Here is a 451,395-nt window from a genome sequence, read left to right as displayed (position 1 = left end):
CCTGGTGGGCGAAGCGATTGTGCTGATCCTGCACCAGCCAATGACCGGTCGCGAGGACCAGCGCAACGGGCCATTCGATGATTTCCGCCACGGCCAGCACGCCGAGTGCGCCGTAGTATGCCAAATGCTCGGGCGGGGGGAGGCGCACTCGACCGACGACCGGCAGATCCACCGCGAAACCCTGCGCAGCCACCACCCGATCGACGGCGCTTCGGTGGCTGGTATCCGATTTTTCGGCCATCTGTTGCCTCCCGGTCATGGTGTGTTCGAGAGTTCGATGCTTGACGTCCGCACCGTGTCTGGTGTGATGACAAATGGTGTAGGAGGAGTCGGCTCGGATCCGTTGGCGGGTGCGCTGACGCAGGTGCTGACCGTGCCGTTGCGCGAGTTGTATGCGGTGCTCTGGCGCCTCGGGGTCATCGAGATCGTCGACTGATCATCCGGCCGTTGATCCGCCGTCGGGAACAGACGCGGAGCAATGGCGGCGATGGCGGTCGCGACGGCGGCCGTAGACAACGCCTGACACCAGCCGACCGGACCCAGCGGCGTGCTGCCCAGCAGTTGGCTCACCCCCGGTGTACTGATCAGCACGCCGAGCGCCAACAGTGAGCCGGCCGCGGTGCAGACCACCATCGGGCTGTGCGAGTCGATGAGCGTCTGCCCCAACTGCGTCGAAACCAACGCCACCAGCGCGACCGTCGACGCCCGCCGCCGCCGACCCGTCAACCTCGCCAACACCCATGCGGCCATCGCGGCGGAGGCGGTCGTCGCACCGCGCACCGCCACCGTCCGCCACAGTGCGGCTCGATCGGGCCCCCGGCCGGTATAACGCAGCTCGGCACTGGGCGGGCTGATGGCAAGGGCCGCGGCCGGCAGCGCATCGGTGAGGATGTTGACCAGCAGCAATTGGCGGGTATTCAGCGGCGTTCGGCCGGTGAGCGCGGTGCCGGCGATCGCGAAAGCCACCTCGCCCGCGTTGCCACCGAGCAGCACGGCCACCGCCGACTGCACCCGCCGCCACAGCTGCCGGCCCTCGTCGAGGGCGTCCAGCAGCGAGCGGATCCGTCCGTCGAGCAGCATGACGTCCGCCGCGATGCGGGCCGGGTCGCTGCCATGCGCGGCCACGCCGATGCCGACGGTCGCGGTGCGGATGGCCGCCGCGTCGTTGGCGCCGTCGCCGACCATGGCGCACACGTGACCCAGTCGCTGGATCGTCTCGACGATCTGCACCTTGTGTTCGGGTGACATTCGGGCGAACACCCGCCGGCTCTGCACGGCCCGTTCCTGATCGCGCCGGGACAGTGCCTCCCATTCGGCACCGCTGATCACCTCATCGTCGTCGACGGGCATCCCTACCGCGGCGGCGACCGCGGTGGCCGTCACCGGGTGGTCACCGGTGATCAGACGCACCCCGATACCCCGGTCGGCCAACTCGGCCAGCACTTCGGTCGCGTCTGCGCGCGCGGTGTCCGACAGCCCCAACAATCCGGCGAACCGCAGTCCGCCACCGCACAATTCGGCGAAGACGTCGACGTCGTCACGTACCGATTGCACCTGCGCCGCCGAAAGCCGCCGGGTGGCGACGGCAATCACCCGCAGCCCCTCTGCGGCCATCTTGCGCACGTGCCGCTGCACCTCCTCGTCGGCGTCCGCACACGCCGCGAGCACCACCTCCGGCGCACCCTTGATCGACAACATCTCCCCGCCAACGGACGCCGAGAACGGGCGACCCGACCGGAACGGCAGATGCACCGCCGACCCGCCGCGGTCCAGGTGTCGTCCGGCCTCGGCGACCGCGCGATCGGTGGCATGTTCGTGCAGCTCGGCGTTGGCGAGCGGCATGGCCCGGACGGCGTGGGTGAGCACATCGTCGTCGGAGAGTCCGTTCGCGGCGTATACCGTGCTCACCCGCAGCCGGTTCTCGCTGAGCGTCCCGGTCTTGTCGAAGCACACCACGTCGACGCGGCCGAGCGCCTCGACCGATCGCGGACTGCGCACCAGCGCGCCCGCGCGGGTCAGCCGCCGCGCCGACGCCTGCTGAGCCAGCGTCGCGACCAGCGGCAGCCCCTCCGGAACGGCGGCCACGCTGACGGCCACACCGCCGCGGACGGCCTGCCGTAGACCGGTGTGCCGCAGCAGTCCGAGCGCGGTGACCACGCCCCCGCCGGCAAGGCTCAGCGGCCACGCCTTGTTCGTCAGATCCTTGAGCTGGGTCTGCAGGCCGGCTGCCGGGCCGTCCGCGGGCGGCGTCGCGGCGGTCCGGCGCGCCTGCGTCTGCTCACCGACGCCGGTCACAATCGCCACCGCGGTGCCCGCGACCACGGTCGTGGTGGCGAAAAGCATGCAGGCCCGCTCGGCGACCGGCGCGGATGGTGTGGCTTCGACTTGTTTGGCCACCGGCAGCGACTCCCCGGTCAATGACGACTCGTCGACTTCCACATCGAGGGCGTGGGTGAGCCGCGCGTCGGCGGGCACCACTTCACCCGGTCGCACCTCGATGACGTCTCCAGGGCGCAGGTCGGCGGCATGGACCGTCGTGTGGCGATCGGCGGCCACCAGCTTGCGGGCCGGTGGGTCCTGCGCGGCCAGCAGTCGCCGCAGCAGCCGTTCGGACCGGATCCGCTGGGTCGCCGCCAGGGCCGCGTTGCCGGCGAGTACCGACCCGACCAGGATCGCGTCGACGGGTGAGCCGAGCACCGCGCTGGCGGCCGATCCCACCGCCAGCACCGGGATCAACGGGTCGGACAGCTCGTCGCGCATCGCGCCCGCGAACTCCCCTACTGCCCGGCGTACCGGATCGATGACCGAGTGCGCGGGGCGGGCGACGGCCGCCAGCCGCGAGCGCTTGTGCGCCGGGGCGGGTTGCGGCGGCAGCATACGATGCACCCGTTCGACGGACATGGCGTGCCACTCGTGCACACTCGCGGCCGGCGGCGGTGGCGCCGTGAGCGCTGCGCGGGCGAGCCGGTATCCCGTCCATGTGCCGGCGGCGGCTCCGGCGGTGACCGGCCCCGAGCCGCGGCCCCGCACCCCGGGAATCATCAGCAGCGCACCCAAAAGCGAAGCGCCGGTCGCGATTTCGACGCCACGCTCACTGGCTCGGCGTGCCGCGGGCAGCGCGTGCACGATCCGCCACACGCTGTCCAGGTCGTCGACGAGCACGTCGGCGTGCCACGGCGGCGGCCCATGCGCGGTGATACCGATGGAGACGTCGGCGTCGGCCAGTGCCTGTGCCGCGGCACTCGACACCATCGCCACCGTGCGACCCTCCCGCTGCAACCGGTGCACCGTGTGGGCGAGCGCCGCGTCGAGGGATCCGTTCATCGGATCGAGGTCGTCGAAGGACGGGCGCAGGTCGTCGAGCGTTTCGACGTCGACCGACACCAGCGCGGCGCCGCTGCGGCGCACCTCGCCGAGCACCGCCGACGCCAGCGGATGATGGGCGTAGCGGACCAGCACCGAGCTGCGCCTGCCATCGCCGGACACCGACCGTGTCACCGGCTGCCACCCGGGTTGCAGTGCGCCGCAGTCCAATTGGTCCTGTGCCCACTGCCATACCGCAGCCCGTTCGTGCTCGGCCACGTCGCGAATGCGCGCAACCCGCAGTTCGTCGCAGCACAATGCCCGAGGGTCGAGCACCACGGCGTCGATCCGGTCGAGGCGCCGCAACGCCTGGGGCCGCAAGGGCAGCACGCCGTGCCGGTCGGACAGGCCGCGGGCGAGTGTCGCGGCGAACGACTCGCGGCTGGTGCGGGCCGCTTTGGGCGCGGCGACCCTGACGGAAGTGGCGGCGGTGGCGAGGCCGGCGCTGAGCAGGCCGATCGCCGGTGCGGCGGCCGCCTGCGCCAGTCCGCTGCGGTCACCATGGCGCTCAACGGGTCCCGGTGGCAGCGGCTCCGGTCGGTCAGCGGGCCGGACGCCGTCGACACATGTCGCGTGCGGCGCGAGTCCGGGTTCGCGGCGTTGCCAGATGGTGGCCGCGGCACGGGTCTCGGCGGCTCTCGCGAGGTGGATGAACATGTCGACGCCCAGTGACGCCGGTTCCTGGGTGACGGTGTACGCGGCGGCCGTGGCGAGCGCGATCGCGATATCAGCGGCGTTGGTGCCGAGGCGCTGTTCGACAGCGCGACGCAGCCGAGGCTGGTAATCGACCAGCGCGACAACGGCGTTGAGCCCTGCCGGCAGCCGCCGCAAACCGACCACCCGACCGGCCAGTGCGACACTCAGCCCGACGGCATTCACAGCCGCCGAGACCAAGTTGCCGGCCAGCACGATGCCGTCGGCGGGCAGGTCGATCGGCGGGTGAGCTGATTCGGGGCGCCGATTTTCGGCGGCGGCCACTACGTCGCACAGCTCGTCCACGGTCACCGTGTCGTCCACCTCGGCGATGACGCGCGAGAGCGGGTAGTTGAGGGTCGTCGAGATCACGCCGGGATGCGCGCGCAGGGCGGCGAGTACCGCGGGGCCCGCATCGTCGTCCGGCTCGCACTCGGACAGGCCGCGCACTTCGATCCAGCAGCGGTCCTCGCCGCGCCAATGGCGCCGGGCCGGCTGACCGCCGAGCAATTCCGACGCGACAGTGGTAATCGCCTCGACCACCCGGTCGACGGGCATCGTGCGCAGTGGCAGGGTCGCGAGGTCCACGCCCACCGCGGTGACGACCGCAGCGGACCGCACACCCATGTCGAGGGCGCGCAGGGGCAGTGACCCGGAGGTCCGTATCAGTCGGCTCAGGTCCATCGGCGATGGCTAACGCGTACTCGGCGTGCGTCGCGGCCGGGCCGCCCCTTTGTGCGCAGGCGTCCCAGCTTTGTCGCCTCGGTTGGGCTTTCGGTCGCCATCCGAGCGTGGCTCGAGGTGCGCGGGACGACCGCCGCCCTCGGGCGACGAGCGCCGGCTCGACCGCTGACTGATCTCCCGGACCACCAATGCGGCGCCTCCGACGCCCAGCAGCACCGGCCATTCCACCAGACCCGCGGCGCCGATCGCCGCCACGGTCAGCGCGGCCGCCGGTGTCGAGTGGCTACCGCTGCTCAGCCCGCTCTTCACGCCGGCCGCGGCGCCACGCACGCCGCCGATCACGCCGTTGACGGCGGCTCCGCCCACGGCCCCGGCCGCGGCCGTCGTCGCATCGGCCGTCCAGGTAATCACGTCCACCACGCCATTGGAAATGTTCATCGCCACTCCATCGCGTTCACCGTTTGGACATCAGCGAGCAAACTGCAGCTTACTCGGAATGGAGTCGAAACGATCAGTTTGTCGAACAAGTGCCCGCCAGCTTGCCTATCTTGTCTACGGCATGGCTGAGCAGGGCATATTCAAGCAAATTCAGATATTTTGCTACCTGATCGCGACCCCGAACTGCCGCTGGATGGACTAGTCTGCGGCCCGCCGCTCGACGATGCGGATTCGGCTGGACAATTTCTGGCAATCATTCAGATGTGAGGGCGGGATGGTCGCGGGGGAACCTGGATGTCCGCGGCGACAGGAGGCGCTGAACGGCGCCGAATGCTCGCAGGGTGGGGAAGGTGGTATTGCCCAAGGGGGCGATTCTTCGAGCCCTAGGGGTGGCTGTTCGGGGCGCGAATCGTCCTTACCGTAAACGAGGTAATCATCAACATCGCTTTCAGGAGCAGTGAAATGCGAATCAAGTCCTTCATCGCTGCCGGCCTTCTCGCCGCCGCCGCCGTCGCTGGGGTGTCGACGGCAGCCACCGCGTCGGCCGCAACTGGCTACTACTACGGCACCTACGCGACCTACACCGCGTGTGCCGCCGACGGCGCGTCGCCCGCGACCGGCGGCAACTACTGGGAGTGCGTCCAAACCTACAGCGGATGGGATCTCTACCTCTACTACTGAGTCGATCCGCCGATGACCGAAATCGGCGGCACCGCACCGTAATCGAAAGCGGGAAGTCCGAACGCACCGGACTTCCCGCTTTTCATTGCGCCCAGTGACGGCCTACCGGAACAAAAAAGCGGGAAGTCCGAACGTGCCGGACTTCCCGCTTTCGTTTCGGGCAGGCGAATCATGCACCAGCCCAACGAGGCTCAGTGGCCGCCGTTCTCCTGCAGCCGCTTGATCGAGGCCTGCACCTCGGCCTCGGCCTCGGCGCGACCGACCCACTCCGAGCCCTTGACGAACTTGCCGGGCTCCAGGTCCTTGTAGCGCTCGAAGAAGTGCTTGATCGCGGCCAACTCGAACTCCGGCACATCGGCCAGGTCCTGGATGTGATCCCAGCGCTTGTCGCCCGCGGGCACGCACAGGACCTTGTCGTCGCCGCCCTTCTCGTCGACCATCTTGTACATCGCGACCGGACGCACCTCGATCAGGCAGCCGGGGAACACCGGCTCGGGCAGCAGGACCAGCGCGTCCAGCGGGTCGCCGTCCTCGCCCAGGGTGTTCTCGATGTAGCCGTAGTCGGCCGGGTAGACCATCGACGTGTAGAGGAACCGGTCCAGCCGGACCCGGCCGGTCTCGTGGTCGACCTCGTACTTGTTCCGAGAGCCCTTGGGGATCTCGATGGTGACGTCGAACTCCACGCCATCTCCTTACTCGGTGCTTCTGTGTGCCTGTCGCGATGTTCCTGGTGACCGGGGCGGTCGTCGGAACGCCGACTCGACAGGTGTTCGGGGGAACGGTGTCGGAACGAGGATAGTGTGGTCCGCGGGCACTTGGGTGCGGCAGGTGGGTGGCCTCGGCGACTGCTCGGGGTCGCGCGAGACGATACCGCTAGCGACTGTTCGCAGTTCGCTCGAAATGATCAGGAGACGGCGGGCACGTGGTGGGTGGCAGCAATAGGAATATCGGTGGCTTGGCCGCCAAGCGGCGCCGCAATATGTGGATCGGCGTCGTGGTCACGCTGGTGGTGCTGCTGGTTGCCGCGGGCGGCGTCCTTGTCGTGGTCAAACCGTGGACCGCGGAATTCCGGCACGGCGGGCTGAAGATCGCCGCGCCGCCCTCCCCGGTCAAATCATTTCCGCAGGTAGCGCCCGCACCGTCGAATGCTCCCGCGCCCACCGCGGCCGGTATCGCCGCCGCGCTCACGCAGGTGGTCGCCAATCCCGACCTCGGCGCGTTCGCCGGTGAGGTCACCGACGCCGATTCCGCGACCGTGCTGTGGAGCGCGGAATCCGATAAGCCGATGATCCCCTCCTCCACCGCCAAAACCCTCACCACCGCGGCCGCTCTGCTTACCTTGCCCGCAGACCACCGTGTGACCACCCGCGTCGTCACCGGATCCGGGCCCAATGAACTGGTGTTGGTCGGCGGCGGTGATCCGACGCTGACCGCGCAGCCCGATGGCAAGGGGTATTACCCGAACGGGCCGCGACTGTCGGATCTGGTGACCCAGATCAAGTCCTCCGGCCGCGCCGTCGACACCATCGTGGTCGACACCTCCGCATACTCCGGACCGCCCATGGCCCCCGGCTGGGATCCGGTCGATATCGGCGAGGGTTCCATCGCGCCGATGGACCCGGTGATGCTCGACGGCGGCCGCCTCGATCCGCTGGTGGAGTATTCGCCGCGCACCCCGACTCCGGCCCTGGCCACCGGGCAGCGCCTGGCCGCCGAACTCGGACTCGATCCCGCCAAGGTTCGGATCGGCACTGCCGTCGCCGGTGCGGCGGAGGTCGCGAGCGTGCAATCCGCGCCGCTGCGGGACCGGCTGCGCGACATGATGGTCCACTCCGACAACGTGCTCGCCGAGGCGATCGGCCGGGAGATCGCGGTCGCCAGCGGTAACGAGGCATCGTTCACCGGGGCCGTGGCCGCCCTCGAGGCCGCGCTCGGCAAGGCCGGATTCGATCTCACCGGCCTCTCGATGCGCGACAACAGCGGCCTGTCGACCGAGGACAGGGTGCCCGCCCGGCTGCTCGACAAGATCATCGCTACCGCCGCGAAGCCGACCGGCGCGAATGCCGTACAGCCGAGCAACACCAAGGCCAGGCCCGAAACCGACCGGGTCGCGGTCACTTTGGCGCCGCTGCTCGACGATCTGCCCGTCGCGGGCGCGACCGGGTCGCTGACCAGCCGGTATGTCACGCAGAACCGCGGCGGCGCGGGATGGGTGCGGGCCAAGACCGGAACTCTCTCGGTGGCGAGCACGTTGGTCGGTTATGTGCTGGACAGCGACGGGCGGGTATTGACCTTCGCGTTGATGTCGAACGATCGGCCACCGGAGCTCAGTCGGCCCGCATTGGACGCCATCGCCGGCACGCTGCGTAACTGTGGATGCTCGTGACGGGTGGTTGACCATGTTCGAAGGCACTGACAAACCGGACGATGCGCCCGTCGTGAATGCGGGCGCGGACGCTGCGGCCGAGCGCAGGCGCTCCGGATTCGCTGGCGCGGTCGATTGGCGACTCGCCGCGCGCACCGGTGCGGCCCTGGTGCCGTCCGGCCCTCGGACCTCGCGCTATTCGGCCGAACAGGTGGTCGAAGAACTCGCCGAAGCCTCGGTGCGGGCGGAGGGGCCGGTCCGTGAGGTGAGCGGACTGCTCGACGACCAACCGGTGCCATCGGCCCGCGTCGTCGACCGCCCCGGCTGGATCACCGCCGCCGCCGACTCGATGTCCCAGCTGACCGGCACCGGCGGGCAGTCCTCGGATAGGAGCCTGCTGTACGGCAAACCCGCGGGCGTGCAGGCGGGCGCGATGCTGGCCTTCCTGTCCACGGCCATTCTCGGCCAATACGACCCGTTCACCGGACCCGATGGGACGCTGCTGCTGGTGGCGCCCAACATCGTGGCCGTGGAGCGCGCGCTCGGTGTTCAGCCCACCGACTTCCGCTTCTGGGTCTGCCTGCACGAGGTCACCCACCGGGTGCAGTTCTCCTCCGCGCCCTGGCTGGCCGACTACATGCGCGCCAATGTCGACATATTGAGCCAAGTCGGCGACGAGCCGTTGGCCGATATGCTCGGCCGACTCCTCGACGAGGTGCGCGACCGCCGCAGCGGCACCGGCCAGGACGATCCGAATTCGCGCGGGATAGTCGGCCTATTGCGCGCCACCCAAGCTCCGCCCCAGCGCGAGGCCCTGGACCGGCTACTGATGCTCGGCACCCTGCTGGAAGGCCACGCGGACCACGTAATGGACGCGGTCGGTCCGACCGTGATCCCCACGGTCGAACATATCCGCGCCGCCTTCGACCAACGCCGCAAACGCCCCACCAACCCCCTCCAGCGCCTCCTGCGCGCCCTCCTCGGTGTGGACGCGAAGGTCGCCCAATACGTCCGCGGCAAGAAATTCGTAGACGCCGTAGTTGATCAGGTCGGCATGACGCAGTTCAACACCATCTGGACCAACTCCGAAACCCTGCCCCGCCCAGCCGAAATCGAAGACCCCCAACGCTGGATCACCCGCGTACTCGGATGAGGCGACTGCCCGAGACCGAGGCCGTGTTGGAGGTGCGGCGGGCCGTTCGGAATTGGCTGGCGGTCTATGCGCCGGTCGAGGAGGGGCGCGGGGTCGCGGTTGGACTCTCCGGGGGTGCTGACTCGCTGGCGTTGACCGCTGCGTCCGTGGTCGAGGCAGGGCAGGTCGACGCGCTGATCGTCGATCACCAGTTGCAGGAGGGATCGGACAAGGTCGCGGCTGAGGCCGCGGCGACGGCGTTGGCGCTGGGGTGTCGGTCGGCGCATGTGTTGCCGGTCGAGGTCGGTGGTGATGGGGGACTCGAGGCGGCGGCGCGGCGGGCTCGGTATGCGGCGTTGGATGCGGCTCGGGGTGGGGTGCCGGTTCTGCTGGGGCACACGCTTGATGATCAGGCCGAAACTGTATTGCTCGGCCTTGCGCGGGGGTCGGGTGGGCGTTCTATTCAGGGGATGGCGGCTTTCGCCGAGCCGTGGGGTAGGCCGTTGCTGGGGGTGCGTCGGACGGTTACCAGGCAGTTGTGCGCGGATCTCGGGCTGACGCCGCATGAGGATCCGCATAATTCGGCGCCGGAGTTCACCAGGGTGCGGTTGCGCAATGAGGTGCTCCCATTGCTGGAAGAGGTGCTCGGCGGTGGGGTGGCGGGGGCGTTGGCGCGCACGGCCGAACAGTTGCGTGATGACGGTGCCGTGCTGGATGTGCTCGCCGACGAACTATTGCGGGCCGCGAGTGGCGAGGGTGACGGCCCTCACAGCGATAGTGATGGGTCGACCCTATCGATCGAGATACTCGCCACTGCCCCGGCGGCATTGCGCAGGCGCGCGATCCGTGCCTGGTTGCTGGCCGGTGGCGCTAAAGCCCTGACCAACAAGCATTTACAGGCAGTCGACGAATTGATTACCGCTTGGCGCGGCCAGGGCGGCGTTGCCGTCGGCGGCGGAACGCCGGGTAGCAGGTTGGTCGCGGCGCGCGAACATGGCAGGCTGACCTTGCGTCTGCGTGGGAGCCGATGACACATAATGGATCGGCCGGGGATCGAACACCAGGGAAGGGAAACCAACTGACGTGTACGAGGGCGATATCGCGTCGGTGCTGATCACCGAGGAAGAGATTGCGGCCAAGACCCAGGAATTGGCCGAACTCATTGCCAAACGCTATCCGACCGACGCCCCGGAAGGGGATCTGCTGCTGGTCGGCGTGCTCAAGGGCGCGATCTTCTTCATGACCGACCTCGCCAAGGCGTTGCCGATTCCCACCCAGATGGAATTCATGGCCGTCTCGTCCTACGGTTCCTCCACCTCGTCCTCCGGCGTCGTGCGCATCATGAAGGATCTGGACAAGGACATCGCGGGCCGCAATGTGCTGATCGTCGAGGACATCATCGACTCCGGTCTCACGCTTTCCTGGCTCAAGCGCAACCTATCCACCCGCAATCCGGCCTCGCTCGAGGTCGTCACCCTGCTGCGCAAGCCGGACGCGCTTCGCACCCACGTGGACGTCGCGCACGTCGGCTTCGATATCCCCAACGAATTCGTCGTCGGCTACGGCCTCGATTACGCGGAGCGCTACCGCGATCTGCCCTACATCGGCACCCTCGACCCGAAGGTCTACGGCGGCGCGTAGTCACGGAAGCAGCGCGAAAATCGTTGCGGGCGAACCCGACCCGCCGTGATAGAGCGCCGCGCCGACCAGCACCCAGGCGCCGGTGACCGGCAGTTCGGCCAGATTCGCCAGACACTCCAGGCTGATCCGGTGCTCGCGATACAGCAGCTTCGACACCGCATACGTATCGTCGGTCCCCAGATCCGGTCCGAACGTATCGATGCCGAGCGCCCCGCGCCGCCCGAGCCTGCCGGTGCGCAATAGCCATTCGACCGTCTCGACCGCGAATCCCGGCTGGTGGTCGGCATTTTCGCCGGTCCCGATGAACTCAGGCGTCCCCCATTTCCCGTCCCACCCGGTCCACGCGACCACCGCCGACCCATCGGGTATCCGCCCGTGCCGACTCTCCCATTGCTTCAGATCGACGATGCTGATCGCATAATCTCGATCGTGCGCACACTCATCCCGCACGTCGATTTTCACCGCGGGCAGTAGTAAATCCTCGACTTCCAGTTCGTCGGCGGCCAGTCCGTCGGCGTGGAAGTGAATCGGTGCGCCCCAATGGGTTCCGGTGTGCTCACCCTGCTGGATATAGCGCAGGTAGTAACCGTCGTTCGCCACCGTCGCGACGATATCGGTGCGGAATTCCGGATCACCGGGAAATAGCGGTGTCGTCGCCGGATCGTGCACATGGGAAAGGCTGACCAGCCGCCGAAACGGCCGCGCGCTGGTCATCGCTTCCGTTGTGGAATCGCCCGCGCCAGGGCCAGCAGATCGGCCTCTAGCATGCGGAAGAACCGATAGGTGAGCACGAATGCCAGGATGCCACCCACGCTGAGAACCCGCACCGGAACGATCACCAAATGCAGATCGGCGGCGTCGACGAAGGTCGCACTGGCCACGCCGAGCAGCGGAACCGACGCGGCGACGCCCAGATAGAAATGGCCGCGCTCGGCGACTCGGCGCAACTGCTGTTCGTCCTCGGCGCCGACGCCGCCGCGCACCAGCAATTGCGGATATACCGACCGCACCGCGTAGATCATGATCGGAAAGAACGGATAGGCGAGTGCGATCGCGGCGCAAACCACCTGTGCGGCGAAGAAATGCACGAAGGTCTGGCGCGGCAGATCGACCCCGGAGAAGGCCAGCCCCAACGGCCATCCCACCCCGGCGACCAGCCAGAAGCCGAACGGCACCCAGACCGCCCAGTCGCCCATGCGCAAGGTGTCGCGCCGCGCGGCGGCCAGCGTGCGCGGGGAGTACTCGCGACCGCGCGACAGGCGCCAGCCGATGGTCAGCGGGCGGCGGTTGAGAAATAGCAGCAGCAGTCCCGCGATCGGGAAGGCGATCAGGTTATTGATCAGTCCCACCGCGGCGAAGCGGGCCTGATCGGCCGCCGACATCCGATCGATGATCAGCGACTGGTTCAGGCTGATGTTGTAGAAGCTGGCGAGCACATTCGGCACGCCGACGCACAGCCCGAGAACCGGCAACAGCCAGCCGCGGAACCGATGGGCCAGGCTGGTCGGCGCGGGATCGACCAACTCCCTGGCGCGCACGTCGAGGCACAGGTCCAACTGTGCCGCGAGTTCGGCGCCGTTGCGCCAGCGTCGATGCGGATCCGCCTGCAGACATTCGAGCAGCACCCGACGCAGGGCGCCCGGGGTGTCCGCGGGCACGCGCGCCAGCGCCGCGTCGGTGATCCCCTGCTCGCGCAGGCGGATCATGGTCGCGAAGGTTTCGGCGCGGGCATCCGGATCGGCGGGCAACGGCGGATCGTCGAAGGGGGCCGCGCCGGTGAGCAATTCCCACAGCAACGCGCCGAGGGAATAGATATCACTGCCAGGGCCCGGCGCGGGGGCGGTCGGGTCGAGCAGTTCGGCCAGTTGTTCGGGGGATTGGTACGGCAGCGAATCCGGTTCTACCGCTTCCGAATTCGTCATCGATCGCGGCGCGGCCGTACGCACGGCGAAATCGGCGAGCTTGGGTATGCCCTCGGCGGTGAACAGCACATTGGCCGGTTTGATATCGCGATGCAGTACGCCGTGGTGCTCGGCGTAATCGAGCGCGTCCGCCAATCGTCTGCCGATCCAGGCCACCGTCTCCGGCCAAGTGAGCGTGGCGATTTCGGCGCGCACACTCGAATCGGCCGGGCGGATTTCGCCCTTGGTCTCCATGGCGGCATCGATGGCGCGCAGCAGGTCGGCGCCGCCGCCGGTGGCCGCGCCGCGCCGCCGTTGCGCGAGCACTCCGGCCGCCGTACCACCGGGCAGGTACTGCATGTAGACCAAACGGGTCGACGCCGCGGCCTCCGGTGTCGACGATGAGGTGGCGGTGACCAGCCGCTGATCGAAGATCCGCACCAGATGCGGGTGGTCCAGTTGCGCCATGCTGTGTCCGCCAGCGGCTCGACCCGCCGAAAGTCGCACGGCGACAAGGCGTTGCATGGATCGCTGCCGGGCGAGGAAGACCCGGCCGAGTGTGCCGGTGCCCAGATCGGTGATCAGATCGAAGTCGTCGATCCGGTGGCCCGGTGTCAGTTCGGCGACCAGCGCGGCCGCGCGCTCGGTAGCCACCGCGGTGTCGTCTTCGTTCGCGAAATCGATGAGCCGCGCGCGGACGTCCTGCGCCAGGTCCGGATATTCGGTGAGGAAGTCCGCCAGGTCGAGCGGGGCGTACCGGCGTCGGGCCAGGAACTCCTCGCAGATCAGGTCGACCAGTTCCGCACTGCGCTCGACCTCGGGAAACTCCTTGCGGTACTCGGTAATGCGCTTGCCGAGCCCTTCCCGATCCCAGCGATGACGCAGGTCGATGCGGACCAGATCGGTGAGCACCGCCAGACGCACCTGGGTGCCATCGGGGACGTATTCGGCTATCGCGGGCGGCTCGATCTCCTCGCCTCGCAGGCAGCGTTGCCAATCTTGGGTGAATCTGGTGATGGCGTCGGTTTCGCCGCGGTACGCGAAATCGGCAGATGTCACGATCGCCGCTCCAGCGCGGCGGGCTCAGCGTGCTCCCGCCCGGCCGAAATCAGTTCCTGGTCCAGGGATGCCTCGGGCGCCACCACCCGCTCCAGTGCGCGCAGATCGGCCTCCAGCGCGCGGAAGAGCAGGTAGGAGCCGATGAACGCGATAATGCCGCCCACACAGAGCACGCGCACCGCGGCGATCACCATCGGAATATCGTCGGGCGGCAGGAAGGTCACCCCGGCCACGGCGAGCAGTGGCACCGAGGCGGCGATCGCCAGATACCCATTGGCGCGGCGATCCAGACCGCGCAGCCACTTCGCGTCCTCGGTGCTGATCTCCCCGTGCCGCAGGAAGATCGGATAGATGCAGCGGACCATGAAGAAGCTCACCAGGAAGAACGGGTAGGCCACCGCGATCGCACCGCACACCACGATAGAGGTGAGGAAGTGCACCACCGCGCGTGCCGGCACCTCCCCGGTCGCCCAATTCAGCGCTATCGGGAAGGTGAATCCGGCGATCACCCACAGCGAGAAGACCACCATCACCGCTCGATCTCCGAACCGCAGGGAATCCACCCTGGCCTGCCGCAGCGTCTCCGCATCGTAACGCCGGTTGCGGCGCAGCCCGTGCGGCACCGTGAGCATTCTTCGGGACATGTAGAGGATCAGCGTCGTGCCGAGCGGGAAAAAGATCCCGTTTACCACGGTGGTGATGACCATGAATGTGTGCCCGGCATCCACGGGCAGCCGGTCCACGATCAGATGCTGGTTGTGCTGGATGTTGTATGCCGAGGCAAGGATATTCGGGATGCCGATGGCCAGCGTGACGATCACCAGTCGCCACCAGCGCAGCCGCAGCCGCCAACTGCCGGGGGGCGGGTCGACCAGATCCCGGGCCCTGGCGTCCATGCACAGGTCCAATTGCTTGGCAAGCACCGCGCCGTTGGCCCAGCGTCGCGTCCGATCCGCTTCCAGACAGGTCAGCAGCACCCGCCGCAGCGCCGCCGGGCAGTCCGCCGGAACTCGTTGCTGTGCGGCGTTGTCCACCCCGGCGGTGCGGCGCTCCAGCATGCCCTCCAGCGCCGTATCGTCGCCGTGCCCGGTCGCGGTCGCGGTGGAATCGTCGAATGGTTTCGCGCCGGTCAGCAATTCCCACAGCACCACGCCGAGGGAGTAGATATCGGAGCGGGTATCCAGATCCTCGGCCGAGCGATCGAGGCCGGGATGGCAGGCCTCCAGCTGCTCGGGCGACATATACGCCAGCGAGCCGCCGAAATACGCGACCGGACTGGTGCCAGCCACATTGCGGCTGAAGCTGATATTGAAATCGGCCAGTTTGGGCACCGCCTCGGCGGTGAGCAGGATATTGGCCGGTTTCACGTCGCGGTGCAGCACGCCGTGCGCGGAGGCGTATTCGAGTGCCTCGGCCAATCTGCGGCCCAGCCAGGCCACCGTCTCGGGCCAGCTCAGTCCGGCGATCTCGGTGCGCACACTGGAATCGGTCGGCCGGATCTCGCCCTTCTCCTCCATGGCCGCGTCGACCGCGTCGAGCAGCAGTTGGCCGCTGCGTTCGTCGGGTCGGGTCGCGCGCACCCAGCGCAGCACGCCGAGCAGCGTTCCGCCGGGCAGGAACTGCATGTACAGCAACCTGAGTCGGCGCATGGCCGGATCGCGCGCGCGGTCCGAGCCGAGTAGGCGCTGGTCGAACACGCGCACGATGTAGTCGTGATCGAGTTGGGCCAGGGTCTGCGGTTCGGTGCCGTGGTCGGCGGAGATCTTCACCGCGACCAGTCGCTGCATCGACCGCTGCCTGGCCAGGAAGACGCGGGCGAAGGCGCCGCTGCCCAGCCCGGTGAGCAGATCGAAATCGTCGATGCGCTGGCCGATCTGAATGCTGTCGAGCGCGTCGAAGCTCCCCGGACCGGTTCCGATCGTGGTCGGAATGGCGGTCGCCGTCTCAGTCGATTCGACGGTTGCGCGAGTCACGTCGGTATTACGAAGGGACCCACTAGTTTGGTTCAGTTGGGTTGATTCGATGTTTTGGCCGACCTGGGTGGCGTCGTCGCGCTCAGCCGCCGCACGTGTTCTCGCGAACTCGGTCAGTACCGAATCCTCGAGCACGGCCCGTCGAGTGCTCTGCTCGACGTCTTCGGCATTGAGCAGCGCCCGCAATTCGGCCGCTTGTTCGGGATATTCCCGCAGACAATCCTTTGGGTCGACGCGCTCGCCGCTATGCCTGCGGATGACGAACTCTTCGTAGATCAAACCCGCCGGAATACCGCCCGCTTCGAGTTCCGGGAACTCCGCGCAGTAGTCGAAAAGGCGTTTACGCGGGGTCGGGCCGCTGGTCCGCCGGATCCAGCGATGCCGCAGGTCGACGCGGATCAATTCGATCAGCGCTGCCTGGCGCAGGGCCTCGGCATCGGGCAGAAAGTCGGCGATGTCCGGCGGGCGGTGCGCCGATTCCCACGCACTGGAGAAGGCGTCGACAGCGTCGTTATCGGTGCGCAGCAGCGGTCCGCCCCAACCGTGGGTCGGATCGGAGTCGGGGCCGGGTCGGTGACTATTTTCGGGATCTGCACTCATTCTCGGACCTAGCTGCTGAGCGGATCCCGAAGAATCCGCAGTGTTCGGTCGGCGGATGTGGCGATTAATTTCCGCCACACCCCACACCATCATCCCCCGAGCAGTAATCGGAATGATAACTTGCGCCTCAACAGCGGATCACCCGATTTCGACAACCATGCGACGGGGACAACCAGCACATGCATAAAACAGCTATGGGCACGAAGGCGGTAGCCGAACGTGACCACGAAGCAATGACTCCGGCGCCCGAGGCCCCGGAGGCGCAAGCCGCCAACGGGATCACCGTGGGCGAGACCGACGCCGTGCATGCTTCGATGCAATCAAGCATGCCACGCGAATCCGGCATGTCACGCGGTCCGGCCGCGGCAATTGCCGCGAGTGTGGGCGACGGCTCGCTGACGCCGACCGAGACGGTCGATACCGCCCTGGACCGGATCGCCGCCCAGAATCGAAAGACGAATGCGTTCACCGTCGTTCGCTCGGCGAAGGCGCGGGCCGAGGCGCTCGCGCTGGAACAGCGTTCCGATCTGGACGTGCTGCCGCTGGCGGGTGTGCCCATCGCGATCGAACACAACATCGCGGTCGAGGGCGAGGCGACGCTGGCCGGTTCCATCGCCACCGATACCCGTCCGGCCGCCGCCGACCATCCGGTGGTGCGCCGACTGCGGGCCGCCGGCGCGGTGGTCGTCGGGCTGACCGCGGTACCCGAACTGGGTCTGTGGGGCACCACCGAAACCGAGGGCCGGATCAGCCGCAACCCGTGGAATTCCGCGCGCAGCACCGGCGGCTCGTCGGGCGGATCGGCCGCGGCCGTCGCGGCCGGGCTGGTGCCGGTGGCGCACGGCAACGACGGTCTCGGTTCGGTGCGCATCACGGCGGCCTGCTGTGGAGTGTTCGGCATCAAACCGGGGCGGCATACGGTGCCGGCCGAGGTAGGCGTCGATTCCTGGTCGGGAATGGTCGAAAACGGTGTGCTCGCAACGACGGTCGGCGATGCCGCGCTCACGCTATCGGTGCTGGCCGCGCGCCCGGACCTAGCCGAGTTGGAACCACCGGGCCGACTACGCATCGGGCTAGCCGTGGCGCCACCGTCTCGTTTCTTCCGGGTCGATCGGCACTGGACCGCAGCGGCCCGCACCGCAGCCTCGGCCGCCGTCGCGGCCGGGCACCTAGTGGAATCCGCGACCCTGCCCTATGGCGAATCGATCATCTCGGTAGGCCTGCGCTGGTTGGCATACGGCGCCCGCGAGGCCGCCGCGCTCATCCGCCCCGAACGACTGCAGCCGCGCACCCGCCGACACCTCGCGCTCGGCCGGTTGGTCCAGCGCCTGCGGCTGGTGCGCCCGGCCCAGGTGGATCGGGTGGAGGCGCGACTGTTGGAATTCTTCGAGCGCTACGACGTGGTGATCACCCCCACGCTCGCCGCGCCGCCGCCCCGGGCCCGGGCCTGGCACACCCTGGGCTGGCTGGCAAATGTCATTACCAGCGCACGGTATTCACCGTTTACGCCACTGTGGAATATGGTCGGCTGGCCCGCCGCGTCGATCCCGATGGGCATGCACCCGGGATCCGAGACGCCGGTCGCCGCCCAGCTCGCGGGGCCGCCCGGCAGTGAATCGACCCTGCTGCGCCTGTCGGCGCAACTCGAGTCGATTCACCCCTGGAAGCGGACGGTGAGCGACTAACTCGCGACGGCGGGCTGTTGCTGCACCGAGAAGCCGCCCTCTACCGCGCGCGTGGCGAATTCGAGGATGGTCGGCCGGTTGTCGTCGGCGCGCCAGGCGACCGCGAGCTCGCACGGGGCGAGCCCGTTGAGCGGGCGGGCGGTCAGGCCGGGCCAGCGGTACATCGGCACATTGTTCTCGGCCAGCAGGCAGACGCCGAGGCCCAGGCTCACGGCCTCCAGCTTGTCCTCGGGTGTCGCAGCCTCGGCGCCGATCTTGGGCTGACGGCCGTTGCGGGCATCGTTGCCGAGCCAGAAGTCGCGCACCGCACCGGCCTCGGTGGGCAGCGCGATGAACGACTCGTCCAGCAGGTCGGCGAAGTCGATGATCTCGTTCTCGGCGAGCGGGTGGTTCTCTGGCAGCAGCACCCAGCGCGGCTCGGTGCGCAGCACCTGCCAGCGGTACCGGTTCGGATCGGGCAGCGGAAGCCAGACCAGCGCCAGGTCGGCCTGCCGACCGGCCAGACCGCTGGACGGGTCGGTCCACGAGGCGGCGTGCAGAGCGAGCCGGTGCCCGCTGGCGCTCTCCAGATCGTTGAGCAGACCGCGGCCGAGCGCGGACTGGATGCCGACGCGCAGCACTTCGCCCGCCTCCTGCAGGGAGACGTTGGTGACTTCCCACAGCTCCAGGATCTTGCGGGCGCCTTCGAGTAGTTCCTTACCCGCGACGGTCAGCGCGACACTGCGCTGATTGCGGTCGAACAGGACCACGTCGAGCTGGCGTTCCAGCTGACGAATCTGACGCGACAGGGTGGGTTGAGCGATGTGCAGCCGCTGGGCGGCGTTGGTGAAGTGCAGTTCCTCAGCGACGGCGACGAAATACCGCAGGTCGCGCAAATGCGGGTCCATAGCCCCTTGCTATCAGAATCAGTCCTGAATTTCCAGCCTATTCAAGCCAGAAAGTTCGGATACGGCAGCCGAAACAGTCGACAGGTTTGTTAGAGACAGCATATGGCTTGGCATGGTCATTTGCACCATCGACTCCGCGAACCTTTGGCGATCGCGGCGCGGCAGGCCTCGCCTAAGTTAATTGGGCGTATGACCAGCATCAATGCGGCGCGAGGTGTGGTGTCGGGTATGTCGAAGTGTGGCCGGTCACGCCCGGGAAACCGCCCCGCAACGGAGTCGGAGCCGTTACAGCGATACATAGTGAGATTCATCACAAATGCGTTTGTGGGCGTCGAATCGCGAGCGGGCGCCGTGGTCGCGACAACACGACCACGGCGCCCGCGCTGCTCGATCAGAGGCTGCGCGCCCGGTCCTCGTAGGCCTTGCGCTCGGCCGTGTCGACATCGTCGAGGAAGGCATTGCTCGAACCCAGCGCCCTGGCCAGTCCGTCGGCCACCGGTTCGGGCAGCAGATTCACCAGCTGCGAGAGCAGACCGGCCACCGCGGTCACCCGGACCTTGGACTTCGGCGCGGCGATCAACGCGACGATCGCGTCGGCGATCTCCTCCGGCTCGGCCGGGCGCAGCAGCTTGGGGCCGCTCACACCGGAACCGAGTTCGGTATTGGTGAGCGTGGGCAGCACCGAGGAGAACGCGACACCGGAACCCCGGTACTCCTCGCGCAGGGTGTCGGTGAAGCCGAGCACCGCGTGCTTGCTGGCGTTATAGGTCGCCAAGCCCGGAATATGCGTCTCACCAGCGAGCGAGGCGATATTGATGATGTGCCCGCGCTTGCGGGGCAGCATCCGCGCCAGACCCAGCTTGGATCCGAGAATCACGCCGTAGACGTTGATATCGAGGATGCGGCGGGTGATCTGGTCCGGTTCGTCCGCGAACTTGCCGGTCGGCATGATGCCCGCGTTGTTGATCAGCACATCGATCGGGCCGACGGTGCGCTCGACCTCGTCGAGGAAGTTCTCGAACGAGGTGGGATCGGTGACGTCGAGGCTGCCGTACAGCTCGAAATTCCGGGCGCTGCCCGACTCCTTGACCGTGGTCTCGTCGATATCGCCGATCGCGATCTTGGCGCCGAGCGCCTGCAGCGCGGTCGCCGTGGCCAGCCCGATGCCGCGCGCGCCACCGGTGATGACGACGACCTTGCCGCGAATCTTCGCCCCGTCTGTCACTTGTTGTCTCCCTTGAGTTTGAGGATCGCCGGAATGTCGATGCGCCGAAGACCGCGCGCCCCGGCGGCGCGCATCGCGCCGAGCCCGAACAGCACCTTCGGCATCTGATACGGGAACCACAGCAGTTCCTTCTGCTGGGTCGGCAGGATCGGCGTGGTGATCGCCTTCTGCCTGCAGTACTTGCGGACGCCGTTCGGGCCGCCCCAGCGGGCGCCCACACCGGACTGCCCCCAGCCGCCCATCGGCAGCGCGAAGCTGAACAGGTTGACGAAGACGTCGTTGATATTCACCGCGCCGACATCGAGTGCGCGGGCCACCCGCTCGCCGCGCTCCTTGTTCCCGGTCCAGACCGACGCGGACAGGCCGTAGATCGAATCATTGGCCAGCCGAACGGCCTCGGCCTCGTCGGCGACCTTGATCACCGGCAGGGTCGGGCCGAAGGTCTCCTCGGTGATGCAGGACATGGTGTGGTCGACATCGACGAGCACGGTCGGCTCGAACAGCGTGCCGACGCCGGTCCGCTTGCCGCCGGTGGTGACCCTGGCGCCCGCCGCGAGGGCCTCGTCGACATGCCGCTGCACGATCTGGACCTGGTTCTCGTTGGCCAAAGCGCCGACGTCGTATTCGGACTCGCGCCCGTCCAGGCCCTGACGCAGATTCTGGACCGCGTCGGTGAGCTTGGCGACGAACTTGTCGTACACCGGCGCCTCGACGTACACCCGCTCCACCGAGATGCAGACCTGACCCGAGTTGAACATGCCGCCGAAGGCGATGCCGTGCGCGGCCCGGTCCAGATCGGCGTCGGCCAGCACGATGGCCGGATCCTTACCGCCCAACTCCAGGCTGTAGGGGATCAACCGCTCGACACAGGCGGCGGCGATCTTGCGCCCGGTCGCGGTCGAGCCGGTGAACTGGATGTAGTCGGCATTCTCGACCACCGCGGCGCCGGTCGTGCCCGCGCCGGTGACCACGGCGAAGACCGGCGGTGCGCCGATTTCGGCCCAGCCCCTCGCCAATTCGACCGCCGAGAGCGGAGTCACCTCCGACGGCTTGAGGATGACCGCCGCGCCAGCGGCCAGCGCCGGGATCACATCGATGACCGGCATGGCCAGCGGGAAGTTCCACGGCGTGATCACGCCGACCACCGGATACGGCTTGTACACCGTGGTCAGCTTCTTGACCCGGGCCAGCGGGCTGTGCGGCGACGGATGGTCGTCGGCGAGGAATTTGGCGGCCCGGCGCGCGTAGTAGCCGATGAGATCGGTGGAGAAGGCCGGATCGATCAACGCGTCCACCCGCGGCTTGCCCGCCTCGGCCTGCAGCACGTCGGCCAGGTGCTCGGTGTTGTCGATGATCCAGTCCTGCAGTTTCAGCAGCCATTCCTTGCGGCCGTCGGGGCCGATGGCCTCCCACTCCGGCTGGTACAGGCGCAACTCGCGGATCTTGGCCGCGACCGCTTCGGCGCTCTCATTCGGCACGGTGCCGACGACCGCGCCGGTACCGGGGTTGCGTACCTCGATCGATGCCGGATCTGTGTCGGGGCCGTGGGCCCGCCCGTCGCCCACCGCTCCCCGCAACGGACGGCCTCCGGCCGACTGCGCCGATCCATCCGCTACCGCCTCCGGGCCCGTCGCTCGCGCCGCGGTCTTTTTCGCCGTTGTCTTCCGCGCCGTTGTCTTCTTCTCGGCCGCGCCGGGCACCGATTCGGTGTTGGTCACTGCTGTTCTCCCACTGACGTTGTGCTGTGAACCGCTGTGCTGATTACTGTGAATCAGTTCACTGACCTATGATCGTGACACAAGAGTGCCGGACTTTCTTGGACCGATTTGTCAACGAATCCGGCGCGATTTGTTCTCAAAGTACAATTCGGAGGGATTATGGCCTCGCCCGGCGGAGCCGCGCGATCGGCGGCGATCGGCCCGAACAGCGAAGTGGTCCGCGACTGGCTGGCCGAATACGTCTACGAGACGATGCGGACCCAGGCCCTCGAACAGGTCGTCGACCGACTCGACAGCGCGATCATCGCGCATATCCCGGAATTGGCCGATCGCGATATGCGCCGCGACCTCGCGGCGAGCACCCGGGCGCACGCAAGGGTGGTGCTTGCCAATCTCACCAGCGACACCATCGAATTCGCCCTGCCGGAGGAGGCGCACGCCTTCGCCAGAACCCTCGCGCGCCGCGGTTACGATCTGCGGCTGCTGCTGCGGACCTACCACGTCGGCCAGGAGGCGGTGCTCGAATACATGACCGACGCCGTCGACGAGCGCCAGCCGCCGCCCGAGATCGAGCGCGCGGTAATGCTGCGGCTGTTCGAGCGTTCGACCAAATGGGTCAGCATTTCGGTGGAGACGCTGACCGATACCTACATGGAGGAGCGCGAGCGCGTCATGCGCGCGGCGCTGAATCGGCGCACCGAAATCGTGCGTGCCCTGCTCGCCGGTGACGAACTCGATACCGACCAGGCCTCGGTCCGGCTTGGTTACCGACTCGCCAAGCCGCACTTGGCCTTCGTGCTGTGGACCGATGAGACCACCGGTGAGCCGGGCGGCGACGGCGAGCCGAGCGGGCTGCTGGACCGGGTGGCGACGCGGCTGGGCACGGCGCTCGGCAGCGGCCGGGTGCTCACCGTCGCCTCCGGTGCCAGCGGCATGTGGGCCTGGGCGGGATTGGACGATGACGCGCACGCCGCCGAATTGGCGGTGCCGGGGGCGATCGAGCGGATCGTGCGCGGTCAGGTCGAGTCGCCGGTGCGGGTGGCGTTCGGGGTGCCCGCCGCGCAGGCCGCCGGATTCCGGCAGAGTCATCACGAGGCCGTCGCGGCCAGGCACGTCGCCGAGCGCGGGGCGCCGGACCCCGCGCGGGTCACCGCGTATCGCGAGGTGGAGATCGCCTATCTGGCCGGTGTCGACGACGCGGCCATGCGCGGTCTGATCGGGCGCGAATTGCGCGCGCTGGCGGGCCGTGATGCCAATGCCGCACGCCTGCGCGAAACACTGCACGCGTATCTGAAGAGCCATCGCAGCCCGGAGGCCACGGCGAAACTACTCGGGGTGCACAAGAACACGGTCCGCTACCGGATCCAGCGGATCGAGGAACTGCTCGGCCATCCGATCGAAATGCGCAGCCTGCCGCTGGAGATCGCGCTGGCCTGCGTAGCCACCTACGGTGCGGACGCCCTGCCTTGAACTGCCGAACTACTCCGCCTGCGCACCCTCGCGGCGCAGTGGTGCTTCGGTGACCGGTGCGACCCGCACATCCGGTAGATCCGCGAGCAATTGCGTGGTCGCGGCCGCGATGGCGTTCACCGCCTTGTCGACGGCTGCCTTGGTTGTCGTGCTCAGGCCGGACACGCCACCGACCGTACGCACGTACTGCAGTGCGGCAGCATAGATTTCCTGCTCGGTAGGCGCAGGATCCAGGCCACGAAGGAGGGTGATGTTGCTACTCATGCGTGCACATTAGCCCTCAGTACTGCCGCCCGGCAGGCCAAGAATCCAATCCGACAAAGCCTGGCGATTACACAGGCCCTTCCAAGATCGATGGGGAACAATCGTTGGCATGCCTGCCCGCGGTGTGCCCACCCTGACCACCTTCCCCTACGACGAACTCGACAAGCGGGAGGAGGACCATTGGTCCGGCGCGGCGGTATCGGATGACGAACTGCGCGCGCTCGCGCTCGGCGGCTTCTATTCGGCGCGCTGGGACGCCTTCCACGACGCGCTGCTGCTCGGTCCCGAGCGCGACCATCCGCTCGGCGATCGCCGCGAACTCGCCATCGACACCCTGACCGGCGCATGGGGCATCACCGACGGCACCGAGGCGCAGGCCTCCATGGAGCAGTTGCTCGAGGGTATGCACGCGCCCCTGTACGCGATGGTGCATCCGCTGGTGATGGCATCGATCAATGCCAGTGAACGCGACCGGTTCGGCGAGCGGGCCGATCGGCATCGGGCCTTCCTACGTCAGGTCGGCTCGTTCCGGGGGATGGACAATCCCGAGGCGCTGGTCCGCGATTACGACATCTGGTCGCAGGCGATCAAGATCGGATTCACCGATCACCTGGCCCGGCCGCTGCCCAGCGATATCCACGCCTGGGATCTGGCCCGGGTGGTCGCGGTGGCCCGAATGGCTTTCACCGCGGGCTATCTCGACGCCGAGGTGGCCTGGGACTATCTGATGCGGGCACTGCCGCTGGCCCAGCGCAAATATCAGAACTGGCGCCAATTCGGCGATGCCTACCTGACCGGCTGGACCTACTGGCAGGCCTGTGAGGATCTGGCCGAACTGAAAAACGGCGGCGTGGATCGGCGCATGGAGCTATTGCGCCTGTGGCTGCGCCCGAGCAGCCCGTGGCGGCGGATCGGCCTGCAGTCAGTGCCCGTCGGGGAGTGAGCGCAGGATCCCCCGGCCGTAACGCTGGAACTGTCCATCGTCGACCATGCCGAGGGAATGCCGTTCCACCAGCAATTCCCACTCGGAATAGAGCTGGGCGACGCCGGGATCGGCCGGGCCGGCCGCGCCGTTCGCCGAATCACGCCGGACGGCGAAATTCACCGCGCAGGTGACGCGTTCGGTATCGGCCCGATCGGTTCCGATGAAATGCAACGTGACGTTTCCGTCGTGCACATCGATGCCGGTGTCGCCGCGCGCCGAACCGATCTCGCCCGGCGCCGCGGCGCCCTCGGTGGTGCGCGCCCACATGACGACCGGGATGGGTAACTCGTGCGCGTACTTGTCGCCGGGGCCGATGGAAATGAACAGCAGTCGCCCGGTGGTCGCGGCCAGCAGCCCGAGTCCGGTGCCCGCGGGCGGGTGCGCGACGGCGATCGCGGTCTCGAGCACGTATTCATCGGCGGTGACATAGCGATGCAGAGCGGCTATCGCCGCCTTGGCCTCGCGCCTGGGCGCCATCCGCCGCACCGCGCGATCGACGTCGGCGCGGGTCGGCCCGCTCTTGCCCCACTGCGGGGGTGGCGGCTGCAGATCGGGGGCGGCGACGTCGATGCGCTGGCTGGCCAGGATCTGGTCGTTGATGCGCTCGACGATCTCGGCGGCCGCGGGGAAGTCGTGCTCGGCGATGAGGACCGGTAGCGGCGTGCGGTCCGCGGGTACGCCGGTGAGCACGGGAGTCGGATAACGCAGGTAGATCTCGATGACGACCGCGTCGTCGGCACGTCGGTTCAGGCGGACCTTGAGTAGGTCGGTCACCGGCACGTCGAGTACACGCTCGCCGTCACTGCCGGGCCGCAGAACTATCAATCGCCCGCGCCCGTGCCGCAGTATCGCTGTGGGTGTCCGTAGCTCGACTATGTCCATACCCCCTGCGCTCTGTTGGTTACGGTGCTCCCGGGGACTTACGTGGGTAACGCAAGCTACCGCCTTCGGGCCCGTCGCTCGCACCGCGGTGATGTGTCGTCGCTCACGATAGGCCGAACATGACATGATTGTGACCACTTGGAGTAACCCCGACCGGAGACCTCGGGAACCACGGACGTTCCCCGGCCGTTTACCTGTCGAACTACACCAGCTGCCGTACTGCGCGATGTATCGACTAGACCGTACGCGGTAACGTGGCCTGTCCGCATCCGAACTACCGGACGGGACTCGCCCGACGCCACGCTAGGCATGCACCGGAGACACCCGGAAAGGACTGGCCGCCCGGCCTACGCTCTATGAACCGCAAGACTGTGTTTCGCACCCTGGCCATAGTCGCGGGAATCGCTCTCGTGATTTATGCGTTCAGCATCTTCGGCAACGACACGCGCGGCTGGAAGAGCGTCGATACCTCGGTTGCGTTGAGTCAGCTCAATGACAAGAGCAACGTCAAGAACGTCCAGATCGACGACCGCGAGCAGCAGCTGCGCATCGAGCTGAACAACGGGAACGACGCCACCTCCGGCTCGAAGAAGATCATCGCCAAGTACCCGGGCGGCAGTGAGACCTCCAACCAGGTCTTCGACACCGTGCAGAAGTCCGGTGCGCCCTTCAACACCGTGGTCAAACAGGAGAGCTGGTTCACCCAGATCCTGCTGTTCGTGCTGCCGATGGTGATCTTGCTGGGGCTGTTCATCTTTGTGATGTCCCGCATGCAGGGCGGTGGCCGCGGCGGCATGATGGGCTTCGGCAAATCGAAGGCCAAACAGCTCACCAAGGACATGCCCAAGACCACGTTCGCGGATGTGGCGGGCGCCGACGAGGCCGTCGAAGAGCTCTACGAGATCAAGGACTTCCTGCAGAATCCGGTGCGCTACCAGGCACTCGGCGCGAAGATCCCCAAGGGTGTGCTGCTCTACGGCCCGCCCGGTACCGGTAAGACCCTGCTGGCGCGCGCCGTCGCGGGTGAGGCCGGGGTGCCGTTCTTCACCATCTCCGGTTCGGACTTCGTCGAAATGTTCGTCGGTGTCGGCGCCTCCCGCGTGCGCGACCTGTTCGAACAGGCCAAGCAGAACAGCCCGTGCATCATCTTCGTCGATGAGATCGACGCGGTCGGCCGCCAGCGCGGCGCCGGCCTCGGCGGCGGTCACGACGAGCGGGAGCAGACCCTGAACCAGCTGCTCGTCGAGATGGACGGCTTCGGCGATCGCACCGGCATCATCCTGATCGCCGCGACCAACCGCCCCGACATCCTCGATCCGGCGCTGCTGCGTCCCGGCCGGTTCGACCGCCAGATCCCGGTCAGCAATCCGGACCTGGCCGGCCGGCGCGCCATCCTGCGGGTGCATTCGCAGGGCAAGCCGATCTCGCCCGAGGCCGATCTCGACGGTCTGGCCAAGCGCACCGTCGGCATGTCCGGCGCGGATCTGGCCAATGTCGTCAACGAGGCCGCACTGCTCACCGCCCGCGAGAACGGCGCGGTGATCACCGGCGAGCAGCTCGAGGAATCGGTGGACCGCGTCATCGGTGGTCCGCGCCGCAAGAGCCGCATCATCAGCGAGCACGAGAAGAAGATCACCGCCTACCACGAGGGTGGCCACACCCTGGCCGCGTGGGCGATGCCGGATATCGAGCCGGTCTACAAGGTCACCATCCTGGCCCGCGGTCGCACCGGCGGCCACGCCATGACGGTGCCCGAGGACGACAAGGGCCTGATGACCCGCTCGGAGATGATCGCCCGCCTGGTGATGGCGATGGGTGGCCGCGCGGCTGAGGAACTGGTGTTCCACGAGCCGACCACCGGCGCCTCCTCCGATATCGACCAGGCCACCAAGATCGCCCGCGCGATGGTCACCGAATACGGCATGAGCGCGCGCCTCGGCGCGGTGCGCTACGGCCAGGAGCAGGGCGACCCGTTCCTCGGTCGCTCGATGGGCATGGGTTCGGACTACTCGCACGAGGTCGCCGGCGCCATCGACGAGGAGGTGCGCAACCTGATCGAGGCCGCGCACACCGAGGCATGGGCCATCCTCAACGAATACCGCGACGTGCTCGACGTGCTCGCCACGGCGCTGCTGGAGCGAGAGACGTTGCACCGCAAGGATCTCGAGGAGATTCTCAGCGCGGTGGAGAAGCGGCCGCGGATCACCGCGTTCAACGATTTCGGTGAGCGCGTCCCCTCGGATAAGCCGCCGGTGAAGACCCCGGGCGAACTGGCCGCCGAACGCGGTGAGCCGTGGCCGCCGCAGGAGTCGGTCCACCCGAAGCTGCCGCAGCGCGAAGCCGCGTCGGCAAACGGCTACCCGGACGCCGGTTACCAGGAACCGCGCTACGGCGGCTACTCCCAGCCGCCCGCGACCGGTTACCCGCTGCCGCAGGCTCCGGCCCCCGCCTACCCGCGGCAGGGCGCAACGCACGGCTCCCGGCCGGATTACGGCGCCCCGGCCGGTTGGTCGGCACCGGGCTGGCCGCCGCGGGACGAGCCGCAGCAGCAGTCGGGTCAGCCCGGTTACGGCGGCTGGCAGGGTGAGCCGCAGTCGCGCCACGGGTACCCCCAGCCGCAGCAGCCGTGGGGTCAGCAGGGGCATGGCAACGCCCCCTATGAAGAGCCCGCCAGCGGTACCGGGAATAACGAGGGCGAGAACCATGATTGGGATGGACCGAACGGTCGACACTGACTAGTGGCGATTAGGCTCGACCATCTGGGTGCCGGGTGATTGCCGGTACCCGAGATTTTGGAGGTGTCTCGCTTGTCGGCCAACAATCACATCGGTGGCCTCGGGAATAGCAACGCTACCGTCGACGACGATGGGGATATAGTCCAGCGCAACGGTGCGGGCCCGGCCAAGCCGGATCTGATCGCACTCGAGACCGGCCGAGTCTTCGATCAGGACCGCGCCGAGGCGGCGATCCGGGAGTTGCTGATCGCGGTCGGCGAGGATCCGGACCGCCCGGGTCTGATCGATACGCCGTCGCGGGTCGCCCGCTCCTATCGGGAGATGTTCGCCGGGCTCTACGTCGAGCCGGATTCGGTGCTGAACACCACCTTCGACGAAGGACACCAGGAGCTGGTGCTGGTGCGCGATATCCCGCTGTACTCGACCTGCGAACACCATCTGGTGTCCTTCCACGGCGTCGCGCACGTCGGCTATATCCCCGGTACGCACGGCCGCGTGACGGGACTGTCCAAGCTGGCCAGGCTGGTCGACCTCTACGCCAAGCGGCCGCAGGTGCAGGAGCGGCTGACCAGCCAGATCGTCGATGCCGTCATGCGCAAGCTGGATCCGCGCGGCGCGATCGTGGTGATCGAGGCCGAGCACCTGTGCATGGCCATGCGCGGTATTCGCAAGCCGGGCGCGAGCACCACCACCTCCGCGGTGCGCGGCATGCTGCAGTCCAATGCCGCTTCGCGCGCCGAGGCCCTCGATCTGATCCTGCGGAAGTGAGGCAGGGCGCGGTGGACCTGCACGGAGTCGCGCGTGGCGGTCGCTCCTGTGTGGTGATGGGCGTGGTGAATGTCACCAGCGACTCCTTCTCCGACGGCGGACGCTACCTCGATCCGAGCCTGGCCATCGCGCACGGCATCGAGCTGTACGAGGCGGGCGCCGACATCATCGATATCGGTGGCGAGTCGACCCGGCCCGGCGCGGTGCGGATCGATCCCGAAACCGAGGCCGCGCGGGTGGTTCCCGTTATTCGCGGATTGGTAGCTGCGGGCGTGCCGACCAGCGTGGACACCATGCGGGCCGGCGTCGCGGCGGCGGCGATCGCGGCCGGTGTCTCGGTGGTCAACGACGTCTCGGGCGGGCGCGCCGATCCCGATATGGTGAAAGTCGTTGCGGCGGCCGATGTTCCGTGGATCCTTATGCACTGGCGGGCAGGTGCGGACTATCGGCACACCGGTCCGGCCGATCACTACGACGATGTGGTCGCCGAGGTGCTCGCCGAATTGAGCGCACAGGTGGAGCTGGCCGTCGCCGCCGGTGTCGACCGGTCCCGGCTGGTCCTCGATCCCGGTCTCGGTTTCGCCAAGAACGCCGAACACAATTGGGCGCTGCTAGGTGCCCTGCCCGAACTGGTCGGCCATGGGCTGCCGATACTCATCGGCGCCTCCCGCAAACGTTTCCTCGGCGCCCTGCTCGCCGATGCCGAGGGCCCGCGCCCGCCGGACGGCCGCGAGACCGCGACCGCGACGGTGTCGGCGCTGGCCGCCGCGCACGGGGCCTGGGGTGTCCGCGTCCACGATGTGCGCGCCTCGCTGGACGCCATTGCCGTCACCGACGCCTGGCAGCGCGCCGCCCGGCACAGCACGCGAGGAGCCGCGACATGACCCAGCCGGATCGGATCGAGCTGCGCGGGCTGCGCGCCTACGGCTATCACGGCTGCTTCGACTACGAACGCCGCGACGGCCAGGAGTTCTTGGTCGATCTGACGGTGTGGGCCGATTTCGCCGCCGCCGCGGCCACCGACGATCTCGCGGACACCATCGACTACGGCGCCCTCGCCGAGCGCGCCGTCCAGATCATCCAGGGCCCGCCGCGCAATCTCATCGAGAAGGTGGTCTCCGAGATCGCCGACGATGTGATGACCGATCCGCGCATCCAGGGGGTCGAGGTCGTGGTGCACAAGCCGTCCGCGCCGATCCCGCACACCTTCGCCGACGTCCGCGTGGTCACCTCGCGGCAGCGGGGGTCCGTGGGATGAGTAGTAGCGCCGTGCTGTCGATCGGCTCGAATCTGGGCGACCGGCTCGCGCATCTGCGCAGTGTTGTCGACGGGCTCGGGCGGCGCGTGGTGGCGGTATCGCCGGTGTACTCGACCGCGCCGTGGGGCGGTGTCGAACAGGACGACTACCTCAATGCCATCGTGCTGGTGGCAGATCCGGAACTCGGCGCGCGCGATTGGCTGCGTCTCGGTCAGCGACTGGAGCAGGCCGCCGGGCGGGTGCGCGAGGTGCGCTGGGGTGCGCGAACCCTCGATGTCGATGTGGTCTGGTGCGCCGAGGGCGGACAGGTATGCCGCAGCGACGATCCGGAACTGACTCTGCCGCATCCGCAGGCGCACAATCGGGCCTTTGTGCTGATCCCGTGGCTGGATGTGCAGCCGGATGCGGTGCTGGAGGTCGACGGGACGGTCCGGCCGGTGCGCGAACTGCTCGCTGCACTCGACGCCGCCGAACGCGCGGGTGTGCGGCCGACCGAATTCGCGCTGCCGGGTTCGGCGACAGCCGCGGAGGGATCGGTGTCGTGAAGCTGAAGCCGACCCGGATCCTCGACCTGTTCGCGAATGTCGTTGTCGCGGCCGTCGTCGCGTGGCTGCTCACGCGCATGGCCTACGGCAGTTTTCCGCCTATCTCGATCTATGCGGGCGCCTCGCTCTATCCGGTGGCCGCGATCGAGGTGGCGCTCGGCTTCGTGATCCGCTCGCGGGTCAACGAACACGAGATCGGCGACGGCACCCACCAGCTGCATCCGATCACCGCGGCCCGTGCGGTCGCGCTGGCCAAGGCCTCGGCACAGGTCGGTTCGCTCGCCGCCGGGGTGTGGCTGGGTTTCCTTTTCTGGGTTTTCCCCCAGCGCGGCACCTTGAATGCGGCAGGTGCGGACAGCCCCGGCGCCATCGTCGGGATGCTGGCGGGGGTCGCTTTGGTTGCTGCGGCACTGTGGCTCGAGTATTGCTGTCGGGCTCCCGAGGATCCTTCGGACGATCCAGCAACCACATAGCAACTAAACTTCCCGGAATCGCCGTGTGTGAATCTGGGCGCGGCTGGCTGATCAAGCTACCCTGGCGTCCATGGTTTCACCCTCCCGTAGCAGCACCTCTCGTCGACGGCGGGACGACGCGGGAAAATTGTTCATCGGTGTTTTGATTCTGCTCGGTCTGGTTGCCAGCGTTTTCCTGGTTTTCAGCGACCGGCTGCAGTTTGTTCGCATCGGCTTGGTGGCGGCGCTGTGGGCGGCCGTGATCGGCGCTTTGGCCGCGACGCGGTACCGCAAGGAAGCCACGATCGATAAGGCCAAGGTCCGTGACCTGCAGACGGTGTACGAGCTCCAGTTGGAGCGCGAGGTCACCGCGCGCCGGGAATACGAGCTCGGCGTCGAGGCGCGGGTGCGCGAGGAAGTCGGCGCCGACGCGGCCGAAATGGCCGCCCTGCGCGCCGAACTCAGCGTGCTCCGGCAGAGCCTGCAGCGGCTCTTCGACGGCGACCTGCCGATGGATCGTCCCGCGCTGCGCGCCGATGCGACCCGGATTCAGGAGCTGCCGAGCGCATTTGGAAATTCGTCCAACAATAGCTCGGCGAATGCCGACGGCTGGCCGGATGCGGCGTTCCAGCAATCTCGTAGCACCGTCACCCCGGTCTTCGAATCGGATCATCCGCAGGCCCCGCGGTTCGCCAGCCCCTTCGACGAGCCGGTAACCGCGGAAACCGCGGTCGTCTCCGTCGACGATCTCGACGATTCGGACATCGCCGACGTCGATATCGACGATGCGCGCCATATCGAATCGTTCGGCTCCACGTCCGGCTGGGCGGACGCGTTCACCGAGGATCCGGAAAAGACCGGCGTCCAGCCGCGCCTGGAGCCGCTGGAGTACACGGTGCCGCCGCGCCTGTCGCCGCCGGAGTCGGAGCCCGCGTCACACGGGCTGTCGACCCCGGAGCCGTCGACCCCGCGTCCGGAGCCCGCCCCGCGCCCGACGACCACGGTCCCGCCGGCCGGCACCGCCAGCTCCCGACGACGTCGCCGCGTCGATCCGGACGCCGACTCCGGCACTTCCTCTCGCCGCCTCTCGGTCGCCGAGATCATGGCCAACCTGCAGTCGGAGGAAAACGGGCGCAGCGGTCGCTGACCTGTGCTGAGACGGTGACGTTTCTGCACTCCCAACCACCACGGAGCGAGTCTTACGAGCGACGTTCGCGGCCCGTCTCGCGTCCGAGCCGAAGGCGCGGCCATCGAACACAGCCGAGTCGTCGAAGCGCATGCGCCGCAGGCGCGAGTCTCGACGGCGCCGCTAGCGACTGCTTGCAGGTCGCTCGAAAGGGTCAGCCGCGAGACCAAGGGGGCCGCGAACACGCCGCGCCGCAGGCGCGGCCAAAGATGCTGCGTTGTAAATCACGCGGGTGCCCCGTGGCATCGGCGAACGATGGGCCGATATTCTCGGTGCGTAACGTCTGGTACCCGGCTGCCCGGGACTGGAACGACATCGAGAGGACAACGTTGACCTCGAGAAGCGTCAACCCTGACAACGCTGCTTCGGGTGACCCCGCGCCCGCACGCTTGACGGTGGGAATCGTCTCGGCGGGACGCGTCGGCTCGGCCCTCGGCGCGGCACTGGAGCGAGCCGGACACGTGGTGTTCGGCGTCGCCGCCATTTCCGATGCCTCCGTGCACCGGGCCCGCACTCGACTGCCCGATTCCGAGATCCTGCCCGTCGAGGAGGTCGCCGCCCGCAGCGAACTGCTGCTGCTGGCCGTGCCCGATGCCGAATTGCCCGGCCTGGTGCGTGGTCTGGCCTCCGCCGGTGTGGTCCGGCCCGGCACGATCGTCGCGCACACCTCCGGCGCCAATGGCGTCGGGCTGCTGGCGCCGCTGGCCGAGCGCGGCGCGCTGCCGCTGGCCATTCATCCGGCGATGACCTTCACCGGGCACGACGAGGATGTCGCCCGGCTCGGCAATGCCTGCTTCGGCATCACCGCCGCCGACGAAATCGGTTTCGCCATCGCGCAATCGCTGGTGATCGAGATGGGCGGCGAACCGGTCCGGGTGCAGGAAGAGAATCGCCAGCTCTATCACGCCGCGCTCGCGCACGGCAGCAATCACCTGGTCACGGTGATCCTGGACGCGGTCGACGCACTGCGCGCCGCGCTGGCGGGACCCGGCCTGCTCGGCCAGCAGATCGTCGACGATCAGCCCAACGGTTTGGCCGAGCGACTGCTCGCCCCCTTGGCCTCCGCCGCGCTCGACAACGCGTTGCGCCGCGGCCAGTCGGCGCTGACCGGTCCGGTGGCACGCGGCGACGCGGATGCCGTTGCCGCGCATCTGGCCGCGTTGGCGGCCGTCGATCCCCGATTGGCCGCGGGCTACCGCGCCATGTCACTGCGCACGGCCGAGCGTGCCAAGACCAATCCGGCTCTGATCGAGCTGCTGGAAGGAGGCCGATGATGGATCCGGCATTGCGTGGCGCGTACCGGCGCGGTGAGCTGACCGTGCACCACGATCCCGAGGTGATCGCCGCGGTCTCCAAGGCCCTGCGCGGCGTCGGCCGCACCGTCGGACTGGTGCCGACGATGGGCGCGCTGCACGAGGGGCACCTCGAGATCGTGCGCCGGGCCAAGCGGACCAATCAGGTGGTCATCGTCTCGATCTTCGTGAACCCCCTGCAGTTCGGCGCGAACGAGGATCTGGACAAGTACCCGCGCACCCTCGACGCCGATGTGGAACTGCTGCGCGAGGAGGGCGTGGAGCTGGTGTTCGCGCCGAGCGCGTCCGATATGTATCCGGACGGCCCGCGCACCACCGTGCATCCCGGCCCGATCGGCGCCGAGCTCGAAGGCGCGAGCCGCCCGACGCATTTCGCGGGCATGTTGACCGTGGTGGCCAAGCTGCTGAATATCGCGCGCCCGACCGAGGCGTTCTTCGGTGAGAAGGACTATCAGCAGCTCACGCTGATCCGGCAGATGGTGCGCGATCTGAATATGGATGTGAAGATCGTTGCGCTGCCGACCGTTCGCGAACCCGACGGACTCGCGCTGTCCTCGCGCAATCGGTATCTCGATGCGGCGCAACGCGAATCGGCGCTGGCCCTGTCCGCGGCGCTGGCCGCCGGTCGGCATGCGGGCGCACTCGGCGCCGATGCGGTGCTCGCGGCCGCACGCGCGGTGCTCGACGCCACCACCGGTGTCGATGTCGACTACCTCGAACTGCGGTCGTCCACGCTCGGTCCGGCCCCCGCGAACGGCAATGCGCGGCTGCTGATCGCCGCCAAGGTCGGCGCCACCCGCCTGATCGACAACACCGCCGTCGCACTGGGCGCGCCAGTCGACGGCGGCAGTGTTGTTTCGAGCGACCTGCAAGCAGTCGCTAGCGGCCCCACACTTCCCGATTCGCGCACCGCCGCGACCGATTCCCAGCCTGCCCAGGCCAACATTTAGGAAAGGCGACAGCGATGTTGCGCACCATGATGAAGTCGAAGATCCACCGCGCCACGGTGACCCATGCCGATCTGCACTACGTCGGCTCGGTGACCGTCGACCAGGATCTGCTCGACGCCGCCGATCTGCTCGAGGGCGAGCAGGTCTGCATCGTCGATATCGACAATGGCGCCCGCCTGGAGACCTATGTGATCGCCGGTGAGCGCGGTTCGGGTGTCATCGGGATCAACGGCGCCGCAGCACATCTCGTGCATCCTGGCGATCTCGTCATCCTTATCGCCTACGGCATGATGGACGAGCGGGAGCTGAAGGAGTACGCCCCGAAGGTCGTCTTCGTCGACGAGCACAATCGCCCGACCGATCTCGGCTCCGATCCGGCGCATGCGCCGGAGGGTTCCGGTCTGGTCACCCCGCGCTCGCTCACCACCGTCTGATGCTACTGACCATCGATGTCCGGAATACGAGCATCGAGCTCGGATTGTTCTCGGGCAGCGGTAATCACGCGAAGCTGGTGCGGCATTGGCGGATGCATACCAATCCGCTGTTGACCGCGGACGAATTCGCCATGCAGGTGCGCGGTTTGGTCGGCGAACAGGTCGAGGAGATCATCGGAGTTTCGGCGCTGTCCACGGTGCCGCCGGTACTGCGCGAGATCCGATCGATGCTCACTCGCTATTGGGATCATGTGCCGCATGTGGTGGTGGAACCCGGTGTGCGAACCGGTATTCCGCTGCTGGTCGACAATCCCAAGGAAATCGGCGCGGACCGCATCGTGAACACCCTTGCCGCCCATCATCGATTCGGCACGGCCGCGATTGTGGTGGATTTCGGCACCGCCACCACTGTTGATCTGGTATCGGCGAAGGGCGAGTTTCTCGGCGGGGTACTCGCGCCGGGTGTGGAGATCTCCAGTGAAGCGCTGATCGAGCGTGCCGCATTGCGCCGGGTCGAGTTGGCGCGGCCGCGTTCGGTGGTCGGCAAGAACACCGTCGAGGCCATCCAATCCGGGGCGATTTTCGGCTTCGCTGGTTTGGTGGACGGCCTGATCGATCGGATTCGCGATGAATTCGACGCGTTCGCCGGTGACGATGTCGCGGTGGTCGCGACCGGCGCCACCGCGCCGTTGATCGTGCCGGAATCGGAGACCATCGACCATCATGAGCCGCATCTCACGTTGACCGGATTGCGCCTGGTCTACGAGCGCAATCAGCGCCGTAAGGGTGCTTGATATGCCCACCCGTGGGTGCACGCGCTTTGCCGCCGGTTTTCGCGCTGCTACACTCGCACCCGTGTATTCCCGCGTGAGCACCCAGGAGTGTTGTCGAGGCTGACCTGCCTCGACCGTTCGAGGCTGACCAAGTCCCTCGACCGTTGACATACTCCTGGAGATTCGCTGATGCGTTCTTCTGTTCTTTCCATCAATTCCGCACGTAGCACCCTGACGGCTACCCCGCCGCTCGATCGCGCGGTCTCCTCCGCATTACCCACCCGCCTGCGTCCCGCCGATCTGCTCCGGCTGACCGACGAGGGCGCCGAAGACGTACTCGCGGGGCGCTACGACCATCTGTTGCCCGCCAATGGAATTTGGCCCGCCGATGAACGCTGGGCCACCCGGCTGCTTTCCGACGACGAGGTCGATGTCTGGCTGATCAGCTGGACACCGGGCAAGTCCACCGAATTGCACGACCACGCCGGATCGCTCGGCGCATTGACCGTGCTCAGCGGCGCGCTCTCGGAATTCCGCTGGAACGGAACAGAACTGCGCCGACGCACGCTGACCGCGGGCGACCAGGCCTCGTTTCCGATCGGCTGGGTGCACGATGTGATGCGCGCACCGGCCGCCCTCGAATCCGCCGGGCCACTCGATCCCACCCTCAGCGTGCACGCCTATTCACCGCCGCTCACCGCCATGTCCTATTACGAGGTGACCGGCCACGGCACCCTGCGGCGTTCCCGAACCGTCCTCACCGACCAGCCCGAAGGTGATATGTAATGACCCGTTTGTCCATCGATCAGATGCTCGAGAACGCACGGGCCCGCCTGAACCGTATCTATGCCTTCGAAACGCCCGAGGCGGTCGACCGGGGCGCGATTCTGGTGGATATCCGGCCGCAGGCGCAGCGGGCCCGCGAGGGCGCGCTGCCCGGTGCGCTGGTGATCGAACGGAATGTCCTGGAATGGCGGCTGGATCCGTCGAGTTCGGCTCGGTTGGCGCTGGCCACCGATCACGACGTGGAATGGATCATCGTCTGCTCGGAGGGCTATACCTCCAGTCTCGCCGCCGCGGCGCTGCAGGAACTCGGACTGCATCGGGCCACCGATGTGGTCGGCGGCTATCAGGCATTGAAGGCGGCCAGCCTGCTCAGTGTCGGCGTCCGGGCGCCGCACTTCGCCCGTGAGGTCGAGGCCCTCGCAACGCTGTAATTACGGCCGAAACCACTTCCATCTCGAAACATACGGGCGCGCAATGCCTTTCGGTTGGTGACCGGAGCGCGCCCGGTATTCGGTGTGCTCGGGAAGGTCCGAAATGGGCCGGTTGTGACACTTTCCGGGCGCTCCCGATTCGCTACCTGTCGGTCATGCCCGGGCGGCTCGCAAATCGATTTCCGGTGCCCGCTAGGGTTGTTGAACGTGAGCACCCCGAACACGCCTTCATCCGGTCGCTCCGCGGGTTCGGTTCCTGCGGGGCAAGCCAACCGTCCCGCGGCCGCCGGTGACGACGTTCCGGAGCAGATGCGGATTCGGCGCGAGAAGCGCGAGCGGCTGATCGCCGATGGCGGTGAGGCTTATCCGGTGGTGGTGCCGCGCACACATACCCTCGGCGAAATTCGGGCCGCCTATCCGGCGCTCGAGCCGGATACCCAGACCGGGTTGCAGGCCGGTGTCGTCGGCCGCGTCATTTTCATGCGTAATACCGGCAAGCTATGTTTCGCGACGCTGCAGGAGGGTGACGGCACCAAGCTGCAGGCGATGATCAGTCTCAACGGTGTCGGCGCCGATGCGCTCGCGGCCTGGAAGGCCGATGTCGACCTCGGTGACTTCGTATTCGTGCACGGCGAGGTGATCTCCTCACGGACCGGGGAATTGAGCGTTATGGCCGATTCCTGGTCGATGTCGGCCAAGGCCCTGCGGCCGCTGCCGGTGGCGCATAAGGAGATGAACGAGGAGTCGCGGGTACGGCAGCGCTATGTCGACCTGATCGTGCGTCCTGAGGCCAGGGAAATGGCCAGGACCAGGGTCGCGGTGATGCGCGCGATGCGCAATGCGCTGGAACGGCGCGACTTCCTCGAGGTGGAGACGCCGATGCTGCAGACGCTGCACGGTGGTGCGGCGGCGCGGCCGTTCGTCACCCATTCCAATGCCCTCGATATGGATCTCTACCTGCGAATTGCGCCGGAACTGTTCCTCAAGAGATGTGTGGTCGGCGGCCTGGAACAGGTCTTCGAGATCAACAGGAACTTCCGCAACGAGGGGGCGGACTCGACGCATTCGCCGGAGTTCGCGATGTTGGAAACGTATCAGGCATACGGCACCTACGATGACTCCGCGCGGATGACTCGGGAATTGGTGCAGGAAGTTGCCGAGGAGGTCTTCGGCACCCAGGTGGTAACCCTTGCGGATGGCACCGAATACGATCTCCGTGGCGAGTGGGCAACCGTCGAGATGTACCCGTCGCTGTCGGATGCACTTGGCGTCTCGGTGACACCGGAAACTACGATCGAGGAATTGCGCGCGCTCGCCGATCGCGTCGGTCTCGAAATTCCCGAGGACAAGGGCTATGGCCACGGCAAACTGGTCGAAGAACTATGGGAGCACCAGTATGGTGACAAGCTCTACGCACCGACTTTCGTGCGCGACTTCCCAGTGGAGACTTCACCGCTGACGCGGCAGCATCGCAGCAAGCCCGGAGTTACCGAGAAGTGGGACCTCTATGTGCGCGGCTTCGAGTTGGCAACTGGCTATTCGGAGTTGGTCGATCCGGTGATCCAGCGCGAGCGGTTCGTCGACCAGGCGCGGCTGGCCGCACAGGGTGATGACGAAGCGATGGCACTCGACGAGGACTTCCTTGCCGCGATGGAGCACGGTATGCCTCCGACAACGGGTACCGGTATGGGAATCGATCGGTTGTTGATGGCACTGACGGGATTGGGAATCCGGGAAACGATACTGTTCCCAATTGTGCGTCCAGTCACTCGCTGACGATCGGATTGCATAGTTCGGCCCCCGTCTTGGAATTTTCGAAATTCGGGGTATTCTTGCCTCGGGTAATCGGCCTAGTATGCGGGTCGCACGATTTCGAGAGGACGTTCATCTCATGGCAAAGAAGGTCACCGTTAGCCTGATCGACGATGTCGATGGTGAGTCCATCGCGGACGAGACCATTGAGTTTGCGATCGACGGTGTGTCGTACGAGATCGACCTGTCGTCGGCAAATGCCGCGAAGCTGCGCGACGGGCTTGAAGAGTGGGTTTCGAGTGCTCGGCGCGTGAGTGGTCGGCGCCGGGTCAAGGCTGCGGTCGCTGCTCCTGGCGCTGCGAAGAGCCGGGTCTCGATCGATCGTGAACAAAGCGCAGCAATTCGTGAGTGGGCGCGCCGGAATGGACACAAGGTGTCCGCGCGGGGTCGTATCTCGGCCGACATCACCGACGCGTACAACAAGGCCGCGAAGGGCTGAGTTCTTAATTTATTGGGCCGCCGCCCGGGCGAATCGTGCGACGCCCGGCCGGCGGCTCCTTTGTGATACGCCTTCGATATGAGGAAGGTCCGGAGTCGACTCGATCTTGCTCGCAGTACCAGGACGCGGCACCATGGAACTGTGCGAATGGCGTCACTGGCGGTATGGAGAGATGAGGTATCGGCGCAGTGACTGGTTTCATCGGATCGTTGTTGCGATTCACTGATGACTCGGGTCGTCAGCAGGAGCTGATGCTCACCCCGGACCAGCAGCGCGTCACCATTGGACGATCCCCGCAGGCCGACCTGGCGTTGCGCTGGGACGCCGAGGTCTCGCGTCTGCATGCCGCCATCGAATACCTCGGCGCGCACTGGACCATCGTCGACGACGGCCTGTCCCGCAACGGCACCTTCGTCAACGGCGAGCGGCTGGTCGGCCGTCGTCGCCTGATGGCGGGCGATCGGATCCGGGTCGGCACCTCGCTGGTGTCCTTCCACGATTTCGGGGGCGTGATCGATGATGCGACGCGGACCTCGACCGGCACCATTCCCACACTGCGCTCACTGACCGAAACCCAGCGCGCGGTGTTGGTCGCGCTGTGCCGTCCGTATAAGCACGGGGCGGGTTTCGCGACTCCCGCTTCGAATCAGCAGATCGCCGAGGAATTGTTCCTCAGTGTCGACGCGATCAAGACGCATCTGCGCGCGCTGTTCGCCAAGTTCGGTGTGGAAAATCTGCCACAGAATCAGAAAAGGGTCCGACTGGCCGGTTTGGCCATGCAGAGCGGATTGATCTCCGACCGCGACCTGTAAGTCCCGGGGGCGTGGACTCTGGCTTAGGTGGCCGAGCTTCTCAACCATGGATGGTCTCGACGGCAACCGGTGTACTTGACTCATCGCCGGACCGAGTAATTCGAACCAGGTCCGGGTTTCGAGGCAGGAGAAATTCATGTTCGCGCTACGACTCGCCGCGCTGGTGGCGGCCACCCTCGCGACCGGCCTGATCGCGGGCGTCTTCTACGCCTATGCGACGTCGGTGATGCCCGCGCTTAATCGCACCGATGACCGCACGATGATCGACATGATGCAGAAGATCAACGTGGTCATCATCAACCCGTGGTTCATGATCGGGTTCATCGGCACCGTCGGTTTCACCCTTCTCGCGGGTGCGCTGCACCTCGGTAAGGAACACCGCACCACCTTGATCTGGCTCGGTGTCGCCTTGGCGCTCAATGTGATCGCCTTCGCGGTCACCTCCGGATTGAATGTTCCACTGAACGATCAACTCGCCGCTGCGGGCGATCCGGCCCAGATCGGCGACCTGGCCAAGGTGCGCGCCGATTTCGAATCCGCCTGGGTGCGTTGGAATATCATCCGTGCGATCCTGCACACGCTGGCCTTCCTGGTGCTGAGCGGTGCGCTGTTCGTCGCCGGTATCCAGCACGGTCGCGCACAGGCATCGGATTCAGTTGCTACCCAGCAGTTTTCGCAGGCGCGGCCGCTGCCCGTTGGCGCGCCGCAAACCGCCGCTCAGCCCTACCATGTGCCGATCATGGCCCAGCAGAACGTTTTTCAGCCGGCCGTCGGGCAGTACACCGCGCATGCTGCAGGGGCGAATCACCTCGGTTAGAACGGCTCGTGCTCGACCGAGTCGCTCGCCCGGCCATCCGGACACCGAGGCGGTCCTCGCGGTCGCTGTGCTTTTACTCACTATCTGCGCCGCCGTCGGTGGGCGATCACTGATCGACTCACTGGCGGCGGTTTTGGGATGCCAACTCCGAATCCAGCAGCGCGGAGCGCGTTCTCGCGGCCAGATACGCGGCGGGCACACCGCTTTCGTGATCCTGGTGACCGCGCCGGGCGATGTGGGTAGGTCCCCCGCCGCGGCCGCCGGAACGCGCCTGACGGCCGATCTGGGCCCGAAAACGGCATCGCCGGCCTGTGGGCCGGTTCCGGGAGAAATGCCGGGGCGGGCGCGGCACCACGCTCATTCGGGCGGTTCTGCCGCCCGCGGCGATGCGGTTGCTGGGGAGTGGAACTGGTGGGCACCCGATTCGCTGCGAAAGGCGCATGCGCGCATCGAGATTCGTGAAGATGTGCCGGTTCGGGCGTGACCCGGAGGGACCGTCAGGATGGCGCGCCGAACAGTGCCGATCGGCGGCTCTCGGCGGCAATGGCGCGAGCGCGCGACCAGCACGCCGCGAGCGCGGTGAGTTCGATGATCTCCGCGTCAACGTCTGCCGCTTCCGACGGCTTCGCGAGGACATCGTTGTGTGGGGCTGCACCGTCGGCCTTTGCCGCACACGCCTGTGCGAGCCGAACCGCGTACCGCAACCGATCGGTGTCCGGTGTATCGCTCGAAGCAGCCCTCCCCGACTCGGGTGGTGCGTATCGGGACAGGATCCGCAAACAGTCGCGGATCTCGATCACAGTGCGATGCAACAGGAATCGGCTGCCCAGGCCGGTAGGTGCGACGTCGCGATAGACAATTTCCGGACAGGCACCGGTGAGGTCGGCCCATAGTGGCAGCAACTGTTTTCGGCTGCGTGCGAACGTGTCCATGCCGAGCCGCTGGGCGAGGCGCAACAGCATCGGAACACTCAATGCCGCAGCGAACACCAATGTTTGGAACAACATTATGTCGCGGTCGGTCGCTGTCAGGATGCGAGCGAATACGGTATGCGTACCGACGATCTGGAAGGTCGCCGAAATGGGCGCACAACCGAATACGATCAGATGGAGGCCGGGAAACAGGGCCAGTGCGCCATAGAGCAGGAACTCGCGCCGATCGGAGCGTCTGCGCATTTCAGCGATGCTCAATCGGGTGACCGAGTAGTCGATCCACACCGTGGGTACCAGCAGCGGAAGCCAGAAACCGAGCGGCGCCCAGCCGGTCTGGGTTTCGATCATGATGCCCTGATCGCGCGCGCTCGTACCGCAGATCAGCGAAATCGTCGCGCACAGGATCGCTGTGCTGTGCACGACCGCAGGAGAGTAGTTGTGGCCCAGCGCTTTTGCCAGCGTGAGAATCATGACACCGGCGGTCGCCGCGATCAGGATCAGACCGAGTTGGAACAGCAGTGCGTTCGACAGATGCCCCGCGGACAGTCTGCCGACGGCATCCTGCACGGTGCGCTCACGGATCGTGGCGGCAGTTGTCAGCGCGGCGAATACGAAGGTCGCGCGGCGTTCGATCGACGTGGCGCGGAAGGTGAAGGCGCGAATGGCGACCAGGGCCCACGCATAGCCGATCAGCGGCAGTGCGATGGCGGCCGGCCAAGACGAGTGCAGCATGCGTTCGGCGGCTCAATCCGGAAACATGGCGTGGCGCAATAGCGAACCCCGGGGTTCGGCGCGAGATGCCGACATGACAAGTGAGGCGAATAGTTCGGCCTGGCGTTCGGCCGTGGCGTCATAGTCACTTCGCTCCAGCACGCGAACGACGGTGTTCGGATCGATGCCGGGAAACAATGTGCCGACTGCGGCCTGCCGGGTGTCGGCCGACTTGTCGTCCGCGTGATCCAGCAGCAAATGCCCGATCTCGTGCAGCACAATGTGATCGGCGTGGTATCCGGAGCTGTGCGTGTCGTAGGCGATCATGATGTCCTCGACGCGGTCCAGTACCAGGCCGCACGGTAGTCCGGCGGTCAGTGACGCAGGCAGTGGCATCAGCCGAATCGGCTTGCCCACCAATGCGGCGATGTGTTCCAGGAAGGCCGTTCGGTTCCAAGGGTGGGGGATGGCCAATGCCGAAGTTACGGCTCGTACCTGCTCGACAATCGGGTCCGAGCGTCTCCAGCGGATCACGAGGTACCCGTTTCGCCACTGCAGCAACACCCCTCGCTCGGCACGCTGCGGCCGAGCCGGGCGAAGTAGGCGAGATCGATGCCGTACGCCTCCCGAATCGACGCCGGTAACTCGCACCGTACGAACACCGTCGAAACGCTACCGGACGTATAGCAGGTGAGCATCGGGAGGGAACGAGATCTGCGCGCCGACTTGCGTGAACTCACCGCCGGACGGCGGTAAGTTGCGCTACGTTCTGGAACACGTTCCAGATTTCGGAGGTCCTCATGCGGCGTATTCCCGGGTCCGCACTCGTCATTGCCGTGCTGGCCGCGCTGTCGGTCGGCGCCAGCGGTACCGCGCAGGCCGAGTATCCGGTCGACTACAACTTCTTCGCGGGGATTCCGAATGAGCTGATCAATCATGGTGGGTCGTTGCCGGGGTCGAACGACTGGTCGTGCCGGCCGAGTGCGGAGCATCCGAATCCGGTGGTGCTGGCGCACGGCACCGGTGGTGGGGCGCAGACGAATTGGGGGTTGTACGCGCCGCTGCTGGCGAACGAAGGTTACTGCGTCTTCTCGCTGACCTACGGCGCCTACGACCTGCCGTGGCCGATTTCGGCGGTGGGCGGGATGCTGCCGATCGAGCAGAGTGCGGTGCAGTTCGGTGCGTTCGTGGACCGAGTGCTGGCGGCGACCGGGGCGAGCAAGGTGGATGTGGTGGGGCATTCGCAGGGCACGGTGATGCCGAACTACTACGCGAAGCGGCTCGGCGGTGCGGACAAGATCGATAAATATGTATCGATCGCACCGGCCTGGCGCGGCACCAATGCGGGCGGTGGTGCGGATATGGCCGCCTTCGCCGACCGGCTCGGCGCCGGCCCCTTCTTCCGGGCCGCTGCGGGTTCGCTGTGCCAGGCCTGCGCCGAGCTGTTGCGCGACTCGGCCTTCCTGCGGGATCTCAACAGCGACGGCGTCTACGTTCCCGGCATCACCTACACCAACATCATGGCCGGCCTCGACGAGATCGTCGTCCCGTACGACTCGGGCTTCGTGGCCGGGCCGAATGCGACGAACATCGTCGTACAGGACGGCTGTGCGACCGACTTCTCCGAGCATCTGGCGATCGCGGGCAGCCCGCGTACCGCCCGTTTCGTGCTCAACGCCCTCGATCCGGCGCATGCGCGCGAGGTGCCGTGCGAGTTCGTGCCGCCGTTCACCGGGTAGCACCCACGCGTGGGAAGCGCGGACGGCGATTTCGCTGAGGGCAAAACCTCAGCGGAAACGTATCCCGCAACGAGCACGTTATGAGTGAATGACCGTGCTGTCGCTGGTCCCCAATAGGGTGGACTAGAGGCGGCTTAATCCCCTGCCAACTAGAGTGGAGGTCGGGGCCGCAACCCCCGGGCTTCATGGCAGGCTGACGCCACAGAAGCGTCGGACGCCAGAATGTCGGAGCAGGAGAGTGAGGGAGCGATGTTCGAGAGGTTCACCGACCGCGCGAGGCGCGTCGTTGTCCTGGCCCAAGAAGAGGCCCGGATGCTCAACCACAACTACATCGGCACCGAGCACATCCTGCTTGGGTTGATCCACGAGGGCGAGGGCGTGGCGGCGAAGTCGCTGGAATCCCTTGGTATTTCGCTGGAGGGTGTGCGCAGCCAGGTGGAGGAGATCATCGGCCAGGGCCAGCAGGCTCCGTCCGGTCACATCCCGTTCACTCCGCGTGCCAAGAAGGTGCTGGAGCTGAGCCTGCGCGAGGCGCTGCAGCTCGGCCACAACTACATCGGCACCGAGCACATTCTGCTCGGCCTGATCCGTGAAGGTGAGGGTGTCGCGGCGCAGGTGCTGGTGAAGCTGGGTGCCGATCTCAATCGGGTGCGCCAGCAGGTCATCCAGCTGCTGTCCGGTTACCAGGGCAAGGAGCCGGTGGAATCCGGTTCGCGCGGCGAGGCCGGGACCCCGTCCACCTCGCTGGTGCTCGACCAGTTCGGCCGTAACCTGACCCAGGCCGCCCTCGAGGGCAAGCTCGACCCGGTCATCGGCCGCTCGAAGGAAATCGAGCGTGTGATGCAGGTGCTGAGCCGCCGCACCAAGAACAACCCGGTCCTCATCGGCGAGCCCGGTGTCGGTAAGACCGCCGTGGTCGAGGGCCTGGCCCAGGCCATCGTCAACGGTGAGGTCCCGGAGACGCTGAAGGATAAGCAGCTCTACACCCTCGACCTGGGTTCCCTGGTGGCGGGCAGCCGCTACCGCGGTGACTTCGAAGAGCGCCTGAAGAAGGTGCTCAAGGAGATCAACACCCGCGGCGACATCATCCTGTTCATCGACGAGCTGCACACGCTCGTCGGCGCGGGTGCCGCCGAGGGCGCCATCGACGCCGCTTCGATCCTGAAGCCGAAGCTGGCCCGCGGCGAACTGCAGACCATCGGTGCGACCACCCTCGACGAGTACCGCAAGTACATCGAGAAGGATGCCGCCCTGGAGCGCCGGTTCCAGCCGGTGCAGGTCGGCGAGCCGACGGTCGAGCACACCATCAATATCCTCAAGGGTCTGCGCGACCGCTACGAGGCGCACCACCGGGTCTCCATCACCGATGGCGCGCTGGTCGCGGCCGCGACGCTGGCCGACCGCTACATCAACGACCGGTTCCTGCCGGACAAGGCGATCGACCTGATCGACGAGGCCGGTGCGCGCATGCGCATCCGTCGCATGACCGCCCCGCCGGACCTGCGCGAATTCGACGACAAGATCGCCGATGCGCGCCGGGAGAAGGAAAGCGCCATCGACGCGCAGGACTTCGAGAAGGCGGCGCGACTGCGCGATAAGGAAAAGCAGCTGGTCGCCAAGCGTGCCGAGCGCGAGAAGCAGTGGCGCTCCGGTGATCTGGATGTCGTGGCCGAGGTCGACGACGAGCAGATCGCGGAGGTGCTGGCCAACTGGACCGGTATCCCGGTGTTCAAGCTCACCGAGGAGGAGACCACCCGTCTGCTCCGCATGGAGGACGAGCTGCACAAGCGGATCATCGGCCAGGAGGACGCGGTCAAGGCCGTCTCCAAGGCGATCCGCCGCACTCGCGCCGGTCTGAAGGATCCCAAGCGTCCCTCGGGCTCGTTCATCTTCGCCGGTCCGTCCGGTGTCGGTAAGACCGAGCTGTCCAAGGCGCTGGCGAACTTCCTGTTCGGCGACGACGACGCGCTCATCCAGATCGATATGGGCGAGTTCCACGACCGCTTCACCGCATCGCGGCTCTTCGGTGCCCCGCCCGGGTACGTGGGCTACGAAGAGGGTGGCCAGCTCACCGAAAAGGTGCGCCGCAAGCCGTTCTCGGTCGTTTTGTTCGACGAGATCGAAAAGGCACATCAGGAGATCTACAACACCCTGTTGCAGGTCCTCGAGGACGGTCGTCTCACCGACGGCCAGGGTCGCACGGTCGACTTCAAGAACACCGTGCTGATCTTCACCTCGAACCTGGGTACCTCTGACATCTCCAAGGCCGTCGGTCTGGGCTTCACCCAGTCCAACGCCGAGGGCTCGAACTACGAGCGGATGAAGCTCAAGGTCAACGACGAGCTGAAGAAGCACTTCCGGCCCGAATTCCTCAACCGCATCGACGACGTGATCGTCTTCCACCAGCTCACCACGGACCAGATCGTGGAGATGGTGGACCTGATGATCGGCCGCGTCGCCACGCAGTTGAAGAACAAGGACATGGAGATCGAGCTGTCCCCGCAGGGCAAGGCACTGCTTGCCAAGCGCGGCTTCGACCCGGTGCTGGGCGCCCGGCCGCTGCGTCGGACCATCCAGCGCGAGATCGAGGACCAGCTGTCGGAGAAGATCCTCTTCGGCGAGATCGGTCCAGGTCAGACCATCGTGGTCGATGTCGAGGGCTGGGACGGCGAGGGCTCCGGCGAGAACGCCAAGTTCACCTTCACCGGCAAGGCGAAGCTGACCAAGGCGCCCGCCACGGAGGACAAGCCGGAGGTCGTGCTCACGGGTGCGGGCGAAGGCACCGTGGCCGAGGCCGCTGGCGAGTAAGTCCGAACGGCTAGAAGATGCCGCTCACCGGATTTCCGGTGGGCGGCATTTTTCTGCGGTTTATGCGTCAGGTCCGGTACGCGTCATGGCGGTGATTCACGTCGACGACGGTAACCACCATTCTCTTGTCGTCGATTCGGTACAGGATTCGATACGTGCCGCGGCGAGCCGAGAACCGGGTCAACGGGGTGCGGGCCTCGGTCCGGGCGGACGGTCAGACAGTGGGATTCGTGAACCGGGCGAGTGTCGGAGCGAAGGCTCGGGCCAGTTCGCCGGGGACGATCAGTTCATCGATTCCGTACTTCGCCCTGCGGTATTCGAGCACCTCGGCGACGGCCGCCGGATCGCCGTCCAGCACACCCGCCGATCCGGCGGCCCGCAGTCCGTCCGCGGTTAGTCCGAGCCGCTTGCTCAGCCAGAACGGCAGTTCGTCGCCGATGCCGACCAGCTGATGGGTGAAGCGCACATCGCGATCGGTGTTGTCCCGCACCACGCGAACCATGTCAGCGAGATCGGCCTCGGTGGCCTCGGGTCCGGCGGCCAGCAGCACCCGATCGGCGAAACCAGCTGCGACAGCGAGCATTCGAGGTCCATTGGCGGCGAGGACGATCGGCGGCGCCGGATCGACCTGTTCGCGTACGGCATTCACGGTGGCGATGAGTTGAGCGCGACGCTGGGCCGCCGAACCCCAAGGCATGCCGAGCCGTTCGGCCTCCGCATTCGCATCGGGACGTCCCGAGCCGATGCCGAGTTCGAATCGTCCGTCCGAAAGTAGTTGCAGTGCAGCGGTTTCCCGCACGGTGACGGCGGGGTTGCGCAGGGGGGCGGCGAGTACGTTGGGCCGCAGGCGGACCGTGGTGGTCACCGCCGCGGCCGCCGCGAGGGTCGGGAAGGGTGAAGGGGTATTCAGGGTGTCCGGAAGCAGGATCGTCCGGTAGCCCTGCTGTTCGGCGTCCTTTGCCGCGCGGGCCCATTCGGCGCCCGAACGTGGGGTTATGACGATTCCGAAGGCGATGCTCATGGTGGGGTCTCCCGTGATTCGGCTCAGGTAGTGGTTTCACCGCCGCGCGGCTTCCCGCCGCGTTCACGCAGTACCGCCAGTCGGCTCCGGTATTGATCCTCGGTGATGTCACCGCGCGCGAATGCGTCACGCAGCGCACCGATTCCGCTCTGGTGTCCCCAGAACCGCCGCCGGGCGAAAACGAAGATGACGATGAAGGTGCCCCAGAACAGCAACGGGAAGATCCAGAAGAACGGCCAGGGATGCCAGCCGTCGTCGTAGTGATCGGCCAAGAAGGTCATGGCCTCGGGTTGGGTGAAAATGTTCATGCCCCAACCCTGCTCCGGGCACCCTGCTTCGGCATCGGCCTGCCGACGATATTCGCCCTACGCCTGTGTGCGTATGCGTTGGGTCGGCGAATGGCCTCGCATGACCACTGGGCTCCTCGCACACGGTGGGTGGTGTGCGAGGAGCCGGGAAGTCAGGCGAGGGCGGCGTCGAGGGTGATGTTGTCCACCCCGGCGAGGGCCTTGCTGACCGGGCAGCCCGCCTTGGCGGCGGCCGCGGCGGCGGCGAAGCCGTCGGCGTCCAGGCCGGAGACCCTGCCGCGGACGGTGAGTTTGATGGCGTTGATGCGGAAGCCGCCGTCGGGGTCCGGGCCGAGGGTGACATCGGCGGTGACATCCAGGCTCTCGGGAGTGCCGCCCGCATTGCCGATCTGGGCCGAGAGGGCCATCGCGAAGCAGGAGGAGTGGGCCGCCGCGATCAGTTCCTCGGGGCTGGTGGTGCCGTCGGCGTTGTCGGCGGCGCGCTTGGGGAACGAGACGTCGTACTTGCCGACACCGGAACTGGCCAGTTCGACCTGGCCGGAGCCGTCCTGAAGGCCGCCGGTCCAAGCGGTGCGCGCGGTACGTGTGGGCATCGCAGTCCTTTCGATAAGGTTCGAATCACGAATCGCAGTCGAACCTACCCCGGCGCCGTGCGCTGATCGAGTTGTTCGAGCACCAGCGGCCGAGCCTGCGAGTGCCGGTGGCGGGCTGCCTCATCGGCGAATCCGGTGCGAACCTGCTCACTCCGGATTTGTGACGCGCGCCAGCACGATGCCGCCGAGAATCAGCGATAGCGACAGCAGCCGACCCGCGCTGATCGGATCCTTATTGACCACCACGCCGAGGCCGATGGCCCCGATCGCGCCGATCCCGGTGAAGATCGCATAGGCGGTGCCGACCGGCAGCGTCTGCATGGCCCGCGACAGCAGGTATACCGCGACCGCGCCGAGTACGAAGCAGATGACGGTGGGGACGAGGCGGGTGAAATTCTCCGTCGGCTTGATGCTCTGCGACCAGATGATCTCCACCAGTCCGGCGACGCCGAGAACAACCCAGTTCATCTCAGTACTCCGATCCTTTCGAGCGACCTGCGAGCAGTCGCCAGCGGCTGGCTGATTCGCGCGCCGATGCCATTGCGGCGGAATAGGACTCCTCGTGCTTGCCACGCAAATGCGCCAGCGCCGGGTCCTGCCGGGAGTTGGCGAGTTCCGCATTGATGAAAACGGTGTCGGTGACGGCGAAGTGGCCCGCGAAGAAATCGCGCAGGTAGCGCTCCTGGTAGTCGAAGGCGGCCTTCGGCGCGCCGGGCGCGTAGGACCCGCCGCGTGCGGTGGCCACGACGAATCGCCTGTCGCCCAATGACATTCGCGGGAAGGTCACCTGATCGAGCCAGGCCTTGAGTGTGGCCGGGATCGAATAGTTGTACATCGGGGTGCCGATCAGGATCACGTCGGCGGCCAGCACCTCGGCCAGTAGCGGCTGCACGATCGCCCAGGCGGCGGCCTGTTCGGGTGTGCGGACCAATTCGGCGAGGCGGTCCAGGTCGGTTGTGGGCTGGGCGAGCACGGCGTCACACAGTTCGGTCCATGCCTCGTCGATGAAGGGCACGGGCTCGGCCGCCAGGTCGCGGTAGGTGTAGCCGCCGTCCGGGTTCTCGGCGCGCCATGCCGTGGCGAATTCGGCGCTCACTTCCCGGCTGATGGAACGGCGCCGGGCGCTGGCATCCAGGTGCAACAACGTGCTCATGATCGGCCTCTTCTGCGAAAAGCTAACTGGACATTCTGTCCGGTTGATGACGAGGTCGACTGTAGCGACAACTGGACATCTTGTCCACTTCTCTGAAATGTCGAGTACAGTCGGATCATGACCAGCGATATGGACCTGCTCGGCGGGCAGCCGACCGCAGCACCCGAGCGCGCGGATGCGGCCCGCAACCGGGCCAAGGTGCTTGCCGCCGCCGCAGAACTGTTCGCCACGCGGGACCCGCGCACCGTGACAATGGACGACATAGCCAAGGCGGCAGGGGTCGGGCGCGGCACGCTGTATCGCCGCTACCCGGACCGGAATTCGATCGCCGTCGCACTGCTCGACGAACACGAGCGCGCCTTGCAGGAGAAGCTGCTGCGCGGTGAGCCGCCGCTCGGCCCCGGCGCCGCACCCGCCGAACGGCTCGCCGCTTTCTACGCCGCCATGGTCGAATTGCTGGACGGGCATGCGGATTTGGTGCTCGGCGCGGAGACCGGCGGCGCGCGGTTCGCGACCGGCGCGTATGGCTTCTGGGTGCTGCATATCCGGTCCCTGCTGGTGGCCGGGGGAGTCGAGGAACCGGACGCCATGGTCGATGCGCTGCTCGCGCCGCTGGCCGCCGAGGTCTACCAGCATCAGCGTGAACGCGGCCTCACCTCCGCGCAGATCGCCGCGGCACTGAGTGTGCTGGCCCATTCCGTGCTGTCCGGGTGACGGCCACCCGCGAAAGCCGCGAAACCGCGGACGAACTGTTGTCCGCCAACGGTTTCGGTGCCCGCGTGATCAGACCATATCGCGCCGGTTCACCAGCCACATCGTGGCTGCCGCGAAGAGCGCGACGTACACCACAAGTGCGATGAGCGACTGGGTCCGCGACAGGATATCGAGCACCCCGGGCGTCGAGGGCCCCTGCACGGTCCGCATCGCCCCGGCCATAGACCCGGCCGCGGTACCGGGCAGGTGATCGGTGAGCACCTTGATCGGGTCGAAGATCGCCGCGACGCCGCGCAGCAGATTCTCCACCACCAGCACCCAGACCAGGCCGAGGCCGACGGCCAGCGCCGGACCGCGCGCGATCGCCCCGATCAGTGCGCCCGCCAACGTCCACATCCCGAGAATCGCGGTGCCGGTGATGATTCCGTTCACCGCCTGGCTCGGTCCCGGCAGCGCGAGTGACTGCGATCGGGTCGTCGCGATGATCGAGGCGACCCCGATATCCACGGTGAACGCGACGCACACCAGCGCGATAACCGTGAGCGCCAGGCTGATCAGCGCGCCGCTGATCGCATTGGTCCGCGAAGGACCCTGGGTGAGCACGGTTTTCCAAGTGCCCCAGCCATATCCGCTGCCGATGGTCAGCGCGCCGAGAATGAGCATCAGCGCGCCGCCGAACATCGCCATGCCCTGGGTGAATACCTCCGGCACCGCCGCGGGCAACATCTGGTGCAGCAGTACGTCTTTCGGCAAGCCATTCGACATCGTCTTCATATCGCCCGAGGAGTAGGCGAGGTAGTTGAACAGGTAGGAGAATGTGAGATTCAACAGAATCCAGGTTCCGAGAATGATCCAGAATGCTGGCCACTTCCGCAGTCGCAGCATTTCCGCCTTCGTACTCGCCATCAGGTCTCGCATTGCCTGCCCGTTCATTTCACCGGCTCCAGTTGGGTCATTTCGAAGAACACTTCTTCCAGGGACTTTTCCTCGGTCCGCAGTTCCAGCAGATCCGCGCCGGATGCGACGACCGCACGCGCGACCGCGGCCGCGGCGGCCGCACCGGCCTCGATCCGAATACCGCCCGCGATCAACATCGCCGAGCGTTCGCCGACCACCCCGCGCACCGCTGGAAATGCCACGGCCAATGGCTCGGCCCGCAGCAAAAGCGAAGAGGCGCCGCGCAATTCGGCGACCGTGGACTCGGTGAGCAATGCGCCGCCGGAGATCACGCCGACGCGATCGCAGATCTCCTGCACCTCACTGAGCATGTGGCTCGACAGCAGCACCGTATGTCCGTCGCCCGCGAGAGTCGTGATGAGTTCCCGCATTTCGGCCATGCCCTGCGGATCGAGGCCATTGGTCGGCTCGTCCAGGATCAGCAGATCCGGACGTCCGAGCAGGGCCGCGCCGACGCCGAGGCGCTGCTTCATGCCGAGGGAGTAGGTGCGAAATCTGTCGTCGGCACGGGTGGCGAGGCCGACACGGTCCAGCGCGTCCTCGACGTCGTCGCGGTCGAGGCCGCGGTATTTCGCCAGGACCCGCAGGTTGTCGCGGCCGGTGAGGTAGGGGTAGAAGCCGGGACCCTCGATGAGGACGCCGATGCGGCGGACCACCGCCGGATCGCCGGGGGTGTGCCCGAGCACGGTGGCGGTACCTGTGGTGGGACGGATCAAACCGACGAGCATTCGCAGCGTGGTCGTCTTGCCCGCGCCGTTCGGACCGAGGAAGCCGTAGATCTCGCCGGGCGCGACATTCATATGCACGCCGTCGACGGCGGTGTGGGTGCCGTAGCGTTTGGTCAGCCCCACGGTGACCACGATGGAATCTGTCATGCACCGAGAATCCGCCTCCGACCTGGGCCGACACATCCGTCGCGGGGCGATGGCCGACATACGTACAGCGGCCTACGACGCACGGTGATAGCGGAATCGACGACTGATTTCGCAAGCACATGGGTAACTCGTCGGGAACGCCCGAAACCTGGCTGCCACCTCGACCGTCGGCCCGCGACGCGACTGTCGAGGCACCCACGGCCGGCAGAATATTCGGGGAGGCGGGGGAGCATACGCAGCGCGGCGGACGCCTCGGCGGGTTCGGGCTAATAGGCTGCACATGTGACAGCGCCAGGGGAATCGAAACATGGCCCGGTCGTGCGGGACTGGGTCCTCGCGTTCGTCGTGGCGGTGATCCAACTCGGCGGAGGCCGCAATGCGAACCTGCGCCAGACCGGAGTGCACACGATCGACGCACTCGGCTACGTGCTGTTGCTGGTCGGGCCCGTGGCGTTGCTGCTGCGGCGTTCGTATCCGCTGCCGGTGCTGCTCGTGACGATCGCGTCCTGCGCGGTCTACCTGTTGCGCGGCTACGGCTACGGCCCGATCTTCGTTTCGCTGGTGATCGCGTTCATCTCCGCCGCGGTCGTCGGATCACGCTGGTGGACATATCCGCTCGCGCCGATCGGCTATCTCGCGCTGGTCTGGCCGTTGCCCGCGATCGTCGGGCATCCCGCGAACCCGTGGCTGGCCTTCGGGATGATCGCCTGGCTGGGTGTGCTCGTCGCGATCGCGGAGGGAATCCGCCAGCGTCAGGCGGCGCTGGTGGCGCGCAGACAGCGCGCCGAGGCCGCGCGCCGCGACGAGGAGGCACAGCGCGAAAGGCGGGCCAGCGAGGAGCGGCTGGCCATCGCGCGCGAGCTGCACGATGTGCTGGCACATAGCCTTTCGCTGATCAATGTGCAGTCCTCGGTGGCGCTGGAGTTGTTCGCCAAGAAGCCCGAGCAGGCGGAATCGGCGCTGGTCGCGATCAAGACCGCGAGTAAGGACGCATTGGCCGAGGTGCACACGCTGTTGCACGCGATCCGCAGCGGTGCACCGACGCCCGGCGCGCAGGACGTGCGCGAATCCGATCCCGAGCGCGTACCCGAAGCCGCTACTGGAGGCCGCGATTCCGAACGGGCCCAGAACAATTCGGCCGGCCGCAATGCCCCTGCCGCCGAAGCCAGGCTGCCTGCTCCGCGCAGCCCCGCGCCGAGCATCGAGGATCTGGACGCGCTGCTGCAGCGCGCCCGCGCGGCCGGTCTCACCGTCGACACCCGCATCATCGGCACCGCGCACAAACTGCCCAGCGTCGTCGACGTGGCGGCGGCGCGCATCATCCAGGAATCGCTGACCAACGTGGTCCGCCACGCGCCGGGCGCCCAGGCCGCGGTGACCGTACGCTACGCCGCCGATTCGGTCGAGATCACCATCGACAATGCCCGCGCCACCGCGCCACAATCGAAGTCCGGGCCGGGCGGGGGCAACGGCATCCTCGGCATGCGCGAGCGCGCGCACGCACTCGGCGGCCAGCTCATCGCTGGTCCGCGGCCCAGCGGTGGGTTCAGGGTGGTGGCTCGGCTACCTTCCCAGGTGGGGGCTCAGGAGGAGGCGCGATGAACGCAGGATCCCGGGGCGATTCGACAGGTGGCGGCCGGGAGACAGTCAGGTGGTCCGCATCGCTCAGCGATTCGGTGGCCAGTGGCCGGGAGGCGGATGTGCCCATCCGGGTATTGGTCGCCGATGATCAGGCCTTGGTACGCGGGGGTTTCGTCGCGCTGCTCGACGCGCAGGACGGCATCGAGGTGGTCGGCGAGGCCGATAACGGCGAACAGGCCGTCCGGATGACCCGCAGCCTGACTCCCGACGTGGTCCTGATGGATATCAGAATGCCGATCCTGGACGGCCTCGCCGCCACCCGCATGATCGCCGAGGACCCGAAACTCGCCGAAGTGAAGGTCGTCGTATTGACCACCTTCGAACTCGACGAGTACGTCTTCGAGGCGATGCGCGCCGGGGCGACCGGGTTCCTGGTCAAGCACACCGAACCCGCCGATCTGGTCCGCGCCGTTCGAGTGGTCGCCGCCGGTGACGCCCTGCTATCGCCCGGCGTCACCCGCCGCCTCATCGCCGAATTCTCCGCCCACGCCAAACACCCCCCACCCGCCGCCTTCACCGAACTCACCGACCGCGAACGCGAGGTCATGAGCCTGGTGGCCGAGGGCCTGACCAACGCCGAAATCGGCGAACGCCTCTACATGAGCCCCGCCACCGCCCGCACCCACGTCAGCCGCATCCTCACGAAACTGAACGCCCGCGACCGCACCCAACTAGTGGTCCTAGCCTACGAATCCGGCCTCGTCCGCCCCGGCTGGCAATAGCCCCACCCACACCCCCACCCGAACGCCACCACCCACCCCCCTCAGTTGGACGTGTGATCACGTGGAATCTGTGGCGGCATCGCCCGAGAACCCCCCGCCACCAGTGCCACCTGATCTTGATCACCCCTCTGGGGTGAGGCGAGTCCGATGGTGGCGCGCGACGAAGGTCTGCGGCGAGCGTATGGCTCGGCTCGGTGCGCTGGATTAGTCGCGGGTGAGGGCGAAGATGCGCAGGTTGTGGGTGGTGTCGCTTACGACCGGGGGTTGGCGCGGAAGTAGTGGCGAGCACTTGGGCGGTACATCGCGGGGATGGCCACTAGGACGGCCAGGATGTGGCCGGTGCGAAAGGTGGCGGTGATTACTGCGGAAGCGGTGAGGTCGGCGAACAGGTCGCCGATTTCCCTGGCGGACAACGTGGCTGCCAGTGGTTCGATGATCAGCGAGGCCAGGCCGACTACCCCGATGCCGAAGGTGAGGGCGATCCGGGCCCAGCGGGCACCGCGCGCCATGCGGACGGCAACTGCGAGGACCACTAGATAAATAGCGCCGCGAACGGCGAGACCTGTTGCGAGAGAACCGATATCGGCATTCGGTCGATCCAATTGAACGGCGGTGTAGGTGATGGCCTCGCCGACACCGCAGAGCAGTGCGATGACGAGGCCGGTGAATGCCACCGAAACCGAGCGTGGTGGATCGGTGCGTGGCCGTACGGAAAAGGCAGTGCCGGTCATGACACCGACACTGCCTTTCGCGATCCGAACTCCGGATCAGCCTGCGGTAGTGAGCGACTCTCGTACCGGAGTGCTACCGCGCGTGGCGAATTCGGTGAGCGCCGCGAAACCCAGTCCGAGGCAGGCCCACAGCGTGGCCGTCTCGCCGAGCGATGCCGCACGGAACTGCCACAGCAGCGCGGCCGGGAAGTCGTCCTTCACCTCATTTATCCCTGGCAGCAGGACATAGCCGAGCACAACGACGAGCACGAACGCCGCGACTCCCGCGATCAGCCGAACCGTACCGAGTTGTGCGGCAAGCAGTTTGTAGAGGTAGATCCCGATGCCGACCGCGGCCACACCGAGCAGGACTGCCGCCACCCACAACCAGGTCCGCTGGTTGATGGTGTCCGGATCACCCACGGCGGGCGGATTGGCCGGGTACTTGAAGAACGGCACCGCCACGATCGCAGCCCAACCCGCCAGCGCCAACCCGAGCGCGAGCTTCGGCCCGGACAACGTCGTGTACCTGCGCGCGAAGTGCGCGACCGAACCGAAAATGGCCCCGAGCGCGAGCCCGGAGAGCCCGAGCGCCAGGAACTGCCCGAACTTCTGCCCGGACCGGCTGACCAGCGGCTCTTCCTCGTCACCGTGCGTATGCCCGGCCGGCGGCGCAGCGTGTTCGGCGGCCTTTTCCTTGGCGGTATCGGCCTCTTCGATGGAAATGGCGGCCTCGATCTTGGGCTCGCCCACGAAATAGCCCACTGTCGCGGCCAGCAGACCGGAGATGAGACCGGCCAGCAGGCCACGGAGCAGCAGGGTCTTGAGCGATCCGTCCAGGGAGACGGGCGGGGTGGGTGAACCCAGGGGGATGGCAGCCGACGGAGTCGGCGGGGTGGGTGGAATCAGTGGCACGGGACACCGAGCAGGTGACGTCCGTCGTGCATCAGCTCATGCAGGTACATCCCGCTGCGCGAGATGACGCCCTGGTCGAAGCCGACCAGGTACAGGGTGAGCAGTGCGAGAAGAACGACGCCTACTGCGATGAGCAGCGTGCCAAGTGAATCGGTTGCCCGACTCGGTGAATGCGCGATAGCCATTCGAGTCCTCCTAGGGATGCGCGTCCCGTGAGTTGTGCGGTGCGAAGGTGCCGGTGTCTGGCTTTCCGGCACCAAGGACTCGGTGCAAGAACACAGTGGCGCGACCGCTTCGGAATCTCACCGAATTACCGCGTCACCCTCGCGTTTGTCATTCGCACTGTGACATCTGGTCGCACCCGCCGTCAACACAGCGGGCGACTTACCCACGTCGTGGTGGGCGAGTCGCGCATCGCGTCTGTCCTGCGGATTCAGGAGGCGGATTTTGCCGCGACGTCCAGCACAACCTCGAACTCCAGCAGCGAGGCGCCCGTCGAAACCGGCTTCTGACGCTCGCCCGCATGCGCCTCCCGCGCCGGCCCGTCCCGCCACGCCGCGAACGACTCCTCCGAATCCCACTGGGTGACAACGAAGTACCGGTTCTCCCCGGCCACCGGCCGCAGCAACTGGAAGCCGAGGAATCCCGGCGAGCCCTCCACCGCATGCGCACGATGGGCGAACCGCTTCTCCAACTCGGGGCCGGCGCCCTCCGGAACCTCGATCGCATTGATCTTCACAACAGCCATGCTCCGACGATACGTCTGCGCTCACCAGCCACCCCGCAGCGCATCGGGGTAGTCGAGTCGACTGCGCGACGCTGCCACGAGGCAGCGAGTCCGACGAGCGAAAAGGGTCGGCCGTGAGGCCCACCCGTCGCCCGACCACCACGCCTCATCGAATCGCTACCGACATTCGGGGGGCGGCGAATACGCACCGCCGTAGGCGCTGCAAAATCAACACCGTGTTGCATGACGAAGGTGGGGCGGGGGTGCCGATCCTGCTGCTGCACGGACTGATGGGCAGCGCCCGCACCTGGCGTGATCAGCTGGACTGGCTGCGGGCGTTCGGCCACGTCTACACCTTCGACGCCGCGGGTCACGGGCGTCCCGCACCCACCGAGTTGACCACCGAGGCCTTCATCGACGACCTCGCCGCGGCCACCGCCGATATTTCCGAACCCATGGTGGTGATCGGACATTCGATGGGCGGCCTGCACGGCTGGGTGTTCGCGGCGCAGTATCCGGAGCGGGTGCGCGCGCTGGTGGTCGAGGACATCGCCCCCGACTTCCGCGGCCGCACCGCCGAGGACTGGGCGGCCATGATCGAGGCGTGGCCGCAGCCGTTTCCGGATGCGGACGCGGTGCTGGATTTCTTCGGCCCGGTCGCCGGACGCTACTTCCTCGACTCCTTCGACCACGGCCCCGACGGCTACCGTCTGCACGGCTCGGTATCCACCTTCCGCGATATCTCCGAAGAGTGGGGCACCCGCGACTTCTGGGCCCAATGGCGCGCGGTCAAGGCCCCCGCCCTCCTGATCGAAGGCGAATTCACCATCACCCCCGAGGGGCAGATGGGACAGATGGCAGTGGTCCACCCCGACGCCACCTACGTCCGCATCCCGAACTCCGGCCACCTGGTCCACGACGACCAACCCGAGCGCTACCGCGCCGAAGTCGAGAACTTCCTGCGCAAGGTCCTCGAGTCCTAGCCGATCGCACCGGAAACCCCAGGAATCGGGCACCCGCGTGGAGCGAAGGGTGAGGTCAGGTGAGGGTGGGGCCGCCCTCGCCGGCGAGGGCGAACAGGCCGTCGGGGGTTTGTTCGATCAGACCGTCGACGAGGAGGGAGTCGAGGGCGCGGTCGCGTTGGCCGGGGTCGCGCGTCCAGGCCAGGTCCAGGCGAATTCGCTCGACGGGCCCGGTGGCGTCGCGCAACACGTCGAGCAACCTACCGCGCGCTTGCCGATCGGTGCCCTCGTATTTCTGCGTCTTGCGAACCACCTCGGACACCGGCCGGCCCGCGGAAACCCATGCGCATTGCGGCAGTGGACAGCGCGCGCAGTCCGGCGTCCTGGCCGTGCACACCGTCGCGCCCAACTCCATCAGCGCGGCGGAAAACATCGCGGCATGGTCGATTCGGCGCGGCAGCAGCGCCTCGGTCTCCGGCAGATCACGTGAGGATGGATTCCCGGCCTCCGACCGCCCGTGTACCGCACGCGCCACCACCCGGCGAACATTGGTGTCCACCACCGGAACTCGCTGCCCATAGGCGAAACAGGCCACCGCCCGCGCTGTATACGCGCCGATGCCCGGCAGGCCGAGCAGCACCTCGACATCGGTCGGCACCTCGTCGCCGTGCTCATCGGCGAGCACCTTGGCGCATTCGTGCAGCCGCAAGGCCCGCCGTGGATATCCCAGCTTGCCCCAGGCCCGCAGCACCTCGGCCTGCGATGAGGCGGCCATTGCGGAGGGGACCGGCCAGCGCGCCACCCACTCCCGCCAGATCGGTTCGACGCGCACCACCGGCGTCTGCTGCAACATGATCTCGCTCATCAGGATCTGCCAGGCGGTGACGTCCTTACGGCGCCACGGCAGATCCCGCGCGGTCTCGCGGTACCAGTCCAGCAACGACTCGGCATCCACCCGGTTGGTTACCGCCGCGATCTTGCGCTTCGCGTCTGCACGCTTTTGCGCTGCGCCGCCCTCCGACACTGCCCTCACCGTTCCTATTGTCCTGCGGCCGGTCGATATTTGCCGAGCCGTAACGAAACGGACTCGCTGGTAACCACTGCCATGTGCACAATGGTCGGTATGCCTGATTCCAATCCGATCAGCGCCTGGAAGTCCCTGCGCGAGGGCAACGAGCGCTTCGTGAACGGCACGCTGCTGCATCCTAGCCAGGGCGCGGTCGACCGGGCCAAGCTCGTCAGCGGCCAGCACCCGCACGCCATCCTGTTCGGCTGCGGTGACTCCCGCGTCGCCGCCGAGCTGATCTTCGACCAGGGTCTCGGCGATATGTTCGTGGTGCGCACCGCGGGCCACGTGGTGGACAGTTCCGTGCTCGGCTCCATCGAGTACGGGGTACAGGTGCTGAACGTGCCGCTGATCGTGGTGCTCGGACACGACAGCTGCGGCGCGGTGAAGGCCACCATCGACGCGCTGGACGGCGGCGAGGTGCCCGGCGGATTCATTCGCAGTGTGGTCGAGCGGGTCACGCCGTCGATTCTGATCGGGCGCCGGGAAGGGCTGTCCACCGTCGACGAGATGGAGGCCAGGCATGTGGTGGAGACCAGCCGACTGCTCATGCAGCGGTCGATGATCATCTCGCAGCGCGTGGCGACGGGTGAATGCGCGATCGCCTGTGTCACATACAAATTGGCCGAGGGTCAGGTGAAGTTGCAGCGGGTCGTCGGCAATATCGGTGAGCTGGCCTGACGGGCCGATCCGAGGGATCCAGGGTGCGAGCGGAATTTACCTGCCGCGCTCGGGTTTTCCGATCCGACACGCCGGGGTCCTGAGTCGCTGTACCGGATCGTGCCCTTACCGTTGACTCCGTGCTGGAACCGAATGGACCGCTGCCTCCGGAGATCTATTGGCGACGCCGCGCGCTCGCCATCGGCATCCTGGTCGTGGCGCTCGCACTGGTCATCTGGTTGGTCTTGACGGTCACCCGCGGCGGCGATTCGCCCGGCACGACGAAGGCGGCCGCGACGCACTCGTCGTCGGTCACGAGTAAGCCCGCGGGGGCGTCCTCCTCGACGCCGCCGCCGACCACCGGCGAATCCAGCGCGAAGCCCTCCGGCAGTACGACCGCCGCGCCGAGCGGTAGTCCGGTCGCCGCCGGCATCTGCCCGGATCAGTCGCTCGCGGTGAAGGTGACCGTCGAGCAGCCGACCTACAAGACCGGAGAGACCCCGGTATTCGGCATTGTGATCACCAATATCTCGTCCTCGACCTGCTCCCGCGATGTCGGCTCCGGTCTGCAGCAGGTCTCGGTGACCAGCCTCGACGGTCAGCGCCGGCTCTGGTCGAGCACCGACTGCTACCCGGACGGCGTACCGGATGTCCGCACCCTTAACCGCGGTGAGCAGGCGGCCTTCATGGTCACCTGGTCCGGCTCGACCTCCCAGCCGAACTGTGCCGGTGACCGCGTGCAGGTGCCGCCCGGCGCGTATGCCGTTGTCGCCCAACTGGGTTCACTCCGCAGCGCCGCCGAACCCTTCAATATCGCCTGACCTGCCCGCACCGGGTCGGGGCCGATCAGGTTGTGCGACAGCGGTTGTCGGCTCAGAAGTCGGGAGCCGATTCGGTCGCAGCCGCGCGTTGTTTGCGCAGCCCGGCGAGGCGGATGGCCGACTTGACGTCGCTCACCTCGTGGATCTTCATGCCGTTCTTGGCGCGTGCCAACCCCGGCGGCACCAGGGCGGTGGTGAAGCCCAGCCGTTCGGCCTCGGCCAGTCTGCGCTCCAGTCCGGTCACCCGCCGCACCTCACCAGCCAGCCCGACCTCCCCGAGGATGACCCAGCCGACCGGCAGCGCCTGATCGCGCTCGGCGCTCGCGATGGCAAGTGCCACAGCCAGATCCGCGGCGGGCTCCAGCAGCCGCATGCCGCCCACCGTCGCGGCGTACACATCGTGTTTGCCGAGGAACACCCGCCCGCGGCTCTGCAGCACGGCCAGCACCATCGCGACGCGGTTGTAGTCGAGTCCGCTCACCGCCCGCCGCGGATTCGGGATCTCGGTGTGCACGGTGAGCCCCTGCACCTCGGCGACCAGCGGTCGCTTACCGTCCATCGCCACCGTGACCGCCGTGCCCGGCACCGAATCGGTGCGGTGATGCAGGAACAGTCCCGACGGATCGGTGACGCAGGAGATCCCGTCGTCGTGCAGTTCGAAACAGCCGACCTCATCGGAGCTGCCGAAGCGGTTCTTGATGCCGCGCACCATGCGCAGTGTGGAGTTCTTATCGCCCTCGAACTGCAGCACCACGTCCACCAGGTGCTCCAGCGTGCGCGGGCCCGCGACATTGCCGTCCTTGGTGACATGTCCGACCAACAGCACCGCGATCCCGCTCGCCTTCGCCAGCGAGGTGAGCGCCGCGGCCACCGCGCGCACCTGGGTGACGCCGCCGATGGTGCCGTCCACCTCGGGAACCAGCATCGTCTGCACCGAGTCGACGACCAGCAGCGTCGGGCGCACCTGCTCGACATGGCCGAGCACGATCGATAGATCCGATTCCGCCGCCAGATAGACCCTTTCGTGCACCGCGTTGGTCCGGTCGGCCCGCAACCGCACCTGCCCCGCCGATTCCTCCGCGGTGACATACAGCGACTTCTCGTCGCGCTGGGTGGCCCACCGATGCGCGACCTCCAACAGCAGCGTCGATTTGCCGACCCCGGGCTCACCAGAGAGCAGTACGACCGATCCGGGCACGATGCCCCCGCCCAGCACCCGGTCCAGCTCCTCGACGCCGGTCGGCCGGGCCTTGGTGACCTTCGAATCGATATGCGAGATGGGCGCGGCGGCGGTGCTCGGCAACATCGCCCGCCGCCCGACCGGCGATGCCGCGGTCGCCGCCGCCCCGGCTACCTCGTCGACAGTGCCCCACGCACCACAGTCCGGGCATTTGCCCACCCATTTGGCGACCTCGTACCGGCAGGCGGAGCATCGGAAGATCGACTTGGTCTTGGCCACAGGCGCACCTTACGTATCTCCTCCGACAAGCGGCTCGACAGATACGAAAACGGCTGCCGCGCGGTTGCGCGACAGCCGTACGTTGTTGCCGGTCAGCGAATCAGTGTCCGCCCTTGTGCTCGCCCTCGGTCGCGGCGGCCTGGCCTTCGTGCCGCTCGGTCTGCTGTCCGGCGTCGACCGGAACCTGCACGGTCACGGTGCCGTTCTGCTTGAAGTTGAAGGTCACCGGGTAGGTGAGGCCGGGGGTGACGTCCCTGGTCAGGCCGGTGATCTCGATCAGGCCGGGCTTCTTCTCCGGGTTGACGGTGGTCTTGTCGCTGGCCGGACCCGCGCCGTGCTCATCGGGCTTGGCGGTGGTGGACGGCGCCGCGCCGTGCTCGTCCGACTTGGCCGCGGCGCCCTGCGCGGCGGCGGACGGGGCCGCGACGACGGTCTGCTGCGGGGCGATCTGGAATGCCGGGTCACCCGCGGGCGCGGTGATCTTCACCGGGCCGAGGTCGGTGGTGATGCTGGTGAGCTCGTCGGTGACGGTCTCGCCGTTGTTGATGACCGACAGCGCGATGATCGCCTTGCCGCCCTTGGCGTTGGTGTACTCGCTGCCCGCGGCCGGGAAGACGATGTGCACGTTGCGCAGCGAGATCCGGTCGATGTCGGCGTGGTTGCCATTGACCGCGGCGACCTGGGTCGCGGTCTGCGAGATCTGGCCTGCACCGCAGCCGGACAGCACGAGCGCCGCTCCGGCGGCGAGCGCGGCAACCGAAACCATGCGACGTCGCGCCCCTGTCGAGGCGGTCACAGCTTTCAGGGCAGTCACGGGTTGTCCCTCCATGTCGACCGGGCTCACTCCGCTAGGGAGAGTAATAACTAGGCAGCGTAGTAGTAGCCTCCGCCGAGCGGACGCCGGGGCTGTGTTGGATTTGCCGCGCCTGCGGCGCGGCGTGTTCGCGGCCCCCTTTTGTCTCGCCGGACACTCCGTTGCTCGGCATCCGTTGGGTAACGGTTTTCGGCGAGCGCGGGTGAGTTGCGGAGGCGCGGCTGGGCTTTCGGGTCGTCCGGTGTGATGTTCGTACGGGGCGATAACTCGTTCTGGCACAACACAATGCACACCGCATCGTTTCTGTCAAGCCCCACGGTTGCCTCGTTGTGGCCCTGACCTGCACAGTTGATCGCGCCGTTACCGAGTCGCATGTTAAACTGTGAACATCGAAAGGGGCACGGGACACATGATTTTTAAGGTCGGAGACACCGTCGTTTACCCCCACCACGGAGCGGCGCTGATCGAAGCAATCGAGACTCGCACCATCAAGGGTGAGCAAAAAGAGTATCTGGTCCTGAAGGTCGCCCAAGGTGACCTGACTGTTCGCGTTCCCGCAGAGAACGCCGAATATGTCGGCGTGCGCGACGTCGTCGGCCAGGAGGGTCTCGACCGAGTCTTCCAGGTGCTGCGTGCGCCGCACACCGAAGAACCGACTAACTGGTCTCGCCGCTACAAGGCCAACCTGGAGAAGCTCGCCTCCGGCGATGTGAACAAGGTTGCCGAGGTCGTTCGCGACCTGTGGCGTCGGGAGCAGGACCGCGGGCTGTCTGCGGGTGAGAAGCGGATGCTGGCCAAGGCCCGCCAGATCCTCGTCGGTGAGCTCGCGCTCGCCGAGGGGACCGATGACGGCAAGGCCGAGACGCTCCTCGATGAGGTTCTCGCTGCGGCTTCCTGACCGTGAACGTTTTTAACAGCGACGGTTCCGTCGTTGCGTTGGTGCCTGCCGCCGGTCGTGGCGTTCGCCTGGGTGAATCGACACCCAAAGCGTTCGTCACGGTCGGCGGCACACCTATGGTCCGGCTGGCCGTCGACGGCCTGATCGCCTCCGGGGCGGTCGACCGGATCATCGTGATGGTCCCCACCGAATTGGTCGAGAGCGCCGTTGCCCTGCTGCCGCCCTCGGAGTCGGTGCGCGTGGTCATCGGCGGCGCCGAGCGCACCGATTCGGTGCGCTCGGGAATCGCCGCCGCCCCCGATGCCGCCTATTTCCTCGTGCACGACGCCGCCCGCGCATTGACTCCGCCCGAGCTGATCGCCCGGGTGGTCGCCGAACTGCGCGCGGGTGCGCAAGCCGTCGTGCCCGCATTGCCCGTGGTCGACACCATCAAATCCGTCGATGCGCACGGCGGCGTGACCGGAACTCCCGATCGCGCGGGCCTGCGCGCAATTCAGACGCCGCAGGGTTTCGCCGCCGAATTGCTGCGCGCGGCCTATGCCGATGAGACCCTGCAGGCCACCGACGACGCCGGTCTCGTCGAACTGCTCGGCACCCGGGTGCACACCATCCCCGGCGACCCCATGGCTTTCAAGATCACCACCCGGCTCGATCTGCTGCTGGCCAACGCGGTGCTCGACGGCGCACGGACGGTGGGCCGGTCATGAGTGAGCGCAGCCAGCGAACGTTCAACACAGCCATCCGCATGGTCATGCCGGAGCGGAGCGCTAGCGAGGCGCAGGCATGAGCATGCGCGTCGGCATCGGCAGCGATGTCCATCCCATCGAAGCGGGCAGACCGTGCTGGATGGCCGGCCTGCTCTTCGACGGCGACGACGGCTGCGCCGGACACTCCGACGGCGATGTCGCCGCGCACGCGCTGTGCGATGCGCTGCTTTCCGCGGCCGGACTCGGCGATGTCGGCGCGGTCTTCGGCACCGGACGACCGGAGTGGGCCGGGGTCTCCGGCGCCGCCATGCTGAAGGAAGTGCGTAGGCTCCTTGACGAAGCGGGCTTCGAAATCGTCAATGCCGCGGTACAGGTAATCGGCAATCGGCCGAAGATCGGACCGCGTCGGGCCGAGGCCCAGCAGGTGCTCGGCGAGCTGCTCGGCGCCCCGGTCTCGGTGTCGGGCACCACAACCGACGGCCTCGGGTTGACCGGCCGCGGCGAGGGCGTGGCCGCTGTGGCTACCGCCCTGCTACAGGCCTGTCGCTGATCCAGCTCCCGCCGACCTGAGCCGCTCCGTGAACGGCCTTATCTACCAGCTAGGATCGACTTCCGTGACTCTGCGCCTTTTTGACACCGACACGCGGACCATGCGCGATTTCGCGCCACTGGTCCCCGGCCGTGCCTCGGTGTACCTGTGTGGCGCCACCGTGCAGGGTGAACCGCACATCGGCCATGTGCGCAGCGGAGTCGCGTTCGACGTGCTGCGGCGCTGGCTGCTCGCGCACGACTACGACGTGTGGTTCATTCGCAATGTCACCGATATCGAGGACAAGATCCTGACCAAGGCCGCCGAGGCGGGCAGGCCGTGGTGGGAGTGGGGCGCGACCTACGAGCGCGCCTTCGACAACGCCTACCAAACCCTCGGCGTGCTGCCGCCCTCGGTGGAACCGCGCGCGACCGGCCACATCACCCAGATGATCGACCTGATGCAGCGGTTGATCGAACGCGGGCACGCCTATGCCTCCGCGGGCAACGTCTACTTCGACGTGGTCAGCTATCCGGAGTACGGCAGCCTGTCCGGGCACAAACTCGATGACGTGCACCAGGGCGAGAGCGCCGGCGAGGGCAAGCGCGATCCGCGCGACTTCACGCTGTGGAAGGCCGCCAAACCGGGCGAGCCGACCTGGCCGTCGCCGTGGGGGCCGGGTCGTCCCGGCTGGCATCTGGAATGCTCCGCGATGGCCGAGTTCTACCTCGGCTCGGAATTCGATATCCATTGCGGCGGAATGGATCTGGTCTTCCCGCACCACGAGAACGAGATCGCCCAGTCCAAGGCCGCCGGCGACGGATTCGCGCGGTACTGGCTGCACAACGGCTGGGTGACCATGGGCGGCGAGAAGATGTCCAAGTCGCTGGGCAATGTGCTCTCGGTGCCGAATGTGCTGAAAAAGGTTCGGGCCGTTGAACTTCGGTTCTACCTGGGCAGCGCGCACTACCGGTCCATGCTGGAGTACTCGGATAAGGCACTCTACGACGCCGCGGCCTCGTATCAGCGGATCGAGGCGTTCGTGCACCGGGTGGCCGAGCGCGCCGGGAAGATCGCGGTCGGCAAGTGGACCGACGCGTTCGCCGAGGCGATCGACGACGATCTGGCGATTCCGCGGGCCCTGGCCGAGGTGCACCGGGTGGTGCACGAGGGCAATAAGGCGCTGGAGTCGGGCGCGATCGATGAGGCGGTCGAGCTGGCCGGACAGGTCCGGGCCATGCTGAACATCCTCGGCGTCTGCCCGTTCGATCCGCAGTGGTACACCCCGGAGGACAACTCGGTCGCGCTGGACGCCTTGGACGTCCTGGTGCGCGCCGAACTCGACCGCCGCCAGCAGGCGCGCGCCGCCAAGGACTGGGCGAGTGCCGACGCGGCGCGCGACCGGTTGCAGGCCGCCGGAATCGAAGTGACCGATACCCCACAGGGTCCGGAATGGTCGCTGGGCGCAGCGCAGCTTTCGCCGGGCGCGGTACAGCGTGGAAAGGCGAACTGATGGCAGGAAACTCACAGCGTCGAGGCGCGATTCGTAAGGGCGGCACCAAGAAGGGCGCCGTCGTCGGCTCGGGTGGACAGCGCAGGCGCGGACTGGAGCCGCGCGGTGCGACCCCGCCCGCCGAGGCGCGGACCAAACATCCCGCGGCCAAGCGGGCGGCGGCCAAGGCGAAGGCCGCGGCCCAGGGCAGGCCGGGCCCGCGCGGCGGCGGTGCTCGTCCGGCCGGGCGCAAGACCGACGACGGTCCGGAGATGGTGCTCGGCCGCAATCCGGTGGTCGAATGTCTGCGTGCCGGTGTGCCGGCGACCGCGCTGTACGTCGCGCTGGGTACCGAGAACGACGAGCGGCTGACCGAGAGCGTGAAAATGGCCGCCGATGCGGGCATCTCCATTCTCGAGGTGCCGCGCACCGATCTGGATCGGTTGAGCGCCAATGGGCTGCATCAGGGTGTGGCACTGCAGGTGCCGCCGTACCGGTACGCCCATCCGGATGATCTGGTTGCGCGGGTACGGGATTCGGCCGAACCCGCCCTGCTGGTTGCGCTGGACAATATCTCCGATCCGCGCAATCTCGGTGCGGTGATCCGCTCGGTGGCCGCCTTCGGTGGCCAGGGTGTGCTGATTCCGCAGCGGCGCAGCGCGAGCGTCACCGCGGTCGCCTGGCGTACCAGCGCCGGTGCCGCGGCCCGGCTCCCGGTCGCCCGCGCGACGAATCTGACTCGCACGCTGAAGGATTGGGCCTCGCAGGGGTTCCAGATCGTCGGTCTCGACGCGGGTGGCGACACCACCCTCGATGACTTCGACGGCCGCATCCCCACCGTGATCGTGGTCGGTTCGGAGGGCAAGGGACTGTCCCGGCTGGTTCGGGAGACCTGTGATTCGATCATCGGCATCCCGATGGCCGGGCCGGTGGAATCGCTGAACGCGTCCGTCGCGGCGGGCGTCGTGCTCTCCGAAATCGCACGCCAGCGCCGCATCTGATCGCAGTACTGGTTGCCGCGGTCCGCCGCCGCCTCGAGTGACGCCACACGCTGCTTGGTGACACCACATGCGCAATCGCGGATGGGCAGTCATGAAAGGACAAGTGCCGTCCGGCGATATCCGCCGGGACCTGCCCGGATGCGAACGCCCGCGCGTGTGGTCGGGCGTGCTGCGAACCGGCGGGCCGGGTTCGACGGCGAATCAGCGGCTGCGGTTGAACCGCAAATCGACTCCGGCCCCGTAGAATTCGATACGTGGTCATCCCGAACCAGGCTCCGAAGGAGACGATCGAGCATCCGCATGCGACGGCGGTGCTGGCGCTCGGCGCGGCGAGTCTGTTCTGCTGCGGCGCGCTGGGGCCGTTGGCGTGGGCGCTCGGCAAACGTGCGCTCGACCAGATCGACGATTCCTACGGCGGTTACGGTGGCCGCGCGCAGGTGCTCGTCGGGTACACCCTCGGCATCATCGGCACGGTCCTGATGACCTGCATGGCGGTGGTTTTCCTGCTGATCCTGCTCGGCGGCCGGGCCTAGGTCAATCCAGGCTGGGGCGTTCGTGTTCGCCCTGGTCGTCCCAGGCGGGCCATTCCTGGCTGATGCTGCCGGTCCAGTTGGGCTGGCGGCGATCTCGGAAGGCCGCCATCGCCTCGCCGCCGTCGATGCTCTTGCTGACGTGGGCGTTCAGCTCGGTCTCCAACTGCCCGACCATCGCCGGGCTCATGCCCAGGCCCTCCCATAGCAGCCGCTTCGACAGCGCGACCGGTAGCGGCGCCGCCCCGTTCGCGAGGTCGTGGGCGATGGCCAGCGCCGTCGGCAGCACCTCGCCTCCAGGCAGGCAGCCATTGGTCAGGCCCATCGCCTTGGCCTCGTCGCCGTCGAAGGTGCGACCGGTCAGCATGATGTCCGCGGCATTGGCCATGCCGACCAGCCGCGGCAGCGTCCAGTGCGCGTAGCCGTCGGCGAGCACGCCGCGGCGCACCTGATTCAGGCCGTACACCGCATCACGCGCCATGTACCGCAGATCGCATTGCAGGGCCAGTGCGAGTCCGATGCCGACCGCATGGCCGTTCACCGCCGCGATCACCGGTTTGCGCACCCGCCACGGCGGCGGATCGATGGTGGCGCTGACATCACCCACCCGGTTGGACAGATCGGCACCCGCGCAGAACGCCTGTCCCGTGCCGGTGATGACGACCGCGCGGATCGCATCCTCGGTATCGCAACGCTGCAGCGCCGCACTCAGTTCGGCGGCCATTGCCGGGGTGACGGCATTCTGTTGAGCGGGTCTATTGAGCGTGAGGACGGCGATGCCCGCGGAGACATCGACGAGCAGTTCCGAACTCATGCCAGGCATGTTAGTCGACCGGGACGACTGTTGGTCGGGCCGAAAGTCCTACCTCAGGCACGCAGGACATGGCGGCCGATGGCGTATTTGTGGACTTCGGTCGGGCCGTCGTAGAGGCGGAAGGCGCGCATGTCCCGGAAGATCATTTCGACCACGGTTTCATCGCTGATGCCGATGCCGCCGAGTACCTGGACGCAGCGGTCGGTGACCTTGAACAGTTCCTCGGAGACGAATGCCTTCGCGATCGAGCTCTCGTGCCTGGCCTTCTCGCCCTGGTCCATCAGCCAGCAGGCGTGCCAGATGGTGAGGCGGCACTGGTGCAGTGCGATCTCGTTGTCGGCGAGCATGAACGACACGCCCTCGTGGTCGCCGATCGGTTTACCGAAGGCGGTGCGGGTCCTGGCGTATTCGACCGCGATGGACTGGGCGCGTTCGGCCGCGCCGAGCCAGCGCATGCAGTGGGTGAGCCGGGCGGGCGCGAGCCGCAGCTGGGCGTAGCGCAGCGCCTGGCCGGTTTCGCCGAGCAGCGCCTCCTTGGGCAGCACCAGATTCTCGAAGCGCACCACACCGTGGCCGCCGACGTAGTTGCGGTCCATGGTGTTCATGGTGCGTTCGATGATGATGCCGGGCTGGTCGCCATCGGTCAGGAACAGCGTCGGGCCGTCGGGCACATGCGGGTTCGGCGCGACCCGGGCCATGATGATCCAGGTCTTCGCGCCGTCCGCGCCGGTGATGAGCCATTTGCGGCCGTTGATGGTGAAGTTCTCGCCGTCGAAGACGGCCTCGGTGGCCAGCTGATTCGGATCCGAACCCGCGCCGTCCGGTTCGGTCATCGCGAAAACGGTGCGCCGGTGACCGGCGACCGCGGGTGCGAGGTGGCGTTCGACCTGCTCCGGGTTGGCGATCTTGGAGAGCAGGAACATATTGCCCTCATCCGGTGCGGCGCAGTTCATGGCGACCGGGCCGAGGGTGGACCAGCCCGCCGCCTCGTAGATCACCGCCTGCTCGATGTGGGTGAGGCCGCGCCCGCCGAGGGCTTCCGGGGCCTGCACCGTCAGCAGTTTTTCCGCGCGGGCCAGCTCGACGAGTTCCTGACGCAGTTCGTCGGTGGGGCCGTGCGAGGTGAGGCGCGGATCGCGCTCGAAGGGGACGATCTTGTCGATGACGAACCGGCGGACCCGGTCGCGTTCGGCGGCGAGTTCGGCGGGAATCGTGAAGTCGATCATTGGTCACCATTCGTTCGAGGGGCGAGTGGGTCGAGCATACGAAACCCGGTGCCACTGACTGACGGCGGTTGCCCTCAAAAGCATTCCACTGCTGGTCCTGGCCTTGCTGACCTGCGCTGATACCTGATGTCAGCGCGGGGGTATGAGACGTCAGCGCGCTGTCAGCGTCGCCGGACATCGTTCGGTCATCGAGCACGGGAAGCCCACCGGCTCTCGAGGACAACCCGATGAGGAGAACCCGCAAATGATGACCATCGCCGCCGTCGCCCAGCTGCTGATCGCCCTCGCCTTCGTCAGCATCCCGCTGGTGCGGCACCGCTACGGCGCCGCCGCCAAGGCCGCCGCCGACGCCGAGCTGACCAGACAGGGTGTGCGCCCCGCCGTCCTCGAGGAGAACGGCATGCGATTCGACGCGGGCGGTCACGAGACCTGGGCGCCGGTCGGTATTGCCCTGGTGGTGACCACGCTGGCCGTGCTGAACCTGGCGGGCAACGACTGGGGCCCAACGCTGTCCTGGATCTTCCAGGTGCTGGTGCTGCTCGGCAACGGCGTAATCCTGTACAGCAACCTGACCGCCGCCAAGACCATCCAGACCGCCTTCGCCCGCAAGTGCGATCCGGAACTGGCCCGCATCGACGTCGAGGCCTTCCTCGCCGCCGCCGAGAACGCCTTCCCCCGCTGGGTGATGCCCTACCTGCAGAACCTCCGCCACGCCACCGTCTTCGGCGGTTCGATCATCGTCCTGTTCACCCTCCTGGCCGCGTGATCCGCTGCCCAGGTGTTCGCCAATGCGCGAGCACCTGGCCCGGCTTTCTGAGCGCCGCGCACAAATTGGCACGCCGCCGCACGATTTGCCCGGCAATTCACTGGCGGCGGGCAAATTCGTGCGCGATACCGGCTTGTGGCAGCGGGCGCGGGTGGTGTGCTCAGGACGCTCCAGTGCACAAGATGGCGCGCCGCGCAGGGTTCTGCGCGGCATTGGGGTGGGTCAGTGCATGCGGGCGGCTCGGCGGCGGCGGGGGCCGATGATGCGGCAGATCAGGTAGATGGTGAAGGAGATGGTGGTGACGAAGGTGGAGACCGGGACGCCGGGGGCGAGTGACAGCAGAATGCCGCCGACTGCGGCGGTTTCCGCGAAGAGCACCGCGAGCACCGTGGCGCGGACCGGATTCGCGGTCAGCTGTGCCGCCGCGGCCGCGGGGGTGATGAGCAGGGCGAGGACCAGCAGTGCTCCGACGATCTGCACTCCGAAGGCCGCGGTGATGCCGAGCATGACCGCGAACACCACCGAGAGGGCCCGGACCGGAACGCCGCGCGCCAGTGCGACTTCGGGATCCGAACTCGCGAACAGCAGCGGCCGGTAGACCACCGCGAGCACGGCGAGCACCAGCACGGTGCAGGTCAGCAGCAGGGTGAGTCCGCTGTAGCCGACGCTGACCACCTGACCGGTGAGCAGCGAGAACTTCGAACCGGCGCGTTCTGGACCGAGCCACAGGAACAGCACCGAGAGCCCGAGCCCGAACGACAGCACCACCGCTATCACCGAATCGCGTTCTCTGGCCTTGGTTCCGAGCAGTCCGAACAGCACCGCCGCCACCACCGAGCCGACGATCGCGCCGAGCCCGACACCGATTCCGGCGAGCAATGCCGCCGCCGCACCGGTCAGCGATAGCTCGCTGGTGCCGTGCACGGCGAACGACATCTGCCTGCTGATGATCAACGGTCCGATCACACCGGCCAGCAGTCCGAGCAGCGCGGCGGCGAGCACGGCCTGCTGTACGAACGAGTAGGACAGCAGATTCGCGGTGGTGGAGAAGTCGAGCATCTTCGAGATGACGTCCGATAGCTTGTCGATCACGAACGAACCCCACTCGACTCGGGCAGCTCATCGGAAAGCGTCGCGCCGTGGCAGTGTTGGGCCCCGGCGGCGCCGAGTGCGTCCATGGTGTCGCCGGTGCCGACGACGACCAGTCGCCCGCGCACCCGCAGCACATCGACCTCGGTCTGATACAGCTGCGAGAGCACCTCCGAGGTCATCACCTCATCGGGCGTGCCGATCCGGAACTTCCCGTCGACCAGGTACAGCACCCGATCCACCAGCGGCAGAATCGGATTGATCTCGTGCGTCACGAAAAGCACTGCGGTGTCGTGAGTTCGCCTGCGTCGATCGATCAACTCCGATACCAGCCGCTGATTGGCCAGATCGAGGCTGAGCAGCGGTTCATCGCAGAGCAGCACCTTGGGATCGCCGACCAGCGCCTGGGCGACCCGCAGCCGCTGCTGTTCGCCGCCGGACATGGATTCCAGTGGCGCATAAGCGAATTTCTCCGCGCCCACATCGGCGATGGCGGCGCGGACCTTGCGCTTGCGCTCGGCACGGCGGCGCAGTCCGAGCCCCCAGTTGTGCCCGTCCACGCCGAGCCCGACCAGGTCGACCCCGCGCAGTTGGACACCGGCATCGATCGTCTTCTGTTGCGGCACATAGCCGATATCGGGATTGCCCGCGCGTGCGGGTCCGCCCGCGATCTCGGCGGTGCCCGAACTGAGCGCGAGCTGGCCGAGCAGCACCTTCAGCAGCGAGGTTTTGCCGGACCCGTTCGGCCCGAGGACCGCGACGAATTCACCCGGCGCCACCTCGAGATCCAGTCCCTGCCAGAGCTTGCGTTCGCCGAATGCCAGGCCGGCGGCATCGAGCTTTACGGCGGCTGAGCCGATATCGGACGACCGCCGCTGCACCGTGTCGGTGTCTTCGGTCAGCGGTGCTCCCATGGGCCCACCCGTCACCCGGCCACCACTCCTCATCGAATCGCTGCGCGATGCTGTCATCGATCAGACCAGCGCCGCGGCCAGCGCCTGGGCGTTCTTGGTCTGCCACTGAATGTAATCCACACCGTCGGGCAGGGTTTCGGTCACCTCGACGATGGGTAGACCATTCGACTGCGCGAGCGAGCGTAGGTCCTTGGTGATCTTGTCCTGGGTCTGGATGTTGTAGATCAGCGCGCGCACCTTCTTACCGGTCAGCAGATCCTGCGTGGCGGCGACGGCGGCGGGGGCCGGATCGGTCTCCTGCTCGATCGCCTCCTGGAACTCGTGCGGCGTCAGATCTCGGGTCCCGGCGGCGACGAGCAGGTAGTGCGCCAGCGGTTCGGTCTGCAACACGGGGGTCTTCGGGTGCTCGCTGGCGATCTTGGTGGCGATGGCGCTGATCGCGGTCAGCTTTGTCTTGAATGCGGCGGCGCGGTCGGTGTAGGCCGCGGCGTGCGCGGAGTCGAGCTCGCCGAGGGTGCTCGCGATCCGGTCGGCGACCGTGCTCACCGTGCTCGGATCGTAGAAGACGTGCTCGTTCTCGTCGCTCTTATCGGTGCGGGATTCGAACGCCTCGACGGTGCGCTTGTCCTTGCCCTGGATCGCCTTCTCGATGAACTCGTCGTAGCCGCCGCCATTGAAGACGATCAAGTCGGCGTCGCTGATCTTGGCCGACTCCACGGCCGAGGTCTCGTGCGAATGCGGGTCGGCGGAGGTGATGAGCGAGGTCACCGAGGCATCCGGACCTGCGATGGCCGCGGCGATATCGCCCCAGACGTTGGTGGAGGCGACGACAGTGGGCTTATCCGAATCCTTCGAACTACCGCATGCGGTGAGCGCGACAACGGTGGCCACCCCCACGGCGATACCGGCGAATCTGACGGCAATTCGTGTGCTCACGCGCGGGGTACTCCTGGCAGTGCGGCGGATCTGAGCGTGCTCTAGATCATAATGGAAATCGTTACCATTTGAACTTTAGCAGCAGGCCCTGCTCGGCACGAGTCGATGTTCGCTGCATCACTTCGGCGCCCGAGCTGCGTAACTTCGGGTCGGAACGCGGCCGGGCCCGCGAACCGATCGGTTCGCGGGCCCGGAAGTATGCGGTGGTCGGCTCAGACGAGCGCTTCCACCGGCTTGCCCAGCAGCTGTGCACAACGCAGCAGGCCCAGATGGCTGTAGGCCTGTGGATGGTTGCCGAGCGAGCGCTCGGCAACCGGGTCGTACTCCTCGCTGAGCAGACCGGTCGGTCCGGCGACATCGACCAGCTGCGCGAACAGCGCCTCGGCATCGGAGCGCTTACCGATCAGCAGATACGCCTCGACCAGCCAGGCCGCGCACAGGTGGAAGCCGCCCTCGCCGCCGGGCAGGCCGTCGTCGTGGTGGTACCGGTACACGGTCGAGCCGCTGCGCAGCTCCGCCTCGGTGGCCACCACGGTCGCCGCGAAGCGCGGATCCGACGGTTCGATCAGACCGCTGAGGCCGATATGCAGGGTGGCCGCGTCCAGATCGGTGCCGTCGTAGGCGGCGGTGTAGGACTGGACCTCTTCGTTCCAGCCCTTGGTCTTCACCTCGTCGGAGATGGTCTCGCGCAACGTGATCCAGGTCGGGTCGATCTGACGCTCGAAGCGCTGCGCCAGCGTGATCGCGCGGTGCACGGTCAGCCAGCCCATCACCTTCGAGTACACGTGGTGGCGCGGATTACCGCGGATCTCCCAGATGCCGTGGTCGGGTTCCTGCCAGCGCCGCTGCACCGCGGAGACCATGGCGTGCACCAGCTCCCAGTCGGCGTCCGGCAGCGCCTTGGCCGGATCGGTCAGGCCCTTCTCCTCGCGGCCGTGCGCCAGCGATGCGATGAGGTCGACGATCGGACCGAAAACATCCAACTGCACCTGCATATTCGCGGCGTTGCCGACGCGGACCGGACGCGATCCGGCATAGCCGGGTAGCTGGTCGATCGATGCCTCGGGCGGCAGGGTCTCGCCGTAGAGCGTGTACAGCGGGTGCAGGCGCTCCGGGCCGGGCAGCGTTTCCAGGACTCGGTGCACCCAGCCGAGGAATTCCTCGGCCTCGGTCAGCGAGCCGAGTGAAACCAGTGCCTGTGCGGTCAGCGAGGCGTCGCGCAGCCAGCAGTAGCGGTAGTCCCAGTTGCGCACGCCGCCAATATCTTCCGGCAGCGAGGTGGTGGCCGCGGCCAGGATCGAACCCGACGGCGCGTGCACGAGTCCGCGCAGGGTGAGCGCGGAACGCTTCATCAGATCCGGCTTCAGCGGCGGCAGTTGCAGTTTCGCCGCCCACTTCGCCCAGTAGTCCTCGGCGTCCCTGCGCCGCTCCGGCTCGCTGCTCATGGCCGGCGCGAGATCCTGTGTACCGCAGCGCATTTCCAGCACGATCGGACCGTGCGACGGATCCACGACGGCGCGCGCGGAGCCGTGCATGCCGTCGTACAGGATCTCCCATTGCACGCCTGGGGAACGCAGCACGATCGGATCATTGGTGCCGACCACGCGCAGGCCGGTCGGCTCGCATTCGATGCCAACCGGCACCTGGCCGAATTCCGGTCGGGGCGCGAAGGTTACGACGGCCTTCGCGTCGCCGGTGATCACCCGGGTCAGGTCGGTGCGGGTCGGCGCCACGTCATGCGGCAGATAGTCCACCACTTGCAGACTGGCCCAACGGGTTTCGACGGTCATGGTGCCGTCGATGTAGCGCTGCGAGAGCGGCAGGCCGGGGCGTTCCGGTTCGATGGTGAAGTGCCCCGCCTGCGGTCCGCCGAGCAGATGCGCGAAGACCGCGGCCGAATCCGGTTCCGGATGGCAGAACCAGGTGACGGTCGCGTCGGGAGTCAGCAGCGCCACCGAACGCGGACTGGCCAACATGCTCAGCCGCTCGATGCGCGGCGCGCTCGCACCGGCCAGCCAGGTGCGCCGCTCCTCGAGCAGGAAGGCCAGCGCCCAGGAGACGGCCTCGGTGCTGTCCACCCGGTACTTGGCCAGGCTCTCACCCTCGCCGACCTTGATGCCGACATCGGGGCCGGACAGCATCCGGAAGGCCTTTTCGTCAGTGACGTCATCGCCGAAGAACACCGCGGCCGAGGCGCCCTCCTGATGCCGGACGGTATCGAGCGCGACTCCCTTATCGGTCTGGATCACCGCGAGTTCGATAACCGACTTGCCCTCGGTCACCTGCACACCGACCCAGCAGGCCGGGCCGAGCCGGACCGCCTTCAGCGCGCGCAATCCGATTTCCGGACTCGCATTGCGCACGTGCAGCGCGACGCTGGCCGGTTTGAGCTCGACGCTGGCGCCGGGATTCTCCGCGGCGATCTGCAACAGACTGGTCTGCACCTCTACCAGGAGTTGTTTGGCATCGTTGTCGATGGCGTGTACGAAACCCACATCGAATTCCGAGCCATGACTACCGATCAGTTGCACCTCGACCGGCAGGCGCGACAATGCCGCGAGATCTCGCAGGGCACGGCCGGAGATCACGGCGGCGGTCGTGCCGGTAAGTCCGGCGAGCGCTCGTAGCGCGCTTACCGATTCCCGGTGCGGAAAAGCTTTGGCCGGGTCGGACACGATGGGCGCGATCGTCCCGTCGTAGTCCGATGCGACCAAAAGCCGTGGCACGCGCGCGACCGTCGACAATGCACGGCGAAGTTCCAGTGGCAGATCCTGTGCGCTCACGCATCCAACCTAGTGATCGGAGGAGTTTTTTCAGGGGCACGCGTGACAATACTGTGTTGAATTTGCCGCACCGAAGCGCGCCGGTTGGCGTGCGCATGATTGCGCACGCGTCAAGCGGCCTCCCGTACTAGATCTGCCCAGCTGACGGATTTTTAGTCAAACGTCCAGCGTGTGCAGGCTCACGTTCGCTCCCAGTCGTCGTGCACCACAGGACCGGTCGGTCCGCCGGTCGATTGCTGAATGTGAGCTGAAGGTGCTACTTGGCACCGCCGTTGTCGCCGAGCAACAGATCCACGGTCAGTTCCAGGCGCTCGGTGACATCGGTCGCCGAGGCGCGCCTGGTCAGCCAGGCCACCAGATTCGACAGCCAGACATCGCTTATTACCCGCGCGATCGCCAGCTGGCGTTCGGTGGGTTCGCCGTCGTTCATGGCCCTTGCGAAAACCCGGTCCATCACCTTGCCGACCCGGTCGACCTCGGCCGCCGCCGATGCGTCGGCGAACATGAACGCGCGAGTCATCGCCTCGGTGAGCAATGGATCGCGCTGCATCATCCGGGTGATCTGGGTCAGCAGCAGGTGCATGCGCTCATTCGGCGTCTGCCCGGCAAGCGGCTTGCGTTTGCCCTCGATCTGCTCGAATTCCCGCGACAGCGCGGAGACGAGCAAATGCACCTTGGACGGGAAATACCGGTACAGCGTTCCGACCGCGACATCGGCGCGCTCGGCCACCGCGCGCATCTGCACCGCGTCGTAGCCGCCCTTGGAGGCCAGTGCGAGGGTCGCATCCAGAATTCGCTTACGCCGTTCCCGCTGCGCGGCCGAACTCAGCTCGTCCTCGCTGAGCGTCGTGACCGTCGCGGTAGCCGACGCTCGCCCCGCCGCATTCGAATCGGCTGGCTGCGATCGGGAGGGACTGGCCATTGATGAGAGTCCTTTCCTGCACTGTCGTATCGCGTCGGGTGCATGCGCATTCCGGCAACGGGCCTGGGTCGTCTCTTGACTTCCGCCCAGCTAGGATATTAGAACATGTTCTAGGTGTGGGAGTCACGCCGGAAAGGCGGTACGGACTGTGACCATCGCCACCACTGACGAGCATAAAGCCGTTCAGGAGTCGATGCGCGGATGGGCCGGATCGGTGCGTCCAATTGCAACAATGCGGGACGACCCGGCGGACTTCTGGCGTGCCTATTGGCCCGCGTTGGCCGACTTCGGGATTTTCCGGGTCGCCGTTGCCGAGCAGGCCGGTGGCCACGGCGGATCGGTTGCCGACCTCGCCGTATTGGTCGAGCAGGCGGCCCACGACCTGGTCGGCGGGCCGGTGCTGTCCACCGCATTGGCGAACCTGATTACCGCCGGCGCCCTCGCCGAGGATATGCCGTGCGGTGTCGCGCTCGACTTCGTTGTCGGAGCCGTCGTCAGCGTACCGGCCGCGTCCGGTGAGTTGTTGCTCACGGGTATCTGGGATTCGGTGCTCGGCGCCGCGCCGGACACCTCGGTACTGGTGCCGGTGCAAACGCCGGATGGGTTGCGCTGGTGTGTGATCGGGCCCGATGCGCCGGGGCTGCGCATCGAAGCGCTCTCGCCCGCTGACCCGAGTACGCCACTGGCGCGTGTGCACTGTGCCGAGGTGCGGGTGCCCGCGGACCGGGTGTTCGAGTCTCCGCATGCTGTGGAAGACCTGCTGGCGGTGCTGGTTTCCGCCGAACTCGCCGGTGTGGCGGGTTGGTGCCTGGAGACCGCGGTCGAATATGCCAAGGTGCGTGAGCAATTCGGGCGCAAGATCGGGTCTTTCCAAGCGCTCAAACACATTTGCGCCTGGATGCTCTGCCGCGCCGAGCTGATCCGCTCCGTCGCGGCCGATGCCGCGGCCGCCGTCGACGAGGGCGGTGCGGAGCTGCCGATCGCGGCCGCGATCGCCGCCGCGATCTCGCTGGACGCCGCGGTCGAGACCGCGAAGGACTGCATCCAGGTGCTCGGCGGCATCGGCTTCACCTGGGAGCACGACGCGCACTTCTACCTGCGCCGGGCCACCGCATTGCGGCAGTTGCTCGGCGGATCGGCGCACTGGCGGGCCAGGGTCACCGAGCTCACCCGTGCGGGGCAGCGCCGGACCACCGGTGCGGACCGGGTGTTCGCCGCCGATGGTGTCGAGGTCGATGACAGCAGCGCCAACGAACTGGCCGCCGAGGTCGCCGCGATCGCGGCGCTGCCCGTCGACCAGCAGCGCAATGCGTTGGTCGACGCCGGGCTCGCCATGCCGCACTGGCCCGCGCCGTACGGCCGTGGCGCGAATCCCATGACGGGCCTGGTGATTTCGGAGGAACTGCGTCGCGCGGGTCTCGAGTCACCCGACTTGGCGATCGGCGGGTGGGCCATTCCGACCCTGCTGCAACACGGCACCCAGGAGCAGATCGACCGATTCGCCTGGCCGACGCTACGTGGCGAGGTGATCTGGTGTCAGCTGTTCAGCGAGCCGGAGGCCGGTTCGGATCTGGCGGCGCTGCGCACCACGGCCAAGCGGGTCGAGGGCGGCTGGGTGCTGCGCGGGCAGAAGGTGTGGACGTCGCTGGGCGACCGGGCGAACTGGGCGATCTGCCTGGCCCGCACCGATCCCGACGCCCCGAAGCATCGCGGCATCAGCTACTTCCTGGTCGATATGCGCAGCGCGGGGCTCGAGGTGCGTCCGCTGGTGCAGATCACCGGTGAGGCGCGCTTCAGCGAGGTCTTCCTCGACGACGTCTTCGTGCCCGACGAGTGTCTGGTCGGCGCGCTGAACAACGGCTGGAAGATCGCCCGCTCCACCCTGTCGACCGAACGGGTCGCCATGGGCGGCAACGGGATCGGGCCGGTGCTCGAGGAGCTCATCGCCAAACTGCCCGCCACCGGGCCGGGTGCGGAGCTGTTGAACGATCGGCTCGGAGGCTTCGTCGCCGATGCGATCGCTGGATTGCTGCTGGAACAGCGAGCCGCGGTCCGGATGCTGGCGGGCGGTGATCCGGGAGCGCAGAGCAGCGTGCGCAAGCTCGTCGGTGTCCGGCATCGCCAGGCCGTTGCCGAATTCGCGATGGAGACGGCAGGTCCAACCGCTGCGCAGGACTCCGAGGTGGTAAAGGAGTTCCTGCTCACACGTTGTTTGTCGATCGCAGGTGGCACCGAGCAGATTCTGTTGACCGTGGCTGGTGAGCGAATCCTCGGACTACCCCGCGACACGGACAGCTAGTCGAGACTGGAGTTAAAGCGTGGACTTCACCAGGGACGAGGGCCAGGACGCCGTTGCCGAGGTCGTCGTGAGTTTGCTGGAGCGTGAACCGGCACGCGATATCGAGCTGTGGCCGAGTCTGATCGAGACCGGACTGCTCTCGCTCGCGCTGCCGGAGCGTTTCGGCGGTGACGGCATGGGCCTGCCGGAGGTCTCGGTCCTGCTGACCGAACTGGCCACCGACGCGGTGGCGGTGCCCGCCCTGCCGACCCTCGGATTCGGGCTACTGCCGCTGCTGGCCGCGTTGCCCGACAGCGTCGCCGAGCGGGTCTATCCAGAGGTCGCGAAGGGTGCGGTGCTCACCGCCGCCCTGAGCGAGCCCGCGAACCCCTTCGTCGTCAAACCCGAGACCACGGCCGTCTCCGATGGAGACACCGTGCGCATCACCGGGCACAAGGTGGCCGTGCCATATGCGGAGCAGGCGCGCTGGCTGCTGATCCCGACGAATTCCGGTATCGCACTCGTGGATTCGGATGCCGCCGGGCTCACTCTGACGCCGTCGCCGGTATCCGGCGGGATTCCCGAATGTACGGTGCGCCTCGACGGGGTCGAGATTCCCGCCGAGCAACTGCTGCCCGGCGGCATCGGTGAACTACACCGGTTGGCCGTCGCCTCGATCGGTGCGACCGCGGATGGACTGCTCAAGGGTGCGCTGGTGTTGACCGCAGAACATCTGCGGACCCGCCACCAGTTCAACCGGCCGCTCGCCGAATTCCAAGCCGTGGCACAGCAGATCGCGGACGTGTACGTCGTCTCGCGGACCCTGCAGACCGCCGCCGTTTCGGCGAACTGGGCACTGGCACAGGCCGATTCGTCGCCGCAGCACCAGGAGCGCATCGACGACGACCTCGACGTGCTCGCCTACACCGTGGCCTCGGAACTGCCCGCGGCCATGCAGAAATGCCATCACCTGCACGGTGGCCTCGGGGTCGATGTGACCCACCCGATGCACCGCTACTACTCACAGGCCAAGGACCTCGCCCGCTGGCTCGGCGGCGAATCGTTCCGACTCGATCGATTGGGGGCCAGATGTTCATCGACCTGACCGCGGAGCAGCGCAAGCTGCGCGATGAATTGCGTTCGTACTTCGCCGATCTCGTGACTCCCGAGGAGGAGGACGAGATGGCGATCAACCGGCACGGTGATGCCTACCGTGCGGTGGTGCGCCGGATGGGCGCGGATGGCTGGCTCGGGGTCGGCTGGCCGAAGGAGTACGGCGGCCAGGGCTTCGGTCCGATGGAACAGCAGATCTTCTTCAATGAGGCCGTGCGCGCGGATGTTCCGCTACCGCTGGTCACCCTGCTGACGGTCGGGCCGACGCTGCAGAGCTTCGGCACCGAGGAACAGAAGGCGAAGTTCCTGCCCGGAATCCTTTCCGGCGATATCCATTTCGCGATCGGCTACTCCGAACCGGAGGCGGGCACCGATCTCGCATCGCTGCGCACCAGCGCGGTGCGCGACGAATCCGGCGACTGGATCGTCAACGGGCAGAAGATCTTCACCACCGGCGCGCACGAGGCCGACTACATCTGGCTGGCCTGCCGCACCGGTTCGGTCGAATCGCGGCACCGCGGTATCACGATCCTGATCGTGGACACCAAGGATCCCGGCTACTCGTGGACCCCGATCATCACCTGCGACGGCGCACATCACACCAACGCCACCTACTTCGACAATGTCCGGGTGCCCGCCAATATGTTGGTGGGCGAGGAGAACCGGGGCTGGAAGCTGATCACCACCCAGCTCAATCACGAGCGGGTGAGCCTGGGTCCGTCCGGCAAGATCGAACAGCTCTACGACCGGGTGCGCGAGTGGGCGCAGCCGCGTGGCGTGCTCGCCGAGACCGACGTGCGCCGCTCGCTGGGCCGCATGCACGCCATGGTCCGGCTCAACGAACTGCTGAACTGGCAGGTCGCGGCCACCGTCGACGGCGACCAGGCCACCGTGATCGCCGATGCCTCGGCCACCAAGGTGTACTCCACCGAATCGCTGCAGGAGGCCGGTCGCCTCGCCGAGGAGATCGTCGGGCACTACGGCGATCCGGCCGATCCGGCCACCGCCGAATTGCTGACCTGGCTCGACCGCAGGACCAAGCAGAACTTGGTGGTGACCTTCGGCGGCGGTGTCAATGAGGTGATGCGTGAGCTCGTCGCCTCCTCCGGTCTGAAACTGCCTCGGGTACCACGATGAACCCCGCGAGATGGACTACAGCAAGGAGCCGCGCGTGCCGGAAACCCTGACTCCGGAAGCGATTACCGCCGCCGCAGAGAAGATCATCGCGGCGGGAGATTGCGCGCCGCGCCTCGGGCGTGACCCGGTGAACCAGCCGATGATCAACAACTGGGTCGAGGCGCTCGGGGACAACAACCCGATCTACGTCGACGAAGCGGCCGCCCGCGCCGCCGGACATCCCGGCGCCGTGGCGCCGCCCGCCATGATCCAGGTCTGGACCATGCTCGGGCTCAGGGGTTCTCGCGCGGCGGATGATCCTACGAACCAGGTCATCGAGCTGCTGGACAGCGCGGGCTTCACCTCGGTGGTCGCGACCGACTGCCAGCAGACCTATCACCGATACCTGAATGTCGGTGAGCAGGTGGCGGTTACCAGCAGGCTGTGCGATATCCGCGGCCCGAAGCGGACCGCGCTCGGCGAAGGGTGGTTCGTCACCTTCCAGATCACTTGGCGGGTGGGCGACGAGGTGGTCGCCGAAATGGTCTGGCGGCTGCTGAAATTCGCGCCGGGCACCGGTACCGCCGCGAAAGCGCCCGCGGGTGAACGGGTCAAGCCGCTCGTGTCCTGGGATACCGAATTCTTCTGGGAGGGTACGAAAGCCGGGGAGCTGCGGATTCAGCGCCTGCCGGACGGCACGCTGCGGCATCCGCCGATTCCGGCGATCTGGCAGGACAAGTCCCAGCAGACCGACTATGTCGTGGCCTCCGGGCGCGGCGAGGTGTTCAGTTACGTCGTGCATCACGCGCCGAAAGTGCCCGGGCGGCAATTGCCGTTCGTCGTCGCGCTGGTCGAATTGGAGGAGGGCGTGCGCATGCTCGGTGAACTGCGCGGCATCGACCCGGCCGATGTGAAGGTCGGCCTGCCGGTGCAGGTGGAGTTCGAGAAGCTCGGTGACGAGGCCGTGCTGCCGGTCTGGCGGGTGGTCGCATGACCTACGTCGAACCGGCCGCAGTGCAGGTCGGGACCGCGCTGCCCGAGCTGGTCATCCATGCCGATCCCACCTTTGTGATCAGTACGGCCCTGGCCACCAGGGACTTTCAGGATGTGCACCACGACAGGGACAAGGCCCTCGCTCGTGGTTCCAAGGACATCTTCGTCAATATCCTCACCGATACCGGGCTGGTGCAGCGCTTCGTCACCGACTGGGCCGGACCGCGTGCCATCGTCAAGTCGGTCGCGCTGCGCTTGGGCGTGCCGCTGTATGCCGGTGACACACTGACGCTCTCGGGCACCGTATCCGCCATCGAGGGCGATGACATCCACATCGATGTCGTCGGCCGCGACAGCCTCGGTGACCACATCACGGCGAAAGCCGTTATCGCGCTGCGGAGGCCATGATGACCGCTGACAATACGATCTCCGGACGCGCCGCCATTGTCGGCATCGGCGCCACCGACTTCTCCAAGGACTCCGGCCGCAGCGAATTGCGGTTGGCCGCCGAGGCGGTCACCGCGGCGCTGGCCGACGCGGGCCTGACACCCGCCGATGTCGACGGCCTGACCACCTTCACCATGGATACCAACACCCAGGCGGCGGTCGCGCGCGCGGTCGGCATCCCGCAGCTGAAGTTCTTCAGCCACATCGGATATGGCGGCGGCGCGGCGTGCGCCACCATCCAGCAGGCCGCCATGGCGGTCGCCACCGGTGTCGCCGACGTTGTCGTCGCCTACCGCGCCTTCAACGAGCGTTCGGTATCGCGCTTCGGCCAGTTCTCCACCGCGCTGGCCACCGCGCCGACCTCTTCGGGTATCGATGCGGGCTGGTCCTATCCACAGGGCCTGGGGACTCCCGCGGCCCAGGTGGCGATGGTCGCCCGGCGCTATATGCACGTTTACGGCGCCACCAGCGCGGACTTCGGCCGAGTGGCCGTGGCCGACCGCAAACACGCCGCGGTGAACCCGGCCGCCTTCTTCTACGGCAAGCCGATCACCCTCGAGGATCACCAGAATTCACGCTGGATCGCCGAACCGCTGCATCTGCTCGACTGCTGCCAGGAATCCGACGGCGGTGTCGCGATCGTGGTCACCAGCGTCGAGCGCGCCCGCGACCTCCCGCAGCGTCCGGCCGTGATCACCGCCGCCGCACAGGGTTCCGGCGCCGACCAATATGTAATGACGAGCTACTACCGCGACGCCCTCACCGGCTTGCCGGAAATGGGTCTGGTCGGCGATCAACTCTGGGCCCAAAGCGGTTTGCGCGCCGAAGATATGCAGGCCGCCATCCTCTACGACCACTTCACCCCGTTCGTCCTCATGCAGCTGGAGGAGCTCGGCTTCTGCGGACGCGGTGAGGCGAAGGATTTCATCGCCGACGGCGCCATCGAAATCGGCGGCCGCCTACCCCTCAACACCCACGGCGGACAGCTCGGCGAGGCCTATATCCACGGCATGAACGGAATCGCCGAGGCGGTCCGGCAGATCCGCGGCACCTCGGTGAATCCTGTCGAGGGTTTGGAGAACATCCTCGTCACCGCGGGTACCGGTGTTCCGACGTCGGGGCTGGTGCTCAGCGCCAACTGAGTCGCGCGCGGTCATACTCTCGAATACGCCTGTGGATATAGGTTGAAGCGGCAGCGGGAGGAGGGTTGATGACCGATCGGCATCTTGTCGACGTGCATATTCTGCTCGTTCGGGGTGGGGAAGTGCTGCTCAGTAGGCGGCGTAGTGCCGATGAGTTCGATGGGCTGTGGCATTTGCCCGCGGGGAAGTTGGAGGCGGGGGAGTCTGCGACTGTGGCAGCGGCGCGGGAGGCGTATGAGGAGGTGGGGGTGGTTATCGATCCGGCGGATCTGCGGCATGTCCATACCGCCCATGTCGTCGGGTCCGGTCGTGAGGCTCGGCTCGGGGTGTTCTTCGAGGCGCTGCGCTGGAGCGGGGAGCCAGTTAATCGGGAACCGGACAAAAGCTATGAGCTGCAATGGTTTCCGCTGAAGGCGCTGCCCGAGGGCTCGCTCATCGGGTATCCCGCCGCAGGGCTGCGTGGCTACCTCAGCGGTGCTACCTACAGTGAGCGCGGCTGGTCGAAACGCTAGCTGTCGAGGTGGCGGGCCAGCAGCCGGGTGAGTTGATCGACGCTATCGGGGGTGCCCGCGGGGTGGTGGCTGCGCGCGCCCGCGAAGCGGTCGAAGACGGCTCCCTCGATGACCGCGATGAAGTCGGCGGCGGCATTGCTGGGATCGGGGAAGTGCAAGGCGCGGAACAGGTCTCGGGCTCGAATGGTCGAGAACAGGCTATGCGCGAGTCGATCGTGCAGTTCGGGATCGGCGTGCAGGTCGATGATGAGCGCGTGCCGGACGAGTAGATGGTTGCGTCGTTCGACGAGTAGTCGATCGAGCCATATCGCGATGGCGCGGGCGATATCGGTCGCATTGGCGGCTTCGGATGCTTCGAGCCCGGCGGCGACGAAATCGTCGCGGGAGCGGGTGGTGATCCGGTCCGCGATCGTTTCGATGAGTGCCCGTTTCGTGCGGAAGTAATAGGAGGTCGATCCGGCGGGCAGGTCGAGCGCGGTATCGAGGGCGCGATGGGTGAGCGCTCGAATGCCTTGGGTGGCAATGAGGTCGATGGCGGCATCGACGATCAGTGTGTGCCGGTCGGTTGTGGACATCATCACCTTCCGTGGCGGCCGTCTGCGTGATCCTCTACAACTGTAGAGGATCAGGAGGACGCCGTGGAAGACAACCTCACATTGGATGCCGATCAACTCCGGGCCCAGACGCGGCTGCTCGAACTGCTCGACCGGCGCGGTCAACCGGTAAAGCGGCATCGCGGCATCTACCTGCACGGCAGACCGGGCCGCGGCAAAACGATGCTGATGGACCGCTTTTTCGCGGGCGTCGCATCGAATCGCAAGCGACGCTTCCACTTCCACAACTTCTTCGCCGAATTGCACACCGCGGCACACGAGTCGGGTTCCATCGACAAGGCCATCGACAACCTGCTCGGCAATGCCGAACTGGTCTGCTTCGACGAATTCCACGTGCACGATATCGGCGACGCGATGCTGATCGCCCGCATGCTCGATGCGCTCTTCGCCCGCCGCATCGTGCTGGTGGTGACCTCGAACTACCCGCCGGAGCAGCTGCTGCCCAACCCGCTGTTCCACGACCGTTTCCTGCCGACCATCGCCCGCATCGTCGCGCACTTGGACGTCGTCTCGGTCGATGGTCCACTCGACTACCGCACGCGCGGCGGCGCGGACACCGCTTTCGCGGCCGGGCGTTACCTTCTCCGCGACACTGGTGCAGTCAACCTGACAGCACCTGATGTCGACATTCCGGTGGGCGCCCGCAAGATCCGCGCCCGCGCCGTCGACAGTGCCGCGATCGTCATCGACTTCACCGCCCTGTGCGGCACCGCCACCGCCGCCGCGGACTACGTCGAGTTGGCACAGCGCTTTCTGCACTGGACCCTGTGCGACGTCCCGCCCCTGCGCGAGGTCCCACCCGACTGGGCCATGCGCTTCGTCAACCTGATCGACGTGCTCTACGACGCGGATCGCGAACTCACCCTCGAGGCCCGAACGCCCCTTCCGGACCTGATGGCCGACGTCCCCGCCATCCCCGATATCGCACGGACCGCGAGCCGCCTCGGCGAGCTACAGCAGCCCGAATCCGCCCCGGTCGGTTAGCGCCGGACCGGCGTATCTGCCGGTGGAAACCGCGCTACCGTGGATAAAGAGGAGGTAATCCGAAGTATTCGATTCCATCCCGAGCCGACCACTCGGCATGTAACTATGTGCCTGTTCAGAGCTGTACTCAGATGTGGTGGTAACAGGTGGCCAGGGCGGGAGCGCCGATATCGCGCGTGATCGTGCTGATCACGCTGCTGGCGTGTGCGGCGATCGCGCTGCGCGGCCACATTCCCGGGGCGCATGCCTCCGGTGACCACCGCGCGGTGCCATCCGCGATCTCGGTGGTGCTGATGCCGGTGCTGCTCACCGTTTCGGTGGTGATCCTGATCGCCGGAGTGATCGCCAGCCAGCACCGGCTGCCGCTGGCCATGCCGGAAGTGGACCGCCATTCCGAGCGCAGGAACGGACGTCTCGGCCGCACGGGCCTGCTGCTGTTGGCCGCGCTGGCGTTGGTTTCGCTGATCGTCGCGGCCGCGACGGCGATCATCTTGGTCGGTTTCGGTCGCGAGGGCGAGCAGGTGCCGTCGTCGGTGCCCCGGGAGGGACCCAGCCGCACGCCGCAGGAGGTCGTCACCAGTTCGCCGACCCCCGACACCGCGCCGACCCACCTGGGCGGCACCGCGTTCCTGCTGGCCTCCATCGGCGCCATCGCATTGGTCGGCGTGGCGTTGGTCGGGCTTATCGTGGTCGCGATGGCGGGCAAGCGCACGCCGCGTACCGCGTCGCCGCCGCTGCCCCCGGCCGCGCCGACGGTGGCGGGTTCGCTGGCCCGAGCGGCCGAGATGGGTCTGGCGGCCATGAACGCGCCGGGCCAGGATCCGCGCGAGGCGATCATCGCCTGCTATGTCGCGATGGAACGCGGCCTGTCCTTCGATCGCGCGGCCGCGCCGTTGGCCTCCGATACCCCGATGGAGGTGCTGGCCCGCGCCTTCGAGCGCGGCGCCCTGCACGATGCGTCGGCACGGGAGTTGGTCGCGCTGTTCGAGGAGGCCAGGTTCAGTCCGCATTCGATGCTGGAGTGGCAGCGGATGCGGGCCGAACAACTGCTGCGTATCGTTTTGGCGGATCTGCAGGGAGAGATGGTATGAACCGCGCGATCGTGCTCGGTGCGCTGATCGTGGTCGTGCTGATCGAGCTCATCACCCTCGGCAAGGCCCGTGGCGCATTGCTCATCGCCGCCGGAATTCCGGTGGCGCTGGGCATGATGGCGCTGATCTGGTCGTTATCGGGCCGGACCGTCCCGAAAATCGATGCGGGGGCGGACTACATCGAGAACGGTCCCGCGGAAATGCTGCGGCACTGGCATGCCAGGGCGGAAATGCTCGCCGACCGCGCGGACGGCACCCGGGCCGACTGGGACCGGCACCTGCGTCCGCTGCTGGCCAAGGAGTTCGAGTTGTCCACCGGTCTGCGGGTCGCCAAGAACCGCAAGGCGACCGAGGCCGCCGGGATACTGCAGTTCGGCCCGGAATTGTGGCGCTGGGTCGATCCGGCCAACTCGGCACTGCGGGATCAGACGACGCCCGCACCGGGGCGGGCGGCGCTGGATGAGATCCTGCGCCGGCTGCAGAAGATGTAATGCGTCGTTTTTAGGAGAATGTGGGTTGAGCGAGTGCGAGTAGACAAATGACCATGCCGATGGACGCGACCATCCAGCGCAGCGAGGCGGTGCTCCGGGAACTATCCCGGGTGATCGTCGGCAAGCGGGATGAGTTGCAGTTGATCATGATCGCCGTGCTCTCCGGTGGTCACATCCTGATCGAGGATCTGCCCGGCCTCGGCAAGACGCTCATCGCCAGGTCCTTCGCCGCCGCGCTCGGCCTGGACTTCACCCGCGTGCAGTTCACGCCCGACCTATTGCCCGCCGATCTGCTCGGCTCCACCATCTACGACATGTCCTCGGGCCGGTTCAACTTCCGGCGCGGCCCGGTGTTCACCAATGTGCTGCTGGCCGACGAGATCAACCGGACGCCGCCGAAGACCCAGGCCGCGCTGCTGGAGGCGATGGCCGAGGGCCAGGTCAGCATCGACGGCGAGACCTTCCCGCTGCCGCAGCCATTCGTCGTGCTGGCCACCGACAACCCGATCGAGTACGAGGGCACCTATCCGCTGCCGGAAGCGCAGCTGGACCGGTTCGCGATGCAGCTGCGGCTGGGATATCTGTCGGAGAACGACGAACGCCAGATGATCCGCCGCCGCCTCGAGCGCGGTTCGGCGACGCCGCAAGTGGTGCAGGTCGTGGACGCGAACGGGCTGATGGAGATGCGGCAGTCGGTCGAGTTCGTCACGGTGCATCCGGATGTGGTCGGCTATGTGGTCGCGCTCGCCAGTGCGACGCGCAGTCATCCCCAGGTAGAGGTGGGCGCGAGTCCGCGTGCCGAACTCGATCTGGTGCAGATGTCGCGGGCCCGTGCGCTGCTGCTCGGGCGGGACTACGTGATCCCGGAGGATGTCAAAGCGCTGGCGGTTCCGGCGATGGCGCACCGCATCACGCTGCGTCCCGAGATGTGGGTGCGCCGGATCCGCGGCGAGGACGTGATCACCGAATTGCTGCGCCGTCTGCCGGTTCCGCGCGCATCGGTGACCTGATGCGGCAGAGCAGGACATGACCCAGCCGGAACCTACCGAGCAAGCCCCGGTCATCCAGGGGACCGCGGCTGCCGCTGCCGTCGCGGCGCGACCGCCGACCCGCGACGAGCCGATGGCCGGCGGGGCCAGGCATCGAGATATGAGCACCGCCGTCGAGGCCGAATTGCGTTGGCGACCGGCGCCACTGGTCTTCATGCTCGCGGTGAGCGCGGCGGTGGCCCTGGTGCTCGCGGTGGTACTCGGCCGCTGGCAGCTGGTGGTTTTCGCGGCACCGCTGCTCGGCGTGCTCGCCACCGCGCCGTGGCAGCAGTCATCGACCCGGATCCAGGTCGACGGCGGCGGCACGCTGCGCTGCTTCGAGACCGAGGAGATCGTCACGACGATCGCCGCCTTCGTCGAATCGGGTCACGCGCTATTGCGGCTGAAGCCCGAGAAGTTCGCGGGACTCGGAATCGAGATCGAGGAGGCGATCGATTCCGGGACGGCGCCCGCCGGGCTGCGGCTGGCCCTGACGGCGGACCGGTGGGGTCGCTATCCGCTGTCCGTCCGGGTCTCCGCGCTCAGCCCGGCGGGACTGTCCGTGGCCACCGCGGTGCTGCCCGCCGGACAGCTTTTCGTCTACCCGATCACCGATCCGCAGCGAATGAAGTTGCCGCGCACCGAACTTCCCGAACGGCTCGGCACCCACCTCACCCGCAAACACGGGCCGGGCGTGGAGTACGCCGACATCCGCGCCTACGCGCCCGGCGATCAGCTGCGGATCGTGAACTGGCCGGTGAGTGCGCGGCGCGGGCGACTGTACGTCACCGAACGGCTGACCAACCGGTCCGCGGACGTGGTTGTGCTCGTTGACACTTCGCAGCAGGCGCCGGGTCCGGCCACCGACTCCCTGGAACTGTCGGTGCGCGGTGCGGCGCAGGTGGTGCAGTCGACGCTGCAGGCGGGCGATCGCACCGCGGTGGTCTGCCTCGGCCAATCCCCGCGCTGGCTGCGCCCGGATATCGGGCGGCGGCAGTTCTACCGGATCGTGGACACCGTGCTCGATGTCGGCGACGAGCACATCCCCACCACCGGCACGCTTGCGCCGCATGCGGCCGTCCCGCTCGGCGCGATCATCGTCGCCTTCACCACGCTGCTGGACACCCAGTTCGCGCTGGCGCTGATCGATCTGCGCAAGCGCGGCCATGTGGTCGTGGTCGTCGATGTCCTGCGCGGCACGCCCTTCCAGGAAGATCTGGACCCGATGCTGGCCAGAATGTGGAATCTGGAGCGTGCCTCGATGTATCGAGATATGGGTACCATCGGCGTCGATATCGTCGCCTGGACCGAAGACGCGCGATTGGATCAGGTCATGCGATTGATCCCGGACCATCGCCGAACCGTGCGGGTGCACCGATGATCCGATTCCTGGCCGTTCTCTCCGGCGTCCTACTGGTGACCGCGGTGACGCTGATGACGCCGTGGGCCGGTATTCCCGCGGCCGCACTGGTGGTAGCGGGCTGGTGGTTCCGCCTGCCCGCGGTCGCGGCGGTACTCCTCGCGATCGGCGTACTCGCCGCGGCCGACACCGGTGTGCTCGCCGCCGCCGCAACGGGATTGGTGGCCACGACGTATCTGCTGAACACCGCGACCGTCTCCGCGCCGGTCGGCGTGGTGCCGACCACCGTGCCCTCGGTGCTCGGCGCGGTGGCGTTCGCGGCAGCGGCCGTCGGCGCGGCGCTGCTCCCGCTGCGGCTGGCTTGGGTGCCGATCGCGGCTCCCATCCTGGTGATCCTGTTGTACGCCTTGATTATCCAAGGCGTCACGGTGCGTCGTCGCAATGCGGATGAGGTCACCGCGTCCGCGGGTTAGGAGTCAGGCGAAGCGCAGGATGACCTCGCCCAGCACCGGTGCGTCCTCGCGTTCCACGACCGTGGCCGCGATGACGAGTTCGCCGTCAGTGCGCCAGATCCGGGTGCGAATGGTCTCGCCCGGATACAGCACGCCCGCGAAGCGCGCGCGGAATCCGGTGACCCGGCTCGCATCCGAATCCAGCACGGTGTCGGTGGCCGTCTTGCAGACGATGCCGTAGGTGCACAGGCCGTGCAGGATCGGGTTGGGGAAGCCCGCGGCGCGGGCGAATTCGGGATCCGAATGCAGTGGGTTGCGGTCACCGCACATGCGGTACAGCAGCGCCTGCTGCGGGAGTGTCGGCGTGGTGACGTCGAAATCCGGCGCGCGGTCGGGGAGTTCGGTCTTGGTGCTGGGGCCGCGTTCGCCGCCGAAGCCGCCCTCGCCCTTGGCGAAGATGGATGAGCGGGCGGTCCACAGCGGTTCGCCATCGGAACCGGTGACCGTCTGCTCCTGCACCACGACGGCGGCCGAACCCTTATCCCACAGTTCGGTGATGCGTCCGGTGCTGCTCGCCTTGCCGGCGGCCGGAATCGGGCGGTGCACCTCGACCTCCTGATGGCCGTGCACCACCTTGGCCAGGTCGATATCGATGCCCGGAAATTTGACCTTCGGCGGTTCGGTGTCGTGAAAGGTGGCCGCCACGGTGGCGAAGGTCGGCAGCACCTGCGGTGTGCGGTCGTCGAGGTAGCGCAGTTCGGCGGTATCGGTCCAGCGCGTACCCGCTCCGAGCCCCAGCTGGTACAGCTGCACATCCGACGGCGTCCAAGCGAACTCCCGGCTCGGGAGTTCCGCGCCGAGGGCGACTTTCGGATCGATGGGCATCGAGTTCTCCTTGTGAATGCTTTGTGGACTGATTCAGCTGCCCGATGCGGGCGGGGGCCTGGTCGGATGCGGTCCGGCGAAGTGGCCTGCGGTTCATCGCGCACGGGGACCGTTGCCTCCAATCGATCCTGCGGGGACCGCATCCGCGTGAGCAAGGGGGCGTCCACTCGCTGGGACGCCCCCTTGGCTCAGCTACGCCTCGGCGGTGGCCTTGGCCGAGAGTTGCTTCTTGCGTTCGGCGATATCCAGCACCGCGAGATAGCCGAAGGTGATCGCCGGGCCGATGGTGGCGCCGGGGCCCGCGTAGGTGTGGCCCATCACCGGGGTCGCGCTATTGCCGGAGGCGTACAGGCCCTCGATGACGCTGCCGTCCTCGCGCAGCACCCGACCGGCGGTATCGGCGACCAGACCGCCCTTGGTGCCCAGGTCGCCGGGCACGATCTTGGCCGCGTAGTACGGGCCCTGCACCAGTCCGGCCAGGCAGGGGTTGGGCTTGACGGTCGGATCGCCGTAGTACCGGTCGTAGTGGCTGTTGCCGCGGCCGAAGTCCTCGTCCGTACCGGTCTCGGCGAACTTGTTGAACCGCTCGACGGTCGCGGTCAGATTCTCGGTGGACACGCCGATCTCGGCGGCCAGTTCTTCGAGGGTATCGGCCTTGACGATCAGGCCGTTTTCCATCCAGCGGGACGGAAACCGCTGACCAGGCTGTAGTCCGGCGAAGATGTAGCGGTTCCGGTAGCGCTGATCGAAAACCAGCCACGCGGGGATATTCGCGCCCGGACCTTCACCCTGCCCATATTCGCCGCCGTACATGGTGTGCACAGCCTCGACGTAAGGAGCGGACTCATTTCCGAATCGCTTGCCGTCGGCGTTGACCATGATGGTGCCGGGCAGATTCCGCTCGGCCAGCGCGAACCACGGCTTGCCGCCCTTGAAGATGGTCGGCCCCCACCAGGAATCCTCCATGAAACCGACCGCGCCGCCCACATCCATGCCCGCGTTGATGCCATCGCCGGTATTGGCGACCGCGCCGGTGGTCCATTCGGTGGTGATGGGCTGGCGCTGGTACTTGGTGCGCATCTCGGCGTTGTGCTCGAAACCGCCGCTGCCGAGCACCACGCCGTACTTGGCGGTGAACCGCACCGTCTGGCCGTCGTGCTCGGCCTCGACGCCGGTGACCACGCCGTTGTCGACAATGAGCTTGGTCAGCGGTGTGTTCAGCAACAGCGGCACGTTCGCGTCCATGAGCCCCTTGCGCATGGCGGCGATGATGGCCTGCCCCATGCCGAGGATGTGCTTACCGGTCCACTTGGCGAAATAGGTGCGCGCGCCGACGCGCATGGCACGCATGATGCCCTTCGGGTGGCGGCGGATCAGGTTGAGCCGGACGAAGTCGGCTTGCATGACGACGACGTTCAGTGGGGCCTTGGCGTACGGCGGCTCCAGGTTGAACCGCTCCTCGCCGAGGACCTTGGCGTTGAACGGCGCGGGTTCGCACGAGCGTCCTTCGCCAAGGCCGCCGGGGGCCTCTGGGTAGTAGTCGGAGTAGCCGGGCACCCACTTCATCCTCAGCGGCGTGTGATCGAGAACGAAGTCGAAGGCCTCCGCGCCCCGGTCGATGTAGGTGTCGATCCGGTCCTTCGGCACCACGTCGCCGATGATGCTGTGCAGGTAGGTGCGGGCGTCCTCGCGGTCATCGGGACGGCCGGACGCCTTCAGCGCCTTGTTGCCGGGGATCCACACGCCACCGCCCGAGCGTGCGGTCGACCCGCCGTAGTGCGCGGCTTTCTCGATGATCACCACACTGAGCCCATGATGGGCCGCGGCGAGGGCGGCGGTCATCCCGGCGGCGCCGCTGCCGACCACCACCACGTCATATTCCCGATCAGTCATGTAGAACACGTTATAGAATGGGACCGCATTTGGTCTATGTTGAGTGGCAGAAGACGCGCTCGACGTTCCATTCGTCGAGAAAACTTGTTTCAGTTTCTGACCGGAGTGATGTACATGGGCGGTGTTGTTTCGAGCGACCTGCAAGCAGTCGCTAGCGGCGTTGTTTCGAGCGACCTGCAAGCAGTCGCCAGCGGCGTTGTTTCGAGCGACCTGCAAGCAGTCGCCAGCGGCGAATGGGATCTGACCGCCGACGTGGTCGTCGTCGGATTCGGCGCCGCGGGTGCGGCGGCCGCGCTGGAAGCGACGGACGCGGGTGCGCAGGTGCTGGTGCTCGAGCGTTTCGCCGGTGGCGGTGCGTCGGCGTTGTCCGGCGGCATCATCTACGCGGGCGGTGGCACCTCGGTGCAGCAGGAGGCCGGTGTGCGCGATACGCCGGAGCAGATGCTGGCCTATCTCGAGCGCGAGGTGGGCACGGCCGTCTCGCCCGAGACGCTGCGGCGGTTCGTGGACGAGAGCCCGGCGATGATCGAGTGGCTGAAGGGGCACGGGGTGCCATTCGAGGCCTCGCTGTGTCCGTACAAGACGTCGTATCCGAATGACAGCTACTACCTCTACTACTCCGGCAGTGAGGTCTCCGGCTACGGCCGCGAGGTCGCGACGCCCGCGCAGCGCGGACATCGGGTCAAGGGCAAGGGCCCGTCCGGCAAGAAGCTCACCGGTCCACTGGCCGCCTCGGCCTCGCGGCGCGGTATCCGGGTCGAAACCCTCACGCAGGCAATACGATTGATCACCGACGACAACGGCACGGTGATCGGCGTCGAATGCGAGACACTGCGCGACGCCCCCGGACGGGTCCGAGACCGCTACACCCGGTTGGCGAAAATCGCCGCCAAGCCGGGCATCTACTACCCGCCGCTGCGCAAGGCGCTGGAGCGTCAGCTGGCGAAGCTGGATCGCCGCTACCGCACCACCATTCGGATTCAGGCCCGCCGCGGCGTGGTGATCAGCGCGGGTGGGTTCATCGCGAATCGGGAGATGCTGGGGCAATACGGGCCGCGATACCGCGGCGGACTCGCACTCGGCACGACCGGTGACGACGGCAGCGGGATCCGGATGGCCCAGCAGGTCGGCGCGGCGACCGATCGGATGGGCAATATCTCGGCGTGGCGATTCATCTTGCCGCCCAGTGCTTTCACCGGATCGGTATTGGTCGACGCGGACGGTCGCCGGGTGATCGATGAGACCCGCTACGGCGCCGCGGTCGGCCACGCGTTGATCACCGAGCACGACGGCAAGGGGTGGCTGCTCGCCGACGACGAGCTCATGCGCACCGCGATCGCGCAGATTCGGACGCAGTCGGCCTGGTTCCAGCGCGGACAGTTCGAGGCGATGCGGCGGACCGCGGTGCGCGGCGCGACCCTGGATGCCGTTGCGGCGAAGGCCGGTATCGATGCCGAGGGCCTGCGCGCCACCGTCGCCGAGCACAATGCGGCCATCGAGAACGGCTCGCCGGATCCGGTCGGCAAGCCCGCCGAATTCACCAAAACGGTGGGGGCCGGACCGTTCTGGCTGTTGGATGTCGGTATCAAACCGAGCGTCATCAATCCGTGCCCGATGCTCACCCTCGGCGGCGTGGTCGTCGACGAGAGTACGGGAGCGGTGAAATCGACTGCCGGAAACGATATTCCAGGCCTGTTCGCGGCCGGTCGCACGGCGGTCGGCATCTGCTCGGACTCCTATGTCAGCGGATTGTCCCTGGCCGACTGCATCTTCTCCGGTCGGCGGGCGGGCAGGTTCGCGGCAGGCGCCGATGTTCTTTCGCGGGCAGCCGTGCCCGAAGCGACAACAGTGGAAGGAAACTAGCGTGCTGTCCGACGCGGTACGAATCGAATTGGCCGATGAACTCGAGGTCGCCGAGCGCGATCGCGTCGGCATCGACCCCCTCATCGCCCGGCATCCCGATATCGATGTCGTCGACGCCTATGAGATCCAGCTGATCAATATCCGGCGCAAGCTCGACAACGGCGCGAAGGTGGTGGGGCACAAGGTCGGTCTGTCCTCGCTCGCCATGCAGCAGATGATGGGCGTGGACGAACCCGACTACGGTCATCTGCTCGCCGATATGGAGGTATTCGAGGACGTTCCGGTCGAGACCTCGCGCTATCTGATTCCCCGGGTCGAGGTGGAGGTCGGCTTCATCCTCGGCGCGGACCTGCCGGGTGCGGATTGCACCGAGGCCGATGTGCTCGCCGCGACGGTCGCCTACGCACCGTCCATCGAGCTGATCGATTCGCGGATCAAGGACTGGAAGATCGGGCTGGCCGACACCATTTCCGATAACGCGTCCTCGGCCGGTTTCGTCCTCGGCGCGGCGCGGGTCGCGCCGAAAGACCTCGATATCAAGGCCATTGACGCCGTGCTCACCCGCAACGGTGAGGTGGTCGCCGAGGGGCGCAGCGATGCGGTGCTCGGCGATCCGGTCATCGCGGTGGCCTGGCTGGCCCGCAAGGTAGCCAGCTTCGGGGTGCGGCTGAAGGCGGGCGACATCGTGCTGCCCGGTTCCTGCACGCGCGCCATCGACGCCCGTGTGGGCGATTCGTTCCACGCCGAGTTCGCCGGACTCGGTTCTGTCCGTTTGCAATTCAAGTAGGAGGCTGGCCGTGTCCGAAACGGGGACCGTCACCGCCGCGATCGTCGGATCCGGCAATATCAGCACCGATCTGCTGTACAAACTGCTGCGCTCCACCACGGTGGAACCGAAGTGGATGATCGGAATCGACCCGGAGAGCGAGGGTTTGAAGCGCGCCCGCGGGCTCGGGCTGGAGACCTCGCACGAGGGCGTTGACTGGTTGCTCGCGCAGTCGGAACTGCCGGATCTGGTCTTCGAGGCGACCTCGGCGTATGTGCATCGCGCCGCCGCACCCAAGTACGCGGAGGCCGGAATCCGCGCGGTCGACCTCACGCCCGCCGCGGTCGGGCCCGCGGTCGTGCCGCCGGTGAACCTCGGTGCGAATCTCGATGCGCCGAACGTCAATATGATCACCTGCGGTGGCCAGGCCACGATTCCGATCGTCGCGGCGGTATCGCGCGTGGTGCCGGTGCCCTACGCCGAAATCGTGGCCTCGGTGTCGTCGGTCTCCGCCGGACCGGGCACCCGCGCCAATATCGATGAGTTCACCAAGACCACCTCGCGTGGTGTGGAGACCATCGGCGGCGCGCAGCGCGGCAAGGCGATCATCATCCTGAACCCGGCCGAACCGCCGATGATCATGCGCGACACCATCTTCTGCGCGATTCCCGAGGACGCCGATACCGACGCGATCGCGGATTCCATCCATCGGATGGTCGCCGATATCCAGAAGTACGTGCCCGGCTACCGGCTGCTCAACGACCCGCAGTTCGACCCGCCGTCGGTGGTTTCCGGTGGTATGGCGAAGGTTTCGGTCTTCGTCGAGGTCGAGGGCGCCGGCGATTTCCTGCCGCCGTATGCGGGCAACCTCGACATCATGACCGCCGCCGCCACCCAGGTGGGCGAGGTCATGGCACAGCAGATTCTGTCGGCCCGGGTGTAAGGAGCCTTCAACATGGTCTATTCAGCAGAACTCGACATCCGCATCACCGACACCTCGCTGCGCGACGGCTCGCACCACAAGCGCCACCAGTTCACCGCCGACGATGTGCGCAATATCGTCACCGCGCTGGACGGCGCCGGGGTGCCGGTCATCGAGGTGACCCACGGCGACGGACTCGGCGGCTCATCGTTCAACTACGGCTTCTCGCACACCCCCGAGCAGGAGCTGGTCAAGATCGCGGCGGAGACGGCGAAGCAGGCCAAGATCGCGGTGCTCATGCTGCCCGGCGTCGGCGTCAAGGAGGACATCAAGGTCTCCCAGGACAACGGCGCCTCGATCTGCCGCATCGCCACGCACTGCACCGAGGCGGATGTGTCGATCCAGCACTTCGGCCTCGCGCGGGAGCTGGGATTGGAAACCGTCGGCTTCCTGATGATGTCGCACACCCAGCCCCCGGAGGCGCTGGCCAAGCAGGCTCGGATCATGGCCGATGCCGGGTGCCAGTGCGTTTATGTGGTGGACTCGGCGGGTGCGCTTGTGCTCGAACAGGTTTCGGATCGGGTCGCCGCGCTGGTCGCCGAACTCGGTGATGACGCCCAGGTCGGCTTCCATGGGCACGAGAACCTGGACCTAGCGGTTGCCAACTCCGTCTACGCCGTTCGTGCTGGTGCGAAGCAAATCGATGGCAGCGCGAGGCGATTCGGTGCCGGCGCGGGCAACACCCCGGTCGAAGCCTTCGTCGGTGTGTGCGACAAGCTCGGTATCAAGACCGGTATCGACTTCTTCGCGATCGCCGATGCGGCCGAGGATGTGGTGCGGCCGGTGATGCCGCAGGAGTGTCTGCTGGATCGTCAGGCGCTGATGATGGGGTATGCGGGTGTGTACTCCAGCTTCCTGAAGCATGCCGAGCGCCAGGCCGAACGCTATGGCGTATCGGCGGCCGAAATGCTGGTGCGCGCGGGCAAGCGCAAGCTGGTCGGCGGACAAGAGGACCAGTTGATCGACATTGCACTGGAACTCCAGCGCGAGGCGTCCGTCTCCGCCTGACCCCGCTCCGCAAGGCCGCGACCGGCTGGGTTGCGGCCTTTTGCGCGGAGGTGTCGCACACCCTATGAGCACTTCGCAAAGGTTGTAGCTTATGCGCGGCGCGCACTGGGTATGTGCGACCCTCTGTTGGGCTCGCGAACTGTGGGGGAATCGGACACTATGAGTCCGTGATCTGTCCGCACTGCAATGCGAACTTGCTGCGCAAGGAGCGCGGCGGTCGGCGCTGTTCGACGTGTAAGCGGGAGTTCGCGCTCGAGCCGAAGGAAAGTCCGCTCGGGCTGCACGATATCCGGGTGCGCAAGCTGGCCGAGCGGCTCGGTGACGGTCGCGGGCTGCGGTACACCTCGATGCAGCTCTGGTATGCGGCCGGGCGCAAGAAGGTCCCGGATGAGCAGCGGGTGTTCAAGCGGGTGCGCATCGGAGTCTCGGTGGCCATCGTGGTGGTCGCCTTCTTCATGATGGTCAGCGGCGCGGTACCGGCGGGGGTGGTGATTCCGCTCGGCGCGCTGGTTCTGGCGCTGGCCCTTGTCGGTCTGCAATCGGCGCGGCCGTGGTTCCTACAGCGGGCCACCGTCCCGATGCCGGTGTCGTACAACATCTTCCGCGGGGATGTGCTCGGCCGGTGGACATCCATTTACGGTGGTCCGCCGCCCGGATCGGTCGACGAGGCTCTGGTGCGACCACCGGCCGTGGACCGGCCTCGATTCGCGCTGCTGTGCCCGGATCGCAGCGTGCTCGCCTGCCTTATCGCGAACAATGTGCCGCAGACCTGGGATATGGCGCTATCCGACCGCATCGATCGGCTACCGCCGGATGTGCCGGTGATCGTGCTGCACGATGCCAGCCTGGCCGGTGTGGCGCTCGCGGGGCAGGCCCGCGGCACGCTCGGGAGCCGAGCCGTGGTGGTCGGCCTGTCGCCGGGTGCGGTATTGGCCAACGCATCGGCGTTGCGGTTGCGCGAGACTCGGCCATCGGCGGCCGATGCCGCGTTCCTGCGCCGGGAATCGCTGTCCCACGCGGAGATCGAATGGCTCGCCGACGGGTGGTGGTCGCCGATCGCCGCGATTGCGCCCGCGAAGCTGCTTTCGGTGGTGGAACGGGCGGTCGAGCGGGTCGAGGATGCGGCCGATCCGGAGCGCCGCCGCGCCCGCGAGGTAGGTTTCCTCACGTGGCCGACCGGGTGAAACAGCATATGCTCGATCGGCTACTGCGCATCGCCGCCGAACGCGCCGGCGCGCCGAGCGGCCTGCGATTCACCGAGCGCCAGCTCTACTACGAGGTCTGCCGCATACTCACGCCGCTGCATCGGATCCCGCGGCGCTTCGCGTTCACGGTCCCCGCACCGTTGCCCTACGCGTCGTTCCGCGTCGCGCTCGAACGTCACGGCGAGCTGCCCGGCCTTCTGACGCCGGCCCCGCCTCGTGCCACGCGTGCAGGACTGCACACCCCCGAACCGGACCTATTCGACTACGGCCTGCCACGACTGCTCGTCTGCGAGTCCGACGCAATCGCACAGATGTTGCGTGCCAACGGATTACCGATGGAATCGGCCTGCCCGGTGCTGAGCGCCGCCGAACTACCACTCGATCCCGGCGTCGCGAGCATGCTCGCCCGCGTCGAAGGCACCATCTATCTCCTGCACGATGCGAGCGCCGAAGGACTCACCTTCCCCGCGCGCTTAGCCCACCTCACCGATATCCCGGACGGGGTGCGAGTCGTCCCACTGGGACTTCGCCCCCGACAAGCAGGCGCACTACACCTGACCCACCGCCGCAACCCGGCGACGACCACGTTTGCGGCGCAGGTGGATCCATGCGGGCACACCACGCTGGGCCGTCCAACGCTGAGCGCCGAGGCGGCGCAGGCAGACTCGTGGGAGCGAGAGCGCGAGGCGTCGGACCCAGGCCGGGCACCAGGTGTCGGGCCGGCACCGGTCGATTCGTGGGTACACGAAGGGTCGCTTCGCGATGAGGTGCCGAGCGGCACTGTGGCGCAGGCAGACTCGTGGGAGCGCCAGGAGTCCGACCGCGCCCCGGCGTCGGGTGTTCGGGCGGCAGAGCCAGATTCGTGGGAGCACGAAGGGCCGTCTCTCGCTCCGGCTACGAGTGGCCCTGCGGCGCAGGTGGATCCGTGGAGACACGCCACACTGGGCCGCCCGACGCTGAGCGCCGAGGTGGCGCAGGCAGACTCGTGGGAGCGCCAGGAGTCGGACCCACGCCCGGCACCGGGTGCCCGGGCGGCAGAGGTCGGTTCGCGGGAGCACGAAGGGGCGCGTCGCGCCCAGGTGCCGAGCGCCACTGTGGTGCAGTTGGATCCGTGGGAACGCGCGTGGCTGCATCGCGGCCGGTTCGTCGAGGTCGAAGCGGTGCGTCCGGCCTCGCTGCTGCGCACCGTCCACCGCCTCGTCCGTGAGGTCCGCCCACACCGAACCACCATGACCGAGCTACGCCGCGCACGGAACGCGGGCTTCCTGACCTGGCCCGCCGCATGAGGTTCCAGGACACCATGCGACAGCCGGGCGCGGTGGCGGCAGTGGTCGATCGCTGCGAGCGCGTGGCTGCGGTACGGCCGCTGGGGCGGAGTGGATGTCGTCCGTCCGGCGGCGATGCTGCGTCGTCCGGTTCGCGGGTTGTGCGTGGCGGGAACGCACTCGACCGAGCTACGCCGCGTACGGAACGCGGGTTTCCTGACCTGGCCCGCCGCATGAGGTTCCAGGACACCATCCGGCAGCCGGGCGCGGTGGCGGCAGTGGTCGATCGCTGCGAGCGCGTGGCTCCGGTACGGCCGCTGGGGCGGAGTGGATGTCGTCCGTCCGGCGGCGATGCTGCGTCGTCCGGTTCGCGGGGTGCGCGTGGCGGGAGCGCACTCGACCGAGCTACGCCGCGCCCGGACTGCGGGCCTTCTGAGCTGGCCCGCCGGATGAAAGGAAGACGCTGTGCCGGAGCATCGGCAGATTACTTATACCGATGAATTGCTCGCTGACGGGTCTGTGCACCGGCGTTACGCCGATGGGCGTCAGGAGTGGCGGACGCGGGGTGCGGAGGGCGTTGTGGCCTGGCGGGATGATCGGGGTAACTCCGGGACAGATGAGGCGCTCGGGCCGAAGGTCGTGAAACGCTTGTACCGCAATGGATCCGTCGTGTACGGCCGGGAGGCGGGGTTCGGGCGGACGCTCTGGGGTGACGGTGTGTTGACCGTGAATCGGTCCTCGTTCGGTGGGCGGCTCGGCGGCATTCTGGCCGCGGTGGCGGGCGGGGCGGTGCTCGGCGCGCTGGTCATGCCGCCGAGTTCGCTGACCGCCGCGGAAGAGGAGGAGTTGCGGCGGCAGGCGGTCGCGCAGTCGTCCGGTTCCGGTGACGGAGGTGGCGATTACGGCGGCTGGGACGATGACGCCGGGGATGACGGCGGCGATTTCGGCTGAGGGGAACAATGTCTCGTTGGTGTGCTTTCCTGACGCCGGATGATCCGGCCGGTCAGGTGCGGGCGGTCGGCGGCGATCCGGTGGCGGTGACCGGCCGTTATGCCTTGGGGCTGCTGGCCGGTCCGGGTGTCGCGGCGGGGCCGTTCACCGTCGGTAAGTTGACGGCGGTCGGTGAGGTCACGCTGTTCAACGCGGCCCGGCCGCGGGCCCGACTCGGTGCGGACGTGCGGCCGGACTGCACCGCCGGCGAACTGCTGCTGCACTGCTATGCCCGCTTCGGGCTCGACGGCATCGCCGCCGCCGACGGCATGTTCGCACTCGCCATTGCCGATGGCGACGACCTGGTATTGATCCGCGATCATGTCGGTACCCGCACGCTCTTCCATGCGCACACGGACAAGGGCTGGGCCGCGTCCACATCGCTGCGGGCACTGCACCGCTGGCCCGCACTGCGGACCGGTCTGCATCTGCCCGCGGTGCGCTCATTCCTCACCTTCGCCTACCTACCGGGACGCGAGACGCTGCTGCGCGGTATCCACCAGGCGCTGCCGGGGCGCAGTGTTCGCCTACATGGCGACGGTTCGACGACCGAGGAAACCTACTGGGAGCCCATCGAAGTCGAGGATGCGCGGTCGGCCGCCGAGCACGCGCTCGAACTCCGTGAACTGCTCGAGGACGCGGTCGCCCGGCGACTGCCCGCCGGCGACCCGGTCGGCGTGCTGCTGTCCGGCGGCATCGACAGCAGCCTGGTCACCGCCCTCGCCGCCAAACTGCACGATCAGCGCGTGCGGTCGTATTCCATCAGCTTCGGTGGGACCACGCCCAATGAACTCGCGTACTCCGGACTCGTTGCCACGCACTGCAATACCGAACATCGAGTGCTCACGGTCCCGGGTGAAACGGTCGCGTCGCGACTGGCGGAGACGGTGTCGCTGCTGGACTGTCCGGTCGGCGACCCGCTCACCGTGCCCAACCTGATGCTCGCCGAAGCCGTTGCCGCAGACGGCGTTCAGGTGGTACTCAACGGCGAGGGCGGCGATCCGGTCTTCGGCGGACCCAAGAACCTGCCGATGCTGATCTTCGAGTTGTCCCGCGACGATCCCGCTCCGGACGCCAGGGCGCTGGCCTATCTGGACAGCTACCGCAAGTGCTACGGCGACCTGCCGGTGCTGCTGAGCCCTGAGGTTTCGACCGCACTGGCAGAGGCACCACCATTGACCGATCTGGTCGCGCCCTATCTGCGCCAGGACCGGATGACCGGCCTGCTGAACCAGTTGCTGCACACCAACCTGCGCACCAAAGGCGCACATCACATTCTCACCAAGGTCGAACGACTCACCGCCGCAAGTGGTTTGGAGGGACGGGCGCCGTTGTTCGATCGCGCCGTCATCGACCACGCCTTCCGCGTGCCTGCGCGGTTCAAGCTGGCCGGTACCAGCGAGAAGTGGATTCTCAAACAGGCTGTGCGAGACCTGCTTCCGGCGACCATCGTGGACCGTCCGAAGAGCGGTATGCGAGTTCCGGTGCAGCAGTGGCTCTCCGGACCACTGCGCGAGCTCGGGCACGACCTGCTGCTCGGCTCGTCCGCCCGGGCGCGCGGCCTGTTCCGCGAGGACACTATCCGGGCATGGTTGCGCGGCGACGGTGCGCTGCTGCCGCGGCAGGGCGGCAAGTTGTGGCTGGTGCTGTCGTTAGAGCTGTGGTTGCGGTCCTTCGAGGTCGGGCCCTGATCCGCATTCGTACGTTGGAGTAGCACCGAGGAGCCGCATGTCCGATCCCCGAATCAAGTACCACGCGGACGATGAGAACGAGATCCACGACCTGGCCGAATTCAAGGACGCGGGACGAAATGTCGTCACGCCCGTCGCGCAATTCCCGGCCGAGGTCGCCACGGTAGTCGTTCAAGCGTTCGCCCAGATCGTCCGGAACGCGAAGGCAAGTCGTGCCGCGACCGCACCCGACGCCGACGGCATCATCCGATCCCAAACTTTCGAAGAGGGCGACGTCTACATGATCGAGACCCCCTTCGACGGCTTCTTCGCCGACCGCTACATCATGGATTTCTACAACGCCGAAGAGCGCGGCATCTGCTCGCGCATGCATCTGCACACCGGACTGCGCTTCGTCCGCATGATGACCGGCCCCGACACCCATATCCGGGTGAGCAGTCTCTCGCCATTCCGAGTAACCGACATCGAAGGCGTAACGCCCTTCGCGCCCAGGCAATTCGAGGACGCCCTACCCGACACCCCACCCGACCTGCACCGCACCAGATACAACCTGATCGTCCCGCCGTGCTCGTTCGTCGATATGCAGATCCCCCGCGGCGTGAGCCATCAGTTCAACGCCATCGGCCCGCACGCCGTCATCGATTCGGTCCACCCCGAAGAATCCATCGAAGTCTTCCGCGAACAAATGTCCGGCTTCAAGATGATGGCCCAAACCGTCTTCCTGGCAGAAGAACTGCCCGACGCCGCCTCCTGCACAACGCTGACCTAGCCCTACTTCCGGGGAAGGGGACCGACACCTCGGCTGTTGCTACCGGCGCAATGTTCAGTCCGTGCGGCTAGGCGTGCGCAGCCCGTCGAGCGTCACTTCGATCATGCGATCGGCGGCTTCGGGAACCGTTTCGCAGGCGACCCCGATGCCATGTCCGAATCGGAGCACATCGCGCGGCTCGATATCGCGACGGATCGCGCCCGCGTCCTGTGCCGCCTGCAGGAGTGCGCCCGCCGCGTCGGTGATCAATGTCCGGCACAGTTGGAAGGTCGGGGAGCCCTTGTCCATTCCGGCCTTCAGGGTGGTCGCGAGGGTGCGGTTGTCCATCACCCACTGCACCTGCTCGCGCAGCCATATTTCGAAAGCTTCTGCAGCGGAATGGTTTTCGAGCAGTTCGTGGGCGCGGGCGCTCAATTGTTCGATGCTGGAACGGTATACGGCTTCGATCAGCACCTCGCGACTCGGAAAGTGCCGGTACAGCGTGCCGATGCCGACGCCGGTGCGGCGTGCGATCTCTTCCAGTGGCGCCTCGGGCCCTTGTTCGGCGAACGCCTCCTGAGCGGATGCCACGATCCGCTCGTAGTTGCGCCGGGCGTCCGCGCGCATCGGCCGTCCCGTCGACGGTGCTGTCATATTCCCTCCACTGGAAAACGGAAGGACCCTCCAGATAGAGTTGCGTAACTGGAGGAACCCTCCATATGATAGCTCCATTGGAAGCGGAGGCTCCCTCCGTTTGAAACTCATGCGATGGAGCGTTCTTTGACCACCACCATCTCCGCGGACACCCGTGTGCCCGCCACCTCCCGAGCCGGTCGGCTCCGCTCCGGCATAGTGCTGGGCACCCTGCTGACCTGCCAATTGATGATCATTCTGGACATCACGGTGATGAATGTCGCCCTGCCGCGCATCCACACCGACCTGCACTTCAGCGCGACCAACCTGTCCTGGGTGATGAACGCCTACACCCTGGTCTTCGGCGGTCTGCTGCTGCTCGGCGGCCGCGCCGGTGACCTGTTCGGCCGCCGCAACCTGTTCATCGCCGGAACGGCGCTGTTCACACTGGCCTCGCTGGCAGGCGGGCTGGCTCCATCGGCGACCTGGCTGCTCATCGCCCGAGTCGTACAGGGCATCGGCGGCGCCATGGCCGGGCCGAGCACCCTCGCCTTGCTGACCACGACATTCAGCGAACCCAAGGCCAGGATGCGGGTGCTCGCGCTGTTCTCGGGCATGTCCAGTGCGGGTTTCGCGATCGGCCTCATCGTCGGCGGACTGCTGACCGAATGGCTGAGCTGGCGTTCCGCACTGTTCATCAATGTGCCCTTCGGCCTTGCCGTCGTGGTGCTCGCGCTGCGCTATCTGCCAGATGCCGAGCGTCAGCCCGCCCGCCTCGACCTGCCCGGCGCGGTCACCGCGACCGGCGGCGTCGCCGCACTGGTCTACGGCTTCATCAGCGCCGCATCACACGGCTGGGGCGATGCCGGGACCGATATCTGGTTGGCGGTCGGCGCCGTATTGATCGCCGCCTTCCTGACCATCGAGGCGCGAACGGCTCAGCCACTGCTGCCATTGCGGCTGTTCGTCGATCGCAATCGGGCCGCAGCCTACGCCAATATGTTCCTCGGCCCGATGGCCGGCATGTCGATGTTCTTCTTCCTGACCCAGTACCTGCAGGAAGTGCGCGGATTGACCGCGCTGGCAACGGGTTTCGCCTTCATGCCGACCGCATTGCTGATGTTCACCATGATCCGGCTGATCCCGCGGCTGCTGCCGCGCTTCGGTCCGAAACCGGTGACGGTGATCGGCACGGTGTCGATGGCGGCGGGTTTGGTGCTGTTGACCCGGCTGACGGTCGACAGTGGCTACTTCCCGCTGCTGTTCATCGCCATGATCCTGATGGGATGCGGTATCGGCCTCGCCTTTTCGCCACTCAACGTGATCATCATGTCGAGCGTTGCGCCGACCGAGGCCGGAGCCGCGGGTGGCGCACTGCAAACCCTCCAGCAGACCGGCGCCTCCCTCGGGCTCGCCATCCTGGTGACCGTCTTCGGCACCGCCTCCCGCAATGCCGGAGGCTCACCCGAACACGCCCTGGTCAGCGGCATCACCACCGCCTTCGCCGCAGCGGTCGGCATCGCCGTCCTGACCTTCGTGGTGGCCCTCACCTTCCGCAGCACCCGCTCCGCGGACTGATCATCCAAATGTGGCCCCGTCCGGTCTATTCCGGGCGGGGCCACATTTTGCAGATCAGAGCCAGGTGTCCAGCGTTGTTGTGGTGAGGAAGTGCTCGAGGTCGTGACGCCACGGCGCGGGCACGGTCTTATCCGGTTCGATGGCGGTGTATTGGCCGCGGTAGAACAACAGCGGCCTGCCGGAGCTGGTCGACTCCGACAGGGCCAGGACTCGGCCGATCACAATGTAGTGATCGCCGCCGTCGACGACGCTGTCCACCTTGCACTGGATGGTGGCCAGGGCGTCGTCCAGGAGCGGGAGCTCCAGTTCCGAGGTGTGCCAGTTGGTTTCGGCGAATTTATCGGGTTCGCGGGAACCGAAGCGGGCGCACAGTTGCTGCTGTTCTTCGGCCAGCACGTTCACGCAGAAGCTTCCGGACTGTTCGATGGCCGCCCAGGACCGGGAGGTCTTGGTGGGGCAGAACAGGACCAGGGGCGGGTCGAGGGACAGGGCGGCGAACGATTGGCAGGCGAAGCCGATCGGGGCGCTGTCGGCGCCGAAGGTGGTGATCACCGTGATGCCGGTGCAGAACTGCCCGAGGACATTTCGGAACTGCCGTCCGTCGATGACGGGGTATTCGTCGGTCGTCATTGTCTTCCCGCTCGCCCTGTCGTTCATTACTGCTGCCGCTGTCCGACCGTGAAGTCGTGACCCCACAGACTGACCGCGGTGGATTCCCGCGCGATCCAGTCCGCGTCGTCGACTTCCAAACCTTCACAACCGAATTCGACGTCGAAGCCGCCGGGTGTCTTCATATAGAACGACAGCATCTTGTCGTTGACGTGCCTGCCGAGCGTCGCCGACATCTTCACCTTCTTGCGCAGCGCGCGATCCAGGCAGAGCCCGACATCGTCGGAACCCTCCACCTCGAGCATCAGATGCACGATGCCGCTCGGGGTCGGCATGGGCAGGAAGGCCAGCGAGTGGTGGCGCGGGTTGCAGCCGAAGAAGCGCAGCCAGGCCGGTTCACCGTCGGCGGGCCGCCCGACCATCTGCGGTGGCAGCCGCATCGAATCGCGGAGCCGGAAGCCGAGCACATCGCGGTAGAAGGTCAGCGCGGCGGCGTCGTCCTTGGTGCTGAGCACCACATGGCCGAGTCCCTGTTCGCCCGTGACGAACCGGTGCCCATAGGGGCTGACCACACGCCGATGTTCCAGTGCCGCACCGTGGAACGCCTCCAGGGTGTTGCCCGAGGGATCCTCGAACGAGATCAGGTCGTAGACCCGTCGATCGGCCTTCTCCTGTGCGGTGCCCTCCTTGAACGGCACCCCGGCCGCATCCAGGCGGTCCCGAATGTCCTGCAGCTCAGCGGCATTGGCGGTTTCCCAGCCGGAGACCTGCAGCCGGTCCTTTTCGCCGGGCACGATGACGAGCCGAGCCGGGAAGTCGTCCATGCGCAGGTACAGCGCCTCGGGATCGCCGCCCTTACCCTCGACCATGCCGAGCACCTTGAGGCCGTATTCACGCCAGGCCGCCATATCGGTGGCCTCGATGCGCAGATACGCCAGTGATCGAATGCCCATCACTTCTCCTTCACACCGGCAAGGAAATCCGTTGCCAGCCGGTTGAATTCGTCGAACTTTTCCAGCTGGGCCCAGTGCCCGCAACCACCGAATACGTGCAACTGCACCCGTGGAATCATCTTCGTCGCGACCAGTGCGCCATCGAGCGGATTCACCCGATCCTCCCGGCCCCAGATGAGCAGCACCGGCTGACGCAGCTTGTAGGCGTCCCGCCAGATCATGCCCTGCTCGAAATCGGACCCGGCGAACGACTTTCCCATCGCCCTGGTCGCGGCCAGCGCCTCCGGCGTGCTCGCCGAGGCGAAACGCTCATCGATCAGCTCGTCGGTGATCAGCGACTGATCGAAGACCATGATCCGCAGGAATGCCTCGAGGTTGGCCCTGGTCGGCTCGTAATTGAACTTCGCGAGGTTCTTCACACCCTCGGTCGGGTCCGGCGCGAACAGGTTGACGCTCAACCCGCCCGGACCCATCAGCACCAGCTTGCCCGCCCGATCCGGGTAGTCCAGCGCGAACCGCACCGCCGCACCACCGCCGAGCGAATTGCCCAGCAGGTGTGCCCGTCCGGTGATCTCCAGCGAATCGAGCAGATCCTTCAGCGCCGAGGCACTGTGTACGAAGTACTGCGGATGGTCGATCGGCTTATCCGAGCGCCCGAATCCCGGCTGGTCCACCGCGAGCACGTGGAAGTTGCGCGCCAGCACCGGAATATTGCGAGCGAAGTTCGACCAGGAGGAGGCGCCGGGCCCGCCGCCGTGCAGCAGCACGATGGTCGGGCCGTTGCCGACCCCGGCCTCGTGGTAGTGCAGGCGCAGATCGGGCCGCACCTGCGCGTACCGCGAGGTCGATTCGTAGGTGAGTTCGGTTGTCGCGGTCACAGCCAGACCTCGCTAGCGCTCGGTTCCGCTGCGGTTGGTGCTGTGTCCATGGTGCCCTCGATCACGCCTAAACCATGCCGTCGGTGACCGGAAGCCCGAATTCGTGCGTGCCGTACATGACGTAGGCGCGCTCGGGATCGTTGGCCGCGTGCACCCGGCCGGCATGCGCGTCACGCCAGAAGCGCTGCAGCGGAGTGCCGTTCACGAGTGCGGTGGCGCCGGAGGCCTCGAAGAGTTTGTCGATCGAGGCGATCGCCCGGCCGGTCGCGCGCACCTGGTCGCGGCGCGCCCGCACCCGCAGGTCGAACGGAATATCCTTGCCCGCCACCAGCAGTGCGTATTCGTCGGCGACATTGCCGGACAACTGACGCCAGGCCGCATCGATATCGCTGGAGGCCTCGGCGACCCGCACCTTGGTGAACGGATCTTCCTTGGCCTTCTCGCCCGCGTACGCCGCGCGCACCCGCTTGCCCTGGTGTTCGACATGAGCGGCATAGGCGCCGTAGGCCATACCGACGATCGGTGTGGAGATGGTCGTGGGATGGATTGTGCCCCAGGGCATCTTGTACACCGGATCGGTGTTCTGTTCCAGGCCAGGTGATTTCAGCTCGCTCATCGCGCGGAAGCTCAGGAACCGGTGCGATGGCACGAAAACATCTTCGACCACAACGGTATTGGAGCCGGTGCCGCGCAGGCCCACCACATTCCACACGTCATCGATGCGGTAGTCGGTGCGCGGGATCAGGAAGCTGCCGAAGTCGACCGGCTTGCCATCCTTGATCACCGGACCGCCGAGCACCGCCCAGGTGGCGTGATCGGAGCCCGAGGACCAGGCCCACGCACCCTTCACGAGGTAGCCGCCGTCGACGACGGTGCCCGCGCCCATCGGAGCGTACGACGAGGAGATGCGCACCTCGTCGTCCTCGCCCCACACATCTTCCTGCGCCTGCTGCGAGAACAGCGCGAGGTGCCAGTTGTGCACGCCGACGATGCCGGCCACCCAGCCGGTGGAGCCGCACGCGCTGGCGAGCTTGCGAACCGTGTCGTAGAAGACGACGGGGTCGGCCGCATGCCCGCCCCACTGCTTGGGCTGCAGCAGTCGGAAGAACCCGGTCTCCTGCAGTGCCTTCATCGATTCGTCGGGGATTCGCCGCAGGTCCTCGGCCTCCTGCGCGCGCTCGCGCAGCGTCGGCAACAGTGCTTCCACCCGTTCGGTCACTTCTTGCGTCATCGCGGGACCTGCTCCTGCCTGGTCGGATTGGTAACCGGTACTCATTTGCCTCTGAGACTAGAACAGGTTCTTATTTCTGTCGAGAACGGGTGACCATAAGAGCCATTCGCCACCGATTCGCAGGTGGTCGCCTGAATCGCTGGCGTGGAACGCGACATTTTTGTAACGTGTTCTAGTACAGAAGGAGGAGGAATCGCGATGGCAGTTACCCCACAGGGGAGCGGTGCGAAGGTCCGCGAGCTCGATGTGGGCTCGGCACCCACCCGTTATGCGCGGGGATGGCATTGCCTCGGGTTGGCGAAGTCGTTCCGCGACGGCAAGCCGCACGCGGTCGAGGTGTTCGGCACCAAGCTCGTCGTCTGGGTCGACAGCAATGACGAGCTCCGGGTGCTCGACGCCTACTGCAGGCATATGGGCGGCGACCTGAGCATGGGCGAGGTCAAGGACGGCGATATCGCCTGCCCGTTCCATGACTGGCGCTGGTCGGGTACCAGCGGCAAGTGCACCTCGATTCCCTATGCGCGGCGCGTGCCGCCGCTGGCGCGGACCCGCAAGTGGACCACGCTCGAGCGCAACGGACAGCTGTTCGTCTGGCACGACGTCGAGGGCAGCCAGCCGCCCCCGGAGGTGACCATTCCGCACATAGTCGGCCCGTACACCGACGCGGATGGCAACCCGAGCGAACAACTCGACAGCGGGTGGACCGACTGGACCTGGAACTCCATGTTGATCGAGGGCGCGAACTGCCGCGAGATCATCGACAACGTGGTGGATATGGCCCACTTCTTCTACATCCACTTCGCGTTCCCGACGTACTTCAAGAACGTCTTCGAGGGGCATATCGCCACCCAGTTCCTGGAGACCAAGGGCCGCCCCGATATCGGCATGGCCTCCAAGTACGGCGGCGACACGCTGCTGAAGTCGGAGGCGTCGTACTTCGGGCCGTCGTACATGATCAATCCGCTGGTCAATATCTACAGCGGGTACGAGGTCAAGAGCGTCCTGATCAACTGCCACTACCCGGTGACCCAGGATTCCTTCGTCCTGCAGTGGGGCGTCTCGCTGGAGAAGCCGAAGGGCGTCGACGGTGAGATGGCCGACAAGCTGGCCGCGAAGATGACCGATGGCATCAGCGTGGGCTTCCTGCAGGATGTCGAGATCTGGAAGCACAAGTCCAAGGTCGAGAATCCGCTGCTCTGCGAGGAGGACGGGCCGGTCTACCAGCTGCGTCGCTGGTACGACCAGTTCTATGTCGACCTGGCCGACGTGACCGAGAAGATGACCCAGCGCTTCGAGTTCGAGGTGGATACCACCAAGGCGAATGAGGCGTGGGAGGCCGAGGTCGCCGAAAACCTGCGGCGCAAGCGGGAAACGGAAGCGGAAGCAGGAGTCTGATGGCGCCAACCTGGGCGAAAGCACCCGACTTCGCCGACCAACCGGCGCGGCGGGCCGCGGTGCAGGCCCAGACCGTGGTCGACAAGCAGCGCTATCTGGAGGAGGGACTGACACCGCTGCGGTGTCAGTCGTGCCAGAGCGAGGTGCTGGTGCGCAAGAGTTCTTCGCACCAGACCTCGGTGCAGTGGACGGAGAATCCGGCCGCGCGCTGCCCGGTCTTCGCCAAGCTCAGCGCGCAAGGGCACGGCCCGGGACGGCCGGAATCGTGTCCGCAGCTGGAGAAGACGATCAAATGGGCCGTCGACGAGGGTGTGCTGGAAATCGACTGAATCAGTCGAGGGTGAAGTCTGCGAAGTCGAAGCCGGGCGAAACGATGCAGCTCACCAGCACATACTCAGCGCCCGCCGGACGCGCCGCCTGGCTGACCCCACCCGGCACCACGGCCTGCAACACCTGCCCGTGCTCGACATCGGGCCCGAGGACCACCTCCGTACCCCCGATGTCGAGCACCAGCGGCCCACCCCGATGCCACAGCCACATCTCATCCGAGCGCACCGTATGCGGCGCCGATCGCTCACCTGGCATCAACAAAAAGTAGATCCCGGTCGCACTGCCCCGCGGCCCCGAATATCCCTCCGGCGTGAATTCCACCGCACTACGCCAGGTTTGCCGATACCACCCACCCTCCGGATGCGGTTCCAGATCGAGTGCGACGGCAAGCGGCGGTCGATTGTCGGTCATGCCCCGACTATGCCCGATCGGCATGCGTGACGGCTCGATCACAGATCGACGGCGTTATTGTCATACTGTCAATACACCCTCGGGCCGCTCCCGGGGAGCACCGCCTCGCCGGTGCGCTGGATCAACGACGAACCGAGGTAGGGCGTGAGCACACCATCCACCGCCAAGCAGGGCCCGCTCGCGGGCATCAAGGTCATCGAGTTGGCCGGAATCGGTCCGGGTCCGCATGCGGCGCTGCTGCTCGCCGACCTAGGCGCCGACGTGGTGCGGGTGCAGCGGCCGAATATGCTGCCCGGTTTCATGGAGCGGCCGCAGTGGCGCGGGCGCACCATCGTCGAGGCCAATCTGAAGGATCCGGCGGATATCGAGAAGGTGCTCGAACTCGCCGAGAAGGCCGACGTGCTGATCGAGGGCTTCCGGCCCGGCGTAACCGAGCGCATGGGCCTCGGTCCGGATGCCGTGCTGGCGCGCAACCCGCGCCTGGTCTACGGCCGGATGACCGGCTGGGGGCAGGACGGACCGCTGGCCGATCGCGCCGGACACGACATCAACTACATCTCGCTGACCGGCGTGCTGAATGCGATCGGCCGCAAGGGTGAGCGGCCGGTGCCGCCGCTGAATATGGTCGGCGACTTCGGCGGCGGCTCGATGTTCCTCGTCTTCGGCATCCTCGCCGCACTGGTCGAGCGGCAGAGCTCCGGCAAGGGACAGGTCATCGATGCGGCGATGATCGATGGGGCGCTTGCCCTTTCGCACATGATCTGGGGCATGCGCGGCATGGGCCTGTGGTCCGACGAGCGCGGCACCAACCTGCTCGATACCGGCATGGCGTTCTACGACACCTACGAAACCGCCGACGGCAAGTACATGGCGGTCGGCGCGATCGAACCGCAGTTCTACGCGGAACTGTTGCAGGGCTTGGAGATCGACCCCGAGGGTCTGCCGATGCAGCTCGACCCGAACGGTCAGGATCAGCTGAAGAAGCTGTTCTCGGAGAAGTTCAAGACCAAGACCCGCGACGAGTGGGCCGCGATCTTCGAGGGCACCGACGCGTGCACCACGCCCGTGCTGACCTTCACCGAGGCCGAACAGAACCCGCACATTGTCGCCCGCACCGGTTTGATCGAGATCGACGGCGTCGTCCAGCACGCCCCGGCCCCGCGCTTCTCCCGGACCCCGACCGGCACCCCCACCCCGCCCCCCAACGACCCGACGCCCATCGAATCCGTTTGGGCGGATTGACAACTCGCCGTCGACCCTGGCGCCGCACAGCTTCTGCCGGATCAGCCCTTCCGGGAGTTCCCGCCGAGCGCAGTCGAATGGCGGTCGCCCACACCGCATCCGACCGCCGTATAACTACGCTCGGCGGCTACTAGTGACGCGTCCAGTCGGGCTGGGCGAAGTGGGCGGTTCGCGCGGTGTGGGGGTCTCGGCCGAGTAGTACGACCTCGCGGAATTGCCAGAGCAGCGCACCGGTCGGGGCGTGGATGGTCATGTTGTCGGCGAGGCGCATTTGCAGTAGACCGGCGCCTTCGAGGGGGACCGCGGTTGCGTCCGGCCGTAGAGCGTGTTGTCGCACAGCATCATTCGGGTGCACCCAATGCGGGACATCGTCGGCGGCCAGGCGGGCTAGGTCCACGAGATGGACCGAGTGGACCTCCGCCGGGCTGGGCCGCAATTCGGTCGCATCGGCGAGGGCCGCGACGATCGGGGTGATCACGAAGCCGGATGCGGCGGGGAAATCGTCGAGCCTGCCGAGGATATCGGCCGGGGTCGCGGTCAGGCCGAGTTCTTCGTGCAACTCGCGAATCGCGGCCTGCGCGACGGCTTCCCCGTCGTCGACCCGCCCACCCGGCAGTCCCCACTGCCCGGCATTGCGCCCGCGATACGCGCGTTTGATGACGATCACCGACGGCGGACCGTCCTGCGCCACCACACACAGCAGCACCGCCGCGCGCCGAATATCCGGTGCGTCGGGCACCTCGGTGTGCGGAAATCCGTCCAACCGCCCGCGCGCCAATTCCCGGAAGTCGTTGACGCTCTCGGGGACCCGCGGTCTCGAAATGGGATCCATACCGTCGATCTTGCCCCACCTCGGGATTGTCGGGTCAGTAACAGGTGAGGGGTTGGAGGGGGTCGGCGGCACGGGGAGTGAGCGCTTCGTACGCGGCGGCAATGGATTTCACCGCCAGGCGCAGTTCGGGCTCGGGGTGGGTGAACGGGAGTCGGATGAAGCGTTCGAAGGCGCCCTGAACGCCGAATCTCGGTCCGGCAGCGAGCAATACGCCGTGGTTGGGGGCGGTGGCGGCGAGCGCCGTCGAAACCGGGGCCGGCAGCTGCGCCCAGACGGACATGCCGCCGTCGCCCACGATCGCGCGCCAGTCCGGGAGCTCGTCGCCGAGGGAGGTGAGCAGGGCCGCACGCTGGGAGCGCAGTTGGTCGCGGCGGCGGGCGAGGATGGTGTCGGCGTGCTCCAACAGGTGGATGGTTGCCAGCTGATCCATGACGGGGGTGCCGAGGTCGACGGTGGAGCGGATGCCGAGCAGTTTCGCGATCAACGTTTGGCTGGTGCGTATCCAGCCGACGCGCAGACCGCCCCAGAAGGATTTCGAGGCCGAGCCGATGGTGACGATCTCGCTGCCCTTGGCGAAGGCCGCGACCGGCGGGGGCGCGGTCTGGTCGGTCAGGCTCAGGTCCACCATCGACTCGTCGATCACCACGGTCATCCGGGTTTCGCGGGCGATGGTGGCCAGTTCGGCTCGGCCGTCGGCGTCGAGCCGCAGGCCGGTCGGGTTATTGAAGTCCGGCACCAGATAGGCCAGGGTGGCCGCGGTTTGCCGTGCGGCGCTGCGGATTCCGTCGAGATCCCAGCCGGAATCCGGGGTTTCGGGACGCAGCGGCACCGGGACCGGGCGGGCGCCGACGTCCCGGATCGCCTCGATGGCATTGGGATAGGTCGGATGGTCGATGAGCACCCGGGCCGCGGGCGCGGTGAGCACATTGAGCAGCAGGCGCAGGCCGTGCTGGGCGCCGAGGGTGACCAGGATCTGGTCCGGTTCGGTGGGCAGGCCGCGCTCGGTGTAGCGGCGGGCCAGTGCTTCGCGCAGTGCGAGCACGCCGACGGGGTCCATGCCGTGCGTACCGAGATAGGCCGGAATGCCTTGCAGTGCAACGGAGTACGCATCCTGCATCTCCATGGGCGCGGCCATCGCGGCATAGGTCATATCGATGGTCGGCAGTTCCGGCTGCGCCATCATCGCCAGAATGCTGCGCGCGGGTTTGGTGCCGTCGTGCTGCACGTCGCGCGGGAGGGCGACGGTGCTGCGCGAGCCCTGGCGGCTGATCAGATAGCCGTGTTCGCGCAGCAGGCTGTAGGTCGAGGTGATGGTGGTGCGGCTCACGCCGAGGGTGGCGGCGAGATCGCGCTCACTGGGCAGGGCGACGCCGAGCGGTGCGCGACCGTCGTGGATGAGCAGTCGGATGCCTTCGGCAAGGGCCAAATAGGCGGGGCGGGTGGACCGGCGCTCGCCCGATTCGCCGTTCTCGTCCGCGCTGCGCCACTGCCCCAGATCCCGGGCAAGGCTGGCGGCACCGATCACTCTCGTCGACATAAAGTCCAGTATTAGCCAAGTGGATATTTATTGGCAAGGCCAGTGCGCGCACGCTATCGGTTATGACCGCCCTCGCCACCCTCCTCGTCATCGCCTTCTTCGCCTATGTGGTGTACCGGTACGCACCGAGGCCGCCCGGCGAGGCCTTCCGTCTCGAACGGTTCCACGCACCGGGACCGCTGACCGACTGGTCACCGTCGTACTACGAAAACCAGCGCCAATACGCCGATCTCGCCGCGATCTACGGCCGCGACGACGTGCCGGATCCGGACGCGCCGGCCCGCGCGCACCCCGAGCCGACCGCGCGGCGGCGGATCTCGAACCCGAGTTGCGGAGCCGTGAAGCCGACAATCGGTGGATTCCAGACCAGTTTTTGAGAACTGGACTGGACTGCTCGGAGATGTCGGACCCCGCGTGCAGACTGACCGTATGAGTGCTTTCGCTCGCCCGGCTACCGGGTCGGCGCTGTTCGACACCGTGATCGGCACCTGCGCGATCGCCTGGACCGACGATGCCGTATTCCGGTTCGGGTTGCCGGAGGCGAGTCCTGCGGCGACGCGGGCCCGGATCATGCGACCGACCAGCCGGATTCCGGACGGCGAGGAAATCCCCGAGACAACGCCCACCGGCCCCATCGCCGATGCCATCATCCGCATCCAGGCGCACCTCGCCGGAGAACTCGACGATCTGCGCTGGATCCCGGTAACCATCAATGGAATTCCAGAATTCCACCGCGCCGTCTACGCGGTAACCCGCGCCATCGATCCGGGCCACACCCTCACCTACGGCCAGGTCGCCACCCGCATCGGCGCCCCCGGTGGGGCCCAAGCCGTCGGACAAGCCCTGGGCCGCAACCCCATCCCCCTGATCATCCCCTGCCACCGAGTCCTAGCCGCCGACAACGCCCTCACCGGCTTCTCCGCCCCCGGCGGCATCACCACCAAACAACGCCTCCTGGAAATCGAACGCACGCCGGGCTTCGGCGAACCCACCCTCTTCTGAACCCGATCGGGCGCGCGGCACCTTCGACCGCCGTATATCTGTGCTCGCGCCTGGGGGGTTCGAGCGGAGCTCACCAAGCGGGGACAGCATCGCGGCGCGGGTCCGGTCGGCCTCGTGCTCGAGGTGATCCAGACGGGCCGGTGTGCCGGTCCAGGCGATCCGATTCGCCTGCGGTGCAGGGCTTTTGGGGTTTGTAACGGGCGGAGCACGGTGCTCGATTCAGTCACCGAGGTCATCTTCGTGACCGAAACTAACTCTAGAGGAACGGGTTTGAGATGATTCGAGTCAATCGCCATATCGTCGCGGGCGCCCTGCTGGCCGGTGCGGTGCTGATGTCCGTCGCTCCCGCGCAGGCGCAGGCCCCGATCGAGCTCGAGCAGGCGCAGGCCCAGGTCGAGCCCCAGGCGATCGGCAACGGCGGGATTGCCACCGGTTCGGCCGATCTGAACAACTGGTTCTGCGGCACGATCTGGCGTACCTGTTGGACGCCTATCGCGCGGTCGTGACCTAAGAGCGGAACCTCCCCCGTGCACCGAACCAACGAGTAGGCCAGAATCCAGGCAGCGTGACAAGGCGCGCCTAGCGGAGGGATCGGCAGTGTCAGCTTGGGGTGAGGTTGTTGTCGGCTTGGTTATTCTGGTCGGCCTGCTCGGGATCATCGTGCCGATCCTGCCGGGGGTGATTCTGGTCTTCGGTGCCATCGCGGTGTGGGCGGTTATGACCGGTGGTGCGACGGCGTGGATCGTATTCGCCGTCAGCACTGCGTTTCTGGTGCTCTCCGGCATTGTCAAATACACCTGGCCGGGGCGGAAGATGAAGGATGCGGGGGTATCCAACCGCGCGCTGTTCGTGGGCGCGGTGCTGGGCATCGTGGGGTTCTTCCTCATTCCGGTGGTCGGGTTGTTCGTGGGATTCGTACTGGGCGTGTACCTTTCGGAACTGCATCGCCTCGGCGAGAACCAACCCGCTTGGCAGGCAACGGTTCACGCGCTCAAGGGCGTTGGCCTGTCCATGCTCATCGAACTTTTCGGTGCCCTGCTGGCAACCGGGGTGTGGGTCATCGGCGCCATCGTGACCTGAGTTGGGACGAACTGGGCAAATGACCGAAAAATGCGGCGGCGACCGGCTCACGGCCGCGGCGTACTCACTCGATGGCCGGGAACGGAATCGTGTCCGCCACTTCGAGTTTCGGGAGCTCATCGCGCCGCAGCGGTAGCGTCGGCTGCTCGGTGCGGTGGATCGGCAGGGTGGGCGCGGGATCGGCCGGAATCTCTCGTTCGCGGGCGGGCAGTCGATAGAACGCGCGGGCGTTGTCCTCGAGCACCTTGAACATATCGGTGCCGACCACATCGCAGATCAGATCGACATCGGAGTCCTCGAAGGGCCGCCCGGCCCGGGTGCCGGGCAGATCCGTGCCGAACATGAGTGCCTCGGGATTGACCGCGTGGATGCGGCGCAGCGTATCGGATACGTTCATCTGCACCCGCCCGAAACCGGTCGCCTTCACGCGCGCGCCGCGATCGACCAGATCCAGCAGGTAGGGCAGGCCCTCCTCGGACATGCCGAGGTGGTCGACGGAGAGCACGGGCAGCTTCGAGATCACCGGTTGCAGTGAGGTGAGCATGTTGCCGTCGATATAGACCTCGACATGCCAGCCGACGAGCTCATGCGCACGCAGCGCCTGCAGCGTCATGGCGGTGATATCCGCGGCCGCGCGCTTGACGTTGAACCGCAGCGCGCGCACGCCGATCCGGTCGAGTTCGATGATCTCCTCATCGGTGGCGTCCGGATCCAACGCGGTGACGCCCACCCACCCCTCGCCGAGCTCCGCCAGCGCCGCTTTCAGATAGCTCTGATCGGTGCCTTGGAAGGATCCGCTGACCACGGCGCCGCCGCCGAGGTCGAAGCGCGACATACGCTTTCGGTAATCGGCGATGGTGAACGGGTCGGGCAGGTAGCCCTCGTTCTCGGCCAGCGGGAACCGCGGGTCGAAGATGTGGAGATGGGCATCGAACACTTGTACAGAATGCCTCAGTGCAGAAATTTCCGCTGCCGCAGACCCGACAGATTTCGCGCCGCCGCGGCGGTGTCGGTTTGTCGAGTGCCACAGGGGTGGTGGTCACCCCTGCGGCGTTCGGGCTAGACCTTGTGCGGTTCGCTGGCGCGCAGCATGTCCTCGCGCTCGACGACCTTGACGCGCTCGCGGCCCTCCGGCTCGCCGAGTGCGCGCTCGTGCGCGTCGAGGCGGTACCAGCCCTGCCAGGTGGTGAACGGGATGCCCTTGCCCTCGAGGAATTCGGTGACGGCGTCCAGCTCCGGCTTCTCGGCCGGGGTGAAGTTCACGCTGTCGTCGAGCAGGCAGGCCACGGTCTCGTTGGCATCGCCCTTGGTGTGGCCGATGAGGCCGACCGGGCCGCGCTTGATCCAGCCGGTGACGTAGGTGGCGGGCATGTAGCGGTCCGCACCGTCGGCGTCCTCGTCGGCGATGACGCGTCCGGCCTCGTTCGGGACGACGCCGGCCTGATCGTCGAACGGCAGGTTGGTGAGGTTCTGCGACAGGTAGCCCACGGCGCGGTAGATGGCCTGCACGTCCCAGTCCTTGAAGACGCCGGTGCCCTTGACGTTGCCGGTGCCGTCGAGCTGGGTGCGCTCGGTGCGCAGGCCGACGACCCTGCCGTCCTCGCCGAGGATTTCGGCGGGGGATTCGAAGAAGTGCAGGAACAGCTTGTGCGGGCGGTTGCCGACATCGCGGATGGCCCACTGCTCCAGGGTGTTCGCGATCATGTCGACCTGCTTGGAATGCCGGCGCGCGGCCTCCGAGCCCTCGTCGTAGTCGATGTCCTCCGGATCGACGATGACCTCGATGGTCGGGGAGTGGTCGAGTTCGCGTAGCTCGAGCGGCGTGAACTTCGCCTGCGCCGGGCCGCGGCGGCCGAAGACGTGCACCTCGATCGCCTTATTGGCCTTCAGGCCGTTGTAGACGTTCGGCGGTATCTCGGTCGGCAGCAGTTCGTCGCCGGTCTTGGCGAGCACGCGCGCGACGTCGAGTGCCACATTGCCGACACCGAGCACGGCGACCTTCTCGGCCTCCAGCGGCCAGGTGCGCGGCACGTCCGGGTGGCCGTCGTACCAGGACACGAAGTCCGCGGCGCCGTAGCTGCCGTCCAGGCCGATGCCGGGGATGTCCAGCGCGCGGTCGGCGTTGGCGCCGGTGGAGAAGATCACCGCGTCATAGAACGTGCGCAGGTCGTCGAGGGTGATGTCGGTGCCGTAGTCGATATTGCCGAGCAGGCGGACCTGCGGCTTGTCGAGCACCTTGTGCAGGGCGGTGATGATGCCCTTGATGCGCGGATGATCCGGCGCGACGCCATAGCGGATCAGCCCGAACGGCGCTGGCATGCGCTCGTAGAGGTCGATGCTCACCTCGGCATCGGACTTCATCAACGCGTCGGCGGCGTAGATTCCGGCCGGTCCTGCGCCCACGATCGCGATGCGAAGCGGGCGAGTCGCTGCACTTTGTTCGGTCATCTTTTACGCGCACCTTATGGTCGAAACAATTAACGGCATCAGTCTTAGCTTAGGCTAACTTGACGCATCCTCTTGGTTGCACCTGACGATGCGGACAGGCGGCTCGCGGCTGCACAGTCGCTACGACGGTGAGCTGCCATATGGCTATGACAGCAGGCCGCAGTCTCGCGATTCTATCGGTGGCGCATGGCGCACCCTGCGGGCGGTGCGTGAACCGGACGCTTGCCATTCGGCTCACTTACCGGAGTACCCGCTCTCCCCGCGACTATCAAATCGTCGCGGCACCGATGCTGGGCTCGGCCGCGCCCGAGTCCGGGGGCGACTGCCGGATACCGCCGTCCACCAGGGATGATCGAGCCATGACAGAGCAGCAGAGCGCCGACGAAGAACCCGTAATCGAGGTCGACCAGACCGATCGCCGCTCCATCGCGCCGTTCATCGCGGCAGCCGTGTTTGCGGCCGTCGTCCTGGTCGCCATCGTGCTGGGCGCGGTGCTCTCGCCCGCTGAGAAAAATGTCACAGAATCGGACAAGATCTCGGCCGCGGTGCAGCGCTACGCGGAGGCCCGCGGCACCACCGACAGCACGCCGCCGCCCGCAGTTGCCTGCCAGGGATTCGACGAGAGCAAGTCGCCGCTGGCCGCCCAGTTCGGCGGCGCCGCGGCCGGAAAGTCGATCAAGGTCACCAAGATTGAGAACGCCATGGTCGACGGCGATAAGGCGAAGGCGAATGTGACCATCGCGGTCGACGGCCGGGAGACGCCGGCGACGTGGAATTTGGTTCGCTCCGGCGACCGCTGGATCGTCTGCAACTGACTTACCGGCGTGGCGCGAACCGGCGTTTGACATGGCGGCCCCTGCCCAGGCAATCTCGGACGCAGGTCATGAGAACCAGCGTCAAGCCCCGGCTGGCTGGTCGGCAACCCTCCTCCGCGGTGGGGTGCTCCGGGTGACGACCTGGCCGCGCACCGGAACCCAGGTGCGGCAAGCGTGGATTCACAGGAGGATCGCATGACATATGCCGGTGACATCACCCCACAGCAGGCGTGGGAGTTGTTGCGGGACAATCCGGAAGCCGTCTTGGTCGACGTGCGCACCGAAGCCGAATGGCGCTTCGTCGGCGTGCCCGATACCAGTTCGATCGACCGGCCGACGGTGCTGATCGAATGGGTCGACAGTAACGGCGCCCGCAATGGTGAGTTCGTCGCGCAGCTGACCAAGGCGCTGGAGGGTCGCGATCCGGCGGCGCCCGTCGTCTTCCTGTGTCGCTCCGGGCAACGTTCCGTCGGTGCGGCGGTCGCCGCGACCGGTGTCGGGATCGAGCCGTCGTACAACGTGCTGGAGGGCTTCGAGGGCCCGATCGACGAGTCCGGTCATCGCGGCGGCACCGGCTGGCGCGCGCTCGGTCTGCCGTGGCGGCAGTCATGAGTTCGTGCTGTGTAGTCGGGAGCCGGTCATGATCACCGGTGGTGCGTTCGACAAGCCGCTGCCCGAGGGGGTCGGCCCCGCGACGCTCGGCGTGCGGGGTGGGCTGCGTCGCTCCGGATTCGAGGAGACCGCCGAGGCGCTGTATCTGTCCTCCGGATTCGTCTACGAGAGCGCCGAGGCGGCCGAGGCCGCGTTCACCGGCGATATCGAACATTTCGTCTACTCCCGCTACGGCAACCCGACGGTGGCCATGTTCGAGGAGCGGCTGCGTCTGATGGACGGCGCCGAAGCATGTTTCGCGACCGCGAGCGGCATGTCGGCGGTTTTCACCGCGCTCGGCGCGCTTCTGGGCGCGGGCGATCGACTTGTGGCCGCGCGCAGCCTGTTCGGCTCGTGCTTCGTGGTGTGCAATGAGATCCTGCCGCGCTGGGGCGTGGAGACGGTCTTCGTCGACGGCGATGATCTCGACCAGTGGGAGCAGGCGCTGTCGGTGCCGACCAAGGCGGTGTTCTTCGAGACGCCGGCCAACCCGATGCAGACGCTCGTCGACGTGCGCCGGGTGAGCGAACTCGCGCATGCCGCGGGCGCGAAGGTGGTGCTGGACAACGTCTTTGCCACGCCGCTGCTGCAGCGCGGTTTCGAGCTCGGCGCGGATGTGCTGGTGTATTCCGGCACCAAACACATCGACGGTCAGGGCCGGGTGCTCGGCGGTGCGATTCTGGGCCCGCACGATTACATCGACGGTCCGGTGAAAAACCTTATGCGCCACACCGGTCCGGCGCTGAGCCCGTTCAACGCGTGGACCCTGCTCAAGGGTTTGGAGACCATGCCGCTGCGCGTGCGTCATTCGACGGAATCCGCGCTGCGTATCGCACGTTTCCTCGAGGGCAACAAGTCCGTCTCGTGGGTGCGCTATCCGTACCTGGAGTCGCATCCGCAGCACGAGCTGGCGACCAGCCAGATGAGCGGCGGCGGCACGGTGGTCACCTTCGAGCTGAACGCGCCCGCGAACGAGGCCAAGAAGCGCGCCTTCGAGGTGCTGAACCGGTTGCGCATCGTCGATATCTCCAACAACCTCGGTGATTCCAAGACCCTGATCACCCACCCCGCCACCACGACCCATCGCGCCATGGGGCCCGAAGGGCGCGCGACCATCGGGCTGTCCGACGGTGTCGTGCGCATCTCGGTGGGGCTCGAGGATGTCGAGGATCTGCTGGGCGATCTGGAGCGCGCCCTGAGTTAGTAGGTCCGCTGTGGCCGTGGATATCGAACATTGCGCTCGAGTTCCTCGGTATGGCCAGCCCGATCAGTCGAATCCAGCCGCTGAACTGGGTGCTTCAGGAAGCGATGTGACGCGACCGGTCGGCGCTGGCGCCCGCAGTGCCGTTCGATGCGCGGCGGCCGGATTTGTCATCGATTGGGCCATGGGCGAGGCGTTGGGGGGAGTTTCGTAGCGTTGGGCTGATCGGGGTTGTGCTGAGTCTTCGGGCCGTGTGGTGGGGACGTTATTACGCTTGGGGTATGCGAATTTCGGTTGCGGCGGATGAGCGGGTGGGGGTGGCCGAGGAGCTGGTGGTGGAGCTCGGGCGGCGGGGGCTGGAAACGTTGGTGCACGGGGCGCTGTCGGATAGTGAGCGCAACGACTGGGCTTGGGCCAGCGAGGCGGCGGCGCGGGATGTGGCCGAGGGTCGGGCGGAGCAAGGGGTGGTGTGCTGTTGGACAGGGACGGGGGCTTCTATCGCCGCCAACAAGGTGGCGGGGATCAGGGCGGCGCTGTGTGCTGATGCGGCGACGGCGGTTGGTGCGCGCAAGTGGAATGACGCGAATGTGCTTGCGCTGAGCCTACGTTCGACTTCCAGGGCGGAGCTGACGGAGATTCTGGACGCGTGGTTCGGCGGTGAACCCAGCACGGATCCCGATGACCGCGCCAACATCGCCCATCTCGCGAAGATCGAACGCGGTCACTGATCGGTTCCCGGCGGGGAGCTTGGGCTTTCTGGTCGGTTCGGCGCCGCCTACGAGCTCCAGGCTGAGGACTGAGCATCATTGACAGTATCCTGTCAATGATGACAGCATACTGTCATGCTGATGAGAACAGTTCACATGGCCGTGTACGACACGCTCGCCGACTGGGAGGTGGGTGCGGCCACCGCGCATATCAACAGTCCGCGCTGGCAGGTTGCGCCGGGGACGTTCCGGGTGCTGACCGTCGGGCCGACCAAGGATCCGATCACCACGATGGCGGGAGTGCGCATCGTGCCGGATGTGGCGCTCGCCGATCTCACTCCGGCCGACAGTGCGATGCTGATCCTGCCGGGGGCCGATCTGTGGATGACCGGTGACGAGCTGGCGCCCTTCGCGCGCAAGGCGCGGGAGTTCGTCGAAGCGGGTGTGCCGGTCGCGGGGATCTGCGGTTCCACCCTCGCTCTGGCGAAGGAGGGGCTGCTCGATGATCGGGCGCACACCAGCAATGCGGCCGAAGTTCTGCAGTACAGCGGATATTCGGGTGCCGCGCATTACATCGCGGCGCCGGCGGTGACCGGCGATAACGTGATCACGGCCAGTGCTGCGGCGCCGTTCGAATTCGCGCGCGAAGTGCTCGGTCTGCTCGGCGTGTACGAGCCGCGCATCCTCGACGCGTGGTATCGGCTGTACGGGCACAGCGATCCGACGGGCTATGCGGAACTCGCCGAATACGAGATGGCATCGTCGCAGACATGACCGATACGCCCGAACAAGAGCTTTTCAGCGCCGCGGCGATCACCTCGTTCCGGCTGAACGGCCAATTCCTTGCCATAGGCGAGGAATTGGCCGTTCCAGCGGGCATCACGGTGGCGTGGTGGCAGGTGCTCGGCGCGGTGCTGCGCGGACCGCTGCCGGTGTCCGGTATCGCCCGCGCGATGGGCATCACCCGCCAGAGCGTGCAGCGCATCGCGGATCTGTTGGTGGACAAGGGACTTGCCGAATACCGGCCGAATCCGGCGCATCGCCGCGCGAAACTCGTCGCGGTCACCGAGGCCGGTCGCGACGCGATCAAACGCATCAACCCGCAGCACGCGGTCATGGCCAAACGCCTCGCCGACGAACTCGGGCCCGAGCAATTCACCCTGACCGTTCAGGTCATGACCCGGCTCTCCGCTGCCCTGGACACCATCACCGACGAATCCTGATCCCCAACTGCGGTTTCGTGCCGCCTACCGGGGAACGCCGTGATCGCGAGCGTCCGTGATCGGACACGCTAGTGCGCTCGGACGGTGTGCCCGCTGCCCGCGATCCCGCAGCCTGTGTGGATGGTGGCTGCCTGTGTGGCGGTGGCAGCCCATGTGGCGGTGGCAGCCTGTGGCGGTGGCAGCCTGTGGTGGTGGCAGCCTGTGTGGTGGTGGCTGCCCGTGTGACAGTGGCGCTTGTGGGCACCCGGTGCAGATCCGGAGAAGGTGCGCAGGCGGGTCAGTTGAAGGGCTTGTCGGTTCGGCCGACGAGGTCGGCTACCGAGTCGACGACCAGGGTTGGGCGGTAGGGGAATTGCTCGACGGATTCGCGGGTGGAGATGCCGGTGGTGACCAGGATGGTTCGCATGCCCGCCTCGAGGCCGGAGACGATATCGGTGTCCATACGATCGCCGATCATGACGGTCGACTGGGAGTGTGCGCCGATTCGGCGCAGCGCCGAGCGCATCATCAGCGGGTTCGGCTTGCCGACATAGTACGGCTCCTTGCCGGTCGCGCGGGTGATCAGTGCGGCGACCGAACCGGTCGCGGGCAGTAGACCTTCGCGGGACGGGCCGGTCGCGTCCGGGTTGGTGGCGATGAAGCGCGCGCCCCGGTCGACCAGGCGGATCGCGGTGGTGATCGCCTCGAAGGAGTAGGTGCGGGTTTCGCCGAGCACCACATAGTCGGGATCGCTGTCTGTCAGCACGTAACCGATTTCGTGTAGCGCGGTGGTGAGCCCGGATTCGCCGACGACGTAAGCGGTCCCGTTGGGGCGCTGGTCGTTGAGGAAGGTCGCGGTGGCCAGCGCCGAGGTCCAGATCGCCTCCTCCGGAATATCGAGTCCGGTGTGGCGCAGGCGGGCCTGCAGATCGCGCGGGGTGCGGATGGAGTTATTGGTGAGCACCAGAAACGGGATCTCATTGGTGCGCAACTCCGCCAGGAACTTGTCGGCACCGGGCACCAGATGGTCTTCGTGCACCAACACCCCATCCATATCGGTCAAGTAGGACAGGATCGGTTCATCTGGTGTGCTCACGAGTCAATTGTCGGCTATCCGCCCGCCCCCCGGACGAATACCCAACCGGATGCGACCATCCCCACACCACCACCTCACCTCGACAGCCCCGAATCCCCCAGTCGATTGCCACACCCCCCACCCTGCCGCCCACCTAGCCGGCATCGCGCACACGTAGTCGTCACTCGCGGTCGGCCAGGCTCGGCGTGGTCGCGGGCCGTGTTGGCGCGTTTCGGCCTGCCGTCGTACGGGTGGTCGGCTTCGCGCACGGGTTGTGAGGGCTGCGCGGTATTGACTCGGTGTGCGGGCGTGTGGTGGTCGCTTGCGGTCGGTCAGGCTCGGCGCGGTTGCGGTTCGTGTTGGCGCGATCGGGCGTGCCGCCGTGGTGGTCGGCATTGCGCACGTGTTGTGGGGGCTGCGCGGTGTTGACTCGGTGTGCGGGCGTGTGGTCGTCACTCGCGGTCAGGCAGGTTCGCCCGCGTCGGCGTGACCTGGCGCACGGTGAGCGCAAGCGCTGACTATGGTCGAGGTGAGGTCGTGTGAGAACTGGTCGCGCAGCGCTCTGTAGGTCGATCAAGGGTGCGGGAACTCCCGTGTGGCCCTTGCGGTTGTACCGGGATGCGGTCGCGGGACTCATGCGGCCGACGGTGTGCGGAACCTCCCGCACGGGCCGTTGAGCGAAGCGACAGGAGTGGCGCATATGGGTGATATCAAGCTCGGATACAAGGCGTCGGCGGAACAGTTCGGACCGCGGGAACTGGTGGAAATCGCGGTGCTGGCCGAGGAACACGGCCTCGACAGCGCGACGGTCAGCGATCATTTCCAGCCGTGGCGGCACAAGGGCGGGCACGCTCCGTTCTCGCTGGCGTGGATGGCCGCGGTCGGTGAGCGCACCAAGCGCATCCAACTCGGCACCTCGGTGCTCACCCCGACGTTCCGCTACAACCCCGCCGTGATCGCGCAGGCCTTCGCCACCATGGGTTGTCTGTATCCGGATCGCATCATGCTCGGCGTCGGCAGCGGTGAGGCGCTCAACGAGATCGCCACCGGCTACACCGGCGAATGGCCGGAATTCAAGGAGCGTTTCGCCCGGCTGCGCGAATCCGTCGACCTCATGCGCGCGCTGTGGACCGGTGAGCGCACCGACTTCGACGGCGAGTACTACAAGACCGTCGGCGCCTCCATCTACGACGTGCCCAAGGGCGGCATCCCGATCTACATCGCCGCAGGCGGTCCGCTTGTCGCGCGCTATGCCGGTCGCGCGGGTGACGGTTTCATCTGCACCTCCGGCAAGGGCATGGACCTCTACACCGAGAAGCTGATGCCCGCCGTCGCCGAGGGCGCGGCCAAGGCCGGCCGCGCCGTCGAGCAGATCGACCGGATGATCGAGATCAAGATCTCCTACGACACCGATCCCGAACTGGCACTGGAGAACACCCGCTTCTGGGCCCCGCTCTCGCTCACCGCGGAGCAGAAGCACTCCATCACCGACCCGATCGAAATGGAAGCCGCCGCCGACGCCCTCCCGATCGAGCAGATCGCCAAGCGCTGGATCGTCGCCAACGATCCGGACCAGGCCGTCGAGCTAATCAAGCCCTACCTCGACGCGGGCCTCAACCACCTGGTCTTCCACGCCCCCGGCCACGACCAGACCCGCTTCCTCGACCTCTTCCAGCGCGACCTAGCCCCCCGCCTCCGCACACTGAGCTGAATTACTCATCGAGGCGAGTCGAATGGTGGTGCAGATGCCCCACCGCAACCACCATTCGACTCCCCTCGAACCGCTCGAGAACGCAACCACAGCCAGTCGACCGAGCTGGAAGCCGCCTGCCTGCCCACTCGACTGCGGGAGGTAAGTCGGGTACGGCACACGACGCGCCCAGCACTGCCCCCGGCAAAACCACGGAACGCCAAACGATCCGGGTCCAGCACCCCCCCGAGAAGTCGGTGCAGAACAACAGGACCTACCGCAGCCCACCCAACCCGAACGCCACCACCCACCCCCCTCAGTTGGACGTGTGATCACGTGGAATCTGTGGCGGCATCGCCCGAGAAGCCCCCGCCACCAGTGCCACCTGATCTTGATCCCTGTTCGACTCGCCTCGACACTCTCGAGAACGCAACCACAGCCAGTCGACCGAGCTGGAAGCCGCGGGCCTGCCCACCCGACTGCGGGAGGTAAGTCGGGTACGGCACACGACGTGCCCAGCACTGCACCGGCAAAACCACGGAACGCCAAACCATCCGGGTCCAGCACCCCCTGGGAGTCGGTGCAGAACAACAGGACCTACCGCAGCCCACCCAACCCGAACGCCACCACCCACCACCCTCAACTGGACACGTGATCACGTGGAATCTGTGGCGGCATCGCCCGAGAACCCCCCGCCACCAGTGCCACCTGATCTTGATCGCACGGCTCTGGGGTGAGGCGAGTCCGATGGTGGCGCGACGAAGGTTTGCGGCGAGCGTATGGCTCGGCTCGGTGCGCTGGATTAGTCGCGGGTGAGGGCGAAGATGCGCAGGTTGCGGGTGGTGCGGGAGCGGTAGGCGTCGTAGGCGTTTGTGATTTCGACGAAGCGGGCGAAGATGGCGTCCTTCTCGGCATCGACCGGAGTCGCTCGGACGGAAATGCGCTCGCCCGCGATGGCGATAGTCGCCTTCGGGTTCGCCAGCAAATTCGAGGTCCAGGCTGGATGACTCTCCTGGCCGAAGTTACTGCCGATGACGTACAGCTTGTCGCCGTCGTGCACGTAGAGCAGCGGCTGGGTGCGTGGCTCGCCGGATTTGCGGCCGATCGTGGTCAGCAGGATGACCGGTGCGCCGATCGGGCCGAGGATCGTGTACTTAGCGTCGGTGCGCTCGAGCACCGCCCGATCCAGCGGCGTGACCTTTCGGATGAACCACGACCCGGCTTTCGTGGCAGCGAACTTGGTCGCGACGCGGGAGAGAAGATTGGTGCGCGAACCCCACTGCCGGTTCGGGAACTGCTCAGCCATGTCGGGACTATATCCGGGGTCGGCCCCGATTATCATTCGTGATCGCGATCTCGCCGGGCGGTCGAGGTAGCCGCGGGTTCACTAAGCTCTCGAACATGGCCGATTCCGCTCCATCCGCTGTCTACATCGCATCTCCGGAGGGGGACACCGGAAAATCGACGGTGGCCCTCGGCATGCTCCAGATGCTGTGCGCGAGCACCGCCCGGGTCGGCGTATTCCGGCCGATCACCCGCTCGACCACCGAACCGGATTACATCCTGGAACTGCTGCTCGAGCACAGCACCGCCGATATCGACTACGCGCAGGCCATCGGCGTCACTTATGAGCAAGTGCATGCCGATCCCGATGCCGCGATCAGCGAGATCGTCATGCGCTTCCACGAGGTCGCGAAGTTGTGTGACGCGGTGGTGGTCGTCGGCAGCGATTACACCGATGTGGCCAGCCCGAGCGAACTGCGCTTCAACGCCCGCATCGCGGTGAACCTCGGCGCGCCCGTGCTGCTGGTGGTGCGCGGTTCGGGCCGCACCCCGGCCGAGGTCGGGCACCTGGCCGAGCTGTGCGCGAGCGAACTGGCGCTCGAGCACGCGCATCTGGTCGCTATCATCGCCAATCGTTGCGATCCGGCGCAATTGGACGAGGTCTGCGCGGCGCTGAAGGGTTTCGGCGTGCCGTCCTGGACATTGCCCGAAGTGCCGCTGCTGATTTCGCCGACCATGGCCGAGCTTTGTACCGCGATCGACGGCGAAATATACAGCGGCGATGTGGAATTGCTGCAGCGCGAGGCATTGCAGATCATGGTCGGCGGCATGACGGCCGAACATATTCTGGAGCGGCTGGTCGACGGTGTGGTGGTGGTCGCGCCGGGTGACCGTTCCGACGTGCTGCTCAGCGTGGTGAATGCGCATGAGGCGGAAGGGTTTCCGTCGCTATCGGGCATCATCATGAACGGAGGCATGCTGCCGCATCCGGCGATCGCCAGGCTGATGAGCGGCCTCAAACCGAAACTGCCGATCCTCACCACCGACCTGGGCACTTACGACACCGCGAGCGCCGCCTACCGCACCCGTGGCCGCATGTCCGCGGGCAGCCCACGCAAGGTCGATACCGCGCTCGCCCTGATGGAACAGCATGTCGACGCGTCGGAGTTGTTGCAGCGCATCGAGATTCCGGACACCTCGGTGGTGACACCGCAGATGTTCGAATACCAGCTGATCGAACGCGCAAGGGCCGATCGCAAGACCATCGTGCTTCCCGAAGGCGACGACGACCGCATCCTGCGCGCGGCCGGGCGGGTATTGCAGCGCAAGATCGCGGATCTGGTGATCCTCGGCGACGAGCCGGCGGTCCGCGCCCGCGCCGCGGAACTCGGCGTCGATATCTCGCCCGCGCGGGTCCTCGATCCGCGCACGTCGGGTTACCTCGACGAATTCGCCGCGGAGTACACCGAACTGCGCAAGCACAAGGGTATGACGCTCGAGCGCGCCCGCGAAACCATGGCCGATATCTCGTATTTCGGCACCATGATGGTGCACAAGGGCATCGCCGACGGCATGGTGTCCGGAGCCGCGCACACCACGGCGCACACCATCCGCCCGTCCTTCGAGATCATCAAGACCGTGCCGGGGGTCTCCACGGTCTCCAGCGTGTTCCTGATGTGTCTGGCCGATCGGGTGCTCGCCTATGGCGACTGCGCCGTGGTCCCCGACCCGACCTCGGAGCAACTGGCCGATATCGCGATCTCGTCCGCGCATACCGCGGCCCGCTTCGGCATCGACCCGCGGATCGCGATGCTGTCCTATTCCACCGGCGAATCCGGCAGCGGCGCGGATGTGGACAAGGTGCGGGTGGCGACCAAATTGGTCCGCGAGCGCGCGCCCGAGCTGCTTGTGGAAGGCCCGATCCAGTACGACGCGGCGATCGAACCCACCGTCGCGACAACCAAACTCCCCGACTCCGAAGTGGCCGGGCGCGCAACAGTTTTCGTGTTTCCCGACCTCAATACCGGTAACAACACCTACAAGGCGGTGCAGCGCAGCGCCGGTGCGATCGCGATCGGCCCGGTGCTGCAGGGACTGCGCAAGCCGGTCAATGACCTGTCCCGTGGTGCGCTGGTGGCCGACATCGTCAATACGGTCGCCATCACCGCGATCCAGGCGCAGGAGGGCTGATGTGCGCGCTGCCGAGCCGATCGCTCGAGCGGGTGCACGGCATGAGCGTCGCACTGGCCGATCATGTGGGCATTGCGCGGTGCCAACGCGGTGCCGGTGTCGTGCGGCACACGACGGCCTCCTGGCGGAACAAGGCGGCCGGGTTCGCGGTTGCTGATCGAGTGCGGGCAGCGCACGCGACGCAGGAGGTGCCATGAACGACGCATCGCGCAGCGATTCGATCAGGGGCGGTGGTCGGGCGACGGGTGGCCGAAACACTGCCGATGACCTGGTGTTGGTGATCAATTCCGGGTCGTCGTCGATCAAATACCAACTGCTGGACCCGGAGTCGGGTGTGGTCGCCGCTTCCGGCATGGTCGATCGGATCGGCGAGGAGAATGCCGGGATCGAGCATCAGGTCGATGGCCGGACCATCGAACATCGCGGGCCGATCGCCGATCACACGGCGGGCCTGCGGCTGGTCTTCGACACGTTCGCCGAGACCGGTCTCGATCTGGCGGCCGTCGGGGTGCGCGCGGTCGGGCATCGGGTGGTGCACGGCGGCGAGGTGTTCTACCGGCCGACGCTGATCGATGATGCCGTGGTCGCGGCGATATCCGAGCTGTCTTCGCTTGCGCCGCTGCACAATCCGGCGAATGTGGCGGGCATCGAGAGCGCGCGCGAGCTGCTGCCCGACGTAGCGCAGGTGGCGGTCTTCGACACCGCGTTCTTCCACGGCCTGCCCGACGCCGCCAAGACCTACGCCATCGATGCGAAAATCGCTGCCGCGCAGGGGATTCGGAAGTACGGCTTTCACGGGACCTCGCACGAATACGTCTCCGGCCGGGCCGCCGCACTGCTCGAGCGTGATCCCGCCGAACTGAATCAAATCGTGTTCCATCTCGGCAACGGCGCATCGGCGTCGGCGATCCGCGGCGGCCGCCCGATCGACACCACCATGGGGCTCACGCCGCTGGAGGGCCTGGTGATGGGCACCAGGGGCGGTGATCTCGATCCTGGGATCATCGCGCACTTGGTCCGCGCGGCGCATATGGATATCGACCAGATCGACGAAATGCTGAACCGCAACTCCGGACTCAAGGGCCTGTCCGGCGTCAACGACTTCCGCGAACTGCAGCGGCTCATCGACGCGGGCGACCCCGCGGCCCGCTTGGCCTACGACGTCTACATCCACCGGCTGCGCCGCTACCTCGGTGCGTACCTGATCGAACTGGGCGGCGTCGACGCCATCACCTTCACCGCCGGAGTCGGGGAGAACAGTCCGCAGGTGCGTGCCGACGCGCTGGCCGGGCTGTCCCGCTTCGGTATCGAGGTCGACCCGACCCGCAATGCCGCGAAAGAGCGTACGGCTCGGCGTATCTCGGCACCTGGCGCAGAGGTGGCCGTGCTGGTCGTGCCGACCAATGAGGAATTGGCGATCGCACAGGCCGCACACCGCGTTGTCGCAGCTCAGAGCGCTGGCCGAGGCGCAGGGAGCGGGCTCTAGAAAACCTCACGAAATCCTCACACTCGATCGGTCAGTATTGGTGTCGGATCAGGTTCGCGCCGGACGCCGAAACCGGGACGGACCATCCGCCGCTATCGGGACCGCGATGCCCTCGCCACTCTCGATGTGTCCGCTCCGGCTGCCCCCGGGGCGGGCGGGACGCATGCGGAGCCCGGGGGATCATCGGTGTGCCGACTGCTCCGCGAACCTGGATCCGAACCCGGCCGGCCTTCCCTCCCGGCCGGGTTTTCTCCCCTCGGGGTCTCAGATCCAGGTCTTGGCGCGGATGGAGTTCGCCAGATCGACCAGGGCGTAGCGGTGGTTGCGGCCGGGAGCGATGCGGGCCAGGGCCCGGAGCCCGGCCTCGGTGCCCGCGCGCAGGTCGCGCTCGGTGAAAGGTGCGCCGAAGAGCATCGCTTCATCGCTTTTGGGGGAATTGCCTGCTTGCAGCCAAGCCAGGGCGGCGCCGAGGACCAGGACGCGCATCTGGGTCGCGCGACCTTCCCCGGGCGGCAGGGCCAGCACGCGCGAGGCCGAAATGTGCAGGGTGGTTTCGGGGAGTTCGCCGACCGGCGCGGCGGTGAGCAGCAGCCATACGGCGGTCATCTGGGCCGTGGTGTAGTGCCGGGAGGCGGCCGGTACCTCATCGAGCGCGCGCACGGCGTCGTCGACCCCGCCCGCCGCGGCAAGTTGCCTGGCCAGGCCGAACGCGGCGCTCACCACCGCGCGGTCGGTGCGCCAGACGGTGGTGTAGAACTTCTCGGCACAGGCCTGCCAGTGTCCCGGATCCTCGGAATCCCAGTGCTGCAGAACGAGTTCCGCGGTGGCCGCGATTGCGAGCTTGGGAGCGATCTCGCCGGGCAGCACCCGCAGCACCGCATCGAAACTGGCGTAGGCCCGCTCGAAATCCAACTCCAGCAGCTGGGCCTGGCCCAGATACCAGTCGATGCGCCAGTCGTGATCGGCGGCCACCCGGGACAGCAAATTCAGCACCACCGCCGCCTCGCCGAGTTCGAGCCGCAGCCGCGCCTCGGCCAGGGTCAGCTCCAGATCCAGTGTGTCCGAGGCATTTTCGGGATGAACCGCAGCGCGCTCGCGGGCCTCCTGTAAGGCCGCGAGTGCTTCCCTCGGTTCCGGCTGTGCCGCGGCCGCGAGCAGCGGTATCGACGCGTCCGTCGGGTCGATGAGCGGAACCGGAAGGGCCGCGGCCACTTCGCCCGCGCGCAGCAGTTTGCTCCTGGCGATGCCATCGGCATAGGCGTCGGTCTGGCTGATCAACTCCTCGGTGCCGAAGCTGCCGCGCTGTGGACTGAAAGCTGTGGACAACTGTGGATGCTCGTCGCCCGTCTCCAGGGAGAGGATCTCGCGCAGCACCCCGGCCAGTTGCGCCGACATGACGCGGGCGGAGGGGAAGCGACGCTCGGGATCCGGATCGGTCGCACACAGCAGCAGGCGATGGAAGAACTCGTAGCGCTGCAGTACCGGTTGGTCGGCGGGGTCCGGAATGCCGTCGAGGTAGCGTCCCTGCTCCATGGGCATGCTGAGCGTCAGCACGGCCAGCGTCCGCCCGACCGTGTAGATGTCGGTGGCCACCGTCGGGCCGGTCCTGGCGATCTCCGGCGCCTGGAAACCCCTGGTGCCGTATAGATTTCCGTAGGCCTCGATGGTCGCCACGGCACCGAGATCGATGAGTTTGACCTGATCCTCGGTGACCATGATGTTGTCGGGTTTGAGGTCGTTGTAGGTCAACCCGATCGAATGCAGATACTCCAGCGCGGGCAGGATTTCCAGCAGATAGGCGATCGCCTCGGTGACCGGCATCCGTTGCGGCCGTTGGTAGGCATCGAGAATATCGCGCAGCGAGCGACCGCCGACATACTCCATGACGATGTAGCCGATCGACTCGCCATTCGGTTCGGTGTGCTCGACGAAGTTGTGGATCTTGACGATGCTGGGATGGGCCACCTCGGCGAGGAATTGGCGTTCGGCCACGGCCACCGCCTGCGCCTCGGCGTCGCCCGCGTGCAGCAGGCCCTTCAGCACCACCCAGCGATCGCTGACATTGCGGTCGATCGCCAGGTAGATCCAGCCCAGCCCGCCGTGCGCGATACAGCCCTGGATCTCGTACTGGCTCGATACGATATCGCCCTCGTGCAGTGACGGGCGGAAATCGTATGGCGCACCACAGGTGTCGCAGATGCCAGCGGTCGTCGGCGGGCGGGTCGCGGTGGCGCGGCCGACCGGATTACCGCAGTGCCAGCAGAAGCGCCTGCCCTCGGAGACAACGGGATCGGCGAGCACCGCGGCGCGCGGATCGGCGGGCGGGACCGTCGGGATGGTGACAAGTCCGGCGCCGAGCTTGCGGGTCGTCGGCCGGGAGTGCGCCGTGCGGGCGCTGCGGCCGGAGGAGCGCATGGTCGCGGCCGAGGTCGGCTCCGGGGCTGCATGCCATGCGCCGACGGTGAATTCGGCGGCCACGTGGTCGCGGCGAACGGTTTCCTCGCCGGGGGGTTGGCGCCGGATCGCCTCGTCGGAGGGGCGTTGGCGCCGAACCGTCTCATCGGAGGTGTCTGCGTTGCGTGCGGCGGGTTCGTGCGTCTGGTCCCCGGTCGAATCGGCGGCTCTTTCGGAGGGAGCATCGTGCGGTGATGTCATCGCAGTCAGTCCTGATAGGCCGGGACGGGCGGGGCTGGCACCGGTCCCAGGGCCATGAGGTATTGCTGGTACAGCCGAACCCACGTGCCGTCGTTGCGGATGCGCTCCAGCGTGCCGTTGACGAAGCGGACCATATCGTCTTCGCCCTTGGGTATTCCGATGCCGTATGGCTCGACGCTGATGCTGGGGCCGACCAACTCGGTGTAGGACGGGTCCTGCGCGGCGAGACCCGCGAGGACGGCGTCGTCGGTGCTCACCGCGTCGACTTGGCGCTGCTGCAGGACGACCAGGCAGTCGGCCCAGGTAGGTACGGTGAGGATGGTCGCGGCGGGCTGGCCGCGACGGATGTGGTCCAGCGAGGTGGTGCCGGATACGATGCACACCCGCTTACCCGCCAGATCGGCCAGATTGCGGATACCGGAGTTCTTCATCGCGAGCACGCGCTGATTCGCGTGCAGATAGACGGTGGAGAAGGCAACCCGCTGGCGCCGTTCGCAGTTGATCGTCATGGTCTTGGCGACGATGTCGACGACGTGGTTCTGCAGCGCGCTCTCGCGCTCGGCGGAGCCGAGACTGCGGTACTCGATCAGATCCGGATTGCCGAGTAGATCGCGGGCGACCTCCCTGGCGATATCGGCGTCGAAACCGACGATGGTGCCGCTGACCGGATCGCGGAAGCTGAAGAGATTACTGCCGGTATCCAATCCGACCACCAGCCGACCGCGGGCGCGGATCGCATCGATGGTCGGGCCGCGCGCACCGGCACCCGCACCCGTAGGCCGCAGGCTGGCGGTCGGATCGCCGCACTCTTCGTTGCGTTCCGGCGCGACCGGCGCGTCCGTCGGTATCGGAATGGCCTGGGCGGGCAGCGGTGGCTCGGTGTACTTGTAGGTCTTGGTGGTGATCGTCGCGTCCGAACCCGCGGTACAACCCGCGAGCAGGGCCGTTGCGGCGAGCGCGGCGAGCAGTCCGCGCGCCCGGTTCATCGGTACTCCCGAAGTCGCGGCCAGATGCCGAGGCCGACATAAGCCGCGGCGAGGATTCCCAGCACCATCGCGCCAGGGGCCAGGAAGTCCAGCGCACGTGCCCCTCGGGAAATGTTGTCGCGCAAGGTATCGCGCGTCGCGTCCAGGCCATGTCCCAGCGCCCGGTCCAGCGCGTCCACCTGCGCCGCGGCATCCGCCGCACCGGGCCCGGTCGCCACCGTCGCCGCTCCCACGAAATCGCCGTGCGCCAATGTGTCGTTCATTCGCTGGTGCGCCACCCGCCAACGGTCCAGCGCCGCACGGGCATTCGCGATCTCCCCCGCTGCGGGCGCATCGGACGGATAGCCGCCGAGCAGTTCGTTGAGCCGGGTGACGCTCGACTCGTAGGTCCGGTCGTAGTCGCCCGTGGCATCGCGGCGCACCAGCTTCAGCGTCTCCGCCGAACGCGCCTGCTGGGTGAGGATCCGGCTCTCGGTCAAGCGGGAGGCGGGCACCGCGCCGTGGTCGCGGCCGCCGATCATCTCCGCCGCCGAGATCGATCCGGCTATCACCGTCCACGCCAATAGGATCAGCACCGCCGTACACGCGAGTAGCAGTCCCGGATTGAGCACGCGGTGCCAGCGTTTCGACAGATCGACCTGCGCCCAGATCAGCGCCGCCAGCGCGAGGATGAGCACCGCGATCGCGGGGTACGGCGGTTGGACGTGGTGTCGCTGGGCCGCGGTGACGGCATCGGAGCGATGGCTCTGCAACTGCGCGGCCATCGGCAGCAGGGTTGTCTGCATCTGATTCGATGCCTCACTCAAATACGCGGCGCCGACCGGATATCCGTTGCGATTATTCGCACGGGCCGTCTCGATCAGGCCCGAATACACCGGTAGGCCGGTGGCGATGCCGGCGCGCAGCCGGCTGTCCGGATCGTCATTGCCGGTGGCCTGTCCGGGGGCGTGGCCCGTTTGCGTCACCAGCTCCGCGGACGCCTCGCCCAGCGCCTGGCTGTAGCGGTCACGCACGGCCTCCGGTTCCAGGCCGCCCGCGATGAAGGCGGTACTCGCGGCGGCGTCCGCGATGGACAGCGAGGTGTAGAGGTGATGGGAGGAGTTCGCGTCCGGCTCGGTTTCGTCGAGCAGGATATCCAGTGCCTGCTGACGATCGCTCACCGTCGCGGCGGTCATCAAGCCCGCGCCGAGGCAGAGACCGATGAGCAGCAGGGCGATGGCGATGAGCCGCCCCGGTGTGGACAGCGCGAAGGACCGTAGGTTGGCCGGGTCCAAGTGGGCGCGCAGCCCGGCTTCGCGCGGCACGTCCAGCCGCTCGGGCCCGGCCTCGGCGGTGACCGACGGTGGCCGCGGGGCCGTCGTCGCTTCGAGCGCTGCCATCTCCACCTCCCCGGTTGGTGCGCACGTGTGCTCCTGCTCGGAGCTTATTGTGGTCTTACCGGCGCCGTGGCGTGTGAAACACCCCCGCCACGGCTGGATGAGGATGGTAGCCAGATGCGTGGTGACGGTGACGGTTGGTCCCGTGGACCGGACGGACAGCGGCATTGGGGCCGCTTCGGCGCCGCCGGACTCCTGCTGCGGGCCCCGCTCGCGAACGGCGGTTCGGCGGTGTTGTTGCAGCACCGCGCGCCGTGGAGTCATCAGGGCGGCACCTGGGCGCTGCCCGGCGGCGCCCGCGACAGCCACGAGACCCCGGTGCACGCGGCGGTGCGCGAGGCATGGGAAGAAGCGGGCATCCACCCCGCCGATGTTCGCGTGCGCGGTGAGCGTGTCACGGCGACCGCGCTGAGCGGCTGGACCTACATCACCGTGGTGGCCGACGCCGTGATGACCCTGCCGACCAGTCGCAACCGGGAAAGCAGTGCGCTGGCCTGGGTGCCCGAGGACGAGGTGGACAGCCATCCGCTGCACCCCGGCTTCGCCGCGTCCTGGCCGACTCTGCGGGCGGCTCCGGCGCGCGTCTGCCTCGACGACGTCGATGTGGACGACGCCAACGCCGTCGCCGCCGTATTACCCCGCACTCTCGACCTGGCCGACCAGGGCTTCGTTTGGCTGCACGCCGATCCCGAAGGGCCGGGCACTTACGCTCGCATCGTCGACCGGGTCGGTGCGGACTCGACCGATGGCGGGCGGGCCGAAACGAATATGCCGTCTCCCGCGGAGACGGCCGATCCGATCTTGTCACTCACCCGCGTTCAGGTGCTCTCCTGAGAGTGTGCGATCCGTTCGATGTGCCCTGGCCGAGTCGAGCTTCGAGCAGCGTTGGGCCGGGTTCGTGCTCAGCGGAGTTGAGCGTTGGCGAGCAGCGCCAGTTCGAGATCGCCCTCGGTAAGCCAGTCGAGTCGGACTTTCGGGGTGGTTTCGCGCTCAGCAGGGCACAGCCGAGGCCAGTTCGAGGTCGCCCACGGTAAGCCAGTCGAGTCGGACTTTTCGGGTGGTTTCGCACTCAGCAGGGCACAGCCGAGTTGAGCGTTGGCGGCCAGCGTCAATTCGATATCGCCCTCGCCAGGTCGGTGGCGCCGAGCTGCCAGCGCCGCGGGCCGAGATCGTGCTCGGCAAGTTCAGCCGAGCTGGGCGTTCTGCAGCAATGCCGTCTTCAGATGACGCGCCGCCGCCTCCGGATCGCGCGCCTCGGTAATCGCGCGCACCACCACAACGCGCTGGGCTCCCGCGGCAAGCACCTCGGGTAGACGTTCGGCATCGATGCCGCCTATCGCGAACCACGGCCGGGTCGGGTGGGCGTCGGCGGTGGAGCGCACCAGGTCCAGGCCCGCGGCCTGACGTCCCGGTTTGGTCGGGGTCGCCCACACCGGGCCGGTGCAGAAGTAGTCGATGTGCTCATCGATCGCGGCCAGTCCGGCTTGCGCCCGGCTGTTCGTGGAGCGCCCGATCGCCACGTCGGGTCCGAGGATGCGGCGTGCGTACCAGGGCGGCAGATCGTTCTGGCCGAGGTGCAGCACATCGGCCCCGACGGCGAGGGCGATATCGGCGCGGTCGTTCACCGCGACCAGCGCGCCGTGTCGGCGGGCCGCCGCCTTCAGTTCGGCCAGGGCGCCGATCTCGGCCTTGGCCTCGAGCGGGCCGAACTTCGCCTCACCGGGCGAACCCTTATCCCTGAGCTGAATGATGTCGACACCGCCCGCGAGCGCCGCTTCGGCGAACTTGGCCAGGTCGCCCTTCTCCCTGCGGGCGTCGGTGCAGAGATACAGCCGGGCGGTAGCCAAACGCTCCCTGGGCGGCAGGGGCCGGTACTGGTGGGAGGGTTGCACGTGCTCGACCGTAGTCGCGCTACCGTGGGGATGAAAATAGTGAGGCAGGTGGAAGTAATGCGGACTCTGGCCGTCGTCGGTGGCGGCGCCATCGGACTCGCCGCCGCCTGGCGCGCGGCCGAGGCGGGTTGGGCGGTCACCGTATTCGATCCCGCCGTCGGATCCGGCGCATCCTGGGTTGCCGGGGGAATGCTCGCACCGCTGTCCGAAGGCTGGCCGGGGGAGGACCTGGTCCTCGAATTCGGCGCCGCCTCGCTGGCCCGCTGGCCCGAATTCGCCGCGCGTCTCGAATCCGCGACCGGCGTATCGGTATTCGTGGCCGACGAAACGTTGACCGTCGCGCTGGACGGCGCCGATGCCGCCGACCTGCGCACGGTGGCCGAGTGGGTCGGTGCCCACGGCCATGAACTCGAAGTGCTCGACCGGGCCGGTGTCCGCGCGCTCGAGCCCACGCTCGCACGCACCGTGCGTGCCGGTCTGCGCGCCGCCGCCGAACCCGCCATCGATAACCGCCGACTGCTCGCCGCGCTCCAAAAGGCTTGCGGGACAGCGGGAGTCGAAATGCGCGCCGAAACGGTCGATTCGCTGGACGCGCTGGCGCACGATCAGATCGTGCTCGCCGCGGGCGCGACCTCGTCGCGGCTGTGGCCGGAGCTTCCGGTCCGCCCGGTGAAGGGCGAGATCCTGCGCCTGCGCCATCGGCCGGGCGCGACACCGCCACCTCGGCGCGTCATCCGCGCGCGGGTACACGGCAGGCAGGTCTACCTGGTACCGCGCCCGGACGGAATCGTCGTCGGCGCAACACAATACGAGGCGGGCTACGACACGACGGTGACCGTCGCCGGAGTCCGCGACCTGATCGCCGACGCCGAGGCGGTGCTGCCCGGTATCGGCGAATACGAATTGGCCGAGGCCAGTGCCGGATCCCGGCCGGGCACCCCCGACAACCTGCCGTTGATCGGGCGACTCACCGACCGGATCGTGGCCGCCACCGGCCACGGCCGCAACGGCATGCTCGCCGTCGCGCTCACCGTCGACGCGGTGCTGAGCCTGCTCGGCGGCGCGCCCCTCGCGGACGCGAAGGCCGCCGACCCTCATCGTTTTTCGACGGCGCACCCGCCGTCACTGGTCACATCAGGAGGAGTTCGATGACCTCGATCTCGGTCCCCATCGGTGTCACCGTGAACGGGCAGGACCACGAGTTCGCCCAATCGCTCACGGTGCGTGAACTTCTCGATCGCCTGGGGCTACCGTCCAAGGGGGTCGCGCTCGCGGTGGACGGCGCGGTCTTCCCGAAGTCCCGCTGGGACGAACCGGTCGGCCGCGGCTGGGAGATCGAAGTGCTGACGGCGGTTCAGGGTGGCTGACGCACTGGAGCACGCTGGCGCACTGGAGATCGCGGGCAAGAAGTTCGGCTCCCGCCTCATCATGGGCACCGGCGGCGCGGAAAACCTGGCTGTGTTGGAGGAGGCGCTGGTCGCCTCGGGCACCGAACTCACCACCGTCGCCATGCGCCGCGTCGACGCCGTCGGCGGTACCGGCGTCCTCGACCTGCTCAAACGCCTGGAAATCATGCCGCTGCCCAATACCGCGGGCTGTCGCACGGCCGCCGAGGCCGTGCTCACCGCACAACTGGCGGCCGAGGCGCTCGACACCAACTGGGTCAAGCTCGAGGTGATCGCCGACGAGCGCACCCTGCTCCCGGATCCGATCGAATTGCTCACCGCCGCCGAACAATTGGTCGACGCCGGATTCGTCGTACTGCCCTACACCACCGACGACCCGATCCTGGCCCGCCGACTGGAGGACGCGGGCTGCGCCGCCGTCATGCCGCTGGGCGCGCCGATCGGCACCGGACTCGGCATCGGCAATCCGCACAATATCGAGATGATCGTCGCCGCCGCTGGCGTCCCGGTCATCCTCGACGCGGGCATCGGCACCGCCAGCGACGCCACCCTGGCCATGGAACTCGGCTGCTCGGCCGTCCTGCTCGCCACCGCCGTCACCCGAGCCAGGCACCCCGCCCTGATGGCCGCCGCCATGCGTGACGCGGTGCACGCCGGTCACCTGGCCCGCCAGGCCGGTCGCATTCCCAAGCGCTTCTGGGCGCAGGCGTCCTCTCCGGCGCGCTGAGGTTGTTAACGGGGAACACCCGTCAGGGTGATCCCCCAATACCACCTGGGGCGGTGGGAGGCTTCCTCATCCCTGAGGATGATCGAATTCGGCACCATTTAATGACGCGCGTTTGCGCGCGATGAGGAAAGCTGGTCACCATGATCGAGCTGAGGGGCCTGACCAAACATTTCGGGCAGACCGTCGCGGTTCAAGATCTGTCCTTCACCGTTCGACCCGGACAGGTGACGGGCTTTCTTGGGCCGAACGGGGCCGGTAAATCCACCACCATGCGGATGATCCTCGGCCTGGACAAGCCCACCGCGGGCACCGCGTTGATCCAGGGCAAGCCGTATCACGAGCTCGACCATCCGCTGCGTGCCGTCGGCGCGCTGCTGGACGCCAAATGGGTGCATCCGAACCGGTCGGCCCGCGCGCACCTGCAGTGGATGGCCGCCTCCAACGGCATCGCCATGTCGCGCGTGGACGAGGTGCTGCGGCTGGTCGGCCTGTCCGAGGTGGCGGGCAAGAACGCGGGCGGCTACTCCCTCGGCATGTCGCAGCGGCTCGGCCTGGCCGGCGCGCTGCTCGGCGATCCGCCGGTGCTGCTGTTCGACGAGCCGGTGAACGGCCTGGACCCGGAGGGCATCCTCTGGATCCGCCGGTTCATGCAGCGGCTCGCGGCGGAGGGGCGGACGGTGCTGGTATCCAGTCATCTGCTCTCCGAAATGGCCCAGACCGCAGAGCATTTGGTCGTGATCGGACGCGGTCAGCTGATCTCCGATTCGACCACACACGAATTCATCGAGCGCGCCTCGGAACAGTCGGTGCGCGTGCGCAGTCCGCAGCTCGAGCAGTTGCGCAGCCTGCTCACCTCCAATGGTCTGACCGTGCGCGAAGACGGCGCGATGGACCAGGACGGCGCCGCACTGGTCGTCGCCGGGGTGACCAGCGATACGGTCGGCAAGCTCGCGGGCGCGAACGACATCACCCTGTTCGAACTGGCGCCGCAGCGGGCCTCGCTGGAGGAGGCCTTCATGCGGATGACCGGCGGCGCGGTGCAGTACCACGGCGAAGGCTTCGACCAGGTGATGGGAGGTGCGCTCTGATGGGCGTGCTGGCGGCGGAACGAATCAAGCTCACCTCGACCAGGTCGCCCTGGTGGTGCTCGGCCATCGTGGTGGCGCTCGGCCTCGGCCTGGCCGCGCTGTTCGCGGCGGTGGCCCGCTCTTCATCGGGCAAGGAGAATGCGTTCGACCTGACCACCGCCGCGGCGGTCGGCGGGATCAGCGGATTCGGCGTGATGGTCCTGATGATCATGGCCACCTTGACCGTGACCAGCGAATACCGCTTCGGCATCATCAAGACCACGTTCCAGGCGACGCCGCATCGCGCGAAGGTGATCGCGACCAAGGCGGGTCTGGTCGGGGTGTACGGCGCGGTGCTCACCATGGTGCTCGCCTTCGCCGCATTCGCGATCGCCAAGGCGGTCAGTGGCGATGCGGGCACCAATTTGACGCTCTCCGGCGGTGCCGCCTGGCGCGAGATCTACGGCATCCCGATCTACGCGTTGCTCAGTGTGATCCTCGCGGTCGGCATCGGTGTGCTGGTCCGGCAATCGGCCGCGGCGATTTCGCTGATCGTGTTGTGGCCCTTGCTGATCGAGCCGCTGCTCGGCGCCTTCGGCAGCTTCGGCCGCAATGTGCAGCCGTTCCTGCCCTTCGCGAATGCGACCCACTTCTACCGTGCCGACGAAACGATGGCGAACTGGCACTGGGGGCCGTGGGGCGGCCTGGTCTACTACGCCGCCTTCGTCGCGATCGTGTTCGGCGCCGCGCTGTTCGTGGTCAACCAGCGCGACGCCTGATAGGAGCTACCCGAGTTGCCCTCCCTCGCCACTCGGGTGATGGGCGCCGACCTTGTCGGGAGGTCCGAGCGCCCGTGCACCATCCGCCACTGCCCGGCGGACGGTGCGCCATCGGCCCGGTGTGCGAATCCCCTTCCACACCGGGTCGATGCGCGTTTTCGGGACAATCCGGGCGTCGTGTGAACATCCCGGAAACTGTGGTCCTGGTCGCTTCCATCCGGAATCAACGCTCGCTACGCTCGGGGTCAGCAACCAGTGAGTTATCCATCTGCGGACCCGCTGAAGTGCCCGCTAAGTCCGATCGAGGGGTGCCAGGTGGCGACAATAAGTAACCCGCCGACGGTTGGTCGGCTGAGATACGCTCGGGGCGTGACCGAAACACCTTCCGGCGGTGCTGAGCCCGCGTCGGAGCCGGAGGACAATGGCGGCGTTGCGCCCGAGGTGTCCATACCCTTGGTGCCCGTCGACGAGGACGGTGCGTCGCGTCGTCCCGGTTCGGGAATGCGTCGCGGGCAGCTCTCCGCAATGATGAACGCCGCCAATCAGCGGCCGGACCTCATCGGTGTCCTGCGCAAGGCGCGTGAGCAGCTGCCGGGTGACCCGTCTTTCGGTGACCCGCTGTCGGTTTCGGGTCCCGGCGGCGCCCGCGCGGTGGCCCGCGCCGCGGATAAGTTGGTCGGCGATACGCCGAGCGCGGCCCGGGAAATCGGGTTCGGCGCACTGCAGGTCTGGCAGGCCATGCTGGAGCGGGTCGGCCGCGGTCGAGGTAGCGAAGAAATAACTGTGATGTTCACCGATCTGGTGGCGTTCTCCAGTTGGTCGCTCTCGGCTGGCGATGAGGCGACCCTCGAACTGTTGCGGGTGGTTGCCAAGGCAATCGAGCCGCCGATCGCCGATCGGGGCGGTCAGGTGGTCAAGCGCATGGGCGACGGCGTGATGGCCGTATTCACCTCGGCCGATCGCGCGTTGCGCGCCGCGGTGCAGGCCAAGCGCAATCTGGCCGAGGTCAATGTGCGCGGCTACCGCCCGCAGATGCGGATCGGTCTGCACACCGGTTCGCCGCGGGAGATCGGCGGCGACTGGCTCGGGGTGGACGTGACGATCGCCGCGCGGGTGATGGAGGCCGGGGGCAATGGCAACACCATGCTGTCGCAGGCGACATTGCAGTCGGTGGCGCCGGAGACGCTGGAGGAACTCGGATTCTCGGTCAAGCCGTATCGACGCAGCTTCTTCGCCGCACCGTTGAGCGGGGTGCCGGAGGATCTGCGAATTTTCCGGTTATCGGCGAACTGACGCTTCGGCCACTCGGCTGTATTCGATGGCCATGCCTTCGCGCGGACGCGAGACGGGCCGAGAGCGTCGCTCGTAAGACTCGCTCCGTGGTGGTGAGTGGGTTGTCGGCTACATCAACCAGGCGACCGCGCCGGCGGCGGCTAGGGCGCCGAGCACCGCGAGGGCGATGGCGAGTGGCCGGACGCTCTTCCAGGTGGAGTAGGCGCCACCCAGGAGGAATCCGGCCAGCGCGAAAAGGATGACGGAGGCCACCTGGTCATTCTGCCCGGTCCTCCGGGCGGCCCTTCCTCGGCCACATGGTTTGTGCAATTAACAAGCACGCGTGCTTGCTTTTTTCTGGATCGAGTGTGATGCTGGACCCGGAACGCGGACTCCACCGGCGGCGCAACGCGGCGCGCCGGGACGGTTCGCCGCACAGGAGGGCCTTCCAGCTGATGAGTATGCTGGCCGCCGATCCGGAGCTGATCCGAATCGGCAACTGTTCCGGGTTCTACGGCGATCGGCTCAGTGCCATGCGCGAGATGCTCGATGGCGGGCAGCTCGACGTGCTGACCGGGGACTATCTCGCCGAGCTGACCATGCTGATCCTCGGCCGCGACCGGATGAAGGATCCGAGCCTGGGTTACGCCAAGACCTTCGTCCGTCAGATCGAGGACTGCCTCGGACTGGCGCTGGAACGCAATGTGCAGATCGTCACCAATGCCGGTGGGCTCAATCCGGCCGGTCTGGCCGTGAAGCTGCGCAAGGTCGCGGCGGATCTCGGACTCGATGCCAAGGTCGCGCACGTCGAGGGCGACGACTTGCTCAGCCGGGCAGGCGAACTCGGCCTCGGGTCGCCGCTGACCGCCAATGCCTATCTCGGCGCCTGGGGCATTGTCGAATGTTTGAATGCGGGCGCGGATATCGTGGTCACCGGTCGGGTCACCGACGCCTCGGTGATCGTCGGCCCCGCCGCCGCCCATTTCGGTTGGGGGCGAACCGATTACGACCAGCTCGCCGGTGCGGTGGTGGCCGGACACGTGATCGAGTGCAGCACCCAGGCCACCGGCGGCAACTTCGCGTTCTTCACCGAACTGGCCGATCTGGGCCGCCCTGGCTTCCCGATCGCCGAAGTGCGCAGGGACGGCAGCAGTGTCATCACCAAACACCAGGGCACGGGCGGTGCGGTGACGGTGGATACCGTTGCGGCGCAGTTGATGTACGAGATCCAGGGCGCGCGCTACGCGGGGCCGGACGTCACCACTCGGCTGGACAGCATCGAGCTGAGCCAGGACGGTCCCGATCGCGTGCTGATCAGCGGTGTGACCGGTGAAGCCCCGCCGCCGCAGCTCAAGGTCTCGCTCAATACCCTCGGCGGTTTCCGCAACGAGATGGAGTTCGTTCTCACCGGGCTCGATATCGAGGCGAAAGCCGCACTGGCGCAACGACAGCTGGAGTCCTGGCTGCCGGTGCGGCCCGCGGAGCTGACGTGGACACTTGCGCGACTGGACCGGCCGGATGCCGAAACCGAAGAGCAGGCAAGCGCTTTGCTGCGGTGTGTGGTTCGCGATCCGGATCCGAACAAGGTCGGTCGCTCCTTCTCCAATGTCGCGGTAGAGCTGGCATTGGCCAGCTATCCGGGCACCAGTTTCACCAGTCTGCCCGGCAACGGGTCGCCGTACGGTGTGTACACACCGGGCTTCGTCGACGCCACCGAGGTGCCGCACGCGGCCGTGCTGCCGCAGGGCACCCGTGTCGATATCGCGCCCGCGTCGGACACCAACGAATTGGCCGAGGTCGCGGAGCCCGCGCTGCCGGAACCCTTGCCCGCCAGCGAAACTCGCCGCGCGCCGCTCGGTACGATCGCGCTGGCGCGCAGCGGCGACAAGGGTGGCAATGCCAATATCGGCGTGTGGGTGCGCACCGATGAACAGTGGCGCTGGCTGGCGCATACGCTCACGGTCGAGCGGATCAAGCAGTTGCTGCCCGAAGCCGCGCCGCTGACCGTCTCCCGGCACGTGCTGCCGAATCTGCGTGCCGTGAATTTCATTATCGAAGGTCTGCTCGGACAGGGCGTGGCCTATCAGGCCCGCTTCGATCCGCAGGCCAAGGGGCTCGGCGAATGGCTGCGCTCGCGTCATATCGATATCCCATTGGAGTTGCTATGAGTCCGTGGAATACCCCTGAGCGCCGCGAATTGCGCGCCACCGTACGAGGTTTCGCCGAGCGGGAAGTCCTCCCGTACCTCGATGCCTGGGAGCGCGACGGCGAGATCCCGCGCGAATTGCACAAGAAGGCCGGAGCGCTCGGTCTGCTCGGCATCCAATTCCCGGAGTCCGCGGGCGGATCCGGTGGCGACGGCATCGACGCCATGATCGTCTGCGAGGAAATGCACCAGGCCGGTTGTTCCGGTGGCCTGTTCGCATCGCTGTTCACCTGCGGTATCGCGGTGCCGCACATCATCGCCTCGGGCAATGCGGACCTGATCGAACGTTTCGCGCGTCCGACGCTGGCCGGGGAGAAGATCGGCTCGCTCGCCATTACCGAACCGGGTGGTGGCTCCGACGTTGGCCATCTCACCACCACCGCGCGCCGCGACGGTGACCACTACATCGTCAATGGCGCGAAGACCTACATCACCTCGGGCGTGCGCGCGGACTACGTGGTGACCGCGGTGCGCACGGGCGGCCCCGGCTCGGGCGGGATTTCGCTGCTGGTGGTGGAGAAGGGCACGCCGGGATTCACCGTCAGCCGCAAGCTCGACAAAATGGGCTGGCGCGCCTCCGATACCGCGGAACTGTCCTATGTGGATGTCCGGGTACCGGTCGAAAATCTGGTCGGCCCGGAGAATTCCGGCTTCTATCAGATCGCCGGTGCGTTCGTCAGCGAGCGTGTCGGCCTCGCGGTGCAGGCGTATTCGCAAGCACAGCGCTGCCTGGACCTGACCCTCGAATGGGTGCGTAACCGAGAGACCTTCGGCCGCCCGCTGATCAGCAGGCAGGCCGTGCAGAATACGGTGACCGAAATGGCCCGCCGCATCGACGTGGCCCGCGTCTACACCCGAGATGTGGTGCAGCGCAGCGCCGATGGCGAAACCGATCTGATCGCCGAGGTGTGCTTCGCCAAGAACACCGCTGTCGAGGCGGCCGAATGGGTTGCCAATCAGGCCGTGCAGCTGTTCGGCGGCCTCGGCTATATGCGTGAATCCGAGGTCGAGCGACAGTACCGCGATATCCGCATTCTCGGAATCGGCGGGGGCACCACGGAAATCCTGACCGGACTGGCGGCTAAACGATTGGGGTACCAGTCTTGACGACACTACGCACCACACTCGATACCGCATCGCCGGAATACGCGGCCGCGGCCGAGGCCATGACCGCCAAACTCACCGAGGTCGAGGCCGAATTCGCCAAGGCCATCGCGGGTGGCGGCCCGGATAAGCTGGCCCGGCATCGCAAGCGCGGCAAGTTGACCGCGCGCGAGCGCATCGAACTGCTCATCGATGAGGATTCGCCGTTCCTGGAATTGTGCCCACTTGCCGCGTGGGGCAGTGACTTTCATGTCGGTGCGAGCGTGGTATGCGGCATCGGCATTGTCGAGGGCGTCGAATGCATGATCGTCGCACCGGATCCGACCGTGCGCGGCGGCACCTCGAATCCCTGGACGCTGCGCAAGAACCTGCGCATGAACGACATCGTCATGCAGAACCGACTGCCGGTGATCGGCCTGGTCGAATCCGGCGGCGCGGATCTGCCGACGCAGAAGGAAGTCTTCGTGCCGGGCGGGCAGATGTTCCGGGATCTGACCCGGGCTTCGGCGGCCGGAATCCCCACCATCGCCTTGGTTTTCGGCAATTCCACCGCCGGTGGCGCGTACGTACCCGGCATGTCCGATTACACGGTAATGATCAAGGAGCGCTCCAAGGTATTCCTCGGCGGACCGCCGCTGGTCAAAATGGCCACCGGTGAGGAATCCGATGACGAATCGCTCGGCGGCGCGGATATGCACGCGCGCGTCTCGGGTCTGGCCGACTATCTGGCGGTCGACGAACAGGACGCGATCCGCATCGGCCGCTCCATTGTCAAGCGGCTGAACTGGAAGAAGCAGGGTCCGGCTCCGCGCGCGGAGGTGATCGAGCCGCGATACGACCAGGAAGAACTGCTCGGCATCGTCCCATCCGATCTGAAGATCCCATTCGACCCGCGCGAAGTGATCGCCCGCATCGTCGACGGCTCCGATTTCGACGAATTCAAACCGCTCTACGGCAGCAGCCTGGTCACCGGATGGGCGGAACTGCACGGCTATCCGGTCGGCATCCTCGCCAATGCGCGCGGCGTGCTGTTCTCGGAGGAGTCGCAGAAGGCGACCCAGTTCATCCAGCTGGCCAACCAGTCGAATACGCCATTGCTGTTCCTGCACAACACCACCGGCTACATGGTCGGCAAGGAGTTCGAGCAGAAGGGCATCATCAAGCACGGCGCGATGATGATCAATGCGGTCTCGAATTCGAAGGTGCCGCATATTTCGCTGCTGATGGGCGCGTCCTACGGTGCCGGGCACTACGGCATGTGTGGTCGTGCCTACGACCCGCGGTTCGTCTTCGCCTGGCCCAGTGCGAAATCCGCCGTCATGGGCGGTGCGCAGTTGGCCGGTGTCATCTCGATCGTCGGCCGGGCGGCCGCTGAGGCCAAGGGCATTCCGTTCAACGAGGAGGCCGATGCCGGGATGCGCGCGATGGTAGAGGCGCAGATCGAGGCCGAATCGCTGCCGATGTTCATGTCCGGACGGCTGTACGACGACGGCGTGATCGATCCCCGCGATACCCGCACGGTGTTGGGAATGGCGTTGTCCGCCATCCACAATGCCCCAGTCAAGGGCGCCGAGGGCTTCGGCGTCTTCCGGATGTGAGGGCCGAAAATTGACAGCATCGCGTAGCGATTCCGTGAGGGGTGGCGGTCGGGCGACGGGTGGGCCAGCATCGCGTAGCGATTCGGTGAGGGGTGGCGGTCGGGTGACGGGTGGGCCGGTTACGAATGTCTTGGTCGCCAACCGCGGTGAGATCGCCCGTCGGGTATTCGCCACTTGCCGTCGCATGGGCATCGGCACGGTCGCGGTCTACTCCGACGCCGATGCCGCCGCACCGCACGTCGCGGAAGCCGATGCGGCGGTGCGCCTTCCGGGAAACACCCCTGCGGAGACCTACCTGCGCGGCGAACTGATCATCGAGGCGGCACTGGCCACCGGTGCCGATGCCATCCATCCCGGTTACGGATTCCTCTCCGAGAACGCCGAATTCGCACAATCCGTGCTCGAGGCCGGACTGGTGTGGATCGGCCCGCCGGTGGAAGCCATCGAGCAGATGGGCTCGAAGGTCGCCTCGAAGAAGATGATGGACGCCGCCGGTGTCCCGGTGCTCGCCGAACTCGATCCGGCCGAGGTCACCGCGGCGCACCTGCCGGTGCTGATCAAGGCCTCCGCCGGCGGTGGCGGTCGCGGCATGCGCGTGGTGCGCGACCTCGCCGAACTCGAATCCCAGATCACCGCCGCACGACGGGAAGCCGAATCCGCGTTCGGCGATCCGACGGTGTTCTGCGAGCGGTACCTGGAGACCGGCAGGCATATCGAGGTCCAGGTCATGGCCGATACGCACGGCACCATCTGGGCGGTCGGCGAGCGCGAGTGCTCGATCCAGCGTCGTCATCAGAAGGTGATCGAGGAGGCGCCATCGCCGCTGGTCGAGCGGATCGACGCCATGCGCACGTCAGGACCGGAGGCGGCAGCGGAGCGTAACACCGCGGGGCCCGCGGGCATGGCCGATGGAAAGAGCATGCGCGAGCGGCTGTTCGAGGCGGCCAGGCTGGCGGCGGGCGCGATCGGCTACACCGGTGCCGGAACCGTGGAATTCCTCGCCGACGAGGCGGGCGAATTCTTCTTCCTGGAGATGAACACCCGGCTGCAGGTGGAACATCCGGTCACCGAATGCACCACCGGACTGGATCTGGTTCGGTTGCAGCTGGAGGTGGCGGCGGGCGGCGAATTGCCTGCTGTGCCGCCGTCGCTGCGTGGGCATTCGATCGAGGTCCGGCTGTATGCCGAGGATCCGGCGCACGAGTGGCAGCCGCAGAGCGGGACGGTGCACCGGTTCGATATCCCCTCGGTGGTAGCCGAATTCGATGTACTCGATCGGCCCGGCGTGCGACTGGATACCGGTGTGGTGGACGGCTCGGTTGTCGGCGTGCACTACGACCCGATGCTGGCGAAGGTCGTCTCCTATGCCGAGACGCGTGGCGAGGCGGCACGGTTGCTGTCAACGGCGTTGCAGCGGGCGAAGATTCACGGCCTGGTCACGAATCGCGATCTGCTGGTTCGAGTGCTGCGCCACCCCGCATTCCTCGCCGGAGATACCGATACTGCGTTCTTCGACACCCATGGCCTGGATTCGTTGTCCGCGCCTCTGGCCTCGGAGGCCGATGAGGCATTGTCGATCGTCGCCGCCGCACTCGCGGACGCCGCGGCGAATCGGAAGGCGGCCAGGGTCGGCGGGGGACTGCCCGCTGGCTGGCGGAACCTGCCGTCGCAGTCGCTGCACAAGTCGTACGAAAGCCGCACCAGCGGAATACATGACATCGGCTACCGGTTCACCCGCGACGGTGTCACGGTAGACGGTCACGACGGCCTCGAACTGGTGCAGGCGGGGCCGGAACGCGTGATCCTCGCGATTGCGAGCGAACGCGGGCTGGTACGCAGGCAATTCGACATCGCCCGCTACGGCGATCTGGTCTGCGTGGATTCGCCGCTCGGGCCGGTCTCGGTGCGCAGGCTGCCGCGCTTCAGCGACCCGGCCGATCAGGTGGCGCACGGTTCGCTGCTCGCGCCCATGCCGGGCAGCGTGATTCGCATCGGCGCCGAGGTCGGCAGCACAGTCGAACAGGGCCAGCCGATTCTGTGGCTGGAGGCGATGAAGATGGAGCACACCATCTCCGCGCCCGCCGCGGGCGTGCTCAGCGCCCTCAATGTCACTGTCGGCCAACAGGTCGATGTCGGCGCCGTGCTCGCCGTCGTCGATCCCACCGAAACCCAGGAGAACTAAGTGAGTTTCATCGAAACCGAAGAGCAGAAGGCGCTACGGGCCGCGGTGGCCGCGCTCGCCGCGAAATACAGCTACCGCGATTATGTGCTGCCGAAGGCGCGCAAGAACGAACCGCTCACCGAATTGTGGGACGAGGCGGGCAAACTCGGCTTCCTCGGCGTCAACCTGCCCGAGGAGTACGGTGGCGGTGGCGCGGGCATGTACGAGCTGTCGCTGGTGATGGAGGAGCTGTCGGCACAGGGCGCCGGCCTGCTGTTGATGGTCGTCTCCCCGGCCATCTGCGGCACCATCATCACCAAATACGGCACCGACGAGCAGAAGCGGCAGTGGTTGCCCAAGCTCGCCGACGGCACCGGCAAGATGGTCTTCGGCATTACCGAACCGGACGCCGGATCCAATTCGCATCAGATCACCACCACCGCGCGCCGCGACGGCGAGGACTGGATCCTCAACGGCCGCAAGATCTTCATTTCCGGCGTGGACCAGGCCGAGGCGGTGCTGATCGTATCGCGCACCGAGGATCACAAGACCGGCAAGCTCAAGCCCGCGCTGTTCATCGTGCCGACCGATGCCCCAGGGTTCGTCAAGACGCCGCAGGAAATGGACATCATCGAGCCCGATCACCAGTTCACGCTGTTCCTCGATGACGTGCGGCTGCCATCGGATGCGCTGGTCGGCAAGGAAGATGCCGCGCTGATGCAACTGTTCGCCGGTCTCAACCCGGAGCGGATCATGGGTGCGGCCATGGCCGTCGGTCTCGGCCGGTATGCCATTGACCGTGCCGTCGAATACGCCAAGGAACGCACCGTGTGGAAGACGCCGATCGGTGCGCACCAAGGTATTTCGCATCCGCTCGCGGCGGTGAAGGTCGAGGTCGAACTGGCCAAGCTGATGATGCAGAAGGCCGCGACCCTCTATGACGCGGGCGATGAGATGGGGGCCGCCGAAGCCGCGAATATGGCGAAATACGCTGCGGCGGAGGCCAGTATCAAGGCGCTCGATCAGGCCATCCAGACCCACGGCGGCGCCGGCCTCACCAAGGAGTACGGCCTCGCGGCCATGCTCGCCGCATCACGCATCGGTCGCATCGCCCCGGTCAGCCGCGAGATGGTGCTGAATTTCGTCGCCCAGTACTCGCTGGGCCTGCCGAAGTCCTACTGACGTCCCGCCCTCGTCGTCCCGCGGGCGACGAGGGCGGGGCCGGATGCCACTACAGGAGGCTCGATGACCGAAACGTCCACCGCACCGTATGTGCGGTACGAGGTCGCGCACGGCTTCGCGACGCTCACGCTCGACTCACCACATAACCGCAATGCGCTCTCCTCGCGATTGGTGACCGAGCTGCTGCAAGGCCTCGATGATGCGGCGGCCGACCCCGCCGTGCGCGGTATCGTCCTCGCGCATACCGGCAACACGTTCTGCGCGGGCGCGGACCTCAGTGAGGCCAGCAATGCCGATCCGGCGGTGGCCGCCGATGAGCGCACCCGCGTGATGATCGGGGTGCTGCGCAGACTCGTCGAAACTCCGAAGCCGATCATTGCCCGGATCGACGGCAATGTGCGTGCGGGCGGCATGGGCATCGTGGCGGCGTGCGACATCGTGGTGGCCGGTCCCGGCAGTAGTTTCGCCCTCACCGAGGTGCGAATCGGGTTGGCGCCGTTCATGATTTCGCTAACCCTGCTGCCGCGGCTGAGCCCGCGCGCGGCCAGCCGGTACTACCTGACCGGCGAGAAGTTCGGTGCGGACGTCGCCGAGCAGATCGGTCTGGTCACGGTTACCGCCGACGATCCGGCGGCGGAGGTGGCCCGGCTGTGCGCGGAGCTGCGCAAAGGGTCTCCGCAGGGCCTCGCCGAGGCCAAGCGGCTGGTCAACGCGGCCATCCTGGCCGAGTTCGACAGCTCCGCCGAGGAGCTGGCCACCCGCTCGGCGAGCTTCTTCGGCACCCCCGAGGTGCTCGAGGGCATGACGGCCTTCTTGCAGCGCCGTCCACCGAGCTGGGCAGAATAGCGCCATGGTGACACCCCACGAACCCAAGCAGGACCGCAGCCGAGCCACCCGGCAGCGCCTGCTCGAGGCGACCATCGACTGCCTGGCCGAAATGGGCTGGGCGGCGGCGACGGTCTCGGTCGTCGCGGAACGGGCCGGGGTGTCGCGCGGTGCGGCCCAGCATCACTTCCCGACCAGGGAAGACCTGATCACCGCCGCACTCGAGTACATGTTCTACACCCGCGACCAGCAGGCCAGGCACGAGGTGGTGGCCGCTATGGACAATGGGGTCGACCGCACCGAGGCGGTGGTGGCCGGATTGGTCGAGTCCTACACCAGCCCGCTGTTCAAGGCCGCACTGCAGGTGTGGACGCATGCGGCCGCAGACCCGGCGCTGCGCGAGCGAATCGTCCCCCTGGAAGCCAAATTCGGTCGCATGTCACACCGCCGCGCGGTGCAGGCACTCGGCGTCGACGACTCCGACCCGGTGGCCCACCACCTCGTCCAGGCCACCCTCGACCTAGCCCGCGGCCTCGGCCTGGCCGACGTGCTGACCGACGACTCCGCCCGCCGCAAACAGATCGTCGCGCAGTGGGCCGCAACGCTGCACACCGCATTGAACGCCCCACGCTGATCCGCCGATCCGGACGCCCGCTCCCCGGCGCCGGCCACTGTCGAACGCCGCTGCCGACGACTACCCGATAGCAGTCCAGGCCGACATCGAGCTGATTCCAACGTGACCCACAACGGCTAGTCCTCGGTCGGGCCCTTGTCCGGTGATACGTGCCGGAACCAGGTGGCGGACTCGTCGGGAGTCAGGACCCGCTCGAACGTGAGGTCGCCGACCATATTCGGGAAGAAGCGTCCCGCTGGCCAATTGCGCTGGTACGGGGGCGGGTCCAGGACCAGGAGGCGGGTGCCGTCGACGACCGGGATATCCGAGGGGGTGCCCTCGTTCCAGATCCAAGTTCCGTCCGGGGCGGCCAGATTGAACGATCCGGTGGTGAGGGTCATGCCGGGCATATCGCGGCACATGGCGACCGCCTCCGCTGTGGGTGCTTCACCGGGAATATGGCCGCCGCCGATGAGGGCATCGGCGAGCAGGGTGTGTAGCTGGAAGTTGTCGCCGATGCCGGTCATTCGCATCGCGTAGCCGGTGCCGGTCTCGCGGTGCAGCACGATGAGCGGTTCGTCGTCCAGCACGATCAGGGCGTAGCCGAGGCATTTGTCCCAGCGGTCGGAGATCTCGCCCAGTGCGTCGTGGCGCTCGCGGATGATGTCGCGACCCGCCTGTCCGAACTTCTGGCGGACCGACTTGTGCTGCAGCATGGCCAGACCCGCTCGGTTCCAGAGGTCCAGTGTCCACCACGCCAGCGTCGCGTCGAATCCGACGACCTCGAACAGTTCCGGGTCCAGCTCGACCTGTTCCGGGTCGGGTGCGTCGCCGATGTCGGCCGCCGCCCATATCTCGGCGAATACCTTTGCGCTGTCGAGTGCTTTCGCGAGGTTCCCGAGCACGCGGGGTGCGCATGCCACGGGATCCGCGCCACCCTCGACGCACGCGCCGATGAGGACCGCGATATTCGCTCGCGGTCCGGTCGGCACATCGGTCAGCACGTCGGCGAGCCGCTTGCCGCCCTGCGCAAGTTCTTCCGGCGTCGCCGATTCGTAAAGGCGATGCAGTTCCCTGTGAGCTTGTTGCTGCTCCTGCGGGTCCTGCGCGCGCACTGCGCGCTCGAAATCGACGACGGCGTCGATGAATCGATCGGTGGTCGAACTCATCCCCGCACGCTAACAGCTTGCCACTAAAGGGAATTCGCTGTCAGCAGAGCCCCGCCTGCTGCAGATGACCCTCGTCCACCGCGTAGGAGGTGGAGCCGATGAGGACGCCGAGGATGCCGCCGATGATCAGTCCCGGGATCGAGCCGACGATGAAGATGGGCAGGCCGGCGATGCCGCCGATGGTGGCGCCGAGCAGGCCGCCGACCAGTGTCCTGACCTCGATGGTGTCGCCGGGCGGCATGGGGCATCCGCCGATGAGGGTGGCCTGCGGGGTCGGTTCGGCTGCCGCGGCGATCGGTGCGGTCGCGGTCACCGGAGCGGCCGGCTCGGGCGATTCGACCGGCGAAGCCGATGCGGTCGACGCGAATCCGACGGTGAGTGCGATCGCGGCCAGCGCGCCGATGACGGTTAGGGCGAATCTCGAAATACTTGTCACAGTTGTCCTGGTAGCTCGGAGTTGACGCATGACCTGATGGCGGCCGTGGCCCCGAACGGAGTCGTCACGCGCTGGACCATCATTCCCGGAGTTCGCGGCGTGCGAAAGGGTTTCGCATGAATGCCGCATTAAGAGGATTTCGCGGAAGCGGGTAAAGAGAGCTCGAGGAGAAGGCATGTCACACTCGTCCACCCTGCGTCGTCCTCCCTGTGAACGCGGAACACCGCAGCGAATGAGGAGTAGCAATCATGTCGAACACCAAGAAGATCGCAGTTGCTGGAGCGACCGGACGGCTGGGCCGCCACGTGGTGGAGGTGCTCAACGAGCAGGGACACGAGGTGGTCGCGTTCTCCCGCGCCAACGGTGTCGATATCGAGACCGGTGCGGGACTGGTGGAAGCGCTCGAAGGGGTGCAGGTTGTCATCGACGCGTCCAGCACGCCGTCCGCGGATAAGGACATCGCCACCGAATTCTTCACCGCTTCGGCGAAGAACCTGCACGCGGCGGGGCAGAAGGCCGGTGTCGAGCGCCTGGTCGTGGTCTCCATCATCGGCATCGACAACACCGTCGCCGGTTACAACGCCGCCAAGCTCGTCCACGAGAAGGTGCTGCTCGAAGGTCCACTGCCGGTGCAGATCCTGCGTGCCGCCCAGTTCCATGAACTGGTCGAGGTGATGATGCAGTGGGGCACCCAGGGCGAGGTGTCCTACGTCGCGAATATGAAAACCCAACTGGTTGCGGCGCGTTCGGTCGCGGAGGCACTGGTGGATCTCGCGGTGCACCCGCTGCCGGAGTCCTCGGCTGGTCCGTTCCCGGAAATCGCCGGTCCACGTGCGGAGACCATGGCGGGCGCGGCGGCGCTGCTGGCCGCTCGCCGCGGCACTCCGGCCGAGGTACGCGAAGTGAGCGACCCGGACAACGCCGACCGCGAGATCTTCGAGGACGGTACCCTGCTCGCCAGCCCGCACGCGGTCCTCGCAGGCCCGACCTTCGCGGAGTGGGTCGACGCGACCGAACCCGCGGTGAAGTAGCCCGAGCTTCGGCGACTCCGATGTGGTGTCCGAGCCGCCGAAACCGATTCGCCCGGTGCGTGTGCACCGGGCGAATCGCGTTCCGCAGTGGATCAGTGGGCGGTGGTCAGGTCGTAGAGGGTGACGCCGTCGACTTCCGTCGCGGTGTAATGCTCCTGGACCCACTTGCTGATCTCGGTGCCGGTGCCGGTGCCGGAGCGACCGGGACCGAAACCACCGTCTTCGCCGCCGCGGTTGCCGCTGCCGATGAAGTAGTGGATCTTCCCGTCGGCGACGAATTCTTTGAACTGATCCAGCGTCGGCGATGGATCGCTGCCATTGAAGCCGCCGACCGGCATGACGGGCAATTGGGTGGCCAGCTGGAATCCGGCGGCGCTATTGGAGCCGATGGCGGCGGCTACCCAGGTGTAGTCGGTGCCATTGTTTTCCAGCAGTGCGACGACCTTATCGCTCGGTTTGCTCGCGCCGAGCAGTCCACCGGCGGGGCCGCCCATCATCGGACCGTCTTGGCCCGCAGGGGCATTGGCGCCGCCGGGCATGCCGCCGGGCGGTATACCCATCGCGCCGTTCATGCCCCGCGCGCCATTCGAATTGCGTCCATTGCCATTTCGTCCATCGGGCATGCCACCGGGCGCACCGAAGTCACCGGGTCGGTGGCCGAACATCATCCCGACATTCGGTCCCGCCGACGGGATCGCGCCCTCGTGCGAGGTCGCGATGGTTTGGGCGGAATACGCGACGGGTCCGGACAATCCGGTAAAGGCGGCGGCCAGCGCCGCGACCAGAGCCAGCTTGCGTGGTGCGGGCAACAGCACCGCGATGGTCGCCAGCACGCCGACCACGAGCACCGCCCAGCGCAACCACGGCACGAAATTCGTACTGCGCGACAACAACATCCACGAGGTCGCCGTCGTCAGGCCGATCGCGAGCGCCCCGAACAACCGGACCCACAGCCGATGCCGCTCCCGCCACAGCTGGACCGCGCCGATGCCGACCAATGCCGCCACCGCCGGGGTCAGCGCCACCGTGTAGTACTGGTGGAAGATGCCCGCCATGAAGCTGAAGGTCAGTCCGGTCACCAGCAGCCAGCCGCCCCACAGGATCAGCGACGCGCGCTGACCATCCGGCCGAGCAGCCCTGCCGCGCAACAGGATTCCCGCGACCAGCGCGACCAGCGCGGCCGGGATCAGCCAGGCGATCTGACCGCCCTGTGCGGGTTCGAACAGCCGGGTGATCCCGGTACTGCCCCACATGCCACCGCCGCGGGGCGGCATATCGCCCCCGCCGGGGGTGACGCTGCCGTGCTCATTGCCGTTCAACCGGCCGAGCCCGTTGTATCCGAAGGTGAGTTCGAGGATCGAATTATGTTGCGACCCACCGATCCACGGCCGCGACGAGGCTGGCCACAGCTCGACCGCGAGCAGCCACCATCCGGCCGCGACCAGCATGGCCGCACCCGCGGCGAGCAATTGCAGGATGCGCTTGCCGAGCTTGGGCGGACCGGCGACGAGATAGGTCAGCGCCAGCGCGGGCACCACCAGCAGCACCTGCAATTGTTTGGTGAGGAAGCCGAATCCGATGAAGACACCGGTCAGGACCAACCACCGGGTGCGCCCGTCGTCGATCGCCCTCGTCATCGCCCAGGCCGCCGCGACCATCAGGAATACCAGCAGCGCGTCCGGGTTGTTGAACCGGAACATCAGCGCCGCGACGGGAGTCACCGCGAGCACGAGTCCGGCAATGAGCCCGGCCGCCGGGCCGAAGGGCCTGCGCACCGTTGCCCACACCAGCGCCACCGAGGCGACGGCGAGCAGCACCTCCGGTACCAGGACGCTCCAGGAGTTCAGCCCGAACACCCGTACCGACAGCTCCATCAGCCAGAGCGAGGCCGGTGGTTTATCGACGGTGATCGAGTTGGCCGCATCCGAGGAGCCGAAGAAGAATGCCTTCCATGACTTCGAACCCGCCTGTACCGCAGCGGAATAGAAGGCATTCGCATAGCCGTTGGCGCTGAGGTTGCACAGGTAGGTGATGCCGGTGCCGATCAGGAGTGCGGCCAATGCCGGGTATTCCCAGCGGATCCGCTGCTTCGGTTGTGGTTCGGGCAAGGTCGCCGGGGCCGGTGGCGTCAGCGTCGCGGTCACCGGCGAACCTCACCGGCGCCGCTGGTCGCTTTCGCAGCGCGAAGCATGGGCTGGGTGGCCGCATCCGGCGCCGTCGGTCGGGTATCGACCGCGCCGGTCGGGTTTCGGAATACCCAACGCAGACCGACGAATCGGATGAGAGTCGCTATCAGGTTGGCCACCACCAGGACGAACAGTTCTAGGTGCACGGCCGCATCCGGGGCCCAGCGATGCAGGGCGAACAACGATCCGCTGGTGACCAGCAATCCGAAGCCGAATATCAGAAGCCCTTGGAATTGGTGCGACACAACGCCGTTCGACCCACGCACCCCGAAGGTGAAGGCGCGGTTGGCAGCGGTATTGCCGATCGCGGTGGTAAGCAGCGCAACGAAGTTCGCGACCTGCGCACCTGTCATCGGCTGCAACACCAGGTAGAGCAGCATATAGGCGAGTGTGGAAATGACACCTACGATCGCGAACCGCACCACTTGCCCGACCATCCCCAATGGCACACCGGGAACCAGTGGCTCACGCCCGACCGCGCGGCGCAGTTCCTCCAATGGCAGCGCACCGGTGGTCAGCCCGCGCAGCAATCGCCATACACCGAGCAGATCCTTGCGCGCCGTATCGACAATGTCCACCCGGCTGTCCGGATCATCGATCCAGTCGACCGGCACCTCGTGGATGCGCAGCCCCGCCCGCTCGGCGAGCACCAGAAGCTCGGTGTCGAAGAACCATTCACCGTCCTGCACCAGCGGCAGCAGCTGTCGCGCGACATCGGTGCGCATCGCCTTGAATCCGCACTGGGCATCCGAAAACCGTGCCTGCAGTGAGGCTTTCAGGATCAGGTTGTAGCACCGCGAGATGAACTCCCGCTTGGGTCCGCGCACCACCCGCGACGACGCGTCGAGCCGAGTGCCGATCGCCAGATCCGAATGTCCCGAGATCAGCGGAGCTACCAGGGGCAGTAGCGCGTTCAGATCCGTGGACAGGTCCACATCCATGTAGGCGACGACCTGTGCGTCGGAGTGCTCCCACACCGCGCGCAGTGCGCGCCCCCGGCCCTTCGCGTCCAGATGCACGACCCGCACATCGTCGAGCTCATCGGCGAGCAACCGCGCGACCTGCATGGTGTCATCGGTGCTCGCATTATCGGCAATGGTTATTCGAGCCGGGAACGGAAACCCGTCGCGCAGGTAGGCGTGCAGCCGCCGCACGCAGATACCGAGGTCGGCCTCTTCGTTGTAGACGGGGATCACGACATCCAGCACGGGCGTGATCACCTTTTCGGTCAGATCCGCCCGGTGCGCGGCGGTCGTCGATTCGGTCATGGTGACCACCCTCGCCAACCGCGCTGGACCCCAGCTGGGCCCTACCTGTGAGGTTGCTGGGGACCTGGACCTACCGCAGTCGCCGAATCCGCAAGATCGTGTCGCTGCGCCGCCCCACCTGCCCCTCCGGCCCCGTCACCTCCCGCTCGACCTCATCCGCGGTCTCCACCTGCCACCCGTCCGATTCGAGGGCGAGCCCTGTGAGCACCTCATCCATCGTCGGAAAGTGCACATCATGGCGATCCTGCACAAATGAGGGCCAACCCGCATGCCCCGCAATCAACAACACCCCACCCGCCGCCACTGCCTCCGCGGCCCGCCGCAACACCCTTGTCCGCTCGTCATCCTGCGCAACCGGCGAATGAAAGAACTGCGCCGAAACCAGATCGAAGGAGCCCGCTGGAAATGTCTGCGCCAGATCGTGTTCCGCGAACACAATGCGATCGGCGACGCCCGCTTGGTCGGCGTGAATCGCAGCCCGCCGCAGCGCGGTCGCGGACACATCAACAGCTGTGACACGCCACCCCAGCCCGGCAAGCCAAACAGCATCAGCGCCCTCACCACATCCGAGGTCCAATGCGGTGCCCGGGGACAGCGCCGCCCCCTCGCGCACCAGCAGCGGATTGGGATTCCCGGTCCAGATCTGATCCCGATCCTGATAGAACCCCTCCCAGAATTCCTGGGCATTCTGCGATGCGGTGCTTTCGGTCATGCGTCGGTCTCCCGTCGAAGTCGTTCGTGTCGTCCCATCGACACTGGTCACAGCATGTATGCCGCGCCCGCAGCGATGCCAGATTTGTTGCTGCTTCAGCAAAACCATTCCCGGATTCTCCAGGCGATGCTTCCTGGGGGCAGGGCCTGGATTGCGGTTTCGACCGAGTTGACCGAGGTCGGGGCGGGGGTTGGTACGGTCGGAATTGTGATGCGTAGTGGGCGGGGCGTGGGTGAGGTACCGCCTAAACGAGTGGATGCTCGGACCGAGCGGTGGCGGGAGCATCGGCGCAAGGTTCGGGCGGAGTTCGTCGATGCGGCGTTTCGGGCGCTCGATAGGTTCGGGCCCGAGGTCAGTATGGGCGATATCGCGAAAGAGGCCGGTGCGGCGAAACCGAAGCTGTATCGGCACTTCGAGGATAAGACCGACCTCTATAACGCCATTGTCGATCGGGTGCGCGACATGCTGTGGGAACGGATTGTTTCCAGCGTCGACCTGACCAATGATTCGGCGCGTGAGGTTATCCGGCGCGGCGCGGCCGAATATGTGCTCGTGGTGACCGAGCATCCGAATGTCTTCCGCTTCATGATGCACAGCCACTTCACTCAGCGCGCCGACGATTCCGAGCGTGCGCTGCAATCCGCTCGCCAATCGGCCAAGCGGGCGGCCGATCTGTTCGCCGGACTGCTCGAGGACACCGCGGTCGAGGTGTCCAGCGTCGAACTCGTCAACTACTCGGTATTCGGTGCGGTGGCCTCGGCCACGGATTGGTGGCTGGGTGCGAACCGCCTACAGGCGAATGCGATGCCGATCGAGAAGTTCGTCGCCTACCTGGCCGAGATCATCTCCGCGTTAGCCGAGGCCAATGCGCGGCTGAACGGCATCCGCATCGACGCGGATCTGCCACTGCACCTTGCGTTTTCCAGCGAGTGAGATCGCATTGAGTTGTACACCGGTGGCGCCGACCGCGGGGCGCGCCGCTGGCGGTCGGCTTCCACAGCCACCTCGAACCACATTGTTCTCGTTGAACCGCGTCATTGAGGTCAACGGTGGCTGCGATGGCCCAAGTATGGACCCACCCACCGACAAGTTTCGCTTCCCCTCCGGCTGCTCGCCGAGCGTAGTGATATGGCGGTCGGATGCGGCGTGGTCGACCACCATTCGACTACGCCCGCCGGAACTTCCCCGGAACCGGCCGTCGGGACTAGGTCGCGGATAGGCGCCAGAAGGGGGAGACGGGCCCGTGACCTGCGCCGAGATCGTAGGACGCGGCCAGGCAGCGATAGGTCCAGTCCTTGGCGAATGCGACGGCATCGGGGACCGAGTAGCCGTTGGCGAGCGCGCATGCGATGGCCGCGGCCAGGGTGTCACCGCCGCCGTGATCGTTTCCGGTGCTGATCCGCGGCGCGGTGAACTCCAGGAATTGGTCGCCGTCGAAGAGCAGATCGGTGCTGACCTCGGAGGACCGCAGGTGTCCGCCCTTGACGATCGCCCACCGCGCCCCGAGTTTGTGCAGCGCCTGCGCCGCCCGACGTGCCGAGGTGTCATCGGTGACCTCGATGCCGGTGATCAGCCGCACCTCGTCGAGATTCGGCGTCACCACGGTGGCCAGCGGAATCAGCGTATGCCGCACCGCGTCCAGCGCCTCCTCGTGCAGCAGTGAATCGCCGTGCATGGAGGCCGCCACCGGGTCGACCACCAAGGGCGTCCGGTCCCGACCGATCCCGACCTCCTCGCAGACCGCCGCCACGGACTCGATGATGGCGGTCGAGGCCAGCATCCCGGTCTTGGCCGCCCCGACCCCGATATCGCCGACCACCGCACGCACCTGGTCGGCCACGATCTGCGGCGGAATCTCGTGGAACCCGCTCACCCCGACCGAGTTCTGCACTGTCACCGCGGCAACCGCCACACATGCGTGCACTCCGCACAGGGCCATGGTCCGCGAATCGGCCTGAATACCCGCGCCGCCGCCGGAGTCGGTTCCGGCGATGGTAAGGACACGAACCGGAGTCTGCCCGTCGGGCATGAGCGGCAGGAATTTCACACTCCAGACCCTACTCAGCGACCGCGCCGGAATTTGCGGTCCGTCCGAACCGGCCTAAGTGTGCGCTTTCGGGTGAATGTGGCTCGCCGACTTAGGCGGGAGAATGCACGCGAGGCCCGAGAACGGGATTTCCGATCTGGCCGATCGCATTCCTGGTGAGGCCGGAGTACCTTGGGTTGGATCGTTCGAATGTCCCTCACCTTCCACTGGTTTCTGCCAACCAGCGGCGACAGCCGCAATGTCGTCGGTGGTGGTCACGGTGCAAACGCAACGCGATCCGCCGGTGACCGTCCGCCCAGCGTGGCATACCTGAGCCAGATCGCGGCGGCCGCTGAGGCGCTCGGCTTCGAGGCGGTCCTGACTCCGACCGGCGCATGGTGCGAGGACGCCTGGCTGACCACCGCGATGGTCAGCCAGGCCACCGAGAGGTTGAAATTCCTGGTGGCGCTGCGCCCTGGATTCATCTCCCCGACGCTGGCCGCGCAGATGGCGAGCACCTTCCAGCGGCAGACCGGCGGCCGCCTGCTGATCAATGTGGTCACCGGCGGCGAATCCAGTGAACAGCGCGCCTACGGCGACTTCCTCGATAAGGACGCCCGCTACCTGCGCACCGGCGAATTCCTCGAGGTCGTGCGCAAACTCTGGGCGGGGGAGACGGTCAGCTTGACCGGCGAGCACATTCACATCGCCGACGCGAAGCTCGCCCAGGTGCCGAATCCGGTGCCCGAGGTGTACTTCGGCGGCTCCTCGCCGATCGCGGGCGCTATCGCGGCCAGGCATTCCGATGTCTATCTGACCTGGGGTGAGCCGCCCGAGCAGGTCGCCGAGAAGATCGCCTGGATCAGGAATCTCGCCCAACGCGAAGGCCGCACAGTGCGTTTCGGCATCCGACTGCACGTCATCACCCGCGACACCTCGGAACTGGCGTGGGCCGAAGCCAACAGGCTGCTGGCCGGATTCGATCCCGCGGCCGTCGCGGATATCCAGAAGTCCTTGGCGCGCAGCGAATCCGAGGGACAGCGCCGAATGCTCGCCCTACACGAGGGCTCCAGCGACTCGCTGGAGATCTACCCGAACCTGTGGGCGGGCATCGGACTGGTGCGCGGCGGCGCGGGGACGGCGCTGGTCGGCAGCCACGATGACGTGGCCGAGCGCATTCTCGAATACCACGACCTGGGGATTGATGAGTTCGTGCTCTCCGGGTATCCGCATCTGGAGGAGGCGTACTGGTTCGGCGAGGGCGTACTGCCGCGACTGGCGGCGCGCGGGCTGTGGCGGCATCCGGATGCGCCGGCGGTGGCGCACCGCGGTCTCGAAGTCGCGTCGTCCTGATATCGGTACCCATCGACGCGGCCGTCGCCGAGGTACGCGCCCCCAGCGCGCTCGCCCGAGACCTGTTGCCCCTGTTGTCAGTTGCCACCCCCACCGACAACTCGACACACTCGTTCAGGGATCAAGATCAGGTGGCACTGGTGGCGGGGGGTTCTCGGGCGATGCCGCCACAGATTCCACGTGATCACATGTCCAATTGAGGGGGGTGGGTGGTGGGTGCGTTTGGGTTGGGTGGGCTGCGGTGGGTCCTGTTGTTCTGCACCTACTTCCAGGGGGTGCGGACCCCGGATGGTTTGGCGTTCTGTGGTTTTGCCGGTGCAGTGCTGGGCGCGTCGTGTGCCGTACCCGGCTTACCTCCCGCAGCCGAGTGGGCAGGCGGATGGCTTCCAGCTCGGTCGACTGGCTGTGGTTGCGTTCTCGAGCGTTTCGAGGGGGTGGAGTGGTGGTTTTTGGTGGGGTTTGGGGCTGCCATTTGACTGTCTGGGGGTGAAGTCTGTGGTCACGTGGCGTCTTCTAAATGAAAACCATTATCATTAAAGTGTGACCACTTCATCTAGGACCGACCTGCTGCCCGTCACCGTGCTCTCCGGCTTTCTGGGCGCGGGCAAGACGACGCTGCTCAACCACATCCTGGCCAATCGGGACGGGCGGCGGGTCGCGGTCATCGTCAATGACATGAGTGAGGTCAATATCGATGCCGCGCTCGTCGCGGGGCAGGGGCACCTCGACCGGACCGAGGAGAAGTTGGTCGAGCTGACCAATGGCTGCATCTGCTGCACCCTGCGCGAGGACTTGGTCGAGGCGGTCGGCAGGCTCGCCCGGGAGGGGCGTTTCGATCAACTGGTCATCGAATCCACTGGGATTTCCGAGCCGATGCCGGTGGCCGCGACCTTCGACTGGGAATTCGAGGACGGCTTCAAGCTCGGGGATATCGCCTGCCTGGACACCATGGTCACCGTGGTGGACGCCTCGACCTTTCTCGCCGAGATCGCTCGCGGCCAGGCGCTCGCCGAGCGGAATCTGCAAGCGGGTGAGGGGGATACGCGCACCATTGCCGACTTGCTGGTTGATCAGGTCGAGTTCGCGGATGTCCTGCTGATCAATAAGACCGACTTGGTCAGCGCGAATGCTGTCGGAACCGTGGAAGCGACGGTGCGACGGCTCAATCCGCGCGCCCATGTGCTGCGCACTGAAAGGGGCGCGGTGGATCTCGCGGAAGTCCTCGCCACCGGCCGCTATAACCCGGTCGTCGCCGCCGAATCCGAGGGCTGGGCCGAGGAAATCGCGGGCGGCCATGTGCCCGAAACCGAGGAGTACGGCATCCGTAGCCTGACCTACACCGCCGAGCGCCCCTTTCATCCCCAACGTCTGGCCGATGCTCTCGCCCAACTTCGAGGCATCCTGCGCAGCAAGGGTTTCTGCTGGCTGGCCACCCGACCCGACCTCGCCGCCATCTGGTCCCAGGCCGGTCCCAACTTGACCTTCGAACCCGCAGCCTGGTGGTCCGCCCTCGAAGTCCCCGCCGGCCAGGAAATCGTCTTCATCGGCGTGAAACTCGACCTCGCCCGGATCCGCCGACTCCTCGATGCCGCGGTACTGACCGACGCCGAATTCGCCGCTGGCCCGACAATATGGTCCACCTACCCCGACCCGTTCCCCACCTGGGGCGACGCGCACGATCACACCTGAGCCCGGGGTGGCCGCTGAGCAGCCGGATCGGCTCATTCCGCTCAGTGATGCGATCCGCGTGTTGTCGAACCTGCGTCCGTCGGCTCGACCGAGCCGGATGGTCGGCCGCTGAACGTCCGTAACCCACGCACCTCGTGGGCGCGACATGTTGGTCGCGCGGCGCGGCACGACCCGCGTCAGTTCGAGATGCCGGGGGCTCGGTGGGTGTAGGTGGCGTCGGTGAGTTGTTCGAGCATGAAGGCGGCGATATCGGCGCGGGCGATCCTCAGTGAGAGGCCCTTTTCGTTGGCGTCGAAGCCGCGGCGGAAGGTGTTGGTGCGGGGGCCGTCGGTGAAGGCGCTGGGGCGGACGATGGTCCAGTCCAGGTTGCTGGCGCGGACGTATTCCTCCTGCTCGACGTGGTCGGCGTAGGCCTGGCGCAGCAGCATCCCGAACATCACGTACTTCCAGAGGAAGTTCAGGTTGCCCGCGCTGTCGCCGACGCCGAGGGTGGTCTGGCAGATCAGGCGCTCGACGCCGGTTCGGTTCATCGCCTCGATGACCGCTCGGGTGCCCTGGGCCCGGATGACGCCCTTGCGGCCCGCACCGAGCGAGATGAGCACCGCGTCCTGACCGGCGACCGCCTTTTCGACCGAATTCGTGTCCAGCACATTGCCCTCGGCAATATGCAGCCGCTCGTGCCGCTGCCCGACACTGGCCGCGTTGCGGGTGAAGGCGGTGACCTCGTGACCCTGCTCGAGCGCCTGCTCGACGACCAGGCGACCGACGGTGCTGGTGGCTCCGAAGACTGCGATTCGCATTGTTCTCTCCTTATTGAATTCGCGGTGCTCCCGGTCCTGCAGGCTGCGGGGCCGGACGCTCGCACCGCTTGTGTTGAAAGCTGTTGAGCTGTTGGTGAATCCAGTACATCAACGGAGAGTGAGACGAACCATGGCCGTGAGTCTCGCGGACATAAGAGCGGGTCTACACGGCTCGCCCCGCACCCCGGAGATCGGGGCGCGGGGCGTTGACCAGGAGCCTCGCCTCAGCCGAGCTTGGCGAAGAACTGCCGGATATCGGCGACGATCACCTGCGGCGCCTCATGTGCGGCGTAGTGTCCTGCGGCATCGTTCGGGCCGCCCTGTACGGAGCTGATGTCGTAGGAATTCCAGCTGACGATGTTGCTGTGATCGCGCTCGGCGAACCGGCGGATCGACTGGAAATCGCCCTTGAACATCGCCAACCCCGTCGGCACCGTGGTCGGTCCGCTCGGCTGCTGCGCGGTGTGCGCGTTCTCGTAGTAGAACCGCAGCGACGACCCGGCCGTACCGGTCAGCCAGTAGATGGCCACGTTGCCGATCACGAACTCCTCGTCGAGGCTCTCGCCGAACAGCTGCGCATTCCAGCCGAGCAATCCGATCGGCGAATCCGCCAGCGCGAACGCCAGCGTCTGCGGCTGCTGGCTGTGCAAGGCGTTGAAGGCCATCTTGTTCTCGTGGAACCACTGCAGGTGCTGCAGGGCCGCCATATCGTCCTCGGACAGCCCCTCGAACTCCGATGGGTCACCGGACGGGAACGAAAACAGCTGCGTCACATGCACTCCGACGACGTGATCGGAATCCAGCCGGCCGATCTCCGGTGAGACCATCGAGCCACCGTCGTTGCCGATTGCGCCGTAGCGCTCGTAGCCCAGTCGGCTCATCAGCTCCGCCCAGGCCGCGGCGGTGCGGACGGTGCCCCACCCGGTGCTGCGGGTCGGCCCGGAGAAGCCGAATCCCGGCAGCGACGGGATGACCAGGTGGAAGGCGGGGTCATCGGCCGATTCCGGCTCGGTCAGCGGCGCGATGACATCGAGGTATTCGAGCACCGAACCCGGCCAGCCGTGGGTGAGGACCACCGGCAGCGCATCCGGCCGGGAGGACCTGATGTGCAGGAAGTGGATATCTTCGCCGTCGATCTCGGTGGTGAACTGCGGGTAGGAGTTCAGCTTCGCCTCCAGGGCGCGCCAGTCGAAGCGTTCCAGCCAGTACGCGGCGAGACCCCGCACCCGCTCGTTCGGCACGCCATAGGCGTCGCCGACGCCGGGCAACTCGTTCGGGTAGAGGGCCCGGGACAGCCGGTAGGCCAGGTCGTCGAGCTGAGCCTGCGGGACGTCGATGCGGAAGGGGGTGATGGCGGTCATCTCTACTCCTTGTGAAACGGAATGCTTCGTTCTGTTTGAACAGTAGCAGAACGGATCGTTCCGTTTCAAGTGCTAATCTGAACCCATGCCGAAGACATCCGATGCCCCAGCTCAGAAGGGTCTGCCCGGCCGCAAGGCGCAGGCCGCCCGCAATGACGGGCTCATCCTGGCGGCCGCCCGCGCGGTCTTCCTCGCCGACGCCAATGCCCCAATCGCCGCCGTCGCCGAGCGGGCCGGAGTGGGAATCAGCGCCCTCTACCGCCGCTATCCGAGCAAGGAGGTGCTGTTGCGTACCCTCTGCCACGAGGGGCTGCGCCGCTATAACGCCGAAGCCGATGCCGCACTGGAGGATTCGGACGGCTGGCACGGTCTGGTCGGCTTCCTGGAGCGCGTGGTCGACGCCGACGTGCACTCGCTGACCGTGCACCTCGCGGGCACCTTCACCCCGGACGAGTCGATGCGCCCGGACATCATGCATTCGGGCGAGGTCACCGACGAACTGGTCCGGCGGGCCCACGCCTCCGGTCGGCTGCGCGCGGATGTCAATGCCAACGACCTCGGTCTCGTCCTGGAATCATGCGCGGCCATCGCCATGCCGGACCAGGCCCGAACCGCCGAGCTGCGCAGGCGGGTACTCGCCATGCTTATCGCGGGTCTGTCGGGAAAAGGCGAGCTGCCTGGTCCGCCGCCGCAGCCGGGTGAATTCGCGTGGCGCTGGCAACCGCGCAAGTAGCGCCGATCAATTCGGCACCACGCGCCGTCTGCATGCTTCTTCACCGATCCGGACGGCAATGGCTGGGCGATCCAACAGATTTCGACGCATCCCTAGCTGGTTCTGGTTGTCCCGAGATCGTTCGACCGCGGTATCAGACTTGCCTGTCGCTGGTGGAGGTCCAGGGTGCGCCGGGTCGTGCGAGGGGTCGGATCAGGCGGCCGTCGACCCAGGCGGTCCAGCCGTTGTTGCAGGCGATATGCGCCCAGTCCCCGGCGCGGCCGAGGATCTGGAGTTCTACGCCGGGATCGATGCTGGTGATGGGGCCGAGGCTCGGATCGGGCGCCGCCCATGCGTCCAATCCGCCCTCGGGTACCAGGTGGGTCGGGTACCAGAGGGCGGCGAGAGGTTCGATGGTGCGGCCGTTGACCCAGCCGGTCCAGCCGTTGTTGCACGCGATATGCGCCCAGTCGCCGGAGCGTTCGAGGATCTGGAGTTCGACGCGCGCGTCGATGTGGGCGATGGGCGGCTGGGTCGAGTCGGGAGTGGCCCAGGCGGGCATGCCGTTGGCGGGCACCTGGTGGGTCGGATGAAATGCCGGTGTGCCGCCGCGTTCGACCTTCGGCACGGCTTCCGTGGGTGCGGCGGACGCGTCGAAGGCCGGTATGCCACCGATGAACGGCTTGACCACGGCAGGATCGAGCACATCGCGCACCAGGCGGAGCGCGACTTCGGTTGTGGTCTCCAATAATTCGGCACGCGGGTTGCGCGCCGCCAGCTCGCGCCAGCATGCGAACCGGGTAGAGAACGTCGAACGGAACACCGTGAAATGGGCGAGTGCGTCCTGTTTCGTTGCCGCACTGGTCATTACGGCAATGCTCCCGGTCGTCAACAGCTGACCGAACGACCGTGCCACCGCGGTACCGGCATCGGTGAATCGGTAGCTACCGAGCGCCTCCAGCCGGACCAGCCCCAGCAATGCCAGCCGCGCCAGCCCCTCCGTCATTCGACCGGCCGCCGCCGCGAGCGATACCGGTGCGGCGCCCTGGGCGGCGGACAGGGACCAACGGGTGTCGCCGCCGGCCAGCCCCTTGGCGAGTTGCTCCTCCAGCTCGAGCGCCCGCAGCTCGAGCGGTCCGGGCGTGACATTTCGACGCACGGCCGCGGCCAGGCGGGCCTCCTGGGCCGCGTCGGCGGCGGCGAGCAGCGCGGCCAATCCGATGAGATCGAGGTCGACCGGGGGTGATGCGAATCCGGGGCCGTAGGAGCTGAGATCGAGCAGTTCGTCCACCAGCGCGGTGGCCTGGGTGAGCGTCGGCACGACGGTGAAATCGAAGCCGTCGTCGGCGGTCCCGGCCTGCATGACGAAGGTGTCGTCCGCGTCCCCGCGCAGCAGCAGCGCCGCCGTCCAGTTGTCCTGACCGGCGCGGTTTGCGGTGATGGCGGTGGTGTGGGCGGGATCGGCGGCGATCCGCAGTGTTCCCGTTGCGGGTCCGGTGAGTCGGTCGTCGGCTTCGAGTAAGCCGGTGTCCCGCAGCGCTGCCGCCGGGTCGTCCGGCGGGGGCCGCACCGGCAGCGCGGACCGCGGTCCCGGCTTCAGCCCAGCGATGGACAATGCCGCGGCGAGCTTGTCCGGGTCCAGTCGGAAACGCATCAACATCGTCGACTCCAGTTCTCGGGTCGACCGAATCACATTCATGGTTTCACATGCGGCGATTGCTCAGCAACCGCCCGACCAGCGTCTCGACCTGCGAAGTTCGGGCCGTGCCCGCAGCTTCGATCCGGTCCGCCGGGTAACCCCATCCGGCGGCGCGCACCGGGTGTCCGGGCGGGCCGCAATCCTCGACCGGGCGGGTCGGAGCCGAGCTAACGTCGCCCGAGGAACAGCGTTTGGGTGCTTCGACCGAGCGGCCCCTTCTCGTCGAAGAGCGCGGATTCGGCCAGGCCGATGCCATGTGGTTGCGGGTAGGTGGCGGCGTCCAGACAGACCCACTCGCCGACCGGCTGTCGATGCAGGGTGACCGTGAGATCGGTGTTGATGAACAGGTACTTGGACCAATCCAGCACCGCGCTGACGCCATTGCCCGAATCCGCCGCCGCCAGTGTGCGTTCCAGCGGACTCGGCGTGGTACCGGCGACAATCGGATACTTCAGCCGGATCCAGCAGATCGCCGGGCCGGGTTCGGCGAAGGATCCGGCGACGAAGCGGTAGTCGATGCCGGTGTGGAAACCGATGGGCTGCTCCGACGGAAACGGCGAGGACACACCCTGATCCGGCCCAGGACGGGCGCCGCTGGGCAGGATCTGTTCGGGCAGTTCGAGCTCCGGCTCGGCCAGTTTGAAGCGCCAGGCGTTGGCTCGCATGACCGGTCCCTGATCGGTGGACAGCGTCGCCTCGATCAGTTCCACACTGCGTCCGGGACGGGCCACCCGTGTCGCCACCGTCAGCGGCGCCAAGGGAACCGGGCCGAGGATTTCCACCGCGACCCGCCCGACCTGGAATCCGTCCCTCGGCTCGCAGCGCTCGATCGCGTACCCGAGCAGCGCGGACGGCGGTCCGGCGTGCTGGGCGTCGGGTGACCACGGACCGCGAGTCAGTTCGGTCGAGACGAACCGATTCGGGTTCGCCGGATCTGGTGTGTAGAAGGCGTCGGCCACGTCGTTGTCCCGTCCCGCTGGGTTGTTCGTATGGTTAACGATTCTGCTACGACGCTACGCCGGGGCGATCAACCGCCTTCGTTATGCCCGGCCGAAGGCGAGTGCGACATTGTGGCCGCCGAAGCCGAAGGAGTTGTTGAGTGCGAAGTCGATGCGTTGCTCGCGGGGTGCGCCCGCGACGATATCGAGGTCGATCTCCAGGTCTCGATTGTCGAGATTGAGTGTGGGCGGAACGATCTGGTCGCGCAGCGTCAGCATCGTGAGGATGGATTCGAGCGCCCCGACCGCGCCGATCGAATGGCCCAGTGCGGATTTGGGTGCGTAGACCGAAGCCTCGGGCGTGACGGCGGTGATGGCATTGGCCTCCGATGCGTCACCGATCGAGGTGGAGGTGGCGTGCGCGTTGACGTGCTGAATATCCGAAACATCAAGTCCGGCAGTGCTTATCGCCTTGCGCATCGCGCGCGCCGCTCCGATGCCATCCGGCTCCGATGCGACGATGTGGTAGGCGTCGGAGGTGATCCCCGCGCCGAGCACACGGCCGTGGATCTGTGCGCCGCGCGCCCGCGCATGCCGCTCGGACTCCAGCACAAGCAATGCGCCCGCCTCGCCGAAGACGAAGCCGTCGCGGTCCCGATCGAACGGCCGCGACGCCCGCTCCGGTTCGTCGTTGCGGGTGCTCATCGCGCGCATCATGGCGAAGCTCGCGATCGGCACCGCATCGATATGACCCTCGACGCCACCGGCCACCACGACATCGGCCTCGCCGGTGGTGATCAGCCGCCAGGCGTGCGCGATCGCCTCCGAACCTGACGAACAGGCCGAGACGGGGGCGAAAACCCCTGCCTTGGCGCCGATTTCGAGCCCGACCGTGGCGGCCGGGCCATTCGGCATGACCATCGGCACCGACATCGGCGACACCTTGCGGTAGCCGCCGTCGCGCATCGAATCGACGGCATTGATCAGCGCGTCGCCGCCGCCGAGGCCGGTGCCGATGACGACCGCGAGCCGTTCGCCCTCGACCTCGGGCGCACCCGCATTGCGCCACACCTGACGGCCGAGCACCAGGGCCATCTGCTCGACATAGGAGTGGCGTCGCTGTTCGACGCGGGTGAGCCGCGCACCCGGATGTGACTTCAACTTGCCGCCGATCCGGACCGGCAGGTCGTACTCGGCGACGAAATCGTCGGTGAGCATCCCGATGCCGCTGCGGCCGGCGAGCAGGCCGGACCAGGTCGCGTCGATGTCGTCGGCGATCGATGTGGTCGCGGCGATCGCGGTGACCACGACCGACGGCCGAGTTTCTGAAGCGATTGTTACAGTCACGATGTCATGAATACCTGTACCAATCGCTACAGTCAACTCATGGCCCGCCCCCTCGACCACGCGAAACGCGCCGACCTGTTGGCCGGTGTCGTCGAATACATCGCCGAACACGGCCTCGGTGACCTGTCGCTGCGTCCGCTCGCCGCCGAACTCGGCACGAGTTCCCGCATGCTGATCCACTACTTCAACACCAAGGAAGAGTTGCTGGTTCAGGCGCTCACCACGCAGCGCCCGGATATCGCCGCCGTCTTCGCCGGGATCGCCGATGCGGCCGCGCTGCGCGAGCGGCTCGGCGCATTCTGCGCGGTGAATATCGCGGGGGAGGCGACGACGAGTGTGCGCGTGCTGCTGCAGGTGCTGGGGGCCGCGTGTGTGCCGGGCAGTCCCTATGGCGAATACGCGAATGCCGCGATCGCGACCTTCATCGGTACGCTCGCCGATGCGCTGCGTCGAATCGAAACCATCGATGATCCGGAAGCTGTTGCCACACTTCTTGTCTCGGGACTGCGCGGCATAATTCAGGACCGGTTGATCACCGGTGATATCGAGCGCACCGATCGGGCTGCGCGCAGGTTGATCGACCAGACCATCCGCTAGACAACGTATTCCGGTGGGGCGGGAGTCGAGCCGATCTGTTGGGACCGCAGACCGACCCGATGAACCCTGTTCCAGCGAATGCGTCCGTGCAAGCGAAAAACCCTGTGCCGACTGCACATTGGATGTGCGGCCGACACAGGGTTGTTCGATGAGATGCGTCAGGCGAGGGCGATCGCGGCGCAGAGTGCGGCGACCGCGATGAACTGCAGCGCCACCCGGCCATTGACGACGCTGTTCCACTTCTCCTGCAGCGCACGCGCATTCGACGGAATGATGCCGGACTGCGCGGCCGCGGTCTGCTGGGTGTTCACCGGCTTCGCGACCCGAACGTAGATCCCGAGCCAGCACACCAGCGCCACGACGGCGATACCCGCCGCGATCGCCGCCGCGGCGTGGCCGCCTACCGCCGCGAGAACCGTTGCCGCGACGGCGGTTACCACACCGCTGATGCCGACGATCGGCATCCGGCGGTCGCCGTAGTAGTGACCCCAGCCCGCCGACATGGTCACCGTCCGGTCATCCAGTTTGTCGTACACCGACCGCGTGATCAGCGCGAAGCAGGCATCGGTGCCGTAGACGACGGCGTTCGCGAGGACCGACACGATGGCGATGAGCTGAATGGCTGTGGTGAGCATGATGGCTTCCGTTCTCTGGCTTGTAGCGTTGTTAGAGAATCTAGCAACGCTAGATCTACTAGTCAACCGGTTACCGCCGATGCGCGTATTCGCTGTTGCCCGACCCAGCGAAACGCCCGCTCGATCACATGGGGATCGGGCGGGCGTCGGGTCGGTCCGCGACGGTCGCGGTGCTGGCAGTGTGGTTGGCGCCGAAGGGATTTCGGGTCACCGGAAGCGCTAGACGGCGCCCCAGCCGTTTTCGAGCAGGTCGAACAACTCGCGTAACGCACTCGACGGATCTTCCTGGGTGCTTGCGACTTTGGCGCTTTCCAGCGCGAAGTGGGCCAGTCCCGCGGCCGCGAGATCGTCTTCCGGTTTGCCGGTCGCCTCGGCGATCGCCGCCGCGAGCGCGGACTCGTGCCGCAGCAACATCTGGTGCGCGTACTCGCGTAGTGCGGGGGTCGAGTCGATGAGGCGGTGGAAGGCGACGATGCCGGGATCGTCACTGCGCGCGGTGCGGGTGCGCATCAGATAGTCGCGCAGTCCGTGGATGACCGATTGCCCGGCGGGCCGATCGCGGACGGCCGCGACCAGGTCGGCTTCGATATCCGCGTCCAGGTCGAAGACCAGTGATTCCTTGCTGGGGAAATGCTTGAACAGTGTGCTCAGTGATACGTCTGCCGCCTCGGCGACCTCCCGGACGCCGACATTGTCATAGCCGCGTTCGGTGAACAGCTGTGTCGCGGCGTCGGCGAGGGCCTGCCGCGTCTGGGCCTTCTTGCGTTCACGCCGCCCGGTCGTCGCGGTCATGCCGTCGACTCTACCCGATTAGGCTATCGGCACCAAAGTCGGAGCGGTTGTACTTTTGTAGCGGCTGTGCTTTTCTGGATTGGTCGGCGGCCCCGGTTGCCGGTGACAAGTCCCGAAGGAGGTGGGCGGCCGTGTCCGCAGAAATGACCGAAACGAGAACCGCATCCGCGCGATCGATCCGATTGGTGCTGGCCGGGGTGCTGCTGGCGATGCTGCTGGCAATGTTGGACAACGCGATCGTCGGCACCGCGATGCCGACGATCGTGCGCGAGCTGGGCGGACTGTCCCAGGTCGCCTGGGTGGTGACCGCATATGCCCTGCTATCGGCGATATCGACGCCGGTATGGGCGAAACTCGGCGACCTGTACAGCCGAAAAACCGTGTTCCTCAGTGCGATCGGCGTATTCCTGATCGGCTCGGTGCTGGCGGGCGCGTCCTGGTCGATGTCCGCGCTGATCGGATTCCGCGCAGTGCAGGGCCTCGGTGCGGGGGGCATCGCCGTCTCCGCGTTCGCCCTCATCGGCGCGCTGGTTCCGCCGCGCGAACGCGGAAAGTACCAGGGCATGACCGCCACCGCGATGGCCGTCGGCACCATCGGCGGGCCGCTGCTCGGCGGCGTGATCACCGACGGACTCGACTGGCGGTGGGCCTTCTACATCAATATTCCGCTGGGCCTGGTGGCCTTCGCCTGGTCGTGGTGGCTGCTCGATCTCCCGGTCGTGCGCAGAAAGGTGAGCATCGACTACGCGGGCATCCTCGCACTGGCGACCGCGATCGCCGCGCTGGTGCTGATCGCGACCTGGGGCGGTGTCGACTACGCGTGGCTGTCGGCCCCGATCATCGGGCTCGCCGTGCTCGCGGTCGCCGCGTTGGCCGCATTCCTCGTCATCGAACGCCGGGCCGCCGATCCGGTGATTCCGCTGGGGATCTTCCGTACCCGCAATCTGACCCTGGCCGCACTGACGGCCCTGGTCGGTGGCGTGATCATGTTCGGATCGGTGCTGTATCTGCCGCTGTTCCAGCAGACGGTGCAGGGTGCCTCGGCGGCCAACTCCGGACTGCTACTGCTGCCGATGATGATCCCGCTGCTGGTGGTCTCCCAGATCGTCGGCAAGCGCATGACCGCGACAGGGAAGTACAAGGTCTTCTTCATTCTCGGCGGGTTGTTCCTCACCGCCGGTGCCGCGCTCCTCACCACGGTTGACGCCGAAACCGGTCGGCTGGCAACGGGATTCGCAATGGCGCTGATGGGCGCCGGACTCGGCTTCTCGATGCAGCTGGCCACCGCCGTCGCCCAGAACAGCGTGGAGATGGCGAATATCGGCGCGGCGTCAGGCGCGGTCACACTGTTCCGCACCCTGGGCGGATCAATCGGCGTTGCGGCCTTCGGATCCCTGTTCACCAAGGCGCTGCAGGGTCATGCGCCAGCCGATGGGCACGGGTATCTGGAGGCCTTCGCCTCCGGCACCGGGCAGGTGTTCCTGGCCGCCACCACGATCTGCGCGCTCGGTCTGGTGACCGCCTGGTTCATCGAGGAAGTTCCATTGCGCGGCAAGGTGACTGGGCCGGTTGCGCAAGGGGCGGCGACCGAGACCACGGCTGCTGCCTGATGCGGTACGGCGCCCGCTCGATCACACCGGGATCGGGCGGGCGCTATGTCGGGTCGGGAGCGCAGGTGCCATGCCGCGGTCTCGGTCCGATTCTGAAATCCCAACTCGGCCAGGATGCTGCGGAGGGGTCAGTCCGCGACGGCGTCCGGGTGGGTGTGTTCGAACAGCCGACGCATCATGTCCGACAGTGCGATTCGTTCGTCCTGGCTGAGCGGGGTGAGGATGTCGTCGCGCACCTGGCGTGCCTCCCTGTCGAGGGCGCGCAGCGCCGCTCGGCCGGTCCTGGTGATCCGCACCGACATTCGGCGGCGATCGGCGGGATCGCGGGTGCGTTCGACCTGACCGGCGCTCGCCAATTCGTCGACGATTTTCGCCACATCGCTCGGGTGGATATCGAGCCGGATACCCAGATCGCGCTGCGCGTGCGGGCCGAAATCGGCGAGCGCGGCGAGTACGGCCATATGCCACAACCGGAGTCCGCGGGCGGCGAGCCGATCGGCGAATCGGCCGCGCGCGACCTTACCCACTCGTGACAGCAGATAGGTGTCGAGCCCGAGCAGGCTCGGCGGAAGTGCGCGCACGGATTCCATGCGACAAATTATAGGGGCCGACCTACGATAGGTCCGCACCTACTAATTAGGAGACATCGTGGACGCCCTGCACCCGAGACTGCTCGTCACCCACTTCGCCGAATGCTTCGAGTTCTACAACGCCGTGCTGCCGGAGCTGGTCGGCGCGAAGTTGATCAAAGGGACTGCCGCCGGACCGTACGCGAACTGGGATGTCGACGACCAGGCAGTGCTGGTGCTCTTCGCTCGCGCCGCGATGGCCGAGGTCGCTGGCACCACCGACCTGCCATCGACCGTGCCGCCCGCGCAAGACGCGGTGATGTTCGTGTGCCGGGTATCCGATGTCGACGCGGGTCTCGCGCTGTGCCTGCGCAACGGCGCGAAGCTGGTTGCCGTCGCGGTGGATCGTCCGGAGTGGGGACCGAACCTGCGGACCGCGCACCTGCGCGATCCGGAAGGCACATTGATCGAACTCCAGTCCTACTGACTCCGCTCGAGAATGAACGTCGGACTGCGATGAATTCCGGCCTCCCGCGCCGTCGGCACTAGTACAGGCACACCGATCGGGAGGTCCACCATGCAGAAAATCGTCACCAACCTCTGGTACGACACCCAGGCCGAGGAGGCCGCCGAGTTCTACTGTTCGCTGTTCGAGGATTCGAAGATCACCAACGTCGTGCCCTACACCGAGGCCGGGCCGCGCGAAGCCGGACTGACGATGCTGGTCGATTTCGAACTCAACGGACAGAAGTTCACCGCCATCAACGGCGGCGGCGACTACCACTACTCCCACGCCATGTCGCTGCTGGTCAATTGCGACGGCCAGGAGGAGGTCGATCGGCTCTGGTCGGCGCTACTGGCCGACGGCGGCCAGGAGATCGAATGCGGTTGGCTCAATGACAAATACGGCGTGCCCTGGCAGATCTGGCCCGCCGAAGCCGACGCCCTGGTCGCGAGCAGCGATCGCGCGGCCGCGAACCGCGCCATGCAGGCCATGCTCGGGATGAAGAAGATCGACCTGCAGGGCATGCGCGACGCCTACGACGGCAAGATCAGCTGATCTGCCAGGAGCCGACCTCGCGGTATCCGGAGTTGTAGATGGCCGAACCGTCGCCCTCGACCAACTGGTAGTGCTTCACATTGCCGCCCCAATAGCGCAGGATGCGGCCGAGCTCATCGGCGAGATCGGCGGGCGCCCGGACGCCTTCAGGCAGGACATCCAGGTCTACCTCCAGGGTGAATTTCACCTTGTGGAATCTACCGGCGTGCGGCCGGCGGTCCTGCGCATCCCTGTAGGTTCCTCCCATCGCCGGGCGGGGCGCGGACATGGAAAGGTATCGTCGGGCGGGAAAATTCACACACCCAACGGGGGCTCGCACCAGCGGGCTGAGAGGACGGCTAGCCCGATCCGGGCGTTCAGGGCCGTCGACCGTATGAACCTGACCGGGTAATGCCGGCGTAGGGAAGGATATTCATGGGCACACCTGTCGACTCCGTGACCACCGGTCCGATCGAAGGCAGCGTCAAGCACTACCAGGAGGTCGATGACCTGCGCATTCCGGTGCGCCGGATCAACCTGACCAATGGCGAGCACTTCGACGTCTACGACACCTCCGGCCCGTACACCGACGACACGGCCACCATCGATCTGGAGGCGGGTCTACCGAAGCTGCGCGACGGCTGGACCAAGCCCGAGGTCGCGGGTCCGCCGACCCAGCTGGCCTGGGCGCGCCAGGGCATCATCACCTCCGAGATGCGCTTCATCGCCGCGCGCGAGGGCGTGACCGCGGAGTTCGTGCGTGACGAGGTCGCCGCCGGCCGCGCGGTCATCCCGGCCAACCACAAGCATCCGGAGCTGGAGCCGACCATTATCGGCAAGAAGTTCCTGGTGAAGATCAATGCCAATATCGGCAACTCGGCCGTGTCCTCCTCGATCGCGGAGGAGGTGGAGAAGATGGTGTGGGCCACCCGCTGGGGCGCGGACACCATCATGGATCTGTCCACCGGCAAGAACATTCACGAGACCCGCGAGTGGATTCTGCGCAATTCCCCCGTCCCGGTCGGCACCGTGCCGATCTATCAGGCGCTGGAGAAGGTGAACGGCGATCCGACCGCGCTCACCTGGGAGATCTACCGCGACACCGTGATCGAGCAGTGCGAGCAGGGCGTCGACTATATGACCGTGCACGCCGGTGTGCTGCTGCGCTACGTGCCGCTGACCGCCAAGCGGGTCACGGGCATCGTCTCGCGCGGCGGATCCATCATGGCCGCATGGTGTTTGGCGCATCACCAGGAATCGTTCCTGTACACCAACTTCGCCGAACTCTGTGAGATCCTGGCGCGCTACGACGTGACCTTCTCCCTCGGCGACGGCCTGCGCCCGGGCTCCATCGCCGACGCCAATGACGAGGCGCAGTTCGCCGAGCTGCGCACCCTCGGCGAGCTGACGAAGATCGCGAAATCCCATGGTGTGCAGGTGATGATCGAGGGTCCCGGCCACGTGCCGATGCACAAGATCGTGGAGAACGTGCGGCTGGAAGAGGAGCTGTGCGAGGAGGCGCCTTTCTACACCCTCGGCCCGCTCGCCACCGATATCGCGCCCGCCTACGATCACATCACCTCGGCCATCGGCGCCGCGATCATCGCCCAGGCCGGTACCGCGATGCTGTGCTACGTCACTCCGAAGGAGCACCTGGGCCTGCCCAACCGCGACGACGTCAAGGTCGGCGTGATCACCTATAAGATCGCCGCCCACGCCGCCGACCTCGCCAAGGGCCACCCGCACGCCCAGGACCGCGATAACGAATTGTCCAAGGCGCGCTTCGAATTCCGCTGGCGCGACCAGTTCGCGCTCTCCCTGGACCCGGACACCGCCCGCGATTACCACGACGAAACCCTCCCCGCCGAACCCGCCAAGACCGCTCACTTCTGCTCCATGTGCGGCCCGAAGTTCTGCTCCATGCGTATCTCCGCCGATGTACGGGAATACGCTGCTCGCCAAGGACTTTCGGATGCCGAGGCGATCGAGGCCGGTATGGCGGAGAAGTCCGCGGAGTTCGCCGACCACGGTGCCCAGGTGTATCTGCCTGTCGTGTCGTAGTTTCGACCGCAGCGCTCATTCCCGATCGGATCTCGAGACCGGAATGGGCGCTGTGGGTCGTCGCCGGTAGTCGGTTGCGTTGCCGAGCGGAGTTTGTCGGCGGTCAGTGCGAAGATGCCGGTTGTTCCAGGCCGAACAGGTCGCCGACAGATGGGAGCCGTGATGGGCAAGGAGTTCCAGGTGACGTACGACTGTGCCGATCCGGGTGCGCAGGCGGCGTTCTGGGCGGAGGCGTTGGGCTATCACTTGCAGCCGCCACCCGAGGGCTTTCCGGATTGGACGACTGCGTTGATTGCCTGGGGCGTACCGCCGGAGCATCACAACGATCGGTCGGCCATCATCGATCCCGATGGGGTGGGGCCGCGCCTGTTCTTCCAGCGGGTGCCCGAACCGAAGTCCGCGAAGAACCGCGTGCACCTGGATATTCGTGCTGCGCCCGGTCTGACCGGCGATGAACGGATGATCGCGTTGGAAGCCGAGGCGACCCGACTCGTCGCGATCGGTGCGACGCGACTCAGCCGTACCGAGCCGGGCGGTATGGACGCTGGCCACATTGTCCTTGCCGACCCCGAGGGCAACGAGTTCTGCCTGGACTGAGGAACGATTTCGAATTCATCGCAGACGAAAGGCTTGTCACCGACCGGTTCGGGGTCCGGTCGGTGACGTGCGGATCGAGTTGCGGCCGCTAGGCCCTCACGTGTACATGATTTTCACGGTATTGACGTCCTCTGCGCTGAGCCCGCTGCGCTGACCGATCGCAGCCCCTCCGCTCGCGACGATGCATTGCAGTGTCGCGTCTCGCGAGGTCTGCACAATCCGGCTGCTGCCTGCTTTGACCAGCATCATGGTCAATCGACCATCGAACGAAACGAGTGCCGGTCCGAATCGGCTCTTGTTGTTATCGCGAGCGTTCGCCTCGCTCCAACCGTAGGTGAAGCGAACGCGTGTGCCAGTGGTGCCGATGAGTGGGGTCGATCTACCGAAATACGTGTGCCATACCGTCCCGGCCGCGTCGGCGTATGCCATATGAAGTTTCATATTTCCGTCGTCGCCGACGAATTCCGCCAGCGCGGGAGCATGGCGGCTGGATTCCTGATTCGGAATCGGAACTCCGGCCGGGTCACTCCAGGTACGCCCATCGGCGGATGACGAGTGGTACAGGAAGTCATCACTCTGCCCTCGGTGCACCATGTGCAGTTGACCGTCGACGCTGAACGCGGCCAACGCCGGAGTGTCCCTGCTCCACTGTCGGGGAATCGGTGACCCCTGCGGATTCCGCGTCCAGGTCAGTCCATCGGCGCTGAACAAATGGAACAACTCATTGCTGTTCTTCCCGCGGTGCACGAGGTGCAACTCGTTGTTGAACTCGGCCAACGCCGGAGTGCCGCTGCCCTCCTCCGTATTGAGGATCACGACCGGGTCGCGCCAGTTACGCCCATCATCGGACCGCGAGTGGAACAGCAAGTCATTGCTGTGCCCTCGGTGCACCATGTGCAGTTGCCCGTCGACGCTGAATGCGGCCAACGCCGGAGTATCCCCGCTCGCTCGCCCTGGCACCCGAGGCCCTTGGGTCCACAGCGCCCCGTTCGAGGTCCACGAGTGCCAGATATCGGTCGAATCGGGACCCCACGGTCTGAGACTCGATGGGCCGACGTGGACCATGTGCAGTTCACCCTTGGAGGTAAACGTCGCTACCGATGGCGCATGCCTACTGAACTCCCGTGGCACCGGCACCGATGGATACCACTGAACACAGAATTCGCCGTTGCTCGGGTAGTGCATGATCGAGCCGAAGTCGTACGGCCCGGGGTGCAGGCCGGTTCGCGGTTTGTAGTTGATGACCTGGTCGGTCAGGACATTTTGGAGGATAACCGTGACAAAACCTTCGCGGTCACTCCGCGTCTGTTCATGCAGGAGACCGACGGCGTGGCCGATCTCGTGCATCACGTTACCGTCTTGAAAGTCTCCTGTGGTGTCACATCTGACCTGCGTCTTCCCATCCCTGCCCGGCAAGATGAACCATTTCTTTCCGATGTCACTCGAGCAGCTACGGTCGGCGGCCACGAACTCGACAAAGAATGGCTCGCCCATTTGCTGCGCAAGAGTCACTTTAATGTCGGTCGTGGCATTCCATTTGCTGATCGCCGATAACACGACGCCGAGTTGTGGTGATCCTGTCGGGAAGTCGATGGGGTTGATGATGAATGGAACCACATCATTCGGCCACCGCGAAAGCTTGTACGGTATTGCATGTCCCATGCCCGATCTCCTGTCTGCGAGTGCCGTACAGTGCGGACTGACGCCGTAGAAGATTCGTGCCGCAGTCTACTGCGGGTGCCATTCGTGATCATCGGGTTTCCGCTGGGTGGTCAGCGTTCCCGCGGACCGATCGGGAATCCGAGTGCGCCGAAGGTGGCGTTCAGATTGATTTCGATCTGGGTCAGCAGCGCATTGAAATCGGCCAGCATCGAGACCACGTTCTCGGTGCGGCAGCCGAATTGATCGGGTGCGTTGGGCGCCAGGCGTGACTTCAACCAGTTGAAGGTGTCGGCCATGCCGAGTGACGGCAGGGTCAGATGCTCGCTGAGGTGGTCGCGTTTGTAGATGATCGATGCGCCGTCCGCACACCACTGCTGGTCCAGCCGATCGGTGGTCCAGATCGGGACTGCCTCGTCGAGCACGCCCTGATAGATGAACAGCGGCGCGGTGGGGGTGTGCTTGCCGAGCACCGTCGCGTCGAAGACCTCGCGGATTTCCGGCAGCGCGAGATACTGCGCGATCGGAATCGTCAGTATCCGTTGGTAATCGGTGAACATCTGGGTCAGCGCGTTGCGCGGCAGGCACTGTGCGTTGGTCCGGTTCATCAGCGCCATGCCCTCGGGCGTCAGGTACTGATCGCTCGCCTCGCGGAACTTCGGGTAGGCGTTGTAGAGCGAGGAGACGCCGATGCCGATCAGGCTGGAGAACATGGATCCGTTGACGTGCAGCAGGGATTCGACATCCGAGACCGGGGCGCCGAGCGCGGCACCCCGCACGTTCAGCTCCGGCGCGTAGGTCGGCTGCATTTCCGCGGCCCAGCCGCTGCCCATGCCGCCGCCGGAGTAACCCCACAGCGCCACCGGGGTATTCGTGCCGTCCAGGCCGAGCGGTTCGAAGCGCTCCGCGGCCCGAATGCCGTCGAGGGTCAGATATCCCGGCTCCTCGGCCACCGCGAGATGCCCGTTGAGACCCTCGTAATCCGGCACCGAAATGGCCCAGCCCTGGCTGATCAGCGCGGCGATCGCGATCAGCTCGCTCTGCGAATGGATGCCCTCGATGCCCGGCAGTCCGGCGCCCTGCTGCAATACGAACGACGGCGCGCAGTCGATGCTGGCGCTGTCGTAGTAGAACTGCAGCGAAACCAGCGGTCGCGAGCGGTTCGGGTCGGCGCCCGCGGGCAGGATCACCGTGGTGACGGCGACCGTCGGCTGTCCGAACAGGTCGGTGGTGCGGTAGAGCAGCTGCCACGAGCGCACGTTCAGCGGCAATACGGTCAGCACCGCCAGATGCACCGCACGCGAACGCAGAATCGTGCCCACTTCCTGCCCCTCGAAGCCCTCTGGCGGCTGATAGAACGAATCCTGTTGCGGCACCGGCGCAGCGGCGGCAGGTGTGGCGGTGACGCCCCCGGCCAGCAGTGCGGTCGCCACCGCCACCGCTACCGCCACCGTCACCACCACGGCGGCCACGCGTAAGCCGCGCCGAGGTTCGCGGGTCGGATCCCCATTGATCACTGACACGGCAGTCCCTTCCTCATCGACGTGACAGTGATTACAACACGATGTCCTGTTACCAACAAGAAGTCTTGTTGAAATAGCTCCGGCTATGGTCGATACATGACCCGCAGCAAATCCGCCGCGCGGCCCGATCCGACTCCGGCCCGGCGCCGCATCCGTGGCCTCGACGCCGAGCAACGCAGCGCGCAGCGGCGCAGCCAACTGCTCGACGCGGCCACCGAACTGTTTGCCGAGCAAAGCTTTTCGGGAACATCGATCGAACAGATCTGTCAGCGCGCCTTCGTCGGAACCAAGGGGTTCTACGACCATTTCGACAGCAAGGAAGCGTGCTACGTCGCACTGCTCACCCAGATCACCGAGCAGATTCAGCAGCGGGCCATCGAGGCGGCCGCCGCATCCGCCGGGCTGCCATGGCCCGAGCGCGCCGAAGCCATAATCGCCGCCTTCGTGCACGCCATCGCCGACGATCCGCGGCTGGCCAGGGTGACCTTCGGCGAGGCCGGCGGCATCTCACCCGCGGTGGAGATGCAACGGCGCAGTAACCGGCGCTGGGCGGCGGCCTTCCTGGACCGGCAGTGGTCCGGCGAGCCGTCGTCGGATCCGGAGGCGCAGCGCAGGCGAATCACGTTGTCGCTGGCCACCATCGGCGGCATGTTCGAGCTGGTGGCGGACTGGCTGCACCATCACGATGACGGCGGCGCTCCCGATATGGTCGAGACGCTGACCGGGGATCTCCAGCGATTCATCGCCGTGGTCGACGCCGGTGTCCGGGTCGGCGCCGCACGCTGAGCTCAGCGCTCATCGTTGTGCATGCCAGATGCGGCCGCGAACCTCGCCGAGTCCGATGCGCCGCGAATGCGGCCCCGGGGCCGATGCGGTGATGACCACCTCGTCGCCGTCCTCCAGGAACGTGCGATGTAGTCCGTTCACCGCGACGGGTTCGGCTCCGCCCCAGGATAATTCGATGAAGGAACCGCGCTGGTCCGGTGCCGGTCCGGAGATCGTGCCCGAGGCGTAGAGGTCACCGGTGCGGGTGGCGGCGCCGTTCGCGGTGAGATGCGCCAGCATCTGCGCCGGTGACCAATACATTCGGGAATACGGTGGGTGCGCGACCGTTTGACCGTTCCAGCGCACGGCCAGGTCGATATCGAGTCCCCATGGCTGGCTGCCCCGCAGGTAGGGCAGTGGTTCGGGGGTCTGCTCCGGCAGTGGTATGCGGGCCGACTCCAATGCGGCCAGCGGGGTCACCCAGGCCGAGAGCGAGGTCCCGAAGGATTTGCCGAGGAACGGTCCCAGTGGCTGGTACTCCCAGGCCTGGATATCGCGTGCGGACCAATCGTTCACCAGCGCGACGCCGAAGACGTGCTCGGCGAACTGCTCGATATCGATCGGCGTGCCGAGTTCGGAGCCGACCCCGACCACAAACCCGAGCTCCGCCTCGATATCGAGGCGCTGCGACGGACCGAAATCCGGTGTGCCGGAGGCTGTTCGGCGTTGTCCATGCGGGCGCACGATATCGGTGCCCGAGACCACCACGGTGCCAGCGCGTCCGTGGTAGCCGACGGGCAGATGGCGCCAATTGGGCAGCAGCGGTTCGGAATCGGGGCGGAACAGTCTGCCGAGGTTGGTCGCGTGGTCGATGCTGGCATAGAAATCGACGTAGTCGCCTACCTGCACCGGCAGCTTGGTGCGCACGTCGTGCAGCGGATGCACTGCCGCCGTGGGTATTTCGGTATCGATCAGCTCCCGGATCCTGGCGCGCGTCTCGCGCCAGCGGCGCGGTCCCTGCGCCATGAAGGCGTTGAGGTTCGGCGCGGCGAATACCGGATCCTCCAGTGCCGCGGCCAGATCGATGACCTGGTGGCCGATTCGCACGCCGACCCGGAAATCCCGGGCCTCGGGTGCGAAGACGCCGTAGGGGAGATTATCGGGGCCGAACAGGTCGTCGTCGGATACTTCGATGCGGGTGCTCATGCGGGCCCACGGCGCTGGTCCGCGTGCGGGCGCTGGGGCCGGTGTCCGTCGGACTGGGGTCCGCGACCCGACCAGGTCCACGCATAGCCCGGATCCTCGCAGGCCAGTGCGCCCTCGCCGAGCTCGAGCGGCCGGAAGGTATCCACCATGACCGCGAGTTCGTCGAAGAATTCGATGCCGATGCTGCGCTCGTACGCGCCGGGCTGTGGACCGTGCGCATAGCCGCCGGGATGTACCGACACCGAACCCTGTCCGATTCCGGAACCCCTGCGCGCCTCGTAGTTTCCGCCGCAGTAGAACATGATCTCGTCGCTGTCGACATTGGAGTGGTAGTACGGCACCGGAATCGACAGCGGGTGATAGTCGACCTTGCGCGGCACGAAATTGCACACCACGAAGTTGATCCCCTCGAATGCCTGATGGGCGGGCGGGGGCTGGTGCACGCGGCCGGTGAGCGGTTCGAAATCGGAGATATTGAAGGTGAGCGGATACAGGCAACCGTCCCAGCCGACCACGTCGAACGGATGCGTCGCGTAGATCATCCGGGTGCCGACCACGCGACCGCCGGGACGGTGCTTCACCAGGACCTCGATATCGGTGCCGGTGGCGAGCAACGGTTCCTGCGGCCCGTGCAGATCTCGCTCGCAGTACGGCGAATGTTCCAGCAGCTGACCGAATTTCGACAGATAGCGCTTCGGCGGGGTGATGTGGCTGGATGCCTCGATGACATAGGCGCGCAGCGGTTCCGGGCCGCTCGGCAGCCAGCGGTGCGTGGTCGCCCGCGGAATCAGGACCTGGTCGCCCTGACGTGCCGCAATGGCGCCGAAGACCGTTTCGACCACGGCGGCACCGGATTCCACGTACACCAGTTCGTCACCGATCGCGTTGCGATACAGCGGTGAGGCGCCCTTGGCTACGACATAGGAGATCCGCACATCCGCATTGCCGAGCAGCAGTCGTCGGCCGGTGACGGGATCGGTTCCGGCGGGGGTATCACCGGGGAAGAGTTGGTGCAGCCGCAGATGCCGGTGGCGCAGTGGATGATTCGGGGTCAGGGACTGGTCCGGCAGCTCCCATACGGTCGAGTCCACGATGGCGGGTGGCAGGCCCCGGTGGTACAGCAGTGCGGAATCGCCGGAGAAACCCTCCTCACCCATCAGCTCCTCGTAATAGAGCTGTCCTTGGTCGTCGCGGTGCTGCGTATGCCGCTTCGGCGGCACCGCTCCCACCTGCCGATAGAACGCCATGACCGCACCTCCGGCTGGACCGCTGGATTTGCCTCCATCGTAGTGCCGCGTGGTGGGGAAGAGGGCCGGATCGTTGGACATATTGTTGGTCCATCGCTGCCTTCAGCGGCATTCCGCCTAGCGATAGGGCGTACTGCTGAACAATTGTCGGGCGCCCGCGGCGCGGTCTCGGTCAGGCGTGGCGCAACGCGCGGTACACGGCGGACCCGACGAACGCCCCGAGACTCTGCGGATCCCAGTCGCCCTCGCCCGTGAGCAGTGTGCGCACCGCGCCCTCGCCGGCCGACACCCACAGCTCCACCAGCACCGGCAGCTTGCGATCGGCGTCCTCGGTACCCCATGCCCGCAGGGTGGGGCGCAGCAGCGTGGTGCAGCGCTCGACGGCGAGTTTGCGACCGCGTCCGAACGAATCCGCAACGGCCGGATCGGGATTGCCGTACAGCAGGCGCCACGCATCGGGCCGATCGGCCGCCTTCTCCAGCAGCGCGCGGAACCCATCGATGAAGACCGTCTCGCCCGCGTCGACATCGCGCGGGGGCAGCACCTCGAGCAGTCCGCCGACGAGGAAGTTCTCCTCGCGCTGGATCAGTGCCTCGATCAGTTCGACACGATCAGGAAAGCAGGCGTACACCACGGGCCGGGTCACATTCATCCGCTCGGCGATCGCGGCCATGGTGACCGCCGCGATGCCGTGCTCGACGGCGATCGCCAGCGCGGTGTCGAGGACCTGGGGGCGGCGACGCTCGGGACCCAAATGCTGTGCCCGCTGCCGTGGCTGCACGGCCGTCTCGCTACCCATGGGCACCAAGATAGCAGCGTTGTACCTTGGGTTCGCGCTGGTCCCGAGCCTGAAGATCAAATTCCTACATCGACGAACAATAATGCTACAGTCGCGAATGAAGTCGCCGGAGCATGCCCGGACGGCTGTTCGCCCGGCCTAGGAGTTATCGATGCCCGAAACGTTGTTCAACCCAAAGACCTGCGAATTCGCCGAGTTCGACGCGCAGACCCGCAGGCTCCTGCGCGCCACCGTGGAGTGGTTCGAGGCCAGGGGCAAGGCGGCGCTTAAGCACGACGACCGGGAGCGGATCTGGTACGCCGACTTCCTCGATTTCGTGAAGCGGGAGCGGGTGTTCGCGACCTTCCTCACCCCGGCGGCCGAGGCGAACGGCGATCCGAACAAGCGCTGGGACACCGGCCGGATCGCGATGATGAGCAAGATCCTCGGCTTCTACGGCATGTCCTACTGGTACGTCTGGCAGGTCACCATCCTGGGGCTCGGCCCGATCTGGCAGAGCGAGAACAAGGCCGCCAAACAAAAGGCGGCCGCGCTACTGGATTCCGGTGAGATCTTCGCGTTCGGTCTCTCCGAAAAGGAGCACGGCGCCGACGTCTACTCCACCGATACGGTGCTCACGCCCCAGCGCGGCGGTGGCTACACCGCCTCCGGCAGTAAGCATTACATCGGCAACGGCAATCTGGCGGGCATGGTTTCGGTATTCGGTCGCCGGGCCGACAAGCCGATCATCGATAGTGCGAAGGCGTTGGAAAGCAAACCGACGCAGGAGGATTACGAGGGGTATCTGTTCTTCGTTGCCGATAGCAAGCACAAGAGCTACAAGTTGCGTCGCAATGTCGTCGACAGCCAGATGTATGTGGCCGCCTTCGATTTGGAGAAGTATCCGGTCGCCGAGGAAGACATCCTGCACCGGGGTGAGAACGCCTTCCACGCCGCGATGAACACCGTGAACGTCGGCAAGTTCAATCTGGGATTCGGCGCGGTCGGCGCCTGCGAACACGCCTTCTACGAGGCGATTACCCATGCCGAGAACCGAATCCTGTTCGGGCACCGGGTAACCGAGTTCCCGCAGGTGCAGTCGCTCGTGACCGACTCCTACGCGCGGCTGCTCGGGATGAAGCTCTACAGCGAGCGCGCCATCGACTACATGCGCTCCGCGTCCCCGCAAGACCGCCGCTACCTGCTGTTCAACGCGATCGAGAAGATGACCGTGACACGGCAGGGGCAGCGGATCATCGAGGATCTCGCCGATGTGATCGCGGCCCGTGGCTTCGAGAACGATATGTATTTCCCGATGGCGATGCTCGGACTCTTCGGGCTGCCGCGGCTCGAGGGCACCGTGCACGTGAATATGGCACTGTCGCTGAAGTTCATGGCCAACTACATGTTCCATCCCGCCGATGCCGGATTGGCCGCGCTGCGTTATCTTCCCGGCGCGGGTGTCGCGCCGAAGGGTGCGGTGCACGCGGTTTCCGGTGCTTTGAGCTGGTCGAGTCGTCGGCTCGCGCCACGCGCGGGGGCGGCGGTGCCCAAGTTGCGTGCCGAATTGGCCGGTGCGAGTTATGAACCCGTGCCGACAACGCGCGATGGGGCCGATGACGAATTCCTGTTCCGGCAGGGACCGAGCAGTGGGCTCGGGCGGATTCGCTTCGGTGACTGGCGCCCGGTGTTCGAGAAGTTCGCGCACGTGCCGAATGTCGCGGTCTTCCTGGAGCAGGCGCTCGCGTTCCAGACCCTGCTCGCCGCCGCCTCGCCGACCGCGGCGCAACAGCGCGACGTGGATTTCCTGTTCGCTCTCGGTGAGCTGTTCACGGCGGTGCCGTATGCGCAGTTGATCCTGGAGCAGGCCGAGATCGAGGGCACCGGGACGGCCGTGCTGGACCAGCTGTTCGACGGTTTCGTGCGCGAATTCTCCAAGAACGCACTGACCCTGCACACCAAGCCCGCCGCGACCAAGGCGCAGCAAATCCGGGCACTGGATCTGGTGCGGCGCCCCATCGCCTCCCGGTCCCGGTTCGACCAAGTGCTCACTCAGGCTCGGGCGCATGCCGGCGGATACGAGATGAATCCGTAGCTCACAGTCCATCCGGAACCATTGCGACAGAACCTCGCTGGGTTCTGGTCACGTCGCATCACAACCGAGCATCGCATTGTGTATGTGATCGAGGACGATGCGGCGAAGATCGTCGCCTGCCGCTACCACTACGAATGAGTTCGGCGTCGGCAATCAGTCGGTGAATTCGGCGATTACGGGGGCGTGGTCGCTGGCGCCCTTGCCTTTTCGTTCCTCGCGGTCGACAAACCCGTCCTTTGCGCGGTTAGCGAGTGCGGGGGAGGCGAGGATGAAATCTATGCGCATGCCTTCCCTGCGGGGGAAGCGGAGTTGGGTGTAGTCCCAGTAGGTGTAGACGCCGGGGCCGGGGGCGTAGGGGCGCATTACGTCGGCGAAGCCGGTTTGCACGATGGCGTTGAAGGCATCGCGTTCGGGCTGGGAGGTGTGGGTTTTGTCGGCGAAGAATTCGACGGACCAGACGTCGTCGTCGGTGGGCGCGATATTCCAGTCGCCGACCAGCGCTATCTGGGCCTCCGGATTGTCGGCGAGCCATTGGGCGCCGTTATTGCGCAGGGCGGCAAGCCATTCCAGTTTATAGGCGTAGTGCGGGTCGTCGAGGGTGCGGCCGTTGGGGACGTAGAGGCTCCACACTCGGACCCCGCCGCAGGTCGCGCCGAGTGCGCGCGATTCCACGATCGGGGTGCTGATCAGCGATTCGCCCGCGTCCTTGTCGAAACCGGGCTGGTCCGGGAAGGCGGCCGCCACGTCGTCCAAGCCGATGCGGGAGGCGATCGCGACCCCGTTCCACTGGTTCAGCCCGACGTGCGCGACCTCATAGCCGAGTTCATCGAAGCGCTCGAACGGGAACTGGTCGTCGCGGCATTTGGTTTCCTGCATCGCGAGCACGTCGATGTCCTGGCGGTCGAGGAAGTCCGCGACCCGGTCGAGGCGGGAGCGGATCGAGTTGACGTTCCAGGTCGCGAGACGCACGGATGCCTTCCTTCGCAATGGGTTATAGGTCTGTTCTACCGCAGGACCACTGGTTCAGCGAGGCCCGTCCGGCGTGGCATAGCGGTAGCCGTGATGGTCGAGGAAGCCCAGTTCGTGGTACATCGCGATGGCCCCGGTGTTCTCGGCCTCGACCTGGAGGTAGGCGTGGGTGGCGCCGCGGTCGGCCCCCCAGCGGATCAGCTCCGCGCACACCAGCGAACCGAGCCCGTGCCTGCGATGTTCGGCCGCCACCGCGACACAGGTCAGGCCGATCCAACGGCGGCCGTCCGGTGCGGTGGTGAGTGCGCCGCGGCCGATCGCGATCGGCTGGGGCAGACCGAGCGAGGCGAATCCCACCTCGCCGTCGTGCACGGCCGTCAATACCTCGACCACCGGCGGTGTCGAAACAGCCTGTGTCGCAGGATCTTCGCCGCCGTAGCGGTGCATGGACAGCCACGCGTCGTCGGGCGCGGGCGCGATGCGCACCATCGGTGGCCCTTGCGGCAGCACGAAATTCTCGATATCGATCGCCAGCAGCTGGGTTTCCTGCCAACCGCGCCAACCGGGTGGCAGCGGGGCGAGTCGATCGGGCAGTGCGAGCAGCACCGGCAGCCCGTGCGCGGTGTACCACTCGCCGATCCGATGCAGGGTGTCCGCGCCGAGCGCCGCCGGACCATTCGAACCGCCAAGCGGCACAGCGGAATTGGCGCGTCTGGTATATCCGTTGCCGGCGCGCAGCAGCCACCCGTCGATCCAGGCCTGCTCGATGCCGGGCCAGCCGTACGCCGCCGCGGCCTCCACGGCCCGAATCTCCTTGGTCCGAATCGGCCTGGGCCCCAACGCTTTCATCGCCACCACGCGATCCGGCGCGACCGCCACGACCTGCCCGTCCGCGGCGCGCACCGTCGGCGGATCCAGCGAAACCAGCTCGCCGATAATGTCGGTGAGCGGTTGTGGATAACCCGCGGGCAGCCGATACCGCAGCACCACGCGCCGACCGAGCTGGATATCGGGCAATACCGAATCGCCCGTTTGTCCCGCGGGATCAGTCATCGTGTCCGAACGGATCGGGAACCGTACCCGGAATCCAGCTGAGTCCCGGTGTGCCCCAACCGTTGCGCTTGATCGCCTTCTTCGCCGCGCGGGCGTTGCGGCCGAGCAGCACATCCACGTAGAGGTAGCCGTCGAGATGTCCGACCTCGTGCTGCAGCATGCGGGCGAAGAACCCCTTGCCCTCGATCTCGACCGGATTGCCGTGCTCATCGGTGCCGGTGACGCGCGCCCATTCGGCGCGGCCGGTGGGGAACTGCTCGCCGGGCACGGACAGGCAGCCCTCGTCGTTATCGTCGGGATCCGGCATGGTCTCCGGAATCTCCGAGGTCTCCAGCACCGGGTTGATCACCGCACCCTTGCGCCGGACCGTCGCCCCCTTCTCGTCGATATCGGGGCAGTCGTAGATGAACAGCCGCAGCGGCACGCCGACCTGGTTGGCGGCCAGCCCGACGCCATTGGCGGCATCGAGCGTGTCGTACATATCCGCGATCAGCTCGGCCAGCTCCTCCGGCGTCTGGGTGACCCGCTCGGTCGGGTTGTGCAGTACCGGGTCACCGACGATCACGATGGGGAGGATTGCCATGGCGCCAATTATTGCCGATGGCGTTCGCGAGCCCGAACCAGCGTCGTTGCGACTCGCTACCGACCGGTAGGGACACGCCGCGCCGGAGGTGGGGCAATCCCTGGAGCCCGTGGTTGAATGATCCGCGACGTATAGGCATCATTTTTCGTCCGGTGGTTCTACTCGGCGAGGGAGCAAGATGGACGGCGCAGCGGCTCTGAATCTTTCCGCGATCCAGGACGGCCCTTCTGCGAGCGAAGATGTCACGGCGGCCGGGCAGGTCGACGATGGCAGTGACGGTCTCAGTCGTCGCGAGCACGAGATTCTGGCGTTCGAACGGCAATGGTGGAAGTACGCCGGCGCCAAGGAAGAGGCCATTCGCGAGCTGTTCAGCATGTCGCCGACCAGGTACTACCAGGTGCTCAACGCAGTGGTGGATCGGCCGGAGGCATTGGCCGCCGATCCCATGCTGGTGAAGCGGTTGCGCCGACTGCGGGCGAGCAGGCAGAAGGCGCGAGCCGCCCGGAGGCTCGGCTTCCAGGTATGACGCCCAGCCGTAGCAGCGGAGCCCACGCAACGACCACTTGGCCTGGTTTGGGGATAGGGTCGAGGGCGTGACCTACCCGAATCCCACCTCCGGCGGGCCGCCGTTGCGCGCGCTGGCGATGGTGTTGATCGCGCTGGCCATCCTGTTCGCCGGGCTGGGCGCGATGTCGTTATCGAGTTCGGACGCCGATACCGCGGGGACGGGCGAATCCCCGACCAGCACAAAGAGTCAGGCCGCCGGCGCGAATTCGGCCGCCGTCACCACGGCGGTCGCGCCGACCACCTCGGTGGCGTCGACCACGACGCCGACCACCACCAGCACAACGCCGACCACCACGCCGTCGACCACAACGTCGAAGACCCCGGCGAGTCGCGCGGTGCCGGTGCGCGTTCTGAACAACAGCACGGTCCCCGGGTTGGCCGCGCGCACCGCGAGTGAGCTCACCGGCAACGGCTGGACGGTCGCCGAGGTCGGCAACTATCCCGGCCCCAATATCTCGAATACGACTGTGTACTACGGCAATAGCCCCGGCGAGAAAGAGGCCGCACTGGCCATTGCCGAGGAATTGGGCGCGACCGCCGAGCTGCGCTCGGGTGGGTCGGGTTCGGGTGTCACCGTGGTTGTGACAGGTAACTGAGGTTGGCGCGGCGCGAGCGACAGGCCCGGCGGCGGTAGCGCAGTGTGACCACGGAGGGACCCGGGAGCGCCGCAAATTCAATACAGCCCCGCCGCGACACGGCCCTGTCACGGTACGACACGGCGAGCGTGGCATCATCTTGTCCGGTAACGATCGTGTCCACCCAGCTTTACTCGTAAACTCGGTACTCGTAAAGGAGTTCCCCCGATGGCCCCGTCCACAACTCTTCGCCCGTCCTGGCGGACTGTGACCCCGGTGCTCGCTGTCGCGGTCTTCGGCCTCGCTGCCTGCTCGAACAGCCAGGAGTCGAGCGACGTCAAGGGAACCAACCCCCCGGTGTGGACCGGCGCGTCCGCCCCACCGGCGAGCGAGTTCGGCACCGAAACGGGTGCCCCGAACGCGAACTCCGGGGTGAAGGTCGACCTGAAGGACCCCGCCGGCGCCTCGGTCGCCGTCGCGAATATCACCAAGGACGGTAACCACCTGCAGGTCAGCATCGAGGCGCACAGCCTGCGCCCGGGCTTCCACGGCCTGCACATCCACCAGGTCGGCAAGTGCGAGCCCAATTCGGTCGCGCCCACCGGCGGTCCCGCGGGCGACTTCCTGTCTGCCGGTGGCCACCTGCAGGTCGGCAGCGCCAACGCGCATCCGGCCAGCGGCGACCTGACCTCGCTCGAGGTCCGTGCGGACGGTTCGGCCAAGCTGGTCACCACCACCGACGCGGTGACGTTGGAGGACATCAAGGGCAAGGCCCTGATGATCCACGCCGACGCCGATAACTTCGGCAATATCCCCAACCGTTATGTCCGCGCCGACGGCGTTGCCGGTCCGGACGAGACCACTCTTGCGACCGGCGACGCGGGCGGCCGCGTCGCCTGCGGCGTCATCCAGTAGCAAGGTTCACCGATATGGCCGGGACAGCAATCGCGCGGGTTCCCTTCCAGGGCTCACCCCGGCCTACCATCGGTATCGAATGGGAGATCGCGCTCGTCGACAAGGTGACCCGCGACCTGTCGAATACCGCTGCGGCCGTATTCGATTCGCTCGGCGAGCTACGCGCCTACGACGGCACGCCGCAGGTCACCAAGGAATTGTTGCGCAACACAGTCGAACTCGTCACCGGTGTGCACAACTCGGTCGGCGAGGCGGTCGACGATCTGCGCGGCACCATGGATAACGTGCGCCGCGCCGCCGATCCGCTCGGCGTCGATCTGTTCTGTGCGGGCACCCATCCGTTCGCCCAGTGGTCGGCCCAACAGCTCACGCGCTCAGCGCATTACGACGAACTGATCGATCGCACCCAGTGGTGGGGCCGCCAGATGATGATCTGGGGCGTGCACGTGCACGTCGGAGTCTCGCACCGCGAGAAGGTCTTTCCGATTCTGAACTCGCTGCTGCTGTCGTATCCGCATCTGCTGTCGCTGTCCGCGTCCTCGCCGATGTGGGCGGGTTCGGATACCGGTTATGCCAGCAATCGGACGTTGATGTTCCAGCAGCTGCCCACCGCCGGTCTGCCGTTCCAATTCGAAAACTGGACGCAGTTCGAGCATTTCGTGCACGACCAGATGAAGACCGGGGTCTTCGAACAGCTCGGCGGCATGCACTGGGATATCCGGCCCGCGCCGAAATGGGGCACCATCGAGGTGCGAGTCTGCGATGGGATATCGACCCGCGCGGAGCTGGCGGCGATGGCCGCGTTGATCCACTGCCTGATCGTCGACCTCGACCAGCGCATCGATAATGGCGAAACGCTGCCGACCATCCCGCCGTGGCATGTCCAGGAGAACAAGTGGCGGGCCGCCCGCTATGGCCTCGACGCGATCGTCATCGTGGACGACGACAGCAATGAGCGTTTGGTCACCGACGATCTGATGGATCTGCTGCACCGGTTGGAGCCGACCGCCAAGCGGCTCGGATGTGCGGACGAGCTCGCGTTCGCCGCGGAGATCCCGCAGCGCGGCGCGTCCTATCAGCGCCAGCGCAAAGTGGCCGCGAGCACCCAGGGGGATCTGGTCGCGGTGGTCGATGCCCTGGTCAAGGAGCTGGACCAGTAGTTTCGCCCGGTCGAACAGTCGGTTGACGTTCAGCTGGTCAGGGGGATGGCGTTCATCCCCCGTTTACTATGGTCGACGTGCTTGTCGAAGATCCGGGACAGAAGGTCGGCAGCGTCGCTCAGCGGGCGCGCGCGCCGCTCGCGCGGATCTGGATGGTGGCCGCGATCGCGGCGGTTCCGATGCTGCTCATCGCCTTGCAGGTGGGTTCGATCGGGCACGATTACGAGGGTCCGCTCGGCAGTCTGTGGCACGACTACGTCGGCACGCCCAAGTCCATGTCGGTGCCGTGGGCCGGACTGGTCCTGGCCCTGGTCGGAATCTCGAAGCGCCGCAGGATGATCGCGGTCGGCGTCGCGGCGGGCATCGATGCGGTGTGGGCGGGTATTCGACTGCTGAACGGTGCGTCGTTCGCCATCGGCAACGGTCCGACGATCGTGCTGACCGGTCTGGCGCTGGTCGCCGGCGTCCGCTGGAGCGGGGTGCAGCGCCGCAATGCGCTGCATGCCGCGGCCCTCGGCGCGCTTCTCGTGCTGGCCACCAAGGTCGGTGACGTCTGGCTGCACATCACGGTGGTCAGCCGTCCACAGGTCTACGACGTCTATGTGGCGCTCGCCGACCGTGCGCTCGGTGATCCGTCCTGGGTGATGGGCCGGGTGGTGGACGCACTCGGACCGGCCGCATACGCGGTGCTGCACTGGGTCTATATCGAACTTCCGGTGGCCGCGATCGTCGTCGCGGTGTGGCAGTTGCGCAAGGTGATGTCGACCGGTGTCTGGCCGACTCACTATCTGGTGCGGACCTTCCTGGTGCTCGGACTTTTCGGCCCGGTCATCTACGTGATCTTCCCGGTGGTCGGCCCGATGTTCGCCTTCGGTGCGGACGGCCACGGCCTGCAGATCGGCAACTTCTGGCCCGGCGTCGTCCCCCCGGTCGATCGCAATCCGGCGCCGCTGCCCTTCGACGCCTTCACACCGCGCAACTGCATGCCCTCCATGCATACCGCGTGGGCGATGTCGGTCTTCCTGCACACCCGCCGGGATACCGATGGCTCCCGCGCCCCGCTGTGGTTGCGCTGCCTCGGCGCCTTCTGGCTGCTCGCGACGCTGACCGCGACCCTGGGCTTCGGCTACCACTACGGCGTCGACCTGGTCGCGGGCGCGGTGCTGTGCCTGACCGTCGAATCCACGCTGCGCGATCCCGAACGCGGCTGGGGCTGGTTCCGCGTGCGTCTGGTCTTGTTCGGGGCGGCGATCATGGCCGCGCTGCTGCTCGCCTTCCGGTACCTCGCGGTCCCGATGGCCGAATATCCGGTGCTGGCAGGGACTGTCGTGCTCGCGCTGCTGGCCGCCATGGCCGCCGCGTTCCACGCGACGTGGTTCGCCGGGGCGAATGAGAGCGCATCGGAGCGGATTCCCGTCCGGGTCTGATGTGGCTCAGCGGGTGTCGTCGCGCAGTTCGTTGACGCGCAGCAGCCCGTCGCGGTGGCGCTGTTCCCGGTAGGCGGTCCGGCCGATCAAATGGGCGATGACCGGTGCGGTGAGCAGGGTGAACAGACCGACCAGCACCAGCAGCCAGGTATTGCCGTGGCCGCGCAGTTGGATCGATGTGCCGCCCAGGACCAGGATCAGGCCGATCACTTGGGGTTTGGTGGCGGCGTGCATGCGCGCGAGGGTGTCCGGGAAGCGCACGATGGCGATCGCCGCGGTCAGTGCGAGCGTCGCGCCGGTGAGGATGAGGGCCCCGGAGGCCAAGTGCCACAGGTTCATACGTCATCCCTGACACGGAAGCGCGAGACCGCGGCGGAGCCGAGGAAGCCGACGAGGGCCAGCGCGACTATCGCGGGCACGACCGTGGTGTCATCGCTGTAGGCGGCCCAGACAGCCAGTCCGGAGGCCGCAATGGCCATCAGCGAGTCGATGCCGACGACCCGGTCCAGGGTGCTCGGTCCGGCCAGGATGCGGTAGCTGACGATGACGGCGGCGGCCGTCAGCAGGATGCCCGCCACAATGGCGACAACCGTCACGGGTTCACCTCCGGATTGGAAGTTGTACTGGTCGAACGCCATTCGGCCGGGCGCTCGAACGACGAGATGAGCAGCCGCTCCAGCCGCCGGGTGGTTCGGTAGAACGTATCGACCGCCGCCTCGCTGCCCACGTCCAGGACATGCACGTAGATGACACAGCGCTGACGGTCGATCTCGAGCACCATGGTGCCCGGAATGAGGTTGAGCAGATCGGCGCACAACACCAGCACCAGATCCGATCGCATACTCAGCTGCACTCGCAGCACGCCGGAAACCGGCGGCGGTGCCGCCCGCACCGCGAACCAGGCCACCTGCAGACTGGATTCCAGCGCGTAATACGAACTGACAACGATCAATTCGGCCAGCGACAGCGGATGCACCCGCCCGGATACCGGAACCCGGGGCAGCGGCAAGGTCAGCATGATCAGCGCCCCCACCCCGAGTCCGGCCAACACGTTGCCCACGCTGAGATTGCCCCAGAGCGTCAACCACACGGCGGTCAGCCATAGCAGCACGCCTATCCGAACCGCCGTCGCCCGGCTAGGGATCAATCGCGCAGCGCCGGTGCTCATGCCCGCACCTCGCAAGTATCCGGCTCGCTGCCTCGCGTGCGGCTCATCGGATTGTTCCCCGTGCTTCGGCTTGCTCGGCCGAACCGCCGAGCACCGCACCGACATACACCGACGGATTGCTCAGATCATCAGCGGCGCGATCGGCAATGCGCAGGATCGGACCGGCGAAAACGGTCAGGCAGAGACCAACCATCACCAGCGCCGCTGTCGACAACACCATCAGCAGCGGCATCCGCCCCGGATCGGTGCGCTCGTCATAGCGCACATCGGTCGAATCCTCCACCAGCGTCGGCGGTTTCGCGGCCGTGAGGTGGCCTTCCGGCGCTTCGGCGCGTGGCCGCCAGAACGCCTTGCTCCACACGCGTGCGACGGCGTACAGCGTGAGCAGGCTGGTCACCACCGAACCCGCGACCAGCACCCAGGCCAGTACGCTGCCGTCCGCGGCGCCCGCCTGCAACAGCGCGACCTTGCCGATGAATCCCGAAAACGGCGGTATACCACCGAGATTCAAGGCGGGGACAAGGAACAGAATGGCGAGCAATGGACTCGCCGCCGCCAAGCCGCCGAGCCGACGCAGCGATACCGAACCCGCCTGCCGCTCGATCAGCCCGACCACCAGGAACAGGGCGGTCTGCACCAGGATGTGGTGGGCCACATAGAACACCGAGCCGGAGAGCCCGGCGGCGCTGGACAGTCCGATGCCGAACACCATGTACCCGATATGGCTGACCAGGGTGAACGACAGCAGCCTTCGGATATCGCTCTGGGCGATCGCGCCGAAAATGCCGATCAGCATGGTCAGCAGACCGCAGACCAGCAGGATGTCGTCGAAACCGCCGTCCGGGAACAGCAGGGTATGCGTGCGGATGATCGCGTACACACCGACTTTCGTCAGCAGCCCTGCGAAAACGGCGGTCACCGGCGCGGGCGCGGTGGGGTAGGAGTCGGGCAGCCAGTTCGAGAGCGGGAAGACCGCCGCCTTGATGCCGAAGGCCACCAGCAGCACCGCGTAGACGGCCATCCGAATACCGTTGGGGGCCTCGCCCATTCGCACGGCGAGCTGGGCCAGGTTCAGCGTGCCGGCGCTCGCGTAGGCCAGTGCGATGCCGGTGAGGAAGATCAGCGATGACACCATCGAGACCATCACGTACGCGATACCGGCCCGGATCCGCTGCGCGGTCGCGCCCACGGTGAGCAGCACAAACGATGCGGCGAGCAGGATTTCGAACCCCACGAACAGGTTGAACAGATCGCCAGCCAGGAATGCGGCCGAAACACCCGCGGTCAGTACGAGATACGTGGGTCGATAGATCGAGGTCGGCTGGCGGTCGTCACCATCGCGAATATTCTGCCCCGCACCGTAGACCGAAACCGCGAGCAGCACGATCGCGGAGACGAGCAGCATTGCCGCGGAGAGTCGGTCGACCACGAGCGTGATCCCGATCGGTGTGCCCCAGCCGCCGACCTGCAGCGCGGTGGTGCCTTCGCGATCGACCAGATACAGCAGCACCCCGCAGATGACGACCACCAGGGCGAGCAGGGACAGCATGACGACCCGCTGGATGCGCGGCTGCCGCCCGAAGACCAGCGTGGCCGCGGCTCCGAGCATCGGCACCAGGACCGGCAGCGGTGCGAGCGTGGTCAGCAGATCGCTCAATCCTCCGGATCCTCTCGCTCGCGCCGGGCGGCGACCTCGACGTCCTCCGGGTCGTTGTGCACGGTTTCGGTGGTGGTGAGGATGTAGGAGCGGTAGGCGAGCGCGAGCACGAAGGCCGCCAAGCCCATGGTGATCACGATCGCGGTGAGCATCATCGCCTGGGCCAGCGGATCGGCCATCTCCTCGCCAGCTTGTTCGGCCTCGCCGCGGATGGGCGGCCTGCCGTCCGGGCCGCCGACGGTGAGAATCAGCAGATTCACCGCATTGCCGAACAGGATCATGCCGAGCAGCATTTTCGACACCGCGCGTTCGAGGATCAGATAGACCCCGCACGCGACGAGTATCCCGATCACGATCAGCAGCGTCAGATTCACAGTCACTGGAAACCTCCTCGCGCCGAGGCGGATTCGTCCTCGGCGCTGGCCAGCTCGCTGTCCAGGCGAGCGCCGAGACTGCGCAGCACATCGAGGACCAGGCCGACCACGATCAGATAGACGCCGAGATCGAAGAACAACGCGGTGACCACCTTGACGTGGCCGATCACCGGTAGCGTCACCGCCAGAATCGCCGAGGACAGCGGCGGCGCGCCGAGCAATAGCGAGGTAGCCGCGGTTCCGGCGGCCAGCGCCAGTCCGGCGCCGAGCAGATGTCCCGCGTCGACGGGCAGCGCCTCGCCGAGTTCGTAGCGGCCGCCCGCGAGATAGCGCAGGGTCAGCGCGAGGCCGGCGGTCAGTCCGCCCGCGAAACCGCCGCCGGGCGCATTGTGGCCGGAAAAGAAGAAGTACACCGAGAGCACCATTACGGTCGGGAAGACCAGCCGGGTGGTGATCTGCAGGACCATCGATCGGTCGCGCCGATCCACCAACCGGCCGGCGGATAACCAGCTGACCAGGTCCGGATCGTAGTTCGGGGCGTCCACCGCGCGCGGGGCGCTGCCGAAGCGCCGACTGCGGAACACCAGGGACGCGACACCGGTCGCGGCAACGACCAGCACCGAGATCTCGCCGAGGGTGTCCCAGGCCCGGATATCGACCAGCAGGACATTGACGGCGTTCTTCCCGCCCCCGAGTTTGTATGCGGCATCGGGGATCAGGTGCCAAATGGGTTCGGTCGAACGGGCGGCGATGGCGAAGGCGGCCAGCACCGCAACCGTCGCCCCGACCAGTGCGGACAGAATCGCCCTGCGCAGTTTGAATGCGGCCGTGCGGCTTTCGTCGATCTCGGCGGGGAAGGCGCGCAGCACCAGCACGAAAATAACCAAAGTCAGTGTCTCGACCAGGAATTGGGTGAGCGCCAGATCGGGCGCACCGTGCAGTGCGAAGATCACACCGCAGCCGTAACCGGTGACGCCGACGACCAGCACACTGGCCAACCGGTTGCGCAGCACCGTCGCACCCAGCGCCATCGCGACCATGATCGCGCCGATGGCGGCCTGGAACGGCGAATCCCAAAGGCGCAGGCGGACATCGGTGCGGGCGCCGATCGCGAGCAGTACGGTCGGCAGCAGGATCAGCGTCACCAGGATCGTCGCCTGACTCAGCGGCAGCGAACCGCGCTGCACCGCACCGGTCATCCGCAGCGAGAGTCGATCCATTGCCCGCAGCGTGGCGTCGTAGGCGCGGTCGGCATTGCCGAGCAGCGTCGTGGACTCCCCGATTCGACCGCGCACCTGGAACGCCACGATCCCGGCGCAGATGATCAGAATCGTCAGTGCCAGTGCGGTATTGAATCCGTGCCAGCGCGCGAGATGCGAATCGAGCACTCCGGGAAGGGTTTTCGCATAGGGATTCAGCAGTTCGTCCAACCACGGTGCACCGAGACCCGCCATCACACTCCCCACCGCGAGCAGCGCGGGTGCAGCCGTGAACAGCGCTCCCGGCGCATGCCAGTGACCGCCCTGCGCCGGATGCAAGTCCTTGCCATCGTGCGGATCTCCACTGTCAGCTCTGAGTTCGTCGCCGCGGGGCGGTAAATCCTTGTCCGCGAAGGCTCCCCAGACGAATCGGATGCTGTAGCCGACCGTCAACATGGATCCGAGCACCACACCGGACACCAAAACCAACCTGGCGGGCTGGGCGAGGATGTTCACGTCCAGGACCGCGCCCAGCGCACTCTCCTTACCCACGAACCCGAGCATCGGCGGTATTCCGGCCATGCTGAGCGCGGCAAGCACCGCGACCCCGCACAGCACCGGCGCGCGCCGACCGAGGCCCGACAACTCCCGCAGATCGCGCGTCCCGGCCCCGTGATCGATGATCCCGACCACCATGAACAAACACGCCTTGAAGAATGCGTGCGCGACCATCAACGTCGCCCCGGCCAGTGCCGCATCCGGTGTACCGAGCCCGACCAGCAGGATCAGCAATCCCAACTGGCTCACCGTCCCGAAGGCGAGCACCAGCTTCAGATCGGTCACCTGCAACGCCCGTAACCCCGCGAGCACCATCGAGGCCACGCCCAGCGTGAGGATCAGCGGATGCCAAGCAGGGCTATCGGCGAACACCGGCGCGAGCCGCGCCACCAGATAGACACCCGCCTTCACCATGGCCGCCGCGTGCAGATACGCGCTGACCGGGGTGGGCGCCGCCATCGCACCCGGCAGCCAGAAGTGCAGCGGCACGATCGCCGATTTACTCAACGCCCCGACCAGCAGCAGCACCACCGCGACGTCGACCGCGGTGCCTGAAGGCGGCCCGGCCAGCAGATCCGACAGCAGATAACTGCCGCTCACCTGACCGAGGACGACGATCCCGACCAGCATCGCCAGCCCGCCCGCTCCGGTCACCAACAGCGCCTGAATCGCCGCCCGCCGACTCACGGCCTGCTCGGCATTGTGGCCGACCAATAGGAACGACAGCACCGTCGTCATTTCCCAGAACACGAAGAGCAGCAACATGTTATCGCTGGTGACCAGCCCGAACATGGCCGCGGCGAAGGCGACCAACTGCGCCGCGAATACCCCCAGCCGCGGTTCGTCGTCCTCGAAATACCGGGCGCAGTAAGCCAGAATCAGCGTTCCGATGCCGAGCACCAGCGCGGACATGATCGCGGCCAGCGAATCGAAGCGCAGATCGATATTCATCTCGATACTCGGCGCCCAGCTGACCCGAATCCGCTGTGTACTACCCCAATTCGCGATCACCCAGCCGAGGCAGCCGAGCGGCGCCAGCGCGAGCACGTAGAAACCATTGCGCCCCAACGTCCGCACGCACAGGGGAGCCGTCGATGCGGCTATCGCGAGCGCGAGCAGGATTCCGAGCAAACTGCACTCCGTCGGGTAGTTGCGGCGGGGTGATGGGCATGATCTTACTTGGGGCCTGGGGCTTTAGTCGGCCGAGCGAGTATGGCGTACGCCATCTCCACACGGCTGGGCTATATGTCCGCTACCGTTTCGTCCGCGGTGGAATGGTCCGGTTTCGGTCGGCTGCGCGGCCGAAATCGGCGCAGCACCAGCAAACCGAGGGCCGAGCCGCAGACCAGGGCCAGCGCCATCCGGCCCGCCAGTGCTTGGTGGTTCGCGCCACCGTGTGGCGGCCACTCGTCGGAGTCGTGCGGCAACGCGGTGATGATCGAGGGCAGATACAGTGCCGCGATGGCGAGCACCCCGCTGGGGGAGTAGCGGGGACGGGCGGCGCCGCAGCAGTAACCGGCCGTCAAGGCGAGGACGCCGCTGCCCGCCGCGATCACGTAGCGATGGTCGTGGGGCGGTTTCACCAGGGCGAATACCGCGAGACCGGTGATCAGGGCGATGGCGATGAACATCGATGGCATGCGGATCCCGGCCAACAGCCCAACGGCGGTGAGCCCGATCAGTGCGGCCGCGCTCCAAGCGGGCCGCGGGGTGCTGCCGATCGCGTCGGCGGCGGCGACCAGACTCACCGCGAGGTACACCCCGGACCCATCCCGGCCGGGCAGCAGCATGGCCGCGGCGGTGGCGACGATGACCGTCGCGGCGACCGCCATCCCGATCTCGACCGCGTGACTGACATCGGGTGCGTGCTGATACTGCCGCGCCAGCCATTCGGTAATGGCCAGGATCACCAGCGCCAGCACCATCGCGGCCAGGATCGGCGTCACCGGAAGTTCGACGACCAGCTGGGGCGGACTCGGCTCCTTGGGCTGGGACCAATTGCGCAATGTGCTGATGATCAGCAGCACCACCGCCACGCCGATGAGCCAGCGCGGCGGCGTCTCCAGCACCGAATACGGATTGTCGTCGGCGATGTCCAATAGCTCGGCGAGGTCGCCGAAGACGAAGAAGCCGGCGCCGCCGATCGCGAATCCGGCCGCCGGGCCCGGTCGTCGCAGCACCGCCGCGCCCAATGCGCCGAGCAGCACTCCGCCCAGGATCGAATCCAGATAGTTCTGCGTGGTCAGCAGGTCGGCCGAGGAAACATTGCGTCCGGCAATGTGATTGATTTCCATGCCGATCGCGGCGCCCAGCGCCGCCGCCCAGGCTGCCGCAGGCTTGCTGAGGGTGATCACCAGCACCGCGACGGCGACCGCGACGATCACCCCGATCGCGGCCCCGCGCGGGACGCTGTTGTTGAGGCTGGCCAGCCGATAAGGCGAAGCCTCGGCGGTCCAACTGAAGTTGATCGGCAGGAACAGTGCCACGCCGGCGACCGCGGCCCCGAGGAAGGCCGTGACCGTATCGACCGTATTGCCGATCTTGTGCACCTCGTCGAACTTACCCGCGCCCAACCCGAGAATCTGCGATTGCGACAAGATCGCTCGAATATGTCGGATACAAGGAAACGCCAGGAAGAAGCCGATTACCAGAAGGTTGCTTGGACGGCTATCGGCGGTTGTCGGCGTAGCGACGCAGCGACTCGACCTGTTCGGCTTCGAGTGAGGGTCGCACCACCGCCCTGGCCGCCGCGACATCCGCGGCGGTGACATCGGCGGCGTCCACATCCCGGCGCATCGCGGCCAGCGCGGCCTCGCGCAGCAGGGCACTGCAGTCGGCCGCGGAGTAGCCGTCCAGGTCGGCGGCCAGCGCGGCGAGATCGACATCGGCGGCCAGCGGCACCGACTTTCCGGCCGCCCGCAGGATTTCCAGCCGGGCGTCGGCGTCCGGGGGTGGCACGAAGATCAGGCGTTCCAAGCGACCGGGCCGCAGCAGCGCGGGATCGATGAGCTCCGGGCGATTCGTCGCACCGAGCACCACCACATCGCGCAGCGGTTCCACGCCGTCGAGTTCGGTCAGCAGCGCCGCGACCACGCGATCGCCGACGCCGGAGTCGCTGTTCTGACCGCGGCGCGGCGCAAGCGCGTCCACCTCGTCCAAGAAGATCAGCGAGGGCGCGGAATCGCGTGCGCGCTGGAACAATTCGCGCACCGCACGCTCGGACGCGCCGACCCATTTGTCCATCAGCTCGGCGCCCTTGACCGCGTGCACGCTGAGCTGGCCCGTCCCCGCCAGCGCGCGCACCAGGAACGTCTTGCCGCAACCGGGCGGACCGTAGAGCAGTACGCCGCGCGGTGGATGAATACCCAGGCGAGCGAACGAATCCGGGTGCCGCAGCGGCCAGAGCACGGTTTCGGTGAGCGCCTCCTTGGTCTCGACCATATCGCCGACGTCGTCCAGGCTGAGGCTGCCGATCGCGAGTTCCTCTGTGCCGGAGCGTGATAGCGGCCGGATCACCTCGGTGGCGCCGAGCAGGTCCGCCTGCGTGAGCTCCGGCTCCGATTGCTGTTTACTGGCCCGCGATGCCGCGCGCAGCGCCGCCTCACGGCACAGCGCGGCCAGGTCCGAGACCACGAATCCCGGTGTGCGCGAGCAGATTTCCTCGAGCTTCAGATCCTTGGTCGGCACCTTGCGCAGCAACTGCTCCAGCAGTGCCTTGCGCACCGACGCGGTCGGCAGCGGGAGTGCGAGCTCGCGATCGCAGAGATCCGGTGCCCGCAGCCGCGGATCGATGCCGGCCGGATGCGCCGTGGTCGCGAGAAAGGCGACGACCGGTTCGGCGACCGCCCCGCGCAGCTGATCCAGGATGAGGGTGGCGACCGGTTCGGCCGGTGCGGGCAGCAGTGCGTCGATATCGGTGACGAGCAGGATTCCGCCCCGGCCGGAGCAGACTTCGGCCACCGCGGCGGCGACCTCGCGCAACCGCGCGCCGCTCTCGGCCGCGCCGACCGTCGGGCCGTCCAGCTCGACAATGCGCCGGGGCGCGGTCACCGCGCGTGCCAGGGTGGCCTTGCCGACACCGGCCGGACCGGTGATCAAGACCCCGAGATGGGCGGTGGCGCCGAGGGCCTTCAGCAGCTGCGGTTCATCGAGTGCGAGGCTCAGCCATTCCTGGAGTTTCGCCGCCTGCCCTTGTACGCCAGCCAGATCCTCGACCGGGATGGCGGATGCGCCGATCGTCGTACTCCAACCCTCGCCCGCCCCGTCGGTCGCCGCCATGGTCTGCAGGGCCGCGGCCTCGGTGACGCCGCGCGCGGTCTCACCCGCGGGGCTCGGTAGCCCGGCGGCGGCCCGATCGGCGGAATCCCGGGCCGCCACCGCACCCGCGCCCCAGACAACCGCGGTATTCGGCTGCACACTCACCGGACCACGTCCGGGATCGGTGGCGGTGACCGTCAGCAGCTCGGTGGTCCACGCGATCCCGAAGGTGCGCGAAAGTGCCTGGGTGGCAGCCGAGGAGCTGATATCCGGGCCGAGATCGCGGGGTAATAGGGATACCGCGTCGCCGATGGTCACCACCTTGCCGAGCAGGGCCTGCCGCAGCGTCGCCGCCGGGATGGTCCGGGTGGCATGCACCGAACCGCTCACCGAGATCTGCTTGGCGCCGTACACGGTCGCGGGGGACACCACCACATTCGTGTCCTCGCGCAGACCCGCATTGGACAACGTGACGTCATCGAGCAATGCCACCCCGGCCGGTGTGCCGGCCGGGGCCACCCCGACCACCGCCGCGGTGCGCCGCGACCCGACCAGCGCGATCCCGTCCCACTCCCGCAGCCCGAGCGCGGTCAGCGCCTCCGGATGCAGCCGGACCACCCCGCGCCTGGCGTCGGCGGCGGAGGGGTTCAGTCGTGCGGTGAGCGCCAGTTCTGCCACTGTGCCATTCTGCCCGCGTCCGGCCCTGGTTGGCCCGCAGACCGGCGGATAGGTCCGACGGACACGGAAAACCGGCGCTAGACCCACTGTTCCGATTCGGTAAACGTAATTGTGAATGTTGTCACGGAACCATAAGCGGCACGACTTCGTCGTGGGACGGGATGGAGTTACGGAATGGCGCTGACGTACCGAATCGGCAAGGTTCGATTCGCGGCTTCGGCAATCATTGCGCGGCGGCGGCACACATAGCGGTGCCGATATCGTCGCAGCAGGTTGGGTTGCCGGACCCGGTTATGGACATGCGCCCAAATTTGTCGGGGTGTAGTGCCGAGGTTATGTAGTGGCAAACCGAGTTTTCCGGGGCAGTAAAAGCCACGTAGTCTCACTCGGTGACGATGCTGATCCCTTGTGCCCCAACGACTTGTGGTGATTCGGCGACATTACGGCCGGGGTAATGTCGCCGACGGCCAGCCCAGAAGGGGCGGCCATTCTTGGAGGGGATTCAAAGAATGAAGTTCGGAAAGATCACTACTGCTGTCTTCATGGCTGTCACCGCGGTGGGAATCAGCGCGGCTACCGCCAATGGACAGCCCGCCGTGGCGACCGACCAGCCGGCGGTAGTGACCCAAGGGGCCGTGACCTCTGGTGTTGCACACGGAATCAACTACCACACAACGGTTTCCCCAACTGATAAGACCATCACCTGGGCGGTTGACAGCGGCCGGTTCGAGCTCGCCTCGGACGGCGCCGCAGTGCTGCTGAAGTCCGACGACGGCGCGACGGTGGACCAGGTGCCGCTGCACTCCGAGGTCGCGGGACTTCCGATCGCGGTGAGCCAGCAGATCAGCGCCGACGGCCACACCGTCGCGCTGACTTCGACGATGACCCCGGCGGACACCGCGAAGCTGAAGGACATTGCGGGGCTGAAGGACATCAGCTCCTACGACCGACTCATGGAGCAGGTCAACAAGAACCTGCCGGGCATCGTCATCGGGGCCGTCCTCGGGGCCTTCATCCCCTTCCTGTGGATCATCAGCATCCCGGCCGGTGCGCTGATCGGCGGATACGTCATGGGCGGCCAGGAGTTCCTCGACGCCGTGATCGCGTTCGCCACCGGTCAGCCCTGATCGTCGCGACATAAGTAGAACGCGCGTACACAGCGCCTGCCCGCTGTGTACGCGCGTTCTGTGTATGTGCGTTGGTGCTGCGACCGAGGCGCGCGGGGCCTATTTATTCTTTTCGACGATTCCGGCGGCGATCACGACCGGGGTGTCGGCATAGGTCGGGGCCAGGCAGACGAGTTTGGCGGTGCCGAGGGCGACATTCGGGCTGCCCTCGAACGGGCTGTCCGGATTCTCCGCGAGCACCTGTTCGATCAGCGTCTTCTCACCCGTGCTGTCCAATTTCTTGAAGTCCGCGCAGGTGGTGCGCGATGCCGGGCCGAGCGAGGAGGTATCCACCGCGGCCTTGGTGGTGGTCGGCGCGCCATCGGTGCTGGTCGGTGCGGCGCCGGTCGGTCGCGCGGCCGTTGTGGTCGCGGCGGGCGTACTCGTATTCGTACCCGTCTCGCCCTTGCGCAGACCGTTCGCGTCGGTGTTCGTATTGTCCGACCCGCCACAGCCGGTCAGCGCGAAAACCACCGCCCCGGTGGCCAGGGCGGTGGCGGTAACTCGCTTCATCACGTGCGTTCCCCGGTGACTCGAGGCACCGGAATCTCCGGCGCGTCCGGTGCAGAGTACCGGGTGGGATCGAGGGATTGTCATGGAGCCCACAGTGCGGTGCGCCCCTTGCGATTCGCCGAACGATCCGGAGACGGTCAGTGGATGTGTGACTGCCAGTCGGCGGGCACCCGGCCGCGCGGACCGGGCACCGGCTGGTCCACCGGATGATGTGTCGGCGGCGCGAGTTCCGGTCCGCCGCCATACATCTCGTCGGAGCGGAAATCGAAGAACCAGTCCTCGCCCGGCTCATAGCTCTGGATGAACGGGTGCCCGGTGTCCTTGGCGTGTTTGGAGGCGTGCTGCTCCGGCGAGGTATCGCAACAGCCGATGTGCCCGCACTGCGCGCACCGGCGCAGGTGCACCCACCAGCCCTGGGCCGCTTCGCATTCCAGACAGCCGGGACCGCTCGGCGCGACCGACGGGTCGATGCCTTCCAGTTCCTGCGTCATCACTGACCTCCTGTATCGGCTTCGGTTTGCGCCTGATTGTCGTCGGTCTGCTCGGGGCGGTGCAGCGGGAGCCAGACGGTGAACCTGGTGTCGCCCGGCTCGGAATCGAGCTGAATATCGCCGTGGTGCTTGTTCACCACGATCCGGAACGAAATATCCAGGCCCAGACCGGTTCCCTCGCCCACCGGCTTGGTGGTGAAGAACGGTTCGAAGATGCGACTGCGCACCTGCGCGGGCACGCCCGGCCCGGTGTCGCCGATTTCGATGACGGCGCAATCGTTTTCGTGCCGGGTGCGGATGGTCAGTTTGCCCTGGCCATTCATCGCGTAGACCGCGTTATCGATCAGGTTGGTCCACACCTGATTCAATTCCGCCGCGAAGCAGGGCACTTCGGGCAGCGTCCGGTCGTACTCCTTGACGACCTTGACGCCGTCGCCGATCTTGCGGCTGAGCATCACCAGCGTGCTGTCGAGCAGTTCGTGGATATCGACCACCTGGAATGGCGCCCGGTCCATCTGCGAATACTGTTTGGCCGCGCCGATCAGGGTGGAGATGCGGGTGGTCGAGTCGGCGATCTCGTTCATCAGCAGTTCGGTCTCGATGGTGTAGTTCAGCCACCGGATCGCACCCTGGAACACCTGGTCCGGACAGCTCTCCAGGGTGGCCGAAACCCGTTCCAGCCAATCGACGTCGAAGCCGGCCTGCACGAAATTCGGCGCCAGATTCCAGCCGTCGTCGATCCCGTGATCCTCCAGCCATTCGCTGAGCAGGTCTTCGCGCTCGGAGGCCTCGAGTGTGGTCAGCTCCGGCGCCTTCGCGACCTGGGCCGCCGCTTCCTCCTGCAGGCGCACCAGCGCTTCCAAGGATGCGGTGTCGAATTTGCCCTGCGCCATCATGGCCAGCTTGTGCCGCATGCCCGCGACCCGATCGCGCAGTCCGGAGGTGGCGCGCACCGCGGCGGCGGCCGGATTGTTCAGCTCGTGGGTCAGGCCCGCCGACAGCGAGCCGAGGGCGAGCAGGCGCTCGCGCTGGTTGATCCGCTCGATATTGTTGCGATTGCCGAAGAACGCGCCCTCGAGCAGGTGCACGGCCATCGGGAACCATTCGTGCATCATCCGCGCGAAGGTGCCCGCGTCGAGTACGAAGAAACGCGACCGGCGGGTCACATACATCGAGCCGGTGTAGGTCTGATCGACCTTGTCGCCGAGGTAAGCGGTCCACGCACCCGCGTACGCGCCGCGGTAGTCGGTGCGCGACATCTCGATCTCCGCACCGCCGGAGAGCTTGGTGAGCTGCACCTCGCCCTCGATCATCACGTAGAAGCAGGTGGCCGGATCGCCCTCACGGAAGACCAGGCCCGGCTCGATGATCTCGATGCGTCCGTCGGCGCACAGCAGTTCCAGCTGTTCGTCGGTGAGCTTCTCGAACAGGAAGAGGCTGCGCAGTTCCGCGGGATCGCAGACCAAATGACTGCTGCGATCCGCCGTCTCCTTCGAATTCATGGTCCAGCCTCCTATCACGCCAGGTACCGATGCACGAGCATGACCGCCATCGCGCCCTCGCCGACCGCCGAGGCCACCCGCTTCGCCGAGTCGGCGTGCACGTCACCCGCCACGAAAACCCCTGGCACGCTGGTCTCCAGATGGTGTGGCGGTCTGGGTAGCTCCCAGCCCGCGGGTCTGGTCCCGTCGACGAGCAGATCGGGACCGGCGAGCACATAGCCCGCCTCGTCGCGCTTGACCACCCCATCGAGCCAGTCGGTCTGCGGTGCGGCGCCGATGAACAGGAACAACCGTTCCGCCTCGGCTTTTTCTTCCGCACCGGTCTCGTTATTGCGCAGCACGATCCACTGCAGGTGGTCCTCGCCGTCGGCGGCGGTCACCTCGGTATCGGTGTGCACGCGAATGTTCGGTATCGCGGCGATCTGCTGGATCAGATAGTGCGACATGGACTTCTCCAGCGAATCCGCGCGGACCACCAGATGCACGGTGCGCGCGTTGCGGGACAGGAATACCGCCGCCTGACCCGCCGAATTCGCCCCGCCGACGATGTAGACATCGTGATCGGCGCATTCGGAGGCCTCGGTCATGGCCGAGCCGTAATAGACCCCGCGCCCGGTGAAGTCGTCCACGCCCGGCGCCGGATGACGCCGGTAGTCCACACCCGTCGCGATGATCACGGTGTGCGCGCAGAGCCGCCCACCGTCGGCGAACCGCACGGTCCGCGCCGACCCGTTCACCTCGAGCCCAACCACCTCGCGCGTCGTGATCACCTCGGCCCCGAACTTCGCGGCCTGTCGCCGCGCCCGATCGGCCAACTGGGCACCGGAGAGCCCGTCCGGGAAGCCGAGATAGTTCTCGATGCGCGAGCTCTGTCCCGCCTGGCCGCCGGTCGCGGTGCGCTCCACCAGCACCGTGCGCAGGCCCTCGGATGCGCCGTACACCGCGGCGCCGAGTCCGGCCGGTCCGCCGCCGACCACGATCAGGTCGTAGAAGTCACCGGTCGGATTGGTGTTCAGACCGACGCTTTCGGCCAGTTCGCCATCGCTCGGCTGCACCAGCGCCTGCCCACCCGGGGTGATCACCACCGGACAGATATTGGGATCGGCGCCCGCCGCCTCCAGCAGCCGCGCGCCCTCCGGCTCCTCGGCCAGGTACCAGCGGTAGGGCAGCTGATTGCGGGCCAAGAACTCCCGTACTTCCGAGGACCGCGGTGACCAGCGATTTCCGACCACCTTCGTCTCGGTGACGGGCTTGTGGTCGTTGCTGCGCCATGCTTCGAGCAGGCCGTCGAGCACCGGATACAGCTTCTCCTCCGGCGGATCCCATGGCTTGAGCAGATAGTGGTCCAGGTCGATGACATTGATCGCGTCGATCGCGGCGCTGGTATCGGCGTAGGCGGTCAGCAGTACGCGGCGCGCGTACGGGTGCAGGTCCATGGCCTGCTCGAGGAATTCGATGCCGTCCATGCCCGGCATCCGGTAATCGGCGATCAGTACCGCGACCGGGTGGCCGCGCAGTTTCATCTCACGCAGGGCGTCGAGCGCGTCCGCGCCCGATTCCGCGCGCAGAATCCGGTATTCGGCCCCATAACGGCGGCGCAGGTCGCGGACGACCGCGCGGGAGACCCCCGGGTCGTCGTCGACACTGAGGATGGCCGGCTTCGTGGCAGCGGGTGAAGTCACATATCGAGTATGGAACGCTCGTCAAACCCGATGTTCGCGCACCAAGTCCAGTTCAGTGGGCGTGAGCAGGCGCTCCAGTCGTTCTTCCCCAGCGATCTTGCGTTTGGTGTGTGGCGCGGCGGTGTCCCGGGCGGGCTGGGGCTCGGGTTCGATGGCGGGAAGCAGCGGGACCTGGTCCTCGTGCCGACGATGTAAGAGGGAGCGCAGTTTCACAGCCGATCACCTCACGCTGGACGGAAAAGCTTGTGGCAGTGTCTGATGCTTCGTCTATCCGATATTGTGCGCGCGCTATTACAAAGGCCGGTCGATAAATCGCGAAAAAGTGACCCATTTGTCTTCCAACAGCCGCCGACTAGGATGTTGTCTAATCTTCAGTGCCAACAGTTCTCCGGAGGCAGCGTTGCCGAAAAATATCGAAGCCACGATCGACATCGCCGCACCTCCGGAGCAGGTTTGGGCCGTGGTCTCGGATCTGAAGCGGATGCCGGAGTTCAGCCCGCAGTGCGTGCGGATGCTTGCGCTCGGCGCTCCGAAGGCGGGCACCTGGACGATCAACCTCAACACCGACGGCAAGAAGTACTGGCCCACCACCGCGCGCATCGTGCGCTATGAGCCCAACCAGGCCTTCGCCTTTCGGATCAACGAGAACCGCACCATCTGGAGCTACACGCTGGAGCCGACGGCCACCGGCACCCGGCTGATCGAACGCCGCGATGTGCCCAATGGCACCACCTGGTTCTCCCGCAAGGCCATCGATGCCGCGCTCGGCGGCGAGGCGCCGTTCGAGGAACTGCTCGAGCGCGGGATGCAGGAAACCCTCGGCAAGATCAAGTCCGCGGTCGAGGCCGCCGCCTGAGCCGCTGCCGGCGGCCACATACTCAACCGAACACACGTCAGGCCCGATCCGATGATGCGGATCGGGCCTGATTCTGATTCGGGGAAGGCCACGGCGGTCGAACTCGCCGTCGCGAGCACCGCCGAGGAAGGCGTCCCATTCGCGATCAGTTCTACGCCACCGCTGTCGAGGACTCCCCGCGTCGATCCCCGGCCACCAGCACCGCCGACCTCATTACCTGGCGCACAAGAATGTCGGCTCGATGGAACCGTTTCGAAAGACGATGCGTCCATTACTGATACAGGTGTCTCGATCCGCCCGGAACTCCACTCCCACCCTGTGAACCGTCCACACGGACCGGACAGGGTTCTCGGCGGTCGGCATGTACATGACCTCGCGTGAAGGAGAGTGTCGAGTTGGCCGGATTTCTAGAGGTGGACATCGATGTGTTGAGCAAGACCGTTCAGTCTCTGCGCGGCGCCGAGCAGGTGCTCAACGATGCGATGAACGCGATGAAGAACGGCGGCCACGGCGACATCGGAACCAAGACTCTCAACGACGCCGCCGACAGTTTCCAACGACGCTGGCAGTTCGGCATCGAACGGATCGGCGAGTCGGCGAAGGCAACCGCGGACGGTGTCGCACAGTGCCTCGACGCCTATCAACAGACCGACCAAGCATTCGCCAAGGTGGTCGAGCAAGCCGAGAACGCCGTTGACCGACAGCCGACCACCTCGGCCACAGCATGAGCCAGAACCCCTACCCATACCTCGGTTTCAACCCGGTTCCCGGCGCCCCGGACGACGTGGCGGGTCTGCGCGGCCAGATCAATACAGCCGCCGACGCAGTCAAGGAAACCAATCAGCTGCTGAACAGCCTGCGCAACAGCAACGACAATGTCTGGCAGGGCACGGGCGGCGATGCTTTCCGTGCCCACTTCGACACCACCCTCGCCCAGGATCTCGGCTACGCCCAGAACTCGCTCGAAAAGGCCGTCGGGCTCCTCGCCGAATGGCATACGAACCTCGTGAGCTTCCAGGACACCGCCAACGGCCTGGAAACCGAAGCCGCCGAGGCCAAAGGGCAGTACAACAGCGCACTGCAAACATTGCAGCGAGCTCGATCGAACGCGGATTTGGGTCTGGGCAACCTGACCTTCACCGATCCAGTCGAGTTGCAAGCCGCGCAGACCCGCCTCAACGCCGCCACCGCCCAGGTCAATGCTGCCCTCGCGGCAGTCGACACCTGGGAAGGGAACGTCGATTCGATCATCCGTCGCGCGCGCGATCTCGAAAGCACACATGACAGCTCGGCCCGACGGATCGCCAGCGAACTAGACGCGGCCGCAAAGGATTTCGCGCCCAGCGCACCGGACAAGAGCATCTGGGACCGCATCACCGATGCGATAAAAGGTGTCGGCCAGTGGATCAGCGATCACCGACAGCAGATCCACGATGTGTTGGCAGGGGTATCTGCGGTTACGGGTCTTCTCGCACTGGTGACACCCCCACCGGCGGACGCGATCTTCGCAGGTATCGCACTCGTTGCCGGCGCGGGTGCCCTCGCCACGGATTTCCTCGATCCCGACGTCCGTGCTGCATTCAAGGATGTCTTATCTGGAGATTTCAATGGTGATGCGCTCGAGAAGATAGGTATGACGGTTGGGCTCGACAGCCTGGGCGTCATACCTGGCGTCGGGGGAACAATAAAGGGGGTGAAGGCATTTACTGAGCTCGGGGAATTCGCTCCGGCGATCAAAGCAATCACTCAGGGAGCGCAAGCGCCGGGATTCGCTACGAAACTTATTGACGGCGTTCCGAACTATGTCAACAAGGTTCCACTGATGCCCTCGGTCGTAACCCGATCCATGAATGACTTCAGCGGCTTCTTCGAGGACTTCGGTCAAGTCAGCAAGTATGAGCCGGGAACATCGGCGGCTGGCATCGAACTGTTCTCGCGCGCTGGAAAGGCTGGCCTCGGACTTTTCAAGATCGGGAACATCGGCAATGACTGAGACAACAGTGGATATCTGGATTCCCCACGGCTTCATGGCGATGCCCCTCACGGAAATAGAGAGCCGGATCGGCATTGTCCAAGAGATTGTCGGTGAAATGGAGCCATCGACGACGAAGGCCACGGCTGAGGCAATCCTGCCCGCCGCCGCAACACTCTTTGCTGAACTAGCGTACCGGGACGCAAGGTACTGCGGAATAGGTCGACACTTGTCGACGGACGGAAATCTGATCACGTCATGCATCACTGTTTGCGTCTATGAAACCGGTGGCGAGAAGATCAATCCACGATTGCGATTGGCAAATCTAGCTGGTGAAAGAGCCAGGTCCGGCGAAGTATACAACGTCGAAATGGCAGACGTGGGTGGTCGGCCGATGATGTTCACCGAGCGCGTGACGGAGCTTCCAACGCCTGAGCTTCCTGGGAGACCGTACGGGAGCGCCACCACGGGCACGTACCAACTCGAAGCTGTCGTTCCGTCGGGCGACGGGTCGGCCCTGGCCGCTATCGAGCTATCGACCGTGGCAGTCGGCTATGGTCCAGAATTTCGAAAGATGGTGGTGGGCATGGCAGCGTCGATCGAATTCCGCGCGACCGGTCGCACGAGGCCTCGACCACCGTCGCTGGACTTGTGAGGGGATTTCGTCGTGGAAACATCGTCACCGGCCGCGTCCTGGCCGGCCACGCGTACCGCGTTGCGAAAGGGAATGCTGCTGCCATGGATTGCACTGCTCGGCGGGGTCGCTAGTATCCCAGCGTCCGTGATTTTCATAAATTTGGGCGATCCTGGCCACAGCCACCTGTCCCACCGCCTCTCCGGGGTCGGATTGATGCTCTCGGTAGTCTTTTTCTGTACTGGAATGATCGGCGCATGCACGGTGTGGATCCGGAGGCGAACGCGGCGGATATTGCGGCGATATCCCTGGCTGGAGTATCAGATCGGTTATCTGACCAACCACCGCTACGAGTGGGTTGAACTGAGGGATATCAACGGAAACCGAATCTCACAATTGATCGTCAGCAGTTGGGTTCATCAAATAGGTGCAGTGGTCGACGGCAGCTCTTCGACGGCATGGTTCGCAGGCGATCCCCGAAAACGCGGAGTCATATCGGCTCCAGGCGGCGGTGTCTTTCGATACGCATACTATTCGCCGGCGAGGCAACCGCCCGAATTCTCCTTCAGGGAGAATCGTTCCGGCACGCGACTCGATCCAGCGGGTGCGCCGCCGCAGTCCGTTCGCGAATTTCAATTGACTCCGGACCGCGGTCGCGTGGTAGTGAAGCCGGTTGATGAATCGGTGGGTGTGATACGGCACGGCAGCTCGGAAGACACTCGTTATCCGTCGCCCCGCATATTGCGCCGAGTCTTCGCATTCGTCATCGACTGGTCGCTGCATATCGGTGGTGCGGCGGCGCTCGTGCTGCTGGGAAAGGGCAGCGTTCCGCTCGTCGGAGGAGTTGCGCTCGGCGTGTGGCTGGCCACTTCCTTCGCCGATCGGGTCATACTGCAAGGGGCATTTCATACCACTGTCGGGAAGGCGCTGTTCGGCCTGTGTGTGATACAGTCCGACGACGGTAGCTTTCCGTCATATGGCAGACTGACAAAGGTCTGGTTCATGAATTTGTATTTCTCCGCGATGCTCCCCTTGGCGCTGTTCGGAGGCGACGGACCGGGCCCCGAGAATCTCAGCGACTACTTCCTCCCCGCCGTACGACGCCGCGATATACCGGCACATAGCTGATCGCGAGATCACAAGGGATCGGGTGTGTTTCGAGGCAGTGAGCCGTGCCCGTGCGTAAGTTGCCACTATGCGACCCATTACGCGATATTCGGCGGCAACTGTCGCCGTAGTCGGTTCGGCCCTGCTGCTCACCGGATGCGGTAAATCCGATTCGGCGCCCGAGCGCGAAGTCACGGTGGTGGGCACCGGCCAGGTGCGCGGTGCCCCCGACACCCTGAACGCCGAGCTCGGCGTCGAGGTGAACGCCGACAACGTCTCCGCGGCCATCTCCGGCGCCAACGAAAAGTCCAAGGCCATGACCGACGCCATGGTCACCGCCGGACTAGCCCGCGAGGACGTGCAGACCAAGGACGTCTCTATTCAGCCGCAGTACGGTCCGGACGGACACATCATCTCCGGCTACCGGGCCACCAACTCGGTGCGCATCGTGATCCGCGATCTGTCCAAGGGTTCGGCGATCCTGGACGCCGCGACCAAGGCGGGCGGCAACGAGACCCGGATGCGCGGGGTGTCTTTCGCGATCGAGGACGATTCGAAGCTGCTCGCCGACGCCCGCTCGCGCGCCTTCGCCGACGCCAAGTCCAGGGCCGATCAGTACGCGGTGCTGGCCGGGCTGAAGCTGACCGATGTCATCACCATCAACGAGGCCAGCAGCCGCGAGGAGAACAACCCGAAGGTCGGTGCCCCCGAGTCGTTCCAGTTGGAACCCGGCACCCAGACGGTGACCTTCACGGTGAAGGTCACCTGGGGTCTGGGCTGAGTTACTGCCAGTTCGGCAGCGTGACGACCTGCGCGGCGTAGGACAGGCCCGCGCCGAAGGCGATCAGCAACGCGGTATCGCCCGGCTTCGACTCGCCCTTGCGCAGCAGCGCCTCCATGGCCAGCGGAATCGAGGCGGCCGAGGTATTTCCGGTCTCCTCGATATCGTTGGCCAGCGCGCAATGCTCGGGCAGTTTCAGCACCCGGGCCATGATCTCGATGATCCGGCCATTGGCCTGGTGCGGGATCATCGCGTCCATGTCATCGGTGGTCAGCTCGGCGCGATCGATGGCGTCGCGGCACACCTTCTCCAGTGAATGTGCGGCCCAGCGGAATACCGCGGTCCCCTCCATCGCGAGGTAGGGCCGCACCGCGTCCAGGCCCTTCTCGTCGATTTCGGCGAAGTACTCCATCCAGTCCTTGTCCTGGCGGATCGCGTGGTGCTGGGTGCCGTCCGAACCCCAGACCGTCGGGCCGATGCCCTGCTCCGCGGACGGACCGACCACCACCGCGCCCGCGCCGTCGGCGAATAGGAATGCGGTGGCGCGATCCTTCGGGTTGACGGTGGTGGTCAACTTCTCGACCCCGATCACCAGCACATGCCGGGCGGTCCCGCAGCGCACCAGATCGGAGGCCAGCGCGAGGGAGTGGCAGAAGCCGGCGCAGCCTGCCGAAACGTCGAACGCCGCCGACCCGTTCATGCCCAGCTCGGTCGCGATCCGCGGCGCGGCGGCCGGAGTCAGCAACAGATGGGTGGAAGTTGCCACGATGACGCAATCGACCTGGTCGACGTCGACTTCCGCGGATTCGAGGGCACCGCGCGCGGCGGCGACACTCATGGACTGGATCGTCTCCGTCTCCGAGGCGAAGCGACGTGTCTTGATGCCGGACCGGGTGCGGATCCACTCGTCGCTCGAGTCGATCGGCCCGGCCACCTCATCGTTGGTGACGATTCGAGCGGGGCGGTATACGCCGAGCCCGAGGATCGCCGTGTGCTCTGCCCCCGTTATCTGGGCGATTCGAGCGGCCATTGTGCGTCTCCTATGTACCTGCGGCGGCGCCGCCGGGTTGTACCCGAAGCATCGAAATGAGTCCCTCATCGGCCCATTGCCTACGTCTGCGTAGACATGAGGCCCCCTCATATTAGCCCCCCGCGCGCGCGACGGGAGTGCGTATTCTCACATTCGGCGGGTATACCTCCGAAGCACGCCCTGTGGTGCGGCGCTGCCTCAACTAGTGATTCGAGGACACCATGCTCGGACTCGGGATTATCGGGTGGATCATCATCGGCGGTCTCGCCGGCTGGATCGCCAGCAAGATCATGAAGACGGATGCGCAACAGGGCATCCTCCTCAACATCGTGGTCGGTGTCGTCGGTGGCCTACTCGGCGGATTCCTACTGAAGTTGCTCGGCGTCGACGTCGAGGGCGGCGGGCTCTGGTTCAGCTTCTTCACCTGCCTCGGTGGCGCGGTGATCCTGCTGTTCCTGGTGAAGCTGTTCACCGGCCGCAAAGCCTCCCGCTGACAGCTGTGTCGGATTTGCGGCGTGAGCGGGCCCTGCGTGGTTACGCAGGCTGCCTCCTGCGGGGCCTGACGCTCACGTCGCGTGTCGGATTTGCGGCGTGAGCGGGTCCTGCGTGGTTACGCAGGCTGCCTCCAACGGGGCCTGACGCTCACGTCGCGTGTCGGATTTGCGGCGTGAGCGGGTCCTGCGTGGTTACCCAGACTGCCTCCTGCGGGCCTGACGCTCACGCCGCGTGCCACCGGCTCGATTCCCGTAAGGTGTGAACGCTTGCGCTGGACCTATGGTTGAGGGGCGCAAACCGTCTGCATCGAGCACGAAAGAGGAGCCTGTGGCACGCCGTCCCACCCCGCCCGGCACGCCCGAAACGACCGGAGTCGGCCATGTCGTCGATCTGGTCCGGGCCGCGATCCCCCCGCTGCATCCCGCCGGGCTGCCCTTTGTCGCGGCGCCGCTCGCGGTGGCGGTCGTCGGCGGTAGGCGCAAGTGGGTGCGTCGCACGGGTCTGTTGGCCGCCGCGGCCTGCGCGACCTTCTTCCGGCATCCGAACCGGGTGCCGCCGAACCGGGCCGGTGTGGTCGTCGCCCCGGCCGACGGTGAGATCGCCCTTGTCGATACCGCGACGCCGCCCGCGGAACTGGGTCTCGGCGATCAGCCGCTGCCGCGGGTGAGCATCTTCCTCTCGGTGCTCGACGTGCATGTGCAGCGCACGCCGATCTCCGGCAGCGTGCGCACCGTGCTGCACCAGTCCGGTCAGTTCCGTTCCGCCGATCTGCCCGAGGCCAGTGCGGTGAACGAGCGCAACAGCATGGTCATCGACACCGCGGGCGGTGCGCAGATCGTGGTCGTCCAGATCGCGGGTCTGCTGGCGCGGCGCATCGTCTGCGACGCCAAGGTCGGTGACAAACTGACCATCGGCGATACCTACGGCCTGATCCGTTTCGGCTCCCGCGTCGACACCTACTTCCCGGCGGGCACCGAACTGCTCGTCGAACCCGGACAACGCACGATCGGGGGCGAAACCGTTCTGGCCGTACTTTCTACCGACTCATGATGGAGCAGGCCCTGCCGACACCGCAGCGAAGGCGCCGGAGTATCCGGCTGTTGCCGAGCATTGTGACAATCCTGGCGCTGTGCGCCGGACTGTCCGCGGTGAAGTTCGCCCTGGATGACAAGCTCGATATCGCCCTGGCGATGGTGGGCGCGGCGGCGGTGCTGGACACGCTCGACGGTCGGCTGGCTCGGATGCTGGCCGCCACCACGAAGATCGGCGCGGAGCTCGATTCGCTCTCCGACGCCATCTCCTTCGGTGTCGCACCCGGTCTGGTGCTCTATATCGCGCTGCTGGACAGCAACAGTGCGGGCTGGATCATCGCGCTGGTGTTCGCGGTGAGCATCGTGTTGCGGCTGGCCAGGTTCAACACCCTGCTCGACGACGACACTCGACCGGAGTGGTCGCGTGAGTACTTCGTCGGTGTGCCCGCTCCGGCGGCCGCGCTGATCGCGCTGGTGCCGATCGGGCTGTATGTGCAGTTCGGCGACGGCTGGTGGGTCGGCTTCTACGAGGTCGCGGCCTGGACGGTCTTCGCGGCGGCGTTGGCGGTCAGCACGATTCCGACGCTGGCGATGAAGTCGGTATCGGTGGCGCCGCAGGCCGCGGCCGGACTGCTGGTGCTGACCGCGCTCGCGGCGGCGGCACTGGTCACCTATCCGATCGTGCTGCTGCTGGTGCTGGTCGTGGTGTACCTCGGACATATTCCGTTCGCCTGGCATTCGCAGCGCTGGGTCGCCGCGCGCCCGGAGACCTGGCAGCACAAGCCATCCGAGCGCCGGGCGCAACGCCGGGCGCAGCGGCGGCGGCCCGCTATTCGTCGTCCGGCGATCCGCGGGGCCAGTCGGCTGCGGCTGCGTAGTCCCGGTAAGGACCGCCCGATGGACGATCTGCACACCTGACCTCGCCTGGCATTTCTTAAGGAATCACCAAGAGCCAGCGGGAATGCTGCGGCTATGAGCGAGGCGCAGTCATGAGTAGTGTTGCGGCGCTTGGGGGTTTCGGTTTCTGGGGTTTCGATCTGGGCCGGGTTTTCGGTGGTGGCCGCAGCATTGGGTCGCGTAGCGAACTACTCGTGGCCGGATCGATCCCGACCGGTACCGTCATCTTCGGCGGGCGAGCACGGAAGAAGGTGGCGGTGGAATCGGACGGATTGCGCGAATTCCAGGCGCATCGCCCGCGCCTTTTCGCGCTCGCCTATCGGATGCTCGGATCGGCCACCGAGGCCGAGGATGCGGTGCAGGAGACCTATCTGCGCTGGGACGGCACCGATCGCGTCGCGATTCGCTCGGCCGAGGCCTGGCTGACCACCGCGATCGTGAATCTTTGCCGCACCTGGTTGGTTTCGGCGCGGGCCCGCCGGGAGACCTATGTCGGACCGTGGCTGCCGGAGCCGGTGCCGACCGCGCGCGGTGAGCTCGGGCCGTTGGAATCGGCGGAGGAGCGCGAGCTGGTATCGCTGGCGCTGCTGATGGCGCTGGAGCGGTTGAGCCCGATCGAGCGCGCGGTTTTCGTCCTGCGCGAGGCATTCGGCTACGCCCATCGGGAGATCGCGGACATGCTCGCGGTGTCCGAGGCCAATTCCCAGCAGATCTTCCGCCGGGCGAGTGTGCGGGTGCGCGAAGGGCGGCCGCGCTTCGATGTTCCGGTCGACCACGCCCGCGAGCTGATCGAGCGTTTCCTGAAGGCGGCGCGTATCGGGGATGTCGAGGCGCTGGAGCGGATGCTCGCCGCCGACGTCACCTCGACCGCGGACGGCGGCGGCCTGATCACCGCGGCCAGGCGGCCGATTGTCGGGGCCGCCACTGTCGCTCGCTATCTGATCGGTCTGTTCAGGAAGGAAGTGCCCGGTACGGAGATCGCGCTCGAGGAGATCAACGGTGCGCCCGCCGTCGTCGTCCGCGTGGCTGGGGAGCCCATGCTGGTAGCCGGCGTGGACATCCTCGACGATGCGGTGACCGCGCTGCGGATGATCATCAATCCGGAGAAGCTGTCCTACATCGGCCGTGTCGACGGCGTGGCGCCACAGTGATGCGGGTCATGTCCCGAAGCTGTCATGGATCGGGGGTCTGTCCGGTCTGAGGGGTGTAGGCCGATCGAAAGGGAGCCACATCATGACCGGACAGCATCGAATCGTCATCCTCGGCGCCGGATACGCGGGGCTGGCGGCGGCCCGCAGACTGGCGCGCACCGCGCGCAACGCCCACATCACCGTCGTGGACGCTCGTGCGAGCTTCGTCGAACGAGTGCGATTGCACCAATACGGTGTGGGACAGTCGATCCCGGAGTGGGACCTGCGAGAGTTGCTCGAGCCCAAGCGGATCCACTTCGTACAGGGCTGGGCGAACGGCATCGACACTGAGCGCAAGCGGGTGCTGATCGACGGCGCATCGGCGCTCGGATACGACTCGCTCATCTATGCATTGGGCAGCGCGAACGACGTAGCCGGGGTGCCGGGAGTCGCCGAGTACGCGTATTCCGTGGCCACGCCCGAGGATTCGGCGTCATTGCGGAGCGGCATCCCGGCGGGGCGGATCGCGGTGGTCGGCGGCGGTGCCACTGGAATCGAGTTGGCCGCGGAACTGGCGCAGTCCCAGCCGGATTCGCGAGTGCTGCTGCTCGGCTCGGATGAGCCCGCGTCCTGGCTTTCCCGGCGGGCGCGCGCTCATGTGCGGCGGGGGCTGGAACGGCTCGGAGTCGAGATACGTTCGGATGCGAAGGTTATCGAGGTGATGCCAAAGGGTGTGCGGCTGGCCGACGGTGCGGTGGTCGAGGCGGCAGCGACCGTGTGGACCGCGGGGTTCGGTGTGCCGGATCTGGCCGAGCGAGCCGGGCTGATGGTGGATGGGCACGGCCGGGTGCTGACCGACGAGACATTGCGGTCGACATCGCATCCCGACGTGTACGCGGCGGGCGATTGCGCGGTCATCGCCGGGCCCGGCGGCCGAGAACTTCGGATGGCCTGCGCGACCGCATTGCCCGCCGGTAAGTACGCCGCCGATGCCCTCGTCGCGCGCCTCGCCGGTCGCGCACCCCGTGAGCTGCGGTTCCGGTACTACTTCCAGTGCATCAGCCTGGGCAGACGCGACGGTGTCATCCAGTTCCTGCACGCGGATGATTCGCCCGGGCGGACCGTGCTGACCGGACGGACAGCGGCCTGGTTCAAAGAGCAGATCGTGCAGGGTGCGGGCCGGGCGGCGCGACCGTAAGGCCATCGTCAACTAAGGGTTGACGATGCTGGATCGTCAACCTATCGTTGACGCATGACAAATAACGTACGGCTCGACGATCTGATCGAGGGCATCAAAAAGGCGCGTCCGGACAACGTGCTCGAACAACTCTCCGACGCGGTGGTGACGGCCGGGCACCTCGGCGAGGTGGCCGATCATCTGATCGGCCACTTCGTGGATCAGGCTCGCCGCTCCGGCGCCTCGTGGACCGATATCGGCGCCAGCATGGGCGTCACCAAACAGGCCGCACAGAAGCGGTTCGTGCCGAAGGGCCCCGGCGATCCGGGGGAGGCCGCGGCCATGGATCCCAGTGCGGGCTTCGCGAAATTCACCGAGCGTGCGCGACAGGTCGTGGTGGTCTCTCAGGAGGCGGCGCGCACGTCCGGTCATCCGCAGATCGCCGTCGGGCATCTGGTGCTCGGTCTGTTGTCCCAGCCGGAAGGCCTTGGCGCCCGCGCGATTACCGCCCAAGGTGTCGACCTCGATACCGTCCGGAACGCGGCCACGGCGGCGATCGCCGAACAGCCCGCCGATCCGGCGAATCTGCCGGCGCTCATTCCCTTCGGACCCGAGGCCAAGAAGGTGCTGGAGCTGACCTTCCGCGAGGCGCTTCGCCTGGGACACAACTACGTCGGCACCGAACACGCCCTGCTCGCGCTGCTCGAACAGGAGAATGGTTCGGGAATCCTGTCCGATGTCGGTGTGGACAAGGCGAAGGCCGAAGCCGATCTGGTCGAACTGCTGTCGGTGATCGTCGCCGAGAAGTCATGAACATCCGGGCCGCGCTCGCGTCCGGCCGACGCCGAATCACCTGGATAGGCATCGGCATTCGGGCAGCACACGCCGCCAGAGCGCGGCAGCGGCGGGCCATCCGCTCGCGCGGGATATCGGTGCGTCGCGGCTCCCGGATGACGGTTCCGCTCGAATATCGCCCGCCGGTCGCGGCCTGAGCGCTCAGTCCGGGACATTGCGGGCGAGTTCGTCCAGCCACGCCGCCGCGGAGGCGTCGCTGGGGGCGCGCCAGTCGCCCCGTGGCGAAAGCGACCCGCCCGAACCGACTTTCGGAGCATTGGGCAGGGTGGAGCGTTTGAACTGGCTGGTCTGGATGAAGCGGCGCAGGAATTCGGCCAGCCAGTATTTGATGGTCGGCAGGTCGTAGGTGTGGCGCTGGTCGGCCGGGATGAGGTCCGGCCAGCTGCCGTGATCGCGCTCGGACCAGGCGTGCCGGGCCAGGTAGGCGACCCGGCTCGGGCGGTAGCCGAAGCGCAGCGAGTAGTAGAGGTGGAAGTCCTGTAATTCGTAGGGACCGACGGTGGCCTCGGAACTCTGGCTCGGTGCGGTGGAATCCTCGCTGGGCACCAATTCCGGCGAGATCTCGGTCAGCAGGATCGATGACAGCACCTTGCTCGCCTCTTCGCCGAACTGGTGGGTGTCGACGGCCCACGCGATCAGATATTTGATCAGCGTCTTCGGTACCGAGGCGTTCACGCTGTAGTGCGCCATATGGTCGCCGACGCCGAAAGTGCACCAGCCCAAGGCGAGTTCGCTTAGATCACCGGTGCCGACGACGAGTGCGTTGTGCTGGTTGGCGAGTCGGAACAGATGCGAGGTGCGCTCGCCGGCCTGCACGTTCTCGTAGGTGACGTCGTACTGCGGAACACCTTCGGCGGCAGGGTGATTCAGATCGCGCAGCATCTGGGTGGCGGACGGGCGGATATCGATTTCCCGCGCGGTGACGCCGAGTGCGTCCATGAGCGCGTGCGCGTCGGTGCGGGTGCGGGTGCTGGTCGCGAAGCCGGGCATGGTGTAGGCCAGCACATTCGTCCGCGGCAGCCCGAGGCGATCCATGGTCTTGGCGGCGACGATCAGGGCCTGGGTGGAGTCCAGTCCGCCGGAGACGCCGATGACCAGGCGCTGGCTGCGAGTCGCCCGCAGTCGGGTGCTCAGGCCCTCGACCTGGATGTGGTGCACCTCGGCGCAGCGTTCGTTGCGGGCCGCCGGATCGCTGGGAACGTAAGGGAAGCGCTGGATTTCGCGCCGCAGCGCGATAGCGCTCGTCGGAATGGGCATCTCCACCTCGATGCGCCGCAGCCGGACCAGCCGCTCGCGGTGATCGTGCACATTATCGCCGAAGCTCGTGGTGCGGATGCGATCCGCGGCCAGCCGCAGCAGGTCGAGATCCGCGGTGACCAGCTGGGGATGGTCGCAGAATCGCTCACCTTCCGCGACCAGATCGCCGTTCTCGCACACCAGCGCCTGTCCGTCCCAGGCCATATCGGTGCTCGATTCACCATGTCCCGCAGCCGAATACAGGTAGGCGGCCAGATAACGCGCGGAATGCGATGTGCACAGCTCGCGCCGGTAGTCGGCCTTGCCGATGACGATATTGCTGGCCGACAGATTGACCAGCACCGTCGCACCGGCCAGCGCGGCATATCCACTGGGCGGCAATGGAACCCACCCGTCCTCGCAGATCTCCAGATGGAAGACGAAGCCGTCGACATTGGTCGCGGTGAACAGCAGATCGGAGCCGAACGGCACCCGCTGGCCCGCGATCGTGATGTGGTCGTCCAGATTCTCCCGGGCCGCCGCGAACTGGCGCTTCTCGTAGAACTCGCGATAGTTCGGCAGGTAGCTCTTGGGCGCCGCGCCGAGCACGGTGCCGCGGCAGACCGCGATCGCGCAGTTGAACAGTCGGCCCTGCGCCCGCACCGGCGCCCCGACCACCAGCACCGTATCGATCTCCGCGCTCTCCGCCACCACGCGTTCGAGCGCCGTGTCCACCGCGTCGGACAGTGCGTCCTGGTGGAACAGATCGTCGGCGGTGTAGCTGGAGAGCCCGAGTTCGGGGAAGACGGTCATCGCCACACCGTCGGCGGCCGCTCGCCGGGCCAGTTCCAGCGTCTGTTCGACGTTGTACGCGGGATCGGCGACCCGGACCCGCGGCACCGCGACCGCCACCCGTGCGAAACCGTGCCGGTAGAGCGAGTCGAATGGCAATTCGGGCACGGTCGTCCCCTTTCGGGATCGTTGATCTTCCTCGAGTGCGAAATCTACGCCCGCCCGCGCAGGCCGCCGCCCCAGCGCGGCCATTTCGCCTGGGCCTTCGGCTCCTCGATCAGCGGTCCGCGATCGATATCGGTGACGAACAGCGGCAGGCGCGGCGCGAGTTGGTCGAGCACCGCGAGCGTGTGCCCGCCCTGTGCGGCCCGGTACTCGGGCATGGTCAGGCCGACGATCTGCAGGAACTGGACGCGGCCGTGCGGTGTGTCGATGACGCCGAGCTCCGGATCGACGGTGAAGGCGACGGCGTGGATCTGCGAATCGGCCCGCTCGGCGGCGATCGGGCCGTTCGCCTTGATGGTGTGGCCGGGTGCGAACCCGTTGCCGGACTGGAAGACGTAGCGGGCCAGGTTCTGCAGGAAGGTGGCGGGCCAGACCGGTGGCTCCGGATCGTGCGGCGCTCGGACCAGCCGGAAGGTGAACTCGAATCCCCAGCCCGATTCGTCTGGATTGTCCCATTCCTTCTCGTACAGCTCGGTCATGCCATAGCTGACGTAGTGCCAGTGTGGGACCGGTTCGGTGCGCGGATAGGCGCTGATGCCGTCCAGCGGATCGGGTCCGCCCAGCGACCACGGGACCCGCGTGCCCCAGTGGCTGGGTTCGATGTCGTGGTACAGCTGTTCCAACGCGGCGTCGATAACGTTCCAGCCGGGACTTTCACTCACTCGGACACTGTAGGTCGGTAACGACCCACCCGGCGCGGTGCCGGATTTGCGGCGTTCGCCGGGCCTCGCGTGGTCACGCTCCGCTACCGCCTCCGGGCCCGTCGCTCGCGCCGCGTCGCATCGATCGGAACTCATTGGCGGACAGTCGTTTGCTGGTCGGACCGCTTGCGGCGGCCGCGCCGATTCGGGACCGGTCGGCCTGTCGGGAAAGGCCTGATCCGACGCACCGGTACGCTATAGCAATGGCGGATGACAAGGATTCCGACCTAGTTGCGGGGGAACGACGCGCCGATCTCGAGCGTGCGCTGACCTATGTGTCCACCGAGTCGCAGCCCGACGGCAGCTACATCATCAACGGCGACCTGCCGCCCGATGTCGCGCCGCCGTTCATTCGGGCGATCATGCGGGTGGAAGCTGAGCTGCTGCTGAACGATGCGGAACTCGTGACGGTCGATGAGGGAGAACCACGCACCCCCGAGCAGCGCCGGGCGGATGCGTTCGTCGCATTGATACTCCGGGTGGACGACCGCAGTTCGGCCTGAGGGTCGGACCTTGCACTCGATACCCCTGAGTGCTAAAAAGGGCTTTGGCACTCTCGACGTGTGAGTGCCAGGTCGGGACGGTGAGACCGGGTTCCATCGACACCCTCGGTCGTCCGTCGCGGGCACCGAACCTGGCCAGCGTAAATGGGGCGATCCAACCTGCGGTCGTCCTGTGTGTCAGCCATATACATGTGGAGGATCTCAACGCAATGGCCAAGACAATTGCGTACGACGAAGAGGCCCGTCGCGGCCTCGAGCGGGGTCTCAACGCCCTCGCCGACGCGGTCAAGGTGACGCTGGGCCCCAAGGGTCGCAACGTTGTCCTGGAGAAGAAGTGGGGCGCCCCCACGATCACCAACGATGGTGTTTCCATCGCCAAGGAGATCGACCTGGAGGACCCGTACGAGAAGATCGGCGCCGAGCTGGTCAAGGAAGTTGCCAAGAAGACCGACGACGTCGCTGGCGACGGCACCACCACCGCCACCGTGCTCGCTCAGGCGCTCGTACGTGAGGGCCTGCGCAACGTCGCGGCCGGCGCCAACCCCCTCGGTCTGAAGCGCGGCATCGAGAAGGCCGTCGAGGCCGTCACCGCCAAGCTGCTCGACACCGCCAAGGAGGTCGAGACCAAGGAGCAGATCGCCGCCACCGCCGGTATCTCGGCGGGCGACTCGTCCATCGGTGAGCTCATCGCCGAGGCCATGGACAAGGTCGGCAAGGAAGGCGTCATCACCGTCGAGGAGAGCAACACCTTCGGGCTCCAGCTGGAGCTCACCGAGGGTATGCGCTTCGACAAGGGCTACATCTCCGGTTACTTCGTGACCGATCCGGAGCGTCAGGAAGCGGTCCTCGAGGATCCGTACATCCTGCTCGTCGGCTCGAAGGTTTCCACCGTCAAGGACCTGCTGCCGCTGCTGGAGAAGGTCATCCAGGCCGGTAAGCCGCTGCTGATCATCGCCGAGGACGTCGAGGGCGAGGCCCTGTCGACCCTGGTCGTGAACAAGATCCGCGGCACCTTCAAGTCCGTCGCCGTCAAGGCGCCGGGCTTCGGTGACCGTCGCAAGGCGCAGCTCGCCGATATCGCCATCCTGACCGGTGGCGAGGTCATCAGCGAAGAGGTCGGCCTGTCCCTGGAGACCGCTGGCATCGAGCTGCTCGGCCAGGCCCGCAAGGTCGTCATCACCAAGGACGAGACCACCATCGTCGAGGGCGCGGGCGACGCGGAGGCCATCAAGGGCCGCGTTGCGCAGATCCGCACCGAGATCGAGAACTCGGATTCGGACTACGACCGGGAGAAGCTGCAGGAGCGTCTGGCCAAGCTGGCCGGCGGTGTTGCGGTGATCAAGGCCGGCGCCGCGACCGAGGTCGAGCTCAAGGAGCGCAAGCACCGCATCGAGGATGCCGTGCGCAACGCCAAGGCCGCCGTCGAGGAGGGCATCGTCGCCGGTGGTGGCGTGGCCCTGCTGCAGTCGGCTCCGGCGCTGGATGACCTGAAGCTCTCCGGTGACGAGGCGACCGGTGCCAACATCGTGCGCGTCGCGCTGTCGGCTCCGCTGAAGCAGATCGCCTTCAACGCGGGCCTCGAGCCCGGCGTTGTCGCCGAGAAGGTGTCGAACCTTCCGGCGGGCCACGGTCTGAACGCCGACTCGGGTGAGTACCAGGATCTGCTGGCTGCCGGTGTCGCCGACCCGGTCAAGGTGACCCGTTCGGCTCTGCAGAACGCGGCCTCCATCGCGGCTCTGTTCCTGACCACCGAGGCTGTCGTCGCCGACAAGCCGGAGAAGGCCGCCGCTCCCGCGGGCGACCCGACCGGTGGCATGGGTGGCATGGACTTCTGAGTCCCGTTTCCCTGCACCATTTTTGAACCCGAAGGCCGGTCCACCATTGGTGGACCGGCCTTCGGGCTTTGTAGTTACTTGGAAGATGTTGGGGGGCGGGTTAATTCGACGCGGGGCTCAGGTTGTGGGCGGTGCGGTCGGTGGGCTGCGAAGTGGATTCGGGTTCGGGCTCGGCAACCGTTTCGATTTCGGCAACCGGCGCAACGGTATTCGGCTCGAGTTCTGCGGCGGACTCGGCCGCCGCGGCCAGACGTAGCCGCTCGGCGAGTTCATTGAAGATGTAGAAGTTCGGGATCTGGCCGACGGGGGCGAGGGAAACCCAGTTGCCGTCCACCTTCATGCGGACCAATCCGCTTCGGGCGTCGATCAATTGGATCTGTTCCCAGGCGAAGGTCTGGTCGCGGAAATAGAGTGCGGTCAGGTCGAGGGCGAGCTCGCCGAAATGGACCGTCTCGCTGTCGTCGATCGCGGTAACCGCCCGGGGGAGTTGGGCCAGGGTGATGGCCGACTGAATCGCCTTGCCCCAATCGCGCCCATCGGCGAACAGGGTGTCGTCGAATGCGGCGTCGGTGCCGTCGGGGCCCGTCATACGCAGTGAGTATTCGGTGGGGGCGGAATTCTGGAACGGGATGACCTGCTGGCGCACTTCGGCGCTGTCCCAGCGGAATCCGGCGACCTTTTCACCGGAGCGGTACACGGTCATACCGGAGTCGAACAGGTCCAGTCGCGCGGCGCGGTGCCGACGATTGTGCCGCCCGCGCAGGAATGCCATTGATGCGGGAACAAGCGCGATGAGTCCGATAGCGAGTGCACCCGGATATGCCCCGACAGTGACGCAGATTACGCCGACGGCCGTGAATCCGCCCGCGACGATCCCGAACCCACGCACGAATGTATCGCTCGCCGGCGCCGGTAGATAGGTCTGTCGGTGCGTGCCGAGCTTCTGATATTCGGCCATCAGATGGATCAGCTGCGACAATGGAACCTTTTGTGGCCCGCCGGTTCCGACATCGCCATGGCTCGGAGTGGTCAATTGTCCCTCCATGAGGCGGTTTTCTCCGCGGCGAAGCGTATGTCACTCGACACGAGGCCGCCACCCCAGCCCCGTTCGCGCACGATCGGCCGAGCTTACGCCACTGTTGTGGCGTAAGCGTGGTTCGTGCGTGGCGTTTCGTTCAGAAAAGTTGCGGCCGGATCAGATTCCGTCGACCGCCAGGACGGCGAACGGCGTGGCCGGGGTGCCCGGACCCATCGGTCCGCCCTTGTCGAACTGGGAGGACACCACCAGCGTCCGATCATTGCTGCGGATCAAGGTGGTCGGGATGCTCAGCGACGCATCGGTAAAAGTGCGCTCCAGCTCGACGCTCGCGCCATCGTCGGTGATCTTCCAGCGGGTAATCGTATTGCTGGTGTTCTGAGCCGCCCACAGCGTATTGCCGTGCAGTTCCATTCCGTCGCCATGCTTCAGGTCGGCGCCGCGCATGATGACCTTGCGGATCGGGTCCGGCGAATTCATCGCGGTCGCAACGCGATACAGCTCACCGGCGTTCATATCGACGATCAGCAGATAGCGGCCGGAATCGTCGGACACAATGCCGTTCAACGTGAACGCGTCCGGCGCATGCGCGCCGATAACGGTGCTCAGGTCGAATTGTGTTGTCAGATCGGCCCGTCCGCCGTGGGCCGCGGCATCGGTGACCTGGTCCGGGGTGATCCGGTAGACCACCGGGCGCAGGCTGTCGGTGACGTACGCGGTGCCGTCCGGCGTAATGGCCAGATCGTTCACCAGGCGCGGCCCGGCGCCGGTGACATCGAAGCGGGCGATCAGTGCGCGGCTGGTGGTGTCGTACACCGCGACTCCGGCCGTCGAGTCGATAACCCACAGTCGCCCTGCCGCATCGACTTTCAGTCCGTTGGCGGTCTTGCGGCCGTCGGCCCCCTCGGGCAGGAAGATCTCGGCGCGCTTCGCGCCGGGTGTGGCTCGGTAGATCGCGCCGGTGGCGTACGAGCCGACGTAGGTGTCGCCGGTGCGCGGATCGGCGGCGATGCCCTCGGGGTAGGTGCGATCGCCGGGCAGTTCGTACGCGGTGCCGATGTGTATGGCCGGTTGGCCGGCGGTTTGGGTCTCCGTCGCCGTGCCACAGGCCGCGACGGCGGTGCAGGCAACGGCGGTGGCGATGGTCGAGAGGGTGCGGAACATGCTCATGGCTCCTGATGGTCGAACATTCAGATGTACCCACATCTTAGAATGAGTGCGAATGTATATTAGAACTCTAATTAACGTCAAGAGTCTAACGAGATGATGGGCGGATACCATGCGGAGATGACGTCCATGCACTCCTCCGAGCGCCTCGGCTCCTATATCAAGCGCGCCGAACAGGCTCTCAACTCGGCGAAGAGCGCGGCGCTCAAACCGGCGGGCCTGACCGTCCCCCAGTACGGGGCCCTGCTGTTCCTCACCGAAAATCCGGGTATCAACGCCGCCGCGCTGGCCCGGCTGTGCGGGGTAACCCCGCCGACCATGAATACGATCCTGACCAATCTCCAGGACCGCGGCCTCATCGAGCGGATCCCGCACGCCTGGCACAAGAACGTCCTGGAGACCCGTCTCACCGAGGCGGGCGCGGCGCTCGCGAACGAGGCGGATGTGCAGGCCGTCCGCGTGGAGCGCGCGTTGGCCGACGAATTCACCGAAGCCGAGCACGCCGCACTGCGCGGACTGCTCACCCGCTGCGCCGACCTGCTCGATTCGATCCGCCCCGAATCCGCGCCGCGGAAATAGCTATCGGGCCGGATCGGACGATGGCCCGCGGCCATCATCGAAAAGCCCGGGGCCGCAGCCTGTCCGATCATGACCAGTACGAAAAGCGCTGCGCCGCCGCCCAATATCCCCGGCGACCCCCTCTCCGGCCGCAACCGGCTCGCCGAGCTGCGCCGCGACGATCTCGAACAACGCCAGCCGAGTTGCTCGACGCGATCAGCAATGGCTCGCAACGCCGTTGACCTGTTCAAACGCCCCAAAAGTAGTGGCTTTACCGGCGACGCCGTAGCAGGTGCACTTGGTGCGAGGACAAGCCTCGAACGTCACTCGGGGGTGGGGACAATGAACGTGACCTTGGTGGTGATCGTGGTCGGCGCGGTGCTGTTTTACGGCACGCTCGCGATTCTCAATTTCGCGCGCGGCAGCAGTCGGGGGAGCCGAAACAGTCAACGCCGGAGCCGATGGAGTGCGGGCGGCGGTGGCGACGGCGCGGGCGGGGGCGGCGGGGCTGGCGCTTGTAGCGGCGGCTCGAGCTGTGGTGGCGGGTCCAGCTGTGGTGGTGGTGGCTCGAGCTGTGGTGGCGGCGGCTGTGGCGGAGGCGGCGGTGGTGGTTGCGGCGGCGGCAGCTGATTCAGCGCCGTTTCGGCGGCAGCAGACTCTGAAATGCCGTATCCACCAACCTCCTTCGCTGGGCATCGGTGCTCGGGAGCGCGTCGGGGGAGACGCGGGCCAGTTGGTTGAAGCCGTGGTAAATGCTCACGGCGACAACCGCTCTGGTCCGCGCCTGTCCGGCGGGCAGACCCAATTCGCGCAGTAGTTCGGCAATGTATTCGATGCGCCGGTCGGCGACCCGGCGCAGCACGGCGGCGACCGGCGCCTGGTCCGCCGAGGCCAGCAGTGCCAAACGGAGGAATGTGATGTCTGCTCATCGTCTGGTCGAGATTCCCGAAGCAGCGGCGCTGGCGCGTTCCGTACCGACCGATTGGGATTACATCGATTCCTACGAAATAGCGTTTCCGTCGGGCGCTCCCACGGATCCTCGCGAATGGTCACGAAAGATATTCTTCGGCAAGCCTTTTCCCGATCGCGAAAGCAGTGAGCGCGAACATCTGACGGCCGATGCGATGTCGGTCCTCGACTTTGTCGTTTCGGTTCTCGTCGACGACGATACGGTCGCCATCACCTCCATGGTCGAATACCGAAATCGTTTGGGCCGAATGTATTTCGCCGTCGTGCGCCCGTTCCACCGCAGACTGGTGCCGTGGATGCTGGCACGCGCCGCTCGTCAGTTCGCGCGCGCCGCCCACTGACACGCCATGCCGGGCGTTTGCCGAGACGACTTCGGACGACGGTCGTAGGCTGGAAACCATGTCTGGCGACACTCGGATCGGCGGTGTGCTCTACGACATCGACGGCGTGCTGGTGACCTCGTGGCACGAGATCGACGGTGCCGTCGACGCGGTGCGCCGGATACGCGAAAGTGGTTTGCGCCGCGCGTTTCTCACCAATACCACCTCGCGTACCTGCGATGAGATCGCCGAACGGCTGCGGGCCGCTGGCTTCGACGTCGACGCCGAGGAGATCGTCACCGCCGCCCGGCTCACCGGCGAGTACGTGGGCCGTCACTACCCGGATGCATCGATCTGGGTGCTCAACCACGGCGATATCCGGGCCGATCTCGCCGCGCTCACCCTCGATGACGAGCATCCGGACGTCATCGTAATCGGCGGTGCCGGTGCGGAATTCACCCATCGCGCGCTGAGTCGGGTGGTCGAGCTGATGCTGGACGGTGTGCCGGTAGTCGCGATGCACAGCGGCCTGACCTGGGCCACCGATGACGGGCTTCGCATCGATGCGGGCGCGTACCTGCCGGGTTTGGAAGCCGCGGGCAATGCCGAGATCACGGTGGTCGGCAAGCCCGCGGCGGCGGGATTTCGGACCTGCGCCGACCTGATGGGTCTGGATCCGTCCGAGGTGCTGATGATCGGCGACGACCTGCACTCCGATGTGCTCGCCGCCCAGCAGGTCGGCATGACCGGAGTTCTGGTGCGCACCGGGAAATTCCGGCCCGGCGTGTTAGCTGCGGCATCGACCGCGCCGGATCACGTCATTGATTCCGTTGTGGAACTGCCCGCGTTGTTGAAAGGTTTGCCGAACCGCCGAAAATAATTTCTAAAAAAGTCCTTCAAAACGATTCGCGCGTGCCGAACCTCTCGGTATCGTCCGTGTCGGCAAACAACCAGTGACGAGTCCGGTTGCTGCGGTTAGGTCGTAGATCTGCAAGACGGTCGGCGCAATCGCAACCGGGCGGCCAACTTTCGGCTAACGCGCGGCAGGCCAAAGGTTGACGCGAACGGCCCGATCCATGACAAGGGCATCGAACGCTTCTGTATTGTCTGGCCCAATGTCACAGGATGCGAATACGGGACGAATGTATGCCGGGCAACCCGTAGAGGACCGGCAGCGTCAGCGGCGTGCGCGTTTTCTGGAATCGGGCCTAACGGTCTTTGCGCGCGACGGCTACGCCAATAGTTCGGTCGGCGCGATCTGTAAGGACGCCGGACTCTCCTCGCGGCAGTTCTATGAGGAGTTCACCGGTCGCGAGTCCCTCCTACTCGAGCTCTACGAGCAGATCGATAGGGAATCGCGCGAAGCGGTGACCGCCGCCCTCGATAAGAAGTCCGATGCGACCGCACTCGAAATCATCGATGCCTCGGTGCGTGCCTACGTCGAGTCCATCGGCGCCGATCCGCGCAAGGCGCGCGTGGCGCTGGTGGAAGTCGTCGGCGCGGGGCCGAAGGTGGAGAAGTTCCGGCTCGAGCTGCGCCGCGTCTGGGGTTCGCTACTAGCCAGCGCCGCCGAGGATGCGGCCATGCACGGCGAAATCCCCACGGGCGATTACGAGATGCGGGTGCTGGCCATTATCGGCGCGGTCAACTATGTGGTGGACTCGTGGAGCGGTTCGGATCCGCGGCCGCCGCTGGACGACGTGATCCGGGTGCTCAGCCGGGTGATCATGGGTGCGGTCGGGGCATAGTTCGGGGTCGCTGCGGACGGTGCCGACCATGGGCGCGGTAGCGTGCGCATCATGGAGAAGGTTCCGATCCAGATGCCGGATGGCAGCACCGTGCCGGTGCGGCTGTTCCCGGCGAGCGGGACGCACCGTCATCCGGTGACGCCGGACGCCCCACGTCCGGTGGTGGTGCTCGTGCCCGGCTTGGGCGTTCCGGCCGGGTACTACGAACTGTTCGCCACCGCACTGGCCGCCCGTGGTTTCGACGCGGCCATCGGCGAACTGCGCGGCGCTGGTGACAGCAGGCCGCGCCCGAGCGCCGCCAGCACCTACGGCTACCACGAATTGGTCTCGGTCGACTTCCCGGCGATCTTCTCGGTGGTGCGCGACCGGTTCCCGGACAGCACCCCGTACCTGCTCGGCCACAGCATGGGCGGCCAGCTCGCCGTGCTGTACGCCGCGCGCATCCGTGGCCGGCTCGGCGGGCTGATCCTGATAGCGTCCGGCACCCCGTATCACCGTGGCTTCCGCGGGATTTCGGGCCCCGGCATGCTGGTCGGCACCGCGGCCATCTCGGTGACGGCCAACCTGGCCGGCTTCTGGCCCGGCGACCGGATCTCGGTGGGCGGGTTCGGACGCCAGTCGAAGGTGCTGATCTCCGACTGGGCCCGGCTGGCCCGCACCGGCCGCTTCGTGCCGGTCGGCGCGGATATCGACTACGAGGAGCGGATCGGCAGGCTGAAACTGCCGGTGCTGTCCATCACCATGACCGGTGACGACCTCGCCCCCCGCAGCTCGGCGGCGCACCTGCTGGCGAAGATGCCCAATGCCGATGTGACAACCTGGGTGCAGCCGGAACCGGTGGGGCACAACGGCTGGATCCGCCAATACCGCAGCACCGTCGACCAGATCGAGAAGTGGCTGCGCGACCGGTGAATCAGATGGCCACCGCCAGCTTGCCGAGGGTGCCGGTGGTGAAATCGGCGATGGCCGTTGGCGCATCGGACAATTCGTAACGCTTGGCGATCGGCACGCGCAGTGTGCCCGCCGCGGCGGCCGCGGCAAGTCGGTCCAGGTTGGCACGGCTCGGATCGGCCATGACATCGGTGGTGACGAGATCGCCTTCGGTCGGAGCGAAATGCACCGTGGAGGCGAATCGTCCGCCGCGCGTGACCAATCCGGCGACGGTCGGGCCGTCGCCCGCCAGATGTAGCGCGGCGGGTACGCCTTCCGGAGCGATTTTGCGGACCTCGGTCACCAGATCGGTGTGGTCGACGGCATGCTCGGCGCCGAGTGCGGTGACGAAATCGGCTTCCGCACCGGGGCGCGCGGTGGCGATCACTCGGACCCCGCGGGCGGTTGCCAACTGGATGGCGAACGCGCCGACGCCGCCGGTCGCGCCCGAAATGAGAAGCGTCTCACCGGATTCGGGATCGATCGCGTCGAGGGCCGTCAGCGCGGCCGTCCCCGCGAGTCCGAGTGCGCCCGCGGCGTCCGCGTCGAGCCCGGACGGGATCGCGGCGATGCCATAACCGGCTGGCACCGAGACATATTCGGCGAGGCCGCCCTGGCCGAGGGTCGGCCGCATGACCACGCCGAACACCTCCTGTCCGACGGCATATTCGGTGACCTCATCGCCGACGGCGGCGACCGTGCCCGCGAAGTCCTTGCCGAGTACGACCGGGAACTCGTGCTCGAAGACGCCCCGCATATAGCCGCCGAGCACACCGAGGTCGAAGCCGTTGATCGAGGTGTTGCGCACCCGGACCAGCACTTCGCCGGGGCCGGGCGTGGGCGCGGGCAGTTCGGTGAGGGTCGCCGGGTTGCCGAATTCGGTGAATGCGATTGCGCGCATCAGGTTGTCTCGCTATCTGTTTCGGTGGTGTCGGATTACTGCTGCTGTGCCGCTTGCCGCCAGGAGGCGTACATGGCGGCGGTGGTGAGGGCGAGTTCGGATTCGTCGCGGGGCGCGTAGAGCATCACGATCGTGTCCGGCCACTGCGGTCTCCTGCTGATCGGATGCGGTTCGATCCAGCCCGCCTCGAACAGTGGTGCGATGACCGCATGAGGCAGCGTGAGGTGCAGGAATCCGCTGCGATGGATATGCCCGAACTCGTCGCGGCTCGGGTGTAGGAATGCCTCCCACGGTCCGCGTGGTTCATGTAGGCGCAGAGCCAGTGAGCTCGGTTCGGACACTTGGCTGGGCCCGGTGAATACGCCGGGCAGCGCCTGCGCGCGCTCGACGAGCGCCGCTCGGATCTCCGGTGGTGCGAAGCCGTCGAGCTGGTCGTGTGGAATCTCGCGGCCGGTGGTGGTCGGCCGCGGTCCGGACCTGCGTGGCGGCTTCGCTAGATCGACGTCCATGTCGCACCGCACTTTCTGTTCGTTGGTTACTTCTTGTGTGCAACAGAAATCTTGTCGAGAATGGGCGAATGGCGGAAGAAGGCACTTTGACTCGCGTACCGAACATCGATGTGCGTGACCCGATCGAACCCATCGGCGCGGGGGCGGCGCTGTGCCAGCTCCGTGATGTGCTCGACCGCGTCGGCGATAAGTGGAGCGTGCTGGTGATGGCACTGTTGAGCGCTGGACCGCAACGCTATTCGCAGCTGCAGCGGTCGATCGAGGGGATCTCGCAGCGGATGCTCACACTCACCCTGCGCAGCCTGGAACGCGACGGACTCGTCGCGCGCACGGTGACACCGACATCACCACCGCGGGTCGACTATCAGTTGACGCCCGTCGGTGCGACGCTGTCGTCACAGGTCAATGCGCTGATCGAATGGGCAGAGGGGCATCGCGAATATGTGGCGAACGCACGCATCCGCTACGACACGGCGCAATCGGAACGATCATCCTAGGCTGGGTTCGTTTCCAATGAGCAACGGCAGCAATTGAATCGGTCGGGGAAAAGGTCGGCCCGGTGCACACTGGGAAAGGCGTACACCGGGCCGGGGTGAAAAAGCTACGCGGAGCGCTCGATCAGCATCTGGGTGAAGAACTCGTAGATGAGACCGGCCTGGAACGCCGACTGCTTGTTATCGGCCGCGCCACCGTGCCCGCCCTCGATGTTCTCGTGGTACCAGACGGTATGGCCCTGCTCCTCGAGCAGTGCCGCCATCTTGCGGGCATGACCAGGATGCACCCGGTCGTCGCGGGTGGAGGTGGTGAGCAGGATCGGCGGGTACGTCGCATCGGCCCGGACGTTCTGATACGGCGAGTACTTGCTGATGTACTCCCACTCCTCGGGCTTATCCGGATCGCCGTATTCGGCGACCCACGACGCACCGGCCAACAGCAGGTGATAGCGCCGCATATCGAGCAGCGGGACCTGGCAGACGATGGCGCCGAACAGTTCCGGGTAGCGGGTCAGCATGACGCCCATGAGCAGACCGCCATTGCTGCCGCCCACCGCGCCGAGTTGTTCGGGGGTGGTGATGCCACGGGCCACCAGATCCTTGGCGATCGAGGAGAAGTCCTCGTACACCTTGTGCCGGTTGGCCTTCTGTACCGAGGTGTGCCACTGCGGTCCGTATTCGCCGCCGCCGCGGATATTGGTCATCACCCAGGTGCCGCCGCGCTCCAGCCAGCCCATCCCGGACGCACCGCTGTAGGCGGGGGTGCGGGAGACCTCGAAGCCGCCGTAGCCGGACATCACCGTCGGACCGGGAACGCCCTTGCGGTCGCGGTGCCGGATCACGAAGTACGGCACCATGGTTCCGTCATCGGACTGCGCGAAGAACTGTTCGGTCTCGATGCCGTCGGCGTCGAAGAAGCCCGGTTCCTGTTTGAGTTGTTCGGTCCGGCCGCCGACCGTGCTGGCGAGCAGGGTGGCCGGATTGGTGAATCCGCTTGTGGTCAGCATGAATTCGTCGCCGCTCTCGAGCGGGTCCAGATTCATCACGCTGGTGGTCGCCATCGGCGGGGTGTCGGCGAGCGGCTCCCGGTGCCAGCCGTCGGCGCCCGGGGTGAGGACGTAGAGCTTGGTCTGCACATCCTCCAGGGTGATCAGCAGCAGATGGTTCTCGGTCCAGCCGTAGCCGTGCAGCGAGGTGTGCTCGTCCGGGGTGAAGACCACCTCGAATTCCCTTGCGCCGGAGAGGAATTTCTCGAAGTCGATGGCCAGCAGCGCACCGGCGGGATAGGTGGTGTCGGCGATCACCCACGGCGACTTCAGTCGCACGAGGAACCAGTCCTTGTACCAGGATTCGCTGGCATCGGTCGGCACGTCGAGATGTCGCAGGCTGCCGTCGCTTTCGAGCAGGTACACCTCTTCGTTGAAGAAGTCGGTGGCGCGGCCGACGAAATGCCGTTCGTAGCCCGGTGTCCGGTCGTAGCCGGCGGAGACCGCGACATCGCCCGGCTCGCCCTCGAAGACCGTCTCCGCTTCGGTGAGCGCAGTGCCGCGCCGCCAGCGCTTGGCGATGCGCGGATATCCGGAATCGGTGAGCGAGCCCGGACCGAAATCGGTGCCGACATAGACCGAGTCGATATCGATCCAGCGGATCTCGGATTTCGCCTCGGGCAGGAAGAATCCGCCGTCGGCGGAATCGATGAATTCCCGTGCTTCGATATCGAATTCGCGCACGACCTTGGCGTCCGCGCCGCCGCGGGACAGGCTGATGAGCGCGCGTGACTGTTCCGGCCGCAGCACCGCGGCGCCGCCCCATACCCAGTTCTCGTTCTCGGCGGCGCCGAGCGCGTCCAGGTCGATCAGCACATCCCAGTCCGGGGACTCCTTGGCGTATTCGGCGAAGGTGGTGCGCCGCCACAGGCCGCGCGGATGTTCGGCATCGCGCCAGAAGTTGTAGAGCCAGCGGCCGCGCCGGCCCGGGTAGGCGATCTTGGTATCGGTATCGAGCATGTCGAGAATGCGGCGCTCGAGTTCGGTGAACCGATCGGAACTGGCAAAGCGCTCGACGACCACGTCGTTGTGCGCACGGGCGAAGTCGAGGGCCCGCTCATCGGTCACTTCTTCGAGCCACAGGTAGGGATCGGTCACAGTCTGCTCAACGCCCTTCATGTCCACATTGTTGCCGAGAGCGCTCGGAAGGTGGGATATTGCACATTAAATCGGGCAAATCGGACACGCCGTTACCGGTTGTTAGATATCCGGTCATGGTGTGTGATCTGGTTCAGACTGGTCAGTAGGATCGCTGCTCCGAGACCGATCGATCGAGAGGGGGCCGGTTTGCCGCAGTTTCTCTGGGAGCAACACTGCTGCCTGCCGTTGCTGCATTCGGCGCGGATCGCGGACCTGGCGCGCTATCCGCTCGGCTCGTATCTGTCGGTGAATGTGGGATATTCGCGGCAGTCGACCGAGGATTCAATTGCGCTGCTGCACAAGTTTCGCCGGAATGCGTTGGGTGACGGCCGATTCCGATTGGTCGAGCGGTTCTCCGATATCGGCGCCACCGATGTCATCGCGCTGGCCTTCGACCTGGAGGATTCGGGGCCGTTGGGTGGCAACCTGGATAACGTCGCCATGTTCTACGACCTCGGCGTTCGCTCACTGCTGCCCACCTACAACCATGCCAATGCGGCCGGTTGCGGCTGCCTGGACACCGATGACACCGGGCTGACCGGCTACGGCCGCGATCTGGTGCGCAGGCAGAACGAGGTCGGCATGTTCGTCGACGGCTCGCACTGCTCGCCCCGGACCGGACTGGATCTGGCCGAATGCACCGAGGTCCCGATGATCTACAGCCATTCCAATTTCGCGGCCCTGTGGGAGCATCCGCGCAATATCACTGACGAACAGGCGCTGGCCTGTGCCGCGACCGGTGGGGTTGTCGGCATCAATGGGGTGGGAATCTTCCTGGGGCAGAACGAGATCGACGGACGTGCCGCGCGGGTGCGGGCGATGGCCGCACATATCGAATACGGCGCCGAACTCCTCGGCATCGAACATGTCGGCGTCGGCTCCGATTACTCCTTCGATGCCGAGGATTTCAATGACATGCTCATGCAGGATCCGGGGGCGTTTTCCGAGGCATATACGAAATGGGGTCCGCTGCAATGGGTTCCGCCTGAGGATCTGCTCGGTCTGAGCGAGCTGCCGGGTCTGGATGCGGCACTCGCCGATCGCGGATTCAGTGCGGCCGACCGGGCGGCGATATTCGGCGGCAACTTCGCCCGGGTCGCACAACAGGTCTGGCGCGACTGACGCGGTACCGATCATGGCGGCCGAGCCCGGTCTCAGGCTCCGAGGTGTTCGGCCGCGACGCGCTTGGGGACGACCATGCGCCAGGCTTCGACGATCAGTTCCGCCAACTCCGCCTCATCGATGGCATCGAGCCGCACCCGGACCCAGTTGTACCGCTCGTCGCGCGGCAGCGGCATGAGGAATTTGCCCGGCTCGCCCGCGACCAGCGCCGCCCGCTCCTGCTCGGGAAAGGCGAAGCCCATGCGGGTCTCGTCCGTGGACAGCGCCACGTACACGATTCGGCCCACCCGGAACTTGACCCGATCCCGCACCAGCGCCTCGGTCGTTCGCGGCAGGCTCAGCGCGATCTGTCGCACGTCATCGGCGGTCACCACCGGCCCATTATCGTCGGCCGGGCCGAACCGTCCGTGGTCATCAGCGCTCGATCAGGCTCGCGTAAATAAAGTTCACCAAGCGGCCGATTCCGCCCTGCGTATGCGCCGATCGACGCGTCTGCTGGTGGAGAGCGAATTGCTATCGGTGCTGCTGGCGGCCCGGGCGGGTTTAGTTCACCGCCGCCCTGTGTCGCACCTGACAGCCAGGCGGGATGGCGCCTGCATGTCTGCCCGCTCACAGGAAAGCCGCCGCACCATGTGGCGCACGTCTCATAGTTGCGGGGGGACGGTGGGTGAAGTTCGTGCGACGGAGTTAGGCTCGACGACGTGACTTCCCATTACGACGTTGTCGTTCTCGGTGCCGGTCCTGGCGGTTATGTCGCCGCCATCCGCGCGGCACAACTTGGCCTCCGTACCGCGATCGTCGAGCAGAAGTATTGGGGTGGTGTCTGCCTCAATGTGGGCTGCATCCCTTCCAAGGCGCTGCTGCGCAATGCGGAACTGGCGCACATCTTCACCAAGGAAGCCAAGACCTTCGGCATCTCCGGCGACGTGAGCTTCGACTTCGGCGTCGCGTTCGACCGCAGCCGCAAGGTCGCCGACGGCCGGGTCAAGGGCGTCCACTTCCTGATGAAGAAGAACAAGATCGACGAGTTCGACGGTAAGGGCACCTTCACCGACGCGAACACCCTCTCGGTCGCGCTCTCCAGCGGCGGCACCGAGACGATCACCTTCACCAACGTGATCATCGCCACCGGCACCGTCACCAAGCTGCTGCCGGGCACCTCGCTCAGCGCGAACGTGGTGACCTACGAGGAGCAGATCCTCACCCGCGACCTGCCCGGCTCGATCCTCATCGTCGGCGCTGGCGCGATCGGCATGGAGTTCGGCTACGTCCTGAAGAACTACGGCGTCGACGTGCGCATCGTGGAGTTCCTGGATCGCGCGCTGCCGAACGAGGACGCCGACGTCTCCAAGGAGATCACCAAGCAGTACAAGAAGCTCGGCATCACCATCACCACCGGTGCCGCCGTGCAGTCGATCGACGACGACGGCTCCAAGGTCACCGTCTCGATCAAGGACAACAAGACCGGCAACCTGGAGACGGTCACCGTCGACAAGGTGCTGCAGGCCGTCGGCTTCGCGCCCCGGGTCGAGGGCTACGGCCTGGAGAACACCGGTGTCGCGCTCGAGCGCGGCGCGATCGTCATCGACGACAACATGCGCACCAGCGTGCCGCACATCTACGCCATCGGTGATGTGACCGGGAAGCTGCAGCTCGCCCACGTCGCGGAGGCCCAGGGCGTCGTGGCCTCGGAAACCATCGCCGGTGCGCCGACGGTCACCCTCGGCGACTACCGGATGATGCCGCGCGCCACCTTCTGCCAGCCGCAGGTCGCCAGCTTCGGCCTGACCGAACAGCAGGCCCGCGACGAAGGCTACGACGTGAAGGTCGCCACCTTCCCGTTCACCGCCAACGGCAAGGCGCACGGCCTCGGCGATCCGACCGGTTTCGTCAAGCTGGTCGCCGATGCCAAGTACGGCGAACTGCTCGGCGGTCACCTCATCGGCCCGGACGTGTCCGAACTGCTCCCGGAGCTGACGCTGGCCCAGAAGTGGGACCTGACCGTCAACGAGCTGACACGCAATGTGCACACCCATCCGACGCTCAGCGAAGCGCTGCAGGAAGCGTTCCACGGCCTCGCTGGCCACATGATCAACTTCTGATCCGAAAAGCCGGGCAGGGGCGTTCGATCCATATCGGATCGGACGCCCCTTCTGCTATACACGCAGGGATGCGTCGGAAATTGCTGATCGGTGGTGCGCTGGTTCTCGTCGTGGTGGTCGCGCTGGGAGTCGGTCAGTACTACCTGATGAATTCGCGGACATACCAACTCGCGGGCCGGTTGGTGCATCGGGTCGACACCGACGCGAAGGTGGTGGCGCTGACCCTGGACGACGGGCCGACCGCCAAGACGCCCGAGATATTGAAAGCCCTTGCGGACGCGTCGATTCCGGCGACCTTCTATCTGATCGGCGACAATCTCGCCGCAAATCCCGAGCAGGGCAGGGCAATTGCGCAGGCCGGGCACGAGATCGGCAATCACAGCTATACCCATCGCCGCCTGGTCTTCGTTTCGGCCGATACCGTCCGCGACGAGATCGAACGCACCGATGCCGAGATCGTGAAGACCGGCTATCGAGGCCCGATCACCTTCCGCCCGCCGTTCGGCAAGAAGCTCTGGGCCCTGCCCAAATACCTCTCCGACCACGATCGCACCACGGTGACCTGGGATGTCGAACCGGACTCCGGGAAGGTGGCGACCGCCGACGCGATCGTCTCCGAAACCGTGGACAAGGTCCGCCCGGGATCGATCATCCTGCTGCACGCCATGCAGGACAGTGGCGCGGCCTCGTTGGCCGCGATACCGCGGATCGTCGCCGAACTCCGTTCCGCCGGTTACCGTTTCGTCACCGTCTCGGATCTGCTGACCCGAGGGTGATCGTCAGAGCATGCCGTAGGCGTGGGTCGGGATGAGGCGGACCAGGGCGCGTCGGTCGGTGACCATCGCCTTGCGGTACTCGTCCCAATCGGGATGTTCGCCGGAGGCGGCGCGGTAGTAGGCGACCAATTCGTCGACGGTGGCGTCGTCCGGGTCAGCGGCCACTGGGGTGAGGTCGACGGTGCCCTCGAGGACGGCGTAGGCGAAGAAGTCCTCGCGGGTGACGTGGATGGCGGCCCACGGTTCGCGGACCAGATTGTGGTACTTGGCGCGGTCGGCGGTGATGGAGATGCGGATGACGCCGTCGTCGCCGACCACATGCAGAACATTGGACAGTTGGGGGCGACCGTTGCGCCGGATGGTTGCGAGAACGGATCGCTTGTTGGCGCGCGCGAAATCGAGCGCGGAGGTGAGTTCCATGAATAGATCAACCGAGCCCGATCGTTGGTCGTTCCCCTGCGTGTCGTCGTGAGCCGGGTGCCGCGAGGTGTGCGCGAGCTCTGGTTGGGCGTGACGCGGAGCGGGCCCGGGAGGCAGCGAACGGGCGTGGGGTGGACCGGTGTCGGTGCGGGTTGCGGGGCTGGTTGGCGGGTGCGGATGGCGGCCCGGGTCAGTGAACGGGGGTGGCGTGGACTGGTGTCGCCACAGGCCGCGGCGAGGTTCGCGGGCTCGGCGGCCCGGGGGTCAGCGAACGGGCATGCGTTCGACTGGTGTCGGTGCGGGCTGCGGGGCTGGTTGGTGGGTGCGGGACGGCGGCCCGGGTTACCCAGGTGAGCAGGCGTTCGAGTGGGCCGCGGCCGAGGATGCGGGTCCACAGGAGCGATCCGATCGCGGCAATGGCGACCGACCAGAGGAACAATCCGGTATTGCCGTCCGGACTCTGCTCGACTACGGCAAGCGAAATCACATGTCCCGCATACACGGTCAGCGGGAGATAGCCGATGGCGTTGAGCGCGGCCAGGATTCGCATGAGCGTCGGTGGGCAGATCAAGAGCAGGCCGAGTATCGCGACCGCCAGTCCGCCCGAACCCAGGATCTCGAAGACGTTGCCGGAGTGCGGTTCCGCGGTGAACAGCGAGGTGAAGCCGGGGCGGGGAATGTCGGCCGGATCCCCCGGCGGCGTCAGTCGCGGTGGTATGCGGCCTGGGCCTCGCGCACCCGCGGCATGTTGAGTTCGACCACCTGAATGAGCTCTTCGAGACGATCGGCGACCAGGGCTCCGAGGTCGGTCAGGGTGTATTCCACCCGCGGCGGGATGGTTTCGTGCACCTCGCGATGCACCATGCCGTCGCGTTCCAGGGCCTGCAGGGTCTGCGAGAGCATGCGTTCGCTGACGCCGTCGACGCGGCGGCGGAGTGCGCTGAACCGGTACGGGCCCTCGCGCAGCGCGACCAGGGCGAGGGTGCCCCAGCGGCTGGACACATTCTGCAGCACCGGTCGTGACGTGCAGTTTCGGGCGAATACATCGGCTTCCAGCGTCGGATCGTCGGTATCCGCCGACGGCGTGCGCTGAGTGGTCATGGAATCGATAGTACCCAACTTGACCAAAGTGGCTACGGAATGCATAGTGCTTACTATTAGTTAGTACTTCATGAACCGTACACATCCCTGGAGGTAGTCATGACCGTCGCCGTAACCGCAGCCGGTGGGCAGTTGGGTCGTCTCGTCGTCGAGGCGTTGTTGCGCGAGGGCACCACGCCGGTGGTCGCTATCGTGCGCGATCCGCAGAAGGTCGCCGATCTGGCCGAGCGGGGCGTCGAGGTCCGCCAGGCCTCCTACGACGACCCGGACGCGCTCGATCGCGCGCTCGCGGGCGTCGACCGGGTGCTGCTCGTCTCCGGTAACGAATTCGGTGCACGAGTCGCCCAGCACACCAATGTGATTCGCGCCGCCGAGCGCGCGGGTGTGAAACTCCTCGCCTACACCAGCATTCCGCGCGCCACCGAGAACCCGCTCATCCTGGCCCAGGAGCACATCGGCACCGAGGCCGTGCTCGCGGAATCCACTGTCCCGCACGCGATCCTGCGCAACGGCTGGTACTGGGAGAACTACTTCGGCGGCCTCGGTCACGCGGTCGAGACCGGTGTACTGCACGGCGCCGCGGGCGAGGGCCGCGTCGCGGGCGCGGCGCGCGCCGACTACGCCGAGGCCGCCGCCAAGGTGCTGACCACCGACGGCCACGCGGGCGCGATCTACGAACTCGGCGGCGACGAGCGCCTCACCTATGCCGAACTGGCGCAGGTGATATCGCAGGCCGCGGGCAAGCCGGTGCGCTACGAGAACCTCTCCAAGGCCGACTACAACGCGGCCCTCGACCAGGCCGGACTCCCGGGCCCCTTCGCTGCGGCCCTGGCCGATGCGGACGCGGGAATCGGTAACGGCATCCTCGATGTCGACTCCGGCGACCTCCAGAAACTGATCGGCCGCCCATCCACCCCCGCCGTCGACGTCTTCCGCGCCGCCCTCGCCTGACCGCGGCGCTACGGTGCTCGCCGCGGATCCGGCATCCGACGGTCGGGTGCGCGTCAGCCGTTGTTCGCGCGCCGTGTTCGACGGTCACCAGTGCGGTGGCCGTCGACGCGGCGCGCGAAACACGGTGCCTACCAGGCGGTTACACCCACTGTACGAGTTGCAGGATGATGCCGTTCGGGTCGACGGTTTGGAAGTAGCGTTCGCCCCAGGGTTCGGTTTCGATCGGGGTGATGATCGGGACGCCCTCGTTCTGTAGGCGTTCATATTCGGCGTCGATGTCGTCGACGACGAAGGCGACGAGTAGGCCCTCGCCCGCGCTGCCCGCTTTGTCCTTCGGTTTGAAGCTGTCCAGCCCGGTGCGCAGGTAGCACAGGGTGAAACCGGCGTCGGGGCGGGCGATGGAGACGAACCCGTCGGCCGACATCTGCTCGGTGAAGCCGAGGTGGTCGATGGCGAACTCGGCCGAGGCCTGCGGGTCGGCGACATTGAGGGAGATGGCGGAAGCGGTGATGTTCAAAAGGTCCTCCTCTGGAGCCGGACTTAAATACTATACTTAGTACGCTGTACTTTGTAGAGAAATTTCCCGGCGGCCGCACTATGACGTGGATCACCCCGATACGATCGGCTTTCGAGCGTGCGGGAGATCCGCGAGACGAGGAGGTGGCGTGGCCGAGCAGTCACGGGACCGCAGTAGTGCGGGTGATCCCGTGCGCACCTTGGAGTTGCTGTGGCGCGTGCCCGGTGCGTCGACGCGCGGACCGAAGCAGCGCAGCAGTGTGGACGCCGTGGTCGCGGCGGCCATCGAGATCGCGGATGCGGAGGGAATCGGCGCGCTCACCATGCGGGCCGTCGCCACCAGGCTCGGCCTGACCCCGATGGCCACCTACACCTATGTGCCGGGCAAGGCCGAGTTGGTCGACCTCATGCTGGACACGGTCTACCGAGAGATGTCACGCCCCGATCTGGCCGAGCTGCCCTGGCGCGATCGCGTCGTGACGATCGCCGCCGAGAATCGCGCCATGCTGATCCGGCACCCGTGGGTCGCCTACCTGCCGACGACCCGTCCACCGCTCGGCCCCGGCGTCGCCGCGAAGTACGAGCACGAACTGCGCGCCTTCGACGGCCTCGGCCTCGACGACCTCGATATGGACGCGGCCCTGACCTTCGTGCTCGGCTTCGTCACCTCCGTCGCCCGTATCGCCATCGACACCGCGCGGGCCGCCGCCGACAGTGCCATGTCCGATCATGAATGGTGGGCGCGCGCCGCTCCGCTGCTCGGCGAGGTCTTCGACGCCGAGCGCTATCCACTCGCGGCCCGCGTCGGCGCGGTCGCGGGCCAGGCGCACGACTCCGCCTACAGCGCGGACCATGCCTATGAATTCGGCCTGGCGCGAGTCCTGGACGGCCTGGCTCGGCTCATCGAAAGTCGCTGAGCCGCACCGCGCACTGTTGGTCGCGGTTGACCGGTCGATCCGGTGATCGGCGGCGGCCCCGCGATGGCCGGATCCGGATCGTCGTAGGCGACGCCGATATCGTCGGCCGGATCGTGCACGTGATCGATCCGGCGGCAGACATCGGCGGTCGTGGTGAGCGCCTGGAAGCCGTGCGGGAAGCCCGCCGAGTTCAGACCGGCCGCTAGCGGGGGCCGCCGTCGCCCCCGCCGGTGCCGACTTCGTTGTGCCGGTCGGACCGCGTGGCATCCGAGCTGCCGGGAAGCATGAAGCTCGCTGTCACAATTGCCAGAAGTATGAATCCCGCCACGATCAACACGAGGCTGACGGTCATGACGCCCCCTTTCTCCTCTCGAGCCGACAGTTAATTGTCAGCTAGCTCGATGAAGGGGTTTCCCCTTATGGAGCCGTCACACTATGGCGTGCGACACACTTCGGCCCCGTGCCCCGGAATCTTGGGCTTTGCGGTTGTGCCGCCGGACAATAGGGCGCAGGAATTGTCAGTCTGCGGGCGAACTGTCCCTCGTGTCGGGGTTCGCCGATGATCGCCCTGAGGTTGCTGTATCAGGCTGGGCGGCGCTGGCTATCATCCGCCCGCGCCGCTGCGTCGAACTCCCGGTCAGACGCCGTCGCGCTGGATTCGCAACGCGGTGATGGTCGCGGCCAACCCCTCGTATTGGTTGATCAGCAGGACAATTTCGATCAGGCTGCGCTCGTCGTAGTGTGTCGCAAGGGCGGCCCAGGTGGCATCGTCGATGTCTCGGGTTTCGACCAGTTTGTCGACGGCGGTGAGCAGGGCGCGATGCTTATCCGACCAGCCGTCCGCGGCGGGCCCGGTGCGGACTCGTTCCAGGATCTCCGGCGTGACACCCGCACGCCTGCCGAGTCGGATGTGATGGTCCATCTCGTAGGCGCACTCGCGCAGCCGGGCAACGCGCAGAATGACCAGCTCGGATTCGTGCCGGGGCAGTCGGCCGCCCGGCATCAATCGGCCGGAGAAGTGCAGCCAGCCGCGGAACAGGCCCTTGGTGCGGCCGAGCGTGCTGAACAGATGCGCGTCATCGGTCCCCGCTGCGCGCGAAAGTACCTGCCAGACCACCCAATTGATCGGGCCGAGCTCACGGAGCCGCCCGGGTGAAATGCGTGGTTGCAACGCCGAAACCATGCCTGTCCCTCCTTGTCCGCCGTTCCCCGATGTGCACCGGTGGAAATCTCGTCGCGGGGCCCGTGCTGGCGGACCGAATCCGAGCGTACTAGCGAGTAAGCCCGTGATCGGTGGGTCCGCGGCACTCTGTTCCGCGGACCGAGGTCCCTTGGACCTCGGCGTATCGGCTGAGCGCAGTTCATGGCTAGGGGTGCGGCTAGGGGACTCGCAAGTGATCGGTGCTACCTCGATGAGGCTGCATGAATCCGACTGGATGGTTTTCTCTAGCTGGATTGTCCTGATCTTCTTGGCTTTCCGGTGGTCTTCCCGGCGACCGCGGGTCATCATCAGTACCGGCGCGGTGGATGCGGGCCGCCTGGGTCGAACCGGATGAGGCAGGGAAGACGCGATGCTGGTGAAGATCAAGACCGGAGCGAATCTGTCCGGGGCGGAGCAGGAGTTCGTGGAGTGCCTGCGGACATATCCCACGACCGGTGTCGCATTGCTCGACCTGGCGGTCGGCGACCGCGGGTCCCGGCGGGTCGATGCGGTCATCCTGACTCCGCGCGGCATCACCGTGGCCGATATCAAGGGTTTCCGGCGCCGGCAGAACGGGATCCTGAACATTTCGCCCGACGGTCCGTGGACGATCAGCGCGGAGCCCGCCGATCTGGACGAGGAGATCTCGGGCAATCCGGTCGACCACCTGGAACACAGTGTGCACGCCGTGAAAACCACCCTCGAGCGGGCATTGATCGATCCGGGCCATATCTGCGGCGTCGCCGTGCTGGTGCCGTTCCGCGGGGTCGCGGTGCGTCCAGCACGGACCAACCTGCGCCCGGGCATGGACATCGTCGTCGCCAATGCCCGCGACGCGACCGAACTGCGCATCTACCTCGAGGGCTTCTCCGCCGGACCGCGCAGCTGGACCGCCGATCGGGTCTTCGCCGCCTGCGATGCGCTCGGCGTCGCCGAAAAGCCCTCGCGCGCCGAACTTCTCGCCGATGGCTTCGATGCGGTGCAGCCCGAAGCGCCGACGCCATCGGCGCGCGAGGCGCGACAGCACGTCATCCCCGCGCCATTGCCGCCGAGCCGGCGGCAGACGACCGCGGGCTGGGTCGTCTTCGCCGTCGCCCTGCTCGGCCTGGTGGCCGTGCTCGTCGTGATCGCGAATTCGCTGGCGCACGACTCGGCCCACCCGGCCCGCGAACCGGACACCTCGACGCCGAGCGTGACACCGTCGCCGCCGCCGTACCGCCCGATCGAGTGCTGGCCATTCCAGACCAACTGCTGATCCGGGCTGAGTGTGCGCTTTCCTATCGAATCCGAAATTTCTGCCGTATCCGCGCAAATTGCGCACGCTCACTCCTCGATACCGCACGGGGCGCGAGAGTTTCGTGAATTCGATGGCCTAACTGGGCTCGGCCGAGTACGTGGGTGCGCGAGTTGCCGATATGTGCGGTGAGCGTGCGCAATGCGGCATGGAGTGCACGCTCAAGCCTCCTCAATCCCGCACCGCGCGCGAAAGTTTCGTGAATTCGATCGCCTGCTGCGCGCGGGCGAGCACGTGCGCGCGCGAACTGCCGATGTGCGTGGTGAGGGTGCGCAATGCGGCGTCGGGATCGCCGTCGAGCAGTTGTTCGGCGATCGCGATGTGCTCGGCGGTCATGGTGGCGATCCGCTCGGGCGTCGGCAGGTCCAGGGTTCGGACCGGGCGCACCCGGACGTACACACCGGTGAGTGCTTCGGCAAGTGCCGTATTTCCCGCTGCCGCAAGCAGATTCGTGTGGAACTGCTCGTCGGCGGCGACCAGTGCGGGCCCCGGCTCGGGTGGATCGTCGCGAAATCCGCGCCAGATATCGAGTTCCACGCGCACCAGCGACAAGTCGTGTGCCGGTGCCGGTTCGCCGACGATACCGATGACCCGCTGAATTCCCCTGGTCTCCAATACAATCCGCAACTCGTACAGATTGCCCAGCTCCTCCAATCGCGGCCGGTACGGATACAGCCCATCGGCGTGGCGCTGCACCAGTCCGTCGGCCTGCAGCCGGGCCAGTGCTTCCCGCACCGGGGTGCGCGAGACCCCGTAGATCTCGGCCAGGCGTTCCTCGCCGAGCCGTTCGGTGGGCACGATCGCCCCCGTGGCCAGGTCTCGCCGCAGCGATTCGTACACCTGCTCGCTGAGCGGAACCCGCCCCCTGCGCGTCATGGCGGCCAGCTCAGATCGCCATCGCCGAGCGAACCGAGGTCTCCGCGCCCGCTCCGCCCTCGCCCGTGGACGTCACCCGTCCGGACTGCAGGACGTAATAGCGTTGCGCCGCTTGTAAAGCGAAGCCGATGTGCTGTTCCACCAGTAGCACGCTGAGTCCGCCGCGACCGGTCAGATCAATGATGGTGCGCTCGATTTCGGCGACCACGGACGGTTGGATGCCCTCGGTCGGCTCGTCGAGAATGAGCAGCTTCGGCTCGGTGATCAGCGCTCTGGCGATCGCCAACTGCTGGCGTTGACCGCCGGACAGCAAGCCCGCCTTGCGAGTCAGCAGTTCCCGCAAAGCCGGAAACAGATCGAGCGATTCATCGATCAAGGCCTTGCCGCGCTTGCGGCCATCGGCCACCACTTGCAGATTCTCGGCCGTGGTCAGTTGCGGGAAACTCTGTTGTCCCTGCGGCACATACGCGATGCCGCGCTTGACCCGGCGTGACGGCGACATCTTGGTGATCGATTCGCCGTTGAAGTTGATCTGGCCGGATTTGGTGGCGATGAGCCCGACTGCGGTGCGCAGCAACGTGGTCTTGCCCGCGCCGTTGTGGCCCATGATCGCTACGACGCTGTCATCCGGAACGGTGACCGATACGCCGTGGATCACCTCGGTCCGGCCGTAACCCGAATGGATGTCGATGAGCTCAAGCATCGGCGGACTCCTTTGCGGTCAGCTCCCGCGCCGTCTGCGCGTCTTCCAGTTCGGTGCCGATGGCCGCGGCGGTGCCGAGGTAGACCTGCTGCACCTTCGGATCGGCCTGCACCTGTTCGACGGTGCCCTCGCTGAGCACCTTGCCCGCGGCCAGCACGGTCACCGAGGTCGCGAAGGATCGCATGAAATCCATATCGTGCTCGACCACCACGACGATGCGTTCACCGCCGATGCGCCGCAATAGATTTCCGGTCTCCTCGCGCTCTTCGGCGCTCATGCCGGCCACCGGTTCGTCGAGCAATAGTACCGAGGCGTTCTGCACCAGCAGCATGCCGATCTCCAGCCATTGCTTCTGCCCGTGTGCCAATACGCCCGCAGGTTTGTCGCGCAGGTCGCCGAGACCGGTGATCTCCAGTGCCTCTTCGATACTCGGCAGCACCGACTTGCGTCGGCGCAGCAGCGTCAGCGCCGACCGACCCGCCCCCGCCGCGATATCGAGGTTCTGCAAGACGCTCAACTGCTCGAAAACGCTTGCCGTCTGGAAGGTTCGGCCGATGCCGAGCCGGGCGATCTGGTGCACCTTCTTGCCGAGGAATTCCACGCCGGACTTCTGCGCCGATCCGCTCGCGGGCACCAGACCGGTGATCGCATCGATGAGCGTGGTCTTGCCCGCGCCATTGGGGCCGATGAGGAACCGGAGATCGCCTTGCAGCACGGTGAGATCCACGTCGGAGACGGCCTTGAACCCGTCGAAACTTACCGAGAGACCTCGGATTTCAAGGTATTCGCTGGACATGCCCGCATTGCCGCCGGGTTTCGGTTCATGCGTGTTCCCGCCGGTCGCCCGACCATCGCCCCCCACCGAATCGCTACGCGATGCTGTATTCATCGGGATTCCACCTTCTCCTCGGAAACCGGCACGACTTCGGGCAGTGGTTCGTCGACGACGACCGGTGTGGACTCGACACTTTTGCGGAACCTGCTGTCCAGCACACCCTTCAGCATCGGCCACACCCCGGCCAGACCCGCCGGAATGAATCCGACGACCACGATGAACAACACACCCTGCAGGTAGGTCCAGCTGGACGGGAACTCCTCCGAGAGCGCGGTCTGCGCCCAGGCCACGCCGATCGCGCCGAGCACCGGCCCGAGCAGTGTGGTCCGCCCGCCGATCGCGACACCGATGATGAAGGCGATGGACGGTACGACACCGATATCGGCGGGGGAGATGATGCCGACGATCGGGGTGAACAGCGCCCCCGCGATGCCAGCGAAGAATGCCGCGACGACATAGGCGACAATCTTGATATTGGCCGGATCGTAGCCGAGGAAGCGCACCCGCTCCTCCTGATCACGAACGGCCACAAGCAATTCGCCGTACCGGCTGCGCATGAGCTGACGCACGGCGGCGACCACCAACAGCAATGTGCCCGCCGCGATGAAGAACAGCATCTGCCGGTTCACCGGATCCGAGAGCTTGAAGCCGAAGAAGGCGCGGAAGTCCGATAGCCCGGTGAATCCGCCGATCTTCTGCTGACCGGTCAGCAGAATCGCCAGCGCCGCGGCCAGCGCCTGGCTCAGGATCGCGAAATACGTGCCCTTGACCCGGCGCTTGAAGACGCCATAGCCCAGTGCCGCCGCGATCAGCGCGGGCAGCACCAGAATGCCGATCAGGGCGACCGGGCCGGATGCGAAAGGCCGCCAGAACGACGGCAATTCGCGGATACCGGCGATCTCCATGAACTCCGGCACGTCGTTGTGCAGCCGGGCGGCATCGGCCATCTGCATATGCATGGCCATGATGTAGGCGCCGATGCCGAAGAACACGCCCTGGCCCAAAGTGAGCATTCCGCCACGGCCCCAAGCCAATCCGATGCCCGCGGCCACAATCGCGAAGCACAGGAACTTGGCGAGCAGATTGAGTCGGAAGTCGCTGAGCAGGGCGGGCGCGACCGCGAACAGCAGGATCGCCGCGACGATGAAGCCGCCCCATGCGGTCACCGAAGGGTGTGCGCGCCAACGTGTGGTCATGCCAGGCTCCTCGTCCGAACGGTGAACAGCCCCTGCGGACGAACCTGCAGGAAGATGACGATGATGATGAAGACGATCACCTTCGCGATCGAGGCCGTCGTGGAGTACTCGATGTACGAATTCAGCAGCCCCAGTGCGAATGCCGCGATCACCGTGCCCTTGATCTGCCCGAGTCCGCCGATCACGACCACCAGGAAGGCATCGATCAGATAGCTCTGCCCGATGGTCGGGCTGGTCGAACCGATCAGGGTCAGCGCGACGCCCGCGACCCCGGCCAGGCCGGAGCCGATGAAGAAGGTGCTGATATCGGTGACGCGGCTGGAAACGCCACTGGTCTCGGCCAAACCGCGGTTCTGCACAACCGCGCGAATGCGCCGACCCAGCGGGGTCGTCTTCAGCACGGTGGCCAGCGCGGTCACCGCGACGACCGCGAGCACGAGAATGAAGATGCGGGTCTTCGGCACCACCGCGCCGAGGATGGTGACACCACCGCTCAGCCAATCGGGAGCGAGCACGTTCTTGGCGGGTGCGCCGAAGATGTCGCGGGCCGCCTGTTGCAGCACCAGTCCCACACCGAAGGTGACCAGCAGTGTGTCCAGCGGCCGGTCGTACATCCAGCGGATCAGCCCCATTTCCAGGGCCGCGCCGAGCAGACCGCCGACCAGGAAGCCGATCAGCAGCGAAACGACCAGCGATACCCCGGTCGACGAGATGACCTTCTGCACAACATAAGTCGTGTAGCACCCCGCCATGATGAATTCGCCGTGCGCCATGTTGATCACGCCCATCTGACCGAAGGTCAGTGAAAGGCCCAGCGCGGCGAGCAGAAGAATGGATCCCAGACTCAGCCCGGTGAAGAGCTGGCCGATCAACACGTCCATAGTGGATTCCTAACGGGGTCGGCCGGGTGCGGGCCCCCTCACACAGCCCGCACCCGGCGCCAGTCGACTACTTGAGGCCTTTGGCCCACTCGTAGGACTTCAGGTACGGGTCCGGCGTGACGGCCTTGCCCGAGTCCCACACCGTGTAGATCAGTCCGTCCGGCCGGATTTCGCCGATGCGGGCGGTCTTGGTGATGTGGTGGTTGGTGCCGTCGACGGTGACCGGGCCCTCCGGGGCCTCGAAGGTCACGCCGTCGGCCGCGGCCTGAATATCGGCCACCTTGAACGACTTCGCCTTCTCGACGGTGTTCTTCCACAGGAAGACCGAGGCGTAGGCGGCCTCCATCGGATCCGAGGTCGGCTTGTCGCCACCGAACGCGGCCTTGTAATCCGAGACGAACTTCTTGTTCACCGGGGTGTCGACGGTCTGGTAGTAGTTCCACGCCGTCAGCTGGCCCGCGATGTTCTGCGCGCCGATGCCCGCGACCTCTTCCTCGGCGATGGACACCGAAACCACCGGCATATCAGCGGCTTTCAGGCCCGCATTGGTGTACTCGCGGAAGAAGGCCACATTCGAATCGCCGTTGAGAGTGTTGAATACCGCGCCCGCCTTGGCATTACGGACCTTGTTGACGATGGTGGAGAAGTCGGTGGAGCCGAGCGGGGTGTAGTCCTCACCCTTGATCTCGATGCCGTTCGCCGCGGCGTAGGCCTTGATCTCCCGGTTCGCGGTCTGCGGGAAGACGTAGTCCGAGCCGACCAGGTAGAGGGATTTGATGCCCTTCTGCTTCAGGTAATCCAGCGCGGGCAGGATCTGCTGGTTGGTGGTCGCGCCGGTGTAGAAGATGTTCTTGCTGTCCTCCAGGCCCTCGTACTGGACCGGGTAGTAGAGCAGTGAGTTCAGGCTCTCGAACTTGGGCTTCATGGCCTTTCGGCTCGACGAGGTCCAGCCGCCGAATACCGCGGCGACACAGTCGGAGCTGATCAGCTTCTCGGCCTTCTCCGCGAAGGTCTTCGGGTCGGAGGCGCCGTCCTCGAGCACCAGGTCGAGCTTCTTGCCCATGACCCCGCCCGCGGCGTTGATCTGGTCGACGGCCAGCTTGGTCGAATTGGCGACGGTGACCTCGGAGATCGCCATGGTGCCCGACAGGGAGTGCAGTGAACCGATTTTGATCGAGTCCTTGGAGGTATCGACGCAGGACGCGGCGTTGGAACCGCTGGTCGAGGCGTCGTCCTTGGCGCCGCAGCCGGTCAGTAACAGACCGGCGAGTGCGACGGCCGTCGGTGCGACCAGCGCCTTGCCGACACGACGGGAACGCGATCGATGAATGTCACGGAATTCTGGCATTGGGCGGGCCCTTCTCACTTCATCAGGTGTTCGGCGGCGCTGCGTGCGCCGTGTCGAATACGCCCGCCTTTGTCCCGGTCATCGCTGTAGACCGGGTTGTATACAAAGGCTGTATTCGTGGAGCGAACGTTAGACAGAAGTTATTGCGACGGAATATCTCTCGGTGACGAGTCCGTTTCGTCTGTTTCCGGCGTGTGAACGTTTGTGATAGTCGCTCAGTGAACGTGTGTGAGGGCCCACTGTGGCTACGGTTGCGTAGCAAGACAGCGGTACGGCAGTCTCGTTTTGTACAACGTCAAAACGTCGATCCCCTTGCCGCCGAGGCCGGGGAGGCGTGAGTCGAGGAGGACCGGGTGGGTCACTACAAGGCGAACGTTCGGGATATCGAGTTCAACCTGTTCGAGGTGTTCGGGCTGGCGAAGCTCCTGGATACGGGTGCCTATGGCGATCTTGATTCGGATACCGTGCGGGAGATCCTCGCCGAGGTGAAGCGGCTGGCCGAGGGGCCGGTGGCGGAGTCCTTCGCCGCGGCCGACCGCGACCCGGTGGTCTACGATCCGGCAACCTATTCGATTTCGGTGCCCGAGGCGCTACGCAAGACCGTCGCGGCCGTGCACGAGGCCGACTGGAGTCGGCTCGGCATGCCGGAGGGGATGGGCGGCACGCCCGCGCCCGCCGCGGTGGTCTGGTCGGTCAACGAGATGCTCACCTGCGCCAACCCGTCGGCGAGCTTCTTCAATATGGGCCCGGTGATGTCCTCGGTGCTGTTCAATGTCGGCACCGAGCAGCAGAAGCAGTGGGCCACAAAGGGTTACGATCGCGGCTGGGCGGGCACCATGGTGCTGACCGAACCCGATGCCGGTTCCGATGTCGGCGCTGGCCGCACCAAGGCGATCAAGCAGGAGGACGGCTCCTGGCATATCGAAGGCGTCAAGCGCTTCATCTCCGGCGGCGATGTCGGCGACACGGCCGAGAACGTCTTCCATCTGGTGCTGGCCCGCCCCGAAGGCGCCGGTCCCGGCACCAAGGGCCTTTCGCTGTTCTATGTGCCGAAATATCTCTTCGATCACGAGACGCTCGAGCTGGGCGACCGCAATGGCGTCTACGTGACCGGCCTCGAGCACAAGATGGGCCTGAAGTCCTCGCCCACCTGTGAGCTGACCTTCGGCGCGACCGATGTGCCCGCCAAGGGCTGGCTGGTCGGCGAGGTGCACAACGGCATCGCGCAGATGTTCCAGGTGATCGAGAACGCCCGCATGGTGGTCGGCATCAAGTCGACCGGCACGTTGTCCACCGGTTACCTCAACGCCCTCGACTACGCCAAGGAGCGCGTGCAGGGCGCGGATCTGACGCAGATGTCGGATAAGGCGGCCGCGCGCGTCGCCATTACCAGCCATCCGGATGTGCGGCGTTCACTGGCGATGCAGAAGGCCTACGCCGAGGGTCTGCGCGCGGTATACCTGTACACCGCCGCGCATCAGAATGCCGATGTGGCGCAGCTGGTTTCGGGTGCGGACGCCGAATTGGCACACCGGGTCGACGATCTGCTGCTGCCGATCGTCAAGGGCGTCGGTTCCGAGCGGGCCTACCAGTACCTGACCGAATCGCTGCAGACGCTGGGTGGTTCGGGGTACCTGCAGGACTACCCGATCGAGCAGTACATCCGCGACGCGAAGATCGACTCGCTCTACGAGGGCACCACCGCCATCCAGGCGCAGGACTTCTTCTTCCGCAAGATCATTCGCGATAAAGGGGTGGCGCTCGCCCACGTCAACGGGCAGATCGCCGCATTTCTGGAGGCGAAGACCGGTCACTTCGAGGCCGAGCGGGCGCTGCTGGCCACCGCGGTCGCCGATGTGCAGGCGATGGCCGCAACGCTCACCGGATATCTGATGGCTTCCCAACAGGATCCGAAGGAGCTGTACAAGGTCGGGCTCGGCTCGGTGCGCTTCCTGCTCGCGGTCGGCGATCTGCTCATCGGCTGGCGGCTGCTGGTGCAGGCCGAGATCGCGGCCGCCGCACTGGCCGCCGAGGCGCCGGTGAAGGACCGGGCCTTCTATGCCGGAAAGGTAACCGTCGCAAGCTTTTTCGCGAAGAACGTGCTGCCGGAGCTGACGGCGGTGAAGAACATCATCGCCGCGATCGATAACGACATCATGGAGTTGGACGAAGCCGCGTTCTGACCTGCGCGCCGGCGAATGCCGGAATCTGCTGTTACGCAGTGGATTTCGGCGTTCTACTCATTGTTCCGCCAGCAGTTTGAGTACGACCGGCCGGGAGAGGGTGCCCGAGACTCGGCGGGCGAGTTGGTTGGCGCTGGCGCCTTCGGCGTGTGCGCCGCGCAGGGCGGCGGCGAGTTCGTCGCGGGCCGTGTCGGCCGCGGCCTGGGCCTCGCGTAGCCGCTGGGCGGCGCGGTCGACGGGGTCGGTCGCCTCGATCTCGGCTGCCGGGCCGGGTTCGTCAACTGGGGTGGCGGGTTCGGTGGTCAACTCGTTGACCGGCTCGCGATGGGGTACCGATTTGTCCCGCCGCATAGCCGCCCTGGCGAACTCCATCATGAATTCCCGGGTCGCGTCCCGGTTCTCGGCGTCCTCGCCGAGCAGCAGGCGGGTGGTCTGCGGGACCGCGAGAGTCCAGTTGGACAGGCCGCACAGCGCGAGCAGCAGCCGGCCCGCATGGCTGGCGTCGACGTCGAATTGCTCTTTGGCGCGGTCGAATTTCCGCACGTAGTGCTGGGCGCGCCAGCCGTCGACGTCGTGCGCGTCGGCGCCGCGGTGCAGGCCCTCCCAGAGCAATAGTCGCAGCAGCTGCGGGTTCTCGCGGTGGTAGTTGAACAGTTTGCCCACGTACTCGCCGGGTTCGGTGTCGGCCAACGGCTGGACCACATCCATGAACTCGCGCATCGTGTCGATCAGGATGACGTCGAAGAGCTTGTCCTTGCTGCCGAACAGGCCGTAGATGCGCTCCTTGTTCACTCCGGCCGCCTCCGCGATCCGATCGACCCGCGCGCCGGCCAGGCCGTATTCGGCGAATTCGTCACGCGCGGCGCGCAGTAGGGCCTGCTTGGTCGCGTCGCTTCGTTTCATCGTGACCGTCATGACCGCGACTTTACCATCTCATTAAACCAACTATTTGGTTGACAGCGGCCGTGTCGTGGGCCTACCTTCGTCGCTATGGCAACGCCGACACTTCAGCTTCCGGCCGGTATTCCGGCCCGGGCGCGCATCCGCAGCGCGTCACCACGTGCGCACACCGGGCGTACCCTCCCCGTCTTCGTCCTGTCCGCCCTGTTGGCCACCGGTCAGATGTACATCCCGATTCCCCTGTTCACGGCCATGAAGGCGGACTGGAACGTGGGTGCGGGGGTGATGACCTGGATCATCAGCGCCTTCGCCTTCGGCTATGCGGGTGGCTTCGTGCTGTTCGGTCCGCTCTCGGATCGCTACGGCCACCGCCGGGTACTGGTCACCGGCATGATCGTCGCTGCGGTGGTCACACTGTTGACCGGTCTATCATTCAGTGCTCCGATCGCGGTCGGACTGCGGGTGGTGCAGGGCTTGGTCGTCGGATCGATTCCGCCCGCGATCATGGCCTACATCGCCACACGTATCGCCCCGGCGCATCGCGCGGTGGTCACCATGTCGGTGGCCACATCCTTCCTGGCCGCGACGGTATTGGCGCAGATCGCCTCGCAAGCCGTTGTCGCCTCGTTGCCGTGGCGCACGATGTTCATCGGTTCGGCAGTCGTCTTCGTGGCGCTCGCCTTCGTTCTGCGTGCCGTCATGCTCGACGATGCGCCCACCGGCCGGGACAAGCCGCTCGTGCACAGTTATGCCGCGATCCCCGCGGTGCTGCGCATCAAGGCGCTGCTGCCGATGCTGGCCGCGGGCGCGCTGGCCATGGCGGTAATGGTCGGGGTGTACACCGGCATCGAAATCACCGGTCTGGTCAAGGGTTCCGGCGAACTGCTCGCGCTGCGGGCCGGTGCGCTGCCGGTGATGTTCGCCTTGCCGCTGCTGGCAATTCCGCTCTCGCGCCTGACCAAGCCGGGGCAGATGGTGCTCGGCGTGCTGGTCGCCGCGACGGCGATGGTGATCGCAACTTTCGAGGGCACCCACCTCGCGGTGCTGACGGTTTTGCTCGCGGTGCTGGTCGGTGGCTTGGGTGTTATCGCACCGGCGGTGCTGCAGACCGCGGGGGAGTTGGGCGGCGAAGCCCGCGCCGCAGCGTCGTCGGTCGCGATGTTCAGCTTCTACGTCGGCGCCACCGCCGGACCACTGGTCGCCGCTGCCGCTGCGCCCCACGGCTTTTCGGTGCTGGCCTGGACCCTTGCGACCCTACTGGTCCTGGCACTGGCCCTCACCCTCCTCGGTATTCGAATCCAGCGCCCAACCCGAACAGCCTGAGCGCTCACCACAACGGCCGCACCCACAAAGGGTGCGGCCGTAGTCGAACGTAGGGAAATGGCCGAAGTCCCAGCCGATCCCGACCCCCCTTGACTACCCTCATGGGGCTGAACCGCCACCTGCGCTCGCGATCAAGATCAGGTGGCACTGGTGGCGGGGGCTTCTCGGGCGATGCCGCCACAGATTCCACGTGATCACACGTCCAGTTGAGGGGGGTGGGTGGTGGCGTTCGGGTTGGGTGGGCTGCGGTAGGTCCTGTTGTTCTGCACCTACTTCCAGGGGGTGCGGACCCCGGATGGTTTGGCGTTCCGTGGTTTTGCTGTTGCAGTGCTGGGCGCGTCGTGTGCCGTACCCGGCTTACCTCCCGCAGTCGAGTGGGCAGGCAGGCGGCTTCCAGCTTGGTCGACTGGCTGTGGTTGCGTTCTCGAGCGTTTCGAGGTGAGTCGAATGGTGGTTGTTGGTGGGGTGAGCCGCCATTTGACTGCGCTCGCGGGGGTGAGGGGGCGTGGGCTATTTGAGGACGTAGGGGGAGACTGAGCTGCGGTGTTCGCTGATGTCGAGGACTTTGCCCAGTGGGGGGAAGGCGCGTTGGGGGCAGTTGGCGCGTTCGCAGACGCGGCAGCCTGCGCCGATCGGGGTGGCTTTGGCCTCGTCGAGGTCGATGCCGTCGGCGTAGACGACCCGGCCCGCGTGGCGTAGTTCGCAACCCAGGCCGATCGCGAAGGTCTTGCTGGCCTGGCCATATCGGGTCGCGCGGCGTTCGACGGTTCGGGCGACCCAGAGGTATTTGCGACCGTCGGGCATCTGGGCGATCTGGGTCATGATCTTGCCCGGATAGGCGAAGGTTTCGTAGACGTTCCATAGCGGGCAGGTGCCGCCGCTGGCGGAGAAGTGGAATCCGGTGGCGGACTGGCGTTTGGACATATTGCCTGCCCGGTCGACGCGTACGAACGAGAACGGGACCCCGCGCAGCTTGGGCCGCTGGAGCGTCGAGAGGCGATGGCAGATCGTCTCGTAGCTCTGGGTGAAGAAGGCCGAAAGTCGCTCGATGTCGTATCGGAAATCCTCGGCGACCTCGTGAAAGTGCGTGTAGGGCAATACGGTTGCGGCGGCGAAGTAGTTGGCCAGGCCGAGCATGGCCAACTTGCGGGTGTCCTCGGAGGCGAAATTGCCCTCCTCCACCAGCTTTTCGAGCAGATCGCCGCATTCGAAGTAGGCGAGTTCGGCGGCGAGTTTGAAGGTGCGCTGGCCGCCGGACAGGTGCGGCGCGATCTCGAGCCGCTGGGTGTCGGGATCGTAGCGGTGCAGCACGCCCTCGCCGAGGTCGATCCGCTCGACGATGCGCACGTCGTGCGCGCGCAGACGGCGTGCGATCTCGCTGTTCACATCGCCGCCGTGGAAGCGGATGCGGGCGGTGAGTTCCTCTGCGGCGGTATCCAATTCGTGGATGTAGTTCTGCCGCTGATAGAAGAAGTCGCGCACCTCCTCGTGCGGCTTGCTGATCGCCGCACTGCCGGAACCGTCGGCGAAACGGTCCTCGGTGGCGGCGGCCAGCTGCGCGGAGGTATTGCGGTACCGGTTGTGCATATTGACCAGTGCCCGCGCCATGCTCGGGTGCGCGGAGACCATATCCGCGATCTCCTGGGTATCGGCCTCGATGCCGAGCTCCTGGTCCATCACGACCTCCTGGAGTTCGGCGATGAGCCGGGTGTCATCCTGGGAGGAGAAGAAGGTCGCGTCGACGCCGAATACTTCGCTGATCCGCAGCAGTACCGGCACGGTGAGCGGGCGCACATCGTGTTCGATCTGATTGAGGTAACTCGCCGAGATCTCCAGCTTCTGGGCGAGTGAGACCTGGCTCAGCCCTCGTTCGGTACGCAGCTGGCGAAGCCGCGCCCCGACGTAAGTCTTGGCCATGCGTCCAGTTTATGAGCGCCTTCGCAACGTTGCCAATGGGTAATTAGCACCAGTGCTGAGCGATATGTCACACCCTCGGGTTACCGTCGACTGGTGCTGTTCTCGGATGTCGTGCAGGCCTCGGAGACCGTCCGTGCGACCCGGTCCCGTAAGACGAAGATCGCCACCCTGGCCGCACTATTGTCCGCTGCCGCCCCGGATGAGCTAGAGCCGGTGGTCGCCTGGGTCTCGGGTGACTTGCGGCAGGGCCGCGTCGGCACCGGCTGGCGCACACTGACAAACCTCGACTGTGCGCCGAGTGCGCTTGCGACGCTGACGGTTTCGTCGGTCGACACGACACTGAGCGAGTTGGCCACCACCTCCGGTCCCGGCTCCACGAACCGGCGCAAGGAACTGCTCACAACGATGTGGACCGCCGCCACCGCTGAGCAGCAGGCATTTTTGATGCGCCTGCTCGGCGGCGAATTGCGCCAGGGCGCGCTCACCGCGATCGTCGCCGAGGCGGTAGCGGTCGCCGCGGCGGTACCCATCGAGCTGGTCCGGCGGGCGTACATGCTGTCCGGGCAGCTGCCCGTGACGGCCGTGGCCGCGCTGACCGGTGGGGTCGATGCGCTCAACGAGTTCCGGCTCGAGGTCGGCCGCCCGATCCAGCCCATGCTCGCCTCGCCCGGTGCCACGCTGGACGAAGCGATGGCCGAATTCGGCGATGAGGTGAGTGTCGAGCACAAACTCGACGGCGCGCGCATCCAGGTGCATCGCGAGGGCACGCGGGTCTGGGTGTTCACCAGGACGCTGCGCGATATCACCGCGAGCGTGCCGGAACTGGTCGACCTGGTCGCCCAGCTCGATTGCACGAGCGTGGTGCTCGACGGAGAAACGTTGGCGCTCACCGATTCCGGCCGTCCGCGTCCGTTCCAGGAGACGATGAGCCGCTTCGCCGAGATCAGCTCGACCAGGGAACTGCTGCTGCACCCGTACTTCTTCGACTGTCTGCACCTCAACGGCGAGGATCTGCTCGACGCCCCGCTGCACGAGCGCCGCGCGGCATTGACCAAGGTGGCTGCCGCGCATAGCATCCCGGCCCTGATCCGGCCCGATGCGGAGGCGGCCGCCGAGTACTTCGACGGTGCGCTGGCCGCCGGGCACGAGGGCGTCATGATCAAATCGCTCAGCGCACCCTACGCCGCGGGCCGCCGCGGCCGATCCTGGCAGAAGATCAAGCCGACGCACACCCTCGACCTGTTGGTGCTCGGCGCCGAATGGGGTTATGGACGCCGCACCGGATACCTGTCGAATCTGCACCTCGGCGCCCGCGACGCGGGAACCGGCGATCCCGTCATGGTCGGCAAGACCTTCAAGGGCCTCACCGACGCACTCCTGCAATGGCAGACCGCCGAATTCCCGCGTCACGAGCGCGCCCGCGACCAATACACCGTTTACCTCTGGCCAGAGCTCGTTGTCGAAATCGCCCTCGACGGCGTCCAGGTGAGCCCCCGCTATCCCGGCGGCGTCGCCCTCCGCTTCGCCCGCGTTGTGCGCTACCGACCGGACAAGACGGCGGCCGACGCCGACACCATCGAGACGGTTCGCGCCCTGCTGCCCTGAGCCAGGTGGATTGCCGATGCTATTTGGTTGAACCCGAGGCCGACAGGCTGACCAGGCACGCGATGATGTTGAACGTGGGCTGCGATGGGTCGGTGTTGACGCAGGGCGTTTGCGCGACCGGGCTCGGTTCGGCGGCCGGCGCCATGGGCTCCAAGCTGATCTGTGCGGACGCGGTGCCGATACCGGATGCCAGGGCCGCGGCCAACAGGGTGGCGCCGGCGCCGACGCGTACGGCCGTGCGGATGTGCTGCATGTGAAGTCTCCCTTATCCCCGTTTCGAGCGATTGCGCCCGAAAGACGCGTCGAACGCTACATATTCGGCTGCCGACCCCGGTACCCCGAATTGTCGGGGCAGGTTGCCTCGGTGTGCTTCCCGCAGATCGCGCGGCAGGCGGGCCGGACCGACTCCCGATTCGGTCGGGTACAGGTTCGGAAGGAGTTCCTCGGCCGGAGCCGGACACCACTACGACGACTGTTGCCGGATAGGGGTTTCCGAGACGTACCTCAGTGCGTATCCGATCGTCGGCGCTACGGGTATTCCGGCCGCCGATTCATGGATCGATAAACGCTTCGCTGGCGAGCCAGCACCGGTCGGTTGCGCGGGCCTCGGCAGGTAGAGACCAGATCCACGGTAGCCGATCGGAAATGTGTCCCGACAGGCGGCAACCGCATGGCAATCCCGATCGCGAGTGCCGCACACTGGAGGGGTGACCGCGGACCTACTGGTACTCCTGATCGTCATCGTCACGGCACTCGCATTCGATTTCACCAACGGCTTCCACGACACCGCCAACGCGATGGCGACCTCCATCGCCACCGGCGCACTGCGGCCACGGATCGCGGTCGCGGTATCCGCGGTCCTGAATCTGATCGGCGCCTTCCTGTCGGTCGCGGTCGCCGCGACGGTGGCCAAGGGCATTGTCCGGCTCGACGCCGTCCACGGCGAGGCGCTGCTGATCATCGTATTCGCCGGTCTCGTCGGCGGCATCCTGTGGAATCTGCTCACCTGGCTGTTCGGCCTGCCGTCGAGTTCTTCGCACGCACTGTTCGGCGGACTGATCGGCGCCACCATCGCCGCACTCGGCTGGGGCGGGGTGATCTGGGCGCACGGCGCGGACGGTGTGCTGGCCAAGATCGTGCTGCCCGCCCTGCTCGCGCCGATAGTGGCCGCGCTGGTCTCCGCGATCGGCACCTGGGCCGTGTACCGGATCACCAGGAGTTCCGATCCCGGCAAGGTGACCGAGGGCTTCCGCTGGGGGCAGATCGGTTCGGCCGCGCTGGTCTCGCTGGCGCACGGCACCAATGACGCGCAGAAGACGATGGGCGTCATCTTCCTGGCGCTGGTCGCGCACGGCACGCTCAACAAGAACGACGAGATGCCGCTGTGGGTGATGGCGGCCTGCGCCGTCGCCATCGCGACCGGCACCTACCTCGGCGGCTGGCGGATCATCCGCACCCTGGGCAAGGGGCTCGTCGAGATCGACTCGCCGCAGGGGCTGGCCGCCGAATCCTCCTCCGCCGCGATCATCCTCACCTCCGCCCACTTCGGGCTGCCGCTCTCGACCACGCAGACCGCGACCGGATCGATTCTCGGGACCGGGCTCGGCAAGGGTGCGGAGGTGCGTTGGAGTGTGATGGGCCGGATGACCGTCGCCTGGCTGCTGACGCTGCCACTCGCGGGCGTGGCCGGTGCGGTGTGCTGGGCCATCGCGCATGTCATCGGCGGACTGCCCGGGGTGCTGGTGGTGTTCGCACTGCTGATCGCGCTGTCGGTGGTGATGTATCTGCGGTCGCGGCGGGATCCGGTGGACACCAGTAATGTCAACGAATGGCCCGGTGGGACCGACACGCCCGACGTCGGCACCGAAGTTGCGAAGGACGCCACGACGCCCTCGGTCGCGGAGGATGGGCGACACGCCGACGGGCTCGCGCCGCCCGCGGGGTCAGCCAATGCACCCGGTAGCCGTTCGGCGCAGGTCTGAGGAGGCGCACCGTGCACACACTCGTCACGAATCTGAACGCGCTGTGGAAGGTGACCGTCGCGGGTCTACTGCTCGGCGCGGGGCTGCCGATCGTCTTCGCGGTCGGTGTGCGGCTGTGGTCGGTCGCCGATACGGTGGCCGTGGACGGTCGTACCGCCCAGCGCAGTTACCCGGCGCTGGTCGGCGCCTACGCCTGCTTCGCACTGATCATCGGCGCGATTGTTACCGGAATTCTTTACACCGCGAAGGCGTTTCTGGCCGCTAAGTTCGGTATTCATCTGTTTGGACAGTAAGAAGGGCGCAATGTGACAGAACCAGCGAAATCCGCTCAGGTCCGACCGAATCTGCTCGGCCGGGTCATCGGCTGGCTGCGGGCCGGATATCCGCAGGGGATTCCGCGGTCGGATTACGTTGCCCTGTTCGCGGTGCTGCACCGCCATCTGACCGATTACGAGGTGGTCGCGATCGCCGAGGAGTTGGTGGACTCCAATCCGGACAGCGAGATCAGCCACGCCGATATCGAGGCGGCGATCACGCGGATGGCGAAGGAACAGCCGGACGCGCACGATATCGCCAGGGTCGCTTCACATCTGGCGGCGGGCGGCTGGCCGCTGGCGACCCCGCTGACCGATACCGAATCTCCCGACTCCGCAGCGGAATAGCCCGCCGCACCGCGAGTTTTCTTGCGGTGAAACGATATTCGGTGTGGCATAGATCTCCTCCGGTACCAATGCTGGACGACCGACCGATAGTCCGATCGGAGCGCGACGTCGCGCTCCGATTCGAGAAGGAGGTCGATCATGGTGCTGTGGACGACGAGTTCACGCACGGTACGACGGATGCTGGTGCAGACCGTTGCCGCCGGGACATTGGCACTCGCTCCCGCGGCGGTTATCGCGCCCGCATTCGCTACCCCGGACACCGGCGCCCCTACGGCGGCGCCGGCGCCCGCCCCGATTCCCACCCAGGCCCCGATCCCAACTCAGGCTCCGGTGCCGACCCAGGCTCCGGTGCCGACGCAGCCCGCGCCCACGCAAGCGCCGGTGCCGACACAGACCCCGACTCCCCAGAGCCCGACCCCGCCGCCCGACATCTACGGTCCGGACGGTTACGGTCCCGATGGTTACGACCGCTCGGGTTACGACCATGCGGGTTATGACCATTCCGGCTATGACCGCTCGGGTCGCGACCGCTGGGGTTATGACCGCGAGGGCTTCGACAGCTCGGGCTACGACCACGCGGGCCGTGACCGGTTCGGCTACGACCGGCTCGGCTATGACCTGTGGGGTTATGACCGCTGGGGTCGTGACGCAGCGGGATATAACCGACAGGGTTGCAGCCTGAAGGGGCCGGACCGCTCCGACGCCGACCATGAGGAGTGCGAGCGGCAGCGGCAGGCCCGCCCGTCCACCGGCAGCGCCAGTTGACGATTTCCCAGCCGATTCACAGCTGGATCGCCAACATTCTCGAGGTTGTCCGAGCAGTATGAGGGGGTCGGCGAATGGAAGCGGGCCCCAGCGAACAGGGCCTTACCCCACGGCTTCCAATTCGCTCGACCCCGGCGGTTCACTGCTCGGACCGCTTCTCTGCCGACCGGCGGCGCCGATCCCTCGCTCGCGCCGCCGGTCCGCAATAGCCTCATCGGGCAATTGCGGGGACCGCGGTTTCAGCGGGAGCAGCCAGACGATCGCGGCGACGAGTGCGATGGTGGCGAGCAGGGTGTACGAATCGCCGAGCAGGAATTGCCATGGCGTCCAACGGAATTCCCGGCCTTCGGTCTGCGGTACCAGCCAGATCAAGCCCTGGGGCAGCAGCGGCAGTTCCGGATCCCATGATCCGACCCGATCGACCTGTAGCGGCCACGCGAAGACGAACAGGTAGATGACCGCCGGAACGCCGATCCGGAGACCGAGCGGTCGATGCCGCAGCGCGTGGCTCGACCACAGCAGTGCCGGCACGATCCACACCCAGTAGTGGGTCCAGGAAATCGGCGAGACCAGCAGCATCACCGTGGCGGCGAGCAGCGCGCCGAGCAATTCGTCGCCGCGCAGGTGGGCGATTCGTGCCGCCGCGATGCCGGCGATCGCGAGCAGACCGGCGCAGACGAACGAGGCCGTGGTGTCATCCCAGGTCGACCATTCCAGACGGCCGAACATGCCGTTGATGGACTGATTCTGCACATAGGCGAAGCCGATGCGGTTCTGCGAGGTCGTGGTCGTGGTCCAGAACTGCAGCGCCTGGGTCGGCCGGTACCAGAAGCCGATCGCGACCGTCGCGGCGAAGGTCGCGGCCGCCGTTGCGGCGGCACGGAATTGGCGGGTGATGAGCAGGTAGACGATGAAGACCGCGGGCGTCAGCTTCAATCCCGTCGCGATGCCGATGAGGATGCCGCGGTACCGACTTTCCTTGGGGATGGCGAGATCCGCGAGTACCAATGCCATGAGGATCGCGCTGAGCTGTCCGAATCGGAAGGTCTGCTGAACCGGCTCCAGCCAGATCGCGGCTCCGGTGACGGCGATGGTTATTGCGAGCAAACCGGCGCCGCGCCGATGTTGTTGGAGTCTCGCGGCGCTCCACACGCTCACGAACAGCGATGCCATCGTCAGTATCGTGACACCGGTCCCGATGTAGTCGATGGGGAATCGCGACAGTTCGGCACAGATCCACGCGGCGAAGACGGGATAGAGGAAGGGCAGGCCGAGCGGGCCGCGGCCGTCGTACAGCAACGCCGGATGCGTCGCCGCGGCCGTACCGCCCCACATGTAGACCTGTAAATCTATTTGATGCCAGTACATCTGCCAGTTGGGCCGCAGGAAGGCCAGCCAGGCGCCGATGGACAGGGATGCGAATGCTATTGCGGCACTGAGCGTTAACTTGTGCGGGGCTTTGTGCTGCGTCCCCACACCGGCAGCGCGCTGTTCTCCTGATTGCAGGATGACAGCCATGGAGTTGTTATTCCTTCATCAGGTGATACAGCTCGAACGGACAGCAAATCTTTAGCTAAACTAAGAGCAATTCATCGTATCATTGCTGATCACCGTCGGCTGCCTATGCTTTCCCCGGGGTGGTGAGACCTACCCGGCGAGCACGCGCAGTAGGTGTACGACCTCTGACCGGATCGCGCCGCGTGCGGGCTCGAGGTACTTGCGCGGATCGGCGAGCGCGGGACTCTCGGCCAGGGTGGTCCGGATCGCTTCGGTGGCAAGGACATTCAGTCGGGTGGCGATATTGATTTTGGTCATGCCGTATTCGACCGCGGCTCGCAGACCCGCGTCGGGGACACCGGAGGAACCGTGCAGCACCAGCGGGACGGGCACCTTCGCGGCCAGTCGCGCGATCAGGTCGTTATCCAGTTCGGCTGTGCGGGTGTGCATGGCGTGCGAGGAGCCGACGGCGACCGCCAGGGCGTCCACGCCGGTAGTAGCGACGAATTCGACGGCCTCGTCCGGATCGGTGCGAACGCCGGGGGCGTGTGCGCCGTCCTTGCCCCCCACCTCGCCGAGTTCGGCCTCGACGAAGACCTCGCGGTCGTGACACCAGCGGGTGATATCGGCGGTGGCGGAGACGTTTTCGGCGTAATCGAGGGTGGAGCCGTCGTACATGACCGAGCCGATGCCGAGTTCGACCGCGGCGCGGATGAGTTCGAACGAGGTGGCGTGGTCCAGGTGCACGGCGATATCGGCGGTGCTGTCGGCGGCGATGCGCAGGCAGGCGAGGGCGATCGGCGCCAGAGCGCCGTGGTAGTGCACCGTATTCTCCGAAAGCTGGAGCAGCACCGGCCGTTTCGCCGCCTCGGCGGCCGCGGCAATGGCCTCGGCATGCTCTAGCGTGATCACATTGAAGGCTCCGAGGCCGCCCGGATGGGCAGCGGCGATCAGGTCCGGGACGGGGCTGGTGGTCATGCGGACTTCTCCTGCGGGCTGGCTAGTCGTTCGACGACAACTGTGGGTGCGATGCGAGCGCGCAGGCAGCGGTCGATCTCACCGGCGACCGGAATGACGACGGCGGCCGCGGAAGTGGCGACGGCGTCGACGAGGATGGCCGACCAGTCCGGCAGGCCGTCCGCGTCGGAGAGGGCCGCGATTACCGCGGCGGTCGCGGCATCGCCCGCGCCGGTGGGATTTCCGGCGAGCGGTTCGGGCAGTACGGCCGACCACGCGCCCTCGGCGGTGACCACCACCATGCCCTCGGCCCCGCGGGTGGCGATGATGGCGCGCACCCCGCGCTCGATGAGCGGCCATGCGGCCGTGGCGACTTCGTCGGGAGTCACCGGGACGCGTCCGGTGAGACGTTCCAGCTCTTCGGTATTCGGCATCAGGATGATGCCCGGGACCTGGGTGGCCAGGCGCAGTGATTCGCCGTCGACATCGCAGATGGTCGGCACGCCCGCGGCAATCGCGGTGCGCGCGATTTCGGCGGGCAGTCCGGGTGCGATGCCGCCCGGCAGCGATCCGGAGATGACCAGGCCGTTGATATCGGGCAGCATTCCGGCGACCCGTACCGAGAGCTGTTCGGCGGCATGCGGATTCGAGACGCGCGCGCCGGGTTCCCATAGCGCGGTCGCGGTGCCGTCGCCGGATTCGCTGATCACCACCGTGCGCCGGACCCAGGGCAGCGCGTGCACGAAGTCGACCGGCATCTCCAGTTCGGCGGCGGCCGCGAACACGTGATCGGAGAAACCCGTTGCGCGCGCGTACTTTCCGAGTTGATTGAGCACCCGCGTCACATTGATGCCCTTCCCGCCGATCCGCTGTTCGACCGAGCGGACTCGGTGTGCCTGGCCGCGTTCGAAATGCTCTACGCGGTAGGTCATGTCATAGGCGGGATTCATTGTCACGGTGAGGATCACGTCAACCACTGTCCACGTCTGAGCACCCGGCGCAACTGGAGATTGTCATCGACTATCAGCAGGTCGGCGAACTGGTCGGTCCGCAGATCGCCCACATCGGCCAGTCCCGCCGCCGCGGCCGGCACCGAAGTGGCGGCGATCACAGCATCGCGCAGCGGTACGGCGCATGCGTCGACCGCCCAGGTGAGGCATTTCAGGAGGTGGGCGGTGCCGCCCGCGATGGAGCCATTGGACACCCGGGCCACACCATCGGTCACGTGGACGACCTGTGGACCGAGCCGGTACTCGCCGTCGGGCATGCCAGCGGCCTGCATCGCATCGGTGATCAGCGCGACCTGTCCGGGTGCGGTGGCGAAAACCAATGCGCCGAAACCCGAGTCGATGTGCACACCGTCGCCGATCAATTCGACGACGGCCTGCCGCTGCGTCGCGGCAACCAGCGCCGCGGCCACCGGACCGGGCTCTCGGTGATGCAGCGGCGGCATACCGTTCGCCAGGTGGGTGACCAGGCTGCCGAATCCATTGGGGCGCAATGCCTGCTGGAAGCGGGTGAAGTCGGTATCGCTGTGGCCCAGCGATACCACCACGCCGCTATCGGAAAGACGCTGGGCCACCGCGTCGAATCCCGGCAACTCCGGCGCGAGCGTCATCACCCGCAGCTGCCCGTCGGCGGCGGCGAGCAATCGATCGGTCAGCTCTGGATCGGGATCGAGCAGATAGCGGGGATCCTGCGCCCCGCACCGCGCCGCCGCCAGAAACGGCCCCTCGACGTGGATCCCGGCGATGGTGCCGTCGATGGCCAGATCGCGCAGCGTCGCGACCTGCGCGACCATATCCGCCGCGGCCCCGGTGACGACGCTGGCCAGCACAGTGGTGGAGCCGTGCGTGTGATGGAACTCGGCGGCCGCCCGCGCCTCGTCGGCGTCTACGGTGTCGAATCGATGCCCGAATCCGCCGTGGTTGTGAATATCGACAAGTCCGGGCAGCACCGTGCCCGAGAACGGCGGCACGGTCGAATCCGGATGTGCGGCAACCCAGTCCGCGAGCGAACAAACTTGGTCGATCCGCCCCGCGCGCACGGACACCACGCCGTCGTCGAATGCCGATGTCGCCGACACGATCCGTCCGCGAATCTCGAGCGTCATGCGGACACCTCCGCCGGGTGCGACCGGACCGACCACATCGGATGCGCTCGACCCACATTCGTCTCGACCCGGGTCATGTCAGGGCTTCCCGCTAGGTGCGGCCGGACGGACCGCACTGGATGCCCTCGACCCGCACTCGTCTCGTTCTGGGGTACGTCAGGGCTGGCCGCGTGGTGCGGCCGGACGGACCGCATTGGATGCGCTCGACCCGTACTCGTCTCGACCCGGGTCATGTCAGGGCTCCCCGCGTGGTGCGGCCGGACGGACCGCATTGGATGTGACCGATCCGTATTCGTCTCGTTCTGGGGTACGTCAGGGCTGGCCGTCTGGTGCAGGCGGACGGACCCCATCGGATGCGCTCGATCCGCATTCGTCTCGACCCGGCTCACGTCAGGGCTCCCCGCCTGGCGAACAGGGCCGCACCCATGAGTCCCGCGCGAGCGCCGAACTCGCCGAGCACCACTCGTGGCGCTGGCACAACGCGCAGGCGCTCGGCGATGGTGTGGTGCAGTGGTTCGGTGAGGGCGGGGCCGGCTCCGGCGAGCCCGCCGCCGAGAATGATCAGTTCGGGACAGGCCGCGTGGATGAGGCCGAGCAGTCCGTCGGCCAGTGCGCTGATCGCGTCGTCGACGACGGCTTTGGCGTCCGGATCGGTGCCGAGCAGTGCGAAAACATCTGCCGCGCTTGCCGTTTCGTGGCCGGTGCGCTGCGCGTAGGCGCGGGCGATGGCCGCCCCCGACGCAACGGTTTCCACGCAGCCGATATTGCCGCAGGGACAACGCAATCCGTCCGCATGCCGAACCGGGATATGGCCGTATTCGCCGGTCTGCCCGTAGCCGCTGCGCACCAGGTGACCGCCAACTGAGAGGGTGCCGCTGATGCCGGTGCCGAGAATGACCACGCAGACATCGTCGTGGCCCCGCCCGGCGCCATAGCGCCATTCGGCCCATCCGGCCACCGCGACATCGTGTTCGATCAGCACCGGTATGCCCCAGCGACGGGTGAACCGGTCGCCGATGTGCACATCGCGCCAGCCGACATTGCTGCTGAATACCGCGATCGAGCGGATCGGATCGACGATGCCGGGCAGGAGGACGGCCGCGCGCGCGACCCGGTCGCGCTGGTCATCGGTCAGCTCGGCCAGCAATTGATCGCCGAGGGCGCCCATGGTTTCGAAGGCGGCCTCGCCCTGCGGTGTGGCGACGACGCCGGAGGCCAGCACCGTGCCGGAAGCGTCGGTGATCTCGCCCTTCATGGTGGTGCCGCCGACATCGAGGCCGAGCACCAGCAGGTCATCGCCCAACGCTGGGACCGGTTGCGGCGGTACCGCAACCGGCCCCGGCGCCGCTGCGGCGTCCGGCACCACCGAGCTGTATTCACCCACCCCGTCGGCTCCGCCTCGTTGCCATCCCCCGGCCGCATCCATGCCCGCGAGATCGTCGCGGGGCACGGCGGTCGGGGGCGTGGCTCGCCTTTCGGGTGGAGCCGCGCGGATTTCCGAGGGGCGCGCTCCCCGTTCGGGCTGTTCCGTTCCCATCTTCGGCACAGTAGTTCCTGATATCGGGTCCGCAGCCGTGGGCGAGTCGGTCGCGCGGGGCATTGGAGCCGGTCCGATCACTGATCCAGGACGACGGACCGGTTGAGGTTGCGGGGATGGTCGGGGTCGAGGCCTCGGTCGGTCGCACGCAGCACGCAGAGCTGGTGGACGCGGACCAGATCGGCCATCGGATCGATATCGCGATGTTCGAAATGGGCGCCGGTGACGGCCACATCGGCCGCGAAATTGGGAACCAGCGGCCCGAAGGCCCAGACCGCGCGGCCGGGGGCGGAGATGCTGATCGGGCCGTGTCGGTATTCGGTCTGTAGGTAGGACTCGGTCCAGGACTGGCAGGATTCACGCAGTTTGAGCCCCGCCTCCTCGGCGATCGCGGCCGCGAAACCCATTCCGACGAAGCTGATCTGCTCGGCGTGGCGCACAGCGGCCAGTGACGTCGTCGGGTCTTCGGCCAGCACGGCCCGCGCCTGCTCGATGGCGGAACCCAGGTCCTCGCCCAGGTGCCAGCGCAGGATGGCCAGCGTGGTGGTGGCGAAGCGGGTCTGCACCACCGAAAGCTCGTCGACCTCCTCGATCAGGATCGGATCGCCGAGATCGAGCACGGGGGTGCCCGGACTGCTGCATATGACGGCGCGCGGAATGTGTGTCGGTATCTCCCGCATGGCGTTGACCACCTCGGTGGTGGTGCCGGAGCGGCAGATGACGAGGTAGCGGTCGTAATCACGACCGCCGCGGACCTCGCTGGCGGGCCAGGCGTCGGTCGGGCCATGACCCGAACCCTCACGCAGTGACGCGATGGCGCGGGACATGAACAGCGAAGTGCCGCAACCGATGACGGCGACGCGCTCGCCCGGTTGGGGCAGTAGGGCGCGGTGTTCGGCGGCGATGGTCTCGGCGCGGACCCAGTCGTTCGGCTGGGTGGCGACTTCGGTGGCCAGATGAGTCACTGGGGTGGGGTGAGCGGAGATCGGCACAACAACAGAATCACCCGATGTGATCGTTCATGTCAAATTTACGATCGAATCAGTCACATATGATCACTATTGGGTCTAGCCTGTTGGACAGTCGATTCGTTCGCTCCATCATCGGCGGTCCAGTAGCGCCCGGAGTGAAAATTTGAAAGGTTCTGCTCGTGAAAAGACCCCTCCACGGCGTACTCGCGGGGATCGCGATGGCTACCGGCCTCGCGCTCGCCGTCTCGTCCTGTGGCTTCGGCTCCAAAGACTCGGCCGACTCCGATAAGACGATCAACTTCCTGGCCCCCAGCTACAGCGACGGTGCCAACGGCACGAAGGCCCTGTGGGACCGCATCATCGACGACTTCCAGAAGCAGAACCCGGACTATCACGTGAAGCTGCAACTGGAGTCGTGGGATTCGATCAACGATGTGGTCAAGACGAAACTGCAGTCCACCTCCACCACCCCGGACCTGCTGAATATCGACGCCTACGCCAGCTTCGCCGGCGACGGCATGCTCTATTCCGCATCCGAGGTGGTCTCGCCGAATGTGCTGTCGGACGTGCAGCCCGGCTTCGCCAAGAACGCGTCGCTGAACGGCACGCAGTACGCCATGCCGCTGTTCGCCTCCACGCGCACGCTGTTCTACAACACCGACCTCTTCGCGAAGGCCGGGGTGAGCACGCCGCCGAAGACCTGGGCCGAACTGGCCGACGCCGCCAAGAAGATCCAGGCGCTCGGCGGTGGCGTCTCCGGCTACGGCCTGCCGCTCGGCAGTGAGGAATCGCAGGCCGAGACGTCACTGTGGACCTTCGGCGCGGGCGGCAACTGGTCCGAGGGCGACAAGATCACCGTGGACACCCCGCAGAATCTCGAGGGGGTCAAGGCCATGCGCGAGGTCATCGATGCCGGTGTCACCCAGCCGAATCCGGGTGCGACCAATCGCAAGGACGTCATCAATTCCTTCATTCAGGGCAAGATCGGGATGATCGAGGGCCTGCCGCCCACCATCGCCCAGATCGCCGAGAAGAATCCCGGTCTGAAGTACGCCACCGCGCCCTCGCCGACCAAGGACGGCGCGCCCGTCACCCTCGGCGTGGCCGATCACCTGATGGCATTCAAGAAGGACGGCAAGAAGGCCGAGACGATCAAGAAGTTCCTCGACTTCTTCTATTCGGCGAATGTGTACTCGAACTTCGTCAAGAACGAGCACTTCATCCCGATCACGACCAGTGCCACCACCGTGCTCGCCGACGACCCGGTGACCAAGGCCTTCGCGGCGACCCTGCCGGTGGCCAAGTTCTATCCGAGCAACAACCCGAAATGGGCTGCGGCGCAGGGTGCCATGCATCAGCAGATGGGCACCATCGCGCAGGGTGCCGACCCGGGCCAGGTGTTGCAGCGGATTCAGGAAGCAGCGAAATAGCGGTGGGCGAGGGGCAGGCCCACGCAGGTCCCCGGGCGGGCCGCAAATCGGATGGAGCGACCCGGGTACTGCTGGGCAAGAATTCGACGCTGCGGGCGGTCCCGTGGATCGGGCCTGCCCTGGTGCTGGTCGCGGCCATTGTCGCGTTCCCGGTCGGATATATGGTCTGGACCAGCACCCGGGACCTGAGCGCCTACGGCCAGGACCGCGGTCCCGCCGGGCTGGCCAATTACCGAAACCTGTTCGATATCAGCGAATTGGGTTCGGTATTGGTGCACACCGTGGTCTGGGTGGTCAGCGTCGTGCTGATCACCCTGGTGCTCTCGGCGGGGCTTGCGCAGTTCCTGAACAAGGATTTCCCGGGACGCACCGCGGTGCGCATGGCGATCCTGGTGCCGTGGGCGGCCTCGGTCGTCATGACCACGACCATCTTCTATTACCTGCTCGATCCCGATGTCGGCATCGCCAACCGGTTCCTGGTCGATATCGGACTGTTGGATCGCGGCTACGGCTTCACCAAACAGCCGACCCCCGCATTCCTGGTGGCGATCGGCGTCGCGGTATTCGTCTCCATCCCGTTCACCACCTACACGATTCTGGCTGGGCTGCAATCGATTCCGGCCGAGATCGATGAGGCCGGTCGGGTCGACGGCGCCAGCGCGTGGCAGCGCTATCGCTATCTCACACTGCCGCAACTGCGTCCGGCGATCGCGGTGGCGACGATCATCAACATCATCAATGTGTTCAACTCGCTGCCCATCCTGCAGGTGATCACCGGCAGCATCGCGGGTTTCGGTGCGGATACGACGACGACATTGACATTCAAGCTGATTCGGCAGAACCAGCAGCTCGATACCGCGGCCGCCATGAGCGTGCTCAACTTCGCGTTGATCGTGGTCATCATCGCGATCTACGTGAAGGTCATCAAGCCGACCCAGCAGGTGGATTGATGAGCACGACCTACGCAGGTGAGGTGCGCACATGACTACGCAGGCCGACATTCGCATCGAAGGTGTGGAAATCCCGCCGGACACAACGGTTGTCGAGGCGCCGACCGGTCGATCACGGCGGCGGCGCTGGGAACTCACCGCGGTGGGCGTGGTCCTCGCGGTCGTGTTCTTGACCCCGTTCGTGGTGATGGTGTTCGGATCGTTGAAGAGCCGGGCCGAAATCCTGCGCATCCCACCGACATATCTGCCGCAGGAGTGGCATCCGGACAACTACGCCACCATGTGGGACACCCCCGAGACGCCGCTGCCGTACAACCTGGTGAGCACGATCATCATCTCGGTGTGTGCCACGCTGCTGGTGCTCTTCGTGGCCATCCCGGCCGCGTATTACACAGCGCGGCACAAGTTTCCGGGCCGCGCGGTATTCCTCGCGCTGGTGTTGGTCACCCAGATGTTGCAGCCGACGGTGCTGGTGACCGGTCTGATCCGGGAGTTCTTCACGCTCGGCATCAATGACACCTGGCTGGCGATGATCCTGGTGAACGCGGCGTTCAACCTCTCGTTCGCGGTATGGATCCTGCACAGCTTCTTCGCCGCCATTCCGGTGGAGATCGAGGAGGCCGCGCAGCTCGACGGTCTGAGTCGCTGGCAGATTCTGGTCCGGGTGAGCCTGCCGCTGGTGTGGCCGGGCATTGTCACCGCGACGATCTTCGTTGTGGTGAACTGCTGGAACGAGTTCGCGGCGAGCCTCGTGGTGCTGACCACCCCGGAGAATCAGCCGCTGTCGGTGGCGCTGACCAAGTTCGTCGGGCAGTACGACACGGCGTGGCAGTACGTCTTCGCCATTTCGACGGTGGGCATCGTTCCGGTGGTCATCCTGTTCGCGTTCATCGAGAAGCGCCTGGTCGCGGGGCTTACCGCGGGCAGCGTCAAGTAATCGCCCGCGCGGTGCCAGCGGGCAGCAGCCGGGTCAGCACGCTGACCGAACCGCGGTTCGGTCAGCGTGCTCTCAGATCTATTGCCGCCCAAGGTATAAGCCCTGGTCGGACTGGCCACCGGCATCCAGAAGTAGCGGTCGTGCGGAGGTCTGCGGGCCGATTCGGTCGCTTCCGACCGGTAGCATCGAATCCGTGGCACGGCAGGATGACGAACCCAGGGAGGGCCGCAGTTACGGCGGGCTGTCCAAAGAGCAGCGGGTAGCCCAGCGGCAGGCGCGACTTATCGATGCCGCGCTGGAATTATTCGGCACCCAGGGCTATGCGGCCACCTCGATCGAGCGGCTGTGTACCGTCGCGAATGTCTCCACGCGCAGTTTCTACGAAGATATGGGCAGCCGCGAGGCATTGTTGATCGCGCTGGTAAATCGCATTACCTCGCATGCGGTCGAGCGGGCGCTGGAAAGTATGGCAAAGACTGCGGGACAACCGCTTTCCACGCGGGTCGTCGACGGTTTCCGCGCCTATCTCGAGGTGGCCTGTGCCGACCAGCGCTCGGCGCGGGTGTGTTACGTAGAAGTGGTCGGAGTCAGTCCGGCGGTAGAGGATTGGCGCAGTCAGCAGCGCCGCCTGCTGTCATCGCTGCTGATCAGCGAGGCCGAACGCGCCGTAGAGCGAGGCGAGACCAAACCACGGCGGTTCGATCTGTTCGCCCTCGCGGTGATCGGTGCGGTGAATTCGCTCGCCCAGGAGTTGGTGCGGACCACCCATCCCGACGCCGAGGTGTCGCTCGATGAAATATGCGAGGAGATAGCGTATTTCGTGAATTCCGGGCTCGCGTTGAACTGACGGCGGGATCGGCCTGAGCGCCCGTTCCTACGCTGATTCTGTGGGATCCCGCGGAATAAGGAATGGGCGCTCAGGCCGATCCGCTCCGCACGTCTGGCCGGGATGGCGGAGGCGCTGAATTTCAAGCGGCGTGCCGGGCCAGATTGCGGATGGCCGTGACAGCGGGAAGGATGCGAGTCGCGTTATTGCGCAGTACGATTCCGGCTCTCGTCGCCGGAATGAGCATCGAAGCCGCAGTGGCCACGCCGTTGAGTTTGGGATCGACCAGCACCCGGTGCCGGGTCTCATAGCGCTGGAACGCGGCCTCGTGGTCCTCGGGTGTGGCCGCCAGTTCCTCCGCCAACGTGTACGCACCGGCGATCGCGAGGGTGGAGCCGTCGCCGAACAGTGACACGCAGGATGCGGCGTCACCGAGCAGGGCGACGCGTCCATCCGACCACCGCGGCAGCTCGCCCTTGCTGACGGAGTCGAAGAAGAGGTCATCGGTATCGCGCACTCGCGCCAGCAATTCGGGGACGCGCCAGCCCTGATCGGTGAAGGCCTCGATGACGAGCCGCTTGTGCAGTTCGGTATCCCGGTGGTCGAAACCGGGTACGCCCTTGTGTCGGAACATGAATGCCGCCAGCGCCCGGCCGTTCGTCGGATGCACGGACAGTGCCCGGCCCGGTGTGTTGTAGATGAGGACTTCGCGGTCGCTGCCGAATGGTTCATCGAGGCGGATGGTGGCGATGTAGATGCCCATATGCCGGACGAATTCGGATTCAGCGCCGAAGATCAGGCGGCGCACTACGGAATGTAGGCCGTCCGCTCCGATTACGAAGTCGAAGCGTCGGGACCGGGCCTGCTCGAAGGTGACTTCCACGCCGTCGGCGTGCTGGGCCAGCCCGGTAATCGTGTCGCCCCAAAGGAATTCGGCAGTGCCGCGGCTGGCGTCGAGCAGGATCGAGGCGAGATCGGCTCGGGGGACTTCGACTTCGCGGTCGCCCGCCGATCCCTGGAAGGCCTTCAGGTCGACTCGGGCGACGGTACGCCCGGTGTCATTGACGAAACTCATATGGGACACAGCCGAGCTCGCGGCCTCGAGGCGTGGCCGTATGCCCATCCGCTCGACCACATCGATGGCGGGCCCCTTCACGTCGACCGGATTTCCGCTCGAGCGCTGGCCCGTTGCCCGCTCGACCACGGTGACTCGGAAGCCGCGGTCGGCCAGCCAATACGCCAACGTCGATCCGCCGACGCCCGCGCCGGAGATCAGCACCGTCTTGTTCATCACAACACCTCTCGGCTAAGTGGACGAAATTCGTCCGCTTAGAAGGACGGTACAGTAAGCGGAAGGATTTCGTCCACTTATTCGGGAGGTGAGGGCCACGACCGCGCTGAAGAGGGCGGATGCCAGGAACAATCGGGACCAGATCATCGCGGCGACGCTGGTGACGTTCCGTGAGCAGGGCGTCGACGTGCCGATGAAGCAGATCGCGGATCGGGCTGGCGTCGGTGTCGGCACGCTGTACCGGCACTTCCCGGATCGGGATGCGTTGATCGCCGAGACCGCCCAGTCCTACCTCGCCGATCTGGCTCAGTTGGCGGCCACGGCATTTGAGCAGGAGGGTAGGGCGTGGCCTGCGCTTTCGCGGTTTCTGCACGAGTGCGCGCAGCGCCGGGTCGGGGCGTTGGCGTCGGCGATCGAGCCGAATCTGCATGCCGAGATTCAGGCCGATCCGCGATTGCACGAGGTACGGGGGCGGATTGTCGAGTTGGTCTCGCGGATGACCAGGCAGGCGCAGCAGGACGGTGCTATGCGCGCCGATGTCGAGCCGGGTGAGGTGGCTGGGCTGATGACCTTGCAGATCTATACCCGGGTCGGTGAGTCGTATGCGGAGGCGGTCCATCGGGTGGTCGAGATCGTGCTCGACGGGCTGCGGGCGAGGTGATCAAGCTGTCCAGCTTGGCAATCCGGCGACGGAATCTCTACCGTCGGCACGTGCCTGTGGTCATATTGTTCGCGTGTATGGAAAAACAGCAGGTCGCCCGCATGGACGGGGTGGCGTGAGATGACCGGACCGACGGACCGGCCGCAGCGTTGGAACCGACTGCTGGAACTGCTCGCCGACTCCGGGCGGCTCTCGGTCGAAGAGGCCGCCGAACGCCTCGGCGTATCCCCGGCGACGGTGCGCCGCGACTTCACCGCACTCGCCGAACAGCAGTTGGCCACCAGAACCCACGGCGGCGTGGTCGCGACTTCGATCGCCTACGACCTGCCCGCCCGCTACCGGCAGGGCGGTGAGGCCAAGCAGCGGATCGCGGAACACGCTGCGGGATTTATCGAACCGAGCGCGGTGGTCGGAATGAACGGCGGCACCACGACCACCGCGGTAGCGCGCGCACTGGCCGGACGCACCGATCTGGCGACCGCGACCGGGGACCAGCTGACCATCGTCACCAACGCACTCAATATCGCCGGTGAAATGGTCCTGCGCCCGCATATGCGCACCATCGTGCTCGGCGGTGTCGCGCGCCGCGAGTCCTACGAACTGCACGGCCCGCTGGCCGAGCGCGCATTGGCCGAATTGCGCTTGGACACACTGATTCTCGGCGTGAACGCGATCTCCGCCGAGGGCGGAGCCCAATGTCGCCACATCGACGAAGCCGGAGTGACGACGGAGATGGTGCGTCGCTCCGGCCAAGTAATGGTCGTAGCGACCGCCGACAAGCTCGAACGTTCGGCGCTGGCCCGCATCTGCGGCATCGAACAGGTCGACGTGCTGGTCACCGATACGGACGCCGATCCGGCCGCGGTGGCGACGATTCGGGCGGCTGGGGTTCGAGTCGACGTGGTCTGAACAGGTGCGGATCCCCCGCAGGGATCTCGGAGGGCTTCCGAAGGTGGCCATGTACCGATCGATCATCGCGCGTTCGTTCGGCTCAGCGATTCCGACACCAGGTCGATCATCGGGTCCATTCCAACTGCGCGATCGACGCATGCAGATCGAGCCGTATCGCGGGCAATGCGGTGGTGACGACCAACGCGTCGAGCGTGATCATCAACGCCGCCAGTGATGTCAGCGCGAGTACCCAGCGCTGGCCAACAGTCGATTAGTTTCGAGCCGGGACCAGATCCGCAGCCGGTGCCGCGGTCCTGCGGAGCGTGCGCACCCACACGGCGAACCCCCAGGCCACGAAGCCCGCGTAGATCAGATAGAGGGTCGCGGACGGGTAGTAGCCCGCCTTCAGCAGCAGCGGCACGCCGACAAGGTCGACGGCGATCCAGATCAGCCAGAATTCGGCGAGCCCGCGTGCCATGCCATAGGTCGCCAGGACCGATCCGGTGAAGATCCAGGCCTCCGCCCACGGCCCGTACGAGCCGATCAGGGCGAACAGCCGGGCGAACGCCGCCGTGCCGACCAGCATCGCGGCAACCAGCAGCAGCCGTTCGCGTCCGCTGGCCCAGCGCGGCACGACACCACGGTGTTCGAGTCCGGTTTCGCCGCGAGCATTGCGATACCAGCTCCACCAGCCATACCCGCTGACCGCGATGAACATCAGCTGACGACCGGCCTGTCCCGCCATATTCAGATGCTGCGGAGTATTGAAAACCCCGCCAACGAAAACGGTGAACAACAGCGCATTACCCGCGACCCCGACCGGCCAAGCCCACACCCGCCGCCGCATCCCGCCCACCGCCGACGCCAGCCCGAACCCATTACCGACAACCTCGCGCCAAAGAACCTCAGAGCCCGCTACATGCAACTTGGCATCAAGCAACGCAAGGAAAGGATCCACCCCCGCTATAACCCAACCCCCCCGCCATCTCATCCCACCCCACCAACATCACCACCCGCTGTTGGTCGGCCGATCACGTGGAATCCATGGCGGCAAAACGCGAGAAGCCTCCGCCACCAGTGCCACGTGATCACCTGTCCAGCAGTGGCGTACGTAACGATTGCGCAATTTGGGGTGGCGATTCGCAATATCCGTGCAACGACCTGCTCCTAGTGTTCTCGTCATGAGCGCGGCGAGCGGTACCGAGGAGCCCATCGGGGGGACGGGCATCCACATCAGCGGTTTGACGAAGACATTCCGGGTCGGCCGGAAGACGGTGCAGGCGCTGGACGCGGTGGAACTGCATACCGAACAGGGTGCGTTCCTGTCCCTGCTCGGCCCGTCGGGCTGCGGTAAATCGACGGTGCTGCGCATCCTGGCGGGATTGGAGACGCCGACCGCCGGCAAGACGCTCATCGACGGTGAAACCCCCGCCCAACTGCGCAGCCGCCATGAGCTCGGCATCGCCTTCCAGGATTCGGCGCTGCTGCCGTGGCGGTCGGTGGAATCCAATATCAAGCTGCCGCTGCAGGTCGCGGGCATCACGCCGGATCCGGGGCTGATCGCGGATCTGGTGCGGCTGGTCGGGCTGGAGGGTTTCGAAAAAGCCAAACCGGCGCAGCTCTCCGGCGGTATGCGCCAACGTGTTTCGATCGCCAGGGCCTTGGTCGTGAAGCCGACCGTGCTGCTGCTCGACGAGCCGTTCGGCGCCCTCGACGATATGACCAGGCAGCGACTGAACCTGGAACTGCTGCGGATCTGGACCGAGAAACCCGCGACCACGCTCATGGTCACGCACGGCATCGCGGAGGCGGTCTTCCTCTCCGATGTCGTCGCGGTGATGAGCCCGCGGCCGGGCCGGGTGCTCGAGCTGGTGAAGATCGACCTGCCGCGACCGCGCACACCGGAGATGATGCGCACTCCGGAATTCCACAGGTTGCACGACTACCTGTCGGAGTTGCTCTTCGGGAAGTCCGGGAAGGGCGGTGTCGCATGAGTGAGTGCAGTGTGTGCCGCCGACGCCGTCGAGGGGGTGCGGCATGAAACGAATCGGCGGATTAATCGGTGTCGTCGCGTTGATCGCGATCTGGTGGCTGCTTGCGGCGATGGAGGTCGCGGGCGGCACGATCCCGAGTCCGTGGACCGTGCTGCACACCATGTACACCGACGGCTGGGATCTCTACGGCCCCAATTTCCGCATCACCGCGCTCGGCGCGCTGAAGGGTTTCGTCTGGGGCAATGCGCTGGCCATCGGTCTGGCGATTCTCATCGTGTTGATCCCGTGGATAGAACCGCTCGCGACTCAGCTGGCGATCCTCAGCTACTGCATCCCATTGCTCGCGCTCGGGCCGATCATCCTGGTCGTCTTCGGCGGGCGCACCCCGACGGTCTTCCTGGCCGCGATGTACTGCTTCTTCACCACCATGGTCGGCACGGTCACCGGACTGCGCTCGGCAGATGTAACCAGCCTGGACCTGATACGCGCCTACGGCGGCGGTCGGTGGCAGCAGCTCTACCGGGTGCAGGCGATAGCGGCACTGCCGAATACGTTCGCGGCGTTGAAGATTGCCGCACCCTCGGCCGTGCTGGGCGCGATCATCGGTGAGTACCTCGGCGGTGTGGACAGTGGCATCGGCGTGGCGCTGACCGCCGCGCAGACCGCCTACAACGTGCCGCGCACCTGGGGTATGGCGCTCGCCGCCGCCGCGCTGGCGGGGCTCGGGTACGCGATCGTCGCGCTGGCCGCTCGACTCGTCGCCCCGTGGACCGCGCAGGAGGCGAGATGAGTCGCGCACAGGTTGGCGCGCCGCGCAGGCTATCGCTCGATGAATTTGCGCGCGTCGAGCAAGTTGGCACGCGCCGAGCCAGGGGATACGCGACACCGTGCGCATCGGGCGAGACCCGCGGAGCCCGTTCGGAGGATTGCGATGACTGACGAACTTGTGCCGATGGACAACATGTCTGCCGCCGCACCGCCGCCCGTCGCGGAGGGCACGCGGCCCCAACGCAGCGCCGCCGCCGGGACGCTCGACGTGCTGGCTCGGATAGGGCGCTTCCTGTTCCCCCTGGTCACGGCGCTACTGCTGATGCTGGTGATCTGGTACGTCTTCCTGAAGGCCTTCCCCCAGGTCGGGCCGCGGGTGGGCAAGACGCCGAGCGATGTCTGGAAGTACCTGTTCAACTCCTCGGGCGCGCACGCGGCGCGGCAGGCGATCTTCGACGATCTGCAGATCACCCTGCGCGACGCCGCGATCGGATTCGGCGTCGGCATGCTGGCGGCGCTCGTGGTCGCCGCGTTGTTCGTCTCGTTCTCGGTGGTCGAGCACACATTCATGCCGGTCGCCATGCTGTTGCGGTCGGTGCCCCTGGTCGCGCTGACCCCGATCATCGTGCTGGTCTTCGGGCGCGGACTTGCCGGCGTGACGGTGCTCGCGGCGATCGTGGTGTTCTTCCCGGCGCTGGTGATGATCATGGCCGGACTGCGCAACGCGCCACGTCAGGCCATGGATTTAGTGGCCGCGTACGGCGGCTCCCGCTGGACCGGACTGCGCATGGTCGCGGTCCCGGCCGCATTGCCCTCGGTCTTCGCGGCGGCGCGCATCTCGGTGCCCGGCGCGCTGATCGGCGCATTGCTCGGGGAGTGGCTCGGCAGCGGAACCGGGCTGGGGGCCAGCCTGATTCGCGCCATCCCGACGTTCCAATACAACAAACTCTGGGCCTCGATCGTGATCGTGACCATCGTCTCGGTGCTGCTCTACGCGATCGTCGGCGTCATCGAGAATCTGGTGCTCGCCCGCTTCGGCCCCGAGGCGGGCCGCCGCTGACCGGTTAGTTTTTCGCAAATCAATGCTCGGAACGCCAAAGTAAAGAAATCGAAACGGAATCCCCTTAGATTCGGCCCATGAACCCCGTACAACGCTCTTCGTTCGGGCCGAACCTGAACCGGCGATCCCTGCTTCGTTACTCCGCGCTGGCCGGCGCCGCATTAGGCGGTGCGAGCCTGTTGGCCGCGTGCGGCGACGGTTCGAAAGACTCGTCGGGCGGGTCGGTGGCGGACGGATCCAAGTACGGTTCCGTCGCGATCCAACTGTCCTGGCTGAAGAACATCGAATTCGCGGGCGAGTACTTCGCCGATTCCAAGGGCTACTACAAGGAGGCCGGGTTCGGCTCGGTGAACCTGATCGCCGGTGGCGCGGCGAGCACATCGGTCGAGGCGGGCCTGGACACCGGCAAGGTCTGGCTCGGCACCTCGGCGCCGCAGACCACCGCGCCCGCGATCCTGGAGGGTCTGCCCGCCAAGATCGTCGCCACCACCTATCAGAAGAACCCCTTCTGCATCGTCAGCTCCGCCGCCAAGCCGATCAAGACCCCGCAGGATATGAAGGGCCGCAAGATCGGCGTGCAGGACACCAATCAGTTGATCTTCAACGCACTGCTGAACGCCAACGGCATGAAGCCGAGCGATGTCACCATCGTGCCCGCGCAATACGATCCGACACCGCTGGCCAACGGCGAGGTAGACGGTTGGGTCAGCTATGTCACCAATGAGCCGATCACGTTGACCGCCAAGGGATTCGAGAATACGAACTTCCTCTTCGCCGACTACAACCTGCCGCTGGTGGCCGAAACCCTGACGGTCAAGCAGTCCACCATCGATAAGGAGCGCGACAAGCTGAAGGCGTTCCTGATCGCCGAGATCAAGGGCTGGAAGGACGCGGTCGCGAATCCGGCCGAATCGGCCCGGCTCGCGGTCGAGGTATACGGCAAGGATCAGAAGCTCGACCTGTCCGAGCAGACCAAGGAGGCGACCGCGCAGAACGGCCTTGTCGTATCGATGGATTCGATGGCCAACGGTCTGCTGACCATGACCGATCAGCTGATCGAGCAGAATATCGCCGCGCTGCGCAGCGCCAAGATCGATATCAAGGCCAACCAACTGTTCGACCTGTCGGTGCTACGCGAGGTGTACGCGGAGAATCCCGGCCTGAAGTAGCGCTGGCGAAAGCTAAAGCACCATCGAGGCTTTGGCGGGATATTCGCCGAATTCAGGTTCGGCTTGGGCGCTTTCGGCGACTTGCTGCCTGGTCTCCCGGGACCGGGCAGCAAGCAGCTCGGCGGCGATCGACACGGCGACCTCGGCGGCGGTGCGCGCCCCGATATCGAGACCGGCGGGGGAGTGCAGGCGGGCGAGTGTCGCGTCGTCGAAGCCGCCTGCCTTCAGGTCTTCGATGCGCCGGGTGTGTGCGGACCAGGATCCGTTCGCGGCGAGATAACCCAGCTCGGGTAGTCGCAATGCCACGGTGAGCAGCGGGATCTCGAATTTCGGATCGTGCCCGAGTACGACAATCGCGGTGGTGTTATCGATGTCGCCCGCAGCCGCGAGGGTGTTCAGGTACCGGTGCGGCCAGTCCACGACCACCTCGGCGCCCGGAAATGCGTCGGGAGTCGCGAAGGTATCGCGGGAGTCGCAAATGGTGACCCGGTAGCCGAGCAATTTGGCCTGCACGGTGAGTGCGGCGGCGAAGGCATTGGCACCGAAGATGATCAGTCGCGGCGGCGGCGGGAACGAGGCGACGAATACATCGGATTCGGGTAGCGCGACGAGTTCGGTCGCGTGGCGTTTGGGGGTGACCAGGTGCTGTCCGATCAGATCCGGATCCTGATTCCACACCACGGTGAATACGGTGACCCGGCGGTGCGCGGCGATTTCCGCTGCGATGGAGGGGAATTCGGGAAAGTCGCGGCGCGAGAACGGTTCCACGAAAACATCGACCATCCCGCCGGAGTCCAGTCCGGGCTCGCCGGGCGGAACGCCGAAACGGTGCAAGCCGCGTCTACCGGTGCGCGCTGCCTCGGTGGCCGCCTCGATCACGGTCGCCTCGACGGTGCCGCCGAGCACCGAGCCGTAGACCGCGCCATTGGCATCGACCAGGATGGATGTGCCGACCGGCAGCGGTCCGGAACCCACGGTGCGCACGATGGTGGCCAGTCCTCCGGTTCTACCGGAATGCCATACCCGCAATAGGTCGTCGACGATGTCGCGCATCTGTTCAGCTCCGCTCACGCGTGCGGCGCGGCCGGGAAGTCACGATCGTCGCCTGTCGCCAAATCGTCGCACGTGACGCACACCATATCGTTATTACCGGACAAATAGGTGCGTGCGCCGGAATCTTTGACGGCAGCTTGAAACACCGAGGTCCAATGCTTGTTGGATATGACAACGGGGTGGCCTGGTGTGGCGTGGAACACAGCGCGCGCCAGGCCGGTCGGTGCGGCGAAGGCGGCGGCGGTGACGCGGGCGACGACATCCGCGCCGACATCGGGGGTATCCACCGGCATGATCGCGACGTAGTCGGCGGGGGTGCTCGCTACGGCCCGCAGACCCGCCCGCAGCGAGGCGCCGAGCCCGGTCGCCCAATCCGCCGCCCACACATAACCGGTGCCATCGGGTAGATCGACGGCCGTCGGTGACGGTCCGGTCGCGCCGAGCACCACGATCACCGGATCGCAGCCGCCGTCGCGCAGCGCCGCCACGGCCGACCGCAGCCAGGCGCCGCCCTCGGCCAGCGCCTTGGGCATCCCGTAGCGCGTTCCGGCGCCCGCGGCCAGGACGATGCCCGCGCAGACCGGGTCGGGTGATGCAGCCATGATCGAGACGGTAGTCCGGCCGCGTAGCCGATGGGTTACGGAAAGGTGCTGTGACGTCGACGGTCGGGCTCCGGCGACACGCCGGAGGTGATCTGTCTCGTTCGACTGGCGACCGGGGCGGCCGTATTCGATGCTGGTTCGATGACAGCCGAGTGGGTGGGCCTCGCCGGATTCAACGCGCTGCCCGAGGCGGCGGCCGTCGCGGTCTTGCTCTCGTGTTGCTCGTCGCCGGACTGGGCGCGGTCGCTGGTCGCCGGGCGGCCGTATGCCGCTGTGGACGCGGTACTCGACGCGGCCGATGCGGTGCTGGCGGGGTTGTCGGACGATGAGATCGATCGGGCGCTCGACGGGCATCCGCGCATCGGGGCTCGCCCCGATACCGCGGCGTCGGCGCGCGAACAGGCCGGAGTCGCCGGGGCCGAGGATGCGGTGCGGACCGGGCTGGCCGCGGGCAATCTGGCCTATGAGGAGAAGTTCGGCCATATCTACCTGGTGTGCGCGACCGGTAAGTCCGGGCAGGAGTTGCTCGATTTGCTCACCGCCCGGCTCGGCAATGATCCGGAGACCGAAAGGCGGGTTATGCGAAGGGAATTGGCGAAGATCAATCGGATTCGGCTGGCGCGGCTGCTCGGGGATTCAGCGTGAGCGAGCGAACCATGAGGGAGCGCAGCGAGCGAATCTTAGGCGCAGCCACGAGCGTGGTCGTGGCGGAACCGGGCGCTGGCGAGGTGGAGCCATGAGGGAGCGCAGCGAGCGAACAATGGGCACGGCGATGAGCGTGGTCGTGGTGGAACCGGGCGCTAACCAGGTGGAGCCATGAGCACGCTGAGCACGCATGTGCTCGATGCCGTCGCGGGCGCGCCCGCGGCCGGTATCGCGGTGGTGCTGTATCGGGACGCCGAGGCACTCGGTTCGGGGACCACCGACGCCGATGGCCGGATCGCCTCGCTCGGTGACGCATTGCCGCACGGTACGTATCGGCTGGTATTCGATACCGGCGCCTACTTCGCCGAGCGCCGGATCGATTCGTTCTACCCCGAGGTCTGCGTCACGTTCGTCGTCGGCGAGGAGCGGCACTATCACGTCCCGTTGTTGTTGTCGCCCTTCGCCTTTTCCACCTATCGAGGGAGCTGAGCCATCATGGAGCTGACCGGGCCGATCGTGCTGTCGGACAACCGATACGGCAAGGCGGAGAACCGCATCGTCCGGATCTACCGGGACGTCGCACGCCATGAGATCCGCGATGTGAACGTATCCACCGTGCTGCGCGGCGATTTCGCCGACGCCTATGTCGCCGGTGATCAGTCGAAGGTGCTGCCCACCGACACCCAGAAGCAGACCGCCTACGCGTACGCGAAAAAGCCTGGGCTGCAACCGATCGAAGACTACGCACTCGCGCTGGCCGCGCATTTCGTCGACGAGATCGATCCGGTGCACAGCGCCCGCATCGAGGTCGAAGAATATGCCTGGCAGCGGGTTACCGTCGACGGCAGCGAGCACGACTACACCTGGGTGCGGCAAGGACCCGAGGTGCGGACCGCGACGGTCACCGTGGCCGGCACGGGCGACCAGCAGCAGGCCTGGGTGATCGGCGGGGTCAAGGATCTGGTGATCCTCAAGTCGACCGGATCGGAGTTCGCAGACTTCCTCACCGACGAATTCACCGTGCTCGCCCCGACCCGCGACCGGATGCTGGCGACCTCCCTCGTCGCGCAGTGGCGCTTCGCCACCACGACCGGCGTGGACTGGGACGCGGTGTACACGGGGGTCCGGCAGCGAATGGTCGAGGTATTCGCGACACTGCATTCGAAGGCCCTACAGCAGACGCTGTTCGAGATGGGCAAGGCCGCGCTCGAGGCCTTTCCGGTACTCGCCGAAATCCGGCTGGCCGCGCCGAATAAGCACCACTTCGACTACGACCTGGGCCGATTCGGTATCGAGAACCACGGCGAGGTCTACCACGCCGACGATCGGCCCTACGGACTCATCCATGCCACCGTGCAGCGGGAAGATGCCCCGCAAGCCGGGCCGGCATGGCTAGCGTAGGGCCATGACGACAACGACGGTCATCGACGGATGCGCCGTGGCAACCGTCGACCCGAACGGCACCGAATACCGCCGCGGCTACGTGGCGGTACAGGGCAACCGGATCACGGCGGTCGGCGCGGGCGATGCGCCCGACTTCGGCGCGGATGTGCACCGCATCGACGGCCGTGGCTGCCTGCTCACCCCTGGCCTGGTGAACACCCACCACCATCTCTACCAGTGGATCACCCGGGGCCTGGCGGCCGATAACACCTTGTTCGAATGGCTCACCACGCTCTATCCGATCTGGGCGGGCATCGATGAAGACGCGGTGCGCATCGCCGCGACCGGAGCGCTCGCCGCCCTGGCGCGGACCGGTTGCACCACGACCACTGACCACCACTACGTCTTCCCGCGCGCGGGCGGCGACCTGCTCGGCGCGGAGATCACCGCGGCCGCCGAGGTCGGATTGCGCTTCCAGCCGTCCCGCGGCTCGATGGATCTCGGGCAGAGCTCGGGTGGTCTGCCGCCCGATCATGTGGTGGAAAACCTGGATGCGATCCTCACCGCGAGCGCGGATGCCGTTGCGCGCTGGCATGATCCATCGTTCGACTCGATGCTGCGGATCGCGCTCGCGCCGTGTTCACCATTCTCGGTGACGACGGAGCTGTTGCGCGAATCCGCCGTGCTGGCACGCGATCTCGGCGTTCGCCTGCATACGCATCTGGCCGAGACGATCGACGAGCAGGAGTTCTGCGCGCAGAAATTCGGCTGTACACCGGCGCAGTACATGGAGCAGTTGGGCTGGCTCGGTTCGGATGTCTGGTACGCGCACGGCATCCACCTCGACGATGAAGCCATCGGCGCCATGGCGAAAACCGGTACCGGAGTGGCACATTGCCCAACCTCGAACGCGCGGATCGGCGCGGGCATCGCGCGCACCGCGGATCTGGTCGCCGCCGGGGTGCCGGTCGGACTGGGCGTGGACGGTGCGGCGAGCAATGAATCCAGTTCGATGATCGAGGAGCCGCGCAACGCGCTGCTGTACGCCCGCGCCAAAGGCGGGCCGCGCGCCATCAGTACCCGAACGGCATTGGAGCTGGCCACTCTTGGCGGTGCGCGGGTGCTCGGCCGGGACGCCGAAATCGGCTCGATCGAACCGGGTAAGCTCGCCGATCTCGCGCTGTGGCGGCTCGATACCCCGGCGCACGCGGGCATCGACGATCCGGTGACCGCATTGATCCTCGGCTCGGCGCCGCCGCTGGCCGCGTTGATCGTCAACGGGCGCACGGTTGTTCGCGATGGCGAGGTGCGCACGGTCGACGAGGAAAAGGTCGGCGGCGAGGTCGCTCGCGCACAGGCGGCGCTCGTCGCGAAGGCCGGATAGCCCGCGGGTATCCGGCGCAGAACCCGCGGCCCCAGTTGGTCCTCGTCGGACGTAGCCTCAGGCTGTCGCGTGCTCGACACGGTCCACCGGATCGCATTGCGCCGCAGCCGCCGATCCGGCCCCTCGCGGCGCAATGCGAGCAGGCCGCGAACAGAGGGGCATGGTCAGCTGCGTGAATGCACGAAAAGACGCGCGCTGCGGTGTCGGCTCCGAGTCGAGCGGCTCGCAGGTAGGTAGACGAATCCCGACATATCGAGCATCTCGATGATCAATTACACCGTGTCGGGGCATACCGGTTATTGCCTGTAGAACAGACCGGTCGGTCTGGGGTCTACCTGCGCATAGTTGTCTACGCCAGTATGGAAAGTAGGCCGAGCGTGGTTACCGCCGCGCAACCTGGGCCCGGTGTTGTGAAATGTCGATGCAACGCTCGGCTCCTAGGGTTGGCGGTGGAGGGCAGTGGAGCGAGGTGTGGCGTGGATCTGGACACGATTCGAGATGTGGTTGTGGCGCGGGAGCGGGCTGACCTGGCTTTTGTGGGTGGGAACTGTGGGGTGCTCGCTGGGGGGACGTTCTTGTTTTCCGAGCCGCAGGAGGGATTGGATCGGCTGGTCGATATCACCGGGCTCGGGTGGCCCGCGTTGACGGAGACGGACGAGGGGTTGGAGATCGCGGCTACCTGCACGTTGGCGGAGTTCGCGGGGGCTGCGGTCGGGCGGGAGTTGGGTGCGGGGGTGTTGCGGGTCGAGTGGCCGGGGACGGCGCTGTTCGCGCGGGCCTGCCGGGCGCTGGTCGCGTCGCACAAGATATGGCGGTCCGCGACCGTTGGCGGAAACGTTTGTTTGTCGTTGCCGGCCGGGGCGGTGCTGGGGGCGCTGGTCGCGTTGGACGGTGTCGCGCTGGTGTGGTCGCCGGATGGGGCGGATCGGCGGGTGCCATTGCGGGAGTTCGCGTTCGGGCCGGGGCTCAATGTGCTCGGCTCCGGGGAGGTGTTGCGCTCGATCACCATTCCGACTCGAAGTCTGCTGGCGCGCACTGCGTTTCGGAAGATCGCGCTGGCTCCGCTCGGTCGTTCCGGTGCGGTGGTAATGGGCCGGCGTGAGATCGATGGCCGGTGCGCGATCACCATCACCGCCGCAACCAGTCGGCCGGTCGTGCTGGATTTCGATGGGATGCCAGACGATCTCGATGTGCACGCGGCGGTGGCGGCGATAGATCCGATGCTCTGGTTCGACGACCCGCACGGCGCACCGGACTGGCGTTGCCATGTCGCCGGTGTGCTCGCCCGCGAGATCGCCGCCGAGCTGCGTGCCGAAGCCGGTGATGGGCAATGAAGTTCGAGGTCGACGGTGAATCGGTGCAAGCCGAACCGCGCCCTGGTCAATGCTTGCGCACCTTACTGCGCGAACACGGCTACTTCGCGGTGAAGAAGGGGTGCGATGCGGGCGACTGCGGCGCGTGCACAGTGCAGCTCGACGGAATGCCCGTGCACTCCTGCATTATTCCCGCGTACCGCGCTGCGGACCGCACTATCACAACCGCCTCGGGCCTGGGCACCACCGAGGACCCGCACCCGGTCCAGCGGCAATTCGTGGACTCGGCCGCCTTCCAATGCGGCTTCTGCACCGCGGGCATGGTGGTCACCGCGGCGGGCCTCGGCTGCGGTGGACCGACCGCGCCCGATCCGCAAGCGCTACCGGAGCTCATGAAGGGAAACCTCTGCCGCTGCACGGGTTATCGCGCGATCGCCGATGCCCTGGTCGGCAAAGCGCCCGGCCCGGATGCCGCCGCGACGGCGACCGCCGCGCTCGGCCATACCTCGGTAGTGGGCGAAGGTACGACTGAGGAACCCGCGTCGGTCACATCAGGCGGCCGAACTCTCGCAGATCGCAGCGTTGCGGCAGTGGAGTCGACCGCCCCGCCCGCAGCAGCGGGCGAAGCCGCCCACGGACGCGCGGGCACCGGCCTCGGCGCACCTGCCGGACCCCGGATCGTCACGGGCACAGAGCCGTTCACCTTCGACGTCGGACCGGCGAGTGCCGACTCCAGCGCACCGCCCACCGCCCCACTGCATATCGCGGTCCTACCGAGCCCGCATCCGCACGCGCGGATCGTATCCATCGACACCTCCGCCGCCGAAGAACTGCCAGGCGTGCACGCCGTACTCACCTACGCCGACGCTCCCGATATCGCCTTTTCCACTGGACGCCACGAACTTCGAACCGATGATCCCGACGACACCTACGTGCTCGATCGCACGATGCGATTCGTCGGACAGCGGGTCGCCGCCGTGGTGGCCGACAGCGTGGATATCGCCCGTGCGGGATGCCGTGCCTTAACGGTCGAATACGACATCCTGCCCGCCGTATTCGATCCGGCCGCCGCATTGCTCCCCGAAGCGCCGAAACTGCATGGCGGCAAACCGGATTCGGCCCGGATCGCCGACGTCGAACGCAATCTGGCCGCCGAATTGCACGGCGAGGTCGGCGATGTGGCGGCGGGCTTGGCCGCGGCGGCGCAGGTGGTCAGTGGGGTTTGGCATTCGCCGCGCGCCCAGCATGCGCATCTGGAAACCCACGGTGGCATCGGCTGGTTGGACGAGGACGGCCGGCTGGTCATCCGGTGCAGCACGCAGGTGCCGTTCCTGGTGCGTGACGAGCTGTGTCATGTGTTCGGGCTGTCACGGGATCGCGTGCGGGTCTTCGCCAAGCGCGTCGGCGGCGGGTTCGGGGCCAAACAGGAGATGTTGGCCGAGGATCTGATCGCGCTGGCGGTGCTGCGAACCGGGCGACCGGTGCAGTACGAATTCACCCGGTCCGACGAATTCACCAGTGCCACTTGTCGTCATCCGATGCGGGTCGAGGTGACCGCGGGTGCGGATGCCGACGGTGTGCTGACCGCGCTGTCGATCGACGTGCTCGCCGATACCGGCGCGTACGGCAATCACAGTGCGGGCGTCATGTTCCACAGCGTCGGTGAATCGGTCGAGGTCTATCGCTGCGCCAATAAGCGCGTCGATGCGAAGACGGTCTATACCAACAACATTCCCTCCGGCGCGTTCCGCGGCTACGGCCTCGGGCAGATCATCTTCGGCATCGAATCGGCCATGGAGGAGCTGGCGCGCGCACTCGGCATCGACCCGTTCGAATTCCGCCGCCGCAATGTGGTGGTGCCCGGCGACCCGTTCGTCGGCGCCGAAGTCGACCGGACCGATTTGCAATTCGGCAGCTACGGCCTCGACCAGTGCCTGGACCTGGCCGAGCGAGCCATACTGCGCGGCAATGGCGTTCCCGCACCGGGCCCGGACTGGCGGGTGGGCACCGGCATGGCACTGGCCATGATCGCCAGCATCCCGCCGCGCGGCCACTGCTCGGAGGCCATCGCCACCCTGCTCCCCGACGGACGTTATGAGATCCGGGTCGGCACAGCGGAATTCGGCAATGGCACGACAACGGTGCACGCCCAACTCGCGGCGACGGCGCTGAATACCGATGTGCATCGCATCGTGATTCGCCAGTCGGATACCGACGTCGTCGGCCACGACACCGGCGCCTTCGGGTCGACCGGCATCACGGTCGCGGGCAAGGCCAGCTACGCCGCGGCCGTCGCGTTGGGCGAGCACATCCTGGTCCGCGCCGCCAAACTGTCCGGTCACCCCGAAGCGGAATGCGTCCTGGAGTCCGCGGGTGTCCGCTGCGGTGACCGGCCGATCGGTGTTACCGAACTGCTGGCCGACGGCGAGTTGTCCGGACACGGCGAACACGCGGGCAGCCCGCGTTCGGTCAGCTTCAACGTGCAGGCATTCCGGGTCGCCGTGCAGCCGGAGACCGGGTCGGTGCGCATCCTGCAATCCGTCCAGGCCGCCGATGCGGGCACGGTGCTCAACCCGGTGCAGTGCCGCGGCCAGGTGGAGGGCGGCCTCGCACAGGCCATCGGCACCGCCCTCTACGAGGACATGCGCTCCGAACAGGGCGTGGTAACCACGCGGACGCTGCGGCATTACCACATCCCGCAACTCGCCGACCTGCCGCGCACCGAGGTCTATTTCGCCGAAACCGTCGATGACCTGGGCCCCCTCGGCGCCAAGTCGATGAGCGAATCCCCGTACAACCCGGTCGCCCCCGCGCTGGCGAATGCCATCCGCGATGCTGTCGGGGTACGACAGACCCGTCTGCCGATGACGGCGGACCGGATCTGGCGGGCCCTTCAGGAAGGAGATCGAGGGTGAGCACTCCGCGACGTGAGCGTCCGGCCCGGAGGAGGTCGCGTGCGTAACCATGGCGGGCCCGGGAGCGGCGCGAATCGAACCCAGCTTCCCGACAACGTCCGCGCCCGCATAGACGCGATGCTCGACACGGTCGACGCCGACCTGCGCACCCGCTATCCGGGCCCGGCCGGCCGGGTCCAGCCGATCCACACCGCCTACGTGGCCGCCGACCGCGCCACGGCCGACACCCCCGCCGAATGGGGTGCCGCGGCGATCGAACTCCTCGATCGCCACCACGACCTGCTCGCCGAACTCGACCGTACCGACGCGCTGCCCACCGTGCGCGAACAGCTCGGCCAGCATCCGATCCAGGATCTGCGCATCGACTTCGAGGACGGCTACGGATTCCGCGCCGACGCCGAGGAGGACAAGGCCGCGGCCAACGCGGGCACGGTGCTCGCGGAGTGGGCGAAGCAGGCCGGTGGACCGACAAGTCTCGGCATCCGGATGAAGGGCCTGGCGGGCGCCGAACGCGACCGCGCCCTGCGCACCCTCGAACTGGTGCTGGCCGCGGCGGGCGGTGTGCCAGCGGGTTTCGTCTTCACGGTCCCGAAAATCCGTGCGGCGGAACAGGCTTCGGCCCTGGTAGCGCTGTGCGAAGGGTTCGAGCAGGGCCTCGGACTCGATGCGGGCACGCTGCGGTTCGAACTGCAGATCGAGAGTCCGCAGGCGATCATCGCCGCCGATGGCAGCGCCCCGATCGCCAAGATGATCGCTCTGTCCGAAGGTCGCTGCAGTGCAATGCATTTCGGCACCTACGACTACACGGCGGCATGCGGAATAGCCGCACCCGATCAGGCGCTCGACCACCCCGCCGCAGACTACGCAAAGTCGGTCATGCAGGTCGCCGCGGCCCAAACGGGAGTCTGGGTCTGTGACGGCTCCACCCAGATCGTGCCGGACCGCGAGCCCGAAGCCGCACTGCGCAACCATCATCGGCTGGTCGGCCGGGCCCTGCGCCTGGGTTACTACCAGGGCTGGGACATGCACCCCGGCCACCTGATCACCCGCTGGCTGGCCACCTACGAGTTCTTCCGGCAGGCCATCGATGTCGCGGTTCCGCGGCTGGTCGCCTACCTCGACCGACGCACCGGCGGCGTGATGGACGAACCGGCCACCGCGGAAGCCTTGGCGGCCACCGTTTTACGCGGCGTGCACTGCGGCGCCCGCACCCCCGACGAATTGCGCTCGCTCGCACCGGCATTGACTCCGGAGGTGTTGCACGCGCTGGTCTCGCGCGCGCCGATTCCGCAGGAAGCGCAGTGAGATGCGGCCATACGACGAGCCGGTGCTCGTGAGCGGGACAGTGAGCACCGGACACTCGGCGCCGCACGGCGATCGATGCCTCGCCGTGCTCGGCAGGAACCGGATGCGGGATTCCCGCCCGATACAGGAGGTCTGATGAGCGCAGCATCGCGAAGCGATTCGATGGGGGGCGGTGGCTGGGCGACGGCTGGGCGCGACGCGGACGACTTCACGCTGCTGCCCGATCTGGCGGTCCGCACGCTCGGCGGATCGGTGATCTGGGCCAATGACGAATTCTTCGCGGAGAAGGAGAATTTGATCAATCCGGGTCCGTCGGAATACCGGCCGTCCACCTTCGGCCATAAGGGCCAGATCTACGACGGTTGGGAGACCCGCAGGCACCGCGGCCGCCCCGGCGACGACTCCGCCATCGTGCGCCTCGGCGTACCCGGCGTTATCCGCGGCATCGTGGTCGACACCGCCTGGTTCAAAGGCAACTATCCGCCCGCGATTTCGGTCTCCGCACTCGAAATCGACGGCTACCCACCCGCGGAAGACATCGCCGAGCGCGACGATTGGGTCATGCTGATCGACCGCGCCCCGGTATCCGGTCACAGCCGCAATCCCTTCGCCATCGAAAGCGAAAAGCGCTGGACCCATGTGAAACTCACCATGCATCCGGACGGCGGTGTGGCCCGGCTGCGCGTGCACGGCGAGGGCAGGCCAGATCCGAAGCTGCTCGCCCTCGGCCCCCTGGACCTGGCCGCGCTGGAGAACGGCGCTTTGGTCCTCGACTGCTCCAACCGCTTCTACAGTTCGCCGAACCAGCTGCTCTATCCGGGTCTGGCCGCAAAGATGGGCGACGGCTGGGAAACCGCCCGCCGCCGCGACGACGACAATGACTGGGTGCGCATCCGGCTGGCCGGTCCCGGCCTCATCCGCCTCGCCGAGATCGACACGTCGTATTTCCTCGGCAACAGCCCCGGCGCCGCCCGACTGACCGGCCGCACCAATGACGGCACCGAACTCGAATTGCTGCCGCGCACCGACCTGCTGCCCGATACCAGGCACCGATTCCCGATCGCGCCGATGGCGGCCTCGGTGGAGGAGGTCCGTCTGGATATCTATCCCGACGGCGGTCTCGCGCGGTTACGCCTCTATGGAGAACTCGGGGCATGAATCAACGAGACTTCGTCGGATACGGACCCACACCACCGGATCCGAAATGGCCCGACGGCGCGAAGATCGCGGTCCAATTCGTCCTCAATTACGAAGAGGGCGCGGAGAACAATGTCCTCGACGGCGACGCGCATTCGGAGACCTTCCTCTCGGAAATGACTCCCGCGGAAGCCTTTCCGAACCGCCATATGAGCATGGAATCGCTCTACGAATACGGTTCGCGGGCTGGGCTCTGGCGTGTCCTGCGCACCTTCGAACGCCGCGACCTACCGCTGACCATCTTCGCCGTCGCCCGCGCCATGCAGCGAAATCCGGAGGCGGTGGCCGCTTTTCGGGAACTCGGCCACGAAATCGCCAGCCACGGCCTGCGCTGGAAGTCCTACCAACTCGCCGACCGCGACACCGAGCGCGCGCATATGGCCGAGGCCGTGCGCATCCTCACCGAACTCACCGGCGCGGCTCCGCTCGGCTGGTACACCGGCCGCGACTCCCCGCACACCAGGGAACTGGTGGTCGAACACGGCGGTTTCGTCTACGACTCCGACTCCTACGCCGACGACCTCCCGTACTGGGTGACCGTCCGCGACCAGCACCACCTGGTCGTCCCGTACACCCTCGACACCAATGACATGCGCTTCGCCTCACCCGCGGGCTTCCCGACCGGCGAACAATTCTTCGCCCACCTCCGCGACGCCTTCGACGTCCTCTATCGCGAAGGCGCGGAGGGCAGTCCGAAGATGTTGTCGGTCGGCCTGCACTGCCGTCTGGTCGGCCGCCCGGCCCGCATCGCGGCGTTGGAACGCTTCCTCGACCACGTCCAGTCGCACGTCGACGTCTGGATCACCCGCCGCATCGACATAGCCGAACACTGGCGGCGCACCAACCCACCGATCAGCCTCGACTAGCCGGCGGTATCCGATCGACGCTCGGGCGGTACTGGTCGTCGAACCGTTTCAGGCGAAAAGACCGCGGACGAACGGCAGCGAATCCGGCAGCGACGCATTGACCGTCCCGTCGTGATCATCGGGATAGGTGTGCAACGTGACCGGCTGCCGATTGGCCGCGAGCACCGCCGCGAACCGCAGTGTCTCCGGCGTGATCACATCCGTATCGCGCAGTCCCTGGCCCAGGAACAGCGGCCGGTCATAACCGGATTCGGGCAGGCCGAGGTAGCGGGCCAGCAGTCCGTGCAGATCCGGGATCTGGAGCAGCGGGCGCGCGAACAGGTCACCGATCCGCGCGCCGCGGGCCATGAGTTCGTCGCGCAGCGGGGTGACGCAGGCCGCCCGGGCACGCGCGAGCCAGCCCCGACCCGAATCGGTCAGGTACGACTCGATGTCCAGGTCCGGGTAGGTGGTGCGCAGGCCGTTGAGGATGTACAGCACGTACGCGGTGGCGTAGTCCGACAGCTCGACCGGCGGCACATACGGCCCGAGCAGCTGCAGGACGTCCTCGAGGTAGGCGGGCACACCGGTGCCGACAGCGCCCCGGTAGTCGAGTTCGGACCCGCCGAATTCGGTCGCGTAGCGCGCGGTGTAGACGGCCGCACCGCCGCCCTGCGACTGGCCCACGACCACCCATTTCTTCGCCAGTGTCGGATATTGCCGGGTGGCGGCCTCGACCGCGTCGACGACGTTATGCGCTTCCACGATTCCGTCGAGGTAGGGATGTTCGCCCGGCGTGCCGAGTCCGGCGTAATCCGCCGCCACGATCGCGTACCCCTGCGCCAGCCAGGTCGCCAAATAGGCCCAGTCCCGTTCGACCGCGCTGGGTCCGGCGATGCTGTAGGCGCAGTCGTCCGCGAGCCCGACGGTGCCGTGCGCCCACGCGATCACGGGCCAACCGCCCGCGGGCGCCGCACCGGGCGGGAAGTACACCGCGGCGCTGGCCACCGTCGGCGCATCGTGCACGGTGGTGGTCGAGTACAGGATGCGGCTGGAATTCACCGAACCGGGCGGTGTCGCCGCCGCGGCCAGCGGTGCGACTGATTCGACGGTGCCGGGATCCGCGCACGCCGTGGGCAGCCGCAGCAGGCTCGCGCCGCAGGCGACCGCGATCGCCGTGGTGAACCACAGTTTCCGCATAACGCTCCTATCGGGCACCCACGGTGAACCGCACGCCTGTCCGGGAGTTGGAGTGTTGATTCAGTGTGCCCGATCACTCGTTCGGAGGTGGCCGAGGCCACAGCGGCGGCTGTGAAGGTCCTCACAAACCGGAATGTCGGGCGCGTCGGATGGCGGGGCGCCCCGCGGCCGCTAACAGTACGGGCGTTACGCTAAAACCGCATGTCAGGGCTACCAGCGGGTAGGTTCCACGGCTGCAATTCGCAGGCTAATTTCGCAAAGTTAGCAAAGACCGGGTCAAACCTAGCTCGGATTCACACTTGCAACAGGTAGACGGCTATTTCCTGGTGTGCCATCGTGTGGAAGTACACCCCATGGGCCTAGCAAGCCTGCAAATTGCCGCCACAGCAGTTCGAGCGATGCTCGACCGTGGGGGCATCCGAAACAAAGAAGTGGAGTCAGAGATGTCGAACGTCGGCACCCCGAAGACCGCTGCCGAGATCCAGCAGGATTGGGACACCAACCCCCGCTGGAAGGGCATCACCCGCAACTACACCGCCGATCAGGTGTCGAAGCTGCAGGGCACCGTCGTCGAAGAGGCCACCCTCGCCCGTCGTGGCTCGGAGATCCTCTGGGACCTCGTCAACAACGAGGACTACATCAACTCCCTCGGCGCCCTCACCGGTAACCAGGCGGTCCAGCAGGTCCGTGCCGGCCTGAAGGCCATCTACCTGTCCGGTTGGCAGGTCGCCGGTGACGCGAACCTGTCCGGCCACACCTACCCGGACCAGTCGCTGTACCCGGCCAACTCGGTTCCGTCCGTGGTCCGCCGCATCAACAACGCGCTGCTGCGCGCCGACGAGATCGCCAAGGTCGAGGGCGACACCTCCGTCGAGAACTGGCTGGCCCCGATCGTCGCCGACGCCGAGGCCGGTTTCGGTGGCGCGCTGAACGCCTACGAGCTGCAGAAGGCCATGATCGCCGCCGGTGCCGCCGGTGTGCACTGGGAAGACCAGCTGGCCTCGGAGAAGAAGTGCGGCCACCTCGGTGGCAAGGTGCTGATCCCCACCCAGCAGCACATCCGCACCCTGACCTCCGCGCGTCTGGCCGCCGACGTCGCCGACGTGCCTTCGGTCATCATCGCCCGCACCGACGCCGAGGCCGCCACCCTGATCACCTCGGACGTGGACGAGCGCGACCGTGAGTTCCTGGACGGCACCCGCACCGCCGAGGGCTTCTTCGGTGTGAAGAACGGCATCGAGCCCTGCATCGCGCGCGCCAAGGCCTACGCCCCCTACGCCGACCTGATCTGGATGGAGACCGGTGTGCCGGACCTCGAGGTCGCGCGCAAGTTCGCCGAGTCCGTCCGCGGCGAGTTCCCGGACCAGCTGCTGGCCTACAACTGCTCGCCGTCCTTCAACTGGAAGGCGCACCTGGACGACGCGACCATCGCGAAGTTCCAGCGTGAGCTCGGCGCGATGGGCTTCAAGTTCCAGTTCATCACCCTGGCCGGCTTCCACTCGCTCAACTACGGCATGTTCGACCTGGCCTACGGCTACGCCCGCGAGGGTATGACCGCCTTCGTCGACCTGCAGGAGCGCGAGTTCAAGGCCGCCGCCGAGCGTGGCTTCACCGCCATCAAGCACCAGCGTGAGGTCGGTGCCGGCTACTTCGACACCATCGCCACCACCGTGGACCCGAACACCTCGACGGCGGCCCTGAAGGGCTCCACCGAAGAGGGCCAGTTCCACTGAGCTCGACCAGCCCGCAGTAATGCAGGCCGATAGCCCCCTCTAGGGGTGTACCGCCCTCCCCGCTGAACAGCCCCAGCGGGGAGGGCATCCCTATACCTTGGACTTTTGAAGGCGGCGCTCGACCGGAGCGCCCTTCGCCCCACCAGCCACCCGACAGCCAGACCAACCAGCAGGAGCGGGACGTGAGCAGCGAGAAGATTCAGCGCGTCGGCATCATCGGTGCCGGACAGATGGGTGCGGGAATCGCGGAGGTGTGTGCCAGGGCGCATATCGACGTGCTCGTCTACGAACAGACTCGGGAACTAGCCGCGGCGGGCCGCGCTCGCATCCTGCGCTCGCTGGACCGTGGCGTGAGCAGCGGCAAGATCACCGAGCGCGAGCGCGAACAGGCCGCGTGGCGCCTGCGGTTCACCTCCGACCTCGGCGATTTCGCCGACCGCCAGCTGGTGGTCGAGGCGGTGCTCGAGGACGAGAAGGTGAAGACCGCGATCTTCGCCGAACTCGACAAGGTCGTCACCGATCCGGACGCCGTACTGGCCTCCAACACCTCCTCGATCCCGATCATGAAGATCGCCGTCGCCACCGCCAACCCGGAGCGCGTGGTCGGCATGCACTTCTTCAACCCGGTGCCGGTGCTGCCGCTGGTCGAGCTGGTCACCACGCTGAAGACCAGCGCAGCGGTGTCCGAGCGGGCCGAGGCCTTCGCCAGCGATGTGCTCGGCAAGCAGGTCGTGCGCTCGGCCGACCGCTCCGGCTTCGTGGTGAACGCGCTGCTGGTGCCGTACCTGCTCTCGGCGATCCGGATGGTCGAATCCGGCTTCGCCACCAAGGAAGACGTCGACAAGGCGATGGTGCTCGGCTGCGCCCACCCGATGGGCCCGCTGGCGCTGACCGATCTGGTCGGCCTCGACACCGTCAAGTCCATCGCCGACTCCATGTACCAGGAGTTCAAGGAGCCGCTGTACTCGGCGCCGCCGCTGCTGATGCGCATGGTCGAGGCGGGCCTGCTCGGCAAGAAGACCGGCGCGGGCTTCTACCAGTACAAGGTCTGATGGGTGTGTTCGATTTGCTCGAGTGCCAACGGTCACTCGAGCGTCGGAGTCTTACCCTGCCGATGCTGTTAGCGGCATAGGCTGCAGAAAGGTCGGGCCGTGATCAGCGGCTCGGCTTCGAATACCGAGAGCGCAGCGCTGTTGCGGGGTCTGGGTCGAGGACTCCGCGCAGGTGATCGAAAGGGAGTGCCCCGCTCATGGTCAACGTTCAGGACGGGTACGGGTCGAGCATTCTCGGCTACCCGAGGATCGGGCCGCACCGGGAACTAAAGCGGGCCCTCGAGGGCTATTGGCGGGGCGGGGTATCCCGCGACGAGCTGCTCGCGGTCGGGCGCGATATCCAGGAGCGGCAGTACAGCGGTCTGGCCGCCACCGGTCTGACCCAGGTGCCCGGCAACACCTTCTCGTTCTATGACCACATCCTCGACAATGCGCTGCTGTTCGGTGCGGTGCCCGCGCGGTTCCAGCCGTTCCGGGACGAGTTGCACCCGCTGGACTTCTACTTCCTGATGGCGCGCGGCCGCCCGGATCTGCCGCCCCTGGAACTGGTTCGGTTCTTCGGCACCAACTACCACTACCGCCAGCCCGAACTCGACGAGAACACCGAGTTCTCGCTGCACCCCGAGGCTTTGCTCGACGAATGGGATCGCGCCAAGGCCCGTGATATCGAACTGCGCCCGGTGGTCGTCGGCCCGGTATCGCTGCTGCTGCTGTCCAAGGCCGGGCATATCCCCGGTGAGGCAGGCGGTTTCGACACTCTCAGCCTGCTGGACAAGCTGCTTCCGGTGTACGAGGAGCTGTTCGAAATCCTCGCCAAGCGCGGGTCCACCTGTGTGCAGCTGGACGAGCCGTGCTTCACCAGCGAGCGCAGCCCGGCCGAGCTGGCCGCGTTCGAGCGGGCCTACCAACGACTTTCGAAGGCGGCGCTGCGTCCGCGCATGCTCGTCACCGGACAGTACGGCGATTTCGGTGAGGCGCTGCGGATTCTGGCCGAGACCAATGTCGAGGCCATCGGACTGGATCTGGCCAGCTATCGGATCCAGCCCGAAGAGCTCGCCGAGATTCCGGGCATTCGTCGTAAGCGCCTGTACGCGGGCGTGATCAGCGGCCTCAATGTCTGGCGCGCGGATCGCTACGTGACGCTCGAATACCTCAACGAATTGGCCAAGGTGTGCCCGGATCTGGTGGTGTCCACCGGTACGACACTGCTGCACGTGCCCTATGACGTGCTCGCCGAATACGATATCGAGGGCAATGTCGCCGACCGGCTGGCCTTCGCGCGGCAGAAGGTGGGCGAGGTGGTCTCACTCGCCAAGGCGCTCACCGAGGGGCCCTCGGACAAGTGGCGCAAGCGGCCCACCGAGGTGCACTTCAAGCAGAAACACGCGGTGCGGCAACGGGTTTACGCGATCACACCCGATATGCGCACCCGCGAACCGTACGAGGTGCGCCGCGAAGCCCAGCAGCGCAAGCTGAATCTGCCGCTGGTGCCCGCGACCACGCTGGGTTCCTTCCCACAGACGACCAAGATTCGTCAGGCCCGCTACGACCTGGGCCAGGGCAAACTGTCCTACGACGAATACCGCAAGAAGATCGAGGCCGAGATCGAGGCCACGATCCGCCTACAGGAGGACATCGGCCTCGATGTGCTGGTGCACGGCGAGCACGAGCGCAACGACATGATCCAGTACTTCGCCGAGCTGCTCGACGGCTTCGCGACCACTCACTTCGGCTGGGTGCAGGTGTACGGATCCCGTTGTGTGCGACCGCCGATCATCTACGGCGATGTCTCGCGGCCCGCGCCGATGTCGGTCGAGTGGATCAGCTATGCGCAATCGCTGACCGATAGGCCGGTCAAGGGCATGGTCACCGGTCCGGTCACCATGATCGCGCGTTCGTTCGTGCGCCAGGACCAGCCGCTGTACGAGACCGCCGACCAGGTCGCGCTGGCCATTCGCGACGAGGTCGTCGATCTCGAACGCGCCGGTATCTCGATCATCCAGGTCGACGAGCCCGCCATTCGCGAGCTGCTACCCATGCGCCCCTCGGGGCGCGCCGAATACCTGCGCTGGGCGGTCGCGGCCTTCCGGCTGGCCACCTCGGGCGTCAAGCCGGAGACCCAGATCCACACGCACATCGGCTATTCCGGGCGCACCGAGGTGGTCGACGCGATCGAGGAGCTCGATGCCGACGTCACCGCGATCGTCGCCACCCGCTCGATCGAATGGGTGCTGAAGGCGCTCAAGGAGGACTCCGCCTCGGGCCACGGCCTGAGTCACGGTGTCGGTCCCGGTGTCTACGAAAGCCGTTCGGCGCGCATCCCGGACATCGATGAGCTAGACGAATTGCTCACCGCCGCGGCGGAAGCCGTCACGCCCGAGCGCCTGTGGGCGAATCCGGACGGCGGTCTCAAGACCCGCCACTTCTGGCAGTTGGAGCCGTCGTTGCGCAATATGGTCGCGGCCGCGCGCCGCGTTCGTCGGCGGGCGACGCCGCCGACGGAGTAGTACCGAAGACGAAGGCCGCCGCCATGTCTCGGGACGTGGCGGCGGTCTTTTCGGCTCGGGTGATGGATGCCATATCAAATCGGTACAGTACGTACCGTATTGTTGGGATATGGCTGAGCAGACATGGCCCGAGTCGTTGCCGGTGGCCCAGGTTCGAATTGCCAGGCCCACCGATCGGTTGGCAGAGGTCGTGCGGTTCTACGTCGAGGGGTTAGGACTGCGCGAGCTCTACCGATTCGAAAATCACGCGGGTTATGACGGTGTGATGCTCGGGCTGCCCGGGACCGGATATCACCTGGAGTTCACCACGCACGTGGACGGCAGTCCCGGCGCTGCGCCGAGCGCGGAAAACCTTCTGGTGCTCTACTTTTCAACCGAGACCCAGATGTACGACGTGGCGCAGCGCCTCGGTGAATTCGGTGTCGAGCCGGTCCCCGCCGAGAATCCGTACTGGGCGGCCAACGGCGGCTTGACCTTTCCGGATCCGGACGGTTGGCGAGTCGTGCTGATGCCACGTCCGGTTTTCTGATGCCGGGACGCACGCGCGAGGACCGCATCGACACCGCGGTGCTCGCCGCGGCGCGAGAGCTGTTGGACGAGAACGGTTATGCCGAACTGTCCATCGGCCAGGTAGCGGCCAGAGCCGGTCTGCACCGCCCCGCGATCTACCGCCGCTGGCCCTCGAAACGCCACCTCGTCGTCGATGTGGTCGCCGATCTACTGGGATTGCAGGCAACGCCGAACACCGGCGACTTGCGCGCCGATCTGACCATCGCGATGCGCAATCTGGTTGCCGCACTGCGCGATACCTCGCTGAGCCACGTCTTACCCGCCCTGGTGGCGGATCTCGCCAACGACCCCGATCTACGCGCACACTTCCTGGCAACGGTGTTCGAACCCCGCAGACGAACCACCGCGGTCGCCCTGGAGTCGGCCATCAACCGTGGCGATATCGATCCCGGTATCGACCTCGATTTCGTCCTCGACGCGGTCGCCGCCCCGATCTACTATCGCGCCCTCTTCGGTCATCTGCCGCTGCACGAAACCCTCGCCGACCAGTCGGTCGATGCCGTGCTGCGCGCAATCGCTGGCTGATCGCCCGAGTTCGCGCCGGAATGGGTGAGCAGGCTGGGATTCACCACCATCGGCCGCGATCCGGGACGGCTGCTCGGTGGCGGGCAGCCGACGGCCGCGAGCATTGTCGACGACGCAGCCCTACACGAAGCCGGACTCCACGCGCGCTCGATCTGGCTGCCGGTACCCGGTCCCGCATTCGCCGTCGCCATGGCCTGGGTGGCCCAGAAGGTGCTGCCGCAACTCGACTAGCACCGGTCAGTGGCTGATGGCGGCCACGGCGAGCATGAAGGTCGCGCCGGTGACGGTGCAGGCGAGGGTCAGGCGGGAGGGGTGTACGGCGTGCGCCTCGGGCAGGATGTCGGCGGTGGCCAGGTAGAGCAGGAATCCGGCGAAGTAGCCGAGGTAGAGGCCGACGGCTTCGGCCGGTACTCGGATGACGGTACCGATAACCGCGCCGATGACCGGTGCGATGGCATCCAGGCCGAGCAGGATGAGGGCGCGTTTGTGGGCGTGACCGTAGAGGGTGGTGATGGTGAAGGTGTTGAAGCCGTCGGCGAAGTCGTGACAGATGACGGCAATGGCGACCGCGATGCCGACGGTGGCTCCGGCTTGGAAACCCAAACCGATGCCGAGTCCGTCGAGGGTGCTGTGGAAGATCAGCCCGGCTGCCGCGAGCAGCCCGACGGATTCGAAACCGTGCTTGTGCGAACCGAATTCGCCTTCGTGACCGGTATGAACGGCGACCGCGCGCTCGATGACGTGGATGGTCAGAAAGCCGAATACGGTGGCGATGAGCGCCGCGGGGACCCCGAGCACGGTATGGCCTTGCTGCTCCAGTGCCTCGGGCAGCAGGTCGAAGAATACGACCCCCAACATGACCCCCGCCGCCAACCCGAGCACCAGATGTTTGCGGTCCCCGATCCGAACCGCCACCAGCCCGCCGACCAGCGTCGAGCACATCGATACCAGCGCCAGCACAATCGCCATCGCTCCAGCATCTGCCACCCGCCGCCGGCGCGATGCGATATTCGCGCGGTTGGTTCGCTGTCTGTTCGCGATGCCGGCCTGGCGGATGATGCGGCTATGCCCCGCCGTCAGCTGGGGGTGGGTGGTAGCAGGGTGGCGAGGATGTGCAGACCTGCGGTGATGTCGGTAGCGGTGGGGGCGTGATCCGGGTCGACCAGGTGTTGGATCAGCAGCCCGCCGATCATGGTTTGCAGGACGGCGCCGAGTTGTGAGTCCTGCGCGCCGGGCCCGAAGAAATCGGATAATCCACTGCGCGCCCGCTCTTGAGCGGTGCCGAATTCGGCGCGCAGTTCGGGGGAGTGCAGCGCCTGCGCCAGGCTCTCGACATTGGCCGTCCAGAGGGCGCGATCCTCGGTGAACGATGTGATCAGCTGCTGGCAGAAGTCGCGCAGGCGGGCGGCCGGATCCTCGGCATCGTGGGCGGGCAGTGATTCGAGGATCTGCTGCACCGCATCCGCGCTCGATTCCATCATCGCTTGGTTGAGCAGCTTGTCGCGCGTGCCGAAGTGGTAGTTGATGGCGGCCAGGTTGGTGCCGGAGGCGGCCACGATATCCCGCACGGTGGTGCGGGCGTAGCCGCGTTCGGCCAGGCACTGCTTGGCCGCGGCGAGCAGAACTTCTCGGGTTCCCACACTGGCACCCTATCAGCGCGGCATACAGTTGTTTGTGACATTTGTTTCAAACATTCGTCTGTGACAAGCGTTTGAAACATGTGTATGTTCGAGGCGTAGCCCGCTCCACCACACGGAAGTACGAGACGACGAATGACCGCGCAGCGACCCGTTACCCCCTTCGAGATCAGCTACTTCGACTCCGCCACCCACCTCGGTAGCGTGCCGACCGGCGATATGCCGCTGTTCATCGGTTCCACCGTGCACGGCGTGCTCGACGTCGAGATCCTGCGTCGGGTACTCGACGAGCTCGCGGCCCGGCATCCGCTGCTGCGCAGCAGGCCAGTGGCCGATGCCGAGGGCGCGATGTGTTTCCGACGCGACGACGCCTACCGGCCACGCCTCGAGATCGCCGATGGCGGCGAGGCGGAATACCTGAGTCTGGTGAACGGGCCACGGGATTGGCGCGACGGCCTGTTCCGCGCCCATCTGCTGCGCGACGGCGATCGTGATCAGATCGTCTTGGTCATCCATCACGGGATCTCCGATGGCAGATCGGCTTTCGCGCTCCTCGCGGAAATGTGGCAGCGCTACACCGCGCATGCGACGGGAACCGCACTGCCGCAGCCGGATTCCGATCAGGAACTACCGGAGGGCGTCGATGTCCGGCTCGCCGCGGTTGTCTCGGATGCGGAGGTCACCGAATGGCTCGATCGGATCCGGTCCGGAGCCTCGATGATGGGTCCGGAATCGGCTCCGCGCACCTTGCCGATCGATGGTGACGGGGTCGGCGACGGTCCGCTCGGCCGCTTCGCGGTGCGGCGCATCGAATTGGATACCAAGGAGACCCAGACGCTGGTCGACGCGGCGCGTGCACAAGGCATTTCGGTCAACAGCCTGCTCGCCGGCGCCGCGCTCGTCGCGGTTCGTACCCAGCTCGAACCCGCCACGGAGCCGCTCCCGGTGATCTGCGGCCACGCGGTGGACGTGCGCAACGAACTGGACCCGCCGCTGCCCGCGCACACGGTTGTGAATTGTGCTTCTGGTGTAGGCACCTACGCGCTCGTAGCCGAGAATGCGAGCCCCTTCGATATCGCGCACGAGGTGGCCACGGGCATGCGGTCGGCGCTGGAGCAGCGCGAAGCCGCCATTTTCCCGCTGGCCGCCCAGCGCGTCCAGGACGAGGTCGCGGCGGCGATTCTTGCGGCCCCGCCGACCATCGCCATCTCCAATATCGGTCGCCTGCCGGCACATTCGACACCGGAGGGCATCCGCCACATTCGCGACGACATCTATGCCATGGGCCCCGGCATGCCGCCGAAGCTCACCGCATTCACCGTCGGCGGCCGCCTGACCATCCAGGTGGAGTACGACACCGCTGTGCACAGCGGCGCCCAGATGGGCAAGGTGAGTCTGGCGCTCATCGACGCACTGCAGAGCATGCGCGCCGTATAGGGACCATCACTCAGGTGGCCGCCCGCCGCCGGTGAGTCGAATGGTCAACTGGCGCGTCCACTTCCGTTGCTTCTTCGGCGGCCGCTCGGGCTTTTCGGTATCTCTGTCCTCGACCTCGTAGCGACGGATGTAGGCGCCGGCGAACGCCTGCGTCGTCGCGGTGACCGGAATCGCGAGCAGCGCACCGGTCGGCCCGAGTATCGCCGCACCCGCTATCACCGCGCCGAATGCGACGGCCGGATGCATATCCAGCGTCGTCGCGGTGATTCTCGGTTGCAGGACATAGTTTTCGAACTGCTGGTACAACAGGATGAAGCCCAGAATCCACAGCGCGGTCGTTGGGCCGTGCACCAGCGCGACGAGCACCGGCAGCGCACCGGCGAGGTAGGTGCCGACGGTCGGGATGAACTGCGACACAACGCCCACCCACAGCGCGAGCGCGAACGCGGACGGTACGTCGAGGATGCGCAGCGCGACATAGTGCGCGATCGTGGAGCACAGCGCGAGCAGCGCGCGCGAATAGATGTAGCCGCCGGTCTTTTCGACGGCGATATCCCAGGCGCGCAACACATGTCGCTGCTTGCGCGGCGGCAGCAGCGAGCAGACCGCATTGCGGATGCGCGGTCCGTCGGCGGCGAAGTAATAGGTGAACAACAGCACGCCGAGGACCTGGAAGATGGCGCCGATCGCCGCGGTGCCGATGCCCCAGGCATTGCCCGCCAGCCCGACGAGATAGCGGTTGATGGTGGAACTCCACTCACCGAGGTGCTTCTGGATATCGCCGCTGGACAGATTCGTTTTGAAGGTGCGATTGATCCAGTCGACGACCTGATCCGCGTTATCGGGCGCGTTCCTGACCAAGGTGGTGACCTGATCGACCAGCAGTGCGCCGAGCGTCCACACGAACGCGACGGTGGCCGCGATCAACACCAGGAAGACCAGTCCGGTCGCCAGCCCGCGACGCACCCGGCGCGCGGCGAGCCAATTCACCGCGGGCTCGATTGCGAACGCCAGGAACAGCGAAACCAGCAGCACCAGCAGAAAACCCTGCAATTTCTGCAGAATCCAGAAGCCGAACACCAGCCCGGCCACCGTCGCCGCCGCGAGCAGCAAGGCCCGCAGCAGCCATGGCGGCGGCCCCGCCGTCACATCGGCAGTGACCACCGCCGTCTCGGTGGGCGGCGATTGCTCTTCATCGGCGGACACAACGCCAAGCTACTGAACCGCCGACGAATAAGCGCACCGACACGTACTAGATCGTCGAGGCGTCGATGACGAACCGGTACCGCACATCACTCGCGACCACCCGGTCGTAGGCGCCATCGATCTCGTCGGCCGAGATCAGCTCGATCTCCGCGCCGATCCCGTGCTCGGCGCAGAAGTTCAGCATCTCCTGGGTCTGCGCGATGCCGCCGATCATCGATCCCGCCAGTGCCCGCCGATACCCGGCGATCGTGAAAGGCTTGACGTTCAACGGGTTTTCGGGCAGGCCGAGGATTACCAGGGTGCCGTCGAGCCGCAGCAGGCGCAGATAGTTGTCGATCGGCAGGTCGGCCGAGACGGTGTTGAGAATGAGGTCGAATCGGTTGCGCAGGTCGCGGAAGGTCTGCTTATCGCTGGTCGCGTAGTAGTGCTCGGCGCCGAAGCGCTTGCCGTCGTCCTGCTTGCCGAGCGAATGGCTCAGCACGGTGACCTCGGCCCCCATCGCCGCGGCGATCTTCACCCCGACATGTCCGAGTCCGCCCATGCCGATGATTGCGACCCGCTTGCCCGGCCCCGCATTCCAGTGCCGCAGCGGGGAGAACAGCGTGATGCCCGCGCACAGCAGCGGCGCCGCCACATCGAGTCCGATGCCTTCGGGAATGGAGAGCACGAAGTTCTCGGTCACCACGACGTGGGTCGAGTAGCCGCCCATCGTGTAACCGTCGGGCTGGACGGATGGGTCCACCGGGGTGTTGTAGGTCATGGTGGCGCCGTTATCGCAGTACTGCTCTTCATTGGCCAGACACGGACCGCAGACACCGCAGGAGTCGACCATGCACCCGACGCCGACGCGATCGCCGACCCGATGCTTGGTCACCTCGGAACCGACCGCGGCGACAATGCCCGCGATCTCGTGGCCGGGGACGCACGGATATCTGGTGCCGCCCCATTCGTCGCGGGCGGTGTGGATATCGGAGTGGCAGATGCCCGCGTACTTGACATCTATCAGCACATCGCGCGGCCCGAGCTCCCGCCGCTCGATGGCAAGCTTCTCGAAGGGCCCGTCCGGCGCGGACATGGCATAGGCGGCAGCAACGGTCATGCCCGCGCCTCGCTGGCACTCGGCCCCGGCATGCGCATTGCGCGCTGCGACATGAATCGTTCACTGCGTTCGCTCATGTTTACATGCCTACCGCTGCATGCGGGGTTTGCCAAACGCAGCGCCGAATTAATCGCACGGCCCGTTTCGTGATCTACGGAGATGATCTCCGGCCACAATGGAATTTGGTCAAAGGCCCAGCCGGAGGCGGGAGAGCGATGGACGACGAACGGCACCGCGCGCCCGAGGGACAGCGAGTCGGGGGCGGCGGGCGCGGGCTCGCGCTGTTGTTTGCCCTGATCCTCGCGGTGGCGGCCTTCTTCGGCTTCCGCGGTGAGCTGCCCGACTGGTCCTCGTCCTCCGGTACGGACAGCTCCCCGCCCGCCCTGCTCGAACCGCTGCCACCGCTGGATCCGGTGGCGGTCGCGCAGGCCGTCGAACCGGCACTGGTGAATATCAGTACCTCTTCGCGCCCGTTCGGGCTCGGCGCGGCCGGATCCGGAATAGTCCTCACCGCCGACGGCCAAGTGCTGACCAGCCATCACGTGGTGAAGGGCGCCGATACCGTGACGGTCACCGATGTCGGAAACGGCGCCGTTTACGACGCGAAGGTGCTCGGTTACGACTCCAGCGCGGATATCGCGCTGCTGGAACTGTCCGGCGCCGCCGACCTGACGATCGCCCGTGTCGGCACCTCCGCAGAGCTGCGCCTGCACGAGGAGGTGCTGGCCATCGGCAACGCGCGCGGCGCCGGCGGCACCCCGACCTCGGTCCAGGGCAATATCACCGATCTGAACAGCACGATCGTCGCGCTCAACGCCTCCGATCTGACCCGCAAGTCGCTGACCGGGATGGTCGAGATCGCGGCGCCGGTCACTGCGGGACAGTCTGGTGGTGCGCTCGCCGATCCGGGTGGTGCGGTGGTCGGCGTGATCACCGCCGCGTCGGGGGAGACCGCGCATGCGGACGGGCGCGCGAACGGCTATGCGGTGCCGATCGATGCGGCCATGCGCGTGGTGTACCAGATTCGATCCGGTACGCCCACCGAGACCGTGCACATCGGGCCGACCGCCACGCTCGGCGTCTTGATCTCCGATGCGAAACCCAGCGGGGCCCGGATCGATATCGCGCTGTACGGGCTACCGGCGTACGCCGCCGGGCTCATCGACGGCGATGTGATCACCTCGATCGACGGTCATGACATCACCACCGCCAAGGCCTTGCGGGCCGCCATCAATGTGCACAAACCGGATGACACGGTCCTGTTGGGCATCACCGGGGCCGATGGAGCGCAACGCACGGTCAGCGTGGTGCTCGCGCTGGGGTCGCCGAACTAAACCAGCGACAACCAGTAATCCTGGAACTTCAGGAAGATCAACAGCAGCACAACCGCGTAGAACACCGCCACGAACGTCCACCGCCATTCGACGACCACCCCGAGCACGCCGCGCGAACCACCCCACACCTGCTCGGTGGCCACCGCGAGCAGCGGGGTGATGATCGCCCACACCACCATGCAGTACGGGCACAGTGCGCCGATCCGGTACAGGCTCTGGAAGATCAGCCAGCAGATGAAGATCGTGCCGAGCACCGTCCCCACCCACAGTCCGCCCCAGATCCAGCGCGGGAAGCGCACACCCGAGACGGCGAGCACGGCGAGGGTGACCACCACCGAGAAGCCGACGATGCCGATGATCGGATTCGGGAATCCGAATCGGGCGGCCTGCTCGGTGGTCATCACATTCCCGCAGGACAGGATCGGGTTGATGCTGCACGAGGGCGTGTAGCCGGGATCGGTGAACAGCTTGAACCGCTCGATGGTCAGCGTGACCGAGGCGAGCCAGCCCGCCAGCCCGCCGATCAGCAGCACCCAGGCGGACCTGGCGGTGGTGCTGTTCACTTGGCCGCGGCGGCGGCGATGACAGCGGCCATCGCGTCGGGCTTGAACTCGCCGTTCGGCAGTGCGAGGTCCTGGCTGCCCACCTGCGTGCCGTTGACGAAGACCGTCGGAGTCGACTTGACTCCGCTGTTCAGCACATCCTTGGTCTTGGACTCGATGTACTTGTTATAGCTGTTGTCCTTGATGCACTGCCCGACGGAATCCGGATAGCCGACGCCCTTCGTGATATCGATCAGCTGGTCATCGGTCAGACCCGCACTGCCTTCGCGGGGCTGCTGCTCGTACATGGTGGCCAGCCAGCCGAGGTACTTCGACGGATCCGCCTCGGCGACGCAATAGGACGCATTGGCCGCGCGCGAGGAGTACTTCGTGGTGGAAGCCTTGTCCAGGAACGAGATGATGTTGTATTCGACGACGGCGGTGCCGTTTTCGACGGCATCCTGCACGACCTGGGCGTTGGCCGCCTCGAAGCCCTTGCAGGCCGGGCACTGCAGGTCGGCGACGATGCGGACGGTGACCTTCGCATCCGGCTTGCCGATGCGAACCGCGCCGTTATCGGTGATGGTGGCGGTGCCGCCGTTGCGGAGCTGGCTCGCGGTGGGGGCGATCGACGGGGTGGCGCCCAGATCGTTCTTCTTGGCGTTCTTTACCGCGATCCCGATGCCGATCGCCGCGACGAGTCCGATCAGCACAACCGCCACGGCCACCTGGATCAGGATCTTGCGGTTGCGGTCGGCGCGCTCCGCCGCCAAGAGCGGATTCTTCTTGCCACCCGGTTTATTGCTCACCGTGCGTTCACCACGCCTTTCGCTTGCCTGCCGGTTTTCTGCCGCCACGATGGTAGATCCGGAACTCACCCAGGGCGTGGACTGGCACGGCCCACATCATCCGTGGCCAACCTGAGAGGAACCTTGGTCCGACGGCAGCCACATTCAAGCCTGTGCGAGGCGGCGCTTCTGCTCCTCGACGTCGAACTGGGCCGGTGGCCAGTCGAGTTTCAGCCGGTCCAGCGCGTCGATGAGCAATTCGGTGACCGCGAGGCGGGAGAACCATTTGCGGTCGGCCGGGATCACATGCCAGGGGGCGTAGTCGGTCGAGGTGCGGTCCAGCATTACCTGGTAGGCCTCTTGATAGGCGGGCCAGTAACCGCGTTCGTCGATATCGGCGGGGTTGAACTTCCAGTACTTGTCCGGTCGATCCAGGCGTTCGCCCAGCCGCTTCTTCTGCTCGTCGAGGGAGACGAACATGGCGACCTTCACCATCGTGGTGCCCTCGGCGAGCAGTTCCCGCTCGAAGGCGTTGATCTCGTCGTAGCGCGGCTCCCAGACCTCCGGCGGCACCAGGTTGTGCACCCGCACGACCAGCACGTCCTCATAGTGCGAGCGGTCGAAGACGCCGAGCTGTCCGCCACGCGGCAGTGCCTTGCGGATGCGCCACAGATAGTGGTGGCGCTTCTCCTCCTCGGTCGGCACTCCGAACGAGGCGTGATCGACGCCCTGGGGATCCACCGAACCGATGACGTGCCGGACGATGCCGCCCTTGCCTGCGGTATCCATGCCCTGCAGCACCAGCAGCACGCTGCGGGTATCGCCGGAACGGCCGCTGGCGTAGAGCTTCTCCTGCAGATCCGACAGCACCGCGGTGCGTTCGGTCAGCAGTTCCTGGCCTTGCGATTTGTCGCCCTTGAATCCGGGTGTGCCGGAAGTGTCGAGGTCGGCGATGCGCAAGCCATCGGCCCGCAGGGCTTCGATCGGCGGCAGAGACCATTTCTTCGCCATCCGAATATCCTAATTGCGAGACGGGCCGCGAACGGTCGCTCGTAAGACTTGCTCCGTGGTGGTCGCCTCGAGCGGGCAGTTCGGCACCGGATGAATACTCGCCCAGCGGCTGGGGCTCGATGCGCTCCGACGACTCGGACGCGAGACGGACCGCGAACGTCGCTCGTAAGACTTGCTCCGTGGTGGTTGCGGATGCTGCGACGTGCCGACTATCGACTGCGGGGCGATCACGCGACTGCGGGGCGATCGGGTCAGCGGATCTGAGCGAGCCGAAGCAATTGGTCCGCGAAATCCTCGTCGGTGACCGGGGCCAGGGTCAGGTCGTGCGAGGTGGTGAGCAGATAGCGTCCGTCGCCGGTGAAGTCGAGCCAGCTGCGGTGGTGAGTGGGCGGCGACATCGGGTTCTCGGGTTCCACGGTCACGGTGATGAATCCGCGACCGTCCACCGGTTTTCGGAGGGTCTGGCGGAACCGGGCGGCGCGGCGATGGCCGTTGGTGGCGGCGGCCTCGTCGGAGTTCAGCACCGCGTCCTGCGGCTCCCGCATCGGTGCGAGCTTGCCGGGCTGGGCCGGGCCGATGATCTCGACCAGCTGTCTACCGAGGTTGCGGGCGTGGCACATGCGCACCGTCACCTTGTCGGTGTCAGCGATCAGGATGCCCGCGTGGTTGTGCACCACCGCGGCGAATACGAGGATTCGCTTGGCGCCCGACTCACCGGAGATGGTGATGGTGGTCGCGTCGGTGCGCGCGCACAGCATCAGCGCGGCGGCTAAGTCCGCGTCGGCCTGGCGGGCGAAGCGCTGGTGCAATCGCAGTGCGGCGTACTCGGATTCGGTGCGGACCGTGGCGGCGGGCGCCAGATTGACCGGATAGGGACGGCGGTCGAGGCTCGTCTCGTTTTCCCAGACATGCGTGAATTCGTCCGGGGTGAATACCCATTTCACCGTGCGCTGCCCCCACCGCCAGGGTTCGGCCGGGCGATCCGCGGACCGTCGGGTGGTGGGTTGAACCGGGGGACACGATCGCCGGAGGCGGGCATGGTCGGGGTGTAGACATAGGTCATCGTGTCCTGGACATCGGCCTGCGCCGTAGCAGCGGCCATGTCGTGGTCCATCCTGCGTTGTCCGCCGTGAATGGCTTCGGCGGCCGGATCTTCCAGAGCACGATACTGCGACGGCGGCGGAATTGCCGCTCGGATGGCCTGTGCCGCATCGGAATTGAGCTCCATCAGGCGTTGGACCGCGCGGCAGACGTCGTGGGCCTCGGTGCCGTTGCGGACGAATTCACGGGTGGCGCGCAGCGCGGCGTCGGCGGAACGCCCGGACCAGCGCGCGAATTCGCGGTTGGTGGCGTCGGAGAATGCCTGGAACGCCTCGGCCACCGCGGTGGCATTGGCGCGCCAGGCATCGGCGACCCGGCCGAGGGCGGCGGGATCGATGACCTCGTGCACCAGATCCCAGATCTCCTGGTGGGTATAGGCGCCGAACCGTTCGCGCTCGGGTGCGTACGCGGGATCGGTTCCGCCGCTTGCCGATCCGGCGGAGTCGGCGAGGGCGCGTTGCTGGGCCCGGATGGCGTCGGCGGCGGCCCTGGTCGCGGAATCTGCCATGGCTCAGTGGCTTCCGTCGCTGACCTGTTCGCCCGGCTCCAGATAGTCGGTGATCAGTTGCAGGGCGGCCCGATTCGCGGCCTCGGCATCCTCGAATCGCTTGCCAGCGGCCAGGTAGGCGGCCTTGTACAGCAGGGCGGTTTCCAGGAAGGCGGTGATGGTATCGAGGAATTGGGTGCCTTTGTCGCCGAAGCCCTTTGCCAGACCGCGGCCGGTGGGGAGGTCGGGAAAGCCGTGTACGTCGGTGACGAAATGTCCGGTCGCCGTGGCCTTTTGCAGATCCTCGACGAGCTTGTCGCATGCGGCGGCGAGGTTTTCGGCGACGTCCTCGGCCAGTTCGAAGGGTTCACCGCCGCTCGTCCCGGTGGCGGCGGCGTACAGCTGTCTGGCCATCCGCTGCCCGGTATCGGGTACCGCCATCTGGGTCGCCCCCTTCCGCTCGGTCCACCCACCGCACTGGTCGGCACTTTACCGTCCAGTAGGGACCTGTGGGACGGCTTGGGCCAGCACCGGCCGTCGCGCCATTGTGATGTGGCGCACGACCAGTTGGTTACACTTGCCACTGGTCCAGGGAGGTTTCCGAAGCGGAAGGCGTCCGGTGCCCGAAATCGACGAAGTACTCCCGAAGTATCTGCGGATCTCGGGGTACATCCGAAACCAGATCGAGCGCGGTGAGCTCGGTCCCGGCGCGGAGGTGCCGTCCGAGCGGGAGTTGGCGGCGACTTGGAAGGTGGCGCGGCCGACGGCGTCGAAGGCGCTGAATGCGTTGCGGCAGGACGGGTTTGTCGAATCGCGGCGCGGATCCGGGACGTATGTTGTCGACCGGAGTGCGCTGCCATCGGTGCGGGAAGGATCCGCTCGGGCCCGGGAGTCCGGTTTCGCGCATGCGGAGAACGAGTCGGTGACGGTGGTGCAGGCCGCGGTGGTCGATGGGCCCGGGGAGGTCACCGAGGCGTTGTCGTTGGCGCCGGGCAGTGCGGTGATCGTGCGGAAGCGGTTGGTGGCCAACGAGTCCGGTGTCTGTGAGGTGGCGACCTCGTGGTTCCCCGCCGTGTTCGCGGGGTCCGCAGAGCGGTTGCTCGTCGCCGAGCGGTTGTCCGGCGGGACGATTCGGTATCTGGAGTCGGTGACCTCGCGCCGGGTGGCATATGCCCGCGATCGAGTGTGCGCCCGCCTCGCCACCGCCGACGAACGCCGCAATCTCGGATTGCCGCGCACCGCCGCGGTGTTGGTCTACCGGCTGACACTGCACGAGGCCGACGGCACCCCGATCCAGTTGGACGAGGTGGTCTACCCACCTGACCGCTGGGCCTTCCACCAGGAATATTCCACCAGGTCATAGCCCCTTTTTTTCATTGACACCCGCTCGTCCTGCGTGGCATAGTCCACTTGCCGAAGTGGCATAGGCCAGAGGGTGGGAGGCGCGATGTTCGACCAATTGACCATCGGTAGTTGGGTAATCGTCGGGGAGCACTGCTCCGTCCGTCGCGCCCCCATCCATCGAGACGACTACCTGACCTTCGTATTCGAAAGCAGCGGTAGGGAATTCGAGTTCGCACTACCTCCGGCGATACTGCACCGGATGGTTGCGCTGGGGGCGGATGAGCCGAATGAGGCCTAGATCGGTCGTCCGTGGGTGAGCCCTGCCTGTTCGTGTCCGGCAATGGCTCGGGCCACCGCATCGGGGTGCGTCAGCTGTGGGTGGTGGCCGGCTCCGTCGATGGTGCTGAATTCGATTCGGGGCGCGAGAGATTCGAGCAGGGCGTGGGCCTCGTCGGTGAGCGGGTCCGCGCTTCCGGTGATCACATGGACCGGTCCGGGGTAGTCGGCGAGCTCGGCACGCAGTTCGCTGCGCCAGCGCGTATTCGTCGTCGCGGCCAACAGTGTGGCGACGTTGGCCGCGACCTTCGCGCGGTGCAGATCCTGCACGCTCGATTGCAGCACCGAGGCGTATTCGGTCGAGCCGGTGAGTTCGCCGGACAATGTGCCGGGACTCAGTCGCCGTAGATACCACCGGGTCAGGGGTGTGAGTCGCGCAGAAACCCCGGCGCCGGGCTGGAGAAAGAACGGGGCGATCAGCGTGATCGATCCGATCTTGTCCGGATGCGCGGCGGCGGCCTCGACCACCGCGGCGGCGCCGATGGAGTGTCCGACCAAGTGCGCGCCGGGTGTTCGTTCGACCAGCGCCGCGAGCCAGGCCTGCCAGTCGTGGCGACCGCCTGCGGACATCCCGAGCCCGGGCAGGTCCACAACCTGGGCGCCGCCCATGGCCGCCGCGACCGGAGCCCAGGTTTCGGCATTGACCGGCAGGCCGGGCAGTATCACGGTGGGCGCATCGGGTTCGCCGATCCTGAACGTTCGAACTTTGGCGTATTCGTCGAAGCCGCGTGCCGCGCCGTCGGCGGGCGCGGCCCCGAACCGGTGCGCGGCCAGATGGTCGGCCCACCGCAGGATGGTTCGGTTGGTATCGGGAAGGTCCAGACCGTGCCGGCGGGCCAGTTCGTGCGCCGAATCCGTGGGATACCGGTCCGTGGACAGGAAGGTCAGGGTCTCGGGGTCGGCCTTGGTCAACCGCCGCGGCAGCCGCTTCACCAGCGCGACCGGGATGCGCGTGCGCGGCACCCGCACGCCGTAATGCTGGCCGACCAGCGAGAGCAGATCCGGCAGTGCGGGCGTAGCGTCGTCGAGCACCCAGTACGCCGCACCGGCGGTGGTCGGATCCGTGGGCAGCAGGGCCATGATGCGGGTCAGATAGTCGACCGGGATTACCGGGACGAAGGTGCGGGAGTCTCCCGGCAGCGCCGCCGCGCTGCCCTGCCAGATGTCCTTCAAGCTCGCCGCGAGCCCGAGCTGCTGATCGGATTCTCCGGACGTACTCGGCCCGATGACGGTGGGCGGGTTGACAATCGACCACGGCACGCCGAGCTCGTCGGCGGTGGCTTGGAACACCGCATCGGCCTCCACCTTCGACGCCTCATAAGCGCCCAGACGGCGATGGGTTCGGGCCAATCGCTGCCCGCTCCACGGAACCGTATTCGGATCCTGGCCCCCGACGCGGTAGCCGGAGACGTGGACGAGCCGTGACAGATGTGGCAGCTGTGCGGCGAAGGACACCACCGAGCGGACGCTGTCGACGTTGGCGTGCCGCGCCTCGTCCCTTGCCATACCGAATCGATACGCGCCCGCGCAGTTGTAGACCTCGGTGACATCCATCCACGCCGTCTCCTCGCCCTGGACCGGCTGATCTGCATCGAAGTCGACCCGCAGCTCGCCGGGAGCTGTCCCGCACCCGTGATCGGCCAACCAGCTCGCCAGCCGCACGAAAGACTCCCTGCTGCGGGTGGCGGCCGTGACACGGACCCCGGCCTGGTCCAGGGTGAGAATCAGGTTGCGGCCGAGGAAGCCGGTGGCCCCGAATACGAGCGCATGGCGAGTGGTCGCGGTCATCACGCCACCGTCCCGGCTGTCGAGGCGGGCTGGTCGAGCAGGACGGCCAGCACCTGTGCCGTGCTGTGCAACGGCTCCACGTCGCGTTTGGCACGTGCCACGATCACCGCACCCTCGACCGCGCTGACCGCCGCCGTCGCCAGCGTGCGCGCCGCCGCTTCCGGATGTCCGGCGGCGATGAGGTATTCGCGCACCGGTGCGATCCACGATTCGAATGCCGCCGCGCACGCGGTGCGCAGCCGCTCGCTGTGTGCGCCCATCTCCAGGGTGACCACGGATACCGGGCAGCCGAGCTGAAAGTCGCTGTCTGCGACCAGCCCGGCCAGCACCTCCACAACCTGCCGGATCACCTGCCCCGGCGAGGCTGCCCGCGGAGTCGTATCGGCCAGCAAGGCGCGGAACCGCTCGGCTGCCAGCTCGATCGCCTTCGCACCGAGCTGCTCCTTTCCCTCGGGGAAGTGAAAGTACAACGACCCCTTCGGTGCGCCAGCGTGCTCCACGACCGTATTCAGCCCCGTACCGCTGTAGCCGCTCGCCTGGATCAACTCCAGCATCGACTCCACCAGCTGACCACTCGTCTGAGCTCCCTTGGATGTAACCACCATGGCAGCCAGAATAGACCGGTCTATAGATTTTGGGAATACGGCGTTTCGCGGTGTGCGGCGGCGGGCGGATCACGCCGGGCGAGTCGCGCTCAGGTACTGGAGTGAGCGGTGGACCTGCTGGTTGATGTCGGTGAGGCCGTATTCGGCGAAGAGGTTGGGGAAGGTATCGGTGTCGAAGACGCGCAGCCCCGCCCAGCTGCCGACGATTTGGCTGGCGCGGCCCAAGGGTGGCTCCCAGCGGTGGCTGGTGGTGATGGCGATGCGGCCGCCGGGGGCGAGGACGCGGATCATCTCCCGAGTGGCCGTGATCGGATCGGGGATCAGGTAGAGCGCGCCGAAGCAGCAGACGGCGTCGAAAGTGCCGTCGGCGAAGGGGAGCATGCGGGCGTCACCGCGGAGATAACCGACGCGCGGGCCCGCGTTATCGGTGACGGCTCGGGCGAGCATCGGTTCGGAGTAGTCGAGACCGATGGCGTAGCCGTCTCCGGAGAGGGCGTTGCTGAGGTATCGGGTGAAATTGCCTGGACCGCAGGCGATATCGAGCACCTTCTTGGAACCGTGCAGGCGCAGGGTGCTGACGGCATCGCGGCGGTCGGCGGCGGTGGTCCGGCCACTGGCCAGATAGAACAGCGCTGGCCGCCAGGCCTTTTCGTAGATGGCGGCGAGGGCGGGCGCGTTCATGGTGCGTCGTGCGAGGTTCATGATGCCGCCGACTTACGCGCGCTCGACCTCGATGGTCATGCCTGCTGCCCGCAACCGCTCGGTGAGCGCGTCGCCCATTGCCGCGGCGGGGGTCAGAATGCCAGCCAATTCCGGCTGCTTCGCACCATCGAATGCCAAGCACAGTCCGGCTTGGCCGAGCATTACGGCGGTTGCCTGGTATCCGGGATCGCCGGTGCCCGAGAACGTGGCGACGTACTTCGCGCCCGAGGAGGTCCGCGCGTAGGTCTTCATCGTGAACCACCCACTGGTGCGGGCCTTTTCGCTCGGCCCGGTGCCGGGCTTCGGCACGATTCGGTCGAGCAGCTTGCGGCCTACCGCGACTCGCGACAGCACGGCGCCGGCCGCCATCGTCGCCACGATGCCGCCCGCCATGCCGGCGGCGACCAGCGGCGCCGCGGGCGAGTTGCCCGCGCTCATCACCTCGCGGTAGCGGAAGTTCTTGCCGTAGACCCAGCCGAGCAGGCCGTTGGTGCGGCGCACGATCTTGGTGTTGTGTGCCGCCATGACGAAGGTGCCGACCCAGCCGTCCAGGCCGGGGTCGATGCTGCTGGCGCGCTGCAGCGCCTGATCGGTCTGGCGGCCCACCTTGGGTTCCATCGACTTGTCCGGACTCAGCGAGTACGGGTGGCTCATCACCGACCCCTTGGACGGATCGGCCGCGATGGCCTCCATCATGGCCCGGCCCGAGTCGATGGTGCCGCCGCTCACCCCGCCCTTCAGCGATGCGATGAGCGTGGTCTCCTCGAGCTCACCGGTATTGTCCGCGACCGAGCGCTTGTACAGCTGGTACACGCTCAGGTCCGACGGAATCGAGTCGTAGCCACAGGAATTCACGATCTTCGCACCGGTTTCGACGGCCTGCTCGTGGTACTGATCGATCGCGTCCCGGATGAACAGCGGTTCACCGGTCAGGTCGGCATAGTGGGTCCCGGCCTTGGCGCACGCGGCCACCAGCGGCAAGCCGTAGCGCAGGTACGGGCCGACGGTGGTGACGACGACTGTGGTTCGTGCTGCCAGTGCGTCGAGCGCGGCCTGGTCGGCCGAATCCGCAACGACCAGACCCCAATTCGCGGCCGCAGCGCCGAGTTCGTCACGGACCCTTGTCAATTTGTCGAGTGAGCGCCCCGCCAACGCGATGCGCGCCTCGGCGGGCGCTGCGTCGAGCAGATACTGCGCGGTGAGTTTTCCGACGAAACCCGTTGCGCCGAACAGCACTAGGTCGAATTCTCGGTTGTCTGCCATGATCTTCCGTTCGATAGCTGCCGTCGTGGACTTATTTCGCGCCGGAACCGCGCGTGGCGGGCTTCTTCGCCCGCGCCTGTGGCTTCTTGGTCGGCGTCGGCCGATGCTCGGTCACCCATTCGTGGTGTGCCTTACCCAGTTCGGTGACCGGCGGTTCGTCGTAGAGCCATTCGCGGGAGATCTTGTGCCAGTTCGCGGTGCATTCGAGCTGGCCGAGCATGCCGAAGGTGAGGAAGTCGGCGCGCCGCGAGAACAGGTGCTCCGGCGGTAGATTCTGCTGTTTCATCCCGGCGAACTCGCTGGCCCGCGGATCGACCGCGAGCAGAAACGCACCGCTGGCCAACTCCGGGGTAATGGTCAGCTCCTCGTCGACCAGGCACCATTCCGAGGCCGACAGCACATATTCCAGGCACTCCTCGGCCCCGATCTCCTCGGGCGAGTCGATCACGCCGCGCTCGATCATCAACTGCCGCAGGTCTTCGGCCCGATCCTCGGCCGCCGCGCGCAGGCAGATCGTCTCGAACCGCACGTGCTCGGGATCCATCCGATTGAACAGCCCGAAGTCGAGGAAGCCGACCCGGCCGTCGTTGGCCAGCAACACATTTCCCGGATGCGGGTCGCCGCAGAACTCGTTGAAGCTGAACAGCGAGCCGACATAGAACCGGTAGATGATCTCGCCGATCCGATTGCGCTCGGCCGCGGGCAGTTGGCGGATCTCCTCGAAGCCCTTGCCCGCCACATATTCACTGACCAGCACCCGCGTCGTGCTGAGTTCGGGCAGCGAGCGCGGCACCATGATGAACGGATGCCCGGCGTAGAGGTCGGCGATCTGCAATTGGGTGTCGGCCTCGGCGTGGTAGTCGAGTTCGCTCTCCATATTGAGTCGCAACTCGTCGAGCACGGCGGGCGTCACCCACGGCATCGCCGATTGCAGAACGCGCCGGAACATCGCCAGATTCTTCAGATCCGCGCGCACCGCCGCATCGATGCCCGGATACTGCACCTTCACCGCGACCTGGCGTCCGTCGCGCAGCCGCCCCAGATACACCTGCCCGATCGAGGCCGCGGCGATGGGCTCCGGCTCGAATTCGGCGAAGACCGCGTCCAGCGGCTGCCCGAAGTCCTCCTCGATCACCTGCCGCATCGCTTCGAACGACACCGTCGGCGCCGCATTGCGCAGCACGGCGAGTCGTTTCTGGAAGCGTTCGCGATGACTCTCCGGCACCAGGTCCAGATCGAGTACCGACATCATCTGGCCCAGTTTCATGGCCACGCCCTTCATGGTCCCCAGGACCATGACCACCTGTTCGGTGGTGCGGATCATCGATTCCTCGGCCATCTTCGCGCGCACGGCCGCGGACCTGCCTCGCATCGACAGTCGGGTGCGCTGGGTTCGGATGACCGAACTGGCTGCCACCGCACCCAGCTTGGTGCCACGAGCAAGCCGAGAAGTCGGCACTTGCTTCGCCATCGAGGTACCTCCATTGGTGCCGACGCGAGGGCGGTGATGTTGGACACCCATGCACCGCTCGGCTTCAGAGTAGCCAACGCCGCGCCAATGTCGAGATCGCCGTCACTATTTCAGCTAGCGCCCCAGCTAGCGGCCTGTTAGCGGCTTTAAGTCGGGCGATTGATCAGTTCGGCGACCGCGAGCTAGCGCTCAGGCGCCGGTCTGCGGTGGCTTCGGCAGGATGTGTGGCTGTGCGTTGAAGATCTCGCGGGAACCACCGGCGCGCGCCATCCCCTCGATGGCGCTCCAGGCCATCATGGTCAGGTAGTCGATGACTTCCTCGCGGGACATCGCCTTATCCGTGGTCCACCAGTGCGTAGCCAACTGGATGCCGCCGACGAGCACATAGGACCACAGCAGCGCTCCCTCGGTCTCGAATCCGTGCTCGGCGCTGCGATCGATGATGACCGTGGTGACGACCTCGGCGAACAGCTTCTCGAATTCGGCGAGCGAGGACTGATCGGTCGAACCGTTGCCCATGATGAACCGGTAGACCTCGGGGTCCTCGTCGACCGTGCCGATATAGGCGGCCAGCGCCGAACGCACCAGGTGGTACTCGTCCGCGTCGAGGCTGATCGCCTCGTACACCCGCGGCATCAGGGTGGTCTCGATGAACCGCTGCATGGTCGCGTGGACCAGGTCGTTCTTATCGGAGAAGTAGCGGTAGAGCACGGTTTTGGAGACGCCGATCTCCGCGGCGATCTCGTCCATGCCCGCGTTGCTGCCGCGCGTGCGGATAGCCGCGAGGGTGCCGTCGACCAGCTCTTCGCGGCGGTCGATCTTGTGCTGCCGCCAGCGGCGCTTACGGCCGTCCGTCCGGCCGGTGCGCACCGCTGCCGGTCGTTCGGCGAGCTCGCCGACATCGACAAGGTCTTCGGTGGACAGCGTGACTCCCTCGGTTGTGCGGCTGCTTGGAACACCAGCTTAGGTCCAGGCAACGATCAACATGCGCGTTTGGGTACTGGTTGCGACAGGTTGCACACAATCCGGCCGTTCGGCGACGGTTGCGTGTCGCTTGCGATCGCCCAGAAGGCCTGCGGCCGACACACAGCAGAATGGGTGTCATGGAGAGAGCTCCCGGCCAGTCCAACACCGCGGTTCTGGAGGCACCCGCCCCGCCGACCAGTTTCGCGGCCTTCGTCGACGAGGAGGGCAAGCGCCGCGATCTGTTCAAGATGAAGGCGCTGGCCACCGGGTTGTTGGCGTTCGCGACGGCGATCTATCTGTTCTGCCGCTGGCTGGAATCGCGCGGGGCGGGCGGCGATTGGGTCGGCTACCTGCGCGCCGCGTCCGAGGCCGGCATGGTCGGCGCACTCGCCGACTGGTTCGCCGTGACCGCGCTGTTCCGGCATCCGCTCGGCCTGCCGATCCCGCACACCGCGATCATCAGGAAGAAGAAGGACCAGCTCGGCGCCAGCCTCGGCTCCTTCGTCGGCTCGAACTTCCTGGCCCCGGACGTGGTCTCGGTGAAGGTGAATTCGGCGCAGGTCTCCTGGCGGCTCGGGCGGTGGATGGCCGATCCGGGTCATGCGGGCCGGGTGGCGCAGGAGAGTTCGACCATTCTGCGCGCGGTGGTCGGGGTGCTGCGGGACGAGGACGTCGAGCAGGTCATCGACAACACCATCGTCAAACGGATCGCCGAACCGCTGTGGGGTCCGCCGATCGGCCGAGTGCTCGCCGAACTGCTGGCCGACAATCGGCAGCTGCCGCTGCTCGACATGCTTGCCGAGCGGGCGCACCAGTGGGCGCTGAGCTCGCAGGAGACGATCGATCGGATCGTTTTGCGGGACGCGCCGCAGTGGGCTCCGAAATTCGTAAACATTCTGCTTTCAGAAAGGATCTATCGCGAGCTGGTCGAGTTCACCTGGAAGGTGCGGTCGAATCCGGAACACGAGGTCCGCCTGGCGGCGAATCGGTTCCTCGAGGAATTCGCCTACGACCTCCAGCACGACGACGCGATGATCAAAAAGGCCGAGCGGATCAAGGCGCAGATCATGGGTCGCGAGGAGATCACCGGAATGGCCGAGGCGACCTGGCGCGCGGCCAAGCGGCTGATCCTGGAATCGGCCGACGATCCGGACTCCACGCTGCGCCGCAAGGTTGCCGAGAACGTGCAGCAGCTCGGTGAGCGATTGCGCGACGACAGCGAGATGCGCGGCAAAGTCGATGGGTGGATCGACCGCGGGGCGCGGTATCTGGTGGAAAACTATGCCGCGGAGATCACCACTCTGGTCACCGATACGGTTGCCAGGTGGGATGCCGAGGAAGCAAGCAAGAAGATCGAATTGCAGGTAGGGCGTGATCTGCAGTTTATTCGCATCAATGGCACGGTCGTGGGATCGCTGGCAGGGCTGGTGATCTACACGATTTCGCATTTGATGTTCGGCGGCTGACCGTAGTGCGCTGAATGTTTGCTGAAAGAGTGCTAACAGGGGTGCTTGCAACAGTTAGCACCCTGCTTTAGAATTGGATTCGTACAACCGCCAGAAGGTGAGTGATGGCCGACCAGCCCGAAGGTTCCGCCGAGTACACCGATGAACAGCCGGAGAAATCCGGCGGCGTCGGCGAAAAAGCGGCGCGTGTCGCCAATGCGGCACACGACATCGGAGGTTTCATCAGGGCACAGCGAGAAGCCGCGCAAGTCTCGTTGCGCCAGCTCGCCACCCTGGCGGGAGTGAGCAATCCATACCTCAGTCAGATCGAGCGCGGATTGCGCAATCCGTCCGCCGAAGTACTCGCGCAGATCGCCAAGGCACTGCGGGTCTCTTCGGAGGTGTTGTACGTACGGGCTGGCTATCTCGAGCAACGGCCGCACAGTCCGGTCCGGGATGCCCTGCTTGCCGATACGTCGATCAGCGAACGGCAGAAGCAGGTGCTGCTGGACATCTACGAATCGTTTCGCCGGGAAAACGGAGGAAGCGAGCCAGGGGGGGATGAATGGGACAGCGACGTTCCGAGCACAACACCTACTCCGCCACGCCAGGAGAACGAAGAATGACCGAAAACCAAAACATCAAGCCACTGTTCGCGACCGTCGGCGCCGGTGACGCCGTGTATGCCGCGGTTCTCGACGCCGTCACCCAGGTGCGCGAGCGCGCCGCCTCCGCCGATGTCTCCGGTCGCGTCGAAGAGGCCCGTGAGCGCTTCGCCAACGTGCCGGCCGATGTGCGCGCCCAGTTCGAGACGCTGCGCGAGCGGCTGTCCGGGCTGCCGTCCGAGCTGCCGGAGGACCTCGCCGAACTGCGCGAGAAGTTCACCCCCGAGGAGCTGAAGGCGCTCGCCGAGAAGTACTACAACCAGGTCATCGACCTGTACTCGGATCTGGCCGTGCGCGGCGAGGAGACCGTCGAGCGGCTGCGCGCCAACCACCTGGTCGAGGATCAGATCGAGCGGGTCGAGACCCTGTACAAGGACGCGGCCAGCCGCGCCGAGGACGCGCTCGCCAAGGTCAACGAGCTGATCGGCCGTCCGGTCAAGGAAGAGGAAGAGGGCGAGTCGGTCGTCGAGGCCGAGGTAGTCGGTGTGACCACCGAGACCGCGCCCGCCTCGGAAAGTGTCGCCAAGAAGGCCCCGGCCAAGAAGGCGCCCGCCAAGAAGGCGCCGGCCAAGAAGGCCGCGCCGAAGAAGGCCTGACGCCCTTCATATCTCGACGCGACGACCCCGCACACCCGGCGTGTGCGGGGTCGTTGCTTCTATGATGGCCTTGTGGACACAGCGCACGGATTGGCCAGCTGGATCTTGGACGGGCTGCGGCTCTTGGCGCTCGGCGCGACGATTTTCGCGCTCATCCACGCCATCCGCCAACGCCCCGACGCGTTCACGGCCGTGGACAAACTGACCAAGCCGATCTGGATCGCAATCCTCGGCGCGGCCCTGCTGTTCCTATTGCTCTCGCTCAGCGTCACCAGCCTGCTCGCACTCGTCTCCATCATCGCGACCGGCGTGTACCTGGCCGATGTGCGCCCGAAGGTGGACGAGATCCAGCGCGGGCCGCGCTGGTAGTCAGCGCCGCCCCCGAATGGGCCGTGCACCCGAGAAGTTCCGTCGAACGTAGTCAAACGGCGGTTGCGGGTCGGCGGCCCAACCACCCTTCAACTCCCCTCGAACCGCTCGAGAACGCAACCACAGCCAGTCGACCGAGCTGGAAGCCGCCCGCCTGCCCACCCGACTGCGGAAGGTAAGCCGGGTACGGCACCCCACGTGCCCAGCACTGCACCGGCAAAACCACGGAACGCCAAACGATCTGGGTCCAGCGCCCTCTGAAAGTCGGTGCAGAACAACAGGACCCACCGCAGCCCACCCAACCCGAACGTGACCACGAACCGTCCCCCTCAGTTGGACATGTGATCACGTGGAATCTGTGGCGGCATCGCCCGAGAACCCCCCGCCACCAGTGCCACCTGATCTTGATCGCTGCGTCAGTTGGAGGGATGCCATGCGTAGGGCGGTTCCGAGGGTCGGGCGACGCTGTCGGAGGTCGGAGTCGGCGCTCGGGGAGTTCGGGGTAGCGGTGGCTGCTCATTTCTTCGGCAGCGCGACGGGTGGCCGCTCGCTGATGTGCGGCCGAGCCAGGTAAGGCTTGGCGCGGTCGGCGGTGGCGGCTGTGTCGTCGACGCTCGGGGCGGTCGGGGTGGCTGCTCGTTTCTCGGCAGTGCGACGGGGGCCACTCGGCTGGTGTGCGGGCGGGCTGGTGAGGCTTGGCGTGGTCGGTGGTGGTGGCTCTGGCGTCGGCGGTCGGTCGAATTGTGGTGATGCTCACGAGGCGTTGGAGCGCGGAGGCGGTGCTCGAGGGCCGGTCGGGGCGGGGTTTGTTGATCGTTTTTGGGGTGGGCCGCAGGGGTGGGCGGCGGAACTTCGGATAACTTTTTGGGTGCTTGCACTAGCTAGCACGCGGAATCCAAGTTACTGTATCGAGCAGTAACACAAAGGAGTGTCCGATGCGTGCAAAGCTGCCTGCGGTTAAGGACTTCCCTGGTCAGGTCCGGGGGCTGGTCCATACACACCGCGCCAACCTGCGGTCGCGTACCTATGCGACCGCTGCGCTGAACCCGCCGACCGAGCCGTATGAGGTCGTCCCCGTGGTCACCCGCGATGGTGTGCGGCTGCGCGTCCACGCCTACGGACCGGCGGATGCTCCGGCGATCGTGCTGGTGCACGGCTGGACCTGCGCCATCGAATACTGGAACGCGCAGATCAACGCGTTCGCCGGGGAGTACCGCGTCATCGCCTATGACGTGCGCGGCCACGGTGAGAGTGAGCTGGGCTCGAGCCCGTTGACCACCGATCTGCTCGCCGACGACCTGGCCGCCGTGCTCGATGCCACGCTGCGCCCCGGCGAGCGGGCCGTGCTGGTCGGCCACAGCCTCGGCGGCATGACGCTGCAGGCATGGGCCGGGCGCTACCCCGACCGGGTCGCGAAAAAGGCGCACGCGGTGCTGCTGACCAACACCGCACCGGGGCAGCTGGTCGCCGAGACCACCGTCATACCGTTCTTCAACACGCCACTCCCGCTGCTGAAGCTGCGAATCTCGTTGCCGTACTTCATCGGCCGCCTCGGCCTCGGCACCCCGATCGTCTTCCCGCCGATCGCCCCGGTGAAATGGGTCTTCACCCGGCAGATCATGAGTCTGCGCTCGACCGGTGATGTGGTCGACTACAGCCTCGCCGTCGTCCGCTCCTGCCCCGCCCGGGTACGTGCGAAGTTCGGATTCCTACTCGCCGAACTGGATCTCGGCGAATCGGCGCGCAATCTCGTTGTGCCGACGACGATCCTGGCGGGCGAGTTCGACGATATGACCCCGCCGGTGCATTCGGAGCGGATCGCCGAGATGCTCAGGGAGACCGGAAGTCTGGTCAAGTACGAGGTACTGCCGCAGGGACACCTGGGCAACACCGAGATGTTCGAGCGGTTCAACGACGAGCTAGCTCTCGTCCTAGAGTCCGTATACCTACCCGCCGAAGCGGTCGGCTGAGCCCGTACCTTTCCGGCTCTTGTCGAGGGGAGCCAAACGGTCGTTGCGGTCGGCGGGTGCAGCCGCCCTTTGGCTCCCCTCGATTGCTGGAGTCAGGAAAAGACGACGGTGCGGCGGCCGTGGACCAGGACTCGGCCTTCCAGGTGCCAGCGCAGGCCGCGGGCCAGCACTACGCGTTCGATATCGCGGCCTTGGCGGACCATATCGCGGACCTCGTCGGCGTGGTCGATGCGGATGACGTCCTGTTCGATGATCGGGCCCGCGTCGAGTTCGGCCGTGACGTAGTGGCAGGTCGCGCCGATCAGCTTGACGCCACGGGCGAAGGCCTGGTGATAGGGGCGGGCACCGACGAAGGAGGGCAGGAAGCTGTGGTGGATATTGATCGCCTTGCCGGCCCAGTGTTCGCACAGTTCGGCCGGTAGCACCTGCATGAACCGGGCCAGGACGACGGCGTGCGGGTCATGGGCGTCGACCAGGGTGCGGACCTCCTCGAAGGCGGGGCCGCGTTCGGCCGGATCCTTCGGGAAGGGCACGTGGTGGAATTCGACGCCATGCGCCTCGGTCATTCCGGCGAGATCCGGGTGATTGCCGATCACCGCTTCGATGGTGGCGGGCAGTTCGCCGCTGGCCGCGCGGCCGAGCAGATCGTGCAGGCAGTGGCCGTCCTTGCTGACGAGCAGGACGGCGCGGCGGCGCTCGCCGGAGTCGAGCAGCTGCCATTCCGTCTCGGGACCGAAGTCGGACGCCACACCCGCGAATCGGTCGCGCAGTTCCGCGATGCCGAACGGCACCGTCGACGCCTTGATCGCCTGACGGGTGAAGAACCAGCCGATATCGGGGTCGGAGTGGTACCCGGCCTCCACGATGGACCCGCCGAACTCGGCGATGAAGGAGGTGATCCTGGCGATGATGCCGGGACGGTCCGGGCAGCCCAGGGTCAGCACGAAGCGGCGGTCGTCCGGGGCGGGTAGAGCGGAACTCATTGGCTCATCCTCCCAGGCCGTCGCGGACGCGTGTGCAACAGGTTTGCTCGCGCGGTGCTCGCCCACGCCCGATAATGAATTCGAGTGGACCCTCGCAGTGGGCTCGATGGTGAGGATGCGGCCGTGACGCGTGTGAAGTTCGTACGACAGCTCGATGGGCTGACCTACGAATTCGTGCGCGACGGCTGGGCATACGGCTACCCGTCCTACAAACGGGTCGACCAAGATCTCTGGTGCCGCCGCCTACCGCACTTCGGATGGTCGGTCTGCACCGATTCCGGCGAGGTCGTGAGCCGCCCCTTCGACGACCCCGGCCAGGGCGATCTGCCACCCGAAGGCGCCTGGGTGAGCCGCAAACACGAACGCTCCTATGTCTACGACATGGTCCACCACGACACCCCGGGCGAATGACCCTTCGCTAGAGACCGTAAAACGGTTCGGCGTAATGGAATTCGCCGGTGATCTGGGAGTCGTAGGCCGAGAGCGGGCGCACTTGGAAGTGTGCGATCCAGGCGGGTTCGTCGGGGGTGATGCCGAGGCGCGCGGCGGGGAAGAAACCGAATTGGGGGTAGTAGTCGACGCTGCCGAGTAGGCCGATGAGGGGTTCGTCGAGGGCGTCGGCGGCACCGAGAGCCGCGTGCATCATGGCCGCGCCGACACCGTTGCCCTGATGTTCGACCAGGACGCCGATCGGGCCGAGCGCGAGCACCGGGAACGGGCCGACGCCCGCGCGGGTGAGGCAGACGTGGCCGATGACAGTGTCGTGTTCCACCGCGACCATCGAGAGGGTGGGGATCCAGCCGGAATCGCTGCGCAGCCGAGTGACCAGGTCGACCTCGGGTGGATCGGCGGCGGCCTCGTCGGACGGTTCGCCGGTGAGTTCGGCCATCTCCCGCCGCTCGGTGTCCCCGTCCGCGTACTGCGGTCCGAAGGCGCTGCGGTGGACGGCTGCGATGGCGGCGGCGTCGTCGGCGCGTTCGCGACGGATCAGCACGGTGTCGTCTCCTCCTGAACGAAATTGGGCCATCCGCACCTGCGCAACTCCTCGGCCGGGCAGTCGCACCGCGCTGGCCTTAGCCACCGACAGTATCGAGTGTGCGCGATGCATCGGAGGCACGCAATGGAATTCGCCACCGGTATGCCAGACTCTCACCCTGTGGCAAACTCCGCGTCGCTGACCAGGTCCGAAGTGGCCGCCGTAATCGACCACACGCTACTGGCGCCGGAGGCGACGGACGCCGATGTCGACGCGTTGGTCGCGGAGGCGCGCGAACTCGGTGTCTACGCGATTTGCGTATCGCCGTCCATGTTGCCGGTGCGCGCGCCGGGGTTGGTGGTCGCGACCGTCGCCGGATTCCCATCGGGGAAACATCATTCGCTGGTGAAGGGTGCCGAGGCGCGTCTCGCGGTCGAGCAGGGTGCGGCCGAGGTCGACATGGTGATCGACGTCGGTGCCGCGCTCGCAGGCGATTACACGGCGGTGCTCTCCGATATCGTGACGGTGCGTGAGGCCGTAGGTGATCGTGCGGTGCTCAAGGTGATCATCGAATCGGCGGCGCTGCCCGATGCCGCGATCGTCGAGGTCTGCCGGGTCGCCGAGCGTGCCGGTGCGGATTTTGTGAAGACCTCCACGGGATTTCACCCGGCCGGTGGTGCCAGCGTGCACGCGGTTCGATTGATGGCCGAGACGGTCGGCGGGCGTCTCGGGGTGAAGGCCAGTGGCGGAATCCGCACCTCCGAAGCCGCCGCCGAACTGATCGCCGCGGGTGCGACGCGCCTCGGGCTCTCCAAATCCCGCGCGGTGCTGGCGGGATTCCCCGGCTGATCGCCCATCCACGAATGTGATTGTGCGTCAGGCGATCACCGTTTCGCCTCAGCAGCTGGCGTTGTTATTGCCCTGGGCGGCGGGGAGTTCGGTGCGACCGCCCGCCAACTGCACCGCGATGCCGTTATCGGTGACCTTGACCTCGGTGGGCTTCAGGCCGAGCGGGTAGCTCTGCAGACTCTGGGTGAAGACATCGACGATGCCCGACACCAGATCGGTCGGCAGCCCAACGCCGAGCAGTGCCGCCGACATCGTCTCGACCTCCACGACGCCGTTCTTGATCTGCGGCTTCACCTGCAGCTGCGCGATCCCGCCGAGCACGTCCAGGGTCAGCATCCCGCTCGATGCGGAGGACTTCACGTCGCTGACCAGACCGCCGAGCGTCTCCCGGATGCCGTCGTTGCCCCAGGTGACATCGGCGGAGGAGCTACCGATCGTGCCGGCGGTGCGGCCGTTATCGCTGACCTCGACATTGTTGAACCTGGCATGTACCACCATGCCGACGGCCGGGCCGAATTTGGAATCGGCGCTGTCCACCTTCACCTGGCCGACCTTTCCGTCGATCCAGGTGATCAGCATGGGTTTGGGTCCGAAGCTCACATCGATCTTGGACCCCATATCCTTCTCGAATTGCGAACTGATGCACTGTGAAACCTGGTGCCGCGCATATGCCTCCCCGCCGACCAGCACGGTAGCGAGCAGAATCGCGACCACGACGAGGGCGATCACCAGGGCGCGCCGGTTGACCGTCAGGGTGGATGGGCTCTTCGTACTCATGGGCTCGATTCTTCCGGACGTTTCTGAGCTCGCTCTGTGGGTGCTGTGAGGGGTTCGTTTGTGACATGTGACACAGAATTCGAGCGTAGCCTGGTCGGCATGGCTGGCGATGCGGCGGGCCGCGCACTCGATTCCGCCGAGCATGGGTGGCGTGTGCTGCGGCGTTTGGCGGGGCGCCATGCCGGGTTCTTCACTACCAGACAGGTGCTGCGCACCGGATGTGAGGCGCGGGTGCGCGCCGGGCTCGGCGACGGGTCGGTCACGCGGGCCGGGGTGGGGCTTATGCGTTTGGCCGAATGGCCTGCGGGCCCGCTCGACGAATACGCCATGTGGGCGGCCTGGTTCGACGGGGCCGCCGCGGTATCGCATCAGAGTGCGGCGGAATTGCATGGGCTCGGGCGACTACGGCCGCGATTTCTACATCTGTCGGTCGGCGCGGGCCGACCGCCGGTCACGCCGCGACTGGTGGTGCTGCGGCGCGCGCTGATCCCGGCCGATCTCGAATCAGCGGGTCCGTTTCTGGTGACGACGCCCGTGCGCACGGTGCTCGATCTGGCCGAGGCCGATATCGGCCAATCCGCGCTCGACGAGGTGGTCGGCGACGCGGTCGCCATCCATCGCTGCGCTACCGACGAAATCCGTTCCGCGAGTGCGCGTCTGCCACCGCGGGCGGCGGCGCGAGTGCACCGGGCCCTCACCGGTGCGTGAACGACGCGGTGAGATCCGCGCGGTGATCCGCTTCGGCTATCAATTCGTTCGATCTCCGGTTTTGCCCGGCGCGCAATCATGGCATGGTGACTGACCATGGGGACGGTAGGTCAGGGTAGATGGGATCTCGTCTTTCCGTCCGGAGCGCCCGAGCGTGTCGGCGATATGTTCGCCACCGCCGTGGTCGCCGACGCGGTCCGCAGATATGACGCGGACCTCGCACAACAGGTCGAGACCTGCCGGGACTGGCATTGCGCCTACCGCGGCGTCTTTCGCGGGCTGACCGCGCTGGCCGCGAGTTCGCCCGCGGCCTCAGTGGGGATCGCGACCGACGGTTTGCGGTCCGCACGCCAGCTGCTGCGTTTCGTGACCGGGCGCACGATCGCGCCATTGCTGAGCGTCGATGTGGACGCCATCGCGACACCGGGCGGACTCGATACCGGTCGGATCGACGGCACCGCGAAGCCGGTGACCCGGCTCGAAATCCCGTTTCGCGGTGCGCTGCTGGCCGAGGAGGCGCTTTGGCAGCAGCTGACCGACTGGCGCCGCCGCGGAATTATCGAACCGGCCTTCGCGGCGGCGGTGGAGCGGGTTATCGATCATCCGGAGTGGTTGTCGCTGCCGGGTTTCCGGGTGCTCGTCACCGGCGCGGCGGCCGAACTCGCTCCATTGCGGCCGCTGCTGGGTTGGGGCGCCGATGTTCTCGCGATCGACCTGCCCGGACCCGATCGATGGCGGAAGATTTCGGAAATCGCGAACGCGGGAGCCGGTCGGCTGCGCTATCCGATCACGGTCGGACCCGGTGCGGATATCACCAGGCAGTTCCCGGCGTTGGTGCACTGGATTCGCGGGCAGCTCGATCGAGATATTCGGCCGGTATTCGGTATGTATGCGAATAGCCCTGGACCGCAAGGGGTTCGGCTGGCCGCCGCGCTGGATGTCCTCGTCGAGGATCTGCTCGCGCACCGCGATGACGCGGCTGTGGCGTATCTCGGCTCGCCGACCGACTGCTATGCCGTTCCCGAGGAGGTTATCGCGGACGCCCACGCCCGCCTACATGAGCGCGGCGTCGGTGAGCAGCTACTGCGTCTGCTCACCGCATCTGCCCTATACCGCCCGAACTACAAGATCACGAATCCCGATCACCTCGGTGCGATCTGGAGCGTCGCCGATATCCTGCTCCCGTCGCAAGGCCCGAATCACGCACTCGCCCAACGCCTACTCCGCTGGCGCACGGTCCTCGCGCAGACCGCTGGCCGCACAGTCTCCTGCACCGTCGCACCACCCGCATGGACGAAATCCCTACGCGCCCAACGCTCCCTCGCCGCGTCCTACCGCGGCGCCCACCACTTCGGCATAGAAGTCTTCGCCCCCGACACCGCCCGCCCCCTCTTAGCAGCCAAACTAGTCGCCGACCTCTACGCACCCCCGCAAACACCCCCCAACGCCAACCCCGAGCACATCTTCGTAGCCGGCGCAGCCCACGGCGGCCTCTGGCGCCACCCCTACGAGCCGACCTCAATCCTCCCCCTCGCCGCCATCCCCGGCCACCTCCACACCCTCCTCGGATCAAGATCAGGTGGCATATATGGCGGCATCGCCCGAGAAGCCTCCGCCGCCAGTTCCACCTGATCTTGATCCCCTACGCTGGGGCGACGGTGGACCAGGGAACGGAGAGGACGCAGTCGCGCATGCGGCGGCGGTAGGGGCGTACTGGGAAACCGTCCTCGCGGAGGTACTCGGCGGCGGTGCGCCAGCGGGCTCGGGGGCCGAAGGGGGCCAGTGGGGCGGCTCTTGCCCAGGCGCGGTCGGCGGCGCTCAGCAGGGCGTGCACGGGTTCGCCGGGGAAATTTCGGTGGATCAATACCTTCGGGAGGCGCTCGGCGATATCGGACGGGCGCTCTACTGTGAACGGGTCCCAGGCCAGGGTCAGCGAAAGCGGGCCGGTGCGGTCGAGCAGAACCCACGCGCAGCGGCGGCCCAGCTCGTCGCACGTGCCGTCGACGAGCAGACCATCAGGATCCATCCCGGACAGAATGGTGGCCCACGCATCGGGAACCGCCGATTCCGGATACTGGCGCAGCACATTGAACGCTCGCACCAGAACCGGTCGCAGACCGGCCAATTCGAAGCCGCCGCGGGCGAAGCTGACGCCGTCGCGGCCGGGTACCACCCGTTCCGGATCGATCTCCAGACCGACCACCCGCAGGTCGGGGCGGACGGTGCGCAGCCTGGCCGCCAGCTCCAGCGTGGTCCACGGGCTCGCCCCGTAGCCGAGGTCGACGACCAGGGGATCCGCTGCATCGCGCAGGCGCGCGGCGACGAGCTCGTCGTGGATCAGCCAGCGGTCGCTGCGTCGTAAGCGGTTGACACCGGTGGTGCCCCTGGTGATGGTGCCGATCGGTCTCAGCTGGTCGGGTTTTGCTCTTCCAGCCACTTCACGGTCTGTTCGGCCTCGGCGCGGAAAAGGTCGACCAGGTTCACCAGCATCAGCTGTTCGAGCCGCGGGCCGACCATCGGGATGAACACCTTGGCCTCGGAGGAGAACCGCATGGTGCAGCCGGTCTCGGTGGGGAAGAGCCGGATGGTGCCGCCGAGGCTGCCCGGCCCGGCGGGAATGGAGGCCGAGAACTTGCCGACGGACTCGTTCTCGTCGAACGGCCCCCAGCTCTCCTTGCGGGTGATGACCATGTCCTTGCGCATGACCGCCTGCGCGATCTCCGGCAGCATCTCGCGCGGCAGGATGTGGTGGAGTACGACCTCGATGCCCGAGTCGCCGACCTCGAGGCTGACGACCTCGTTACCCGGCGAATATTTCGACATCTCCGTGCACCGGTCTTCCCAGTACTCACGGGTCGACAGCGCCGCGTAAAGCTCTTTTGTGGTGTGCAGCGGGTAGCGGGCTGAATAGTCCAGTCGGCGAGCCATGAGCGACTACGTTACCGGGACCGGTCGCCGCCCCATCGCTCGGCGGTGACTGTGGGGATTCACCACAAACCCACATCCGGGGCGCGCGGAATATCCACAGTCCGGCGTCGCCGCGCGATCAGGGCTTGGCGAGCCAGTTGTTGGTGAACTCTTCCTCGGACGCGAGCAGTTCGGTCAGCCGCTCCGCGATCGCGGCCTCGATCTTGCCGCCGAACAGCGGGATCTTCACCTCGATGGTGCCGTCGGTCTGGGCTGCCGAACCGGAGCCATCCGCGGAAAGCGTGATCGTCCCGCGGACTTCGGCGGGCGCACCCTCGACGCGTGCGGTGAAGGTGGCCGAATCGCCGGACCAGCTCTCGGTGCGCGGGATGATCAGATCACCCGGGCGCACCGCGGTAATCGCGGGCGGCAGCAGCTCGGCGGGAATGGTCTGCACCATCTCGACCTTGACCTGGTCGCCGTTGACGGTGACCGAATCGAGCCGGGCATTCTCGCCGCCCACCTCGGCGACGCGGTCCTTCCAGTACTGCTCGTCGGCGAAGGCCGCGCGCACGGCGGCAACCGGATGCGAGTAGCGGGCCGTGTACGCCAGGGGTGTAGCCATGGTCGAACAGGCTACCGTCTGGAGCGTGCGAACTTCACGGGTGGTGTCGTCGGATCAGCTGCGCGAGCTGCTGGCCGACAGCGGTGCGCGGCTGCGCGAATCGGTGCGACTGGCCGAGCTGACCACGTTGCGGGTCGGCGGGCCGGCCACGGTCGCCGAGTGCACGACGACCGAATCGCTGGTCGCGACGGTGCGGGCGCTGGATGCGGCGGGCATTCCGCGGCTGCTGCTCGCGGGCGGCTCCAACCTACTGATCAGCGACGACGGCTTCGACGGCGTGGTGGTCCTGGTGGCCAACGACGGTGTCGAGATCGGTGCGGACGGTGTCATCGCCGAGGCGGGCGCGAACTGGGACACCGTGGTCGCGGCCACGGTCGAGGCCGGGCTCGGCGGGCTGGAGTGCCTGTCGGGCATTCCCGGATCCGCCGGTGCGACGCCGGTGCAGAACGTCGGCGCCTATGGCGTCGAGGTCGAGAGTCTGCTGCGCCGGGTGCGCCTGTTGGATCGCGCGAGCGGTGAGATCCGCTGGGTCGAACCGGCCGAACTCGGCTTCGGCTACCGCACCAGCGCACTCAAACACCGCGATACCGCCGTGGTGCTCGCGGTGGACTTCGCACTCAACCCCGACGGATCCAGCGCACCGCTGCGCTACGGCGAACTCGCGAACGCGCTCGGCGCGACCAATGGTGACTCCCGTCCCGCGGATCAGGTCCGGGCCGCCGTGCTGAAGTTGCGCGCAGGCAAGGGCATGGTGCTCGACCCCGACGATTACGACACCTGGAGCGCTGGCTCGTTCTTCACCAATCCGGTCGTCGCCGAGCACCGCGTCGCCGCTGTGAAGGCCGCGATCACCGCTCATGTGGGCGATGTCACGATCCCCACCTATCCGGCGCCCGATGGCGTCAAATTCTCCGCGGGCTGGCTCATCGAGCGGGCGGGCTTCGCCAAGGGTTTCCCCGGCCCGGACGCCCCGGCCCGGCTGTCCACGAAACACACGCTGGCACTGACCAACCGCGGCGTCGCGACCGCCGCCGATCTGGTCGCGCTGGCCCGCACGGTCCGCGACGGTGTGGCCGATCGGTTCGGGATCCGGCTGGAACCGGAGCCGGTACCCATCGGGGTCGCTCTTTAAACGAGTGCAACGAACACCACACTCTTAGCTAGTCAAGCGAACGGTTCTCGCCGCGTAAATTCGATGCGGTGAGCAATCGTCCAGGCCATAGACCGGTCGCTGCCGTCTCCGCCGTGCTGCTCGTGGTGGTCGCGCTGGTGGCGGGATGCACGAGCGATAAAGGCGGCAAAAGCGACTCCGCCAAAGACAACACCCCGGCCGCGAAGGTCACGCTGGCGCCGGCCGCCGACACCAAGAACGTCAACCCCACGGCACCGGTTTCGGTCACCGTCGCCGACGGCACCATCGACCAGATCGCACTGACCAACGCCAATGGCAAGCAGGTCACCGGTCAGCTCGCCCCGGACAAGCGCAGCTACCAGATCACCGAACCGCTCGGCTACGACGCCAAATACACCTGGTCGGGCACCGTGATCGGCGTCGACCGCAAGCCGGTTCCGATCGATGGCGCATTCACCACGCTCGCGCCGAAGAACACCTTCCCGGCGACGCTCAATATCGCCGACAACCAGGAAATCGGCATAGCCGCGCCGATCATCTTGCAGTTCAAGGGTTCCGTGCAGAACAAGGCCGCAGTAGAGAAGGCACTCACGGTCACCACCAATCCGCCGACCGAGGGCGCGTGGGCCTGGTTCCCCGATGACAACGGCGGCTCCCGCGTGCATTGGCGCCCCAAGGACTACTGGGTGCCCGGCACCACCGTGCACGTCGCGGCCAAGCTCTACGGCCTGGATCTCGGCGGCGGAAACTACGGGTACACCGATCTCACTTCGGATTTCCGCGTCGGCCGCAGTCAGATCGTCAAGGCCAACGCGCCGAGCCATCGCATGCAGGTGGTGCGCGACGGACAGGTCGTCTTCGATTTCGCGGTCAGCTACGGCGAGGGCAATCAGGCGCGCAATGTCACCCGTTCCGGTGTGCACGTGGTCACCGAGAAGTACGAAGACTTCCTGATGTCGAATCCGCCGTTCTACACCAACGTTCGCGAACGCTGGGCGGTACGCATCTCCAACAACGGCGAATTCATCCACGCCAACCCGGAATCGCTGTCGGCACAGGGCTCTTCGAATGTCACCAACGGCTGCATCAATCTGTCGCCGACCGACGCGCAGGCCTTCTTCCCGACCGCGCTCTACGGCGATCCGGTCGAGGTGACCGGCACTTCGATCCCGTTGTCGGCCGCCGACGGCGACCTGTACGACTGGACCATCGACTGGAGCAAGTGGAAGTCCTTGTCCGCCATGGATGGTTCCGGTGCCAGCATCTCCGCGACACCGGTTGCCCCTGGTCCGCCGCGCTAGCCCGCCGATACGAAATCGCCCCCGCTCGGAGTATTCCGTGCGGGGGCGAATCATATTCGGCGCGAGGCGATTACCGGGCGGCGTCCTTGGTCAATGCGATGTCCCGCACCAGCGAGCCGTCCTTGCCGAACGTCTCGGCGTCGATGATCGAACCCGCCTGCTGCTTGGCGAGCAGATCCCGGATCTCGATGAGCAGTTCGATTTCGGTCGGCTCGGCCACTTTGGCGGTGCCGAAGCGATTCTTCAGGGTCTTCATCGGCACCATCAGCACGAAGTACAGCACCGCCGCGACCATCACGAAGTCGATGAGTGCGGTGATGATCGGCCCGACCGCGATGAAGGTGGCGGGTTTACCGGCGACCAGCTGAATGCCGAGCCCCAGCTCATTGGTCTTGCCCATGACCGCGAGCAGCGGATTGATGATTCCCTTGGTCACCGCCGTCACGACCGCGGTGAACGCGGTGCCCATGACCACCGCGACAGCAAGATCGATAACGTTCCCGCGCATCAGGAAATCTTTGAAACCCTTGAGCATGAGCCGAGCAACTCCAATCTCGTCTATATGAGGTTGTCGCTATGGAGGCGACAACCGATTTCGCAAGTACATGGGTAACTCACCGGGTACGCCCAAAACCCAGCTGGCACCAGCCCGCCGGGCCGGTTATGACTTGCGTGGCACCGACGACCGGCAAAAGGCGTGGGAGGCGGGCAAGCAGGCTATTTCAGCCGCGGCGCGCGAAGCGACCCGGGCCCGCCTGGTCACGGGGCTTGACGATGATCTGGTCCAAATTCACATGTGACGGTCGCGACGCGACGAACCCGATGATCTCCGCGATGTCCTGGGCGACCAGCGGGTCGATGCCCTCGTAGACCTTGGCGGCGCGTTCCTCGTCCCCGGCGAAGCGGACCAGCGAGAACTCGGTTTCGACCGCGCCGGGCGCGATTTCGGTGAGCCGCACCGGCTGGCCGAGCAATTCACCGCGCAAGGTGCGATGCAGTACGGCCTGGGCGTGCTTGGCCGAGGTGTAGCCGGAGCCGTTGTCGTAGGCCTCGAAGGCGGCGACCGAGGTGATGGTGACGATGAGGCCGTCGCCGGAGGCGATCAGCTTCGGCAATAGCGCCTTGGTCACCCGCAGCGTGCCGAGCACATTGGTTTCCCACATCCAGCGCCAGTCGTCCAGGTCCGCATCGGCCACCGCGGCCAGGCCCTTCGCGCCGCCCGCATTGTTGACCAGCACATCGGCATTCTCGATCGCGTCGGTGAAGGCGCGCACGGAATCGTCCGAAGTTACGTCGAGTTCGAGTGCGGTGCCGCCGATTTCGTCGGCGAGGCGCTGCAGCCGGTCGAGCCTGCGCGCACCGACGTACACGTGATAACCCTGTTTGGCGAGCTCCCGGGCGGTGGCTTCCCCGATTCCCGAGCTGGCTCCGGTGACGACGGCAGTGCGAATGCTCATATTTGCGATCCTAAGTGCAGCTCATTTGCTGGCGAGTCCCGCTGTTGCCCGGATCACCGCACCGGGTCCGATCACCGTTAGCCTCGGTGGCATGGCTATTCGCGATGCGGTCAGTGCGGACGGAACGAATATCGTCTATCGGGTCAGCGGCCCCGCGGCGGGCAGGCCGCTGGTTCTGCTGCACGGTTGGTCGGCCAACCTGCAGTGCTGGGGCGCGGCCGCGGACGAGTTGGCCGAACGCTTCCGGGTGATCGCGGTCGACCTGCGCGGCCACGGCTACTCCGACGCTCCGGAGACCGGCTACGACGATCCGAAGAACTGGGCCGCCGATATCGCCGCGGTACTGGCGGCCGAGGGCATCGAATCCGGCGCGGTCCTGCTTGGCTGGTCCTATGGCGGCATCGTGCTCACCGACTACCTGACCGCCTACGGCACCGGCGCGGTCGCGGGCGTCGTCTACTCGGGTTCGATGGCCAATATCGGCCGCGCGCCCGGCGCGGACACCGGTTCGGCCATGAAGGAAGCCATTCCCGGCGTGTTCGAGGAGAGCGCGGGCCGTGCGCTGCGCGCCTTCGGTGCGTTCGGCAACGCCAATACCGGACCCGGTGCGGATAAGGGCGTCGACGCGCAACGAATCTTCGGCGCGAGCCTGTCCACGCCGCCTCGGGTGCGCAAGGCGCTGTTCTACCGCACCGTCGACAACACCGAAACGCTGCGCACCCTGGACATTCCGGTGCTGGTGCTGCACGGAACCAAGGATCCGGTGGTGCCGATCGAGAACGGCCGCTACATCCTCGACGCCGCCCCCGATGCCCGCGCCTCGTTCTGGGAGGACGCGCAGCACGGGCTGTTCATCGAGGATCGCGCCCGGTTCGTGGCGGAGGTCGGCGCGTTCATCGAGGGTCTGAATTAGGCGTCCGAAATTCGCTGGCGCCGCCCGCTCGGCTCGAGCAGACTTGGCGAGTCCCGGTACCGACACCAACACCGGGTGAATATGTGCACGGCGCGTGAAAACCTTCACGAAACCGCTGTGACAGCTGTCACTTGGCTCGGATACGGCGTCTGAGTTGTGCGATGCAACGTGCACTATGGATGGTGTGAGTCAACGCCCGGACCTACGGCCGAATCGGATTGCCGTGCTATCGGTGCACACCTCACCACTTGCTCAACCGGGTACCGGCGACGCGGGCGGTATGAACGTCTATGTGCTGCAAACCGCCATTCAGCTGGCCCGACGCGGCACCGAGGTCGAGATTTTCACCCGGGCCACCTCCTCGAACGTACCGCCGGTCCAGGAGGCGGCCCCGGGGGTCCTGGTGCGCAATGTGGTGGCGGGTCCGTTCGAGGGACTGGACAAGCACGACCTGCCGACCCAGCTGTGCCCGTTCACCGCCGAGGTGCTGCGCCAAGAGGCCAGGCACCTACCCGGGCACTACGACCTCGTCCATTCGCATTACTGGCTCTCCGGCCAGGTCGGCTGGCTGGCCCGGGACCGCTGGCGGGTGCCGTTGGTGCACACCGCGCACACGCTCGCGGCGGTGAAGAACGCGGCGCTGGCCGAGGGCGACTGCCCCGAACCCGCGACCCGGGAGATCGGCGAGAAGCAGGTGATCGCCGAGGCCGACCGGATGGTCGCCAATACCGCGGAGGAGGCACGCCAGCTCGTCGAGCTGTACGGCGCCGATCCCGCGCGCATCGATGTGGTGCCGCCCGGCGCGGACCTGAACCGCTACCTTCCCGGCGAACGGGCCGCCGCCCGGGCCGAATTGGGCCTGGCCACCGATGAGCAGATCGTCGCGTTCATCGGCCGCATCCAGCCGCTCAAGGCCCCCGATGTGCTGATTCGCGCCGCCGCGGAACTGCTGCACCGGAACCCGGCGCGCAAACTGCGGGTGCTCATTGTCGGCGGCCCCTCCGGCACCGGGCTGGAGCGCCCGGATTCGCTGATCGAACTCGCCGCCGCGCTCGGCATCGCCGAGCACGTCACCTTCCTGCCGCCGCAGCCGCCGGACCGGCTGGTCCAGGTCTATCGGGCCGCCGACCTGGTCGCGGTGCCCAGCTACAACGAATCGTTCGGGTTGGTCGCCATCGAGGCCCAGGCCAGCGGCACCCCCGTGCTCGCGGCCGATGTCGGCGGACTCGGCACCGCCGTGCGCCACGGCGAGACCGGTCTGCTGGTGCCGGGACACCGGACCCCGGACTGGGCCGACGCCCTCGGCCACCTGCTCGGGGACGCCGAGCGACTGCACCGGATGGGTCGGCGCGCGGTCGAGCACGCGGCGCACTTCTCCTGGGAACACACCGCGGACGGGCTGCTCGCCAGTTATTCGGCGGCGCTGGCCGATTTCGGTGCGATCCGCGCGGGTCTCGGCGCGCGCCGCGGCCTGACGTTCGACGCCGCGCGGGCCGAACTGCCCGGTGAACGCGCTAACCTCGCCGGTGAACGCAGTGCTGTTCTGCTCGGCGAGAGCAGTCAGGCCAGATCGCGGGCGCTGTGGCGGCGCCGGACGGGAGCGCACCGATGAGTACGGCCGCGACCGCGCAGCTGATCGACGAAACGCTGCGTGACCGGGAGATCGAATACACCCGCCCGAACCAGGACACCTTCGTCGTCATCCTGCCGGGTGAACGCAAGCTCGAGACGACCGTGATGCTCACCGTCGGCAAGCACGGCGTGCGGATCGAATCGTTCGTCTGCCGCAAGCCCGACGAAAACTTCGAGGGCGTCTACAAATTCCTGCTGCGCCGCAACCGCCGCCTCTACGGCGTGGCCTACACCCTGGACCGCGTCGGCGACATCTACCTGGTCGGCCGCATCGCCACCCACGCCGTCACCCCCGACGAACTGGACCGCGTCTTCGGCCAGACCCTCGAGGCCGCCGACGCCGACTTCAACACCCTGCTCGAACTCGGCTTCGCCGAATCCATTCGCCGGGAATGGAACTGGCGAGTCTCCCGCGGCGAATCCCTCAAAAACCTCCGCGCCTTCGAGCACTTGGTCCAACCCGCCGACCACCCCTGAGCCGCCGAGCGTAGTCATTTGGTCGCTCTCGGCGGCCTGTCGAGCGACCGTGTGACTACCGTCGGAATGTGCCTGCGAGTGTTGCGGGCGAGCGGAGTCATTTGGTCGCCTCGCGGCAGCCTGTCGAGCCACCATATGACTACCGTCGAAATACCCGCCTGCGCGTGCTGTGCAATGGTGTGCCTGGAGTGGGGCGAGTGGGTGACAATCGCGGTGCGGTGCATAGGCTCTAGTGGGCCGCCTAGGAGGTCGCAGGCGATGATGGTTCTTGCGCTGGATATCGGTGCGACGAAGTTCGCTGTCGGGGTGGTCCACGGGGGGCGGAAGGTGCGCGATGTGCGGCGAGTCGATGTGCCTCGCCAATCGGTGTGGGCGGCGTGCCGCGACCTATTGCGCGAGGCGGCGGGGGATGCGACGGTCTCGGCGATCGGAATCGGTTCGGCCGGTCCGGTCGATGTGCGGACCGGTATCACCAGTCCGCTGAACATTCCGGAATGGAAGCCGGGCTTTCCGATCGTCGCCGAGGTGCAGAAGCTATTTCCTTCCGCCGCAGTCCGATTCGCCATCGACGGCGCCTGTCTCGCCCTGGCCGAACATCACGTCGGCGCGCTGCGCGGGGTGCCGAACGGGCTGGCGATGACGGTCTCCTCCGGCATCGGCGGCGGCATCATCGTCGACGGACGGGTGGTGCTCGGTCGCACCGGCAATGCCGGACATGTCGGCCACATCGTGGTGCCGGGCTGGGATGTGCCGTGCGAATGCGGCGGCGTCGGCTGCGTGGAGGCGATCGCCAGCGGCATGTCATCGGTGCGCTGGGCGCGCGCACAGGGCTGGCGCGGTGAGACCGGCGCCGGACTGGCGAAGGCCGCGCACTCCGGCGACGAGATCGCGCTCGCCGCGCTGCACCGGGCCGGAACCGCGCTCGGCACGGCCATCGCCTCCGCGGCGTCGACGCTCGATATCGATCGGGTGGTGATCGGTGGCGGCTTCGCGCAATCGGGTGAACCGCTCTGGGAACCGTTGCGTGCGGCCCTGACCCGGCATGCCGGATTGGACTTCCTGCGCGAGCTGCGGGTGGTGCCGTCGCGAATCACCAATGGCGCCACCCTGGTTGGCGCCGGCGTCCTGGCCGCGGGCCACGATACGGCCGGCGCCATCTCCTGAGCAGTGGGAACGGGTGCGAGCCCGGTTCGCGCACATGCCAGAATGGCGGGCATGACGTACACCCTCGTGTTGCTGCGCCACGGCGAGAGCGAATGGAATGCCATGAACCTGTTCACCGGCTGGGTGGACGTGCACCTGACCGATAAGGGCATCGCCGAGGGTAAGCGCGCCGGGGAACTGCTGGCCGAACACGGCATCCTGCCCGATATCGTCTACACCTCGGTGCTGCGGCGCGCGATCAGCACCGCGAATATCGCGCTCGACGCCGCCGACCGGCACTGGATTCCGGTCGTGCGCGATTGGCGCCTGAACGAGCGTCACTACGGCGACCTGCAGGGCAAGAACAAGGCACAGGTCCGTGACCAGTACGGCGACGAACAGTTCATGCTGTGGCGGCGCAGCTACGACACCCCGCCGCCGCCGATCGACCCGTCGAACGAATACAGCCAGGAGGGCGACCCGCGCTACGACGGCATCGACGTCCCGAAGACCGAATGCCTGCTCGACGTGGTCAATCGGATGGTCCCGTACTGGGAGTCGACCATCTCCAAGGAACTGCTCTCCGGCAAGACCGTTCTCGTTGCGGCGCACGGCAACTCGCTGCGCGCGCTGGTCAAGCATCTCGATCGGATCTCCGACGAGGATATCGCGGGCCTGAACATCCCCACCGGCATCCCGCTGCGCTACGAGCTGGACGAGAACCTGCGCCCGATCCGTCCGCGCGAATACCTCGACCCCGAGGCCGCCGCCGCGGGTGCCGCGGCCGTCGCCAGCCAGGGCGGCAAATAAGCACCTACGTCGATACGACAACGCGCCGCGACCGGCATCGGTCGCGGCGCGTTGTCGTTTTTCGCCGAGGATGGTCCGTTTGCTCCGGTGACACGCCGTTTGCCTCGATCGGAAACAGGCGGGGATCGCGGGTCGCGGTCAGTTAGCTGGAGCCACCTGGGTTAGTGTGAATTCTGCTGGTCGGCGTGGACTTCCCCAACCTTGCACGGGCGTTATGCGATGTCGGTTGCTGTATGTGAACCGATATTCGAGCCGCGGTTTATGTAACCCCAGATTCAAACCTACTCGTCGGTATGTAAGCTCTGGTCGTTCGACCAGTCCGAGAGGCGGATCACCCCTGATGCAGACGATGTTGCGTGCCACGGTGGCGGCAGTTACCGCGGCGGTGCTCATTCCTTTCCTCACCCACAGCGCGATCGCCGCGCCGGAGCCCTCGGGTCCCGACGGCGGCGCTGCCGGCGCCGACTGGACCGCGGCCGAGGACGGCCCGCAGCAGTACCCGAATGTGAACATCCAGTGGGATGTCCCGATCACCATGAGCGACGGCACCGTCCTCAAGGGCAACGTGTACCGCCCGGCGGACGCCGCGGGCCGCCCCATCGACACCCCGACGCCGACGGTGGTCAATCTGACCCCGTACACCAAACTGGTCTCCAATATCGCCGACAGCGCCATGTCCATCCCCGGCCTGTCCGACGCGCTGATCGAACTCTTCCGCCGGATCGACCTCAGCGGCACCCCGCTCTCCGGCGTCACCGATCTGACCAAATCCTTCGGCGGCGGCCAATTGCGTAACTTCGCCGTGGACCGCCAGCTCATCAAGAGCGGCTACACCCAGGTCGTCGTCGACGTGCGCGGCACCGGCTTCTCCCAGGGCACCTGGGACATGCTGCGCCAGCGCGAACAGCAGGACACCTACGAGGTGATCGAATGGACCGCGCGCCAGCCATGGTCCAACGGCCGCATCGGCATGAACGGACTCTCGTATTCGGGCATCAACCAGATCCAGGTGGCCGCGATGCGGCCGCCGGCGCTGACGGCGATCTTCCCGGTGGTGCCCGGCAGCGATCTGGTCAATGACGTGCTCGCGCCCGGTGGCGGCTTCGGCTTCAACTTCATCCCGCTGTGGCTGACCGCCATCAACGGCCTCAAGCTCGTCCCGGATGTCGCGTCGATATTCAACGGACAGTTCGATATGCGGTGGCTCGCCGATCGGGCGAAGGATCCATTCACCTTCATGGATGTGCTGCTCAATGTCTACACCACGACCCGCGTCGAGGATCTGGACCCGCGCGCCAAGGAACTGCTGACCGGATCCTCGCCCGCGCGCGAGGCCTGGCTCAGCGATCCCGGCAAGATCCAGGTGCCGACCTTCGTCACCGGCGGCTGGCACGACCTGTTCACCTATTCGGAATCCAAGATCTACAACGAGATTCCGCTGCCCGCGGGTGAGAAGCAGTTGCTGATGGGCAACACCTATCACGTCAGCTCCGGCAACGAATACGCCAAGCCCGGCCTGCCCCCGCGCCTGGATGTGCTGCAGCGCGCGTGGTTCGACAAGTGGCTCAAGGGAATCGATAACGGCATCGATAAGTACGGCCCGATCACGCTGCGCCAGCAGGGCGGGGGTTGGATCACCACCGACTCGTTCGCCGATCCGCGGACCGGCGCCCTGGATGCCGAATATCGCCGGATGTACCTGTCCGCCAACCGAAGTGGCACGGCCAGCAGCCAGTACGACGGATCGCTGCGCACCGCGGCGGACCCGGACTCGGCGCGGCTCACGGTCGCGCCAGGCCTGACTACCCTGTGCTCCAATGACGCAGCGCAGGGTAGCGCGGGCGCGCTCTCGATCATCGATGGCTGCGCCAAGGACTCTCGGGTGGCGGAGTTGAACGGCCTGACCTTCACCAGCGATCCGGTCGCCGAGCCGACCACCATCTCGGGCCGAATCGCCGCGCACCTCAACACGGTTCAGGATGCCGCGGATGGCTACTGGGTGGTGACGGTGAACGACGTCGCACCCGACGGCCAGTCCACCGTGCTCTCCTCGGGTCAGCTGATGGCATCGCTGCGGCAGGTGGACGATGCGAACAGTTCGCGTTCGGCCAATGGCGATTACACCGATCCGCGTCCCTATACCTCGCTGGACCGGCGTCAACTCACCGTGCCGGGGGAGCAGACGACCCTCGATATCGCCCTGCCCGCCACCGAGGCGATCCTGCAGCCGGGCCACCGCCTGCGCGTGGACGTCTTCGCGGGCAACTTCCCGAAGGGCCTGCCGGTGCTGCCGATGCTGGTCGACACCGGGCTGAAGCCGCAGCACGTGCAGCTGGATCCGAACGCGCCGAGTTTCGTCAATATCCCGGTGCGCGGGAACCCGGGCTGGTAAGCCGAATCCGGCCCGAGCGTGCACCTCTCGCGCATTCATGCTCGAACCCGCGGGGTATGGGTGATTGGTGCACGCTCGGACCGGTCCGGCGCCGTCTAGTCGGCCACGGCGAACGCGGCTTCCAGTGGCGGGAAGATCGCGCGGGCATCCGCACCGGAGAACCAGAGGCCGACGGTGAACACCGAGGTGGCCTCCAGGTATTTGGCGCGATGCAGTCCACCCGCCGAAATCGGTTGCAGCTTCAGATCTTCGGCCAGCGCCGCGACCTGTCGCACCGCGGTCGCGTCGTCACCGCAGATCGGGACCGCCAGCCTGCGGTCCTCGAAGACACGGGTCTGCGATTCCCACACCTCGGCGGCACAGACGTTGAACGCCTTCACCACGTGCGCATCCGGAACCGTTGCCGCGATGCGTGCGGCGACCGCGTCCTCGGACAGTACGAATGCCAGCACCCCCTCCGGCGCGGCCTCATCCGGTAGGAACGCATTGGTGCAGTCGATCACCGTCCGTCCGGCGAGCGATCCGCCGATTTCGCCGAGCACTCCGTCAAGGGCGCTTACCGGCAGCGCGAGCAGAACGACCGCCCCGAATTCGGCCGCCTCGCCGATACTTCCGCCGCGCGCCCCGTGCCCGATGGTTGCCGCCAGTTCGTCCGCGGCCGCGCGCGAGCGCGCACCGATGACGACCTCATGTCCGGACGCGGCCCAGCCACCGCCCAGCGCCTTCGCCATCGCACCGGCTCCGATGATTCCGATTCGCATATCAACTCCTAGCTCGGGATGTATTCGGCACCGACGCTAGGGATTCCGATAGGCACCCGAAGGTGCGCAACAGCGATGGCAGGCTGGTGTCATGACGGTCGAACATGCGCAGCAGGTGGAATTCGCGCCCTACGGCGATTACGAGGCCGACTGCCCGGCCCGGCTCGGTGTCGACCTGTTCGGCAACCGCTGGCTCGCGGTCATCGCCTACATGCTCCGCGAGGGTCCGATGCGCCCCGGCGAACTCCGCATGGCCATCGGCGGCATCAGCCAGAAAATGCTTACCCAGACCCTGCGCCGGATGGAATCCATGACCCTCATCGAGCGCCACCGCTACGCCGAGGCCCCGCCGCGCGTCGAGTACGAACTCACCGCGGCCGGACGCGACCTGCTGATTCCGATCTACGCCCTCGGCGAATGGGCCGACCGCCACGGCGATTCCGTTCGCGCGGCGATGTGCGAAGCCGACGACGTTTCTGATGACGAGCGTGAGGACTGATTTCGTTGCTCGGGGAGGCGCGGGAGAACAGTGCGTAAACGCGCGGCTAACGGGCCTGGAAGTGCCTATGACCTGCGCGAAACTTCGCGTACCCCGAGTTGGGTTGTCGGTTGGCGACCGTACGATTCATATGTGAGTGTTCCCCAGGCCGTCCTGCTGGCAGTCCTCGCGGCTGTCGTCGGCCTGGCAGTCGGCGGGCTACTGATCCCGTTCGTGAACGCCAGGCAGGCCGCCCGTAGACAGGCGGATTCCGGTCTCACCATGTCGCAGGTGCTCGACCTGATCGTGCTCGCCTCCGAGAGCGGCATCGCCGTCGTCGACGAGTACCGCGACGTGGTGCTGGTCAACCCGCGCGCCGAAGAACTCGGCCTGGTCCGCAACCGGCTGCTCGACGAGCGCGCCTGGGTGGCGGTGGAGAAGGTGCTCGCCACCGGCGAGTCCGCCGAATTCGACCTCACCGCGAAGAATCCGATGCCCGGCCGCAGCCGGATCGCGGTGCGCGGAGTGGCCAGGCAGCTATCGCGCGAAGAGACCAGCTTCACCGTGCTCTTCGCCGACGACGATTCCGAGCAGGCCCGCATGGAGGCCACCCGCCGGGACTTCGTCGCCAACGTCAGCCACGAACTCAAGACCCCCGTCGGCGCGATGAGCCTGCTGGCCGAGGCCATGCTGGAATCGGCCGAGGATCCCGAGGCGGTCCGGCACTTCGGTCAGCGCGTACTCGGCGAATCCCGCCGCCTGGGCAAGATGGTGACCGAGTTGATCGCGCTCTCGCGACTACAGGGCGCGGAAAAGCTGCCCGAACTCGAGGTGGTGGACGTCGACACCGTGGTGATGCAGGCGGTCGACCGATCCCGCACCGCCGCCGAGGCCGCCGGCATCACCGTCAGCACCGATCGCCCGAGCGGGCTCGAGGTGCTCGGCGATGAAACGCTGCTCGTCACCGCGCTGTCCAACCTGGTGGAGAACGCCATCGCTTACTCGCCGGCCGGTTCCCACGTTTCGGTGAGCCGCTCGCTGCGCGGCGATCACGTCGCTATGGCGGTGACCGATCGCGGCATCGGCATCGCCAAGGAAGACCAGGAGCGGGTCTTCGAACGCTTCTTCCGATCCGATAAGGCCCGTTCGCGCGCCACCGGCGGGACCGGGCTCGGCCTGGCTATCGTCAAGCACGTGGCAGCTAACCACAACGGTGAGATCACCCTGTGGAGCAAGCTGGGCACCGGATCGACATTCACCCTGCGAATACCAGCCCACCACGAAGCCGACGGCGAGGAAGAGGTCGACGGCGCAGTGGTGAGCATGAGAGAAACACACCCGCGCCCCACGGGGCCGGGCAGACCCAACGGTGTGGAGGCACGCAGATGACGAGTGTTCTAATCGTCGAAGATGAGGAGTCGCTGGCCGATCCGCTCGCGTTCCTGCTGCGCAAGGAGGGCTTCGAGGTCACCGTGGTCGGTGACGGACCATCCGCGCTCGCCGAATTCGACCGCTCCGGCGCCGATATCGTGCTGCTCGACCTCATGCTGCCCGGCATGAGCGGCACCGATGTGTGCAAACAGCTGCGCACCCGCAGCGGCGTCCCGGTGATCATGGTCACCGCGCGCGACAGCGAGATCGACAAGGTGGTCGGTCTGGAACTCGGCGCCGACGACTACGTCACCAAGCCGTACTCCGCGCGCGAACTCATCGCCCGCATCCGGGCCGTGCTGCGCCGCGGCGCGGGCGATGAACTGGAGGGCGGCAATGAGAGCGGTGTGCTCGAGGCCGGACCGGTGCGGATGGATGTCGACCGCCACACCGTGCACGTCAACGGCAGGCAGGTCACCCTGCCGCTCAAGGAATTCGATCTGCTCGAGTACCTGCTGCGCAATTCCGGTCGGGTGCTGACCCGTGGCCAGTTGATCGACCGCGTGTGGGGCGCCGATTATGTCGGCGACACCAAGACCCTGGATGTGCACGTCAAGCGGCTGCGCTCGAAGATCGAGGGCGATCCGGCCAAGCCGGAGCACCTTGTCACCGTGCGTGGATTGGGTTACAAGCTCGAGGCGTGAGCTCCCCCGCCTCCCCGAATATTTTGCCGATCGGTGGGTGCACTGATACTGCCGTCGCGGACCGGCGGTAGCACGGCTGCGCTGGTCTTGGGCGTGCCCGGCGAGTTACCCATGTTCTCGCGAGATCAGTTGATGCGGTAAGCAACCTTGCGTGCTTCCGTTTCGCACAGCAACCGAGGCCCCGACAACCTCGGTGCTGCTGTGCCTAAATCAGGGCAGGTAGACCCAGGTGGGGCCGAGGCCGGGCAGGTCGTTCTTGCGCAGAGTGATCCAGCCGAGGTCGTCTTCCTGCATGCAGTCGTAGACATCGGCCGCGCTGGTGCCGCGGCAGGCGATGGTGTGAGTGACGCCATACGGGCTCATGATCAGGTTCTTGCCCTGCGCCTGGGCATTGATCGAGTCCGGGGTGTTCGCGGGCATGAAGTCGGCGGTGAAATCGGCGTATTTGGCCGGGTCACCATTGGGTTCCGCGTGCGCGGCACCGGTCAGCACGGCGGTGGCGCCGAGCGCGATCGTTGTCAGGGCGAATGCTTTCTTCAACATGACCGCACATCCAACCGCATGTGGGTAAAGCTCGCATGGCGGGCAGGTGAATCACCCGCTATGCAATCCTCACGCCGACTGGTCCGCGATCGGTTGGTCGGATTTCATGCGGTCCGCGTGCACGGTCGCCGGGTGGATCGCGATGAGGCCGAGCCCTTCGCGCCGCTTGCAGTGCCTGGCCAGCTCCTCGTAGGCGGGTACGCCGAGCAGTTCCTTCAGTTCGGGAGCGTAGGACTGCCACACCGGACGGGCGCCGACGTGTGCGTCGGGGGAGCCGGAGCAGTACCAATCCAGGTCCTCGCCACCGGGACCCCAGCCGCGCCGGTCGTACTCGGTGATGGTGGTCTTCAGGATCTGCTTGCCGTCGGGGCGGTCCACCCAATCCTGGGTGCGCCGGATCGGCAGCTGCCAGCACACATCCGGCTTCACCTCCAGCGGCTCGATGCCCTTGCGCAGCGCCATGGTGTGCAGCGCGCAGCCGACGCCGCCCGCGAAGCCGGGCCGGTTCAGGAAGATGCAGGCGCCGTCGAAGCGGCGGGTGCGCAGCGCGGGCTCGTCCTCCAGCTCGTCGAGCTCGAGATAACCCTTCTTGGTGACCTTGCCGTCCGAGTCCATTGCCTCGTTCATCAGCTGCCAGTCACCGGGTGTGAGCATTTTCACAGCATTGGTCAGCCGCTTGCGATCGTCCTTATCGGAGAGGAACGCGCCGTGCGAACAGCAGCCGTCATCGGGGCGGTCGCTCAGAATTCCCTGGCACGCCGGAGTGCCGAAGACACACGTCCAGCGCGACAGCAGCCACGTCAAATCCGCGACGATCACATGCTCGTCGTTTGCTGGATCGATGAACTCGATCCATTCCCGGGGAAAGTCGAGATCGACCTCCGGCGCCGGATCGATCTTCCCCGCTGGTCGGGGCCTCTTGGAGCCGCTTGCCGCTGCGCCTACCGTCACACTTCAGGACGCTAACAGTTCAGTCGCCTGGTCTAAAGGGCCGGCTCACCCAGTACCGTATTCATGTGCGGCTTGGGGTACTCGATGTCGGAAGCAATACCGTCCACCTGCTCGTGGTGGACGCCCATCGTGGTGGTCACCCGATGCCGATGAGCTCGACAAAGGCCACGCTACGGCTATCGGAGAACATGGACGGCGAGGGCCGCATCACCGTCCAGGGCGCCGAACGGCTGATCGCGACGGTCGCCGAATTCGCCAGCATCGCCGAGACTTCCCGGTGCGTCGAGCTGATGCCGTTCGCCACCTCGGCGCTGCGCGAGGCGACGAACTCCGACGAAGTCCTCGCCCGGGTCCGGTCCGAGACCGGTGTCGAGTTGCAGGTGCTCTCCGGTGTCGACGAGGCGCGGCTGACCTTCCTGTCCGTGCGCCGCTGGTACGGATGGAGTGCGGGCCGGATTCTCAATCTCGATATCGGTGGCGGCTCATTGGAAATGACCAATGGCGGCGACGAGGAACCCGATGTTGCCCTCTCGCTGCAACTCGGCGCCGGACGGTTGACCAGGGAATGGCTGCGCGAGGATCCGCCGGGCAAACGCCGCGTCGCGGTGCTGCGCGATTGGCTCGACGCGGAACTGGTCACGCCGACGAAACAGCTGCTCGAGGCCGGAAAACCGGATCTCGCGGTGGGTACGTCGAAGACCTATCGGTCGCTTGCCCGTCTCACCGGATCGGCACCCTCTTCGGCCGGGCTGCGGGTGCGCCGTACACTCACCAGCTCAGGTCTGCGCCAACTGATTGCCTTCATCTCGAGAATGACGGCGGCGGACCGTGCAGAATTGGAAGGCGTAAGTTCCGATCGGTCACAGCAATTGGTGGCTGGCGCATTGGTCGCGGAGGCGAGTATGCGGGCACTATCGCTGGACACCCTCGAGATTTGTCCGTGGGCACTGCGCGAGGGGCTGATCCTGCGCAAACTGGATACCGATATGAACGGCGGACCGATGGCCACGGCATTGCCGGGTGCCGTCGTGGACGCCAGCGGTAAGCCGGTGCCCGGCGGCGGTCTATCGGGCCCGATCGAAACGGTGTCGTCATGAGTGAGGATTCCAAGCAGCTATCGGTTGCCGAGCTGCTTGCACGCAACGGGCAGCAGGGTGCCTCATCCGGTGGCGGCGGCCGTCGGCGGCGCAGTGGCCGCGGCATCTCGGTGGCCGAGCTGACCGGTGACCTCCCGGCCATTCCGGCCGGCGGCGGTGGCGGCCATTCGGCGCACGCCGCACCGGAGGCCGAGGAACCGGCTTACGAACCGCCGTCGTATGAATCCACCGGATTCGACGCCTCCGGCTACCAGCCCTCCGGCTATCAGTCCGGCGGCTACGGTTCCGCCGGATTCGAAACGCCCGCGCCGGAACCGGCTTCGTATGCCGCGCCGGAGCCGTACGCGCCGCCCGAGGCCGAACTGCCCAACTACTCGCCGATGTCGGGGCCGATCACCAGATACGACCCGCTCTCGGCCTACGCGGCTGCGGACCAAGCCGATCCGCTGTCCGCACCCGGATGGTCGAGCCGGGTCATGCCCGGCCGGGAAATGCCTGGTCCGGATGTGCCATCGCGGCACTCCGCGCCCGCGGATCCGTTGTCCGCGCCGCTGTCGGATCGCTATGCGGCGGACCCGTACGCGGCCCCGGCGCCGGAGCCGTACGCGCCGGACCCCCGCTCCGATGACATGCCCGCCGCGGGCTCCGGACGCACCGGCCGCCGACGCAGGCACGCCGAACCGGAGGAAGAGACCACCGAGGTACGCCCGCTGCGCGATCTCGGCCACAACAACGGCCGCCCGCCCGACCCGCAGCCGAACGGATCGAGAACCGGTGGCCGGGCCGCTCGTCGTCGCGCGGCGGAGGCCGAGGCCGAAGCGGAAGCCGGACCCTCGACCGCGGCATGGTCGCCGTCCACCAACGGCTTCGCGCCGGAGTCGGCGCCGCTGCCGGAGTCCCCGCGACCGGACGGTCCGTCGAGATCGCATCGCGGGGCGGCTCCCGAATCGGAGCAGCGAAGATCAGCACGACATGACGGTTCCGGCGGTTCGGCCGAGGGCGCTCTGCCCGCGTGGTCGGCGCGAAGACACGTACCGCCCACCTCCAAGAACGGTGCACCCGAAACCGGGGGCATTCCGACCGCCGCGTGGTCACTGGCCAGTCAGGATCAACAGCTGGTCTCCGGCCAGACCGTGGCGGGTGACCTGCTGCGCGACGGCGTCGAGCGGGCCGAGCGCGCCGATGCCGAGCGCGCCAGGGGCCGCAGTGCCCAACGCAATGGCAGCGGTCGGCGCGGACGTTCGAAACGCGCCGCGGGGCGCGCACCCGCTGATTCGGAAGATCGGTACGACGGTCGAACCGATGTGTACGAACCGTTCCCGACGGGCGATGGCCTCGACGAGCACGACGCCGATTCGCATTTCGACGGCGATTTCGATGCGGAGCCGGAATCGGAGCATTCCTTTGCCGCCGCATCGTCTCCCCGTCGCTCGCGGATCGCACGGAAGGCGGAGTACGACGCCAATCGCCGCCAGTGGATGATTCTCGGCGGTCAGAGCACCGGCGCGGCGGTCGCCGGAATGTTGCTGTTCAAGGGTTTCGAGCGCATGTGGGAAATGCTCCCCTGGGTGGCGCTGTGCCTGGCGATGATCGTGATCCTGGGGCTGGTGGCATTGGTGCGAATATTGCGGCGCACCGATGACATCCTCAGCACAGTGATTGCCGTCGTCGTTGGCATCTTTGTCACCTTGGGACCGCTAGCCTTTCTTCTCAGTACGAACTGAGCAGGGAGCAGCTGTGGGGAACATCGGGCAGGCGGACGACATCAGGGCGGAGAGCGCGGTCAGTGAGCCCGCGCCGGATCATGACGTCCATAACGAACCGCATCCGGCCGGCGGGCCCGGTGGACCGCAGATCCTCGTCGGCCTCTCCACGGCCTCGGTATATCCGCAGAACACCGAGGCGGCGTTCCGGTACGCGGCCGAAATCGGTTACGACGGTATCGAATTGATGGTCTGGGCCGAACCGGCCAGCCAGAGCATCGCAACCATCCAGGCCTACTCCCGCAAATACGACGTGCCGGTCCTGGCCATCCACGCACCGTGCCTGCTGATCTCGCAGCGGGTGTGGGGTTCGGATCCGGTGGCGAAACTGGAGCGCAGTGTGCGCACCGCCGAGGCGCTCGGCGCGAGCACCGTGGTGGTGCATCCGCCGTTCCGCTGGCAGCGCCGCTATGCGCAGGGCTTCGCCGACCAGGTCGCCGAGTTGGAGGAGCACAGCCACGTCATCGTCGCGGTGGAGAATATGTTCCCCATGCGCGCGGACACCCTCTTCGGTCGCGGCGCCGGTTCGGTGAAGCGGCTGGAGCGTCGCGGCGGCCCCGGACCCGGTGTGACCGCGTTCAGTCCGTCCTACGACCCGACCGACACCGGATTCCGGCACTACACCCTCGACCTCTCGCATACCGCGACCGCGGGCGCCGACCCGCTGGCGCTGGCCGCGCGGATGGGCCACGGCCTGGCCCACCTGCATCTCGCCGACGGCCGCGGCGCGGCGCACGATGAACATCTGGTGCCGGGCGAGGGCACTCAGCCCTGCGCCGAGCTGTGCGCGGCCTTGATCCGCTCCGGTTTCACCGGGCACGCGGTCGCCGAGATCAATACCCAGAACGCCCGCACCACCCAGGGGCGCTCGGGCATGCTGCACCGCACGCTGGCCTTCGCCAGGGAGCACCTCAACGCACCCGCTCCGGCGCCGACGCACGCGAACCGAGTGTGATCCCGCACTGACCCTCCGAACGGAGGGGAATTCGGCCCACGATTCGCCTCGTTCTACGCTGTACGAACGCCGCCCTCGCCCTTGCGGCCGACCGACGACAGGAGTGACGATGCCGGAGCTGACCGCCGACCTAGAGCGGCCCATCGCGACCGACGCACCCTTCAGCCGGGTGGTGGCGCTGACCGAACTGCTGTCCGCCACGCCGGATACCGGCCGCTACCTGGGCCTCATCGATCGGATCTGGACAATCGGCAAGAAGGTGCACGGCGGCACCATGGTCGCGGCCAGCGCCGCCGCGGCCACCCGCTGGCTGCGCGCCTCCGATCCGGCCCTGGTGGCAATGGCTCCCATCGCGGCGAGCTCCGATTTCCTCGGTGCACCCGAACCCGGCGAGGTCGAATACGAGGTGCACATCAGCAAGGTGGGTCGGCAGATCTGCCTGGTCGATGTGAACCTGATCCAGAATGGGCGCACGCTGGTGCGCACCGCCTTCACCTTCGGCCACCTCGACGACGCCGATCCGGTCTACGCGCCCGAGCACGGCGATATGCCGGTCGAACCGCCCGCCGACGCGGTCGGCTACCAGGGCTCGTCGATGGGCAAGGTTGTGAACGTGGCCCAGGGCGCCGAACTGTACATCGACCGCGAGTGGGCGCCATTCCTCGACGGCGCGAAAGGCGAACCGCGGCTGCGTCTTTGGATGCGTCCGTTCGACGGCGACCAGCAGGACCCCGATGTGGCCATGTACTTCGCGATGATGTCCGCCGATATGAGCCCGCCGGTTCCGGTCAACCTCGGTCATTTCGGCTGGGCCCCGACCGTTCAGATGACCACCTACCTGCGCCGTCGGCCCGCGCCCGGTTGGCTGCGGATCATCGCGACCAGCCACGAGGTCGGCGGGCGCATGTTCGACGAGGACCAGCTGATCCTGGACTCCACCGGCGCGGTCGTGGCCCAGAGCCGCCAGCTCGCGCTGGTGCCGCAGCAGCAATAGCACGGGTTTCTCAGCGCCTGTACAGGTTCCCCTGCGCCGAGGCGATATGCCGCGCGATTAGCCTTGAGTCCTATGACGAGAGTTGCGGTGATCGGTGGCGGTCGCATCGGGGAGGCGTTGATCGCCGGATTGCTCGAATCGGGACGGCCGGGCAAGGATCTGGTCGTCGTCGAGACGCATCCGGATCGGGCCGAACTCATCGGCAACCGATTCGGCATCCGGGTGACCGATTCGATCGCCGACGCGATCATCGGCGCGGATGTCCTGGTCATCGCGGTCAAGCCCGGTGATGTGGATACCGTCCTGACCCAGCTGGGCAAGGCCGAACTCGACAGCGACCGGGAGCAGGTTCTGGTGTCGCTGGCGGCGGGTGTGCCGACGGTGCGACTGGAGAACAAGCTGCCCGCCGGATTCCCGGTGGTGCGGGTGATGTCGAATACCCCGATGCTGGTCGGTCAGGGCATGAGCGTGCTCGCCCCGGGCCGTTACGCCCGGCCGGAGCAGCTGGCCCAGGTGACCGATCTGCTGGCCGCGGTCGGCAAGGTGGTGACCGTGACCGAGGCGCAGATGGATGCGGTGACCGCGGTGTCGGGCTCGGGACCCGCGTACTTCTTCCTGATCGTCGAGGCCATGATCGATGCGGGCGTCGGGCTCGGCCTGAGCCGCGATGTCGCCACCCAGCTGGTGGTGCAGACGATGGTCGGCTCGGCCGCGCTGCTCGATGAGTCCGGGCAGAGTGCCGTCGAATTGCGCGCCGCGGTGACTTCTCCGGCGGGTACCACCGCTGCCGCGGTGCGTGAATTGGAGCGGGGCGGGGTGCGCTCGGCTTTTCTGGAGGCATTGCACGCCGCTAAACAACGGTCGGCGGAACAGGGCGGCATGAGCGAAGGGCACGCAGGCGGTAGCCCGGCCTGACCAGACGGAAATCCGGCGTGCGCAAAGCAAACACAGGGCAACTTCAGGGTGACCGGTCGGTTCCCTGTGTGTAAACCTGATTTCTCACACCCGTCGCAGTAATCCCACTGGTCCCGCTAAGCTTCAAGGAGCACGTGCGTGTCTGTTCCGCCGGTGGGGAAGCCGGTGGCGCGGACGTGCCGGAGGTCAGTGGTGCGATGATGTCTAACAAGATGTCTGCAAATAGCTCAGGGACGTCGCCAGGTAGCTCCGGACCATCGGGCGGCCGGGCTGGTTCCCGGACGCAAGGCGGCTCGGCGTCTTCGACGCAATCGATGCTCGGCGGAGGTACCCAGTTCCTCACCGTCGCCGAGGTCGCGAATCTCATGCGGGTATCCAAAATGACGGTCTATCGGCTCGTGCACTCGGGTGAATTGCCCGCCGTGCGGGTCGGCCGTTCGTTCCGGGTGCATGCCAAGGCGGTCCACGACTACCTGGAGACGTCCTACTTCGACGCTGGATGAGGCGGTTTCATCAGCTGGTCGGTGTCCCGGTAGGATGACCCCTCGGTTCGTGTTCGCCTGCTGGCGGCACCGCTTCGTGGTGTCCGGGTGTCTGCTGGCGGCGCGGACGCTGAAATAGGCGTACGCGATTGGCGTGCGCGCCGAGTAGAGAGAACGCGAGGACAACCCTATGGGTTCTGTGATCAAGAAGCGCCGCAAGCGCATGTCGAAGAAGAAGCACCGCAAGCTGCTTCGCCGCACGCGTGTCCAGCGGCGCAAACTCGGCAAGTAAGACCCCCTAGCGTCTGCTTGCAGGTCGCTCGAAACGATCAGCGGCGACTGCCTGCAGGTCGCTCGAAACGATCAGCGCGTTAGCTGGGAGGCCCGTCACCGAATGGTGGCGGGCTTTTCTTTTTGAAATAGTCGATTTTGAAAGTTGTCCGTGTATCAGGTGATTGAAGTCATCGTTAGAACCTGGTTAATAATCACGGCGCATCGGAGTTGACCGGTTACGCTGGTACCGCAGTCAGTGGAATAGGGGGGCTGTCACAGTTGGGATCCGGTGCGGTGGGATCTGAGATACGGGATGGACATACACCCAAGGTGGTGATGGTGACCGGTGCCAGCCGATTCTTCGGCGGCAATGTGGTCGCACGGTTGGCCCAGGATCAGAACATCGAACACATCCTGGCCGTCGACACCATGACCCCCAGTCGTGAGCTGCAACGGCGCATGGGGCGCGCCGAGTTCGTTCGCGCCGATATTCGAAATCCCTTGATTCGCAAGGTGATCGGCGGCAACGAAGTCGACACCGTGGTGCACGCCTCGATGCTCGCGCATCCGCCTTCCGGTGGTGGCCGGGCGGTGATGAAAGATCTCAACGTCCTGGGCGCCATGCAGCTGCTCGCGGTCTGTCAGAAATCACCTTCGGTGCGCCGAGTGGTGGTGCGCTCGACCTCCGCCATCTACGGATGCAGCGCCAAGGATCCCGCGAAATTCACCGAGGAAATGAGCGCACGGACCCCACCGAGCGGTTGGTTTGCTCGCGACATGATCGAAATCGAGGGATTCGTCCGCGGGCTCGCGCGCCGGCGCCCCGATATCGCCACCGCGATTTTGCGTTTGGCGCCCATTGTCGGCCCGCGGCTGGCCGGGCGCGGTGTGCAATATCTGCGCTCGCCGGTGGCGCCGACGGTGTTCGGGCGCGACGCACGGCTGCAGTTGCTGCACGAGGAGGACGCCATCGCCGCGATGGCGCACGCGGCGCGGCACGCACCCGGCGGCACCTACAACATCGCCGGTGACGGCGCACTGGCGCTGTCGCAGGCCATCCGGCGTTCCGGCCGCATCGAGCTGCCGATCCCGTGGCTGCTGTTCCGCACCGCGGGCCGCGCGCTCATGGGCCCGATCATGCGTGACTTCACCAGTGAGCAGCTCGACTATTTCCATTTCGGCTGTGGCCTCGACACCACCCGCATGCGCACCGAACTCGGGTTCGTACCGCGCTGGACGACGGTGCAGGCATTCGACGACTTCATCGGGGGCGCAGCGTCGCGGCCCGTCATCGATCCAGCGTGGATCGATGCCGCAGAACACAAACTGCTCGGCCTGCTCGGGGCCGGTACGGGAGCACATTCATGAATGACGTAGCGAAAGTCATCCATCTCCACGATCTGAACGTCGAGTCGCGCCAGCGGACCGCTCCCCGGCGCTGGCCTGAGCCGGTGACCGGCGACGCTGCGCCGAGCCAGGTGGTGACCTCGCTGACCGAACGTCTGGCCGCCGCCGAACCGCCGGCGCCGCAGTCCATCTCGGATATGCTGCGCGGCGCCGTGGGCAAGCAGATCCGCACCACCGCCGAATTCGCGCGTCGTCGGCTGACCGGCGACTATCAGGTGGACGAATTCGGTTTCGACGAGCATCTGCTCGAATCGCTCATCCTGCCCGCGCTGCGCCCGCTCTCGGATTTCTGGTTCCGGGTGCAGGTCAACGGGATCGAGAACCTTCCCGAGGCGGGCGGTGCGCTGATCGTCGCCAACCATGCGGGCACGGTCCCGCTCGACGGGCTGATGCTGCAATTGGCGATCCACGATCGCCATCCGAAGCAACGGGCGCTGCGTCTGCTCGCCGCCGACCTGCTCTTCGAGATGCCCGTGCTCGGCGTGCTCGCTCGCAAGGCCGGGCACACCTTGGCCTGCCATCCTGATGCCGAAAGGCTTTTGCGCGCTGGCGAATTGACCGGCGTCTTCCCCGAGGGCTTCAAGGGCGTCGGCAAGCAGTTCACCGACCGGTACAAGCTGCAGCGCTTCGGTCGCGGCGGATTCGTCGCCGCGGCGGTGCGCACCGGCACGCCGATCATCCCGTGCTCGATCGTCGGCTCCGAGGAGATCTACCCGAAGCTGGCCGATATCAAGCCGCTCGCCCGACTGCTCAATCTGCCGTATTTCCCGGTGACCCCGCTGTTCCCGCATTTGGGCCCGCTCGGCGCGCTGCCGCTGCCGTCCAAGTGGTACATCGAATTCGGCGAGCCGATCCCGACCACCGGCTACGAGGCAGAGGCGGCCGACGATCCGATGACGATGTTCGAGGTCACCGACCAGGTCCGCGAAACCATTCAGCAGACCCTCTACAAACTGCTCACCAAGCGTCGCAACCCGTTCACGGGCTAGCTGTATTTTTGGCCGCGTGGGCGCGGCGTGTTCGCGGGGTCGAGTTCGGGATGTGAGCGCTCAGTGCTCGCGACGCCGGGTGACCGCCGCCGCGACCGCACCGCCGGCGGCGCCGAGCGCGAGTGCCGTCGGCACGCCGATCTTCGCGGCCTTGCGCCCGGTGCGGAAGTCGCGGATCTCCCATCCGCGGTTCTTCGCCACCTCACGCAGATCCGAATCCGGATTGATCGCCACCGCGGTGCCGACCAGCGAGAGCATCGGCACATCATTGTGGCTGTCGGAGTAGGCCGTACAGCGCTTGAGGTTCAAGCCTTCTCGGATGGCCAGCGTGCGCACCGCATGCGCCTTGCCCAGCCCGTGCAGAATGTCGCCGACCAGCCGCCCGGTGAATTTGCCGTCCACGCTCTCGGCGACCGTGCCCAGTGCACCGGTCAGCCCGAGCCGCTTCGCGATCACCTGCGCCAACTCGACCGGCGTCGCGGTCACCAGCCACACCTGCTGGCCCGCGTCCAGGTGCATCTGCGCCAAAGCCCTTGTGCCCGGCCAGATCTTGTCGGCGATGATCTCGTCGTAGATCTCCTCGCCGAGCGCGGCCAGTTCGGCGGTCGGGCGGCCCGCGATGAACGCGAGCGCCTTCTCCCGGCCCGCGGCCATATCGGTGCTGTTCTCCTTGCCGGTGACCCGGAACTTCACCTGCTTCCAGGCGACGTCCACCAGATCGGAGGTCTTGAAGTATTTGCGCGCCGCCAGCCCGCGGGCGAAATGCACGATCGACGCACCCTGCACCATGGTGTTGTCGACATCGAAGAACGCGGCCGCGGTCAGGTCGCGCGGGGCCTCCGGCCCGGTCGCCTCGACAGCGGCCTCGGCTAGTTCGGCGTCGTGCAGCGATAGCGCCGCCTCGGCACTGGCCTCACCGGCCAGATTGGCCCGCAGCTCTTCCTCGCTCGGGCCGAAGGGGCTGCGAGAGATGCGCGCGAGCTGGTCCTGCAGACCCTGGCCGAGCCGACCCTGATTCCACCGCACCGGAAACTCTCCGAATCGTCCCGCGATGAAACCTGCCCTTGCCACCTTCGATCGTTCCGGCACCAGTACCTCCGCCCGTCGCGCGAACCACAACCACATTAGCTGCCCGCGGTGACAGTTAAGGCACTACCGCGCGCTCCGATCCGCGCGTGGCGAGGGGATTTAATATCGGCCATGACCAATCCCACACATTCGGTGACGCTGCTGACGAGATCGGGCTGCGGACTGTGCGTCATCGCACTCGAGCAACTGCGGGCGATCTGCGCCGATTTCGACATCGAGCCCGCGGCCGTCGACGTCGACGAAGCCGCCGGAACCGACCCTGGCCTGCGCGCGGAGTACGGCGACCGGCTTCCGGTGGTGCTGCTGGACGGCCGCGAGCACAGCTATTTCGATGTCGACGAGCCCCGATTGCGGGCCGACTTGACTCGCTGAGCGATAGCTGATCCGGCCCGATTCCGCCGCGCTGCTGGTCGCGGCGGAAAATGAGGCCAAATTCACCGACTTTGTGAAGGGCTGCACAAGCGGTTACGGTGGTGGCACGCGACCCGCATGCCGAGGCTGCGGATCCACCGCGTAATGAACCCAGCATTCCGAATACTTCGACCATGGCACCGGACCGCCCCGGGCCCGAGGTCGAACGACGAACCGGACCTCGCCGGAGGCCGGAACGAGGAGCCGACGACGTGACAGAGCAGCATGAGACGCCAGGCGGCGTCTCCGGCAGGGCTCTGCAGAAGGACATCCCGCAGGCCACTGTGGCGCGGCTGGCCACCTATCTCCGGGTCCTCGCCATGTTGGCCGACGACGGTGTTGCCATCGTATCGAGTGAGGAACTGGCTGTCGCGGCGGGTGTCAATTCCGCCAAGTTGCGCAAGGACCTTTCCTTCCTCGGCCCCAATGGAGTTCGGGGTGTCGGCTATGACGTCGCCAAGTTGCGCACCAGGATCGAGGACGTGCTCGGTCTGTCGCAGGGACATCGGGTGGTACTGGTCGGCGCCGGAAATCTGGGCCGGGCCCTGGTGGGCTACGGCGGCTTCCGGCGGCGCGGATTCACCGTGGTCGGCATGTTCGACAGCCATCCCGAGGTGATCGGCATGTCGGTCGCCGGACTGGTGGTGCGCGATGTCGCGGATCTGGCCCCGGCCATCGACGCGTTGAAGCCGACCATCGCGGTGATCACCGTGCCCGACGCGGCGGCGCAGGACGTCTGCGACCTGCTGGTCGCCTCCGGGCTGCAATCGATTCTGAGCTTCGCCCCGTGTGAACTGACCGCGCCGGAGACGGTGGAGGTCCGCCGGGTCGACCTGGCGGTCGAGCTGCAGATGCTGTCGTTCGAGACGGCACGCAATGCGCCGCCGCTGCCCGAGGTGGCGCACGCGGTCTCCGGTCGCATCGCCCACCGCGCGCCCGCCGCGCACGCTGCTGCCGGACATCCGGCACTCAAACACTCGAAGACCTCGCACTCGGCAACGGAGCCATCCAGCAAGGGATCGGTGGTTACACCATGAGCGTTCTTTTAGTCGGGATCTCGCATCGGAGCGCGCCCGTCTCGATTCTCGAGAAGGTCGCGATCACCGACGCGGACCGGCCGAAGCTGATCGACCGAATGCTCACCTCCAGTCACGTCTCCGAGGCGATGATCGTCTCCACCTGCAACCGCGTCGAGGTCTACGCCGTTGTCGACGCCTTCCACGGCGGCCTAGCCGAGGTCGGCGAGCTATTGACCAGACATTCCGGACTGCCGCTGCCGGATCTGACCAAGCACGCCTACGTCCGCTACAGCGAGGCCGCCGCCGAACATCTGTTCGCGGTGGCCAGCGGCCTGGATTCGATGGTGGTCGGCGAGCAGCAGGTCCTCAGCCAGATCCGCGGCGCCTATGCCTCCGCCGACGCCCAGCAGGCGGTCGGGCGGACCCTGCACGAATTGGCCCAGCACGCCCTGCGCGTCGGCAAGCGGGTGCATGCGGAGACCGGTATCGACCGGGCCGGTGCGTCGGTGGTTTCGGTGGCGCTGGATCGGTCGCAGCAGGTGCTCGGCCCGCTCGCGGGGCAGACCGCGGTGGTGCTCGGGGCCGGCGCGATGGGCGGACTCGCGGTGGCGCATCTGTCGCGTGCGGGCATCGGCCGCATCATCGTGGTGAATCGCACATCCTCCCGAGCCAAACGGCTCGCCGCGACCGCGCGCAGTCACGGTGTCGAGGCGCATTCGATGGAACTGTCGCGCCTGACCGAGGCGATGGCGGCCGCCGATGTCGTCATCACCTGTACCGGCGCGGTCGGTGCGGTGGTGACACTGGCCGATACCCACCGGGCCCTCGCCGAGCGTGAGCGCGCCAACGAATTCGCCTCGGTGGAACGGCCGTTGGTGTTCTGCGATCTCGGTCTGCCGCGCGATGTCGAACACGCCGTCGCCGGGTTGCCCGGTGTCACCGTCATCGATATCGAGACGTTGCAGCGCGATCCGGCGGCCGGTGCGGCCGCCGACGATACCGCCGCCGCCCGCTCGATCGTCGCCGATGAACTCGCGAAATACCTTGCGGGCCAGCGCATGGCCGAGGTCACCCCGACCGTGGCCGCGCTGCGTCAGCGCGCGGCCGAAGTGGTCGAGGCGGAATTGCTCAGACTGGATTCCCGGCTGCCCGGACTGGCCGATCCGGAGCGTGACGAGGTGGCCCGCACGGTGCGCCGCGTCGTCGACAAACTGCTGCACGCGCCGACGGTTCGGGTCAAGCAGCTGGCCTCCACGCCGGGCGGGGATACCTACGCCGAGGCGCTGCGGGAATTGTTCGAGCTCAAACCCGGTGCGGCGCAAGCGGTTGCGACACCGATGGAGATCAGTCCGATCGGTGACGAGCACGGCGCACCGCGATTCACGGGGGATGGCGAGATCGCGCTGGCCGACGACTTCACCGCCGGACACCGCGGCGAGGAACAGGGGCAGACGGCATGACAGCTGTGCAGGAAGAGGAAAACGTGACCGCAGGCAGCACACGCGTGCCGTGGCGGATCGGCACCAGAGGTAGCTTGCTCGCCCTCACTCAGGCGGGCACCATCCGCGACACCCTGATCGCGGCCGGACACGATGCGGAGCTGGTGGTCGTCAAGACCGCGGGCGATCTGTCCGCGGATCCGGTGCAGAAGATCGGCGTGGGCGTCTTCACCTCGGCCCTGCGCGACGAACTGGCCGCCGGGAATATCGACATCGCGGTGCACTCGTACAAAGACCTGCCGACCGCACAGGATCCGCGCTTCACCATCGCCGCCATCCCGCCGCGCGAGGATCCGCGCGACGCCCTGGTGGCGCGCGACGGTCTGGTGCTCGGTGAGCTGCCCGCCGGTGCCAAGATCGGCACCTCCGCGCCGCGCCGTGCGGCCCAGCTGCGCGCCCTCGGACTCGGTCTGGACATCGTGCCGCTGCGCGGCAACCTCGACACCCGCCTGCGCAAGGTCAGCGAGGGCGAGTTGGACGCGGTCGTGGTCGCCAGGGCCGGACTCGCCCGAATCGGACGGCTCGACGAGGTGACCGAGGCGCTGGAGCCGGTGCAGATGCTGCCCGCGCCCGCCCAGGGCGCGCTGGCGGTCGAATGCCGCAGCGACGACACCGAATTGCTCGCGGCGCTGACCGAACTCGACGACGCCGCCACCCGCGCCGCCGTCATTGCCGAGCGGTCGCTGCTGGCCGAACTCGAGGCCGGTTGCACCGCGCCGATCGGCGCGATCGCCGAGGTCGTCGAATCGCTCGACGACGACGGCAAGATCGTCGACGAACTGTCGCTGCGCGGGTGCGCGGCGGCCGTCGACGGCTCCGATGTGTTGCGCGCCTCCGTGGTCGGGCCGCCGGAGCGCGCCGCGGAACTGGGTCGCGAGCTGGCTCGGGAACTGCTCGATCTGGGCGCCCGCGAGCTGCTCAGCACGCCCGAACCGGAGTCCGCCGGTTCCCCCTCACAGGCGGTGTCGCCGCCCGCCGATGACTTCACCACATCCAGCCCAATGGAGAACAGCCAATGAGCCGAGCACACAAGAAGCATCCCGGTCGGATCCTTTTCGTCGGGTCAGGGCCTGGCGACGTGGCGCTGCTGACAGTGCGTGCTCGTGAGGTGCTCAGTCGCGCGACGCTGGCGTTCACCGATCCTGATGTCGACAAGGGCGTGCTCGCCCTGATCGGCATCGCGGTCGAGCCCGGCGAGGACGGCGAGCGCCCGGTCGACGTGCGGCCCGCGCTCGGCGATCCCGCCGAGGTCGCCAAGACGCTCATCGCCGAGGCCCGCGGCGGGCACGACGTGGTCCGGGTCGTCGCGGGTGATCCGCTGACGACCGATTCGGTGATCGCCGAGGTCAACGCGGTCACGCGCTCGCATATGGTCTTCGAGGTGCTGCCGGGTCTGCCCAACGGTTCGGCGGTGCCGAGCTTCGCCGGTATCGCGCTGGGCTCCGGGCACACCGAGGCCGATGTGCGCGGTGAGGTCGACTGGGCCGCGCTGGCCGCCGCGCCGGGCCCGCTGGTGCTGTCGGCGACCTCCGGTCATCTGGCCGAAACCGCGAGCGCGCTGGTCGAACACGGCATGGCGCCGCAGACCCCGGTCGCGGTGACGGTGCGCGGCACCACCCGCCAGCAGCGCACCATCGAGGCCACTCTGGCCACGCTCAACAGCGCGGCCTCCGAACTCGTCGGTCCGCTGGTGGTGACCATCGGCAAGGTGGTCGCGCAGCGGTCGAAGATGTCGTGGTGGGAGTCGCGGGCGCTGTACGGCTGGACCGTGCTGGTGCCGCGCACCAAGGATCAGGCCGCCGAGATGAGCGAGCGACTGGTGAGCCACGGCGCCATCCCGATGGAGGTGCCGACCATCGCGGTCGAACCGCCGCGCAGTCCGGCGCAGATGGAGCGCGCGGTCAAGGGTCTGGTCGACGGCCGCTATCAGTGGGTGGTGTTCACCTCCACCAATGCGGTGCGCGCGGTGTGGGAGAAGTTCGCCGAATTCGGTTTGGACGCACGGGCCTTCTCCGGTGTGAAGATCGCCTGCGTCGGCGAGGCCACCGCGGATAAGGTGCGCTCGTTCGGCATCAACCCGGAGCTGGTGCCCAGCGGCGAACAGTCCTCCGAGGGCCTGCTCGCCGACTTCCCACCCTACGACGACGTTTTCGACCCGGTGAACCGGGTCCTGTTGCCGCGCGCGGACATTGCCACCGAAACCCTCGCCGAGGGTCTGCGCGACCGCGGCTGGGAAATCGATGACGTCACGGCCTACCGCACGGTGCGCGCCTCGCCGCCGCCCGCCGAGACCCGCGAAATGATCAAGACCGGCGGTTTCGACGCGGTCCTGTTCACCTCGTCCTCCACGGTCCGCAACCTGGTCGGCATCGCGGGTAAACCGCACGCGCGCACCATCGTTGCCTGCATCGGCCCGAAGACCGCCGAGACGGCCATCGAATTCGGCCTGCGCGTGGATGTGCAGCCCGAGGTCGCCCAGGTCGGTCCGCTGGTCGAGGCGCTGGCCGAGCATGCGGCCCGACTGCGTGCCGAGGGTCTGCTGCCCCCGCCGCGCAAGAAGAGCCGCCGCAGCCGCTAGTCATCGGTGGACTTACCCGGTTGCGCGACGAAGGCGGGCCGTCTCGGGCGACCCGCAAGTGGTCGCTAGCTGACCGACCTGCAAGCAGTCGCTCGCTTGGCCGTTTCGAGCGTCCTGTAGGCAGGTTGCTAGTTGGCCGTTTCGAGCGTCCTGCAAGCAGTCGCTAGCGGCGGCCCCTCGCCGCGCAACCGGAAGCCGCCGCAACCGGAGCCGCCGCAACCGTCGAGCTCCGCTGCTCAGCGGCTGTAGCGCAGCAGGGTCCGCACCAAGCGGCAGGTGGTGTCGGATGGCGGGCGGATATCGATGAGTTGCGCTGTCTGCCGGATCCTTTCGTTATTGGCCTGGCTCGGCAGGTAGATGCCGGAGTCCAGTAGCGCGATGGTCAGGCGCATGGCCTTGAGTCGGCGGTTGTGCGAGATGTACCACTTGCGCGGCCGCCCGGCGGGCAGCGGCTGCTTGCGCAGCGGGACGTAGGGCCGATCGATAATCTTCGACTTCGGTGCGGTTTTGGGCACTGTGGCGTCCTCCCGTCGCGATCGGGAACTCGGAGAGTTCCCTCGAACACGTCTTCGATTTTACTACTGCCCACCGACAAAAACGGCCGCTCACAAGGGGTTTCACACACTGCGGACAACCACGCGGGCAGCCCTGTTGCGAGGCGGGCAGCCCGCGTGCGGGATGCCCAGCCGCGGAACGGCGCAGGCGTTCAGAGTTCGTGCGGGATGCCCGGCTGACGAAACTGGTGGGCGGGTGTTCAGAGTTCGTGCGGGATTCCCGGCTGACGAAACTGGTGGGCGGGTGTTCAGAGTTCGTGCAGGAGATCGAGCGCTTGTGGATGGCGCAGGGTGGCCGCGCGCTCCAGCCAGTAGCGGGCGTCCCTGTGCGCCTGCGCTTTTGCCGCGGCGGCCGCGGCCGGGTTGTCCATGTGCACGGGTTGTTCGCGCAGGAATCGCGCGAGGTGGAACATCGAATCGGCGTCGCCCGCCTCGGCGCCGCGGCGCAACCACCGCTCACCCTCGACCCAGTCGCCGTGCTCGAGGAAGATCACGCCGAGCACCGCCATGGCATCGGTGCGGCCGCGACGTGCCGCCTCGGTCAGCAGCGTGACCGCCCGTTCGACCTTGCCCTCGCGCGCCAGCCACACCCCGAGAGTGCGCATGGCCGTTGGACTTCCGGCCCGCACCGCACGCTCGTACCAATGCCGTGCCTCGTTGTCGAAGCCGCGGCGACTCGCGACAACCCCCATATTGCACAGCGCCTCGGGCAGCCCGTCTTCGGCGGCGGGCAGGAACCAGACTTCGGCGGCGTCGAGATTTCCCCGCTCCAAATACAACGTCCCCAACTGCTGGTCGGCCCCGGGACAGTCGGCCGCGATCGCGAACTCCAGCCACCGAATCGCTTCCGAGATCCGTCCGTCGGCGGCGAGCAATGCGCCGAGACCCGCCATTGCCGGTCCGCTCCCTTGTGCGGCGGCGCGGCGGAACCACTGTTCGGCTTCGGCCGACTCACCTGCCTCGTACAGCCGCTGCGCCAACTGCATGAGCACGCCCGGATCCCCGCCGCGCGCCAGTTTCCGCAGACCATCCCAATCGGTCCGCCGCGGCGGAATAGCGAATTCGGTCATCGTCTGCTCCCGGAGCCGGACCGGCCACTCACCACCATCATCCCCCGCACCGCACCTCGCAATTCTCCGTGCGGCCGCCCCACTGCCGCGTGGCCGCAGTGTCGCGCGGTGGCCTTATCGAATCCTCGAGACATCCTTAACGCTGGCCGGCTTCCCGGCCCACCGCCCCTGCCGGGTGCGACCACCGTTCGGACCGGGCATATCATGCGAATATGACCGGATTGGACCGCCCGCGGCGGTTGCGCCGTACCCCTGCTCTGCGCCGTCTCGTGGCCGAAACAACTCTGGAGCCACGGCAATTGGTGTTGCCGATGTTCGTGGCCGACGGCCTCGAGGAACCGCGCGAGATCGGCTCCATGCCGGGTGTGATGCAGCACTCGATGGATTCGCTGCGCAAGGCGGCGGTCGAGGCGGTCACCGCCGGTGTGGGCGGGCTCATGCTATTCGGCGTGCCGCTGCCCGAGGACAAGGACGCCACCGGCAGTAGGGCCAGCGATCCCGACGGCATCCTCAACCGGGGTCTGCGCGCGCTCGCCGACGAGGTCGGCGATTCGACGGTTGTCATGGCCGATACCTGCCTGGACGAATTCACCGATCACGGGCACTGCGGCGTGCTGTCCGCGGACGGCGGCGTCGACAATGACGCCACCCTGCACCGCTACGTGGAGATGGCCCTCGCACAGGCCGAGGCCGGTGCCGATCTGCTCGGCACCAGCGGCATGATGGACGGCCAGGTCGGCGCGATCCGGCGCGGACTGGACGCGGTCGGGCGCACCGATACCGGCATCCTCGCCTACGCCGCGAAGTACGCCTCGGCGTTCTACGGGCCGTTCCGCGAGGCCGTCGCCTCCTCGCTCCAAGGGGATCGACGCAGCTACCAGCAGGATCCGGCGAACCGCCGCGAGGCCATCCGGGAACTGCAGCTGGATCTGGCCGAGGGCGCGGACATCGTGATGGTCAAACCCGCGATGTCGTACCTGGATATCCTGCGCGATGTCGCCGACCAGTCGACGGTGCCGGTGGCCGCGTACCAGATCTCGGGCGAGTACGCGATGATCACCGCCGCCGCCCAGCGCGGCTGGATCGACCGGCGCGGCGCCATCCTGGAATCACTGATCGGCATCCGCCGGGCGGGCGCGGACATCGTGCTCACCTACTGGGCGACCGAGGCCGCGCACTGGCTGTCGTGACGAATCCGTCCAGACCCGAGGCATCCGGCTCGAATACGCCCGAGCCGTATCCTTCGGGTTCGAATACGCCCGAGCCGTATCCTTCGGGTTCGAATCCGCCCGAGCCGTATCCTTCGGGTTCGAATACGCCCGAGCCGTATCCTTCGGGTTCGAATACGCCCGAGCCGTATCCTTCGGGTTCGAATACGCCCGAGCCGTACCCTCCGGGCTCGAATCCGCCTGGGCCGCATCCACACGGCCCATACGCACACGGCCCACACACACCGGGCCCGTACCCGCGTGGCCCGGTCGCCGGGCCACCACCGCCGCGGCCGGAACCGCCGGAGGATATTCGGACCGCGCAGCAATTGTGGTGGGGTGTCATCGGATTCGGCATCGTGCAGTTGATCGGATCGATCATGTCCGCCGTGCAGCAGCGCGGTGAGTTGGCACAGAAGATGTATGACCAGGTGCATGCGAGCGATCCGAACTTCACGATGCCCAGTGCGGAGTTGATGGTTTCGCTGGCCTTCGTGGTCGGTGTGGTGATCGGTTTGGCGCTGGCCGCATTGGCGCTGCTGTTCGTGCATCAGTTCGTGCGCGGAAAGCTCTGGGCGCGAACGTTATTGACGGCCATCGGCGTCTGGCTGGTGCTGGTCGCGGTAGGCACCATGTTCGCGCTGGAATCGGTGACCGGAGCGGCCTCGCTGGTGGCCGGTGGCGCCGCGATCGTGCAGGGCGTGCTCGCGGCGGGCGCCGTTTATCTGAGTCACCGTCCGGACTCGACCGCGTACTTCCGGATGACCCGCAGGTGAACTGCGGCCGGAGCGATCCGCGAGTTTGTCAAGAAAACGGCAGCATGTATCGTGAGGGTTGTCACAGTGGGAATGGGAACCGGTAGTCGTTTGTTACACGTTGTCTTGCGTTTCGCAAGTGCGTCGACCAAATGGCTCCGGAAGATCGGAGGCATCGATGCGAGTGGTGATCCAACAGCCGCAGAGCATTCGGCGAGATCTGCTCGTGCTGAGCCTGCTGATCCTCTTCGGCTTGGTTACCGTCGCGGTGCTGCTGTTGCCGGGCAAGGTCGGCTGATCAGGGGCCGGATGTGGCTCCCGGACGCGACCGGGAGCATGGTGTGACGGATACGGGTGATGGCGCCACCGTCTTATTCGCGGAACCCGGCGCTCGATGGCGTTCGGTGGCCTACGGGCCGGTGTTGTGTCTCGTCGTCTTGATTCTCGAATTGGTGACCTCTGCCGAGGTGCATTGGTTCGCCCTCATCTTCTGTGCCGTGCTGATCGCGGGTTTCGTTGTGCTGCAGGTGATCGCGGGTCAGCGGCACGTGAGCGTCGAACTGACCGACACCGCGCTGCGCGAGGGCACCGAGACCTTGCCGCTGGCGGCGATCGATGCGGTGCTGCCCGAGCGGGACGAGGAATCCTGGGATGACCAGGATTGGGAATCGGCGCGTTCGCTCGGCGAGTTGAGCGCAGTGCCGCGGCGGCGCAAGGGCATCGGGCTGCGACTTGTCGACGGTGGCCTGGTGCAGGCGTGGGCGAAGGATCACCGCGGACTGCGTGCCGCGCTCACCACGGCACTGGGCGGGGCCGATCCGGACCAGCCCGCATCGACCGTCGAGGAAGCCGAGAACAGCGAGAACGGAGCGGACCGTTGAAGCGATGGATCGTGCTCGGTGACCGAATGCTGACCGCATTGGTCGAGCTGACGCTCGCGTTGGTATGCGCGGTCTTCGCGGTGGTGAGCTGGCGCAATGGGTTGGTCACCACGAGCTTCGCCCCGTCTGGCGATGTGCCCGGCTTCGACGCCACCCGCTACAGCGCGCCCTGGCTGGTCCTGGCCACGTTCCTGGTCGTGGTGGCCGGTATTTTCGCCATCGACGCGGTCGCGCGAGCGGTGCGCGCCGTGCGGTCGCGCTGAGGGCGATTACCGGCGCTCTTCGTCGCCGCGGCTGTTTGATCGCGGTATTCGCGGGAACATCGCAGCCATGACGCCGATGATTCCTACGTTCTCACCGCTCGATCTGCTCCCTGTTCCGTTGGCTTGTCTGCTGACCACCGGTTTCGCAGAGTTCTGCTTGGGCGTCACCTCCTAGCGCTGTGGCGGAAATCGTCATCTGATAGACCCTGGTGCACGCGCCGCGACTGGACTACCGTGCAAGTGCCGCGCCGAGCTGCGGCCGCAATAGTTGGCATTCGGCGAATACTCTTGTGGCCGTTATGCTTTCGGCCGGAATAAGCACTGTGTCGACTGGGAGAAATGCTTGTGATTCGTTTTGCCGGGAAAGTGTGCGCGGCGGTCGTCGCGGCGGCCGCGATCGGTGCGGCGCCCGCGTGGGCCGCACCGGGACTGCCGCTGGAGCCCGCCGCCCAGACCGAGACCGAGGTAGCTCAGCCCGCTCCGATCTTCTTGCCCGATTCGGGCTCCGCGGGTGTCTACAACAACTTCATGTGCCAGCTGCACACCATCTCGGCCTCCGCGCCGTGCATGTACACCTAGTTCCAGTTCTGGTAGATGTCCAGCGTGCGGCCGTTCCGGGTGCCCGGCGCGTTGAGGTAGAGCGCGACGGTGCCGTCCGGATGGTTGGCCGCCTCCGCGATGACCTGACGCAATGAGGCGTGCACGCCGCCGTTCTGGTCGCGGTAGATCTCGGTGTCGCCCTTCAGCCCGGCCCCGATCCGGTTGAGCGGCACCACCATGGTGATCAAAGCGGGCAGCGGTCCATCGCCGAGTGCCGCGGTCTCCGCGTGATTCAGATGTAGCCCGACGCGGTCGGACTGGCTGATCGGATCCACGGCGGCCGCGGACCCGGCGCCGAACGTCACGGCGGCGGCGATCGCGGCAAAGATCGTGGCACTGACGACGGCAAACCGCATGGGAGCCTCCCGGTGGGCTAGATGGTGCGACGACGCCCCGAGATTACGCACCGGCAACTATTCGGCGATCGAAATCGCTCCGAACCACGATCGGCGTGTTGCGCCAGGAACGCTGATCTGGCTGCGGTCTGCATCACCTCCACTACACCCTGTCGTCGACTCCTTCGGATCGGGCTGAGACACTGGACGTCGTGAGTTCTTCTCCGCGCGCGACCAGGGCATTGGTGCCGGTCTCGGCTCAGCTCTTCGACCGGGCTGCTTCGGTGATTCCGGGTGGCGTCAACTCGCCGGTGCGGGCGTTCAAGTCCGTCGGCGGCACACCGAGATTCATCGCCTCGGCTAAGGGCTACACGCTCATTGATGTCGATGGCAACGAGTACGTCGACCTGGTGTGCTCCTGGGGTCCGATGATCCTCGGCCATGCGCACCCCGAGGTGGTCGAGGCGGTGCAGCGCGCGGCCGTCGGCGGACTGTCCTTCGGCGCGCCGACCGAGGCCGAGATCGAACTCGCCGAGTTGATCGCCGAGCGGATGGCGCCGGTGGACCGGGTTCGGCTGGTGAACTCCGGCACCGAGGCCACCATGAGTGCGGTCCGACTGGCTCGCGGCTATACCGGTCGCTCCAAGATCATCAAGTTCTCCGGTTGCTATCACGGTCATGTGGACGCCCTGCTCGCCGATGCCGGGTCCGGCGTCGCCACGCTCGGCCTGCCGACCTCGCCGGGCGTCACCGGCGCGCAGGCGGCCGACACCATCGTGCTGCCGTACAACGACATCGACGCCGTCAGCGCCGCCTTCGCCGCGCATCCGGGCCAGATCGCCTGCGTGATCACCGAGGCGGCAGCGGGCAATATGGGCGCGGTCGCGCCGCTGCCCGGCTTCAATGCAGGCCTGCGCGCGCTGACCGCCGAGCACGGCGCGCTGCTGATCATGGACGAGGTGATGACCGGATTCCGGGTGAGCCGGTCCGGCTGGTTCGGCCTCGACGGAGTCGCCGGTGACCTGTACACCTTCGGCAAGGTGATGAGCGGTGGACTGCCCGCCGCCGCGTTCGGCGGTCGCGCCGAGATCATGAATCACCTTGCGCCGCTTGGCCCGGTGTATCAGGCGGGCACCCTCTCCGGTAATCCGGTGGCGGTCGCCGCGGGGCTCGCCTCACTGCGCGCGGCCGATGACGCGGTGTATGCCGCGCTCGATCGCAATGCCGAGCGACTCGGCGGCCTGTTCACCGAGGCGCTCACCGCGGCCGGGGTCGAGCATCAGGTTCAGTTCGCGGGCAATATGGTGAGCGTGTTCTTCGCCGACCGTCCGGTCAACGACTACGCCGCCGCCAAAGCCAGCCAGACCTGGCGTTTCCCCGCCTTCTTCCACGCACTGCTCGATGGCGGGGTGTACGCGCCGCCGAGCGCGTTCGAGGCATGGTTCGTCTCCGCGGCGCTCGACGAGGACGCATTCGACCGTATCGCCGCCGCCCTGCCCGCCGCCGCACACGCGGCCGCGGCCGCCACCCCCGAAGGATCCCGCGCGTGAGTTCCGACCAGCCAGATTCAGAAAAGCGCGAACTACCAGACACCCCTGTCGACGGCGCGGAAGCCGCCGCCGACAAATCCGATGCCGCTGCGACCGTCGGCGCGGCCGAGCAGTCGAGCGCCACTGACGAATCCGGCATTGCCGAGCAGCCCGGCGACGCTGCCGCGTCCGGTCGCGTTGCGGCCGAATCCAGTGCCATTGACGAATCCGCCGCCGCCGAGTCTGCTGTCGCCGAGTCTGCTGTCGCCGCCGAGTCTGTCGCCGCCGAGTCTGTCGCCGCCGACGAGTCTGCTGCCGCCGAGTCTGCTGCCGCCGCCGAATCTGTTGCTGCCGCCGAGTCCGCTGTCGCCGACGAGTCGGAGACGGTCGACCAGCCCGATTCCGGCGAGATCGAAGAGCCCGTCGCCGCGGCGTCGCCGCGTACCTCCGGCACCATCACCCGCCCGCGCGGCGCGAATTCGGCCGACGCGGTCGATGACGACGCCGTCGAAACCATCGTGCACGTGCTTCGGCACGGCGAGGTGCACAACCCGAAGGGCATTCTCTACGGTCGCCTGCCCGGGTTCAGCCTGTCGGTGACCGGACGCGTGCAGGCCGGTGCGGTCGCGCGGTCACTGGGCGACCACGACATCGCGCTGGTGATCGCCTCGCCGCTGCAGCGCGCACAGGAGACCGCCGAGCCGATCGCACGCCAGCACGGGCTGCTCGTGCGCACCGACGAGAACCTGATCGAGGCCGGTAACACCTTCGAGGGCCTGCGGGTTTCGGTCGGCGACGGCGCGCTGCGCAAGCCCAGGCACTGGTGGAAGCTGCGCGATCCGTTCACCCCGTCCTGGGGCGAGCCGTATCTGCAGATCGCGCACCGCATGTTGGCCGCGGTGAACAAGGCGCGGGTCGAGGCGGCCGGACACGAGGCGGTACTGGTCTCGCATCAGCTGCCGGTCTGGACGCTGCGGCGGTTCCTACAGGGCCAGCGGCTCTGGCACGATCCGCGCCACCGGCAGTGCTCGCTCGCCTCGCTGACCTCGCTGGTCTACCAGGGCGACACCCTCGTCGACATCGTCTACTCCGAGCCCGCCGGCGGTTCGGATCCCACGGTGCACGGCGCATGAGAACTTCCTCCCGGCCGTTGGCCCGGCGCTTTGCGCCGGTCCTGCTCGCGTGCGTGGCCCTGGTCGCCGCGCTCGCTGGTTGTTCGACCGGGAAGGATGCGGTGGCCTCCGGCGGTACGTTCGAATTCGTCTCGCCCGGCGGCAAAACCGATATTTTCTACGATCCGCCCGCCGCGCGTGGCACCATCGGCAAGCTCGCCGGGCCGGATCTGATGACCTCGGGCAAGACCACCTCGGTCGCCGACTTCCCGGACAAGGTGGTCGTGCTCAATCTGTGGGGGCAGTGGTGCGGGCCGTGCCGCGCCGAGGCGCCCGCGCTCGAAAAGGTCTACGAGGCAACCAAGGACAGGGGCGTCGTCTTTCTCGGCATCAATGTCCGTGATTTCCAGCAGGACAAGGCGCAGGACTTCGTCGTCGACAACAAGGTCGGTTATCCGTCCGTCTACGACCCGTCCATGCGCACCCTGCTCGCGCTCGGCGGCAACTTCCCGACCAGTGTCATTCCCACCACGCTGGTGCTGGATCGGCAACATCGGGTCGCCGCTGTCTTCCTCCGCTCGCTCTTGGCGGAAGACCTCCAACCAGTTGTCGAACGCATTGCCGCGGAAGGTTCGCAGTGACCCGTTCGGCCCATGCCGTAATTACGTCCCGCTCGATAGCGAGCGGTAGGAAGGTGCAATCGTGAATCGCGATCGCCGTACTCGTAGCCCGCGTGCTTGTCGCCCGCGGCAGGCCGCTCGTCTCGTTCGCGGTGTCTGGACGGTCGATGACCGGTGGGTCGGCGTGGCCGCCGTACCGCGCAGCGCCGCAGCCGATTCGATGATGGACTTCGCCCCGGAGTCGGCGCCGGTGCCCGAGCAGGCTGATCGACCTCCGGTGGAGACCGACTGATGGTGCTTGCCGCAGTAGGTGATTCGTTCCAGCAGACGGCGGCGACGGGGCCGTTGTTGCTGGCGCTCGGCGCGTGCGTACTGGCCGGGCTGGTCTCGTTCGCCTCGCCGTGTGTCGTGCCGCTGGTTCCGGGTTACCTGTCCTACCTCGCCGGACTGGTCGGCGCCGAGGCGCCGCCAGCCACCGCGGCGCAAGCCAAAAGCCTTGGCGGCATAGCGGTTTCGGTCGATCGGGCTGCGGCGCGTACGGGTCGGATGCGAGTGGCCGGTGCGGCCGGTTTGTTCGTCGCGGGCTTCACCGTGGTGTTCGTGCTGGCCACCGCAACGGTTTTCGGCGTCATCCAGACCTTGAATGTGAATCGTGAACTGCTGCAACGGGTCGGCGGTGTGGTCACCATCCTGATGGGGCTGGTGTTCATCGGTCTGGTGCCCGCGTTGCAGCGCGATACCCGGATGGAGCCGCGCCGGCTCACCAGCATTGCGGGCGCCCCGCTGCTCGGCGCGGTCTTCGCGCTCGGCTGGACGCCGTGTCTGGGGCCGACGCTGTCCGGGGTGATGGCGGTCTCCGCGGGTACCGAGGGCACGACGGCGGTGCGCGGCGTCGCGTTGATCGTCGCCTACTGCCTCGGCCTCGGCCTGCCGTTCGTGATCCTGGCCTTCGGTTCGGCGAGCGCGCTGCGCGGTGTCGGCTGGCTGCGGCGCAACTCCCGCACCATCCAGATCATCGGGGGCATGCTGCTCGTCGCGGTCGGGATCGCGCTGGTCACGGGTGCTTGGGACCAGTTCGTCGCCTGGGTGCGCGACGGGTTCGTTTCCGAGGTGACGTTGCCGATATGACCGTGATCGACAGACCCGAGGCGCCGGTGACGCCGTCGAAGCAGTCCCCGCTCGGGCGCGTGTGGGCGCTCGTGCGCAATACCTGGCGCGGGCTCACCAGCATGCGCACCGCGCTGGTGCTGCTGTTCCTGCTGGCCTTGGGCGCGATTCCGGGTGCGCTGCTGCCGCAGCGAAATCTCAACGAGGGCAAGGTCGCCCAGTACATCGCCGACCGGCCGACGCTCGGTCCGTGGATGGACCGGTTCCAGCTGTTCGACGTGTTCTCCAGCTTCTGGTTCACGGCAATCTACGCGCTGCTGTTCATTTCGCTCGTCGGCTGCATTCTGCCGCGCTGCGTGGATCACTATCGCGCGTTGCGCACGCCGCCGGTTCGGGTGCCGCGCAACCTGTCTCGGCTGCCGCACCACTACTCCGAGACGGTCGACGGCACGCCGGACCACATGCTCGAGCATGCGCGCAAAGAACTGCGCGGCTGGCGAACCGAGGTCCGCGACGGCACTCGCGACGGTGAGGTCACCCTCTCCGCGGAAAAGGGCTACACCCGCGAACTCGGCAATCTCGTCTTCCACCTGGCCCTGGTCGGGCTGCTCGTCGCCATCGCGGTCGGCAAGCTCTTCGGCTACGAGGGCAGCGTGATCGTCATCGCGAACAACGGTCCCGGCTTCTGCACCACCTCGCCCGCGGTCTTCGACTCGTTCAAGGCGGGCAATATCAACGACGGCACCGGTATGGCGCCACTGTGCGTGCGGGTCAAGGACTTCAAGGCCGACTACCTGCGCAACGGCCAGGCCGAGATGTTCACCTCGAATATCGAGTACGAGGCCGGGTCCGATCTGCAGAGCAACACCTGGCGCGATGCGCAGATCCAGGTGAACCATCCGCTGCGCGTCGCGGGGGACCGGCTGTATCTGCAGGGCCACGGTTTCGCGCCGACGTTCACGGTGACCTTCCCGAACGGGCAGACCCGAACCGAGACCGTCCAGTGGCGGCCCGATAACGCGCAGACCTTCCTGTCCAGCGGTGTGCTGCGGATCGATCCGCCCGGCGGCATGTACGCGACCGATGAGGAACGCCGCAAGAACCAGATCGCCATCGAAGGTCTGTTCGCGCCGACCGCGCTGCTGCACGGCAGCCTGCTGACCTCGTCGTTCCCGACCATGAACGATCCGGCGGTCGCGGTGGACGTCTACCGCGGTGACACCGGTCTGGATACCGGTAAGCCACAGTCGCTGTTCGCGCTGGATCCCGAGCAGGTCAAGCAGGGGCGACTGACCAAGGAGGCCAGGGTCAACCTGCGCCCCGGCGAGTCGACCACCCTGCCCAACGGCACCAAGGTCACCTTCGATGGCGCGCAGGAATTCGTGAACCTGCAGGTATCGCATGATCCGGCGCAGCAGTGGGTGCTGGTCAGCGCGCTGGCCATGATGGCCGGACTGCTGGTGTCGCTGCTGGTGAAGCGGCGGCGCATCTGGATCCGCGCCTACCCGGCCGATGACGAAGCAGGTACCGTTGACAAACGACGCACCGTAGTAGAGATGGGCGGGCTCGCCAGAACCGATCAGGCGGGCTGGGGCGGCGAATTCGATCGCCTGCGCGAGCGCCTGCTCGATGACCAATCCGCCACGGGAGAGTGACCATGCCGATCGACGAGACCATCGCCCAGTACAGCGATCTCGCCTTCAAATCGGCGATCGTCGTGTACGCGCTGGTGCTGGTGCTGCTGATCGTGCAGTACGCGGCGGCGCGGACACAAAAGGTCGTCGCACGTGAACTGGTGACCGTGGGCGGCGGATCCGAGCGTCCCACGGTGCCGGGACGGGTCGAGACCCCGCAGGCCAAGCCGTTCGCGGAGCGTGCGGGCAATATGGCGTTCTCGGTGCTGTTCGTCGCCATCGCCCTGCACGTGACCTCGATCGTGTTGCGCGGCTTCGCGACCCACCGCTTCCCGCTCGGCAACATGTACGAATTCGTCACCATGGCGACCGCCGCGGCCGCCGTAGTCGGCATGGTCTTCCTGCGCGAACAGCGCTACCGCGCGATGTGGGTCTTCCTGCTCGTTCCGATCCTGATCCTGCTGTTCCTGGCGGGCACCGTGCTCTACGCCGACGCGGCACCCGTTGTGCCAGCGCTGAAGTCGTTCTGGCTGCCCGTCCACGTCACCATCGTGAGCATCGGCAGCGGCGTCTTCATGGTCTCCGGCATAGCCAGCCTGCTCTTCCTCTACCGCCTCCGCCAGCCCGAAGGCGCCGAATCCGACAACATCCTCGGCACCATCGCCCGCCGCCTCCCCGACGCCCGCACCCTTGACCGGTTGGCCTACAAGACCACCATCATCGGCTTCCCTCTGTTCGGTGCCGGAGTCATCCTCGGCGCCATCTGGGCCGAGGCCGCCTGGGGCCGCTTCTGGGGCTGGGACCCCAAGGAGACCTGCTCCTTCATCGCCTGGGTGCTGTACGCCGCGTACCTCCACGCCCGCGCCACCTCCGGTTGGCGCGACACCAAGGCCGCGTACATCAACATCGCCGGTTTCGTGGCGATGCTCTTCAACCTGTTCATCATCAACATCGTGATCAGCGGTCTGCACAGCTACGCGGGGCTGAACTAAGAGCCGAGGATCGGCCTCCGAAAGGCGTCACCAGCGACGCGTAACAGTGCCGGAGGTCCTGGAAGGTGTCTCGGCGGGCAGCCTCGGCGCGTGGATGCGAAGGTCCGGTACGGCTGGACGCGACCGGTGCGGATGGCCGACCATGGCTGACATGTTGCTCACGCGCGAGGCCGATCTTTTCGAAAGCTCCAGGGGTCGCCTGGAGGCGATCGCCTACCGCTTGCTGGGCTCGGCCAGCGACGCCGAGGACGCGGTGCAGGAGACGTATCTGCGCTGGCATGCCGCCGACCGCGAGTACGTGGAGACGCCAGAGGCGTGGCTGACCAAGGTGCTCACCAATCTCTGCGTCAACCAGCTCGCCTCGGCCCGCGCGCGCCGGGAAACCTATGTGGGGCAATGGCTTCCGGAGCCAGTGTTGGCCGGCGACTCGATGCTGGGCCCGGCCGACACCGTCGAACAGCGTGAATCGGTATCGATCGCCATGCTCACGCTCATGGAGCGGCTCACCGCCAAGGAGCGCGTGGTGTACGTGCTGCGCGAGGCCTTCGGCTACCCGCACCATGAGATAGCCGACCTGCTCGACATCACCGAATCCAATTGTCAGCAGGTCTATCGCCGCGCCAAACAGCACTTGGTCCTGGAACGGGCGCGCATCGAGGTGGACGAGGCAGCGGCCCGCCGGATCGTGGCGGAATTCCTGACCGCGGCGGTCAGCGGTCGGACCGACGAGCTGGTGCGGTTGCTCACCGATGACGCCACCATCATCGGCGACGGCGGCGTCTTCTTCGCCACCTTGAACAGGCCGGTCGTCGGCGCCGAGCGCATCGCGCTGTTCGTGCGGCTCGCCATCAAACCATCGGGCACCAAGTGGGACAAGCTCGGCGGCAAGCCCACGCCGTTCGCCGCGATCGTCAATGGCAGCCCCGCGCTGGTCCTGGTGGCCGAGGATCGGATCGTCGGCGTCGTGGTGCTGGAGGTGACCGCCGACGGCATCGCCGCCGTGCACGGCCACGTCAACCCCGACAAGCTGGCGCACGCCAATCGCCAGTGGGCCACGTACGCACCGGGAGCGCCGCTGCCCGATCTATGGTGACCCGTATCACAGTCGACTCCTGTCAGCATTCGTGAGGCTGTCCGGTTCAAGTTCCGAACCCACCGAGACAGGAGCAACACCATGAAGCACCGCATCGTCGTCCTCGGAGCCGGGTACGCCGGAGCCACCGCCGCCGGCCGCCTGGCCAAGCGACTGCACCGCGACGACGTCGAGATCACTCTGGTCAACGCCGATCCCGACTTCGTCGAACGGGTGCGCATGCACCAGCTCGCCACCGGGCAGGACCTGCCGGTCCGCCCACTGCGGAAGATGTTCGCGGGCACCGGCGTTCAGGTGCGCATCGCATGGGTCGATTCGGTGGACGCGGACCGCAAGACCGTCGAACTGATCGGCGAGCAGGGGCCCGAGACCCTCGCCTACGACACACTCGTCTACGCCCTGGGCAGCACCGTCGCCGATTTCGGCGTCCCCGGCGTCGTCGAGCACGCCCACCAGGTGGCGAGCAAGCAGGCCGCGCTGCGGCTGCGGGAACGCCTGAACCAGCTGCGGGCGGACGAGACCGTGCTGATCGTGGGTGGCGGCCTGACCAGCATCGAGATCGCCACCGAGATCGCGGAGGCGCGCCCGGATCTGAAGGTCGCCATGGCCGCGCGCGGCGGTGTCGGCGACTGGCTCGACGAGAAGGCGCAGAGCCATCTGCGCGGCGCGTTCGAACGCTTCGGCATCACCGTCCACGAGCACGCCAACGTCACCCGGGTCACCGAAGATGGCGTGGCCACCGGGTCGGGCGCGGAGATCCTCGCGCAAATGACCGTCTGGACAGCGGGATTCGCCGTGCACCCGATCGCGGCCGCCAGCACGCTCACCGTCTCCGAGGCCGGGCGGATCGTCGTCGACGCCACCCAGCGCTCGGTCTCGCACCCGGACGTGTACGCCGTCGGCGATGCCGCGCACGCCGCGGGAGTGGGTGGCAAGACGCTGCGCATGGGCTGCGCCACCGCCTCCCCGATGGCCTGGCTGGGCGCCGACGCCATTGCCGCCCGGCTGACCGGACGCGAAGTCCCCGATGCCCCGATCGGCTACAACAGCCAGTGCATCAGCCTCGGCCGCCGCGATGCCATCGTGCAGAAGGTGACCAAGGAGGATCAGCCGACCTCGAAGGTCGACGTGGGCCGCAAGGCCGCCCGCGTGAAGGAACTGATCTGCTCGATCGTGGCCTGGAGCGTGCGGCACCCGACGTTCCTGGCGCCGAGCCGGCGTCGCCGGGTCGTCGAGACCGGCGTGGCGGCTGCGGCCGCGACCGTCTGAGCGCGGGTGCGGAACCGGCACAGGTCCGCCCCAGCCGCAACGAGCTGGGGCGGACCAGGATGCGGCAGACGATCAGTGCGCCTGCGCGGCACGTTGTTCTGCTGTGCGGGGCTGAACTAGGGTCGGAAGACTTTCCGCTGGATATGGCTATTCGCTGCTCTGGTCGCGGGCCTTGGCTTCATCCCGAATATGAAGCCGAGCAACGTCTTCCGGGCTGCCGCTGCGTATTCGGGGAGGGCTTACCACGACACCGACGCAGACCGCTGCCGGCAAGCCGACTACGACCGACCATCCGATGACCTGCCACATACTCATCCGCCCCGGCCCGGCGTCGCCTCCAGCGCTGCCCGGCCCCACTCGGTGATCTGCCAGCGGTTACGCCGCCCGCACGGCGCGATGAGCCCGTGGGTTGCCCACTGGGCCAGGGCATTCCGAGTGGCGCGACTGATTAGTCTGGCGTCGCGTTGGATTTGGGCCGCCGACAGTAAGCCGCCGGGCGCCGGCACCGACGGCACGGCGATTTCCGATCGCTTCACGCGCCGGCTCCGAATACCGCCCACCGTGCGAAGGATGTTCTCGGGCACGCCGTTTCGATGTCCGCGAGGGTCATCAGCCGGTTCAGTGTCACGAGGTCCAGGTGGTTGGGCGCCGGGGTGATCACAGCGTCGACATCTTCGGCTCGCACCGCGTCGACCAGGTTGAGCACGGTGTCGTCCGATAGCCAGATCAACTCGTATCCCAACCGTCGGGCCAGCCTCCGAACTTGGGCACGGTCCCAGTCCGGCGCGGCGCTGGTCTCGAAGTCGACCCATCCGAGCGCGGTCGGTTCATATCTCATCGCTGTGCCTCCCCTTTGCGATTGGTGAGCACTCGCCGCCGGGGAGGTGATGTGAGACAAGGCGTCGACCCAGCGGCGGGGCTGGTTATGAGCTTCGCTGCCAGCAAGTTCGGCGAGGGACAGACGAGGGACAGTTCGGCGCGGTGACGCGAACATCGATCTACGCTGGCCTTCATGGGACATGTAGGTCAGCGGATTGCAGCAGAGCGCAAGATTGCCGGTCTTGGGCAACGCCAGCTCGCCCTACGCGCCAGCTACTCGCTGTCGATGGTGAAAGCGGTTGAACAGGGCCGGGAAGTGGCAAGCCCCGGGTTCATCTCCGCCGTCGCCAAGGCGCTACGGATCACGCCTGAACAGTTGACCGGCGCGCCCTATGACGACGGCAAGCCGATGTCGGATGCGATCAACGACTTGTCGGTGCTGCTCACCGAGGGCCGTTACGCCCGTGCCACCGAACCGGGATCCGTCGAGGCACTGACCGCCGATCTGGCGGCGGCGCAGCAGCTCTACCGCAGCGACCGCACTCGCCAAACCATCGAGGTACTGCCTGCGTTGATCCGCCGAATACACGGTGCAGTCCGCGAAACATCGGGTGACGCAAAGGCATACGCCTACACCCTGTTGACTTCGGCCTATGTGTTGGCGGAATGGTCGGTACGGCGCACAGGGCACATGATGCTGGCGCTTCCCGCGCTGGATCTCGCGGACACGTACGCGCCCCTCGCTGATGATCTCCATTACGGTGCATTCTCGGCGCTGGCCCGCGCCCGCGTGCTCACCCACTACGGCGAATCAGGGGTCGCCGGGCAGCTCATCGACTTGGCCATCGGCGCCGCCGACTCTTCCCGCTCCGGAATGGTGCTCGCCGGATACTCGCACCTTGCTGGAGCGATCAATGCGGCGCGAAAACTCAACTACCCCAATGCTATTGCTCATATCGATGCCGCCAGAGAGTTCGCCGGTCAGACCGGCGAGACAGATCTTTATATGACCGCGTTCGGACCGTTGAACGTCGAAATCCACGCACATGCAATTGAACTCGAGGCGGGCGATCCGAATAAGTGCGCTGTGGAGGGTTCCATGCTCACATACTCGGCCGATGCGCCGCCGACGCGGGTAGCTCATCACTGGCACGACAACGCGCGGGCGTGGCTCATGTCCGGCAAGCCGGAGCGGGCGCTCGCGGCGCTCAACAAGGCTCGGGCAGCCGCGCCACAGCAGACCCGCTTGCATCCCTCGGTGCGCGAAACGCTGTATGGCATTGCAGCGGCCGAACGCCGACGCACCGACAGCTTGGCCGGGTTCGCATCCTGGGTCGGTGTCACGCTCTAACGGCGGCGGACTGGCACGATGAAACGGTGAACGACAACGGCCGATCCGTTCTGTACGCACTCGTAACCGGTGCACGTGTGGCCCGCGATGTAGGTGTGCTGGTGGACTTGGCCCACGCGGACGGATGGGACGTGTGCGTGGTCAGCTCCCCGGCCGGTCGCCGGTTCATCGACGCCGATGCCCTGGCGGCCAAGACCGGTCATCCTGTGCGCAGCGAATACAAAGACCCTGACGCACCTGACGCGCTACCCAAAGCGGAGGGGATGATCGTCGCGCCGATCACTTCGAACTCGTTGGCAAAGTGGGCTGCCGGGATCTCGGACACGTTGCCGCTCGGCCTACTGGTGGAAGCCGTCGGACTCCAGATGCCCGTTGTGGCAGTGCCGTTCGCGAATCGGGCACTTATGAGCTTTCCGCCGGTCGGAGAAGCCGTGCGGAAGCTATCCACATGGGGCGTAACGGTGCTGGCTGAGGATCCGCCGCATGAACCGAGATCCGGTGGTGACCACATGAGCCGGTTCCCCTGGGCGGCAGCATGGCAATCGTTACTCGATCACCCATGGCGGTCGGGAGAGCCGAACCGACCTTGACCTTCGGGCGATCCTGCCGAGGAGGCCCGATCCCTGGACGATCCGCTCGCCAACCTCGACAGGATGCCGGTTACAACCGGTGCACGCAGACCACGAATTGGCGTTGCTGGTAGACGATTCCGCGGTCGCTGGAGGAGCAGACGTTGACGTTTGTGGTGTTTTGTTTGATGTCTACGACGCGGACGGCGTTGGGTACGCCTTTGGTGTTGCAGTCGAGGCGCTTGGGGCTGTCTTTGTTCGGGTCCATGCAGCCGCCGATAACCCAGTCGATGTCGAGGCAGAGGGCGGCGCGGTTGATGCCGCGCAGGGTGTCGTTGAGGGAGCGGTCGGCGTCGCTGGGGCAGGCGGCGTTCTCGGGCGCCTTGTCGATGATCTTGTAGTTGGAGCTCGGGCCGCCGCAGGCGGTCTTGCCGAGGGTGGTGCTGTCGCCGCTGCCGCCGATCTCGACGCAGTCACCGACCTCGACCTTCAGACCGCCAGCGATCTTGTCGAAGGTGCTGCGGACGGCAGAGGTCGTCGGCGGCGCCTCGGTGGTCGTCAGGAGGTCGTCGGATGTCGGCGGTGCCGATGTCGTTGGCGCGGCGTCGTTCTGGGCCGCGGGGGAGGGCGCGCCGCCGGCGGACTTGTCGTTGCTCAGCGACATCGCGGCCACGGCCACAACGGCCGCCGCCAGCGCCGTCACCGCGATGAAGACCGTCAAGGTCACACCGGCACGGACACGTTGACGCGACACTGACGTCCTCCACGGGTGTTCGAACTCGTGCGCGCGGAGATCCGATAGTTCTCGCGCGCGCGGAGATCCGAAGTTGAATGTTGCATTTGGATTGAGCACGTCATGCCTACACCATCCGGTGTGTGCCCGTCGAGTCATCCCATTTTTGGGGATAGGCAAGATACCTGTCTGAAACGATCATGGGTCGGATGATTCGGTAACAATTGAATAACGATGGCCGCTGGGGGGTGTGCGAATTGCGGTGCGGGGCAACAAGCTACGTGGCGCTAGACGCGTCAACCGGCTACCGGGGCCGGTGCTTGCCAGAAGGAAACCTTGATGAAGTTCGGCATGCTCGCTGCCACGCTCTTGTCCGTCGCCGCCGTAGGAGTCGCGGCGGCAACCGCGAATGCGAAGCCGGTGGAAGTCGCCAAAGAGGAGTCGATCTCCGGCGTCGAGCAGGGAATCGGCTACCGCACGGTGCTTTCCGACGCCAAGGATGCCAAGGAAGTGCACCGGGTGATGACCACGGCCGTCGACAGCGGCAAGTTCGAACTCGCCGAGAACGGCACCAAGGTCCTGCTGAAGTCCGATGCCGGCGACGTGGTCGCCGAAGTCCCGCTGACCTACGAACTCTCCGGCACGCACCTGGCGGTCGACCAGGCGATCACCGATAACGGCCGAACCCTCGCTCTCACACCGAAACTGACCGCCAAGAACATCGGCGAGATGCAGCCGGTCAACTCCATGGCCCGCCTGACCGATGAAATCAACAAGAACATCGTCGGCATGGTCGTCGGCGGCGTGCTCGGCCTCATTATCGGCGCGATCGTCGGCGTCTTCTTCTTCAGCATCATCACCGGCCCGATCGGCGCGGTTGTCGGCGCGATCGCCGGTGGTTACATCATGGGCGGACAGTCGTTCATGGACGCCATGATGGCGGTCGTCAACGGCGAGCCGTGATCGATATCGGGCCGAACGTTGCCGGGCACGGTAATTGCCGACAGCCGCCATAGTCAGCGCGCGGCTTGCTGCGCCGGGCTGGCGCACATTCAGTGACTACCTCGCACAGGCTGAGTAGTCACTGAATGTGCGATGATTCGCGCAGCGCGCCGCGGGAAAGATCGTGCGGTCGATATGGTTGCGTGACTCGGGGATTCGCGCTTGCGCTGGTCTGCGGACAGCCGTCGGCAACCGTCGAGGCATTCGACCCGATACGGCCCGCTATCCACGCGCCATCCATCGCTGGACTACGAGACCACCCAACTCAGCGCTCGGCAGGCCCGTCGCCATCACGATGCTGGCGCGAGATGCGCCAGAGGAATTCGGGGTCGTCGTCCGGCCCCTTGATGCGCTTGCGTTGTGGTGAACGCGCGGTTGGCGCGCCCGGTCCGGTTTTCTCGGGGCCGAACGCCTTCCAGCACAACACCGCGACTGCCACAACTGCGATGAGTGCCAACAGGTACGTCACGTCGCTCACCTCCTGCTAACGAGGGTAGTCGCGTGCGTAGCCTTCGAACACTGCAGACGCGAAATTCACGTTGCCGGGTGGGCGCGGGCCCCTATACAGAACGGATCGCCATGGGCCCGCGCGGCCCGCGATCAGCGTGCGGTGGCCTCGGTGGTGAGCGACCTGAGCAGTTGGAGCACTTCGGACTCGCGGAACCGGCGGTGCCCGCCGGGTGTGCGGAGGGACCCGAGGCGCCCGGCGTGGGCCCAGCGCGTCACGGTCTTCGGATCGACGTGGAACATGGCGGCCACTTGGCCCGGTGTCAGCAGGGTGTCCTGGCCGCCGACGGTGATCGCAGTCATAGCAAACCTCTCCGTTCTCGACAGTTCCCTCATCAGATGGCGCCATCGTTGCACTGTGACCCCTAGGTACTCGAACCACCTACAGTTGGTAAAGGGGAAGTAATAGACAAAACGGATACGCGCCCGACCTCGGCAGGAGGTATCGCCGAGGGTGAGCCATAGCTTCGCATAGGCTGGATGACGTGAGTGAGGCAACTCCACCGAAAGGTGACCCAGGACAGCAAACAACTGGCACCGGCGCGCGGCTGGCCCGCAATCTGGCGCTGTACACGCTCGCCAGGCTGGGTCTGGTCGTCGTCATCACCGCCGTGATCATCGGCGCCGCCCGGCTCGTTTCGGTGGATATCCCACTGGTGGTCGCCGCTCTGTTCGCGTTGGTCATCGCGATGCCGCTGTCACTGACCCTTTTCAAAAAGTTGCGCACACGCGTCAACGAGGACATCGCGATCGTCGATGCCAAGCGCCGCCAGGACAAGGCGCAGCTGCGCGCTCGGCTGCGCGGCGACGACGGCCCGACCGGGTCGGCTTCGTGAAGTACTGCGATCGCAGCACTCCACGCGGCTGGGTCGACAATGCCGTGCGCCTCATCGAGGCCGACACCCAGCGCAGCGCCGACACTCACCTGATCCGGTACCCGTTGCCCTCGGCGTGGCGGGTCCAGCTGTATCTGAAGGACGAGTCCACGCACATCACCGGCAGCCTCAAGCATCGGCTGGCGCGGTCGCTGTTCCTGTACGCGATCTGCAACGGCTGGGTCACCGAGGGCACCACGGTGGTGGAGGCGTCTTCCGGTTCGACAGCGGTCAGCGAGGCGTACTTCGCCAAACTGCTCGGGCTCGATTTCGTCGCGGTGATGCCGGCGAGCACCTCGCCGCAGAAGATCGAATTGATCGAAGCCCAAGGTGGCCGTTGCCATTTCGTGCAGCGCCCGCCGGATATGTACACCGAGGCGGCCCGGCTGGCCGCCGAATGCGGTGGTCACTTCATGGATCAGTTCACCCACGCCGAGCGCGCCACCGACTGGCGCGGCAATAACAACATCGCCGAATCCATCTTCCAGCAAATGGAATTGGAGACCCATCCGGTGCCGGATTGGATCGTGGTCGGCGCGGGCACCGGCGGCACCAGCGCCACCATCGGCCGCTACATCCGCTACCACCGCTTTCCGTCGAAGCTGGCCGTGGTCGACCCGGAGAACTCCGCGTTCTATGGCGGCTACGAGACCGCCGACGCCGGGTACCAGACCGGAATGCCTTCGCGCATAGAGGGAATCGGCCGTCCGCGGGTGGAGCCGTCGTTCGTCGGTCAGGTGGTGGACCGGATGATCGAGGTCCCCGATGCCGCGTCGATCGCCACCGCCCGGCACGCGAGTCGCGTAATCGGCCGCCGCGTAGGCGGTTCCACCGGCACCAACCTGTGGGGCGCGTTCGCGCTCATTGCCGAGATGATCGCCGCCGGTCGTTCGGGCAGCGTGGTGACGCTGCTCTGCGATGGCGGAGATCGTTACGCCGGAACATATTTCGACGATGCGTGGGTCGAGGCGCAGGGCATGAGTCTCGCGGAACCCACCGCGATCCTGGACAAGTTCAACGCCACCGGAATCTGGTCCGGCTAGCCTCCGCACGCCTTCCCACAACCCCGTCATCCCGGCCGCAGCGCCGGGGCGGCGGGGTTTTCTCGTAGTGAACACCGCATCGTCAATTTTTGTTGACAACTCGCGATAATGTCAATCAAAATTGACGACATGACTGAGGCAACCACACTGGCGGCCGCCGCGGGCAGTCCCGACCCCAGGGTTGGGCTGCGCGCGGTGCTCGCACTGCGTCGGCTGCTCGAACGGCTGGAGGCGATCCAGGTGACCAATGCCCGCGAACAGGGCTGGTCCTGGCAGGCGATCGCGGAGGCGCTCGAGGTCAGCAAGCAGGCGGTCCACCAGAAATACAACCGGAGAGGCGGGCACCGCTGATGTTCGAACGGTTCAGCAGGACGGCGAAGACGGCGATCGTCATCGCCCAGGAAGACGCGCGGGAACTGCGCGCGCCCAGGATCGAGGTGGAGCATGTGCTGCTCGGTCTGTTGTCGCAGGGCGAGCCGGAATTGAAGACGCTGCTCGAGGAGTCCGGGCTCACCCACCGAGACGTGCTGGAAACCCTTGGCCAACAGGGCAAAGGCAAGCCGCTCGGCGCGGAGGACGCCGAGGCGCTGCGTTCGATCGGCATCGATCTGGATGCGGTGCGCGAGAGTCTGGAGGCTACCTTCGGCGAGGATGCGCTGGAACGGGCGGTGCCCGAGCAGCGACCCCGCTTCGGCCGCGACCGGAACTGGGGTCACATTCCGTTCACCAGGGATGCCAAGAAGGTGGTGGAGCTGGGACTGCGAGAAGCGCTGGCCCGCAAGGAAAAGACCATCGAAGCCGGGCATCTGCTGCTCGGTATTCTGCGCGCGCCCAATCCGACCACCACCCGAATCCTGGGCGGTCCGAAGGCGATCGATGCGCTGCGACCTAAGGTGCACGCGCTGCTCGACCGGGCCGCGTGAGGGGTCGGGCATGTGCGCGCCACCCGATTCGCGTTTTGTGGCAGCACATGCCCGCCCGTCGGGCCTAGCATCGACGCATGCAGCTTGTGATTCGGTTGATTATCAACGCCGTCGCCATCTGGTTGGCCGCCGCTTGGGTGGACAAGATCGAGATCTGGAGTCCAGAGGACAAGGGCAATGGCGGGAAAGTCATTGTCATCCTGGCCGTCGCGGTGGTGTTCACGGTGGTGAACGCGCTGGTCAAGCCGATCGTGAAACTTCTGTCACTGCCTCTGGTCATCGTGACCCTCGGTCTGTTCCTGCTGGTGATCAATGCGCTGATGCTGTGGCTCACCGCGAAGATCACCGAGACCACCGACTATGGCCTGCGTATCGACGGCTTCTGGGCCGCCGTATGGGGCGGCATCATCGTCGCGGTGGTCAACTGGATCCTCGGCGTCCTGGTACCGGACGGCGAGGACTAGCAGCTGCGGCGCGGGCGGCCTTCCCGGTCGCCCGCGCGGTACCGCTCCTATCCGGCGATTCCGAGCGCCAGCGCGGTAACCGCCGACCACACCAAAAGCGCAAGCCCCGAATCGCGCAAGGCCGGAATCAACTCCAGCCCACCCTTACCGGAGCGCACCGGCGCATTGGCGCGCACCGCAAGCGGCACCGCGACCAGTCCGACCAGTGCCCACGGCGTGCGGGCGACCAAGATCAGCGTGGCGATGAACGGCACCGCGAGCAGCGCCAGGTGCAGCGTGCGGGTGCGCGGATCGCCGAGTTTGACCGCGAGGGTGACCTTCCCGGATTCGGTATCGGTCGGGATATCGCGCAGATTATTGGCGACCAGCACCGCACTGGAGAACGCCCCGACCCCGACCGCGAGCACCAGGCCCGCCCATTCGATCCGCTCGGCCTGCACGAATTCGGTGCCGAGTACGCCGATCAGTCCGAAGAAGACGAATACCGCCAGCTCACCGAAGCCGCTGTAGCCGTAGGGCTTGCTGCCGCCGGTGTAGAACCAGGCCCCGGCCAGGCAGGCCGCGCCGATCAGCAGCAGCCACCACGCCGTCGCGATGACGAGCACCAGTCCGAAGACCGCGCCGAAGGCCAGGCTGATGATCGCCGCATTCTTTACCGCGGCGGGGGAGGCGAGCTTCTGCCCGACCAGCCGCAGCGGACCGACGCGCACGTCATCGGTGCCGCGGATGCCGTCGGAGTAGTCGTTGGCGTAATTGACCCCGATGATCAGGGCCAGCGAAACGAGCAGCGCGAGAACGGCTTTCCACCACACCGCGCCATCGATGGAGGCGGCGGCACCGGTTCCGGCGAGGACAGGGGCGATCGCGTTCGGCAGGGTACGGGGCCGTGCGCCCTCGATCCATTGCGCTGCTGTAGCCATGTTCGCAGCCTAGTGTGCTGCGGCGGCTCAGTCCGCTCGGGCGGTTCAGTTGGCTTCGGCGGCCGCCTTCAACCGGCCGAGGCCCTTCTCGAAGTCCTTGCCGATCATGTTGTCGATCGGGAACACCTTCCCGATCAGTCCCATCAGGCCCTGATGCTGTCCGGTCATCCGCCACACCACCTCGGTGCCGCCGTCGACGGGGTTCAGCTCGAAGGTCGTCTTATTGACGGCCTTGAACGGCTTCTCGAAGGCCAGCCGAATGTCGATTTCCCGGGCGTCGCTCAAGGTGATCTCCATACTGCCGCGACCGGCTCTGCGGTTGCCGTCCCAGGCGTACTGGGCGCCCACTCCGACGTCCGGCCCGGAGTACTTCCGCTGCAGCCGCGGATCGACATCCTCCCAGGGCGACCATTTGGTCCACTCGTGGAAGTTATCGATCAGCCCATGAATGCGCGCCGGCTCGGCCGCGATCACGGCCTGCCGAACGATTTCGAACTCAGCCATGAGGCTCAGCCTAAGTGACGCAGAGCTCGGAACAGGGGAGAAAAACCATGTCAGCCCGGCGGGCACTGCTCGCATACGATAACCACGGAATGTTTCCCGATCAGAGCGGCCCGAACGGCCGAAGTCAGACCTTGACGACGCCCGCAGGCGAATCGGTCGTAGTGGCCCTGCTGGGCGAAATCGCGCTACGCCGAGACGGCGCGCTCGCGGCGCTACCCGGGGCGAGGTCGCGGCTGCTGTTGGCGGCACTGGCCCTGCGCCCCGGACGCAGCCGCAGCGCCCAGGCGCTGATCGATGAGGTGTGGGGTGAGCAGCCGCCGCGAGCGCCGATGAACGCGCTGCACACCCAGGTGTCGCGGCTGCGATCCGCGCTGCCGGACGCGGCGCTGGAAATCGGCCCGGCCGGGTACCGCCTCACCTTGACCGCCGATCAGGTCGATTTGACCTTGGCCGACGAACTGGTGCGCGCGGCCCGCGCCAGACAGGCCGATGGTGACCACGCCGCTTGTGTGAGCGTGGTCGCACAGGCCAGATCGCTCTGGCGCGGCGAGCCCGGTGCCGATCTCCAGGCAGGTGAACTGGCCGACGAACTGCGCACCGCGGCCGCGGACCGGTTGTCCGAGCTGGCGGCGATCGAGGTCGCGGCCCGGGTCGCCGGCGGCGATCTCGACGGCGCGGTGGCGATCACACGCCGGACTGCTGCCGCCAATCCGTTGGACGAGGTCGCCCATGCCACCTTGATGCGGTTGCTCGCCGCGGCGGGGCGGCCGAACGAAGCATTGGATGTCTTCGTATCGATACGCGGGCGGCTGATCGAAGAACTCGGCGCGGATCCCGGTCCGGCACTGGTGCAGCTGAATACCGCCATCCTGCGCGGTGATCCGGTGCCCGGATTCGCGCCGCGGGCCGATCGTGCCGGGCTGGTCTCGAATCCGGTAAGTCCGACCTCCTTTGCGACTCAGGCCGCTCCAGGTGGTCCAGCCGTCCACGATTCGGCTGTCCACGATTCGGCTGTCCACGATTCGGCTGGGCGTGATCGGGCTGGGCATGATTCGACCGGGCCGGATTCGACCGCACGGGATTCGATTGGCCGCGTGCCGGATTCGACAGTCGTCGCGCCGCCGGGTGCCCTCTCCGCGATCGGCTTGCGCGCTGCCCCCAACGCCTTACTCGGCCGTGCCGCCGATCTGGACGCACTCGCGGAGCTAGTGCGCCGCTCCCGAGTGACGACCGTGCTCGGCCCCGGTGGCACCGGAAAGACCAGGGTGGCCAACGAATTGGGAACCCGGGTCGCCCACAGCGAATCGGTGGTACTGGTGGAGCTGGCTTCGGTGCGTGCCGATACGGCCGCCGACGCCGATCCGCGCGCCGATATCGAGGCCGCGATCAGCACCACGCTCGGCCTCGGCGAGATTGTCCGGGATACGGCGTGGCGGCGGTCCACCGGCTACAGCGATGCCAGTAGACGACTGCGCGATGCGCTGGGCACCCGCCCGACGCTGCTGATACTGGACAACTGCGAACATCTGATCGACGCGGTCGCCGAAGTGGTCGCTGATCTGGTCGGCAGCTGCGACCAACTCAGCGTGCTCACCACCAGTCGGGCGCCACTGGCGATCACCGCGGAAACGGTTTATCCGCTGGCGCCCTTGGCAATCGACGCGGCCGGATCGCCCGCAACCGAGCTGTTCATGGCCAGATCGCGTGCGGTGCGGCCGACAGTGCGCCTGGATCCCGAAGTGGTGGCCCGGCTGTGCCGCACACTCGACGGGCTGCCGCTGGCCATCGAGCTCGCGGCCGCCCGCGTGCGGACCATGAGCGTCGAGGAAATCGAAACTCGCCTGGAACACCGATTCGCCCTGTTGCGCAGCGGAGATCGCTCCTCGCCGGAGCGGCACCGCACCTTGCACGCGGTCATCGCGTGGAGCTGGAATCTGCTCGAAGAGCCGCAGCAGATCGCGTTGCGCAGACTGTGCCGGTTTCCGGCCGGATTCACCCTCGCCGCCGCCGAAGTGGTCGCGGGCGGCCCTGATGTCGACGATGTGGCCGGGGCCGTGGACGGATTGGTCGGCCAGTCACTGCTGACCGTCCTCGACGACGATGAGGGCCTGATCGGCACGCGCTACCGGATGCTGGAAACGGTCCGCGAATTCGGTGAGGAACAGCTCGCGCTGACCGGATCCGATGCGGCGGCGGGCATTCGCGGCGCGGTCGACGAGCGGCCCATGGTGATGGATCGCATGTCGCGCTGGGCGCGTGACTATGCGGTCACGACTGTGCACCGCTACCTCACCGACGAGGTGGCCACCGTGCTCTCGGTCGGTGCGGAGCTCGACAACCTGGTCGCGGTGCTGCGATATGCCTTGGAGCGCAGGGACGCCCGCACCGTGTACCGGGTTTTCCCGGTTTTGGGGACGCTGTGGGTAATGCGCGGCGCGCATATGGAGCTGGGCGGTTGGGCACGGCGGATCCTCGGCTTGGCACCCGAGCCCGGCCCGGTGCGCGGCACGACCGCGGATCTCCAGCTGCTCGCGCACATGCTGATCGGCATGCACATGATGGTCCTCGGTGGCGAACTGCGTCAGATCGCGACACCGCGGGCGCGGATCCGTCGATTGCTCGGCACCGCCGTCGATCTCAGTAATGTGACACGCTTTCTCGGCGTCATAGCCTGCGGGAATTCCTCGGGCGCGGATTTGGCCAGATTGCTCACCGACGGTGCGCGGTCGCAGGACAACGTGGTTCGCGCCGCGGCGGTATTCCTACGCGCGAATATCAGGGAGAACGCGGGTGACGTCCATGGCTCCACCCGGGACGCGCTCGCGGGTCTGCGCCTGATCGAAGGCAGCGATATCTGGGGTACGGCAATGGTCACCCAGCATCTCGGGCAACTCGCCGGACAGACCGCGCACTACGCCGACGCGGTCGAGTACTACCGTCGAGCCGTGGAACTGCTGCGGGAGTTGCGCGCATACGAGGAAGCCGTGGAGATGCGCAGCTATCTCGCGGTGTCGCTGATCGGTGCGGGTCGGCTCGACGAGGCGCGGCGGGAATTGGGGTTGGCGCTCGGCGCACCGGATGGCGATCCGGCACATGGTTCTTCGATCGACGACCCGCAGATCCGCCGCAACCACCGCCTGGCTCCGGTGGTCATCGGGGTCGCGGAACTCGAACTGGCCGAGGGCGATATCGACGCCGGCATACGGCATTATCGTCGGGCGCTCGAGCTGTACGGCTGGCCCGATGACGGACCAGCGCCGGGGCCGGGCGCCCTGGTTACCGCGAGCGGAGCCGTGGACGCGCACGTGCTGTATGGGCGGCCGGAGGCGGCAGCGGATATCGCGCGCAATCTGATCCGCCTCGCGCCGGGCCGCCTCGGGCAGACCTACGATTTGCCGCAGATCGGTGCGGTGTCCTGCGCGATCGGCACGTTCCATCTCGCGCTTCGGCCGGACTCCGAGGTCGGTCTCGAACTGCTGTCGCTGGCCCCCAAAGTGATGGGGCGACAGGACAATCCGTCGGCCGAACTCGGACGGCACCTGCAACTGCATCGGGCGCGGGTCGGAGACGATCGGTTGGACGAGGCACTGCGCAGGGCCGCGGGATTCCCGCGGCGGCGAGCAGCGGCCAGGGTCCTCGAAATCCTGCGGGAACTATCCTGTGACGACGAAAATCGCGGTGGGTGACTTACCGTCTCCCACCGCGACTTCCGGTCATCACGCCCGGCGCATGTACGCCTTGATGCTCAGCGGCGCGAAGATCGCGATCACGATCACCGAGCCGATCAGCGACCAGGCCAGATCGCTGCCGTAGACATTGCCGTTCATCAGTTCTCGGGCCGTGTTCACCATGTAGTACACGGGATTCACGTGATCGAGCCCCTGCATCCAGCCCGGCATGGTGCTGACCTGAGCGAAGGCACCGGACATGAAGGTCAGCGGGAACATCACCATCATCGAGATGCCCTGCACGCCAGCGGCACTCTTACCGGTGACACCGACCAGCGCCCAGATCCAGCTCACCGCGAATGAGCAGACCACGATGACCAGACCGGCCACCACGACACCGACGAATCCGCCCTCGGGCCGGTAGCCGATGGCCACGCCGACCAGGATGGTCAGTGTCGTAGCCAGCGCGTAGCGCACCATATCGGCGATCAACGCGCCCGCCAGCGCCGAAATGCGGGCGATCGGTAGGGATTTGAACCGGTCGAAGACGCCCTTGTCCATATCCTCGCGCAACTGGGTGCCGGTCACGACCGAGGTCAGCACGACCGTCTGCACCAGGATGCCGGGAACCAGGATCGGCAGATAGTCGTGCACGCTGCCGCCGATGGCACCGCCGAAGATGTAGGCGAACAGCGCGGTGAACAGGATCGGCTGAACCGTCACGTCGAACAGCTGCTCGGGATTGTGCTTGATCTTGAGGATGCCGCGGTAGGCCATGGTGAACGAGGTCGCCACGGTCTGTCGGAGGCTGATCTTGTTGCTGGCCTCCGGGATCGAATGTGGGGCCGCATGCCGTGCGGTCTTTTCGGTGGCGGTGATGGTGGTCATGCCGCGCTCCGTTCGTTGTCGTCGTCGGCCGGGTGGCCGGTGATGGTGAGGAAGACCTCGTCGAGGCTGGGCTTGGTGACGGTGATCTCGTCGATCGCGATCTCCCACTCGCGCAGGCGGATCAGCAGATCGGCGGTCATGCCCGCATCCGTGAGCGGGGCGGTGAGCCGTCCGGCCTCGGGCGTGATCTGGGCCTCGACGCCGAGGAAGTCGCCGACGATGCGGCGGGCCTCGTCGAGTTGGACCCGGTCGACCAGGGTCAGGTGCAGCGAGGAGCCGCCGACCGAGGCCTTGAGTTCGTCGGCGGTGCCGTCGGCGATCACCTTGCCGTGGTCGATGACGGCGATCCGGTCGGCGAGCTGGTCGGCCTCGTCCAGATACTGCGTGGTGAGCAGCACCGTCGAGCCCTCGCGGACCAGGCGGCGGATGGTCTCCCACATCTGCGCGCGGGTGCGCGGATCGAGGCCGGTCGTCGGCTCGTCCAGGAACAGCAGCGGCGGTGTCGCGATCAGGCTGGCGGCCAGATCGAGGCGGCGCCGCATGCCGCCGGAGAAATTCTCGAGCGGTTTGTTCGCCGCCTCGGTGAGGTCGAATTCCTCGAGTAGTTCGACCGACTTGCGCCTGGCGTCGGCCCGGCTCAGACCGAGCAGTCGGGAGAAGATGATCAGATTTTCGGTGGCGGACAGGCTCTCGTCGACCGAGGCGTACTGCCCGGTGACGCCGACCAGGGACCGCACGGCCGTCGGTTCGGCGACGACGTCACGGCCGAAGATGCGGGCGCTGCCGCCGTCCGGGCGGAGCAGGGTGGCCAGCATGCGGATGGTCGTGGTCTTGCCGGCGCCGTTCGGTCCCAGCACGCCGTAGACCGAGCCCTGCGGAACCGCCAGGCTCACACCGTCGACGGCGCGCTGTTCCCCGAACACCTTGACCAGCCCGTCCGCCTCTACGGCGAGCGCTGAAGTGGGTGCGTAAGAAGTCATGCACAGAACTTTGGGCCCGACGTCTTGCACGGCCCTTGCACCGCGATGTCGCCCAACTCTTGCACCCTCTTGCAGCTGCCCCCACAGGCGCCCACCGAGGGAGTCGAATGGTGGTACTGAGCGTGTTGACGGGCGCCCTTCGACTGCCCTCGAGGAGCTAGTGCGTCGACTCCGCGAGCAGGTGGTCGCGTAGTTTCGCGCGGTCCGGTTTGCCGGGACCGCGCAAGGGGAGCTCGTCGAGGATCGCCAATTCCCGTGGGGCGGCGATGGAGTCGAGTTCGCGGACGACGTGGTCGCGTAGTTCCTCGAGGGTCGGGGTGGCTCCGGCGGCGGGGACCACCGCGACCGCGACTCGTTGACCGAGCCGTTCGTCCGGCAGACCCAGCACTACGCATTCGCTGATTCCGGGATGGGTGATCAGCACGGCCTCGACGACCTGCGGGATGACGAGCAGTCCGCCGGTCATGATCGCCTCGTCGAGACGTCCGGTGATGCTGAGCACGCCGTTCTCATAGGTGCCCGCATCCTCGGTGCGGAACCAGCCGGGTTCGGCGAATGCCGGGTGGTCCGGCTGGCCGCGGTAGCCGTTGGCGATCATCGCGCCGCCGAGCAGGACGCGACCGTCCTCGATGCGAATCTCGGTGCCGTCCAGCGGAATACCGTCGTACACGCAGCCGCCGCAGGTTTCGCTCATGCCGTAGGTGCGAACGACGTTGATACCGGCCGCTTTCGCGCGTTCATAGACCGGAGCCGGGGTGGCCGCACCACCGACCAGCACGCCGTCCAACTGGGCCAGTGCCGCCGCCGCTTCGGGTGCGTCCAGGGCCTTGATGAGCTGGGTCGGGACCAATGCGGTGTAGCGGCGCTCGCCGCGCATACCGGAGATGGCGCCCGCGAGCGCCTCGGGTAGGAAGCCGCCGGAAACGTCGAGCACGGTGGGTTCGGTACCGGCCAGGATGCTGCGCAACAGCACCTGAATGCCAGCGATGTGATGGGTCGGCAGGGCGAGCAGCCAGGTGCCCGGTCCACCGAGTCGGTCGTGCGTCGCGGTCCCGCTGGCCCGCAATGCCGCGGCGCTGAGCATGGCGCCCTTCGGCACACCGGTGGTGCCGGAGGTGGTCACCACGAGGGCGACCTCGTCATCGATCGGCTCGCCCGGAGACAGCGCGTCGCTCAGTCGCCGGGCCTCGCGGCGGTCGCTGGTGGGTATCGGCAACCAGGCGGGGCCGTTCCCCTCCAACACTTCTCGCAAATGCGGCAGCACGTCGCCCAGACCCGATCCGGTGGGCATCGGCAGCGTCCGCAGGGTCCTGCTCATGACTGCGCCTCGCTGACGCTCGACTCCGTCATGCGCAGGCGCGCTGTGTTCATGGTTCGCTCGCTGCGCTCCCTCACGACTGTGATCGTGTCATGTCAACCTCACCGCACGCGGCAGGGGTCGGTTTGCTGAGGCGGCGGGGAGGGGCTTGGGCCGCGTCAGGGGAGGAGAACTCGGGTACGCCGGACATCGAGACTGCGATTCACTCGGAGGACGGTACTCAGCGGCGGTCACCCGGACGTCGGCGGTCGGGCGGCCATCCGTGGGCTATCGTCCTCGCCGGGGTCGGCATTGGCAACTCGGGCCGGGCCGCCCGGGTCGCCGCCGCCGTCGCGATCAGTCCGGTGACCAGCGTGAATCCCGTCGAATCGGATGCTCGGCGGGCACTTCGACCAGGACGATCGGCACCCCGTCCGGATCGCGCACCCACATTTCGATCAGCCCCCACGGCTCCCGCACCGGTGCGCGATCGATAGGAATGCCCTTCAAAGCGAGTTCGGCCGCAGCGTCCGAAATGTCGCGAACCTGCAGCCAGAGCGCGCCCTCGAACGCGGTGGAATTGCCCGATCCACCGTGCGCGGCCACCTCTACCAGCGACTGTCCAGCGAAGAAAACCGTGCCGCCCGGATACTCGCGCGCGACCGCCAACCCGAGTCCGTCGCGGTAGAAGGCGAGTGTGGCCTTGTAGTCGGCGGGCCGCAGGATGACCCGGCTGCTGAGGATGTCCATCTCAGAAGTACCAGGGGTAGGGAGTCCAGTCCGGCTTGCGCTTCTCCAGGAAGGCGTCGCGACCCTCGACCGCTTCGTCGGTCATATACGCCATCCGGGTGGCCTCGCCCGCGAACAGCTGCTGGCCGACCAGGCCGTCGTCGAGGAGGTTGAACGCGTACTTCAGCATGCGCTGGGCCTGCGGGGATTTGCCGTTGATATCGGCGGCCCACTCCAGCGCCACATTCTCCAGTTCGGCGTGGTCGACGACCTTGTTCACCGCGCCCATCTGATGCATTTCCTCGGCGGTGTACGGGCGGCCGAGGAAGAAGATTTCCCGCGCGAATTTCTGGCCGACCATTTTCGCGAGATAGGCGCTGCCGTAACCGCCGTCGAAGCTGCCGACATCGGCGTCGGTCTGCTTGAACCTGGCGTGCTCGCGGCTGGCCAGGGTCAGGTCGCAGACCACGTGCAGACTGTGCCCGCCGCCCGCGGCCCAGCCGTTGACCAGCGCGATGACCACCTTCGGCATGAACCGGATCAACCGCTGCACCTCGAGGATGTGCAAGCGTCCGGCCCGCGCCTGGTCGACGGTGTCTGCGGTCTCGCCGTCGGCGTACTGGTAACCGCTGCGGCCGCGAATGCGCTGGTCGCCGCCGGAGCAGAAGGCCCAGCCGCCGTCCTTGGGGCTGGGTCCGTTGCCGGTGAGCAGCACCGCGCCGACGTCCGGGGTCATCCTGGCGTGATCGAGCGCGCGATAGAGCTCGTCGACCGTATGGGGACGGAACGCATTGCGCACCTCCGGCCGATCGAAGGCCACCCGGACGGTGCCCTGTTCGATATGCCGGTGATAGGTGATGTCGGTCAGGTTCTCGAACCCTGGAACGGGCCGCCACAGCTTCGGATTGAACGTCACCCCAGTGATTATTGCCCCCGTCGATAATTCGGGTGCCAGCGACTTCCATGCGAACTTCTATGGTGTCGATGGGATTACTCGACGGTACGACTTGACGGTGTAAAACAACCGGATACCGTGCAGGGATGGATGCAGTATCGCGGAGCGATTCAATGAGGGGCGGCGGTCGGGCGACGGGAGGGCGTGAGGCAGTGAAACCAGAGCGGGTTGGGCGATCCGGCCCGCGCATCGACCGCAGCGCGGTGGACGAATCCCGGTACGAGAAGCACGGCGGCTTCCCCAAGGTCTCCCGCGCGCGGATCGGGGCCAACTTCGGGCCGTTCGTCGAGGCCATGCGCACGCTACAGGATCTGGCCGTATCCGTGGACGCCCCCGACGAGGTCTTCGGCGACGCACTCGCCAAGGCGCGCGAACTCATCGAACTGCTCGAGCCGTATCGCGCACCCGAACTCCAGGGCCCGGCGGGCCGCGCCGTCGAATTGCCCGGGCGCGGCAGCCTTTTGCTGCTGCCGTGGCAGGTGGTCGAGGCCGGACCGGACGGCATCGTGATGACCGGTGAGTTCCGCCGCTACCACCTCGGCGGCAACGGCGCGGCGCATGGCGGGGTGCTGCCGCTGCTCTTCGACGACCTGCTCGGCATGATCGTGCACTACGCGGGACGACCGATCAGCCGGACCGCCTACCTACATGTGAACTACCGCAAGATCACTCCGCTGGAGACGTCGCTGACCGTGCGCGGTCGCGTCGATCGCATCGAAGGGCGCAAGACCTTCATTATGGCCGAATTGTCCGATGAGCAGGGCAATGTCCTCGCAGATTGTGAAGGATTGATGGTCCAGTTGCTTCCGTGGCAGCCGTAGCTGGACGAGCGCCGTGTGACCGCGGGCACCAGTGCGTATAGTGACGTGCGCTCGTTCATCGACATGAATTCCGGAGGAACCTGAAAGTGGTTGCAGCACTGTCTGAATCCCTGCTCGACGACGCGAAGCGCACGGCCTTCCTTGCCGATGCCAAGGAGGTTCTGGACGCCGAGGTGTCGGACAAGGGTGGTGCGTCTGGCCTGGCCGTAAAGGGTGGGTATGCGGCGGTCAAGAAGATCAGCCCGAATATCGTGCCGGATGCGCTGGAGTCGTTGGCGCCCAAGCTCGTATCGCAGCTGGAGCCCTTCTGGCAGGAATACCAGGCGACGGGGTCCGGCAGCTTCGCCGACCTGCTCGTCGCCAAGTCCGACGAGGTCGCCGAGGCATTGCTCGCGGTGACCGACGCGCGTGCCAACGCCTCGTCGCGTCCGGCGCTGCAGAAGGTCTACTCGTCGATGCGTTCCTCGGCCAAGAAGAACGTCATCGAGGCCCTGCCCCGGTTGGGTGAGCTCGTCCAGCGGCACGCCTGAGTTTGATTTGCGGCGCCTGCGGCGCTGCGTGTTCGCGGCCCACCGTAGGGCGGTGATCCTCGCGCCGCATATCAGATCCGCTTCGGCGAGGCGGGATTTCGATTTGCGGCGCATCCGAGCCGCCCGCGTCCGGTGGTGGGCGCGGGCGGCAAATTCCCACTCGAACACGTGTTTGTGAGCAGGGTGACGAAGACGTGGGAGTAACTGTCTGAGAGGCTGGAGGCGTGAATCCGTCTACAGCACAGGCGCAAGTGGTCGTCGACGAACTCGCGCGCGGCGGTGTGCGCGATGTCGTGCTGTGTCCTGGGTCCAGGAACGCGCCGCTGGCATTCGCCCTCCAAGCGGCCGATGCGGCGGGCAAGCTGCGGCTGCATATGCGCATCGACGAGCGGACCGCGGGCTTCCTGGCCATCGGGCTTGCGGTTGCCAGTCGACTGCCGGTGCCGGTCGTCATGACCTCGGGCACCGCCGTCGCCAACCTCGGCCCCGCCGTGCTGGAGGCCAACTACGCCCGGGTTCCGCTGGTGGTGCTCAGCGCCAACCGGCCCTACGAGATGCTCGGCTCCGGCGCCAATCAGACCGTGGAGCAGTTCGGTCTGTTCGGCAGCCAGGTGCGTGCGTCGATCAGCCTCGGACTCGCCGAAGAGGAATCCGCGGACGGTGCGCCCTACAGCCTGCAGAACAGCCAGTGGCGTTCGGCCGTCTGCCGGGTGCTGGCCGCGGCCCGCGGCACCCGCTCGGGCAATGCCGGGCCGGTGCATTTCGATATTCCGCTGCGCGAGCCGCTGGTTCCCGATCATGCGCCGGGTGAGTCGTCGCCGCAGGGGCGTCCCGGTGGCGAGGCCTGGACGTGCACTCAGTACGCGACGCTCGACGTCCCCCTCGACCTCGATCTCACCCCCGACACCGTCGTCATCTCCGGCCATGGCGCGGGATTGCGTCCGGAATTGGCCGCGCTGCCGACGGTCGCCGAACCCACCGCCCCGATGCACGGCCCCGCCCTGCATCCGTTGGCACTGCCGCTTCTTAAGCCGCGCCAGGCGATCATCACCGGACGACCGACTCTGCATCGTCAAGTCGCGAAAGTGCTCGCCGATCCGGCCGTCACCGTCTACGCGCTCACCACCGGCCCGCGTTGGCCCGATGTCTCCGGCAATGTGGTCGGCACCGGAACCCGGGCGATCACCTCGGGTGCGCCCCGCCCCGAATGGCTCGAGTACTGCCGGGAACTGAACGCGAAGGCCGATCAGGTGGTCCGCGCGGAACTCGCCAAACATCCGAAGCCGACCGGCATGCATGTCGCCGCCGTGGTGATGGACGCACTGCGCGAGAACGACCAACTGCTGCTCGGCGCATCCAATCCGGTGCGCGACGCGGCCCTGGTCGCACAGCCGCACCCCGGCGTCCGGGTGCTGTCCAACCGCGGTGTGGCGGGTATCGACGGCACCGTCTCCACGGCGGTCGGCGCGGCACTGCACCACACCGGCCGCACCATCGCGCTGATCGGCGACCTCACCTTCCTGCACGATGCCTCCGGCCTGCTCATCGGGCGCGGCGAACCCCGCCCCGCCGACCTGACCATCGTGGTCGCCAACGACGACGGCGGTGGCATCTTCGAACTCCTCGAACAGGGCGACCCGCAGTACGCCGGTGTCTTCGAGCGCGTCTTCGGCACTCCGCACGGAATGGATCTGGCCGCGCTGTGCGCCGCCTACCGCATTCCGCACAAGCAGGTCGATCCGGAGCAGTTGGCGCTCGAATTGGCCGGGAACGCACACGGTTTGCGAGTCCTCGAGGTCGCGACGGAGCGGTCCAGCCTGCGTGAGTTGCACGCGACCGTGCGTGCCAAGATCGCGCCGTGAGCTCGGGCGAGCGTGCGCTGCTAGCCAAATGTGCAAGATCGCGCCGTGAGCTCGGGTTCGAGCGTGTGCTTCTGGCCCAAGTGTGCGAGATCGCGCCGTGTGCTCGGGTCCGGGCGTGTGCTTCTGGCCCAAGTGTGCGAGATCGCGCCGTGTGCTCGGGTTCGAGCGTGTGCTTCTGGCCCAAGTGTGCGAGATCGCGCCGTGTGCTCGGGTCCGGGCGTGTGCTTCTGGCCCAAGTGTGCGAGATCGCGCCGTGAGCTCGGGTCCGGGCGTGTGCTGCTAGCCCAAACGTGGCAGATATCGCCGAGTTCGGCGCAAAGGTGCACGCGCGACCCATTCCTGGGCGCGTGGCGTCATCGGCCCGGGTTCGCTGGCCCGGGCGTGCTGTGTTCCGCGCGGGTCAGTACGCGGGGCCAGGTTCGTGATCGTCGTCGAGCGGTACCGGTATCGACTGCTCGACGACATCGGCCGGGTTGGCGCTGAAAGCATCCTCGTCGACCGCCGCCGCGAGATCGCGTTCGGTGCTGGTGTCCGCCCTGTCCTCGGCGTCCTCGGGGTAGGCGGGGACGGTCTGCTCGACGAGGTCGGCTTCCGGAACCTCGTCAAGAGTGCGTGACGTGCTGGGCTCGGTCATCGTTCACTCCTCTCCGCGCATGCTTTTCGGCTGGGTACCCGACGCTCGGCCGAGCGAATACCAGGTGCTGCGGAAATCACAGCGCAGGCGGACAACAGTCCAACACTGTCGAGAATGCTCCTAGTCGGGCCGCGCGGCAACCGGTCTGCCACCCGGCTTGCTCATTCGCCCTCGACTGGATCCGATCCATTCGCCGGATGCTCGACCAACGCCAATGTGCGTCCGGCCATGAACCGCGCCGTCCGCACCGCGACACCGGTTCGCGTCACTTCGCTGACTTCGACCACGCCTCGCGCAATGCGGATCTCGACCTTTCGGCCCGCGCGCGTCGCGGCCACTTCATAACTGCGAGACCCGTCGCCGAAGTCGACGACGATCTCCACCCGATCGCCCTTCATCTACCAATTCTCCGCTTTTCCAGCGCTTTTCGCCGCTACGAGTTGGTTGCGGTGGGTGCGACGGGGAAGGCTCCGTGGAGGTTCAGGATCGACCAGGACGCGGTCGGCGGCGCAGGAACCGATGAATTCGGTTGGCTCGCTCCGTCTTCATCAGTGGTTGATGTCCGCTGCTCAGGAGGCTCCCATGCACCCGAACTTCGATTTCGAACCCGCCGCGACCGCGCTGGAGACGGTGATCGGCGGCATTGCCGACGAACAGCTCACCGCACCGACGCCGTGCGCCGACACCACCGTGCGCGATCTGCTCGCGCACGTCGTCGGACTCACCGAGGCCTTCCGGCAGGCCGCGACCAAGGAAGCGGTCGGCCGTTCGGCCCCGCCCGCCGTCGGCCCGGAGACCGCGCTGGCGCAGGACTGGCGTTCCCGGATCCCGGCCCAACTGAAGGCGCTGGTCGAGGCCTGGCGGGAGCCGGCCGCCTGGGATGGCGAGACCGAGGCGGGCGGCGTATCCGCTCCTGCGGTGGTGATGGCGATGATCGCACTCGACGAAACCGTCGTGCACAGTTGGGATCTCGCCCGGGCAACCGGCCAGCGACTGACCGTCGATCCGGCCCATCTGGCGGTCCTACTCGAATTCCTCAGAGACACACCGGCCGAAGGCACGCCCGGCATGTTCGGCCCGGTCGTGCCGGTGCCCGACACCGCGCCGGACCTGGATCGGATCATCGGACTCACCGGTCGCGATCCATCCTGGACCCGCTGATCACCTGCGGCCGAGACCGAGCCTGCGCGCGATGCGGCCCATCAGCTGAGACATCTTGGCGGGGAACGAATCCGGCTCCGGAACCGTGACCGGGCGCACCCGGCCGTTGTGAATCGCGGTGACCCGCCAGCCCTCGGGCGTCCGGACCAGTACCACGGTCTGGCGCGACAGTCGTCGCTCGGGCAGCTGCGAGCGCCACGGCATCAGCACCGATGCGGTGCCGTGCAGGATCGCCACATCCGGCGTCACGTACCGGATGGATTCCAATTCGCCGACGAGGGCCGAACCGGCGAGCACACCGCGAAAGAGCTTGTCGTGATTGGCTTGGTGCTCCTTGCGGCCGATCGCCCTGGTGCCGTCATAGGACACGTAGTCGGAGTCGTCGGTGAACAAGGCGCCGAACGCCTCGGCGTCGTTATCGGTCCAGGTCTGCATGATCTGCTGGAAAACGGTGCGGAGCTGCGCATCGTCGGTGCTGGTGCGATCGAGGGTGTCGTTCATGGCGCTGACGCTTTCTGTGCTATCGTTTCGATGAACGAAATATACGATAACAGAAAGTTTCGAATGTCGAAGGATGAAATTATCGGCGAGATCGGGATGCAGTTGCGGCTACTGCAGGAGAGCTTCGACGCCTTCGATGAGGCCGTCGCCGCCCGCCTCGGCCTGAACCGCACCGATACTCGCTGTCTCGACGTCGTCCTCGGTCGCGGTCCGCTTGCAGCTGGAGAGTTGAGCGCCCAGCTCGGGCTGAGTCCCGCCGCTACCACCACTGTCATCGACCGACTCGTCCGCGCGGGATTCGTCACCCGCACCCAGGATCCGTCCAACCGCCGCCGCGTCCTGGTCGAGGCCACTGCGGCCGCGCACGCAACGTCGGATGAAATCTTCGGCCCCGTCGCCCAGGCCGGCGCAAAAGCCCTGGCCCGCTACGACTCCAACCAACTCTCCCTGATCCTCGACTTCCTACACACCGCATTGGAAATCCACCAAGCCCAAACCGCCCACCAACGAGCCACCCTGACTGAACCACTCCCCCCACCGAAATAGCTGACCCCCAGGAGTCAGCAAGATCAAGTGGAACTGGTGGCGGCATTGCCCGAGTAGCCGCCGCCACCAGTTCCACCTGATCTTGTTTCAGCTATGGGGTGCTTTTGTGAAGGTGCCTGCGGTGGCCGCCTGGGTGGCTGCTGCGGCGGCGGTGACCGCGGCTTCGTCGTCGATCGGGTCGCCGCTGGCGAGGAGGCGGTAGTAGAGCGGGGCCGAGACGGCGGTGAGGACGGCGCGCGCGTCGGTGCCCTCGGGGATTTCGCCGCGTGTGATGGCGGCGGCTATGCAGGGCGACCATTCGGTGAGGCGGATGTCGTAGAAGCGGCGCAACGCGGCGGCGGCCGTCTCGTCGCAGGTCGCGGCGGCGATGACGGCCTGGAAGAGCTTGCCCTGGCGTGGGTCGGTGAGGGTCTTCGCGACCAAGCGGGCGTTGGCGGTGAGATCGCCGAGCAGTGAGCCGGTGTCGGCGTGTGGCAGCGATTGTTCGGCCATATCGACGAGGAGGTCGGCGACCAGTCCGGTGGAGTTGCGCCAGCGCCGGTATGCGGTGGTCTTGCCGACCTCCGCGCGCGCCGCGACCTCGGTCAGATCCAAATGTGCGAAACCGCGTTCGGCGAGTAGGTCACCCGCCGCCCGCAGTACCGCCTCGCGGACGCGGGCGGTGCGCCCACCTGGGCGGACCGAGCCGGGGGTGGCATCGTCAGACTCCATAACGGAACTCCAGTTTCATTTACGGCGGGAACGGTGTACGTTCGAAGCGTTAACGGAACTATAGACCCTTTAGGAGTCATCATGGAGTACCGGCGGCTCGGCGCATCAGGTCTGCTGGTGCCGGCTCTGAGCTTCGGCGCGGGAACTTTCGGCGGGCGGGGCGAGCTGTTCAGCGCGTGGGGCGATACCGACGCGGCGCAGGCCCGGCGCATGGTCGACATCAGTCTGGAAGCGGGCGTCACCATGTTCGATACGGCCGATGTCTATTCCGACGGCGCCTCCGAGGAAGTGCTCGGCGCGGCCATCAAGGGCAGGCGCGATCAACTGCTGCTGTCCACCAAGGCGAGCCTGCCGACCGGTCCCGGCCCGTTCGACGCGGGCTCCGGGCGTGCACGGCTCATCAAGACGGTCGAGGGTTCGCTGCGCAGGCTCGGCACCGACTACATCGACCTGTTCCAACTGCACGCCTTCGACGCGCACACCCCGGTCGAGGAAGTCCTTGCGGCACTGGACGATCTGGTCCGCGCGGGCAAGATCCGCTACCTCGGTGCCTCCAACTTCGCGGGCTGGCAGCTGATGAAATCCCTTGCGGCGGCGGACCGGCACGGCCTGACCCGCTACGTCGCCCATCAGGTCTACTACTCGCTCGTCGGCCGCGACTACGAATGGGAGCTGATGCCGCTCGGTCAGGATCAGGGCGTCGGCGCGGTGGTGTGGAGTCCGCTCGGCTGGGGCCGTCTGACCGGGAAAATCCGTCGCGGCCAACCGCTTCCGGAGGGCAGCCGCCTGCACCAGACCGCCGCGGCGGGTCCGCCGGTCGACGACGAGAAGCTATACGAGGTGGTCGACGTCCTCGACGAACTCGCGGCCGAGACCGGCAAGACCGTCCCGCAGATCGCCCTGAACTGGCTGCTGCGCCGCCCCACGGTCGCCACCGTCATCGTCGGCGCACGCAATGAGGAGCAGTTGCGTCAGAACCTCGGCGCGATCGGCTGGGAACTCGACCACGACCAGATCGCCCGCCTCGACAAGGCCAGCGCCATCACCCCGCCGTACCCGTATTACCCCTACTACCGACTCCCCGACTTCGCCCGCCTGAACCCGCCTGCGGCGTAAGGGATCAGTAGACGTCGCGGACGTAGCGCTTCTCGGCGACCAACTGCTTCTTGAAGGCCAGCGCCCCGTCCTCGTCGAGCTTGCCGTGGATCCTGGCGATGGCCAGCAGGGTGTCGTCGACATCCTTGGCCATCCGCGCGGCGTCGCCGCACACATAGAAGTGCGCGCCGTCGCGCAGCCAGGACCACAGCTCCGCACCGTGCTCGATCATCCGGTGCTGCACGTAGATTCGCTCGCGCTGGTCGCGGGAGAAGGCCAGGTCGAGGCGGGTGAGGAAGCCGGAGCGGAACATGTCTTCCAATTCGGCGCGGTAGTAGAAGTTCTGCGCGGCATGCTGATCGCCGAAGAACAGCCAGTTGCGACCGGTGCAGCCGAGGGCGCGGCGCTCCTGTAGGAAGCCGCGGAAGGGCGCGATGCCGGTGCCGGGACCGACCATGATCATCGGTGCCGTCGGGTCCAGCGGCGGCCGGAAATGCGGTGCGCGCTGCAGGAAGATGGGGACCGCGGATGCGTCGGCGTCGGCACGGTCGGCGAGGAAGGTCGAGCACACCCCGCCGCGCTGGGCCGCCGATCCGGTCGCTGCCGGATCGCCGTAGCGGACGACACCGACGGTGAGCTGCACCTCGTCGGGGCTGACCAGCGGGCTGGAGGAGATCGAATACTGGCGCGGCTGCAGCTTTTTCAGCGTGCCGAGCCATTCGACGAGATCGGCGCGCACCGGGAAGTCGCGCAGCACATCGACGGCCTGCCGGTCCCACAGGTAGTTGTCGAGTTCATTGCGATTATCGCGGCGCAGCAGTTTCGCCAGCCGGTTGTTCGGATTGCGTTCGGCGATGAAGGTGAGCAGATCGTGGCTGACCTTCGTAATGTCGTAATGGGTGCGCAGGGCCTGGGCGAGCGGCAGTTCCTGGTCGTCGATCTCGATGACCCGGCGGCCGTCCAGCCTGGTCGCACCGAGCCATTCGGCCACCATCGAATCGCAATTCGCGGGCCACACACCGAGCGAATCGCCGACCTCGTAGGACACGTCCAGTCCGTGCAGGTCGAATCCGAACTGGCGCACTTCCTTCGGCGATCCGATGTGCGAGAGCGGTTCGTTGCGCACCAGCGGGGCGGTCACCGGTGCGTTGCGGGTGAACGGCGCCGGGGCGGAGCTCTGGGTTCGGCCAAGGGCCGGCGCGGTGCGAGTCAGGACCATCGTGGCGCCGCCGCTGCCGTGTGCCCGAGTTCCGCCGGGCCGGGGACCACTCGGATTCGCCTCGGGCGCAGTATTTTCCCGGCCGCCGTCGAGTGCGGTGAGCACCTCTTCGAGCCAGCGCGCCGCCGCTTGTTCGTAATCGGGTTCGCTGTCGACGCGCGGCAGCAGACGGGTGGCCCCGCGCTCGGTCAGCTTCGCGTCCAGTCTGCGGCCGTGCCCGCAGAAGTCGTCATAGGAGGAGTCGCCGAGCGCGAATACCGCGTATCGCATGCGGTTCAACCGGATCACGCTGTCGCTCAGTCGTTCCCAGAAGTCGGTGCCATTGTCCGGCGGACCGCCGTCGCCGAAGGTGCTGCTGATCACCAGCACATCGCCGGTCAGCTCGTCGAGTTCACACGAGTCCATATCGAGCAGCCTCGGGGCGTAACCGCATTCGGCCAGGCGCTCGGCCGTCGTCGCCGCGAATTCCTCCGCGGTGCCGGTCTGCGAGGCCCACAGCACGGTGACGGGGCGGGCCGGTGATTCGTCGGCAGGCTCGGGAGTGGTCTGCGGTGCGGCATTGCGCGAGTACATGCCCGCCAGCAGCCCATCGATCCACAACCGGCTGTACTGAGTGAGCGGGGCGGACTCGGGGAGCACCGGCTGTCCGGTCACCGGAATGGATTGCAGCGCCGAGAGATATCCGGCGAGATAGATCCGCTCGGTGTCGCTGAGCGTCGGAGCCGTGCCCGTATCGAGCCCGAGCATGACCGCCAGTGGGTGCGGCGTCGCCGAACCATTGATTCCCGGTACACCGTCGGCCGGCGCTGAAAGGCCACTGGCCGCCGCGGCACCGGTAGCGGCCGCTTTCGGCGCACCGGACATCTCCGGCTCCGGCACCGCCGCGACCCGCCGCAACGACACCGCGCACGCCTTGTATTCAGGCTGCAGCGAGTCCGGATCCACCGCGTCGTTCGTCACGGCATTGATCGTCAGATATTCGCCCTGCTCGTCGTTCCAATGGAACGGCGCGAAGCAGTCGCCGGGCCGCACCCGGTCGCTGACCTGCACGGGCAGCACCGCTCGCCCACGCCGCGAAGCGATTTCCAGCTGATCGCCCGCCTCGACGCCGAGCCGCTGCGCATCCTCGGGGTGCAGCTCGACGAACGGCCGCCCCGTCAACTTGGTCAGCTTGTCGATCTTGCCGGTCTTGGTCATGGTGTGCCACTGATGCTGCAGCCGACCGGTATTCAGCACGAACGGGTAGTCGTCGTCGGGCATCTCCTGCGGCGCCATATGCGGGCGCGGCCAGAACACGGCGCGGCGGCTGGGGGTCGGGAACGCCAGCCGGGGCCGATGCCCGGTGTCGTCGACGAAAAGCTCCTGGCTGACACCATCATTGAGATAGCGGATCGGATTGCGCACGCGGTCCGTCTCGGCGCACGGCCACTGCATCGGTCCTTCGCGCAAGCGGTCGTAGCTCATGCCACGCAGGTCGTATCCGGTGGCCGGATTGGCGAACTGCTTGATCTCTTCGAAAACCGCCGCGCTGGAGGAGAAGTCGAACCCTTCGAAGCCCATCGCGGTGGCGACCTGCGCGATCAGCAGCCAGTCCGGGCGGGCATCGCCGACCGGGTCGACCGAGCGCTGCAACAGCGTGACATTGCGCTCGGAATTCACCATCACCGCATCGGCTTCGGCCCACAGCGTGGCGGGCAGCAGCACATCGGCGTAGGCGTTGGTGGCGGTCTCGGTGTAGGCGTCCTGCACGATCACCAGTTCGGCCGCCTCGAGGCCGCCGATGACGGTCTTCCGATTGGCCACGGTGGCAACGGGATTGGTGCTGATGATCCAGGCCGCCTTGATCTGCCCATCGGACAACTCGCGGAACATCTCGATGGTGCCGGGGCCGGCTTCACCGCGCAGCGTGCCGGGCTCGATGCCCCACGCCTGCTCCACGAAGGCGCGGTCGGCAGGGGAGAAAAGGCTGCGCTGTCCGGGCAGGCCCGGACCCATATAGCCCATTTCGCGCCCGCCCATGGCATTCGGCTGACCGGTCAGCGAGAACGGCCCACTGCCGGGGCGGCTGATGGCGCCGGTGGCCAGGTGCAGGTTGCAGAGCGCGTTGGTGTTCCAGGTGCCGTGGGTGGACTGGTTGAGTCCCATGGTCCACAGCGACATCCATTCGCCCGCCTCGCCGATCCAGCGTGCGGCCGTGCGGATATCGTCCTCGGCGAGTCCGGTGATCTCGGCGACCTTGTCCGGTGCGTAGTCGGCGAGGAATTCGGGCATCGCCGCCCATCCCTCGGTGTGCTCGGCGATGAAATCCTTGTCGATATCGCCGTTTTCGACGAGCAAGTGCAGCAGCCCGTTCAACAGGGCGAGATCGGTGCCCGGTGTGATCTGCAGGAACAGGTCGGCCCGCGCCGCGGTATCGGTGCGCCGCGGATCCACCACGATCAGCTTCGCGCCCGCCTTGACCCGGTCGATCATGCGCAGATACAGGATCGGATGGCAGTCGGCCATATTCGCGCCGATCACGAAGAACAGGTCGGCCTGCTCGAAGTCGTCATAGGATCCGGGCGGCCCGTCCGCGCCGAGCGACTGCTTGTACCCGGTCCCCGCGCTGGCCATGCACAGCCGGGAGTTGGCCTCGATGTGCTTGGTCCGCAGATACCCCTTGGCCAGCTTGTTCGCCAGGTACTGCGCCTCCAGTGACATCTGTCCGGAGACGTACAGCGCGATCGCATCCGGTCCGTGTTCGTCCAGGATCGCCCGCAGCCGGGTCGCCGCCTCGTGCACCGCCTCGTCGACGGGCATCGGCACCGGCACCTGGCCGCGCTCGGGCCGCCGGTACGCGGTCTCCATCCGTCCCGGCGCCTGCATCAACTCCAGATGTGTGGCGCCCTTGGTGCACAGCCTGCCCGCATTCGCCGGATGCAGTTTGTCGCCGCGCACCTTGGCGATGACCGGCGCACCGTCCGCGCCCGCGCGCGTCTCGACGGTGATGCCGCAGCCCACCCCGCAGTACGAGCACGCCGTTCTGGCGGTGCTCGCGCGGTCGGCTCCTGCATCGGTCATGCCACCGATCATGCTGATCGCCGATTGCGCCGGATTTACCCAACGTTATCGGCAGGTGACAAATAACCTCACCGTATGAAAATCGGCGTGTGAGGTGTGGCGTGCGCCACGAAAATATGCCGCGACCAGGGCGTCAGCCCATTTTGTAACCGCGATGCAGCGCGACGATGCCGCCGGTCAGATTCCGCCACTTCACCGATGACCAGCCCGCATCCGCGATCCGCAGCGCCAACTGCCGCTGATTCGGCCAGGCGCGGATGGATTCGGCGAGATAGACGTAGGCATCCGGATTGCTGCTGACCGCCCGCGCCACCTTCGGCAGCGCCTTCATCAGGTACTCCATGTAAATGGTGCTGAAAACCGGCACGATCGGCGTGGAGAACTCGCAGACCACCAACCGCCCGCCGGGCTTGGTGACGCGCAGCATCTCGCGCAGTGCCTGATCGGTTTCGGAGATATTGCGCAGCCCGTAGGAGATGGTCACCGCGTCGAACGAATCGTCGGTGAAGGGCAGCGCGGTCGCGTCGGCCGCCACCATCGGCACATTGCGGAACTTGCCCGCGGCGAGCATGCCCTGCGAGAAGTCGGCCGCCAGACACCAAGCGCCGGACTTCGCCAGGTCGAGCGTCGAAACACCGGTGCCCGCGGCGAGGTCGAGCACCCGCTCACCCGGGCGCGGCGCCAGCGCCTTGCGCACCGCCCAGCGCCAATATCGGTCCTGCCCCATCGAGATGACGGTGTTGGTCAGGTCGTACCGCTTCGCGACCCCGTCGAACATCGACGCGACCTCGTGCGGCTGCTTGTCCAGCGAGGCCCGAACCGATTCCCGCTGCTCTGTTTTCGCCACGCCCCGAACCTACCGCGCGTAACACCTGCCCGGCGAGGCTCACGCGCCGAACTGACCCAGACAATCAGAGCGGCCGTTGTTCGGACCTGCTCTTTCGGTGAAACCCGCCCGAAGTCGGGGCCCGGAGGTCATGAAACTCACACGCGGACGCGCCTTTGCGCAGCACAAATTCTCCGCGGCACGCCACCACGTCACGCGGTGTGCGGTAACTGAATCCGAATGCCGGTGACGTCGGCGTAGTGGCCCATCAATTCGGTGCAGATGGCGGGCCAGGTCCGATGCAGCACCGACTTGCGCGCGGCACCGGCAAACCGCGCCCTGAGTATGGGATCGCGAAGCGCCGCAACCGCACTGGGTAGTAGTTCGGAGAAGCGATCCACAGGTAGTAGATATCCGTTGCGGCAGTGCGCGATCAGATCACGCGGTCCGCCCGCATCCGGCCCGATCACCGGAACCCCGGCGGCCAGCGCCTCCTGCACGCCCTGGCAGAACGTCTCGTGCTCGCCCGCGTGCACCATCACGTCCAGACTCGCGTACGCCTGCGCCAGCTCGTCACCGCCGAGCTCGCCGGTGAACACCGCGGTCGGCATCATCCGCGCCAAGCGGGCCCGCTCCGGCCCGTCCCCGACGATCACCAGCTGGATCTTCGGATCGCTCGCCAGCACCGCGAGCCGTTCCACATGCTTCTCCGGAGCCAGCCGACCGACGAAGCCCACCAGCAGCCTGTCCTGTCCGCGCAACCAGGCGGCCCGCAGCTCGGCCCGCTTCGCCGACGGTGTGAACCGGGCGATATCGACCCCGCGCCCCCACCGGCGCACCCGCGGAATGCCGTGCCGCTCCAGATCCTCGGCGGCCGCACGCGAGGGCGCCAACGTCCGCGTCGCGCCCTCGTGGATGCGTCGCGTCCAGGCCCACGCCGCCCGGCTGGCCAGCCCGAGCCCATAGCTCTTCGCGAATCCGGCGACATCGGTCTGATAGATCGCCACCGTCGGCAGGTCCAATCGCATCGCCGCGCCGAGTCCGCCGGCGCCGAGCAGGAAGGGGGAGGCCAGGTGCACCACATCGGCGTCGAAGTCGTCGATCACGGCGGTGATTCCGGGGTGCGGCAGGCCGACGGGCAGGGAACTGACCTTCGGCACCATCATCGCGGGCACCAGGTGCACCGGGAAGCGACCGTAGCGGCGCGGGGCGGCGGGCAGCCCGCGCGGCGTATCCGGCGCGATCACCAACGCCTCGTGACCGTGCTGGTCCAGGTGGTCCAGCACCCGGAGCACGGAATTGACGACGCCGTTCATATTCGGCAGGAACGACTCCGAAACGATGGCTACTCGCACCATTCCAGGTTGACCCGCGCACCGCGCCACGCCGTCACGTGGACGTGACCGATACGCAAAGATCCGGCGAACTGTCGGGGTGCCCGGTCCGGCTCAGCCGGCGCTCGCGGCGGCGCTGGCGCGGTCCACGGGTCCCGGCGTGCGGCGTCGGGTCCGGGCCAGGATCCACATCGTGGGCAGCGCGACCGCCCACACGACCACGATCACCGATGCCGCGGGCTGAATCGCGACCCGCACATCACGCCCGGCCACCCGCACCAGATCCGGATCGCTGCGGCTGTATTCCACATTGATCCGCTCGCCAACGGTGAGATTGGTCGGATACAGCACGCCGACCTTCGGATTGTGTGTCTTCCCGTCCGGCGTCACATAGGTGACCGCCGAGCGCAGCCGCCCGGCCGAGAGCACTTCGGCGGAGGTCACACCCTTGTCGGAGCTGATCAGATAGTCATTGCGCCAGGCGGCGAGCACTAAGAGCCCGATCAGGGCGCTGAGAACTATCGCCGCTGTCAGGACACCGATCCTGGCCCGCCGCAGGCGGTTCGACCGCCTTTCGGACTGGCTGGTTTCCGACACCACAACAGGCTACTTGCCGCCTCCGCTACCGTGTGCGCCCATGTCCCGAAAATTCAGCTTCACCGTGCCCTACGCCGTCCCGGTCGAAGATCTTCACCGGGCACTCACCAATGACGACGTCTGGCAGTCCCGCTTCGCCCCTGCCGCGACCGCCACGATCGACCTCTCGCATCCCGATGGCGCGGACACCATCCGCATCCAGATGACCGAAAAGGCAAGCGCTGACAAGATTCCCGGCATCGTGAGCAAGGTGCTCAAGAGCGATCTGGTGCTCTCGCGCACCGACAGTTGGCAGGCACTGGACGGCGAGATCGCCAAGGGCACCTTCGAGGGCGGCACCGCGGGCATCTCCTGCGAGATGTCGGGCACCTACGAACTCCGCCCGACCGCCGAGGGGTCGGAAATCGAGGTCGTCGGCACCGTGCGGGTGAAGGTTCCGCTGGTCGGCGGCGCAATCGAACCGCTCGCCGAACAACTGCATCATCGGGTGCTCGAGAGCGAACGCAAACATATCGAGGCGTGGTTCGCCGCGCAGGCCAACGCCTGATCCGCCCGCCCACCGCCCCGGCGAGAGCCGGGGCGTGTCGGGGCCGTTCGTCAGGCGAAGTCCTGCGGATCGAATTCCTTGGGCTCGACCAGCACCAGCCAGTTGCCGGAGTTGTCGCGGATGATCGCCTCGGTGCCGTAGGGGCGTGCCGCGGGCGGCTGGATGAATTCCACGCCCTTGGCGGTCAGCTCCTCGAAGGTCTTCTGACAGTTATCGGTCTTCAATCCGAGCGCGCCGTGGGTGCCATTGGCCAGTGCCCGGCGGATGGCATCGGCCAGGTTCTCATCCAGTGGCGGTCCCGGAATCATCAAGGTGACCTCGAGTTCGGGATGATCGGGATGTGCGACGGTGACCCAGCGGAACCCATTGTCGCCCATGGTCACATCGCTGGTCTCGATGAATCCGAGCTTATCGATGTACCACTGCTTGGCCGCGTCCTGGTCGGTGACGTACACGGTGACCAGGGAAACGTTCGTAATAGACATGCCTAAAGGCTAGAAAGCGCACCGACTCGGCCGCTTCTCCGAAATTGCTGACCTGTGCGTAGCACCGGCGGCTCAACTCGGCGGCTTGCGATCCGAAAGCCCGTGCATGAATACATAACAGCCCGGAATCCGCGGCGCACCATCGGCGAATTTGGTCTGGTACTCCGACGGCGTCACCCCGACCAACTGCCGGAACTTACTGCTGAACGAGCCGAGACTGCTGTACCCGACCAGCATGCAGACCTCGGTCACGGTCAGGTTGGTGGCCCGCAGAAAATCCTGCGCCCGCTCGATCCGCCGCTGCGCCAGATACGCCGCCGGTGTCACCCCGTAGACGGCCGCGAACGCGCGCAGGAAGTGATATTTCGAAACCCCTGCGGCGGCCGCCAATTCGTCCAGATTCAATGGCTGGGCATAGTCGCGATCGGCAAGGTCCCGCGCCCGCCGCAGATGCGGCAGCAGGTAGAGCGCGGGCAATCCACTCATCTCAGGTGAACGGGGCGAGTTCATCGAAACGGTAGGACGCCCGACCTGCGGCGCGCCAAGCCCTCGCGGTCAGATCCAGATCCTCGTCGGTGACCAGATTGCCCATCACCCGAACCGCGGTGCGCTGCAGGTACTTCGACCGCATTACCGGCGGCCCGCCCAGCGGCACCATCCGCGGATGGGTCGCCAGTCCGGCGATCCGCCGCGCCACCGAGAACGTCCGGCCGTAGCGGGCCCGCAACAGTTCCGGCCACACCTTCGTGAGATCCGGTTCGTCGAGCAGCTCGGCGAGCATGTGGCCGCCCTCCAGGCCGTAATCGATGCCCTCGCCGTTGAGCGGATTCACACACCCCGCGGCGTCGCCGATCAGCACCCAGTTGCGCCCCGCGACATTCGACACCGCACCACCCATCGGCAGCAGCGCCGACGCGACCGCCCGCAGCGAACCCTCGAACCGCCACTCCTCGCGACGCAATGAGGTGTAATGCTCCAGCAGCGGTTTCAGCGCGATATGCGAGGGCCGCTGCGCGGTGGCCAGCGATCCGACACCGATATTCACCTCGCCATTGCCCAGCGGGAACACCCAGCCGTAGCCGGGCACCAATTCGCCGTCGGCATTGCGCAGTTCGAGATGCGAGGTGATCCACTGGTCGTCGCTGCGCGCGGATTTGATGTAGGCGCGGGCCGCGGTGCCGTAGGCGTACTGCCGATGCCAGGTGCGCCCGAGCAGTTTGCCGATGGGGGAGCGGACACCGTCGGCGACGACGAGTGTCTTGCAGCCGATCTCATGGGTGCCCGCCGCCGTCTTTACCGTCACACCGGTGACGCGGTCACCCTCGCGGATGACATCTATCACCTTTGTGCCGTCCAGCATCCTGGCCCCGGACTTCACGGCCGTCTCACGCAGTTTGTCGTCGAGTTCGGTTCGGGGAACGGCACTTCCATACGTCGGGAAGGAACCGCCCGGCCACGGCAGTAGGGCCTCGCGGCCGAAGCCGGTCATCCGCAGGCCGTGGTTCACGGTATGCGCACGCAGCCAGTCGCCGAGTCCGAGATTCTCCAATTCGGCCGTCGCGCGCGGGGTGAGTCCATCGCCGCAGGTCTTATCGCGTGGGAAGACGGCGGAATCGGTGAGTACGACATCGCGGCCGGCTCGCGCGGCCCATGCGGCGGCGGCCGAACCGGCCGGACCGGCGCCGACCACGAGGACTTCGGTCCGGGTGGGAATCGCGCTCTGCGTCTCCCCGTCCCCGCCCGCGGGTGTGACATCCGGTGAACCCATGCGGTCAATACTTGCAGGAGGGTTCCATTCATGTCGACGGCGCCCGGGGGTGTCGCACACCATGCGATCGATGAGCTCGGAAAACAATGTGGGAAAGTGTCTGATACACCGCATAGTGACGGTGTTCATGGGCCCCGGGGCGGGGACACGCTAGGTTCTCTACCGTGGGGTCGGACGCATCGCTGGGAGAAGAGATGAGCACATCGGCTGTGAGTGATGAGAGCACGGTGGTCGCCGGAGTCGATCTCGGTGACACCGAGCTCGCCGCAACCGTGCGCAACGGGCTCATCGACGTCGAAAAACTGCTGATCGATGAGCTGTCCGACGGCGAGCTGTTCCTGCAGGAGGCGGCGCTGCATCTGGCCAAGGCCGGGGGTAAGCGATTCCGCCCGCTGTTCACCATCCTCACCGGGCAGCTCGGCCCGCGTCCGACCGATCCCGCGCTGATCACCGCGGGCACCGTCGTCGAACTGGTGCACCTGGCGACCCTCTACCACGACGACGTTATGGACGAGGCCCCGATGCGCCGCGGCGCCCCGAGCGTGAATTCGCGCTGGGGCAACAGCATCGCCATCCTCGCGGGCGACTATCTCTTCGCGCACGCGTCACGGCTCACCTCGACCCTGGGCCCGGACGCGGTGCGGATCATCGCCGAGACCTTCGCCGAACTGGTCACCGGTCAGATGCGGGAAACCATGGGCGCGCGCGAATCCCAGGATCCGGTGGAGCATTACCTGCGCGTGGTCTGGGAGAAGACCGGCTCGCTGATCGCCGCCGCCGGACGCTTCGGCGGCACCTTCTCCGGCGCCGACGCCGAACACGTCGAGCGGCTGGCCCGGCTGGGCGACGCGGTCGGCACCGCCTTCCAGATCTCCGACGACATCATCGACATCTCCTCGGCCGCCGAACAGTCCGGCAAGACGCCGGGCACCGATCTGCGCGAGGGCGTGCACACCCTGCCGGTGCTGTACGCGCTGCGCGACGAGGGTGCCGAGGGCGACCGCCTGCGCAAGCTGCTGGCCCACCCGCTGGAGACCGACGACGAGGTGGAGGAGGCGCTCGCCCTGCTGGCCCACTCGCGCGGCATGGTGTTGGCCAAGGAGAAGTTGCAGGGCTACGCCGATATCGCCCATGCCGAACTCTCGGCGTTGCCCTCGGGGCCGGCCAACGACGCGCTGGAGCGCCTGGTTCGCTACACCATCGAACGCGTCGGCTAGCGGTTCGCACCCGGCACGCCGGACTGGATCACACCCGGAACTTTGCCCGTGATCTCTATCGTTGATCTGCCGTAAGACACTCGACGAACGGGGAGTGGGCAAGGAGACCTATGCACACGCACGGGTATGCGAATGGGCTGAAGACATTCGGGCTCATGGTCGGCCTCTCGGCCTTGATCGTGTTAGCCGGTGCGATGTTCCGTAGCCCGACCATTCTCTTCATTGCGATCCTGCTCGCGGTGGGCATGAATGCCTACGCCTATTTCAACAGCGACAAGATCGCGTTGAAGGCCATGCACGCGCAGCCGGTCAGCGAGCTGGAGGCTCCGGTCATCTACCGCATCGTGCGTGAGCTGGCGACCACCGCGCGCCAGCCGATGCCGCGGCTCTACATCAGCCCGACCAACGCGCCCAACGCCTTCGCGACCGGCCGCAGTCCCCGTCATGCCGCGGTCTGTTGTACCAGCGGCATCCTGCAGATCCTCGACGAGCGCGAGTTGCGCGCGGTGCTCGGCCACGAGCTATCGCACGTCTACAACCGCGACATCCTCATTTCCTCGATCGCGGGCGCGCTGGCCGCGGTCATCACCGGCCTGGCCAACCTGGCCTTCTTCGCATCGATGTTCGGCGGCAATCGCGATGGCGAGGGCCCCAATATCCTCGGCGTCATCCTGGTGTCGCTGCTGGGCCCGATTGCCGCGACCCTGGTCAAACTGGCCGTCTCCCGATCCCGTGAATACCAAGCCGACCAGTCCGGCGCCGAGCTGACCGGTGACCCGCTCGCCCTGGCCTCGGCGCTACGCAAGCTGGAGCGCGGCGTACAGGCCGCCCCGCTGCCCCCCGAGCCGCAGCTGACCGCACAGTCGCACCTGATGATCGCCAACCCCTTCCGTTCCGGTGAGCGCGCGGCCCGTCTGTTCTCCACCCACCCCCCGATGGCCGACCGCATCGCCCGCCTCGAGGAAATGGCGGGCGGCCCCCGCAACTACTGATCCGCGAGCGCCGGGATCGCCGGGCGCTCAATCGTGTTCGGCCGCCAGCTCCTGTTCGTAGGCCCGCAGCGTCTCCACGAACATCCGCCGCTGCTGGGCATCCAACGGCTCGAGCACCTTCCGCCACGCCCGCGCACTGCCGCCGAGCCACGCATTGACCGACTTCTCGTGCGCCGCCGCGATACCGACGATGGTGCGCCGCCGGTCGGCCTCGTCCGAGCGCCGCTCTAGCACCCCTTGCCGACTCAGGTCGCCGACCATCAGGCTGACGGTCGTCGGCGCCACCTCCAGCCGCGCGGCCAGATCGTTGACCGTCATCGGCCCCTCGAATACCAGATTCGCCAGCAATGACAGATGCCGCGGCGCGAGCGAAAACGATTGCAGCTCTTCGGGAACGCGCATCTTCTTGGCCCGCCCCACCACCCGCGGCATGAGCAGCAGCAGGCTCCGAACGCCCTCTTCCACCCCGATGCCCGGCACGCCCGTTGACATCTACGGCACCTCCAAATAACCTTTGCATGCAAAGTAGTTTTGCTTGCAAAGCAAAGTCTGATCTCTCTGGCAAGGCTAATACCAGCGATCGCCGGTCTGCCCGGTGATCCGGAAGGACGTACGAACATGACCGATCCACGGCCGACCTCGGCGTCGGATTTCAATGCGGCGATCATCGCGGAGTTCCGTGCGAACGCGGGCCGGGTCGGCGCGATGTTCGAGGGTGTGCCGCTGATCCTGCTGACCACGATCGGCGCGAAAACCGGCCACGAGCACGCCACGCCGGTCGTCTATCGCCGAGACGGCGATCGCCTGCTGATCTTCGGTTCGAACGGCGGCTCCGATACCCACCCGGCGTGGTTCCACAACGTTCGCGCGAACCCCGCGGTCACCGTGGAGATCGGCGTGGCGGACGGTATCGAGACCTTCCGGGCGACCGCCGCTGTGCTCGAGGGGGCCGAGCGGGATCGGTGCTATGCCGAACAGGCCGAACGCGATCCGGCGTTCGCGGCGTACCAGGCGGGTACCTCGCGCGTCATACCGGTGATCGCGCTGCACCGGGAACGGCAACCCGCGATCGGCCGCCGTGGCGTGATCGTCGGCGCGGCGGTCGCGGCCACCGCGGTCGCCGGCGTCTCTGCCGCGATCATCGGTTCCGGCGGTGTGGCGCCCGAGCAGCCGGTGCGGCGCGCCGCCGCCATCGGCGATCATCTGCGCACCGTGCACGAGCAGCTGCGCCGTGATCTCGAGACGGTACGCGCGCAGCTCGACCAGCTCCGCGATGTGAGTGAGATCCCAAGTCTGCCAACCGATCTGCGCAGTCACTGCATCGCATTCTGTGGCGCGCTGCACGAACATCACACCAACGAGGACGGTGTCTTTCCGGCGCTGGCCCGACAGCATCCCGAACTGGCTCCGGTGCTCGAGCGCCTCCAGCGTGAACACGGTGTGGTGGCCGCGGCGTTGACCGAGTTGCAGCAGCTGCTCGACAGTGCCGATCCCGACCGTCTGCGCGTCGAATTCGATCGGCTCGCAGGTGAATTGGAAACGCATTTCCGCTACGAGGAGGACGAACTCGTCGCGACCTTGAATGCGACCGATCCGGCCACTCTTCGACAGCGATAGTCCGCGGCCATTCGTGAATTGATCTCGTGCGGCGGAAAAGAGAAACCCCCGTCGATCATTTCTGATCGACGGGGGTTTTCGGTGGCAGGTGTAGGATTCGAACCTACGTAGGCTTTCACCGACAGATTTACAGTCTGCTCCCATTGGCCGCTCGGGCAACCTGCCGTCACGCTTCTCGGCGCGCAGTGCAGCTTACAACGAACCCGCACCCATAACGCAAACCGGCTGGCTATCGGCCATGCGACGGGACTACGGTCGCGCCGCGGGGTAGAACTGACCGTGACCGGATCGACCGGTCCGCAGCGACTGCTCGGGTCGCTCGAAGGGGTCTGTCAAGACCGTTGGATCGCCAGGACAGGAGCGAAGTGTGGCCGATTCGTCTTTCGACGTTGTCAGCAAGGTCGACCGTCAGGAGGTCGACAACGCGCTGCATCAGGCGGAGAAGGAGCTGAACACCCGCTACGACTTCCGTGGCACCGGCGCGACCATCGAATGGTCCGGTGAGGACAAGATCGTGCTGACCGCGGAGGCCGAGGAGCGGGTCAAGGCGGCGCTGGACGTATTCAAAGAAAAACTGATCCGCCGCGATATTTCACTCAAGGCATTCGACGCCGGTGAGCCCGCGGCCTCGGGAAAGACCTACAAAATCACCGGCACCCTGGTGCAGGGCATCGACGCCGAGCATGCGAAGAAGATTTCCAAGAAGATCCGCGACGAGGGCCCCAAGGGTGTCAAGGCGCAGATCCAGGGCGAGGAACTACGCGTCTCCAGCAAGAAGCGCGACGACCTGCAGGCGGTGATCGCACTGCTGAAGGGCGAGGACTTCGGCATCGCGCTGCAGTTCGTCAATTACCGGTAGGCGTCGCGGCCGATCCTTTCGTGCGACCTGTGAGCAGTCGCTGGCGGCCGCTCGACGAGTGGCCGCAAACCGGCTCTGACCACCCGGTTTGGAACTGCGACCGGTGAGTGTGTAACCTCGTTCAAGACTTCGCCGCGCCGGGGTCGACATCGAAGGTCACGGTGCGGAGCTAGTCATGCCCCCTTAGCTCAGTCGGCAGAGCGTTTCCATGGTAAGGAAAAGGTCAACGGTTCGATTCCGTTAGGGGGCTCGCCGGATTGCCGGTGGTGACCGACTCGGCATCTCCAAGGTTGGGCGCGGCATCACCAAGGCAATGCGACCCGTGGCGGTGTAGCTCAGTCGGTAGAGCAAACGACTCATAATCGTTGTGTCGCCGGTTCAAGTCCGGCCATCGCTACCAAAGACCGATCAGACCATCTGGTTGACCCGAAAGAAGGAATATCGTGGCCGCGAAGTCCACCGATGTCCGGCCAAAGATCACCTTGGCCTGCGAGCAGTGCAAGCACCGCAACTACATCACCAAGAAGAACCGGCGCAACGACCCCGATCGGCTGGAACTGAAGAAGTTCTGCCCGAACTGTGGCACGCACCGGGCGCACCGCGAATCCCGCTAGTCCACCACGCGTGCCGCTGCCGCGTTGATTGGCTTCCGGGTTTCGTCCCGGATTCTCGGGTCGTGACACTTGCGAGGGCCGGACATGATGTCCGGCCCTGACGTGTTTCACGGTCCTGAGTGCGGTGGGGCTTGCGAGCGAAGCGATTAAGCGATCGACACAGCCGCCAATGCGGTCACGACGGAGCTGAGCGCCAGCGCAGCGTAGTCGTGAACGCTCGTCGACTCCGGGTTCGGGGTCAGATAGGTACAGTCCTCCCGTGACAATCAACACCGGTACAGACGAAGCGGTCGCAATGGAAGAAGAGCTCGACCCCGCGGCGCATGCCGCGGCGATGGTCGGTCATCACTACCGCGTCGACGACTACTACGAGGTCGGCCGCGAGAAGGTGCGTGAGTACGCCCGCGCCGTACAGGACTATCACCCGGTGCACTGGGATGAGGATGCCGCCCAGGAGTTCGGCTACGACACCCTGCTCGCCCCGCTGACCTTCATCTCCCTGGTCGGACTGCTGGCCCAGCGCAAGCTCTTCGAGACGATCGTCACCGGATACGACCTGAGCCAGATCATGCAGACCGATCAGATCCTGGAATTCCACCGGCCCATCAGGGTCGGCGACCAGCTGGTCTGCGATGTCTACCTGCACTCGTTCCGGCAGGCATTCGGCGGCGACATCATCGTCACCAAGAACATCGTCACCGCGCAGGACGGCGAGGTGGTGCTCACCACTTACACCACGCTGATCGGGCGCAGCGGCGGCGATATCGACCCGAACCTGACGGGTGCGGTCCGCAATGTGCTCATGCACGGCATCGGCGAGGAAGCCCCCTACCACCGCCCGCGCACCCAGGCCGCCACCGACGTGCCCGCGGCGCCGGTGACCACGGTGCCCGCGATCGCGCCGACCAAGCACGCGATCAACTTCGACGACGTCACCGTCGGCGCCGAGCTGCCCCCGCGCACCGTCCGGCTGACCCGAGGCGATCTGGTGAATTACGCGGGCGTCTCCGGCGACGCGAATCCGATCCACTGGAGCGACGAGGTCGTCAAGCTGGTCGGCCTGGACAACGTGGTCGCGCACGGCATGCTCACCATGGGCCTCGGCGGCGGTTTCGTCACCTCCTGGCTCGGCGATCCCGGCGCGGTCAAGGAGTACAACGTCCGCTTCACCAGCCCGGTCTACGTCGGCTCCGAGGAGCCCGCCGAGGTCGAGTTCACGGGTAAGGTGAAGTCGGTGGATCCGGAGACCCGGACCGCGGTCGTCGCCATCGTGGCGAAGTCGGCGGGCAAGAAGATCTTCGGCCGCGCGACCGCGACGGTCCAACTGGCCTGACCTGGTCGGGTGGCCCTGATTGGCAAATGCCGCAGGCGGTAACGTACACTCAGATTTCTGGGGTCACCAGCCGCTGCGCGCTGCTCTGCAAGGGCTGGTTCCAGGTGAGTCCGCGAGGATTCGCCGACGGGGCCGGTCAACTGCCGGAGTGGCGCGCGTGTTGTGTGACACCAGATAGCAAGAACGACAACTGAACACAGAAACAGTGGTTGGACAGCTGTAATCGTCCAACCGAAGGGGCGTAGCTCAATTGGCAGAGCAGCGGTCTCCAAAACCGCAGGTTGCAGGTTCAAGTCCTGTCGCCCCTGCCCTGGATGCCAGCGACGAAAGGATCGACGTGGTCGACGAGCGGGATAATCGTCACGGCGCGCATGCCGCCGAGGACGACGACACCGCCGCGGTGGCTCGGCCGAGCGGCAAGCGGTCCGCCCGGCGTAGTCGCGATGCCGATTCGGGTTCGGTCGCCACAATCGACCGGCCCACGGCCAAGGCAACCAAGAAGACCGATCGGGCCGAGCGCAAGAAGACGGGTAACCCGTTCAAGCGTTTGATCAAGTTCCTGCGCGAAGTTATCGCGGAACTGCGCAAGGTGATCTGGCCCAACCGGAAGCAGATGGTCACCTATACGAGCGTTGTTCTGGTGTTCGTGATTTTCATGGTCGCGTTCATCAGCGGGTTGGATCTGGCGTTCATCAAGGGTGTCAACTGGCTGTTCGGCTAGCTGATCGCCGCCGACGCCGGTAGCCGACCTCGGGTCGGCGCGTTACAGCGCGCCCCGGCCCGGTACGCAAAGGATGTACGTGACGACACAGGAAGCGAGTGCCCCAGTGAGCACCCCGGAGAACGACACAACCGACGAGTTCCCGGTCGACGACGCGGTGGAGACCGTCGAGGAGTCCGCGGCCGTCGAGGAAGCTGTGGTCGACGATTCCGACGCCGCTGACGCCGAAGCTGTCGAGGCTGCTCCTGTCGATGCCGAACCCGCCGATCCCGTCGCCGAGATGAAGGCCGCGCTGCGGCGCGCCCCCGGCGACTGGTACGTGATCCACTCGTACGCCGGTTACGAGAACAAGGTGAAGGCCAACCTCGAGACCCGCGTGCAGAACCTCGACCTCGAGGACTACATCTTCCAGGTGGAAGTGCCGACCGAAGAGGTCACCGAGATCAAGAACGGCCAGCGCAAGCACGTCAACCGCAAGGTGCTGCCCGGCTACATCCTGGTCCGGATGGAACTGAACGACGAGTCGTGGGGCGCGGTGCGCAACACCCCCGGCGTCACCGGTTTCGTCGGCGCCACCTCGCGCCCGTCGCCGCTTTCCATCGACGATGTGGTGAAGTTCCTGGTCCCGGCCGCGCAGCAGCAGAAGAAGCCGGCTGCCGAGGCCGCCGCCGCGGCGTCGACCGCCGCCGATATCGCGCCGAAGCCGGTCATCGAGGTCGACTTCGAGGTCGGCGAATCGGTCACCGTGATGGACGGCCCGTTCGCGACGCTGCCCGCCAGCATCTCCGAGGTCAACGCCGAGCAGCAGAAGCTCAAGGTGCTCGTGTCGATCTTCGGTCGCGAGACGCCGGTCGAGCTGGCGTTCACCCAGGTCGCGAAGATCTAGATCGGTTCTGTCAGCGGCGGGGCGAGTCTGCCCGGTCGAGGATCGCAACACCAGGCTTGCAAAGAGCAAGGACACCAAGACCCTAGGAAAGAAAGATGCCCCCCAAGAAGAAGAAGCTCGCCGGGATCATCAAGCTTCAGATCCAGGCCGGCCAGGCGAACCCGGCCCCGCCGGTCGGCCCCGCGCTCGGTCAGCACGGCGTCAACATCATGGAGTTCTGCAAGGCGTACAACGCCGCGACCGAGTCGCAGCGTGGCAACGTCATTCCGGTCGAGATCTCGGTGTACGAGGACCGGTCCTTCGACTTCAAGCTGAAGACCCCGCCCGCTGCTCGGCTGCTGCTCAAGGCCGCCGGTGTGCAGAAGGGTTCGGCCGAGCCGCACAAGACCAAGGTCGCGAAGGTCACCATGGACCAGGTCCGGGAGATCGCCAAGACCAAGCAGGAAGATCTGAACGCCAAGGACATCGACCAGGCGGCCAAGATCATCGCGGGTACCGCTCGTTCGATGGGCATCACCGTCGAGGGCTGAGCGCAGGCTCGCAATCCCGGTGGGAGGGTCGGCCAGACCCGATAACCACTTCTGAACCACATTAAGGACAGACAATCATGGCAAAACGAAGCAAGGCGTATCTCGCCGCGGCCGAGAAGGTCGATCGCACTCAGCTCTACTCCCCGCTGGCCGCCGCGCGCCTGGCGAAGGAGACCGCAACCACCAAGACCGACGCGACCGTCGAGGTCGCCGTTCGTCTCGGCGTGGATCCCCGCAAGGCCGACCAGATGGTCCGCGGCACGGTCAACCTGCCGCACGGCACCGGTAAGACCGCCCGCGTCATCGTGTTCGCGGCCGGTGAGAAGGCCGCCGAGGCCGAGGCCGCCGGTGCGGACGCCGTCGGCGCCGAGGATCTGATCGAGCGGATCCAGGGCGGCTGGTTGGACTTCGACGCCGCGATCGCCACCCCGGACCAGATGGCCAAGGTCGGCCGGATCGCGCGTGTCCTGGGCCCGCGCGGCCTGATGCCGAACCCGAAGACGGGCACGGTCACCAACGATGTGACCAAGGCCGTCAACGACATCAAGGGCGGCAAGATCAACTTCCGCGTCGACAAGCAGGCCAACCTGCACTTCGTCATCGGCAAGGCGTCCTTCGACGATGCCAAGCTGGTGGAGAACTACGGCGCCGCGCTGGATGAGATCCTGCGTGCCAAGCCGTCGACCGCCAAGGGCCGCTACGTCAAGAAGGTGACGGTCTCGACGAACACCGGACCGGGCATCCCGGTGGACCCGAACCGCACCCGCAACCTCCTCGACGAGGATGCGTAAGTAGCAGTCCAGCTCTTCGGAAGCTGAACACCACACGGGCGGGAACGCGAATCGCGTTCCCGCCCTTTGTGCTTTTCGGACCCGGATCATGCGCACTGACGTCGATTCCGTGCGGTCGCGCCGGACTAATCGACTTGTCGCGGACGTTGCCCCTCAGGTGACCGCTGTTCTGCTCATCTCCGGAAGCACTCGCAGTGCTTCGACCAATACCGCCGCATTGCGCACCGTGGCGGCGATCGCGCCGGAGGGTATCGAAACCTTCTGGTACGAAGGGCTTTCCGAACTCCCCGCCTTCAGTCCGGACGATGACGGTACGGCCCACCCCTCGGTTCTCGCATTGCGCGAACACCTTTCCCGCGCCGACGCGGTCCTGCTCTGCACCCCCGAATACGCGGGCACCCTTCCCGGCAGCTTCAAGAACCTGCTCGATTGGACCGTCGGTACCGCCGACCTCTACGAAAAGCCGACGGCCTTCCTCAATGTCGCCGCTCAGGGCCGCGGGGAAGGCGCTGCCGCCACCCTGACCACAGTGCTGGGTTACGTGGGAGCCCGCGTCGACCCGGACACCTGCGCCCGCCTCCCGGTGGCCCGCGACGCCGTCGACGCGACCGGCCTGGTCACCACCCCCGAATTCCGTACCGGCGCACTACAAGCACTGCGCCGCCTGGTCGGCCAGGCGGCGCCCGCCTCGGCCTGACCTGCTGCCGAGCCGAGTCGAAGGGTCGCCTTCGGCGCGAATGGGCGCCACTATTCGAACGTCTGACCACTGCTGAGGCGAGTCGAGTGGTGGCTTCCGGATCGAGTCCGAGCCACCACTCGACTCGCCTCGATGATCAGTTCTCCTGGGGCTCTGTGGATTTGCGCCAGCCGAGGAGCACCGACTCGCCCTCCTGTACACCCCAGGGCAGGAAGATGGCCACGATAGCGGCGCACACCACCACCGCGCTCGCGGCTACCAGGGATGCGGCGTGCGAGCCCTGCAAGGCCGCCGTCTTCATTGCGGTGATGAGGTTTTCGCGCTGGGTGTCGAAGAACGGTGCGAGCTCGCGCTTGCGGATCTCCAACACGCTGAGCGGACTGGCCTTCACCAGACCGCGCTCGTGCGCATTCATCATCCCGGCGGGCACCCGGTCGATCAGCGGCGAGACGCGAGTTGTGTAGTAGGAGGCCACGATCGAGCCGAGGACCGCGACGCCGAGCGTGCCGCCGATCTCTCGCGTGGTGTCGTTGACCGCCGACCCCGCGCCCGCCTCATCGAGCGGCAGCGACGACATAATGGATTCGGTGGCCGGTCCCTGCACGATGGCCAAGCCGAGTGCCATCGACACCATTGACGGCAGCACATCCGTGACGTAACTGCTGTCCACGGTCACCTGACCGCCCAGATACAGCCCCAAACCGGTGAGCAACAGCCCGAAGACGATCACCGGCGTGGTCCCGACCCGGGTGGCCAACAGCGTCGCGATCGGTGCGCCGATCGCCACCGAGAATGCGAACGGCAGTGAGGCGATGCCGAATTCGAGCGGTGTGTACTCGCGGACACCCTGGAAGTACTGAGTAATAAGGAACAGGAACCCGAACATCGAGAAGTAGCCGACCGCGATCGATAAGGCGGGCATGGAGAATCGGCGATTCCGGAACAGCCGCATATCGAGAATCGGTGCGATGGTGCGCAATTCCCAGGTGATGAAGGCGGCGAGCAGCACGATGCCGAGCGCGGCAACGCCCAGGGTGGTTGTCGACAGCCAGCCATAGCGCGGGGCCTCGATGATGGCCCATACCAGCAGCGTGATGCCCGCGATCGAGAGCGCGATTCCCGGCAGGTCGAGCCGTCCGACCTGGGAGGACCGCGATTCGGGCACCCAGATGAGGGTTGCCGCCATGGCGACCAGCGCCACCGGCACATTGATCCAGAAGACCGAATGCCACGAAAAGTGTTCCAGCAGCCAGCCGCCCGAGATCGGGCCGATCGCAATGGCGAATCCGGCCATCGCCGTCCAGGCGGCGATGGCCAGTGCGCGCTCGCGCTTATCGGTGAAGATATTGATGATCAGCGCCAGCGTCGCGGGGAAGACGGCCGCGGCGAAGATTCCCATCGCGGCGCGGGCGGCGATGACGCTGCCCATGGAATCCGAGAGCGCGCCGCCGATCGACATGACGGCAACACCGACCAGGCCGATCATCATGACGCGGCGGCGTCCGTAGCGGTCGCCGAGATTGCCGAAGGCGAGCAATAGTCCGGCGAAGGTCAGGGTGTACGCGTCGACGACCCATTGCAGGCCGCTGACGCCGGTGGCCAATTCCACCCCGATGGAGGGGAGGGCCACGTTCACGATGGTGTTGTCGAGGACGACCAGCAGCTCCGCGAGGCAGATGACGGCCAGGGCGATGAAGCGGGTGGTGCGTCGTTCCAGCAGCACCGGTGGATCGACTATGGAGGTTGCCATAGTTCGGTAGTCAAGCAGTAGATGTCACTCTTGGTAACACCTTTTTGTGGCGACGTCCGCCACATTCAAGCGTGAATTGTGAGTCGTGTCACAACAATTCGGCCGCGAAAGCATCCCTTTCGCATCCGTTTTGGCAGATGAGGACGGGTTCGGCTACTGTGGACGGAAGTAATCGACGAGTTCGATGACTACCCAATCCGTTCTACCGAAGACCGTTGGTCGCTGCGTCCGTCAGGACGTGGTCGAAGGTCCGGCATCAAGCCGGCGGCCCACGCAGGGAGGACCGAGGCTGGGAATTGATCCGGTGCATGCCGGGTCGATCACCTATCACGCCCCGGAACGCTCTGCGTTCGGGGCGTTTGCTTTATCGCTGGCCCCTGGTACTCGGCAGTTCGAATACGAACCGACATCCAGAGAGGAGGCGAAGTATGGCAAAACCCGAGAAGGTCACCGCGGTCGAAGAGATCGCTGAGCAGTTCAAGAGTTCGTCGGCCACCGTCATCACGGAATACCGTGGTCTGTCGGTCGGTAAGCTCACCGATCTGCGTCGCGCGCTCGGCGAAGGCGCTACCTACTCCGTCGCCAAGAACACCCTGGTCAAGCGTGCGGCCGCGGAAGCGGGCGTCGTTGGCCTGGACGACTTGTTCGTCGGACCGACCGCCATCGCCTTCATCAAGGGCGAGCCGGTCGACGCGGCGAAGGCCATCAAGACCTTCGCCAAGGACAACAAGGCGCTCATCATCAAGGGCGGGTACATGGACGGCGCTGCGCTGTCCGTTGCCGAGGTCGAGAAGATCGCCGACCTGGAGTCCCGCGAGGTGCTGCTGGCCAAGCTGGCAGGCGCCATGAAGGGCAACCTGGCGAAGGCTGCCGGTCTGTTCAACGCTCCCGCTTCGCAGGTGGCCCGCCTGGCCGCCGCCCTGCAGGAGAAGAAGCAGGCCGAAGGCGGCGCGGCCGCCGAGTAACACCCCATGCGGGTGACTCGCGTGCGGCTCGCCCTCATAGACAACCAACTACCGAAAGGAAACAACAATGGCCAACGTTGACGAACTGCTCGAGACCTTCGGCAACATGACCCTGCTCGAGCTGTCGGACTTCGTCAAGAAGTTCGAGGAGAAGTTCGAGGTCACCGCGGCTGCTCCGGTCGCCGTCGCCGCTGTCGGCGGTGCCGCCGCTCCGGCCGAGGCCGCCGAGGAGCAGGACGAGTTCGACGTCATCCTCGAGGGTGCGGGCGAGAAGAAGATCCAGGTCATCAAGGTGGTCCGCGAGATCGTCTCCGGCCTGGGCCTGAAGGAAGCCAAGGACCTGGTCGAGGGTGCCCCGAAGCCGATCCTGGAGAAGGTCGCCAAGGACGCCGCCGAGGCTGCCAAGGCGAAGCTGGAAGAGGCCGGCGCCAAGGTCTCCGTGAAGTAATTCACGTTTAATCGCCGAACGGGCGGTCCCCATTGGGGGCCGCCCGTTTGCTTTTCTCGGCGCGGGCGGCGGTAATGCGAATATTAGGGGTGATTGGGGGTTACTCTTCGGTCAGGTTAGGGTGTGCGCCGTCATGCTCATGGGATACAGTGACCGCACCCACTGTGATGCGACACACCGTGATACCTAGCGCGGTTCGCCGGTGGGCTGCTCGCTGAGAAATTGTGGAGGTTGGCGTGGGCGTCGAGGTCAGGACCGAGGGTGTTACCAAGTCCTTCGGTTCACAGCGTATTTGGCAGGATGTCTCACTGACGCTGCCCTCGGGTGAGGTCAGCGCGCTGCTCGGCCCCTCGGGTACCGGTAAGTCCGTCTTTCTGAAGTCGCTGATCGGTCTGCTGCGCCCGGAGCGCGGCTCGATCTATATCGACGGCACCGATATCACCACCTGCTCTAATAAGGAGCTCTACGAAATCCGCAAGCTCTTCGGTGTGCTGTTCCAGGACGGCGCGCTGTTCGGCTCGATGAACCTCTTCGACAACGTGGCCTTCCCGTTGCGCGAGCACACGAAGAAGTCCGAGTCCGAAATCAAGAAGATCGTTATGGAGAAGCTCGAGCTGACCGGTCTGCTCGGCGCCGAGGGCAAGCTGCCCGGTGAGATCTCCGGTGGTATGCGCAAGCGCGCCGGCCTGGCCCGCGCTCTGGTGCTCGACCCGCAGATCATTCTCGTCGACGAGCCGGACTCCGGTCTGGACCCGGTGCGTACCTCGTATCTGTCGCAGTTGCTGATCGATATCAACGCCCAGATCGACGCGACGATCCTGATCGTCACCCACAACATCAACCTGGCGCGCACCGTGCCCGACAACATCGGCATGCTGTTCCGCCGCTCGCTGGTCATGTTCGGTCCGCGCGAGGTGCTGCTCACCTCCGACGAGCCGGTGGTCAAGCAGTTCCTCAACGGCCGCATGATCGGTCCGATCGGCATGTCCGAGGAGAAGGACGAGGCGCAGATGGCCCGCGAGCAGGCCATGGTCGACGCCGGCCACCACCACGGTGGCGCCGAAGAGGTCGAGGGCATCATCCCGCAGATGCGGGCGCAGCCGGGCATGCCGGTGCGTCAGGCGGTGCTGCGCCGCAAGGCGCGCGTCCGCGAGATCATGCACACCCTGCCGCACGCGGCCCAGGTGGCTATCCGTGAGTCACTTGATCAGAGCGACGACACGCAGGTGATGGCGTACCAGAACGGGGACCTGGGTGGATACCAGGGCGGGTCGTTCGACACTACCGTGCGCCACAACACAACTAACGGGTAACATCTGCGATCGTGAATTCCACCCTGGCGCGATTGCGGACTCCTGTGGAGTCGGGGTTTGGCCAGGCCGGCAACATCTTTGCGCTGCTCATCGACGTGCTGCGCAAGACGTTCAAACGGCCTTTCCAGTTGCGCGAATTCATCGAACAGTCGTGGTTCATCGCGAGTGTCTCGATCTTGCCAAGCGCACTGGTTGCCATCCCGTTCGGTGCGGTTGTCGCGCTGCAGACCGGCTCCTTGATCAAACAGCTCGGCGCCGAGTCCTTTACCGGCGCAACCAGCGTCCTGGCTACCGTCCAGCAGGCCGCCCCCGTTGTCACCGCGTTGATCATCGCGGGCGCGGCCGGATCGGCGGTCGCCGCCGACCTCGGCTCGCGCACCATCCGTGAGGAGATCGACGCACTCGAGGTACTCGGCGTCGATCCGGTGCAGAAGCTCGTTGTGCCGCGCGTACTCGGCATGATGCTGGTCGCGCTGCTGCTCAACGGTCTGGTGTCGGTCGTCGGCATCGCCGGCGGCTATTTCTTCAATGTCGGGCTGCAGGGCGGCACGCCCGGCGCCTATCTCGCTTCGTTCTCCGCACTGGCCCAGCTGCCGGACCTGTGGATCGGCGAAATCAAGGCCCTTATATTCGGTCTGCTCGCTGGCGTGATCGCCGCATACAAGGGGTTGCATCCCAAAGGGGGCCCGAAAGGAGTCGGAGACGCGGTGAACCAATCCGTGGTTATCACCTTCATGGTCCTGTTCTTCGTGAACTTGATCCTGACCCTGGTGTATTTGCAGGTCGTCCCCGCCAAGGGCGCCTGACCCGTGGCCACCTCGTACCGTCCCCCGGCCCTGGCCAAAAGCGCCCGCCGGGTCCGTGAGGTCGCGCGCATGCCGGTGAACGTCATCGATCGCGCGGGCGATCAGATGTCGTTCTACTCCAAGGCCATCGCCTGGATTCCGCGTACCGCCGTGCACTACCGCAAGGAGGTCATGCGGCTGCTCGCCGAGGTGACCTTCGGCAGTGGCGCGCTGGCCGTCATCGGCGGCACCATCGGCGTCATCGTGTTCATGTCCGGTTCGGTCGGCGTCGTCGTCGGCCTGCAGGGCTTCAAGGCTTTGGATTCGCTCGGCAGTTCGGTGCTGACCGGCTTCCTCACCGCCTATATCAATACCCGCGAAATCGCGCCGCTGGTCGCCGCGCTCGCGCTATCGGCAACGGTCGGTTGTGGTTTCACCGCCCAGCTCGGCGCGATGCGGATCTCCGAGGAGATCGACGCGCTCGAGGTGATGGCGGTGCCGGGTGTGCCGTTCCTGGTCACCACCCGGGTGATCGCGGGCTTCCTCGCGGTCATCCCGCTCTACATCGTCGGCCTGCTCGGCACGTTCCTGGCATCGCGGATGATCAGCATCTGGTTCAACGGACAATCCAGTGGCTCCTATGACCACTATTTCAGTCTGTTCCTGCCACCCGAAGACGTGTTGTATTCATTCGTCAAAGTGCTGGTCTTCGCCTTCGTGATCATCATGGTGCATTGCTATTACGGCTTCAACGCCACCGGCGGACCGGCCGGTGTCGGCGTCGCGGTGGGTCGCGCGGTGCGTGCGGCGATCGTGCTCGTGAATGTGCTGGACTTCTTCCTCAGTCTCGCCATCTGGGGCACGACCACCACAGTGCGGGTCGCGGGATGAGGGCACTGGTCATCGAAACGGCAAGCTGCAGTGAGGTGCCGTCATGAGTAACGGTGTGCAGATGTGGCGCGCCACGGAGAAATTGCGCGTCCGACTGCTCGGTATCGCGTTCTTCGTGGTCTGCGCACTATTCCTGGTGACGACGATCGCGATCTACAACAAGGCGTTCGTCGACACCGTCAAGGTCCATTTGATTACCGACAGCGTGGGAAATGCGTTGACCCGCAATGCCGATGTCAAGGTTCGCGGCGTCACCGTCGGAGAGGTCAGGTCCAGTCGATCCGAGGGGGGCCAAGTGACCCTCGACCTCGCGATCGATCCGGCCAAGGCCAACCAGATTCCGGTCGACGCCACGGCCCGACTGCTGCCGAAGACGCTCTTCGGCGAGCGGTATGTGGATCTGGTCATCCCGGACAAGCACAGCGATCAGCACCTGACCGCGGGCGTCACCCTGCACCAGGACACCAGCGGCAACGCCATCGAGATCAGCAAGCTGCTCGACGATGTGATGCCGCTGCTGCAGGCGATTCCGCCGCAGGACCTCGCCTCCACCCTCGGTGCGCTGTCGCAGGCACTGTCGGGTCAGGGGATCACCCTCGGTGAATCGGTGGACAAGCTGGACAACATCCTCCGCGGACTCAACGGTGTCATGCCCGATATCAAGCAGGATCTGGTGAGCTTCGCCGATGTGGCCGCCACCTACTCCGACGCATTGCCGCAGCTGGTCGACGCATTCGACAATCTGCGCACCACCAACGCGACCATCGTGCAGCGCCGCCCGCAGATCGATACCCTGCTGGCCACGCTGAACCCGACCGCGGCCACCACCGCGGACTTCCTGATCGCCAACCGCGACAACATCATCGATGTGGCCGCCGACTCCCGGCCCGCGCTGGAACAGCTGGCGACCTACTCGCCCAGCTACACCTGCGCACTGGCCAACTTCGCCAAGATGAAGCCGCGCATCGACCAGCTCATGGGCATGGGCACCTCGCGGCCCGGCTCGCGAGTGTCGGTGGAGCTGACCAACACCCGCGGCAAGTACCTGCCCAACCAGGACGAGCCGCGCTGGCTGGACACCCGAGGACCTTGGTGCCTGCCGGAGTATCCGGTGTTCACCGATCCGGGCCAGTACACCGGCGGACCGAATAACGACGGTTCCTACGCGGTGCCCAGCCGCAATCCGGGTGACCAGGACAGCGGCAAGCTGCCGGTGCCGCAGTTCGGTGTGTACCCGGCCGCCAATGTGCCGACCACGGTCGGTTCGGCAACCGAACAGCAGACCCTCGGCGCGATCTACGGTGCGGCGAACAATGTTTCGCCCGACCAGGTGCCCGGCTGGGTCACCAAGATCGGTGCACCGGCGTTCCGTGGCAGCGAGGTGAGCGTGCGATGAAGGAAAAGATGCGCGGCCTCGGATCGCCGCTGACCAAGCTGATCATCTTCGTCATCGTCACGCTTTTCGCGACCGCGATCCTCGGGCTCTCGATCGCGAACTACACCGGCGGCGGCACCGCGTTCAAGGCGCGCTTCAGCGATGTCACCTCGCTCAATCCCGGTGACGAGGTGCGCATCGCCGGTGTGCGGGTCGGCAAGGTCACCAGCGTCTCGATCGTGGACAAGCGCCAGGCCGAGGTCGGTTTCGAACTGACCGACCGCGATTGGCTGCCCGCCTCCACGACGGCGACCATCCGCTACCGAAACCTGGTCGGCCAGCGCTATCTGGCGCTCGAGCAGGGCGCGGGGGAGCAGGGCCGCAAGCTCAACAAGGGCGCGACCATCGGGCTCGAGCACACCAAGCCCGCGCTGAACCTGACCACGCTGTTCAACGGCTTCCGGCCGCTGTTCCAGACGCTTACCGCCGAGGACGTGAACAAGCTGTCCTACGAGATCATCCAGGTCTTCCAGGGCGAGCAGGGCACCATCCACGATCTGGTCGCGACCACCGGGAATCTGACCAACAAGATCGCCGACAAGGACGCCGTCATCGGTGATCTGGTGCGGAACCTGACGGCAGTGCTCAATGCGGTCAACGAGCACGAGGGTCAGTTCGATCAGCTGATCGTCAATACCGAGGCACTGGTCAGCGGGCTGGCCGCCGAACGCGACACCATCGGCAGTTCGGTCACCTCGCTGGGCAATCTGGCCTCGGCCACCGCGGATCTGCTCGTGCCGACCCGGCCGACGCTGCAGGGTTCGATCGCCGGACTCAGCCAGCTGACCGGCACCCTCGACGAGCGCAAGGACGATGTGAATACGGCGCTGACCAACCTGCCGATCAAGATGGAGAAACTCGGCCGCGCCGGCAGTTACGGCTCGTGGTTCCAGTTCTACCTGTGCGGTATCGACATCGTGGTCGGGCCCGGCGCGGTGGACGCGCCGCAGCTCAACCTCCCGGCCGGGCTGCCGACGGTCAACCAGCCGCTGTACACCAATGCCGCACCGCGCTGCCAGGGGAAGGGTGGTCACTGATGGACGACCGGATCCTGCTCGGCAAGCGCAGCCCCGCGTTCATGGGTGTGCTCGGTCTGGCCATGGTGCTGCTGGTGACGCTGTCCGCGTTCTTCCTGGACCGGTTGCCGATCATCGGCGCCGGCACCAGGTACACCGCGGAGTTCTCCGAGGCCGCGGGCCTGAAGAAGGGCAATGAGGTCCGCATCGCGGGCGTGAAGGTCGGTTCGGTATCGGATGTTCGGCTCGACGGCAGCAAGGTGCTCGTCGACTTCCGCACCCAGGACGCCTGGATCGGCAACGAGACCACCGCATCCATCCAGATCAAGACCCTGCTCGGGCAGAAGTACCTGGCGCTGGATCCGAAGGGTTCCGAGCCGGCGAATCCGAGCAAGGTGATTCCGCTGTCGCGCACGGTATCTCCGTACGACGTGGTGGACGCATTCAGCGATGCGGCCAAGAATATCGACAAGATCAACACCGCCCAGCTGGCCGACAGCATGCGGGTGCTCTCGGATGCGTTCGCGACGACGCCGCCGGAGATCCGCAACTCCATCGACGGTGTGGCTCGGCTCTCGGAAACCCTTGGCAAGCGCGATGAAGAGCTCAAGAGGTTGTTCGCGGCGACCAGGCAGACCACCGGTGTGCTCGCGGACCGCAATCAGCAGTTCGAACGCCTGCTCGCCAACGGTGGACAGCTGCTGGCCGAGTTGAACGTTCGTCAGCAGTCGATCGCGCAGTTGCTCACCGGCGCCAAGACGGTATCCGCCGAGCTGAGCGCGCTGGTCGCCGATAACCAGGCGCAGATGGGGACGGCACTGACCAACCTCAAGGCATCCATCGACCTGCTGAACGACAACCAGCAGAACATTTCCAAGACCCTGGAACTCGCGGCGCCGTTCTACGGCCTGTACGCCAATGTGCTCGGCACCGGCCGCTGGTTCGACGCGGTGATCGTGAACCTGGTCCCGCCGGGTCTGCCGGAGATTCCGGGCAACCGGCCGCCGGTGCGCACCATGGGAGGTAACTGACATGGGGGTGAACTGGCCTCGTAAGGAGCCGCTCACCGCGCTGCGGACCTCGCGTCGCGGCACCAAGGCGGGCATCGCGATCGGCGTGATCGCGGCGCTGGTCCTGGCCGGTGCGCTGTGGTGGCTCTTCGACCGGATGACCACGACCAAGATCACCGCATACTTCGACCGGTCCGTCGGCATCTACGAGGGTTCGGATGTGCGCATCCTCGGCGTGCCGGTGGGACATGTGGATTCCGTCAAGCCGCAAGGTGATCGGGTCGAGGTCGTGATGAGCGTCGATCGCGGCTTCGACGTCCCCGCCGACGCCAGGGCCGCGCAGATCACGCCATCGATCGTCTCCGATCGCTACATCCAGCTGACGCCGGTCTACACCGGCGGCCCGAAGATGGCGCGCACCGCGACCATTCCGCGCGACCACACGATGACCCCGGTCGAGGTCGACCAGCTGTACAAGAGCATTACCGAACTCTCGGATGCGTTGGGCCCCAACGGCGCCAATGCCGAGGGTGCGGTCAACCAGTTGGTGCGCACCTCGGCGGCGAATCTGGGGGGCAACGGAGAAGCGCTGGCCAACAGCCTCACTCAGCTCTCGCACGCCGCGCGGTATCTGAGTGATGCCCGCGGCGATATCTTCGACACGGTCAAGAATTTGCAGACCTTCATCACCATGCTGGCCCAGAACGACCAGCAGGTGCGGCAATTCAATGCCCAGCTCGCGGATCTGTCGACGTTCCTCGCCGGGGAACGTCAGGATCTCGGCGCGGCGCTGAACCTGCTGTCGGTGGCACTCGGTGATGTCGCCCGGTTCATCGATGACAATCGGGATCTGGTCCAGCAGAACGCCCAGGGCCTGACCACGCTCACCGCGACGCTGGCCAAGCAGCGCGACGATCTGGCGGCGGCACTGCCGGTGCTGCCGCTGGCACTGAGCAACCTGATCAATATCCATAATGCGGAGTCCGGCACCCTCGATATGCGCGCCAACTTCACCGATCTGCAGGATCCGTTCGGCGTGGTGTGCAAGATGCTCGACCTGAGCAAGCTGATGCCGGGCGATCCGAAGTTCGAGGCATTGGGCAAGCAGATGCGCCCGATCCTGGAGCACTGCAAGGAGATCACCGATCAGATCACCGCGGGCGTGAAGACGCCGACGCTGATCCTGCCGTTCGGCATCCTCAGCAATGAGAACGAACAGCGCGCCCCGGTGCCCGGCACCGTTCCGGGCACCCCGTCCGATCAACTTCCGCCCTCACAGGGAGGCGGCCAGCGATGAACAAGCGAATCCGTTCCGCGGCACGCACTTTCGGCGCCGCGCTGGTGGTCGGCATGAGCGCGGTCCTGGTGACCTCGTGTGCCTCCGAGGGCATCTACGCGGTGCCGCTGCCCGGCGGCGCCGATGTCGGTGACCATCCGATGACCATCGATATCCAGTTCGACGATGTGCTCGATCTGGTGCCGCAGTCCGCGGTCAAGGTCGAGGGTGTGGCCGTCGGCCGGGTCGAGGACATCACGCTCGCATCGGACGGCTGGACCGCGAGCGTGCGCACCCTGGTCAACTCCTCGGTCGACCTGCCCGCCAATGCGCGGGCCGAGGTGCGGCAATCGAATCTGCTCGGCGAGAAGTTCATCGAGCTGTCCAAGCCCACCGAGCAACCCGAGACCAAGAAGCTGAGCAGCGGTTCGGTCATCCCGGCCAAGTACACCCGGCACGCGACCGAGATCGAGCAGGTGCTCGGTGCGCTGTCGTTGCTGCTCAACGGTGGTGGCGTCGCGCAGCTGCAGCCCATTGTCACCGAGCTGAACAAGACTCTCGGCGGCCGTGAGCAGCGGGTGCGCTCGCTGCTGGATCAGGCCAATACGCTGATCGCCGGGCTGAACGACCAGGTCGACGACATCACCAGGGCCATCGACGGACTCGCCACCCTGAGCAATCGGGTGAGCACCCAGACCGATCAGATCAGTAAGATCATCGATGAGCTGCCGCGGGGCATAAAGATCCTGAACGAGCAACGGCCGCAACTGATTTCGCTGCTCCAGCAGCTGGATCGGGTCGGTCAGGCCGGTTTCGACGTGTTGAACCACTCGAAGGACGATCTGATCAAGGATCTGACCTCGCTGCGTCCGACACTGCAGGAACTCGGCAAGGCCGCGCCGGATCTGGTCACCGCGCTGCCGCTGGTGCCGACCTATCCGTTCCCGGACTCCACACTGGAGGGGACCTTCGGCGGTCAGGTGAACACCTGGCTATCGGTGGATCAGCAGATCGGTGTCACGCTGAGCAATCTCGGTGTCGGCAAGGGCGATCCGGTGTACATCCCGCCGCCCTACGGCCCGGAGGTGCCGGTGAATCCGACCAACCCGTACTACGGCGGCAATGGCCCGCGCCCGGGTTGGCCAACGGTTTCGCTGCTTCCGCTGCCGCCCAATATTCCTCGCTTCCCGACTGACCTGCCGCAGCTGCCGACCAATCCGCTCGGGGCGATTCTCGACCAGATCGGAGGTGGTCACCGATGACCCGCCTGGTGCGCTATCAGCTGATCGCGTTCGCCGTGATCGCGGTGGTCGGCGTGGTCTTCGTCGGCGCCAAGTACGTTCGGCTCGACCACATGCTCGGCGTAGGCGAGTACAAGGTGAAGGTCGACGCCAAGCAGACCGCCGGCATCTACAAGGGCGCCGAGGTGACCTACCGCGGCGTCCCGGTCGGCCGGGTCGGCGCTCTCGAACTCACCGACACCGGCGTGGCGATCGATCTCGTGCTCGATTCGAGCGCGCCGAAGGTCCCGCAATCGGCCCGGGCCGTGATCGCCAACCGTTCGGCCATCGGTGAGCAGTACGTCGACCTGCAGCCCGATGCCGACCACGGCCCGTATCTGCGCGACGGTTCGGTGATCTCGTCGGCGACGACACCGGTCTCGGTGGAGCAGTTGGTGCAGAGCGTGGACACCTTCACCCGCTCGGTCGATCTCACCGCGCTGAACACCACCGTCACCGAACTCGGCAAGGCGTTCGACGGCAAGGGCGACGACCTGAAGGTCTTCGTCGATTCGCTGAACAAATTCACCGCGACGTTCAATGACACGCTGCCGCAGACCATTCAGCTGATCCGCGACGGCCGCATCGCATTGGGCACCCAGGCCGATCAGTCGGGCTACATCCGCCGGTTCAGCCAGGGGCTCGACGAACTCGCCGCACAGCTGCGCTCCAGCGATCCGGATATCCGGCGGCTGATCGGCACCGGTACCGACGCGGGCGAGCAGATCACCGCACTGCTGAACGAGAGCGGCGGCGCCCTCACCGAGGATCTGACCAATCTGCGTCAGCTGCTGCTGTCCATCTCGCCGAAGTTCTACGCGCTGCGTCCGCTGCTGCAGATGCTGCCACAGCTGTCCATCGGCGCCTCCTCCACGGCACCCGGTGACGGCACCAGCCACTTCGGCCTGGTGCTCGAGGTGAACAACCCGCCCGCCTGCACCCAGGGCTACGAGGGCACCCAGCGCATCCTCGAGCAGATGAAGCGCGAGAATCCGGACTTCGACGACACCCGTGACGAATTCCCGTTCAACAAGGACGCGAAATGCACTGTGCCGTTCGGTAATCCGACCGCGGTGCGCGGCGGAATGCGGGCCGATCTGGCCGATCCGACCATCACCCAGCCCTGGGATTCGACCCCGAAAACCGATCCGGAGAAGCTGAACCTGAACCCGATCGCCGTGCAGATGGCCACCCTGCTGGGGGTCACGCCCAAGCGGTGAACAGGACCTATGCGGCTACGCCGCAGTAACCGACGTTAGTTAGGGTGTCTCGCTGTGAGCATCGACATATCCAAGGAAACGCCGAATGAGACCGGCACCGATTCCACGGAAGCTGATGCCGCATCGCATGACGCGACGGCATCGGCATCCGCACGCCCGACGGTCGCGTCCGCCGACGCTCCCGCCGGCCGGCTCGCGGTCACCATGGCCGCGACCGCCGCGCTGGTCGTCGCGCTGATCGCCGCGGCCTGGTTCGGCACCGGCTGGGTACGCGCCGCGTTCTTCACCGACGGTCCGCGCGCCGAGTCACGCGATACCGCGCTCGCCGATGCCAGGCAGGCCGCGATCAACCTGATGTCGCTGGATCCCAATGACGTCGACGGTTCGATCAAGCTGATCCAGTCGTCGATGACCGGATCGCTGCTCGACGACGCCACCAAGACCCAGGAGCAATTCCGCACGCAGGCCAAGGAGGCCAAGACCAGGCTGGAATCCAAGGTCATCGGCTCCTCGCTGACCGCGCTGAACTCCGAGCGGGACCACGCCTCCGCGCTCATCGTGCTGCAGACGACCAGGACCGCCCCGGATGTCGCGCCGTACGCCTACCGCCAGACCTGGGCCCTGGACCTGGTCAAGCAGGGTGAGGTGTGGAAGGCCGAGAAGGCGAGTCCGCTGAGTCAGCCCATCCCCGTGAACCAGCCGACTGCCGGGCAGCCCGGTGCGACGCCGTCCGCGGGCGCCACGCCGCCCAAGCCCGGATCGTAGGAGAACCCGCCTCATGACATCATCTCGTCGTCCGGTCAATCGGGTCACTCCCCGTAACCGTCCCACCGTCGGCCGTACGGCCAGCACCGGCTCCGCCGCCACGCGGCGCACCACCCGCGCGACCGACGAGTCGACCGCGAAGCGCAGGACCAAGGTGGCGGGCACGACCGAGACCGCGCGGCCCGCCCCGCAGACCGCACCGTCGCGGCCTTGGTCGCAGCGGCTGCGCCCGGGGCGGGGTTGGGCCATGGTCGCCGCCCTGCTCGTCGCCACCGTGCTGCTCGGCGCGTTCGCCACGGTCGCGGCCTTCCGTCCGGGTATCGACGATTCGAACGAGGCCTACGTCGACAGCAAGGCCACCGAAGAGGTGACCGCGGCCGCCTCGCATGCGCTGAAGACCATCTACGCCTACGACGTGAACAAGCTCGAGGGCTACAAAGACGCCGTGCATGCGGTCATCACCGGCCAGATGCTGGCCGACTTCGACAAGTACGCCGATACCAATCTCGCCGCCCTGAAACAGGCACAGACCAGCGCCGATGCGCTCGCCGATCCGATCGGGGTGACCTTGCTCACCGAGGATCGGGCCGAGCTGCTGGTGAACTTCGTGGTCAGCGCGAACAAGAACGGCGTCGCCCAGCAGAGCGCGTCCGGCCCGATCGTGCTGAAAATGCAGAAAGTCGACGGTAAGTGGCTGGCTTCGGCCATCGTCGACCAGTGAAATCGGCCGGATAAGCCCAGCGGGGCAGGGTATCTGGGCGATCACCGGGTCGCCCCGCCACTTGACGAGTTTCGCCGGACACGTCACGCTATTCACAACAGCGGCAGCTGTCACAGTGGCTCCAAGCGCCCCGTGGCTACCCCGACGCAGCCAGCGATTCGGACACGGCACACGGGGCATAACGGTCACGGCGCGCCGCCACGCGGCGGCTGGTTCGGGTGGTACTTTGACACCACCTTGCGTATGGGTGTACGGTTGGACGTTGCGCTGGCTGCCTCCTGTCCATACCTTGATTTGCACACGTAAGTTCCACCCTTCCGGTGTTACTTCTGTTGTTGCCTGTTCGGGTTTCGTTCGGGTTGTAACCAGCGGAATTCGTAGCAGACAAGCGACGGTCGCGGACCACCACGCGACGCGCGTGAGGTGCTGGAAGGACGCATCTTGGCAGTCTCCACCCAGACCAAGGCAGTTGCCGGAATCCCCGGAGCCCCGTTGCGGGTGTCTTTCGCGAAGATCCGTGAACCCTTGGAGGTGCCCGGACTTCTCGATCTACAGACCGACTCATTTGCATGGTTGATCGGCTCGCCTTCATGGCGTGAAAAAGCCGCGGCTCGCGGCGACGGCGGACTAACGGGCGGTCTGGAGGAGGTGCTCGAGGAGCTCTCGCCGATCGAGGACTTCTCCGGCTCCATGTCCCTGTCTTTCTCGGATCCTCGTTTCGAGGAGGTCAAGGCCTCCATCGACGAGTGCAAAGACAAGGACATGACCTACGCGGCGCCGTTGTTCGTGACCGCTGAGTTCATCAACAACAACACCGGTGAGATCAAGAGTCAGACGGTCTTCATGGGTGATTTCCCGATGATGACCGATAAGGGCACGTTCATCATCAACGGCACCGAGCGCGTCGTGGTTTCGCAGCTGGTGCGTTCGCCGGGTGTGTACTTCGATCACACCGTCGACAAGGGCACCGAGAAGGATCTGCACAGTGTGCGGGTGATTCCGTCGCGTGGTGCGTGGCTGGAGTTCGATGTCGACAAGCGCGACACCGTGGGTGTGCGTATCGACCGTAAGCGTCGTCAGCCGGTCACGGTGTTGTTGAAGGCGTTGGGTTGGACGACCGAGGAGATCGTCGAGCGTTTCGGCTTCTCCGAGATCATGATGTCGACGCTGGAGAAGGACAACACCGCCGGTCAGGATGAGGCGCTGTTGGATATCTACCGCAAGCTGCGTCCGGGCGAGCCGCCGACCAAGGAGTCCGCGCAGACTCTGCTGGAGAACTTGTTCTTCAAGGAGAAGCGTTACGACTTGGCGCGCGTCGGTCGCTACAAGATCAACAAGAAGCTGGGCATCCACCTCGGCGAGCCGATCACCGCGTCGGTGCTCACCAAGGAAGACATCGTCGCCACGATCGAGTACCTGGTGCGTCTGCACGCCGGTGATCGTGCGATGACCGCGCCCGGCGGCGAAGAGGTGCCGGTCGAGGTCGACGACATCGACCACTTCGGTAACCGTCGCCTGCGCACCGTCGGCGAGCTGATCCAGAACCAGATCCGGGTCGGCCTCTCCCGCATGGAGCGCGTGGTCCGCGAGCGGATGACCACCCAGGACGTCGAGGCGATCACGCCGCAGACCCTGATCAACATCCGTCCCGTCGTGGCCGCGATCAAGGAGTTCTTCGGAACCTCCCAGCTGTCGCAGTTCATGGACCAGAACAACCCGCTCTCGGGTCTGACCCACAAGCGTCGTCTCTCGGCGCTGGGCCCGGGTGGTCTGTCCCGTGAGCGTGCCGGTCTGGAAGTCCGCGACGTGCATACCTCGCACTACGGCCGCATGTGCCCGATCGAGACCCCGGAAGGCCCGAACATCGGCCTGATCGGTTCGCTGTCGGTGTACGCGCGGGTCAACCCGTTCGGCTTCATCGAGACGCCGTACCGCAAGGTGGTCGACGGCGTGGTCACCGATGAGGTCAAGTACCTCACCGCCGACGAGGAGGACCGCCACGTACGTGCGCAGGCCAACTCGCCGGTCGACGCCGATGGCCGCTTCCTCGAGGAGCGCGTGCTCTGCCGCCGGGGCAATGACGAGAACGAACTCGTCCCCGCCTCCGAGGTCGACTACATGGACGTCTCGCCGCGCCAGATGGTTTCGGTCGCGACCGCGATGATCCCGTTCCTCGAGCACGACGACGCCAACCGTGCCCTCATGGGTGCGAACATGCAGCGCCAGGCCGTGCCGCTGATCCGTTCCGAGGCTCCGATCGTGGGCACCGGTATGGAGCTGCGCGCCGCGGTCGACGCCGGTGACGTCGTGGTGAACGAGAAGTCCGGCGTGGTGGAAGAGGTTTCGGCCGATTACGTCACCGTGATGGCCGACGACGGCACCCGCAAGAGCTACCGGATGCGCAAGTTCGCACGCTCGAACCAGGGCACTTGCGCCAACCAGCGGCCGATCGTGGACGAGGGTCAGCGGGTCGAGACCGGTCAGGTGCTGGCCGACGGTCCGTGCACCGAGAACGGTGAGATGGCTCTCGGCAAGAACCTGCTCGTGGCGATCATGCCGTGGGAAGGCCACAACTACGAGGACGCGATCATCCTGTCGCAGCGCCTCGTGGAAGAGGATGTGCTCACCTCGATCCACATCGAAGAGCACGAGATCGACGCCCGCGACACCAAGCTCGGCGCCGAGGAGATCACCCGGGACATCCCGAACGTCTCCGATGAGGTCCTGGCGGACCTGGACGAGCGCGGCATCGTGCGCATCGGCGCCGAGGTCCGCGACGGCGACATCCTGGTCGGCAAGGTCACCCCGAAGGGTGAGACCGAGCTGACCCCGGAGGAGCGGCTGCTGCGCGCGATCTTCGGTGAGAAGGCGCGCGAGGTCCGTGACACCTCGCTGAAGGTGCCGCACGGTGAGTCCGGCAAGGTCATCGGTATCCGCGTGTTCTCGCGCGAGGACGACGACGATCTGCCTCCGGGCGTCAACGAGCTGGTCCGGGTGTACGTGGCGCAGAAGCGCAAGATCCAGGACGGCGACAAGCTCGCCGGTCGCCACGGCAACAAGGGTGTTATCGGCAAGATCCTCCCGACCGAGGACATGCCGTTCATGCCCGACGGCACCCCGGTGGACATCATCCTGAACACCCACGGTGTGCCGCGTCGTATGAACATCGG

At 66.6% G+C, this 451,395-nt stretch carries 448 protein-coding genes, 4 tRNA genes, 1 pseudogene and 2 riboswitches (1 of these 455 only partly in view); of the genes and pseudogenes, 270 read left to right on the top strand and 183 right to left on the bottom strand.

The window, feature by feature from the left end:
* On the bottom strand, positions 1–241 hold the 5' portion of the coding sequence (locus ACHQ4I_RS36670; protein WP_420776477.1) for a hypothetical protein. The gene continues 26 nt to the left of window position 1, outside the view; only the first 241 of its 267 coding nucleotides appear in the window; it begins with the start codon at positions 239–241; its stop codon lies beyond the left edge, outside the window.
* Here ACHQ4I_RS36670 and ACHQ4I_RS36665 point away from each other — a divergent pair.
* Positions 125–436, top strand: coding sequence for an Rv1535 domain-containing protein (locus ACHQ4I_RS36665; RefSeq protein WP_476445417.1), 312 nt, complete (start codon positions 125–127; stop codon positions 434–436). The two genes, ACHQ4I_RS36670 and ACHQ4I_RS36665, sit on opposite strands and share 117 nt — an antisense overlap.
* Positions 437–465: 29 nt before the next feature.
* Here ACHQ4I_RS36665 and ACHQ4I_RS36660 read toward each other — a convergent pair.
* Both ACHQ4I_RS36660 and ACHQ4I_RS36655 read right to left on the bottom strand, forming a co-directional pair.
* A pseudogene (locus ACHQ4I_RS36660) lies at positions 466–4,740 on the bottom strand (HAD-IC family P-type ATPase); the annotation flags it as partial.
* Positions 4,741–4,749: 9 nt separating this feature from the next.
* Positions 4,750–5,178, bottom strand: a complete 429-nt coding sequence (locus tag ACHQ4I_RS36655; RefSeq protein ID WP_420776476.1) for a hypothetical protein — start codon at positions 5,176–5,178, stop codon at positions 4,750–4,752.
* A gap of 462 nt (positions 5,179–5,640) precedes the next feature.
* On the opposite strand from ACHQ4I_RS36655, the gene ACHQ4I_RS36650 reads away from it, so the two are divergent.
* A complete protein-coding gene (locus tag ACHQ4I_RS36650) occupies positions 5,641–5,859 on the top strand; it encodes a hypothetical protein (RefSeq protein ID WP_420776475.1) in 219 nt (72 codons plus the stop codon).
* A gap of 191 nt (positions 5,860–6,050) precedes the next feature.
* Here the strand turns inward: ACHQ4I_RS36650 and ACHQ4I_RS36645 are convergent, their stop codons facing one another.
* Complete coding sequence (locus tag ACHQ4I_RS36645) at positions 6,051–6,542, bottom strand: inorganic diphosphatase (protein ID WP_420776474.1); 492 nt, start codon at positions 6,540–6,542, stop codon at positions 6,051–6,053.
* 296 nt (positions 6,543–6,838) lie between these two features.
* Between ACHQ4I_RS36645 and dacB the strand changes: the two genes are divergently transcribed.
* Genes dacB through hpt form a run of 4 tightly spaced genes read left to right on the top strand, consistent with a single transcriptional unit; the run spans position 6,839 to position 10,997 of the window.
* The gene (gene dacB / locus ACHQ4I_RS36640) at positions 6,839–8,245 is read left to right on the top strand and encodes a D-alanyl-D-alanine carboxypeptidase/D-alanyl-D-alanine endopeptidase (protein ID WP_420776640.1); all 1,407 of its coding nucleotides are present in this window, start codon (positions 6,839–6,841) and stop codon (positions 8,243–8,245) included.
* Between the two features lie 13 nt (positions 8,246–8,258).
* A complete protein-coding gene (locus ACHQ4I_RS36635; RefSeq protein ID WP_420776473.1) occupies positions 8,259–9,377 on the top strand; it encodes a zinc-dependent metalloprotease in 1,119 nt (372 codons plus the stop codon).
* Positions 9,374–10,387 carry a tRNA lysidine(34) synthetase TilS gene (gene tilS / locus ACHQ4I_RS36630; RefSeq protein WP_420776472.1) on the top strand — a complete coding sequence of 338 codons (1,014 nt, stop codon included), beginning with the start codon at positions 9,374–9,376 and terminating at the stop codon, positions 10,385–10,387. The genes ACHQ4I_RS36635 and tilS overlap by 4 nt, the downstream gene beginning before the upstream one ends.
* Before the next feature lie 52 nt (positions 10,388–10,439).
* Positions 10,440–10,997: a hypoxanthine phosphoribosyltransferase gene (gene hpt / locus ACHQ4I_RS36625; protein ID WP_420776471.1), complete on the top strand. Its 558-nt coding sequence runs from the start codon at positions 10,440–10,442 to the stop codon at positions 10,995–10,997.
* Here the strand turns inward: hpt and ACHQ4I_RS36620 are convergent, their stop codons facing one another.
* The 3 genes from ACHQ4I_RS36620 to ACHQ4I_RS36610 are packed head-to-tail and all read right to left on the bottom strand — an operon-like array spanning position 10,998 to position 16,530.
* On the bottom strand, positions 10,998–11,711 hold the full coding sequence (locus ACHQ4I_RS36620; RefSeq protein WP_420776470.1) for a cyclase family protein: 714 nt from the start codon (positions 11,709–11,711) through the stop codon (positions 10,998–11,000).
* Positions 11,708–13,957 (bottom strand): serine/threonine-protein kinase, encoded by a 2,250-nt coding sequence (locus ACHQ4I_RS36615; protein ID WP_420776469.1) that lies wholly within the window; start codon positions 13,955–13,957, stop codon positions 11,708–11,710. Before ACHQ4I_RS36615 ends, ACHQ4I_RS36620 begins: the two co-directional genes overlap by 4 nt.
* On the bottom strand, positions 13,954–16,530 hold the full coding sequence (locus tag ACHQ4I_RS36610; RefSeq protein WP_420776468.1) for a serine/threonine-protein kinase: 2,577 nt from the start codon (positions 16,528–16,530) through the stop codon (positions 13,954–13,956). The genes ACHQ4I_RS36615 and ACHQ4I_RS36610 overlap by 4 nt, the downstream gene beginning before the upstream one ends.
* A 314-nt stretch (positions 16,531–16,844) precedes the next feature.
* Here ACHQ4I_RS36610 and ACHQ4I_RS36605 point away from each other — a divergent pair, with 314 nt between their 5' ends.
* Complete coding sequence (locus tag ACHQ4I_RS36605; RefSeq protein WP_476445416.1) at positions 16,845–18,215, top strand: amidase family protein; 1,371 nt, start codon at positions 16,845–16,847, stop codon at positions 18,213–18,215.
* Here the strand turns inward: ACHQ4I_RS36605 and ACHQ4I_RS36600 are convergent.
* The 3 genes from ACHQ4I_RS36600 to ACHQ4I_RS36590 form a co-directional block, all read right to left on the bottom strand.
* Positions 18,212–19,102, bottom strand: a complete 891-nt coding sequence (locus ACHQ4I_RS36600) for a LysR family transcriptional regulator (RefSeq protein WP_420776467.1) — start codon at positions 19,100–19,102, stop codon at positions 18,212–18,214. The genes ACHQ4I_RS36605 and ACHQ4I_RS36600 overlap by 4 nt on opposite strands.
* A 391-nt stretch (positions 19,103–19,493) precedes the next feature.
* Positions 19,494–20,327, bottom strand: coding sequence for an SDR family oxidoreductase (locus tag ACHQ4I_RS36595; protein ID WP_420776466.1), 834 nt, complete (start codon positions 20,325–20,327; stop codon positions 19,494–19,496).
* Positions 20,324–21,892, bottom strand: a complete 1,569-nt coding sequence (locus tag ACHQ4I_RS36590) for an aldehyde dehydrogenase family protein (RefSeq protein ID WP_420776638.1) — start codon at positions 21,890–21,892, stop codon at positions 20,324–20,326. Before ACHQ4I_RS36590 ends, ACHQ4I_RS36595 begins: the two co-directional genes overlap by 4 nt.
* A 312-nt stretch (positions 21,893–22,204) precedes the next feature.
* Between ACHQ4I_RS36590 and ACHQ4I_RS36585 the strand changes: the two genes are divergently transcribed.
* Complete coding sequence (locus ACHQ4I_RS36585; RefSeq protein ID WP_420776465.1) at positions 22,205–23,515, top strand: PucR family transcriptional regulator; 1,311 nt, start codon at positions 22,205–22,207, stop codon at positions 23,513–23,515.
* A 9-nt stretch (positions 23,516–23,524) separates the two neighbouring features.
* Here ACHQ4I_RS36585 and ACHQ4I_RS36580 read toward each other — a convergent pair whose 3' ends face one another.
* Entirely contained in the window at positions 23,525–23,779 is a 255-nt protein-coding gene (locus ACHQ4I_RS36580) for a DUF2277 domain-containing protein (protein ID WP_420776464.1), read from the bottom strand.
* 109 nt (positions 23,780–23,888) lie between these two features.
* Here ACHQ4I_RS36580 and ACHQ4I_RS36575 point away from each other — a divergent pair, with 109 nt between their 5' ends.
* Positions 23,889–24,722, top strand: coding sequence for a DUF1266 domain-containing protein (locus ACHQ4I_RS36575; RefSeq protein ID WP_420776463.1), 834 nt, complete (start codon positions 23,889–23,891; stop codon positions 24,720–24,722).
* Here ACHQ4I_RS36575 and ACHQ4I_RS36570 read toward each other — a convergent pair.
* Complete coding sequence (locus tag ACHQ4I_RS36570) at positions 24,702–25,646, bottom strand: hypothetical protein (RefSeq protein ID WP_420776462.1); 945 nt, start codon at positions 25,644–25,646, stop codon at positions 24,702–24,704. The genes ACHQ4I_RS36575 and ACHQ4I_RS36570 overlap by 21 nt on opposite strands.
* A 356-nt stretch (positions 25,647–26,002) precedes the next feature.
* Between ACHQ4I_RS36570 and ftsH the strand changes: the two genes are divergently transcribed.
* From ftsH to ACHQ4I_RS36485, 17 genes are all read left to right on the top strand, one after another.
* Positions 26,003–28,381, top strand: a complete 2,379-nt coding sequence (gene ftsH / locus ACHQ4I_RS36565) for an ATP-dependent zinc metalloprotease FtsH (protein WP_420776461.1) — start codon at positions 26,003–26,005, stop codon at positions 28,379–28,381.
* A gap of 138 nt (positions 28,382–28,519) precedes the next feature.
* Entirely contained in the window at positions 28,520–29,149 is a 630-nt protein-coding gene (gene folE, locus ACHQ4I_RS36560) for a GTP cyclohydrolase I FolE (RefSeq protein ID WP_420776637.1), read from the top strand.
* Positions 29,150–29,205: 56 nt separating this feature from the next.
* The gene (gene folP, locus ACHQ4I_RS36555; RefSeq protein WP_420776636.1) at positions 29,206–30,033 is read left to right on the top strand and encodes a dihydropteroate synthase; all 828 of its coding nucleotides are present in this window, start codon (positions 29,206–29,208) and stop codon (positions 30,031–30,033) included.
* Entirely contained in the window at positions 30,030–30,407 is a 378-nt protein-coding gene (gene folB, locus ACHQ4I_RS36550) for a dihydroneopterin aldolase (protein ID WP_420776460.1), read from the top strand. The genes folP and folB overlap by 4 nt, the downstream gene beginning before the upstream one ends.
* Entirely contained in the window at positions 30,404–30,952 is a 549-nt protein-coding gene (folK, locus tag ACHQ4I_RS36545) for a 2-amino-4-hydroxy-6-hydroxymethyldihydropteridine diphosphokinase (RefSeq protein ID WP_420776459.1), read from the top strand. The genes folB and folK overlap by 4 nt, the downstream gene beginning before the upstream one ends.
* A 2-nt stretch (positions 30,953–30,954) precedes the next feature.
* Complete coding sequence (locus tag ACHQ4I_RS36540) at positions 30,955–31,425, top strand: DUF3180 domain-containing protein (RefSeq protein WP_420776635.1); 471 nt, start codon at positions 30,955–30,957, stop codon at positions 31,423–31,425.
* 70 nt (positions 31,426–31,495) lie between these two features.
* Complete coding sequence (locus tag ACHQ4I_RS36535; protein ID WP_420776458.1) at positions 31,496–32,551, top strand: DUF6779 domain-containing protein; 1,056 nt, start codon at positions 31,496–31,498, stop codon at positions 32,549–32,551.
* A gap of 368 nt (positions 32,552–32,919) precedes the next feature.
* Positions 32,920–33,864 (top strand): Rossmann-like and DUF2520 domain-containing protein, encoded by a 945-nt coding sequence (locus tag ACHQ4I_RS36530; RefSeq protein ID WP_420776457.1) that lies wholly within the window; start codon positions 32,920–32,922, stop codon positions 33,862–33,864.
* Positions 33,861–34,853 (top strand): pantoate--beta-alanine ligase, encoded by a 993-nt coding sequence (gene panC, locus ACHQ4I_RS36525; RefSeq protein ID WP_420776456.1) that lies wholly within the window; start codon positions 33,861–33,863, stop codon positions 34,851–34,853. Before ACHQ4I_RS36530 ends, panC begins: the two co-directional genes overlap by 4 nt.
* Positions 34,854–34,867: 14 nt before the next feature.
* Complete coding sequence (gene panD / locus ACHQ4I_RS36520; RefSeq protein ID WP_420776455.1) at positions 34,868–35,287, top strand: aspartate 1-decarboxylase; 420 nt, start codon at positions 34,868–34,870, stop codon at positions 35,285–35,287.
* Positions 35,287–36,081 carry a type III pantothenate kinase gene (locus ACHQ4I_RS36515; RefSeq protein ID WP_420776454.1) on the top strand — a complete coding sequence of 265 codons (795 nt, stop codon included), beginning with the start codon at positions 35,287–35,289 and terminating at the stop codon, positions 36,079–36,081. Before panD ends, ACHQ4I_RS36515 begins: the two co-directional genes overlap by 1 nt.
* A 210-nt stretch (positions 36,082–36,291) precedes the next feature.
* Entirely contained in the window at positions 36,292–36,846 is a 555-nt protein-coding gene (locus ACHQ4I_RS36510) for a cysteine dioxygenase (RefSeq protein ID WP_420776634.1), read from the top strand.
* 8 nt (positions 36,847–36,854) lie between these two features.
* On the top strand, positions 36,855–37,277 hold the full coding sequence (locus ACHQ4I_RS36505; protein WP_420776633.1) for a rhodanese-like domain-containing protein: 423 nt from the start codon (positions 36,855–36,857) through the stop codon (positions 37,275–37,277).
* Between the two features lie 309 nt (positions 37,278–37,586).
* A complete protein-coding gene (lysS, locus tag ACHQ4I_RS36500) occupies positions 37,587–39,053 on the top strand; it encodes a lysine--tRNA ligase (RefSeq protein WP_420776632.1) in 1,467 nt (488 codons plus the stop codon).
* 115 nt (positions 39,054–39,168) lie between these two features.
* A complete protein-coding gene (locus tag ACHQ4I_RS36495; RefSeq protein WP_040686163.1) occupies positions 39,169–39,528 on the top strand; it encodes a histone-like nucleoid-structuring protein Lsr2 in 360 nt (119 codons plus the stop codon).
* A gap of 251 nt (positions 39,529–39,779) precedes the next feature.
* Positions 39,780–40,340 (top strand): FHA domain-containing protein, encoded by a 561-nt coding sequence (locus tag ACHQ4I_RS36490; RefSeq protein ID WP_420776631.1) that lies wholly within the window; start codon positions 39,780–39,782, stop codon positions 40,338–40,340.
* 136 nt (positions 40,341–40,476) lie between these two features.
* A complete protein-coding gene (locus ACHQ4I_RS36485; RefSeq protein WP_420776453.1) occupies positions 40,477–41,157 on the top strand; it encodes an anthrone oxygenase family protein in 681 nt (226 codons plus the stop codon).
* A gap of 497 nt (positions 41,158–41,654) precedes the next feature.
* Here the strand turns inward: ACHQ4I_RS36485 and ACHQ4I_RS36480 are convergent, their stop codons facing one another.
* Positions 41,655–42,821 carry an MAB_1171c family putative transporter gene (locus ACHQ4I_RS36480; RefSeq protein WP_420776452.1) on the bottom strand — a complete coding sequence of 389 codons (1,167 nt, stop codon included), beginning with the start codon at positions 42,819–42,821 and terminating at the stop codon, positions 41,655–41,657.
* A 12-nt stretch (positions 42,822–42,833) separates the two neighbouring features.
* Positions 42,834–43,334: a hypothetical protein gene (locus ACHQ4I_RS36475; RefSeq protein WP_420776451.1), complete on the bottom strand. Its 501-nt coding sequence runs from the start codon at positions 43,332–43,334 to the stop codon at positions 42,834–42,836.
* A gap of 266 nt (positions 43,335–43,600) precedes the next feature.
* Between ACHQ4I_RS36475 and ACHQ4I_RS36470 the strand changes: the two genes are divergently transcribed.
* Both ACHQ4I_RS36470 and ACHQ4I_RS36465 read left to right on the top strand, forming a co-directional pair.
* Positions 43,601–44,539, top strand: a complete 939-nt coding sequence (locus ACHQ4I_RS36470; RefSeq protein WP_420776450.1) for an esterase/lipase family protein — start codon at positions 43,601–43,603, stop codon at positions 44,537–44,539.
* Between the two features lie 249 nt (positions 44,540–44,788).
* The gene (locus ACHQ4I_RS36465; RefSeq protein ID WP_420776449.1) at positions 44,789–47,347 is read left to right on the top strand and encodes an ATP-dependent Clp protease ATP-binding subunit; all 2,559 of its coding nucleotides are present in this window, start codon (positions 44,789–44,791) and stop codon (positions 47,345–47,347) included.
* A 67-nt stretch (positions 47,348–47,414) separates the two neighbouring features.
* Here the strand turns inward: ACHQ4I_RS36465 and ACHQ4I_RS36460 are convergent, their stop codons facing one another.
* The 6 genes from ACHQ4I_RS36460 to ACHQ4I_RS36435 form a co-directional block, all read right to left on the bottom strand.
* Complete coding sequence (locus ACHQ4I_RS36460; RefSeq protein WP_420776448.1) at positions 47,415–47,531, bottom strand: type II toxin-antitoxin system RelE family toxin; 117 nt, start codon at positions 47,529–47,531, stop codon at positions 47,415–47,417.
* 30 nt (positions 47,532–47,561) lie between these two features.
* Entirely contained in the window at positions 47,562–48,368 is an 807-nt protein-coding gene (locus ACHQ4I_RS36455) for an LLM class flavin-dependent oxidoreductase (protein ID WP_420776447.1), read from the bottom strand.
* A 23-nt stretch (positions 48,369–48,391) separates the two neighbouring features.
* Positions 48,392–48,676, bottom strand: a complete 285-nt coding sequence (locus tag ACHQ4I_RS36450) for an SHOCT domain-containing protein (protein ID WP_420776446.1) — start codon at positions 48,674–48,676, stop codon at positions 48,392–48,394.
* Between the two features lie 152 nt (positions 48,677–48,828).
* Positions 48,829–49,269, bottom strand: a complete 441-nt coding sequence (locus tag ACHQ4I_RS36445; protein WP_420776445.1) for an OsmC family peroxiredoxin — start codon at positions 49,267–49,269, stop codon at positions 48,829–48,831.
* Positions 49,270–49,416: 147 nt separating this feature from the next.
* Positions 49,417–49,737 (bottom strand): DMT family transporter, encoded by a 321-nt coding sequence (locus ACHQ4I_RS36440; protein WP_420776444.1) that lies wholly within the window; start codon positions 49,735–49,737, stop codon positions 49,417–49,419.
* Between the two features lies 1 nt (position 49,738).
* Positions 49,739–50,422: an FMN-dependent NADH-azoreductase gene (locus tag ACHQ4I_RS36435; RefSeq protein WP_420776443.1), complete on the bottom strand. Its 684-nt coding sequence runs from the start codon at positions 50,420–50,422 to the stop codon at positions 49,739–49,741.
* A gap of 117 nt (positions 50,423–50,539) precedes the next feature.
* Here ACHQ4I_RS36435 and ACHQ4I_RS36430 point away from each other — a divergent pair, with 117 nt between their 5' ends.
* Positions 50,540–51,136, top strand: coding sequence for a TetR/AcrR family transcriptional regulator (locus tag ACHQ4I_RS36430; RefSeq protein ID WP_420776442.1), 597 nt, complete (start codon positions 50,540–50,542; stop codon positions 51,134–51,136).
* 69 nt (positions 51,137–51,205) lie between these two features.
* Here the strand turns inward: ACHQ4I_RS36430 and ACHQ4I_RS36425 are convergent, their stop codons facing one another.
* The gene (locus ACHQ4I_RS36425) at positions 51,206–52,069 is read right to left on the bottom strand and encodes an ABC transporter permease (RefSeq protein WP_420776441.1); all 864 of its coding nucleotides are present in this window, start codon (positions 52,067–52,069) and stop codon (positions 51,206–51,208) included.
* Positions 52,066–52,968 (bottom strand): ABC transporter ATP-binding protein, encoded by a 903-nt coding sequence (locus tag ACHQ4I_RS36420; protein WP_420776440.1) that lies wholly within the window; start codon positions 52,966–52,968, stop codon positions 52,066–52,068. The genes ACHQ4I_RS36425 and ACHQ4I_RS36420 overlap by 4 nt, the downstream gene beginning before the upstream one ends.
* A gap of 282 nt (positions 52,969–53,250) precedes the next feature.
* Between ACHQ4I_RS36420 and ACHQ4I_RS36415 the strand changes: the two genes are divergently transcribed.
* The gene (locus ACHQ4I_RS36415) at positions 53,251–54,570 is read left to right on the top strand and encodes a sensor histidine kinase (protein ID WP_420776439.1); all 1,320 of its coding nucleotides are present in this window, start codon (positions 53,251–53,253) and stop codon (positions 54,568–54,570) included.
* A gap of 98 nt (positions 54,571–54,668) precedes the next feature.
* The gene (locus ACHQ4I_RS36410) at positions 54,669–55,331 is read left to right on the top strand and encodes a response regulator transcription factor (protein ID WP_420776630.1); all 663 of its coding nucleotides are present in this window, start codon (positions 54,669–54,671) and stop codon (positions 55,329–55,331) included.
* Between the two features lie 251 nt (positions 55,332–55,582).
* Here ACHQ4I_RS36410 and ACHQ4I_RS36405 read toward each other — a convergent pair whose 3' ends face one another.
* From ACHQ4I_RS36405 to mhuD, 4 genes are all read right to left on the bottom strand, one after another.
* Positions 55,583–56,062, bottom strand: a complete 480-nt coding sequence (locus ACHQ4I_RS36405) for a hypothetical protein (RefSeq protein WP_420776438.1) — start codon at positions 56,060–56,062, stop codon at positions 55,583–55,585.
* A 36-nt stretch (positions 56,063–56,098) separates the two neighbouring features.
* On the bottom strand, positions 56,099–56,914 hold the full coding sequence (locus ACHQ4I_RS36400) for a CbtA family protein (protein WP_420776629.1): 816 nt from the start codon (positions 56,912–56,914) through the stop codon (positions 56,099–56,101).
* Positions 56,915–56,946: 32 nt separating this feature from the next.
* On the bottom strand, positions 56,947–57,141 hold the full coding sequence (locus ACHQ4I_RS36395; RefSeq protein ID WP_040686176.1) for a CbtB domain-containing protein: 195 nt from the start codon (positions 57,139–57,141) through the stop codon (positions 56,947–56,949).
* A 248-nt stretch (positions 57,142–57,389) separates the two neighbouring features.
* Positions 57,390–57,704 (bottom strand): mycobilin-forming heme oxygenase MhuD, encoded by a 315-nt coding sequence (mhuD, locus tag ACHQ4I_RS36390; protein WP_040686177.1) that lies wholly within the window; start codon positions 57,702–57,704, stop codon positions 57,390–57,392.
* 215 nt (positions 57,705–57,919) lie between these two features.
* Between mhuD and ACHQ4I_RS36385 the strand changes: the two genes are divergently transcribed.
* Complete coding sequence (locus ACHQ4I_RS36385; protein WP_420776437.1) at positions 57,920–58,666, top strand: alpha/beta fold hydrolase; 747 nt, start codon at positions 57,920–57,922, stop codon at positions 58,664–58,666.
* A gap of 55 nt (positions 58,667–58,721) precedes the next feature.
* On the opposite strand, the gene ACHQ4I_RS36380 is transcribed toward ACHQ4I_RS36385, so the two are convergent.
* Positions 58,722–59,621 carry an HhH-GPD family protein gene (locus ACHQ4I_RS36380; RefSeq protein ID WP_420776628.1) on the bottom strand — a complete coding sequence of 300 codons (900 nt, stop codon included), beginning with the start codon at positions 59,619–59,621 and terminating at the stop codon, positions 58,722–58,724.
* 147 nt (positions 59,622–59,768) lie between these two features.
* Here ACHQ4I_RS36380 and ACHQ4I_RS36375 point away from each other — a divergent pair, with 147 nt between their 5' ends.
* Both ACHQ4I_RS36375 and ACHQ4I_RS36370 read left to right on the top strand, forming a co-directional pair.
* A complete protein-coding gene (locus ACHQ4I_RS36375) occupies positions 59,769–60,392 on the top strand; it encodes a carbonic anhydrase (RefSeq protein ID WP_420776436.1) in 624 nt (207 codons plus the stop codon).
* 119 nt (positions 60,393–60,511) lie between these two features.
* Entirely contained in the window at positions 60,512–61,192 is a 681-nt protein-coding gene (locus ACHQ4I_RS36370) for an RAD23 family protein (protein ID WP_420776435.1), read from the top strand.
* Positions 61,193–61,244: 52 nt separating this feature from the next.
* Here ACHQ4I_RS36370 and radA read toward each other — a convergent pair whose 3' ends face one another.
* Entirely contained in the window at positions 61,245–62,651 is a 1,407-nt protein-coding gene (gene radA, locus ACHQ4I_RS36365) for a DNA repair protein RadA (protein ID WP_420776434.1), read from the bottom strand.
* Between the two features lie 100 nt (positions 62,652–62,751).
* Positions 62,752–63,465: a copper chaperone PCu(A)C domain-containing protein gene (locus ACHQ4I_RS36360; protein WP_420776433.1), complete on the bottom strand. Its 714-nt coding sequence runs from the start codon at positions 63,463–63,465 to the stop codon at positions 62,752–62,754.
* 409 nt (positions 63,466–63,874) lie between these two features.
* Here ACHQ4I_RS36360 and carD point away from each other — a divergent pair, with 409 nt between their 5' ends.
* The 6 genes from carD to ACHQ4I_RS36330 all read left to right on the top strand — a co-directional run bounded on the left by carD (position 63,875) and on the right by ACHQ4I_RS36330 (position 68,625).
* The gene (gene carD / locus ACHQ4I_RS36355) at positions 63,875–64,363 is read left to right on the top strand and encodes an RNA polymerase-binding transcription factor CarD (RefSeq protein ID WP_011206964.1); all 489 of its coding nucleotides are present in this window, start codon (positions 63,875–63,877) and stop codon (positions 64,361–64,363) included.
* Positions 64,364–64,365: 2 nt separating this feature from the next.
* Positions 64,366–65,070: a 2-C-methyl-D-erythritol 4-phosphate cytidylyltransferase gene (gene ispD / locus ACHQ4I_RS36350; protein ID WP_420776432.1), complete on the top strand. Its 705-nt coding sequence runs from the start codon at positions 64,366–64,368 to the stop codon at positions 65,068–65,070.
* An 82-nt stretch (positions 65,071–65,152) separates the two neighbouring features.
* Positions 65,153–65,620, top strand: coding sequence for a 2-C-methyl-D-erythritol 2,4-cyclodiphosphate synthase (gene ispF / locus ACHQ4I_RS36345; protein ID WP_420776627.1), 468 nt, complete (start codon positions 65,153–65,155; stop codon positions 65,618–65,620).
* Positions 65,621–65,684: 64 nt separating this feature from the next.
* Complete coding sequence (gene cysS / locus ACHQ4I_RS36340) at positions 65,685–67,112, top strand: cysteine--tRNA ligase (RefSeq protein WP_420776431.1); 1,428 nt, start codon at positions 65,685–65,687, stop codon at positions 67,110–67,112.
* The gene (gene rlmB, locus ACHQ4I_RS36335) at positions 67,112–68,092 is read left to right on the top strand and encodes a 23S rRNA (guanosine(2251)-2'-O)-methyltransferase RlmB (protein WP_420776430.1); all 981 of its coding nucleotides are present in this window, start codon (positions 67,112–67,114) and stop codon (positions 68,090–68,092) included. Before cysS ends, rlmB begins: the two co-directional genes overlap by 1 nt.
* Positions 68,093–68,346: 254 nt before the next feature.
* Positions 68,347–68,625, top strand: a complete 279-nt coding sequence (locus ACHQ4I_RS36330) for a DUF4190 domain-containing protein (protein ID WP_420776429.1) — start codon at positions 68,347–68,349, stop codon at positions 68,623–68,625.
* Position 68,626: 1 nt separating this feature from the next.
* Here ACHQ4I_RS36330 and ACHQ4I_RS36325 read toward each other — a convergent pair whose 3' ends face one another.
* Positions 68,627–69,436 (bottom strand): enoyl-CoA hydratase/isomerase family protein, encoded by an 810-nt coding sequence (locus ACHQ4I_RS36325; protein WP_420776428.1) that lies wholly within the window; start codon positions 69,434–69,436, stop codon positions 68,627–68,629.
* A gap of 53 nt (positions 69,437–69,489) precedes the next feature.
* Positions 69,490–70,662: an acyl-CoA dehydrogenase family protein gene (locus tag ACHQ4I_RS36320; protein ID WP_420776427.1), complete on the bottom strand. Its 1,173-nt coding sequence runs from the start codon at positions 70,660–70,662 to the stop codon at positions 69,490–69,492.
* 244 nt (positions 70,663–70,906) lie between these two features.
* On the opposite strand from ACHQ4I_RS36320, the gene ACHQ4I_RS36315 reads away from it, so the two are divergent.
* The gene (locus tag ACHQ4I_RS36315) at positions 70,907–71,428 is read left to right on the top strand and encodes a hypothetical protein (RefSeq protein ID WP_420776426.1); all 522 of its coding nucleotides are present in this window, start codon (positions 70,907–70,909) and stop codon (positions 71,426–71,428) included.
* 222 nt (positions 71,429–71,650) lie between these two features.
* Here ACHQ4I_RS36315 and ACHQ4I_RS36310 read toward each other — a convergent pair whose 3' ends face one another.
* The 5 genes from ACHQ4I_RS36310 to kstR form a co-directional block, all read right to left on the bottom strand.
* Positions 71,651–72,487: a metal ABC transporter permease gene (locus ACHQ4I_RS36310; RefSeq protein ID WP_420776626.1), complete on the bottom strand. Its 837-nt coding sequence runs from the start codon at positions 72,485–72,487 to the stop codon at positions 71,651–71,653.
* 29 nt (positions 72,488–72,516) lie between these two features.
* Positions 72,517–73,431, bottom strand: a complete 915-nt coding sequence (locus tag ACHQ4I_RS36305) for a metal ABC transporter ATP-binding protein (protein ID WP_420776425.1) — start codon at positions 73,429–73,431, stop codon at positions 72,517–72,519.
* A gap of 60 nt (positions 73,432–73,491) precedes the next feature.
* Complete coding sequence (locus tag ACHQ4I_RS36300) at positions 73,492–74,367, bottom strand: metal ABC transporter solute-binding protein, Zn/Mn family (protein ID WP_420776424.1); 876 nt, start codon at positions 74,365–74,367, stop codon at positions 73,492–73,494.
* A gap of 212 nt (positions 74,368–74,579) precedes the next feature.
* Positions 74,580–77,150, bottom strand: coding sequence for a trehalose-phosphatase (gene otsB / locus ACHQ4I_RS36295; RefSeq protein ID WP_420776423.1), 2,571 nt, complete (start codon positions 77,148–77,150; stop codon positions 74,580–74,582).
* A 256-nt stretch (positions 77,151–77,406) separates the two neighbouring features.
* Positions 77,407–78,072: a cholesterol catabolism transcriptional regulator KstR gene (gene kstR / locus ACHQ4I_RS36290; protein ID WP_420776422.1), complete on the bottom strand. Its 666-nt coding sequence runs from the start codon at positions 78,070–78,072 to the stop codon at positions 77,407–77,409.
* Between the two features lie 148 nt (positions 78,073–78,220).
* On the opposite strand from kstR, the gene ACHQ4I_RS36285 reads away from it, so the two are divergent.
* The 7 genes from ACHQ4I_RS36285 to ACHQ4I_RS36255 all read left to right on the top strand — a co-directional run bounded on the left by ACHQ4I_RS36285 (position 78,221) and on the right by ACHQ4I_RS36255 (position 85,673).
* On the top strand, positions 78,221–80,371 hold the full coding sequence (locus tag ACHQ4I_RS36285) for an acyl-CoA dehydrogenase family protein (protein ID WP_420776421.1): 2,151 nt from the start codon (positions 78,221–78,223) through the stop codon (positions 80,369–80,371).
* A 19-nt stretch (positions 80,372–80,390) separates the two neighbouring features.
* Positions 80,391–81,455 carry an acyl-CoA dehydrogenase family protein gene (locus tag ACHQ4I_RS36280; RefSeq protein ID WP_420776420.1) on the top strand — a complete coding sequence of 355 codons (1,065 nt, stop codon included), beginning with the start codon at positions 80,391–80,393 and terminating at the stop codon, positions 81,453–81,455.
* Positions 81,440–82,600, top strand: coding sequence for an acyl-CoA dehydrogenase family protein (locus ACHQ4I_RS36275; RefSeq protein WP_420776419.1), 1,161 nt, complete (start codon positions 81,440–81,442; stop codon positions 82,598–82,600). Before ACHQ4I_RS36280 ends, ACHQ4I_RS36275 begins: the two co-directional genes overlap by 16 nt.
* 10 nt (positions 82,601–82,610) lie before the next feature.
* On the top strand, positions 82,611–83,573 hold the full coding sequence (locus ACHQ4I_RS36270; RefSeq protein ID WP_420776418.1) for a bifunctional MaoC family dehydratase N-terminal/OB-fold nucleic acid binding domain-containing protein: 963 nt from the start codon (positions 82,611–82,613) through the stop codon (positions 83,571–83,573).
* A complete protein-coding gene (locus ACHQ4I_RS36265) occupies positions 83,570–83,980 on the top strand; it encodes a MaoC family dehydratase (RefSeq protein ID WP_420776417.1) in 411 nt (136 codons plus the stop codon). Before ACHQ4I_RS36270 ends, ACHQ4I_RS36265 begins: the two co-directional genes overlap by 4 nt.
* Positions 83,980–85,161 (top strand): lipid-transfer protein, encoded by a 1,182-nt coding sequence (locus ACHQ4I_RS36260; RefSeq protein WP_420776416.1) that lies wholly within the window; start codon positions 83,980–83,982, stop codon positions 85,159–85,161. The genes ACHQ4I_RS36265 and ACHQ4I_RS36260 overlap by 1 nt, the downstream gene beginning before the upstream one ends.
* A 68-nt stretch (positions 85,162–85,229) precedes the next feature.
* Complete coding sequence (locus tag ACHQ4I_RS36255) at positions 85,230–85,673, top strand: NUDIX hydrolase (RefSeq protein WP_420776415.1); 444 nt, start codon at positions 85,230–85,232, stop codon at positions 85,671–85,673.
* Here ACHQ4I_RS36255 and ACHQ4I_RS36250 read toward each other — a convergent pair.
* Positions 85,670–86,248, bottom strand: coding sequence for a TetR/AcrR family transcriptional regulator (locus ACHQ4I_RS36250; protein ID WP_420776414.1), 579 nt, complete (start codon positions 86,246–86,248; stop codon positions 85,670–85,672). The genes ACHQ4I_RS36255 and ACHQ4I_RS36250 overlap by 4 nt on opposite strands.
* A gap of 63 nt (positions 86,249–86,311) precedes the next feature.
* Between ACHQ4I_RS36250 and zapE the strand changes: the two genes are divergently transcribed.
* The 6 genes from zapE (at position 86,312) to ACHQ4I_RS36220 (ending at position 91,714) form a co-directional block, all read left to right on the top strand.
* A complete protein-coding gene (gene zapE / locus ACHQ4I_RS36245) occupies positions 86,312–87,271 on the top strand; it encodes a cell division protein ZapE (RefSeq protein ID WP_420776413.1) in 960 nt (319 codons plus the stop codon).
* A gap of 146 nt (positions 87,272–87,417) precedes the next feature.
* A complete protein-coding gene (locus ACHQ4I_RS36240) occupies positions 87,418–88,362 on the top strand; it encodes a DUF4129 domain-containing protein (RefSeq protein WP_420776412.1) in 945 nt (314 codons plus the stop codon).
* Positions 88,359–88,853, top strand: coding sequence for a hypothetical protein (locus ACHQ4I_RS36235; RefSeq protein WP_420776411.1), 495 nt, complete (start codon positions 88,359–88,361; stop codon positions 88,851–88,853). The genes ACHQ4I_RS36240 and ACHQ4I_RS36235 overlap by 4 nt, the downstream gene beginning before the upstream one ends.
* A gap of 47 nt (positions 88,854–88,900) precedes the next feature.
* Positions 88,901–89,863, top strand: a complete 963-nt coding sequence (locus tag ACHQ4I_RS36230; protein WP_420776410.1) for an AAA family ATPase — start codon at positions 88,901–88,903, stop codon at positions 89,861–89,863.
* Between the two features lie 139 nt (positions 89,864–90,002).
* Complete coding sequence (locus ACHQ4I_RS36225; RefSeq protein ID WP_420776625.1) at positions 90,003–91,262, top strand: DUF58 domain-containing protein; 1,260 nt, start codon at positions 90,003–90,005, stop codon at positions 91,260–91,262.
* Positions 91,259–91,714: a hypothetical protein gene (locus ACHQ4I_RS36220; RefSeq protein WP_420776409.1), complete on the top strand. Its 456-nt coding sequence runs from the start codon at positions 91,259–91,261 to the stop codon at positions 91,712–91,714. Before ACHQ4I_RS36225 ends, ACHQ4I_RS36220 begins: the two co-directional genes overlap by 4 nt.
* Before the next feature lie 3 nt (positions 91,715–91,717).
* Here ACHQ4I_RS36220 and ACHQ4I_RS36215 read toward each other — a convergent pair whose 3' ends face one another.
* Together ACHQ4I_RS36215 and kstD are read right to left on the bottom strand one after the other, a co-directional pair.
* A complete protein-coding gene (locus tag ACHQ4I_RS36215; RefSeq protein ID WP_420776408.1) occupies positions 91,718–92,578 on the bottom strand; it encodes a MaoC family dehydratase in 861 nt (286 codons plus the stop codon).
* A gap of 192 nt (positions 92,579–92,770) precedes the next feature.
* Positions 92,771–94,480, bottom strand: a complete 1,710-nt coding sequence (gene kstD / locus ACHQ4I_RS36210) for a 3-oxosteroid 1-dehydrogenase (RefSeq protein ID WP_420776407.1) — start codon at positions 94,478–94,480, stop codon at positions 92,771–92,773.
* 105 nt (positions 94,481–94,585) lie between these two features.
* Here kstD and ACHQ4I_RS36205 point away from each other — a divergent pair, with 105 nt between their 5' ends.
* From ACHQ4I_RS36205 to ACHQ4I_RS36165, 9 genes are all read left to right on the top strand, one after another.
* Positions 94,586–96,334 (top strand): FAD-binding protein, encoded by a 1,749-nt coding sequence (locus ACHQ4I_RS36205; protein ID WP_420776406.1) that lies wholly within the window; start codon positions 94,586–94,588, stop codon positions 96,332–96,334.
* 1 nt (position 96,335) lies between these two features.
* Positions 96,336–97,121, top strand: coding sequence for a 2-keto-4-pentenoate hydratase (locus tag ACHQ4I_RS36200; protein ID WP_420776405.1), 786 nt, complete (start codon positions 96,336–96,338; stop codon positions 97,119–97,121).
* 10 nt (positions 97,122–97,131) lie between these two features.
* Positions 97,132–98,043 carry an acetaldehyde dehydrogenase (acetylating) gene (locus ACHQ4I_RS36195; RefSeq protein ID WP_420776404.1) on the top strand — a complete coding sequence of 304 codons (912 nt, stop codon included), beginning with the start codon at positions 97,132–97,134 and terminating at the stop codon, positions 98,041–98,043.
* Positions 98,044–98,055: 12 nt separating this feature from the next.
* Positions 98,056–99,090 (top strand): 4-hydroxy-2-oxovalerate aldolase, encoded by a 1,035-nt coding sequence (dmpG, locus tag ACHQ4I_RS36190; protein ID WP_420776403.1) that lies wholly within the window; start codon positions 98,056–98,058, stop codon positions 99,088–99,090.
* A gap of 167 nt (positions 99,091–99,257) precedes the next feature.
* The gene (locus ACHQ4I_RS36185; protein WP_420776402.1) at positions 99,258–100,274 is read left to right on the top strand and encodes a hypothetical protein; all 1,017 of its coding nucleotides are present in this window, start codon (positions 99,258–99,260) and stop codon (positions 100,272–100,274) included.
* The gene (locus ACHQ4I_RS36180) at positions 100,259–101,581 is read left to right on the top strand and encodes a hypothetical protein (RefSeq protein WP_420776401.1); all 1,323 of its coding nucleotides are present in this window, start codon (positions 100,259–100,261) and stop codon (positions 101,579–101,581) included. Before ACHQ4I_RS36185 ends, ACHQ4I_RS36180 begins: the two co-directional genes overlap by 16 nt.
* Before the next feature lie 444 nt (positions 101,582–102,025).
* Positions 102,026–102,511 carry a hypothetical protein gene (locus tag ACHQ4I_RS36175; RefSeq protein ID WP_420776400.1) on the top strand — a complete coding sequence of 162 codons (486 nt, stop codon included), beginning with the start codon at positions 102,026–102,028 and terminating at the stop codon, positions 102,509–102,511.
* An 8-nt stretch (positions 102,512–102,519) separates the two neighbouring features.
* Positions 102,520–104,241 (top strand): asparagine synthetase B family protein, encoded by a 1,722-nt coding sequence (locus tag ACHQ4I_RS36170; RefSeq protein ID WP_420776399.1) that lies wholly within the window; start codon positions 102,520–102,522, stop codon positions 104,239–104,241.
* A gap of 37 nt (positions 104,242–104,278) precedes the next feature.
* On the top strand, positions 104,279–105,010 hold the full coding sequence (locus ACHQ4I_RS36165; RefSeq protein ID WP_420776398.1) for a hypothetical protein: 732 nt from the start codon (positions 104,279–104,281) through the stop codon (positions 105,008–105,010).
* 54 nt (positions 105,011–105,064) lie between these two features.
* Here ACHQ4I_RS36165 and ACHQ4I_RS36160 read toward each other — a convergent pair whose 3' ends face one another.
* Entirely contained in the window at positions 105,065–105,643 is a 579-nt protein-coding gene (locus ACHQ4I_RS36160) for a TetR/AcrR family transcriptional regulator (RefSeq protein WP_420776397.1), read from the bottom strand.
* A 114-nt stretch (positions 105,644–105,757) separates the two neighbouring features.
* On the opposite strand from ACHQ4I_RS36160, the gene ACHQ4I_RS36155 reads away from it, so the two are divergent.
* Positions 105,758–107,200 carry an MFS transporter gene (locus tag ACHQ4I_RS36155; RefSeq protein ID WP_420776396.1) on the top strand — a complete coding sequence of 481 codons (1,443 nt, stop codon included), beginning with the start codon at positions 105,758–105,760 and terminating at the stop codon, positions 107,198–107,200.
* A gap of 54 nt (positions 107,201–107,254) precedes the next feature.
* Here ACHQ4I_RS36155 and hsaB read toward each other — a convergent pair whose 3' ends face one another.
* The 4 genes from hsaB to hsaA all read right to left on the bottom strand — a co-directional run bounded on the left by hsaB (position 107,255) and on the right by hsaA (position 110,871).
* Positions 107,255–107,830, bottom strand: a complete 576-nt coding sequence (gene hsaB / locus ACHQ4I_RS36150; protein WP_420776395.1) for a 3-hydroxy-9,10-secoandrosta-1,3,5(10)-triene-9,17-dione monooxygenase reductase subunit — start codon at positions 107,828–107,830, stop codon at positions 107,255–107,257.
* A gap of 26 nt (positions 107,831–107,856) precedes the next feature.
* Positions 107,857–108,762 (bottom strand): iron-dependent extradiol dioxygenase HsaC, encoded by a 906-nt coding sequence (hsaC, locus tag ACHQ4I_RS36145; RefSeq protein ID WP_420776394.1) that lies wholly within the window; start codon positions 108,760–108,762, stop codon positions 107,857–107,859.
* Positions 108,762–109,640 (bottom strand): 4,5:9,10-diseco-3-hydroxy-5,9,17-trioxoandrosta-1(10),2-diene-4-oate hydrolase, encoded by an 879-nt coding sequence (gene hsaD / locus ACHQ4I_RS36140; RefSeq protein WP_420776393.1) that lies wholly within the window; start codon positions 109,638–109,640, stop codon positions 108,762–108,764. Before hsaD ends, hsaC begins: the two co-directional genes overlap by 1 nt.
* 67 nt (positions 109,641–109,707) lie before the next feature.
* A complete protein-coding gene (hsaA, locus tag ACHQ4I_RS36135; protein ID WP_420776392.1) occupies positions 109,708–110,871 on the bottom strand; it encodes a 3-hydroxy-9,10-secoandrosta-1,3,5(10)-triene-9,17-dione monooxygenase oxygenase subunit in 1,164 nt (387 codons plus the stop codon).
* Positions 110,872–111,069: 198 nt separating this feature from the next.
* Here hsaA and ACHQ4I_RS36130 point away from each other — a divergent pair, with 198 nt between their 5' ends.
* On the top strand, positions 111,070–112,266 hold the full coding sequence (locus tag ACHQ4I_RS36130) for a 3-ketosteroid-9-alpha-monooxygenase, oxygenase component (RefSeq protein ID WP_420776391.1): 1,197 nt from the start codon (positions 111,070–111,072) through the stop codon (positions 112,264–112,266).
* The gene (locus ACHQ4I_RS36125; RefSeq protein ID WP_420776390.1) at positions 112,266–112,595 is read left to right on the top strand and encodes a hypothetical protein; all 330 of its coding nucleotides are present in this window, start codon (positions 112,266–112,268) and stop codon (positions 112,593–112,595) included. Before ACHQ4I_RS36130 ends, ACHQ4I_RS36125 begins: the two co-directional genes overlap by 1 nt.
* Position 112,596: 1 nt before the next feature.
* Here ACHQ4I_RS36125 and ACHQ4I_RS36120 read toward each other — a convergent pair whose 3' ends face one another.
* The gene (locus ACHQ4I_RS36120; protein ID WP_420776389.1) at positions 112,597–113,007 is read right to left on the bottom strand and encodes a cupin domain-containing protein; all 411 of its coding nucleotides are present in this window, start codon (positions 113,005–113,007) and stop codon (positions 112,597–112,599) included.
* 144 nt (positions 113,008–113,151) lie between these two features.
* On the opposite strand from ACHQ4I_RS36120, the gene ACHQ4I_RS36115 reads away from it, so the two are divergent.
* On the top strand, positions 113,152–114,249 hold the full coding sequence (locus ACHQ4I_RS36115; RefSeq protein ID WP_420776388.1) for a CaiB/BaiF CoA transferase family protein: 1,098 nt from the start codon (positions 113,152–113,154) through the stop codon (positions 114,247–114,249).
* Between the two features lie 130 nt (positions 114,250–114,379).
* Here the strand turns inward: ACHQ4I_RS36115 and ACHQ4I_RS36110 are convergent, their stop codons facing one another.
* Together ACHQ4I_RS36110 and yczR are read right to left on the bottom strand one after the other, a co-directional pair.
* Positions 114,380–115,081 carry an NUDIX hydrolase gene (locus tag ACHQ4I_RS36110; protein WP_420776387.1) on the bottom strand — a complete coding sequence of 234 codons (702 nt, stop codon included), beginning with the start codon at positions 115,079–115,081 and terminating at the stop codon, positions 114,380–114,382.
* Positions 115,082–115,115: 34 nt separating this feature from the next.
* Positions 115,116–116,618 carry a MocR-like transcription factor YczR gene (gene yczR / locus ACHQ4I_RS36105; RefSeq protein ID WP_420776386.1) on the bottom strand — a complete coding sequence of 501 codons (1,503 nt, stop codon included), beginning with the start codon at positions 116,616–116,618 and terminating at the stop codon, positions 115,116–115,118.
* Between the two features lie 62 nt (positions 116,619–116,680).
* On the opposite strand from yczR, the gene ACHQ4I_RS36100 reads away from it, so the two are divergent.
* From ACHQ4I_RS36100 to ACHQ4I_RS36085, 4 genes are all read left to right on the top strand, one after another.
* Entirely contained in the window at positions 116,681–116,995 is a 315-nt protein-coding gene (locus tag ACHQ4I_RS36100) for a hypothetical protein (protein WP_420776385.1), read from the top strand.
* Between the two features lie 52 nt (positions 116,996–117,047).
* A complete protein-coding gene (locus ACHQ4I_RS36095; protein WP_420776384.1) occupies positions 117,048–117,620 on the top strand; it encodes a methylated-DNA--[protein]-cysteine S-methyltransferase in 573 nt (190 codons plus the stop codon).
* Between the two features lie 275 nt (positions 117,621–117,895).
* Positions 117,896–118,126, top strand: coding sequence for a hypothetical protein (locus tag ACHQ4I_RS36090; protein ID WP_420776383.1), 231 nt, complete (start codon positions 117,896–117,898; stop codon positions 118,124–118,126).
* 91 nt (positions 118,127–118,217) lie between these two features.
* Positions 118,218–118,700, top strand: a complete 483-nt coding sequence (locus ACHQ4I_RS36085) for a DUF456 domain-containing protein (protein WP_420776382.1) — start codon at positions 118,218–118,220, stop codon at positions 118,698–118,700.
* A gap of 64 nt (positions 118,701–118,764) precedes the next feature.
* On the opposite strand, the gene ACHQ4I_RS36080 is transcribed toward ACHQ4I_RS36085, so the two are convergent.
* Both ACHQ4I_RS36080 and ACHQ4I_RS36075 read right to left on the bottom strand, forming a co-directional pair.
* Positions 118,765–119,637: an amidohydrolase family protein gene (locus ACHQ4I_RS36080; RefSeq protein WP_420776381.1), complete on the bottom strand. Its 873-nt coding sequence runs from the start codon at positions 119,635–119,637 to the stop codon at positions 118,765–118,767.
* A 122-nt stretch (positions 119,638–119,759) separates the two neighbouring features.
* A complete protein-coding gene (locus ACHQ4I_RS36075) occupies positions 119,760–121,148 on the bottom strand; it encodes an FAD-dependent oxidoreductase (RefSeq protein ID WP_420776380.1) in 1,389 nt (462 codons plus the stop codon).
* Between the two features lie 359 nt (positions 121,149–121,507).
* On the opposite strand from ACHQ4I_RS36075, the gene ACHQ4I_RS36070 reads away from it, so the two are divergent.
* The 6 genes from ACHQ4I_RS36070 (at position 121,508) to ACHQ4I_RS36045 (ending at position 125,745) form a co-directional block, all read left to right on the top strand.
* Entirely contained in the window at positions 121,508–121,963 is a 456-nt protein-coding gene (locus ACHQ4I_RS36070; protein WP_420776379.1) for an Rv0361 family membrane protein, read from the top strand.
* A 64-nt stretch (positions 121,964–122,027) separates the two neighbouring features.
* Positions 122,028–122,144, top strand: a riboswitch (SAM riboswitch).
* Positions 122,145–122,158: 14 nt separating this feature from the next.
* The gene (locus ACHQ4I_RS36065) at positions 122,159–122,575 is read left to right on the top strand and encodes a rhodanese-like domain-containing protein (RefSeq protein WP_420776378.1); all 417 of its coding nucleotides are present in this window, start codon (positions 122,159–122,161) and stop codon (positions 122,573–122,575) included.
* A gap of 28 nt (positions 122,576–122,603) precedes the next feature.
* Positions 122,604–123,818: an O-succinylhomoserine sulfhydrylase gene (locus ACHQ4I_RS36060; RefSeq protein WP_420776377.1), complete on the top strand. Its 1,215-nt coding sequence runs from the start codon at positions 122,604–122,606 to the stop codon at positions 123,816–123,818.
* Positions 123,819–124,096: 278 nt separating this feature from the next.
* Positions 124,097–124,543 (top strand): RpiB/LacA/LacB family sugar-phosphate isomerase, encoded by a 447-nt coding sequence (locus ACHQ4I_RS36055; protein ID WP_420776376.1) that lies wholly within the window; start codon positions 124,097–124,099, stop codon positions 124,541–124,543.
* A gap of 120 nt (positions 124,544–124,663) precedes the next feature.
* Entirely contained in the window at positions 124,664–125,296 is a 633-nt protein-coding gene (locus tag ACHQ4I_RS36050) for a DJ-1/PfpI family protein (protein WP_420776375.1), read from the top strand.
* On the top strand, positions 125,293–125,745 hold the full coding sequence (locus ACHQ4I_RS36045) for a MarR family winged helix-turn-helix transcriptional regulator (protein ID WP_420776374.1): 453 nt from the start codon (positions 125,293–125,295) through the stop codon (positions 125,743–125,745). Before ACHQ4I_RS36050 ends, ACHQ4I_RS36045 begins: the two co-directional genes overlap by 4 nt.
* Before the next feature lie 277 nt (positions 125,746–126,022).
* On the opposite strand, the gene ACHQ4I_RS36040 is transcribed toward ACHQ4I_RS36045, so the two are convergent.
* Positions 126,023–126,778: an HAD-IIA family hydrolase gene (locus tag ACHQ4I_RS36040; protein WP_420776624.1), complete on the bottom strand. Its 756-nt coding sequence runs from the start codon at positions 126,776–126,778 to the stop codon at positions 126,023–126,025.
* Positions 126,779–127,499: 721 nt separating this feature from the next.
* On the opposite strand from ACHQ4I_RS36040, the gene fgd reads away from it, so the two are divergent.
* On the top strand, positions 127,500–128,510 hold the full coding sequence (fgd, locus tag ACHQ4I_RS36035) for a glucose-6-phosphate dehydrogenase (coenzyme-F420) (protein WP_420776373.1): 1,011 nt from the start codon (positions 127,500–127,502) through the stop codon (positions 128,508–128,510).
* Between the two features lie 781 nt (positions 128,511–129,291).
* On the opposite strand, the gene ACHQ4I_RS36030 is transcribed toward fgd, so the two are convergent.
* The gene (locus ACHQ4I_RS36030; protein ID WP_420776372.1) at positions 129,292–129,795 is read right to left on the bottom strand and encodes a nitroreductase family deazaflavin-dependent oxidoreductase; all 504 of its coding nucleotides are present in this window, start codon (positions 129,793–129,795) and stop codon (positions 129,292–129,294) included.
* Positions 129,796–129,890: 95 nt separating this feature from the next.
* On the opposite strand from ACHQ4I_RS36030, the gene pta reads away from it, so the two are divergent.
* From pta to ACHQ4I_RS36015, 3 genes are read left to right on the top strand one after another with little or no spacing between them, the layout of a single operon-like run.
* Positions 129,891–131,963 (top strand): phosphate acetyltransferase, encoded by a 2,073-nt coding sequence (pta, locus tag ACHQ4I_RS36025; protein WP_420776371.1) that lies wholly within the window; start codon positions 129,891–129,893, stop codon positions 131,961–131,963.
* Positions 131,963–132,160 (top strand): hypothetical protein, encoded by a 198-nt coding sequence (locus tag ACHQ4I_RS36020; RefSeq protein WP_420776370.1) that lies wholly within the window; start codon positions 131,963–131,965, stop codon positions 132,158–132,160. The genes pta and ACHQ4I_RS36020 overlap by 1 nt, the downstream gene beginning before the upstream one ends.
* Positions 132,157–133,449, top strand: coding sequence for an acetate kinase (locus ACHQ4I_RS36015; protein WP_420776369.1), 1,293 nt, complete (start codon positions 132,157–132,159; stop codon positions 133,447–133,449). Before ACHQ4I_RS36020 ends, ACHQ4I_RS36015 begins: the two co-directional genes overlap by 4 nt.
* 264 nt (positions 133,450–133,713) lie before the next feature.
* Here ACHQ4I_RS36015 and ACHQ4I_RS36010 read toward each other — a convergent pair whose 3' ends face one another.
* From ACHQ4I_RS36010 to ACHQ4I_RS36000, 3 genes are read right to left on the bottom strand one after another with little or no spacing between them, the layout of a single operon-like run.
* Entirely contained in the window at positions 133,714–136,104 is a 2,391-nt protein-coding gene (locus ACHQ4I_RS36010) for a serine/threonine-protein kinase (protein ID WP_420776368.1), read from the bottom strand.
* A gap of 5 nt (positions 136,105–136,109) precedes the next feature.
* A complete protein-coding gene (locus ACHQ4I_RS36005; protein WP_420776367.1) occupies positions 136,110–137,090 on the bottom strand; it encodes a glutamate ABC transporter substrate-binding protein in 981 nt (326 codons plus the stop codon).
* Positions 137,087–138,469 (bottom strand): hypothetical protein, encoded by a 1,383-nt coding sequence (locus ACHQ4I_RS36000; protein ID WP_420776366.1) that lies wholly within the window; start codon positions 138,467–138,469, stop codon positions 137,087–137,089. The genes ACHQ4I_RS36005 and ACHQ4I_RS36000 overlap by 4 nt, the downstream gene beginning before the upstream one ends.
* A 114-nt stretch (positions 138,470–138,583) precedes the next feature.
* Between ACHQ4I_RS36000 and ACHQ4I_RS35995 the strand changes: the two genes are divergently transcribed.
* The gene (locus ACHQ4I_RS35995) at positions 138,584–139,300 is read left to right on the top strand and encodes an NUDIX hydrolase (RefSeq protein ID WP_420776365.1); all 717 of its coding nucleotides are present in this window, start codon (positions 138,584–138,586) and stop codon (positions 139,298–139,300) included.
* Between the two features lie 350 nt (positions 139,301–139,650).
* Here ACHQ4I_RS35995 and thiE read toward each other — a convergent pair whose 3' ends face one another.
* Positions 139,651–140,358, bottom strand: a complete 708-nt coding sequence (gene thiE / locus ACHQ4I_RS35990; RefSeq protein ID WP_420776364.1) for a thiamine phosphate synthase — start codon at positions 140,356–140,358, stop codon at positions 139,651–139,653.
* Between the two features lie 57 nt (positions 140,359–140,415).
* Here thiE and thiO point away from each other — a divergent pair, with 57 nt between their 5' ends.
* The 6 genes from thiO (at position 140,416) to ACHQ4I_RS35960 (ending at position 145,630) form a co-directional block, all read left to right on the top strand.
* Positions 140,416–141,510 (top strand): glycine oxidase ThiO, encoded by a 1,095-nt coding sequence (gene thiO / locus ACHQ4I_RS35985; RefSeq protein WP_420776363.1) that lies wholly within the window; start codon positions 140,416–140,418, stop codon positions 141,508–141,510.
* Positions 141,507–141,725: a sulfur carrier protein ThiS gene (gene thiS / locus ACHQ4I_RS35980; protein WP_330250870.1), complete on the top strand. Its 219-nt coding sequence runs from the start codon at positions 141,507–141,509 to the stop codon at positions 141,723–141,725. Before thiO ends, thiS begins: the two co-directional genes overlap by 4 nt.
* 4 nt (positions 141,726–141,729) lie before the next feature.
* Entirely contained in the window at positions 141,730–142,491 is a 762-nt protein-coding gene (gene thiG, locus ACHQ4I_RS35975; RefSeq protein ID WP_420776623.1) for a thiazole synthase, read from the top strand.
* Positions 142,492–142,631: 140 nt separating this feature from the next.
* Entirely contained in the window at positions 142,632–143,579 is a 948-nt protein-coding gene (locus tag ACHQ4I_RS35970) for an ABC transporter ATP-binding protein (RefSeq protein WP_420776362.1), read from the top strand.
* Positions 143,579–144,337 (top strand): ABC transporter permease, encoded by a 759-nt coding sequence (locus ACHQ4I_RS35965; RefSeq protein WP_420776361.1) that lies wholly within the window; start codon positions 143,579–143,581, stop codon positions 144,335–144,337. The genes ACHQ4I_RS35970 and ACHQ4I_RS35965 overlap by 1 nt, the downstream gene beginning before the upstream one ends.
* A 501-nt stretch (positions 144,338–144,838) precedes the next feature.
* Positions 144,839–145,630 (top strand): adenylate/guanylate cyclase domain-containing protein, encoded by a 792-nt coding sequence (locus ACHQ4I_RS35960; RefSeq protein WP_420776622.1) that lies wholly within the window; start codon positions 144,839–144,841, stop codon positions 145,628–145,630.
* 108 nt (positions 145,631–145,738) lie between these two features.
* On the opposite strand, the gene ACHQ4I_RS35955 is transcribed toward ACHQ4I_RS35960, so the two are convergent.
* Positions 145,739–145,882, bottom strand: coding sequence for a hypothetical protein (locus ACHQ4I_RS35955; RefSeq protein WP_420776360.1), 144 nt, complete (start codon positions 145,880–145,882; stop codon positions 145,739–145,741).
* 182 nt (positions 145,883–146,064) lie between these two features.
* On the opposite strand from ACHQ4I_RS35955, the gene ACHQ4I_RS35950 reads away from it, so the two are divergent.
* The 7 genes from ACHQ4I_RS35950 to ACHQ4I_RS35920 all read left to right on the top strand — a co-directional run bounded on the left by ACHQ4I_RS35950 (position 146,065) and on the right by ACHQ4I_RS35920 (position 155,319).
* The gene (locus tag ACHQ4I_RS35950; protein WP_420776359.1) at positions 146,065–147,777 is read left to right on the top strand and encodes an acyclic terpene utilization AtuA family protein; all 1,713 of its coding nucleotides are present in this window, start codon (positions 146,065–146,067) and stop codon (positions 147,775–147,777) included.
* Positions 147,774–148,922 (top strand): acyl-CoA dehydrogenase family protein, encoded by a 1,149-nt coding sequence (locus ACHQ4I_RS35945; protein ID WP_420776358.1) that lies wholly within the window; start codon positions 147,774–147,776, stop codon positions 148,920–148,922. The genes ACHQ4I_RS35950 and ACHQ4I_RS35945 overlap by 4 nt, the downstream gene beginning before the upstream one ends.
* Positions 148,919–150,517 carry an acyl-CoA carboxylase subunit beta gene (locus ACHQ4I_RS35940; protein ID WP_420776357.1) on the top strand — a complete coding sequence of 533 codons (1,599 nt, stop codon included), beginning with the start codon at positions 148,919–148,921 and terminating at the stop codon, positions 150,515–150,517. The genes ACHQ4I_RS35945 and ACHQ4I_RS35940 overlap by 4 nt, the downstream gene beginning before the upstream one ends.
* Before the next feature lie 103 nt (positions 150,518–150,620).
* On the top strand, positions 150,621–152,699 hold the full coding sequence (locus tag ACHQ4I_RS35935) for an ATP-binding protein (RefSeq protein WP_420776356.1): 2,079 nt from the start codon (positions 150,621–150,623) through the stop codon (positions 152,697–152,699).
* Positions 152,700–153,860, top strand: coding sequence for an acyl-CoA dehydrogenase family protein (locus tag ACHQ4I_RS35930; protein WP_420776355.1), 1,161 nt, complete (start codon positions 152,700–152,702; stop codon positions 153,858–153,860).
* 63 nt (positions 153,861–153,923) lie between these two features.
* A complete protein-coding gene (locus ACHQ4I_RS35925; RefSeq protein ID WP_420776354.1) occupies positions 153,924–154,706 on the top strand; it encodes an enoyl-CoA hydratase family protein in 783 nt (260 codons plus the stop codon).
* A gap of 4 nt (positions 154,707–154,710) precedes the next feature.
* Positions 154,711–155,319 carry a TetR/AcrR family transcriptional regulator gene (locus ACHQ4I_RS35920; RefSeq protein WP_420776353.1) on the top strand — a complete coding sequence of 203 codons (609 nt, stop codon included), beginning with the start codon at positions 154,711–154,713 and terminating at the stop codon, positions 155,317–155,319.
* Positions 155,320–155,435: 116 nt separating this feature from the next.
* Here ACHQ4I_RS35920 and ACHQ4I_RS35915 read toward each other — a convergent pair whose 3' ends face one another.
* Together ACHQ4I_RS35915 and ACHQ4I_RS35910 are read right to left on the bottom strand one after the other, a co-directional pair.
* Positions 155,436–156,467, bottom strand: a complete 1,032-nt coding sequence (locus ACHQ4I_RS35915) for a hypothetical protein (protein WP_420776352.1) — start codon at positions 156,465–156,467, stop codon at positions 155,436–155,438.
* Between the two features lie 40 nt (positions 156,468–156,507).
* On the bottom strand, positions 156,508–156,903 hold the full coding sequence (locus ACHQ4I_RS35910; RefSeq protein ID WP_420776351.1) for a hypothetical protein: 396 nt from the start codon (positions 156,901–156,903) through the stop codon (positions 156,508–156,510).
* Between the two features lie 248 nt (positions 156,904–157,151).
* On the opposite strand from ACHQ4I_RS35910, the gene ACHQ4I_RS35905 reads away from it, so the two are divergent.
* Entirely contained in the window at positions 157,152–157,934 is a 783-nt protein-coding gene (locus ACHQ4I_RS35905; protein WP_420776350.1) for an SDR family oxidoreductase, read from the top strand.
* Positions 157,935–158,026: 92 nt separating this feature from the next.
* Here the strand turns inward: ACHQ4I_RS35905 and ACHQ4I_RS35900 are convergent, their stop codons facing one another.
* The 3 genes from ACHQ4I_RS35900 to ACHQ4I_RS35890 form a co-directional block, all read right to left on the bottom strand.
* Complete coding sequence (locus ACHQ4I_RS35900) at positions 158,027–160,078, bottom strand: glycosyltransferase family 39 protein (RefSeq protein WP_420776349.1); 2,052 nt, start codon at positions 160,076–160,078, stop codon at positions 158,027–158,029.
* A complete protein-coding gene (locus tag ACHQ4I_RS35895) occupies positions 160,075–161,388 on the bottom strand; it encodes a bifunctional glycosyltransferase family 2/GtrA family protein (protein ID WP_420776348.1) in 1,314 nt (437 codons plus the stop codon). The genes ACHQ4I_RS35900 and ACHQ4I_RS35895 overlap by 4 nt, the downstream gene beginning before the upstream one ends.
* 70 nt (positions 161,389–161,458) lie before the next feature.
* Complete coding sequence (locus ACHQ4I_RS35890) at positions 161,459–162,100, bottom strand: SAM-dependent methyltransferase (protein ID WP_420776347.1); 642 nt, start codon at positions 162,098–162,100, stop codon at positions 161,459–161,461.
* A gap of 210 nt (positions 162,101–162,310) precedes the next feature.
* Between ACHQ4I_RS35890 and ACHQ4I_RS35885 the strand changes: the two genes are divergently transcribed.
* Positions 162,311–163,033 carry a TetR/AcrR family transcriptional regulator gene (locus tag ACHQ4I_RS35885; protein WP_420776346.1) on the top strand — a complete coding sequence of 241 codons (723 nt, stop codon included), beginning with the start codon at positions 162,311–162,313 and terminating at the stop codon, positions 163,031–163,033.
* Between the two features lie 271 nt (positions 163,034–163,304).
* On the opposite strand, the gene thiD is transcribed toward ACHQ4I_RS35885, so the two are convergent.
* The gene (gene thiD, locus ACHQ4I_RS35880; RefSeq protein ID WP_420776345.1) at positions 163,305–164,147 is read right to left on the bottom strand and encodes a bifunctional hydroxymethylpyrimidine kinase/phosphomethylpyrimidine kinase; all 843 of its coding nucleotides are present in this window, start codon (positions 164,145–164,147) and stop codon (positions 163,305–163,307) included.
* Positions 164,148–164,336: 189 nt separating this feature from the next.
* Here thiD and ACHQ4I_RS35875 point away from each other — a divergent pair, with 189 nt between their 5' ends.
* Together ACHQ4I_RS35875 and ACHQ4I_RS35870 are read left to right on the top strand one after the other, a co-directional pair.
* Entirely contained in the window at positions 164,337–165,479 is a 1,143-nt protein-coding gene (locus ACHQ4I_RS35875; RefSeq protein ID WP_420776344.1) for an LLM class flavin-dependent oxidoreductase, read from the top strand.
* A 540-nt stretch (positions 165,480–166,019) separates the two neighbouring features.
* Entirely contained in the window at positions 166,020–167,168 is a 1,149-nt protein-coding gene (locus tag ACHQ4I_RS35870) for a GTP-binding protein (RefSeq protein WP_420776343.1), read from the top strand.
* 176 nt (positions 167,169–167,344) lie between these two features.
* Here ACHQ4I_RS35870 and ACHQ4I_RS35865 read toward each other — a convergent pair whose 3' ends face one another.
* Positions 167,345–167,968 (bottom strand): NAD(P)-dependent oxidoreductase, encoded by a 624-nt coding sequence (locus ACHQ4I_RS35865; RefSeq protein WP_420776342.1) that lies wholly within the window; start codon positions 167,966–167,968, stop codon positions 167,345–167,347.
* A 224-nt stretch (positions 167,969–168,192) separates the two neighbouring features.
* A complete protein-coding gene (locus ACHQ4I_RS35860; protein ID WP_420776341.1) occupies positions 168,193–169,329 on the bottom strand; it encodes an epoxide hydrolase family protein in 1,137 nt (378 codons plus the stop codon).
* 85 nt (positions 169,330–169,414) lie between these two features.
* Between ACHQ4I_RS35860 and ACHQ4I_RS35855 the strand changes: the two genes are divergently transcribed.
* Positions 169,415–170,062, top strand: coding sequence for a TetR/AcrR family transcriptional regulator (locus ACHQ4I_RS35855; protein ID WP_420776340.1), 648 nt, complete (start codon positions 169,415–169,417; stop codon positions 170,060–170,062).
* A 133-nt stretch (positions 170,063–170,195) separates the two neighbouring features.
* On the opposite strand, the gene ACHQ4I_RS35850 is transcribed toward ACHQ4I_RS35855, so the two are convergent.
* From ACHQ4I_RS35850 to ACHQ4I_RS35840, 3 genes are all read right to left on the bottom strand, one after another.
* On the bottom strand, positions 170,196–171,701 hold the full coding sequence (locus tag ACHQ4I_RS35850) for an SH3 domain-containing protein (RefSeq protein ID WP_420776339.1): 1,506 nt from the start codon (positions 171,699–171,701) through the stop codon (positions 170,196–170,198).
* A 206-nt stretch (positions 171,702–171,907) separates the two neighbouring features.
* Entirely contained in the window at positions 171,908–172,699 is a 792-nt protein-coding gene (locus tag ACHQ4I_RS35845; protein ID WP_420776338.1) for a thioesterase family protein, read from the bottom strand.
* A gap of 81 nt (positions 172,700–172,780) precedes the next feature.
* Positions 172,781–174,025 carry a KasA/KasB family beta-ketoacyl-ACP synthase gene (locus tag ACHQ4I_RS35840; RefSeq protein WP_420776337.1) on the bottom strand — a complete coding sequence of 415 codons (1,245 nt, stop codon included), beginning with the start codon at positions 174,023–174,025 and terminating at the stop codon, positions 172,781–172,783.
* A gap of 39 nt (positions 174,026–174,064) precedes the next feature.
* Here ACHQ4I_RS35840 and ACHQ4I_RS35835 point away from each other — a divergent pair, with 39 nt between their 5' ends.
* Positions 174,065–174,622: a TetR/AcrR family transcriptional regulator gene (locus tag ACHQ4I_RS35835; RefSeq protein ID WP_420776336.1), complete on the top strand. Its 558-nt coding sequence runs from the start codon at positions 174,065–174,067 to the stop codon at positions 174,620–174,622.
* Between the two features lie 158 nt (positions 174,623–174,780).
* On the opposite strand, the gene ACHQ4I_RS35830 is transcribed toward ACHQ4I_RS35835, so the two are convergent.
* A complete protein-coding gene (locus ACHQ4I_RS35830) occupies positions 174,781–175,257 on the bottom strand; it encodes a DUF1772 domain-containing protein (RefSeq protein ID WP_420776335.1) in 477 nt (158 codons plus the stop codon).
* Between the two features lie 219 nt (positions 175,258–175,476).
* Positions 175,477–176,049 (bottom strand): TetR/AcrR family transcriptional regulator, encoded by a 573-nt coding sequence (locus tag ACHQ4I_RS35825; RefSeq protein WP_420776334.1) that lies wholly within the window; start codon positions 176,047–176,049, stop codon positions 175,477–175,479.
* Positions 176,050–176,180: 131 nt separating this feature from the next.
* On the opposite strand from ACHQ4I_RS35825, the gene ACHQ4I_RS35820 reads away from it, so the two are divergent.
* Positions 176,181–177,659 (top strand): MDR family MFS transporter, encoded by a 1,479-nt coding sequence (locus ACHQ4I_RS35820; RefSeq protein WP_420776333.1) that lies wholly within the window; start codon positions 176,181–176,183, stop codon positions 177,657–177,659.
* Between the two features lie 128 nt (positions 177,660–177,787).
* Here ACHQ4I_RS35820 and ACHQ4I_RS35815 read toward each other — a convergent pair whose 3' ends face one another.
* Complete coding sequence (locus ACHQ4I_RS35815) at positions 177,788–178,249, bottom strand: MarR family winged helix-turn-helix transcriptional regulator (protein ID WP_420776332.1); 462 nt, start codon at positions 178,247–178,249, stop codon at positions 177,788–177,790.
* A gap of 58 nt (positions 178,250–178,307) precedes the next feature.
* Here ACHQ4I_RS35815 and ACHQ4I_RS35810 point away from each other — a divergent pair, with 58 nt between their 5' ends.
* Both ACHQ4I_RS35810 and ACHQ4I_RS35805 read left to right on the top strand, forming a co-directional pair.
* Positions 178,308–178,715 (top strand): VOC family protein, encoded by a 408-nt coding sequence (locus tag ACHQ4I_RS35810; protein ID WP_420776331.1) that lies wholly within the window; start codon positions 178,308–178,310, stop codon positions 178,713–178,715.
* Between the two features lie 90 nt (positions 178,716–178,805).
* Positions 178,806–179,288, top strand: a complete 483-nt coding sequence (locus tag ACHQ4I_RS35805; RefSeq protein ID WP_420776330.1) for a VOC family protein — start codon at positions 178,806–178,808, stop codon at positions 179,286–179,288.
* Here ACHQ4I_RS35805 and ACHQ4I_RS35800 read toward each other — a convergent pair.
* Complete coding sequence (locus tag ACHQ4I_RS35800; RefSeq protein WP_420776329.1) at positions 179,281–179,475, bottom strand: hypothetical protein; 195 nt, start codon at positions 179,473–179,475, stop codon at positions 179,281–179,283. The genes ACHQ4I_RS35805 and ACHQ4I_RS35800 overlap by 8 nt on opposite strands.
* A gap of 108 nt (positions 179,476–179,583) precedes the next feature.
* Positions 179,584–179,710: riboswitch (TPP riboswitch) on the top strand.
* On the opposite strand from ACHQ4I_RS35800, the gene thiC reads away from it, so the two are divergent.
* Entirely contained in the window at positions 179,703–181,328 is a 1,626-nt protein-coding gene (thiC, locus tag ACHQ4I_RS35795) for a phosphomethylpyrimidine synthase ThiC (RefSeq protein WP_420776328.1), read from the top strand. Its footprint overlaps the riboswitch before it by 8 nt.
* A 162-nt stretch (positions 181,329–181,490) precedes the next feature.
* Positions 181,491–181,925: a VOC family protein gene (locus ACHQ4I_RS35790; protein WP_420776621.1), complete on the top strand. Its 435-nt coding sequence runs from the start codon at positions 181,491–181,493 to the stop codon at positions 181,923–181,925.
* Between the two features lie 96 nt (positions 181,926–182,021).
* On the opposite strand, the gene ACHQ4I_RS35785 is transcribed toward ACHQ4I_RS35790, so the two are convergent.
* Together ACHQ4I_RS35785 and ACHQ4I_RS35780 are read right to left on the bottom strand one after the other, a co-directional pair.
* Entirely contained in the window at positions 182,022–183,587 is a 1,566-nt protein-coding gene (locus ACHQ4I_RS35785; protein ID WP_420776327.1) for a M12 family metallopeptidase, read from the bottom strand.
* A 110-nt stretch (positions 183,588–183,697) separates the two neighbouring features.
* Positions 183,698–185,107 (bottom strand): lipase family protein, encoded by a 1,410-nt coding sequence (locus ACHQ4I_RS35780; RefSeq protein ID WP_420776326.1) that lies wholly within the window; start codon positions 185,105–185,107, stop codon positions 183,698–183,700.
* A gap of 96 nt (positions 185,108–185,203) precedes the next feature.
* On the opposite strand from ACHQ4I_RS35780, the gene ACHQ4I_RS35775 reads away from it, so the two are divergent.
* A complete protein-coding gene (locus tag ACHQ4I_RS35775; RefSeq protein WP_420776325.1) occupies positions 185,204–185,893 on the top strand; it encodes a TetR/AcrR family transcriptional regulator in 690 nt (229 codons plus the stop codon).
* A 9-nt stretch (positions 185,894–185,902) separates the two neighbouring features.
* Here the strand turns inward: ACHQ4I_RS35775 and fahA are convergent, their stop codons facing one another.
* From fahA to ACHQ4I_RS35760, 3 genes are all read right to left on the bottom strand, one after another.
* Positions 185,903–187,078 carry a fumarylacetoacetase gene (gene fahA / locus ACHQ4I_RS35770; RefSeq protein WP_420776324.1) on the bottom strand — a complete coding sequence of 392 codons (1,176 nt, stop codon included), beginning with the start codon at positions 187,076–187,078 and terminating at the stop codon, positions 185,903–185,905.
* A complete protein-coding gene (locus ACHQ4I_RS35765) occupies positions 187,075–188,325 on the bottom strand; it encodes a homogentisate 1,2-dioxygenase (protein WP_420776323.1) in 1,251 nt (416 codons plus the stop codon). Before ACHQ4I_RS35765 ends, fahA begins: the two co-directional genes overlap by 4 nt.
* A 172-nt stretch (positions 188,326–188,497) precedes the next feature.
* A complete protein-coding gene (locus tag ACHQ4I_RS35760) occupies positions 188,498–189,124 on the bottom strand; it encodes a TetR/AcrR family transcriptional regulator (RefSeq protein WP_420776322.1) in 627 nt (208 codons plus the stop codon).
* 151 nt (positions 189,125–189,275) lie between these two features.
* On the opposite strand from ACHQ4I_RS35760, the gene ACHQ4I_RS35755 reads away from it, so the two are divergent.
* Both ACHQ4I_RS35755 and ACHQ4I_RS35750 read left to right on the top strand, forming a co-directional pair.
* Positions 189,276–191,198: an acyl-CoA dehydrogenase family protein gene (locus ACHQ4I_RS35755; protein WP_420776321.1), complete on the top strand. Its 1,923-nt coding sequence runs from the start codon at positions 189,276–189,278 to the stop codon at positions 191,196–191,198.
* A 21-nt stretch (positions 191,199–191,219) separates the two neighbouring features.
* Positions 191,220–191,336 carry a type II toxin-antitoxin system YoeB family toxin gene (locus ACHQ4I_RS35750; protein ID WP_420776320.1) on the top strand — a complete coding sequence of 39 codons (117 nt, stop codon included), beginning with the start codon at positions 191,220–191,222 and terminating at the stop codon, positions 191,334–191,336.
* 15 nt (positions 191,337–191,351) lie between these two features.
* On the opposite strand, the gene ACHQ4I_RS35745 is transcribed toward ACHQ4I_RS35750, so the two are convergent.
* From ACHQ4I_RS35745 to ACHQ4I_RS35735, 3 genes are read right to left on the bottom strand one after another with little or no spacing between them, the layout of a single operon-like run.
* Positions 191,352–192,167 (bottom strand): exodeoxyribonuclease III, encoded by an 816-nt coding sequence (locus ACHQ4I_RS35745; protein ID WP_420776319.1) that lies wholly within the window; start codon positions 192,165–192,167, stop codon positions 191,352–191,354.
* Between the two features lie 54 nt (positions 192,168–192,221).
* Positions 192,222–193,220, bottom strand: coding sequence for an N-acetylglutamate synthase, CG3035 family (locus ACHQ4I_RS35740; RefSeq protein WP_420776318.1), 999 nt, complete (start codon positions 193,218–193,220; stop codon positions 192,222–192,224).
* On the bottom strand, positions 193,213–193,803 hold the full coding sequence (locus ACHQ4I_RS35735; RefSeq protein ID WP_420776317.1) for a peptide deformylase: 591 nt from the start codon (positions 193,801–193,803) through the stop codon (positions 193,213–193,215). The genes ACHQ4I_RS35740 and ACHQ4I_RS35735 overlap by 8 nt, the downstream gene beginning before the upstream one ends.
* A 178-nt stretch (positions 193,804–193,981) precedes the next feature.
* Here ACHQ4I_RS35735 and ACHQ4I_RS35730 point away from each other — a divergent pair, with 178 nt between their 5' ends.
* The 5 genes from ACHQ4I_RS35730 (at position 193,982) to ACHQ4I_RS35710 (ending at position 198,447) form a co-directional block, all read left to right on the top strand.
* Entirely contained in the window at positions 193,982–194,329 is a 348-nt protein-coding gene (locus tag ACHQ4I_RS35730) for a DUF3263 domain-containing protein (protein ID WP_420776316.1), read from the top strand.
* Between the two features lie 67 nt (positions 194,330–194,396).
* The gene (locus ACHQ4I_RS35725) at positions 194,397–194,966 is read left to right on the top strand and encodes a LytR C-terminal domain-containing protein (protein ID WP_420776315.1); all 570 of its coding nucleotides are present in this window, start codon (positions 194,397–194,399) and stop codon (positions 194,964–194,966) included.
* A 207-nt stretch (positions 194,967–195,173) separates the two neighbouring features.
* Positions 195,174–195,860, top strand: a complete 687-nt coding sequence (gene sodC / locus ACHQ4I_RS35720) for a superoxide dismutase[Cu-Zn] (RefSeq protein ID WP_420776314.1) — start codon at positions 195,174–195,176, stop codon at positions 195,858–195,860.
* Between the two features lie 14 nt (positions 195,861–195,874).
* Positions 195,875–197,020, top strand: a complete 1,146-nt coding sequence (locus ACHQ4I_RS35715; RefSeq protein ID WP_420776313.1) for a glutamate--cysteine ligase — start codon at positions 195,875–195,877, stop codon at positions 197,018–197,020.
* Between the two features lie 152 nt (positions 197,021–197,172).
* Complete coding sequence (locus ACHQ4I_RS35710) at positions 197,173–198,447, top strand: phosphatase PAP2 family protein (RefSeq protein ID WP_420776620.1); 1,275 nt, start codon at positions 197,173–197,175, stop codon at positions 198,445–198,447.
* A 6-nt stretch (positions 198,448–198,453) separates the two neighbouring features.
* Here the strand turns inward: ACHQ4I_RS35710 and mnhG are convergent, their stop codons facing one another.
* From mnhG to ACHQ4I_RS35670, 8 genes are all read right to left on the bottom strand, one after another.
* Positions 198,454–198,786: a monovalent cation/H(+) antiporter subunit G gene (gene mnhG, locus ACHQ4I_RS35705; protein WP_420776312.1), complete on the bottom strand. Its 333-nt coding sequence runs from the start codon at positions 198,784–198,786 to the stop codon at positions 198,454–198,456.
* On the bottom strand, positions 198,783–199,043 hold the full coding sequence (locus tag ACHQ4I_RS35700; RefSeq protein WP_420776311.1) for a monovalent cation/H+ antiporter complex subunit F: 261 nt from the start codon (positions 199,041–199,043) through the stop codon (positions 198,783–198,785). The genes mnhG and ACHQ4I_RS35700 overlap by 4 nt, the downstream gene beginning before the upstream one ends.
* Positions 199,040–199,615 (bottom strand): Na+/H+ antiporter subunit E, encoded by a 576-nt coding sequence (locus ACHQ4I_RS35695; RefSeq protein ID WP_420776310.1) that lies wholly within the window; start codon positions 199,613–199,615, stop codon positions 199,040–199,042. The genes ACHQ4I_RS35700 and ACHQ4I_RS35695 overlap by 4 nt, the downstream gene beginning before the upstream one ends.
* Positions 199,616–199,658: 43 nt before the next feature.
* Entirely contained in the window at positions 199,659–201,272 is a 1,614-nt protein-coding gene (locus ACHQ4I_RS35690) for a Na+/H+ antiporter subunit D (protein ID WP_420776309.1), read from the bottom strand.
* Positions 201,269–201,652, bottom strand: coding sequence for a Na(+)/H(+) antiporter subunit C (locus tag ACHQ4I_RS35685; protein ID WP_420776308.1), 384 nt, complete (start codon positions 201,650–201,652; stop codon positions 201,269–201,271). The genes ACHQ4I_RS35690 and ACHQ4I_RS35685 overlap by 4 nt, the downstream gene beginning before the upstream one ends.
* The gene (locus ACHQ4I_RS35680; protein WP_420776307.1) at positions 201,649–204,534 is read right to left on the bottom strand and encodes a Na+/H+ antiporter subunit A; all 2,886 of its coding nucleotides are present in this window, start codon (positions 204,532–204,534) and stop codon (positions 201,649–201,651) included. The genes ACHQ4I_RS35685 and ACHQ4I_RS35680 overlap by 4 nt, the downstream gene beginning before the upstream one ends.
* Positions 204,535–204,644: 110 nt before the next feature.
* Positions 204,645–206,000 carry a hypothetical protein gene (locus tag ACHQ4I_RS35675; protein ID WP_420776306.1) on the bottom strand — a complete coding sequence of 452 codons (1,356 nt, stop codon included), beginning with the start codon at positions 205,998–206,000 and terminating at the stop codon, positions 204,645–204,647.
* 70 nt (positions 206,001–206,070) lie between these two features.
* Positions 206,071–208,338 carry an AAA family ATPase gene (locus ACHQ4I_RS35670; protein WP_420776305.1) on the bottom strand — a complete coding sequence of 756 codons (2,268 nt, stop codon included), beginning with the start codon at positions 208,336–208,338 and terminating at the stop codon, positions 206,071–206,073.
* Positions 208,339–208,847: 509 nt separating this feature from the next.
* Here ACHQ4I_RS35670 and ACHQ4I_RS35665 point away from each other — a divergent pair.
* Positions 208,848–209,465, top strand: coding sequence for a DUF8020 domain-containing protein (locus ACHQ4I_RS35665; RefSeq protein ID WP_420776304.1), 618 nt, complete (start codon positions 208,848–208,850; stop codon positions 209,463–209,465).
* A gap of 99 nt (positions 209,466–209,564) precedes the next feature.
* Here ACHQ4I_RS35665 and ACHQ4I_RS35660 read toward each other — a convergent pair whose 3' ends face one another.
* The 5 genes from ACHQ4I_RS35660 to ACHQ4I_RS35640 all read right to left on the bottom strand — a co-directional run bounded on the left by ACHQ4I_RS35660 (position 209,565) and on the right by ACHQ4I_RS35640 (position 213,905).
* On the bottom strand, positions 209,565–210,017 hold the full coding sequence (locus tag ACHQ4I_RS35660; RefSeq protein WP_420776303.1) for a hypothetical protein: 453 nt from the start codon (positions 210,015–210,017) through the stop codon (positions 209,565–209,567).
* 137 nt (positions 210,018–210,154) lie between these two features.
* Positions 210,155–210,508: a UBP-type zinc finger domain-containing protein gene (locus ACHQ4I_RS35655; RefSeq protein ID WP_420776302.1), complete on the bottom strand. Its 354-nt coding sequence runs from the start codon at positions 210,506–210,508 to the stop codon at positions 210,155–210,157.
* Entirely contained in the window at positions 210,508–212,010 is a 1,503-nt protein-coding gene (locus tag ACHQ4I_RS35650) for an ATP-binding protein (protein WP_420776301.1), read from the bottom strand. Before ACHQ4I_RS35650 ends, ACHQ4I_RS35655 begins: the two co-directional genes overlap by 1 nt.
* A 14-nt stretch (positions 212,011–212,024) precedes the next feature.
* Positions 212,025–213,692, bottom strand: a complete 1,668-nt coding sequence (locus ACHQ4I_RS35645) for an NAD(P)/FAD-dependent oxidoreductase (RefSeq protein ID WP_420776300.1) — start codon at positions 213,690–213,692, stop codon at positions 212,025–212,027.
* 21 nt (positions 213,693–213,713) lie between these two features.
* The gene (locus tag ACHQ4I_RS35640) at positions 213,714–213,905 is read right to left on the bottom strand and encodes a hypothetical protein (protein WP_420776299.1); all 192 of its coding nucleotides are present in this window, start codon (positions 213,903–213,905) and stop codon (positions 213,714–213,716) included.
* A 187-nt stretch (positions 213,906–214,092) separates the two neighbouring features.
* Here ACHQ4I_RS35640 and ACHQ4I_RS35635 point away from each other — a divergent pair, with 187 nt between their 5' ends.
* From ACHQ4I_RS35635 to ACHQ4I_RS35610, 6 genes are all read left to right on the top strand, one after another.
* Positions 214,093–214,548, top strand: a complete 456-nt coding sequence (locus ACHQ4I_RS35635; RefSeq protein WP_420776298.1) for an SRPBCC family protein — start codon at positions 214,093–214,095, stop codon at positions 214,546–214,548.
* A gap of 377 nt (positions 214,549–214,925) precedes the next feature.
* Complete coding sequence (locus ACHQ4I_RS35630) at positions 214,926–215,276, top strand: hypothetical protein (RefSeq protein ID WP_420776297.1); 351 nt, start codon at positions 214,926–214,928, stop codon at positions 215,274–215,276.
* A complete protein-coding gene (locus tag ACHQ4I_RS35625; protein ID WP_420776296.1) occupies positions 215,273–216,541 on the top strand; it encodes a hypothetical protein in 1,269 nt (422 codons plus the stop codon). Before ACHQ4I_RS35630 ends, ACHQ4I_RS35625 begins: the two co-directional genes overlap by 4 nt.
* Entirely contained in the window at positions 216,534–217,175 is a 642-nt protein-coding gene (locus ACHQ4I_RS35620; protein WP_420776295.1) for a hypothetical protein, read from the top strand. Before ACHQ4I_RS35625 ends, ACHQ4I_RS35620 begins: the two co-directional genes overlap by 8 nt.
* A 126-nt stretch (positions 217,176–217,301) precedes the next feature.
* On the top strand, positions 217,302–218,282 hold the full coding sequence (locus tag ACHQ4I_RS35615) for an RDD family protein (protein WP_420776294.1): 981 nt from the start codon (positions 217,302–217,304) through the stop codon (positions 218,280–218,282).
* Between the two features lie 67 nt (positions 218,283–218,349).
* Positions 218,350–219,042: an SIMPL domain-containing protein gene (locus ACHQ4I_RS35610; RefSeq protein ID WP_420776293.1), complete on the top strand. Its 693-nt coding sequence runs from the start codon at positions 218,350–218,352 to the stop codon at positions 219,040–219,042.
* A gap of 1 nt (position 219,043) precedes the next feature.
* On the opposite strand, the gene ACHQ4I_RS35605 is transcribed toward ACHQ4I_RS35610, so the two are convergent.
* The gene (locus tag ACHQ4I_RS35605; protein WP_420776292.1) at positions 219,044–220,072 is read right to left on the bottom strand and encodes a beta-ketoacyl-ACP synthase III; all 1,029 of its coding nucleotides are present in this window, start codon (positions 220,070–220,072) and stop codon (positions 219,044–219,046) included.
* Between the two features lie 221 nt (positions 220,073–220,293).
* On the opposite strand from ACHQ4I_RS35605, the gene ACHQ4I_RS35600 reads away from it, so the two are divergent.
* From ACHQ4I_RS35600 to ACHQ4I_RS35575, 6 genes are all read left to right on the top strand, one after another.
* Positions 220,294–220,566, top strand: a complete 273-nt coding sequence (locus tag ACHQ4I_RS35600; RefSeq protein ID WP_420776291.1) for a GlsB/YeaQ/YmgE family stress response membrane protein — start codon at positions 220,294–220,296, stop codon at positions 220,564–220,566.
* Positions 220,567–220,894: 328 nt separating this feature from the next.
* Positions 220,895–221,617, top strand: a complete 723-nt coding sequence (locus tag ACHQ4I_RS35595) for a phosphatidylserine decarboxylase (RefSeq protein WP_420776290.1) — start codon at positions 220,895–220,897, stop codon at positions 221,615–221,617.
* Positions 221,614–222,516, top strand: a complete 903-nt coding sequence (locus ACHQ4I_RS35590) for a CDP-alcohol phosphatidyltransferase family protein (protein ID WP_420776289.1) — start codon at positions 221,614–221,616, stop codon at positions 222,514–222,516. Before ACHQ4I_RS35595 ends, ACHQ4I_RS35590 begins: the two co-directional genes overlap by 4 nt.
* Before the next feature lie 71 nt (positions 222,517–222,587).
* Complete coding sequence (locus tag ACHQ4I_RS35585; RefSeq protein ID WP_420776288.1) at positions 222,588–223,646, top strand: RNA polymerase sigma-70 factor; 1,059 nt, start codon at positions 222,588–222,590, stop codon at positions 223,644–223,646.
* Between the two features lie 82 nt (positions 223,647–223,728).
* Positions 223,729–224,823, top strand: coding sequence for an NAD(P)/FAD-dependent oxidoreductase (locus tag ACHQ4I_RS35580; RefSeq protein ID WP_420776287.1), 1,095 nt, complete (start codon positions 223,729–223,731; stop codon positions 224,821–224,823).
* Positions 224,824–224,877: 54 nt separating this feature from the next.
* On the top strand, positions 224,878–225,615 hold the full coding sequence (locus tag ACHQ4I_RS35575) for a Clp protease N-terminal domain-containing protein (RefSeq protein ID WP_420776286.1): 738 nt from the start codon (positions 224,878–224,880) through the stop codon (positions 225,613–225,615).
* 183 nt (positions 225,616–225,798) lie between these two features.
* Here the strand turns inward: ACHQ4I_RS35575 and ACHQ4I_RS35570 are convergent, their stop codons facing one another.
* Together ACHQ4I_RS35570 and ACHQ4I_RS35565 are read right to left on the bottom strand one after the other, a co-directional pair.
* Positions 225,799–227,853: an NAD(+) synthase gene (locus ACHQ4I_RS35570; RefSeq protein WP_420776285.1), complete on the bottom strand. Its 2,055-nt coding sequence runs from the start codon at positions 227,851–227,853 to the stop codon at positions 225,799–225,801.
* Between the two features lie 44 nt (positions 227,854–227,897).
* The gene (locus ACHQ4I_RS35565; protein ID WP_420776284.1) at positions 227,898–228,572 is read right to left on the bottom strand and encodes a suppressor of fused domain protein; all 675 of its coding nucleotides are present in this window, start codon (positions 228,570–228,572) and stop codon (positions 227,898–227,900) included.
* Between the two features lie 242 nt (positions 228,573–228,814).
* Here ACHQ4I_RS35565 and ACHQ4I_RS35560 point away from each other — a divergent pair, with 242 nt between their 5' ends.
* Both ACHQ4I_RS35560 and groL read left to right on the top strand, forming a co-directional pair.
* Positions 228,815–229,114 (top strand): hypothetical protein, encoded by a 300-nt coding sequence (locus ACHQ4I_RS35560; protein WP_420776283.1) that lies wholly within the window; start codon positions 228,815–228,817, stop codon positions 229,112–229,114.
* 209 nt (positions 229,115–229,323) lie between these two features.
* Positions 229,324–230,949, top strand: a complete 1,626-nt coding sequence (gene groL / locus ACHQ4I_RS35555; protein ID WP_420776282.1) for a chaperonin GroEL — start codon at positions 229,324–229,326, stop codon at positions 230,947–230,949.
* A gap of 100 nt (positions 230,950–231,049) precedes the next feature.
* On the opposite strand, the gene ACHQ4I_RS35550 is transcribed toward groL, so the two are convergent.
* Together ACHQ4I_RS35550 and ACHQ4I_RS35545 are read right to left on the bottom strand one after the other, a co-directional pair.
* Positions 231,050–231,982, bottom strand: a complete 933-nt coding sequence (locus ACHQ4I_RS35550; RefSeq protein WP_420776281.1) for a DUF6585 family protein — start codon at positions 231,980–231,982, stop codon at positions 231,050–231,052.
* Between the two features lie 162 nt (positions 231,983–232,144).
* Positions 232,145–233,155 carry an SMP-30/gluconolactonase/LRE family protein gene (locus tag ACHQ4I_RS35545; protein WP_420776280.1) on the bottom strand — a complete coding sequence of 337 codons (1,011 nt, stop codon included), beginning with the start codon at positions 233,153–233,155 and terminating at the stop codon, positions 232,145–232,147.
* A 117-nt stretch (positions 233,156–233,272) separates the two neighbouring features.
* Here ACHQ4I_RS35545 and ACHQ4I_RS35540 point away from each other — a divergent pair, with 117 nt between their 5' ends.
* Positions 233,273–233,731 (top strand): MarR family winged helix-turn-helix transcriptional regulator, encoded by a 459-nt coding sequence (locus ACHQ4I_RS35540; RefSeq protein WP_420776279.1) that lies wholly within the window; start codon positions 233,273–233,275, stop codon positions 233,729–233,731.
* 69 nt (positions 233,732–233,800) lie between these two features.
* Positions 233,801–234,340, top strand: coding sequence for a hypothetical protein (locus ACHQ4I_RS35535; protein ID WP_420776278.1), 540 nt, complete (start codon positions 233,801–233,803; stop codon positions 234,338–234,340).
* Between the two features lies 1 nt (position 234,341).
* On the opposite strand, the gene ACHQ4I_RS35530 is transcribed toward ACHQ4I_RS35535, so the two are convergent.
* Positions 234,342–234,614, bottom strand: coding sequence for a hypothetical protein (locus ACHQ4I_RS35530; protein ID WP_420776277.1), 273 nt, complete (start codon positions 234,612–234,614; stop codon positions 234,342–234,344).
* A gap of 13 nt (positions 234,615–234,627) precedes the next feature.
* On the opposite strand from ACHQ4I_RS35530, the gene ACHQ4I_RS35525 reads away from it, so the two are divergent.
* From ACHQ4I_RS35525 to ACHQ4I_RS35510, 4 genes are all read left to right on the top strand, one after another.
* Positions 234,628–235,020, top strand: a complete 393-nt coding sequence (locus ACHQ4I_RS35525) for a DUF2867 domain-containing protein (protein ID WP_420776276.1) — start codon at positions 234,628–234,630, stop codon at positions 235,018–235,020.
* Between the two features lie 58 nt (positions 235,021–235,078).
* Complete coding sequence (locus ACHQ4I_RS35520; RefSeq protein WP_420776275.1) at positions 235,079–235,879, top strand: HAD-IIA family hydrolase; 801 nt, start codon at positions 235,079–235,081, stop codon at positions 235,877–235,879.
* Between the two features lie 235 nt (positions 235,880–236,114).
* A complete protein-coding gene (locus ACHQ4I_RS35515) occupies positions 236,115–236,747 on the top strand; it encodes a TetR/AcrR family transcriptional regulator (protein WP_354958787.1) in 633 nt (210 codons plus the stop codon).
* Between the two features lie 51 nt (positions 236,748–236,798).
* Entirely contained in the window at positions 236,799–237,659 is an 861-nt protein-coding gene (locus ACHQ4I_RS35510) for an alpha/beta fold hydrolase (RefSeq protein WP_420776274.1), read from the top strand.
* A gap of 1 nt (position 237,660) precedes the next feature.
* Here ACHQ4I_RS35510 and ACHQ4I_RS35505 read toward each other — a convergent pair whose 3' ends face one another.
* Both ACHQ4I_RS35505 and ACHQ4I_RS35500 read right to left on the bottom strand, forming a co-directional pair.
* The gene (locus tag ACHQ4I_RS35505; RefSeq protein ID WP_420776273.1) at positions 237,661–238,578 is read right to left on the bottom strand and encodes an NADP-dependent oxidoreductase; all 918 of its coding nucleotides are present in this window, start codon (positions 238,576–238,578) and stop codon (positions 237,661–237,663) included.
* A 35-nt stretch (positions 238,579–238,613) separates the two neighbouring features.
* A complete protein-coding gene (locus ACHQ4I_RS35500) occupies positions 238,614–239,087 on the bottom strand; it encodes a luciferase domain-containing protein (protein WP_420776272.1) in 474 nt (157 codons plus the stop codon).
* A 68-nt stretch (positions 239,088–239,155) separates the two neighbouring features.
* Between ACHQ4I_RS35500 and ACHQ4I_RS35495 the strand changes: the two genes are divergently transcribed.
* On the top strand, positions 239,156–239,584 hold the full coding sequence (locus tag ACHQ4I_RS35495) for a winged helix-turn-helix transcriptional regulator (RefSeq protein WP_420776271.1): 429 nt from the start codon (positions 239,156–239,158) through the stop codon (positions 239,582–239,584).
* A gap of 104 nt (positions 239,585–239,688) precedes the next feature.
* Here ACHQ4I_RS35495 and ACHQ4I_RS35490 read toward each other — a convergent pair whose 3' ends face one another.
* Positions 239,689–241,746, bottom strand: coding sequence for a prolyl oligopeptidase family serine peptidase (locus ACHQ4I_RS35490; protein ID WP_420776270.1), 2,058 nt, complete (start codon positions 241,744–241,746; stop codon positions 239,689–239,691).
* A 168-nt stretch (positions 241,747–241,914) separates the two neighbouring features.
* Here ACHQ4I_RS35490 and ACHQ4I_RS35485 point away from each other — a divergent pair, with 168 nt between their 5' ends.
* The gene (locus tag ACHQ4I_RS35485) at positions 241,915–242,889 is read left to right on the top strand and encodes a dipeptidase (RefSeq protein WP_420776269.1); all 975 of its coding nucleotides are present in this window, start codon (positions 241,915–241,917) and stop codon (positions 242,887–242,889) included.
* A gap of 32 nt (positions 242,890–242,921) precedes the next feature.
* Here ACHQ4I_RS35485 and ACHQ4I_RS35480 read toward each other — a convergent pair whose 3' ends face one another.
* The gene (locus tag ACHQ4I_RS35480) at positions 242,922–243,263 is read right to left on the bottom strand and encodes an MmcQ/YjbR family DNA-binding protein (protein WP_420776268.1); all 342 of its coding nucleotides are present in this window, start codon (positions 243,261–243,263) and stop codon (positions 242,922–242,924) included.
* 327 nt (positions 243,264–243,590) lie between these two features.
* Between ACHQ4I_RS35480 and lpdA the strand changes: the two genes are divergently transcribed.
* Both lpdA and ACHQ4I_RS35470 read left to right on the top strand, forming a co-directional pair.
* Positions 243,591–244,991, top strand: a complete 1,401-nt coding sequence (gene lpdA / locus ACHQ4I_RS35475; protein WP_420776267.1) for a dihydrolipoyl dehydrogenase — start codon at positions 243,591–243,593, stop codon at positions 244,989–244,991.
* 68 nt (positions 244,992–245,059) lie between these two features.
* Entirely contained in the window at positions 245,060–245,767 is a 708-nt protein-coding gene (locus ACHQ4I_RS35470; protein WP_420776266.1) for a polysaccharide deacetylase family protein, read from the top strand.
* A 3-nt stretch (positions 245,768–245,770) separates the two neighbouring features.
* Here the strand turns inward: ACHQ4I_RS35470 and ACHQ4I_RS35465 are convergent, their stop codons facing one another.
* The 3 genes from ACHQ4I_RS35465 to ACHQ4I_RS35455 form a co-directional block, all read right to left on the bottom strand.
* Positions 245,771–246,187, bottom strand: a complete 417-nt coding sequence (locus ACHQ4I_RS35465) for a PPOX class F420-dependent oxidoreductase (RefSeq protein WP_420776265.1) — start codon at positions 246,185–246,187, stop codon at positions 245,771–245,773.
* A 190-nt stretch (positions 246,188–246,377) separates the two neighbouring features.
* On the bottom strand, positions 246,378–246,737 hold the full coding sequence (locus ACHQ4I_RS35460; RefSeq protein ID WP_420776264.1) for a hypothetical protein: 360 nt from the start codon (positions 246,735–246,737) through the stop codon (positions 246,378–246,380).
* A gap of 152 nt (positions 246,738–246,889) precedes the next feature.
* Positions 246,890–247,288 carry a winged helix-turn-helix transcriptional regulator gene (locus ACHQ4I_RS35455; RefSeq protein WP_420776263.1) on the bottom strand — a complete coding sequence of 133 codons (399 nt, stop codon included), beginning with the start codon at positions 247,286–247,288 and terminating at the stop codon, positions 246,890–246,892.
* Between the two features lie 99 nt (positions 247,289–247,387).
* Between ACHQ4I_RS35455 and ACHQ4I_RS35450 the strand changes: the two genes are divergently transcribed.
* Positions 247,388–248,239, top strand: coding sequence for an SDR family oxidoreductase (locus ACHQ4I_RS35450; protein WP_420776262.1), 852 nt, complete (start codon positions 247,388–247,390; stop codon positions 248,237–248,239).
* A gap of 139 nt (positions 248,240–248,378) precedes the next feature.
* Here the strand turns inward: ACHQ4I_RS35450 and ACHQ4I_RS35445 are convergent, their stop codons facing one another.
* Complete coding sequence (locus tag ACHQ4I_RS35445; RefSeq protein ID WP_420776261.1) at positions 248,379–248,756, bottom strand: VOC family protein; 378 nt, start codon at positions 248,754–248,756, stop codon at positions 248,379–248,381.
* 148 nt (positions 248,757–248,904) lie between these two features.
* Between ACHQ4I_RS35445 and ACHQ4I_RS35440 the strand changes: the two genes are divergently transcribed.
* Together ACHQ4I_RS35440 and ACHQ4I_RS35435 are read left to right on the top strand one after the other, a co-directional pair.
* On the top strand, positions 248,905–249,672 hold the full coding sequence (locus tag ACHQ4I_RS35440) for a TetR/AcrR family transcriptional regulator C-terminal domain-containing protein (protein ID WP_420776260.1): 768 nt from the start codon (positions 248,905–248,907) through the stop codon (positions 249,670–249,672).
* A gap of 26 nt (positions 249,673–249,698) precedes the next feature.
* On the top strand, positions 249,699–249,878 hold the full coding sequence (locus tag ACHQ4I_RS35435) for a hypothetical protein (RefSeq protein ID WP_420776259.1): 180 nt from the start codon (positions 249,699–249,701) through the stop codon (positions 249,876–249,878).
* A gap of 431 nt (positions 249,879–250,309) precedes the next feature.
* Here the strand turns inward: ACHQ4I_RS35435 and ACHQ4I_RS35430 are convergent, their stop codons facing one another.
* Positions 250,310–250,843 (bottom strand): carboxymuconolactone decarboxylase family protein, encoded by a 534-nt coding sequence (locus tag ACHQ4I_RS35430; protein ID WP_420776619.1) that lies wholly within the window; start codon positions 250,841–250,843, stop codon positions 250,310–250,312.
* A 400-nt stretch (positions 250,844–251,243) separates the two neighbouring features.
* Here ACHQ4I_RS35430 and ACHQ4I_RS35425 point away from each other — a divergent pair, with 400 nt between their 5' ends.
* A complete protein-coding gene (locus ACHQ4I_RS35425; RefSeq protein WP_420776258.1) occupies positions 251,244–252,128 on the top strand; it encodes a nuclease-related domain-containing protein in 885 nt (294 codons plus the stop codon).
* Positions 252,129–252,338: 210 nt separating this feature from the next.
* Here the strand turns inward: ACHQ4I_RS35425 and ACHQ4I_RS35420 are convergent, their stop codons facing one another.
* The 6 genes from ACHQ4I_RS35420 to urtA all read right to left on the bottom strand — a co-directional run bounded on the left by ACHQ4I_RS35420 (position 252,339) and on the right by urtA (position 258,006).
* Positions 252,339–253,043, bottom strand: a complete 705-nt coding sequence (locus ACHQ4I_RS35420; RefSeq protein WP_420776257.1) for a GntR family transcriptional regulator — start codon at positions 253,041–253,043, stop codon at positions 252,339–252,341.
* Positions 253,044–253,053: 10 nt separating this feature from the next.
* A complete protein-coding gene (urtE, locus tag ACHQ4I_RS35415; RefSeq protein WP_420776256.1) occupies positions 253,054–253,746 on the bottom strand; it encodes an urea ABC transporter ATP-binding subunit UrtE in 693 nt (230 codons plus the stop codon).
* Positions 253,739–254,542, bottom strand: coding sequence for an urea ABC transporter ATP-binding protein UrtD (gene urtD / locus ACHQ4I_RS35410; RefSeq protein WP_420776618.1), 804 nt, complete (start codon positions 254,540–254,542; stop codon positions 253,739–253,741). Before urtD ends, urtE begins: the two co-directional genes overlap by 8 nt.
* An 89-nt stretch (positions 254,543–254,631) precedes the next feature.
* A complete protein-coding gene (urtC, locus tag ACHQ4I_RS35405; RefSeq protein WP_420776255.1) occupies positions 254,632–255,777 on the bottom strand; it encodes an urea ABC transporter permease subunit UrtC in 1,146 nt (381 codons plus the stop codon).
* Positions 255,774–256,658 (bottom strand): urea ABC transporter permease subunit UrtB, encoded by an 885-nt coding sequence (gene urtB / locus ACHQ4I_RS35400; RefSeq protein ID WP_420776254.1) that lies wholly within the window; start codon positions 256,656–256,658, stop codon positions 255,774–255,776. The genes urtC and urtB overlap by 4 nt, the downstream gene beginning before the upstream one ends.
* Positions 256,659–256,725: 67 nt before the next feature.
* A complete protein-coding gene (urtA, locus tag ACHQ4I_RS35395) occupies positions 256,726–258,006 on the bottom strand; it encodes an urea ABC transporter substrate-binding protein (protein WP_420776253.1) in 1,281 nt (426 codons plus the stop codon).
* 353 nt (positions 258,007–258,359) lie between these two features.
* Between urtA and ACHQ4I_RS35390 the strand changes: the two genes are divergently transcribed.
* A complete protein-coding gene (locus tag ACHQ4I_RS35390; RefSeq protein ID WP_420776252.1) occupies positions 258,360–260,189 on the top strand; it encodes an acyl-CoA dehydrogenase in 1,830 nt (609 codons plus the stop codon).
* Between the two features lie 57 nt (positions 260,190–260,246).
* Here ACHQ4I_RS35390 and ACHQ4I_RS35385 read toward each other — a convergent pair whose 3' ends face one another.
* Entirely contained in the window at positions 260,247–261,104 is an 858-nt protein-coding gene (locus ACHQ4I_RS35385) for a TetR/AcrR family transcriptional regulator (RefSeq protein ID WP_420776251.1), read from the bottom strand.
* A 75-nt stretch (positions 261,105–261,179) separates the two neighbouring features.
* On the opposite strand from ACHQ4I_RS35385, the gene ACHQ4I_RS35380 reads away from it, so the two are divergent.
* The gene (locus ACHQ4I_RS35380) at positions 261,180–262,412 is read left to right on the top strand and encodes an MFS transporter (RefSeq protein WP_420776250.1); all 1,233 of its coding nucleotides are present in this window, start codon (positions 261,180–261,182) and stop codon (positions 262,410–262,412) included.
* A gap of 510 nt (positions 262,413–262,922) precedes the next feature.
* On the opposite strand, the gene ramB is transcribed toward ACHQ4I_RS35380, so the two are convergent.
* On the bottom strand, positions 262,923–264,329 hold the full coding sequence (ramB, locus tag ACHQ4I_RS35375; protein ID WP_420776249.1) for an acetate metabolism transcriptional regulator RamB: 1,407 nt from the start codon (positions 264,327–264,329) through the stop codon (positions 262,923–262,925).
* A 93-nt stretch (positions 264,330–264,422) separates the two neighbouring features.
* Here ramB and ACHQ4I_RS35370 point away from each other — a divergent pair, with 93 nt between their 5' ends.
* Entirely contained in the window at positions 264,423–265,934 is a 1,512-nt protein-coding gene (locus tag ACHQ4I_RS35370) for an ATP-dependent DNA ligase (protein WP_420776248.1), read from the top strand.
* 19 nt (positions 265,935–265,953) lie between these two features.
* Here the strand turns inward: ACHQ4I_RS35370 and ACHQ4I_RS35365 are convergent, their stop codons facing one another.
* Entirely contained in the window at positions 265,954–266,187 is a 234-nt protein-coding gene (locus ACHQ4I_RS35365) for a hypothetical protein (protein WP_420776247.1), read from the bottom strand.
* 454 nt (positions 266,188–266,641) lie between these two features.
* On the opposite strand from ACHQ4I_RS35365, the gene ACHQ4I_RS35360 reads away from it, so the two are divergent.
* From ACHQ4I_RS35360 to ACHQ4I_RS35345, 4 genes are all read left to right on the top strand, one after another.
* Complete coding sequence (locus ACHQ4I_RS35360; protein WP_420776246.1) at positions 266,642–267,916, top strand: inorganic phosphate transporter; 1,275 nt, start codon at positions 266,642–266,644, stop codon at positions 267,914–267,916.
* Between the two features lie 11 nt (positions 267,917–267,927).
* Positions 267,928–268,209 (top strand): hypothetical protein, encoded by a 282-nt coding sequence (locus tag ACHQ4I_RS35355; protein WP_420776245.1) that lies wholly within the window; start codon positions 267,928–267,930, stop codon positions 268,207–268,209.
* Between the two features lie 12 nt (positions 268,210–268,221).
* The gene (locus tag ACHQ4I_RS35350; protein WP_420776244.1) at positions 268,222–268,578 is read left to right on the top strand and encodes a DUF3349 domain-containing protein; all 357 of its coding nucleotides are present in this window, start codon (positions 268,222–268,224) and stop codon (positions 268,576–268,578) included.
* A 138-nt stretch (positions 268,579–268,716) separates the two neighbouring features.
* Entirely contained in the window at positions 268,717–269,343 is a 627-nt protein-coding gene (locus tag ACHQ4I_RS35345) for a hypothetical protein (RefSeq protein WP_420776243.1), read from the top strand.
* Between the two features lie 102 nt (positions 269,344–269,445).
* Here the strand turns inward: ACHQ4I_RS35345 and ACHQ4I_RS35340 are convergent, their stop codons facing one another.
* From ACHQ4I_RS35340 to ACHQ4I_RS35315, 6 genes are all read right to left on the bottom strand, one after another.
* A complete protein-coding gene (locus ACHQ4I_RS35340; RefSeq protein ID WP_420776242.1) occupies positions 269,446–270,861 on the bottom strand; it encodes a glycosyltransferase 87 family protein in 1,416 nt (471 codons plus the stop codon).
* A 129-nt stretch (positions 270,862–270,990) separates the two neighbouring features.
* Complete coding sequence (locus ACHQ4I_RS35335) at positions 270,991–271,818, bottom strand: class II fructose-bisphosphate aldolase (RefSeq protein WP_420776241.1); 828 nt, start codon at positions 271,816–271,818, stop codon at positions 270,991–270,993.
* Positions 271,815–272,765 carry a hexose kinase gene (locus tag ACHQ4I_RS35330; protein ID WP_420776240.1) on the bottom strand — a complete coding sequence of 317 codons (951 nt, stop codon included), beginning with the start codon at positions 272,763–272,765 and terminating at the stop codon, positions 271,815–271,817. The genes ACHQ4I_RS35335 and ACHQ4I_RS35330 overlap by 4 nt, the downstream gene beginning before the upstream one ends.
* Positions 272,762–273,910 carry an N-acetylglucosamine-6-phosphate deacetylase gene (locus ACHQ4I_RS35325; protein WP_420776239.1) on the bottom strand — a complete coding sequence of 383 codons (1,149 nt, stop codon included), beginning with the start codon at positions 273,908–273,910 and terminating at the stop codon, positions 272,762–272,764. Before ACHQ4I_RS35325 ends, ACHQ4I_RS35330 begins: the two co-directional genes overlap by 4 nt.
* A gap of 385 nt (positions 273,911–274,295) precedes the next feature.
* Positions 274,296–275,447 carry an ROK family protein gene (locus tag ACHQ4I_RS35320; protein WP_420776238.1) on the bottom strand — a complete coding sequence of 384 codons (1,152 nt, stop codon included), beginning with the start codon at positions 275,445–275,447 and terminating at the stop codon, positions 274,296–274,298.
* A 77-nt stretch (positions 275,448–275,524) separates the two neighbouring features.
* Entirely contained in the window at positions 275,525–276,439 is a 915-nt protein-coding gene (locus ACHQ4I_RS35315; protein WP_420776237.1) for an SIS domain-containing protein, read from the bottom strand.
* 158 nt (positions 276,440–276,597) lie between these two features.
* Between ACHQ4I_RS35315 and ACHQ4I_RS35310 the strand changes: the two genes are divergently transcribed.
* The 4 genes from ACHQ4I_RS35310 (at position 276,598) to ACHQ4I_RS35295 (ending at position 280,582) form a co-directional block, all read left to right on the top strand.
* The gene (locus tag ACHQ4I_RS35310; RefSeq protein WP_420776236.1) at positions 276,598–277,848 is read left to right on the top strand and encodes an extracellular solute-binding protein; all 1,251 of its coding nucleotides are present in this window, start codon (positions 276,598–276,600) and stop codon (positions 277,846–277,848) included.
* A 2-nt stretch (positions 277,849–277,850) separates the two neighbouring features.
* Positions 277,851–278,798 (top strand): carbohydrate ABC transporter permease, encoded by a 948-nt coding sequence (locus ACHQ4I_RS35305; protein ID WP_420776235.1) that lies wholly within the window; start codon positions 277,851–277,853, stop codon positions 278,796–278,798.
* Positions 278,799–278,829: 31 nt separating this feature from the next.
* Positions 278,830–279,735, top strand: a complete 906-nt coding sequence (locus tag ACHQ4I_RS35300; protein WP_420776234.1) for a carbohydrate ABC transporter permease — start codon at positions 278,830–278,832, stop codon at positions 279,733–279,735.
* 193 nt (positions 279,736–279,928) lie between these two features.
* Positions 279,929–280,582: a TetR/AcrR family transcriptional regulator gene (locus ACHQ4I_RS35295; RefSeq protein ID WP_420776233.1), complete on the top strand. Its 654-nt coding sequence runs from the start codon at positions 279,929–279,931 to the stop codon at positions 280,580–280,582.
* A gap of 121 nt (positions 280,583–280,703) precedes the next feature.
* Here the strand turns inward: ACHQ4I_RS35295 and ACHQ4I_RS35290 are convergent, their stop codons facing one another.
* Positions 280,704–281,852 (bottom strand): FAD-dependent monooxygenase, encoded by a 1,149-nt coding sequence (locus tag ACHQ4I_RS35290; RefSeq protein WP_420776232.1) that lies wholly within the window; start codon positions 281,850–281,852, stop codon positions 280,704–280,706.
* Between the two features lie 88 nt (positions 281,853–281,940).
* Here ACHQ4I_RS35290 and ACHQ4I_RS35285 point away from each other — a divergent pair, with 88 nt between their 5' ends.
* Together ACHQ4I_RS35285 and ACHQ4I_RS35280 are read left to right on the top strand one after the other, a co-directional pair.
* A complete protein-coding gene (locus ACHQ4I_RS35285; protein WP_420776231.1) occupies positions 281,941–282,513 on the top strand; it encodes a TetR/AcrR family transcriptional regulator in 573 nt (190 codons plus the stop codon).
* 120 nt (positions 282,514–282,633) lie between these two features.
* On the top strand, positions 282,634–283,422 hold the full coding sequence (locus ACHQ4I_RS35280; protein ID WP_420776230.1) for a DeoR/GlpR family DNA-binding transcription regulator: 789 nt from the start codon (positions 282,634–282,636) through the stop codon (positions 283,420–283,422).
* A gap of 253 nt (positions 283,423–283,675) precedes the next feature.
* On the opposite strand, the gene pnuC is transcribed toward ACHQ4I_RS35280, so the two are convergent.
* Positions 283,676–284,395, bottom strand: coding sequence for a nicotinamide riboside transporter PnuC (gene pnuC / locus ACHQ4I_RS35275; RefSeq protein WP_420776229.1), 720 nt, complete (start codon positions 284,393–284,395; stop codon positions 283,676–283,678).
* Positions 284,396–284,585: 190 nt separating this feature from the next.
* Between pnuC and ACHQ4I_RS35270 the strand changes: the two genes are divergently transcribed.
* From ACHQ4I_RS35270 to ACHQ4I_RS35255, 4 genes are all read left to right on the top strand, one after another.
* Positions 284,586–285,398, top strand: a complete 813-nt coding sequence (locus ACHQ4I_RS35270) for an ABC transporter ATP-binding protein (protein ID WP_420776228.1) — start codon at positions 284,586–284,588, stop codon at positions 285,396–285,398.
* A 43-nt stretch (positions 285,399–285,441) separates the two neighbouring features.
* The gene (locus ACHQ4I_RS35265) at positions 285,442–286,188 is read left to right on the top strand and encodes an ABC transporter permease (protein ID WP_420776227.1); all 747 of its coding nucleotides are present in this window, start codon (positions 285,442–285,444) and stop codon (positions 286,186–286,188) included.
* A gap of 300 nt (positions 286,189–286,488) precedes the next feature.
* The gene (locus tag ACHQ4I_RS35260) at positions 286,489–287,226 is read left to right on the top strand and encodes an ABC transporter permease (protein WP_420776617.1); all 738 of its coding nucleotides are present in this window, start codon (positions 286,489–286,491) and stop codon (positions 287,224–287,226) included.
* A 77-nt stretch (positions 287,227–287,303) separates the two neighbouring features.
* A complete protein-coding gene (locus ACHQ4I_RS35255; protein WP_420776226.1) occupies positions 287,304–288,395 on the top strand; it encodes an ABC transporter substrate-binding protein in 1,092 nt (363 codons plus the stop codon).
* Between the two features lie 12 nt (positions 288,396–288,407).
* Here ACHQ4I_RS35255 and ACHQ4I_RS35250 read toward each other — a convergent pair whose 3' ends face one another.
* Positions 288,408–289,448 carry an XdhC family protein gene (locus tag ACHQ4I_RS35250; protein WP_420776225.1) on the bottom strand — a complete coding sequence of 347 codons (1,041 nt, stop codon included), beginning with the start codon at positions 289,446–289,448 and terminating at the stop codon, positions 288,408–288,410.
* Positions 289,449–289,462: 14 nt separating this feature from the next.
* Positions 289,463–290,050, bottom strand: coding sequence for a nucleotidyltransferase family protein (locus ACHQ4I_RS35245; RefSeq protein WP_420776224.1), 588 nt, complete (start codon positions 290,048–290,050; stop codon positions 289,463–289,465).
* Between the two features lie 141 nt (positions 290,051–290,191).
* Between ACHQ4I_RS35245 and uraD the strand changes: the two genes are divergently transcribed.
* The 9 genes from uraD to puuE all read left to right on the top strand — a co-directional run bounded on the left by uraD (position 290,192) and on the right by puuE (position 301,058).
* Positions 290,192–290,695, top strand: coding sequence for a 2-oxo-4-hydroxy-4-carboxy-5-ureidoimidazoline decarboxylase (uraD, locus tag ACHQ4I_RS35240; RefSeq protein ID WP_420776223.1), 504 nt, complete (start codon positions 290,192–290,194; stop codon positions 290,693–290,695).
* 171 nt (positions 290,696–290,866) lie between these two features.
* Complete coding sequence (uraH, locus tag ACHQ4I_RS35235) at positions 290,867–291,184, top strand: hydroxyisourate hydrolase (RefSeq protein ID WP_420776222.1); 318 nt, start codon at positions 290,867–290,869, stop codon at positions 291,182–291,184.
* A 3-nt stretch (positions 291,185–291,187) separates the two neighbouring features.
* Positions 291,188–292,096, top strand: coding sequence for a factor-independent urate hydroxylase (gene pucL / locus ACHQ4I_RS35230; protein WP_420776616.1), 909 nt, complete (start codon positions 291,188–291,190; stop codon positions 292,094–292,096).
* A 4-nt stretch (positions 292,097–292,100) separates the two neighbouring features.
* On the top strand, positions 292,101–293,462 hold the full coding sequence (locus tag ACHQ4I_RS35225) for an 8-oxoguanine deaminase (RefSeq protein WP_420776221.1): 1,362 nt from the start codon (positions 292,101–292,103) through the stop codon (positions 293,460–293,462).
* Positions 293,463–293,911: 449 nt separating this feature from the next.
* A complete protein-coding gene (locus ACHQ4I_RS35220; protein WP_476445415.1) occupies positions 293,912–294,796 on the top strand; it encodes an FAD binding domain-containing protein in 885 nt (294 codons plus the stop codon).
* Positions 294,793–297,690 (top strand): molybdopterin-dependent oxidoreductase, encoded by a 2,898-nt coding sequence (locus ACHQ4I_RS35215; RefSeq protein WP_420776219.1) that lies wholly within the window; start codon positions 294,793–294,795, stop codon positions 297,688–297,690. The genes ACHQ4I_RS35220 and ACHQ4I_RS35215 overlap by 4 nt, the downstream gene beginning before the upstream one ends.
* Positions 297,691–297,807: 117 nt before the next feature.
* On the top strand, positions 297,808–298,995 hold the full coding sequence (locus ACHQ4I_RS35210; protein WP_420776615.1) for a DUF6986 family protein: 1,188 nt from the start codon (positions 297,808–297,810) through the stop codon (positions 298,993–298,995).
* 162 nt (positions 298,996–299,157) lie between these two features.
* Positions 299,158–300,153 carry an allantoicase gene (alc, locus tag ACHQ4I_RS35205; protein ID WP_420776614.1) on the top strand — a complete coding sequence of 332 codons (996 nt, stop codon included), beginning with the start codon at positions 299,158–299,160 and terminating at the stop codon, positions 300,151–300,153.
* On the top strand, positions 300,150–301,058 hold the full coding sequence (gene puuE, locus ACHQ4I_RS35200) for an allantoinase PuuE (protein ID WP_420776218.1): 909 nt from the start codon (positions 300,150–300,152) through the stop codon (positions 301,056–301,058). The genes alc and puuE overlap by 4 nt, the downstream gene beginning before the upstream one ends.
* A 48-nt stretch (positions 301,059–301,106) precedes the next feature.
* Here puuE and ACHQ4I_RS35195 read toward each other — a convergent pair whose 3' ends face one another.
* Entirely contained in the window at positions 301,107–302,237 is a 1,131-nt protein-coding gene (locus tag ACHQ4I_RS35195; protein WP_420776217.1) for an alpha/beta hydrolase family protein, read from the bottom strand.
* 443 nt (positions 302,238–302,680) lie between these two features.
* Here ACHQ4I_RS35195 and aceA point away from each other — a divergent pair, with 443 nt between their 5' ends.
* From aceA to ACHQ4I_RS35165, 6 genes are all read left to right on the top strand, one after another.
* Positions 302,681–303,970, top strand: a complete 1,290-nt coding sequence (gene aceA, locus ACHQ4I_RS35190) for an isocitrate lyase (protein ID WP_420776216.1) — start codon at positions 302,681–302,683, stop codon at positions 303,968–303,970.
* Positions 303,971–304,152: 182 nt separating this feature from the next.
* A complete protein-coding gene (locus tag ACHQ4I_RS35185) occupies positions 304,153–305,022 on the top strand; it encodes a 3-hydroxybutyryl-CoA dehydrogenase (protein WP_420776215.1) in 870 nt (289 codons plus the stop codon).
* A gap of 197 nt (positions 305,023–305,219) precedes the next feature.
* Positions 305,220–307,529 (top strand): 5-methyltetrahydropteroyltriglutamate--homocysteine S-methyltransferase, encoded by a 2,310-nt coding sequence (gene metE / locus ACHQ4I_RS35180; protein WP_420776214.1) that lies wholly within the window; start codon positions 305,220–305,222, stop codon positions 307,527–307,529.
* Between the two features lie 109 nt (positions 307,530–307,638).
* Positions 307,639–308,058 carry a VOC family protein gene (locus ACHQ4I_RS35175; RefSeq protein WP_420776213.1) on the top strand — a complete coding sequence of 140 codons (420 nt, stop codon included), beginning with the start codon at positions 307,639–307,641 and terminating at the stop codon, positions 308,056–308,058.
* On the top strand, positions 308,058–308,624 hold the full coding sequence (locus tag ACHQ4I_RS35170) for a TetR/AcrR family transcriptional regulator (protein ID WP_420776212.1): 567 nt from the start codon (positions 308,058–308,060) through the stop codon (positions 308,622–308,624). Before ACHQ4I_RS35175 ends, ACHQ4I_RS35170 begins: the two co-directional genes overlap by 1 nt.
* A gap of 24 nt (positions 308,625–308,648) precedes the next feature.
* On the top strand, positions 308,649–308,855 hold the full coding sequence (locus tag ACHQ4I_RS35165; protein ID WP_420776211.1) for a hypothetical protein: 207 nt from the start codon (positions 308,649–308,651) through the stop codon (positions 308,853–308,855).
* A 6-nt stretch (positions 308,856–308,861) separates the two neighbouring features.
* Here ACHQ4I_RS35165 and ACHQ4I_RS35160 read toward each other — a convergent pair whose 3' ends face one another.
* Complete coding sequence (locus ACHQ4I_RS35160) at positions 308,862–309,593, bottom strand: ZIP family metal transporter (protein WP_420776210.1); 732 nt, start codon at positions 309,591–309,593, stop codon at positions 308,862–308,864.
* A gap of 107 nt (positions 309,594–309,700) precedes the next feature.
* Entirely contained in the window at positions 309,701–310,264 is a 564-nt protein-coding gene (locus ACHQ4I_RS35155) for a TetR/AcrR family transcriptional regulator (protein WP_420776209.1), read from the bottom strand.
* Between the two features lie 132 nt (positions 310,265–310,396).
* Between ACHQ4I_RS35155 and ACHQ4I_RS35150 the strand changes: the two genes are divergently transcribed.
* A complete protein-coding gene (locus ACHQ4I_RS35150; RefSeq protein WP_420776208.1) occupies positions 310,397–311,698 on the top strand; it encodes a phthiocerol/phthiodiolone dimycocerosyl transferase family protein in 1,302 nt (433 codons plus the stop codon).
* A gap of 6 nt (positions 311,699–311,704) precedes the next feature.
* Here ACHQ4I_RS35150 and ACHQ4I_RS35145 read toward each other — a convergent pair whose 3' ends face one another.
* Together ACHQ4I_RS35145 and ACHQ4I_RS35140 are read right to left on the bottom strand one after the other, a co-directional pair.
* Positions 311,705–312,904, bottom strand: coding sequence for an AI-2E family transporter (locus ACHQ4I_RS35145; RefSeq protein WP_420776207.1), 1,200 nt, complete (start codon positions 312,902–312,904; stop codon positions 311,705–311,707).
* Between the two features lie 46 nt (positions 312,905–312,950).
* Positions 312,951–314,003: an NAD(P)-dependent alcohol dehydrogenase gene (locus tag ACHQ4I_RS35140; RefSeq protein ID WP_420776206.1), complete on the bottom strand. Its 1,053-nt coding sequence runs from the start codon at positions 314,001–314,003 to the stop codon at positions 312,951–312,953.
* Between the two features lie 215 nt (positions 314,004–314,218).
* Here ACHQ4I_RS35140 and ACHQ4I_RS35135 point away from each other — a divergent pair, with 215 nt between their 5' ends.
* Complete coding sequence (locus tag ACHQ4I_RS35135; RefSeq protein WP_420776205.1) at positions 314,219–315,337, top strand: S1C family serine protease; 1,119 nt, start codon at positions 314,219–314,221, stop codon at positions 315,335–315,337.
* Here ACHQ4I_RS35135 and ACHQ4I_RS35130 read toward each other — a convergent pair.
* The 6 genes from ACHQ4I_RS35130 to ACHQ4I_RS35105 all read right to left on the bottom strand — a co-directional run bounded on the left by ACHQ4I_RS35130 (position 315,334) and on the right by ACHQ4I_RS35105 (position 319,707).
* On the bottom strand, positions 315,334–315,900 hold the full coding sequence (locus ACHQ4I_RS35130) for a vitamin K epoxide reductase family protein (RefSeq protein WP_420776204.1): 567 nt from the start codon (positions 315,898–315,900) through the stop codon (positions 315,334–315,336). The genes ACHQ4I_RS35135 and ACHQ4I_RS35130 overlap by 4 nt on opposite strands.
* Entirely contained in the window at positions 315,897–316,688 is a 792-nt protein-coding gene (locus ACHQ4I_RS35125; protein ID WP_420776203.1) for a DsbA family protein, read from the bottom strand. The genes ACHQ4I_RS35130 and ACHQ4I_RS35125 overlap by 4 nt, the downstream gene beginning before the upstream one ends.
* Positions 316,689–316,832: 144 nt before the next feature.
* Positions 316,833–317,678: a polyphosphate kinase 2 family protein gene (locus ACHQ4I_RS35120; protein WP_420776202.1), complete on the bottom strand. Its 846-nt coding sequence runs from the start codon at positions 317,676–317,678 to the stop codon at positions 316,833–316,835.
* 251 nt (positions 317,679–317,929) lie between these two features.
* Positions 317,930–318,622 carry an ESX secretion-associated protein EspG gene (locus ACHQ4I_RS35115; RefSeq protein ID WP_420776201.1) on the bottom strand — a complete coding sequence of 231 codons (693 nt, stop codon included), beginning with the start codon at positions 318,620–318,622 and terminating at the stop codon, positions 317,930–317,932.
* Positions 318,619–319,287: a hypothetical protein gene (locus ACHQ4I_RS35110; protein WP_420776200.1), complete on the bottom strand. Its 669-nt coding sequence runs from the start codon at positions 319,285–319,287 to the stop codon at positions 318,619–318,621. Before ACHQ4I_RS35110 ends, ACHQ4I_RS35115 begins: the two co-directional genes overlap by 4 nt.
* Positions 319,288–319,290: 3 nt before the next feature.
* Positions 319,291–319,707 carry a hypothetical protein gene (locus tag ACHQ4I_RS35105; RefSeq protein WP_420776199.1) on the bottom strand — a complete coding sequence of 139 codons (417 nt, stop codon included), beginning with the start codon at positions 319,705–319,707 and terminating at the stop codon, positions 319,291–319,293.
* A gap of 178 nt (positions 319,708–319,885) precedes the next feature.
* Here ACHQ4I_RS35105 and ACHQ4I_RS35100 point away from each other — a divergent pair, with 178 nt between their 5' ends.
* Entirely contained in the window at positions 319,886–320,629 is a 744-nt protein-coding gene (locus ACHQ4I_RS35100) for a GntR family transcriptional regulator (RefSeq protein ID WP_420776198.1), read from the top strand.
* 84 nt (positions 320,630–320,713) lie between these two features.
* Positions 320,714–320,908, top strand: a complete 195-nt coding sequence (locus ACHQ4I_RS35095; protein ID WP_420776197.1) for a hypothetical protein — start codon at positions 320,714–320,716, stop codon at positions 320,906–320,908.
* Here the strand turns inward: ACHQ4I_RS35095 and ACHQ4I_RS35090 are convergent.
* From ACHQ4I_RS35090 to ACHQ4I_RS35065, 6 genes are all read right to left on the bottom strand, one after another.
* Positions 320,905–322,734 carry an alpha/beta fold hydrolase gene (locus ACHQ4I_RS35090; RefSeq protein WP_420776196.1) on the bottom strand — a complete coding sequence of 610 codons (1,830 nt, stop codon included), beginning with the start codon at positions 322,732–322,734 and terminating at the stop codon, positions 320,905–320,907. The genes ACHQ4I_RS35095 and ACHQ4I_RS35090 overlap by 4 nt on opposite strands.
* Positions 322,734–323,339, bottom strand: coding sequence for a TetR/AcrR family transcriptional regulator (locus ACHQ4I_RS35085; RefSeq protein ID WP_420776195.1), 606 nt, complete (start codon positions 323,337–323,339; stop codon positions 322,734–322,736). The genes ACHQ4I_RS35090 and ACHQ4I_RS35085 overlap by 1 nt, the downstream gene beginning before the upstream one ends.
* Before the next feature lie 69 nt (positions 323,340–323,408).
* The gene (locus tag ACHQ4I_RS35080; protein ID WP_420776194.1) at positions 323,409–324,041 is read right to left on the bottom strand and encodes a class I SAM-dependent methyltransferase; all 633 of its coding nucleotides are present in this window, start codon (positions 324,039–324,041) and stop codon (positions 323,409–323,411) included.
* A gap of 12 nt (positions 324,042–324,053) precedes the next feature.
* Positions 324,054–325,307, bottom strand: a complete 1,254-nt coding sequence (locus ACHQ4I_RS35075) for a saccharopine dehydrogenase family protein (protein ID WP_420776613.1) — start codon at positions 325,305–325,307, stop codon at positions 324,054–324,056.
* Positions 325,308–325,335: 28 nt separating this feature from the next.
* On the bottom strand, positions 325,336–326,775 hold the full coding sequence (locus ACHQ4I_RS35070; RefSeq protein WP_420776193.1) for an AarF/UbiB family protein: 1,440 nt from the start codon (positions 326,773–326,775) through the stop codon (positions 325,336–325,338).
* A gap of 189 nt (positions 326,776–326,964) precedes the next feature.
* Positions 326,965–327,645, bottom strand: coding sequence for a TetR/AcrR family transcriptional regulator (locus tag ACHQ4I_RS35065; protein WP_420776192.1), 681 nt, complete (start codon positions 327,643–327,645; stop codon positions 326,965–326,967).
* 233 nt (positions 327,646–327,878) lie between these two features.
* Between ACHQ4I_RS35065 and ACHQ4I_RS35060 the strand changes: the two genes are divergently transcribed.
* The 5 genes from ACHQ4I_RS35060 (at position 327,879) to ACHQ4I_RS35040 (ending at position 332,786) form a co-directional block, all read left to right on the top strand.
* Positions 327,879–329,207: a DUF445 domain-containing protein gene (locus ACHQ4I_RS35060; RefSeq protein ID WP_420776191.1), complete on the top strand. Its 1,329-nt coding sequence runs from the start codon at positions 327,879–327,881 to the stop codon at positions 329,205–329,207.
* 104 nt (positions 329,208–329,311) lie between these two features.
* Entirely contained in the window at positions 329,312–329,812 is a 501-nt protein-coding gene (locus tag ACHQ4I_RS35055; protein WP_420776190.1) for a helix-turn-helix domain-containing protein, read from the top strand.
* Entirely contained in the window at positions 329,809–330,447 is a 639-nt protein-coding gene (locus ACHQ4I_RS35050; protein ID WP_420776189.1) for a heparin-binding hemagglutinin, read from the top strand. Before ACHQ4I_RS35055 ends, ACHQ4I_RS35050 begins: the two co-directional genes overlap by 4 nt.
* Positions 330,448–330,519: 72 nt before the next feature.
* Positions 330,520–330,816: a DUF2516 family protein gene (locus ACHQ4I_RS35045; RefSeq protein WP_354956879.1), complete on the top strand. Its 297-nt coding sequence runs from the start codon at positions 330,520–330,522 to the stop codon at positions 330,814–330,816.
* A gap of 935 nt (positions 330,817–331,751) precedes the next feature.
* On the top strand, positions 331,752–332,786 hold the full coding sequence (locus ACHQ4I_RS35040; RefSeq protein WP_420776188.1) for an alpha/beta fold hydrolase: 1,035 nt from the start codon (positions 331,752–331,754) through the stop codon (positions 332,784–332,786).
* 92 nt (positions 332,787–332,878) lie between these two features.
* On the opposite strand, the gene purU is transcribed toward ACHQ4I_RS35040, so the two are convergent.
* Positions 332,879–333,769: a formyltetrahydrofolate deformylase gene (gene purU, locus ACHQ4I_RS35035; RefSeq protein ID WP_420776187.1), complete on the bottom strand. Its 891-nt coding sequence runs from the start codon at positions 333,767–333,769 to the stop codon at positions 332,879–332,881.
* 123 nt (positions 333,770–333,892) lie between these two features.
* Here purU and ACHQ4I_RS35030 point away from each other — a divergent pair, with 123 nt between their 5' ends.
* Positions 333,893–334,180, top strand: a complete 288-nt coding sequence (locus ACHQ4I_RS35030) for a hypothetical protein (protein WP_420776186.1) — start codon at positions 333,893–333,895, stop codon at positions 334,178–334,180.
* A 7-nt stretch (positions 334,181–334,187) separates the two neighbouring features.
* On the opposite strand, the gene ACHQ4I_RS35025 is transcribed toward ACHQ4I_RS35030, so the two are convergent.
* On the bottom strand, positions 334,188–334,763 hold the full coding sequence (locus tag ACHQ4I_RS35025; protein WP_420776185.1) for a GNAT family N-acetyltransferase: 576 nt from the start codon (positions 334,761–334,763) through the stop codon (positions 334,188–334,190).
* Between the two features lie 144 nt (positions 334,764–334,907).
* Between ACHQ4I_RS35025 and deoC the strand changes: the two genes are divergently transcribed.
* Positions 334,908–335,594, top strand: a complete 687-nt coding sequence (deoC, locus tag ACHQ4I_RS35020; protein ID WP_420776612.1) for a deoxyribose-phosphate aldolase — start codon at positions 334,908–334,910, stop codon at positions 335,592–335,594.
* Positions 335,595–335,642: 48 nt separating this feature from the next.
* Here deoC and ACHQ4I_RS35015 read toward each other — a convergent pair whose 3' ends face one another.
* Entirely contained in the window at positions 335,643–336,371 is a 729-nt protein-coding gene (locus ACHQ4I_RS35015; RefSeq protein ID WP_420776184.1) for an LmeA family phospholipid-binding protein, read from the bottom strand.
* Between the two features lie 99 nt (positions 336,372–336,470).
* Here ACHQ4I_RS35015 and ACHQ4I_RS35010 point away from each other — a divergent pair, with 99 nt between their 5' ends.
* Both ACHQ4I_RS35010 and ACHQ4I_RS35005 read left to right on the top strand, forming a co-directional pair.
* Positions 336,471–337,079, top strand: a complete 609-nt coding sequence (locus tag ACHQ4I_RS35010) for a hypothetical protein (protein WP_420776183.1) — start codon at positions 336,471–336,473, stop codon at positions 337,077–337,079.
* Positions 337,080–337,175: 96 nt separating this feature from the next.
* A complete protein-coding gene (locus ACHQ4I_RS35005) occupies positions 337,176–338,711 on the top strand; it encodes a hypothetical protein (protein ID WP_420776182.1) in 1,536 nt (511 codons plus the stop codon).
* A gap of 10 nt (positions 338,712–338,721) precedes the next feature.
* Here ACHQ4I_RS35005 and ACHQ4I_RS35000 read toward each other — a convergent pair whose 3' ends face one another.
* The 3 genes from ACHQ4I_RS35000 to ACHQ4I_RS34990 form a co-directional block, all read right to left on the bottom strand.
* A complete protein-coding gene (locus ACHQ4I_RS35000) occupies positions 338,722–339,516 on the bottom strand; it encodes a class I SAM-dependent methyltransferase (RefSeq protein WP_420776181.1) in 795 nt (264 codons plus the stop codon).
* Entirely contained in the window at positions 339,486–340,007 is a 522-nt protein-coding gene (locus ACHQ4I_RS34995) for a DUF2505 domain-containing protein (protein ID WP_420776180.1), read from the bottom strand. Before ACHQ4I_RS34995 ends, ACHQ4I_RS35000 begins: the two co-directional genes overlap by 31 nt.
* Positions 340,008–340,125: 118 nt before the next feature.
* Positions 340,126–340,611 (bottom strand): DUF2505 domain-containing protein, encoded by a 486-nt coding sequence (locus ACHQ4I_RS34990; RefSeq protein ID WP_420776179.1) that lies wholly within the window; start codon positions 340,609–340,611, stop codon positions 340,126–340,128.
* Here ACHQ4I_RS34990 and ACHQ4I_RS34985 point away from each other — a divergent pair.
* Together ACHQ4I_RS34985 and ACHQ4I_RS34980 are read left to right on the top strand one after the other, a co-directional pair.
* Positions 340,610–341,743 (top strand): UDP-N-acetylmuramate dehydrogenase, encoded by a 1,134-nt coding sequence (locus ACHQ4I_RS34985; RefSeq protein WP_420776178.1) that lies wholly within the window; start codon positions 340,610–340,612, stop codon positions 341,741–341,743. The two genes, ACHQ4I_RS34990 and ACHQ4I_RS34985, sit on opposite strands and share 2 nt — an antisense overlap.
* Positions 341,744–341,811: 68 nt before the next feature.
* Complete coding sequence (locus ACHQ4I_RS34980; protein WP_420776177.1) at positions 341,812–343,044, top strand: L,D-transpeptidase; 1,233 nt, start codon at positions 341,812–341,814, stop codon at positions 343,042–343,044.
* 70 nt (positions 343,045–343,114) lie between these two features.
* On the opposite strand, the gene mscL is transcribed toward ACHQ4I_RS34980, so the two are convergent.
* Positions 343,115–343,579, bottom strand: a complete 465-nt coding sequence (gene mscL, locus ACHQ4I_RS34975) for a large conductance mechanosensitive channel protein MscL (RefSeq protein WP_420776176.1) — start codon at positions 343,577–343,579, stop codon at positions 343,115–343,117.
* 187 nt (positions 343,580–343,766) lie between these two features.
* Positions 343,767–344,501: an SDR family NAD(P)-dependent oxidoreductase gene (locus tag ACHQ4I_RS34970; RefSeq protein ID WP_420776175.1), complete on the bottom strand. Its 735-nt coding sequence runs from the start codon at positions 344,499–344,501 to the stop codon at positions 343,767–343,769.
* 91 nt (positions 344,502–344,592) lie between these two features.
* On the opposite strand from ACHQ4I_RS34970, the gene ACHQ4I_RS34965 reads away from it, so the two are divergent.
* The 6 genes from ACHQ4I_RS34965 to ACHQ4I_RS34940 all read left to right on the top strand — a co-directional run bounded on the left by ACHQ4I_RS34965 (position 344,593) and on the right by ACHQ4I_RS34940 (position 351,868).
* A complete protein-coding gene (locus ACHQ4I_RS34965; RefSeq protein ID WP_420776174.1) occupies positions 344,593–345,414 on the top strand; it encodes an alpha/beta fold hydrolase in 822 nt (273 codons plus the stop codon).
* Between the two features lie 175 nt (positions 345,415–345,589).
* On the top strand, positions 345,590–347,026 hold the full coding sequence (gene mshA / locus ACHQ4I_RS34960) for a D-inositol-3-phosphate glycosyltransferase (RefSeq protein ID WP_420776173.1): 1,437 nt from the start codon (positions 345,590–345,592) through the stop codon (positions 347,024–347,026).
* Entirely contained in the window at positions 347,023–347,523 is a 501-nt protein-coding gene (locus tag ACHQ4I_RS34955) for a type III secretion system chaperone family protein (protein WP_420776172.1), read from the top strand. Before mshA ends, ACHQ4I_RS34955 begins: the two co-directional genes overlap by 4 nt.
* Positions 347,524–347,781: 258 nt before the next feature.
* Positions 347,782–348,687, top strand: a complete 906-nt coding sequence (locus ACHQ4I_RS34950; protein ID WP_420776171.1) for an ROK family protein — start codon at positions 347,782–347,784, stop codon at positions 348,685–348,687.
* 42 nt (positions 348,688–348,729) lie between these two features.
* Entirely contained in the window at positions 348,730–349,476 is a 747-nt protein-coding gene (locus ACHQ4I_RS34945) for a phosphoglyceromutase (protein WP_420776170.1), read from the top strand.
* A 340-nt stretch (positions 349,477–349,816) separates the two neighbouring features.
* On the top strand, positions 349,817–351,868 hold the full coding sequence (locus tag ACHQ4I_RS34940; protein WP_420776169.1) for a CocE/NonD family hydrolase: 2,052 nt from the start codon (positions 349,817–349,819) through the stop codon (positions 351,866–351,868).
* Between the two features lie 95 nt (positions 351,869–351,963).
* On the opposite strand, the gene ACHQ4I_RS34935 is transcribed toward ACHQ4I_RS34940, so the two are convergent.
* Positions 351,964–352,629, bottom strand: a complete 666-nt coding sequence (locus tag ACHQ4I_RS34935; RefSeq protein WP_420776168.1) for an NADPH-dependent F420 reductase — start codon at positions 352,627–352,629, stop codon at positions 351,964–351,966.
* Between the two features lie 91 nt (positions 352,630–352,720).
* Here ACHQ4I_RS34935 and ACHQ4I_RS34930 point away from each other — a divergent pair, with 91 nt between their 5' ends.
* The 3 genes from ACHQ4I_RS34930 (at position 352,721) to ACHQ4I_RS34920 (ending at position 355,182) form a co-directional block, all read left to right on the top strand.
* Positions 352,721–353,128 (top strand): winged helix-turn-helix transcriptional regulator, encoded by a 408-nt coding sequence (locus tag ACHQ4I_RS34930; protein ID WP_420776167.1) that lies wholly within the window; start codon positions 352,721–352,723, stop codon positions 353,126–353,128.
* Between the two features lie 132 nt (positions 353,129–353,260).
* A complete protein-coding gene (locus ACHQ4I_RS34925; protein ID WP_420776166.1) occupies positions 353,261–354,496 on the top strand; it encodes a sensor histidine kinase in 1,236 nt (411 codons plus the stop codon).
* Entirely contained in the window at positions 354,493–355,182 is a 690-nt protein-coding gene (locus tag ACHQ4I_RS34920; protein WP_420776165.1) for a response regulator, read from the top strand. The genes ACHQ4I_RS34925 and ACHQ4I_RS34920 overlap by 4 nt, the downstream gene beginning before the upstream one ends.
* 210 nt (positions 355,183–355,392) lie before the next feature.
* Here the strand turns inward: ACHQ4I_RS34920 and ACHQ4I_RS34915 are convergent, their stop codons facing one another.
* Positions 355,393–355,725: a hypothetical protein gene (locus ACHQ4I_RS34915; protein WP_420776164.1), complete on the bottom strand. Its 333-nt coding sequence runs from the start codon at positions 355,723–355,725 to the stop codon at positions 355,393–355,395.
* Positions 355,726–355,794: 69 nt separating this feature from the next.
* On the bottom strand, positions 355,795–356,676 hold the full coding sequence (locus tag ACHQ4I_RS34910; protein ID WP_420776163.1) for a DUF3109 family protein: 882 nt from the start codon (positions 356,674–356,676) through the stop codon (positions 355,795–355,797).
* Between the two features lie 65 nt (positions 356,677–356,741).
* Between ACHQ4I_RS34910 and ACHQ4I_RS34905 the strand changes: the two genes are divergently transcribed.
* The 9 genes from ACHQ4I_RS34905 (at position 356,742) to ACHQ4I_RS34865 (ending at position 365,551) form a co-directional block, all read left to right on the top strand.
* Complete coding sequence (locus ACHQ4I_RS34905) at positions 356,742–357,773, top strand: Ppx/GppA family phosphatase (RefSeq protein WP_420776162.1); 1,032 nt, start codon at positions 356,742–356,744, stop codon at positions 357,771–357,773.
* Complete coding sequence (locus ACHQ4I_RS34900; protein WP_420776161.1) at positions 357,770–359,497, top strand: hypothetical protein; 1,728 nt, start codon at positions 357,770–357,772, stop codon at positions 359,495–359,497. Before ACHQ4I_RS34905 ends, ACHQ4I_RS34900 begins: the two co-directional genes overlap by 4 nt.
* A 130-nt stretch (positions 359,498–359,627) precedes the next feature.
* On the top strand, positions 359,628–360,491 hold the full coding sequence (locus ACHQ4I_RS34895; RefSeq protein WP_420776611.1) for a sugar phosphate isomerase/epimerase family protein: 864 nt from the start codon (positions 359,628–359,630) through the stop codon (positions 360,489–360,491).
* Positions 360,492–360,600: 109 nt separating this feature from the next.
* Positions 360,601–361,485: a thioesterase family protein gene (locus ACHQ4I_RS34890; RefSeq protein ID WP_420776160.1), complete on the top strand. Its 885-nt coding sequence runs from the start codon at positions 360,601–360,603 to the stop codon at positions 361,483–361,485.
* Positions 361,486–361,557: 72 nt separating this feature from the next.
* On the top strand, positions 361,558–362,400 hold the full coding sequence (gene proC / locus ACHQ4I_RS34885) for a pyrroline-5-carboxylate reductase (protein WP_420776159.1): 843 nt from the start codon (positions 361,558–361,560) through the stop codon (positions 362,398–362,400).
* Between the two features lie 314 nt (positions 362,401–362,714).
* A complete protein-coding gene (locus tag ACHQ4I_RS34880) occupies positions 362,715–362,903 on the top strand; it encodes a helix-turn-helix domain-containing protein (RefSeq protein WP_040696222.1) in 189 nt (62 codons plus the stop codon).
* Between the two features lie 169 nt (positions 362,904–363,072).
* Positions 363,073–363,174: a 30S ribosomal protein bS22 gene (locus tag ACHQ4I_RS34875; RefSeq protein ID WP_003402602.1), complete on the top strand. Its 102-nt coding sequence runs from the start codon at positions 363,073–363,075 to the stop codon at positions 363,172–363,174.
* Between the two features lie 317 nt (positions 363,175–363,491).
* Positions 363,492–364,523: an NAD-dependent epimerase/dehydratase family protein gene (locus ACHQ4I_RS34870; RefSeq protein WP_420776610.1), complete on the top strand. Its 1,032-nt coding sequence runs from the start codon at positions 363,492–363,494 to the stop codon at positions 364,521–364,523.
* Positions 364,520–365,551, top strand: a complete 1,032-nt coding sequence (locus ACHQ4I_RS34865) for a lysophospholipid acyltransferase family protein (RefSeq protein ID WP_420776158.1) — start codon at positions 364,520–364,522, stop codon at positions 365,549–365,551. Before ACHQ4I_RS34870 ends, ACHQ4I_RS34865 begins: the two co-directional genes overlap by 4 nt.
* 60 nt (positions 365,552–365,611) lie before the next feature.
* On the opposite strand, the gene ACHQ4I_RS34860 is transcribed toward ACHQ4I_RS34865, so the two are convergent.
* A complete protein-coding gene (locus tag ACHQ4I_RS34860; protein ID WP_420776609.1) occupies positions 365,612–366,622 on the bottom strand; it encodes an HAD family hydrolase in 1,011 nt (336 codons plus the stop codon).
* 129 nt (positions 366,623–366,751) lie between these two features.
* Here ACHQ4I_RS34860 and ACHQ4I_RS34855 point away from each other — a divergent pair, with 129 nt between their 5' ends.
* The 5 genes from ACHQ4I_RS34855 to ACHQ4I_RS34835 all read left to right on the top strand — a co-directional run bounded on the left by ACHQ4I_RS34855 (position 366,752) and on the right by ACHQ4I_RS34835 (position 372,147).
* Positions 366,752–367,012 (top strand): glutaredoxin family protein, encoded by a 261-nt coding sequence (locus ACHQ4I_RS34855; RefSeq protein ID WP_420776157.1) that lies wholly within the window; start codon positions 366,752–366,754, stop codon positions 367,010–367,012.
* 251 nt (positions 367,013–367,263) lie between these two features.
* Positions 367,264–368,088 (top strand): redox-sensing transcriptional repressor Rex, encoded by an 825-nt coding sequence (locus ACHQ4I_RS34850; protein WP_420776156.1) that lies wholly within the window; start codon positions 367,264–367,266, stop codon positions 368,086–368,088.
* Positions 368,085–369,530, top strand: a complete 1,446-nt coding sequence (locus ACHQ4I_RS34845; protein WP_420776155.1) for a glutamyl-tRNA reductase — start codon at positions 368,085–368,087, stop codon at positions 369,528–369,530. Before ACHQ4I_RS34850 ends, ACHQ4I_RS34845 begins: the two co-directional genes overlap by 4 nt.
* Positions 369,527–370,588, top strand: coding sequence for a hydroxymethylbilane synthase (hemC, locus tag ACHQ4I_RS34840; RefSeq protein WP_420776154.1), 1,062 nt, complete (start codon positions 369,527–369,529; stop codon positions 370,586–370,588). The genes ACHQ4I_RS34845 and hemC overlap by 4 nt, the downstream gene beginning before the upstream one ends.
* Entirely contained in the window at positions 370,585–372,147 is a 1,563-nt protein-coding gene (locus ACHQ4I_RS34835; RefSeq protein ID WP_420776153.1) for a bifunctional uroporphyrinogen-III C-methyltransferase/uroporphyrinogen-III synthase, read from the top strand. The genes hemC and ACHQ4I_RS34835 overlap by 4 nt, the downstream gene beginning before the upstream one ends.
* A 236-nt stretch (positions 372,148–372,383) precedes the next feature.
* Here the strand turns inward: ACHQ4I_RS34835 and ACHQ4I_RS34830 are convergent, their stop codons facing one another.
* Both ACHQ4I_RS34830 and ACHQ4I_RS34825 read right to left on the bottom strand, forming a co-directional pair.
* Positions 372,384–372,662 carry a hypothetical protein gene (locus tag ACHQ4I_RS34830; RefSeq protein WP_420776152.1) on the bottom strand — a complete coding sequence of 93 codons (279 nt, stop codon included), beginning with the start codon at positions 372,660–372,662 and terminating at the stop codon, positions 372,384–372,386.
* 287 nt (positions 372,663–372,949) lie between these two features.
* On the bottom strand, positions 372,950–373,771 hold the full coding sequence (locus ACHQ4I_RS34825; RefSeq protein ID WP_420776151.1) for a tetratricopeptide repeat protein: 822 nt from the start codon (positions 373,769–373,771) through the stop codon (positions 372,950–372,952).
* 212 nt (positions 373,772–373,983) lie between these two features.
* Between ACHQ4I_RS34825 and hemB the strand changes: the two genes are divergently transcribed.
* The 5 genes from hemB (at position 373,984) to ACHQ4I_RS34800 (ending at position 377,457) form a co-directional block, all read left to right on the top strand.
* On the top strand, positions 373,984–374,961 hold the full coding sequence (gene hemB, locus ACHQ4I_RS34820; protein ID WP_420776150.1) for a porphobilinogen synthase: 978 nt from the start codon (positions 373,984–373,986) through the stop codon (positions 374,959–374,961).
* Between the two features lie 398 nt (positions 374,962–375,359).
* On the top strand, positions 375,360–375,755 hold the full coding sequence (locus ACHQ4I_RS34815) for a hypothetical protein (protein ID WP_420776149.1): 396 nt from the start codon (positions 375,360–375,362) through the stop codon (positions 375,753–375,755).
* 320 nt (positions 375,756–376,075) lie between these two features.
* Positions 376,076–376,615, top strand: a complete 540-nt coding sequence (locus ACHQ4I_RS34810; RefSeq protein ID WP_420776148.1) for a hypothetical protein — start codon at positions 376,076–376,078, stop codon at positions 376,613–376,615.
* Positions 376,612–376,878, top strand: coding sequence for a hypothetical protein (locus tag ACHQ4I_RS34805; protein ID WP_420776147.1), 267 nt, complete (start codon positions 376,612–376,614; stop codon positions 376,876–376,878). The genes ACHQ4I_RS34810 and ACHQ4I_RS34805 overlap by 4 nt, the downstream gene beginning before the upstream one ends.
* Positions 376,879–377,217: 339 nt before the next feature.
* Complete coding sequence (locus ACHQ4I_RS34800) at positions 377,218–377,457, top strand: hypothetical protein (protein WP_420776146.1); 240 nt, start codon at positions 377,218–377,220, stop codon at positions 377,455–377,457.
* Here the strand turns inward: ACHQ4I_RS34800 and ACHQ4I_RS34795 are convergent.
* Positions 377,454–377,834, bottom strand: coding sequence for a hypothetical protein (locus tag ACHQ4I_RS34795; protein WP_420776145.1), 381 nt, complete (start codon positions 377,832–377,834; stop codon positions 377,454–377,456). The genes ACHQ4I_RS34800 and ACHQ4I_RS34795 overlap by 4 nt on opposite strands.
* A 191-nt stretch (positions 377,835–378,025) precedes the next feature.
* Here ACHQ4I_RS34795 and hemL point away from each other — a divergent pair, with 191 nt between their 5' ends.
* From hemL to ACHQ4I_RS34755, 8 genes are all read left to right on the top strand, one after another.
* Entirely contained in the window at positions 378,026–379,363 is a 1,338-nt protein-coding gene (hemL, locus tag ACHQ4I_RS34790; protein WP_420776144.1) for a glutamate-1-semialdehyde 2,1-aminomutase, read from the top strand.
* Positions 379,364–379,797: 434 nt separating this feature from the next.
* Positions 379,798–380,475, top strand: a complete 678-nt coding sequence (locus ACHQ4I_RS34785) for a histidine phosphatase family protein (protein ID WP_420776608.1) — start codon at positions 379,798–379,800, stop codon at positions 380,473–380,475.
* Entirely contained in the window at positions 380,472–381,095 is a 624-nt protein-coding gene (locus ACHQ4I_RS34780; protein WP_420776143.1) for a TlpA disulfide reductase family protein, read from the top strand. The genes ACHQ4I_RS34785 and ACHQ4I_RS34780 overlap by 4 nt, the downstream gene beginning before the upstream one ends.
* A gap of 270 nt (positions 381,096–381,365) precedes the next feature.
* On the top strand, positions 381,366–382,202 hold the full coding sequence (locus ACHQ4I_RS34775) for a cytochrome c biogenesis CcdA family protein (protein WP_420776142.1): 837 nt from the start codon (positions 381,366–381,368) through the stop codon (positions 382,200–382,202).
* Entirely contained in the window at positions 382,199–383,836 is a 1,638-nt protein-coding gene (gene resB, locus ACHQ4I_RS34770; protein ID WP_420776141.1) for a cytochrome c biogenesis protein ResB, read from the top strand. Before ACHQ4I_RS34775 ends, resB begins: the two co-directional genes overlap by 4 nt.
* Before the next feature lie 2 nt (positions 383,837–383,838).
* A complete protein-coding gene (gene ccsB / locus ACHQ4I_RS34765) occupies positions 383,839–384,807 on the top strand; it encodes a c-type cytochrome biogenesis protein CcsB (RefSeq protein ID WP_420776140.1) in 969 nt (322 codons plus the stop codon).
* A gap of 151 nt (positions 384,808–384,958) precedes the next feature.
* A complete protein-coding gene (sigJ, locus tag ACHQ4I_RS34760; RefSeq protein ID WP_420776139.1) occupies positions 384,959–385,900 on the top strand; it encodes an RNA polymerase sigma factor SigJ in 942 nt (313 codons plus the stop codon).
* A gap of 81 nt (positions 385,901–385,981) precedes the next feature.
* Entirely contained in the window at positions 385,982–387,169 is a 1,188-nt protein-coding gene (locus ACHQ4I_RS34755) for an NAD(P)/FAD-dependent oxidoreductase (protein WP_420776138.1), read from the top strand.
* 532 nt (positions 387,170–387,701) lie between these two features.
* On the opposite strand, the gene ACHQ4I_RS34750 is transcribed toward ACHQ4I_RS34755, so the two are convergent.
* Positions 387,702–388,007, bottom strand: a complete 306-nt coding sequence (locus ACHQ4I_RS34750) for a hypothetical protein (RefSeq protein ID WP_420776137.1) — start codon at positions 388,005–388,007, stop codon at positions 387,702–387,704.
* A 174-nt stretch (positions 388,008–388,181) separates the two neighbouring features.
* Here ACHQ4I_RS34750 and ACHQ4I_RS34745 point away from each other — a divergent pair, with 174 nt between their 5' ends.
* Entirely contained in the window at positions 388,182–389,339 is a 1,158-nt protein-coding gene (locus ACHQ4I_RS34745) for a helix-turn-helix domain-containing protein (RefSeq protein ID WP_420776136.1), read from the top strand.
* Between the two features lie 26 nt (positions 389,340–389,365).
* Positions 389,366–389,929, top strand: a complete 564-nt coding sequence (locus ACHQ4I_RS34740; RefSeq protein ID WP_420776135.1) for a flavoprotein — start codon at positions 389,366–389,368, stop codon at positions 389,927–389,929.
* Positions 389,930–389,999: 70 nt separating this feature from the next.
* On the opposite strand, the gene lppU is transcribed toward ACHQ4I_RS34740, so the two are convergent.
* A complete protein-coding gene (gene lppU / locus ACHQ4I_RS34735) occupies positions 390,000–390,662 on the bottom strand; it encodes an LppU family putative lipoprotein (RefSeq protein ID WP_420776134.1) in 663 nt (220 codons plus the stop codon).
* 318 nt (positions 390,663–390,980) lie between these two features.
* Here lppU and ACHQ4I_RS34730 point away from each other — a divergent pair, with 318 nt between their 5' ends.
* On the top strand, positions 390,981–391,604 hold the full coding sequence (locus ACHQ4I_RS34730) for a DUF8020 domain-containing protein (RefSeq protein ID WP_420776133.1): 624 nt from the start codon (positions 390,981–390,983) through the stop codon (positions 391,602–391,604).
* A gap of 304 nt (positions 391,605–391,908) precedes the next feature.
* Here ACHQ4I_RS34730 and ACHQ4I_RS34725 read toward each other — a convergent pair whose 3' ends face one another.
* Both ACHQ4I_RS34725 and ACHQ4I_RS34720 read right to left on the bottom strand, forming a co-directional pair.
* Positions 391,909–392,121, bottom strand: coding sequence for a hypothetical protein (locus tag ACHQ4I_RS34725; protein WP_476445414.1), 213 nt, complete (start codon positions 392,119–392,121; stop codon positions 391,909–391,911).
* A gap of 122 nt (positions 392,122–392,243) precedes the next feature.
* Positions 392,244–392,453, bottom strand: coding sequence for a BldC family transcriptional regulator (locus tag ACHQ4I_RS34720; protein WP_330250627.1), 210 nt, complete (start codon positions 392,451–392,453; stop codon positions 392,244–392,246).
* Between the two features lie 182 nt (positions 392,454–392,635).
* Between ACHQ4I_RS34720 and ACHQ4I_RS34715 the strand changes: the two genes are divergently transcribed.
* From ACHQ4I_RS34715 to ACHQ4I_RS34695, 5 genes are all read left to right on the top strand, one after another.
* The gene (locus ACHQ4I_RS34715; protein WP_420776132.1) at positions 392,636–392,986 is read left to right on the top strand and encodes a DUF4229 domain-containing protein; all 351 of its coding nucleotides are present in this window, start codon (positions 392,636–392,638) and stop codon (positions 392,984–392,986) included.
* Positions 392,983–394,068: an L-cysteine desulfhydrase Cds1 gene (gene cds1, locus ACHQ4I_RS34710; RefSeq protein WP_420776131.1), complete on the top strand. Its 1,086-nt coding sequence runs from the start codon at positions 392,983–392,985 to the stop codon at positions 394,066–394,068. The genes ACHQ4I_RS34715 and cds1 overlap by 4 nt, the downstream gene beginning before the upstream one ends.
* Before the next feature lie 129 nt (positions 394,069–394,197).
* Positions 394,198–394,419 (top strand): helix-turn-helix domain-containing protein, encoded by a 222-nt coding sequence (locus ACHQ4I_RS34705; protein ID WP_420776130.1) that lies wholly within the window; start codon positions 394,198–394,200, stop codon positions 394,417–394,419.
* Positions 394,419–394,991 carry a Clp protease N-terminal domain-containing protein gene (locus ACHQ4I_RS34700; RefSeq protein WP_420776129.1) on the top strand — a complete coding sequence of 191 codons (573 nt, stop codon included), beginning with the start codon at positions 394,419–394,421 and terminating at the stop codon, positions 394,989–394,991. The genes ACHQ4I_RS34705 and ACHQ4I_RS34700 overlap by 1 nt, the downstream gene beginning before the upstream one ends.
* A 77-nt stretch (positions 394,992–395,068) precedes the next feature.
* Positions 395,069–395,455, top strand: coding sequence for a phage holin family protein (locus tag ACHQ4I_RS34695; protein ID WP_420776128.1), 387 nt, complete (start codon positions 395,069–395,071; stop codon positions 395,453–395,455).
* Between the two features lie 47 nt (positions 395,456–395,502).
* On the opposite strand, the gene ACHQ4I_RS34690 is transcribed toward ACHQ4I_RS34695, so the two are convergent.
* Positions 395,503–396,375, bottom strand: a complete 873-nt coding sequence (locus tag ACHQ4I_RS34690) for a 1,4-dihydroxy-2-naphthoate polyprenyltransferase (RefSeq protein WP_420776127.1) — start codon at positions 396,373–396,375, stop codon at positions 395,503–395,505.
* Between the two features lie 45 nt (positions 396,376–396,420).
* Positions 396,421–396,879 (bottom strand): SRPBCC family protein, encoded by a 459-nt coding sequence (locus ACHQ4I_RS34685; RefSeq protein ID WP_420776126.1) that lies wholly within the window; start codon positions 396,877–396,879, stop codon positions 396,421–396,423.
* Between the two features lie 47 nt (positions 396,880–396,926).
* Here ACHQ4I_RS34685 and ACHQ4I_RS34680 point away from each other — a divergent pair, with 47 nt between their 5' ends.
* On the top strand, positions 396,927–400,565 hold the full coding sequence (locus ACHQ4I_RS34680) for an AfsR/SARP family transcriptional regulator (protein WP_420776125.1): 3,639 nt from the start codon (positions 396,927–396,929) through the stop codon (positions 400,563–400,565).
* 30 nt (positions 400,566–400,595) lie between these two features.
* Here ACHQ4I_RS34680 and ACHQ4I_RS34675 read toward each other — a convergent pair whose 3' ends face one another.
* The 5 genes from ACHQ4I_RS34675 to ACHQ4I_RS34655 form a co-directional block, all read right to left on the bottom strand.
* A complete protein-coding gene (locus ACHQ4I_RS34675; protein WP_420776124.1) occupies positions 400,596–401,435 on the bottom strand; it encodes an ABC transporter permease in 840 nt (279 codons plus the stop codon).
* Positions 401,432–402,415, bottom strand: coding sequence for an ATP-binding cassette domain-containing protein (locus tag ACHQ4I_RS34670; protein WP_420776123.1), 984 nt, complete (start codon positions 402,413–402,415; stop codon positions 401,432–401,434). The genes ACHQ4I_RS34675 and ACHQ4I_RS34670 overlap by 4 nt, the downstream gene beginning before the upstream one ends.
* A gap of 157 nt (positions 402,416–402,572) precedes the next feature.
* Entirely contained in the window at positions 402,573–403,733 is a 1,161-nt protein-coding gene (gene menE / locus ACHQ4I_RS34665; RefSeq protein WP_420776122.1) for an o-succinylbenzoate--CoA ligase, read from the bottom strand.
* 336 nt (positions 403,734–404,069) lie between these two features.
* Positions 404,070–404,462, bottom strand: a complete 393-nt coding sequence (locus tag ACHQ4I_RS34660) for a VOC family protein (RefSeq protein ID WP_420776121.1) — start codon at positions 404,460–404,462, stop codon at positions 404,070–404,072.
* 1 nt (position 404,463) lies between these two features.
* The gene (locus tag ACHQ4I_RS34655; RefSeq protein WP_420776120.1) at positions 404,464–405,357 is read right to left on the bottom strand and encodes a 1,4-dihydroxy-2-naphthoyl-CoA synthase; all 894 of its coding nucleotides are present in this window, start codon (positions 405,355–405,357) and stop codon (positions 404,464–404,466) included.
* Positions 405,358–405,584: 227 nt separating this feature from the next.
* Here ACHQ4I_RS34655 and ACHQ4I_RS34650 point away from each other — a divergent pair, with 227 nt between their 5' ends.
* The 3 genes from ACHQ4I_RS34650 (at position 405,585) to menD (ending at position 408,609) form a co-directional block, all read left to right on the top strand.
* Positions 405,585–406,217, top strand: a complete 633-nt coding sequence (locus ACHQ4I_RS34650) for a PaaI family thioesterase (protein ID WP_420776606.1) — start codon at positions 405,585–405,587, stop codon at positions 406,215–406,217.
* Positions 406,218–406,303: 86 nt separating this feature from the next.
* A complete protein-coding gene (locus ACHQ4I_RS34645) occupies positions 406,304–406,747 on the top strand; it encodes a DUF6918 family protein (RefSeq protein ID WP_420776119.1) in 444 nt (147 codons plus the stop codon).
* 224 nt (positions 406,748–406,971) lie between these two features.
* Positions 406,972–408,609: a 2-succinyl-5-enolpyruvyl-6-hydroxy-3-cyclohexene-1-carboxylic-acid synthase gene (gene menD / locus ACHQ4I_RS34640; RefSeq protein WP_420776118.1), complete on the top strand. Its 1,638-nt coding sequence runs from the start codon at positions 406,972–406,974 to the stop codon at positions 408,607–408,609.
* Positions 408,610–409,009: 400 nt separating this feature from the next.
* On the opposite strand, the gene ACHQ4I_RS34635 is transcribed toward menD, so the two are convergent.
* On the bottom strand, positions 409,010–409,243 hold the full coding sequence (locus ACHQ4I_RS34635; RefSeq protein ID WP_420776117.1) for a hypothetical protein: 234 nt from the start codon (positions 409,241–409,243) through the stop codon (positions 409,010–409,012).
* 161 nt (positions 409,244–409,404) lie between these two features.
* The gene (locus ACHQ4I_RS34630; protein ID WP_420776116.1) at positions 409,405–409,641 is read right to left on the bottom strand and encodes a hypothetical protein; all 237 of its coding nucleotides are present in this window, start codon (positions 409,639–409,641) and stop codon (positions 409,405–409,407) included.
* A 184-nt stretch (positions 409,642–409,825) separates the two neighbouring features.
* Between ACHQ4I_RS34630 and ACHQ4I_RS34625 the strand changes: the two genes are divergently transcribed.
* Positions 409,826–410,404, top strand: a complete 579-nt coding sequence (locus ACHQ4I_RS34625; protein WP_420776115.1) for a TIGR03086 family metal-binding protein — start codon at positions 409,826–409,828, stop codon at positions 410,402–410,404.
* On the opposite strand, the gene ACHQ4I_RS34620 is transcribed toward ACHQ4I_RS34625, so the two are convergent.
* The gene (locus ACHQ4I_RS34620) at positions 410,405–410,905 is read right to left on the bottom strand and encodes an SgcJ/EcaC family oxidoreductase (RefSeq protein ID WP_420776114.1); all 501 of its coding nucleotides are present in this window, start codon (positions 410,903–410,905) and stop codon (positions 410,405–410,407) included.
* A 63-nt stretch (positions 410,906–410,968) separates the two neighbouring features.
* On the opposite strand from ACHQ4I_RS34620, the gene ACHQ4I_RS34615 reads away from it, so the two are divergent.
* The gene (locus ACHQ4I_RS34615; RefSeq protein WP_420776113.1) at positions 410,969–411,451 is read left to right on the top strand and encodes a MarR family winged helix-turn-helix transcriptional regulator; all 483 of its coding nucleotides are present in this window, start codon (positions 410,969–410,971) and stop codon (positions 411,449–411,451) included.
* Between the two features lie 87 nt (positions 411,452–411,538).
* On the opposite strand, the gene ACHQ4I_RS34610 is transcribed toward ACHQ4I_RS34615, so the two are convergent.
* Complete coding sequence (locus tag ACHQ4I_RS34610; protein WP_420776112.1) at positions 411,539–412,162, bottom strand: TetR/AcrR family transcriptional regulator; 624 nt, start codon at positions 412,160–412,162, stop codon at positions 411,539–411,541.
* An 81-nt stretch (positions 412,163–412,243) separates the two neighbouring features.
* Here ACHQ4I_RS34610 and ACHQ4I_RS34605 point away from each other — a divergent pair, with 81 nt between their 5' ends.
* Entirely contained in the window at positions 412,244–413,278 is a 1,035-nt protein-coding gene (locus ACHQ4I_RS34605; protein ID WP_420776111.1) for an aldo/keto reductase, read from the top strand.
* A gap of 4 nt (positions 413,279–413,282) precedes the next feature.
* On the opposite strand, the gene ACHQ4I_RS34600 is transcribed toward ACHQ4I_RS34605, so the two are convergent.
* The 4 genes from ACHQ4I_RS34600 to ACHQ4I_RS34585 all read right to left on the bottom strand — a co-directional run bounded on the left by ACHQ4I_RS34600 (position 413,283) and on the right by ACHQ4I_RS34585 (position 420,293).
* Positions 413,283–417,548 carry a bifunctional nitrate reductase/sulfite reductase flavoprotein subunit alpha gene (locus ACHQ4I_RS34600; RefSeq protein ID WP_420776110.1) on the bottom strand — a complete coding sequence of 1,422 codons (4,266 nt, stop codon included), beginning with the start codon at positions 417,546–417,548 and terminating at the stop codon, positions 413,283–413,285.
* Between the two features lie 121 nt (positions 417,549–417,669).
* Positions 417,670–418,383 carry a demethylmenaquinone methyltransferase gene (locus ACHQ4I_RS34595; protein WP_420776109.1) on the bottom strand — a complete coding sequence of 238 codons (714 nt, stop codon included), beginning with the start codon at positions 418,381–418,383 and terminating at the stop codon, positions 417,670–417,672.
* Between the two features lie 191 nt (positions 418,384–418,574).
* Positions 418,575–419,717, bottom strand: coding sequence for a glycosyltransferase family 4 protein (locus ACHQ4I_RS34590; RefSeq protein WP_420776108.1), 1,143 nt, complete (start codon positions 419,715–419,717; stop codon positions 418,575–418,577).
* 93 nt (positions 419,718–419,810) lie between these two features.
* Complete coding sequence (locus tag ACHQ4I_RS34585) at positions 419,811–420,293, bottom strand: DUF3592 domain-containing protein (RefSeq protein ID WP_420776107.1); 483 nt, start codon at positions 420,291–420,293, stop codon at positions 419,811–419,813.
* Positions 420,294–420,333: 40 nt separating this feature from the next.
* Here ACHQ4I_RS34585 and ACHQ4I_RS34580 point away from each other — a divergent pair, with 40 nt between their 5' ends.
* Positions 420,334–420,840 (top strand): DUF2505 domain-containing protein, encoded by a 507-nt coding sequence (locus ACHQ4I_RS34580; protein WP_420776106.1) that lies wholly within the window; start codon positions 420,334–420,336, stop codon positions 420,838–420,840.
* A 50-nt stretch (positions 420,841–420,890) separates the two neighbouring features.
* On the opposite strand, the gene ACHQ4I_RS34575 is transcribed toward ACHQ4I_RS34580, so the two are convergent.
* From ACHQ4I_RS34575 to ACHQ4I_RS34565, 3 genes are all read right to left on the bottom strand, one after another.
* Complete coding sequence (locus ACHQ4I_RS34575; protein WP_420776105.1) at positions 420,891–421,325, bottom strand: VOC family protein; 435 nt, start codon at positions 421,323–421,325, stop codon at positions 420,891–420,893.
* A gap of 72 nt (positions 421,326–421,397) precedes the next feature.
* Positions 421,398–421,811: a helix-turn-helix transcriptional regulator gene (locus ACHQ4I_RS34570; protein ID WP_420776104.1), complete on the bottom strand. Its 414-nt coding sequence runs from the start codon at positions 421,809–421,811 to the stop codon at positions 421,398–421,400.
* A gap of 1 nt (position 421,812) precedes the next feature.
* Positions 421,813–423,093 (bottom strand): geranylgeranyl reductase family protein, encoded by a 1,281-nt coding sequence (locus ACHQ4I_RS34565; protein ID WP_420776103.1) that lies wholly within the window; start codon positions 423,091–423,093, stop codon positions 421,813–421,815.
* A 194-nt stretch (positions 423,094–423,287) separates the two neighbouring features.
* Between ACHQ4I_RS34565 and ACHQ4I_RS34560 the strand changes: the two genes are divergently transcribed.
* Both ACHQ4I_RS34560 and htpX read left to right on the top strand, forming a co-directional pair.
* Positions 423,288–424,310: a polyprenyl synthetase family protein gene (locus ACHQ4I_RS34560; protein ID WP_420776102.1), complete on the top strand. Its 1,023-nt coding sequence runs from the start codon at positions 423,288–423,290 to the stop codon at positions 424,308–424,310.
* Positions 424,311–424,420: 110 nt separating this feature from the next.
* Positions 424,421–425,302 carry a zinc metalloprotease HtpX gene (gene htpX / locus ACHQ4I_RS34555; RefSeq protein ID WP_420776101.1) on the top strand — a complete coding sequence of 294 codons (882 nt, stop codon included), beginning with the start codon at positions 424,421–424,423 and terminating at the stop codon, positions 425,300–425,302.
* 27 nt (positions 425,303–425,329) lie between these two features.
* Here htpX and ACHQ4I_RS34550 read toward each other — a convergent pair whose 3' ends face one another.
* A complete protein-coding gene (locus tag ACHQ4I_RS34550; RefSeq protein WP_420776100.1) occupies positions 425,330–425,794 on the bottom strand; it encodes a MarR family winged helix-turn-helix transcriptional regulator in 465 nt (154 codons plus the stop codon).
* A 126-nt stretch (positions 425,795–425,920) separates the two neighbouring features.
* Between ACHQ4I_RS34550 and ACHQ4I_RS34545 the strand changes: the two genes are divergently transcribed.
* Positions 425,921–426,919 (top strand): nitroreductase/quinone reductase family protein, encoded by a 999-nt coding sequence (locus ACHQ4I_RS34545; protein ID WP_420776099.1) that lies wholly within the window; start codon positions 425,921–425,923, stop codon positions 426,917–426,919.
* An 82-nt stretch (positions 426,920–427,001) separates the two neighbouring features.
* Here ACHQ4I_RS34545 and ACHQ4I_RS34540 read toward each other — a convergent pair.
* A tRNA-Tyr gene (locus ACHQ4I_RS34540) sits at positions 427,002–427,084 on the bottom strand.
* Positions 427,085–427,286: 202 nt separating this feature from the next.
* Here ACHQ4I_RS34540 and ACHQ4I_RS34535 point away from each other — a divergent pair.
* From ACHQ4I_RS34535 to ACHQ4I_RS34485, 11 genes are all read left to right on the top strand, one after another.
* On the top strand, positions 427,287–427,778 hold the full coding sequence (locus tag ACHQ4I_RS34535) for a YajQ family cyclic di-GMP-binding protein (protein WP_420776098.1): 492 nt from the start codon (positions 427,287–427,289) through the stop codon (positions 427,776–427,778).
* Positions 427,779–427,955: 177 nt separating this feature from the next.
* A tRNA-Thr gene (locus ACHQ4I_RS34530) sits at positions 427,956–428,028 on the top strand.
* Positions 428,029–428,102: 74 nt separating this feature from the next.
* A tRNA-Met gene (locus tag ACHQ4I_RS34525) sits at positions 428,103–428,178 on the top strand.
* 43 nt (positions 428,179–428,221) lie between these two features.
* Positions 428,222–428,392 (top strand): 50S ribosomal protein L33, encoded by a 171-nt coding sequence (gene rpmG / locus ACHQ4I_RS34520; RefSeq protein WP_011211653.1) that lies wholly within the window; start codon positions 428,222–428,224, stop codon positions 428,390–428,392.
* 265 nt (positions 428,393–428,657) lie between these two features.
* On the top strand, positions 428,658–429,725 hold the full coding sequence (locus ACHQ4I_RS34515) for a fused (3R)-hydroxyacyl-ACP dehydratase subunits HadA/HadB (protein WP_420776605.1): 1,068 nt from the start codon (positions 428,658–428,660) through the stop codon (positions 429,723–429,725).
* A 235-nt stretch (positions 429,726–429,960) separates the two neighbouring features.
* Positions 429,961–430,033, top strand: a tRNA-Trp gene (locus ACHQ4I_RS34510).
* A 29-nt stretch (positions 430,034–430,062) separates the two neighbouring features.
* The gene (gene secE, locus ACHQ4I_RS34505) at positions 430,063–430,446 is read left to right on the top strand and encodes a preprotein translocase subunit SecE (protein WP_420776097.1); all 384 of its coding nucleotides are present in this window, start codon (positions 430,063–430,065) and stop codon (positions 430,444–430,446) included.
* 106 nt (positions 430,447–430,552) lie between these two features.
* Complete coding sequence (gene nusG / locus ACHQ4I_RS34500; RefSeq protein ID WP_420776604.1) at positions 430,553–431,332, top strand: transcription termination/antitermination protein NusG; 780 nt, start codon at positions 430,553–430,555, stop codon at positions 431,330–431,332.
* A gap of 95 nt (positions 431,333–431,427) precedes the next feature.
* On the top strand, positions 431,428–431,862 hold the full coding sequence (gene rplK, locus ACHQ4I_RS34495) for a 50S ribosomal protein L11 (RefSeq protein ID WP_330250592.1): 435 nt from the start codon (positions 431,428–431,430) through the stop codon (positions 431,860–431,862).
* 77 nt (positions 431,863–431,939) lie between these two features.
* Positions 431,940–432,653: a 50S ribosomal protein L1 gene (rplA, locus tag ACHQ4I_RS34490; protein WP_354960268.1), complete on the top strand. Its 714-nt coding sequence runs from the start codon at positions 431,940–431,942 to the stop codon at positions 432,651–432,653.
* Between the two features lie 157 nt (positions 432,654–432,810).
* A complete protein-coding gene (locus tag ACHQ4I_RS34485) occupies positions 432,811–433,350 on the top strand; it encodes an NADPH-dependent FMN reductase (protein WP_420776096.1) in 540 nt (179 codons plus the stop codon).
* 136 nt (positions 433,351–433,486) lie between these two features.
* On the opposite strand, the gene ACHQ4I_RS34480 is transcribed toward ACHQ4I_RS34485, so the two are convergent.
* Complete coding sequence (locus ACHQ4I_RS34480; protein ID WP_420776095.1) at positions 433,487–435,100, bottom strand: MFS transporter; 1,614 nt, start codon at positions 435,098–435,100, stop codon at positions 433,487–433,489.
* Positions 435,101–435,528: 428 nt separating this feature from the next.
* Here ACHQ4I_RS34480 and rplJ point away from each other — a divergent pair, with 428 nt between their 5' ends.
* From rplJ to rpoB, 14 genes are all read left to right on the top strand, one after another.
* The gene (gene rplJ / locus ACHQ4I_RS34475; protein ID WP_420776094.1) at positions 435,529–436,065 is read left to right on the top strand and encodes a 50S ribosomal protein L10; all 537 of its coding nucleotides are present in this window, start codon (positions 435,529–435,531) and stop codon (positions 436,063–436,065) included.
* Between the two features lie 67 nt (positions 436,066–436,132).
* On the top strand, positions 436,133–436,513 hold the full coding sequence (rplL, locus tag ACHQ4I_RS34470; protein ID WP_420776093.1) for a 50S ribosomal protein L7/L12: 381 nt from the start codon (positions 436,133–436,135) through the stop codon (positions 436,511–436,513).
* 236 nt (positions 436,514–436,749) lie between these two features.
* The gene (locus tag ACHQ4I_RS34465; RefSeq protein WP_420776092.1) at positions 436,750–437,826 is read left to right on the top strand and encodes an ABC transporter ATP-binding protein; all 1,077 of its coding nucleotides are present in this window, start codon (positions 436,750–436,752) and stop codon (positions 437,824–437,826) included.
* Positions 437,827–437,837: 11 nt separating this feature from the next.
* Positions 437,838–438,632, top strand: a complete 795-nt coding sequence (locus ACHQ4I_RS34460) for an MlaE family ABC transporter permease (RefSeq protein ID WP_420776091.1) — start codon at positions 437,838–437,840, stop codon at positions 438,630–438,632.
* 69 nt (positions 438,633–438,701) lie between these two features.
* Positions 438,702–439,502: an MlaE family ABC transporter permease gene (locus ACHQ4I_RS34455; RefSeq protein ID WP_420776603.1), complete on the top strand. Its 801-nt coding sequence runs from the start codon at positions 438,702–438,704 to the stop codon at positions 439,500–439,502.
* 43 nt (positions 439,503–439,545) lie between these two features.
* Positions 439,546–440,898, top strand: a complete 1,353-nt coding sequence (locus tag ACHQ4I_RS34450; RefSeq protein WP_420776090.1) for an MCE family protein — start codon at positions 439,546–439,548, stop codon at positions 440,896–440,898.
* An 8-nt stretch (positions 440,899–440,906) separates the two neighbouring features.
* Positions 440,907–441,974, top strand: a complete 1,068-nt coding sequence (locus ACHQ4I_RS34445) for an MCE family protein (protein ID WP_420776602.1) — start codon at positions 440,907–440,909, stop codon at positions 441,972–441,974.
* Entirely contained in the window at positions 441,974–442,984 is a 1,011-nt protein-coding gene (locus ACHQ4I_RS34440; protein ID WP_420776089.1) for an MCE family protein, read from the top strand. Before ACHQ4I_RS34445 ends, ACHQ4I_RS34440 begins: the two co-directional genes overlap by 1 nt.
* Position 442,985: 1 nt before the next feature.
* Entirely contained in the window at positions 442,986–444,260 is a 1,275-nt protein-coding gene (locus tag ACHQ4I_RS34435; protein ID WP_420776088.1) for an MCE family protein, read from the top strand.
* Between the two features lie 53 nt (positions 444,261–444,313).
* Positions 444,314–445,501, top strand: coding sequence for an MCE family protein (locus ACHQ4I_RS34430; protein ID WP_420776601.1), 1,188 nt, complete (start codon positions 444,314–444,316; stop codon positions 445,499–445,501).
* Positions 445,498–446,739, top strand: coding sequence for an MCE family protein (locus ACHQ4I_RS34425; protein WP_420776087.1), 1,242 nt, complete (start codon positions 445,498–445,500; stop codon positions 446,737–446,739). The genes ACHQ4I_RS34430 and ACHQ4I_RS34425 overlap by 4 nt, the downstream gene beginning before the upstream one ends.
* A gap of 54 nt (positions 446,740–446,793) precedes the next feature.
* Complete coding sequence (locus tag ACHQ4I_RS34420; RefSeq protein WP_420776086.1) at positions 446,794–447,504, top strand: hypothetical protein; 711 nt, start codon at positions 446,794–446,796, stop codon at positions 447,502–447,504.
* 13 nt (positions 447,505–447,517) lie between these two features.
* Positions 447,518–448,225 (top strand): hypothetical protein, encoded by a 708-nt coding sequence (locus tag ACHQ4I_RS34415; RefSeq protein WP_420776085.1) that lies wholly within the window; start codon positions 447,518–447,520, stop codon positions 448,223–448,225.
* A 423-nt stretch (positions 448,226–448,648) separates the two neighbouring features.
* On the top strand, positions 448,649–451,395 hold a 2,747-nt coding region (rpoB, locus tag ACHQ4I_RS34410), incomplete at its 3' end, for a DNA-directed RNA polymerase subunit beta (protein ID WP_420776084.1).

Source organism: Nocardia nepalensis (assembly GCF_048910785.1).
Taxonomy (GTDB): Bacteria; Actinomycetota; Actinomycetes; order Mycobacteriales; family Mycobacteriaceae; genus Nocardia; species Nocardia nepalensis.
Note: the sequence above shows the minus strand (reverse complement) of the source record. Positions and strands in the feature narration are given on the sequence as shown.

What these genes read in the sequence shown, in the direction of transcription:
- ACHQ4I_RS36665 (WP_476445417.1), top strand. Translation starts at nt 125, where the DNA reads ATGCTCGGGCGGGGGGAGGCGCACTCGACCGACGACCGGCAGATCCAC.
- ACHQ4I_RS36655 (WP_420776476.1), bottom strand. Translation starts at nt 5,178, where the DNA reads ATGAACATTTCCAATGGCGTGGTGGACGTGATTACCTGGACGGCCGAT.
- ACHQ4I_RS36650 (WP_420776475.1), top strand. Translation starts at nt 5,641, where the DNA reads ATGCGAATCAAGTCCTTCATCGCTGCCGGCCTTCTCGCCGCCGCCGCC.
- dacB (WP_420776640.1), top strand. Translation starts at nt 6,839, where the DNA reads ATGTGGATCGGCGTCGTGGTCACGCTGGTGGTGCTGCTGGTTGCCGCG.
- ACHQ4I_RS36635 (WP_420776473.1), top strand. Translation starts at nt 8,259, where the DNA reads ATGTTCGAAGGCACTGACAAACCGGACGATGCGCCCGTCGTGAATGCG.
- tilS (WP_420776472.1), top strand. Translation starts at nt 9,374, where the DNA reads ATGAGGCGACTGCCCGAGACCGAGGCCGTGTTGGAGGTGCGGCGGGCC.
- ACHQ4I_RS36620 (WP_420776470.1), bottom strand. Translation starts at nt 11,711, where the DNA reads ATGACCAGCGCGCGGCCGTTTCGGCGGCTGGTCAGCCTTTCCCATGTG.
- ACHQ4I_RS36610 (WP_420776468.1), bottom strand. Translation starts at nt 16,530, where the DNA reads ATGAGTGCAGATCCCGAAAATAGTCACCGACCCGGCCCCGACTCCGAT.
- ACHQ4I_RS36605 (WP_476445416.1), top strand. Translation starts at nt 16,845, where the DNA reads ATGCAATCAAGCATGCCACGCGAATCCGGCATGTCACGCGGTCCGGCC.
- ACHQ4I_RS36600 (WP_420776467.1), bottom strand. Translation starts at nt 19,102, where the DNA reads ATGGACCCGCATTTGCGCGACCTGCGGTATTTCGTCGCCGTCGCTGAG.
- ACHQ4I_RS36585 (WP_420776465.1), top strand. Translation starts at nt 22,205, where the DNA reads ATGGCCTCGCCCGGCGGAGCCGCGCGATCGGCGGCGATCGGCCCGAAC.
- ACHQ4I_RS36580 (WP_420776464.1), bottom strand. Translation starts at nt 23,779, where the DNA reads ATGAGTAGCAACATCACCCTCCTTCGTGGCCTGGATCCTGCGCCTACC.
- ACHQ4I_RS36575 (WP_420776463.1), top strand. Translation starts at nt 23,889, where the DNA reads ATGCCTGCCCGCGGTGTGCCCACCCTGACCACCTTCCCCTACGACGAA.
- ACHQ4I_RS36570 (WP_420776462.1), bottom strand. Translation starts at nt 25,646, where the DNA reads ATGGACATAGTCGAGCTACGGACACCCACAGCGATACTGCGGCACGGG.
- ftsH (WP_420776461.1), top strand. Translation starts at nt 26,003, where the DNA reads ATGAACCGCAAGACTGTGTTTCGCACCCTGGCCATAGTCGCGGGAATC.
- folP (WP_420776636.1), top strand. Translation starts at nt 29,206, where the DNA reads ATGGGCGTGGTGAATGTCACCAGCGACTCCTTCTCCGACGGCGGACGC.
- folB (WP_420776460.1), top strand. Translation starts at nt 30,030, where the DNA reads ATGACCCAGCCGGATCGGATCGAGCTGCGCGGGCTGCGCGCCTACGGC.
- folK (WP_420776459.1), top strand. Translation starts at nt 30,404, where the DNA reads ATGAGTAGTAGCGCCGTGCTGTCGATCGGCTCGAATCTGGGCGACCGG.
- ACHQ4I_RS36535 (WP_420776458.1), top strand. Translation starts at nt 31,496, where the DNA reads ATGGTTTCACCCTCCCGTAGCAGCACCTCTCGTCGACGGCGGGACGAC.
- panC (WP_420776456.1), top strand. Translation starts at nt 33,861, where the DNA reads ATGATGGATCCGGCATTGCGTGGCGCGTACCGGCGCGGTGAGCTGACC.
- panD (WP_420776455.1), top strand. Translation starts at nt 34,868, where the DNA reads ATGTTGCGCACCATGATGAAGTCGAAGATCCACCGCGCCACGGTGACC.
- ACHQ4I_RS36515 (WP_420776454.1), top strand. Translation starts at nt 35,287, where the DNA reads ATGCTACTGACCATCGATGTCCGGAATACGAGCATCGAGCTCGGATTG.
- lysS (WP_420776632.1), top strand. Translation starts at nt 37,587, where the DNA reads ATGCGGATTCGGCGCGAGAAGCGCGAGCGGCTGATCGCCGATGGCGGT.
- ACHQ4I_RS36495 (WP_040686163.1), top strand. Translation starts at nt 39,169, where the DNA reads ATGGCAAAGAAGGTCACCGTTAGCCTGATCGACGATGTCGATGGTGAG.
- ACHQ4I_RS36490 (WP_420776631.1), top strand. Translation starts at nt 39,780, where the DNA reads ATGCTCACCCCGGACCAGCAGCGCGTCACCATTGGACGATCCCCGCAG.
- ACHQ4I_RS36485 (WP_420776453.1), top strand. Translation starts at nt 40,477, where the DNA reads ATGTTCGCGCTACGACTCGCCGCGCTGGTGGCGGCCACCCTCGCGACC.
- ACHQ4I_RS36480 (WP_420776452.1), bottom strand. Translation starts at nt 42,821, where the DNA reads ATGCTGCACTCGTCTTGGCCGGCCGCCATCGCACTGCCGCTGATCGGC.
- ACHQ4I_RS36470 (WP_420776450.1), top strand. Translation starts at nt 43,601, where the DNA reads ATGCGGCGTATTCCCGGGTCCGCACTCGTCATTGCCGTGCTGGCCGCG.
- ACHQ4I_RS36465 (WP_420776449.1), top strand. Translation starts at nt 44,789, where the DNA reads ATGTTCGAGAGGTTCACCGACCGCGCGAGGCGCGTCGTTGTCCTGGCC.
- ACHQ4I_RS36455 (WP_420776447.1), bottom strand. Translation starts at nt 48,368, where the DNA reads ATGAGCATCGCCTTCGGAATCGTCATAACCCCACGTTCGGGCGCCGAA.
- ACHQ4I_RS36450 (WP_420776446.1), bottom strand. Translation starts at nt 48,676, where the DNA reads ATGAACATTTTCACCCAACCCGAGGCCATGACCTTCTTGGCCGATCAC.
- ACHQ4I_RS36445 (WP_420776445.1), bottom strand. Translation starts at nt 49,269, where the DNA reads ATGCCCACACGTACCGCGCGCACCGCTTGGACCGGCGGCCTTCAGGAC.
- ACHQ4I_RS36440 (WP_420776444.1), bottom strand. Translation starts at nt 49,737, where the DNA reads ATGAACTGGGTTGTTCTCGGCGTCGCCGGACTGGTGGAGATCATCTGG.
- ACHQ4I_RS36435 (WP_420776443.1), bottom strand. Translation starts at nt 50,422, where the DNA reads ATGAGCACGTTGTTGCACCTGGATGCCAGCGCCCGGCGCCGTTCCATC.
- ACHQ4I_RS36430 (WP_420776442.1), top strand. Translation starts at nt 50,540, where the DNA reads ATGACCAGCGATATGGACCTGCTCGGCGGGCAGCCGACCGCAGCACCC.
- ACHQ4I_RS36425 (WP_420776441.1), bottom strand. Translation starts at nt 52,069, where the DNA reads ATGAACGGGCAGGCAATGCGAGACCTGATGGCGAGTACGAAGGCGGAA.
- ACHQ4I_RS36420 (WP_420776440.1), bottom strand. Translation starts at nt 52,968, where the DNA reads ATGACAGATTCCATCGTGGTCACCGTGGGGCTGACCAAACGCTACGGC.
- ACHQ4I_RS36405 (WP_420776438.1), bottom strand. Translation starts at nt 56,062, where the DNA reads ATGACCGGCACTGCCTTTTCCGTACGGCCACGCACCGATCCACCACGC.
- ACHQ4I_RS36395 (WP_040686176.1), bottom strand. Translation starts at nt 57,141, where the DNA reads ATGGCTATCGCGCATTCACCGAGTCGGGCAACCGATTCACTTGGCACG.
- mhuD (WP_040686177.1), bottom strand. Translation starts at nt 57,704, where the DNA reads ATGGCTGTTGTGAAGATCAATGCGATCGAGGTTCCGGAGGGCGCCGGC.
- ACHQ4I_RS36375 (WP_420776436.1), top strand. Translation starts at nt 59,769, where the DNA reads ATGCCTGATTCCAATCCGATCAGCGCCTGGAAGTCCCTGCGCGAGGGC.
- carD (WP_011206964.1), top strand. Translation starts at nt 63,875, where the DNA reads ATGATTTTTAAGGTCGGAGACACCGTCGTTTACCCCCACCACGGAGCG.
- ispF (WP_420776627.1), top strand. Translation starts at nt 65,153, where the DNA reads ATGCGCGTCGGCATCGGCAGCGATGTCCATCCCATCGAAGCGGGCAGA.
- rlmB (WP_420776430.1), top strand. Translation starts at nt 67,112, where the DNA reads ATGGCAGGAAACTCACAGCGTCGAGGCGCGATTCGTAAGGGCGGCACC.
- ACHQ4I_RS36325 (WP_420776428.1), bottom strand. Translation starts at nt 69,436, where the DNA reads ATGAGTTCGGAACTGCTCGTCGATGTCTCCGCGGGCATCGCCGTCCTC.
- ACHQ4I_RS36320 (WP_420776427.1), bottom strand. Translation starts at nt 70,662, where the DNA reads ATGATCGACTTCACGATTCCCGCCGAACTCGCCGCCGAACGCGACCGG.
- ACHQ4I_RS36315 (WP_420776426.1), top strand. Translation starts at nt 70,907, where the DNA reads ATGATGACCATCGCCGCCGTCGCCCAGCTGCTGATCGCCCTCGCCTTC.
- ACHQ4I_RS36310 (WP_420776626.1), bottom strand. Translation starts at nt 72,487, where the DNA reads ATGCTCGACTTCTCCACCACCGCGAATCTGCTGTCCTACTCGTTCGTA.
- ACHQ4I_RS36305 (WP_420776425.1), bottom strand. Translation starts at nt 73,431, where the DNA reads ATGGGAGCACCGCTGACCGAAGACACCGACACGGTGCAGCGGCGGTCG.
- kstR (WP_420776422.1), bottom strand. Translation starts at nt 78,072, where the DNA reads ATGGCCAGTCCCTCCCGATCGCAGCCAGCCGATTCGAATGCGGCGGGG.
- ACHQ4I_RS36275 (WP_420776419.1), top strand. Translation starts at nt 81,440, where the DNA reads ATGTTCATCGACCTGACCGCGGAGCAGCGCAAGCTGCGCGATGAATTG.
- ACHQ4I_RS36270 (WP_420776418.1), top strand. Translation starts at nt 82,611, where the DNA reads ATGGACTACAGCAAGGAGCCGCGCGTGCCGGAAACCCTGACTCCGGAA.
- ACHQ4I_RS36265 (WP_420776417.1), top strand. Translation starts at nt 83,570, where the DNA reads ATGACCTACGTCGAACCGGCCGCAGTGCAGGTCGGGACCGCGCTGCCC.
- ACHQ4I_RS36260 (WP_420776416.1), top strand. Translation starts at nt 83,980, where the DNA reads ATGACCGCTGACAATACGATCTCCGGACGCGCCGCCATTGTCGGCATC.
- ACHQ4I_RS36255 (WP_420776415.1), top strand. Translation starts at nt 85,230, where the DNA reads ATGACCGATCGGCATCTTGTCGACGTGCATATTCTGCTCGTTCGGGGT.
- ACHQ4I_RS36250 (WP_420776414.1), bottom strand. Translation starts at nt 86,248, where the DNA reads ATGTCCACAACCGACCGGCACACACTGATCGTCGATGCCGCCATCGAC.
- ACHQ4I_RS36235 (WP_420776411.1), top strand. Translation starts at nt 88,359, where the DNA reads ATGAACCGCGCGATCGTGCTCGGTGCGCTGATCGTGGTCGTGCTGATC.
- ACHQ4I_RS36230 (WP_420776410.1), top strand. Translation starts at nt 88,901, where the DNA reads ATGACCATGCCGATGGACGCGACCATCCAGCGCAGCGAGGCGGTGCTC.
- ACHQ4I_RS36225 (WP_420776625.1), top strand. Translation starts at nt 90,003, where the DNA reads ATGAGCACCGCCGTCGAGGCCGAATTGCGTTGGCGACCGGCGCCACTG.
- ACHQ4I_RS36220 (WP_420776409.1), top strand. Translation starts at nt 91,259, where the DNA reads ATGATCCGATTCCTGGCCGTTCTCTCCGGCGTCCTACTGGTGACCGCG.
- ACHQ4I_RS36215 (WP_420776408.1), bottom strand. Translation starts at nt 92,578, where the DNA reads ATGCCCATCGATCCGAAAGTCGCCCTCGGCGCGGAACTCCCGAGCCGG.
- ACHQ4I_RS36205 (WP_420776406.1), top strand. Translation starts at nt 94,586, where the DNA reads ATGGGCGGTGTTGTTTCGAGCGACCTGCAAGCAGTCGCTAGCGGCGTT.
- dmpG (WP_420776403.1), top strand. Translation starts at nt 98,056, where the DNA reads ATGGTCTATTCAGCAGAACTCGACATCCGCATCACCGACACCTCGCTG.
- ACHQ4I_RS36170 (WP_420776399.1), top strand. Translation starts at nt 102,520, where the DNA reads ATGTCTCGTTGGTGTGCTTTCCTGACGCCGGATGATCCGGCCGGTCAG.
- ACHQ4I_RS36165 (WP_420776398.1), top strand. Translation starts at nt 104,279, where the DNA reads ATGTCCGATCCCCGAATCAAGTACCACGCGGACGATGAGAACGAGATC.
- ACHQ4I_RS36160 (WP_420776397.1), bottom strand. Translation starts at nt 105,643, where the DNA reads ATGACAGCACCGTCGACGGGACGGCCGATGCGCGCGGACGCCCGGCGC.
- ACHQ4I_RS36155 (WP_420776396.1), top strand. Translation starts at nt 105,758, where the DNA reads ATGGAGCGTTCTTTGACCACCACCATCTCCGCGGACACCCGTGTGCCC.
- hsaB (WP_420776395.1), bottom strand. Translation starts at nt 107,830, where the DNA reads ATGACGACCGACGAATACCCCGTCATCGACGGACGGCAGTTCCGAAAT.
- hsaC (WP_420776394.1), bottom strand. Translation starts at nt 108,762, where the DNA reads ATGGGCATTCGATCACTGGCGTATCTGCGCATCGAGGCCACCGATATG.
- hsaA (WP_420776392.1), bottom strand. Translation starts at nt 110,871, where the DNA reads ATGACGCAAGAAGTGACCGAACGGGTGGAAGCACTGTTGCCGACGCTG.
- ACHQ4I_RS36130 (WP_420776391.1), top strand. Translation starts at nt 111,070, where the DNA reads ATGGCAGTTACCCCACAGGGGAGCGGTGCGAAGGTCCGCGAGCTCGAT.
- ACHQ4I_RS36125 (WP_420776390.1), top strand. Translation starts at nt 112,266, where the DNA reads ATGGCGCCAACCTGGGCGAAAGCACCCGACTTCGCCGACCAACCGGCG.
- ACHQ4I_RS36120 (WP_420776389.1), bottom strand. Translation starts at nt 113,007, where the DNA reads ATGACCGACAATCGACCGCCGCTTGCCGTCGCACTCGATCTGGAACCG.
- ACHQ4I_RS36110 (WP_420776387.1), bottom strand. Translation starts at nt 115,081, where the DNA reads ATGGATCCCATTTCGAGACCGCGGGTCCCCGAGAGCGTCAACGACTTC.
- yczR (WP_420776386.1), bottom strand. Translation starts at nt 116,618, where the DNA reads ATGTCGACGAGAGTGATCGGTGCCGCCAGCCTTGCCCGGGATCTGGGG.
- ACHQ4I_RS36100 (WP_420776385.1), top strand. Translation starts at nt 116,681, where the DNA reads ATGACCGCCCTCGCCACCCTCCTCGTCATCGCCTTCTTCGCCTATGTG.
- ACHQ4I_RS36095 (WP_420776384.1), top strand. Translation starts at nt 117,048, where the DNA reads ATGAGTGCTTTCGCTCGCCCGGCTACCGGGTCGGCGCTGTTCGACACC.
- ACHQ4I_RS36090 (WP_420776383.1), top strand. Translation starts at nt 117,896, where the DNA reads ATGATTCGAGTCAATCGCCATATCGTCGCGGGCGCCCTGCTGGCCGGT.
- ACHQ4I_RS36075 (WP_420776380.1), bottom strand. Translation starts at nt 121,148, where the DNA reads ATGACCGAACAAAGTGCAGCGACTCGCCCGCTTCGCATCGCGATCGTG.
- ACHQ4I_RS36070 (WP_420776379.1), top strand. Translation starts at nt 121,508, where the DNA reads ATGACAGAGCAGCAGAGCGCCGACGAAGAACCCGTAATCGAGGTCGAC.
- ACHQ4I_RS36065 (WP_420776378.1), top strand. Translation starts at nt 122,159, where the DNA reads ATGACATATGCCGGTGACATCACCCCACAGCAGGCGTGGGAGTTGTTG.
- ACHQ4I_RS36060 (WP_420776377.1), top strand. Translation starts at nt 122,604, where the DNA reads ATGATCACCGGTGGTGCGTTCGACAAGCCGCTGCCCGAGGGGGTCGGC.
- ACHQ4I_RS36055 (WP_420776376.1), top strand. Translation starts at nt 124,097, where the DNA reads ATGCGAATTTCGGTTGCGGCGGATGAGCGGGTGGGGGTGGCCGAGGAG.
- ACHQ4I_RS36050 (WP_420776375.1), top strand. Translation starts at nt 124,664, where the DNA reads ATGAGAACAGTTCACATGGCCGTGTACGACACGCTCGCCGACTGGGAG.
- ACHQ4I_RS36045 (WP_420776374.1), top strand. Translation starts at nt 125,293, where the DNA reads ATGACCGATACGCCCGAACAAGAGCTTTTCAGCGCCGCGGCGATCACC.
- ACHQ4I_RS36040 (WP_420776624.1), bottom strand. Translation starts at nt 126,778, where the DNA reads ATGGATGGGGTGTTGGTGCACGAAGACCATCTGGTGCCCGGTGCCGAC.
- fgd (WP_420776373.1), top strand. Translation starts at nt 127,500, where the DNA reads ATGGGTGATATCAAGCTCGGATACAAGGCGTCGGCGGAACAGTTCGGA.
- ACHQ4I_RS36030 (WP_420776372.1), bottom strand. Translation starts at nt 129,795, where the DNA reads ATGGCTGAGCAGTTCCCGAACCGGCAGTGGGGTTCGCGCACCAATCTT.
- pta (WP_420776371.1), top strand. Translation starts at nt 129,891, where the DNA reads ATGGCCGATTCCGCTCCATCCGCTGTCTACATCGCATCTCCGGAGGGG.
- ACHQ4I_RS36020 (WP_420776370.1), top strand. Translation starts at nt 131,963, where the DNA reads ATGTGCGCGCTGCCGAGCCGATCGCTCGAGCGGGTGCACGGCATGAGC.
- ACHQ4I_RS36015 (WP_420776369.1), top strand. Translation starts at nt 132,157, where the DNA reads ATGAACGACGCATCGCGCAGCGATTCGATCAGGGGCGGTGGTCGGGCG.
- ACHQ4I_RS36010 (WP_420776368.1), bottom strand. Translation starts at nt 136,104, where the DNA reads ATGACATCACCGCACGATGCTCCCTCCGAAAGAGCCGCCGATTCGACC.
- ACHQ4I_RS36005 (WP_420776367.1), bottom strand. Translation starts at nt 137,090, where the DNA reads ATGAACCGGGCGCGCGGACTGCTCGCCGCGCTCGCCGCAACGGCCCTG.
- ACHQ4I_RS36000 (WP_420776366.1), bottom strand. Translation starts at nt 138,469, where the DNA reads ATGGCAGCGCTCGAAGCGACGACGGCCCCGCGGCCACCGTCGGTCACC.
- ACHQ4I_RS35995 (WP_420776365.1), top strand. Translation starts at nt 138,584, where the DNA reads ATGCGTGGTGACGGTGACGGTTGGTCCCGTGGACCGGACGGACAGCGG.
- thiO (WP_420776363.1), top strand. Translation starts at nt 140,416, where the DNA reads ATGCGGACTCTGGCCGTCGTCGGTGGCGGCGCCATCGGACTCGCCGCC.
- thiS (WP_330250870.1), top strand. Translation starts at nt 141,507, where the DNA reads ATGACCTCGATCTCGGTCCCCATCGGTGTCACCGTGAACGGGCAGGAC.
- ACHQ4I_RS35970 (WP_420776362.1), top strand. Translation starts at nt 142,632, where the DNA reads ATGATCGAGCTGAGGGGCCTGACCAAACATTTCGGGCAGACCGTCGCG.
- ACHQ4I_RS35965 (WP_420776361.1), top strand. Translation starts at nt 143,579, where the DNA reads ATGGGCGTGCTGGCGGCGGAACGAATCAAGCTCACCTCGACCAGGTCG.
- ACHQ4I_RS35960 (WP_420776622.1), top strand. Translation starts at nt 144,839, where the DNA reads ATGCGTCGCGGGCAGCTCTCCGCAATGATGAACGCCGCCAATCAGCGG.
- ACHQ4I_RS35950 (WP_420776359.1), top strand. Translation starts at nt 146,065, where the DNA reads ATGAGTATGCTGGCCGCCGATCCGGAGCTGATCCGAATCGGCAACTGT.
- ACHQ4I_RS35945 (WP_420776358.1), top strand. Translation starts at nt 147,774, where the DNA reads ATGAGTCCGTGGAATACCCCTGAGCGCCGCGAATTGCGCGCCACCGTA.
- ACHQ4I_RS35925 (WP_420776354.1), top strand. Translation starts at nt 153,924, where the DNA reads ATGACCGAAACGTCCACCGCACCGTATGTGCGGTACGAGGTCGCGCAC.
- ACHQ4I_RS35920 (WP_420776353.1), top strand. Translation starts at nt 154,711, where the DNA reads ATGGTGACACCCCACGAACCCAAGCAGGACCGCAGCCGAGCCACCCGG.
- ACHQ4I_RS35915 (WP_420776352.1), bottom strand. Translation starts at nt 156,467, where the DNA reads ATGAGTTCGACCACCGATCGATTCATCGACGCCGTCGTCGATTTCGAG.
- ACHQ4I_RS35905 (WP_420776350.1), top strand. Translation starts at nt 157,152, where the DNA reads ATGTCGAACACCAAGAAGATCGCAGTTGCTGGAGCGACCGGACGGCTG.
- ACHQ4I_RS35895 (WP_420776348.1), bottom strand. Translation starts at nt 161,388, where the DNA reads ATGACCGAATCGACGACCGCCGCGCACCGGGCGGATCTGACCGAAAAG.
- ACHQ4I_RS35890 (WP_420776347.1), bottom strand. Translation starts at nt 162,100, where the DNA reads ATGACCGAAAGCACCGCATCGCAGAATGCCCAGGAATTCTGGGAGGGG.
- ACHQ4I_RS35885 (WP_420776346.1), top strand. Translation starts at nt 162,311, where the DNA reads ATGCGTAGTGGGCGGGGCGTGGGTGAGGTACCGCCTAAACGAGTGGAT.
- ACHQ4I_RS35875 (WP_420776344.1), top strand. Translation starts at nt 164,337, where the DNA reads ATGTCCCTCACCTTCCACTGGTTTCTGCCAACCAGCGGCGACAGCCGC.
- ACHQ4I_RS35865 (WP_420776342.1), bottom strand. Translation starts at nt 167,968, where the DNA reads ATGCGAATCGCAGTCTTCGGAGCCACCAGCACCGTCGGTCGCCTGGTC.
- ACHQ4I_RS35860 (WP_420776341.1), bottom strand. Translation starts at nt 169,329, where the DNA reads ATGACCGCCATCACCCCCTTCCGCATCGACGTCCCGCAGGCTCAGCTC.
- ACHQ4I_RS35855 (WP_420776340.1), top strand. Translation starts at nt 169,415, where the DNA reads ATGCCGAAGACATCCGATGCCCCAGCTCAGAAGGGTCTGCCCGGCCGC.
- ACHQ4I_RS35850 (WP_420776339.1), bottom strand. Translation starts at nt 171,701, where the DNA reads ATGTTGATGCGTTTCCGACTGGACCCGGACAAGCTCGCCGCGGCATTG.
- ACHQ4I_RS35835 (WP_420776336.1), top strand. Translation starts at nt 174,065, where the DNA reads ATGGCCCGCCCCCTCGACCACGCGAAACGCGCCGACCTGTTGGCCGGT.
- ACHQ4I_RS35830 (WP_420776335.1), bottom strand. Translation starts at nt 175,257, where the DNA reads ATGCTCACCACAGCCATTCAGCTCATCGCCATCGTGTCGGTCCTCGCG.
- ACHQ4I_RS35825 (WP_420776334.1), bottom strand. Translation starts at nt 176,049, where the DNA reads ATGACCGCGACGACCGGGCGGCGTGAACGCAAGAAGGCCCAGACGCGG.
- ACHQ4I_RS35815 (WP_420776332.1), bottom strand. Translation starts at nt 178,249, where the DNA reads ATGGAATCCGTGCGCGCACTTCCGCCGAGCCTGCTCGGGCTCGACACC.
- ACHQ4I_RS35805 (WP_420776330.1), top strand. Translation starts at nt 178,806, where the DNA reads ATGCAGAAAATCGTCACCAACCTCTGGTACGACACCCAGGCCGAGGAG.
- thiC (WP_420776328.1), top strand. Translation starts at nt 179,703, where the DNA reads ATGGGCACACCTGTCGACTCCGTGACCACCGGTCCGATCGAAGGCAGC.
- ACHQ4I_RS35790 (WP_420776621.1), top strand. Translation starts at nt 181,491, where the DNA reads ATGGGCAAGGAGTTCCAGGTGACGTACGACTGTGCCGATCCGGGTGCG.
- ACHQ4I_RS35785 (WP_420776327.1), bottom strand. Translation starts at nt 183,587, where the DNA reads ATGGGACATGCAATACCGTACAAGCTTTCGCGGTGGCCGAATGATGTG.
- ACHQ4I_RS35775 (WP_420776325.1), top strand. Translation starts at nt 185,204, where the DNA reads ATGACCCGCAGCAAATCCGCCGCGCGGCCCGATCCGACTCCGGCCCGG.
- fahA (WP_420776324.1), bottom strand. Translation starts at nt 187,078, where the DNA reads ATGAGCACCCGCATCGAAGTATCCGACGACGACCTGTTCGGCCCCGAT.
- ACHQ4I_RS35765 (WP_420776323.1), bottom strand. Translation starts at nt 188,325, where the DNA reads ATGGCGTTCTATCGGCAGGTGGGAGCGGTGCCGCCGAAGCGGCATACG.
- ACHQ4I_RS35760 (WP_420776322.1), bottom strand. Translation starts at nt 189,124, where the DNA reads ATGGGTAGCGAGACGGCCGTGCAGCCACGGCAGCGGGCACAGCATTTG.
- ACHQ4I_RS35755 (WP_420776321.1), top strand. Translation starts at nt 189,276, where the DNA reads ATGCCCGAAACGTTGTTCAACCCAAAGACCTGCGAATTCGCCGAGTTC.
- ACHQ4I_RS35740 (WP_420776318.1), bottom strand. Translation starts at nt 193,220, where the DNA reads ATGACTGATCCCGCGGGACAAACGGGCGATTCGGTATTGCCCGATATC.
- ACHQ4I_RS35735 (WP_420776317.1), bottom strand. Translation starts at nt 193,803, where the DNA reads ATGGCAATCCTCCCCATCGTGATCGTCGGTGACCCGGTACTGCACAAC.
- ACHQ4I_RS35730 (WP_420776316.1), top strand. Translation starts at nt 193,982, where the DNA reads ATGGACGGCGCAGCGGCTCTGAATCTTTCCGCGATCCAGGACGGCCCT.
- sodC (WP_420776314.1), top strand. Translation starts at nt 195,174, where the DNA reads ATGGCCCCGTCCACAACTCTTCGCCCGTCCTGGCGGACTGTGACCCCG.
- ACHQ4I_RS35715 (WP_420776313.1), top strand. Translation starts at nt 195,875, where the DNA reads ATGGCCGGGACAGCAATCGCGCGGGTTCCCTTCCAGGGCTCACCCCGG.
- ACHQ4I_RS35710 (WP_420776620.1), top strand. Translation starts at nt 197,173, where the DNA reads ATGGTGGCCGCGATCGCGGCGGTTCCGATGCTGCTCATCGCCTTGCAG.
- mnhG (WP_420776312.1), bottom strand. Translation starts at nt 198,786, where the DNA reads ATGAACCTGTGGCACTTGGCCTCCGGGGCCCTCATCCTCACCGGCGCG.
- ACHQ4I_RS35695 (WP_420776310.1), bottom strand. Translation starts at nt 199,615, where the DNA reads ATGAGCACCGGCGCTGCGCGATTGATCCCTAGCCGGGCGACGGCGGTT.
- ACHQ4I_RS35665 (WP_420776304.1), top strand. Translation starts at nt 208,848, where the DNA reads ATGAAGTTCGGAAAGATCACTACTGCTGTCTTCATGGCTGTCACCGCG.
- ACHQ4I_RS35660 (WP_420776303.1), bottom strand. Translation starts at nt 210,017, where the DNA reads ATGAAGCGAGTTACCGCCACCGCCCTGGCCACCGGGGCGGTGGTTTTC.
- ACHQ4I_RS35655 (WP_420776302.1), bottom strand. Translation starts at nt 210,508, where the DNA reads ATGACGCAGGAACTGGAAGGCATCGACCCGTCGGTCGCGCCGAGCGGT.
- ACHQ4I_RS35650 (WP_420776301.1), bottom strand. Translation starts at nt 212,010, where the DNA reads ATGAATTCGAAGGAGACGGCGGATCGCAGCAGTCATTTGGTCTGCGAT.
- ACHQ4I_RS35625 (WP_420776296.1), top strand. Translation starts at nt 215,273, where the DNA reads ATGAGCCAGAACCCCTACCCATACCTCGGTTTCAACCCGGTTCCCGGC.
- ACHQ4I_RS35620 (WP_420776295.1), top strand. Translation starts at nt 216,534, where the DNA reads ATGACTGAGACAACAGTGGATATCTGGATTCCCCACGGCTTCATGGCG.
- ACHQ4I_RS35610 (WP_420776293.1), top strand. Translation starts at nt 218,350, where the DNA reads ATGCGACCCATTACGCGATATTCGGCGGCAACTGTCGCCGTAGTCGGT.
- ACHQ4I_RS35605 (WP_420776292.1), bottom strand. Translation starts at nt 220,072, where the DNA reads ATGGCCGCTCGAATCGCCCAGATAACGGGGGCAGAGCACACGGCGATC.
- ACHQ4I_RS35600 (WP_420776291.1), top strand. Translation starts at nt 220,294, where the DNA reads ATGCTCGGACTCGGGATTATCGGGTGGATCATCATCGGCGGTCTCGCC.
- ACHQ4I_RS35590 (WP_420776289.1), top strand. Translation starts at nt 221,614, where the DNA reads ATGATGGAGCAGGCCCTGCCGACACCGCAGCGAAGGCGCCGGAGTATC.
- ACHQ4I_RS35585 (WP_420776288.1), top strand. Translation starts at nt 222,588, where the DNA reads ATGAGTAGTGTTGCGGCGCTTGGGGGTTTCGGTTTCTGGGGTTTCGAT.
- ACHQ4I_RS35580 (WP_420776287.1), top strand. Translation starts at nt 223,729, where the DNA reads ATGACCGGACAGCATCGAATCGTCATCCTCGGCGCCGGATACGCGGGG.
- ACHQ4I_RS35575 (WP_420776286.1), top strand. Translation starts at nt 224,878, where the DNA reads ATGACAAATAACGTACGGCTCGACGATCTGATCGAGGGCATCAAAAAG.
- ACHQ4I_RS35560 (WP_420776283.1), top strand. Translation starts at nt 228,815, where the DNA reads ATGGCGGATGACAAGGATTCCGACCTAGTTGCGGGGGAACGACGCGCC.
- groL (WP_420776282.1), top strand. Translation starts at nt 229,324, where the DNA reads ATGGCCAAGACAATTGCGTACGACGAAGAGGCCCGTCGCGGCCTCGAG.
- ACHQ4I_RS35545 (WP_420776280.1), bottom strand. Translation starts at nt 233,155, where the DNA reads ATGAGCATGTTCCGCACCCTCTCGACCATCGCCACCGCCGTTGCCTGC.
- ACHQ4I_RS35540 (WP_420776279.1), top strand. Translation starts at nt 233,273, where the DNA reads ATGACGTCCATGCACTCCTCCGAGCGCCTCGGCTCCTATATCAAGCGC.
- ACHQ4I_RS35535 (WP_420776278.1), top strand. Translation starts at nt 233,801, where the DNA reads ATGACCAGTACGAAAAGCGCTGCGCCGCCGCCCAATATCCCCGGCGAC.
- ACHQ4I_RS35525 (WP_420776276.1), top strand. Translation starts at nt 234,628, where the DNA reads ATGTCTGCTCATCGTCTGGTCGAGATTCCCGAAGCAGCGGCGCTGGCG.
- ACHQ4I_RS35520 (WP_420776275.1), top strand. Translation starts at nt 235,079, where the DNA reads ATGTCTGGCGACACTCGGATCGGCGGTGTGCTCTACGACATCGACGGC.
- ACHQ4I_RS35515 (WP_354958787.1), top strand. Translation starts at nt 236,115, where the DNA reads ATGTCACAGGATGCGAATACGGGACGAATGTATGCCGGGCAACCCGTA.
- ACHQ4I_RS35510 (WP_420776274.1), top strand. Translation starts at nt 236,799, where the DNA reads ATGGAGAAGGTTCCGATCCAGATGCCGGATGGCAGCACCGTGCCGGTG.
- ACHQ4I_RS35505 (WP_420776273.1), bottom strand. Translation starts at nt 238,578, where the DNA reads ATGCGCGCAATCGCATTCACCGAATTCGGCAACCCGGCGACCCTCACC.
- ACHQ4I_RS35500 (WP_420776272.1), bottom strand. Translation starts at nt 239,087, where the DNA reads ATGGACGTCGATCTAGCGAAGCCGCCACGCAGGTCCGGACCGCGGCCG.
- ACHQ4I_RS35495 (WP_420776271.1), top strand. Translation starts at nt 239,156, where the DNA reads ATGGCGGAAGAAGGCACTTTGACTCGCGTACCGAACATCGATGTGCGT.
- ACHQ4I_RS35490 (WP_420776270.1), bottom strand. Translation starts at nt 241,746, where the DNA reads ATGAAGGGCGTTGAGCAGACTGTGACCGATCCCTACCTGTGGCTCGAA.
- ACHQ4I_RS35470 (WP_420776266.1), top strand. Translation starts at nt 245,060, where the DNA reads ATGCGTCGGAAATTGCTGATCGGTGGTGCGCTGGTTCTCGTCGTGGTG.
- ACHQ4I_RS35465 (WP_420776265.1), bottom strand. Translation starts at nt 246,187, where the DNA reads ATGGAACTCACCTCCGCGCTCGATTTCGCGCGCGCCAACAAGCGATCC.
- ACHQ4I_RS35460 (WP_420776264.1), bottom strand. Translation starts at nt 246,737, where the DNA reads ATGCGAATCCTGGCCGCGCTCAACGCCATCGGCTATCTCCCGCTGACC.
- ACHQ4I_RS35455 (WP_420776263.1), bottom strand. Translation starts at nt 247,288, where the DNA reads ATGACCACTCAGCGCACGCCGTCGGCGGATACCGACGATCCGACGCTG.
- ACHQ4I_RS35450 (WP_420776262.1), top strand. Translation starts at nt 247,388, where the DNA reads ATGACCGTCGCCGTAACCGCAGCCGGTGGGCAGTTGGGTCGTCTCGTC.
- ACHQ4I_RS35425 (WP_420776258.1), top strand. Translation starts at nt 251,244, where the DNA reads ATGCTGGTGAAGATCAAGACCGGAGCGAATCTGTCCGGGGCGGAGCAG.
- ACHQ4I_RS35420 (WP_420776257.1), bottom strand. Translation starts at nt 253,043, where the DNA reads ATGACGCGCAGGGGGCGGGTTCCGCTCAGCGAGCAGGTGTACGAATCG.
- urtE (WP_420776256.1), bottom strand. Translation starts at nt 253,746, where the DNA reads ATGCTTGAGCTCATCGACATCCATTCGGGTTACGGCCGGACCGAGGTG.
- urtD (WP_420776618.1), bottom strand. Translation starts at nt 254,542, where the DNA reads ATGTCCAGCGAATACCTTGAAATCCGAGGTCTCTCGGTAAGTTTCGAC.
- urtC (WP_420776255.1), bottom strand. Translation starts at nt 255,777, where the DNA reads ATGACCACACGTTGGCGCGCACACCCTTCGGTGACCGCATGGGGCGGC.
- urtB (WP_420776254.1), bottom strand. Translation starts at nt 256,658, where the DNA reads ATGGACGTGTTGATCGGCCAGCTCTTCACCGGGCTGAGTCTGGGATCC.
- urtA (WP_420776253.1), bottom strand. Translation starts at nt 258,006, where the DNA reads ATGCCAGAATTCCGTGACATTCATCGATCGCGTTCCCGTCGTGTCGGC.
- ACHQ4I_RS35385 (WP_420776251.1), bottom strand. Translation starts at nt 261,104, where the DNA reads ATGACGGTCACGATGAAACGAAGCGACGCGACCAAGCAGGCCCTACTG.
- ACHQ4I_RS35380 (WP_420776250.1), top strand. Translation starts at nt 261,180, where the DNA reads ATGGCAACGCCGACACTTCAGCTTCCGGCCGGTATTCCGGCCCGGGCG.
- ramB (WP_420776249.1), bottom strand. Translation starts at nt 264,329, where the DNA reads ATGGCCAAGACTTACGTCGGGGCGCGGCTTCGCCAGCTGCGTACCGAA.
- ACHQ4I_RS35365 (WP_420776247.1), bottom strand. Translation starts at nt 266,187, where the DNA reads ATGCAGCACATCCGCACGGCCGTACGCGTCGGCGCCGGCGCCACCCTG.
- ACHQ4I_RS35345 (WP_420776243.1), top strand. Translation starts at nt 268,717, where the DNA reads ATGGTGCTGTGGACGACGAGTTCACGCACGGTACGACGGATGCTGGTG.
- ACHQ4I_RS35340 (WP_420776242.1), bottom strand. Translation starts at nt 270,861, where the DNA reads ATGGCTGTCATCCTGCAATCAGGAGAACAGCGCGCTGCCGGTGTGGGG.
- ACHQ4I_RS35335 (WP_420776241.1), bottom strand. Translation starts at nt 271,818, where the DNA reads ATGACCACCAGCCCCGTCCCGGACCTGATCGCCGCTGCCCATCCGGGC.
- ACHQ4I_RS35325 (WP_420776239.1), bottom strand. Translation starts at nt 273,910, where the DNA reads ATGACGCTCGAGATTCGCGGACGGATCGTGTCGGCGACATCGGCATTC.
- ACHQ4I_RS35320 (WP_420776238.1), bottom strand. Translation starts at nt 275,447, where the DNA reads ATGGGAACGGAACAGCCCGAACGGGGAGCGCGCCCCTCGGAAATCCGC.
- ACHQ4I_RS35300 (WP_420776234.1), top strand. Translation starts at nt 278,830, where the DNA reads ATGACTACGCAGGCCGACATTCGCATCGAAGGTGTGGAAATCCCGCCG.
- ACHQ4I_RS35290 (WP_420776232.1), bottom strand. Translation starts at nt 281,852, where the DNA reads ATGAACAAGACGGTGCTGATCTCCGGCGCGGGCGTCGGCGGATCGACG.
- ACHQ4I_RS35280 (WP_420776230.1), top strand. Translation starts at nt 282,634, where the DNA reads ATGACCGGACCGACGGACCGGCCGCAGCGTTGGAACCGACTGCTGGAA.
- pnuC (WP_420776229.1), bottom strand. Translation starts at nt 284,395, where the DNA reads ATGAGATGGCGGGGGGGTTGGGTTATAGCGGGGGTGGATCCTTTCCTT.
- ACHQ4I_RS35270 (WP_420776228.1), top strand. Translation starts at nt 284,586, where the DNA reads ATGAGCGCGGCGAGCGGTACCGAGGAGCCCATCGGGGGGACGGGCATC.
- ACHQ4I_RS35265 (WP_420776227.1), top strand. Translation starts at nt 285,442, where the DNA reads ATGAAACGAATCGGCGGATTAATCGGTGTCGTCGCGTTGATCGCGATC.
- ACHQ4I_RS35260 (WP_420776617.1), top strand. Translation starts at nt 286,489, where the DNA reads ATGCTGGTGATCTGGTACGTCTTCCTGAAGGCCTTCCCCCAGGTCGGG.
- ACHQ4I_RS35255 (WP_420776226.1), top strand. Translation starts at nt 287,304, where the DNA reads ATGAACCCCGTACAACGCTCTTCGTTCGGGCCGAACCTGAACCGGCGA.
- ACHQ4I_RS35250 (WP_420776225.1), bottom strand. Translation starts at nt 289,448, where the DNA reads ATGCGCGACATCGTCGACGACCTATTGCGGGTATGGCATTCCGGTAGA.
- ACHQ4I_RS35245 (WP_420776224.1), bottom strand. Translation starts at nt 290,050, where the DNA reads ATGGCTGCATCACCCGACCCGGTCTGCGCGGGCATCGTCCTGGCCGCG.
- uraD (WP_420776223.1), top strand. Translation starts at nt 290,192, where the DNA reads ATGACAGCCGAGTGGGTGGGCCTCGCCGGATTCAACGCGCTGCCCGAG.
- uraH (WP_420776222.1), top strand. Translation starts at nt 290,867, where the DNA reads ATGAGCACGCTGAGCACGCATGTGCTCGATGCCGTCGCGGGCGCGCCC.
- ACHQ4I_RS35225 (WP_420776221.1), top strand. Translation starts at nt 292,101, where the DNA reads ATGACGACAACGACGGTCATCGACGGATGCGCCGTGGCAACCGTCGAC.
- ACHQ4I_RS35215 (WP_420776219.1), top strand. Translation starts at nt 294,793, where the DNA reads ATGAAGTTCGAGGTCGACGGTGAATCGGTGCAAGCCGAACCGCGCCCT.
- ACHQ4I_RS35210 (WP_420776615.1), top strand. Translation starts at nt 297,808, where the DNA reads ATGCTCGACACGGTCGACGCCGACCTGCGCACCCGCTATCCGGGCCCG.
- alc (WP_420776614.1), top strand. Translation starts at nt 299,158, where the DNA reads ATGGGGGGCGGTGGCTGGGCGACGGCTGGGCGCGACGCGGACGACTTC.
- puuE (WP_420776218.1), top strand. Translation starts at nt 300,150, where the DNA reads ATGAATCAACGAGACTTCGTCGGATACGGACCCACACCACCGGATCCG.
- ACHQ4I_RS35195 (WP_420776217.1), bottom strand. Translation starts at nt 302,237, where the DNA reads ATGCGGAAACTGTGGTTCACCACGGCGATCGCGGTCGCCTGCGGCGCG.
- aceA (WP_420776216.1), top strand. Translation starts at nt 302,681, where the DNA reads ATGTCGAACGTCGGCACCCCGAAGACCGCTGCCGAGATCCAGCAGGAT.
- metE (WP_420776214.1), top strand. Translation starts at nt 305,220, where the DNA reads ATGGTCAACGTTCAGGACGGGTACGGGTCGAGCATTCTCGGCTACCCG.
- ACHQ4I_RS35175 (WP_420776213.1), top strand. Translation starts at nt 307,639, where the DNA reads ATGGCTGAGCAGACATGGCCCGAGTCGTTGCCGGTGGCCCAGGTTCGA.
- ACHQ4I_RS35170 (WP_420776212.1), top strand. Translation starts at nt 308,058, where the DNA reads ATGCCGGGACGCACGCGCGAGGACCGCATCGACACCGCGGTGCTCGCC.
- ACHQ4I_RS35160 (WP_420776210.1), bottom strand. Translation starts at nt 309,593, where the DNA reads ATGGCGATTGTGCTGGCGCTGGTATCGATGTGCTCGACGCTGGTCGGC.
- ACHQ4I_RS35150 (WP_420776208.1), top strand. Translation starts at nt 310,397, where the DNA reads ATGACCGCGCAGCGACCCGTTACCCCCTTCGAGATCAGCTACTTCGAC.
- ACHQ4I_RS35140 (WP_420776206.1), bottom strand. Translation starts at nt 314,003, where the DNA reads ATGACCGTTGCTGCCGCCTATGCCATGTCCGCGCCGGACGGGCCCTTC.
- ACHQ4I_RS35135 (WP_420776205.1), top strand. Translation starts at nt 314,219, where the DNA reads ATGGACGACGAACGGCACCGCGCGCCCGAGGGACAGCGAGTCGGGGGC.
- ACHQ4I_RS35120 (WP_420776202.1), bottom strand. Translation starts at nt 317,678, where the DNA reads ATGGCGAAGAAATGGTCTCTGCCGCCGATCGAAGCCCTGCGGGCCGAT.
- ACHQ4I_RS35110 (WP_420776200.1), bottom strand. Translation starts at nt 319,287, where the DNA reads ATGGCAGATTCCGCGACCAGGGCCGCCGCCGACGCCATCCGGGCCCAG.
- ACHQ4I_RS35105 (WP_420776199.1), bottom strand. Translation starts at nt 319,707, where the DNA reads ATGGCGGTACCCGATACCGGGCAGCGGATGGCCAGACAGCTGTACGCC.
- ACHQ4I_RS35095 (WP_420776197.1), top strand. Translation starts at nt 320,714, where the DNA reads ATGTTCGACCAATTGACCATCGGTAGTTGGGTAATCGTCGGGGAGCAC.
- ACHQ4I_RS35090 (WP_420776196.1), bottom strand. Translation starts at nt 322,734, where the DNA reads ATGACCGCGACCACTCGCCATGCGCTCGTATTCGGGGCCACCGGCTTC.
- ACHQ4I_RS35085 (WP_420776195.1), bottom strand. Translation starts at nt 323,339, where the DNA reads ATGGTGGTTACATCCAAGGGAGCTCAGACGAGTGGTCAGCTGGTGGAG.
- ACHQ4I_RS35080 (WP_420776194.1), bottom strand. Translation starts at nt 324,041, where the DNA reads ATGAACCTCGCACGACGCACCATGAACGCGCCCGCCCTCGCCGCCATC.
- ACHQ4I_RS35070 (WP_420776193.1), bottom strand. Translation starts at nt 326,775, where the DNA reads ATGGCGAAGCAAGTGCCGACTTCTCGGCTTGCTCGTGGCACCAAGCTG.
- ACHQ4I_RS35060 (WP_420776191.1), top strand. Translation starts at nt 327,879, where the DNA reads ATGGAGAGAGCTCCCGGCCAGTCCAACACCGCGGTTCTGGAGGCACCC.
- ACHQ4I_RS35055 (WP_420776190.1), top strand. Translation starts at nt 329,312, where the DNA reads ATGGCCGACCAGCCCGAAGGTTCCGCCGAGTACACCGATGAACAGCCG.
- ACHQ4I_RS35050 (WP_420776189.1), top strand. Translation starts at nt 329,809, where the DNA reads ATGACCGAAAACCAAAACATCAAGCCACTGTTCGCGACCGTCGGCGCC.
- ACHQ4I_RS35040 (WP_420776188.1), top strand. Translation starts at nt 331,752, where the DNA reads ATGCGTGCAAAGCTGCCTGCGGTTAAGGACTTCCCTGGTCAGGTCCGG.
- purU (WP_420776187.1), bottom strand. Translation starts at nt 333,769, where the DNA reads ATGAGTTCCGCTCTACCCGCCCCGGACGACCGCCGCTTCGTGCTGACC.
- deoC (WP_420776612.1), top strand. Translation starts at nt 334,908, where the DNA reads ATGCCAGACTCTCACCCTGTGGCAAACTCCGCGTCGCTGACCAGGTCC.
- ACHQ4I_RS35015 (WP_420776184.1), bottom strand. Translation starts at nt 336,371, where the DNA reads ATGAGTACGAAGAGCCCATCCACCCTGACGGTCAACCGGCGCGCCCTG.
- ACHQ4I_RS35010 (WP_420776183.1), top strand. Translation starts at nt 336,471, where the DNA reads ATGGCTGGCGATGCGGCGGGCCGCGCACTCGATTCCGCCGAGCATGGG.
- ACHQ4I_RS35005 (WP_420776182.1), top strand. Translation starts at nt 337,176, where the DNA reads ATGGGGACGGTAGGTCAGGGTAGATGGGATCTCGTCTTTCCGTCCGGA.
- ACHQ4I_RS34995 (WP_420776180.1), bottom strand. Translation starts at nt 340,007, where the DNA reads ATGGCTCGCCGACTGGACTATTCAGCCCGCTACCCGCTGCACACCACA.
- ACHQ4I_RS34985 (WP_420776178.1), top strand. Translation starts at nt 340,610, where the DNA reads ATGGTCGAACAGGCTACCGTCTGGAGCGTGCGAACTTCACGGGTGGTG.
- ACHQ4I_RS34990 (WP_420776179.1), bottom strand. Translation starts at nt 340,611, where the DNA reads ATGGCTACACCCCTGGCGTACACGGCCCGCTACTCGCATCCGGTTGCC.
- mscL (WP_420776176.1), bottom strand. Translation starts at nt 343,579, where the DNA reads ATGCTCAAGGGTTTCAAAGATTTCCTGATGCGCGGGAACGTTATCGAT.
- ACHQ4I_RS34970 (WP_420776175.1), bottom strand. Translation starts at nt 344,501, where the DNA reads ATGAGCATTCGCACTGCCGTCGTCACCGGAGCCAGCTCGGGAATCGGG.
- ACHQ4I_RS34965 (WP_420776174.1), top strand. Translation starts at nt 344,593, where the DNA reads ATGGCTATTCGCGATGCGGTCAGTGCGGACGGAACGAATATCGTCTAT.
- mshA (WP_420776173.1), top strand. Translation starts at nt 345,590, where the DNA reads ATGGATGGTGTGAGTCAACGCCCGGACCTACGGCCGAATCGGATTGCC.
- ACHQ4I_RS34955 (WP_420776172.1), top strand. Translation starts at nt 347,023, where the DNA reads ATGAGTACGGCCGCGACCGCGCAGCTGATCGACGAAACGCTGCGTGAC.
- ACHQ4I_RS34950 (WP_420776171.1), top strand. Translation starts at nt 347,782, where the DNA reads ATGATGGTTCTTGCGCTGGATATCGGTGCGACGAAGTTCGCTGTCGGG.
- ACHQ4I_RS34945 (WP_420776170.1), top strand. Translation starts at nt 348,730, where the DNA reads ATGGCGGGCATGACGTACACCCTCGTGTTGCTGCGCCACGGCGAGAGC.
- ACHQ4I_RS34940 (WP_420776169.1), top strand. Translation starts at nt 349,817, where the DNA reads ATGCAGACGATGTTGCGTGCCACGGTGGCGGCAGTTACCGCGGCGGTG.
- ACHQ4I_RS34935 (WP_420776168.1), bottom strand. Translation starts at nt 352,629, where the DNA reads ATGCGAATCGGAATCATCGGAGCCGGTGCGATGGCGAAGGCGCTGGGC.
- ACHQ4I_RS34930 (WP_420776167.1), top strand. Translation starts at nt 352,721, where the DNA reads ATGACGGTCGAACATGCGCAGCAGGTGGAATTCGCGCCCTACGGCGAT.
- ACHQ4I_RS34920 (WP_420776165.1), top strand. Translation starts at nt 354,493, where the DNA reads ATGACGAGTGTTCTAATCGTCGAAGATGAGGAGTCGCTGGCCGATCCG.
- ACHQ4I_RS34915 (WP_420776164.1), bottom strand. Translation starts at nt 355,725, where the DNA reads ATGTTGAAGAAAGCATTCGCCCTGACAACGATCGCGCTCGGCGCCACC.
- ACHQ4I_RS34900 (WP_420776161.1), top strand. Translation starts at nt 357,770, where the DNA reads ATGAGTGAGGATTCCAAGCAGCTATCGGTTGCCGAGCTGCTTGCACGC.
- ACHQ4I_RS34890 (WP_420776160.1), top strand. Translation starts at nt 360,601, where the DNA reads ATGCCGGAGCTGACCGCCGACCTAGAGCGGCCCATCGCGACCGACGCA.
- proC (WP_420776159.1), top strand. Translation starts at nt 361,558, where the DNA reads ATGACGAGAGTTGCGGTGATCGGTGGCGGTCGCATCGGGGAGGCGTTG.
- ACHQ4I_RS34880 (WP_040696222.1), top strand. Translation starts at nt 362,715, where the DNA reads ATGCTCGGCGGAGGTACCCAGTTCCTCACCGTCGCCGAGGTCGCGAAT.
- ACHQ4I_RS34875 (WP_003402602.1), top strand. Translation starts at nt 363,073, where the DNA reads ATGGGTTCTGTGATCAAGAAGCGCCGCAAGCGCATGTCGAAGAAGAAG.
- ACHQ4I_RS34870 (WP_420776610.1), top strand. Translation starts at nt 363,492, where the DNA reads ATGGTGACCGGTGCCAGCCGATTCTTCGGCGGCAATGTGGTCGCACGG.
- ACHQ4I_RS34865 (WP_420776158.1), top strand. Translation starts at nt 364,520, where the DNA reads ATGAATGACGTAGCGAAAGTCATCCATCTCCACGATCTGAACGTCGAG.
- ACHQ4I_RS34855 (WP_420776157.1), top strand. Translation starts at nt 366,752, where the DNA reads ATGACCAATCCCACACATTCGGTGACGCTGCTGACGAGATCGGGCTGC.
- ACHQ4I_RS34845 (WP_420776155.1), top strand. Translation starts at nt 368,085, where the DNA reads ATGAGCGTTCTTTTAGTCGGGATCTCGCATCGGAGCGCGCCCGTCTCG.
- hemC (WP_420776154.1), top strand. Translation starts at nt 369,527, where the DNA reads ATGACAGCTGTGCAGGAAGAGGAAAACGTGACCGCAGGCAGCACACGC.
- ACHQ4I_RS34835 (WP_420776153.1), top strand. Translation starts at nt 370,585, where the DNA reads ATGAGCCGAGCACACAAGAAGCATCCCGGTCGGATCCTTTTCGTCGGG.
- ACHQ4I_RS34825 (WP_420776151.1), bottom strand. Translation starts at nt 373,771, where the DNA reads ATGACCGAATTCGCTATTCCGCCGCGGCGGACCGATTGGGATGGTCTG.
- hemB (WP_420776150.1), top strand. Translation starts at nt 373,984, where the DNA reads ATGACCGGATTGGACCGCCCGCGGCGGTTGCGCCGTACCCCTGCTCTG.
- ACHQ4I_RS34815 (WP_420776149.1), top strand. Translation starts at nt 375,360, where the DNA reads ATGTCCGCCGTGCAGCAGCGCGGTGAGTTGGCACAGAAGATGTATGAC.
- ACHQ4I_RS34800 (WP_420776146.1), top strand. Translation starts at nt 377,218, where the DNA reads ATGCTTGTGATTCGTTTTGCCGGGAAAGTGTGCGCGGCGGTCGTCGCG.
- ACHQ4I_RS34795 (WP_420776145.1), bottom strand. Translation starts at nt 377,834, where the DNA reads ATGCGGTTTGCCGTCGTCAGTGCCACGATCTTTGCCGCGATCGCCGCC.
- ACHQ4I_RS34780 (WP_420776143.1), top strand. Translation starts at nt 380,472, where the DNA reads ATGAGAACTTCCTCCCGGCCGTTGGCCCGGCGCTTTGCGCCGGTCCTG.
- ACHQ4I_RS34775 (WP_420776142.1), top strand. Translation starts at nt 381,366, where the DNA reads ATGGTGCTTGCCGCAGTAGGTGATTCGTTCCAGCAGACGGCGGCGACG.
- resB (WP_420776141.1), top strand. Translation starts at nt 382,199, where the DNA reads ATGACCGTGATCGACAGACCCGAGGCGCCGGTGACGCCGTCGAAGCAG.
- ccsB (WP_420776140.1), top strand. Translation starts at nt 383,839, where the DNA reads ATGCCGATCGACGAGACCATCGCCCAGTACAGCGATCTCGCCTTCAAA.
- sigJ (WP_420776139.1), top strand. Translation starts at nt 384,959, where the DNA reads ATGTTGCTCACGCGCGAGGCCGATCTTTTCGAAAGCTCCAGGGGTCGC.
- ACHQ4I_RS34755 (WP_420776138.1), top strand. Translation starts at nt 385,982, where the DNA reads ATGAAGCACCGCATCGTCGTCCTCGGAGCCGGGTACGCCGGAGCCACC.
- ACHQ4I_RS34750 (WP_420776137.1), bottom strand. Translation starts at nt 388,007, where the DNA reads ATGAGATATGAACCGACCGCGCTCGGATGGGTCGACTTCGAGACCAGC.
- ACHQ4I_RS34745 (WP_420776136.1), top strand. Translation starts at nt 388,182, where the DNA reads ATGGGACATGTAGGTCAGCGGATTGCAGCAGAGCGCAAGATTGCCGGT.
- ACHQ4I_RS34730 (WP_420776133.1), top strand. Translation starts at nt 390,981, where the DNA reads ATGAAGTTCGGCATGCTCGCTGCCACGCTCTTGTCCGTCGCCGCCGTA.
- ACHQ4I_RS34720 (WP_330250627.1), bottom strand. Translation starts at nt 392,453, where the DNA reads ATGACTGCGATCACCGTCGGCGGCCAGGACACCCTGCTGACACCGGGC.
- ACHQ4I_RS34705 (WP_420776130.1), top strand. Translation starts at nt 394,198, where the DNA reads ATGACTGAGGCAACCACACTGGCGGCCGCCGCGGGCAGTCCCGACCCC.
- ACHQ4I_RS34700 (WP_420776129.1), top strand. Translation starts at nt 394,419, where the DNA reads ATGTTCGAACGGTTCAGCAGGACGGCGAAGACGGCGATCGTCATCGCC.
- ACHQ4I_RS34695 (WP_420776128.1), top strand. Translation starts at nt 395,069, where the DNA reads ATGCAGCTTGTGATTCGGTTGATTATCAACGCCGTCGCCATCTGGTTG.
- ACHQ4I_RS34690 (WP_420776127.1), bottom strand. Translation starts at nt 396,375, where the DNA reads ATGGCTACAGCAGCGCAATGGATCGAGGGCGCACGGCCCCGTACCCTG.
- ACHQ4I_RS34685 (WP_420776126.1), bottom strand. Translation starts at nt 396,879, where the DNA reads ATGGCTGAGTTCGAAATCGTTCGGCAGGCCGTGATCGCGGCCGAGCCG.
- ACHQ4I_RS34680 (WP_420776125.1), top strand. Translation starts at nt 396,927, where the DNA reads ATGTCAGCCCGGCGGGCACTGCTCGCATACGATAACCACGGAATGTTT.
- ACHQ4I_RS34675 (WP_420776124.1), bottom strand. Translation starts at nt 401,435, where the DNA reads ATGACCACCATCACCGCCACCGAAAAGACCGCACGGCATGCGGCCCCA.
- ACHQ4I_RS34670 (WP_420776123.1), bottom strand. Translation starts at nt 402,415, where the DNA reads ATGACTTCTTACGCACCCACTTCAGCGCTCGCCGTAGAGGCGGACGGG.
- menE (WP_420776122.1), bottom strand. Translation starts at nt 403,733, where the DNA reads ATGAGCAGGACCCTGCGGACGCTGCCGATGCCCACCGGATCGGGTCTG.
- ACHQ4I_RS34660 (WP_420776121.1), bottom strand. Translation starts at nt 404,462, where the DNA reads ATGGACATCCTCAGCAGCCGGGTCATCCTGCGGCCCGCCGACTACAAG.
- ACHQ4I_RS34635 (WP_420776117.1), bottom strand. Translation starts at nt 409,243, where the DNA reads ATGACCGAGCCCAGCACGTCACGCACTCTTGACGAGGTTCCGGAAGCC.
- ACHQ4I_RS34630 (WP_420776116.1), bottom strand. Translation starts at nt 409,641, where the DNA reads ATGAAGGGCGATCGGGTGGAGATCGTCGTCGACTTCGGCGACGGGTCT.
- ACHQ4I_RS34625 (WP_420776115.1), top strand. Translation starts at nt 409,826, where the DNA reads ATGCACCCGAACTTCGATTTCGAACCCGCCGCGACCGCGCTGGAGACG.
- ACHQ4I_RS34620 (WP_420776114.1), bottom strand. Translation starts at nt 410,905, where the DNA reads ATGAACGACACCCTCGATCGCACCAGCACCGACGATGCGCAGCTCCGC.
- ACHQ4I_RS34615 (WP_420776113.1), top strand. Translation starts at nt 410,969, where the DNA reads ATGTCGAAGGATGAAATTATCGGCGAGATCGGGATGCAGTTGCGGCTA.
- ACHQ4I_RS34610 (WP_420776112.1), bottom strand. Translation starts at nt 412,162, where the DNA reads ATGGAGTCTGACGATGCCACCCCCGGCTCGGTCCGCCCAGGTGGGCGC.
- ACHQ4I_RS34605 (WP_420776111.1), top strand. Translation starts at nt 412,244, where the DNA reads ATGGAGTACCGGCGGCTCGGCGCATCAGGTCTGCTGGTGCCGGCTCTG.
- ACHQ4I_RS34600 (WP_420776110.1), bottom strand. Translation starts at nt 417,548, where the DNA reads ATGATCGGTGGCATGACCGATGCAGGAGCCGACCGCGCGAGCACCGCC.
- ACHQ4I_RS34580 (WP_420776106.1), top strand. Translation starts at nt 420,334, where the DNA reads ATGTCCCGAAAATTCAGCTTCACCGTGCCCTACGCCGTCCCGGTCGAA.
- ACHQ4I_RS34575 (WP_420776105.1), bottom strand. Translation starts at nt 421,325, where the DNA reads ATGTCTATTACGAACGTTTCCCTGGTCACCGTGTACGTCACCGACCAG.
- ACHQ4I_RS34570 (WP_420776104.1), bottom strand. Translation starts at nt 421,811, where the DNA reads ATGAGTGGATTGCCCGCGCTCTACCTGCTGCCGCATCTGCGGCGGGCG.
- ACHQ4I_RS34565 (WP_420776103.1), bottom strand. Translation starts at nt 423,093, where the DNA reads ATGGGTTCACCGGATGTCACACCCGCGGGCGGGGACGGGGAGACGCAG.
- ACHQ4I_RS34560 (WP_420776102.1), top strand. Translation starts at nt 423,288, where the DNA reads ATGAGCACATCGGCTGTGAGTGATGAGAGCACGGTGGTCGCCGGAGTC.
- htpX (WP_420776101.1), top strand. Translation starts at nt 424,421, where the DNA reads ATGCACACGCACGGGTATGCGAATGGGCTGAAGACATTCGGGCTCATG.
- ACHQ4I_RS34550 (WP_420776100.1), bottom strand. Translation starts at nt 425,794, where the DNA reads ATGTCAACGGGCGTGCCGGGCATCGGGGTGGAAGAGGGCGTTCGGAGC.
- ACHQ4I_RS34545 (WP_420776099.1), top strand. Translation starts at nt 425,921, where the DNA reads ATGACCGATCCACGGCCGACCTCGGCGTCGGATTTCAATGCGGCGATC.
- rplK (WP_330250592.1), top strand. Translation starts at nt 431,428, where the DNA reads ATGCCCCCCAAGAAGAAGAAGCTCGCCGGGATCATCAAGCTTCAGATC.
- rplA (WP_354960268.1), top strand. Translation starts at nt 431,940, where the DNA reads ATGGCAAAACGAAGCAAGGCGTATCTCGCCGCGGCCGAGAAGGTCGAT.
- ACHQ4I_RS34480 (WP_420776095.1), bottom strand. Translation starts at nt 435,100, where the DNA reads ATGGCAACCTCCATAGTCGATCCACCGGTGCTGCTGGAACGACGCACC.
- rplJ (WP_420776094.1), top strand. Translation starts at nt 435,529, where the DNA reads ATGGCAAAACCCGAGAAGGTCACCGCGGTCGAAGAGATCGCTGAGCAG.
- rplL (WP_420776093.1), top strand. Translation starts at nt 436,133, where the DNA reads ATGGCCAACGTTGACGAACTGCTCGAGACCTTCGGCAACATGACCCTG.
- ACHQ4I_RS34455 (WP_420776603.1), top strand. Translation starts at nt 438,702, where the DNA reads ATGCCGGTGAACGTCATCGATCGCGCGGGCGATCAGATGTCGTTCTAC.
- ACHQ4I_RS34450 (WP_420776090.1), top strand. Translation starts at nt 439,546, where the DNA reads ATGAGTAACGGTGTGCAGATGTGGCGCGCCACGGAGAAATTGCGCGTC.
- ACHQ4I_RS34445 (WP_420776602.1), top strand. Translation starts at nt 440,907, where the DNA reads ATGCGCGGCCTCGGATCGCCGCTGACCAAGCTGATCATCTTCGTCATC.
- ACHQ4I_RS34440 (WP_420776089.1), top strand. Translation starts at nt 441,974, where the DNA reads ATGGACGACCGGATCCTGCTCGGCAAGCGCAGCCCCGCGTTCATGGGT.
- ACHQ4I_RS34435 (WP_420776088.1), top strand. Translation starts at nt 442,986, where the DNA reads ATGGGGGTGAACTGGCCTCGTAAGGAGCCGCTCACCGCGCTGCGGACC.
- ACHQ4I_RS34430 (WP_420776601.1), top strand. Translation starts at nt 444,314, where the DNA reads ATGAGCGCGGTCCTGGTGACCTCGTGTGCCTCCGAGGGCATCTACGCG.
- ACHQ4I_RS34425 (WP_420776087.1), top strand. Translation starts at nt 445,498, where the DNA reads ATGACCCGCCTGGTGCGCTATCAGCTGATCGCGTTCGCCGTGATCGCG.
- ACHQ4I_RS34415 (WP_420776085.1), top strand. Translation starts at nt 447,518, where the DNA reads ATGACATCATCTCGTCGTCCGGTCAATCGGGTCACTCCCCGTAACCGT.